The organism is Paenibacillus sp. Negev47, from assembly GCF_058313655.1.
On sequence record NZ_CM177754.1, the window covers coordinates 2709341 to 3170713 of the forward strand.

A 461373-nucleotide genomic window follows, 5' to 3' on the forward strand; every position below is an offset into this window, starting at 1 on the left:
GAAAGTGGAAAACGAAGTATCCGTTATTTGCATTGTCCCTTATTGGTTGTGGGTTAGTTGGTACGATCATCATGTCTCTCTTACTCCCAGGCAAAGTATATGAATACATCACGACTGCAGCTGGACTGATGCTTCTGTACAACTGGTCGTTTATTTTATTATCCTCCGGTAAACTGTTGAAATCAGGCAAGTTCGATGTGATCAAACGCTGGATCGGCTTGTTGTTAATCGCTACTGCAGTCACAGGAACGCTTTTTCATGCACTCAGCAGACCAGGGTTCTATATTAGCTTATTGCTTGTCTCTCTCATTGCCATTAGTGACGTCATTCTACAAAGGATTCGAAAGAAGAAGCCTGCGACCCAAACATCATCAAACGCCGAGAAGGGTGAAAATGAAGGAAATGAGCAGTGTTCTACGGGTATAAGCAGTTATCACATCACGGGTATTCGGCTACGAAAAAAAAACAAACTCAAATAAAGAAGAGAAATTGTATGGCTTTATATCCAAAGTAACAGCCAAAACCGACTAAAGACAATCCGGAAATGAGAGCAATTCCCTTAAGCACATTAGTAGTGAGATATTTACGAAAAAAACTCGCGGCAGTCGCCATGAATAGATCCCACAGAAGTACGCCAAAGATGATAGCTCCACTATAAATCAACAATTGATCCATAGGGGAGTCATTTACAGCCTTCGCCAGAACAGAGCCGTAAATTCCTAGCCAGAACATGATGGAAAGGGGATTAAATAGAGACATCAGGAATCCTTGAAGAAATGACTTGGCAAGCTCCGAATCATTACCTCTCATTTGAGAAGGGGCAAGGGTTCCTGCATTTTTAATACTTTCCACACCCGTATAGATCAGTACAAAACAACCAAACATCCAGAGGAATACCCTTACAAATGGAAGTTCAAGCAGATGTACAATGCCGAAATACACCAGCAGCATGTAAATGATATCAGCTGCGATGGCTCCTAGTCCAACAAACCAGGCAGGCATAAACCCACCTCGAATACCCTTGTCCAATTGCGCAGCATTGATCGGTCCAATAGGGGCCGAAAGTGATAGACCCAGGATAACATATCCAAACAGTATATAAATAAGATTGTCCTCCTTCCCATACTGTAACAGCATATTCTTCAAAGTGCTTTTGTAGGACATGATTATTGAGGGCAGTGTATACTTTGTGCACGATTGATCCATATTAGTCGGAAAAGAGGGGGTGATTGTGTGCTTATACGTTGGATAAAGGAAGTATTTACATCACAAAAGAAAGGAGAAACATTCAATAAACGAACACAACATTCACAAAGTCTGGATATTTCGCTAGAAGAGAAACTTAACAGTATTATCAAGGCATTTGAGTATAGTCCTGATTTTGTAGTTCGTGAGTTTCCTATGTTAGAGGGGAAGGGCATTGCCTTGGCTGTATGTTACATGGAAGGGTTAACAGATTCTACGCTGTTGGTTGAACTTATGGACAATATCATTCAATGGATGAATACGAATCCCCTTCCGGGAGATCAACCGGGAGATGTGTTAGTGAAAAGAAACTTACCCTCAGGTAATATCCGAAATATAGATTCGTCGCAACTTATCTATGAGGCTTTGTTAACAGGCCACGTCGTTATACTTATTGAGGATATAAAGAGTGTTCTGGCAGTATCGGTCGCCGGAGGAGCCAGAAGATCTGTGGAGGAACCCACGTCCCAAACGGTGGTCAGAGGGCCAAAGGAAGGATTCACAGAGGAGCTTACGACCAACATTACCCTTGTTCGACGAAAAATACGGACTCCTGATTTAAAATTCCAGATGCATACCATTGGAGAGTACACCCAGACAGTAGTTGCACTGGCTTACATCCAGGGTATTGCCAAGCCACAAGTTATTGAAGAAGTTACCAAACGGCTTAATGCCATCAACACAGATAGTATACTCGAGAGTGGTTACATAGAAGAATTTGTTCAGGATGCACCGCTTACACCTTTTCCGACCATGATCAACACGGAGCGCCCAGATACGGTTGCCGGTAGTCTATTGGATGGTCAAGTAGCCATTATGGTAGATGGTACTCCATTTGCGTTGATTGCACCTGTGACTTTTTTTAATTTCTTTCAAACGCCCGAGGATTATTATCAGCGTTATGATATCTCTACCTTTCTGCGGATTATACGGTTAATCTGTTTCCTCGTATCTCTGCTGCTACCTTCGACTTTCATAGCACTAACCACATTTCAGCAGGAGATGATACCGACCACGTTATTGGTCACCCTGGCCGCACAACGGGAAGGAGTCCCTTTTCCGGCATTACTTGAAGCCCTGCTTATGGAAATTACGTTCGAGGTCATTCGTGAAGCTGGAGTGCGAATGCCGCGAGCCATTGGACCTGCAATCTCCATTGTTGGTGCATTGGTAATTGGACAAGCTGCGGTAGAGGCGGGGCTGGTCTCAGGCGCGATGGTCATTGTGGTTTCCTTTACAGCAATAGCGAATTTTGCTATACCCTATTTCAGTATGGCTACAGCAGTAAGGCTATTGCGTTTCCCGTTTATGTTACTGGCAGGTACGCTAGGGTTATACGGTATATTGGCCGGAGCAGTGCCATTGCTTGCGCACCTGGTATCGTTGAAGTCATTCGGCGTTGACTACCTGATGCCATACAGTCCGTTTTTCAAGTCAAATATGAAAGATCTGTGGTTGAGAGTACCATGGTGGGCTATGAAGACGAGACCTGATGAGAAGACGAATATGAATAAGACGAGACAAGCCCCTCATCAATACCCGTCAGGATCGAATAACACTGTAGACCGTATTAATGAAGCTGAGAACGAATAAGGAGCGATTTATATGATTCGCTTGCAGTCCATATTAATATTACTCATGGTCGGACTGATCACTGCTGGTTGTGGAAATCACACAGAATTAAATGATCTGGGCATCACAACGGCAACAGGATTTGATCGAAAAAATGGAAAGTGGATCATTACCTATCAGATTATTGTACCGCCAGCGAGCAGTTCAATTGGATCGTCGTCTGGTGGATCTCAAGCGCCCGTGAACACATTTTCATCAGAAGGCAAAACGATTCGGGAAGCTGTTGCCCAAAGCAGCGTCGAGAATCCCAAAAGATTATATTTTGCACATACCAATGTCATTCTGATTGGTGAAGAAGCGGCAAGATACGGGATTGCGGAGATCATGGATCACTATTATCGAAATATTGGTTCTCGGGAATCTGCCAAGCTTATTATTGCAGATGGTCAGGCAAGAGAGTACCTCGAAAAATTGATTCCTCCAGAGAAACAGCCGGGGCGTGCTTTATCCGAGATTTTGGAACGGAATAAAGAAAAAGGGTCGTATTATACCGTGATGAACATCCATGAGGTTGGTCTGAAGATCACTTCAGACAGTGGATCCGCCGGAATTCCTGGTGTTACAGCAGATACACAGGGCAATAACAAACAGAATTCAATTGATATTTTTAAGGAGACATCCATACCCGGGAATTTAAGACTTCAAGGATTAAGTGTATTTCTCAAAGACAAAAAGATCGGGGTCCTGAACCAAAAAGAAAGTATGGGTATCGCCTGGCTAACAGACAGGGTGAACTGGACCAACTTGACCTATACGGACGCAAAGGGCGAGGTGAACTCTTTTCTTGTGCGCAAAGCAAAAGTTAAGGTCGTTCCTGTGAAAAAGGGGCTTCATTATGCTGTTCAGGTAGATGCAAAGGTGGACGCTGAGCTGGATGAGAGTACATACGGAGAGGACATAGTTAGTACACATACCATTCATGAATTGCAGCGACAGGCTGAACAAGTCATCCAAGCACAGATATTGAATGGATGGAGAGGGAACCAGCGGCTTCATGTCGATCTGTTAGGGATCGCGAACAAAATACATCAAAGACATCCCAAAGAGTGGAAAAATCTAAAAGACAACTGGTCTAGTGAATTGGCACAGATGGATATTAACATAAACGTAAACGTAACTCTGGAACGAGTAGGTCTGCTTCAAGATTCTTTCAGCAAGTTGCTTGGCGAACAGAAAGACTAACACCAAGGAGAGGTTCAATCATGAAATTAGCTAGGGAGCTTCGCGTATCCGAATTGGCTGTTTGTCTTTCCTTATTTGAAGTTGGCAGTACAACCTTGTTTCTGATAGGTGGAGATGCCAAACAGGATGCATGGTTAGCCATGCTCGCCGGGGCTGCTGGTGGCTTGGTGTTACTACTCCTTCATCTGGCTATTCATCATCAGGAACCTGAATTGGATTTGTTTCTTCTGTGTCGCCGCTATATGGGAAAAGTACTAGGGACAATCGTAAGCCTTTCATTTGTAGGTTATTTTGCTTATGAAGCTTCACGAAATTTACGTGACATCAGTGAAGTCACTGAATTGACCTTACTGAACAGAACGTCCATGTGGATTATAAGCATGATCACCATTGTCGTCGTATCCAACACTGTACGATATGGATATCGTGTACTGTTTCTCATGTGTATGATTCTGTTTCCGCTCATGGCGCTGGGCTATGCATTAATCAGTTTCTTAATTCCCACTACAGGTCTTTTTCACCCAGAACTAGTCTTGCCCGTGTTGGAGAATGGCTGGAAGCCGATTTTCCAAGCTGCTTTTCCGGAGATCGTATCCTTTCCATTCGGGCAGGTTGTCTTGTTCCTGGTCTTTTATCCCTATGCCCGCAAAGGCAGGAATCTTAATAGAGTGGTGATTATCACCTATACTCTAACGGCTCTCGCTTTAACATTTATTAATCAACTTATCATTTTTGTCTTGGGTCCTCAGATTGCTATCTATAGTACGCTCCCGCTTTTGGAGACAGTACAATTGATCGGTTTGACTGAAGTGTTTGAACGGATGGATGCCTTGTTCACTTTACTACTGTTCCTCGGATTGGGGATTAAAATGGCTGCATTTTTCCATGGAGCCGTGATTGGACTCGAAAGAGTAACGGGAGCGAGCTATAGGAAATGGGTGTTTCCAGTAGGGGTTGTTCTATATGGGTTGTCTTTTTTATCACCGACATTTACAGAACATATTGAGATAGGGCGAGGATTCACGTTGAAATATACTTCTCCTGTATTTCAGATCTTTTTACCCACACTACTTTTGGTTGTCATCCTTCTGAGAAAGAAAGGGATGCAGAAAAGCGAAAAAAACTAGCAGAAATTACGAATGCCATACGCTCTGGAATTAAAAAAGACTCAGTCGTAAACTGAGTCTTTTTAGGGTTTAACCATTAGTTATCATCCAACAATTTTAATGCCGTGTCTGATTTCTCCAAATCGTGTTCAACTTGCTCTTCGATACTATAGGGATGATACATCTCATTCTTGATCATATAGTCTGCGATCTTTTGGTGGGTTTCGATTGCAGTATCCAATTGAGCCTTAAGGACTTTCCGAACTCGGGGGGTTGCAGTTTCGGTAAGAGCTATCGCATAGGTACGTACGGCTGACTTGGCAGAGAGAAGCATATCGGTAGCAATGGCCATATCATCCATGGGAGCAATGGCTTTAACGAGCATCTCTTTCGTTTTGGTCGTAGTCATAAGAGCAACCTCCTTATTTTAATAGGGATTTTAATTCTGCAATGGATTTGGAATAGTTTTCCAAATCTTCTTCAATTAAGGATTTCAGTTTGTCGTCTTTTATCAGTTCCAGCATCGTTACAGCTTTGGTGGCACACGAAGTTTTGAGGGTTAGCAGTTCATGTACTTCGAGTTTCTCATGTAATGCAAGTTCCTTAGTTGCCATCATTAAGCACCTCCAAGAATTGATTATTCTTTATGTTAGTACCCTGATATAAAACATATAAACGGAATTTGTTTAAAATATTTTAAAAATTAGAAATTAATGTTTTATTTATCTGTTGATTTTATATCCAGGTCATGGTGAAGTTCTGTGGCAGGGATGACGGGCTCATGTATCTGTCCCTTTGGAACAGGATTGGAGATATATACATAGTCTCCGGTTCCATCAGGTGCACTTCCTGTAGCCCATAAACCTTCGGCGGATTCAGTTCCCTCGGAGAGATTCCAGAATTCATAGGCCTGCGGCTGAGATTCTTGCTCGGCTTCAGGAGGGAAAGAAGCTGGAACAACGACTCCGTTCTTTTCCTCCAGTTCCTGAATAGCTGCCATCCATTGATACTGGTGATAACGGTCACGTGCCAACATTTTACGGAAAGTAGCCCGTACGCCTTCATCTGTTGTCATATGGTACAGTCTTGCTACCTGAAGGCGACCCTGACTCTCGGCATGCAGATTAGAACGCATGTCTGCAAGCAAGTTACCACTTGCCACGATATAAGAACCATTCCACGGAACACCGTTTGAGTTGGTTGGTAAGCCACCAAGACCGCTGACGAGTAGATGTTGCGGATTGATACCGCCCATAATTGCAGCTGTCACAGGATCCTCAGCGGCTTGTTGTTGTGCCTCAGGAGAAGCACCATCCAGCAACTGGCTGATCAATGAGCAGAGCATCTCGACATGTCCAATTTCTTCAGTGCCAATATCCATGAGCATATCTTTATATTTCTCTTCACCTCGACAATTGAATCCCTGAAAAAGGTACTGCATCATGACTGTCATTTCGCCAAATTGTCCTCCCAACACTTCTTGAACCTGACGTGCAAGCATGGGATCGGGACGTTCTACTTTGACTTCAAATTGCAACTCTTTCTGATGTCGAAACATGTGATTCCCTCCAATAAAGATGTTTTAAATTTCTGAATGAATTCAAAATTTTATTAACCTGATCATTGGAAATTAAACAGTAAAATAACAAAAAAGACAAAAAGGAGATAGGGAGCTTCTCCTGTTTTGTCTCATAAGTTCACTGCGACATATTCTTAGCTATCGCCAGATAATATCTACTCTGAATCCGGTCTTTTGACTTGAAGAGGTGGGGGAATGAGCCATCCTTTTTCTTTGTTCATTTGAAGAATTCTGACGCCTAAAGCCATTTTGGTTACATGATATTTGGCGAACAGAGCACCAATATCTTCTCGGATGGATTGACCAATTGTTTGGCTCGCAGCAACCAGACCCATGGATGTATCAGCAGCCACTTTTGCAGCAATTTCGGGATCTGTGAATCTTGCGCCGGCCGGGATATCCTCCAACTCTACATGTGGTCTTTCCGGTAGGGTAGGTGCAGGGGCAATACCATTTTCAGTCAATAGTGTATCGCATTCTTTAATTTCGAGTTTGGCCTGGTCCAGCAGGTCTTCCAAGATTTTCTTCAAATCTTTATCTCCTGCATGACTCATATAAGCTTGATAGCAAGACACAGTGCCTTTGGCCATTGTGGAGCATTGCCATACACTGAAGATTTCACCATAGTGCATCGGCTCGTTCTTGGGGTTGCCACTTAGAATACCCATGATTTGATTTCCCTCCAGTAGGTTAATGTATCACCAACTTATGATCGCCTGTATTCTATAAAATTATGCACTGAACAGGGAGCGGAGGATGCCATAGTTATTAACATCATTTTTATTATGTAAACTAAAGATGGTTTAAACTATTTTATCTTGTTATTCAAAAAAGAAAACCAGCAGAACAGGTCTGCTGGTGGGAGTGCAACATGTATTTTTAGACTGGAAAAAGTGGGTTACCATTCATCCCGATCCATAATTCTGACTTTTCAAGTCGTCCAGCCAGATGTAACAACCAATCTTCGCGTCCCTTGGTTGCCATCACCTGAACGCCCATTGGCAAGCCTTCAGGTGTCATATGCAGAGGTACACTTATCGCAGGCTGGCCTGTCAAATTCGCGAGCTGGGTGAACGGAGTATACGTAAGACTTGGCTCAAACATCTCATAGATGAGCTGCTGCTGCTGGGTCTTGTCCAGTTCGCTGATCCGCATCAGGTTACGGATCTGTTCATCATGAGGTGTCAATTCTCCGATCTTGGGCGCAGCAAATGCATTAACAGGTGTGACATAGAAGTCATAGCGCTCAAACAAGGTGGACATCTGCGCTGCAGCTACATCCCATTCTGCCAGACTATGCACAAATTCCGCAGCGGACACTTTTTTGCCGGCTTCAGCCAGAACCCAGGATTCAATCTCCATATCATCTGAGGTCAGAATTCGTCCCATGGAACGTTCCATGGAAGAGATCATTGCAGCCATCTCGCCACTGTTCATCATATAATAGTTCTCCATTAACCGGACCCCATTAACTGGACTCAGCTTTTCTTCAACATGATGACCTTGATCTTCCAACCAGCGAACGAGTTTATATACTGCTTCTTTGGCTTCTGTGCTGACGGGTGTACCTACAGGTGAATCTGTTGTGTACGCAATTTTCAGTTTGCGTTGATGAGGATAGCTCATATCTGCCAAGTAACTGCCTGGGAATAGTGGTGCATGAAACGCAGCTTCAGGCTGAATGACTTGCAAAGTATCGAGCAGGGCGGCACTGTCCCGAACCGAGCGGGATAGGGCAAAATCAATGGATGCGCCTTGCCATTGACGACCAACTCCAGGCCCCACAGGTGTCCTTCCGCGCGTTGGTTTCAAACCAAACAAGCCGCTGAAGGAAGCGGGAATACGAATCGAACCGCCTCCATCACTGGCTCCGGCAAGTGGGACAATCCCTGAAGCTACTGCTGCGGCAGCGCCGCCACTTGAACCACCTGGAGAGTGATTGATATTCCATGGATTGCGAGTTGGACCATGAAGACGGGGCTCGGTAATATTTTTCAAACCAAATTCTGGCGTATTGGTATGTCCTATGATGATAAAGCCTGCATCACGCAGTCGAGAGACAAAATTGGAACTGCGCAATGCACGATGCTCGCTGAACAGGCGTGAGCCAGAGGTCAGAAATTCATCTTCCAAGGATTGGGAAATATCTTTCAAAAGCAGGGGAACACCGGCAAAAGGTTGTTCTCCAGGGCGAACCAAGCCCGCTTCTTGCCGCGCACGAGCTTCATATGTACGAATAACCGCATTAAGCTGCGGATTTACTTCTTCAAGGCGTGCAAATGCCGCTTCCAGCAATTCAACCGGAGATACTTCCCGGGATCGGATCAGTTCAGCCAACCCTACGGCATCGTAGGAGGTATATGAGAATGAAGACATTATGATCGTTCCTCTCTGAATATAGTTCATCTGTTGTTCCATATGTCATCGTACCACTGGAATAGATAAAAGACAAAAATGATCGAGTACCGAGTAATGAGGAGAAAAAAAGCACTGCACATCGAATTCGATGTGCAGTGCTTTCATGTTTAAAATTCGATCCTTTGATAAACCTTAGATAAAACATCCACTTACTCTGTACGAAGCTTCGGTGCCGCATCGGACGCAGTTGACGATCGTTCCTGCTGTTTGGAAATGGCGAAGAGGGCAACCCAGATCAAAATAAACCCAAGCAGCTGCTCCCATGTAATCAGCGTACGGAAAGCAATCCAGTTCACCAACACACCTGCCATCGGGAAGCTCAGTTCCGCGAGAGTTGCGACAGAAGCTTTGGTCGACGACAGACCTTTGTAATATAACAAAAGACTGAGCAATCCTGGTAACAATGCCTGACCAAGAATGTTGAGGATGACAGCAGTCTGTTCACTCGTTCCGGACGGAAACGTCCATACCGCACCTTCGTTCCACGTCATAAAGATCAGGAGCGGGAGAGCAACGACGAAGCGAAGGGAAGTAACGGTCTCGTAACGCGCCTGTCCCAGCATCAATCGGCCCATAACGGTTGAACCTCCCCATAAGGCAGCAGCCCCAAGGGATAACAGGCTACCTGCATGAATCCAGTTGTCCCAGTTACCTAGTGGCATTGTGAAGCCGAATGTAAGCAAATATGTTCCGACAAGTGCAATGAAGAACAGTCCGCCGAAGCGACGAGGCAATGTCTCTTTCAATAACAGCTTAGCCAGAACGATAGCGAAGAGTGGCTGCATTTTTTGCAATAACAGTACCGTGTTGGGATCGTTATGTGTAAGTGCCATGGTGAACAATACCGTTGCGAGTGCTGAACCACCCCATGAGATAAAGATCACGGCAATCCAGTGGCGAGCGCGCAAGTTCTTCAGATCAGCCCGGAATTTCCATAGCACGGGAATGGCTATAAGACTGACGATGATATGCTCCACCAGTACAATCTGCGTGGATGTCATTGTATTAAGCAAAATAATGCGGAAGAGTGGATCCACACCCCAGAGGGCGGCGCCGAGAACAACAAGCCAGAATCCGGTATTACTTCGTTCCTTGCGGTAAACCGTTGATGCTGCTGATGTCTTTTCCATATTCAGGACTCCTTCGTCAGAACACGGAATCTTCAGTTGGCAAAATCGACAAAAGCCCCCGTTTTGGTATATACCAAATAAACGGGGGCTCATCCAAGGACATGCGTCAGGAAAGAGGCCTTCCCGTGAACGGCATGTCAATGTGTTGATCTTCTCTCATCCGGACTGTACCGTCGGCCTTGGATTCACACCAAGTCAGTCGCTATATGTCCTTCGTTAAGAACAAATAGCGAGTCGCGGGCTGGTTCCGAAGAACATCACCGCCGGTTGGGAATTGCACCCTACCCCGAAGATCCTATTCAATTATATAGTGTGTTGAACAAGCTGTAACATTAATAAGTTCATCTTATTCCTGTAAGCGCTAGCAGTTCAAGCATTTTTTCAGAAAATGATATTCCAGTTTCCTTGCTGTCTGCGAAGAAGCACGATCTGACCTGCGTGATACGCATCATGGAGTACCCAGCGAGCTAGTTCGTGTGCCCATTTCTCTTCAGAATCCATATAAGCTGCTTCCAGATCTGACTCCTGTAGCGCCGCCAATTGATCTCGCAACTGTTGAGCTAACCGAGTTGTACCCTGTTGCAGTGTATTCCATCCATCTGCGTCCGTTGCATCTCCAGAATTCCCAAACGTGTATTCATTGGAGTCTACAGCGGGAAGGGTGGGTTCTTTACCTTGCATGCGACATAATAAGCGATGGTTGTAATAATACATATGGTTAACCAACTGCCAGATGCTTAATCCTCCTGAAGGCGGAACCCAGGCTGCTTGTTCTGCTGTAAGACCTTCCAGGGATTTTGACAAAGGCACAATCCAATTGCATTGATCCCAAGTGTCATCCTTTTGAATAAGTAACACATCTAATGCTGTAGTTTTCGTCATTCATTTATTCCTCCTTGAGTGCTATTGTGGTGTAACTAGCTAAAATTACTTATTGAGGTTACACTTAATATAACACATCAAGAAATGAATGTAACTATCTTTATTGATCTAAGAAGGTTACATGAAACGGAGGCACATATGAACAGACTATGGACCGATTTTGTAAACAGTGATTATCACGATTGGCGTGGGGGAGATCGATCGGAGGACAGGCTCGGGAAGGCAGACTGGCAACGAGACTTTCTGGATCGATGGAAGCTGCAAGCTCCTGTACCCGCATCCTCTGAAGATGAATTGGAGATCAGAAATTTCAGGGATGAATTGCTGACCCTGGGAGCCCGTGTCTCTACTGGAGTATCATTAACAGATGGGGAGAAACAATGGTTGAACTCTGTTATGGAAGCAGGAACTATAAGAAGAAGATTGACCTCAATGAATCAGGAATTGCAAATTCAACTTGTTCCGGCAGAAGTTCATTGGCATCAGGTTATGGCTGAGGTAGCTGCTGACTTTGCAATGACTTTGGTGGAGGGAGGAGCGGGCAGAATTCGTATCTGTGATAATTCGGATTGCCGCTGGATGTTTTATGATGATACCCGAAGCAGAACACAGAAGTATTGTGATGATAAGATGTGCGGGAACTTGATGAAGGTCAGAAGATTTCGAGCGAAACGAAAAACCCAAAATTGAAAAATATTAACAATAACTATATCATGTATATATACTAGCGAAACAATAGTCATAAGCCGGACGGATTCGTAAGCAGGATATGATCGTCTTTCAAACCAAATATGATGGGAGATGTGTCTTGTGCGGACAAGTTATCTGTTGAAAAATGGCTGTGTGTTGTCGATGGATGCTCGAATTGGACAGTATAAAAGGGCGGACGTCCTGATCCAGGATTCACTGATCACGGCGGTCCAACCCGACCTTGATATTCCGGATGCGGAGGTCATGGATGCTTCATCCATGATTATTATGCCTGGGCTGGTGGACACGCATCGGCATGTGTGGGAATCACTTGTCAAAACAGCGGGAACCAACTGGTCCTTGCCAGTCTATTTGCAAAATCTCTATTATGGTGCGATGGGAAGCAAGCTCCGTCCAGAAGATAGTTATATTGCCAACCTGCTCGGTTCCTTGGAAGCGCTTAATGCAGGAGTGACGACAGTGTTGGATTGGAGCATGCCGTATTCTCCCGAGCACACGGATGAACTGATTCGTGGACTTCGGGATGCTGGGATTCGGGCGGTATTTGCTCATGGAGTACCTGGTGAGACGAACTACTGGAATAGGGATAGCCAACTCACGTATTCGAATGATGTGCGAAGAGTCAAAGAACGGTATTTTTCATCACGGGATCAATTGCTTACCTATGGACTTGCGATTCGTGGTCCAGAGTTCAGTCATTGGGATACAACAGTGAAAGAGATCGAGCTGGCTCAAGAACTGGATGCAATCTGTTCCATGCATGCCGGATTTGGCAGTTGGGGATCGGTGGATCGTTCCATTAGTCACTTGTATGAAGCGGGGCTGTTAAGTCCACGAGTGAATATCGTTCATGGTAACACCATGGGCGTGGACGAATATAAAATGTTGGCCGATAGCGGCGCTTCTTTGTCGGTCACACCTGAGGTTGAAATGATGATGGGTCATGGATATCCGGCAACCGGCTATTTTCTCGAACATGGAGGAACCCCTACACTTGGTGTAGATGTAGTGACGTCCACAGGCGGAGATATGTTTTCCCAGATGAAGTTTGCACTTCAGGCTGAACGATCCAGAGCCAATGAACAACTTCTGCAGCAGGGTGAGATGCCTGGTGAGTTGAACTTGCAGTCCAGTCAAGTACTGAGATTTGCAACTTCAGCTGGTGCTCAAGCATTGGGACTAGAGCAGAAGGTTGGAACGCTGACCCCAGGAAAGGAAGCGGATCTGATCATGATTCGTACCACCGATCTGAATCTGTTCCCCGTCCATGATCCGATCGGAGCTGTCGTTCAATTTGCCAATCCATCCAATGTCGATACCGTGTTTGTAGCAGGCAGACTCGTGAAGCGAGAGGGCAAGCTCTTGCATGTTGATCTGGACGCAATCCGCCATGCGGCGATGCAGAGCAAAGAATACTTGTTATCCCAATACCGGATGTCAGACGCGGAGAGAATTACTTTTTCGTGAATCGTTCTCATAAAAACCTGAAATAAGGTCAGTTCATATTTTCATATACACGACTATCTATATTACGAAATGAAGGGCCGCATAACGTTATGTGGCTCTTTAACGTGTCTGTGTATCGTCCAATTAGACAGGATAAGGTAGGAAGGGACAGCTGAAAATGACGAAAAGAGCTCTCTTTTTCTATACTTCATCTAACAGAGAATTAAAAAGCGAATTCTTAGAAATTAAGACTCATAAAAACTACGCATAATATAAATTATACGCAGTTTTGTTTTAAATCCATTTTCATATTCATCCACGTGCAACAGATCATGATAATATTCGCGGAAAAAGAACAAATCGAACATTTCTTCACTACTACATCCATAACATATCAAGACGATATAGAAGGAAAAGGTTGGAATGTAGTTCATATATGGGTAAGTAATAGGGGTGTGTCTAACTTGATTACAGTTCGGGGTTGCGGACAAGCCAAATATGAAATATATTTGGGGGTGTGACATGCCATCAGACATAAGAGGGAGATGTATCATGAACACACCATTACATACGAATTCAGATCATCAAAATGCAGCTTTTGGATTTGCACTAGCTGACTCATCCGTACTTGCAGAGGCGCAAATCGTTGTTTCACAACCAGGAGGTGCAGATGACCTACAGTTGGATATTGATCCGCAGCGTCTCATGAAGGATGGACGTAAAGTATCTGTCATTGCGCAACCGTTGGAATCACCCGTCGATCGTCAAGATGCCAATATCATCTATGGTCAGGAGCTGGCATACGTACAATATGCTGTTAACCTGAAAACGGACAGCACGATTTCCATCACTTCTATTGAAGGCATTGAACAGGCTGTGAATCTTGGTTGGTCAGCATTGGCCGAAGGGGAATACGAACTTCGAATCTCCCTGCATATGAAAACACCTCGTGTTGCTGAGGGTGCGCTCGAACCTGAACAACTTGCAATGGTTAAGTATGCGCAGGTTATCACCGTATATATATCACTTTTCCCGGCAGAAGCAGCGTCGTTAGCTTTGACATCTCAACCTGTATGGACCAGGAATCATCATGTATTTGACTCCTATGGCAGAGGAGGGTTTATTCTCGCTGACCTGCCTCGGCTCGCAAAGCGTGTGGAGGAACTGATTGGACCAGGTAACCATAATCTGATCGAAAAATTTGCTGAAGGGGAACTGTCGGATACGTTGCTGGAAGAAGGTCTAATGGCGATTGCCTGGGGCGTGACTCCCTGGTGTTATTCACTCTATTCTGCACCAGACCAACCATCCGCTCGAATAATTGCTGTGGACAAGCTAGGCGATGAGCCTGAACGAAAAGGGGTCTACCGTATTGATCCATCCATTCAGCAATTAAGTATCGTACCGGCGAACGAACTGGCTTATTGGCCTGCCTGTGTTCAGAACGACTGGCCTGTTATTGATGTGATGGGTGAAGGCGAGACGTTGCATATGGATTTGTATACTCAGATCTGTGAATCCGTAAATGGACTGCACGAGAATCCATTGCCATCGTTTGTACTTACCCGCAGTCAGGGCAAGCCCGAGGCGATTATTCCGCTGATTGACGTTGTCATTGTGGATGAGGAATAAGGTCTCCGTTCAGCTTAGTAAGGTTGTTCTGTCATCGTAGTGTCAGTGTAAATAATTATAGTCAACTTATAAAGAACTGAATCGAGGTGACGTAGAACAGATGATAACCGAGGAGATCCAGGAGCAATATGCGGACGAGCTCGAAGCTTTTCACATATGGATGAAGGACGCCGGATATACAGGACATACGGTAAAATCATACACGGGTGACGTGGTGGAATTCCTGGTCTCCATTCAAGGCAAGTCACTGGAGCAGGTCAAAAAGCTGCATGTGTTGTCTTTTCTGTCCCGTGCCCGGGAGCGTGGGGTTAGTGATGCCACGAGAAATCGCAAACATGCGGCGGTGAACTGTTTTTACAAGTCCCTCATTGAACTTGAAGTATTAACGAATAATCCGGCTTTTGGGATTAAGAAATCCAAAACCGAGAAAAACCGTGCACCGGTTTTCCTTGATGAAAGTGGTCTGACGCGTTTTCTGGAGTCGGTAGATGGCAAGTATCGGACACGCAATCTGGCTGTTTTCCTCCTAATGGGGTATATGGGATTACGGGTGGGAGAAGTGCATGCCTTGAATTGCAAAGACTATAATGCGGAGCGGCGTACACTAGATGTCTTCGGTAAAGGCCGTAAGTGGCGTTCGCTTCCTGTACCGGAAACCGTGGCAGACGTGTTATCACAAGCTATGGCTGAGCGATTGGAACCTTGGCGGCCAAAAGAGGAAGCATTATTTGTCTCGCAAAAAGGGAAGAGACTGTCGATTCGCAGCATACAGCTCATATCGACCGAGACCTTTGATCGCTTCCAGCAGGAATCACCAGCTAATCAACGCCAGAACTATTCAAGTCATAAGTTGCGTCACTCCTTCGCGACCATGATGTTACGGCGTGGAGCCGACTTGCGTACGGTGCAGGAGCTGCTTGGTCACGCGTCGATTCAAACGACAACCGTGTACACTCACGTCACCAGTAGGGAGAAAGAAGAAGCTATGGCTTTGCTCGACGTTAAACTTCCGAGCGTAAGGTGATGACACAACTACTTCATGATTAGGAGAGATGCATCAGTATGGAAGAAGAGAAGCAGAGTTTGGTGCCAGATACCCCACGTTCCAGAATACACTCCCTATGGGAGGTGTTCTTGGTATCAACGAAGCTCGGCTTAACGTCCTTTGGGGGACCTACTGCACACTTGGGTTACTTTCACAATGAGTATATACGCAAAAGAAAGTGGATGGATGAGCGAAGCTATGCGGATCTTGTGGGGCTGTGTCAGTTCCTCCCTGGACCGGCGAGTAGCCAGGTTGGCATGGGCATTGGTATCATTCGTGCTGGTATTACTGGAGGGCTTATCGCCTGGATCGGATTTACGCTTCCATCCGTGATTGCTTTGGTGATATTCGCCTTCCTATTACAAGGATATGATATCGGCAACGCCGGATGGCTTAGCGGATTGAAAATTGTAGCCGTAGCTATTGTTGCTCATGCGATCCTTGGAATGGGACAGAAACTCACACCAGATAAAGTGAGAGTTACAATTGCTGTAATAACAGCTGCTGTTGCTTTACTATGGACAGCCATATACAGTCAGGTTGTACTCATTCTGTTAGCAGGATTAGTTGGGTGGTGGCTCTATCGAAAATCACCCCCTCCACATGTTCCTGATCTTGTAGTTCCGATAAGTCGAACCGTAGCCGTGCTGTGTTTGATCACTTTTTTCGGTCTCTTTATGGCACTCCCGGTATTGCGTCAAGTTACGGGGATCGAGTGGTTATCCTTATTCGATTATATGTATCGATCGGGTTCACTGGTATTTGGTGGAGGGCATGTCGTTCTACCTCTATTGGAACAGGAATTGGTACCCAGAGGGTTGCTAAGCAAAGATGATTTTCTGGCTGGTTATGGAGCAACTCAAGCTGTGCCAGGTCCACTTTTTACATTTGCTTCCTATCTGGGTGCCATAACAATGGGGATTACAGGTGCAATCGTTGCGACTATAGCGATTTTTTTGCCCGCCTTTTTGCTCATCATCGGAACGCTGCCTTTCTGGAGTGCTCTGCGTAAAAATCCGCATATTCGAGGGGCTCTGACTGGGGTCAATGCAGCAGTAGTAGGCATTTTGCTGGCTGCGCTGTATCAACCACTGTGGACGACAGCCATCATCACACCAGCTGATTTCTCGTTGCTAAGCATATTGTTTATCATGCTTACCTTCTGGAAATGTCCACCCTGGGTCATTGTTATTGCAGGGATTGTCGGAGGTATGCTAATAGAGTCCATTTAGGGTGGCCGAGAGGTCTCGAATAAGGAAAGAGAGGGTAGAATCCAAGGATTCCATCCTCTCTTTTTCTTGTGAACTATTTTGTGATATTCATACAATTCCAGTTATTTATTAAATGATAAGGTGAAAAACAGAAATAACGGAAATTAAAAATAATGTTTCAAAAATAATATTACGTAATATTTATTATGTAAACTAACATAGTAAACATTCATTAAATGAAACTTAAATCAATCTTCCCCTGAAAATGGTAATCTGATTATCATAACCAAAAGGACCATTCGCCTCTTCTCTATAGAAGAAACAAATGGCCTTTTTGGCTGTGCAATATCTTAATTAACAACGTTTAACGTGCTGAATTGTTCACGACATGAATGATTGCTTGGTTGGATTACTCCAGTCCAGCAATCTGTTCTTTTAATTTGTTAGCAGATGCCTGGAAAGCCACCTTCTCGGTTTCATTCAACGGAAGAGGCAGAATTTCACGAACACCGTTGCGATCTACAACACATGGAACGCCCAGGTAGACATCCGATACCCCATTGTAATCTTCAAGGAACGTCGACACGTTCAGAACGGAGCCTTCGTTGCCTAGAATTGCAGCTACAATGCGGTCCAGAGCAAGAGCGATTGCATAGGAAGTTGCGCCTTTGGCATTAATAATCTCATACGCTGCATTTTTGGTGCGATCGAAGATATCCTGTTGTGTTTCTTCATCCAGTTCCAGATCTGTTCCTGCAATGTTAGCCAGGCTCCATACCGGAACTTCGGAATCGCCATGCTCACCAATAATGTGGGCGTGAATACTACGCGGATCGATCCCTTTATTTTTACCAATCAGGTAACGGAAACGTGCGCTATCAAGCAATGTACCCGAACCGATCACACGGGAAGCAGGCCATCCGCTTTGTTTCCATGAAGTATAGGACAGAATATCTACAGGATTGGTTGCAATCAGCAAAATACCATGAGAATTTACTTCAGTAATACGCTCAATAATATCTTTGAAAATGCTTGCATTTTTCTTCAGCAGATCAATCCGGGTCTCGCCTGGTTTCTGGGAGGCACCCGCTGTAATAATAATGATATCCGCATCTTTGCAGTCGGAGTAATCGCCCGCCCATACTTTCACGCCACCCGTAAATGGAAGACCGTGGTTCATATCCAGCATTTCGCCGGTTGCCTTATCATGATTCACATCCACAAATACCAACTCGGACGAACGCTGTCTCAACATTAGCGTGTATCCCGTTGTTGTTCCCACCGCACCCATGCCTACAATCACGACACGACTTGGTTTCAGAGCTGCACTGTTTGTCATGTTCATATCCTCTCCTTTTGGGTTATACTTCCATCCATATTAAGGGATTAGAGAATATAAAGCGAGTGTTGTCTATAAAATAGTTCACATTTCATGTCTTTTTACCAATTATTCCGTCGAAAAACATATTAGGATGAAAAGGGCTGAAGCGCAGGCTATGAGTGGGCAATGAGCCTTTTACACAAGGTTTGTGGTAGAATAGGAGCAGTGGATTCTGATGAATCGTAAATAAAACGCCATAGGACAGGCATGCGCGCCTGTATATTGGATGAGAGAGGTGGAACCCACTTGCGTTGGCAATGGATTAAAATCGCGCAGACAGCATTGCTGTCTATAGGTATAGTAGCGTTACTGGCTGCCTGCACCGACTCAGATCAACCGCCGGAAGCAGAACCTCCACAACAGCAGGAGGACGCTGGGAATACAGGGCAGACGTTAACCGTCGTTCCCCCGGTGAACAGTACAGAATCTGCGGATATGGCCAAGTATCAAATACAGACCCGTTTGACCGATTTTCAGTTGCTCAATGACAACGGAGGGTTGGCATGGGGGGTAACACGAAATGCGCTGCGTCTGTACTACACGCAGGATCAGGGAAAGACCTGGATCAATATTTCACCTTCGGAAAATGTACAGTTTCCGGCTAACCCCAAATATGGACAAAGCATTTATTTTGTAGATCGTGCGCACGGTTGGATTGTTCGTGAAGGCATGGGCGGAACAGATACCATGGTGCTTCGTACCAACAATGGAGGCGTAAGTTGGAGTCTGTCTTCTCTGTCCAAAACGGATAAAGTGACAGCGATCTCTTTTGTATCTCCTGAAAAAGGCTGGATTCTCACCACGGTGGATACCGCTATTGGTAAACAGGACAAGAAACTCTACTTTACCGAGGATGGTGGTATCACTTGGAATCGGATGTCATCCAGTGATGAAGACGGCAAACAGGAAGCAGAAGAGATTTCCAAACGTGGATACACAACAGGGATGACTTTTTCGGATCCCAAGCATGGCTTCTTAACAGCGCTTGAGTTCGGCACACCGAAGTTGTATGTAACGTCAGACGGGGGAGAGAACTGGGACACTGGGCCATCTTTCTTTGATCGAAACAAATTCAACGGGTGTGGTAATTTCAGTGTCAGTTCACCACAATTTTTTGGACGTGAAGTACAGTCGGCCTGGATGTCAATGTCCTGTTCCCAAGGGGAGAGCACGACTTTCAATGGCTTCTTCACAACAGATGGCGGAAAGAGCTGGAAGCTGTCCAACTTCAGTTTGAACAAACAAACGGGTACGAATCGCAATCTTGCACCAGTATTTCTGAACGCATCAGAAGGTTGGGCGATGCAAAAAGGTATAACCTACCACACCAAGGATGCAGGAAAAACATGGAACGCTCTTCCTGCAAGCAGCGTACTGGAGAAAATTCTCGAGGATTATCCGGAGATTGTGAAGATTCAGATGGTTACGTCCAAGCTTGGCTGGATATTGGTTGAAAATACGGATGCCAAAAGGTCGCTGTTACTGCAAACGGTAGACGGCGGCGTACATTGGAAAGTACTTTAAGAGTAATGTGAATAGATAGGAAAGTAGAGGAGCCGGAGGGTTCCTTTTCTTTTTTAATTAGTTTGTGAAATAAATCACAAATAAATAATCCAGAAGGTGATATATTTAACTCAACAAGAGATGGGAGTGATGAAGATGAGAACCAACGGTCAGACTCAATTCACGCAGGCGGACGAATTAACCAGATATATGCTTCAATTATGCTACACATGTGACGATGCCAATCGTTGTACGACAGAGGAAGCGGTGAAGGCTTGCATGGTAGAACACGCACAGGCAGACCAGCCCGAACCAGCCGAAGGCGGAGATGTAACGCGCGGGTTTATGGATCTGATGTACGCATAGTAATCAAAACTGATCAAAAAAAGCTGATATATCAACTGGACTGACCCCATAACGTGAGACAAATCAAAACACCTTCAAGAAAATGAAACCTTGTCGTAAGATAGGGAGATCATCTTGGAGGTGTTTTTGTAATGGCAACCAGAGTGAGTTATCCCGTGGAGTTAAAGATGAAAGCCATAGAAATGAGATTGGCGGAGGTACCCGTAAAAGAGATTAGTACATATTTAACCGTCGATTAGGTAATCACTCCACTGATAGTGATGAACAGATGAAGCTGTTTCACAATGAGAAAATAGAAGATATCAAGGAACGTAATAAACTCTTTTCAGTTCCTGACGATTTTCTATTTAGTGATTCCCCACCAACATATGAAGAGTTCGTATCGCTCATCAAGTTGATTGCGCCGGCATATGTCAATCCGTTATACCTTTTAAGATCTCTTCAAATGCAGAAGATGTATGTTGGTCTTTGCGAACACTTATTAAAACAAAAATGAACGCAAACAGGCACTGCTGGCATACGCTGGAAATGCCCTTTTTTTGTTTCTTGGTAAGATGTCCACGCACACAATCCACCCTCGAATATACTATCCTATCTTAATGATTAGGAGGTAGATTTTAATGGCAACTTTTCTTGATGCAAGAACATCACAGAATGCAAGTTACGCTAACTCTATTGCAATACCGATTCTCGTTCTTAATACTCCCCAGTTATTTGGTCAGATTGGTCTGCAAACAGCAGGAGCAGGAGCAAACCTAAGAGTACAATTAAAAGGAACCGTTTCAGTTCAATTACCGTTGGCTCTTGCTGGTATCACAATTACGATTGTAAGAGGTACGGCGCCAACTGATCCGCTTATCTACTCAGCAACATCCACATTCAATTTGAGCGTACTTGCTCCACAAGTAATTACGTTCTCTGCCGATGACTTTAACCCACCAGTTTTGCCTCAATTAACGTACACTGCATTCATCAGCTCCAACATACTTGGTACCATTCGTGTAGGCCCTGAGAACTTTGATGGACTTGTTGTTTCCGACTAAATTGCGCATAATGCTTATATTCCTACCGGCTTCATACCGGTAGGTTTTTTTATTTAATATAGTTGTGGATGGCACACATTGTGGATTGTTGTATAAAATATTATTGTAGACCATGGGTCTACCTCTTTGGGAGAAGGTTAGCCCGCCGCATGACTCTTGGCGGGCGATTCTTTACTTTCGTTGTATACTTAGAATGCAGATCAATCGCCTTCACAAACATAAGCGCATGAAGGTGAAAGTCATGACAAGATGGATCTGATGTACGCATAGGCTAATCATTCACGGAGAACGCTCCTGCGGGAGGGTTCTTTTTGATTTATAGTGAAATGTATGCGCTTTTAAATGTACTTCGCAAATATTGCAGCATGGGTTATTATAGAAATAATTAAGGTAATTTACTCAAAATGTGGAATTAATTTAATTGAATCTTAGTTAGGAGGACCATGATATGGAGAAAAGTTCTACAGTTAGAACAAACATGATAGGTGGTAGGCAGGTTGGTGCCATCTCGGAAAAAAGGTATTAGAAATAGGCTGTGGAAGCGGGCAATCCTTACGGTATTTGGGAGAACACCAAGCTACTGAACTATGGGGGACGGATCTTTCGGAAAATCAAATCGAAAAGACAAAACAGCTTTTGTCATCATGTGATCCCTATACACAAATGTGTTGCTGCAGAAGATGATAGATTTGTTTTTAAGAAATGTTACTATGATGAATCTTGGTACTCGGTAACTCTTGGCGAAAGTAAGCTAGCATTATCGGACCGTAAACTATCAACCTATGTGAATGCATTGGCAAAAGCGGGATTTGTCATTGAGCAATTGATTGAGGAATCTGATGATGAATTGATGCAACTGCAAAATGATGATTTTGCCAATAAAGCAAAGATGCTCCCTGTAACCTTTGTAATAAAGGCACGAAAACTATAGGAGAAAAATAAGGAGAGTGGCTAATGCATATCAATCGAAGATATCACGGTCTTAATAAAGTATTAATTGGTGTTCTGGTACTCGCATTAATCATTGTGACATGTGCGGTACCTGTGCACGCTGAGGTAGAGAATGTGGAGACTACGCCCTCCAGGATTGCGTTGTCTTCGCTAGAGGAAACGATAGATTCATATGTGGCTACTAATCAGAAAAACACTGCTGCCGTTTCGGTTGTAGCTATCAAGAATGGTGAGACTATTGTGAATAAGGCCTATGGTTACGCAGATCTTGAGCAACAGAGAAAGGCAGACACCGCTACTGTGTTTGAATGGGGTTCAACCTCTAAACTATTGATCTGGACGAGTGTGATGCAACTTGTCGAGCAGGGAAAGCTTGATTTGGATACCGATATTCAGGAATATTTGCCGGAAGGATTTCTAAAGAAACTTGAATATGATGCTCCCATTACCCTAATGAACATTATCCATCATAACGCAGGATGGGAGGATAGATTGATCGATTTATGGTATTCATCTGAGAAAGACATTGTGGATTTAGAAGAAGCTTTACAAAAATTTGAACCGAGGCAGATCGATGAACCGGGGAGTGTCGTTGCTTATTCAAACTATGGTACGGCTATGGCTGCTTATATCGTTGAGGTGCAAAGCGGACAACCCTTTTACAAATATGTCAATGAACATATATTTAAACCGCTGAATATGAAAGACACTTCGATTCACCCATCACAGTATGATAATCTAGACGTCTTAAAAAGAAGAAATGAGATTCAAGGGTACACTACGAATATGAAACTCATCCCTAAGAACAGAGCATACATAAGCTTGTACCCTGCGGCGGGGGCCATTGGCACAGCAGAGGATGCAGCCAAATTTCTTGCAGCCTTGATGCCTGTGGATCGTAGCAATTTATTATTCGCGAACAAGGACACGTTAGATGAGATGCTGTCAACAAGTCTATATTACGATGGAACTTCTACTCCTCGAATTGCGCATGGCTTCTTTGAAGTGGAGTACTGGGTGCCTGCACTGGAACACGCTGGAAGTACGGCGGGATTTTCAAGTAAATTTGTTTTTGACCCGGAGTCTAATTTTGGGTTAGTGGTGATGACCAACCAGTCAAATGAAATGGCTTATTGCGATGGTCTTGTCCAGAAGGTGTTTGGAAGTAGTTTCAGTACGAATTCAGTTACATCTGAGAGTGGAGGATATTATCTGCCTGCGCGACGGGTCGTTTCCGGTTTTACGAAGGCATATTCGATGTTAAGTCTGCAGAAGTATACAACATTTGACCTTAGTAACTTTGCAAATGTTGTTGAGAACAACGGTACTATTGAGAAGGTCTCCATTTCTTATAATGACTTTTTGCCCGTCTCCAACTTAACGATAAACTGGATCAAAGCATCTTTTATTGCTCTTGCAATAGCCATCCTACTCAGTTTAAGAGCTATAATTGGCTATTTTATTCGGTTATCCAAATACAAATTAAAAAACTGGGAAAGACCTGGGACAGGATTTGATAAATATCATATTGCCATTAATATTGCCAGTCTGGCATTAATTTTGAATACGATCCTATTGTTCATGCGCGCCTTAGGCTTTTCTTCCTACTCTTCATTACGCATACATCTCATCTTGAACTTGGTTTATGTCATTCTAGCTGTGGCGTACCTTATCTTGATGTTCTACAAACTGCTGAAGAGAAGTTACAGTAAAAAGCAAAAGGCGGTATACATCATGTCTGGCATGTCAGCTTTCCTGTTTGCTGCTTTTATTGTGGGATGGGATTTGTACTTTTAGCTGAATTCATTCCTACATGTCGTTGCTGAAAATGATGATGGGGAATATGTTGCATACTGCGGCTTATGGTATAGCCAGAAAACAGATTATGAGGTCGCTCTTTAGGTGCTGAGAAAAGCATATGTTATTTCTGATAGTACTTTCTATACTTCATTAGGTTTTCAACAGCATTCACACTATACGTTCTATTGGCATAAGAGCTGATATTTCATAGAGGGCGTTGTCTGAAAGAGCACGAAGAAAGGATGAAATTTCATGGAATCTTCGGAAGTTTTCAATATAGTTGAGTTAACTCTAGAAGGGTTGAAGAAAAGATTAGATAGTAATCATTCATTATTAATACAAGGTTCAACTGGTTATAGTGAGCCTGCAAAATTCACGTTTTATCCAGGTTCATCAAATCTGGAGATTGATTCTTTATTTGAAGAGTTTAGTTTAGTTGTTCCTTGGGACTATAAAGCTTTTTTACTAAGTCATAATGGAGCGGATCTATTTGTGCATCCCTTTTATGGAGGGGGTATCCAATTGTATAGCTTAAACATGATTCGGCAGGTATACATTGATTATGATTATGTTAGCATGATACCGCAGGGTTGGATTCCAATAGGTTCGGATAATGGAGATATGCTTTTTATAAATACGAATGAATGTATTAATAGATTTTCTAGCTATTTGTATTGGACTGAAATGTTGTTCGTTGATAGCGCAATTAAGGTAGATATGAATTTTGAGAGATGGTTTGAAAGACTGATTATATGTAATGGTGCGCACTTCTGGAATTGGAATAATGAAAATTCTGAACGTTATTATAGGAATCTACAAGGACGCATCGACAATATGAATAACTATGATGGCAAGAACTATACACTCGCTTTGTCAAAAACGGATTAAAGACTCCGTATTAGAATAAAGAACTTGAAACACATACCCAATTTCTAAAGAAGGAGTCAAATAATGAACCCTCCAAAACATATTGTATCTGCCGCTGCAATCGTGATAAACGAAAAAAATGAATTATTACTTATTAGAGGACCACGAAGAGGTTGGGAAATGCCAGGTGGTCAAGTAGAAGAAGGAGAATCTCTAAGTCAAGCTGCGATCAGAGAAACGAAAGAAGAGTCTGGAATCGACATTGAAATCATCAAATTCTGTGGAATATTTCAAAATATCGAAAATTCAATATGTAACACGTTATTTTTAGCAAAACCAATAGGAGGAGAATTAACGACAACATCGGAGAGCCTGGAGTCTGGTTTCTTTCCGATCGAAGAAGCAATTCTAAAAGTTGAATGGAAAAACTTCAGAGAAAGGATAGAGTATTGTTTACAGCCGGAGCTACAACCTTTTTGTATTGAGTTTAGTGATAAGAACAATATTTAAAAGATAACCTAGAAGCGTGGTGTCATCTAATCGATTCACCAATCGGACATAGGCGTATGCCCTGATCCCCCTAGAGGGGGAACGTGAATTACTTGAGTTAATGAATGGTGAGTACTTCTTAGTTGCAAAAATATTACTTAATTAGTGGAGGACATCAATGAGCAAATTACCTTATATGAACTTACTTTGTAATGATGCGATCCGCGAAGTAAGATTAAAAGCCAGGGGTTGGGAAGAGAACTTGATTGAAGATCACAAGAATTTTGCCAACTGGTTAATCGAAAATTCGCAAACTGCATTTGATCCAGCAATGGAGACGATAGATACGTCAGAATTATTAACAGAAGAAGTAGCTGATCAAATTAAAGAATGGATCTTGAAGAACTGGTAAGTACATCACACCTTCAATTTAAGTTGGAATGTACAACCAATATATATAAACAATTAAACTCTGTAGGCCAGCGCCGATAGAGTTTTTTTAGTTTGTAGCATTCAAATAAAGGCTATTCTACGATGTTATTCGCCCTTTTTCATGAAAATGGGTTTCACTTTAGAGGGGAATTGGTTGTTCGTCCATGCATCTAACCCATCACATACGTACGTTAAACTATGTCTATAGGGAGGTGTCCACAGCGTGAGCCATTCAGAAGTGAAGAAGCGTATGAAGAGAAAAAAGGCAACAGTATATCCATGCAAAGTTAAAAGAAAAGAACGCCGATTGAAAGTGGTTAAAAAGTTCGTTCAAGTAAAATGTCCGCCTCCAGAGGTGAATATATCTACCCCTACTGTTGTTGGCCCAACAGGACCACAAGGTATACAAGGCGTACAGGGTATTCAAGGTAAACAAGGGGTGGAAGGGCCACCTGGAGCTCAAGGACCAGCGGGAGGGCCACCTGGACCCCAAGGACCTCAGGGACAGCCCGGTCCCGCTGGAGCAGTAGGCTCTCAAGGACCGGTGGGACCCGCTGGACCCATGGGAGCTCAGGGGATTCCGGGAGAAGCAGGTGCCGTAGGGCCACAAGGTCCTCAAGGTAACCCTGGTCCTGCCGGAGCCATCGGACCACAAGGTTTCCCCGGCCCCGCTGGAGCAGTAGGCCCGGCAGGGTCAGCAGGTGCAACAGGAGCGGTAGGCCCCGCTGGAGCAGTAGGCCCGGCAGGCCCAGCAGGTGCAACAGGAGCGGTAGGCCCCGCTGGAGCAGTAGGCCCGGCAGGCCCAGCAGGTGCAACAGGAGCGGTAGGTCCTGCTGGAGCAGTAGGTCCGGCAGGCTCAGCAGGTGCAACAGGAGCGGCCGGTCCCGCTGGAGCAGTAGGCCCGGCAGGCCCGACAGGAGCTACAGGAGTGGCTGGCCCCGCTGGAGCAGTAGGCCCGACAGGTGCCACAGGAGCAGCGGGAGGCGTACTGGGATTTGCTGACTTTTTCGCGCTGATGCCACCTGATAATGCTGCAACGGTTGCTCCAGGCACAGATGTTAGCTTCCCTCAGGACGGACCAACAAGTGGAACGACTATCGCTCGCACGGGGCCTAGTTCATTCAATCTGGCAGCCATTGGTACGTATCAGATTTTGTTCCAAGTGAGCATCAATGAAGCGGGGCAATTAATCCTAACTCTCAATGGGGCTGATTTGGCTCCCACAGTAGTCGGGCGAGCAACAGGAACGTCGCAGATTGTAGGTATAGCTTTGGTACAGACAACCGTGATTAATTCTATTCTGACCGTACGGAACCCGGCTGGTAATGCTACTGCATTAACAATCACGCCTCTTGCAGGTGGAACAAGACCTGTATCAGCTCATCTTGTTATTACTCAACTAGCATAAGATCAGTTAATAGGCTAAGCTAAATTTGTCGCGGTTTATTAAATATGCATCCACAATGGTAACATTGGTTTGCTTGAACTGAGATAGCAGTGCTTTACTCTTGGCTGTTATCTCAGTTGGAGCTGATATTATCGTTTAGGCAGTGAAATTAAAATCAAATTCAAGTATCCAAATAAACAACAAATACATATCAAACGCCAATCATCGTGAAATATCAATGATATTTCTATATTGTATAGGCTCAACTAGCAGCTAAGGAACTCACTCTTTTCTCGGTCCGTTGATTTTGTTGCTCAAATATTTAATTGGGTTAACAAGTTCCATGTGCGTCCGCATATACATTACAGGAGACGGGTCAAGACTCCGGCTGTCCTAAGTTGTATGAACGGAGGGAGAGACATGGGCATTGAATCATCCTGGATGTTTGATTTGTTTGGAACCGTCTTTCCGGTTGTATTTGTTCTGCTTATAGGTATAGTCCTTCTGTCGATGGGAAAAGAGGTATGGAAGTGGGGGCGTAATAACTCGGAGCCACTGTTGACTGTACCTTCACGAATCACTAGCAGACGGATGAAGATGAGTCAGTCGCAATCTGAACCAGGCAGTACAGCACGAACATTATATTACGTCACCTTTGAAGTGGAGAGCGGAGATCGGCTCGAATTCAAAGTCAATGGCGAAGAGTATGGATTGTGCGCTGAGGGGGATGAAGGACGGCTCTCATTCAAAGGAACGCGTTATGTAGGCTTCGAGCGATATAATCGCTTGTATTCCGAACGCCTACGCGGTTAAACTGTGCAGCTTGCGCCAGGATGGCGTGAGCCTTTTTTGATTCTTTATCGGACAAGCGTTTCTAAATGGCCCTAACGTGTTTTTATATAAGAATAGGCTTAAAGAGATTATGATCGAAGATCATTACCATAGAGGAGGCAAACAATATGTCATTTACAGATCAGGTCGTTGTTGTAACCGGGGCCGCTCAGGGAATAGGACGAAGTGTGGCCGAGGCTTATGCGGTCGCTGGAGCCAAAGTTGTACTTGCCGACAATAAGGAAGCCGAGGGTGCTGCAGCCGCAGCTTCCATTCGCAATGAAGGTGGAGAAGCCATCTTTGTTCAATGTGACGTTCGGAGCGAGCAGGATATTACGAATCTTTTTCGTACGACCGTGGAGGAATTCAAGCAAATCGATGTTCTGGTAAATAACGCAGGACTTGCAAAATGGAAGTCTCCCTATGAATTAACACTGGAAGAATGGGACGATGTGCTCAATACCAATGTGAGAAGTTGTTTTTTGGCGAGTCGGGAAGCGGCCAAATATATGAAAAGCAATGAACATGGGGGTGCCATTATTAACATGGCCTCTACCCGAGCGCTGATGTCCGAGCCGGATACCGAAGCCTATGCTGCATCCAAAGGAGCCATTGTAGCCCTGACGCATGCGCTGGCGGTCTCACTGGGCAAAGACCAAATTCGGGTCAATTGTATCAGTCCGGGATGGATTGAGACAGGAGACGTGGAGAAACTGAAAAAGGAGGACCATGGACAGCATCCATCCGGTCGTGTGGGTGTTCCTTCGGATATCTCCCGTGCTTGTCTATATTTATCCGACCCAAGCAATACCTTTGTCACAGGGACTAACCTCGTTATTGATGGAGGCATGACCCGAAAAATGATATATGAGGACTAGAACCGGGATAGAGCCGGGAGAGCCCTACGATGTCCCAATTTAAGAGTGATAAGCCCAAGTTAAGCACTTGGGCTTATTTGTTTTTAATAACCCGGTTGCTATAATAAATGTGATTTTACAACAGTATAGGAATGGAGGGAGTATATGTTCGGGAAACAATCCCGGAAAGTATTTTGGCTGTTACTGCTGATCGGAGGGATGATAATGATAGGGAATGAGTCACCTGCTGAAGCGGACGGCGCGGATATACGGGCGGCCTGGGTATGGCAGGCGCAGTCTGTTAGCAACGGAGACGAGCTGCTGGAGAACGCAGCTAAACATAAGATCAACCGGCTGTACGTGAATGTGGACATGACGCTGTCCAAGGAGGTATACCAGACGTTTATATCCAAAGCAAGCCGTGCAGGTATTGTGGTTGAAGCGCTGGGCGGCGATCCATCCTGGGCAGTCAATGGCCGTGAAGGTCCCATGCTCAGGTTAGCCTCGTGGGTAAGTGACTACAATCAGGCTGTTGAGTCCAATGAGCGATTTGAGGCCATACATCTGGATATCAAGCCCTATGTGTTACCAGACTGGAAAGAAGATGCCAAGCCGCTGGTTCAATCCTGGGTGGCCAATATGAATCTGTTATTTGAACAAGTGAGACAGGATGGCGCAGTTGCAGTGAATGTTGACCTGCCATTTTGGCTTGATTCGTACACCGTCACAGGTAATAGAACTTCTGAGGATGCAGATAACGAACCATTGTCACGTTGGTTTATTGATCGAGTGGATCATGTCACTTTACTGGCTTACCGTGATAACGCGCAAGGTAACAATGGTATCATTCGTTTAATTGAACAGGAAATGAACTGGGCGGATGCGAGCAACACGAGTGTCACAGTGGGTCTGAACACCAAACCGATGCCTGGTGAAGAGTTCACGACATTTGCCGGTAAAGGTGCAACGCAACTCGAAGCTGTCATTGGAGAAGTTGCCTCCGCATTTGGCGAGCATACTTCCTACGCCGGTTCAGCTGTACATGACATTGTATACTGGGGACAATTGGAGCCGACAGAACTGCCATCACCGGAGATTCCATCCAATCAGCCAGAGATTCGGGGAACATATATCTGGGAGGCCTCTCAGGTGACGAATGACGGAGGGGAGCACATACTAGAGTTTGCTAGAGAGCAGAATATTAACTGGTTGTATGTCCGGTTGGATCTGGATCAACCTTATTCCAGTTACCGCAGTTTTATGAAACGGGCAAAAGCTCAAGGCATTGAAATCCATGCAATGGGCGGGCACCCGATCTGGGGAAAAAAGGAAAACCGTCCACGGATACAGCGTTTGATTGATTATGTGAAAAATTATAATGCTGAATCTGAGCCAGATGAACAATTTGAAGGCATCCATCTGGATATTGAGCCTTACACTTTGCCGGAGTGGGAGAGCAATCGGGATACCCTGTTAGCTGAATGGGCTGCCAATATTACATTTTTCCAGGGAGAGACGAAGAAGGACAGTCATCTCGAAACGAGTGCAGATTTAGCCGTATGGCTGGATACCTTCCCTTTGCCAGGCAAAGACATGTCTGTGACGGAGTTTATGATTGATACACTCGATCATGTGTCGATGATGGCATTCCGTAACCAAGCGGAAGGTTCCAATGGCATTGCTGCTGTGGTGAGTCAGGAGATGGAGATCGCAGGTCGTCTGGGAAAAAGGTTGATGATCTCGGTGGAAATGAAGGAGAACCACGAAGGTCCTCATATTTCATTTTATGAGAAGGGGGCGGCGGAGATGGAACTTCAGCTTGCCAAGCTTCCGGATCTGCTTGCCGAACATCAGGCTTATCAGGGCAATATTGTACATGCCTATGATTACTGGATTGAAGCCAAGCCTTGAACAGGCGAGTAATATAAGAAGTAACTTGCTTCGGGACTTCACTTTGAGTGAGGTTCCGGGCTTTTTTTTATGGAAAAAAGATGGAATCGTGTCACCGAATGGGCTCCTGCACAATACGATGTACGGTGATGAACAGCTGAAACAAGGGAGGAAACAGACTATGGCTGTTATTAAAGCCAACTCAGAGGACGTCAAGTTATTGGCTAGGCTCATGAGGGCAGAGGCTGAAGGTGACGGCGTACAGGGTATGTTGCTTGTGGGCAATGTAAGTGTGAACCGGGTGCTGGTGGATTGTCTGGACTTTAAGGATATTCGCGACATCAATCGTATGGTATTCCAGAATCCAGGAGGCTACGAGTCCACACAGAAGGGTTACTTTTACCAACGGGCAAGACAGTCCGAGATTCGTCTGGCACAACGGGTGATCAATGGAGAGCGTTTCTGGCCTGCCAGCAATTCATTGTGGTTCTTCCGACCTGTGGCCGAGTGTCCGGCAACATGGTATGACCAGCAAAATACAGGACGATTCAAAGCGCATTGTTTCTTCAGTCCGACAGGCGAAGACTGTCCGGAAGTATATTAAATTTTGGGAGGAATCACTATGATTAATCAACCTTATCAACCTATGACTCAAACGTTGGGTCAGCAAGCGAATTCCGTGTTGGGTCAACAAGCCAATTCTCAGGTTCAAGGCACGTCTTACAAAATCGGTAACGGAATGCCTGCCATGTCACCAACGCCAGGGATGGTATCGCCAAGCTCCACAAGTGTACCCCCGCTCGTATCCAGTGGAAGCCCAATGACACCAACGGGTGCAGTGATTACGACAACGGCTCCACAGTTTGAGCAGTCATACATTGAGAATATTTTGCGTCTGAATCTCGGGAAATTCGGTACATTCTACATGACATATGAAGGCAACAAAGAATGGAACGCTCGCATATTCCAAGGTATCGTTGAAGCAGCGGGCCGTGACCATATTATCATCAGCGACCCGAAGACAGGAAGACGGATCATGCTGTTGATGGTCAACTTCGATTATGCTACATTTGATGAGCCATTGTTGTATCAATATCCAGGAGTGATAGGCAATTACCCGCAAGCTCCAAGCAGATGATCATTGGCGCCTCATCATTTTCATTAGTGTTTGATATGGATAACACATACTGATTTACTTCGCTGTCCCGAATGTGGAGGTTATCCGCAGACGGGACAGCTTTTTACATAAGCATTTATACAAAATGGTTACATAAATGATTAAGTCATACGTAACCTTTGGATAACAACATGGCACTTATATATGAATAGAACAAGCAGCATGTCTATATGAAGGGAGTCCATAGCATTGAAGTCATGGATTGAAGCAGCAATGAAAGGCGAACCCGAAGCATACGAACAACTGGTATCCCAATATCGCGGGATGGCTCTTGCTGTTGCCTACAATCGTTTAGGAGATACATTTTGGGCTGAAGATGTCGTACAGGAGGCTTTTGCTGAAGCCTTTGGCAATCTGTCCAAGCTTGAGGCCCCGGAGGCTTTTCCTGGATGGTTTAAGGTGATCGTGGAGAGGCAGTGTTATCGCTGGCTAAGGCGCAAGCAGCATACCACGATTCCTGTTCAGGAGCTGGAGCAAGTATTCCAGGAAGAGGATCAGGCGCATAATCCAGAAGAACATGCGATGCAAAACGAAATGCATCGTACGCTGCATAATTCTATTGCAATGCTGCCATCATCGATGCGAATTGCGGTTGAACTGTTTTATTTAGAAGGATATTCGCTGAAGGAAATATCAGAATTTCTAGGTGTCAACGTATCTGCATTAAAGAAGAGACTGTTCGATGCACGTTCCAAACTCAAGCGCTCTATGCCAGTGAGGAATCTGGTCTCTATGTTTAATGATTTGTATGAAGGGGGAAAAGGTATGCTGCACATTATGAATGGGGATCACGCTGCCAATCGTTTAAGAGAGAGTGGAATTCAGGGTGACATCCTGGTGTGGAGAGAGTTGTATACGTTCGGCCCGGTTGCCAAAGATATGTCGGTTGCGAAGAAGAGGAAGAACCGGGCATCCGTACTAGAGTTGCAGGTAGGCATCCCTCAGCAGGAGTATTTGCAGGTCGAGGAGCTGGAACGCAAGTTACATTCGTTTCAACAATATAAGGAAATTGTCTTATGGTTCGAATACGATCTCTATGATCAGACGATGTTATCTTACTTATTGCATTATTTCAGAGGACAAGGGCTCCAGAATACGAAACTGAATTTACTCTGTATTGACTCGTATCCAGAGATCGAGCACTTTAGAGGACTGGGTCAACTTACCTCGACACAGATCGGAAGCCTGTCCGGAAGCTGGCATGTGATTGACATAGACGAGCTACAAGCAGGTGCACAATTCTGGGAGGCCTATACGTCTAACGATTTCCGGCAGCATCTGGATTACTTGCAAGCAGATCATACGGTACTTCCCTTTGCAGATGCAGCATTCAAGGCCCACTTGTCTCGTCTGCCATCTGTATCGAATGGCCTGGGAGTCATTGAGCAGACGACACTGGAGACCATTAGAGCGGGTGTAGATCGTCCATATCCTTTGTTCCGTGAGGTAGGGGACAAGCTGCATATTCTCGGAATGGGCGACCTTGAGTACTGGGCACATCTCAGGAGGATGACAGAAGAACCTTATGCGCTGCTTCGGATGACTGGAAAAACAAATTTCCCAAGCTTCATACAGCATGATGAAAAATTTGGTGAAGCAGTCTTTGAGCTGACGGAACTCGGCATTCAGGTGTTGGATGAAGAAGTCGATTGGGCTCTGCTGAAGCAGGATGAGTTATGGATCGGCGGGTTGCATATTGAAGGTGGCAGACAAGCCCGCTGGCGCTGGAATCCAGCTTCGGAGAGCGTAGTGGAGATGGAGTCAATTTAGGGGAATAGAGGATAAGTGGATAGAGCCTGAGAGAATAACAGTATTGCAAGAAGAGAGTATCCAGTCATGCTGAAGCATGAACAAGGGTACTCTTCTCTTTGGTTTGGAGAAATCCATTACTTCTTTGTTTCTAAAATGTTAAAAAAACAGCGTAATCGAGACTTTTGTAAAAGAAATAAGCCGTTTGTGCCATTTCGTTGTCATAGGACACGGATTGACTGTGTAGTGTAGAATTATATAATAAAAGAAGCATATCTTTGTTATTCGACAGAGCACAGTGGAGGTGGAAGCATTGGGAAGTTGAAACTGCATATGAACGGCAGAATGGCAAATATCCTACATTTTCGAAGGAGGTGGACCTATTTGCCGAAGAATGACGGCGAATAGGATGACAATTTGAGTGACCCCTTACCGAGTATTATGAATTTAGTATTAATTGGTTTACTTGTATTAATGAATGGTTTCTTTGTGTCGGCGGAATTCGCGATGGTGAAGGTTCGTGGAAGCCGGATTGAGGCTTTGGTGGAAACAGGCAATAAAAATGCCATCTATGCTTCCAATATCGTACGCAATCTGGATGCGTACTTGTCTGCTTGCCAATTAGGTATAACTCTGGCATCACTGGGACTTGGGTGGCTGGGTGAACCAGCGATTGCACACCTGTTAGAACCTATGTTTACCGCATTGGGATTGGGTCCGGTCTATGTACATGGGATATCCATTGCCATTGCATTTGTGATTATTACAATCTTGCATATTGTACTGGGCGAACTTGCTCCCAAGACGATGGCGATCCGCAAGTCTGAGACAATCACGCTGTGGTCTGCAGCCCTGCTAACGTTCTTCTATAAGTTAATGTATCCATTCATATGGGCACTGAACGGTATGGCTAATGGCTTGCTGAGAATGTTCCGAATGGCACCTGCTTCGGAGGTTGACGATGCGCATAGCGAAGATGAAATACGTATTCTGATGAAAGAAAGCAATAAGAGCGGTTTAATTGACAACACTGAATTAGCACTTGTTGATAATATATTTGATTTTACGGATACAACCGCCCGTGAAATTATGATTCCGCGGACGGAAATGATCTGCCTGAATGCCAATCAGTCCATGCTCGAGAATCTGGAGATTGCCAGTGAAAGCATGAGAACCCGGTATCCGGTATATAACGGAGACAAGGATCATATTATCGGCTTTATTCACATTAAGGATCTGATGCGATCCCAACTTACGGATACCATCTCCGTAATCCGGCCCATTCTGGCTGTGCCAGATACCACGCTGATCAGTGATCTGCTCAAGCGTATGCAGCGTAGCAAGACACAGATTGCTATACTGATTGATGAGTACGGGGGAACTTCCGGGCTTGTCACACTGGAAGATATCATGGAAGAGATTGTAGGCGAGATTCAGGATGAGTTCGATCAGGAGCGACCTGTCATCGAGCAAGTGGATGAGATGGAATACTCCATTGATGGATTGATGTTGATTGAAGAAGTCAGCGAACGATTCGGACTCGAGATGGATCGTGCCGATTACGATACCATTGGAGGCTGGCTATACTCTAGAGTAGATGCGATTCCACCCCAGGTCGGTCAATCGGTTGAGTATGGTGGTTATGTATTTGTCATTCAAGAGACAGAGCATAAGCGAATTTCTCGTGTCAATGTGATTAAGCTGGAACTGTTGGTTGAAGAGGAAGGCGCTTAGCCAGATCATAATTGTAATGAATGAAGCTGTATGGTGACGTAATGTCATCGTACAGCTTCTTTGCATGCTCATGATTCTTTGGGGGCATGAATGACAACATCGGCGTAACGGTTCTCTGTGACAAAACTATTCTTAATATAAATTCGCTTATAAGTGACGTAAACATTCTCTCCAGGAGCGAGATCATGCTGGATATTCAATTTTTTTCGAGTAGATTTGGTTGTTGTCGGTGTCTTAATGGTGATGATGTCGTACATATCTACGAAAGTAACCTCGTAAGAATTGTATTCTCCCACCTTAGTGGTGGATAGCACCGGGTTTTGCTTATACTGGGTTAGATGATCATTCACCATACCAAGTGTTACGGGTAACACATAAAACAAAAGTGCCAGAGGCAGAAGGCAGAAAGCAATCCCGAAAACACGTAAAAATTTGACATGGGAAAGAGTTCGGCCGCTCTGCTTGAGGAAAAGAAAAGCAAGGATGGGGGACAGTACAAGTCCCCAGATCATAAAGGGCAATACATAGCGGTCAATCCCCATACTTATCCAGCTTTCTCGGGCTGTAGCCAATAAATATATTAAGGTCCCGACGGTAAGCACACTCATCAGGATAACAAGCCAGCGTTTGAACGAGCGGGAAACTTCGATGTGTAGTTCGTTCGGATTGGAGCTGTGACGATGCCTTCTGGATTTGGATTGAAGTTTGCTCAAGTTATACACCTCATTTGCAGGTCTTGTTGGTTAACATGGTTTTGTGCATACATTACCCAATACATACGGGATGGAATAATTTAGGTTTCACAATGCTGTAAATGTATAAAAAAAGACAAAAGACGCTTCCGACAGAAATATCGGAGCGTCTAAATTTTTTTGAAACCTGTCACCCGATCCGTCCGTTTATACCCTTACACAAAATGAAATATGGAAGCGGAGGATGGATCAATATGAGGAAAATAAAAACGAAGAGCGCATCATCTTCTATACTAAAAATAACCTTTGCTGCCTTGTTACTGGTGCCAACGATCCTGGTCTTACCTACGTCCGAATCAGCCGTTGCAAGTCCGGTTATTAACGTCTCCTCTGGTGCACTTACACCCCCACCGCCGCCAGAACCATCCATCCAATCGTTTGCTACCACTCGGGAACGAGGACATATCTATCAGGCGGTCGGTGCAATTATCCCTGGAGGAGGCCTGTCCGCCATCGTCAATACAAAGACCACGACATATGTGGAAGTGAAGACACTTTCCGTAGATTATCGACTTGAGCGCTGGACAGGAACAGCATGGGTAACTTTTAAAACCAATTCCAACAATGCAACGAATACAAACTTACTGAATGCCACATCAGATTGGACTGTTATGCCAGGATATTATTATCGCGTTACCAGTATTCATACAGCGTATGATGGAAGTACCACGGATACAAGCAAACATGTCTCTGGCACCGTGTTATTTTGATCTTATCGACGGGTGCTGCCGGGAAACTTCTGCTCTTGAAAATCATTGGCAATAGCAGTCATTTCTTCTTCCGAAAGGGTGCCAAACAGACTCATATTGTTGGAACCCATCATCCACTGAAAGGAGTTATAGGGTGGGCCGATATACATCAGTGCTTCCGTGCCGTCCGCCAGCTTTACGGTGCTCATATCACGTAGCATGGCCCCTTCAATTTTCTCCCCAGGCATGACATAGACATAATCAAACTGGATGATCTCATCCTCTATGCTCTTGCCTTCACTGGTATATTGAACTCTCATTTGTGTGGATTCATAATAATCGTCTGGATTCACAGGGTTTTCCGTATCGAGCACGAGTTCGAATTTGACCTTGTTGAATCTCTCGGGAATGGCCTTGGATAACAGAAAGTCACCCATGAACCCTTCGCGTGCGATCTCTTCCGTAACAAGTACTGGACGAAGCAGGTGGCTCGATAACTCATACGAAGGTGTATTAAGAGCCTCTTCTTCTTGTGCTATAAGAATGTCGTCTAAGCTGGTTTCCGGTGGTGGAGGCGTTTTGGCTGTTGACGGATCAGCCCCCAGATGGGTAGTGCGATCCTCGATGATAATGGATTTCATACCATTGCCCCAATCTTTGATGGATTGCACAAAAGGGGAAACGGCTTGTGTTCCAGAAGGCAAACTGAATATGACCGCTCCGATCGTTACAGATGCAGCGACTACGACAGTCAGCCGTAAAGTACGTATTCTTTTTTTACGTAAACCGATTCTGTTAATTTCCTTGTGTACCTTCTGCCAGGATTGCTGCATAGATTCGGTATGGGAAGTGGAAGGGGCAGAGACGGCCTGATGGAAAGCTTCGTCAAAAGCCAGGTCAAACGCAACGTCGAAATATTCGTCTTCCAGCTCTGAATCCAATCGGTCCACATGCTTATCGGACTTGCCTTTGCTCAATGCTTCCACCCCATTCCTTATGTAATTTCTTCTTGATACTGCCGCGGGCTCTGAACAAGCGTTGCTTCACAATGTCTTCGGAGGTGTCCAGCAGCTCGGCCATCTCCCGGTAGGAGAGACCTTGTTTCCACCGTAACTCCACCAATACACGATATTCCGGTTTGAGCTGTCCGAGATAATATTCAATGGACTCTTCCATCATCTGCGTCTCCACCATGCTTTCTACGGAAGCTGCTGTCTGATTCATCGTCTCCATATCTATAAAAACACTATCCGTGTCCAATTGGTTACGGTTATTTTTATTTTTTCTCAGATAATTAATAGCCGTGTTCCGCGTGACGACCTTGAGCCAAGCTTTCAGTTTGACCTCGTCTTCGAAGAGGGGTTTGTTTTTGATGATTTTAATAAAAGCTTCCTGAATAATATCTTCTGCTGCTGCACGTTCCTTGATGATATAAACGATAAGACCATGTACCATATTATAATATTCATAATACACTTCTTCCTGAAGTGCAGAGCCTAAATTATGGAAATCTGAGGCGAGTAGTAACTGAAGCCGATTGGCCATTTTGTTCTCCTTTCTGGTGAACAGTCCACAAACATTGGTATCATTACATTTTACAACATAATATGGAAACGATACAATGGGAGGTTGGTCCGAGAAAAACCAGATGAGGAGAGCGTGTGTAGTCTCCGAGACAATCTGATGAAAATTAATAAAATGCTGTCTCGCAAACCATAAACGAATGGTTGCAAGACAGCATTTACGACTGTTCAGTGAAAATACATTACGGGATAGAACTCAACCGTATCCGTTAGAATGCCCAGTCTCCCTTAAGGAAGACAGCTTCACGTTCGCCGTTTGCCGTGATACCGTAGATGTCCGTCTCGGGAGAGCCCATCATGAAGTCCACATGAGTGATGCTGGTGTTCATGCCACGGTCTGCAAGTTCTTCAGGAGACATCGTTTTGCCACCTTCGATATTGAATGCATAGGAACTGCCGATCGCAAGATGGCACGACGCATTCTCATCATACAATGTAGTGTAATACAAGATGCCGCTCTCGGAGATCGGGGAATGGAAGGGAACCAAAGCGACTTCGCCAAGGTAGTGCGACCCTTCATCCATGGAGATAAGTCTTTCCAGCGTATCCTGACCTTCTTCAGCATGAAAATCAACGATGCGTCCGTTCTCGAATGTGAGTGAAAAACGATCAATGATACTGCCGCCATAACTGAGCGGTTTGGTGCTGGACACCTTACCGTTAACGCCGTGCTTGGCTGGAGCGGTGAATACTTCCTCTGTGGGGATATTGGCAACAAAAGGTGTACCTTGCTCATTCACACTACCCGCCTGCGCCCAGATATGACCTTCTGGAAGTTCGACAGTGAGATCCGTCCCAGGAGAGAGGAAGTGCAGTGCTTGGTACTTCTTGTTATTCAGTGCAACGGCCTTGGTCTCCAGCCGTTCAATATGCTGTTCCCAAGCCGCTACAGGGTCGTCCAGATCGGCTCTCACCGCAGCAAAAATGGCTTCCCAGAGCTGGCTAACCTGCTCAGCTGCCGGGAGATCCGGGAATACTTTGGCTGCCCAATCGGGCGAAGGGCAAGCTACGCCCGTCCAGCTCATTTTATCCGCCTGTTGATACTGACGGTACTTGGCCATCGCCTGTCCAAATGTACGCTGATGTGTCGAGATCCGCTCCGGGTCAATCCCTTTCATCAGGTCCGGGCTGGATGATAATACCGTCAGGAAGGCTGCATTATTGGCCGCCAATTCTTCAAGCTCCGCCGCATGCCATTTGGGCGGCTCTTGGAATGATTCCTCAGGAGCCATTTCAAACCGTAAGCGATTTACGGTTTCATCTCCGTATTTTACAATAACCTGCTTGGCGCCAGCTTCGTATCCCTTGCGCACAAGCAAGCGTACGAATTCAGCGGTATCAATCATTGCACTGATGACAAATACTTGCCCGGGCTGAACGTTAGCACCTACTCTTACAGCAAGTTCAGCGTAACGATCCAGTTTTTGTTCAAAACTTAACATATGAGATTCCCTCCAATGATTGAAAATTCGATCTGTTGACACAGGAAAAGAGAGGAGTAAACTCCTCTCTCCTAATCACGTTAAACCGTTTTAAAATGCCCAGTTTCCTTGCAGGAAGATCGGCTCTTCCGCGCCTTCGGAAGTCACGCCGTGGATGTTCATTTCTCCAGATCCAATCATGAAGTCTACATGAGTAAGACTAGAGTTCATGCCACGTTCAATCAACTCTTCTTTGGACATCGTTTTACCACCTTCCAGACAGAAGGCATAGGCATTACCGATAGCCAAATGGTTGGAGGCATTTTCGTCAAACAGGGTATTGTAGAACAAAATATTCGTATCGGAAATTGGTGATTGATGTGGAACGAGGGCTACTTCCCCCAGATAGTGTGCACCTTCATCCATCTCGATCAGGTTTTTGAGTGCATCCAGTCCCTCCTCAGCGGTGTAATCTACGATTCGACCGTTCTCAAATGTAAGGGAGAATCCATCCATCAGGTTACCGCCGTAGCTCAGTGGTTTCGTGCTGCGCACTGTGCCGTTAACACCGGTTTTCAGTGGAGCTGTGAATACTTCTTCGGTAGGCATATTGGCAATAAAGACATGTCCTTGCTCATTCACACTTCCACCGGATACCCAGATATGCCCTTCTGGAAGTTCAATGGTCAGGTCTGTGCCTGGAGCTGTATAGTGGAGCTTTTTGTATTTCTTATTGTTCAGCAGATCAGCGCGGGAATCCAGGTTTTGCAAATGAGTTTTCCATTCGGCAACAGCATCCTGCTCACCGATCCGTACTGTTTTGAAAATGACATCCCACAGGCGATCCACTTGTTGTGCTTCCGGCAGATCCGGGAACACTTTAGCTGCCCATTCAGGAGAAGGAACAGCAACGATAGACCAGCTGAATTTGTCAGCCATCTGATAAGAACGATATTTTTCAAGCGCTTTGCCGCGCACTTTCTGGCTAGTAATGATCCGTTCCTGAGCAACACCGTTCAGCAGATCCGGATTCTCAGCGATGACGTGCAGTACTGCGGCGCCTTCTTCAACGAGTTCAGTCATTTCAGCTGCAAACCATTTCGGTTCAATGGAGAAAGCTTCATCAGGGGCAAGATCGTAATGAAGACGGGTAACGGATTCATCGCTCCAGTTTACTTTAACCAATTTGGCCCCTTTACCGTAAGCTGCTTTGACGATTAGTCGTACAAAATGCGCTGCCGAGATTGGAGCGTTAACCACGAGCGTCTGTCCAGGGTGGACATTGACACCGACTTGAACAGCCAGTTCAGCATATTGCTGCAGATTCGTTTCGAAAGTATTCATGCTATTTTTTCCTCCAATGTGATAATAATATCGTAGCTTGTTGGCTAATATAGATGTTGTTCAAACACGTATTATAATCCTCATTACAACTATGTAAGGAATCAGAAGGGTTCCTTCATTGAATAAGGTATACGTTGCTACGATATATATTGTACAATTAACCAATAATAATTACCAAACTAGGTTTACCAAAAATGTTGGAGAACCACTGTAGATGAGAGATTAAAGGAGAGAATGATTGTGAATATTGAGATTATAAGTGCTGAAATGCGCCGTGAAGATGAAAAAAGTTTCGTGGGGAATACCGTTTTCCGTACAGAAGGTGGAAAGTCTGTGTATGAGATTACCTTCATGAGCAAGAACGGAAAAGATTGGGACTATAGCTTGCATTTCACGGAACAATCCGGAGATGAAGATGAACTGCTGCGTATGGACGAGCTGCTTGAGAATGATGACGACTTGTACAATCAGTTGCTCGATGCTGCCTTGGAGGCATATCCGGCCTAACAGGCCGAGATGTTCTTGTTCTATTGTGTCGTGTCGATGACTATACTAGACGGTGTATGCCCGAAACAGGGTGTATACCGTCTATTTTATTGGAAATATTGAATAGATGATCCAAAAAAGGGAAGTCTACGAGATGAATGGAACCAGAGAGACAATCCGCCTAATGGGAGGTAACCGTGAATGGCATCTGACAATCTGATTACAGAAGGGTTGACGGGGCTTGAAGAAGTCGCGCCCGATATCCTAAGTCTGCGCACACTATTCGTTAATGTCGTGTTCATCGGAGAGCCAGGAAGCAGGAACTGGGTCCTCGTGGACACCGGAATGGCGAAATTCACTGATCATATTGTTCAGGTTGCAGCAGAACGTTTTCAAGGTCCACCGTCTGCAATTATTTTGACACACGGTCACTTCGACCATGTAGGAACCGTTATTGAACTGGAACAATTCTGGGGTGTGCCTGTGTATGCTCACCCGCTTGAAATTCCGTATTTAACGGGGTTAAAAGATTACCCGCCAGCGGACCCTTCTGTAGGTGGAGGTCTAATGTCCAGGTTGTCATTCGCTTATCCCAATGAGGCAATCAACCTGGATGATCGGATATTCAGTTTACCCAAAGATCATTCTGTCCCTGGCTTATCAGGATGGGAATGGGTTCATACGCCAGGTCATACCCCTGGACATGTGTCGCTTTTTCGGGAAGCGGATCGTTTGCTGATTGCGGGAGACGCGATCATCACAGTGAAGCAGGAATCGCTGTGGAGTGTGTTGCTTCAGGACAAACAGTTGCATGGCCCACCGTCCTATTTCACCACCGATTGGCAGGCTGCTCATCAATCGGTTCAGCATATCAGGCATCTCGAGCCGAAACTTGTGATTACCGGGCATGGGCATGCTTTAAGCGGAGATATGCTGAGTGAATCCCTGAAGCAGCTTGATCTGGACTTTGAAGAGAGCACTGTCCCGGATCACGGCAAATATGTGGATTGATTGAACCCTGATATGAATGGCACCAGAGACAGCCGCAGCGGAATGCAGCTGTCTTTTTTCTGCCTTTTTTGTGTTTCTATCATGAATTTGTTCTCTATCATAGATTGGTATTTTGTGCGCGGGCATGATATAGTCGAGCCGTATAATATAACCTTAGTATGCAGGAGGTACATATAACGATGACACAGCAAAATGCAGCATTTGAAGAACAATTTGGAGGGATTCCGGCCGTTTGGCTTCGTTTTAATCAATTTGAAGCGGCAGTTATTCCAAGCGTGGGTGCCAACCTCGTCGCTTTCCGTGATACAGAAAAGGGATTTCGTTACTTGAGAGAGCCGGATCAGGATCAAATGGATGAGTTTATGGCTGCACCTGCGGTCTATGGAATTCCGATTCTTTCTCCACCGAACCGTTACGAAGATGGACGTTTTCCTTGGAATGGTAAAGTCTATCAATTGCCAGTGAACGAACCCGCTACAGGCAACCATCTGCATGGATTCTTACATGATGCCGAGTGGAAGGTCGAGGGATATGGATCAGACCAGCTGGAGAGTTATGTGCTGCTTAGCCAGGACGTGAAGGAAGGACATACATTCCATCAGTACCTGCCATTTACGTTCACGGTAACGCTTCGGTACTCTTTGAGTAGCCAAGGACTTCAGCAGCAATTGATCGTTCGTAATAACGGCAAGGAATACATGCCTAATCTGTTTGCATTCCACACCGCGATCGCTGTACCCTTTGCACCGGACAGCCAATCCTCGGATTACACGGCCAAAATTACGATTGGACAACGTCGTGAATTGAATGAGCGTTCCCTGCCAACAGGACAATTTCAACCGCTTTCACCAGAAGAAGAACAGTTGAAGAAAAACGGGGTTAGTCCGTTCTTTGCGGCCATGGATAATCATTACACGGCAGAGCCTCAGAATGGACGTAACTATATGGAACTTACGGATCATCGTACTGGTGACAAACTTATATATGATGTGGGTACATCTTACAAGCACTGGATGATCTGGAACAATAACATGGGTGGCGACTTCTTCTGTCCAGAACCTCAGATGAACCTGGTTAATGCCCCGAATGTTGAAGGCATCCCGGCAGAAGAAATCGGTTTGATTGGTCTGGAGCCAGGCGAACTGTTCGAACAGACAAGCCGACTGTACCCAATTACGTCACAAAAATAAATTCACGCTCGTTTTGCGTTGCGCTTACAATTTTGTCGAAAAGGTGAAAACCTGCTCGTAAATCATGTATAATATGACGAGATACACAAGCTTTGTAGAGACCCAAACCATTTTTTTGGAGGAGGACAAGCAAGTGGAATACCGCATTGAGAGAGATACGTTAGGCGAAATGAAAGTACCAGCCGACAGGCTGTGGGGAGCTCAGACGCAGCGCAGTAAGGAGAACTTTCCGATTGGCCGTGAACATATGCCGATGGAAGTTATACGTGCCCTTGCCATTTTGAAAAAAAGTGCTGCGGCCAGTAACCATAAATTAGGTAAATTATCTGCGGCCAAATCAGATGCAATCGCTTATGCAGCAGACGAGATTATTGCAGGTCGAATTGATGACCATTTCCCACTGGTTGTGTGGCAGACCGGTAGCGGAACGCAATCCAATATGAATGTGAACGAAGTCATTGCTAATCTGGGTAACCAACTGCTGGAGCAGAAGGGCAAGGAAGAGCGCTTGCATCCAAATGATGACGTGAACATGTCCCAGAGCTCTAACGACACATTCCCAACGGCGCTGCATGTCGCAGGTGTTCTGGCCGTTGAAGATCAACTCTTGCCGGCCATTGCGGTATTGAAAGCCACTTTTGCAGACAAGTCGGAAGCATTCAAGGATATTATCAAAATTGGACGTACTCACCTTCAGGATGCTACGCCGATTACGCTGGGTCAGGAGATTAGTGGTTGGGAAGCTATGCTGGGCAAGAGTGAGCGCATGATTCGTGAAAGTGTGCAGTACCTGAAGGAGCTTGCTATCGGAGGTACAGCTGTCGGAACCGGAATCAATGCACATCCTGACTTTGGGGATTTCACTGCCAAGGAGATTGGCAAGCATACAGGTAAAGATTTCGTATCTGCACCAAACAAATTCCACGCACTTACAAGTCATGATGAAGTTGTGTATGCGCACGGTGCCGTTAAAGCGCTTGCAGCAGATTTGATGAAAATCGCCAATGACGTACGCTGGTTAGCCAGTGGTCCCCGCAGTGGATTGGGAGAGATCCGGATTCCGGAGAATGAGCCAGGCAGCTCCATTATGCCAGGTAAAGTCAACCCAACTCAGAGCGAAGCAATCACCATGGTGGTGACGCAGGTCATGGGGAATGATGCAGCGATAGGTTTCGCGGCAAGCCAGGGTAATTTTGAACTGAATGTATTCAAACCGGTTATCATCTATAATTTCCTGCAATCCGTGCAACTGCTGGCGGACTCCATTATTGCGTTTAATGACAAGTGTGCGGTAGGCATCGAGCCTAACCTGGATCAGATTGAACATAATCTGAACAATTCGCTTATGCTGGTTACAGCGCTCAATCCGCATATTGGTTATGAGAATGCAGCCAAAATCGCGAAGCTTGCGCATAAAGAAGGATTGTCCTTGAAACAGGCGACATTACAAACGGGCCTGCTTACCGAAGAGCAATTTGATCAGTATGTCGATCCAGCCAAAATGATCGCTCCAAAGGCCTGAAATCAGCCTAAATGAGAAGTGAAAATCATTGAAGAAGACGACCTGCAGAAGCAGGTCGTTTTTCTAATGCAAATCGATGAACTTAAAGCTTGTCAGACTATACGTATACATATAAACTACATATGCAACAGTTGTACTGAGATTGTATAGGATTCGTATATATTTGGAGGTTTCCGCGTTGTCAAAAACGAGAAGATTTACGATACGCTCCAAAATTCTCTTGGGCTATCTTGTTGTTGTGGTTTTATTTGGTGCTGTCTTGCTGGTTCTTACGGCCCAAATTAATGTCTTGCAGAAGGAAAATGATTTTATCAGCCATCATGATCTGGAAGTACATAATCTGACCAACGCGATTGAAAAAAATGTCTTGAACATGGAAACAGGACAGCGTGGATTCATGATTACAGGCAATGAAAGTTACCTGGAGCCTTATTCCCAAGGCCTCTCCCAGTGGAATTCCAACTATGATCAGTTGAATGTTCTCATTAGTGACAATCCTTCACAGCAGCAGAGTCTGGAGAATATCAAAGCACATATTACCCGCTGGATTGAGATCGCTGGGGAACCGTCGGTGAACTTAAAAAAGCAAGGTGATCAAGCGGAGGTCCTTGCGTTCTTCCAATCTGACCCGGGTAAAACGGAAATCGATCTGCTGAGATCCCAGCTTACAACCTTCCGTAACACAGAAATTGCTCTGACGGAAGCAAGAGTAACCGATCTTGCCAGACGAAGTTCCACACTGCTGACGATTATGTATACGTTATGGGGGATAATTGCAGCATTATCAATCACCGCTGCGTTCGTAATTTCAGGCAATATTGTCAAAACGTTACGAGATGTTATGCAAACGATCAGCGATATTTCCAAAGGTGGAAACCTGAAGCAGAGAATTCAGGTGCGAACCCATGATGAAGTGGGTGATCTGGGGCATGAAACCAACAAATTGCTGGATGAAGTGCAGGAACAGAATCGGATCAAGGATCAGATTACGGGAATTGCTACGCTCTTGCAGAACCCGACCAATCTGGAGGGACTGTCACGCTTGTTCCTGAACGAACTTGCCATCCAGTTTGAAGTGCCTTATAGCGTCCTATATTACTGGAAAGACAATCGACTGCTACGCGTAGCTGCATATGCTGCGGATGGAGAGAAAGAACGTTCGCTCGGTAAAGTGTCGCTTGTCCCGGGTGAGGGACTTGTCGGACAAAGTGCTGTCGAGAAGCGAGTCTTGCGCATGAATGATCTGCCTCAAAACTATATCCGAATCTCATCTGGCCTTGGACATGCATCTGCCACATCACTTACCGTAGTACCGGTCCTGTTCGAAGGCAGAACAATAGCGGTAATCGAACTCGCTTCAATGAATCCGCTGCAAGAGAAAGACATGAAGTTGATGCAAGAACTGACGGAGATTTTTGGTGTTTCACTACACTCCACCGTCACTCGTATGGAGTTACAGCATTTGTATGATGAGTCACAAGTTCTGAATGAAGAATTACAGGCACAATCGGAGAAACTTCAGGCTCAGACCGAAGAGATGCTGTCTCAGACGGAGGAGCTGCAAATGCAGACCGAAGAGCTTCATATGCTTAATGATCGCCTGGAAATACAGAAGAATGCTGCAGAGACCTCAGCCAATGAACTCTCGGTTGTAGCAGATCAGCTACGCACTAGTTCGGGGTACAAATCCGAATTCTTGGCCAACATGTCCCATGAACTGCGGACTCCGCTTAACAGCATGTTGATTTTATCCGAAATATTGTCTGAAAATAAAAATCAAAACCTGAATAGTGAAGAGCAGAACTACGCTTCAGTCATTCACAAGTCAGGTAAAGACCTGCTGAATCTGATCAATGATATTCTGGATCTATCCAAGGTGGAAGCCGGACAGATGGAAGTGGATTTCGATGATGTCTATCTGGGCAGTCTGCCTGAAGTCATGAATCAGTATTTCCTGAAAACAGCGGAGCAGAAAAGAATAGATTTCCGAATTCAGCTCCAAAGTCCTTTGCCGGAAACGATCGTGACTGATGAGATGAGATTGCACCAGATTCTTCGAAATCTGCTCTCCAACGCATTCAAGTTCACCAGTGAGGGTGAAGTTGCCTTAACGATCTCCAGCATGAGTCTGGCTCATTCGGAAGCCAAAGGCCAAGAGACAGATGTGATTGCTTTCTCCGTCAGTGATACAGGTATCGGGATTGCGGATGACAAACTCCTGCAGATCTTCGATGCCTTCAAGCAGGCGGACGGAGCTACGGCTCGTAAATACGGGGGGACAGGACTTGGCTTGTCCATCTCTCAATCGCTTGCGACTCTGCTGGGGGGTTCTATCTCAGCAACAAGCCGTGAAGGGTATGGCAGCGTATTCACGCTGTTCCTGCCACTGAGAATGGATGAGCCTGAGACCATGCACACATCCCGGTTGTTCCTGAATGAGGTGGCTAGCACCATCCCCGAGATCAACAAACTTCCTTCATTGACCACAGCTCCATCGGATAAGTTATTAACACCTCTGGAAGAAGCGTTGCTCAGCGGACGACAAGTGCTTGTCGTTGATGATGATATACGTAATGTATACGCATTAGCTAATGCTCTTGAGCAATACGACATGAATGTCATTTCAGCTCAGAACGGATACGAGTGTCTGGAACTGTTGGAGCGCGGAGAAGTAACGCCTGATCTCATCATGATGGATATCATGATGCCGGAACTGGATGGCTATGAGACCACTCGCCAGATCCGAGAACGACTTGGCATGACCCAGCTTCCGATTATTGCGCTGACAGCCAAGGCCATGAAAGAGGATCGGGAGAAATGTATTGCTGCGGGCGCTTCGGACTATCTCAGCAAACCGCTGAATATCAAAGAAGTATTATCTCGTATGAAACTATGGATAAATCACGAAACATTGGAGATCTGATCGTAGTTGAACTAAAAATTATTTACACTGATACTACGGAATAAATTAATAATAAAACCTATGCCGATTACAGGAGTGTGTGCTGTGATTAAGTCATAGGTTTTATTTTTTTGTCGTGTAAGCTTTATTCCGGAATTTGATGTTATAATACTTAACAATCAACAAAGTGAAATGGCTGAATATAGATTTAATTAGAAATATAATACAGAATTAAGTCTGCGGAAACGACAATAACACGATATTGTGTTATATATATGGGAGGTAGTGTCCATGCAACTTACGGTTAAAGAGGCTTTACAGGTATACCCGTTGTCAGAGGCCAAACTGGTTGCGGGTGGAGAAGGGACTTCACGGATGATGAAATCCGTTAATGTCATGGACGCTCCTGATATCGCGGATTGGATCAAATCCGGAGAAATGCTGTTCACCACCGCTTTTATTATGAAAGACAGTGAGACGGATGCATTACGTTTGATGCGACGCTTGAATGAACGCGGCTGTGCAGGACTCGGCATCAAGTTGGGACGCTTCTGGCAGTCCATTCCCCAAGGTATTGTCGAGGAAGCCGATCGACTTCGGTTGCCGCTCCTTGAACTTCCCTTTCAATTCACCTTCTCCGACCAGATGAATGCCTTGTTCAAGGCTGAACATGAACGCAGTAACCGATTGCTGCATGAGGTCGTGCAGAAGCAGAAGAAATTAATGCAGTTTGCGCTGCAACAGCAGCCACACCGGAATGTGTTTGCCGAACTAGCCACAGTGTTGAACTATCCGCTTGCAGTCATTGGTTCTCGTGGACATGTGCTCTATGGCAGTGAAGGTATTGCAGGGGATGCGGTAACTCAGGGTTGGCCTTGGAAATCCGTCATGCATCGCGTGAAATGGAATCAAGGAAGCTGTCACCGCGTACCGATTAAGCAAAATGATGAAGAATACGGATCGTTGCTTGTGTTTACGGATTCAGCCCTGTCGCTTCGAGCAGAAGAAGAGTTGTTTCAGCAGGCTGCCGATGTACTGGCTTTCTATATGGATATGACCTATCGTGAGCACATTAATCCGACCGTGCAGGATGAGATGCGCACACTGCTTACACAGTATTTGGATAACAAAATGACCGTTCAGGAATTAACCACTATGAGTGAGAACAAAGGTGTCCATCTGTTCCAGGGAACCTATCAGTGTGTGCTGATCACGCTTGAACCCACTGTGTTTGCCGAGGGAAAGCTGCTTAAACAGATTCATCGCGAGTTGCAATACAATCCGCTGATGCAATTCACGGCTTCACAGCATTTCCAGATCGAGGATGGCATTCTGTCCATCTACACCTGTCCGACAGGGCGAGATTATGGAGAGGAGCTGTCAAGTTTTCTGTTGAGTCGGTTCGGTGATGTTCTGGCAGCGCAAGAAGCGAAAGGAGCACCAGCTCCGCGTTTCTGGATCAGCAAAATGAAACATGAGCCCAAGTCGCTCCGTGAAGCGTACCAGGAGTGCCTGGATACACGACAACTGGCTCGCCGATTCGGCATGAAAGATCGTGCGCTGCAATTTGAAATGCTCGAATTTGCCTACGTGTTCCAACACGTACCAGATAACATCATGGAGAACTACTGCAATAAAGTGCTCGAACCGTTACTTGCCAGGGACGGTGATCCCAATCAGGTTTTGATGAATACGCTGGAGTCCTTTATCGAGAATGACGGACTGATCAATGAAGCTGCCAAGCAGCTGTTTGTACATCGGAACACCGTTACCTATCGCATGGAGAAAGTCGGCAGCTTGCTGCAAATGGACTTTAAGAAGACGAATGATCTGCTTAAGTTGAAGCTGGTATTCACCTTTCGCAAGTTTGTTCGGGACAAAGCCGCTGCCAGACCGCAAAATGTCCAACTCTAGACCGTACATTGTGCAACATCACAATGCTACCGAGTCAGACACCCAAGAACCGCATTCCCTTGATGGAGTGCGGTTTCTTTATGTTTGAGGATAACGAAAGATGTCCTTGCCGTGCACAGCAAACAAATCGCAACTATGATGTTATGTTATATTACAAAATTGCGTAAATATTGTTGTCGCGACATTGAACGACACTTAAAATGAAGAACAATAATCTACAACAGACCGGAGGTTCTAACATGAGCGACATCATTAAACTTGTTAACAACTGGTCTATCACACAGTTCGTGCATACGTTTGGCGGGTTATTCGAGGAATCACCGTGGGTAGCTGAGCGTACCGGGCTTTCACGACCTTTCGATTCATTTGAACAGATGTTGCATGTGATGACGAGTGTGGTTCAGGCATCGGATGACCTGGTGAAATTGCAACTGCTACGAAATCATCCTGATCTTGGGGCGCGAATCAGCATGAGCACCAATTCCGTGCAGGAACAAGCTGGTGCAGGGCTGGATTCACTTTCACAGGAACAATACAACGAACTTCAACAATTAAACAAAGCATATACAAGCCAATTCGGCTTTCCTTTCATATTGGCCGTAAAAGGTCATACCGCAAGCTCCATCCTCGAGTCCATGCGGCAACGTCATCGCCGAGGCAGGGAAGAAGAATTCGAGACTGCATTGAAGGAAGTTTTCAAGATTGCGGGCATTCGCTTGGAGCAGTGGCTCGCACAGATCGGCCATGAATATGAGTTCGTAAGCAAGCCAGCCGCAGTGCAGCAGCGGACGATGTATTACGGCAAAGGGGATGTGTGGTTGTACCGTTCCTATGCCAAACCGTTGACGGGTATACAGTCGATCCCGGAATCTCCGTTTATGGGACGCAGTAATATTCTGTTTGGATTGAACATTAAGGTCGCTGTGCAGGGCGATGAATTCTTGCCTTCTTTTGCAGAAGGGGATAATTCGCTGGTGGTGGCAACCGATTCGATGAAAAACTTCATTCTCACACATGCAGCCGAATACACAGGGGCAACGGTGGAAGGATTTCTTGCACTGGTAAGTCGGCGCTTTCTGGAGACGTATCCGCAGATGACCAAGGTTCAGATGACAGCGGACCAGATTCCTTTTGAAGATATACCGATTGGGTTGGAAGGAAGCTATCGACCGAGTACGCTCGTATTTCGTTATTCGCAGAATGATCGCGCGACAGCTGCCGTGGAAGCAGAACGAACCAGTGGCTTGATTGAACTAAGCAACCATTTCAGTGGTGTAGCCGATCTGAGACTGATCAAGGTCAAAGGCAGTGAATTTTCCGGATTTATGCAGGATGAATATACCACTCTTCCAGAGACAAGGGATCGACCGTTATTTATTTTCCTGAACATCAATTGGCGTTATGAAGATCCGAGAGATGGCATCGATGATCAGCGTGGACGGTATGTAGCGGCGGAACAGGTCAGAGATTTGGCTGCTGCGGTATTTCATGAGTGTCGATCCGCTTCCATTCAACATCTGATCTATCAGATTGGACGAAGATTGTTAATTCGATTTGAGCAGTTAAGTGAGGTTTCATTTGAATCCAACAGCCGGACCTGGGAGACGGTGCTGGAGGAAGTGAAAGAGGGGGAAGGCAAAGTGTTTACCGAGCCGAGGCCACCTTATGGATTCCAGGGTTTCTCGATGACAAGGGATGATCTGGGAACAGACGGCCGTGACTCGGGGAAAGAAGGTGACGTCTAATGTCGATGTCTGGTGGACGAATTACAACACATGTGCTGGATACATCCAAAGGCGTCCCAGCTGCGGGTGTTCGGATCGAACTGTATATCCTGAAGAGGGATGAAGAGCAGGAAAGCAAGATAAAAGTTGCTGAGTCGGTGACAAATGCGGATGGGCGTTTGGATGCTCCGCTGCTGGATGGAGGCAAGTTGGAGCAAGTGATATATGAGCTTCAATTCCATGTGGAGAGTTATTACGCACAGCGTTCATTGGAAGAGTTGGGGCAGGCACTGTGGACAGTCGTTCCGATTCGTTTTGCCGTATCTGATGCGACAAGCCATTACCATATTCCGTTATTGATTGCTCCAGGAGGTTACAGTACATACCGGGGAAGCTGAGCATGCACTCAACCGGTTCTGATTCAGGGGAGGGTCATCCATATGACAACATTTGATACCATCATTCGGGGGGCCCGAGTGGTGCTGAAAGATCGCGTAGAAGAACTGGATATCGGCATTACTGGTGAGAAAATAACAGCTATATCCACGCAGCTCGCCGCTGGCGAAGCGACTCGGATCATTGAAGCTGAAGGCCTTACGGTGATGCCGGGTGTAGTGGACATTCATGTACATTTCAATGAACCCGGACTCGCCAGTTGGGAGGGATTCAGGTCTGGATCGGCATCCCTTGCCGCAGGGGGAATCACGACCTATGTCGATATGCCGCTTAACGGCGTACCACCAACCACACGGTCGGAAGCATGGGAGATGAAAATGAGAGCAGCCGCAGACCAATCATATGTCGATTATGCGTTCTGGGGAGGCTTGGTTCCCGGCAATCGTGATGAACTTGCTCCACTGGCAGGGTTGGGTGCTGCCGGATTCAAGGCATTCATGTCCGAGCCGGGTGGCGAAGGGGAAGACATCTTTGCGAGAGCAGATGACCTTACACTGCTGGACGGGATGCGTGAAATTGCAAAATTAAACCGAGTGCTGGCACTCCATGCAGAGGACGAAGGCGTGGTTGCCGAACTCGGCGCAAAAAGCATTGCGGCGGGAAAGACGGAACCGATGGACTATGTCCAGTCGCGTCCTGTTGAAGCCGAAGTTGTCGCGGTTGCCCAGGCATTGCAATATGGCAAACAGACCGGGTGTGCGCTGCATTTTGTGCATATTAGCACTCGGGAAGCGCTGGATTTGATTGCAGAAGCCAAACGGCGTGGGCAAGACGTCACTTCGGAGACATGCCCTCACTATCTGACACTGACCGATCAGGATGTGGTTCGATTGGGTGCTGTAGCGAAATGCGCGCCACCTCTTCGCAGCTCTTCCGAACAGGAGCAGTTATGGGATGCACTGACGTCAGGATTAATTGATGTTATTGCTTCAGACCATTCTCCATGTCCGCCATCCATGAAACAATCCGATAACTTTTTTGAAATCTGGGGCGGTATATCCGGAGCGCAAAGCACATTGTTGATCATGCTGGAGGACGGACATCTTCAGCGAAATATCGACCTCCCGTTGCTCGGAAGAGTGCTCTCCTTGCAACCTGCCAGAAGGCTTGGTCTGGAGAATAAAGGAGAGATTGCGATCGGCAAGGATGCAGATCTGGTCCTGATTGACTGGGAGAAGAGTACAACCCTGAGCACGGAGGATCTGCTCTATACGCATAAACAGAGCCCCTATGTGGGACGTACATTTAACTGTCGCATTACAGACGTATTCTGCCGTGGGCAGAAGGTATATAACTCGGAATCCGGACTATCTCCTGAACCTATCGGGCGGCACATCGGAGTCCACTCCTCTAGTCCCATCGAGGTGGGAACGGAGGAGACGCCATGACAGAGTCTGGAGTATACCGGTCATCCGGTACGAATAATCCATCTATTCCTTTGCCTAATGTGGAACAGGTGGAGCTGCAAGCCATGCTCGACTGGCTGTCGACATATGGTACGGATGCACAGGGTGGCGTCACACGACTGTTGTATGATTCGGCTTGGTGTGAAGCACAAGGAGCCCTTGCTGCCAAAATGCAGGAGAAAGGGCTCTCTCCCGAGTTCGACCAGTCCGGCAATCTATATGGCACATTGAAGGGCGAAAGCAAGGAAACAACGACTGGTGCTGAAGCATTACCGATTGTGACCGGATCACATATGGATACTGTGGTGCATGGTGGTAAATATGATGGTGCTTACGGTGTGGTGGCGGGAGTCCTTGCATTGGAGTATTTACAGAAGCATTTTGGAGCACCGAAACGAACTCTTCAAGTGGTATCCCTATGTGAGGAAGAGGGAAGTCGATTCCCTTTCGCGTATTGGGGTTCACGCAGTATAACAGGAATGACGACTCTGGAAGACGTAGAGCATTTGAAGGATCAAGACGGCATTACCTTTGCACAAGCGATCCGTCATGCGGGCTTTGGACCCGATAGTGCATATAGGCCCGCTTCGAAAAATTATGGTGCCTTTATTGAGCTTCATATTGAGCAAGGTCAGGTTCTGGAACGACTGGGGCATTCGATTGGAGTCGTATCCGACATCGTGGGTCAGAAGCGGTTCAGTATTACCGTAAGCGGGGAAGCGAATCACGCGGGAACGACGCCGATGTCCTGGCGCAAAGACGCACTTGCCGGAGCAGCCGAGATGATTACTGCGGTAAGGGGTATCGCATTGGATGCAGGAGAACCGCTCGTAGCCACGGTTGGGCGAATCACGGCCGATCCGGGTGTTGGGAACGTGGTTGCAGCCCAGGCGGTGTTTTCACTGGATATCCGTCATATCCGGCAGGAGAGTATTGATCGCTGCTGGCAGGATATGCTTCAGGCTTTTAGTCGTATCGCAGCTGAGCTGCAGCTCGGACTGGACTGGGAAGAACATCTATCTGTCACACCCATTCCCATGAATGCGCAGATAATCTCGGACATTCAGGACATCTGTGAGCAGGAGCAATTGTCCTACTGGCCCATGCCAAGCGGTGCCGGGCATGATTCGCAGATTTTTCAGCCGACTTGTCCGACAGCCATGATCTTTGTGCCGAGCCAGGATGGTATCAGTCATAATCCACTTGAATATACAGCTGAAGCAGACCTGATGCACGGTTTTCGAGTTCTGGTCCAGCTACTCTATAAATATGGTTACGGGAGTTGAATGAAGATGTCCAACTATAAAGAGCTATCTCCGTCCTTGCGGACCATTATGACCCCGGGACCCGTTGAGGTTGATCCACGTGTACTTAGAGCGTTATCCTTTCCGATCCTGGGGCAGTTTGATCCGGAGTTCACTTCTTTGATGAACGAGACGATGGCGATGCTGCGTGAGCTATATATGACAGATAACGAGTGGTGTTATCCGGTAGATGGCACATCCCGTTCAGGCATTGAAGCCGTGTTGGTCAGTCTGATCCAGCCCGGTGACAAAGTTCTCGTTCCGATCTACGGCCGATTCGGGCATCTGCTGGTTGAAATCTCGGAACGCTGTGGTGCGGAGGTTGTCTTTTTCGAAACGGAATGGGGAACGGTATTTGATCCGGAAGAAGTGATCAAGGCGATACATGTCCATAAACCGACTCTGGTTGCCATGGTTCACGGTGAGACTTCCACGGGGCAGATGCAGCCCCTTGCCGAGATTGGCAAAGCCTGTCGCGATCTCGATATTTTACTCGTCGTAGATGCTGTGGCGACCATCGGTGGCACGCCCGTGGAGACGGATGCCTGGCATCTGGATGCGGTGATGGGCGGCACCCAGAAATGCCTGTCCGTTCCTTCAGGGATGGCACCTCTCACGTATAACAGTCGTGTGGAGCAGAAACTGATGAGCCGCAAAACAGTTGAGCGCGGACTCCGAGATGCAACCAGTGCGCGGGCAGAAGGGCGCACGATTGCCAGCAATTATTTTGACCTGAGCCAATTGCAGGATTACTGGAGTTCAGCACGATTGAACCACCATACGGAAGCGACATCGATGCTCTATGGTCTTCATGAAGGATTACGCATTCTTCTGCAAGAAGGATTGGAGGCCAGGTTCCAGAGACATCTTGTGAATGAACGTGCGTTGGTCGCTGGCATTCAGGGAATGGGACTGCAATTGTATGGGGATATGTTCAGTAAACTTCCGGTGGTTACTTGTATCACTATTCCGGAGGGGATCGATGGTGAGTCGGTGCGCAGCATGTTGCTGAACGATTTCGGCATTGAGATTGCCAGTTCATTCGGCCCGTTGAAAGGGCAAATCTGGCGGATCGGTACAATGGGATTCAGCTGCCAACGCAAGAACGTACTCCATGTGCTCGGAGCGCTGGAAGCTGTTCTATTACGTCATCGACACGTATTACCTGCCGGTGAAGCCGTGCAGGCGGCATTGAATGTGTATGCAGGCAAGGAGGGCGCCTTATGTTAAACCAGATGCCAATCTCCAGAGAGGTCATGGTCACCTCTCCTCATTATCTGGCGAGTGCGGTTGGAAGCTCCATCCTCCAGCTGGGCGGGAATGCTTATGATGCTGCTGTTGCGGTCAGTGCAGCTCTGGGTGTGGTATATCCGCATATGACCGGACTTGGCGGGGATGCCTTCTTCCTGATTCATGATGGAGCCAGCGGTGAGATTACCGCCTATAACGGAAGTGGCCGCTCAGCCGCAGGCATTCATGCCGATACGTTCAAAGCGATGGGCATGAGTGCCATCCCCCAGCGTGGTGTGCTTAGTGCCATTACGGTTCCGGGAATGGTGGATGCCTGGTGGGAAGTCTGGTCCCGGTACGGTAAGTTATCGTGGAAACAACTGCTTGAACCTGCAGCACAGTATGCGGAAAAAGGATGCCCTGTATCCCGAAATCTCCGCCTGTGGATGGAAAGGGACGAAGATTACATTATGGGGCATACACCGCTGCGAGCGGTATTTGCCCCATTGGGTACACTTTTGCAGGAAGGCGATCTGCTGATTCAGCTTGAGCTTGCTACTTCCATTCGTCTGATTCAGACGGGGGGAAGAGACTCTTTTTATACAGGAGAGCTTGCGAATCGTCTGACTTCGGCTATCCGTGAGGATGGGGGCATGCTTGCACCAGCGGACTTTGCAGGTCATCGGGGCGAGTGGGTGAAACCCGTTAGTACGGGGTATCGTGGCTATGAAGTTCATCAGATGCCGCCCAACTCGCAGGGATTCTCAATGCTGATGATGTTAAATATGCTGGAGCATACGGATCTGTCCTCTGTAGCACGTACCTCACCGGAATTCTATCATCTGATGGCGGAAGTGGTGAAGAAGGCGTTTCGGGATCGTGACCGCTATCTGACTGACCCGGATTTCAGGGATATTCCGCTGGATCATCTGTTATCCAAGGGCTATGGAGACCAATTGTGGAATGAGATTCAGGCTGCTCCACCTGTGGCACAGCCATTTCTGTCCAAAACGACAGGTCAGGACACGGCATATGCAGCGGTTGTCGATAGCGAAGGCAATGCCGTTTCCTTCATTCAAAGCCTGTATTTCGACTTCGGCTCAGCCTATGTTCCAGGGGAGACGGGAGTCATTATGCAGAACCGGGGGTCCTTTTTCTCCTTAGATCCGAGAGATGCCAACGTACTGGAACCGAACAAACGCTCATTCCACACCCTCATGCCGGGCCTCGTTACACGAGATGGAAAACCTTATATGCTCGTGGGCACGCAGGGCGGAGAAGGCCAGCCGCAGACACAATTATCGGTGCTTACCGGAGTGCTTGATTATGGGCTCAACATCCAGGAAGCGATCAGCCTGCCACGTTGGGTGTACGGACGTACTTGGGGTGAAGAAGGCGATACGATGCGTGTGGAGAACCGATATCATGATGATGTATGTGCAACCCTTGCCCAGTGGGGACATAACGTTGAAGCCAGAGCACCGTGGGACGGGATAATGGGACAGTCGCAAGGCATTGTCATTCGTGAGGACGGCATGATTAGCGGCGCAGCAGACCCTAGAGGCGACGGTATGGCTATTGGATGGTAACAGACAGCGATCGGAAGGTTAGTCGTCTGTCATCGGAGTGCGAGTGTAAATATTTATGAGTTGAACGATACAGACAGACACAGATAGGGGAGATTGGGATGGGAACGATCCTGCTGAAGGGCGCACAGCTTGTGACGATGAATGCAGAAGAGGAAGTGTTCATCGGAGATCTGTTGATCGAGGATAACAAAATTAAGGAGATTGCAACACACATCGACGTCCAGGCTGATCAAGTCATTGATGCTCGGGGTAAAGTGTTGTTGCCAGGCTTTATCCAGACGCATATTCATCTGTGTCAGACCTTGTTCCGTGGACGTGCGGATGATTTGGAACTGATGGATTGGCTCCGTCAGCGCATCTGGCCGCTGGAAGCAGCGCATGATGAGGAGTCTGTATATTATTCGGCGATGCTTGGACTTGGCGAATTGATCTCCAGCGGAACCACGACCATTCTGGATATGGAGACGGTACATCACACGGACTCGGCGTTTCAGGCGATGGCACAGAGCGGCATCCGGGTCATCTCCGGCAAGGTGATGATGGATCATGGAGACGAGGTTCCAGAACCACTGCGTGAGAATACAGCAACTTCACTGCAACAGAGTGTGGATCTCCTGGAGAAATGGAACGGGTTTGGCGGCGGACGCATTCAATATGCTTTCTGTCCACGCTTCGTTGTATCATGTACCGAGGAATTGCTGGTAGAGGTGCGCGACCTGTCCAATAAATATCATGTCAAAGTCCACACCCATGCCTCCGAGAATCGCGGAGAGATCGAATTGGTCGAACACGAACGCGGGATGCGCAACATCGTATACCTCGATCATATCGGTCTGGCTACCCCCAGATTGGTGCTGGCACACTGTGTATGGCTGAGTGAGGAAGAGAAGGAGATCATCCGCAAGCGCGGTGTCAAAGTCACTCACTGTCCTGGATCGAATATGAAACTTTCCTCCGGGGTAGCCGATATTCCGGATCTGCTGAATCGTCAGATCGCTGTTGGGATTGGGGCCGATGGTGCCGCGTGCAACAACAATCTGGATATGTTTCAGGAGATGCGCCTCACAGCTCTAATGCAGAAGATTCCTCATGGTCCAACGGTGATGGATGCCCGGACTGTATTGCGCATGGCTACCATGGGTGGTGCAGAGGTGCTCGGCTTGTCGAAGGAAATCGGCAGTCTCGAAGTGGGAAAAAAGGCAGATATGTTGCTGCTGGATCTGGATGATTTCCACACGTACCCTTCCTATGAGACGGATGTCTATTCCCGCGTAGTGTATTCCGCAACACGTAGCTGTGTGGACACTGTTATTATTGACGGAAGTATCGTGCTCAAGAATCGTAAGATTCAGACGATTGATCGTGGCATTGTGCTGCGTGAGTCGGATAAAAGCATTGCGAGATTGATGAAACGTATCTGATCGAAGGAAGCTTATGCAATTCCAGAAAGGATGGAGACCGATATGGAAATGCATGATCTGTGTGCAATTGCAGCCCGTGAAACGCGCTGCGTGCTCGCAACAGCGATCAAGGTAGAGGGTCATGCTTACCGTAAGCAGGGAGTCTCTATGCTGTTGACCGAGGAAGGCAAAATGTATGGCAGTATCAGTCCGGGATGCCTGGAGAGTGATCTTCAGGCCCGGGTGAGTCGTGTGCTGGATACGAAGCAGATGGAATTCGTGGAATATGACATGCGTCCCGAGGATGATCTGTCCTGGGGTGAGACGATTGGCTGCGGCGGGCTCGTTATTGTGCTGCTTGAACCCGTATGTGGTGAGCTCCGATTTATTTTGCAAAAGATGCATGAGTCTTTTCAATCCGGCGCTGCAATAGCGTTCACGCGAACGTTCCATGATGATTATACGAGGGTGGAATATGATTGGAAACGGACTGAGTCTGTGGAAAAGAAGCACGAGCCAATCTTGCGTCCTTCGCTTGTGCTTCGTCAGGATCGCATGGCGAATCATAATCAAGCACGATTGCAGGTTGATGAACAGCGCAGCAGAGGGAATACCAAGCATGAACATTTGGCTGTAACACAACATTCTCCCGACATACCTCGCCTTACACTCGTGACAGAAGTGGTACCAACTACATCAAACGGATCTCACTCATCCCATCAGTCCGCTGATTCACAACATATCTCTGAGGCTGACATACTGACAAACAACACGGTTTCAACGAATCCCTGGGACCTTCCGCAGCAACTCACTTCGCTGTACACGCCTAAACCTCGCCTGATTATCATCGGAGCCGGGAATGATGTTATTCCTGTTGCCAGACTGAGCCGATCCGCAGGATTTCGTGTTGTGGTAGCGGATTGGCGAGAGTTTTTATGCACCTCGGAACGATTCCCTGAAGCTGAACTAGTAGTGGGTTTCCCGCGCGAGATCATGCCTCTGTTAAACGTGAACAACGGGGATTATTTGATTATCATGAGTCACAATTTCCCACGCGAACGTGAATTGTTGGAAATGTTAGTGGACTGTGACTATGCGTATCTCGGCATCATGGGTTCGAAAACACGAACAGCCCGCCTCATCGATGGTTTGCCATCCTTGAAACATATCCATTCTCCCGTAGGCTTGAGTATCGGTGCAGACGGTCCCGAAGAGATTGCCATTAGCATTGCAGCTGAATTGATCGCGTGCAAACATAAGGTTTCTTCTTTGAGTTCTGAGGTACAGAAGGGGAGCGTTGCACATGCGAATGACGGGCATTGTTCTGGCGGCAGGTAAGAGTCGTCGCCTTGGCCGGGATAAACTCTCGGTTGTCATGCCTGACGGGAGGTCCCTGGCTGCGTGGTCACTGGAAGCTGCGCTGGATTCGGATCTGGAACAAGTGGTCTGTGTGGTCAAACCGGAAGATTCGTTGGCATGGTTGCCAGTAAAATGGTTTGATTCTGCCACATATGCCTATCATCCCACAGCCAGACTTCGAATTGTAGTCTGTGCTGACTATGCCAGTGGTATGGCAAATTCTCTTCATTCTGGCGTATTGTCAGCCATGGAGTACAAACCGGAGGGCGTTCTTATGCTACTAGGGGATCAGCCTTTATTAAAAGCGCAGGATATCAATCGTGTGACCACAGCACTGGCTACCCACAAGCTGTGTGACTATGTCGCTGCTACCGATGGAGAGGGGGGCAAGCCGCCCGTTGCTTTTCGCTCCCATATGTTCGGGCCTCTGTTGTCTCTGCATGGAGATGAGGGGGCGCGCAAGATTATGCGCAGTGCCAATTATTCAGGTATACATGTACCTTTACCTGAGAAGCGTTTCTGGGATGCGGATACGGAACCGGAATTGGAACGCATTCTGAATGATGTATTTGAATCGGATAAGACAGACTCATGAACAGGAGAAGATGAATGATTATGTATAACTTAATGACATGAACAGGTCAGCCAGGCAGTCTGGTTGGCCTGTTTGCCTTCTTTTATCGTGTGATGAATGAAAGTTTGTGTTAGCTTTCGCTAGTTCATGATGCATCAGGCACAAATAGAACACGGGTTTTATACATTTATCCAAAACGATGTAAAGGTAATTGACGTTGTTGCTGAACTCTCATATGATTTGAAGAATTATTTGGATCAGACGGTTGAATTTCCTGCTCATGGAAGAGAGAGAAAGGGGATGCAGCGATGGTAACACCGGCATACGGTTCTGGAGCCATGCCATCGGTATGGCAGCCTGAGAATCTGCAAGAACTGCAAACGTTGAGAACCAGAATGAAGGGAAGATGTTGTTTCACGGCAGGCGGAACTTTACTGCGAACCCAGTGGGAAGGTGGCTTGGTTCCTGCACCTGAACACATAATTAGCCTGGCTCGTATTCCTGAAATGAGCGGTATAACCATTCAGGGAGATGAGATGGTCATTGGCGCAATGACCCGATTAAAGGAATGTGCTTCAGAAGTCTTGCTGCATCAACTGCCCATCCTGCAAGAAGCGGTGAATGCAATTGCTGCGCCTTCCGTTCGAAATGTGGCAACCATTGGTGGGAATATTGTATCCGGAGTAGGAGATACGTTGCCTGCTTTGCTTGTATATGATGCGGAGCTGCACTGGTTGACTGACAACGGAATTGAGATCCGCAGAGTGTCATCCTGGCTTCGAGGTGGGCGAAATGGAAGTCGGAATCCGGGGGACGTGTTAATCTCCATTCATCTTCCGATGAAACCATCAACTGTATTTAGTGTGGTGGGTGATCACACACCTGCTACACGAGAAGTTTCCTTTTACCGCAAGCTGGGTCGACGGGAGACGTTCAGTGCATCACTGGTGACGGTTGCGTTGCACGGGGAGATTGACTCGGATAACCGCTGGACCAAGATTGCGATTGCAGCTGGTGGAGGCTCAGGCATGGCGATGCGACTTCTGGAGTCTGAACAACAGCTTTTTTGTAGCAAAGCTTCTGTTATGCAAGCGGCGACTCTAGCAACTGCTGTAGCAAGCGAATTTACGACGTATGGCGATGCATTTGCAACAGAACATTATCGCAAGCAGACCGCAGGAAACATGCTTGGCGCCGGGCTATGGGAAGCACTTCGCGAATAGAAGAATGGGATCAAACAAAGGGGGAGAGGGATCATGCTGCTGAATCGGGAACAGAGCGGGAAACGCTGGCACTTGCGGTCAGATGGGGCACCCAAAGTAACTGGCCAGCTTCAATACCTGACGGATATGACGCTACCTGACATGATTCATGGCAGAGTATTGCGAAGCGAATATCCTCATGCTCGCCTATTGTCTATAGATACTTCGGAAGCTGAGGGGTTGGAAGGTGTGTACGCGGTCCTGACTTCCAAAGATGTGCCTGGTCTGAATCGTTTTGGCATTGCGACCCCGGATCAGCCTGTGTTCTGTGAGGATATTGTGCGTTACGTCGGTGACGCCATTGCAGCGGTTGCTGCGGATTCCCCGGAACGTGCGGCCCTTGCACTGGACGTGATCCGGGTAGTGTATGAAGAACTCACGCCACTGGATAGTACAGATGCTGCATTGGCTCCCGGCGCACCAGAGTTGCATGAGCATGGTCCAGGTAATGTGCTGCATCGAACGGAGATCAAACGTGGAGATACCGAGGAAGCCTTTGCGACATGTGATCATATCGTGACAGAGACGTATTATACGCCTCGCCAGATGCATGCTTACATGGAGACAGAAGGTGGCCTGTTTGTCCCGGATGAAGAGGGACGGCTGAATGTGTATGCGGCAACGCAGCATGGCTATAAAGACCGGATGCAGCTTGCGCGCATCATTGGCTGTCCTGAGGAAGATATCCGGGTGGTGTCTTCACCGATTGGTGGTTCATTTGGCGGAAAAGATGAACTAAACGTACAGCCTTATGGTGCATTACTGGCCTTGAGATGCGGACGTCCTGTAAAAATGCATAATTCACGCAAAGAATCCGTACGTGCGGGGCTGAAACGGCATCCGATGAAGATTGAAATGCAGACCGGCATGAGTCGAGAAGGCATCATACAGGCGCATCGGGTCCGAATAACAGCAGATACCGGAGCGTATGCCACACTTGGTGCACCCGTGCTGAACTTCTGTACCGAGCATTGCCTTGGACCATACGCCATTCCGAATGTGGATGTGGAAGGCGTATCTGTATACACGAATAACGGACTGTCCGGTGAGTTTCGTGGATTTGGCGGGAACCAGGCGATTTTTGCCATGGAAGGCCAGATGGATCGGCTTGCTGCAATCATGAACATGGACCCTTGGGAATTCCGCAGACGCAATCTGAGGGAAAAGAATGATCCCGGGCCGCTAAATCAACGGATTCTGGTCACGGATGGACTGTCCCAAGTATGGGAAGCATTGGATCGTTCCGAATTGTGGCAAAAACATCAAAGTCCCCCGGCAGATCCTTCTCTGCCGCCCTGGATCAAACGTGGTGTTGGAGCAGCCATCGCGATGCACGGTGCAGGGCTCGGTTACGGTATTCCGGACCCTGCAGGAGGGCGTCTGTCCCTGAATAACGAAGGCAAGATTGAGGTGGCGTTCAGCTACGAGGAATTTGGGCAGGGGCTCGTTGCAACGCTGGAAATTATGCTATGTGATCTGTTCCAATGCAGTACGTCGGATCTCAGTATCATCATTGGAGACACGGATCGTGTGCCACACAGCGGGTCAAGTACCGCTTCGCGTTCAACAACCATGGCCTGGATGGCTCTGCAGCGGTTGCAGACTCCGTTTCGTTCCCGTGTTCTCAATGTCGCGTCTGAAATGTCGGGCATTCCGGCGGAGCAACTGGTGACAGGACCTGACGGTGTATGGCGTAAAGACCAGCTTCCTATTGAAACTCTTGAAGTGGAAACAGCTGGGCAAGGGGCAGGAACGAGCGAGAAGGAGGAAATGCAGGCGCTAAAGGGAGTAGATCAAGATTCTGAAGCTGGGTCTGATTCTGTAGCAAAAGAAGGAGTTCGCTCATGTGCTGTGGTTTCGTATGCGGAGCTTGTCATGCAGGGCGATGCCGATGAATGGATTTTCGATACAAAGTTTGATTACCCAACTACACCGGACAACGTGGTAGGCGGTCATTATTTGTATACGTACGCGGCGGTTGCGGCAGAGGTGGAAGTGAACACCTTGACCGGCGAAACCAAGCTGCTCGATACACGCCATGTTGTGGCGGCAGGCCCGGTTATCAACCCTATGGGCTACATTGGACAGATTGAAGGCGGCAGTGTCATGGCCCTTGGATTTACGTTGACCGAGGATGCGGTCATGCAGGACAGCCGCTATGTAACGACCAACCTCGACACCTATCTGATCCCTACGATTCAGGATATCCATACGAATCTGGAGGTTGAGGCTATTGAAGATTTGCCCGAGGGTGATTCATTCGGCCCGAGAGGCATCGGTGAGATTGGTTCCGTAGCGCTTGCGCCGGCCATTACAGCCGCAATTCATCAGGCGACAGGTGTATGGGTTAACCGTCTTCCTGTACCGAGGGAACAACTGGTCAGACCTCTAAATGTACCTTTGCAGGAAGGAGTGAGTCCATCATGAGTAAACCACTTGAAAACCATTGGACAGCCGTCGTGAATGGGGAGCAGAAACAACTGGAGATCGCCCAAACGACCCGACTTGTCGACGTGCTTCGGACTCATTTGCAGTTAACGGGTACCAAAGTATCCTGCGAAGTCGGTCGCTGTGGTGCATGTATGGTGCTGATCGATGGGGAGCCCGTGAATTCCTGTCTAATGATGGCTTATCAATGTGAGGGCAGTGATATTACGACCATTGAAGGCCTGCACGGCGAAGAGAAGGGCACTCTGCATCCGATTCAACAGGCTTTTGTGGAGGAAGGTGGTTTCCAGTGTGGCTACTGTACTCCGGGCATGGTGATCTCCACAAAAGCATTGCTGGATGCACATCCGGTGCCATCACAAGAACAGATTGAAGCAGGACTGTGTGGGAATCTGTGTCGATGTACGGGATACGGGGGCATTATTCGTGCGGTACGCAAGGCAGGGGAACGTTGTTCATTAACGGAAACATCTGCCGAGGAAACCGTAAGTTGAGCCGAGATATAGCCCGAAGACATAAGTAAGGGCAATTGAAGAAACGTACTTGAAAAGCATCCGAACTGGAATGCTTTTTTTGTTTTTATCAGGGTTTCTGCCAAACACACAAAAAATGATGAGTTAAGTTCCATAGCCGATTTTGTTAGATTATGAACCGTTTTCGCCAAAAACCATAAGTCCACTGAAATTAGGGAAAAAGTGTTTAAAGTATTGGTATAAAAGAAGTTTCAACATTCACATTCACCATATATTTACAAATATTGATGCACATGCTATGTTTACTATGAAAGCGTCATCATGAATGGGTTCATTGACATTTCATTATCATATTTCACTTGGGAAGGAAGATGGAATTGATGAAAAATTTGCTCAAAAAGGCAACCGCAATGATGCTGGCATTGGCCCTACTGCTTGGATTAATGACAGCGCCCGTTCATGCAGACACACCACTGTTCACCATCGAAAGCGAAAATGCGCAGCTCACCCCGGATCTTCAAGTGGTTACTTCAATCTATGGACAACCCAAGCCCGGATTCTCAGGGGATGGATTTGTCTGGATGCAGAACTCCGGCACTTTAACCTTCACAGTTACTGTCCCGGAAACCGGCATGTACGCGATCTCCACACGATATATGCAGGAGCTCAGTGCAGATGGCAGGTCACAAAATTTGAACGTGAATGGTGTTACCAAGGGGGCGTATATGCTACCTTACACGACAACGTGGTCGAATTTTGATTTTGGTTTTCATAAGCTGAACCAGGGTACCAACACGATTGAGCTAAAGGCTGGTTGGGGCTTCGCTTATTTTGACACCTTCACGGTGGATCATGCTGATTTGGATCCCCTGAATGTGCAGCCAGTTCTCACTGATCCTGAAGCTACACCGGAAACTCAAATTTTGATGAATTATTTAACGGAGGTATACGGAAACAACATTATTTCTGGTCAGCAAGAGATCTATGGAGGAGGGAATGACGGAGATACAGAGCTTGAATTCGAGTGGATTCATGATCTTACCGGAAAGTATCCGGCTATTCGCGGCTTTGATTTGATGAACTATAATCCGTTGTATGGTTGGGAGGACGGTACTACCGATCGCATGATTGATTGGGTGAATAACCGTGAAGGCATTGCAACAGCTTCCTGGCATATCAATGTACCTCGTAATTTCAATACGTATGAGCTCGGGGACTTTGTGGATTGGAAAGAAGCTACCTACAAACCGACAGAAACGAATTTTAATACAGCGAATGCGGTAATTCCCGGTACCAAAGAATATCAATACGTGATGATGACCATCGAGGATCTGGCAGAACAATTGCTGATTTTGCAAGACAACAACGTGCCGGTTCTGTTCCGTCCGTATCATGAAGCAGAAGGCAACGGCGGGCTGAACGGGGAAGGTGCATGGTTCTGGTGGGCTTCGGCAGGCGCAGAAGTGTACAAAGAGCTATGGGATCTGCTGTATACCGAACTTACCGAGACGTATGGCTTGCACAATCTGATCTGGACCTACAACAGTTATGTATACAGTACTTCTCCTGCCTGGTATCCGGGCGATGATCAGGTAGATATCGTTGGATACGATAAATACAATACGATCTACAACCGTTATGACGGTTTGTCTGGCGTACCGAATGAGGATGCGATTACCTCGATTTTCTATAAGCTTGTTGAGTTGACGAACGGTACGAAAATGGTAGCCATGACGGAAAACGACACCATTCCAAGCGTGAAGAATCTGACCGAAGAGAAATCAGGATGGCTGTACTTCTGCCCTTGGTATGGCGAGCATCTGATGAGTTCTGCGTTCAATTACCCGGCAACCTTGAAAACGCTTTATCAAAGCGATTATGTCATTACTTTGGATGAGCTGCCGAATCTAAAAGTTAACAATCCTAACCCCAGTGCATCCATCACACCTGTAAACGTTGAATTTGATAAATACACACCCAATCAAAGCGACAAAGCCGTAACCGTTAATGCGAACGGCAATACGCTGACTGCTCTCCGGGCAGGCAACAATGCATTGACCGCAACCACGGACTATACTTTGAACGGAAGCACATTGCTGCTGAAAAAAGCTTATCTGGCGACATTGCCAGTTGGCGAGCATTCGATTGTTCTGGATTTTAATCAAGGCCAGGACCCTGTGTTAAAAGTCAAAATTGTGGATTCAACACCGGGTACGAATGCTGTGATTTCTCCTGTGAATGCAACATTTGATAAAGCGACGAACTCCGCGCAGGATATTAACGTATCTCTCACCCTAAATGGCCGTCAGCTTACAAGCATCACGAACGGGGATGCTGCGCTTGTATCAGGTCAGAATTATACAGCGTCCAGCTCTGCTGTTGTTCTGAACAAATCCTATCTTGCTACACTGCCGCTTGGCCAGAACGTATTGACCTTTCACTTTAATGGAGGCAATAACGCTGTACTTACAGTGAATGTAGTAGACAGCACGGTTACTGTACCTGCCGGGGATTTGACGATCCAAGCTTTTAACGGCAATACGAGTGCATCCACCAACGGCGTCTCACCCAAGTTCAAATTAGTCAATTCAGGTAATTCGGCGATTCCGTTGAGTGATGTAAAACTCCGGTACTACTATACGATTGACGGGGAAGAGGCTCAGACGTTCTGGTCCGACTGGGCCAGTATGGGCAGTGCGAATGTAACGAGCCAATTTGTTAAACTTGCGACTCCGGTTGCCGGAGCCGATCATTATCTTGAAGTAGGCTTTACAAGTGCTGCTGGGACGCTGAATGCAGGCCAGAGCGCAGAGGTTCAGGCTCGTTTTTCCAAAAACAATTGGTCGAATTACACCCAGACTAACGATTACTCGTTTAAGGCAACCGGTAGTCAGTTCGCGAACCATGATAAGGTCACCGGGTATGTGAATGGTCAGCTGGTATGGGGAATTGAGCCGTAAAGGTAGAAAGAAAGTCTAATGAGCTGGATCAGGGATTGAACCTCTGATCCAGCTTTTTATTTTGTAGACGGTGTACACCCGTTAGACCGAATGTTCTCTTTCATGCTCAGTGCGTGACGATGTATCCATGTCTGTTAAAATTCGATCTATTATCTTTTTCGTATGCCCCATGATGAACTGAAGAAGTAAACCCGCAAAACATACGGTTAGCAACGTTCCAAGCCCAATCGGCCCACCGAGCAGGAATGCCAGGATCAAAAATACAAGGTAAATGAATGTTCTCGATATAAATAAAGGAGTTCGAGTGAGTTCATGCAGGATTAAAGTTAAGCGGTCAATCGGAATGGGTGCGAAATTAGTCTGTAAATAGATTGCTGTGCCGATACTGATGATTACTAAACCCATGACAAAAATCATTAATTTGGTGTACCAAACTTCGGGCGTAATCAAAGAATCAGATACATAAAGCCATATATCAATCCCGACACCTGTAATGAATGCGGTGATGAGCCCCAGAAATTCGGGTTTTTGCTGCTTCAACAGCGAATTGCACCCGATTAATAGGAAAGCAATGATGACTTCCCAGCTTCCTACACTTAGGCCTACATTTTGGGACAATCCTACCAGCAGAGCGTCAAACGGAGAAGTACCCAGTTCAGATTGGATGGTAAGGGAAATACCAAGCGTTAAGATTAGAATACCTGCGACAAAAAGTACATATTTCAATTCATTCGACCTCTTCTTTTATATTATGTTGCAAATACAACAAAATTGAGTTAGATTCAATGTAACCCTTTTTTATTGCATTTGCAACAAATGATTAACTTGATAAAGGAATGTGATGATAGATGACGATTCGTATAGAGATATGTACCATTGAACATGTGTGTGAACTGCAGGAGATTAGTTATGAGACTTTTAATGAAACGTTTAAAGCGCAGAATTCGCCTGAAAATATGAAAGCTTATCTGAAGAAGGCGTTTAATCGGGAACAATTAGAGAGTGAGCTATCCATGGCGGATTCACAATTTCTTTTTATTTATCTCAACAATCAAGTTGCTGGTTATATGAAGGTGAATATCAATGATGCTCAGTCTGAGAAGATGGGGGGGGAATCCCTTGAGATCGAGCGGGTATACATCAAGAAAGAGTTCCAAAAACATGGGCTTGGTAAGGTGCTGCTCCATAAAGCCATAGAGATGGCAACTGAACATCACAAGACGAATATTTGGTTAGGTGTGTGGGAGAAAAATGAAAATGCCATCGCATTTTACGAAAAGATGGGGTTTGTTCAGACAGGAGCCCATGCCTTTGTTATGGGAGATGAGGAACAGATTGATTTTATAATGACCAAAACGATACTATAACTGGATCATAGAGAGAAGAGCCTGGGAGAATAATAAGCAGAATTCTTTCGGGCCTTTTTATGGTTTGCAAGAACTGTTGAATAATAAAATAGAGAAATCGATGAAAATTAAGACATAACAAATATTATGTAAACTTATTATTTTCGATGACCTCCATAAGCTGTATCTATAGCATTTGAAAAAGCTAAAGGCCTGATTAATACAAAATGACATCCAAATTAAGCTCAATAACATTGAAGGAAGCAGGTTGATCTCGGCACATATCATTACAATTTATTAGTGTATTTCTGCGTTTGCAGAGCCTATCGAAAATCGTTTTCGCTCGTAGTCAGTCGGAGACCATTATGTTCTTAATATTCATCATAAAAGTTGTATATACCCTATGTTAACAGAACTTATTGTGTGTGAAATGAATAGCCAATATCACTAAATTGAACAATATGGATTTTTGTGAGGTAAGTGGGAATTAAGATTAATATTTCAGGTGAGAAATTAGTTAGATTGGTTCCTAAAACCACCCTGAAAAAGGTAAAAAATCAACCTGATTATAAATTGGATAAATAAGGGCTAAATTGCGCAAAAGGCGCTGCTACGCTGATTTTAGATCAATTTCATATGGATTTGCGATGGATTTAGTACCGCTTTCACGTTATGCTTTTGGAAACTGGAAAGGAAGTGGGAAAAATGGAACGCGAACTGGCGTTGGAAATTGTCAGAGTAACAGAATTGGCTGCGTTAGCTTCAGCACCCTGGATGGGACGAGGTGACAAGAACAGTGCAGATGAAGCGGCTACTTTGGCCATGCGCGCCATGTTCGATTCCGTGTCTATTCGCGGCACGGTGGTAATCGGTGAAGGAGAAATGGATGAAGCACCCATGTTGTACATCGGCGAGGAAGTGGGCAACGCTGAGGGCCCTGAGGTTGACGTGGCTGTAGACCCGCTCGAAGGTACAGAAATCGTGGCCAAAGGACTGAACAACGCTCTATCGGTTATTGCAGTGGCGGGAAAAGGTAACCTGCTCCACGCACCGGACATGTACATGGAGAAACTGGCGGTCGGCCCTGCGCTTGTAGGCAAGGTCAGCATCGAAGACCCGGTTGAAGTCACGCTGGAGAAAGCTGCTGCCGCATTGAACAAAAACATCTCGGATCTGACGGTGATGATTCTGGATCGTGTACGACATGAGAGCACAATCAAGACGCTGCGCAAGGTTGGCGTAAGGATTAAGTTCCTCAGTGACGGCGATGTTGCTGGTGCGATGGCACCGGCCTTCCCGGAGGCGGGTATCGATCTCTATGTCGGATCAGGAGGAGCACCGGAAGGTGTGCTGGCTGCAGCTGCCTTGTCTTGCCTCGGAGGCGAGATTCAAGGACGCCTGATGCCAGCCAACGCGGACGAGTTCCAGCGATGCCTGCAGATGGGAATCGACAATCCTTACAAAGTGTTAACGATGCAGGACATGATCGGAACAGAGGATGTCATTTTTGCGGCAACAGGTGTGACGCCAGGTGAGATTCTGGGAGGGGTAAGGTATTTGGCGGATGATCGGGCTGAGACCGATTCGATTGTTATGCGGGCCAAAACCAAAACGATTCGTTTCATTCGTTCCCAACATTTCCTGCCTAACAAAGAAGTACTGCATAAAGTAAGACAACTCCAATCCACGCCAGAACCTTCGGATCGCATTCCGAGTCATGTAAAAACGTTGGAACAGGCTGAGTTTAGCCAATCCTCTGTTGATCAAGGCGTAACAACGACGTTGTGAACTGGCCTCACCCGCAATTGATCAAATAGCATCACTATCATCAGTTAGTGAGTCTGATAAATAACCTTGAGCCCCTAAGGTTACAGGTGGCATAAATTCAATAAAAGTACCATCTCTGGCAAGTTAATAATGAGGACTTGGGGTTAAACCAAGCCCTCATTATTTTTATGTTAAAAGCATTGACAACGGTTACATGGCGTGAGAAAATGTACGCGCGTACATAAATATTGATTTTTAATCATTACATGATTTATTGGTGAGCTAGAAGGGGGTGAAGTTAGTGGCATCTCGTAGAGAAGTGGCTGATCTTGCGGGTGTTTCCGAGGCAACGGTATCCCGGGTGCTTAATGGGGTAGGACCTATTAAAGAAGAGACGCGGCGCAAGGTCCTTGAAGCTTCGGAACAGTTAGGCTATGTGCCCAGCGCACTTGCTCGCAGTTTTGCCAGAAGTAAGAGCGGTAACCTTGGCGTGGTGTTGCCTTATGTTCCGAAGGCGCACCTGTTCTCAGCGTATTTTTTCTCGGAAATGCTGAGTGGGATTGGCAGCAAAGCGAGAGACAATGGCATGGACCTGTTGGTTATGTTCAGGACACCAGGTGAGGTGATGAATTATACGGATCTGTTCCGGCGGCAGAAAGTGGATGCCTGCATCATCCTCGGTGCCAGAGATGATCACGAAGAACTGGCGGCCATACAGCAACTTCACCAGGAAGGTCACCCATTCTGTGTCATGAATCAGCACTTTGAGGGCCAATCGTTCACGGAGGTGGATGCGGATCATGTGGAAGGCAGCAGGCTCGCCATACGCCATCTGACGGATCAGGGATATAGCCAAATTGCTTTTCTCAATGGTCCGGATAGTTACTCTAACAGCCAGGAACGTATGGAAGGTGTCCGTCTAGGTCTGAAAGAAGCGGGGATGGAGCTGGACCCGAGCCTATTGCTTGAGGGCAATTACAGCAGACGAAGCGGCATTGAGGCGGCAGCGATTGTAGCAGATCGGTTACATGAGATCGATGCTGTATTCGCTGCCAATGACCGGATGGCTATTGGAGTCATGCATGGTTTGCGTGAACGGGGAATCCGGATTGAGGATTTTCCGGCATTTGTCGGTTATGACGACTCCGATGCTGCCGAGATGGCGGTTCCGCCGCTGAGCAGCGTCAGGGTTCCATTTTTTGAAATGGGTGAGCTTGCTGCATCGAAGCTTATGCATGGATCAGCGGGTGGAACGCCAGAAGCGAATAACCCTGTTGTAGCTGTAACCGAATCAGCAAGAGCGTTATTGCCTACTGAACTGATCATCCGTGCTTCTTCTATTCGTCAATAGTTTAATGGTGCACATATTGAAAGACTACTTATATTCCAAAAGGAGGAAATGACCATGTCAAATCGTCTTCGTGTCGGAATGGTTGGATACAAGTTTATGGGGAAGGCCCACAGCAACGCCTATCGCAGTCTGCCGATGTTCTTCCCGTCTGCTCCACTGCAGCCTGAGATGTCTGTAATCTGTGGTCGTAACGAGCAGGGAGTACAGGAGGCAGCGAACCAGTTTGGTTGGTCTGAAAGTGTTACCGATTGGCGCGAGCTTGTGAAACGGGATGATATCGATCTGATTGATATTAACGCGCCAAGTGATGCGCATAAGGAAATTGCACTGGAGGCAGCCCGTCAAGGCAAGCATCTGTTCTGTGAGAAGCCACTGGCCCTCTCGCTCGCGGATTCGCGTGAGATGCTTCAGGCAGCAGAGGATGCTGGAGTCGCCCATATGGTTGGATTCAATTATCGGTTCTCGCCAGCGGTGCAATTAGCCAAGGATCTGGTGGAGAGCGGACGACTGGGTAAGATCTATCATTTCCGTGCGTTCTTCCTTCAGGACTGGATCATGGACCCTTCGTTCCCGCTGGTATGGCGTCTGCAAAAAGAAGTGGCTGGCTCTGGATCCCATGGAGATCTGGGTGCGCACTTAATCGATCTGGCTCGTTTCCTCGTCGGTGAATTCCAGGAAGTCATCGGCATGAGCGAAACCTTCATCAAAGAGCGACCGCTTGCATCTGAGATGACCGGACTAAGTGCCAAGGGCAGTTCCAATGCAGATGCACCGAAGGGAGAAGTAACTGTTGATGATGCCACGCTTTTCTTGGCACGATTCGCAGGAGGTGCGCTAGGGAGCTTCGAGGCTACACGCTTTGCAGCAGGTCATCGCAGTACGAACTCGTTTGAGATTAACGGTAGTCTGGGCAGCGTACGATTTGATTTTGAACGGATGAATGAACTGGAAGTGTATTTTACAAAGGATGAAGAGGACGTACAGGGATTCCGCCGTGTACTGGCGACTGATCCGGCACACAAATATGCCGAAGCTTGGTGGCCTGCCGGACATACGATTGGATTCGAGCACACGTTCACACATGAAATGCTGGAGCTGATGACAGCGATCTCTGAAGGACGACAACCATCACCGAGTTTCCACGACGGGGTCGCCTGTCAGGCTGTACTGGAAGCCGTAGAACGTTCGGTGACGGAGCGGCGCTGGGTAACGCTTGAAGAGATGTAAGCAAGTAAGGCAAGCGAAGTATGGAACCACAACTAAACTATCCGAAAGCGAGTGATTGAACGATGAGTAAAGCACTGATTGTATGGGGCGGCTGGGATGGACATGAACCGGAGCAGGTAGCGACGATTTTTGAACGCATTTTGAAGGAAGAACAGTTTGAGGTTGAAGTCTCGAATACGTTGGAATCTTATGCAGACGCAGAGAAGCTGCTGGATCTGGATCTGATCGTGCCATTGTGGACGATGGGGCAGATTGAACAGGAACTGGTCAATAACGTATCAGCGGCTGTTCAGAGCGGCGTGGGCTTGGCTGGTCTTCATGGTGGCATGTGTGATGCCTTCCGAAATAACGTGGACTGGCAGTTTATGACGGGTGGACAATGGGTAGCTCATCCAGGTAACGATGGTGTGGAGTATATGGTGAACATGAAGCGCGGCTCTAGCCCGTTATTGGACCATATTGAAGATTTTCAGGTGAAAAGTGAACAATACTACCTGCACGTAGACCCGGCCGTGGAAGTGCTGGCAACGACTCGTTTTCCAGTGGTGACTGGTCCGCATGCGGCGAATGGACCCGTAGATATGCCTGTTGTCTGGACGAAACGCTGGGGCGCAGGACGGGTATTCTATAACTCGCTGGGACACCATGCGGACATTGTGGACATGAAGCCCGTAACTGAAATGATGCGCAGTGGCTTCAAATGGACGGCAGCAGGCAAAGAGCTTGCGAAGACCCGGGCAAGTGCAGTACATGAAGTGTACACAGGTATGGCGGACAATCAGAACTAATGAGATTGTAGTTTAATTGCAAACGTAATGTCAGTTTCAACGTTTCATCCTCATTGTATAAACCATTTCTGATCCACGGCGAAGGGAGCCCCAGGCATGAAAACAATGAAAGTAGGTATTATTGGCTGCGGTAAAATCAGCGGCATCTATATGGAAAACTGTCACCGGTTCGAGGTTCTGGAACTTGTTGCGGTTGCGGATCTCGACCAGAAGCGTGCCGAGGAGCAGGCAGCAGCCTATAATGTGCCTAACGTATACAGCGTCGACGAAATCTTGGCTGATCCCGAGATTGAGCTGATCATCAACCTGACCATTCCTTCCGTTCATGCGGATGTATGCTTACGTGCACTTGAAGCGGGCAAACATGTCTATGTGGAAAAACCGCTCGCGGTTACCCGTGAGGAAGGTCAGGCCGTGCTCGAAACTGCGAAGCGTAAAGGACTGCTCGTGGGTTGCGCGCCAGAGACGTTCTTCGGTTCAGGCATCCAGACTTCACTTCAATTGGTGGAGGAGGGAGTGATCGGCAAGCCGGTGGCAGCGACCGCATTTATGATGAGCCGTGGTCATGAGCACTGGCACCCAGATCCGGAGTTTTATTACGCGTCAGGCGGTGGGCCAATGTTTGACATGGGTCCATACTATCTCACGGCATTGGTCCAACTGATGGGCCCGATCAAGTCGATTGCAGGTATGACAGGTAAAGCCATGGAAGAACGGACGATTACGAGTGAGAAAAAGAGAGGCCAGACGGTTCCCGTCGAAATTCCAACTCACGTCACGGGTCTGTTGCAGTTTGAACAGGGAGCCATTGGCACGCTGATTACGAGCTTTGATGTATTTGGCGGAAGTGCACTGCCGCCGATTGAGATATATGGCACCCACGGTACATTGCAGGTACCTGACCCCAATACCTTCGGTGGTCCGGTTCGTTACCGCTTGCTGGGTGAACAGGAATGGATGGAAGTACCGCTTCTCCCAGGGTATCAGGAGAATACACGCGGCATCGGTGTGGCCGATATGGCCTATGCAGCACATAGTGGACGTGCACACCGTGCGAGCGGGGAACTGGCATACCACGTTCTTGAGGCCATGTGGGCATTCCACGATTCATCAGATGAACAGACATTCTACCAGATGAAAAGCTCGTGTCAGCGCCCGGCTGCATTGCCGGCAGATCTGCCATTATACACATTGGATCAGTAAGATAGCTATTATTGCTTATATCATGTCATGACGAAAGGCCCTTTTCCTTCAATCAAGGAAAGGGGCCTTTTTATAATTTAGGCCATTTAAGGCTCAAATCCCGCCTGACTGATCCAGATCTCATCCTCTGCAAAATAGTCTTTCATCCGCTGAGCGACAATCTGATAGGCGTCCGGATGATACCAGTGCTCCATCCCGACTTCTTGATAGAGTGACTCCATGCCGAGTCGACGGGTTCGCTTGCCTTCGCTACCATCGCCCATGAAGTAATCGTCAATGCATACACGCTGAACCAGAGGTCTCAGGATAGCTGCAAAATGTTCACTGCTGGGTAACACAGGAGCAATCGCCACCTGTGTAGGTATTCCGGCATCCCGCAACTGTTCCAGTGCGCGTAATCGACCTGCAATCGGGGGAGCGGAAGGACTGAAATGCTTGCGCATATCATCCAGATCCGTCTCCACGGTCATGCTGACCCGAACCCGGTCACCTAACTGCTGTAGCAGGTCTATATCACGGGTAACGAGCGGGCTGCGGGTTTGGACTAAGACGAAATCTGGTGGATACTGTACCATCGTTTCAAGCAATGAACGCGTGATACGCTCCTTGTACTCGGCAGGCTGATACGGGTCGGTACTGGATGACATGAACAGAGTAACTTTCCCTTTCATCCGGGCACGCTGCAATTCTTTGGCGAACACTCGGGAGGCCTCCTGTTTGACATCAACCCACGTTCCCCAATCCTCTTTTCGAAAGAGGGAGACAGGCATCTGTCTGACATAACAATAGGAACAACCGAAGGCGCAGCCTGTGTAAGGATTCAGCGTATGTGTATATCCATTAAGGAATCCTGTTCCCTTGTTGAGTAACGTTTTGGGTACTTTGTAAGTAAGATTCGTCTTCATGAGTTGTCATGCCTTTCGCGGTAATGTGCAGGTGTGAGACCTGTGTGTTTGCGAAATACAGTAATGAAATAAGCCGGGTTGGGTATACCGACATGGCGGCCAATTTCGGTGACCGTAAATCTGGTATATTCAAGCAATTTACGGGCTTCGGTCATTCGTTTTTCCTGAATATATTGAACCGGTGTGCGGCCTGTAATCCGCTTGAACACGCGATGCAGATGATAAGGGCTGCCATGACTTGCGGTGGCGAGAACATCGAGGGTCAGAGGTTGCGCATAATGCTGGTCAATATACTCCGTAATACCGTAAATCCACTCTTGATCAGGTACACGCTCGCCTGTTGGTTTGCAACGTTTGCAGGGTCTGAACTTTCGTGCTAACGCTTCTTCAACATGGTTAAATATCAGCACATTTTCAACTTTGGGAGCTCTGGATTTACAGGAAGGTCGGCAGAAAATACCCGTTGTCTGCACGCCGTAATAGAACGTTCCATCATAAGAACTATCGTTGTGGATGATGGCATGCCAGTATTTTTCCTCTATAGATTCGGGAAGTATGCGATCTTGATCTCGACTTTCCACGGTGATCACCTCACCTCTAATTATACCCTTGAATCCAAGGGAGTGACGAAGTTTCGACTTGAAAAGCAAGATATCAATACTTGGGATATAGTCCTTCCTTCAATCTGAACGAAATATGAGCTACAATATACAAGATGGTATACAAGTTAGAACTCCAATGAAATTTATAGATGAAAGAGGTAGGTAGGTATGGTTCGTTTTGGCGTAGTGGGTACCAACTGGATTACAGAAAGACTTCTGGAAGCTGCAGTACAGGTTGAAGGATTCGAGTTGACTGCCGTGTATTCAAGAACTGAAGATAAGGCAAACGCATTTGCAGATAAATATGATGTTGAACACCGCTTTACCAATCTCGAAGAGATGGGGGCAAGTGACGTAATTGATGCAGTCTACATCGCGACACCGAATACGGTTCATGCAGAGCAAGCAGAGCTTTTTCTGAGAAACGGCAAACATGTATTGTGCGAGAAGCCTTTGGCTGCAAATAGCGCGGAAGTGCGGAGCATGATCGATACAGCACGTGAACACGAGGTTCTGCTCATGGAAGCCATGAAATCGACCCTTGTTCCCCAATTCAAAATGGTGCAGTCCAACCTGCATAAAATCGGTCCGGTCCGTAAATACGTAGCAGGATACTCTCAGTATTCTTCGCGCTACGACAAGTACAAAGAGGGGATTGTCCTGAATGCGTTCAAGCCTGAACTCGCCAATGGTGCATTAATGGATCTCGGTGTGTATTGTCTCTATCCGTTGATTACATTATTTGGTGCACCTAACCGGGTTCAGTCCCAAGCGATGATGCTGGAATCTGGCGTGGATGGACAAGGCAGTGTGCTCCTGGATTATGATGGCATGGACGCGGTCGTTACATACTCCAAAATCTCCAACTCTCATGTACCCAGCGAAATCATGGGGGAACTGGGTAGCATCATCATTGACAAGATTGGTTCACCTGAACATGCAGAGATACGTTACAATGACGGTACAGTGGAGCAACTCACAGTCGAACAAACCCATCCGGCGATGTATTATGAAGTGGAGGAGTTCGTGAGTCTGGTTCAGCAAGGCCAACAGGAATCCGACATGAACACGTATGAACGCTCCTATGTTACGATGCAGGTCATGGATCAGATCCGGAAGCAGATTGGGCTTGTGTTCCCTAACGATTAATATAAGAACAGGCATGCGGGTCGATTGGATGTTGATTTTCATGTTGTCACCGTAATGAAGCTGCTGCGTGTGACCAAACAAGAGGTTCGCATTTTTCCGACAGTGGATATGTCTGGTGAACGTTACAAGCACATGGATGCATTACAATTAATACTCGTAGAGCGTGGGTGCATCGTATCCGAAAAACTAACATCTTATGAGTTTCAACGGAATGCGCACACCATGCATCAAATTGTTAAACAAAATAGAACGAGGTAGGAGGTTTTTCGGATGAATAAAGTACTTATACTTGGGGGTACACGTTTTTTCGGTAAACGTCTCGTGGATCACTTGCTGTGGGAAGGGAAGTCACAGATCACAGTCGCAACTCGCGGTAAAACGGATGTCGACTTCGGACCCGAAGTGAACCGAATCAAGATGGATCGTGAAGACCCGGGATCTCTGGCAGAGGTTGCGCAGACAGATATGTGGGATGTCGTGTACGACAATATCTGTTATTCTCCAGACGCGGCGAAAGCGGCATGTGAAGCTTTTGCAGGGCGCACCCAAAGGTACGTTTTGACATCTACATTGTCTGTGTACGGTGATCCCAAACCAGGATTTGCGGAAACGGAGTTTGACCCGTATACATATCCATTACAGTATGGGAGTGCGGAGGATTTTTCATATGGAGAAGGTAAACGGCTTGCAGAGGCTGTATTCTTCCAGGAAGCGAATTTCCCGGTTGTGGCGATGCGTATTCCCATTGTACTCGGGATTGATGATTATACGAGAAGACTTCATTTTCATATTGAACATGTGCAAAAAGGAAAACCGATCGGCATGCCGAATCCGGATGCGGAGATTGGATTCATCAATTCCACAGAAGCGGCAAGATTTCTCGCTTGGCTTGGACATTCGTCCATTACCGGTCCAGTGAATGCAGCTTCCAAGGGTGCGATTACGCTGTCAGCCATGATGCACCTGATCGAGACCGTCACTGGCATGCAGTCACAGATCCTTACGGAAACTGTGAAAGAAGACATGTCACCCTTCGGGATCGAGCAATCATGGACGATGGACACGACCAAGGCAGAGCAAGCGGGATATACGTTCGAAGCTCTGATGGACTGGTTCCCGGGACTCGTTCGTGAGGTCGCTCTCGCATTACAGTCGGAGCGGTAGAGTATAGGATTGAATGGATCATTTCAGAAAATGAACATCAAACAGGGTGCAGCCAGAGCGTAATCTCCGGTGCGCCCTTGTTCATGTTGTACAATTTTCAAATCTGTAAGGGATCACGTGGAGCAGCAGCTGAAGCCCGTATGCGCAGTTCTGATGGTAGAATAACGGTTTGGGCCTCGGAAGGGGCCTTGCCCTCAATTCGGTCAATCAGCATCTGTACCCCTCGAAATCCAAAATCATATGCGGGCTGTGCAGCTACGGTCAGAAAAGGATCAAAGGCCGAAGCCAGATCCAGATCGTCGAAGCACACGACAGAGATGTCTTCTGGCACACGTAGTCCGCGTTTGCGCAAAAGCCGAATGACTCCGATCGCAAGCATGTTATTAGCTGCAAAAATGGCTGTTGGTGGCTCCGGTTGAGAGAGCAGTCTATCCAGTCCCTCTTCGTCGCTGAAATCGCGGTAACCGGTTCGAAGCACAAGCTCAGGATCGGTACCAGCTCCGGCTTCACGCAAACCTTCTACATAGCCTTCCTCCCGCAGTCTGGCAGTAGAAACCTCCGAAGAACCATTGACCAGTGCAATGCGCCTGTGTCCCAATTGCACCAGATATCGGATCAGGTCAATTGCGCCTTCCCGGCTATCTCCGGCAATGATATCTGACGTAATGCCTGGTACGGTTCGGTCCAGGAAGACAAACGGAATGTTACGTTCCTGCAACTGTTTCAGATGAGTGAGAGAACGATCTCCCGCCGGGGCAAAGAGTACACCATCCACGCGAGTTGACAGAATAGCATCCACGTAATCCTTTTCTTTGTCGTAATCCTCGTCACTGTTGCCGAATAAGAGACGGTACCCACGAAGATGGGCTGCATCTTCAGCACCACGGGCCAGTGTTGTATAAAAAGGGTTGGTAATATCCGTAATGAGTAATGACAGCATCTGGGTTCGTTGAAGCACAAGGCTGCGTGCATTAGAGTTCGGAATATATCCAAGTTCGTCGATCACCTGTTGCACACGTTCGCGTGTCGCAGGACTTATGCGGCCTGTATGATTAATAACCTTGGATACCGTCATGGCGGAGACGTTGGCTTTTTTGGCAATATCATAAATCGTAATCAATAGAATCTAACCTTTCCGCAACATAGTCTTACCATTCTATAGGATAATGCCAATTGACAGCAAGATAGGCTCATGCTATCTTAGGGTTACCGATAACCCTAACAGGTTCTGAACGTCTTTACTACATAAACCATTTCGTTAATTTCGCTCATGCACGTTCCATCTTCTTGAATAGAGGAACTACATACAAGGCTGATTAATGAAATGGTTTATTGGTATCTTTTAAAATATGTAAACGTATTCAATACCGTAAACTGCTATTGGTCATCTGTATACGCAGGTCTTCCGTTCAACTTGGGTATCGGTTTTTCCGTCATTATCTCATTCTAATCAATGCATATGGATCAGACAGAAGGTTTCTCAATTCATACCAAATTCTATGAAGCGAATTGAAGGAGGACATTCTAGTATGACACATCAGGATTATCGTTATAAGCAGGCTTTCCCCAAGATTGGTATTCGTCCCACGATTGATGGAAGACGCAAAGGCGTTCGAGAGTCACTGGAAGAACAAACGATGCGGATGGCGACGTCTGTGGCCGAGTTGCTTTCAGCCGAACTACGTTATCCTGACGGCTTCGCAGTAGAGTGCGTTGTTGCCGAGACCTGTATTGGAGGGGTAGCTGAAGCGGCGGCAGCAGCAGAACTATTCAGCCGTTCAAACGTGGGTGTAACAATTACGGTGACACCATGCTGGTGTTACGGTACGGAAACGATGGATATGTCGTCATCCACTCCAACAGCCATCTGGGGGTTTAACGGAACTGAACGTCCGGGTGCTGTATATCTGGCTGCAGTTCTCTCTGCCCATGCACAGAAAGGCATACCTGCCTTCGGGATCTATGGAGAGGATGTTCAGGACGGAGGGGATACGACGATTCCCGATGATGTGCGTGAGAAATTACTCCGGTTCAGCCGTGCGGGTCTTGCAGCCGCTACCTTGAAAGGGCAAGCCTATCTGTCAATTGGATCGGTATCCATGGGGATTGCAGGCTCGATTGTGAACGACTCATTTTTCCAGGAGTATCTGGGCATGCGGAATGAATATGTGGATATGAGCGAACTCACTCGCCGTATTGAAGAAGAAATCTACGACCCGGAGGAGTATAAGCTCGCGCTTGCCTGGGTGAAGGAGAATTGTAGCGAAGGTCCGGACAACAACGCTGCCCATCTGCAAACGGATCGTAAACGTAAAGAGTACGAATGGGAAACGGTTGTGAAAATGACCCAAATCGTGCGTGACTTGATGGTGGGCAATCCAAGGTTGGCAGAGCTTGGGTTTACAGAAGAATCGATGGGCCATCACGCGATTGTATCCGGCTTCCAGGGACAACGGCAGTGGACAGACCATTCACCGAACGGAGATTTTCTGGAGTCGATACTGAATTCTTCCTTTGACTGGAATGGCAAACGTGCGCCTTATCTCGTTGCAACGGAGAATGATAGCTTGAATGGCGTGTCCATGTTATTTGGTTCGTTACTTACACATACGGCACAGATCTTCGCTGATGTGCGCACGTATTGGAGTCCGGATTCGGTACAGCGTGTGACGGGGCACCAGTTGGAGGGAAACGCAAAGGACGGCATTCTGCATCTGATTAACTCGGGTTCTGCAGCATTGGATGGCACCGGACAACAGTCCAAAGATGGCAAGCCTGTACTCAAGCCTTTCTGGGAAATTACAGATGAGGAAGTTCAGGACTGTCTAAAAGCAACATCGTGGAGACCGGCATCCGTAGAGTATTTCCGCGGGGGCGGCTATTCAGCGGATTTCTTGACCAAAGGCGGCATGCCTGTAACGATGACACGTCTGAATCTGGTCAAAGGACTGGGTCCGGTGCTGCAAATCGCTCAGGGTTACACGGTCGATCTGCCTGAAGATGTACATGATACGCTGGATCAGCGGACAGACCCAACATGGCCATCCACCTGGTTTGCACCTGTTCTAACCGGATCGGGAGCGTTTACTTCCGTATACGAGGTCATGAACCAATGGGGTGCGAACCATGGTTCCATCTCGTATGGTCATATCGGTGCTGATCTGATCACGCTGGCTTCCATGCTTCGCATTCCGGTCAATATGCACAATGTCCCTGAATCGGAGATTTTCCGTCCGCGGGCATGGGGATTGTTCGGCACAAGTGAGCCAGAGAGCGCAGACTACCGTGCTTGCAGTGTATTCGGCCCGCTGTATCGTTAAAGCAAGGAGGCATGGGAGAATGGGCAATCAAGCAACACATGTGCTTGCTGCAGATTACGGCGCTGGAAGTGGGCGGGTAGTCCGGGGTTCTTTTGATGGCAACAGACTGTCGTTACAGGAGGTGCACCGTTTCAACAATGAACCCGTGCAGCTGGGGGATGGATTGTATTGGGATTTCCTGCGACTTTTTCATGAGCTTAAGCAGGGGATTGTAAGAAGTACTCAAGGCGACACGTATGCGATCCGTTCCATTGCGGTAGATACGTGGGGAGTGGACTATGGACTGGTGGATGGGGCGGGAAGATTATGCGGAAACCCGCGCCATTATCGGGAAGCACGTAACGCGCATTGGATGAAAGAAGTTCTGCACATTGTAAATGAAGAAGAATTGTACTCCATGTCCGGCGTCCTGCCACAGCAGATCAATACGGTATTTCAATTGTTAGGCAGTGTACGAGAGCATGCAGAAGGTTTGCGTCCGGATATGCGGATGTTATTCATGCCTGATTTATTTCATTTTTATCTATCCGGTCAGCAGGCTTGTGAGTATACGATTGCGAGCACCAGCGGGCTGTTGCATGCAGGCGAGGCCCGTTGGAATGAACAACTGATCGGGCGTCTCGGTATACCGGAAACATTATTTCCAAGGCTCGTTCAGCCCGGTACTATGCTGGGGCAGTTAACGGATGACTTGTGCGCGGAATTACGGACTGGACCGATGCAGATAGTCTCAGTGGGATCACATGATACAGCCTCTGCCTTGGCAGCGATCCCTGCGATGGATTCAGATTTCGCTTTTATCAGCTGTGGTACCTGGTCTCTTATGGGTATGGAGCGTGATGCACCTGTGTTGGATGAACGAAGCCGTGCACTGGGATTCACGAATGAAGGGACTGTCAGTAGCAAAGTCCGCACCTTGAAAAATCGTTCAGGCCTGTGGCTGCTACAGGAATGCAAGCGGCAATGGGAGCGGGAGAATCATATATTTACACACGAAGAACTGGTTCAGCTGGCTACCTTGGCAACGCCGCATCAAAGTTACGTATCGCCAGGAGATGGAGTGTACTTGTCGCCAGGGAATATGGCTGAACGAATAAGGCAACAATGCAGTGCCAGCGGACAGATTGTACCGGAAACGACTGGAGCGGTTGTGCGTTGTATTCTGGAAAGCCTGGCGCTGGAGTTCAGGCAGACGCTGGATGAATTGCAGTTGATCACAGGTACAAGACCTCGTGTGATTCATATGGTCGGTGGCGGTGTTCATAATCGACTATTATGCCAATTCACAGCCAATGCGGCTGCGGTTCCGGTAATTACGGGTCCAGCCGAGGCGACTTCAGCCGGGAATTGCATGCTGCAATATTTGGCACATGGTGAAGTGAACAACTTGGCTGAGGTTCGGGAGGTCATGGCTGCTTCCTTTTCCCCCGAGACCTATGAGCCTGAGGATACAGAGCAGTGGCAGGAAGCCTACGAGACGTACCAACGAATGAATCAAAGAAACGCATTAAAGGAGTGATGAGGAACGTGTCTGAACAGCAAGTAAGGGAAGAGTTAACGAAATATGCCCGCAGAGCGGTTGCTCAAGGGCTTGTGGTAGGACCTGGTGGGAATCTGAGCGCCCGTTCCGAAGGGACGATGCTGTTGTCACCGAGTGGTTATGCACTTGAGGATTTGGAGCCTGACGAGTGGATCGCGATTGATATCGAGACAGGGGAGACTCGTACCGGCTCGCCCCGTCCTTCCTCTGAAGTATTGATGCATCTGTACAGCTATCGTGTGAATCCGGATATTCAGGCTATTGTGCATACGCATCCGGCATATACCATTGCACTCAGTCTCGTTTTCGATGAGTTGCCACATTTGTTTCCTGATCAGTCGGCATTGGTGGGCGATATTGGGTTCGTTCCATATGTTCTGCCAACGACGAAACTACTTGCCGATGCAGTCTCTGCAAAGGTAGAAGAACATACGGCACTCATTCTCGTCAATCACGGATTGGTCACGACGGGCAAAAACCTTCGTGAAGCATACTATCGCACCCAGGTAGTGGAAGAAAGCGCCAAGGTGTATATGATCGCAAAGGCGGCCGGGGAACCCAAAGTGCTTACTGCTGAAGAATACAAGGACATTCAGTCCCTTGAAAGTGAAGCTTACCGTGTTCAGCTGTTGCAACAACTCAAGTCTTAAACGAAGATTAATCATTCGTCAAAACCTGACACGAAAGTGGATAATCCACTATTTTTCTCGACAACTATTGCATAACCTGAAATACCGAGTATAATACTGGGTAAATAGATGAAAAGGGGATGCAATAAACGATGAAAACACATGCTGAATTGAACTCACTTCTTGTTGACGATTATCTGGATCTCCTGAACATAGCGAAACAGCTAGGTGATGAGGAATGGAAAGATGCTATTCTCCAAGCATTGAAGGAAGAAGTCGATGCGAATCATCATCTGGATTCAAAGGAAGTAAGGCAGGATTTATGGAGTCAATTTGAAGGGATTAATGAACAGATGCATGATCTGTTAATGCAACTGAAGCATGCTGACAATCCAGAAGACAAAGAGCAGATTATTGAAATGATCTGGGGATTGAAAGTGGACCGTCATGCCATCACACGTAAACTTGAAACCATGAGCCGTGCCAGCGCTGGACATCAATAAGCTCAAAGGTTAATCATACATCGAAAACCCGCGTGCTTCCTGGGAATAATCCCTGGGTCGCACGCGGGTTTTGTTTTTTGCTTTGTTTGTTATGCTACTTTTTGAACTACCTTTCTAAAACTGTTTTGCGAAAGTGCGTGCTTGCCCGATAGCTTGTTGCTTGATCTCATCCGCACGATCTTTATATTGATTATGCCCCTCTACAAAAATGCCATCGAGCTTGGGCACGCCGAGGAAAGACATGATAATGCTCAGGTAACGGTGACCGGATTCCATCTGGGCCGCAGGGCCTTCGGAATAAATGCCACCGCGGGCCTGAATATGCAGCGCTTTTTTGTCAGACAGCAGTCCAACAGGACCTTGTTCCGTATAACGAAATGTTTTGCCAGCTACGCAGATGGAGTCGACATAAGCCTTTAGAATTGGAGGGAACGAGAAGTTCCACATCGGGGTTACAAAAACATATTTATCTGCTGAGGCAAATTGATCCGAAAGTTCATTCAAACGACTTACTTTCGTCTGCTCTTCGGCAGTCAGATCACTGCCCGATTGCAGTTTGCCCCATCCACTGAAGACATCCGCATCGATATGGGGAATATCCGAGCGATACAGATCGAGGTGAACAACCTCATCAGAAGGGTGACTTTCACGATACGCATCAATAAATGCTTTACCTGTAGCCATGCTAAAGGAGGTTTCATGATCATGAGGATGGGCAGTAATATACAATAAGGTAGACATGTTATTTCTTCCTCTCTGTGCGATTCATGGGGTGAACCGATGTTGGTACTAATGAAGCGACCGCTGTAGTATGCATCGATTGCCCCGTTTTATACGTCAGAAAGGGAACCAGATGGAATGATCACGCTACTCAATTGGATGGTATATAGTGATTAGATAATCATTCCATGTATAATATACAGGACGAGCATTTATTTTCCAAAGACAATAGGATGAGTGAGATGAGCGCAAATGGGAATGGATCTGGAGAAGCAACGATTAAGCATTGAAGCAGCGAAATTGTATTATCAGTCCGATTACAGCCAACAGGATATTGCCGCAAGGTTAGGTGTATCGCGTCCAACAGTGTCCAGATTACTTCAGTACGCGAAGGATCGTGGGTATGTCCGCATTGAAATTATGGACCCGCTGGAGGATATCGACATCATTGCCGGAGAACTCAAGTCGAAATATGATCTGGATTCGGCACTTGTGTGTTTTGCCCCATTGAAGAGTGATGAGGAAATACAGAAACATATCAGCAAACGAGCAGCGGATTATCTTCAGGAGACGGTCCAGGATGCAGATATTATTGGGGTGACCTGGGGAACAACCATGCATGCCGTAGCACGCCAGCTTCGTCCCAAGCAAGTCAAAGGTGTCGAAGTTGTGCAATTGAAGGGGGGCGTAAGCCACTCCCATGTCAATACGTATGCCGCTGAGATTGTTCATTTGTTCGCTGAGGCATTCCACACGGTACCAAGGTATCTGCCGCTGCCCGTTATTTTCGACAACATTGAAGTGAAAAAAATGGTGGAAGCGGATCGGCATATCGGCAGAATCGTGGAACTAGGCAGACAGGCGAATATCGCCTTATTTACCGTAGGTACTGTGAAGGAAGATGCATTATTATTCAGGCTCGGTTACTTCAATGAAGAAGAGCAACAATTGCTGATGAACTCAGGTGCAGGTGACATTTGTTCACGCTTTTTCGATGCGGAAGGTCAGTTGATCAGTGAAGAGATTAACAGCAGAACCGTCGGGATTGATCTGGCTGAATTGAGAAATAAGGAAAAATCAATCCTGGTCGCCGGGGGACAACGCAAAATTGAAGCCATTCACGCCGCGCTTAAAGGTCATTATGCGAATATTCTGGTTACGGATCAGTACACTGCGCAGGCATTACTGCGATTCTAATTTCAAATGAAAATGTATGACAACATCTGCCACGAAAAAAGGGCGGATGTTTTGCTTTGTTAGGCAGAAAATATAATATAACGAAGCAAGAACGACAAATGGACTCGTGAACAAAAGTTCAAGTTGATTTTTACATATGTTCATGTTAGTGTAAGGGTATAGAAAATAACTAGTTCAGATAAGGGAGAGATTCAATTGACTACACCACAATTAGCTAAAATGATCGATCATACGTTGCTTCGTGCGGACGCAACACAAAGTGAAATGGCCAAGTTAACCGAAGAAGCGAAACAATACCAGTTTGCTTCTGTATGTGTTAACCCCGGCTGGGTTGCTTATGCTGCTGAGCAGTTGCAGGGTACTGGCGTAGATATCTGCACCGTTATTGGTTTCCCTCTGGGAGCATCCACATCGGAGACGAAAGCTTTCGAAACTAAGGATGCGATTGCTAAAGGTGCAACTGAAGTCGATATGGTCATCAACATCAGTGCTTTGAAAGATGGCAAAGATGATTACGTTGAACAGGATATTCGTGCTGTTGTTGAAGCGGCTGCGGGTAAAGCTTTGGTGAAAGTTATTATTGAAACTTGTCTGTTGACGGATGAAGAGAAAGTACGTGCTTGTCAGGCAGCTGTGCGAGCTGGAACTGATTTTGTTAAAACCTCTACAGGATTCTCCACAGGTGGAGCAACGCCAGAAGATATCGCTTTGATGCGTCGTACTGTAGGTCCTGATGTAGGTGTTAAAGCTTCAGGTGGCGTACGTAGCCTGGAAGATATGCAGAAAATGATCGAAGCGGGAGCAACTCGGATCGGTGCAAGCTCTGGCGTGAAAATCATGCAGGGTGGTCAGTCTACATCTTCGTATTAAGCAAAAGCTTATGAAGTAAAATGTAGTAGTATATTCTCTGTACTTGGGTTTCAACTCAGGTACAGAGAATACAACTTACACTTATAATTTAAATAACTGAACTTATTGTAAGCGCTTCATAAGTTTTCTGAAAGGATACTGAATTAGAATCCTTAAGAACCCTTTGAGCTGAATTTTACATCCGGCTTAACTACCTTCAAAGGAGAGATCATATGAAATTTTTAATTGCTCTTATCGGCTTGCTTGTTGTTTTTGGACTGGCTTATATCGCAAGCAACGGTAAAAAGAAAATTCGCTACCGGCCGCTCGCCATTATGATTGTTTTACAAGTGATCCTGGCGTATGCCTTGCTGAATACAGGGGTCGGGACATGGTTGATTGGTGGATTCGCGACCGTATTTAAAAGTTTGCTTGATTATGCGAATGAAGGGATTGCGTTTGTATTTGGTGATTTGACCACCGTAGGTGCAGAGACTGTAGGGACACCGTTCTTCCTCAGCGTATTGATGCCAATCGTTGTCATCTCTGCACTCATTGGGATATTGCAGTATATCCGAATCTTACCTTTTGTTATAAAATATATTGGTCTGGTATTAAGCAAAATCAACGGAATGGGCAAACTGGAATCATATAACGCGGTTGCTTCGGCTGTATTGGGGCAATCTGAAGTGTTCATTTCTGTGAAAAAACAAATTGGGTTGTTGCCAAAACATCGGCTGTACACCTTGTGTGCCTCGGCGATGTCCACGGTATCGATGTCGATTGTCGGTGCCTATATGTCCATGATTGATCCGAAATATGTGGTTACGGCACTTGTGCTGAACCTGTTTGGCGGTTTTATCATTGCTTCCATTGTGAATCCTTATGAGGTTACAGAGGAAGAAGATATATTGGAAGTACAGGAAGAGGAGAAACAATCCTTCTTCGAAATGCTGGGCGAGTACATTCTGGATGGATTCAAAGTCGCCATCATCGTAGCTGCGATGTTAATCGGCTTTGTTGCCTTGATTGCACTTGTCAACGGAATTTTCAGCGCGGTGCTTGGTATTTCGTTCCAGGAGCTGCTTGGTTATGTGTTTGCACCATTAGCCTTTATTATGGGTGTTCCTTGGAAAGAAGCGATTCAGGCGGGAAGTATTATGGCAACCAAAATGGTATCCAACGAATTCGTCGCCATGCTTGCTCTAGCGAAGGAGACCGTATTGTCTGCCAGAACAACAGGGATCGTATCCGTCTTCCTCGTATCGTTCGCCAACTTCTCCTCCATTGGTATCATTGCCGGTGCGGTGAAGGGACTTCATGAGAAACAAGGTAATGTGGTAGCCCGCTTCGGTCTGAAACTGCTTTACGGTGCATCGCTTGTCAGTGTATTATCTGCGATCATCGCCGGACTGTTCTTGTAAACCGGATTATTGGAAGGAGTGCTTAGGTTATGTCAACATTTAAAAGAGTACATCTGATCGTTATGGATTCTGTAGGGATCGGCGAAGCGCCGGATGCAGCAGAATTTGATGATTTTGATGTGGATACCTTTGGTCACATTGCACGTGAACGTGGAGGTCTGAAAATGCCTCATATGGCCAGTCTCGGACTGTCCAACATCAAAGAAATCGAGGGTGTTCCTGTAGCGAATGCACCCAAAGCATATTACACCAAGATGCAGGAAGCATCCAGAGGCAAAGACACGATGACAGGTCACTGGGAGCTGATGGGTCTTTACATTGATACACCTTTCCGCGTGTTCGAGAACGGTTTTCCCGATGAGTTGATTCAGCGCATTGAAGAGAAAACGGGCCGCAAGGTGATTGGTAACAAACCGGCCAGTGGCACGGAAATTCTGGATGAGCTGGGTGCCGAGCATGTCGAAACTGGCGCGCTCATCGTATACACATCCGCGGATTCGGTTCTGCAAATTGCAGCACATGAGGACGTTGTACCACTAAAAGAACTGTATGAGATCTGTGAGTTCTGTCGTGAAATTACACTTGAAGATCCATACATGCTGGGCCGCATTATTGCACGTCCATTTGTAGGTGAAGCGGGTAACTGGAAGCGTACTGCGAATCGTCATGATTATGCGCTCAAACCTTTTGGTCGTACTGTCATGAATGAACTGCAAGATGGTGGATTTGATGTGATCGCCTTGGGTAAAATCGCGGATATCTACGATGGCGAAGGGGTAACCAAGGCCGTTCGTACCGTCTCCAACATGGATGGCATGGACAAGTTGTCTGAAACGATGGATGAAGAGTTCACTGGACTCAGCTTCCTGAACCTGGTTGATTTTGATGCCTTGTACGGTCACCGTCGTGATCCGCAAGGTTATGCTCAGGCGCTTGAGGACTATGATGCACGGCTGCCAGAGATTTTTGCCAAAATGACTAATGATGACCTGCTGCTGATCACAGCTGACCATGGTAACGATCCAACCTACCGTGGTACAGATCATACACGTGAATATGTACCACTGCTTGCCTACTCTCCGCGCTTCAGCGAGGGGAAAAAGCTTGATCTGCGTAGCACATTTGCTGACCTTGGTGCAACCGTAGCTGAGAACTTTGGAGTGAAAATGCCGGAATATGGTACCAGCTTCCTGAAAGATTTGAAATAAGTTCTGGGTAGGTAACGGAAACTTTAGGAATTAAGTCTTCTTTTTTTTAAAACTGGATAGGGGATGTCGGAGTGGCTGAGACTGCTCCGGTTCCTGCCATCATAATAGACTAAACATATAACTGGAGGAGATTCATTCATGAGTACTCATATTGGAGCAAAACCCGGAGATATCGCAGAAACGATCCTATTGCCAGGAGATCCTTTACGCGCGAAATATATTGCAGATACGTACCTTGAAGATGTTGTATGTTACAACGAAGTTCGCGGAATGCTTGGTTTTACTGGTACATATCAAGGGCACCGGATTTCGGTGCAAGGTTCAGGAATGGGTATCCCGTCCTTCGCGATCTATGCTAACGAGTTGATCAGCGAATATGGTGTGAAAAACCTGATTCGTGTAGGTACTTGTGGCGGTATGCAGGAGCATGTCCGTGTACGTGACATTATCCTTGCACAAGCAGCATGTACAGATTCCAGCATGAACAAACACGTATTCGGTGGATATGACTTCTCGCCAATCGCTACCTTCTCCCTGCTGAAAGAAGCGTATGACCGTGCAACAGCCAAAGGCATGAAGATTCACGTAGGTAACGTGTTCAGCTCCGATTCATTCTACCGCGATGACCGTTCCGTTACCGAGAAACTCATGAAGCACGGCGTACTGGGCGTAGAGATGGAAACAACAGCATTGTACACCATCGCTGCCAAGTTCGGTGTTAACGCACTGACCATCCTGACGGTAAGTGACCACTTGCTGACAGGCGAAGAAACATCTGCCGAAGAGCGCCAAAAAACGTTCAACGACATGATGGTAGTTGCCCTGGATACAGCAATCACACTGTAATTGTTATTCATAATCATTGATTTTAATCGAAACTTTTGTTTTAAGCACGGAGTGAAGGAACCGGAATCGATTCTGAAGAAGCGAAGCGTTCGCCTTTGTCTCCGAGTTTTCTCCATTGCAAAATGGAATCAAAAAAACTTGGAGATAACAGCGATCAAAAGGACGATCCGGAGCCGGAACGAATTAACATCAAAGTGTTCTGTACAATCAATACACACACAAGGAGAGATCATCATGAGAATGGTAGACATTATTGCCAAGAAACGCGACGGAAAAGAACTGACAACGGCTGAGATTGATTTTGTTGTACAAGGATATACACAAGGAGAGATCCCGGACTACCAAGTCAGCGCATGGGCGATGGCGGTATTCTTTAAGGATATGACAGATAAGGAACGCGCCGATCTGACGATGTCGATGGTGAATTCCGGTGAAACAATCGACCTGTCCGCTATCGAAGGCATCAAAGTAGACAAGCACTCCACAGGAGGTGTGGGCGATACGACGACACTGGTACTCGCTCCGCTCGTTGCTGCGCTGGATGTTCCTGTTGCCAAAATGTCCGGACGTGGACTTGGTCACACGGGTGGTACAACAGACAAACTGGAATCCGTTGCCGGTTTCCACGTAGAGCTTGAAAAAGAAGAGTTCATTCGTCTTGTAAACGAACACAAGGTTGCAGTTATTGGACAAAGTGGTAACCTTACGCCTGCAGACAAAAAGCTCTATGCACTGCGTGACGTAACAGCTACCGTTAACTCCATTCCATTGATCGCCAGCTCCATCATGAGCAAGAAAATTGCAGCAGGTGCTGATGCAATCGTATTGGATGTTAAAACGGGTGCAGGTGCATTCATGAAGACAACAGAAGATGCCAAAGAATTGGCACATGCCATGGTAAGCATCGGTAACAATGTTGGCCGTAAAACGATGGCTGTTATCTCCGATATGTCCCAACCACTGGGTCTGGCGATTGGTAACGCGCTTGAAGTGAAAGAAGCCATCCTCACCCTGCAAGGTAAAGGTCCGAAAGATCTGGAAGAACTGTGTATGGCTCTTGGCCGTCAGATGGTATTCCTTGCTGGCAAGGCAGATTCCTTGGAGCACGCTGAGGAGAAATTAAAAGAAGTGATCCAGAACGGTAAGGCACTGGAGAAATTCAAAGATTTCCTGGCAAATCAAGGCGGAGATGCTTCGGTTGTGGATCATCCGGATCGCTTGCCTCAAGCACAGTATCTGGTTGAAGTTCCAGCAGACAAAGACGGCTATGTTGCCGGAATCGTCGCTGACGAAATCGGAACTGCAGCAATGCTGCTCGGCGCAGGCCGCGCAACGAAAGAGTCCGAGATCGATCTCGCGGTTGGTCTGATGCTGAACAAAAAAGTCGGTGATCCAGTCAAAGCTGGTGAGTCCCTCGTAACGATCCATGCCAATCGTGAAGACGTGGCAGACGTCATCGCGAAGATCAAAGAAAACATTACGATTGCGGATCATGCCGATGCGCCTGTATTGGTTCATGATATCGTAACGGAATAATACATTCAGAGCAGACGAGATGTAATCTCATGTCTGACTGAATATGAAAGCCCCAAAGCGATGTAATCCATAGCTTTGGGGTTTTTTGTCGTTGAGGCGCACGTTGTTACTACTAGCAATCATTGGCTCTTTATTTTCTCATACGCCATCACCGAGTCCGCATTGGTATAAATATAAGGCGTGGATGGCTCGGATACAGGTGTCACCTTTGTGGCGCGAATCTCAATCGTATCCTTACTGTTCACCTGTGCAGAGCCGATGCTGCCATCGATTTGTACCCAACTATCTGTAGGGAAGCTATCCGCGTCGGGGATGTGAATCATCACACCGAAGGGAGCCGCATCAGCGGGGCAGCACATGACGAGAAATCGTCCCAGTGCAAAATGTGATTCATGATCCATGCTTTTGTCACGGTAGACAAAACCGGTTAACGAGATATCTTTGCCTGCAAATTGTCGCTGGAACATGTCGATTGTGCCGAGTGTTTCAGAGAAAATCTCGGGATAAACCTTAATGACGGGTTCCGCATACAATTTCTCCGCCAACTCAGCGAATTCGCGGCTGTACTCATCTGGAGGGACGAATTGTACTTTGGTAGCTGATGCAGACTGAACAGCCGTTGGTTGTTGTGTGAGATCTTGTACATTCAACTGCGTTACCGGATCAGGTAAAGGTTCTTTCCGACGAATCTCGGGAGGGGCATAGGTGAGAGACATCCCTTTCTGACTGGCCATGGAGCTGCCGAGAGCCCGATCAGGTAACAGAAACCCCAGCAATAAGGGTATAGCAATCAGACCATATACCAACAAGCTGCGTAGGAAACCGGAAGGGGGTGGATGCTCACAATCGCAATGAACCTCGTTACTACTGAACAGTCCATGCCAGGCCATGATAACGGCAATAAACAATAAGGGAACGGGGCAGCATAACAGCAGTTTTTGCATGGTAGGAGCCAAATAATAATGAAGCGAATCACTTGAATTCAAGTGAATAATGTAGACTGCCAACCCGCCGATCCAGCCCGCACGGATCAGGTTATGCCATTGAATGATGTGTGATTTTGGAACTGGAGGTTTGGTCATTGTATAGACCGTGTGGTTCATATCATCACCTCCTCTCTATTGATAGTCAGTATGAAAGTTCATGTGATTAACCATTTAGGTCATGAAGTATTTTCTTCAACTTTTATACCAGCAGATTAATCAACCACGAGCCGGCGAAGACGAGTATGATAATCGCTAGACTTAGACCAATAACAAACCGGGTACGGAAGGTCGAGAGCAGCATCAGGGTGCTTTTGAAATCCAGCATTGGACCAAGTACAAGGAAGGATACCAGCGGCCCCAGTGCAAACGTATGTGAGAACGCAGAAGCCACAAAAGCATCAGAAGTGGAGCAGAGGGACAATACATAAGCAAATCCCATCATGAACACATAAGAGGCGACAGGACCATTGCCAAGTGAGATCAGATCGCTGCGGCTAATGAATGTCTGGATGCAGGCTGTAATCAGGGCACCGATCACCAGATATTTGCTCATATCGACGAATTCATCTCCGGCATGAATGAAGAAGCTGCGCCAGTTTTTCACATGGTTATGATCATGTGCATTTGCGTGTGCATGAGCATGAGATTGCGCCATTTTAAATCCAGGATGCGTCTTGACCTCTGTCACTGCGACTTTTGGCATCCGAAGGGGATTTCGACGAACGAACACATACACGAGCATGCCTATGGAAGCTGCTACGGCAAAGGCCAGTCCCATACGGGCAATGGTAATCTCAGGATGGGAGGGAAAGGCAAGCAAGGTTGCGGTAAATACGATGGGATTCACTACGGGACCACTCAAGATGAACGTAACTGCGATATAGGCAGGCATTCCTTTGTGCATTAATCGTCTCACTACCGGGATCATGCCACATTCACAGATGGGAAAAATAATACCGAGCAGTCCTGCAACCAGCACACCGCCGATCGGATTCTTGGGCGTGAGTTTGCGGACCATTTCTTCGGATACGAACCACTGCATGAGCGAGGACAATAGCACACCCATGAGCAGAAAAGGAGCAGCTTCAAGAAAGATACCTATGAATACCGTTTTCATATTTTGCAAAGCTTCACTGTTCCATGCTTCCTTCAGGTCTGGAGCCATCGTGATCAACACGGGAACAAGAAATGCACAAGGGATCAGGAAGGAAAGGAGCTTCAGATTGGCTGCCATTTTCATGAAACAGACCTCCACAACTAGGACTTTGATAAAATATATGCTTGTACGTGCAGCAACATACATCATTCCTATGTTCTAATCAACATTTTTACGATTAATCAAGATTCTTCATCATATTAGAGTTGACAACCCAAAGAAAACTGCGGTATAGTTCGGATTGATCATCCTTAATAGTAATTATTACGATTAAGGAAAGGGAGTCTATTTTTGCTCTCTCATAGGCTCAGAAAGAAGATTAGTCAATCCAACTTAAGCAGAATGGAGGAAGCAGAAATGTCAGATCAACAGGTTCAACAACGGGTTCCAGTAACCGTACTTAGTGGATATTTGGGTGCAGGCAAAACGACACTGCTCAATCATGTGCTTCATAACCGTGAGGGGATGCGTGTTGCTGTCATCGTCAATGATCTTAGTGAGGTTAATATCGATGCAGGCGTAATACGAGATGGTGGAGGATTATCGCGTATTGATGAGAAACTGGTTGAGATGTCGAATGGGTGCATCTGCTGCACTTTACGGGAGGATCTGCTGAAAGAAGTTGAGCGGCTGGCGCTGGAGGGTTCTTTTGACTACATATTGATCGAATCGACGGGTATTGGTGAACCGGTACCTGTTGCGCAGACGTTTACGTATATCGACGAGGAACTCGGCATTGATTTGACGAAATTCACCCGACTCGACACGATGGTTACGGTTGTTGATGCTGCTCAGTTCTGGCGTGACTTTTATTCCAAAGAAACATTGAAGGACCGTGGACAGCAAGCGGGGGAAGACGATGTTCGCGGAATCGTTCATCTGCTGACAGATCAGGTGGAATTCTGTGATGTGTTGATTCTGAACAAATGTGATCTGGTGTCAGAGGAAGAACTGACGAAGCTTGAGAAGGCCCTGCACGCCATGCAACCGGAAGCCAAGCTCATTCGCACGACACATGGGCAGATTGATCCGAGAGAGATATTGAATACGGGACGTTTTGATTTTGAAAAAGCAAGCCAGTCCGCGGGTTGGATCCGCGAATTGATGAAAGAAGAACATACCCCGGAGACTGAAGAATATGGAATTCATTCATTTGTCTATCATCGAAAACGTCCATTCCACCCGGAAAGGTTGCTGCGTTGGATTGCGAAATATCCAGATAGCATCGTGCGATCCAAAGGTCTGATGTGGCTGGCGACAAGAAACCATATGGCGATCTCTTTCAGTCATGCAGGTACATCAAAGCAGCTTGCGCCAGCAGGAATATGGGTAGGTGCGATGAGTGAGGAGGAAAGACAACTTCACTTTGGTGATACATTGCCAAACATACCGGATTGGGATGATGAGTGGGGCGATCGGGTGACGAAATTGGTATTTATCGGCATTGACATGGACCGCGCAGAGATTGAACGTACTTTGGATGAGACCCTTCTTACGGAAGAAGAGATGTGGATGAACTGGCGTGAACTGAAAGATCCTTTTCCGGCATGGAGTTGACAAAAGAAAAAGCATAGGCTAATATCATTAAATAGTAATTATTACGATTAAAAAAGAGGAGGCAACAACCATGAGAGTCATTGTAACCTTAGCCTGCACCGAGTGTGGGGATCGCAACTATACAACAACCAAGAACAAGCGTAACCATCCAGAGCGTCTGGAGATGAAGAAGTACTCACCTCGTTTGAAGAAAATGACGATCCACCGGGAAACACGCTAAATTTTTTTGTTCATTTTAAATCGTAATATTTACGAAAAGAGGGAGTGGCATGATACTATCTTCCATGCGTGATGTTGTATTCGGATATGGCAAAGAGCCAGTCATTGATCAACTGTCGCTGGATATCCATGTGGGAGAGTTCATAGGCATTACTGGCCCTAATGGTTCTGCCAAAACAACCCTGTTAAAGCTGCTGCTGGGGCTGTTGAAGCCCTGGAGTGGCACGATACATATGAGTCCCCAGATGAAACGCGGGAACAACTCCAATATCGGTTATGTGCCCCAGCAGGTGGCATCGTTTAATAGTGGATTCCCTAGCACGGTGAATGAACTGGTCCGATCCGGATGTTATACCAGACTGGGACTTTTTCGCAGATTTACATCGGAGCAGGATGCCATCGTTGAACGCAGTTTGCGTGAGGTCGGCATGTGGGAATATCGGAATACACGTGTCGGTGAGTTGTCCGGTGGACAGAAGCAGCGGATCTGTATTGCCAGAGCCATGGCTGGGCAACCGCAGGTTCTGGTACTGGATGAGCCGACAACGGGGATGGACCGACGCAGCCGAGAGGGCTTCTACGATCTGATGCGCCATTATACGGATGTTCATGGGTTAACGATTATAATGGTTACTCACGGGTTGGAAGAAATGGGAGATCGATTGGACCGTACCATTACCCTGGAGCGGCAAGAAAGTGAGGAATGGCAGTGTTTGAGTACGAATTCATGCAACGTGCCTTTTGGGCAGGTGGACTGATTGGGGTCATAGCTCCGATTCTGGGTGTCTATCTGATGCTCAGACGGCAGGTTCTTATGGCAGACACGTTATCCCATGTCTCACTCGCAGGTGTAGCGTTAGGTTCGGTCATGAATCTTAACCCGGTCATCTGCGGATTCGCCATTGCCATTATTGGTGCATTACTGGTTGAACAACTCCGTCGAAGTTACCGAACCTATAGCGAGGTTCCTGTTGCAATCATTATGACCTCGGGGCTAGCCCTTGCGGTGGTATTGATGAGTCTGAAAACGAATCTGTCCAAAACATTCAGCTCATACTTATTTGGATCAATTGTCGCGGTTAGCGATATGCAGTTGTGGATGATGGCAGGTGTATGTGTCACAGGTTTGCTTTTTTTCATCATTCTCCGAAGACCGCTCTATAGCCTTACGTTTGATGAAGAGACAGCTTCCATTGGAGGCGTTCAAGTGAGAGGATTATCGTTTGCATTTGCCATTTTGACAGGAATGACTGTAGCTTCAGCCATGCCGATTGTAGGTGTGTTGCTGGTATCTGCTCTCATCGTATTACCCGCTGCCTTGGCACTCCGAGTATCTCGCAGTTTTACAGCAGCGATGATCGTCGCGGTAATCACGGGGGTAATCGGTATTTTTAGCGGACTGACAACATCTTACCATCTAAATACACCACCGGGAGGAACGATTGCTCTCATCCTGTTGGTCTTCCTATTGACTGGAATATCAGCGCAAAAGCTGATTGCACGATACAACCGCAAGCGTCACCGTAAAGAGAGAAATCAACAAGAACAACGAGCAACGTTAGTTATCCATTCAAGGAGGAATACATCACATGAAATTCAGTAAAAAAACAGCGCTCGGACTGTTATTCAGTCTGACACTTATCGTCGCAGGTTGCGGACAGAAATCCGCTTCCGATACCAGCGCAGCTTCGACGGGCACTCCCGTTCCAGCCGAGACGGAAACCGCAAAATTAAACGTGCAGGTTAGTTTCTATCCCATGTACGAATTCACTAAAAATGTAGCAGGCGACCTAGCGGATGTACATACGCTCGTTCCAGCGGGTATGGAGCCTCATGATTGGGAGCCAACACCACAGGACATTGCCAGCATTGAGAAAGCGGATGTGCTTGTATTCAACGGTGCAGGTATGGAATCATGGATTGATCAGGTCACCGGAAGTCTGAGTAACACTTCACTCATTCAGGTGGAAGCAAGCAAGGGCATCAACCTGCTTGAAGGTGGAGAGCATGATCACCATCATGAACATACAGAGGCAACAGAACACGAACACGATCATGACCATGCGAATGAAGCGACTACAGAAGAGCATGATCACGACCACGATCATGCAGATGAAGCGACTACTGAAGAACACGACCATGATCATGACGCCGAGGCAGAAGAAGGACATGGACATGATCATGGTGGACTGGATCCCCACGTATGGCTGTCGCCTGCACTGGCTGTAACGGAAGTACGCAATATTGAAGCGGGATTGGCGCAGGCTGCTCCAGAACACGCTGCACAGTTCAAGCAAAATGCAGATGCTTACATTGTTCAATTGGAGTCACTGGATCAGGACTTCAAGGCGGCTGTGACGGATAGCAAACGCAAAGATTTCATCACACAACACGCTGCATTTGGTTATCTGGCTAAAGAATATGATCTGCAGCAGGTACCTATTGCCGGGCTATCCCCTGAGCAGGAACCTTCGGCAGCGCAGATGGCATCCGTTATTGATTTTGCGAAAGAGCATCAGGTGAAGACGATTTTCTTCGAAACACTGGTTTCATCCAAAGTATCTGAGACGATTGCAAGTGAAGTGGGGGCCAAAACGGCTGTATTAAACCCGCTTGAGGGACTCACCGAGGAAGAAATTGCGGCGGGAATGGACTACATTAGCGTGATGAGACAGAATCTGGAGGCACTGAAACTGGCACTGAACGAATAATAAAAGATCGATTTGATGCCTGTCACCGAAAAAGGTACAATAATACAACATGCTGAGGAATGGAGTGCCATTCCTTTGCCTTTTTGCGAAGCAGAGAGCACAGTGATGTGCTCTCTGCTTCGTTTAAGGTGACCGGATAGAGGAGAACAGGAGGAAGCCTTAGATGAATTCAAATGAAGAACATGAAGTGCTATTAAGTGAACAGCCCGCCCATCTGTGGAGACGGCGCAAGCTGGAGCTGATAAACTGGACGGAGCGTGACAAACATACAGTATCCGCGAAGAAAACGGAGATATGGAATGGCGTTGAAGTGGATGCCGAGCTCGTGAACGCATTATCCATACTTCAGAATGCGGGGGTCAAGACGGAATTTTCATGTGCAGGGGTGAGTCCGCTTGATGAACCCGTCGATCATTCCCTCTATGCTTATGTTACCCTTGTGCAAAGTGAAGTTGCGGATCAATTCGTGCACTATGCACTTATTCGGATGCGGAATCGACTGCTCGTTACGCTAGAGGCTGAGAAGGGCCGCTATGATCTATCTTCTTTTTTCATTGGACACAATCGGAGCTTCTGCTGGTGGATGGAGCACTGCGCCTTACAGTTCGGAAGCCGAAACGAATCGAGTGAAAAAAGCGTAATATAAAGGATAGGCTTGTTAACTTCAAGGTAAAGGAGGTATGACACGATTGAATAAGTGGGTCAAAACGATACTTTTCCTGCTAGGCTCCGTCTTTCTTACACGATTCATCCCATTCTCGTCCTTGTTCCGTAACCTGGATACGATGATTCACGAATTCGGTCATGCATTGATGACGCTGTTATTGTCTGGTAAAGTGCTGCGGATTGAATTGTACGCTGATCATAGCGGTGTAACGTATTCGTCCATGCTGACGCCAGGCAGATCGATCCTGGTTTCTCTGGCGGGATATATCAGTGCATCACTGTTTGCCTGGCTGTTGTTCTACTTATATCGCAAAGGCTTGCATATGTGGGGACTGGGGATCATGACGGCTGTAGCACTGGTGTCACTCCTGTTATATGTAAGAGGAGAGTTCGGCATGTTATGGCTGACCGGGTTCATCGTTCTGAACGTTGTCATTATGATTTTTGGCGCCAAGATCGTGAAGTTCTATTATCTGTTACTGGCGTTTCTTACACTGGAAGAGTCCGTTGTTAGTGCTGTGTACGTTGGATTAATGTCCTGGACGCAGCCTTCACGGGCAGGGGATGCAGCGAATCTCGCTCAGCAGACATTCCTTCCCGCGCTGTTCTGGGGCACGCTGTTTGCTCTGTTTGCACTGTGGTGTGCGAACAGAGCACTCACTCTCTTTTTCCGCAAAGAAAGCACGCTACGTGCACCAAGAGCTCGCCGAGTAAAAAGAGCGTAACGGATAGAACGCTAAAAGGCACTTCCTTTTTCGACAAAGGAGGTGCTTTTTGATGCGGCCAATCAACCCCCTAAGTTGTCCCATAACACGTAAAAGTAATAGATTTCCTCCATGATCGCCTTGTCATCCTCTGCGGCAACGCCGCCCTTAATCCGTGCGAGAGTACCCAAAATATCGTATATCGTCTCACGTTCGACACTGAATTGAATCCGGTCTACGATTCGTTCCCAAGCCTGCATCGCATAATCAATCTGTGACTTGGCTGCCGTCCACTGTTTGCCCTCAACGTGCTTTTCCAGCGTTTGCACCGATTCGAGCAAGCGATCTTGGGTACCAAATGGTTTTTTGAGAAACGATCCGCTGGCCATGATCGCTACGAATAGCAAGATCAAAAAGATCGGAAGTACATATAGCAACCAGAAACGTGTTTTCATTCAACCGCCTCCCGCAATGTAAACATCTAGAATGGTCCTTCATAGTCACCCATATCTGTTTTTTCTTTAAAACGATCATCGAAGAGATCAATGTACAATTTGTCATTGGGTAGGATGGCAGCAAATGCAATATCCTGAATCGTCACTTTCTGCTTCTTTAGTTGTTCGGTAAGCCACTGGATATCCTTATTTCTCTCGTGTAGGTTCTGTTTAATCAGAACACCATCAATGATCAGTTCGGTCATCAGCTTGCTTTTCGGGGGATGCATATGCATATCTTTAGCTGTAAGAGGCTGATTCTCAGGTTTTAACACTACGGAGAGACTGCCATCGGGTTCCATGATTGCATAGTCAATTGTAGTGATATCAAATACATCCTTTTGCCGCAGCATTACGGTGAGTTCGTCGAATTTCACACGCATTTTATGCAAATTCTGTTCCAAAATTTTGCCGTTCTGAATGACCAGAGTAGGATCGGAATCCATCAGTTTGGAGAGGGTTCGATTTTTCAGCGTTACGAACTGAAAGACGATCGTGATCAGTGTGAAAATGGTCAAGGCGACAAAATGAATCCACGCCTTCGATGAGAGATCGGTTGCGAAAGTCCCTGCAATGGAACCAATTGTGATGCCGTTAATATAATCAAAATACGTCAAGTTACCCATCTGCTGTTTGCCCAGCACCCTTGTGTAGATGATCAGAGTCAGAAAGGCAATAATAGAGCGTACGGCGACAACCCAGGTTTCTTCCATCATATATGGTTCACCTTCCTTTACATTCACAATCTTTGCCAACAATATTCAATCTTATTCTGAACGCAAAAATCCGAAGCCCGTGTGGATGCACTGGACTCCGGATCAGAAGATATCAATAGATACGGTTGAGTTCACGCCTATTAGAAAAAGAGAATATTAGACACCGGAATAGGCCATAAATCCGCCATCTACAGGGATAACTGTGCCTGTGACGAAGCCGGATTGTCTTTCATCCGCAAGCCACATCAACGTGCCGAGCAGATCTTCCGGTTTGCCGAAGCGGCGCATAGGAGTATGCGCAATGATTTTACTCGAACGTTCCGTAGGAGAACCGTCTGGCTGCAGCAATAGATTACGGTTTTGCTCTGTCAGGAAGAACCCGGGTGCAATGGCGTTGACACGAATACCGGATTCAGCCAGATGTACAGCGAGCCACTGCGTGAAGTTGTTAATCGCTGCCTTGGCAGCACTATACGCTGGAACTTTGGTCATGGGCGACGGGGCGCTCATGGAAGAAATATTGATGACAGTCGCCGGAACATCACGTTCAATCATATGCCTTGCAAAGATCTGAGTAGGAATGAGGGAACCGACAAAATTCAGATCCATCACCTGACGAAATCCCTCTACGCTTACATCAAAAAACGTCGTGACGTCCTGCTGTTCCAGATCTTCCAGTCTGAATATTTCATTCGTAGTATTGGCACTGGCGTTATTGCCACCGGCGCCGTTAATCAGAATATCACAGGGACCGAGCTGTTCCAGCACCGCATCTGCTGCCGCTTGCACGCTATCGGCTTGGGTTACATCACAGGCTACAGCAATTGCTCTGCCACCGGCAGCTTCAATGGCAGCTACAACTTCCTGACCCTTGGACACGGTGCGGTTCAGGATGGCTACACTTGCACCGTGCCGAGCAAGTTCTTCCGCCATGGATCGGCATAGTACTCCAGCACCTCCGGTAATTACAGCCGTTCTGCCTTCGAGACGAGATGAGCGTTCAAAGTGATGTTCACTCATGCTTTTGCCCTCCTTTGCAACGAATCCCAGACGCCCCACAGATACATGATTCCCAGAGCCCGATCATAGAGCCCATAACCAGGTCGGCACTGTTCCCCCCAGAGATGACGACCGTGGTCGGGTCTTGCATAACCTTCATAACCAATATCATGGTAAGCCTCAACAACTCCCGCAATATCGACGCTTCCATCTTGACTACGGTGTGACGTTTCAATAAAGTCGCCGTTATCATAGATTTTGACATTACGTATATGGGCAAAAGGAATCCGGTCCTTGAATTCGTGAATCATCCCGATAATATCATTGTCAGCATTCGCTCCCAAAGAGCCACTGCATAGCGTCACGCTGTTATAAGGACTATCATAGAGATTCAGGTATTTGCGAACATTCTCCTGGCTCGTAATAATCTTTGGTAATCCGAAGATCGGCCATGGCGGGTCATCCGGATGGATGGCCATGCGAATCCCCAGTCGCTCCGCTGTAGGAATAATTTCTTGCAGGAAGTAACGGGCATGCTCCCACATATGATCTTCTGTCACATCTTTATAGGCTTCGAACAGACCTGTTAAATACTGCAATCGTTCCGGTTCCCAACCTGGCATGGTGAGTGCGGAGTTTTCCGTAATGCGTCGAACGAGTTCTAGAGGTTCTATATCTGCGAGTTTACTGTGCTCATAGAAGAGGGCAGTTGAGCCATCCTCCATTTCCTTGTGCATATCCGTGCGAAGCCAGTCGAAGATCGGCATAAAGTTGTAACAGATGACCTTCACACCCACCTGAGCCAGTTTCTCCATCGTTTTAATATAGTTCGCAATGTATTTATCCCTTGATGGCAGGCCCAACTTGATATCCTCATGGATGTTCACACTCTCGACGACATCCAGATGTAACCCGGCCTTGTCCGCTGCCGCTTTGACCGCGAGTATTTTGTCCATGGGCCATTCCTCGCCAACAGGAACATCGTGTAGAGCCCACACAATACCTTCAACACCCGGAATCTGGCGGATGTGATCCAGTGTTACCGTGTCATTGCCTTCGCCGAACCAGCGAAAAACCATTCTCATCACGTTCACCTCATCATGAATAGTAGTAAGAAGAATTCAATCATTGAAAATAGGAAGGATATGTATCCTGCAGGACAGCCAAATCGGTGACAGTTAAATGCAGATGTTCCTGCATCAATCGTTCTGCCGTCTGGGCATCATGCTGCTGAATAGCCTGAACCATGGACCTGTGCTGTTCAATCAGATGATCCCACTGGTGATCCGAGGACAGACGAAGCATGCGGCTTCGATTCAAATGCACATTCATCTGCTGGATGACAGTCCAGGTGTTGCTTTTGTTGCAGCCTGCAAAAAGAGTGCTATGGAATTCCTCATCCAATTGGAACATTCGTTCATCATCCGGTTTGATCTTACATTCCTGTTGACGTGCAAGATTCTGTTCAAGTGCAATCATCTGTTCGTCTGGAAAGGTCTCGCAAGCGAGCCTGATTACAGCACGTTCAAGCTGTTCACGCATGAATCGTGCTTCCTCAACGAGATCGACCTGGATCAGAGAGACGTAGGTACCACGCTGTGGATACACTTCCAGCAGACCTTCCTGAGCCAGTCTTACGAAACTTTCTCGAACGGGTGTCCGGCTGACCTGAAATTCCAACGAAATTTCTTTCTCTGAAATGGCTGTTCCCGGAGGCAGCTTCAGACTCAAAATCAGCTTTTTAAGCGTGACGTACACCGCGTCCCGAGCGGAGTAAGACTGTTTATTCATGGAAGACAGACTGTTCGCAGCAGGCAACAAACCGGCTTTGGATGATAACTTGGGGGTATATTCCACAACTTCAACTCCTTCTTTGACATACTACCATACTTGTATGGTAGTATGGAAGCGCTTTATCAACATTATATTGAATTTGTTTAATGATTCACTTGCAGTTCTAGCGCGTAGAGAGTAGAATTCAATCATTAGGTTCGAATGTTTAAACCAACAGACATCAGACAGAAAATAATATACGAAGAATAGTATAGAGGTGAACACCATGGGACAAAAAGCGATCAGCGTTTTTCAAACCTGTATCCCGTTATTTCAAGTATTAAGTGACAACCATCGTCAAGCCATTTTGCTGACACTCACCGAGAAGGGCAGAATGACGGTAAATGAAATTACCGAACAATCCAGCCTATCCCGGCCAGCCATATCTCATCATCTCAAGCTGTTGTTAGAGAAGGGGCTCATATCTGTGGAACAGAAGGGCACACAGCGCTATTATTCGGCTTCATTGAATGCATCGGTAGAACTGCTGAAGGAGCTGGTAGCTGCTTTGGAAGAAGAGTGTCTGTAGATTAATGGTGATAAAACATGCTTTTGCATGTATCTTATAGGTTCGTAAGTTTAAACGCTTAATCTATACAAGTAGAGGAGTATGCTTATATGATAACAACTATACAGGAAGTAACCCGTCAGGAAGTTGAACAGATTTTGGAGCAGCAACGACAATTCTTTCGTTCGGGGGCCACACGTTTGGCAGAAGTCCGAATTGCCCGTCTGACCCAACTGAAGCAGGCGATTCAAAAATACGAGACCAGACTGACAGAAGCCCTCTATCAGGATTTGGGGAAAAGTGAGTTCGAATCGTATACGACGGAGATCGGATTCATGATGGACAGCATCACACACACCATTCGTAAAGTAAAAAAATGGGTGAAACCCGTTAAAGTCAAAACACAAATGGCACTCCTGGGTACGAAAAGTTATATTATACCTGAACCCTATGGGGCAGTACTGATCATTGGACCTTTCAATTATCCATTTCAACTCTTGATCGAACCATTGGTAGGCGCTATTGCGGCAGGTAACACAGCCGTGCTCAAAGCGTCAGAGAATACACCTGCGGTATCCGCTGTAGTACGTGAAATGATTGCAACGGTATTCGAACCGGCATACGTTCAGGTACTCGATGGTGCCAAAGACACAACGACAGCGCTGATCAATGCACCGTTTGACTATATCTTTTTTACAGGCAGTGTACCGGTTGGCAAAATTGTGATGGAGGCAGCTGCCAAAAATCTGGTTCCCGTTACGTTGGAATTGGGTGGCAAGAGTCCGGTTATCGTCGATGAACAGGCGGATATCAAAGTAGCTGCGGAGCGTATTATATGGGGCAAACTGCTTAATACAGGACAGACCTGCATCGCACCCGACTATTTACTCGTGCATGAACGCGTGAAGGAACAGTTAGTTGCGGAGATGAAAGCAGCGATCGTGTCCTTCTTTGGTTCAGATATCCAACACAACAAGGACTATGGGCGAATCGTGAACAAGGGACATTTTAAACGTCTGACGACTCTGATCGAAAGAGATCAGGCCAAAGTGATATATGGAGGAGCTTCGGATGAAGAGGATCGCTTTATTGAACCTACACTAATTGATGCGGAATCCTGGGATGCAGCGACGATGGAAGATGAGATTTTTGGACCGATTTTACCCATCATCAGCTACCGTAATCTGGATGAAGTCATTATAGAAATCGTAAAGCGGCCGAAACCGCTCGCCTTGTACCTGTTTACTTTCGATACCCAGATTCAGGACAAAGTGCTGCGGGAAGTTTCATTTGGCGGCGGCTGCATTAACGATACCATCACGCACGTAGCGAATCCGCGTTTGCCATTTGGCGGTGTTGGTCATTCAGGTGTTGGCTCGTATCATGGGGAGTATAGCTTCGAGACCTTCTCTCATCTCAAAAGTGTACTGAAGAAAAGCACCAAAGTGAATCTGCCGATTCTGTATCCACCGTATGATAACAAGCTGAAGTTAATTAAACGTTTGTTGAAGTAAAATGTTGCTTTACTAAAAATAAGAAAGGGAAACAGCCTGCTACTGGATTTCATTCCGGAGCAGGCTGTTCCTGTCGGTAACGGGATGGCGACATGCCGGACCAGCGCTTGAATTGACGACTGAAGTGGGCAATGTCCTTGTACCCAAGCATGACCGCAATATTCTGAACGGACAGCTTAGGATTACCCAGGAGAATCTTTGCTTCATGCAGAACCAACTGGGATAACACCGCGCGAGGTGACTGACCAAATACCTGTTTAAAGACGCGATTACAGTGAGAAGAACTGATGCCCAGCTCTGCTGCAATATCATCAATGCCATAATGGCTGTCGGACTCATGTCCCTGTTTGAATTGCTGACTCATCAGACCTTGCAATCGATTGCGAATCTGATGTGCGAGTTCGACCTTCTCGTAACCGTCGGTAAACCATTGCGCTGCTTCCTGAGAGACCGCCTCCCATAGATGGCCGAATAGTTCAAACACCGCAGATTGCAACTGCATGCGCTGCACCATTGTACTTGCTACTTCATCATCCGCAGATGACATCAATTTGCGCAAAACTGGCTCGATCTGCTGCGTAACCGGACTATCTGCACTGAATCGTACTTGTTTGAGGCGCGCAAGCAACGATAGGAACAACTGATCATCAATGTCAAAATGCATGCAAAAATAGGTGAATCCTTTGCCGTTATGGCTCTGGCTGGAATGAATGCTTCCTGGAGGAATCAGGAGCAGCTCGCCAGCCTTTTGAATATACAGGGTACCGTTCACCATCATGCGTTGCTCGCCTTCCGTGACATAATTCAATTCATATTGAGGGTGCTCATGCGCTGGATAATCCCAGTCCGTGCCGACACTTCGCAGATGAATGGCGAACAGATTGACCGTCGTTTGCACATCTGGGTAAAAAACTTCATGTACACTTTCTCCCAAAGCGGGAGGCAAGTAAGTTGAAGACATGGAAGATCCCCCTTATAACTAATGAAATGCTGGGTTAACTTATGAGGTCAATTATAAAACGTTTTTTTTGTAACCGCTTTTATTCATTATAGTCTATCAGCTTGATTTGGGTAAATATCAGATTGATTTGATCATGGCCTGGGGTGAAACCACGTGGTAGGATGGGGCTAATGAAAACGTATGCATACCATTCTGAGAGGGGTTATGATTCATGAGTACATCCAAATCCATCTTTTATAATGCACATCATGCACCGATCGGTGCTTTTGCCAGTTTCACACTTGGATACAAAGGCGCCAAGGGCGGGCTGGGTCTGGAACTCGGCAAGCCGGCAGACCAGAACGTATATATTGGATTACAGTCTCGCGATGGAGAGAATTATCAGGCGCTTCCTTTTTATGAAGCTACGGAAGATGAGAGCAGCCGTTATGATGTAGAGAAATTGGAGAATGGTGACACGGCTCCGCCCACGACACAGACAAAAGCACAACAACCTCTAATTTCTGCTTTTCGTGATGAAGAGATTACTCGCGAATTCACCTCGGGAACGGATACGTGGACTGCAGGAGATCTGACGTTCCGCATCTATTCGCCTGTACGACCCGTACCAGATCCAACGAGTGGAGATCGTGAAGCCTTAATGGATGCACTCGTACCTGCCGTATTGGTAGAGATGACGATTGACAACACGCAAGGTCAACAACCACGGAAAGCCTACTTTGGCTATCAGGGCAATGATCCGTACTCTGCGATGCGTCTGATTGGAGGACCGGAAAGTGGCTCCATCACAGGTGTTGGACAAGGTCGGCTTACAGCCATTATGTCGGCAGACGAAGGACTGTGGCCTGCGCGAGGGTTTACGTTGGAGAAGCTGTTACAGGAGAAGCATCGGGAGAATCTGGCTTTTGGACTTGGCGGAACTGCAGCATTACTGATGGACGTACCGGCCGGAGAGAAACGCACATATCAATTCGCAGTATGTTTTTACCGTGGGGGCATTGTGACGACTGGAATGGATACGACGTATTGGTATACGCGGTATTTTGCAGACATCCAGGCGGCAGGAGAGTATGCACTGCAACGTTTCAGTGAGCTGACCGCTTCCTGTGCAAAGGTTGAACAACGCCTTGGGACAGCTGCGCTGACAGAAGATCAATCCTTCATGCTTGCTCATTCCATTCACAGCTATTATGCCAGCACTCAACTGCTGGATGCCGATGGCGAGCCACTCTGGGTGGTGAATGAAGGGGAGTATCGAATGATGAACACACTTGATCTGACAGCAGATCAGCTGTATTTCGAGCTTGCCTTGAATCCCTGGACGGTACGAAACGAACTGGAGTGGTTTGTAAAACGGTACAGTTATACGGACCAGGTACGTTTCCCGGGGGAAGAGAAGTTATATCCGGGCGGGATTACCTTTACCCATGATATCGGTGTGGCCAATGTATTCTCACGTCCCGGACACTCGGCATATGAGTTGGTTGGTATCGATGACTGTTTCTCACAAATGAGCCACGAGGAACTGGTAAACTGGCTCTGCTGCGCGACGGTGTACATTGAACAGACACAGGATCAGGCTTTTGTAAAAGACATGTTACCTGTTATTCAGGATTGCTTCGTAAGTATGCTTAATCGGGACCATCCCGACGCAGAGCAACGTAACGGTCTGATGGGCCTGGATAGCAGCCGCACACAAGGTGGGGCAGAGATTACAACCTACGATAGCCTGGATGTATCACTGGGTCAGTCTCGAAACAACATCTATCTGGCCGGGAAGTGCTGGGCGGTCTACGTTGCATTGGAGAAGCTGTTCGCTACTGAGAAGCTGGCTGATCTGTCCCATCAGGCAGGGCGTCAAGCAGATCGATGTGCTGCCAGTATCGCTGCACAGATGACAGATGGTGGCTACATTCCGGCTGTAATCGCGGAAAATAATGATTCTCGGATCATTCCGGCGATTGAAGGTCTTGTATTCCCTTACTTTACAGGCTGTGAAGCAGCACTGGATATCAACGGACGTTTTGGACCTTACCTGAAGGCGCTCCAAACCCATCTGAAAACGGTTCTTGTACCCGGAACTTGTTTGTTCGAAGATGGAGGATGGAAACTGTCCTCGACAAGCAATAACTCGTGGCTGAGCAAAATCTATCTGTCCCAATTTATCACCAGAGAACTGCTGGGTGTGGAATGGGATGAGACTGGGAAGGCAGCAGACGCCGCTCATGTCAACTGGCTGCTGCATCCGGAGGAATCCTACTGGTGCTGGAGTGACCAGATCCTGTCTGGTGTAGCGGTTGGTAGCAAGTACTATCCGCGTGGTGTAACGTCCATCCTATGGTTGCTTGAAGGCAAAGGCAATCGCCTAGCACAGATCTATGCCAGTAAGGAGGCGGTACAATGAGCCAATCCGTCGTTCGGTCTGGTCTGTCAGGTCCGCAATACGATGCATGGCTGGGATACCACTCCACATTGTCAGGAGCGAATGGGTTTGCCAAGAAGACGGCTCCGCTCTGGAGCAGGCTGATTTTGGCCGAAGAAAACCATCAGATCATTACGACAGCTCTGACCGAACTTTCACAGGGATTGGAGAAGTTGTATGGTGTGAAACCAACGGTCAGTCAGCAGGTTGCTTCTCAGGCTAGTGAGCGAGATGAGCATGCTCCAGCAATACGGATCGGAACTTGGGCTGGAAGTGATTCTGTGGCGGAAGCGTTTAGCGAAACCGAGCGTTCTGCAGTGCAAGGGGAAGGGTATATCATTCGCAAGGACGAGGCAGAAGGTGTACTTGTCATTGGATCAGAGACCCCCCAAGGTGTGCTGTATGGTGCATTTCATTTGCTTCGAGAGATGACACTTGATCAGGAAAGTGCAAGCGAGACGGATGAAGCTGTGGACAAGTGGAGTTTTATTACCGAGCAGCCAACCAATGCGCTACGGATGATTAATCAGTGGGATAACGTGGACGGTAGTATTGAGCGTGGTTACGCAGGAGACTCCATTTTCTATGATAACGGCGAATTCACGCTGGACTTGGAACGCATCCGGGATTACGCACGTTTACTCGCTTCAACGGGCATCAATGCCATATCGATCAACAACGTTAACGTTCATCGGCATGAGAGCCTGTTCCTGACAGAACGTTACTTGGGTGATGTTGCGAAGGTTGCCGCTGAATTCAGAGCCTATGGCATTCGGCTCTTCCTGAGCGCCAACTACGCAAGTCCAATCGAGATTGGTGGATTGCATACGGCTGATCCGCTGGATGCGCAGGTACGGGAATGGTGGAACATTCAAACGGCCAAGGTGTACGCAGCAATTCCGGATTTTGGCGGTTACCTGATCAAGGCAGACTCCGAGAATCGTCCGGGACCATTCACGTATAACCGTGATCATGCCGATGGTGCGAACATGCTGGCTGAAGCCCTTCGGCCATTCGGTGGATTGGTCATCTGGCGTTGCTTCGTATATAACTGCAAGCAGGACTGGCGGGATCGTTCCACAGACCGTGCACGGGCAGCCTATGACCACTTTACGCCACTGGATGGGCGTTTTGCCGACAATGTCATTTTACAGATCAAGAACGGACCGATGGATTTTCAGGTGAGGGAAGCGGTATCCCCGCTGTTCGGCGCCATGGAGAATACGAATCAGCTGATTGAGTTCCAGATTACCCAGGAGTATACCGGGCAGCAGCGTCATCTGTGTTATCTGGTTCCCCAATGGAAAGAAGTGCTGGACTTTGACACGTACGCCAAAGGAAAAGGCTCAGAGATCAAACGAATCGCGAATGGTTCTCTGTATAACCGACCTTATAGTGGCTTCGCCGCTGTATCCAATATCGGCGCAGATGCCTGTTGGACAGGACATCCCCTTGCACAGGCGAATCTGTACGGATACGGCAGACTTGCGTGGAATCCGGAGCTGTCGGCGGAAGAGATTGCCAATGAGTGGGTCAGACTGACATTTGGACATGAGGACGAAGTCGTGCGGCAGGTTACGGGTATGCTTTTGAATTCGCTAAGTATCTATGAAAATTATACGGCACCTCTCGGGGTAGGCTGGATGGTTAATCCGGAGCACCATTATGGACCGAATGTAGATGGGTATGAGTATTCCAAGTGGGGAACGTATCACTTTGCCGATTGTCACGGCATTGGTGTAGATCGAACTGTGAAGAGCGGCACAGGGTATACCTCACAGTATCACCCTGAGAATGCTGATCGTTATGAGTCATTAGACACCTGTCCGGATGAGTTAATCTTGTTTTTCCATCACGTGCCGTACACCCATGTTCTGCATTCGGGTAAGACAGTCATTCAACATATTTATGATACACACTTTGAAGGCGCTGCGCAGGCTGAGGCGTTAGCGGAGACATGGAGACAGCTGGAGGGAAAAGTGGACCCCGTTATCTTCAGCAAAGTTGCTTCATTACAGGACAATCAGGCCGAACATGCGAAGGAATGGCGGGATATGATCAATACGTACTTCTACCGCAAGAGTGGAATTGCGGATGAACAGGGACGAACAATCTATTGATTGGTGATGTGAAGAAAGAACATACCTTGTTTTCTTTGATGTAAAATAGACAGCATGGACATACCTGAGGAGGAGAATGCGTATGGGACAACATCAACTGCCTGAGATCATGAAGGCCGCTGTCATGATAGAGCCAGGACACATCATTATTGAGGAACAAGCTGTTCCCCAACCGGCTGCGGATGAGGTTCTTATTCAAGTGATGGCCGTAGGCGTGTGCGGATCGGATGTACATTATTTTGAACATGGGCGCATCGGCAGGTTCGTGGTGGAGAAACCGATCATCCTGGGACACGAGTGTGCGGGGATGATTGCTGCAGTTGGCGAGAAAGTATCCCGTCTGAAAATAGGAGATCGGGTGGCCATTGAGCCTGGAGTCACCTGTGGACGTTGCACAGCATGCAAGGAAGGTCGCTATAACCTGTGTCCGGATGTACAGTTTCTGGCGACCCCTCCGGTGGACGGGGCTTTTGTACAATACATGACGATGCGCGAAGATATGGTATTCCCGATTCCCGACCATCTGTCCTATGAGGAAGCGGCCATGAATGAGCCATTCTCCGTTGGGATTCATGCGGCTCGCCGGAGCAAGCTGGCTCCGGGTACAACGCTTGCGATTATGGGGATGGGGCCCGTTGGACTGATGGCTGTTGCGGCTGCAAAATCATTTGGCGTAGAGAAGATCATTGTTACGGATCTGGAGGAAGTACGATTGGAAGCGGCTCGCCGTATGGGTGCCACGCATACCATTAACGTGCGTAATGAAGATGCACTGGCCGTGATTCGTGAGTTAACCCGTGGTGTCGGTGTGGATACCGCATGGGAAACTGCCGGGAATCCGAAGGCGTTGCAAACGGCTCTGTATTCACTTCGACGTGGAGGCAAACTTGCTATTGTGGGCCTGCCTGCGCAGGACGAGATTGCACTGAATGTTCCATTTATCGCAGACAATGAAGTTGATATCTATGGGATATTCCGATATGCCAACACGTATCCTGCAGGGATTGAATTCCTGAGCTCTGGCCAACATGACGTGATGTCTCTGATTACAGATCGTTATTCACTGGAAGAGACACAGCAGGCGATGGAACGTGCATTACACAATAAGAGCGGCAGCCTGAAGGTCATGGTATATCCGAACGGGATATAAGCTCGTACTGAAAGAGTCCTGAATTTCAGGACTCTTTTTTGTTCTTTTTTGCAAAATAAAGGAATAGACAAGCTCCCAAAACATGGTATAATTCATGATGATTTTAATATATAAAATGATACACACCATATAGGTGAATAAGTACTTAGCGAAAGGAACTGAAGGTCGTGAGAGTACATGAATTTATGATTCACGCTGATTTTCATCGGGATGATCTGATGTCGGTATCTTCTCAAGCATCACGTTTTACCTCGGATATTATCTTGTCGTATATGGAGTCTGAGCATGAACATCGAGTTGATGTCAAAAGCCTGTTAGGGATGGCGTTACTCCCCATTCGATATGGTAGTGTTGTCAGATTGCAGACAAGAGGCAGGGATGAACTGGAGGCTTTGGAGTACATGCTGAATGTACTGGAGAAAGGGACGGCGTAAACCTGATTAGGTGCAAAATCAATAGAAATCATATTTTTTTTAGCTATTCCTCAAATCCTGCTGGTACTTTGTACAAAAAAAGAGTATAATAAAATTTAGTTTGATTCTAAAGAAGTACCCATATTAAAGGAGTGTAAATAGATTATGCCAAAAGTTGACATCCATCCAAAGACACAACTCGTAATTTTTTACGATGCAAGTGCTGATTTCAAATTCCTGAGTTCTTCCACGAAGTTCTCTAACGAAACTATGGAATGGGAAGACGGTAACTCTTACCCAGTAATCCGTGTGGACACTAGTTCCGCATCCCACCCGTTCTTCACTGGTAAACAAAGAAACGTGGATATCGGTGGCCGTGTTGATAAATTTAACCGTAAATACAACATCAACAAATAGTTTGTCCATACATTACAAGAAAACCTCGGGATTCGTCCTGAGGTTTTTTTGTGTACATATACTTCTAGGGGAAACCCTTGTGAGTTTTAATTAATATTTGTAACTATATAAATTGAACTAAACATTTACACAAAACGGAGAGGAGAGAAAGAACCTGAAGAAGCGGAGCGTTCGCCTTTATCCCCGGATTTACCCTTTATAGAAGGAATCAAAAAATCTGGGGATAACAGCGATCGGAAGGTTGTTCTGTCATCGGAGTGTGCAGTGTAAATATTCTTAAGTTCAATTTATATAGAATTATCCATTTTCATTAAAAATTAATTCAACCAATTATTGCGCTTACAACACAATCGGATGTACACTAGAAAACAGAGTTAGAACATATTGGAGGAGGAAGTAGAGATGAGCAGCATCACACATATGGTAACGTTTACACTTTACGCAGGTAAAGATACACCGGAGGCGGAAGCCTTTTTGAAGGAAAGTTCAGATGCACTTGCAGTCATTTCTGGGGTAGAGCAGTTTCAGGTTCTGAGACAGGTAAGTGAGAAAAATGAGTTTGACTACAGCTTCTCAATGGTCTTTGCGGATCAGGCTGCGTATGATGCATACAACAATCACCCGGTTCACCGTCAATATGTAAAAGAGCGTTGGGAAAAGGAAGTTAGTCGCTTCCAGGAAATTGATCTCATTCAACATAATAATAAATAATCTCTACACATACTGAAATAAAGTTGTACTACTATATACAGCATTGAACAATGCTGTATATCTCTCTGAATGAAGCTGATTTGATATATATTATAATACTATGCGAAATCGTTTTCGATAAAATGAAATCAAGGAGGTTTTCGCTGTTATGCAATTGGATCTCACAGGAAAAACGGCTCTTGTTACAGGCGCAACCGGACAACTGGGGAGAGTTATCGCCCGCACGTTGGCAGCCTGTGGCGCCAATCTGGCCCTACATTACATAAATAATGATACGAAAGCACGGGAGCTTCAAGGTGAGATTGAGGCACTGGGGCGTCAGGCTGTCATTGTACAGGGAGACATTACGAAGCAAGACACGGCATTCCGGATGCGTGATGAGATCCAGGCTGTTCTCGGCGGAGTGGATATTGTTGTTGCCAATGCGGTCATTCAGTATGAATGGACTACGGTGTTGGAGCAATCTCCTGAAGATTACTTGAGCCAGTTCGAATCTTGTGTCATGCAGAGTGTGTATCTTGCCAAAGCTTTTATTCCGCATATGCAAACGGTCAAAGCAGGTCGCTTCATTGGCATCAACACAGAATGTGCGATGCAAAATTTTGCTCACCAGTCGGCCTACACCGCTGGTAAGCGTGGAATGGATGGCGTATATCGCGTGCTTGCCAAGGAGGTTGGCGAGTATCAGATTACCGTAAACCAGGTTGCACCTGGATGGACAATTAGTGAACGTGATCGTTCCAGTGAACCTGGACATGATGAGGCATATACGCGTACTGTGCCGCTGAAGCGCAGGGGTGAAGATCAGGAAATCGCCAATGCGGTGGCTTTTCTTGCCTCGGACCTGTCCTCATTTATCACGGGTGCCTATATCCCGGTAAGTGGCGGCAATGTGATGCCTGCCATCTAGTTACTCTTTGAGATTCGTGAATCCACATGAAATACGAATAAATCTAGCATAAATAATCCGTTTGTCATTCGACAAGCGGATTTTTGGCATTTTGCTAACACTGAAATAACGATTTAAGTGCTCCTTCAGGTCAACATTCAATCTTCCCACCTGGGTCGGCGCACGAAGCTCGATTATGGCTTGTGTGGAGATGTGAAAGCGACCATAGAAGCCTTGCATCCTTATGGAGCACTGGAGATGAAGGAGGCAGGATTCCTGGAATCTGGAACGGAGCTTGTGAACCCCAACCTTGCGATGGTTGCTCAAGCCATGGGCATGGAGGGGATTCGGGGTGTGATCATTGATATAGTATGAATCCATACTATATGAATTGTTTTTATGTCGAAAGTCTATTAGAATAGGTAAAGTCAGGAAGGTTTTATGACACTTTTGACCTACATATTGCATTATTACATGTACGAACGTTTCATATCGTATTCATCGATCCAATCACAGGATGACACACACACATGGAGGAGATCAACATGAGTCACGCAGGAAAAGTAGCCATTATCACTGGAGCAGGAAGTGGATTGGGCCAAGCAGCAGCGCTGAAGCTGGCTGAGAAGGGCGCATCCATTGTTGTCGTGGATCTTGTCGAAGAGACAGGTCTTGAAACGGTGAAGCAGATTGAAAAGCTGGGAAGTAAAGCGATTTTTGTACAAGCAGATGTGAGTAAAGCACCTGAAGTTGAGAACTATGTGAAAAAAGCAGTCGAAGAGTTCGGACGAATCGATATGTTCTTTAATAATGCAGGGATTGCGGGTCCTGGAATCAAGTTGATCGAACATACGATTGAGCAGTTTGACCAGATTATTGATATCAACCTGAGAAGTGTGTTTTACGGGTTGAAGTACGTGATTACGGAAATGCTCAAAACCGGCGGAGGTTCTATTCTGAACACAGCTTCCACAGCCGGTATTGTTGGTGTACCCGCGGTTGCACCATACGCAGCAACCAAACATGGCGTGGTCGGCTTGACCCGTACAGCTGCGATTGAATATGGCAAGGACAATATTCGTGTGAATGCGATTGCGCCAGGTACAATTGAGACACCGATGGTCGTTCAGTTTGGTAAAGACAATCCTGAAGTGTTCAAGGCAACTGTTGACAGCATTCCTTCTGGACGTCTAGGCAGACCGGAAGAGATTGCGAATCTCGTTTCCTTCCTTCTGGGAGATGAAGCGCCATATATTAATGGTGCAGTATATCCGATCGATGGTGCAGTTACGGCCCAATAAGAGTTCAGCAGCTCGGCAATACCCGTTAAAATGGTTAAAAAGAGACCACTGTATGCATATAGTGGTCTCTCTTTTTGGTTTGTCTTTGTACTTCGAATACATATCAGGTAGCGTTGTGTGATGTATCGGTTTGTGTACTTTTAGCAGATGCTGAACGATACGAGCTTATAACAATGATGACGGCAACAACGACTCCGAAAGCCCCAATCCAGGTGATGGATGATAATGATATGCTGCTGACCGCGATCCCCCCAATACCTGCTCCGGCAGCCATGGCTAATTGCATCACCGAACTGTTTAGACTGAGCATAATGCCCGAGGATTCCGGAGCCATGGTAACCAGATTATATTGCTGAGTTGGACCCGAAGACCATGCGGCAAAAGACCACAAAATTAGAACAAGGAAGATAGCGAGATGAGAACTTGCCGTTATATTCAGCAGGACCAGACTCACGATATGTAATGTCATGCCTGTGATCAGCGTTCTTTTGACACCCAATCTGTCAGCACTGAATCCTCCAATTTTCGAACCGATCAGGCTTGCTATGCCAAATGCGAGTAAAGCTGAACTGAGTATTGCTTCGCTCATTCCTGAAACGGTTACGAGATAAGGTGAGATATACGTGTAGGCAATGGAATAACCACCTAACCAGAAAAAGGTCACCAGCAGTGCCAATACAATTCGTGGCTGTTTGAGCAAAGAGAGTTGTTTCTTCAATGGAACAGGAGCTTCTGCTTTGGAAGGCGGAATGGCGGCCGCGATCACCAGCATGGCGAGAACGCCAAGAACGGCTATGCCAGCAAAAACAAGCTTCCAATCCCAAGATGCAGCAACAAGCCTTCCGAGAGGAACGCCAACAATCAGAGAAGCCGTGAATCCAGTGATTACGGTGGCGATTGCGCTAGCTTGTTTGCCCTCCGCTGCTATTTGGGAAGCGACCGTTAATGCCGTGACAACAACAACGCCCGCCCCCAAAGCCATTAACACTCGTGCTGCGACGAACAGTCCATAGCCCGGCAACAGATAAGCAAGAACATTAGCCCCAACGAATAGACCGAGGAAGTATAGCAACAGCTTGCGACGGTCCCAGCGTGAAGTCAATGCAATAATGATAGGTGTACCCAGCGCATATACGAGTGAAAAAATTGTAATGAGCTGTCCGGCAGCGATTAAAGAGATGTCCATAGTATCTGCAATGCGATCCAAAATGCCGGCAATGACATATTCGGACGTTCCTACAAGGAAGCTGACCAAGGCAAGAACATAGATTTTGAGCGTAGAAGACATGGAAACATAACCTCTTTCTGATTATAATAATTATTATATTTTTAGAAATATAGAAATAAAGACAAGAGAACAAGACATGTATACTGTGAATGCAACCGATCTGCAAACAGTAATGTTACAACCGAGATAAAGAATATTGGTATAAGCGTAAACTTATGTGAACTAGTTCTATCAATAAATGTTGAGTGTTGTTTCAATATTTCTAATTATATAGAAATATAACTCAAATTTTTTATTTATTTAGCAAATAGGGAACAAACTTTTGTGCGGTCTCTGTGTTCAGGCTGTAGTAGATATAGGTACCTTTCTTCTGCGATGTGAGCAGGCCGCAATCGGACAGCTGTTTCAGGTGATGAGACAGAGTCGATAGGGCAACCGTAACAAGGCGGCTCTCCAGGTCGGCAGGACAAAGGTTGCTCTCACCCGATAGAATCTGAATGATTTTGTAGCGTGTTTGCTCACCCAGTGCTTTATGAATTTTGACGACTTGTTCAAGTTCATTCGAGTGTGGTTGCATCATGTTCTGTCCTTTCGTCTTTATTTCTTATTTCTAGTAATATTGAAATAACAGTATCATATGTCGTTAGAAAAGTAAACTCTCGGTGAAGGTTCCACCTTTCTTCTGGTTTAACAGCCGAAAGTCTGGAATAACTTCCCCCGAGAAGTTATGTGGGTTGTATATTACCGATCCAGGGAATCAACATAGTCTTTGGCTTCCTTCAACGAAAGACCTTTGGCTTCGCGTAGTCGTTTGATCGCCATAATTTTTTTCCCTTGTTGTATAAGTGCAAGCAGCTCCTGATCCAGATCCGTTGGGGCTGGTTGGCTTGTGTGGGAAGGGGATGCTTCCTTCGGCGACAAGGTGTAATTGAAGTCGGAGCGTGCGCTTGCGGTTGAGCCGTTCTCCAGACGTTCGACATCTCTTTTCAATTCATTCAATTGGCGTTGCAGGCTGGTGACTCTGAATAGTAACACAAGGGTCAGAAGCAAAAAAACGATCCATACCAAGGTGTTCATTTCCATGATGTAAGTTGCCTCACTTTCAATTATTCATAGCTATTATTTAAGTTGGATGGGGATCTCCTTGACACCACGAACAATCATGCCGGGTCTCCATTCGAGTTCATTCACGTCAGCCTGTAGCTGCATATTTGGAAAACGATTCAGAAGCGTGCTGACGGCAATCTCACCTTCTAGACGTGCAAGTGGTGCTCCCAGGCAGAGATGAATGCCTTTGCCAAAGGCCAGATGCGAACTCTTCTCGCGGGTAATGTCAAAGACATCAGCATCCTTAAACTGCTGTTCGTCCCGATTAGCCGAATCAAGCGCAACGATGACAAGTTCACCCTGAGCAATATGCTGTCCACGGAATTCGATATCTTCCAGAGCCCATCGAGATGTACTGAACTCCACCGGTCCATTGTATCGCAGCATCTCCTCAATAGCGTTATGAATAAGCTCAGGCTGGTTGATGAGCAACTCACGTTGCTCAGGGTGCTCCAGCAGAGCAAGAATTCCATTGCCAATGAGATTAACCGTCGTTTCATGACCGGCAATAATTAATAAGGAGACAACGCCAAGGAGTTCTTGTTCAGTCAACTGCTGCCCGGATTCTTCTGCAATGACGAGCTGGCTGATCAGATCAGTGCCGGGATTTTTGCGTACTTTTTCGAACCAGGCCGTCAGGTAATCCGTAAACTCCTTGGCATGCTGCTCAAACAACTCTGCGCTCTCGGCTGTGGAAGCATCGATTACCGTATTGGACCACATTCGGAATTTGTCACGATCCTCATGAGGGACTCCCAGTATTTCACTAATGACAATGATGGGTAGCGGGAAGGCAAAGTCATCAATCAGATTCATTTTTTCCTGTGACGGAAGGTTGTCCAGCAGATCATCCGCAATGTCCTGAATATGGCTTCGCATATCTGCGACCAGCTTGGGTGTGAATGCTTTCTGCACAAGTCCGCGCAGACGGCGATGATCCGGCGGATCGGAGAACAACATATTATTGGAGAAAATGCTTTGATTGTCAGGGCCGTAACGTCGGACTATGTCTTTGCTGAAGCGTTGATCTTTCAAAACCTGGACAGCGTCTTCATACCGAGTAATGATCCAGCCGAACTCTCCATGCGGAAACATGACTCTGAAGACGTGGTCCTCTTTTCTTAATTTTTCATATACCGGATAAGGATTACGTGTAAAATCTGCGGTAAAAAAAGCGGACGTTGAGGTTTCATTGGTTTCATTCGTATTCAATGTAAAATCTCCTCTCATATGGCTTTATATGACCTGCACCCTTTATATATTCAATACGTATCGCTTTGAAACCTTGTTTTGATTTGGAGATGGGCTTGTATCAAGATACGGGTGTATTAATGAATTTCCAACAAAAGCAGGAAAACACAGGAAGATCCAAGAAAATAACAGGAAGAATTCTGAAATGCGCTTGGGTTAATATGAAAACGAGGTGAATACGGACATGTCTTACGCACAACTTCCCTTGCATTATCACCAGATTCCGGCAAGTCGAATTGTTCTTGGCTGTATGCGGTTTGGGGGTGAATGGGACGGCCTGCCCATAACTTCAGATCTTGTGACGGAGGGTCACCGGGCGGTAGAAGCAGCGATCGAAATAGGCATTAATCACTTTGACCTGGCGGATATTTACACACGTGGTAAGGCGGAGCATGTATTGGGTCGAGTTTTATCCGAAACTCCAGGTTTGCGGGAACAGATCATTATACAGTCGAAGTGTGGTATACGTCTTGTGGGTGATGATGAAGGACCGCAGCGTTATGACACCTCAGGTGCACATATCCTGGCGAGTGTGGACGGTATCCTGGAACGGCTCGGCATCGATTATCTGGATATTTTGCTGCTACACCGTCCTGACCCGCTCGCGCACCCGCAAGAGATTGGGGAAGCACTGGCTGAGCTTCATCAATCCGGTAAAGTGCGTCATTTTGGTGTGTCCAACATGGGTTCTGAACAGATTCGCCTTCTTCAGCTCCATAATAGAGTACCTCTGATTGTGAATCAGTTGGAGATGAGTCTGGACAAAATCGGATTCGTAGAAGCTGGAGTGACGGTGAATCGACCTCAAGCCAGAGACAACGTATTCCCTTATGGCACGATGGAATATTGTCAGGCAGAGCATATTCAACTGCAAGCTTGGGGTCCACTTGCTCAAGGGAGATTTACTGGCAGGGTCGTCGAGGGTCAACGGCCGGAGATTGAGCATACAGCTCAATTGGTTGATCGAATGGCCAAGGAACGTGGTGTTACATCTGAATCCATTGTATTGGCTTGGTTAATGAAGCATCCGGCAGGCATTCAACCCGTGATTGGTTCGATTCGGCCAGAACGTATTCTGGCCTGTCGTGATGCGACGAAGGTTGAGCTAACCCGATATGAGTGGTACGAGCTGTATTCGGCTTCATGTGGGCGCAGAATGTAATCAGGGACATCTGAGAGATTGGTTATTTCCGATCACAATTCTTAGAAAGTTGGCAGTAAGTTAAGCATATCAGAAGACACAGGCTGCTGGCCTGTGTCTTCTTTTGTGATATACGGCTTCATTTGGTTGAAACACAATACAGGAAGTGTAATGAATCATAAGGTCATATGGCCTACAATACGAATACATTTACAATAAGCATACTGATTCGGGGCCGAAACCAGAGTGTTACACGACTCTATGGATATTTCACATTCATATTTGTGCTAGAGGCTATGTCCATGGACTTAGGAAAAGTGCTGATAAGAAGGACGTTTCAACCATTTTTATCGTTTTACTGGGTAGTTGTTGGAGTGCTGTGATAAAATGATGGGAATAAGAACATACGATCTGTTTATGTGAGAGGAGACACCTTGACGATGGAGATGCTTAAACCACCCGCCGAGATATTATACGAGGCAGAATTACGTGCATTGCGAGAGGAGGATCAGGGGAAACGTCCCCCCAACTGGCTGTTATCTCCCGCCTATGTCCGCGATTTTATTATTGGCAGGGATAAGCCTTCGATATGGAATGGAGAAGAAATCCCAATTACCCGCAAATTTTATGGCAACGATGTGCTGATTGAACGTGCAGTGGTCACTCTGGCAGGCAATCGGGGGTTAATGCTCGTGGGGGAACCCGGGACAGCCAAAACCATGCTTAGCGAATTGCTGACCGCAGCGATCTCCGGAACCAGTCTGAATACGATTCAAGGTACGGCAGGCACAACAGAAGATATGATCAAGTACTCATGGAATTATGCCATGCTGCTCGATAAAGGTCCTTCGGAAGCCGCGCTTGTACCATCTCCGTTATATAACGGAATGAAGAAAGGCATTCTTACCCGATTTGAAGAGATTACACGTTGTTCCGCTGAGGCGCAGGATAGTCTGATCAGTATTCTCAGTGACAAGGTCATGAGCATTCCTGAATTGGACGGCGGTGTACTGTTTGCCCAACCGGGATTTAACGTGATTGCTACAGCCAATATTCGGGATAAAGGTGTAAATGAAATGAGTGGTGCGTTGAAACGTCGGTTCAATTTCGAAACGATCAAGCCCATTCATAACGTGAAGATGGAAGCCAAAATTATTGAATCCCAGGCACGAAGCCTGTTATTACATAGTGGAATTGAGATTGACATTAACTCGGATGTGGTTGAATTGTTGGCTACGACATTCATGGAGTTGCGTACCGGCATGACACGGGAAGGTTACAAGCTGGATACCCCTCAAGCATCGATGAGCACGGCGGAGGCGGTGTCTGTCTATGTCCAGAGTGCGATGACCTCCTATTATTACGAAGATAAGGCTATTGCGCTGGATCGGTTGGTGCAGAACATGCTGGGGACTATCGCAAAGGAAAACGACAAGGATCTGTCCATTCTCAAAACCTACTTCTCCAAGGTCGTAAAAGAGCGTTCCAGGGAAGAAGGAATGTGGAAGGACTATTATGAGGAGAGAAAATGGATCGGTTAACAGCAGTAATGGACCCTGATGTTGATCAGCTACAATCCTTGTTCGAATCTCAGGTATATAACCTGAGTAATCACACGGTCTATTATCCAATACGACATCACAGCCCTGCGTGTTCGTATCACTTGTTACGATTAATTGGAGAGTACAAGCCGGATATCATTTTGATTGAAGGACCGGAGAGTGGCAATCCGTTAATTTCGGTTCTGAGTGATGAGGCAACGATACCTCCTGTCAGTTTGTACTACACCTATGAGAATGAAATGGAGAGAGAAGCCTGCTATTACCCGATGCTTCGTTATTCTCCTGAATATGTCGCTTTGAAAGAAGCAGCGCGCCTGGACATTCCGGCAAAGTTTATCGACCTGGATTATCATCATTTCTCCAGTCGTGCTTCCAAGTCCGGGCAGACAGAACAAAAGGAGATCTCCATCCAGGATGAAACCTTGCTTGCAGGGTCTGAGTTCATTAGCCGGTTGTGCAAAAAAACAAACTGCCGCAGTTTTGATGAATTGTGGGAAAAAGTGTTTGAAATTGGCGGTCTGGAAAAATCCACTCGGGCATTCGTGCAGGATGTATTCACGTATTGTACGTTATCCCGAATGTGCTATTCCACGGAACGATTACAATCTACAGGTGATCTGGCAAGGGAAGCACATATGAGACAATGTATTAAACAAGCGGTAGAGGAGCATGACCGTGTGCTTGTCATTACCGGTGGATTTCATACGTATGGACTGTTGATGTCTGAAAAAAATGAATCGGACTTGGAACGGTCGAAGATGGATAAACAAGGAGCGGATCAACGTTGGGTTGGACAAGATACGTGTCCAAAAGAGGCGGTAGATCCAACTGCGGTTCATCAACAGATGTACCCGATGGTCTATACCTTTGCTGAAGCAGATCGGCTTAATGGTTATGCGAGCGGCATGCCTTATGTGAATTATTACGATCAGATCTGGAACCAGCTGCTTCGCAAAAAGAGTACACCGTATAATCTAACGGCTCTGGACTTGTTATCCCGGCTGATGCGCCAATTACGGGATGGTCACGAACATGTATCAACCAGTGATGCGATTGAGGCGTACAGCATGATGCAGGGCCTTGCGGGGATTCGGGGTAAAAGGGAAGGCGGCGTCTATGAGTTGATGGATGCAGCACTCTCTTCCTTCGTGAAGGGGGAGCTTACCTTGGCGACCGATAAACCGCTGCAAGAGCTGCAGCAGCTATTGACAGGAGACGTCATTGGAAGCGTGGCTCCCAATTCATTCAGTATTCCAATCGTGGAGGATTTCAAGGCGCGTTGTACAGGGTACAAACTGCAGATTCGCACAACAGGACAACACAAGAAAGTACTGGATCTGTATGCGAAACCGGAGCATCGCCAGATAAGCCAATTGTTTCAATGTATCACGTATCTGGTTCCAGAATTCGCCAAACGACAATCCGGGCCGGACTGGATTGCAGAGCGTGACATGAATCTCGTACGCGAAACCTGGGTTTATATGTACTCATCCCGCATTGAAGCCAGATTGATAGAGAACTCCCTCTATGGCGGAACGCTTGCAGGAGCGGCCACACGCAAAATGGAAGAGCAAATGCAGGAAGTACCGGACCATCACAGTGGTGAACTTGCGCGATTGATGCTTCAAGCACTATTAATGGGGCTTCAAGATACTGCGATGAAACTCTATAAACAGGTGCGATCGGCTCTGAGAACCGACGGAAATTTCCTGTCCTTATGTAACAGTCTGCATGTCTTGAACCGAATTCATCAACACCAGAGACTTTTGGGTTTGTCTGACGAGCAACATCTCCCTGATCTGGTATCCGAAGCTTACAGGAACGCTGTAGACAAACTGCTACAGCTCTCCAGAGCCAATCCGGATGAACATGAAGCCATTATTCAGGGACTGAAGCTGCTAGCCATGCTCGCGGAGTCATCAGAGGAGCATTTTCAGGATGAGACATTCCGAATTCACCTGAGCGAACTTCTGTCTGATCACCAGCTTCCGGCTCAACTGGAGGGTGTGTGTGTGGCTATCTCCTCAGGACTCGGTGACAGGCCCAAGGAAGAGATTGTTGATCGCGCACGCGGGTATATCCGTGGAACACCGGATCAGACCCGTCAAACGGCGCTTTTTTTACAGGGAGTGTTCTCTGTAGCACGCGACGCTTTTTTATATGAAGATCAGCTGTTGTCCGAGTTGAACTATCTGATTGAACAGCTTTCATACGACGACTTCATCAGCATGGTACCGGAATTGCGGCTGGCATTTACCTACTTTACACCAATGGAGACGGGTTTAATTGCTGAGCGTGTGGCAAGTCTGCATCAGGTTGAACCGGAGGAGATGTTAAGGCCTGCGGTAAATGAGCAGATGCTCATTCAATCCAAAGCATGGGATGAAGCGCTTCGAAAGGAGTTCGCCGCATGGAAGCTAATATGAATGAAGCGAAACGGATTACGGAAGAAACCGGAGAAACAAACGAAATCTCCAATTCGGATGGAAGCAACCGAGAGTCTCGACAGTCTGTTGAAACCTTGAATCGGTGGCGTCTGATTCTCGGTGAATCCGCCGAAGAAGGGTTGTGCAATACAGACCAATATACGTCGGCTGAATTTCAATATACGGAAATGGATGAGATTCTGGGTTATCTGTATAACCGTGAATACGGTGAGGAACAAGGTTACCGAAAAGAGGGCGGACGCGGTGCGTCTAACCTGACTGTACCGAAATGGTTGCACAAGGTCAGGGACCTATTCCCCAAGCCAACGGTAGAAATATTGGAGAAGCAGGCGCTTGACCGCTATGGGCTAACAGAATTGTTAACGGACAAAAAGCTGCTCGAATCCCTTGAACCCAACATGAATCTGCTCAAGAACATTATGCAGTTCAAAGGTCGGATGAAAGGCGAGGTGTTAAAGAGCGCCAAGGAGATCGTGCGAACTGTGGTTGAAGAGCTCCGCAGCAAGCTGGAGTCTCAGACCCGAGCCAGTATCATGGGCAAGCGCAGTCGCTATACCTCCAGTTCAGTACGATCATTTCGCAATCTGAATTTCAAACGAACCATCACCAGGAATCTGAAGAATTATGATAAAAACAAGCGCAGATTTGTGATTGATCGTCTGTATTTCGATGGGAATATACAGCCCCATAACAAATGGAACATCATCATTGGTGTGGACGAAAGTGGCAGTATGCTGGATTCAGTCATCTACAGTTCGGTGATGGCCAGTATCTTCTATCGCTTGAATGCGTTGCGCACCCAATTATTCATATTTGATACGCAGGTTGTTGATCTGAGCGACAGACTGGAAGACCCTGTCGATGTGCTCATGAATGTACAGCTGGGCGGGGGAACACATATTACCAAAGCGATGCGATATGGCGAGACGCTAATCGATAATCCGGGCAAAACCATCTTTATTCTGGTCAGTGATCTGGAGGAAGGGTACCCGATTGCGCAGATGTACAAAGCCTGTAAAGATATCATCGATGCAGGATGCAAGCTGCTGGTTCTCACTGCACTCGATTTTAACGGAGATTCCGTCTATAACAAACACGCAGCACAGACGTTAACGAATATGGGAGCGCATGTAGCAGCGATTACGCCTAACGAACTCGCGGATTGGATTGGCGAGATCATCACTTAAATTCAAGGAGGAATGTGTAATGCTTACTGCAGACCGTGGAATAGAGACTTTGGTGGAGAAGTTTGCTGAAATGTGTTCGAACGATTACTCGCTCAAAACGGACCGGAGTCAGGAAATCATTGATTATGTCCTCGGAACGACGGACAAGTTTCCTGAAATGATGGGTAATTCCACTCATTATGTCTACCATACGACTGAAGCACTTATGAAGCTTGCCAAGAAAGATGATGGAGATATATTTTTCCGGGCAGGGGCTATTGTCATTCATCTGGAATCTCAGTATTCCAGACGTAATTCGTGGAGAACAGATGGTTTCACGATCTGTATCGGACCTGAATCAGCAGTTTACGGATTAAGCGGAAAGAGCAAAAGCCAGGATCGAATGGGTGATTTACTGTTCCGCTTGGAGAAAATTCGTCAGTTTGCCGGCGAGAAAGAAATTCTGGAGGAATTAAAAAGCAGGCTAGGTCTCGTTAAGACCTTTGTTGAATCCAAAAAAGGAAATGGTTATGGAAACCACCAGGGGGAAATTATTGACGCTTTGTTACTTCTGAACCTGTATTCCAAATTGGAAGGCATGAACTCACAGGCTGAACAAGTACAATTACTCAGTCAAAACCTGCACGAGGTACTTCAACTTGTACTCATTGACGATGCAGAACAGCTTCGTCCAACGTTACATAAGCTTATAGAACCACTGATTGTATGCTCCGTCCAGAGCCGTTCTATGCAATCTGTTCGTGATCTGGATCCGGAATTCCTTCAACAAAAACGGAATCAACTGATTGCAGAACAATATCCGAATACATCATTAAATAAAAAGGATCAATTGTCCCAAAATGTGTTTCACCAAACGATGATATTGCTAAGTAGTTCGTTATTATATCTGGTTAATATCAGTGGCGGTAAGGAACGATTCCTTGAAAACAAAGGGGAAACGGGACAGGTTTTACTGGAAGTAATCAATCAATTGCATGAGATCTATCCTTTCGAAATGCGCATGTACCTACTGAGTTTGGATTCCAGAGCCAAGAATGTAGACAACCTGTTTACGGGTCTTCTTCCGATCGATGAACCATACCAGTTGATCGAGCTAATGAATTACGAACTTAACATGTACACTATTTCTTGGCCCAACCTGCAGTTAGCCATTGCAAGTGAGCCTGATCGATCAAGACGAGCATATGAGCTGCTCAAAACCCCGTATCTCAAGCTTATGATACACAAGGTCATGGGGGATCGTGGACTCGAGCTTCCTGAAGCTGAAGGAACGATTGAAGAAGCCGTCTATGCTGTACTAAGAGAGCCATTGGATGGTGGACGCAGTGGTCTGGCTATCGCACGGTATCTGGAAGGTAAAACTTCGTTGGAGGAATACTGGAACGATCCAAACAGCCGCGGTCTCTTTAATAACCTGAATCGTGACAAAAAACGTATTCAGAGTTTAATTGCCATCAGCTTCCTTCCTGAGGAATCAGAGGCAATGCGCCGGTTCGTTGTTATGGCTACTTATCCTGATTGGACCATGGATATCGTCTCAGACATGTATCGATCCTATGCATTTAGTGGTGAAAAGCTTCTTCAACGTTATGGTCAAGACCCTGAGGTACAGCTTGAGAAACTGTTGACCAGTCTCATCTCACTCAACGGCATGACGGATTATAGATACAATTCAATGCCCAAGGATGAGTATCGCCGTATCATTCAGCAGAATCTTGAATATGCGCTGAAACAGTATAAAAAACTTCCAACAGACACTCGTATTCTCGTATTGGAAATCACCTTTGAGCAGCGTCAGGAACTGCCCAAAAAACAGTTATCTGAAGCGATTCGTGCCGGATTGCAGGATTCGTCGAAGAAGGCCAACGGTGTGGCGCTTGCTGAATTTAACCGGATGCCTGATGAAGAGTTATACTCGCTTATCTACCGCTCGGAGAAAAAGGTGGGTATCAAAGAGATGGCTCTGACTGCTATTCGCAGTCTCGAGAACAGCAAGGAACTGTACCGTGATCTTTTGAAGGATGAGAAGTCCGACGAGTGGAAGAGTCTGATCCAAATTCTGCTGGATACCGCAGATCTAAGTCCGGAGTATGCCCACGCTGCACTCGCTGATCAGGCAGATGCCAAAAAGCTGTCGAGACTGAGCTGGTTGTCCTTGAAAGATCTCCCTTCCCTAAAACGTATTGAAGATAATCAGCCTTTGGATGATCGGATTAAGCAGTATGCTTTGGTCCAATCGTTGGATCATACCTCCGGGCCCAATGAACGATTGAATGAATTACGGGATTACGTAAGTGAGGCATCGCTCGCTCGTTTTGCAAGTGAACTGCTCCAGGTATGGATTCAAGAAGGTGCCCCCGCGAAAGAAAAGTGGGTGATGTATGTTTCAGCACTCTATGGCGATATTCAGATTGTTCATATACTGGCTCCGCAAATTAAGGAGTGGACGGAAAATAGTCGTGGGGCTATTGCAGCAGATGCTGTGAAAGTACTCGCTTATCTGAAAGATCCATCTGCTCTTATGGCGATTGACAAGATCAAACGTGGCGTGAAGAACCGCCAGGTGAAAGGTGCAGCAGAAGAAGCGTTGCAGCTTGCCGCGGATAATATGGGACTTACCGCGGAACAACTGGAAGATCGGTTGGTCACCACGCTTGGTTTTGATGAAAAAGGAACCATGCAGCTTAGCTATGGTGAGCGTTCCTTCCTGATTAAGGTGAATGGAGACTTGCAAGTCGTTGTCTTGAATGAAGAAACGGGCAAATCCGTGAAGAGTCTGCCTGCTCCTGCACAGAAAGATGATGCTGAATTGGCAGCCCAGTCCAAGGCGCGTTTCACGCAACTGAAAAAAGATCTCAAATCCATGGTTAGCATTCAGGCACAACGTCTGGAAGAGTCATTGTCCAAACAACGTCTATGGTCTGCCGATGAGTGGAAAGCCCTGTTTGTACAAAATGTAATTATGCAAAAATTCGCTGTCGGTCTGATCTGGGGAACGTATGAGAATGGCGTTCTGGTCAGCACGTTCCGTTATATGGAGGATGGTACATTCAATACCGTGGATGAAGATGAGGTTGATCTGCCTTCAGATAGGCTGGTTGGACTCGTACACCCGCTGGAACTGGATCAGTCCACACTCGAAGGCTGGGCAACGCAGTTGGAGGATTACGAGATCAAGCAGCCATTCGAACAACTGAATCGCGAGATTCATCAGCCTGAAGATGAAGATAAAACGAATAACGAATATGATCGTCTGCCCGAGTCTGATTTCTCGCCAACGGCATTCCCTAAAGCACTGGAGAAATACGGTTGGATCAAAGGACCGGCACAAGATGGCGGCTGGTATCATGAATTTTATAAAGAGTACGGAGATCTTGTTGCAGAATTGCAATTCAGCGGTACGAGCATCACGTATTACGAGGGATTGGATGACATTACACTGGACTCCCTGCATTTCTTCAAACCGAGTAACAGGCAATATTATTACTATGGTGACAACAAATCCATTGCTCTGGGCAACGTTCCAAGTCGGGTGTTCAGTGAAACGATCTACGACATTCTGAGAGCAACGGGGCGTTGATGAAGTGAGTGGATTTAAGGAGAAATTCCGAAGTTTTTCGAAGCTGTGTACAGAGGATTATCTGATTCGTTATGCCAACAAGGGGTTGTACAAAAGGTCTTTGAAAGAGTTGGACAACGGTGTGAGTGTAACGTACACATGGAACGAATCATCCGTGAGTTGCCAGCTCAGTGACGGGACACACTGTACGCTCGAAAATACGCTGGATCATTGGGATTGTTCCTGTCCGTCAGACCATATATGCAAGCATGTACTGATTGCCATACTATATGATCAACGGAAACATTCGTCAGAGGATTCGATGAGTGCGGACGAGAAGCATGCGCTGGATAAGGACTCAGGGATATCGGATAATGATCCGTTGGACGTACCAAAAGACGTATCCGTAACAGACTCAGTGTCAAACTTAGTATCAAACGCGGACGATCCAAGCGAAGATCCGTATTCGGTATCTCGTGAGGTCGAGTCTCGTTTTCGCTGGATGACGGAGTCTGACCTTACAGTGTTAATTAAATCGTTTAGTTCTTCCATGATTGAGGAAGTCGTGTTCCGATTAAGGTACCCAGAAGAAATTAAGATCATTGAAGATTCACTACTAACGGTGCATCTGACCAATCAGAATATCGAAGTGTCTTTTACGGAGGAACCGAACCTTGCAAAAGCACGATGTAAGGTGCAGCAGACAGCTGGGAAAATGGCCAAGCTTGAAGCTTTGCTACGGTACCGGAACCTAAAAGGCCTGGATGATTCGGATGCATTAAGTGGACGGGTGTACGAAGCCAAGTTCTCTCTTCAGACGGTGCAGGAATGTCGCGTTATGCTGGCAGCATTGTTGAAGACGGGACTGGCCCGTATTCCTCAGTCCTATATGGCCCAACTGGAGACTTTGGCAATCGCAGCCCATAGTGGTAATCTGCCTGATATAGAACGCAATTTACGAGGGATTCAAGGAGAACTACAGTTGTTTTTTAACAGGCATGTACGTTTCTCCATGCAATCCATGCTGGATCGGGTGAGCAAGCTGTATCTTGCGCTCCAGGTTCTTGAAGAGAAAAAGGTGTCTGCCTTTCAGCAGAGCCAGCTTATTGGCAGTTTTCGCAGTAAATATTTCGCTGTTCCTTCACTCCATCTATATGGACTGGGGGCTGATGCGTGGGAGACACGATCCGGGTTCCGTGGAATCACATACTACTTTTATTGTTTTGATGATGAGGAAATCTACACGTATAGCGATGTGCGTGCTGTGTATTATGACGATCAGCAGTTCTCGTATACAGAACATTATGGTGCATTCACACCGTGGTTGCCACATCTGACCTTTCGCCAGTTCGCAGGGGAAGAAGTTCAATTCCATTCGGTGAAAGTGAATGAAGAACGACGGATATCTTCCGGGGAAGGTGCAAAGCTTGAGATATTGCCACGAACGGGTGTAGAAACATTGAATATGGGCAAGTACATGCAAGATGTCTCTTCTATACTTCGAGAGGAATCACGATCGTTTGACTTGTTTGCTGCTCCTAAAGAACGACTGGCCATGATCAAAGTTGCTCGCATCGTGGATCATCGTTTTGTCAAACAAACGCAGGATCTTGTCCTGACGGTCGAGAGTTCCGAAGGAGAACGATTGGCACTCACTCTTCCGTATTCAACGGACTGGCAGACGATGATCCAAAGACTGGAGTCAGGATATGGTTCCCAATCGCTTGAACACTTTTATGCCTTTGTTCGTGTGGAACCCAAACGGGTCTGCCCGGTCAGTTTCCTGAAGGGTCAAACGATGCTCAGTCTGAAACTGGATACAGGCACTGGAGGAAGGATGGGTAGACTTGGAAGAATATGATCATTTCATGCAGAAGATCAACAGCTGGTCAGAAGAGTTGTTGCTGCGCGGGTTATCCCAGTTTACGGTCCGAGATATTGAGTTACTTGAGCAGCTCGCAGCGGAATCCTTACGTTTGCAGATGAGCTTCCTTCATGAATTGCTGAATCACGTCATCGAGGAAGGGCGTAGGGTGGCTCTTGGTCAAGGTGATGAAGAACTGTTGTTATTTCAGTATTGTCGTCTCACCCAATATGTACAGCTCAGTGTACAAGAAGAAGCATAGCATGGGTTAGTGGAAGAACCACTGTATATGAGGACAATAAGATTTATTTGATAAGATGTATTATAAAATATAAGAAGATTTGCGGAAGGCTAAGGCCACTGCAAATCTTTTTTTATCGTAGAAGTAAGTAAACGTCATCTTCTCAACGAATATAGGTAGGAAGCGCTGATCAACACGAGCATTTCGTGATCATATCTAGCATGGAAGGGAGGGCGCACGTAATCGTGGAAGAAGAACAAATAAGAAGGGCAGTAGCGAATCGTGATCCTGAGGCCATGGAATGGGTGATGAATCACTATGCAGGTTTGTTATGGAAGATTGCTCATTCCATCCTGTATCATGCATCGACAGAAGAGATTGAAGAATGCGTAGCAGATACATTTTTTGCTTTTTGGCAGAATCCGGATGGGTTTCAATCCGGGCGAAGTAGCCTGAAAAATTATCTCGCGACCATCACAAAACATAAAGCAATTGATCGCTACCGGAAACTTAATCGAAGATCTGAGCTTACATATGAAGAGGAGATTCATTCGGTGCAAACGGAAGATTTGTTGGTTTCGGTGATCAGTAAAGAGACGTATACGGAACTTAATCAAATGATTGAATCTTTTCCAGAACCGGAACGTGAGATTATGAAACGTCGTTTTTATGAAGGACAAAGACCCCATGAGATATCGGAAGCATTGTCCTTGCACGTCAGGCAAGTCCATAACAAGCTGTATCGTTCCAGGCAACGATTGAAGACATGGTGGATGAACAGGAAATAAAGGAGGTGATCACATGGGAGAATCCGAAAAACAATTCAAGGAGCAGAACCTCGAGAATATTAAAAAGTTGTTCTATGATAAGTTGGTTTTGCATGAAACCAGAGCTAAGGTGAGACCAGATTCATCTATAGATTCATCGGTACATACCAAGAAGTCCAGGAATAAGAGAAAAAGGTATCGCAAAGCCATCTATATTCCTATAACCGCTACGTTATCGTTATGTCTGGTTACAGGGGCAGCTGCTTCGGTGGGCATCATTGACCTGTCTTCTGTTCTTCATTTTCTGGGGGCAGATCGGATAGGCATTCTTCAGCCTGTTCATCAGGTGAGTGAAGATCAAGGTATTCGTATGGAGGTTATTGGTGCTGTAAGGGACGGAGATACAACGGAAATCTATGTTTCATTGTCGGATCTGACTGGTCATCGTATTGACGATACACTGGATGTATATGATTACAGGGTAACCGGAGGTAATACAAACAACGCTCAAATTATTCATTATGATGATGCGAATAAAACGGCTATTGTGCGCTTCCTGATCCAAGGAAAAGTCAGCAAAAATCGAATGACAGTTCAGATTAATACGCTGATGTCGGGTACATCTCTTCAAGAAGGTTACAACGTACCAGTGGACTGGGGACAGTTGTTACAAGAAAAGCAAAACAATAGCTATGATTTTCTGGATCGAGATCGCATAAGTGGAGTGGGAGGTAAAACCGATATTCAACTGGAAACTGATTCAATTCCGGTACTGCATCAGGATGTAACGAATATCCCTGTTGAGGGTATTGATTGGATGCATATTTCCAATATGGGTTTTGTAGATGGCAAGTTACACATTCAGATTAATCCGGATAATGAGATAGGCGGGTATAATCATGGATATTTCTACTTCACGGATGAGCAAGGCCAAAAGCTTGATATTCCCCACTACTCCATTAGCTATGGACACTATATGAAAGATGGGGTTACGTATGGAGGAGATTATGAGGAGTATGTGTATGATCTGTCCGCTGTTGAACAATTAGATAAGCTAAGACTCCAAGGCAGCTTCACGAGCATTAGTGAAGTTGTACAAGGGAATTGGAAAACCACTTTTAACTTGAGTCAACATGCTTTAAGTAAAGTGGGAAACACTCGCCTCAATTCAAATGGGGGCTTACAGGTAAATGTTACTGTGTCTGCGGTTGGCGTTACCCTTACAGGTGAAGTACTGAGCAAGATCCGGATGGAGGATCTGAGTATTGAAGTGCATATGAAGGATGGGACTACATTAAATGCTGCATCAGGTTTCCTACAACTGGAGCAGGATCTCATCAAGTGGATATCCCTTACAACCATTCCGGTGAACGATGTGAGCTACCTGCTACTGAATGGGCAGAAAGTAACTTTGCAAGATAAATAAAATAAAAAGTGAAACAGTTAACTGCTAACCTTCTATGCAAATGATGATGAAAGACCTAGAAATGAATTACATGTCATATCCCGATTTATGACGCATACCATTAGGCGAATGCGGTCATAAGGGAGGAAACTGAGATGTCCATGAGCGAACCGCTATTAACACAAATTGTGAATCAACATATTCCGGCTGGTGCAACGGTCGTCACTATTGATAAACCTGTCAAACATCCAGCGATCTACGCGGCAGACCTTACCGGTGATGGTATGCCGGAGATTGCTGCAGTCTACCAGTTGAATGGTGAGTTATACTTGCTTATTCTAAAATTTTACCAAGGACACTGGATCAAAATGTCTCTAATTAAGGGATTGGGGTACGGGGTGACTCTAATGACTGCAGCCCCAGTAACTTCAACGGCAAGGAATAATCTCATCATCGGGTGGCGGATTGGTGCGATCTGGTCTAAGCTTGCCGTATATGAGTGGACTGAATCTGGACTCAAAGATCTGGCACCTGACGATCTATACTATAGCTATGCAGAGATTATAGATATGCCTGGTCCGCATGGCCGAGATGGCAAGGTGGAAATTGCCCTGTGGATTCACGATACAGGGGAAGCCTATCGCGTGGAGATTATCCGATGGCAGAATGGGAAATGGGTTCCTGCACCGGACGTATATGCAGCCTATTATCCGAAAGTGGCACAATATTACGAGCAACTAACCCAGCATTATCCTGATTATATCTTTTACTGGTATTACCTTGCGGATGCTCAGTATCATGCGGGTCAGTACCCGGCAGCACTCGCTTCAGTACAAAAAGCACTCAGCTTCCCGGAAGCTTACCCTTCCAGAGAGGTGCTCCTTGAGCTGGAAAAGAAAATCAAGCAGGCGATGGTACCGATAAGCCATGCGCGGGTAGCAACATGGTTATATCCGATCTCCGTTCGAACAACAAGCGGAACCCGTTGGGGTTATATGGATGCACAGGGACATGTTCGGCTTGAACCGGTTCTGGATGATGCCCATGAGTTTCAGCCCAATGGATTGGCGGTTGTGGTCAAGGATGGTCGTGCCGGTGCTATTCATTTGAATGGTCAATATGTGGTTCAACCTGTATACGATTCCATCAACTCCTTTTCCGAAGAACGGGCGATGGTGATCGATGCTCAAGGATTTAAGATGATTAATGAACAAGGTACGGTCCTGACCAAACGGGCATACCCGTATATTTCGAATATGAACGACGGTCGAGCGTTATTTTACGATTCTAATCCTGGTCAGGCAGATGGTTCGGTGAGTCTGTATGGTTATCTGGATGCCTCAGGCAATGAGGTGATTCCGGCACAGTTTACGTCAGCGAACGATTTTCAAGATGGCAAGGCGGTTGTGCAGATCAAGGATAATGAATACGCGCTCATCAATCGGAACGGGCAGCGGATTGCGACATATCCATATGCTTATGTGGGGCCGCTTGGCGATGGACTGCTCGCATTTCAAAAAGAGGCCTCGGGCAAATATGGGTATATCGACGAGCGGGGGAATATTCGCATTCAGCCCAAGTTTTCATCGGCATTTCCTTTTAGCGACGGGCAAGCGATTGTCAATACAGCGGAGGATTACAAGTCCGTCTACGGCGTCATTAATACGCAGGGTTCATTCATCATTCAACCCGCCTACAATGACATTCGCGAACTAGGAGAGCAACGTTATGCGCTGGGGCAAGCAATTAATCCGGAGCAGCCTTATATTGGCTCTATGTACGCGATTGCTGACACTAGTGGTCGAAGACTTACTGAGTTCGTATATCGTGATGTGGGCAATTACAAGAATGGTCTCGCGTCCGCATCAGATGGAAGACAGACTTATCTGCTGGATCTGAGCGGAAGGCCTGCTTCCGGGTACCCCCATGTAGAAGGTTCGGGTACGCTGGAGGTTGTGGCACCAGATCTGATTAAGGCATATGTAGATCAGCGTTTATCGTATGTGAATGGGGCTGGACAGATCATCTGGCGGCAAAATACGATCGTTCCGCTTCATCCGCCGTACCGCGTACGCGAAGAGAAGTACAAACCGAACAGGGATTACCTCGTATATTATCCGCAGGTGGAGGGATTGACGAACCAAGCGGAGCAGCTTGCGCTAAACGCCAAATTGAAGCAACTCTCGCAGGTGAAGCCGATTCCTGCCGATCAGCAGCTGGATTACACCTATACAGGGGATTTTGATATTACGTTTTATCACCAGCAACTGCTGCAACTGCAACTTACAGGTTATAACTATCCGGCGGGTGCAGCGCATGGTATGCCTACGATGATCTATGCGGTCATTAATCTGACGAATGGCCAGTTGTATGAGTTGAAGGATCTATTTAAGCCGAATAGTGACTATGTAAAGGTTCTGAGCCAGATTGTGGGGGATCAGATCAAGAATGATCCTCAATACTCGTATGTGTTTCCGGACACTTATAAGGGGATCAGTCCGGATCAGCCGTTCTTTGTTACAGCGGATGCTCTACATCTCTACTTCAATCCATATGATATCGCTCCCTATGCGGCAGGATTTCCAACGTTTACGATTCCTTTTGTGCAGATCAAGGACATTATTAATACAGAAGGTTCATTCTGGAAAGCTTTCCATAGTTGAGTGCCCATTCACAGGTTAAGCGAGGAAGCCATATATCCAATATGGCTTCCTTTTGGATTCAATAGGCGACAGTTTTATGATGTAAGTAACCCTCGTAATATTTATCCATACTAAATGGGGAATATTACGAGGGTTACAGATCAAATAAGTCACATTTATCTATACAAGTAAAAAACAAAAACATTCTCCAACAACACTTCTTTGCTTGGCGAGAATGTAAATACTTGACCAGTCATTCTCAAGTTAAGCGACGAGGTCATATGTCCAATATGGTTTATAAGAAGCTGTGAGACAACAATAATCCGTGAAGAGGTATTATTGCTCCGCGAAGAGGTAGTGTTCATTCAGGGCTCTATGAGATATTAATGTGCGTATATAGCACTTTGCTATATTGATAATGATTATTAATATCAGGAGGGATGAGATGAACAACACATCTGAAGTGTCCGGACTAATGCAAGTAACGAAGGAGCGCAAAGGTCTGCTGATTATAGCAAGTATCTTCTCGACCCTGTCGAGTCTGTTGCAGATTGTTCCTTTTATCGGGGTGTACAAGATCGTCGAGGAACTGCTAACTCATGCGGGGCAACCCTCTGCCATGGACAGAGATCTGTTGATCTATTGGGGGATCGTCGCGTTCGTAGCCCTGATCGCAGGGTTAATTGCGCTCTATATCGGGGGGATGTGCTCACACATCGCTGCGTTCAACATTTTGTACGAGCTCAGAGTGAGACTTGCTGAACATGTTGCCAAAGTACCCATGGGCTATCACACCCGGACGGCAACCGGTGAATTGAAGAAGATCATCGAAGTCAGTGTGGAGAAAATTGAGAAGTTCATCGCCCATCAGTTGCCGGATCTGGTGAGTGCAATCGTCATTCCGTTGATGCTGCTGGGATATCTGTTCTGGCTCGATTATCGCATGGCGCTGACGTTGCTCGTTCCGATTGGAATCGGGTTCTGGCTGCAAAGCCGTCTCTTCCGCAGCGAACGAGGCCGTCAGGCTTATCGTGATTTTCAGCTAGCCATTGAAGAGATGAATGCAACGGGTGTTGAATACGTGAGAGGTATGCCGGCGGTGAAAGTATTTGGGATTACAGCGGATTCGTTTCTGACGTTCAAACAGGCGGTGACGCGTTATCGGGATATTTCATTGAAAATAACAGATTTGTGTAAAACATCTTACGGGCTGTTTTTTGTGATTATGATCTCGTTATTTACTTTCATTGTTCCGGTGGGTATTCTGCTGTCGAGTGGAAATGCGGGCAATCAGTCGTTTGCGATCACGTTTATTCTGTTTCTGATCATTACCCCGAGTCTATCTGCTCCGTTATTGAAGTTAATGTATCTGGGTAGTGGGATGCGAGAGATTGTGGAAGGACAGAAACGGATTGAATCGGTGTTTGCCGAGCCAGTTGTACATGAACCTGAGTTGCCCAAAGTTCCCGATACATATGAGGTTGCTTTTCGTCAGGTATCTTTTGCTTATGAACACAAGGAGAGCGAAGCGTATAAACCCGTACTTGAACAGGTTGATTTTGTAGCCAACGCAGGAGAGATGACCGCACTTGTCGGACCTTCGGGTGGGGGGAAGTCAACCATTGCGAATCTATTGCTTCGTTTCTGGGATGTACAGGAAGGTGAGATTACGATTGGCGGGATTTCGATTCAGGAGATGGGGACGGAGAAGCTGATGGATACGGTGTCCTTTGTATTCCAGGATGTACATCTGTTCTACGATACGATTGAAGAAAATATTCGGATGGGCAACACATCGGCCTCACGACAGGACGTTATAGCTGCGGCTCGAACTGCCTGTTGTCATGAGTTTATAGAGAAAATGGATGCCGGTTATGACACCAAAATTGGAGAAGGCGGCACATACCTGTCCGGCGGTGAAGCACAGCGAATCGCAATTGCACGGGCGCTGCTCAAAAATGCTCCCATTCTGGTCATGGATGAGGCGACAGCATACGCGGATGCAGAGAATGAGCACAAGATCCAGCAAGGATTGGCCCAATTGGTTCAAGGCAAAACGGTACTGATTATTGCTCATCGTCTAACAACGATTCGTGTAGCAGAGCAAATTCTCGTCATCCGGCAAGGGACGATTGCCGAGCGTGGCACACATGATCAATTGCGTGCATTGGGCGGAGTATATGAGCACATGTGGCAAGCTCATATCAGTGCAGCTTCCTGGAAGCTTGGAGGTGCAGTGCGATGAGGAATTATTTATACAATATATCTGGCGGTAATCCTCGTAGTCTGCTTCCTTCAGTGATGGCAGCGATTCTGGATGGAATTGCGAAGATTGTTCCTGCGGCGCTGCTTGTAGACATATTCAATACGATCTATACGTCTTTTGCTGAACCGGGCAAAGGACTGGATATTAATCGTATGTGGATTGTCTGCTGCATCCTGTTTGCCTGGCTTCTGGTGGAATATGCGGCTTACGCTTCACTCTATGACAAGACCTATCGGGCAGCATACAGCCTTGCGGCTTCAGGAAGGTTGAAACTGGCCGAACATATTCGCCATCTGTCGCTAGGATTTTTCGGAAAACGTGATCCTGGAGATCTGACGAATCTGATTCTAAGTGATTATGGCCAGGTTGAGCACACGATCTCTCACAATCTGTCGCAGCTGATCAGCGCGATTGTGCTTCCGGTGCTTGCTTTTGTCGGACTTCTGTTGGTGGATTGGAGAATGGCCGTAGCCATGTTTATTGCCGTTCCCTTAGGTGTGGCTCTGTTATGGCTTATGGATTCCATTCAGGCACGACTGAGTGAGAACCATGTTCGAGCCAAAAACGAAGCCGCCAGTCGGCTGCAGGAATATCTGAGCGGTATTCGCGAGATTAAGGCCCACAATATAGGGGGCAAACGTTTTGAAAGGCTGCGTCGTTCTTTTGACGAATTGAAATCAGCTTCCATTCGGTTGGAAGGCATCATGGGACCGATGATCATGGGGGCGATGTTGCTCGCAAGATCAGGGATGACGTGGATGATTCTGGTAGGCAGTTATTTGCTTGCAGGCGGTGAGTTGTCGTTACCGGTATTTCTGTTGTTTTTGCTGGTGGGCACGAAGGTATTCGAACCGTTAACGGTTGTACTGATGAGTTATGGGGAGATGCGGTACTCCGCATATAGTGCAAGGCGCATTATGGATGTGCAGCAGGAAGCACCGATGGCAGGAAAGGGAGATATACAGCCTAATCAGGCCATTTCGTTCGACCAGGTGACCTTTGGATATGATGGCCAGCAGCCGGTGTTGAAAGACTTGTCGTTTACAATTGAACCGCATACCATTACTGCTCTGGTTGGCCCATCCGGTAGTGGTAAGAGTACAGTCACACGTCTCATTGCCCGCTTCTGGGATGTACAGCAAGGAACCATTCGCATTGGCGGCAGACCCGTTGATCAGATGGACCCCGAGAAGCTGTTGCAGGATATCTCTGTGGTCTTCCAGGACGTGTATCTGTTCCAGGATACGATCGGTAACAACATTCGTGTAGGAAAGAAAGACGCTACGCAATTCGAGATTGAGGAGGCAGCACGGAGAGCTTGTTGTCATGCGTTTATCTCCAGTCTGCTGCAGGGATACGATACACTTGTTGGCGAGGGTGGATCGACGTTATCTGGTGGGGAGAAACAGCGTATTTCCATTGCACGTGCCTTGTTGAAAAATGCATCGATCGTATTGCTTGACGAAGCCACCGCTTCACTTGATCCGGAGAACGAAGCCGCGGTGCAGCAAGCGATTAATGAGCTCGTGGCGGACAAGACGGTCATTTTGATTGCACACCGATTAAAAACCATTCAAAATGCCGATCAGATCCTTGTATTGGACCAAGGTCAGCTTGTAGAACATGGAACGCATGCGCAATTGCTAGATTACTCGGGCATCTACGCTCGTCTGTGGCAATTACAACAGGATGCGGAAGGCTGGCAGGTAAAAGTAAACGAATAATGAGATGAGATAGAGAGAACTGAAGTAAATAATCTAATATGGCTAAATGAACTGATATAAAAGGAGACTGACAACGATGTTTAAACGAATTCCTGTATGGATTGCACTATGCTGTATGCTCACCTTGGCGGCCTGTGGAACAACCCAGACGACCAGCGAAGTGAACAGCCCCTCCGAGGGAACGGTAAAAGCAACGACCAAAGTGATTACCAATCCAAATGGAGAAGAGATTACAATTCCCCTGAGCCCGGAGCGCATTGTCGATCTATCCGGCTCGACAGAAGAGCTATTGATCCTTGGCAAAACGCCTGTAGCGACGATGAGCGCTGACTATGGCAACCCGGAGGAGATCACGCCAACCATTAAGGATCAGTTGAGTGCAGATACCGTTAGTTTGGGCTGGTATGGTTTCCCGTTCAGCATTGAAGCTATAGCGGGTGCTAATCCGGACCTGATTATTCTGGGTAAGGATTTTAACACGGATCAGTATGAAACCTTATCCAAAATTGCGCCTACGATTGCATTGCCGTACTCATACTATGATTGGAGAGAGAGACTGACATTCCTGGCAAATACGTTTGAAGAAGAAAGCAAGAAAGATGAGTACTTGTCCCAATATGATAAGAAATCTGCAGAGTGGAAACAAAAACTGGAGGCAGCTGTAAACGGTGAATCATTTGCCGTGATCGAAACATATCCAAATAATCTGGTGATCTATTCGAATAAAGGTGCAGCCGAGATGTTATACGGTGAATGGGGTCTGAAGCGCACAGAAGGTATCCCTGATCCAGAGGGCTGGGGAGGCAAAGAGATCGCCCTTGAGGCTTTAGTTACCGTTAATCCGGATCGTCTGCTGTTGATGGAGAGTAGTGAGAACAAAATGGTAGACAGTAAGGTGTGGAATAACATGAACGCCGTGAAGAACGGCAATATTTACAAAATTTCCAATGTCGATAACTACAACTATTCCTACACAGCCATGGGAAGAATGGAGCTTATGGACCGCCTGGGTACGATGATTTTGGAAGGACAAAAGTAGTTGGATTAGAGCGTTCACTATGGATTACAGCATTCCTCGTTCTTGAAAGGATTGAAGGATACCATATTACAACAACAGAGTATTATGGTTTACGTAATGCGGGGGGCCTGATATATATATTGTCGCTCATCCTGGGATTCGGTCACTATTTAATCGCTTTTTATGTTGTTTTTCTTAGCCCGGTCTCATGGCTGTTGCGGAAATATGTATGCTTTCCTATGGTGAGAATTTTGATCTATGCAGGTGGTTTTGGATGGGGAGGGCTGTGGGTTTTTGATCTCATGTACAGTCCATATTTCGTGAATGGATACCATCTTAACCGAATGACTTACGTCTGGATCTTTGCAGTCGCCGGTTTAGTCTATGCCATCGTGGAGTATAAGGTTACTTAACAAAAGTTGAGTAGCCTTTTTGTTTACATAATTATTATTGTGTTGATTAACGAGGCGAAATCCACATTTATCAAAAGGATAATTAGAAAGGATTATGTAAGAGTATGTATGTGAACATGATCAACGGTTAAGATTATTCGATAGTTTGTTATAAAATTCACAAAGGGTGCAATTGAAAAGAAATAGGAGTTGTATCGTCAATAGGTAAAATTTTCTGTTATACTACCTGAGTTGTGTACATAAAGTTAAATATTTTATGAAGGGAGTTCGTGAAGTAATTTAGCTGTTTAGTTTAAAATTGTAGTTTGGAGGAAAGCATTTTGTATAAAGCAGGTTTTTGGATTAGATTAGGAGCAAGTGTGTTGGATAGTCTTATTATTTCAATTCCGTTAGTAATTATTGCAGGTGTGCTTACGGGCAACTTTGATGCGGATGAGCCGATTGCCAAAATATTTAGTGCGTTATACTCAATTTTATTACCAGTTTACTGGTATGGTCGGACCATCGGAAAACGTATATGTGGAATTCGAATCCGTAAATACGATACACATGAATCGCCAAAAATTGGTACGATGCTGATGCGAGTTGTTGTGGCTGGACTTGTGTATGCGGTAACGTTGGGTATCGGAATTATTGTGAGTGCTTTTATGGTCGGTATGCGTGAGGATCGACGTGCAATACACGACTTTATTGCAGGAACAGAAGTAGTCTGGGATTAGTGGAATAAAGTCAGGTAGAAGTAAAAAAAAAGGCTGCACAGAGTTAAAAATTCATGTGCAGCCTTTTAAAACATTAGTACTGTTTCACAAAACTCGTATTTTGTACATATGTATACTCAATAGAGACCAACATTTCCACTTAGATATTTTCTAAAAAACATTTGAGAAAAAGCGAACCCTTTATACGTTTTCGATAGACATGAAGGAATTGTCATATCAAGGTCCATGTAGATGGTTAGTATCCGCTGTGTGAATTCTTTTTGATTCGTTAAGGAATATTCCTGCAATTGTTTTGCAAACTCATTGCTTACGTTTTCTCTCCCGCCAAGCGCTTCTTGTAATTGGTACCCTGCCATATATAGCTCAGCTGCTATTTCTTCATCAACTCGCTGATGTTCAGATATATACGTTGAAATCCAGTCACGCACTAGTGACGAGGTATCTTTATTATTATCCTTAGCAACCTGTTGAAAACTTTCTTTCATGTCTTTTGATATTCGTATTTGTAAATTCGTATCCATTTAATTGATTCCCCCTTAGCCTGAATATGCTAATTGTAACCCAACTGTAATTACGATGTCAATACATTGTAATTACATATCAATACACCATTACCCTGCTTCATATGGTTCGTTATTCCGCTATACTGCCCGTTAGCTTAACGAAAACGGAGCAGTTGCCAATCGGCGAACTGCTCCATGCTAATCTGAATTAACGTCTCCCGTTAGCTTAAAAAACGTGTGGTGTATTCAACTGTAATCTTCAATCAAAGAAATTTTTCCTTCCTTAATCTCAAATGTTGTCTTTCCTTTTAATTGCAGCTTATCCCCACTCTTTAATCCATTAGGAAAATCCACGGCAAGAATACCTTCATAATCGATTCCTACCTCTACTTTGTCATTTATAACACAGTAATTGGTAATAGTCTGGCGACGGCTGGAGAACATCGTTGACGACTGTTCTGCCAACTCCCTAAATGCTGTTATTCCTCTGGTCTCCGTTGTAGTTTCTCCATTGGAAATATTCCTGAATATTATGTCATTATGTAAAAGTCCGACCATTCTTTCAATTTCAAATGAATTGTATGCTTCAAGATAATTTTCAATTATGTCCCTTATTTCTTTACTAACCATAACCATACTCCTCTCCTTTACAAAAAAAGATGGTACCCTTGTTTACCTAGGCAACTTATTCTCAATGTAATGTTACCATATATTGCAACTAACCTGCCCGTTAGTTGAACAAAAGCAGCCGATCACTTTGATCAGCGTCGAGTTCGCGGGAACAGAAAAGGAATCCACCCGGACCTTTCTTCTATCTCTCCTATTAATAGGTAGAAGCACTATCGTTGCGATTAGTAGAATCATATATTAATACATACAACATGAATAACTTTAAAGGAAGTGATGAGATGTTGGATTGTGCAATCCCCCCTTCAATGGATGAATATAATATAACAAGGTTATCTACCTTTCATAATGTTCTGTTCCTGTCGCACATATTTGAAGAGAGATACCAGAGAAAAATACAAATAATCATCCTCTCTTACTCATGCCCGCACATCGCTGGGTGAGCGTCTAATCCGATATCCTTGAGCACGGCCGTAGAGTACAACAATACCCAAGAAGCAGACAAAGACGGACAAGTCTATATTGACACGAGTATGTAGGTATAAGATGGACTTCAACTTGCCGGACGTAAGGGATTTTTTCTCCCCGAACTTCAACTTATCGTGCCCAGTTAATTAAACAAAAGCAGCCGATCACGTTGGTCGGCTGCCCTTAATAAATTCGACAACCGGTTCATCGTTTAGATCTCCCTTTACCAGCTTGTCATTTAGTGCGCTTGGAATTTGCGGATTGGTTTGGTGAAAATTCCGATGAATTAAACGTCGTGAGTACATACAATTTAGCTTATAATGCTGGGCAGGAACGCTTTATAGCAGTACAAAAAGGCACCCCAAGAATTTCATTGGTTAAACCATGGGTTTATTCAATGTCTGTTCTAAAGGGTGCACTTCAATATGAGTCCGGGCTTTTGCCTATCGGTTTATTTTATTTTTCGTTGACCCGGGCAACTGCAAACGGTTCGTTCAGCGCTTGCAGAGCTGCGGCCATATCTTCTGCCAAAAGTCTGCCACCGGCCGAAATAGAATATTGGAATTCATAGAAGCCGCCCAAGGTGGCCTTAAAATTCGTTTCCCAGTAATTCGTCATCAGCCAGGCATAGGCTCCTGGTTGAGCATCGGGCGCTTGCTGGGTGTGTACCTTTCGGAGTCCGTAATCCAGCGTCCCCCATTGCACAAGCGGCGTGTCCGGGACAGCAAGCAGTAGGCTGCGGTCGTTATCCTGCCAGGCAATGCCCGACTGCACAGAGGAATAATCCAGGCAGGTTCCCGGAATCTGATCTTTCCACGGGCGAACCAACCCTCCCGGCTTGTCAGCAAACAGGGTAACCGGCCCCGTGCCTCCCGAGGTGAAAGGTAAAGCCAGATATACGTTTTCTGGATTCCAAACGCTCTCTTTATGCAACCGTACCGAAATATCCAACCGGTTTTGCCGAGCATAGACCCGCAGGAATAATGAGAAATAGGCGATGCCCGTTAGCTGATAGCCTAGCTCAACCGTAGCGAATAGCGGTCCATTATCCACTGCGCGGACAGAGACGAGCTGACCAACCGAACGATCCACGTTCAGGCCTTTACGGTTGCGACCCATTCTTGAACGGATGCTCCACACCTGGGAAGCATCCGCCGGATTCGTCACCTCATAGATGGGTGTGAAAGCACCATACGAATCATCCGGCTTGAGCAGTTCACGGCCAGTCTCCTTATCGATCCACGAGAAAATACCTCGATCTACCGACCATGTCAAGTGTATAAAAGGCGACTCCAGCCCGTTTTGAAAAACGGTGATAGGCGCCTGCAGGCTGCTCTGCGTCAACGAATACATATCCTCCATGTCGTACACCTGATCGGCACCGATCAGCTTGGAGTTGGAGGTTGACGTTAAGCAAGATTGATCCTGCTGCGCTACCAGAAGCGGGCGCAGAATCAGTATGCAATTCTCCATACTTTGAAGCTTAAGTTCCACTATACACGTCTGCGGGTGAGTTGACTGCTGGATCAGTACTTCTCCCGTGTCCTCCCGGATCACCTCTACTCCGTTCAACAGTTCATCCGGCTCCCATCCTTCGAGATTCAACTGAACCAACTCGGTTACCTCCCGCTCCGACAGGTTCGTGACTTTGAAGCGGTAAGGCCGCCCTGGGTACAAGGTGGCAGCATTATCGGCCAGCAGCGCCTGATCCAGCGCGCGGTAAGCAAGCCTGCTTGCCTCTGCGGCGTGTGCCGCCTTGCGAACCTCAAGCAGCTGCACATTTTTGTGCCAAGGTTCATACACAGAGGAATGATAACCCCAGGTGTGCTCGGCATAGAGAGCAAGCGACTGCTCCACAGCCTCAATGTCCTGGAGACTGACGCTTTTTTGTTCAGGATCGAGCTTTTCCACCTTACGGAGCGTACGCTGCGCGTCCCGATAAATCTGGGTATGCATCGGCGTGGAGCTAACGCCGTCCGTCCACCAGTCGGGCCAATCTCCTTTATGAACAGGCAGTCCGTCTGTCCCTTCCTCCTTCAGCCGGGCAAAAAAACCGCTCAAGGTGATCATCTCCACGGATACCACCTCTCCGCTTCGTCGATTCCACGCCTCGATCCATTCTATGATTGCACTGTTGGGAGATCCGTTATCCGTAGGCAGCCCGGACAGCATCACCGGTACGAAATCATACGGATACCGCTCCGCCTCAAGCTGAGCCAAGTAGCGGTGGATGCGAGTATTGGCGATTGGATCGTGAATATGTGCCGGCTCCATCCGTCTGTGGCCAAATTCATCACGAATCATGTATTTGCCAAGCGCACCGGGGCATAAGCCAAGTTCGTTGCCAAGCATGTAGTGATCTCCATTCCAGACCAGCAGGCGTTCCCCGCTTGGGGCCTCCCACCAGAAGGGAGACTGCTTGCGTCCCAGCGCATACATACCGTGATGGGTATGTATACAGCTGAATAAATGCCGGATCCCATTATCCAGCAGGCTGTCGGCATATCCCCAACTGTAGCCGTTGATATCCGCCGTCATCGCGCTGTCTATTTGGTAACCGATAGAGTCGGCATAACGCTGTGCCTTGCCGTGTATTTTGTTCAACAACGGCATGTCGGGCAGTTCGGTCATATTCAGATAAGTACCGGATAACTCAATATCACCGCGCCGCACGGCGTCGGCAAATGCAGCTTTCTCCTCATCCCCGGCTTGCTTCAAAAATTGTTCCACAGCCCAGAATGTCTCACAGGTCCAGCGGAATCCTTTCCATTCGGGTTTTATTCCATTATGGGCCTCATTAACAATATGCAGCGCCTGACGGATAAAATCGACATGATATTGCTCAATCTTTTCCTGTCGATCAGTATAACCAAGGTCGGTATGGGAATGGTGAATGACGTATATTTTCCATTTCCGATCAAGCGTAGGGAGAACTGCCTGTTTGATTTGTCGTTCGAGCGTCATATTTATTTTTCTCCTTCATTCGTGGAATAGGTACCGCTTACAAGTTGGGAAATCCCATGAAACACATGCTCCTGCATTTGTTTCTCATAATGCAAAGGAACCTTCTCGGGCAACAGTGCTTCTGAAAGTGCGCGACCAAACAATTCATGGGTGCCGGCAATTTGTCCGCCCAGGATCAGACGTGCGGGGTGAAACGCTGCCACGTACGGACGCAGCATTTCCCCGAGCAGCTGTCCGTAAAGCTGCCATACACGGATGGCGGAGGAGACTCCCTGTCTGGCCTCCATGGCCAGACGGTACACGTCTTCTCCGTCCCTTCTGGCACCAAGGCGGTCCGCCAAGGCCAGAATTCCTCGAGCTCCAAACAGATCATCGGCGGTTTCTCCCTTGAATCGCTCAGCATATAACATGCCTGAGTCGGGAATGCCCCATTTTCCACTGACAATTGACCTGCTCTCAATAAAAGCCGAGCCGAGGCCCGTTCCTAGCGTAAGGCACAGCAACCTCTCTTGAGGAAAAAGCCTGCTGATTCCCAGGGCGAACAAGGCAGCATCATTGCCAAACCGAATATCTGCGGCAGCCAGCCGGGAAATCCATGCGGGAGAGGTGCTTTCCGTCGCAAGCTTCATTAATTTATACCGCAGCAGCGTTTTTAAATTCAGATCGTAGAGTTGCTCGTATTTATTCAATCCCCGGATATGGGAAATGCCTGTTTCGTATTCAAAGGGACCGGGGATAGCAAAGCCGATATGAAAGTTGAGAAAGCTGGCCGCTTCCGCGGTCTCTTTATCGGAATCACCCCGCTCCATGTAGGCGACGTAGGCAGCGGCAAGTTCCTGAATCACGGCTGCCAGATTAGCGGTGATTTCGTAGGGGCTGCCATCGGAGTGCGACGGCCTTGTGACATAGAGCTCGGGCAATAGATGCCCCCCTCTTAGAACGCCAGCCTTCAAAAAAGTTCCCCCAGCATCAATAGCGATGGTGACGTCGTTATTCATCCGCGTTCACCGGATTCCAGTGATGAGGAAGCAGGGGGATGTTCCAACCTGGTGAAACCCGTGCCCGAATCAGGGTGCACGGCAGGTCGCCCAGCGACTCAAGGCGAAAACCGCCGACTGAAGCGGGAACGATATACGCTTCTGCGTACCCCCACTCCACGGCCGCTGCCTCGTTATCAAGCGGAGTAAGCCGCACACGGTTGCCTTCTACGAGGTTAAACATGAGAAACTCTCCACCCGTATCGTCGATCCACTCTCCGTCCAGCTTCAATCTTTTCACCTGAAAAAGCAGATCCTCCCGCTCACCCAGCAGCTCTTCGCTGCTGGCTCCCTGGATTCGGCATTCCTTTGGGACGGCTACCAAATGTTTATGAACATAATGGGTGTCAAATTGCTCCAGTATGTTCGGTCTGGCATGATCGCTGTTAATCGGCCGCGGCCGCCCGTCTCGATCGAGCCGCAAATGGTCATAAATTTTGAAGGTAAACCACCAGGTTGTCGAAGAGATCTCCAGTACCAGATTATTTTTACTCAAAAAATGAACAGCTCCCGGCGGGATCAGGAATAGATCACCCTTATTCGCATCCAAGATGTTCACATATTCATCGACCTTCAGCGGTTCTCCTGAGGCATGTGCGGATTCAACCGCCTGAATAAGTTCCTCCCCGGTTGTTCCTTCGGTGAAGCCCAGCGCCACAAAAGGTTGGGGGCCTTCCTTTTGCTCCATAATGTAATAGGATTCCTGCTGCGTCATCGTTTCATTGAAGGTCTGCTCGATGTAAGTCTGCTCTGGGTGAACCTGCAAAGACAGATGATCCCCGTCTATCGTATCGAGATAATCAAACCGGATTGGAAAATAGTCGCCAAACAGTCGAACATTGCGCTCTCCCAAAATTGCTACCGGATGAGCGGATAGCAGAAGCGGAAAGGGAAGCTCCAATATAAAATCCCGATATCCAATTAAAAGGGTATTTTCCGGCGCGACAGGTTCAAAACCCCAAGCGCAGTTATCCCATCCCCGGGGCAGGCCGCATAACGCTTTCAAATATTGTCCGCCCCAAATTCCCGGCACAAAAAACGGCTTTACTCGAAAAGGCTGTCTGGCTGCAGAAGCCAAAAGTCGTTGAAGCATGGAGACGGTGACCAAAACCGGCTGTTCCCGATTGTTCATATCCATATAGTAGTCAAAATTGTATAAGCGGCGTTTCCGATATGTCTCCCAGACGGGCCATTCCAAAAACAAGGCCTGTTTGTAGGTTTCGATCATATCCTCGCATGGTCCCAATCCCAGGGAACCCATCCCCTGCCGGTGCAGGTTCTGTTGAGTCTCTCTGGATAAGTCGCAAAAAAGAGAAACGTTAGCCGACTCCGCTGCTGTTGATAGGAAGCCGGCACCGGGCCCGAAGGTCACAACGATGGGGGCCGACTGATCACTATTTGGCAGGTGGGGCTCTGCATTATCGGCGTAACCATAAAGCTGCAGCTGATACTCCATATCGCTGAGCCAAGCCGCCTGTGCGTTTGGCCTGAAATAATCCTCAACGGTTACGTCCGATGCCACAACGCCAAAAGCACGATTATCGGTCAGATAAGGGTGAAACTGCTTCAGCAGATCTGCTGAAGGCTTCAAATAATCAGTGCTGTCTATTTCAATTAAAACCCTGTTCTCCCGGCGGCAGCGCGACCGGAGCCTTTCCATACATTCGCTGAACGGGGCACCGTGTGTACCGTCAATGATCATATAAACGGGACGCAAACCGCTCCGGGCACCGTCGGACCAAATTTGCTCAAGCCATTCTTCATACCCATTCCAGATACCGGGCTTGGTCTCGTGATCTGGCCGAAGACGGATGAAATTGACGGGGTCGGCGTTAAAGGTCAAGGGGGTTATTCGTGGCATGCCTGCACCTCCAGCTCTCTATCGATTTATGTCATTATTGTATAGGGAGTTGGAGGGGCTGTCTTTGAACGATCAAGCTCTGTTTTTGTACAATCAGGACATCTTAGGAGGGTAGTGCAATTGGCCGGAACGGCCTTCGGCAAACTGAATGCGGCGGAATTTGGCCGGGGAAACGCCAAGCTCGCGTGTGAAAATCCGGGTAAAATAGTGCACGGACTGGAACCCGCACTGGATGGCAATATCTTTGATTGGAGTCTGTTCATTTAACAGGATCCAGGCGGCATGTTGCACACGCCGTTCCTGGATATAGTGAACGAAGGATTGCCCCAGGTTTTCCTGAAACAGCCGGGTTAGGTGGCGGGACGAAATGTGAAGGTGCTTTGACACCGTCACAAGCGTAAGCTCATTGTTCATATTATCATCAATATACCGTTTAGCCTGGCGGAATAATGTATTGGTTTCCGCTGGTTGTTCCGCTGTGTCGGCCGAATCTGCTGGTGCAGGAGCGTGCAAATCCGCTATGGATAACAGCAGAGAAGCCGAGATTTGCTTCACAGCAAGAGAAAGCGTTGCCCCCGGCAAGTCAAAAGAAGCAATAAGAGCCTGCCATAAATGGCCGGTCGGCGTAATGTCTGCTTGCGGGACTACGTTCTGTCCAAGCTCGGCAAGACGTCGGAAGGATTCGGCATAATAAGCATCTGTGGGGACTTCATCTAGCTCAAAAGCAACGTAACAAAGCGTCAGACCTGTCTGGCTGCGGATTTGATGCCATTCGCCTGGAAGAGATAGAAACGCTGTACCTTTATTTAAAGCATACTGCCGATTTTGTTCAAAGTAGCTTCCTTCCCCGTCTACCACATAACAGGCCTCGAAGAAGGAATGACGGTGAAGGGCATTGTCGAAATGGTCGGGCATGAATCCCCAATATAAAACGGACACTGAAAGCCCCGCCTGTTCCACTTTCGTAATATAACGGTTGCAAATGTGATTGGCCCGGCGAAAACTCGATTCGATAGTCATAGCCCTCTTCCCCCTTCAAGCTCTCATTATACGTTTGCACAGCAAAAAGGCAAACCAGAAGTAAACTGTACCCTATGTAAAGGACATTTCTAAAAAAAACTATACGGCTTCAAGAAGATGATCTCTGTATTGTACAGGGGTCATCCTTTTTAGGTTCCACTGGTATCTATAGTGATTATAGTAGGTCATATAGGATTTAACTTCTCGTTTGACTTCGTCTAACGTGGCATAGCTCTTTAAGGAAGTTTCGTCCTTAAAATGACCAAAAAACGACTCCTGTGGTGCGTTATCCCAACAATTTCCTCGTCTGGACATGGATTGCCCAAGCCCCATCCGTTTCACTTTCTTCTGAAAATCCGGATGAGTGTAGTGCGTACCTTGATCGGAATGAATGAAGGCATCATGACTCTTCTTGAATTTGCGATTTTTCTGTAAGTGGAGCAACGTGTTTGTCGCCAGATCCATCGTCATTCGCTCCGACACATGATAAGCCAAAATTTCATTGGTGGAACTATCCTTGATGGTGGATAGATAGGCGCGTTTCCCTTGGCCGTAACTTAAGTATGTAATATCTGTTAGAAGTACTTTGCCCGGGATGCCTTGTTTGAAGTTGCGTTGTAACAGGTTAGGCATAGTTCGATGTTCATGGGTTGCCTTCATCATTCGTTTGTAGGGATTAGTTCGTCGATGAGGACATACAATATCGTATTTTTTCATGATTCTTCGGATGCGCTTGAGATTCCAGATGATCTGAAATTGTCCTTGCAGCGTCATCTTAATGGAGCGAGCGCCCTTGTTACGTTTCTTAAACTGGAAGGCTTGACGGATGTACACACCTATTTCCTCATCAACCTGTTCCTTCTTCGTGCGGCTGTGAATGGCTGAAGTGCTCCAGTATCGGTAATATCCGCTTTTGGAGACCCCGGCAGTCTCACACAGAACACTTACCATTCGCTGAAGATGGTATTTCTCAATCACGGTTCGGATTAACCTGTATCGAAGACCAGGCGTTAGTTTTACTCGTGGTTCCACCCCCGTTCGGCCAGGCGAATCTTTTTTAAGAGTTCATTCTCTGCTTGGAGCAGGTGAATCTGTGCTTCGAGTTTCGCGTTCTTTTCTGCCAAGGTTAACTCTCGTTTTAGAGACTCTCCTGAATGTTTGCCTCGTGTATCTTGTAAGCCTAGAGCCCCTTGCTCGTTGTAACTAGCTCTCCATCGGTCAGCTGCGGCTTTGACCCGAGTCATTCCAATGATCTGAACGTCAAATCCACAAGTCTCAAAGATCTCTCTAGGCAGCCTTCCTTGCTGATTTAATGTAATAAAGAGTTGTTTGAACTCGTCCGTATAAGTGATTCCCTTGGTCGAAACAGACTTCACATAGGGATTTGTAGCAAATTGCTCTACTTCGCGTGTTGTAAATGTTTTCTTACTCATTAATCGTTCTCCGTCCTCGTCTCGTTCATGGTATATAACAAAAGTACCCCATAGAGAGACTTTTTTAAAGTGTCTACTCTATAGGGTACAGTTTACTAGAAGAATAGGCCTTTTTATACGTATATTTAGTTACTCACAAAAGCGGCTTTTCTTGTTACTAATTAAATCTTGAACGTTGTTTACTTGATCCACATCTAAAGGTTGCTGAAATTGTGGCTCTAAGTCCAGAGTGATCAAGCACAGCGCAAAAAAGACGAGCCATCGGCTCGCCTTCATGCTTCTTATCACATTACTTGAGATTGAAAGATTCCTATCTTCTCTACCTTATTTGGACAATCCATGGGCTTTTCGGACGAGTGAGAAATATTCATCAGCCTTGACGATCTGGTATTCTGGCCCAAGAGATTCCGTGATAGCTAAAACATCCGATGGTGTCATACTCCACGCGTTGATCCCAATCGAAATAAACTTTGCAGATTTGCCATCCCAGTCTTTCTTTGCATCAGTCAATACCTTTTTTCCGTCCTGAACAGTGGAGATGCCTCGCATCATAGATACCGGAAGGCTCCCATTGATGATTTTAATATCGTCTTTATCTTCCCCTGCCAAGAAAAGACCTTTGAGTTTATAATTTTTCTCATACGCAGCTGCTGTTGACTCGCTGAGCGGAATGTCTTTTCCAAGTTCCCGATTCAGCACATAAGGGTATGACATGTCGGTTTTCTTAAGATACGAATAGGATTGTTTCAAGTATTCCGTAAATGTCTCCTTCGGCCAGACGTGCGGATTGAAGTAGCTCGCTCCAGATGGTCCTGCGACAAGCAGATCATTTTCCGTCGCAGTTGAACGGTAATAATTTAGAACGGCAGGAGCTGCATCATACAGCAGCGGACTTGAGGTCCAGTTAATGGGTACTTTGCCCCGAGCGGGATCAGCCCATAAGTTACGCATATGATTCAGGTCGTATTGCATATTGTCGCCTTCGCCAAAGGTATAGGTCACGTAAATTTTATTCTCGAGCTTAGGATCAACTCGTTTAGGTGTCGGTTCTTGTTTCACTTTTGTTCCTGAAAATACGGTCATGTTATGAAACCAGTCAGAAGGTATAACATAGACACTATGACGAGACGTTAGTTCGAGGCCAGCGACCTCCCCCTCAAAATCATTGTCGAACCATCCCATATATGGTGTCCCCGGCTCTACGTCGGATAGAATCTTCTCGAAAAGCGCCTTTTCCTCAGGCACACTTGTTGACAGCCAGAAGACCATTGCTTTGTTTGCTACGGCATAATCACGTAGAAAACCATAAGGTTCCTTCTCCTCAGATGAAAGTGGTTTAATGCTGCTCGCTGATACTTTATACTGGTTCCACATGTCAATAGATACTGTTAATTGCTTCGTATTGGCTGCAGGTTTAAATTCGTATACAAAGTAATTGCCGTGATCTACGAAGCGGTGGTCGCTTCCAGGTAAAAATTTGGAGTTATGTCTGTCATAGAGAAACGTTTCTTCCTCTGGGGTACCCGTTTTAAAATCTGAGATGACCTGTCCATCTGCCTTCACAGTCACTTGATGAACGGCTGGCCCCCAGCCATCCTGAGAAAAGGCATCTTCGAAGCGGAGATAGACAGCCTCTTTTCCCAAATAGGAAGACAAATCATATTCAAATGTTTTCCGATTACTTCCATCACGTACTTGTTCCTTTTCGATAGCAATCGTTTCGAATGATTCAAAATTTCCTGGCGGCATTGGGATGGATGTGCCCGGACTCAATCCGACCAACATTCTTTGAGTCGTTTGGCTCCAAAGATTCTCATATTGCCAATTGTACGCGTCCATACGATTCTTGAATTTGCCTTGTAAGTCTTCAAGTACCGACAGGTTATATGGTGCAGCAGTTAATTGTTGTGCAAGTTCGGGACTGGCGACAACAGCATTCTTTAGTCCAGCAAGTGTAGTTGCCACATTAATTGAATCGGGTAAATTTGGATCATATACAATAATGCCTTTAATCTCTTTTGCATATTTCTTGAAAACATCCATAGCGTTGTCATATTGCTTATATGGAACCTTTAAGTCCTTCAGCCAAGGGTCAACTTTATTCTGTAGCACATAAACTCGTGGTTTTTCCCGATTCACAACTCCTGAAAGAGTTGTCAAAAGCAATTTGATATCCCCCTGTGCCTCATACACATTGGCAACATCCAGGTGTTCAACTTTACCGAAGTTTGGAAGCGCTTGATTTTTAGGCCATTTCAAAGAATCCACATGCTTTGAATCATTAGAAGCAGCAAATGCGCTAACCGAGAACACTGTTGTGCAGACAAGGGTAATACACAAAACCGCTAACTTACGAATCATAATTGTCATTTCTCCTTTTAATGTGATGTGAAATGTGAAGTCATGTGGTGCCATGTGCAGTAATGGGACAAACAGCGTTCTCTTCTTATACACTCCTTCCTCGGTAAATAATTCATTTCATTTATATATTAAATATATAATATATGATTTTCAATGACTTCGACAAAGGTTCCTTAAATTCGACATTTTATAACAATTCAATTAACCTTTTTAATTGTACGACACCGCATTTTTATGTTTACAGCTTAAATACCGCCTTTTTTAATCGGTTTATTTAGATCCTATATAAGTATATTAAATATATATTATAAGGCGATATAGTTATAAACAAATAAAGAATGACCGGACCTTTTAAAGACCAGTCATTCTTATCATAAAAGTTGGAGTATAATCCCTATCCTTGCGCTCGCCGTACCAACCTCACCTGTCCATTTATCCCTGAAGGCAGTGCTAATTTTCCATATAAATTCTCTAGTGTATTTGCTGCATGAATGTTAATTATATTATTTCCTTCTTGTACATATGGCGTTATGTTCCATTGGTAAGGCGGCCATAACCGGATGCCAGCTTCCATATCATTCACATATAAACATGCCGTCTCCCTTATATCTTCAGCTACCAGCCATAATTCATCATTTGCAGTTAAGCTGACATCTGTCAGATCCACATGTTGCGAGTAGGATCCTGTGCCCGAATAATAAGGATAGCCGGTAGAATCCCAACATCCAACCATATTTTCCACATCGGTAGTTAACGTAGTATGATCTTCTATTGCGAATGGACCAATCAGAAATGCCGGGAATGAAATAGCCGGCATTGGTTCCAGTAAAGAAACCGTCAGAATCTCCAGCTCATTCTCGCCAACCAACAAATGTGGTGTGATATATACACTGTCATAATAAGCGTCCTGCCAAGAAGTTGGTTTCAACGCTTCCTGGCGTATACCATTGACGAAGATTTCAAGATTCCTTCTACGTGACAGAAAGCCGATATGTGATGGAATCTTCTGCTCTACATCATCTAGAATCAACTCAATCTTGGCCGATTTTTTTCCTGACTCATCGACATGACCCGAATTGCTCTGTGATTGTACAATCTCGATCAATTCTTGCGTCATCATAAACGTAGTGCGATACGTATTCACTTGTCCAGGCATCGTGGCGTTCATCTTGGACTGTCGGTCATTCAACGTTACATGCCATTGATCTAGCAGAAGCACATTGGGGTCGACAGTTTTGAACTGCCACTTCTCATCAAGAACTACCACATCCGTAGAAGTTCGCTCTCCATTGTTCATTTGTTTTTGCGGAAAGGACGGACCTTCATGAAGTCTTACCGATAGTACTCGCAGCTCTCCCGGCACAAATAAAAGAACCGCTTCACAGTCTAACCGACGCACTCCCCCGCTCTCCAAGTCCCATTCTTCCAAGTCATCCTTACTTTCTATTGGATCAAGCTTAATGGTCACTGGCTGCTCCGACCAATTCATAATCCACACATACACCAGATCTCCGATCTTGCGTTCCACCCTAATCAGATCTTCAGACTGCCCTTTTATCAGGTTCCAGAGAATTGCTGGTGATTCTCTTAACAAATCACTTAATAGAGCACAAAATGCTTCAAGTCGATCCCCAGCTTGATCGCCTTCATGAGCAGAGTCTTCCATGGAATAGAACATGCTGTACCCCTTGCCAACAGCATGTAATTTCCCATGCCGACGATCGGAGCTGAATAACTCATTCATATACTTTAGCAACTCTGGATCTTGCCGAAGGGCCTCGCTATGCTGTGGAGTCGTTCCTACTGCAATTAGAGTGCCTCCTTGCTTGACAAAGGAAACGAGTCTAGCTGCGATGTCTCCTGACATGACCTCAATCTCTGGCATAATCAAAATCGAATATACATTCTCATTGTCGCCAAATCGATACCCTTCTCCATCCAGGAGGGTGGCATCGCGAAGCTGACATTCATCTACATAGTCATAATCGATGGACCCGCGCAGCATGCGATCCGACAGGAGCGAGAACAGCACATCTGAAGAAGGATGCATATTCGACTCACCAGATGCGAACATATTTTGGTACACCGTATGAATAGGCGATAACAGGAGTACCTCTGGCGTTCGTTTACCGCGTGCACTTAGCAGACTCAATCGACCAATATAATCGGCAAAAGCTCTATAATGCGGCCAATGCGGTGCATGTTTGAATTCCGTCGGAGGGAAATCGGTCTTACGATACCCCGCAAACGAATAATAAAACGCATGCGGAATAAACAGATTCACACCTAAGAAAGCCATGAAATTAGCATCGAGTCGCCTCTGACGCATGGAATAGCCGTGACCGCTTGCGCCAAAAGATTCACAAATCACTCGTTTCTTCCTATCCAGCTGTGCTACAGAAGCCGCTGTCTTAACGGACACGATGCGATGCGGATTCTCCTTTGTACCGATTCCGGGAGTTAGATAATCCACGCCTGCGTAGTGGAACTGCTGCAATACACGGGTCTGATTGCCTTGAGACCTAGCCTGTCCCCAGACCGGCTCCTCCAGCGTATGACCGATATACAGCAGTCCATGCCGCTCACACCATGTACGAATCGCAGCATGATAGCCCTCAACATACCAGCGCGTAATCGTATCATAATATTGCTGTTTCGTTGACCGGCTGCCATCTGCCATGTTGTATAACAATGCGCCCAACCGCGGGATAAGATCATACCCATTCTCATGTTGATACCGCTTTGCCATCTCATGTGTCCATGCGAAGACCATGCCCGGCAATGTAGCACCCACATCATCAACAACCGTTCGGATCGCTTCCACCCCGGAGAAACCATCATGAATCATGAGCCCTGGCTCGTCGGTAAATACCCCTTGAATTGTGGAGCCGAAATATGTCTGCAATGGCAGAAACGGTTCATAAGACATTTGGATGAAGGTCTGAACAGCTTCCGGATTCAATGTATCGAGATAGTACCCTTTGGCAAACGTGATTCCTTCAGCGATCTCACAGGACCAACAGGCCAGCACGATATAAGTATCCTCCGTATCCGACTTCCAATCCTGCCCCCATAAATGTGTGATATCTTCCGGTTCATCATAGAGCAGCCACTCCCCATCATGGTGGACGGAACGATAAGCCAGAATGGCGATAAGCTCATTGTGATCATAAGAGGCAAAGTCCAGCTTCAATCCTTCCTGCTCAGGACCTCGCGAATATCTTTTTCCCTCCATTCTCAAGTAACGCATGCGATATTCCGGATGCTCACGTGTTAACTTACCGCCTAGAGTTCCGCTCGGCCAATTATCCTCATCGTACAGCCAGACGACCATATTGCGTTTCTCGCACTCTGTAGTACAGAACTCCAACACTTCCATAAATTCTGGCGACAGGTATGGGGTTTGCATACCATGACGCGCATGCAGGACAACCCCACCGACTCCCGCTTCAAACATCGATTGAATCTGGCTCTGGAGTTCCGGCTTCTCAAGTTCATGATTCAGAAACCAAAAAGGCTGTGGGCGATACGTTGCATCCGGGTTTTCGAATTGCTGCTTTAGCTGTATTAGGTCCGTACCAACTTCTTCGATGATGTTATTCACATTCATCACCTGCCTTCACACGAGTTTGCCTGTAGAATCTTGCATGAGTAATTGAATGAAGAAGCCCCCGACAACGGAACGATTCTGGAAATTCATCTGCTTACTGGTGATGGTGTCATACCAATCCGTTACCGGAACACGAGCCGAGGTTTCATTCATGAAATCCCATAGAGGTGAGATCAATGACTCGAACTGTGCTTGTGTTGAACTCATGGAGGCACACCATACCAGCCAATCCGATTTGGTATACGTTTCACGGCTATCCAGCGGCAGGCCATAGCGATTTTGTTTATGCATGTAGTATTCAAGCTCTTTAGCAGCGACTTCTTTTGGGAACAGGTGTAAGTCGAGCAGATGGTCCCACACCAGATTGTATTTCATGCTCCATGAATCGGCTGGACTGTCAAAAGTCAGCTTATAGTGATCCCCGGCATCTGCCATGGTCATCCATTCATTCGCCATTTTCCGAGCGGCTTCAAGGTAAGCGGCTCCTTCCTGCAAACCGAGCTTGTCACACATGTACGAATAAGCAGCAATGCCTAATATAGCCTTAATAGATAGATTTGTATTGTGTGCCAAATGTCCGGCGAAGTCATCGGTGCACAGCTGGTTTGCAGGGTCGAGTCCATTCTGAAGCAGATACCCCGCCCATTTCGTAAGAGGCTCCCAGTGTTCACGGGCAAAATCGATATCCCCCTCATACTTGCTCACCGCAGCAGCCATCAAGAGCATATTTCCGCATTCCTCAATCGGCATCTGGTCTTCCAACTTGTTTTCACCATATACCTGACCGTTGGCTTTCGGATAAGTTCCTACGTCGTGAGGCGCAAAATCAAATGTCCAATCACGGCTCATGGCATACTTATAAATCGGACGCATCATGCCCTTGATTAGTTCCGGGTTATATTTCAGGAACAATGGAATCGACGGGTAACTGACATCCACTGTAGCAATACATCCATTACTGAAGTTCTCTTTGGAGAAAAATAAAACATCTCCCGCCTCATCGGCAACCAATTTATGCGCGGCAATCGCCTGTCTGTACGTAAGTGCCAGAATATCCCGGTACTTCTCACCGCCTACGCCTTGGCTCTCTGTCGTGAGCTCACGATTAAAGCTGTCGCATCGTTGCTGGATCTCTTCATATTGATCAGCTGCCATCAACAGCATTTCATGAAACGTCAATCCATTTCTTTTCCAATAAGCATTCAGTGGTTTATGAAAGTATTCAATCGCAAGAACATCGTCATACGCAAGCATAAGATACTCGGATACGGGTTCTTCCTGTATTACACCCAGATCGATCTCTGCTGCCATGACCGACATGTTATCGGAAACAGCTCTCGGCTGGTGCTGATCATCCTCTGTCGGCAATTGACTGGTCCGTACATACTGCTCTCGACTGGTCACGGAATGTATCACCGTCTGGATACGAGGAGTCTGAGGAACAGCCAGAACCATATATCCCCAATCGATTCGTGTATCATCACCAGCAAGCTGCAATACGGGCTGTTCGACTGTACCCATGGACATCGCATCCCATTGTCCCTCGATCACGTGACGTTCCCAGATCACTTGCTGATCCGGTGTATGTACACACCATTCGCCTGTGACATCGAAGTAAATCTTGACTTGATGGGATTTCCCATCGATAGATTTTGCTTGAAAAGTCACATACGTCACAGGTCGGGATAACAGATCAAGATCATCCAACAATAAAGGTGTGTTGAACCGGACCTGAAGTTCAATCCCTTCCCCTTGAAAGGTATATCGAGTCGTTACTGGCTCCACCGTCAGATCGGTTTGAACGAGTGCCTCCGGCTCCTGAAATTCAGATTGATCCCCCAATGCCACTTTCCCCATAAATCGTCTGGCCTTACCATCAATGATCACAAGCCCAACCATGCCATTCGTTTTGTTCGTCCAATGTCGGGTATGATCTTCATATAGATGATCTGCAGCGGACCATACACTAAAATAAGGATCTACGGTTACAAGAGGTACAGATGGAGGTCTGAAATTTGTCGTCATATGAATACAACTCCTTAAAGTAAAGTCAATATCAAGAATAACGAATTCCATGGGTATACGCTCATAGTAAGGATGTGTCCTCACGCTCAAGCAAAATAACGAAAGGCTTCGCTCCCTCGTTTACCAAGGTGCTGCGAAGCCTTTCGTGTTACCGGGCTCCCTTAATTATGGAAGTCATCAGTTCGGCATCTGAACGGTTACCACGTCTTTGCCTTTCAGATTTTCGTTCGTGAACTGCATGGCTTGATCATATCCGGTCTTTCGGAGCTGCTCGCGAAGGTCGTTGATAATCCCCATCGCCGCTTCATCTGATTTCGCAAAGATTGCTTCCTTCCAAGCATCATTGATCCGGTCCATCGAAGGTTTCAGCATTTCCCATTCGGGCGCTTTGGTAATCACATCACCTGGGTTATAGGCTGTAATTACCTGAATGCCGTTAGGCCGCAGGATTTTGCGGGCTTGCTCCATGGCATCGAGACGTCCCTGATCGGCCCAGATATCTCCTGCCGCTACCGAGTTGATCCGATCAGGCCCCGTGATCGATTCTAGACCAATGCTAATGCCTTCGCTCTTGCGAACTTTTCCCGATTGATCTGCCGTAAACTTATCGAACCACTCTTGATTAGCGACAGGTTTACCATCTTTCATATCCCAATGAACGCTCTGAACTCCGTATCTCGCCAGCATGAAGCCTTCATCGGAAGCCATATAATCCAGGAACTTTAGCGCTGCATCTACACATGCGCCCTTGCAGTCCTTGGTGATGGCTGTTACGTTGTTGCCCTGAATACCTAGATCCGCAGGCCGGTTCGGGTCAACATCTGCCCGCTCCAATGGGCCAACAGGGATGTAATCGCTTCCAGGATGCGAAGTGATATATTCTTTGGAAGCATCCAGAATGGCCGGATAATGTGCAGCAAGGATAGCGATGCGGCCCTGATTGATTTTCTCTTTAGCGATTGGGTCTGTTTGGGTAAATGCCTCAGGGTCCATCAGCCCTTCTTCAACCAACTTCCGATAGAATAGTGTGTACTCTTCATAGCCTTTGGTGAAAAAGCTATACTCTACCGTTCCATCTCCTTTGTCAACATATCCAGCACCCGAATAGAACATGGTGTTCCCAATGCCCACGGACCAGCCGTTACTGAAGCCACCCAGCGGGAAGACAGGCTGACCGTTCTCCTGCAGATTGGCATCCTTGATTGTTTTGAGGAAGTTATAGAAATCCTCCTTCGTCACAACAGACTGAGGGTCCACACCGACCTTCTCAGCAATGTCTTTACGAACATAGAAGCCGTAAAGCCAGTCCATGCCGTCTTCGTTCGTGGCAGGCTGATTTTGCAGGAGTAGATATTTTTTGCCGTCATATGCATCAATTGCTTTCTCGTATAGCGCTGGGGGTACATTTTCTTCGGCAATTGACTTCGCAAGGTTTGGATAATCCCCCAATTTGTCGGAAATATCTAACAACTGTCCTTCTTTGGCAGCCTTGATAATGCCGTCCAACTCGCCTCCCCATGCGGGTCCAGTATAGATATCCGGCAAATCCTGCGTGGCAAAAATCTGGTTTACTTTCTCGGTCTCACTGCCTTTTGTATATTCCCACTGGAGGGTAACGCCAGTCTTCTCCTTGATGACTTCTTCCACAGGCGTCATGCCATTATCAGATCCCCCCGATCCGTTCCAATTGTGTAGTATTTTGAGTTTGTATGAACCATCGGCTGCTTCTCCACCATCACCGTTCTCTGATGAACCCGTGCAGCCGCTCAACAATCCTCCAACCAAGATGGACACGAGTAATACGGATACGCCTTTTGACCAGATCCTGTTCAAACCAATCGCCTCCTGAAATATGAATATGAATGTCTTGGTCAAGCTTGGTAAAGCCCATCAATTTCCGGATCAGGATAACCTAACCTTTCACCGAACCGATCATCACTCCCTTTACGAAATACCGTTGCATGAACGGATAGATGCACAAGATCGGAAAAACCGTGATGACAAGCAAAGCCATACGAAGGGATTCAGGTGTCGCACCTGCACCGCCTGCACCACCAACCGTCTGCCCACCCTGTTGGGCTGCGCGTTGCATCGAATTGGATAACGACTCTGCTTCCGTCAGCATCTCCTGCAAGAGGGTTTGCACCGGGATCAGATCTTTGTTGGATACATAGTAAGCCCCTGAAAACCAGTCATTCCAATGGGCTACCCCAATAAAGAGGGAGATGGTTGCCAGCACCGGTCCCGAAAGAGGCAGGATAATCCGAACGAATATTTGGAAATCCCCATACCCGTCAATGTGGGCAGATTCCTCCAGCTCTTCCGGAATGCCTTGCAGAAAGGTTCGGATAATAATGATATGCATGAAATTAAATAACAGCGGCAAGACGTATACCCAGAAGCTATTGATCAAATGCAGTTTCTGAAGCGTAATGAAGAACGGGATGAACCCGGCACTAAAAATCGTAGGCAAGAAGATGTAAAAGGTGAAGAACGATCGGCCGGGCAATGTTTTTTTGGAAAGCGCATAGGCCATGAGCGTACACAGGACAACATGGAGGAACGTACCCAGCACGGTGCGCATGATTGTAATTTGGTACGCCTTCCAGATGCGGGCGTTATCGAATACTTGAGCATAGTTCTCGAGCGTAAATTTTCGTGGAAGAAAATAGATCGCGCCCTGCATCGAATCCTTACCGTCATTCAATGAATAAGCCAAAATGTAAATAAACGGGTAGATCATGGAGAAACCAACCAGAGCAAGCAAGGTATAGTTGACTACTGAAAATAAAGACCATTTATGTGTCATAACGTCACCTCCTTAGAACAGGGATACATCACTGACTTTGCGGGCAATCCGATTGACCGTCAGAACCAGGATAAGACCAATAACGCTTTGGAATAATCCAACAGCTGCGGCGTAACTCAGGCGCCCTTCCCGGATACCAGAGTTGATGGCATGCACATCCAGTACGCTGCCCATGCTGGCAGTCCCAGGTCCGTTCAGGAGAAGAAGCTGCTCATAACCGGCGCTCATCAAATTACCCACGGCGAGAATAAATAATATAATGGCCACATTACGGATACCTGGAAGTGTCACGTGCCACATCTGTTGAAAGCGTCCTGCGCCATCGATCTTGGCAGCTTCATATTGCTGCTGATCAATTCCTGCAATGGCGGCCATAAAGATGATCGAATTCCAACCGATGTTTTTCCAGATGTCCGATCCGAGAATCATCTGATAGAACCAGGTGGGATTGTTCAGGAATTGGATCGGATCGCTTCCAAACGATCCCAGCAAATCATTGACTGGACCGCCATATGGAGTAAGCAATCTCTGCATCAGGGTGACAACCACGATCCAGGATACGAAATAAGGTAAATAAGAAAGCGTCTGAACGGTTTTCTTGAACCTGATCATCCGTATCTCGTTTAAAAGAATGGCAAGAATGATCGGCATCGGAAAGCCGATAAGCAGTTTCATGAGACTGATGATAACCGTGTTGCGGATGATATCACCGGATTGATAATAGTTAAAAAATTGTTCAAAGTACTTAAAGCCAGCCCATGGACTTCCGGTAAAACCGCCAACGAAGGTATAGTCCCTGAAAGCAACCTGAATTCCATATAAGGGAACATAGGAGAACAAGAAAAACCAGATGATGCCAGGTAGCATGAACAAGTAAAAGACCTTATGCTTCCAGATTTGCTTCATTAACAGATTGTTAGATTTAATCACATTCCCAACGCTCCTTTCCCTTGTGGAAGGTTGAACCCGTTATTCTTGCTAACCTTTCAATCGCAACGAGATGATTTCGAATGGTGTAAAGGACAAGACTACGTCAGATTGATTCTGAAGCTCCAGTGTTGAAATGTTATTTTCCATGAGATCAACTTCCCAGACTTCGGCAGTATTCCATCCGATAGATAGTTTCGTTTTGACCTGGGTTCCCGAGGTTTCATACAGACGGACGATGATGTCGTTACTGTCCTCGGCTTTTTTGACCGACTCCACCATGATGTGCGGATGGTCCGGCTGCAAGAACGCTTTCATATAAGGCAGTTTTCCCTCTGATACATCCGCTGAGGATACAGATAAGGAGCTCAGGCGAAGCGGAATATTCAGTTCATTACCTCTTCGATAGATTTCAGCCTGCACGTGATTTCCTTGATGCGGATATAACGAGTAGGTGAATTGATGCTCTGCACGATCCGCCACCGGATCCGGGTAGGAGCTGCTGCGCAGCAAATGAAGGTCAAGCACATTGTTGATGGCTCGATGCCCGTATTTGCAATCATTGAGCAGGGCGACTCCGTAATCCGGCTCCGATAAATCCACCCATTGGTGAGCGCAAATTTCATCCTTCGCAAAGTCCCACATCGTATTGCGGTGAGTCGGTCTGCTCAAGCTGCCGAACTGGATTTCACAGTGAACCTGATCGGTACGGATGTTAACCGGGAAAGAAGTACGTAACATTTTACCGTTTTCTCTCCAATCCGCGCCGGTCTCGAAATCGATACGTTGACTACCCTCGGTTAGAGTGACGGTCTGGGTTAGAGTAGACTCTCCGTAGCTGTAATCAAAAACCAGCCCAACTCTCGGACCATCCCGAAGCTCCCGGATATCATTCAGAATTAATGGCGTCCCCGCCTGCGCTGAATAATCATGGCGGAAATCCCAGGCATCGCCTTCATCATGATACACGCGAAGATCGTTTCCCCGCTGTCCTTGCAGGATGATTTCACGAGCCTCCAGCTTATCCAAGATCGAGGTGATGCCACCATTCTGGTCAAATCTCACGATAAGTTTGTCATTCTCTATGCTGCGTTCTTCGGCTGTAACATGGAAGCTCGAATCCAACGTTTCCGAATCGATTTCAATGCTGGATGCCACTTCCCGATCGACACCCTGGTTGCCATAATCGGATACCACAGTGTATCCCATCGATGGAACCTGCACTTTACACCATCGTCCATCCATGTGGAGCCATTCCTCGCGTTCCCAAGGCAGTGAATTGAACACCACGACTCCAGAGGATTCTTCCTCACTCGATGAGATATGGTCTGCTAAATAACCGTAGGTTTCGTTGATCATAGCTTCCGTCTGCTGGAGCAATTCTTCATACCGTATTAACGACTCATCGTACACCCGCTTAATTGAAGATCCTGGAAGTATGTCGTGGAACTGATACAAGAGGACTTCCTTCCAGATCACCTCCAGCGTCTCGGACGGATAAGACTTGCCAAACTGGGCAGCCAGTACAGCAGCAAACTCCAGCTCACGTAGGGCTTTTTCCATCTTGCGGTTGTACCGCTTGCTTCGTGCCTGACTAGTCAGGGTTCCTTGGTGCTTTTCCAGATACAACTCACCACGCCAGGTCTGGAATCGTTCTCTTTCTTCATTTAATCGTTCAAAGAATCGCCAGGAAGGTTCCTGCACAACAGGCGATAGACCCAGCAGGTTCTTCTCGCGAGCCAGCCGTTCCAAATGTTCTTCTCCCGGTCCACCGCCGCCGTCTCCAATGCCAAAGAGCATCAGTGCCTGGTTGGATACGTTTTTATCCAGATACTCCCGCTCTGCTTTGACAATGGAACGTGGAGCTGCCGGACTGTTGTACGTGTCCTCAGGCGGCATATGTGTTAATACTGAGGAACCGTCGATCCCTTCCCACAAAAATGAATGGTGAGGATGACGGTTGTATTCACTCCAGGAGAGCTTCTGTGTCATCATGTAATCCACACCGGATTTTTTCAATAACTGCGGCAAGCTTGCGGAGTAACCAAATACGTCTGGCATCCACAGTGACTTCATCTCCATTCCAAATTCCTGTTGAAAATACCGTTTACCATACAGGATCTGGCGTACAAGAGATTCACCACCCGGCACATTGGTATCCGACTCTACCCACATCGCCCCTTGCGGTTCCCATCTGCCTTCCTGCACCCGTTCCTTGATCTGGTCATACAGCTTGGGATAGTGTTCCTTCATCCAATCGTATAGCTGAGGCTGGCTCGCCCCGAACACATAATCGGGATAACGTTCCATCATGCGAAGCACCGTCGAGAATGTTCTTGCACCTTTTCGGATCGTTTCACGGATCGGCCATAACCAAGCCAAATCGATATGCGCATGACCAACGGCACTTATGTTCATCACGGAATCTCCACCGCGAAATGATAATTGTTCGTTCAATAATCCCTTAGCACGATGAATACGGTCTGGTGTGAATTCCGTCAATATTAATGAAACGTCATATAGGGACTGAAGAATCTTTTCTCTACGCGCTGTGTCGGCAGGGAGATGCTCTGCCGTCTCCATAAGCACTTCTGTGTCGTAATAGAGACTTCGTATATCTTCATGACAGATGGCCATAACCGCTTCTTTTACCGTACCACCTTGATATTTGCCAAATAAGTCGTTATTGCCAGCATCGGCCCACAGTTCGAATGCTCCCTCCGCCAACTGTATCGAAGAATGGTCCAGTTCAACCACTCTTTTTCCTGGGAGACCCAATGTGAATTCAAACTCCGAATTGATGGTTGTCAAACCCTGCACAGGCGTTCCTTCGTGGTCCACCAGACAGAGTTCGCCGTTCACGTCCAGCAGAAGAACAACCTTGGCGTCACTACCAGACGGTGGAATGCTGCCCGTAAAACAAAACCAGGCACAATCCCATAACTCCCCCCAACGCTCGCCCTGTGAAAGGGTGATTTTCTGACCTGACATTCTTTCTTCGAACGAAACGGGCTCCGGTGTAACCCATGCCGTCACATTCAACTTGGCAATCGGCTCATAAATCGCTTCACGGAGTTTGGTAAGCATTTGATTCAAATGCCCGAGTCTAATCGGTTCATATGGCATAATTGTTTGGTTCTCCTCTCTCATTCATCAAGCTTTTGTATTCTCACAATCCCACCTTACTTGAATTTCCACCTTGTTCTTGCCGCCATGCTCATACTTCAGCAGTACAGTCTTCGATTCCAAATCCCATTCCCATCTGATCGGTACTGACTCGTCTTGATCGATACAGCACACGGATATCGGTTCAAATGGACAGTAGAACCTGGCCGTGGCCTGCATATTTGACGGACCCTTGGCTACACATTGAAAACCTGTATTCGTTATCGTCAGATCTTCAATTCTGGAAGAAGCTGAGATTAGGCTGACCTTGTCTTGCTGTGGCCTTCCGGCCGTAATGTCGTATAACAATGCTTGCTCACCAGGAGCTAACCTTACCTCTTGCTGAACATGCAGGGCAGGATCGAACAAGTCCACAACCGGACCTGGAATAACCAGCGGTTCTTCAGATACAGACTCTTCCAGGACAGAGGCAATGATATAGGACCCCCGTTTGATCTTAAAATAATGCTTGGCTTCCCAACGGAAGTTGGAATCCTGAAGTTTCTCCCATGTTTCTTTCACAGACTGGCGAAGTTGATCTGCACCCAATTTACTTGACGAACATGCAGCAGGATGTACAGAGAGCCAATGAACCAGTCCTTTGCCCACATGATGAATCCCTTCCTGTTCTACATTAAGTCCAAGCTGTTCAAATAAGTGCTCTCGTGGTGAGTGATACATGGTATTAGTGCTTTCACTGCGCTGGTCGTCATTCCACCATGCTCGAATGTTGTGATACGGGTCGCTGTCGTCCCCAATATAGATCAATGCACCCCCATCCTGTACCCATTGGGCCAGTGCATAATGGATATCGGAGTGTTCTGGCTTCATAAACTCATAACTCAAAAGAAGGATACGATATGGAGCCAAGTAATGGGGATAGCGCCTCACATTATCAAGTTGGACAGGTCTCACGGGTATCCCGTGTTTAAGTAAGGGTAACGCAAGACCGTAGAATGGAGAGAAATCTAACAACTCCGTATCGCCATCCTCTCGGAATCCTTCTGGATCTGTGCCGTCATACTTTCCGGCATCAGGTGCCTCCGGCTCCGATTTCATGCGCTGAAACATCGCTGAATCTGCAATCAATACACCAACCTGAAGAAATTCACCTTCAATTTCAACATTGTCCTGATCCATGTTCCCAAGTGTGTGCATAACGTGTAGCAATGTCGTTGCATAATCAGGAGGAATCTGCTCTTTACCTGCACCATCATCAGACGGATAAGTCCCTTTAAAGATTCTTCGCGGCCATGGGGCTACCTCGTAATGGGAAACTCCAGGATGAAGAAGTGAAGCAGCAACCGTCTTCAGGTAGTTCTGTTTATAATCGGCCCATGTGTAATTCGGATTGTCTTCGATGGGATCATGCAGAAACCACATTCGTCTGTCTGTTCCCCTTACTAGCTCTTGCATAACACCATATTCTAAGTATGCGGTTTCAAACGTTCGTTCTTTTCGTACCCCCTCATAAACGTTGGGTGTTCGTGAAGTCCCTGTCCAGATTTGCGCAATATATCCATCTACAGACGGAAGCTCAATCAAGCGAGACTGCGGACTAACAATTCGCCACTGCGTATAATTGATCAGACTGTGGGTTGGAACGTAAAACCGAAGAACGCGATTGTAACGCTTTAGAGCATAATCTTTCATCTCGGTACATAATCGGTCTAATACACGTGTATATAAATACGCTTTCAATTTGGAGGCCCGAAACTGTGCATCGGGTGAGGAATGAGGTGGACTCCATGGTTCTTTGTAATACAGCTGCCATTCTCTCTTAAACGATTCTGAGTACCCCCCGTTCACCCAGAATTCAGGTTCTTCCAGATGGATCGCCTCCACACCCGAATCAACAGCTACTCGTATGCGTTCAGCGATATATGTACCAAAGGAAACGGTTGGTACCATGTAAGGGATAATGGGCTCCTTGCCATGAACAATCATCTCACCATGACGGTCCAGCTGGGCTTCATCCCAATGTGTTTCCCCGTCTATCTCCCCGTCCAGATAGTCGTTATAGGTACCCCATGCTACTCCTGTCATCAAATGCACAACGTACCCCTTATCCTTCCATTCCCGAATACGTTCCTGCATCGTTTCGTCAATCCCGTAGACCATGACAAAGTCCGTTTGCAGGTCATAATCGGGATGATAGGGCGCTGATTCCTGAAATCCAATTCGCTCTTCTTTACGATCTCGAAGCATGGTCCTAGCCTCCTCACCCATGTTTGTCTGTCTTTCGTGATTTGTGTATCCACTATTTCATAAAATATAATATATATTAACAATATATTCAATATGTTTTTTAAAAAATAAAAAGTCCTTTCCGAATCATATACGGAAAAGACTTCAAAACTGGAGAATTACGATATGGGACAGAATCCCGAGGTTTGTCGAATGACAAGTTCAGGTTGAATTAGTATCTTGCTGAAGCCCGTAGTATCTCCGCTACTACCAATGACTTCGAGAAGCTGGCTGGCTGCACGGGATCCCATCTCCCTCTCAAACTGCTTAACATGCGTGAATATACTGAATTCCTCCACGATGGAAGTTGGATCATCAAAGCTCACAATCGATACATCTTCTGGAATACGAAGTCCTGCCTGCTTGGCCATTTGATAGATCTGAACACCCAACCTACCGTTTAGTGATATATAAGCAGTCACCATTTTGTTACTAATATATCGGTACAGCGGATGGGCTTCCGCATCCTTCAGGACAGACAATGGCTTGAAATCCGTAATCATATGAGCGGGATTAATAAGCGCCCCTTTATCTTTCAATGCTTCAATATAACCATCAATTCGCTCCTGGACCGTGACAGTTTGTAACGGTGAATCCGAGCAGATGGCTATATCACGATGTCCAAGATCCCATAGATGTTCAACGGCCATCCTTACACCTAGTCTTCCATCAGCCGCGATGTAATGGGTTTCGACTCCCGGTAAATATCGGTCAATCAGCAAAAAAGGGAAGCCGGATAACTTCATGCCGAGAATTTCCTCGTTATAATTCCCTTCATCTACAGGAAAGATAAGTAGCCCCTCCGCTCCAAGTGCTTTCAGCTCCTTGATCGCATCCTTTTCTTTCTCGATCTTGCCATTCGTCAACATGATCATGCTGCGGTAACCTTCATGATTCAGAGTTTGTTCAATACCCTCGATTAGTCGGATAGCAAAGTAGTCGTGGATCGTAGGCATGATAATACCAATCAGACCTGTGCTAAGCCCCCTTCTCATTGGTGTTGGAGATTCAGAAAATACTGTGATAACTGAGTCCGTCTCTTCTGCGACAAAACTACCTTTTCCTGGAACACGGGCGATCAGCTTCTCGTTAGCTAAGCCTGTTAGGGCATTGACAACCGTAATTTTGCTAACATTAAATTGATCCATTAGCTCCTTCTCTGTCGGTATCCGATCACCCGGCTTCATATTCTCCGAGGTAATTATTTTGCGGACATAGTCTTGAATTTGTTGGTATAACGGTATTCGATCATTATTACTCATGATAATCACATCACCAATTCATTCGTTATATTTTTAATATACAATATATTTTTACACATATAAGCACAATAAACAACCATATAATGCCTGTGTCCTGAATAATATCTTCTGCGTCAGCCCTGCTCGCTCCCAAGCGAATCAAGTACAGCTGAATATGCTTCATTTTATTCTGCATTAGCTGCAACATCCGCTCATTATCCACTTCCAACCTCCCTTCAATCTTTACAACGTTCTGAAGGGTCATATGTATACAAGAGTCATCAATCTATTGAGTACACTGCCCGTTAGCTGAACAAGGCAGCCGATCACAAAGACCACCTGCCCTTCTTATTATTTATTGTGCTATCGTTCCCGTTAGTTGAATGATCATCATTTCTACTTATGATACGGATCACCGCAATTGTATGTAAATACAAATACAACTTGACCACAAAATATGCGTCATCATATTAAAAGGAAGCCGCTCCTGATATATAGAATGGCTTTCTATAAATAGAACTTACTTTTCTATTCAAATAACTCTCCAGTTTGGGAAACTGAATATCTTGTTCCACTGATCAATTTCACTCTGCTATTATACGATGCAATATAATTTTGCTATCTTCATCCTTGGGTCGAGGTTTCCTGCCAATTTGCTTGTAAACCTCCTTTTCCTCCAAAAGTTGTCTCGGGTTTAAGACATGAGCCGATAATCCGTTTAACATAAAGCTTTGTGATAACAAAATCTGCATTCAATTGTTGCACAAATCGTACTGATGTCACTTAACAACTTTAATTGTGACTCCGTTTGATTACCAAACGTTTGATCTATCATGATTATCCCCTTTCACAAATTAAATACTTTTCGAACCAATAATAGCATATTCTGGGTTACTCTGTTGCATCGTTATCGGTTCGAATCTCATTCTTAATCAGGCTGTGACACATATTTAATGGAGCAATCTAGAACTTGATCTGTTCCTAAGTGATTTCTCTAGTCTGGTAGGCAACTTTATGTCATTCTCCATTCTGGATAATGATACTCAGGTATTCCTTATTCTTTGTTTATCAGCAGTCGGTAAATGACCGTCACCGCTTGCACACGTGTATTCTGACCACTTAGGGTTAAAGCAGTCATCCCCCGTCCTGTACGAAAACCCTCTACTGCTACTGAGGATTACGTAAAAAGATTCCAGCCATATATATAGATCAAATGAGTTCTTTTTTATAAATATCTTATCAAATATTTACCTTTATCTTTTGAGTAAAACTTATACACATTAGATAGACTAGACTTTAGGGTGGTATGTCTAGTGTGAATTGCCTCTTGCCACATATGAGGTTAAATATTCACTTCTACTCGGTTTACAGCACTAGTTAGAATATAAGTATAGGAAGTGAGAGCTTATTTACTTGAAAACGTCGGTTGCAATATCACAGAATGACATCTGCAGTTCCTGCTATATCGCTTATTGTTATTCCTCCGCTTGACTCTGGTATAATGCCAGGGTTTATTGTAATTCACATCAAGTTGTTATACACAAACCAGGGGGAACACTTATGACATTAAATCAATTTGATCAAGTATTTACAATTATGAAACAATCCTTTCCTGAATCAGAGTATCGAGAATACTCGAAACAGAAGGAGTTGCTGGCTAATTCACATTATCGACTTTTTACAGAAGTAAACGAGCAGAATGAAGTAATTGGCTTTTTGGCTGCTTGGGAATTTGAAGAATTTAGATATGTTGAAAATGTAGCAGTGTCCCCAGCCATTCGCGGAGGTGGTATAGGTAAGAAGATGATGAATCATTTCATGCAACAGTCCGGCAAACCCATAATTTTAGAAGTTGAATTGCCTGAGAATGAGCTAAAACGCAGAAGAATTGGTTTTTATGAAAGACTAGGGTTTCACTTGGAGGATTATGCATATGTTCAGCCAGCACTTCGTGTGGGGCATGATGCCTTACCTCTTCGGATCATGAGCTACCCAGCACGAATAACGTCAATTGAATTTGAAGCGATGAAAAAAATAGTATATAAGGAAGTGTACGGTCTTTCCGACGCTCATGTGTACGCATTGAATAGATAAGTGTAGATTGAAAGGAAATCAATAATTAATGAAAAACGATTATAAAATTAATGAGATATCGAAGCTTTACGGCATAGGGGTTGATTCACTTCGTTATTATGAGAAGTTGGGCTTGCTTACTCCTCGTCGAGACAGTAATGGATATCGCCTGTATGGTCTTCATGATATGTATAAATTGAACATCATTCGCGACCTGCGGCAGTTGGACTTCACGATGCAACAGATAAAGTCGTATCTCGATCATCAAAGTGTTGAAAACACGCTTGGATTGTTATTTAAGGAACAAAAGCTAATTCAAGAACAAATCGCCAAGCTTGAAAAGACTCAACAGATCATCCATAGTAGAATTAAGGTACTAACTGAAGCTACACAAATGAAGACGGGCATTTTCTCTATCAAAACATACTCCGAAAGACCATGCTTGCAACTCAACACACGAATCACCAGGGATGAGGAGATGGATTACGCCATTAAGAAGTTACACCAGATGCATAAAAATCATATCCTGGACTTCGGCAATCAGTTGTACGGGGCATCGGCCTCACTTCAGGATTTGAAGCAAGGTGTAAAGGATGTATTTAATTCGGTTTTCTTCATATTTAATTCTGACAAAGCTGAGCTAATTGATCCCGACTACGCCCTGCCTGCCGGTGAGTATTTGTCGCTCTATTATCGGGGAGATTATCGTCAAAGCAATGAAAGAATGTTGGACATTATCACTTATGCAAGCGAACAAGAGCTACGAATTCTAGGAGACCCTTTTGAAATTTATGAAATTGATAATCGAGATACCGTTGTTACTGATCAATTTTTGACCGAGATTCAAGTACAGGTTTCCGCTGACTCTGGCTCTGAAAATAACGCATAAAACAGAGGGTATAATCATTTCTCGATAGCAAATAAGAAAAGTAACGAGTACATGGCTATTAATCCATTCCGGCAAAGGGTACAAGTTCTTGTCGTTAAATGACAAGAACTTGCACCCTTTGCCGGAATCCCTTTTCCCTCTGATTTATTTCCGCTCCCTTTTGTCGAATAAGTATGTATCGTAACCTTTCTCCTCTGAAATTTCGCGTAAACATGAGATTTCTGGATTGATATATTCATCAGCTTCCACGTGGCCACCAATACAGGCCCACAGTCCAGGCGCTATCTTTTTGTTTTCTGAACGTTTTAACATAAGGACAGAATCATTATTGAAGAGAAAAGCACCTGTCATTGTTCGAATCTTCATTATTGCTTTAACAACTCCCTTGGTCTATCTACTTCAAATACTTGCCGGCTAACCTCCTCCTCTACTATCCAGCCCGTTAGTTGAACAAAGGCAGCCGATCTCGTTAACGGCTACCTACTTGTCTTTTATTGAACTAACGTTTCCCATTAGCTTACTGCATCATCTACTTTTGGTCAGCTACAGAATCATTCACAATCAATGTGGTAATTATTTTTCGCCTTCTTTTCACCAGCTTCTCCTATCCAAATCGAGCACAATAGCAAGACAGCGCCAATAAGTTGCTGAAAAGTCATCTTCTCTCCGATAATTAGGATTGAAATAAAAAGAGAGGTTAGGGGATCAACATAACTCAATACAGCGATGCTCTGGCCATTAAGTCCCCTCATTCCGGCGAAGAAAAGAAAAAAACCAACACCACCATGAAAGATACCTAATACAAGCATTAATATTACTGTGGTGCTATCGAACGAATGAACAGCGCTACCCTCTGTAATCAACACAAATGGAATTAACATGATAACTGATAGTCCTAGCTGCAAAAGCGTATTTGCTAACCCATCTAGACCACGAATGAATTTGTTAATCAGGGTCAATCCGGTATAGAAACCAGCAGCCACTAATCCATAACCGATACCGAGGAGATGATGACCATTTGTCTGCATCCTTCCGTTTTGCAAAATGAGGAACAGCCCAAGTAGAGCAATGACAATACATATTGCCTTTTTGTAGGACATCTTTTCTTTCAAAACCAAAGGGGAGAGTAGTACAACTAAAACAGGTGCAAAATAATAACTCAATGCCGCATTAGCAATGGTAGTCTCCTTATACGCTTGGAAAAGAAAAATCCAGTTTCCACTCAAGGCCATACTCGCAAAGACTAGAGCAACAGCATTTTTTTTCACTTGTTGCCATGACATTTTCTGCTTCGTACAAACGAAAATGATCAAAAGAAACAGGGCACCAACTAAGCTTAAAAATAACGCAATCTTACTTGAAGACAAATCGATATATTTTGCGAACACGCCAACTGCACCAAAGATAATCATCGATATGAGGAAATAAATTTTTTCTTTCATTTGTTTTTATCGCTTCACTTTCTTAAATTTGAATCATTTTTGGTAGATGATCAGTGTAAGGTAGAAATTTATGGGTTACATCCGAGGTTCTAATTTTCATATAGCCTGTCGTTGTCCCGTCGCTACATCCATACCATTCTTGGGCCGCTACTTCTTCGTCAAGTACAACTTGTACAACTTGATCTTTATCCAATAAGACACCAAAAATAGTTACAGCACCGATTTTTACACCTAACAAATGTTCCAACTGATCAGCCGAAGCAAATGACACACGAGAAACACCAAGTTGATTACAAAAGTCTTTAGCTTTAAATTGCTTATCAGCTGTCGTAATAAGTAAATAGAATTGGGTTTGTTGCCTATTGCAGAGGAAGAGTGTCTTCACCATATTTACATTAAGTTTTTGATTAATTTCAATACAATCCTCCATAGAGATTGCTTCATCTGTATTTACGCGTTCAAAAGGGATTTATAGTTTTTCTAATGTTTCATAAGTTTTTTCTTGTAGTTGTGTCAGATACTTCTCCGGCGTTGACATTAGAATATTGCTTATAAAAAACATGTATAATATCCTTTCATACTTTAGATTTTTTACATTTGTGTTCGTTTGAATAAAAGTGTAACATCGTTCTTATTATTACAAAAGCGACTGTTTATCATATTTATCATGAGGAAATCAGATGCAAAGAGGAGAATAATTAAATGGATAAGAACATTCAGAAATATTTGGCCTTAATTAAAACCGTTGAATACGGAAGCTTTACCAAAGCAGCCGAAATGTTGAATTATTCACAATCGGGGATCAGCCGAATGATCAACGATTTAGAATCAGAATGGAAGATATCTCTTCTAGAACGAGATCGCTCTGGCGTACGTCTGACTTCCGAGGGTCTTAAAGTACTTCCTTATGCGAAAAGTGTGTGTAATGAATATGAGAAGCTGCAATCCCAAATTGACGAACTACATGGACTCCAATCTGGGATTATACGGATTGGAACCTTTTCGAGTGTAGCTACGCATTGGCTTCCCAATATTATAAAAGCATTTCAAAAAGAATATCCGAACATTGACTATGAACTTTTACTGGGCGATTATACGGAGATTGAAAGTTGGATTTTGGAAGGTCGTGTGGATTGCGGCTTTCTAAGGCTCCCCACACAAACCAAGCTTGATACGACTTTTCTAGAGGAAGACAAGTTGCTTGTGATCCTGCCGGAAAACCACTCACTCGCTGGCTGTGATCGTTTTCCTGTCAAAGCATTAGGTGAAGATCCGTTTATGCTCTTAGAAAAAGGCGCAAAAGCCGAAATTTCAAAAATATTTGAGCGATGTAATGTTACACCAAAAGTTCATTTTACGACATGGGATGATTATGCCATCATGTCGATGGTGGAAAGTGGGTTAGGGATCAGTATTCTGCCTGAGCTTATTTTAAAACGTATCCCCTATCGTATTGTTGTAAAAGAACTTGAGTTCCCAGCCTACCGTAAGATTGGCCTTGCAATGAAAGATAAAAACTCTACCTCTCTTGCTCTCAAACGGTTTTTAGATTATCTACAATATAGAAATAATTCTGAAAAATCCTAATTACTTAAGAGTTTGCGAAGATAATCTTTTACTCTAAAAGAAAGGAAGATTTTTTTATAAAAATCATTAAACTAACCTGCCCGTTAGGTTAATGAAATAACTGTAAACTTCAGTTAGATATTTATCTAATCGGCAATCGGTACAAGTTCGTGTCCTGAGCCAAGGACACGAACTTGTACCGATAACATAAAAAAGCCGCTAAAATAGCGACTTCAATGGGACTAAGTTCTTGTACCGACACGTTTGCAAATCCAACGATCTGATCTTCTTCATCGACAATCACTAAGTCCAATTCTTGCTTGTACGTCGGGCTACTCATCAGGCGCTGGTATACTTCCATCGTAGGCGCTGTCAGCCCAGCTGAACCACCCATGATATTCACTTTTTGTTCCAAGTCATCAGAATTAATCGGGCGAACCATGAAGCCCTTTGGAGCGGTTTTGGAATAGAGTCATCAAGCTCAATCGAGCCTGAGTACATATACCAGGTATGCTTGGTATATCCTCGTGCTTCCAAAGTTTCCACCCGTGTTACATCTTCATCATACGCCCAGACATACACTTCATTTCCTGTGCGGTCTTCTAACAACGTTGGTGCGCAATATCGCTGCTCGGCCCAAGCAAAAATTTCGTCTTCGAACCCTACATAATCAGGCCCCGTGACACAATAGAGGATTTGATAATGTCCTGGCCAAATGGCTCCAATAATCGTTTCGCTTCCAACTCACAGATGTTACTATATCTTTGAAATGCTCATTGAACGAACGGTTATAGTCCAAGTCATCGAGACTTGCATAGTTGAAATAAAAAAACGATTGGAATAGGGGACTTCCCCCTGACCAACCGTTTTTCTAATTACCACCTTACTAGGTATAAGGCAGTTTTGCTGTCTTTCAAACCTAATAGTATAGAATGTCTAATACCGCCTAGCGATTGCCCTATGTTTCCTGGCTGATTGGGAGCAGGTCCAAGTAAGTAGGAATTCCGCGGCACACGTTAGCTAATACAATACAGGTAGCTTATCTAACGTAATTGCTTTTCGTGCCGGTATGCGCGACGCACTCCTCTTTTGAGGTCCACAAATCGGTAGCCCCGTAATCGCTGAACCAAGTCATGTACCAGGCCCATGGAAATCGAGATTCCGCAAACGCTGGAAGTTTGCCGGTGATCTCTTCAGTACATCTCAATTCTTTCTGCAAGGTTGTTTTCGTATGCTGCCCTGTTAAGATACCTTTTACGAAAGTCCCACAAGATATTTCAATAACGATCGTACTTCTTGCGAAGCGTTTGGAATACAAGGAATACAGCTTTTTTTATGTTCAAATTAATTTCTTTCCTGCTGCCTCTTTTTAGTAAGATCCAGTAACGCTGGCTACCCTTTAAAAGTTGGACCTCTTGACGGACGAAAGATCTCGAATCACCAGTTCGAGGGGTCCTCTTTCCCCGCATGAAATTACCCTTTCACAGATCCTACAAACATTCCTTTGTTGAAATGCTTCTGTAGGAATGGATATATGACCAAGAGAGGCCCAGCCGTAATCAAAATCGCCGCCATTCGTGCCGCCGGAGTGTAGGTAAACACCGATTCGGTAAGTTGGCCGATCTTATCGTCATTCATAATGAGCATTTGCCTTAAGAACACTTGAAGTGGCCATTTGGAATCATCATTAAGATAGATAATTGCCCCAAAATAGGTGTTCCAGTTCCCAACCATATAAAACAACGTAAAGGTTGCAATCGCGGGCTTCGAAAGTGGAACAATAATTGTGCCGAATAACCTCCATTCGCCACACCCGTCGATTCTCGCTGATTCCTTAAGCTCGTAGGGCAGCGCTCCAAAGAAGCTGCGCATAATAATCACATTAAACGGAGTGACCGCAGCCGGCAGCCAAAGAGCCCAGTAAGAATCAATCAGTCCAAGACTATTTACGATCAAATAAGTCGGTATAAGACCACCGGAGAATAGCATCGTAAAGAGAATCATAAAATTGACTAAGGATCTGCCCTTTATCCAAGATTCTGATAAGCCGTAGGCCATTAAGGAAGTGATTGTTATATTAATAAGGGTTCCGAAAACCGTAATGATGACTGAGCTCTTGAACGCACTAATAAAACTCGGATTACTCAATAAGTACCGGTAAGCTTCCAGTGTCCAGGAGCTTGGAAAGAGGAAAAAACCCCGCGTATAATAATCCTGCACTGGCGCGAACGATGTCATCACAATATAGAGCAGCGGAAACACGATCAACAGCGTAAAGAGAATCAGAAAGGCGTGTACCAAAAAGGTAAACAGACGATCGCTATTCAATATTTGTTTTCTCATCAGTATACCCCCTCCTCACCGAACCGTTTTGCGATCGTATTTGCCCCCACAACCATGATCAGCCCCACAAATGATTTAAACAATCCGATGGCCGTTGCGTAACTAAAATCGCCCTGCACCAAACCTTGCCGGTATACATATGTTTCAAATACGTCTGATACTTGGAGATTCAACGGATTTTGCAACAAGAAAATATGTTCAAAGCCTACGTCGATGAAACTACCGAGCCGCAGGATAAACATTATCAATATAACGGTTTTCAGCGATGGCAATGTAATGCTCCAAACCTGCCTCAGTCTGCTGGCACCATCCACCCTTGCCGCCTCATATAGTGCCGGATCGATCGAGGCTATTGACGCCAAATAGATGATTGCTCCCCAGCCAGCCCCTTGCCAGATATTATGAAACAACCAAACAAACCTGAAATAAGCTGGATTCGTCATTAGTTCGATACTATTGAATCCCATAGCCTCTAGCAGCATGTTCACTCCGCCGTCCTGTGTTCGGAAGAACAGCATAGTCATCCCGACGATAATGACCCAAGATAGAAAGTGAGGAGCATACAGTATGGTTTGCACTGAGCTTTTAAAGTATTTGTTCCTCACTTCACTAAGCAGGATTGCGAAGATGATCGGGAATGGAAAGGCGATAAAAGTATCCATCAGGCTTAAAACCATGGTGTTCTTTAACAAAATTAAAAAGTCGCTCTCAGAAAATAACCGAGCAAAATGCTCGATACCAACCCACTCGCTGTTCCAAACCCCTTGGAATGGCGAATAATCTTTAAATGCGATAAATAACCCGAACATGGGACCATATCGAAATACAAGAAAATAGATTAATCCAGGGGTGATCATCAAATAAAACGGGAGTGCGCGCTTTAAGTACTTCTTTTTTGCACTGCTCGGAGAAATCATTTTTCCGTCAGACTGCAAATGAATGGTGGATTGATTCATCTTTTTAAACTACCTCCTATCAAAAGAAACACAAGCTCCAAGAGCAGCACAGGCCGCAAGGGTATGCGGCCTGTTCAAGTCAAAGGCTCGTGATAGTTATCGTTGCTTCGCTGCTTCGTTTATTTCTTTTATGATTTGTTCCCCACCGTTTACGAGCCAGTCAGAGGAAGCCTGTTCAATATAATCCACGGGTGCACCGCCCACAATGATTTTGTAGACTGCCTCTTGAAACTTCGTATTTAAATTTGTAGCCTTGGAAATGTAGGTCTCCGAGTAATACTCAAGTCCCATCGCGGCGTTCGGCCACGGATATTTCTCCGCGAGTGCTGTATATTCTTCGTGACGCTTGAGCTCCGCTTCGTCCGTCCAAAGATAGAGGTTAAAGTCGTTACCTGGCCGTTTAAAAAGGTTGCTATTCAAAAAGCGCGGCGCTTCAGGTTCCCAACGATCCGTGATCTCCCATTTCCCTTGATCGTTTTTCTTATAATGAATGCCATCGATGCCGTTTTTCATGATTTGGGTACCTTCATCCGTAACCCACCAATCGAGAATCTGAAGAATACGATCAATTTTCACTTTGTCCGACTTCGCATTAATTACCCGCTTTGAAGTGCCCATCGTGGCATTAGGATTGCCTCGATCGCCGTTTGGTCCGATTGGAGGTGCCATTACGACGATTTCCGGATTTGTATCCGGGAACGCCTTCTTTACAACCTCCTCAATTTCAAATTTGTAATTATTGTGATATGTGAATATGCCCAGCTTGTTCGATTTCCGCATTTCATGCATTTCAGTTGATTTTCGTAGTACGAAATCTCGATCGAGCACACCTTCGTCATACGCCTTCTTCATGAACGTGAGGAATGCCTTATACTCCTCAACTTGAGTCTGATGCGGAACCAACTGTCCATCCTTCTCAATCCATTCGTTCGCAATACCGAACGCGTTTCGAATAGCAAGATTTTCAATTGCATACCCACCAGTAAAGCCAATCGTATCTTTCAAGCCATTGCCATCCGGATCTTGATTTGCAAACGCTTTCGCTATCTCGTAGAACTTATCAATGGTAAATTCTTCGGCAGTTGGAACCTCCATCCCGAGCTTGTCCAACCAGTCTTTCCGAATTTGTACAGTATCCCGTACAACCCATGATATTTCTGGGAGTCCGTACAATTCACCCTTAGGATTTAACATCGTCATCGCTGCGTGATCTAACGGATATTCTGCGGATAAATTAGGATATTTCGGTATCCAATCTGTTAACTCCACGAATGCCCCTTCGGACTGCCAGTTAAGATATGTCGATCCTTCAACGGGGTAGAAGTCGGGTAATGATCCCGATGCTGCCATTACCTTGAGTTTCTCTTCATACTCCGGACCATTAATAAGATCCAACTTGATGTCCACATTAAATTTTTCATTTAAGTACTGAATGGTTGGATGGTCCTCTGCCCATTTCGGCCCCCCCCAGTACTTAACAGCGAGCCAAATTGGAACCCTTTCCTCATTTTCCCCCTCTACTACCGGTCCAGACGTATCTGATGCTTTCGAGGGGTTCGAGTTTCCATTTCCGGCTGATGAACACCCTACGACGAAACTAAATGCCAGTAATGTAATTACAACCATCTTCATAAACTGCTTCAAAGTAACACTCCCTTTTATTTGTGTCATTTGCCTTGCACAATTAAGTATATAAGAGCGCTCCATCCCGAAAATTATACAATGTTATGAAATGTTATCCGATTTGATAAAAGGAATCCTTACCGAGACGACTGTACCTTGATCGGGGAAGGAATGGATTTGAATTCCATACGGCTTTCCGTAGAAGAGTACCAAACGGTTATGAACGTTGCCTAATCCTAAAGAATCATCCGTCTTCATGCCATAATTCGGTTGATTTGTAATGAACGCAAGGCGTTCCTTCAAAATTTGAAGTGGATCCCGTTCAATTCCGGAACCGTTGTCCGCAACTTCGATAATTAGGTCGCTCCCTTCGGGATAAGCGCTGACAATAATCGCAGCCTTTCCGTAGCGTGGTTCGACCGCATATTTCACGGCGTTCTCTACGAGAGGTTGTATGGATAACTTTATAATGCTGGCATATAAATATTTATCGTCGATATAAATTTTACTTTCAAAGTGCTTCGAATACCGGATATGAATGATTTCCAGGTACCTTTTCAGATGCTCCAGTTCTTCCATAAGTGTAATTTCCGATTGTTCAAGCTTCGCTGTAAATCGGTAAATCGACGCCAAATTTTCAGCCATACGCTCGATTTTGGGGACATGTTCTAAGAATGCAATGCTCTTGATTATATCTAGCGTGTTATAAAGGAGGTGCGGATTAATTTGATTTTGTAAGGCTTGTATTGTAGCTTCCTTCTGCAACAATTTCATCTGAACTTCCTTTAGTTCCATACTATAAACCGTATTAACGAGTTCATTCAGTCTCTCGGCCATTTTGTTAAAACTTAAACTGAGCAGATGAATTTCGTCGCGTCCAGAAGGTATGCGCGCTCTAACGGATAAATCACCCCTTTGTAGCTTCTGCATTGCTTTCTTCAATTCGAGCATCGGGTTAATTATTCGCCCTGCCACGAAAGGCACGAAGATAAGGATTAACATGATTAACAAAGCCATGACAATAACGGCAGAATATTGAGCGATATGAAGGCCGGTCGCCATCTCGCGGAGCGGAACCAGTGCGATGGTCTTCCACCCTGTTAACTCGGATTCACTGTAAGAAACAAGATATTGCTCGCCCTGCCACACCTGCAGCGAGTTTGCCTCATTCAATGAGAGCCAGGAGAGTTCTGTCTCTTCAATTGAAGAAGCGAGCCAATCCGAGTTTGGATGATAGACTATTTTCCCGTCGGATGAAACCATAAAAATATACCCAGTTTGACCAATAGGCGTATTCCCAATCATATTCCTGACCTCTGTTAATCTCATATTTAATACTAGTTTTCCTGACAGCTTGGTATTCGTTACATCGAATATGGGGATTGCAATGGAAATATTGGGGATTGTTCCTCGATCTTCGTAATAGGTCGGATAGATTTGCAAATTATCACTCAGTGGAAATACGTTCCAAGGTTGCATTGATAATGCTTTGTCGGTGGAAACGCCTGACGTTTGTAACACTCTCTGGTCTCGTGAGATGAGGTACATGTTTTCGATCTCAGGATAATTAAATGAAATGTACTTATTTAAGATGTCTCGAACCATTGATTGTTTCTCTAAACTCATAGAAACGCCGTCGCGCAGCCAATCTTGAATGAGGCTTGAATCCCCCCGCTCCAGTAACACGCTTGAATAACGAAGTACACCTGCATTCATCGCATAAGTGGATTTGGCAATCTGTTGAAAATATATTTCTAGCTGGTGGTTGACACCTTCGGTCGTAGTCTCCGCGATACTGTAAAAGTCTTGCTGTGTGGCACGGCTGTAGTAATAGTGTGAGAGGGTGTTCATCGAAAACACGGCAATCATTGCTATCGAGATAAAGCTGATGATAATTTTTTGCCTCAATGATAGACTATAAAGCCATTGTTTCATAATTATAATCCCCATCTTTTTCGATATTCGTTCGGGGCCAACCCGGTTGTGTTTTTGAATACCCGAATAAAATAAGTTTGGCTGGAAAAACCGACTTTTTCGGCGATGACATATATTTTCTCATTGGTGTTTCGAAGCAGCTCCTTCGCCTTCTCCACACGTGCACGGTTAATATAGGAAATCAACGACTCCCCGGTATATCTTTTAAATTGGGAACTGAAATGGGATATGCTTAAATTCGTATATTTCGCCATTTGTGTTAAAGTGAGGTCGTCTCGGTAATGGGAGTGAATATAGTCACATGCCGAATTAATAACTTGTTTAAACTCTCTTTTATTGCGTTCCGGATGCAGGAACCACATTTCAGCTAAAGAGCTTAAATGTTTGCGGATCTCTTGCTCCTGAATTCCGTCGAAGTTCGAAATTGTCGAATGTTTCGCTTCAACACTTGTTAACAAAGAGCTGATTTTAGACTCGACAATTCGAATTAAACTTAAGTGAGCAGCATAATTGATGTGCTTTATAATACGGATATCGTCTATAAGCTTAAGAAAGCGCTTTATCCCATCTGCAGCGAGGTAATCATTGATCGTATCGAAAAAGGTTTGAATTTTTATTAGATAAAAGTTCATCTTTTCAATTTCTGTAAATTTCTCCATAGCTTCAAATAAAGCATTACGCAAGACTTCTCGATTCACGGGCTTAAGCAGGTAGCAATTGACGCCGTAACTGATAGCCTTTTGCGCATATTGAAAGTTTTCATAACCGCTAATGATAATAATGGCCATTGGAATTTTATGCTCCGAGATAAGCCGTACGAGCTCAAGCCCGTCCATCACCGGCATCATGATATCAGTAATAAGAACGGTTGGCCACAACTGCTGAATACTATGCCAAGCTTCCTCTCCGTTCGTAACATCGCCGACAACCTTAATATCGTGTCCGATGCTCTCCACCATCTCAACAATTGCCGCCCTAATCCACGGCTCGTCCTCCGCAACCAAAACTTTAAGCATAGGATGCTCACCCCTTGATTTTATTGCTTTTCTAAACATCATCGTTTACTTATCTGTAAAGGAACGAAACTTGTAAAATCCAGAATATTTAATTAATTTTACATTCACATGCAACTAAAAAGTTGTACAATCTTACGATTATACAGCACTCTTATATAAATTGAATGTTGTGTCCCAACAGAGGAAATCAACAAACCTACGAGTTTATTTGCATAGAAAATCTAAACGGGGCAAAACGTAATGCTCCCCTTGTAGAAACACTTAACAAATCTCCCAATTTTCACGCAACGTCTAATTCTGATACGATTTTCTTATACAGACCGGAATCCTGAATGAGGTGATAGTAACAGAATTTGAGGAGATTCGGACGGAACTTCGAGAATGCGTTTCTTTAGAGGGAATGCAGTGGTTTATATTTGTCAAATCATTAAAAGTCCAACAACGTTTTCCTAGGAGTGTGACTCCTTTTTCCTCAATATCTGCGAGCGTTACAGCATCTACTCCCGCAGTTCCCTTGTTCGCTCTCACCCGTTTCCAAGCTTCGCACAGCACATCCCAGACAAGAGTGGCTTGTCCCCTCTCTTGGTTGAACTTGCACCAACTAGATATACGTGCCTCTGGGCACGCCTACAAAAACAAAAGGCTTTCCATCGCAATTCTGCTTGGAAAGCCTGTCCATACACTTTGTGCCGCGCGCGGTCAGTTTAATTCGTCAGCACGAAAAAATGCATCTGACAACTACTTCGGCTAGGGGAACTGCATTGGCCTTTTTACTCAGACATCGCGAATTATTTTATTTCCCTTCTACTTCTCCTGCTCTTCTATATGGAGCAGGGGTACCGAAAAAATCCTATCCTCTGAAATTTGAGTGGTGATCCTCATGGAAACAGAGAACCTCCATTACTTTGAAAAAGCACTTGTCACAAAATCCGTCGCTCACTTCGCTCTGCCGATGATGCTGGGAGCCCCCAAGTTGTTGGGCAATATCATATAAGGTGATCAAACCGGCGACTCCTTACTTAACAAAACATTTCTTTAATGAGAATGTTGATACGCCAATGCCATCCATGTCTTACCATAGTACCAGGAAGCTTTAGGCAGCAACTCATAGTCGATCATCGACCAACTCGTACCCGGCCAACTGTCGTTATGCTGCCATACCAGGGAGCCGGAGGTCTGCTGTTTGTTGCGGCGGTAATGCTCAATCCCGCATTTTAACCCTTCCGCTTGGGTCAGCATGGAGAAGTTCATGTATTCCTCAATATTTCGCGGAATCCCCGTAAAGCCCTCCATCAGCAGAATACCCTTTAGGTGGTTGGTGTCCTTGTTGCGGTAGGCCATCTCCGGGCTTCCCCAATAGAATTGACCTGCGGGAATATGCTTCTCCAATGTGTACCGGTTAGCCGAAGCGTGCATACCGAACTCGCTGCTGAACAGAGTCAGGTCCTGCTTGTAATTCTTGAAGGTAACCCCTTGAATACTGTAGTCGATCACCGGAACCTCCCCCGTCTTCCGGGGATAGACGGAGCCATGCCAGACTTGCCAGTTGTGGCGGTCTCCCGCCTCAGGATCATTGGCGTCGTTGCCTCCGTAAGGGGAAGAGGGCCAATACGGACGGCTGTCATCCAGTTCCTCCAGCACCTCCGGGATCAACTCGTGGTAGATGCTCTCACCATAAAAGGGAGTCGTAATACTGCCCTCTGCGGATTTCATATCATAGAGCCAGTCGATCTCGTTGTTGCCGCACCACAGAGCAAGGGAAGGATGATTGCGCAGCCGCTTCACATTATTGACCACCTCACGGCGAACATTCTCCATGAAGTCCTTGTTGAAATCCGGGAACAAGGCATTAGCGAAGGCAAAATCCTGCCAGACCAGCACGCCCCGCCGGTCGCAGGCCTCGTAGAACACATCCTTCTCATAGATGCCGCCAGCCCAGACGCGGAACATGTTCATATTCCCCTCTACCGCCAAATCCACCAGGTCCCGGTAACGTTCCTCCGGGATAGCTCCGATAAAGTTGTCAGCGGGAATCCAGTTGGTTCCCTTGGCGAACAGCTTCACCCCATTCAAGATAAAGGAAAAAGCAGGGCTGCCGTCCTCATTCTGAAGGGCCAGCTCCACCGTCCGCACCCCAATCTTCCCACGGTACACATCTGTCTCCCGGTCTCCGGCGTTTAACAGCCTGATTGTCAAATCATACAGATGGGGCTCACCCAAGTCATGGGTCCACCACAAGAACGGATTATCCAACGCAAGATCCACGGCCAGGCGATTGCCTGTCATGATGGATCTGCTGCTTGCCACCGTTTCCCCGGCATAACCCAGCATCACCTCACACTCCAGGTCCGTTCCTCTCCGGTACCGCTTCACTTCCGTATCGATGCGGACCAGGGCGCTTTCAGCTTTCAGTTCCACTGTGCGGGCGAACACATTGTCGATTTTGGCCAAATGCCTGCGTTCCAGCCGGACCTTGCCCCAGATTCCCGCCGTTACCATCCGTGGACCCCAATCCCAGCCGAAATTCATGGCCGCCTTGCGCAACCAGGGGCGCTCCTTGGTATAGGAGGACCACTGGAATTGCAGTTTGTCTCGGTGATGGGGAGCCAGCGGGTCGAATCTGACCGAAATCACATTCTTGCCGTGGCGCAGAACGCGGGTTACATCAAACTCATGGGACATCAGCATATTATTGGTGCGTCCGATTTCCAAGCCGTTCACATAGACCGTGGCAAACGTATCCAGCCCTTCAAACACCAGCTCATGCCGTTCTTCCCCGTCCGGTTTGGCATAAATGAACTGGGTGCGGTACCACCATTCCTTGTCCTCAACTCACCGCGATTTCTGATCGTTATGGCCGAAGTAAGGGTTATCGATGATCCCGTACCGGATCAGGGTGGAATGAACGTCGCCGGGCACCTCCGCGGCCATCCAGAATCGGTTATCCAAACCCGGGGCTGCCAGTTCCAATGGAGGAATCTGTCCCGGTTCATAGCCCGCAAGCTGCCAATTAGTGTTGAGTTCCATCGATTTATAACTTCTCCTTGTAGTTGGAATAGTTCACCCTATCTGACATGGACCGGACGGTCAGGGCTCCCTGACAGGCAGGAGCACACTGCTCGCTCCCCTCCGGACGGCTCAGGAACTTTACTCAAAAGTAAATCATTACGACAACGGCAGCCGCACACTCTGCCCCGACTCCTGCGAACGGTACACAGCGAGCACCAGCTCCAGCGCATGGCGGCTGTCTTCGCCGGTTACCATTGGCTCTCGACCTGAATGAATAGCTTCCACGAAATCAGCCAGCTGGCTGTAATGGGAATCGCCGTACACCCAGTGGCTTACACCTTGCGTTACAGACTCCAGCTCCGGCCTCCATTGATTGGATGACCCAGGATCTATGCCATGTGTGCCGGCGTCCTCCGCATTCCTGTAATGCTCGTAGATGATCCTGTTATTCTCAATGATGCAGGTTCCAGTCTCCCCGATGATCTCGACTCGGGTATTTAAGCCGGGATAGGCACTGCTGGTAGCCGTAAAAGAACCCAGTGCCCCATTCTTGAAGCTGAATAATGCCGCAGCAACATCCTCTGTCTCAATTAAGGGATGGGTACGGTTGGCTGTCCTTGCGGTAACCTCCTGTACTGGGCCGCCGAAATATTGCACCAGATCCACCGTATGAATCGCCTGGTTCATCAGAACGCCGCCCCCATCCAGAGCCCAGGTTCCGCGCCAATTGCCGCTCCCGTAATAAGCATCCGAACGGTACCAGTGAACACTGCCGTTCACGAGGATGAGCCGTCCTAAACGGGCCTCCTCCAGCATCTGCTTCACCCGGCGTGCGGCATAGTCGAACCGATGCTGGAATATGCCTGCCAGCAGGACATTATGCTTCCGGCATTCCTCGATCATCCGGTCAGCCATGGCCAAATTCACATCCATCGGCTTCTCCACAATCACATGCTTCCCGGCACGGGCTGCTGCAATCGCCATTTCCCCGTGCAATCCGCTGGGCGTACAGATTGACACCGCAGCGATCTCCGAATCCTGCAGCATATCGGCATAATCGCTGTATGCCCGTCCGCCGAATTCCTCCGCATACTGCTTCGCCTTCTCTTCATTCCAGTCCGCAAATCCGGCAACCTCTGCCGTTTCCAGCTCCTGCAATTGCTGCGCATGGAGCCTGCCGATCACGCCGCATCCTGTGATGCCGATCTTCAGACGATCTCTCATCACCGTCACCCCTCAAGCTGCTTTAATGTGTTCCCGAGACATTAAGAGTAACTTCCTTAACGCTTTTCTTAAATGTAGACTGTTCAATCCGCTCTGTAAGCTTCTCGTAGAATAGCTCTTCATCCAGCGGAAGCTCTACCGGACTGCCCGTCCACGCGGACAAGTGCATCGCATTGGAAATTGTTAGCCCATGAATCCCCTCAATACCAGGTGCAATCAGCTCAGTTCCATGAAGAATGGCGTCAACCCAGTTGTTCATGATTCCGACATGCTGAGTATTATCACCCGGCGTAGGAACTTCACACTCCCAGCACTCAGGGCTGCCGAAACCGCCTGTGAATTCTCTGTTGAACTCTCTTTCGGACACCCTAAGCCGCCAGAACGTCAGCTTATCATTTTCGATGACAATTTTCCCGCGGTCACCTGTCACTTCCAGCCTGTTGGTTCCCGGTGCTTCTCCTGTAGTTGTTATGAATACTCCGGTAGACCCGTTAGCGTACTCAACAAAAGCGGTTACATCATCTTCGACTTCGATATTGTGATATTTGCCGAATGACATGAAGGTGTGTACTCTGGCCGGCATGCCGCAGATCCACTGCCACAAATCCAGCTGATGCGGATCCTGGTTAAGCAGTACGCCTCCGCCTTCTCCGGACCAGGTAGCCCGCCAGCCCCCTGCATCATAATAGCTTTGCGGCCGGTACCAGTTGGTGATAATCCAAATCGATCGCTTGAGCTCGCCGAGCTCTCCTGAGTCGATAAGCTCCTTAAGCTTGCGGTAGACCGGATTCGTCCGCTGATTGTACATAATGGCAAACACCTTATCGCTCTTCACTGCAGCTTCATTCATCTCTCTGACCGCTTTGGTGTATACACCGGCAGGCTTCTCAATCAGCGTGTGATAACCGAATTTCAGTGCCTGTATGGCCATGCCCGGATGATCATAATGTGGGGTTGCAATCAAGACCGCATCAAATGCTTTGGAATGAAAAAAAGTCTCTGCATCATCATACAGCTTAACGCTGTCTCCATAGTTTTGCTTCGCCCACTGTAACCGTTCTGCTCTTACATCACACACGGCAGTCAGTTCCGCATGGGGAACCTTTCCTGCCATTATATTCTGGGCATGGCTTGAGCCCATGCCTCCTATGCCTATAATTCCTATCCTGACTTTGCCCACTATAAGTTCCTCCTATTTGCCGATTCGGTCTAACACTTTGTTCAAGGCTTGGACAGCGACAGCGAAGCTTCTGGCTCCGCCCTCAGGCAGATCATACCCGGGGGATTGGAGCTCCAGTTCCGCAAAACCTTTAAAATTGCCCAGATGCGGTTCAAGTGACAGGAAGCCTTCGTAGCCGCTATTGTAGAGCTCTTTTAGAATCTCTTCAACAGCCCCGTCGCCTTCTCCGGCCGGTACTACATGATGGTCGCTATATACGGCATCCTTGATATGCACATATTCAATATGATCCTTAAGCAATTCATAGCCTTCTGGATAATTCTTCACATCACATTGCACAAAATTTGCAAAGTCATAGATCGCCTTCACATCATCAGAATTCAGACTCTTCAGCAGATCCAGACATCTTTCCGGTGTATCTCCATAGATGTCCTTTTCGTTCTCGTGAAGAAGAACCACTCCGCTGCCTTTCGCCGCTTCTACAAATTGTTGCCACCGGTGAATGACTTCCCCGCGGTAGTCTTCCGGGTTCTCGCCTTCCGGAATAAAGAAGCTGAACATCCGGATATACCGGCATTCCATAATGCGGGCAACTTCCAACGTATAATTAAATAGCTCTAGATGCGGTGCGAAATCATCTTTAATGCCGATTTTACCAATCGGAGACCCGACTGCCGACAGCTTAAAACCCCTTGCGTCCATCTGGCGTTTAATTTCTTTGACTTCATCCAAAGTGTAGTGGACCAAATTTTTCCCGTCGATATTTCTCATTTCGATAAACTTAATTCCATGCTGGTCGAGTACATCCATTTGTGTGGTTAGACTGGCATCGATTTCATCTGCAAAGGCAGACAATACAAATTCACTCACGGACTGACATCCTCTCTATAGAAGGGTTGAACCCTCGTTTATTCTTCATCTAAAATCTTATCCTGCTTCCCCTTTGATTTCATTGGATTTATTGTTTATAATATTGCAAATATTGCTTTTACACGCTATAAGCTAAAGAGGTGAAGGAGATCGATACTCTGCTGCAGCATTATCACAGCAATCATTTTTCCGTCGTACATATGGACACAGATGTCCCCGCCGATATTGCCACACATATCCATGACCGTTACGAATTGTTCTACTTCATCTCCGGGGATCTCACCTATTATATTGAGGGACAGGCTTACAAGCTGAGTCCGCATGATATGATCATTACCAATTCAAGAGAGCTGCACAGGATCGTCTTCAACTCCGAATGCAGGTATGAACGGAAGTATATCCATTTTAAGCCCGAGTATATTTCTGCTTTTCAGAGGGATGAATATAATATGCTGTACTATTTCGAGAGCCGGAAGCTGGGGTATTCCAACCGAATCCTGGCTAAGGATGTGCTTGACTACAAACTTGATGAGCTGTGGAATCAGATCGGACACACTACACTGGAGGATTCTGCGGACAACCATATCTTGATGAAGACTTTTTTTGTCCAAATGCTCATTACCCTTAACAAAATATTTGCCAAATACAATCATTCGCTCGTGGAGCGCCATAAGTCCGATCAGAAAATAGCAGCTATACTAGACTTCATCAATAAAAACCTGGACGACAAAATTACACTGGATTTACTCCAGCAGAAGTTCTTCGTCAATAAGTATTACCTGTGCCATATCTTCAAGTTGAATACAGGATTTACTCTAATCGAATACATCACTTATAAAAGAATTATGTGGGCCACCGAGCTTCTCTCCTCCGGAATGACCGCACTGGATGTTGCCAATACCGTGGGATACGGGGATTATTCAACCTTTTACAAGGCATTTAGAAATATTACCGGTCTGTCTCCTAAAAAGTATTTTAAGAAATAAATATAGTCGCGATAAAAGGCCACCGGGAAATTCTTGGTAGCCTTTGGTTATTAAACGGTCTCTCGGCGGAAAGGTCATATGGCTGTCCGGATATTAGTAATACTACAAACCAATTTGTCGTTGTCCGCAAAGGGGAAGAGCATCCTGAGGCCGCTCTGCATAAAGAATAAGCGCAACAAAAGCTGTATTTTGCCAAATATAGATTAAAAATGTGGACAAGAAGGCATTTTCGCGGGCGGTACGAGCCGCTCTTGTCCAGGGTGAGTGCATACGCCTGCCAATGAGTATTATTAAGCGCACTGAAAGTAACACAGGGTACGCCAGCTGCCACGAAATCTACTTCCGGAATGTCCCGTTCCCTGAACTCCAACATAATAATATGATTTCCTATATTTTGACGGTAGGTGTCCAAATGGTATGAACGGAGAGCTTTTTTTTCGAAACGATCGTTAGCAAAGACAATATCATATTTTTCATCCAAAAATCCTTTGTCCATCGAGCCGCATCCCGAAAACAGCGACAGCATTTTGATCGTCTTCTGCTTCAGGCTGCCGACAATGCTACCAATAGATGACCCAAGGATCTCCTTCCTGCTCGAACGGAAAAGACCAAAAAAGTCACCAGAATCAAAATTGGTAGCTCGCGCGAATTCATTGACCGAGATGGAGTAGCGGGTGTCCTGAAGGAAAAATTTCTCGCTTCTCGCATCGTCGAGAGAAATAACATTCTCTACCGTCTTTGCCTCCGCGTGAACTGTAAATACGATTTGATCTTTCTGAATCTCAAGTTGGATAGTCTGGTTACCTGCAAAAAGTATCTTTATATCCTCGCTCTTGATGTCGGTGACGGGTACCGTCTTCCCCGTCCTTTGCGTTGTCCTCGCAACATGCTTCTTCGAGTTTTCAGCCGGAACTATGAAAAGTGTAAAACCTGTATAAGCTGGATAAGGTAAGTTGTAACCGGTATTATCTACTTCCTCAATTTCGCCTTCCTTATCGACTTCATACTTGTATTTACAAAATGATCCTTTCGATTATTTCTCATTTTTATGTACACAAATATCTTTCTCCAACTAACCTGCCCGTTAGCTTAATGAAATAGCTGTAAACTTCAGTTAGATAATTTATCTAATCGGTAATCGGACTCTGTTCTTGTCCATTCCGGCAATCGGTACAAGTTCTTGTCCTTGGCTGGGGACAAGAACTTGTACCGATAAAACAAAAAAGCCGCTAAACTAGCGACTTCAATGGGAATATGTTCTTGTCCCCCGACAATTATTATGATGTCCAATTTTACTCGGAAATCGCGGTACAAGTTCACGCCCTCAACATCTCCTGTTAAACTAAAAGTGGTCTGTCAGATCGATTTAAATGTAATTGGTATGGTCCCCGACAGCCCTCAATGTATTTAAATGATGAACTTCCCTTATCTTCTTTGTGTTTAATCTCCTTAACCACTTACCAGCCATTTGTCTTATCGTTAAGATAGACTTGCTCATAAGAGTCTATGCCGTCAGGAATTATAGTTCCTGAAAGCGTATCAGGGTCATTCTCTAGGGAGGGCTATGGGTTGCAGTGCTCATCAGTCCATCAGATAAGATCCTGTCCTCTGTGTTTCACTACGTGTTCTTCTTGTTATAATCTATCCTTTGGCACATGAACAGCGTGTTTCTTTACAACCCTAGCCGAATACTTTCCTTTCATAATGTCATACCTTTCTGTATTCTCTCTTTAATTTGGATCTCCCGTCCATTAAACATGCTCACACCTCGGTAAAATAAGTAAAGGATCCTCATTTCAAAAGCGTTTGCAATTTCAAAACAAGAATTTGTAAATATTGTATTCTTTCTCAAGAGTAGCGAACTTTGTTTACTAACTTCAAGCGTCGTTGCAAGTTGTTCTTGCGTCCATACTTTTTCCGCTCGAAAATAATATTCTTTTACAAATTGCAAAGTATTTATTATTTGAAAAATTAGTTTTATTAAGAGTCAGACGTAGAATAAGGAAGAGAAACTCTTAATTCCAATTTAGAGAGTGTTCTTGAAAAAATGAATAGCCCGGACTCTCATTTCCGAGCCGGGCATTGTTAAAAGACTGACTAATTAAGAAGGGTACACTTATTGTTGTTTATCGAGAAGCTTGACCAAGTTATACATCATTTGCGCGCCTTCCGCACGTGTACCAATGCCGAGCGGACTGAAGTTTTCGTCTGAGAAGCCTTCTACTAAACCTAGACTATAAGCAGTCTTAATTGCATCTACAGCCCAATCTGGAGAATCTGACAAGTCATCAAATGCTACCTCACCCGCTTCAGGAGTTGCAAGCGATTTATATGAATATGCCCGTACGATCATTGCAGACATCTCTTGGCGTGTTATCGTTTGTGCCGGGGCAAATGATCCGTCCGCATAACCCTGTACGATACCCGCTTCAGCAGCTAAAGCAGTTTCATCCGCAAACCATTGACCGGCCCCCACATCTGTAAATGCCGCTTTCGTCTCTCCTTCAAGACCAAGCAATCTTACTAACATCGATGCAAATTCTGCTCGTGTTACGGATCGTTTCGGCTCAAAACGTTCCACTGTAACACCTTCAATAATTTGCCTTGCAGCTAGCTGTTTAACAGCAGATTCTGCCCAGTGGCCAGCTGGCAGGTCAACAAATGTTTTATCATATTCCAATGCAACATAGAAGCCGGAGTGATTCAGCGCGGCTGTGATCCAACCGTTCTGTAGGTCTCCGTCTACATAGGATAAGGAACCATTGCTCTCTCTATAGTAAATGCCGGTTAATGCTGGATTAGCTCCTGCCAGAACAGGAAGCGAAATCACGATAGGCTTATCAAAATCGTTGATCGGTATCATATCACCATTACTTGTTTCCAGCGACAACGTAAACTCATATGCGCCACCTGTCAGCTTCAACGACGCCGCGTATTGCCCTCCGATTTGATCCATCCATGCCGACACATCCACGTCATGGACAACTGTTGCTTTCAGCACAATCAAGCCATCTTCTAGCTGTTCTTCCGATGCAAGTTTAGCAAACATCCGCAGCACTTCAGTAGGAATCGTGATCCGCATGTTACCGGCTCCGACTGTAATCTTCTTACCTTCAGCAAGCTCCGCCGCCTTACCTGGGAGCACAAGCTCCAATAAATCATCGTCGTCCATGGAGAATTGAATATTGTCCTCTAATCTGAATTGTTTCAGTTGTTCCTCCGTTACCACGAGTTGACCAGGTACCTTGCTTTCTTCTTGCTCCTCCTCGATTACTCCATCATTGCTGCCGCTGTTGTTACCGTTATGGCTGTTATCGTCGCCAGGGTTTGTAGATCCCTGAGATTCTACTACACGCAACGTTTTCAATGCAGTCTCATTTCCATATACCGCCATTATGATGGTCTGACCTGAGCGGTGCGATTGAATGAAGCCACTCGAATCAATGGTTGCCACTTTCTCATCACTACTGCTGAATGTGATGCCTTCCGTAATTAACGAATTAGTGCCATCGCTATAATAGCCTGTTACGACTGCTGTTACCGTCCCGTTCGGTTGAAGATTCGTTGGAATGCCACCGAGCTCTATACGCTCCAATGTGATGGGAGGCCCGTCCTGATCGACTACTGTAAGGATGAAATGATTACTAAACTCCCCGTACACTGCCGATATGACGGTTTCACCTTCACTGATCGCTGTAACGAAGCCTTCCGAATCAATGGTTGCAACAGATTCCTCACTGCTCGTGTACTGTACACCTTCTGTCACAAGGTACGAGCTGTTATCTGTATAAACAGCCTTCGTTACAGTGGCCGATGTTTCTCCTGCATGTAGACGTTCTGGACCAGATAATTGAATATATGCAAGTTCAGCGTTCGGCTGTTCGACTTTAACCAGCAGATCATAGTAATCTGTCAATCCGGCATATTCTACCGTAATCCGAGTAGTTCCTTCAGCCATCGCGGATACTACACCATTCTCATTAACCTCCGCAACAGACGGATCAGAGCTTTCATATTGGACACCTTGTGTCACCGATAATCGAATCCCGGAAGCGTAAACAGCACTCACTACTGTTGCATCGGTTTCTCCTGGCTGTAGCCAAGGTTTTCCTTCAAGCTCAATGCCCATAAGTGTTTTTGCCTCGATCACATGGATCTTAATTTCTCCAAATACATTCGGTGATAGCTTGCTGGTCGCACGAATGACGACATCGCCAATTGCCGTTCCTTTTGCAACACCGTTTTCAGTCAACTCCACAACATGATTTGCAGATTCGCTTGCTATAGACCATTCAATATCCTTGGGCATCATGCCGTTCACACTAAGCTGCAGCTCTTCGCCTACTTGAATCTCGCGATCGGCAGGCTCAATCTCAAGAGATGGATTCTCGAGTACAACTGTATCGACCTCACGTCCATCCACCATTTTTGTCTTCACCGTCAGCACATCACCGTCCACTTCGACGGAGGAGTACATTTGCATATTCTCGTCGTTTACGACGGCTTGGAAATACCGCTCCGTCAGGTCATAAAACTTTGGTCCGGTTGAGCCTGGAATGATATATGTCGTACCTTCACGCTCATCTACAATTTCATGATTTTTTAGCGGATGAGTACGCAAGTATATGTGATCGTGGCCATTCATAACCAGGTCAACGTCGTATTCATCGAACACTGGCGTCCACGCAGTACGTACACTCTCTGTATCGTAAATACTCGCATACGGACCGCGGTGGAAGAAGACCAGCTTCCATTGCTTATTTGTATCTGCTAAATCGGCCTTCAGCCATTCCTTCTGCTCCTCGATATCGTATTCACTGTTCAGAACAGATATATGGATGTTCTTATAATTAAAGGAGTAATTTGTTCCTTTCTGATTATGCGTACCGTTCCTAGGATGATTGAAGTGAGCCAGAAAGTCTCCATTCTGCTTGGTTCCTGTCACCTCATGATTGCCCACGATCGTAACGGCCGTCGTGTTCATTAGTTCTTTCTGAGCTTCCGAAAACCACCAGTTCCATTCCTGTTCCTTGAAGCCATTGTCAACCATATCCCCTAAATGAACCATAAATTCGGAATCCGGATGTTCAGCTGTGGCAGCGTCCAACGAACGACCCCATATCTCAAAACCCGCAAGATCAGAAGCCTGGGAATCCCCAAAAACAAGGAACTTCGTATGATTCCCCGTCTCCGGTGCCGTTGTAAAGGAGCCCTGCTCGCTATAATGTTGCATCCCATCGCCCACACGGTAAACGTAAACAGTTCCCGGCTTCAGCTTGTCAGCCGTCGCTTTATGGACGCGAATCGTTCCTATGTCCAATGTATTATACACGTAGCTTTCTCCACTCACGCGAGCAACGTCAGGCTGATCGAAGCCCATGAAGCCTTCCGCTTCTGCAATCTCTACGACCGTTTCAGACGTATTTGGATTTGTGTGCCAGTTGAAGTTACGTGAGGCGGTCGGGTCTTCGCCCATCGCCACCGTAATATTGTATGGCAGTTCCGTTCCCCCAAGTTCAGATGTTGTAAATACCGAAACCAAGCTGTGCTGCATCCCTTTGATAGCTTGCACATCATAGCTTTTCACTTCTGCAGTAAGTAAATCTGAACGGAGTTTACCGGATGCATCTGTAGTAAGCGTTCCGTTTCCTAGTTCAGCACCGTCTGCAAGAAGGCGGGCTCCTTCTACAGGATTCCCGTTTTCATCGGACACTGTAAAAGTAGTGACGAAGTTTTGCGCGATATTATCATCCCAGCTCAGTTGCAGTTCCTGCTTGATACCGGATGTCAAGGATGCACCAAGATACGGTTTCGGTTCATCCGAACCGGCAACATTCAGCTCCGACGAACGGAAGGCAATACTGTTCAGTCCAGAAGCTGTACCTTTTACCGTATATGTAATTTGAGAGATAATATCACCGTCATTTAGAGACGCGGAGTCTAGATCGCTATATGCCACCCGTACGACACCGGTTGCAGCATCAACCTCTGATGTGAACTGCATGTTGGTCAGCTTATCGCTTTTGTGTACAGATAAGCCTGTTACGGTATTTGTATCAAACCCAAGCTCCAGATTACCGCCTCTCAGCTGGTCAACTTGATCGGCAGTAATGTCGACTGTATACGTATGACCCGCGAAGACCTGATCAGTCGTAGTGTAACGGAATTTAGAAGCGCCTGTATCAACGATAAATTTCCATTCCTTGATCGTCTGGTTGCCAGACAAATCGCGAACGGCAAGCTTAACCGTATGATAACCATCATCCAGTGGCAGTCCCGGTGTATAGCTGATACGTCCTTCCGGCGGATACAGCGTATGCGCTACTTGCTTGCCATCGATGTACATCCGGATTTTTTCTGGATCAATCAATGTTGTACCCGGATGGTCCGCTCGATCCCAGTCGGCGTCAGCCGCATGTGCGCGAATAACCGGGGTACCCGTCGTTACTGTCGCGTCCTCGGATGGAGTTATATCCGTAATGACCGGAGGCTCGTGATCCTCTTCTAACGGACCATAGATTGCGCGAATCTGATCGATATAGATTGCACCAGCCGACTTATTATTGTTGTTGGTTTGCATATAACGAACCGGCAAGTCCATACTAAGCGGCGTTGTTTTGCCTGACGGTACAGCCGCCTCGACATATCTCCATCCCGTCCAGTTTACTCCGTTATTTGAATCCGTAAAATCAATGTTAAAGGCAGCGTTGTTTCCGTCACGAACCTGAGCTCGCAGCCAGTGCTTTTTTCCATCACCGTATACCCACACTCCAATTTTCTCTGGATAGCCGGGGATTTGAATATTCTCTGCCTTGCTGTAAGAAGAAACATAGGCACCCGAAGTACCTGTCGTACCGATAAAATCATAAGACAGCTTGATCGATCCATCACCCGAACGTACAAAATCGGGATCGGTATTCAAATCTACGGATATCGTATTATATCTGGCACCGCTTGCTTTATAATTCTCAATGCTTTCAAACTCTTCCAGTACAACGGGCGGTACGCCGACATTAACCTCCATTGAGGTCTCTATGCCTTTGTAACTGACAAAAATAGTTCCCGATTGACCTCCTTCGTTCGTTGCAAGGAATACACCCTTCTCATCGACTGTGCCGATATCGCCTTCCACACGCCACTTAAATACATCATTACTCGATTGGATGACTTGTCCATCTCGTATCGCCGTAACCTTCAACGTTTCATTAACACCGGTATTGTACGTCTTAATTTCATCCGGGAAACGCAGCTCGGTAATTTCATTTACGACTTCAACATCCGCGGTGCCTTCCAGACTTCCATTCGAAACAGCTACTTGACCAACTGAGGCCCCTTGTCCAGCTACAAATACACCGTCTCCTTTAAAAGTTCCCAGTTCAGGGGCTGCTGACCATGTCGTTATGCCTTCATGTGCTACCGGATGGCCTGTAGAATCAACCGCTGCAGCTGAAAAAGTGAAAGTTGAACCGGCCAATATCCGCTCCTCGTTTGGCGTTACAGTCAATTTCGAAGCGGCCTCCTCCGGTGCTGTGTTTACAAGTAGCAGTCCGTTTCCCGTCCCCCGTTCGCCGCCGTCCGACCCTTGGTTCATCATTTTTACATCTGATGTGCCCGGCATACGGGCTACAAACGTAGAAGATCCACCTCCGTCCAAATTCATAGCATCGACAATTCCCATGTCCGCTAGAATTTTCGCAAGTTCCTCTGTCGTTACACCTTCACTGTATTCCGGCGCGCGTCCATCGATCTCAAATAACACGATTGACCCATCCACCTTTGTCCCGATGGCCGTTCGAGGGTGTACGCCTTCCGGACCAACATTGGACTTCACGAGCCCGTCCTCCACCAATGGTCCCTGGCCGCCAATCACCAAACTTACGTCCTGCCATTCGCCATCCAGCTCGAAGCTGGCCGTTAGTTCATCGCCTGCTGTTAGTCCACTTACAACCGGTACGGATGTTCCGGATGCGGATAAGACAACTGTGCCTTCGGCAAGAGGTGTGTCGCCTTGATTTTCGCGTACTTCCAGTACCTTCAGCTTCATTGTTTGTCCACTTTTTACGTCGCCTTCTACCACTTGTAGAACGACCTCTGTACCACCTGCCGTTGTTTTAGTCGTCGTATAATAATCAGGTGTATAGAGAACCAGATGATTGCTCTCCCGATAACGGTTAATGCTAGTCAGGTTGGTTTTCTTACCATCAATGGTTACAAACATCGTGAGTTTTGGCTTTCCGTAAACTGATGTACCATCTTCCTTAAGACCAAAGGCAAAGGAACTCGATGCGCTGTTCAAAATACGGCCTTGATCTATAAATAACCCGTTTGGCACGCCTGTTCCGTAACCCGAAAGATCATAAAAGTCGCCGTTAATGCCGGCTATGACACGGTTGCCTGGAGCATCCGTATATGCCGCCATTTCCGTCACGCCTTCCATGCCATATACGTAGCCCCCCTTTGTTCCTGCACGCAGTTCCAAATTCGGGGTATCAGGGTTAAATTCGACGAAATGCATCTTTTCAGAACCACGCTCGATTTCCATGTCATACCAGGTATACTCCGCGCCTGGTGCAAGATCCGTCTTCCTTACATCTACAACTCGGCCAAAAGTCGTATCTGGCACTTCTGACATGGCTGCGTAAACGCTACTGAACGGCTGCAGCATGAATAATATCGCTAGCATAAAGGCAAGCAAAGTTTGTCCTGATTTGCGATACCAATGAATCATTTGTTCCAACCCCTCTCCGATGTTTTAATTTATTTGCTCTCTAATTGTAATAATGAGATGTTATTATATGTTTTTGATAATATTTGTGTAAATTTAATGGAAGATGAGAAAAACAAATCACTTCTAATTAGCTGAATGTATCGATCTTCTTTAAGAATTCTCTATGCTCTCAAAAATTTCTGAATGATCCCCACTTTCTCTTTTTGAAAGTCTATGAATTATGTCCAAAAGTTAAAGCTTCTGCTTTTCTGAGTATTTCAGATCCACTACCTCAGTTGAATTCAATGAATCGCACCTCCCAAAACTATTATCTGAGATCTCCTTAAACAAGCCTATAACTTATCCTTTTTCCTCCTCCTAAGTTCATGTCTTAAGTTCAATATGACCATTGTTTATAGCTATCTTAGTAAAAACATACAGTGTATCCTCTCTCCTGAATATTATCTTTTCTTTAGATTCTGAGACCTTTTTAGGATTTTTACGAGATTGCTGAAATATTTGAAGAGATTGATTTTAAACCGTCAAACTCGAAGAATTATGACCAATCCCTATGCCCAAAATGTTGAATAATCAAACAGTTGTCGAAAAGCGGGTTAAAAAAACAGCCGATCTCTTTGACCGACTGTCTACCTGTAATTATTGAGCTATTGTTTCCCGTTAGTTTAATAAAGTGGATTAACCTGCCTCTATGAATCTGCGTCTAAGCAATTAAAAATTTGTTGACATGAAGTAAATAAGAATAGAAGAGTGAGAGGTGTAAAGTATGCCTATTCAATTTTTAGATTCACGCATATCCCTTAATAATACCTTTAGTTCGGGTACTACAACCTTAGTAACAACCCCTACGTTACTGGGTGATATCGGTCTGCAAACTGTCGCTGCAATAGGAACCCCAAACGAAAGTGATGTGCGTATTCTACTTTGGGGAACAGTTGGGGTTTTTAGATCTGCAACAAACTTAGTCAACATCTATGTTGAAAGAGGAGGTACTGGTATATTCGGTTCAGGATTACAGCGACTTTAGTCACTTCATGGAAATAATCAACGGATCAAATTGCATCTGTAAACGTCGAGGTCGTTATTTGGGTAGTTTGATGCCCTTCATTCGCCTTTATATTAAACATACTCATATATACACACACTATCCTTTCTGATAGTAACTATCAATAAAGTGTGTACTTTTTTTAAGTAAGTATTTATTTTATACTAGCCTTACTTTGAAGAAAAGGAGTCAAAACAATGACTAAAGTCAAAACCTACAGTCACGATCTTTGGGATCACGGCATCAGCCAGGGCTACAGCGTCAACGGCACAATTTACATTTCAGGACAATTTTCCCACAATACGGAGGGTGAATTTGTTGGTGAGGGCGATATTGAAGCACAGACCCGGCAGACGCTGGAGAATCTCGATCGCGTGCTGGCGGAATTTGGTGTCACAAAATCAAACCTCGCTTATGTGGAGATCTATCTGACAAACGCACAAGAGCATATCGAGCCGTGCATCGGGTTGTTTAGGGAATACATGGGACAACACCGGCCTGCGGGAAGCTGTATCGGTGTGACATACCTGGCGTCACCTGAGCAGCTGATCGAAATCAGTGCCGTTGCACACACAAACTAACTCCATTACTGTTTTTATACTGTCACTCTAAAACTAGAAGTATATTGCCGTTAGCGTAAAGAAACTGCAGCCGATCAATTGCTCGGTTGCAGTTTATCTTTATTGAACTATCGTTTACGTATAAATCACCGGCGATCCTTGTTTGCTCGATTCCAATTTGACTATCTTCATCGACAGCCAATTTTAATTTAGAATCTAAAATGGCTTCAACCTAACTCCGCCCGTCCCTCTTCCAGTTTTACGGAGATCATTTTCCCTCCTGTACATTAATGGGGGTTATTGTCTATTAAATGAAAAATGCTCCCGTACCTGTGGCTAAAATGGTACGGGAGCATTTTAATTAGCTGTTGAAGTAGTGCGATTGTTCGAGGTCGGGAATCAGTGCGGGTTGTACAGGCCGCCATCCCAGAAGTTCCTGAGTTGCAATGCTTGATCTTAGGATATCAAGCATTGCAAGTGTGCTGAGGAAGCCGAAGTGGGCCTCTGCCTCTTCACGTGAAATACTGACTACAGGTACGTTCAGTTGCTTACCTATAACACTCGCGATGTCGCGGAATGGCACACCTTCATCTGCGACACCATCTAGTCTCGCACCGGCGGGTGCCTTTTCTAACGCAAGTCGGTATAAATGTGCGGCGTCAAGGCGGTGCACAGCTGGCCACCGATTGGTCCCCTCTTCTATATAAGCTGAAAAGCCCTTTGTTTTGGCAATATTGATTAGTCTTGGTACAAATCCTGTATCACCCGCTCCGTGTACCGACGGACAAAGCTCTATGATCGATGTCCGCACTCCGCGCTCTGCCAGCGAAAATACTACGTTCTCTGCTGCCACTCCATTTGCGTGCGTAGTGATTACGAAGGGCTTACCAGATCCTTCAAGTGCCGCTCCCATCGCTTCTACGGCATGCAGATCTGTTGTGAGTGCTCCAGCGAAGTTCGAGAAGTCGTGGTTGAATGCCAGATGAATGACGCCTTCCGCAGCAGCCGCGCCACTGCGAAGGCTGTCGAGATCCTCGATGTCACCGCGGTGAACTTCGGCCCCAGCCTCTTTTAGTTTCGCTGCGCTATTGTCTGAGCGCACAAGACCGATGACCTGATGTCCGGCATCAATGAGTTCGCGGATGACAGCGGAACCGATATAACCTGTTGCTCCTGTTACGAAAACACGCATTACGAAATCCCCCTTAAGCTACTACCTATAATTGTATAAACTATAATTACCACGCAATGGGTCCATCCTCATCTGAAAATGTTCCTGTTGGACCGTCTGCTCCAATCATGGCAAGCCGAACCGCCTCACGCGCCCCTTGTTCCACACTTCGAGTACCAGCAAAATTATTAAGCGCAGTCGATGTGAAGCCTGGACATGCCGCATTGACCTTGATGTTAGTTGATTCAAGCGCAAATGCAAAGGCAAGTGTCACCGCATGAACAGCCGATTTGGATGCCGAATAGGCACCAAACATCGCACGATGCGAGTTTTCCGGAATAGAGTTCCAGCTAAGTGAGCCGCCGGTACTGCCCATATTGACGATACGTGCTGCCGGGGCCTCCCGCAAAAGTGGCAACATCGCCTGCGTGGCAGCAATAACACCAAAAACATTAGTCTCATAAACTGTACGAATATCTTCAAGCGAAGCAACGGTCAAAAGACCACTCGCCGCGCCACTGTTCGGAAACGGATCCCCCGATCTGCCTGCGTGCGAGATCCCCGCATTGTTCACAAGTACATCGAGACGACCGAATTCGTTCCGAATACGCTCTGTTGCAGCAGCAATGGAGCTCTCATCTGCAACGTCGAGCTGGAGAGCGTGTGCATTCGACCCGATACTTTTTGAGGCAGTTTCTCCATTCTCGAGGCTGCGAGATCCGACGAGCACGGTGAATCCGTGTTCCGTGAGCTCCTTCGCAATTTGAAAGCCGATACCTTTGTTAGCCCCAGTGACTAGAGCGACGGGTTTATCCTGCATAGTTATAATCTCCTTTTTTTTGCGATTGGTGGGCAAATACGACTTAGGTTGACGTGTCAACCATGGATCAAATTTAGCACATTGAAGTTGACACGTCAACCATGTTATTATGCACCTATGGATAAAAACGAACTTAACGAAGAAGAAATGCGAATATGGCATATGTGGAAAGGTTCCTTTCAGAGCATCTTCGGTCGTGTTGTCAAAGATATGTCCGATCACTCAGGACTGTCAGAGGGTGATTTTGGGGTATTGGACCGATTAGTCCTTTTTGGCGACGGTAGCCTTCGCCAACAGGAATTAGCCGACTCTATGGACTGGGATAAAAGTCGGTTATCTCATCATTTGAAGCGTATGGAAAAACGAGGACTAGTGATGAGGAAACCATTAGACAACGATCGCGGAGTACAAGTCAGTATCACTTCTTCTGGAAAATCAATGTTAGATGATGCCCGTCCCTTCCTCTCCAAGGCAATTCGCAAACATTTTTTTGAGCAATTAACCGAACAAGATATTGAGTTGATTACTAAGTTGGCGGAAAGGACAAACGCAGGGTCTTAGCTTAATATGGTATAAAGCCCCGCCATTTCGACCACGTTTAATACCATGAAATGAAGAATGGATAGGAATTCAGCTGTATGCTGAGTACCTATCCATTTCTGTTCCTACATTTTCATCAGCCAGAATTCAGGTATCTCTGACATGACCCTCTTCAAATATCAGAAATATTATACACTCACAGTCCAAATGAATATATCGAGTTTATCATGCAGTTGAATCTTGTGTTCCTCAATCTATCTTTACTATGGAATGAAGTACTTTCTTTGTTCCTTTTTAGAATATTTGAAAATTCAGAAAGAATATTCAGTTTTTTATTGTGAGTATATATCCATTTATCGTGTTGCAAATACCGATTTTATCGTAATGATAGAACTATTGTTATTCCTTATCTTTAATATCTTCCATGAAATTCAGGGCAGCTTCACTTATCTCCTTGTATTTGGTCCAATGAAGGTAATGATGACCTTTTAAAGGAATGATTGTACTTGAAGGATTATTCGTAAGCTGTGTTTGTAAAAAAGTAAATTTTGATCTCCCGTCCCTACTCTCCCTGCCATCGTCTCTTGTAAAAAATAATACGGGCAGATCTGAGGGGAATGACATACGAGCAGTTTTTTTCACATTATCACCCAGTTCATTTGCCTCTTGAACAACATTATTATTGTAACCGTTCCATGCCGTCATGGCTTTTGTGATTGCTAAATTCTCTTCCGAGTAAGTACCCTCACTGTCAAGGGGAAGATAACCACTACTATTCAAGGATATCACGAGTCTAGTTAATCCGATGGGCGCCGCATATCTCATATAACGCGGCATAGTCGGAGGGGATTCATTGAAATAGGCAAGGGCCGCCGGTAGCGTCGCATCTATTCCTACAACCGCTTCAACTTCCTCAGGATACTCATGAGCATAGTACATACTGTAAATTCCGGAAATTGAATGCGGCATTAATACATATGGTCCTTTTATATTTAATTGCTGCAACGCACTTCTTAGTTCCTCAACGATGTGCTCCACCGTTCTATTCTTATCCGTCATATCACTCCAGCCATATCCGAATGGCTCTATGGCGACAACTCTGTTATGATTGGACATTTCATTAATTAAAGGCTCAAAATCTAGCACAGGTGATGCTGTTCCCAGTCCGGTTAATAATACAATGGTTTTTGGTCCGTTACCTTTTGTGTAGACATGCATCCGTTTATCCTCAATTTGGATATACTGCCCTCTTGCCGGGTATTTATAATGTTCTACCAACTTCATGATATGATGAAAGCCAATCCAGACGATCACAGCGGACAACATGAACAGAAGCAGTCTCTTAAAGATGGTTAGAATCTTATTTTTCTTTTTGACACTCACGTAGTATTTTTCTCCCATCCATATTTTCTCGTCTTGAAATGCCCTATTAGAGAACATACGGTGCATTTAAATTTCTTCCGCTTGATATACAGGCTCGCTGAAAACATTGTTGTTTTCCGGCTCCAGTGGGATCCGAAAAACCGCAATCCCCCTTTTATTTGCTATCCGAATTCTTTTAACAGCATATTTTCCATACCAAGTCTTCGTAACACCTGCCTTTCCAATCATGTGTTGTTCATTTGATTATCATATTGGAACATCATATGATTCCAGGTTTAAGGTGAAGTATCGACCAAGTTTAAGTTTAGTTTAAAGTTTTAGTTTTTTTGTTGTCTATGAGCACTTTTAGAATTTGATCGGTGCCGAAATTATTCTTAAAAGTGCTTGTTCTCAGATATGCCTGTTAGTTGAACATGAATTTAGATATGGCTCATCATTAATCAGTCTTAAATCCACTTATAAAGGGTCTGTTGTCCATAGGATTCCAATATTTATATTGTCCACTGCAACTATTCCCGTATCAAACGTATGCCAATGTGAGTTAGTTATCGTTGTCCAAGAGTAGAGCTTAAAGTAACCAGATTTCGAGTCAAACCTTGCGTTTGTATAGAAAATGGCTTCTTTCTGAAATTGATCTAAAAAATATTCACTTAATTCATTTGCCATCGGTTTTGTCTTCAAATCAATATCATGGGTCATGTTTTTTGAAAGAACATATATTAAAATTTTTTTAGCATAATCTTTATCAACCATTATCCAGTTACCCTCTAGCTTATCTGCATTATGGCCCATTCGCTTCAAAAATGCCTCCAATATACTTCCTTTCTCAATATTATTGTTTAATTCTATCCGTATGTAACTTTACCTGAATTCCTCTTTGATAATAAACTCTCGAACTCGTCATCATTTTTTATCATCTTCCTACCCGTTACCTCCTTCTTTGGAACCTCTAGTTAAAAAACCTTCTATGAGAAGTTTGAAACTCCTCCTTCAACTAACCTGCCCGTTAGTTGAATAAAAGAAGCCGATCACATTGATCAGCTTCTTTTGGTTTTTATTGAGCTAACGTTCCCCGTTAGTTTAACAAACTGTATTAAGAATTGTGATTAATAGTTCCTCTGAAATGTGAATTATCAATAATTCGTTACTTTAATTCAGCGGGCTTTCTGCTCTCGTTTTGAGAAAGATAAGGGCTTTACTGCGTGACACACCATAGTAAAAACGGGGTACGGTTGGTCATGAATGACCAACCGTACCCCGTTCTTGATATTATTACACTGTTTTCTTTTTCGGACTAATTGCGTGTATATATTTAATTGTAAGTTTCCATAACACTTTCCCGAGCCAATACATCAACACACCAATCACAATAGAAATTGGCAAGAACTGCATTGGGCTTGGTGTAAATGCTCCCATTTCGATTGTTATTCCGGCAATATCATATCCCATAAGATACCCGGCAAATTTAACAATTCCGCCTATCAGCGTAATAATTCCACCAATCATGAAAGCAATGGAAAGCGTACTGATGAACGGCAAAAGTAACATACCGCTGACACCTGCAAAGCTGCTACAAAATGCAAATATTGCGCCGAATTTACGCCAACTAAATTTACTGTTCTTTGAAATGGCCTCACCTAAGTATGCTTTCGCTAGTTCTTTTGGGTTTCCTAACCGTTCGATGATTTGCTCAGCAGCTACTCCGTTATTTTGCAATTCAAGCATTGAACTTTTGATCTCTTTTACAATGTCAATACGCTCAGAATCTGGCATGGATTTCAAATACTTTTCAATTTTTTCAAGATAATCATTCATAATTTTATCCATAATCTAACTCTCCTTTGATTTCTGATATAGCTTTTAATAAATTATCCCATTCTAAGGACATCGCGTTTAAGTATTCGTCTCCTTTTTCTGTAAGGGTATAATATTTTCTCGGTGGCAAGCCCTCTGTACCTTCTTGCCAAGATGAAGAAATATATTCTTCTTTCAGTAATCTTCTAAGCAGTGGATAAATTGTATTTTCTTTTGCAGCAACAATAGGATATTGCTCTAACATACCTATGATTTCATACCCGTAATATGGCCGCTGCTTTATTAACAATAAAATACAAAAATCGAGTGTTCCTCGCTTAATTTGTGATTTCCAATCTTCTAAATTCATGTATTGTGCCTCCTGAATATATATCGTACAACACAGTACTATATTCATCAATAGTAAATTCACTGCCAACAACCGCCGTACGCAAGCGGAAACAGCGGGCCGTTTTTCCTACTTGCTGAATTCAGCAAGTAAAATATTTTTAAAAGGATTAGGACTGTTATCTCTACCCAAACTGTTCAAACTGACAACCAACGTATGCTTGCCTCCAAGTGTACCTCCTGCAAAAGTAGAAAACCCTAGAATGCCACCTGTGTGCCCCCATACCGGAACACCGTTTGGAAGCTTAAATTCAGAGATTCCAAGACCATATCCATCGATTCCAGCTCTTCCTACAGGAACTGTAGTAAGCATTTGTTTTAGTTGCGGTTCCTTCAGTAATTTGCCACCGAGCAAGGAAGAGAAGAACTTATTTAAGTCGTCAGCAGTAGAAATCATATCTCCAGCCGAGCTACCTGCGCTTGGATTATAATAAGTAACGTCTTTTATCTCACTTGCTTCGTTTGGTTGGGAATATCCCCGAGCATGCTTGGTGCCTGGAATAACGCTTGAATTGCCAGGTAGGAATGTATCCGACAATTCAAGTGGTTCAATAATCCGATTTTCAATCTCTTCCGCATAACTGTTTCCCGTTACTTTTTCAATAAGAATACCCAGTAATACGTATCCCGTGTTTGAATAAGACCAACCCTTTCCTGGGACAAAGTCTGGGGGCAGAGAAATCCCCATCTTTACTAATTCATCAGCCGTATACGATTTTTTTGTATCCATAAAATCAGCGTCTTTAAACCTTGAGTATTCAGCAATACCACTTGTATGGTTCAATATCTGCCGGATGGTAATCTGTTTACCATTATATCCGTTTCCTTGAATGACACCAGGCAACCATTTTTCGATGGAGTCGTCTAGATTCAAGCGATTCTCTCCAGCTAATTGAAGTACAACCGTTGCGGTGAATGTCTTCGTCACGCTGCCAATGCGAAATCGAAAATTGGTCTCCATTGGTTTCTTGGTGCTCAGATTCGCTACCCCAGCGGCATAACCCCACGTTTTTCCACCCTCAGAAGTTTTAGCGAGTATCCCCGGGAATCCAAGTTGTAATGTATCCCGCATTGCTTGCTTGACGGAATTATGATCTTGTTGAGTGTTTCTGTGTAACGAACTGGATACATTTTGAGTAGGCTCTGCTTTTACAATTGAGGTTGGCGATGTGTACAGTAGGAAACTTCCAGTTATTAACAAGGCCAGACTTGCAAATGTAATTTGAAAACGTATTTTCATAAGATATTCCTCTTTTCTAGTAATATTGTAAGTTTGTAATCATCTGCATAATTGTTTTTTTACAACGCCATTCTGTCCTAACAAGCGGTAATTCCTCTTTTTTTTGCATCCCAGAATTCCGCCATTCACCCTTACCTCCTGCATATACATCGTACAACACAGTACCTCTACTATCAATAGTATATTAGAAATTTTTTTATCAAATGAGAGATATTTTGAACTAAATTCAGTATCAACGACCATCGAGCGTAAAGCAGAAACAGCGGGATGTTACGTAATAGGGGCGTATATTCCCTTGTATAGTGCTGGTTTCCAGGTGCGTTATGAGAGGAGCAGGCTTTTATACCTTTCCCCTCAAAATCATCGTCCTGCTGCGTGACACATCCATAGTAAAAACGGGGTGCGATTGGTTATGAATGACCGCCGCGCCCCGTTCTTTTTTTTGTGCTTATCGTTCAGTTTCCCATAGTCGGTACACATTTTATCCTCTTGAAGCTTTTCGTATTCCGTTTGCAGCGCGTTGGCGTACGGGAGCCTGCCACCGATCTGCGCCGTCTTTAAACTTTGGTGGCTGCTTCATACAAAAAAATACTGCTTTCGTGCCCTGCACGGTAGCTGTCCTTATACTTTGCTCTGCGGTAGCCGATCACGTTGGTCGGCTACCTCCTTGGTTTTATTGAACTATCGTATCCAGTTACTTCAACAAACTGTATTTCTCCACCAATTAGTTGAACAACAGCAACAAGCAACTGCCTAGGCTATCAGTTACTATCGTTGTCAGTCTTCAATTGCCTTGTAGACCGTGGTCCAGAAGAATGGATAAGATGCGCTGGATTGGGGGTGACAACCCGACTTCGCAAATAGATAATCGCGAAAGTATTGGGTGATAATTCGAACTATCCTGACCGATAGTTGAACAAAAGCCGCCCATCATGTGAAATGCTGCCTTCTTGTTTTATATTAAGCAATCGTCCCTTTTGCTTAATGGATTACATTTGTAGCTGTAATGCGACCCACCACTTATTCCATTAACCTCCTTTACTTCATTATGTTCGGAATTAGTTCATACAAGGCACGAACATCACAACGGATGGAATTGGCGATCGCAAGATTATCTTCATGTATCCAAAAAGATTCTAAGAACATCTCCCGCATAAATCCCCGCTTTCTCTTCTTCCGAATCAATTTGGAGAAGTAATCGCTACTTATATGCAGATTGCACAACCTTATCGTGATTCGAAAAGCGGACGTTATACTGATTGCCATCCCTGAATACAACATAGGAATTTCAGCATTTTCCCTCTTCGAGTGCGATTTCAACTAACCTGCCCGTTAGTAGAACAAAAGCAGCCGATCACGATAGTCAGCTGCTTCCTTGGGTTTATTGAACTAACGTTTCCCGTTAGTTGAATAAACACGCTTTCTTTTATTACACAATATCTTCGTACTATGCATTAAATCTCTTACGAGTTGAACCAAACACCAAATGTCCATCATTCACTAGACGAATCTTTATATTCTATATAGAATGAACTGAAAATCTTTACGTTCGGACCAGAGTACCCTATTAGGCGGTTCTCAATTTTATGAGTTCAATCTATATAAGTGTGAATATAGGATCAGATTATAGACAAGGTAGCTTGTTCTCCAGCTCTTTTAATTGCACGTCGTAAAGTGCCATCTTATAGTTAATTTTCTCCAAAGTCTTGATGATCTGCATTAGCTGTTCCTCCACCTTGATCTTGTGACCGGCCATCAACTGTCTGCGTTCAAGAAGAGTTTTGTCACCGTCCTGGAAGTAATCCAGATATTGCTTCAGATCTGCCAATGACATCCCGGTCGAACGTAGTGCAACAATAGTCTCAATCCATTCGATACTGGATTCATCGTATAGGCGGTTCCCATTCTCATTGCGCTTGGCGAAAGGTAGCACTCCCTGCTTTTCATAGAAACGCAACGTATGGGCGGGGACCCCGGTTGTTTGTGAGACTTCCTTAACTGTATAGAACATGATAGAACCCCTTTGTTGTAATATTAAAGTGACTTTAAGCTATTGTACTGCCGAATGACCATATGTTCAATTGTGGAATCCCCGAAATAAAGGGTTTGTAGATGGGAAATCTCTAATTAATTACCGCTTTTCTATGAATTTGACTTAGATATGACTTTAACCTCTATGCTTATAAAGCAAGCAAAACCTAAAGCGGAGGATGAGTGAAGAATGAGTTCAAATAAAATATGGTTTGTTACAGGCGCTTCCAAAGGGATGGGGCTGGCCCTAGTGAAAAAACTTCTGGCAGGAGGCGCCCGAGTAGCGGCAACGTCGAGAACTGTGGATGAATTGGAAGAAGCTGTAGGCAGCCATGAATATTTCCTTCCTATACAGCTCAATCTGTCGGATGAGCAAGCGGTGAAAGAAGCGATTTCCGCTACTATTGAGCACTTCGGCGGTCTTGATGTTGTAGTCAACAACGCAGGGTATGGACAGGTTGGAATCTTTGAGGAAATAACGGATGAATATGCGCGCCGGAATTTCGAGGCGAATGTCTTCGGCACTTTTAATGTGGTCCGTCAGGCTTTGCCTCAGCTAAGGCAGCAGAGATCGGGGCATATTATTAATTTCTCATCGACGGCAGGCTTCTTTGGCTTTGGGGGAAGCTCAATCTATGCGGCTACCAAGTTTGCGGTGGATGGAATGAGCGAAGCGCTGGCGCAGGATGTTCAGCCTTTTGGCATACATGTCACTGCGGTGAAGCCGGGTTATTTCCGCACTAACTTTCTATCCAAGGGCTCGCTCGGTGTGAATTCGGTGAATCCCATAGAAGACTACAAGGAGCAGCGTGAGGCCCAGGAGGCATCCGTGAGTGCATATGACAATAACCAGCCGGGAGATCCGGAGAAAGCAGTCGACCTTCTGATCCGGATCACTGAATCCTCCAATCCGCCACTGCATTTGTTCCTTGGCAAAGATGCCTACGAGGTTGCCCGCAATAAGATTTCTAGAATTCAGAAGGATTTGGAGGCTTGGGAAAGCGAAGCTACAGCTACTGATTTTAGCTAAATAAGTGTACTTTAGTTAAAAAGGTCCGGCCTGCGTCATCTTTAAGATGCAGGCCGGACCTTTTGCAACTTAACAATAGGATCATAATTTGAACCGCCGCTTACGGGAATCGATCTTGTCATGGTGTTAGTCAAAGCCCACACTCATCATGTTAATGAAATTCAGCCTTTTCTGTGAGAGAATCCGAGAATTCAGATGGTTTTTTACGCAAGAATAGCCTTAAGCTTAATCCTGTCGAGGGATTGTGGAAATGGCTAAAACAAGATGTCGTCTACAATCTCTTTTTTTAAAAGTATTTCATCATCCGTACTCATATCGCAGCTTTCTTGAAACGGGTCAATCAGAGCCCCTCTTGAATTGATTGATCGGCTACTGGTACGAACATAAAGATTTTAAGTGAAATAAAATTATCAGCCCTACACCCATTAACACTGCCCACGTAATTTGAAATTTATCTAAGTTTCTTTGCATAAATGACGTAAATCCATTTTTTTCATATTATCGTTATCTCCGAAAGTTTTTTCGTCAGAAAAGCTCCTTTTCCATGCTTCCTTTCTGATTCACAGTATGCGTCAAATGCGATATAAAACCTCCACTTATCTTGTTCAACTAAACTGCCCGTTAGCTTAATGAAATACGGAAAATACCGATTAGATCTACGTCTAATCGGTAATAGGAACATGTTCTTGTCCAATACGGTAATCGGTACAAGTTTGTCCCTCAACAATGACAGGATCAGCACTAAGTAAGATCTCGGCATATGTTTTCATCCCGCGAGCCCAAAAGACACATCCACCATCCTCTTCATTTCTTTGCTAAAGTGCTTTGACAAGTTTGTTTTGTCTAATTCAAATGAGATCACAATTTCAATTGAAGTACCACTGATCATTGAAACTCGTTTCTTTGACTATATAACAGCATTCAGCGTTTCAGTCGCCCCTAAGAGACCCACACTTCTACTCAGATCTTCATCTAATCGAAATGCGAAAACTTTCCTGCATAATGCTGCTTATTGAGGTTTTCATTACATCGCTTTTCATTTAGATACTCATCTAATCGGTAATCGGACTATGTTCTTGTCCATTCCGGCAATCGGTACAAGTTCTTGTCCTTGGCTTGGGACAAGAACTTGTCCGATAAAATAAAAAAGCCGCTAAAATAGCGACTTCAATGGGAACATGTTCTTGTCCCTCGACACTTGTTGCCCGTTAGCTTAATGAAACAGATGAAATATTCTATCGACACTGATATCATGTTCGCACTCTTTTCAGCAATGAAATGAAGTTTTTGCCTTAAGAGAGCGATTTGTGCTTTTATCTCGCCAGATTACCTTCTGTCATGATTATATTTAGATAACAATCTAATTCGCAATGACACTATGTTTTTGTCCTTATCTGCAAAGGAACCAAGTTCTTGTCCCTCGAAATTAGTTGAATACATTACACAGTTCTAATCCTATAAAATATAAACTAAGCGTACAACTCTTTACAGTTGCACGCTCTTTTTTTATGTCGTTGTAAGCCCAAAATATCCAACTAATTACTAAAAAAGCATGTCAAACGTAAACCAAACGTATCTTTTAAATAAGTATCTGTTGCTAAAATAATTTGTTTCATAGAGTTTGTGATATCTAATATTGATACCCCTGGTTGGACAATAGAAATTTCAAATTCTGTTTCATAACCAGCTCTCACCATCTTTTTTAACATATTTAAAGTTTGTAAGGACCCTTTTTCGAATCGTGTTTCACCATAGCTTTTTTGTCTTGAATTTTCCCTTTCAATCATTCTTTGTATTATTTCTAGTACATTATCATTCCACATAATTGATTTTTCAGCTTGGCCGCAAACTTCATATAGATCTGAGACACGAGAACCGGGATGCTCTCCGTGTGAATACTTACAATGATAAAGATGAAATCTAATTTTTTTATGCTGCATATCAATTTTAACAGAAACAATATCAGCAATTTCCCCTGAGCCATCATCGTCAAAAATTATGTCTGAACTTTGATCGACAATATTATGTATCGTAGCGTATTGTATAGAATCAATTTTTCTTCCTCTCCCTTGTGATTCCGATTTAATATTGACTCCAAGAACAGGCCAGTTAACAGCAATAAGAACATCTGAAGATAACTTAATACCACTTTTTGGTTTGATCACTGTTTTTAGATTCTCCTGAACTACAACTACAGTTCCATCATGCTGAATAAAAGATATTTCTGGGGAATACTCAAATAAGAAATCGATCATTTGAACTGATTTCTTACCTAATTTTACTATAAGCTTGTCACCTTCAATTTGCTTAAAACTATAAGAGGAGTCATTAATAATTTGTTCAAATACAAATTTTCTTTCATTTATCAAGAATTCAAATCGAAGATTTCCATCAACCAAACTGGGGTTGCTTAACTCCGATAGATAGAAAGGGTATGCCTTTTCTTCTTTAGTAATATACAACTGTTTCGTGTAACTATTAGACGTTTCAATCGTTTCCGGTAGTAGTATTTTATAAGGAACACCTTCTGGGAAGTCCTTTATGACTTCTAAAGTGAGTGAATTATCTAGAATGCTATTTGTATCAATGGTATCATCCAGCACTTTTTTTCCTATATCCTGACACCACTCTGTCCAAAAGTTTATACGTTCCACCCAGCGCATCCAAACTTTCCCTCTATACGAACAACCGATACTTATACGTTCCCCACTGTGATAACCATAACCGAATAAATTAGATTTAGTCGAATTTGACACGATTGCTTCACTAATTCCAGACTTAATATCGGTACCCGCAAACATTCTAAAACTAATCCTTCCACTTGGTTGTTGTTTCAATCCTAAAGTGCCAATCATTAACCTATTTATCTCATTCAAGCTCCGATATACTAAATCCCCCTTAATTGCTGTGGCTTGTGGAAACATACTTTCAATGAGTCGATTCCCCTTTCCTGTATCAGTTTCGTTTATATGTAGTATTCCATTCTCTTTGTCCAAAAACATAACAAAAAAATCATAATCATATTGCATTATATCCTTTTGATCAGACCAAACTACTTTTGTTTCAATTTCCTCAATGAAAATGTAAACAGAATCCTCTTCATTTATCATTGATGTAGTTCTATCTGGATCCAAGACCAGTTTCCAAGCGTCTACAAAAGTTCTTTCCGTAGGACACCGAAACATTCGGGTACTAATTTTCATCTTGAGTTGTGATATATCTATATCCGTAACATGACCTTTTTCAAACTTTCCAATAAACTCACTAAGTTCAAGTTCTTTATTAATAGCTTGATGTGAATGTATATTGAGGAGCGAATTCCAATCAGAATCTTGACGATATAACTCTTCTATAGAGTCCTTTAAATCATCCATTGCCACATTTGTTATGAGCTTCGCATTTCCTAAATTATTACCACTTGTTCGAGCAAATCGTCCAATAAATTGAAGCGTAATTGGAAGTGACTTATATTTATCATGGATTGCTGCAATTTTTAATGTTGGAATATCGATACCTTCACCAAACATGTCTACACATACGACAATCTTTGCATTGCCATCCTTAACTTCTTGTAAATATTTATTTCTCTGGGTAGAAGCAATACCAGTGTGAATTACAACTGGGTTGTATTCTGTATACTGAGAATATACTTTTTCATATAACTCATCGGCTCGTTTACGGCTCTTCGCTCGTGCTAGAATAACATGTTCCAATCCTTTGTCCAAATCTTCTTTTAATAGTTGGATTGAGATTTTCGCGATCTCTTCATCAGACTTTTGTTCGTCAAATTCTTGAATTGGATAAAACTCGATTGGCTTGAAGTATCCAGCTTTTTGCGCCATTGTCAGTCCGTAATTGAATATTATTTTACCATCAACTTTCTTTCCATCATTTCTAAAAGGGGTTGCAGTAAATTGTAGAATTTTCTTTCCTAAAACCTTTTCTTTCACCGCTCCCCAATCCGGTGATGCAAGATGGTGTGCTTCATCAAAGATTACCACTTCTAGTTTTTGAATAAATTTCTCCCAAACAGATGAAGGCATTTTTTTTATCATACCTGGTGTAGAAATAACTATGTTCGATTCCTGAAGTGCAGCAATCAGAGCTTTTTCATCTGTAGCTTCAACTTTCGATTTATAAAGGAAAGTAGTTGGATAAATAGACTCATTAGAGATCATATCTAATTTGGGAAGTATTCCAAAATGACGTGCTCCTTCATAAATTTGTTCTCTTAAGAGATTAGAAGGCACTATGATTAATGTTGAAGCAATTCTTTCAGAAATAATAGTTGCATACATTGTTTCGGACTTTCCTGTACCCGTAGGCAACACTATTGTAGCTGGAGAATTTGATGTTACCCAATGTGCACGAATTGCCGATAGAGCCCCAAATTGGGGTGAACGTAAGCCAATCTCACCCTCGCTTCGCGAAACTCTCTCCTGATAAGACAATCTCCAACTATCAATAATCTTTGCTTGGCTTAATTTATTACCTTTGCTGTCCGTACAACGACTCAACTTATTACCACGTCCTATGGTTGACACTACTGTTTTATACCGCATCAAAAAACCTTCTTTCTGTGTTGAAATTTTTCAGATCTCTTGAAGTAATTATACAATAATTAATTCAGAATACGGTTAACAAAAATACTTCTAGTATTTGTAGAACAGGTATTCTGAATAGTTGTTTTTAGCAGATTCGGCTTAATACTGTGAGTTGGGTTGTCAGCCTGATTATATCTCTTGTTTATATGAAATGAAATGTGAAAATCATACTTCATATACTGCATATTCAAGTTTTAAGTAAATGAGCTTTTTGTTTTGACATCTATCTAATCATTAAAGAAAACAAGTTCTCTTCCCTCTTCACTTACATTTAGGTAAGCTACCCTGAATTTCTCCTTTAGCACTTTCATGTTGATAAGGACATTCGCATTTAAGTATCGATTCATTTTTACTATGGGAGCTCGCTTGTTGTTGTCATTTGTACAATCTCCTTGTTACACCGGTCTCATTGAGTGCTCATTATATATATTTAAGACTGATATACCTAATGAAATGAAGCATCGGTTGTCAGTTTAAACTCTGTACTGTATAAAATGTAAATGTTAAGGGGATTTTAAGCTCGGGCGTGTATGAGTCTGTTTAATCACATCACAGGAGGTATATTATGAATGAATTGCGTTTAGTTCCACCTTCCCCTGCCGTACAATTTTACATTTTGAATGAGTACCGTACGAAATGGAAGAATCGTGGGTTTAGTTTTGAACAATTTTTATTTGCCCGAGGTTACCAAAATCCAGCCCATGATTTGCACGGAATGGACGACAATGTAACGAATATCATGCGGGATGGACACAATGAATTTATTTCGATCCCCCACACCCCTGTAACAGGTACTCTGAGAGTTTTAGTCCTTTTGGTAGACTTCCCAGACGAACAAGGAATTTTACCAAAAAGTCACTATGATGAATTGCTGTTCTCTAAAAAAAATTCTCTTACTGGAAGTTTGTCAGACTATTACGAAGAGGTTAGTTCAGAGAAAGTCCATATTGAGGGAGAAGTTCACGGGTGGCTCAGAATGCCTCAAAACTATAGTTATTATACCAATGGGAGTTCGGGTATGTCTGAATCCTATCCTAATGCACAGGTACTTGCTGAAGATGCTGTGAAGACAGCTCTTTCAAAGGGGATCACCTTTGATCCTACGCTTGATAAATTAGGTAATCATGAGATAACTGCATTGTTCATCGTACATGCAGGTTTGGGTGCTGAAAAACTGAACCCCTCCTTACGAGGAAAGCATATATGGTCCCACAAGTGGGTAACGAGGAATCCGATTGAAGTTTCACCGAATCTGTATGCAAGCACATATTTAATGGTCCCGCAAGATGCAAAATTAGGTGTGTGTGCTCATGAACTGGGTCACCTTGCTTTTCAATGGCAGGATTTTTACGATCCTAACTATGATGAGGATGGTGATCACTGGGATGGAAGTGGCATGTGGGATCTAATGGCAAGTGGATCCTACGCTGGGAATGAAGTACGCCCTATCCATCCAGCGGGGCTCCATAAATCTCAACATGGTTGGGTTGAAGTGACGAAAATTTCACAATCAACGAATGAGGTTGTCTTACCTCCAGTTACAGGACCAAATGGAAAAGTACTTAAAATAAGTGGGCCTGGCTATACAGAAAAGCAATATTTGCTCTTAGAAAATAGAATAAAGAATAAATTTGACGGTGCTTTACCTGGAGAAGGACTATTAGTATGGAGGGTGGATGAAGACGCTAAACAGGATGGAAGCCATCGACCAGGAATGTTGTTAATTCAAGCTGACGGTAGAAATGATCTTAACGATCCCAACGATTTGAATGCTGGAGATGCTGGAGATCCTTTCCCAGGGTCGAAAAAAGTGAGCGAGCTTAACGACTCTGGTATAATATCCACATCCTTCTCAGACATCGCTTCCGGAGTCAGTCTTAGAAACATCTCATTTAACGAGGCAACCAAACAGATTCAACTTGACATCATAATGGAGGGTTAGAAGATTTCTGGAAAAGACGTTATTCCGATAGGGCAATTTCCAGTTTAATGACATAGAAAAATTAACATGAAGAACTTAGGCCGATAGAATATCGGCCTAAGTTCTTCATGTTTCAATTTACGCTGTTAACGGCTCAAGCTTGAGGTTCGGGATCAGATTGAGGTCGAAATAAGAAACCGCATGTTTTTGGTAATGACTTGCGGCTAGAGTCCGAATAATGTGCTAATACAATGTAAAATCCGATTGTGGCGACAACAATGATCAATAAAAACTTCAAGACGCTGCCGATGTAGCCAACAATGTGAATGACTCCATTTTGGAATGCTCTAAATATTCCCTACATAGGACAGGAGTAACGATAAAGGTGTCCGTCATCCAATGCACAGAAATACCGATTCGGTCAGCTACAGTTTTCTTATTAATTTCTACCGGCTTCTCAACTTCGATATTCTTCCCTTTGAAAGGTGTGCTCTTATCATTGTACTCGACCTCTAACTTTACAAGGTCATCCGTAAACGGTTCGGCTTCTACGTCCTCATGAAACCTTTTTTTTTGGTGTCAAGTTATGCAAAATGTAACTACACTTACTAAGCCACACATTTACATCGTATCTCTCTTCTATTTAACGCTAGGCTTCGGCTGGTTCGTATAAGGTGAGCTGTAAGGTTTACCGAAGAAAATTTTTGAAATACTAACAAACAGTAAAGAAGCCACTATAATAGCGACTTTGAATGGAATATTGTCTTGTCCAGCGATACCCCATAATAAATAATCTATAATTTTATTTGATTTTTCTTTAAATTTTGTTCTGAATTGTACATCTCTACAGTGATTTTCTTTTGGTTACCGTCCAAGTAGTCAACATACATATTTTCTCGTAGAGTTTGATACGTATATTTTATGCTTTTATACCCCCAGAGCACTTAACAGATAGGGAAGCTTTACCAGCCTTTCACGAGTGCAAGTTCCTCAGAAGTCTGTCTCGCTGTTTTTTTGTATCTATCAAACTAGGAGGACTTGCTAAGATAGTTTTGAGGAGCATCATGACAGTACTTCCAAACGAAAACTATTTCACAATCGTGCGGTATAACTTAAAAATTAAGTATTCAAGAAAACTTATTAGCATTAACGAATCCATAAGATTCAAGCCTATCTCTTTCTTCATCCTTCAACATTGGAACAGCCCATACTAAAGAATATTTTGCTCTGGTGTTAGCAACATAACCTATCCTTCCAGCTTCAAGCTCTGTATCAATCCACTTTTTCCAATGTCCACTTCCTGAATTATGACTGGTTAGGTTCATATCCAGGATAGCGTCGCCATACGTATTTGCAAATGAAATAGAGAATCGCCCCGACGAATCAGTCTGGACTGGAATTTTATCCAATATCTTTCCGCTTCGAACTTTATTCTGGTGTTGATTGATCTGGATCTCCAGCTGCTTGTTCGCCTGCTCCGCGAATTGTCCTTCTATCAATAGCGTACCGTCCGCGCGGAATTCGGCAATCAACATCTTGTTGCCAAGCGTTGGTTTAATATACACTTCAGAAACAGACGTTCAGGTAGCTTCTTCCGGACGTGACCGACTTCGGTACGTCGACCAATTGCTTCATACGGGACTGCAATTGCTTCAAGATCACCGCCGCCTGCACCCTAGTGACGAATCATGGGAACCAAACATCCAGCTCTGATTCCCTTCGGTTCCGCGCATATAATCATGAGCCAGAACGTAGTTCACCGCATTGGAGAAATCAAAATTCACGCCGTCCGCCTACGCGATCAGGACAGCCACGCGATAACGGTTAATGGGCTTGTCCCAAAAGTTGCCTTTGCCCGTCATACTTAGTTATTCATCTAATCGGTAATAGGACCAAGTTCTTATCCACCTTGTCAATCGGTACAAGTTCTTGTCCTTGGATCGAGACAAGAACTTGTACCGATAAAACAAAAAAGCCGCCAAAATAGCGACTTTAATGGGTCCATGTTCTTGTCCCTTGACAACACCAGCTAGTTTGTAGTTTTAACTCCCACCCATCCGTCGTATAATCTACCTAAAACGCCGAACTCATATTCCGAGTTCGGCGTTTTTAAAATTCAATGGACACAATTAATATGCCGGTTTGATCGACTCTCGCATCCTCCCAGATTCATGAATTTATGCCCTTTTCTAAATAATGGAAAATGAATGCCTCAAAGAAGAATGAACCGTCAAAGCCGGCTTTCCAAAGGCTGTTGTATATTTCTCAACAAGTTTTTCTATAGAACGTTGTGTTAAACGTCTATTTTTACCTTTGCATCCTACAGGTACTGCAATAAACACTTGCTATACTCGGTTCCTCCATGCGTTCTGTTTATCCTGCGAATGGGTCAACATTCGTTGGCTTTCCAATAAGTTTAACATAGATTGCATCTTGCCCATCCCCCTTTTTCACATTCTGCTTATGCCAGCGCTTGAAGTCCGGTTGGTGACGCGCAAGCTGGAGTACCGCCAGAAACAAATACTTTCGCAGCATGCTGTCCCCGCGCAATATTACGGTTGAACGCAAAGACCGCTTCTCTGGCTTTCTCAAAAACTCCATCGCTCTTCCTACATGATCTCGCTCGATGACCTTGTATACACGGGACGGTGGATAGGAAGAAAGGATGGGATCGTCCTTCCATAAGGAACCATCGATGGGCATTCTGGAATGGACACCAACCTCCTTCCAATGCTGTTCTACGTCCGCAGGCTTTTGAATGCCTTCCAGCCCTTAGTTTCGGGCTAGATGTTTTTGTTTGTCAGTAAAAAGTATTTTCGTATAACTTCCCCGTATGCGCATCAAGCACTTCGGGCGTCCGCTCGTGCTCGCTACCAATCATTCGATACACGAGTTCGTACGGGGACTCTTCCACCCTAGCATTGTGCATCCGTTCCCATTGCAGACGCAGCTTGGCCTGTGCCGTCCATCGGAGGATGGCTGTCTGGTAATCAAATGAAGGCACGGTCTCCAGCTTCTTTAACTGTTCTGGCCTTATGGAGGGGGACATCAAACTTTTGACCCTCCCATTAGAGCGGTCAACAGCTAGTTGATAGCATTCATCCCTGACAGATACGTCTTGAACATATACACCAAAGCGAATGATTTCCAAACGATCTTCGTCGTCGGTCTCTTCAGTTAGAAGCTTGAGATACGGCAACATTTCGGCTGCTAGTCCTCGGACATAGTCCATAGCTACTTCTATACATGCGTCTCGATCCCAGGTTAATGGAGCTAGTTGATCTGGCTTACCATGCGAAACAAAGTCAATCAGTTGTCCGGTTTGGCTGTCTACTCGCGCCTTGACCGCTCCCTCCATCTGATCAGCCCAATAGGCCTTCCAAGACCGGTCATTCTTGGCTGGACGCTCTTCATTCTGTTGCTTCCACACCATCAACTTGGTGTTCGAGCCAATATTGTCGTCTTGTACTAACTGAAATTGGTCGTTGTCTACGCCAATCCACTCTTCTAGGCTTCGTGTGGGCGGGAACTCACCTGGCCACTCGTCCAGAGTTCTTGGGTCAGAGGGGACAGCTTCTGCCCTATAGGCTGTCGGAACTTCCTCCTGTGATGATGCAGTATAGATTAGTCCTCTACTTCGGGGGGCGTAAACAAGATGGACCTGATCGTCACCATCCGTGTACACGGCTTTGTCCAATACGCAATATTCCACATGTAGCAAAAAATTCGCCTTCATACACGCCATCTGTTCCTCTTCTGGTGTGATCATGGTTGGGAGTGCTGGCCCTGGAACGGTTCCGTAGTACCTAAATCCGACCACGCGACCGCTGGGGTGAACCATAATCAGGCATCCCGTCTCAGGAAGCGGCAGCCCCATCGCCTTCTGCTGTCGTGTGTACCCAAACATCCCTTCCATCCACTCCATCTCACAATACGGAAAATCACGCAGTGCGCCGGGATAATGATCTTCCAGGAATTGCTCTGCCTGCTGTTTGAGCTCCTCCTCAGATATCCGTGTCTCGTTGTCCAATGAGGCCCAGGAAATGGCATAGTCTAGCAAGTTGCCGTCCCTGGAGAGCGTGGCAGAAACGGCGTCATCACTCCCCGTTTTAACCCATAAGAATCCCGCTTCTCCCTTCCCTGTTCCCCTCATGGTGTTCTCTTGATAGTCATTGACGATCAGATCATAATCCGGTGAAACGGCAAACTGGTGCTCTGCCTGTTGTCTTAACTGCAGGCGTAATGTATCCAGGTCTCGTTCGAGAAAATCTTGAGCCATTTCGTTGCGCAAATGTTCCAGCCCCTTCCGTAATTGTGTTTTTACAGTACCTAATGGCATATCCAGGAGATGGGCGATTTGCTGCTGGGTCAGGTCCTTCTTATATTTTAAGAAAAGGAGCTGACGCAGCTTCGGATTCAGACTGGCCAATGCACGCTCCAGATCCAGGGTTTGATCGATATCATTAACGACCAATGGCTCTTGCGCCTGCGGGTCTTCGCTCAGGTGAACACGCTTGGATTTCTCCAAATGATTGAGCGCCCGGTTCACCACAATTCTGGTAAGCCAGCTCTCAAACGCTTCGGCTTGCTGCAGCGTTTGCAGTGACTCATAAGCCTTAACCAGGGCATCCTGAACGATATCCTCCGCATCTTTGGACTCCCGTACATAATGGCGAGCCACTCGGTGCAGCTTATCCGTTCGATCCTTTATAAGAGAAACGAAGGCATCGTGATCTCCGTTTTGTGCGGCGTTGATTTGTTGCTGTGCATCGATCATTGTCGTTCACCTCCTGTTATATAGACAGCTAACTCGGGGGTTTGGATTTAATTAATGTAACATTATTCTGGAACTGACCGATCAAGTGACCACTCGCATGCGGCAAGCACGGGTGCCAAAGAGCACGTCACTCTTGGTGTGTTCCTGCTGAAGCTCCTTCATCCACTGAAGCAGTTCTTCCAGCCCGGTACGGGTATTGGAGAACTCACAGTCCTTTCCCCGTTCGATCCCCCGGTAGTCGATGGCGCGAGCGACATGGATTTCTTTCGCAATATCCTCATGGGTTCCACGTCCTTGAACGTACACCCAAATCATCAATCTTCCATTGTCCATCCACTAATTTGGCCTTAATGATATAAGCTAACGTACTAATATTGGTTTGGCCTTCCTGATCGGTATTCTCTACCTCGATATCTGCATTCCACCATTGTTCCTTGATTCCTTCCTTCTGCGGCTCCAGCTCTACATTGGTCATTTTGGTTTTGACGATCGTTAGCGTTCCGCGGCGCTGTTCTTGCTCTAATGCTTTATAAAGGTTTTCAGTCAGATACGGCTTTGAATTCTTCAAAAAAGCATCTTTAGCATTGAACGGTACGTGCACCTTCAGAAACTCCGGAATCACTTTCTGAATCTCCGTCTGCATTTCTTCCGTTGGCACTTCTACCTCTTCGGCCTGCTTCTCTTCTGCTGCTTCGCGGCAGCCTGTTCTTGTTCAATGCGATTCCCTTCAAAGATCGATCCAATAAGTAGTGCAATCATGCCTAATGCAATAAGGCACCAAGCCATGTCTTCACTGGCCCCTTCATGACCGATCCCCCTCGCTGCTCGAAGGATGTAACGGAATGCTCTGTACCCGGTTTTTCTGCTGTCTAGAACGTATAGATGTGGAATCTTGCCATGATCTGCTTCCTGATACTCTGTACTTCTGCCCCCAAGCGATTCTACCTCTCTGGATGTTCGGAACTTCTCAGGCTGCGGTCTTCTTTGGCCTTGTCCTGGTTCTTAATTTGGGCGTTGTACACCAGGAGTCGTATGAAGAGGTACGGTCTGCGGAGCTTGCCCACGGTTAGCCGAACTATTCGGTGACCGCGAGTCTATCGCTGAATCTTCCTGCGGTAAAGATGCAAATAATGAATCTTCATTTCCAGAATCTATGGTCGCCAGATAACGACTCTGATTCATTCCGGAAATTCCCGCTCCCACTGAAACTATCATTGAATCTAGTAGGTTCATAATAGTTCACGTTCGCTGATCCTACTCCGCCATGTAATGGAGCAACGTTTCCAGCCCCAGCACCCATACCCTGAACAGTTCCAGGCGTTTGTCCATTAGCGGCCCGTGGTCTTTGACGCATGAAGGCTGGTATAGTCAAGTCTCCAGCTTCAGTGCCGCCCTTCGTATCGTTTAAAGATACGGTTGGTGGTATAGATCCTGGATGCCCACTACTCGTGGAAGTGGCCGCTACTTCTGATAAGGCGCTTCCAGCAGCTCCAGACATTACCCCCGCCATTACTTTAGGGCTCACGCAGCTTCCACTAGCTCTTAGTGGTGGCGGTTCTCCTAAACTTTCTGATTGAAGTGGTGCGTTATCGTCAAGATCGTTATCGGTATCGGCACTATCCGTGACATCGTTATCCGAAGCATTCAGACTTTCATTCTCTAATGCTGCTGCGCTACTTGTATCTCTGCCACTGCTCTCCATACTATCTACAGCTGCTGTTAGTTGGTTGTCCGCCCGAATATATCTCTTGTTTATAGTTGTTCCCAAATAAGTGCATATGCTGATTATTTAGATATACACCTAATCGGCAATCGGTCTATGTTCTTGTCCATTTCGGTAATTGGTACAAGTTCTTGTCCTCAGCAGCTAGTTTCAGTCCAATTTTAATACCTAGCCACGCGTATTTTTCCCCTCTTAATTTGTTAGTTGTCCATAACAATGTGAACATTTTCATGTATTATAGTGCTAAAAAGGTTTTAAGTCCATGCGTGCATTGTTTAGATATACATCTAATCGGAAATCGGACTATGTTCTTGTCAATTCCGGCAATCGGTACAAGTTCTTGTCCTTAGCTTGGGACAAGAACTTGTACCGATAAAATAAAAAAGCCGCTAAAATAGCGACTTCAATGGGAATATGTTCTTGTCCCTCGACATGAGGCATTGTTCCTTAGGCTTAAGTTCCTCTTTCTCACCTTCTTAACAAGAACAAACAAAAAAACGTTAATCAATTTTACCACGAAGATTAACGTTTTTAAAAATTCAATTTTTTCACATATGCTTCAACTGATTTTTGGAGTTTAATAAGATCCATATCTGGTTTGCTTCCTCTGATTTTTAGCTCGGTCCCTTCTACTGTTCCTCGATCGGTAAATTCCTGGTAGACATCCCCTTATTCGCACTCCCGAATCCAAACGCTCATTTCTCCTTCATCCCGATTGGCCCAAGTGAAGTAGGGAATGAAGCGAAGATCGGCAGGCTGGGCATCCCAGTGGACATCGCTGCGATACAGATGTGTTCCCCAGTCTTCATTGGATACCATTCGCTGCCCAATGGTTGTAAATGCCGGAACCCCCAGAGGCATCCGATCCCCGCTACCGATATGAAACTGGGCGTCCCGGGGCAGCTGAATGCGATGCAATCCGCGGCCATTGTCGACTTCTTCCAGACAGTACATAAACGGTCCCCGCTGTATGGCTACTTTTCCGAAAGTGGCTCTGATGTGATCATGCCCTTTCATCCGCAGTAACTCCATAGGGAAATGAAGCCTGATCTCATCACCAGCTCTCCATGTACGGGTCACTTTCATGTAACCCCATTCAAAAATAAATCCACCATGTTCTGTCTTCTCCCCATTAATCCATAACTCGGGAATTTCACACCAGTCCGGCTTTCTCAGAGCTATCGTAAACTCTATACCTTCCGAGGAATCGGGCTGAACGATCAGCTTTACTTCTCCGGTGGAGGTGTAGTCAGACGCCATAGTTAGAGCTACTTTTCTATCCTTTAGTGTGAATTCCCCTTCCCCGCCGATGTACAATTGCACATACAACGTAGCCTGTTCCACAACTGGGGTATACACATATTGATCCAATGAGGCCAGTAATCGTGCAATGTTCGGCGGACAGCAGGCACAACCAAACCATCCTTGCCGGCGTGTTCGCACGTGGGCATAATTAGGATTCACACGTTGAATCTCCGGATCGACTTCAAGCGGATTCACATAGAAGAAGCGTTGACCATCCAAGGACATTCCACTAATCACCGTATTGTACAGAGCCCGCTCCATAACGTCCGCATACTTGCTATCCGGATTCATCTGAAGCATACGCTTCGCCCAAAAGATCAGGCCAATCGAGGCACAAGTCTCTGCATAGGCAGTATCTCCCGGCAGGTCATAATCGCCTGTAAATGCTTCTTCTTTTGCTGATGTGCCAATGCTTCCCGTAATGTACATTCGCTTGCTCACTGTGTTGCTCCACAATCGTTCACAGGCTTCTTTCAGCGATGTATCCCCCGTCTTTGCAGCTACATCTGCCATAGCCGCACACATGTACACCAGTCGAACCGCATGGCCTTCTGCTGTCGACTGCTCCCTAATGGGGAGATGAGACTGGGAGTAGGTGTGCCGATGAACCATGTCCAACTCGCCAAAATGTACGGTACGGCCCCTTTGTTCCCATTCCTCTACAAAAAAATGCGGACTCGCTCCCCGCTGATCCAGAAAATAACGGCTTAGTTCGAGGTATTTCTCTTCCTTTGTCGTCTCATACAGCTTGAAGAGTGCAAGTTCGATCTCCTGATGCCCATCATAACCAGGCAGTTGTCCCGGCTCTGTACCAAACACGGTGCCTATATGATCCGCCAGGCGAATAACCACATCCAGCAGCATGCGCTTGCCCGTGGCATGATAGTACGCCACACCAGCCTCAATCATATGTCCTGCACAGTAGAGTTCATGGCATTCGGCGAGGTTTGTCCAGCGCGCCCCAGGTTCACGCAAGGTAAAGTAGGTGTTCAAGTAACCATCAGCTTGCTGCGCCTGTGCTATGGTCTCAACTACGGAATCCACGAGGACTTCCAGTTCCGGATCGGGCTTCGCAGAGAGCAGGTACGCAGCTGCTTCAATCCATTTTGCAACATCGCTGTCCTGAAATACCATGCCGTAATGAACGCCCTCTTCCTCCCCTGCAGCGATGCGGAAATTCCGAATGGCCCGGCTTGGTTCAGCTCCTTCGATACGATCATTGAGGGCTTCCCATTGGTAGGGAACAACCACGTTGCGGACCAGTTCAATATAATGGGACCAGAATGGATCATTGATTTTATGGCTATATCCTGGTGTCTGTGGATGGTGCGGCACATCTGGTTTTGTCATGGGAACCTCTCCTTGTTCTATTCAATATCCTTATTTTACAAATCATTACATCAGGGTGAAATCATCATTTCCAACTGAAATTTATATGATTACAACCTTGCACGAGCGCCTTCCTTGCTACAATTGTTCTTATTCAGGCTTTTCTCCTCAACAAGATACACGGCCAGCAGCTTATAACCATGATTGGAATCGGCAATTCGGATGCAAACTGGTCAGTATAATATAAATAATGGTTGCCCCTCAATAATTATGTTGGGCAACCATTATTTTTGTAACAAGTAGATTCTAGAGTTGTGCAGTCTACTTTTCCAGGTTTGTCAGCAATCGGTAAATGACCGCCACCGCTTGCGCACGTGTGGTCTGGCCATTAGGGATAAAGCGGCCATCCGGCATGCCTGTGATTAAACCACCCATGCGAACAGCCTCTACTGCTGCTGAGGATTCCGAAGAAAGATTCTTCAAATCAACAAACTTCGCAGAATCATCTTCCCCTTCGGTTGGTAATGTAACATTTAAATTACCTGCTAGACGATAAATCATTACGGCCATTTCCTCGCGGGTTATTGGTTCATTGGGACCAAAAGTGCCATCTGCTTTGCCTTTGACAATGCCCAGCTTATGCGCACTTGCGATTGGAGTGCTGTACCATGTGCCTTCTTTGATATCGCTAAATGCGGGTGTTGCTGTTTCATCCAACAGATCGAATGTGTTCATCAACATTTTGAGGAATTCTGCCCGGGTTACTTGAGATGCCGGATTAAAATCTCCAGCTCCCGTTCCCTCAATAGCTCCCCTTGCTGCCAGTGCTTCAATGCCTTCCACAGCCCAATTCACATTGAGCAAGTCCTTGAAGGTAACGTTTGCGCCAAGTACTCCGAACATGCCGTTCTGATGCATGTTAAACTCAAACATTTTTGTGGATGCATCATATTTACCGTCGACAATAGTTCGGGCCACTCCGGCATCGTTCAGCGTAAATGCAAACACCTGATGCCCTTTCATCCCTGAGTTCAACTGATAAAGCATGGATAGCCTAAGTCCTTTTCCATGCAGTTCTTTAGAAGAAATACTATTTCCATCCGCAGTTACCGTGATGTTGCTGACCACCTCAGCTTCACGAAGTTTTCCAGCATGTTTTGGCAGCTCGCTTGGTTCCACGGCTTCAAAGGCCACTCCTAGATTACTGATGTCCTTAAACGTAGTCAGGAATTGATGAGGTATCGTCAAAACGGCTGATCCCATTTCAATTCTTACACTGGTCAAAGACTTCGTAGTACTAAGCGTATTCCATGGAAGCACGGCTTCGACTTGTTGTGTTTCCATGTCCTTTTGGATGACAATAGTTAACTTCCCGTCCTTCATATCTTCCAGCGCTGCATTAATATGGCTGTCTGTAAGCTGAGCCTTGGCCTTACCATCTTTTCCGCTAGCAACTGCTTTTACTTCGATTCTGCCTTGGCTCACGCTAACTGGCGTAAGCTCTTTCGGATCCGAAGGCGTAGGAGCTGGTGCTGGAACTGGTGTTGGAGCTGATGGCGATGGGCTTGGAGTCGGTGTAGGTGTAGGTAACAGTTTTAATCCCGCAATTGCAGAATCCAGCGCGAGAACCGCAGCATCAATGTCAGCCTGTGAAGCGGAACCGCTCGTCAACAATTGTTCAGCAGAAGACATCTTTTCCGCAAAGTTCTGCCAACTTGCCGCCGTGTACCGTTCTTGCTTCAACGCCTTTGCTTCATTCAGCTTCGCTTCGAGCGCCACTGTATCCACTGGCGGATTTTCTGTAACCATCAGGACGGTGTACGTCTTCGTCGTGATTTGATCTGAACCTGTTACCGTCACTTTGTATCCAGTCTTCAAATCAATTGCCGATGTCAGCCCATCAGATTCGTACACCGCAAATGTCACACTTGCAGGGACTTTCAACCCCGCATTAAGTTCTTCCAGCGTCGTCGTTTCAGGAACAACGATTTCCTTCGCCAACTGATCCACAGAACCGCCTGGAATGTTGATACCGATAATAGTTACATTGTGTTCCTCTACCGGCTCTAGGGCTTCAAAAGCTTCCAGCAACGCTTTGTACGCTGAATCGATATCTCCTTCGGTCGAAGCGTCATTATTATACACGTCACTAGCTAACTGCAAAGCTGCTTGCAACGTTTGCCATTGTTCCGGTGTGCCAATATAGTTCTCTTCGTTCACGGAAGGATCCGAAGCAGCAGCAATTGCCGCTTTTAGGCGGGACTTATCGTATTTGACATAAATACGTAGGCTTGCTCTCAGGTCGGTTCCTTCCACACTGCCAAGCACAACAAAATCGGTCGCGATGGATAGCTTATTTTCCGGAATTTCATCCCACACTACATTAGCTAGCCCTTTCGTATTGTCTTCATAGGTCACGGTGACTTGTGAAGGTAGCTCAGGCATGACGTTAATGGTCGTATTGACCGATGCTGGCTCAATGGCCGTTATCGCACCATGCTCTGTTTGAGGTGGTTCTTCCCCTTCAGGTTTGGCAGAGATGGCCCGCCATTCTTTTAAACCGGTGTACACCGAACTGCTTTGGTTTTTCATCGTTAAACGTAATTTGTCGGTCGTGACTTCATTAAAGGTGACTTGGTTGAATTTGCCCTTTTCCATTTTCTTATCACTAAGTCCGCTAACCGCCACATACTCGCCCGTCTCCTGATCCCAATACTCGAAGTTGTAATCAGCCGGAACCTGAACGCCGCCTCCATCATCATAAAAGTACATCGAACTACCAGACAAGGTCACAGGGTTTTTCCATGTATATTCCACCCAATGATTCTGGTTGGGCGATCCCCAGTTTCCATATTGAGTTTCGATCTCTGGGTTACCGATGCTCCCAGGAACTAAAGGAATATACCCGTCATTCACCGAGTTCAAAGATTCCCATGCCGATCTATAAGAAGCGCTTGGCGTAGCCAAAAGGGCAGCATTGCGATAACGGAGACTCTCTTCAGCAAGGCGCACTCGATTCGTCATGGACTGCACTTCATCAAGCTTATAATCATCTCTCGCAAGCAGTTCCTTGGCCTCAGTCAGCGCTGCCTGCAAAGCCTGCCACGACTCCGGCGTGAAGTCATCCGCATTACGGACAAGTTTGCCCTGCGGCGATACCCGGTCTGCAAACTTGGCAATGACATTAGACAATTCGGCCGTCGCTACGTATACCGTGATGGGTACTTCTACCTTCGTGATTGCATCCCCGTCACTGACGCTCAACTCGTAGACGTATTCGCCCACCGCGCGGAATGTCACATTTAGTGTGGCCTGATCCAGTGCCTCTGCCTGCACTGCACCAGCATCACCTGATACTAGATTCCATGCATACGTCAAACGCCCGATTGGCAGACCATCATCCGTAATTACGGGCGCCAACTTCAATGGGGCACCTTGCTCCACGTTCACCGGCAGGTCTAGTTGCACTTTTGGTGCAAGATTTTCCGAAGGCGTAACGTTTAGGTCGTTATTATAGATTTGAATTTCCTTAATTGCTGTCGAGTAGCCCGATGCATGCGTAAAATGGACTCGGATGGCCGCCGTGTTCACCGCATTAAATTCAACATTGTTGTAATTTGCAGCCACATAATCTGGATAACGGAATTGCCCTTCCACAGGCTTCCATGTGGTGCCGTCCGCATCCAAGTATTCCACACCAAACGTTTGCGGGGCTGCATAGCCGTTTGGCCGCCGATCATTATAGAAGTACACTTTCACGTTATCCACCTCTTGGGCTCCGTCAAATTGAAACGTAACCGAATCGGAAGGGTTCGGCGAGCCGCCGAATAACGCAGTATTCGAGGTATGGTTAATGGAGGCAATCGTAGACCCGTCTGCCAGTCTGTTCACATTGGAGTTGCTATGAATATAACTAGACTCAACCGTAGTTCCAGATGCCGTCGCCAGGTTTACGCCGCTATGCTCCACATCAACTCCAGCTTTATTGAACATGTCTACTGCTTTTTCATTGCCTACCAGTGAAGTATCGTCTGCCGAAGCCAGATCAACAGCGCTACCAATTTCATAAATGACGTTGGTGTTTGTGTTGTCTCCGACGGCACCTGGCACGTCACCGTCCGGTTTTTCTACTTTGCCCGTTGCTGTATCAAAAATGATATGCGACATTTCATCGGTAGTCATGACACGTTCGCCATTAATGAACAACGAGTATCCGACAGGGATATCCTTGTAGTATGGATCGCTATCGTTATACTTGGCCGGGTCCTGCCACACAATGGACAGATTGGCATCGTGATAACGCACATTGTCCACAGCAAAATGGTCGTATTTGATATCAAGAGGCCAAAGCTCGATTTTATCGTCCGCTCGTGGTTGAAGGCCTGCCATATCCTCCATTACGGAATAATTCATCATCCCGAGCGTATCGTGGTGAATCCAAGCCCGCACCATCTTGCCACTTGGATTCGGCGGGTTTTGCGGCGTCCAAGGCGTACCAAAGAAATAATCCTCCAGCCAGAAGAATTCATTGGAATCTAGATGGTCGGTATTACCCGGTTCAACTGTGTGTAGCCAAGCGCCCCAGTCAAACAACGTTTTGTAGGTGTCACTGTTGATATTCTCCACTGGGTAGTGGCGTAAAGAAGCGCGAATGGTATTGATATAATTTCCAAAGTTGCACCAAGCGAACTGGTCGGTTCCGAACGCGCTGGTCTCTCCGTTCTGGAATGCTTCCACACGTTTCATGATACTGTGCTGATCTGCCGTGAAGAATGGGAAAATCGGATAATAGTTCGGATCGCCGTAATCAGACAATTGGGTCAAGTACTTGGATTCGTACCCTGGCTCCCCTTCTTTCGGCACCACACCAAAGTTAAACACAAACATATTGTTGTCACGCCATGGATTGAATACGTCTTGTTGGTTGATAACTTTTTTGTGCAAAAAGCTGCCTTCCCCGTTGGTATCAGCCTCGCCGTCAGCGTCAAAGTCCGCTTCGTCGTACCACATGTTGTTCAGGATCGCGTTCCGAATGCGCTCGGCAACCTCTTCCATGCGTTTAGCGTTTGCGTCATCCCCGAGTTGTTCGTACATTTGTTGCGTGGCTACCGCGTTTGCATACGCTGTAGAAGAACCGTCCAAACGCGCATAGTTTCCGTTTCCTTTCCAGTGCATGGATACTGTGTCTCCATCATTGCCGGTAATCGGCCCGTGATTGTAATAGACCAAATCAGGATTGGTTCCCCGGAAATGATTCAATGTACCTGTCACATCGTTTGCCGAGAAATCAGCGAATTTTTTCAACACCTTTTCTCCGCCACCATAAATTTTGTAAGCTTCCCAACCAACTTGCGATGTGTTTTGCATCATGTCCCACGTCCAGATATTGGGTCGTCCCGGGTTGTTTTTGTAATTGGCGTTTTCGGAATATTCGCCTTGGGCTAGCCAAGTACCGTATGCATAAGATGGATCACGTAGCCACTTCAAGTCCTGCAACACCCACGGAACACTGACCGTAATGCCGTTGTTATAACCGAGCACACCTTCCATGTTCATCGGGAATTGCCAGTCGTTGCCGGGAATGTTGGCTTCCAGCAAGTTGAAGCGGTTGGACCACCAACGGTAATACAATACCTTCTTCACGTTTTCGTCCGGAATATCGATGTAGGGGATATTCTGCGCCCACCATTCGTTATACTCCTTCACCTGATCACTGAAAGCCTTTTCATTATTACTTGCTTTAAAAGCAGCATACTGCGTTTTCGAGGCTGGTATTTCTTCCGCCAACCATCCCATGACCACTTTTTCATCCACCGATGTACCTGCAGGAATCGTAATCTCTTTGACCAAATCATTGCCAGCAGGCATCATGCCATCCCCACTTAGATGCACGTCAACATACGACAACGCTTCCACGTATTTTTCTCCGGCGCGTCCAACCATGATTGGGGCAGCCACCCGTTTGCCGATCAATTCATCTCCCTCGGCTTCAGTTACAAATGGAGATTTGACAGTCATCGTTAACGTAATTGGCGAATTACCGTTATTGGTCAACTTCAGTAAAGTAACGGCACTGTTAGAGGAGGAAATGAATTTACGCTGGCTGATATCCAATCCGCCGCTTTTGTAGGTCTGGTCAGCATGGCTCGGATAATTTTTACGAGCACCCTTGTCTTCCACAACGGCTCCCGTAGACAGGGTAATGTTATACATCGTATCCTTGTTAAGGGTATCCGCATAATGTACCGTCCCGACAAAACCGAGTTGCCGGTTATCCTGCGTTTTCATGTATAAAGCGCTCCCTCGGCTGAACAGCGTGTTGGCACTGCCATCATCGTTATTGTCGTCTGGGATGACACCCTCGTTTACCAGCAATTTATCGAGCCATGGTAAGTCTCCATGATCTGCAGCGAATTGGTCAAAATCAAAATCTTCAATGGTTTTCATCATTTGGCCAACAGTTTCCTGACTGAAATCCACGGGCTGTCTTACGATCTGATTATTTTTCCATGTTGCTTCGCCGTAGTCTGTACCCACACCTTCATGCACAAAATCTGTCGTATAGTTCGCCGATACTGGTACGATGCCTGTATTCAAGGTTACGACGGTGGCCAAAGCGGCCACCCACATTTTCGTTGCCCATTTCCTCTTCTTTTTCGCCATTGCTTCGTCTCCTCCTTATTAACCTTTAATTCCCGTCAACGTAATGCCTTCTACAAAGTATTTGTTGCCGATCAGGAAAAACACCAGGCAGGGAAGTGTTACGATCAGTGCAAGCGCCATGACCTGCTCATAGTTCGGAATACGCATTCCGTTCACCATGTACAAGCCCATAGGCAAGGTATAATCGGCCTCTGTTTTCAGATAAATCATCGTATAGAAAAATTCGTTCCAACAGTTGATAAAACTGAATAGTGCAACAACGATCATAGCAGGGCGAATGAGAGGCAGCATGATCCGATAGTAAATGCGGAAATACCCCGCGCCGTCGATTTTGGCCGCCTCGCTTAGTTCAGCAGGGATGGTCATGAAAAATTGTCTTAGCAGAAACACGAAGTATGCATTACCGCCTGCGCAAAAAAAGGCTGGAATAATTAGCGCAGGTTTGCCTGCAAGCCCAAGCGATGTATATAACGAAAACTGCGGCAGTAATGTAACCGCACTAGGCAGCATCATACTGCTGATGACAAGTACAAACCAGGCGCCGCGCATAGGGAAACGTAATTTGGCAAACGCGTATGCCGCAAAGCTGGTCGTTATCACGGTACCAATGACATAAGGAACGACGATGGAGACCGAATTCCATAGCTGACGCCAGAACTGAATCCGTTCCAACCCAAGCCTGAAATTCTCGAACCCAAGCTCCTTCGGAAAAAATACAGGCGGCCTGGCCAATATTTCCGAATGACTAACCATTGCGCCGCGTAATAGCCAGTACAACGGAAAAGCAAACATTAATGCAAGCAGGAGAGATAACAAAATTAATCCGAAATGAATCGCTTTTCTTCGGTTCTTTGCCTGCTTGATGCTTGTATATTTCATCGGTGCAGGTACCGTCTCCATTATCTCACCCACTTTCGTTTGCCCATGGAATCATCACGTTTCAGTGCGCCTTGAAAGTAAAACAACACGCCCGTAATCACCAAAGTGATCAGAAAAACGATCCAGGCTTCGGCTGAGGCCAAACCACGCATGCCCACTTGAACAAAGGAATGGTCGTAGATCATGACGTTGATAAAGTATGTCATTCGATCAGGCGCACCATTTCTTGATAACACCACGCTCTGGGTGTAGATCTGGATTGACGTCATCATACACATGATGAGCTGAAAAAAGAGTACGGGTTTAATTGTAGGGTAAGTTACCTTAATAAACTTGTGCCAGGCGTTTCCTCCGTCCATCTCTACGGCTTCCAGCAGTTCACCCGGGACGTCCTGCAACGTGGCGATAAATACAACAATTGTCCCGCCACATGTCCACAGGCTCATGATAAACAAGGTGTAGAAAATCCGTAGTGGATCATTGAGAAAATCCCAAGGTGCAATGCCCATCTGCAGTAGAACCCAGTTGATGAGTCCCCCTTTGGCCTGATTTTGCAATAGCATCTGCCACACGATCGTTGTCGCTAGCATCGGTACGACGGATGGCAGAAAAAAGATGGCTCTTAGCAAATTTCTTCCGATAAATTTGCGGTTCAGCAGCAAGGAAACGATCAGGCAGAACACGATAACGAGCGCAACGTTAACAAATGCGTAAACCAGCGTAACCGTAATTGACTTTTTGAATTCAGAGCTGGGATTGCTGAAAATGTACTTGAAATTATCGAGCCCAATCCATTCCATGACCTGACTACCACTAATAATCGTAATTTTATGAAAACTGTAATATAAACTGGCGAGCATCGGATACATCGTCAGCACCAAAAATCCAATAATGGCGGGAGCAGCGAATAGATATCCGGCAATGGCCTCTTTGGTAGCACCTTTAGCAAATCTTCGGATTGGGGTGGATTCCGAATCAATTTTGCGTTCTGGATTCATAAGCATAGCCTCTCTTTTCAAATTCAAACTTCAGAGTTCCTATTGCTAGGAAACCTTCCCACTTTCCCACAGCGACTTAATTACCGGCATAATTGCATCATAGATTTCCTTGACGCTTTTCTGTCCCGATAATGCCTGGTCGATCGACTTTTCGTATTCTGTGTTCATTTTCAAGTAAGCCGGAACATAATACGCAGGCCATTGGACAATGGCATCCTTAGTCGTGGCATAGCTAAGGATTGTTTCCTTCGCGCTTGCTGGCAGATCTGCCGTCCATTGATCGATTAAAGCTGGGTCCGTATACCAGTCTGCCTGATTGGGCAGCCATGCTCCGCTTTTCAGCAAGTCTAGGCTGTTTTCCGGGTTGACCATGTAGGCGTAGAATTTCTTGGCCTCTTCGATATGTTTGGAAGTATTGTACACAACTAGAGGAGCTCCAGCATTCATGGTTACTGCTTTCTCCATTTTAGGGAGTACACCTACACCAATATCCTCATTGCCTTTGATATTCGCTAAATCCCAGGATCCGCTGATTGCCATAGCGTACCCCCCGCTTAATGCATCCACAGCCGAGCCAATCCCAGAACTCCAGGTATAGCTAAAGGCAGAAGCAACTTTGTCTTTGTTCACAAGATCAACCAGTTTTTGAATACCTTCTGTCGTTTTGGGTGAATCCCATTGAAACTCTTTTCCATCCGGGGATACAATGCCACCTCCATTCGCGCTCGCTGCCCAAAAATGGTGAAATTCACGACCTGCTGTAAAACCAAGACCATAGTTTTCGGTCAATGCAGCATCGAACCCAGCATCGGCGGCCGTCTTACCACTTGAGTCCTTGGTTAGCTTCTTGGCATTGGCAACAAAGGTATCCCAATCCCAGGCTTCTTCAACCTTGGTAGGTGGATATGGAACGCCTGCCTCATCAAATTTCGATTTACTATAGAAAAGCAGTTCCATTTGATTGGACAAACCTACACCGATTACTTTCTGTTCTGGAGTATGGATGGTGATTGCAGGAAGTTTCTCTGGAATGCTTCCATCCGCAAGTAGATCGGAAATGTCCTCTAAAATGCCCATCTCATTATATTTTTGAATGTCAGCTTCCCCCATGTAACTGATGTCCGGCAGTTCTCCGGATTGAAGTCTCGTCTGGATGAAGGTGTCGAATGTGCCGTCTGCGGGCAACACCTGCGCATTGATTTTCACCCCGGTGTCCGCCGTATATTTTTCTGCAGCGGATTCCACCAGTTGCTTCTGTACATCATCCCCCCAATACAGCAACTCAAGGGTGACGCCCCCAGCCGACGTATCCCCGTTGCCCGCCCCTGCATTTTTGGCATTGCCGGAAGTGTCCGAATTCCCGGAACAACCTGCTAGCGTGGAGAAAGCCAAGGTTAATGCGAGAGATAGTACCAACTTGCGCTTACCAAACCTCATGTTTGTTTCCTCCCTTTTCGAATGCTATTTATTTCAAGCCAACGAATTTAATCGTTTAACTTAAAAACGTAGTCCTTTTTCATATCCGGATGATTACATGGTGCTGATCGTTGCCAAGTCTGTACTTCCCGTTTAAGACCGAATGGGCAATGGCAAGTTGAAAGGACGGTCATGGGTATACAGAGAACTTTCCATTCTCCAGGCGAATGCTCTTTTGCAATGTTCCTTTAGGCGCTCGGAACTCTAACTGTTCCTCACGGAATACGTATCTGGATGGATACGCCGCGTAACTATTCACGGTCCACCCGGCATGTTCTTCAGTCACGAATCCGTTGACACACCTTAATATGCCTTCTCCATCTCGATAGAGATAGGTTGTAGTTCCAAAGCCCAGCAAATAAGCCACCAATTCTTCACCCATATCCCAATCATCCCCCGATACATCGGAGAACAAAGCGGCAAACAGCGGATCGTCTGCTCCCACGAACACCGATTGTCCGAAACGATTACGCGACAACTCCGGCATGTTCAAATTGGGTGCAGCCACACTATACGTCGATGCGGCTTCACCTTGCTCCAGCCTTCGCGGGGTGGATCTTACATTCCAGTCATAGCAATGAAAAATTGCCATCGTAGAGCGATAAGCTGCTTCCAGATATTCAGGATCATCGAGATGTTCATAAGCAACCAATGCCGATGATGCTGCAAGTCCGCCCCACAAGGAATGAATCATAGGAGACAGTGCTTCCCACCATCGATCCGGATTCTGCAGCCTATAATCGTTGCTGAACCCGATATTAGCCAAAATAAGCTGACCATATTGTGAAGCTTCGTCGGTAAGTCCAAGGAAACACAACGCTGTGCACGTTGGACCAAATCCGGCATTATCGTAAAAGTGCTCTGTGACAGCTCCGCTATAGTGGCGAACAGCAATTTCCATTTCCCGACCAAAGCGATCCCAGAGTTGTCGTAATCGGTCGTGTAATTCAGCATATCCCTTGCTGTTCAACTCATGCAGCAGTTCTCGTATATACAGAATGAACACTCCATTTAAACGCGATTCGTCCTTTTCTCGCTGGCCGAAATGACAATCCGGATCAAGTCGCAAACACATGACTTCCGCCGCCCATTTCAAATACTCGAAAGGAGAATGCAGATGAAGAAGCCTTTCATCCATCCGAGATAATAGATAAAAAACGTGCGCGATATAATCAAAATCGTACATGCGATAAAAGTTACCGTACAACGGTTGCGGCCGGGACAAATCACCGTCTATGAACCAGTGCTTCTTCATATCCAGCACTGCAGCTGCTTCCGCCTTCGTAATCTGCGCGGGGACAGGTGAAGACATCAAATTGTTCATCAGTATGAATGCCAATTTGCCCAGCGCCTCGCCTTGGTTAGACAACGGACGGAACGCATGGGGCCGAACAGCTGACTCCCCACCATCATAGCTGTTAACCGCAAGCCATTCTGCCCGCTTTTCGAGCAATGTATGAACGGGTTCAAGTACATTCCAAACCAGCATGTCACGACGTCCATCCTTGAGTATCAATTCCAGTTTGCGTTCTCCCGGTACGTCAGCAGGCAAGCTGACTATGTACTCCTGATCAACGCTGTGATTGCTAATTTGGTCAGAATCCATATCTGTGGACAGTGAGTTTCCTGAAGGAATCACGAGTGTCGTGATATCCTGTTCCACGATGTCATTCGTGGTTCCAGACACACTGTACAGTCTTAACGACCCCAATTCCAGCTCTTTAGGAAGAATCAATGAGGCCTCGAATTGTCCTCCTTTAGGCACCACGGGTATATAGCTCCAGCGAGGATGTCCGAGGGCCTTTCCTTGGTGATAGAAATCCGCCAGGTTCTGGAATGACACAAAGGCATACTGCCAGTTTTCGGTTTGCCCAGGCTTTAACGTTAAAGGAATGTAAGCGCCATCATATATCCAATCGGTAGATACCGAATCTTTCAATGAAGTTCCATCCTCTACCAAAGAGAGCCTGTGGTATAACAAGCCGTCCAAAGAGGGAGAAACCTGCTCTAGAAAGCGGTTACAATACCGGCAAAGGGAACCCATGGTTGACGTAGTTCCTCTGAGCGTGTAGATTCCCAAATGAGGTCCTTCGTTGCTTCGCCGTACAGCAGCAAATTTGGCAAAGTTCCCACCGAGGTGCGTAAATACGGCACAGGATTCATTCATGTTACGGTAAACATCTTGCGTTCGAAACATAATGTAGGCGAGAGAAAACCAAACATGTAACCCTTGAATTTCAAGGCTCTCATCCGATTCATTCGTCAATTCGATACCCCAGCGTAATTGATCTCCTGCGAGCAAATATGAAAACAAGATTTTGAACTGTAAGTCTTTGAACTCTACGGTAACATGATGTGTGTTGTGTTTCGTTATATTTGGCTCAAACATTGAACTTTGTACATACCTTCCATTCAACTTCAGGCTCCATTCTCCAAAAAGCTTATCCTCATCATCTTGAAATCCGACCTCTTGTAAATAGAAAGGATCCACTACCCAATTCATCTTATGGGGATCATCTTTCATCACCAATGACTGGACGGTTCCACGTTCTCCAATTTTGATTTTAAATTTATCATTACTAAGAATCGCCATTCAAATCACCCCTTCATGTATCGGCAATTCGGTTAAACGTTTAAATTATATTGGGTAAGGAACATTATATTCCTGATATGATGCAACCTCTTTCCAAAGAAGAGTAGCGGAGCCTAACCGGGCTTGACCCTTTGCCATGAAACTCACCCGCTTCTTTCCAAGCTTTTAAGGTTCTAACATCCGAACTGAATCACGTTCGATCAGGCGGCACTCCGGCATGGTGAGGTCTTGAACGTCTTCACCATTGATCAAACGATATAGCGTTTCAATCGCCAAATACCCCATCTCATGAAGCGGTAGGCTCATTGTTGTCAGGCGTGGGCTGAGATAATCGCTAAATTCCCTATCGTCAAAACCAACCACCGAAATATCTCCAGGGACGCTAATCCCCTTCTCCTTTGCAGCCTGAAGAACCCCAACGCCCATAACATCGTTCATCGACAGGATCGCAGTCGGCGGATTGTGCATGTCGAGTAGCTCGTTGGCGATCCTATAGCCTGAATCTCGTTCCCAGTCTCCTATCTTAATCAAGTTAGGGTCAAACGGCAGTTCAAACTCCGTAACTGCTTTATAATAACCATTTAATCGGCGTCTTGAAGGAATCGAATCCATCAAACCGCTAATAATTGCGATGCGACTGTGTCCCTTTCGTACCAAGTACGACATCGCTTCATAGGATGCCTGTTCATCATTATACTGAATTGAAATAGCGTCTTGTGTGTAACCGTAAGTATATATAATCGGTTTGTCTTCAACATTGATCAGACCTGTCAGATCGCGAGTGTGAACTCCAATGTAGATGATGCCGTCTACCTGTTTACCAAGTAGCTCGGACACGGCATTCGTTGCATACTTGCGATACGCATCGACGTCTTGAAAATTGCGGCCGATACGCTTATCAAGCCTAAGGTTGACGAGCAGTATATGCAGGTCGTGACGGTCTCCAAAATCGTTGATGCCATCGATAATATCCGGAGCGTTAAATACAGTCACATCCTCCGTAATAACACCAATTGTATTGGTACGGTTGCGTTTAAGGCTTTTAGCAATCTCGTTCGGTTTGTAATTCAATGCGTCGATGGCCTCCAAGACCCTTTTGCGCGTTTCGGGACGGACATTACGAGTGTCGTTAAGTACATAGGAGACTGTAGCAATAGAAACATTAGCCCTAAGTGCGATGTCCTTTATGCTAGTTTTTCTCATAGGTCTCTCCTGTCTAAGCATACGAACCATCGTTCATTAGCTGTTTAAACGTTTAGATTTTCTTTTGATGATTGAATATTACCTTACAATCACTAATTTAGCAATCGTTATTTTGGATTTTATTCCCACAATATTTTGTACTGATATACTAGCCTTGGCTATCCCAAGACTAAAAGCAGATATCTTTATTTTAGACGTCAAATAACCTTAAAGTTCAATATTCTATCGAACAAAAAGGCGCATTTAGCATAATAAAAAACAGCCTACCGTCGGCCGCTCTGCTGTGTTTAAACTAATGTTTCCCGTTAGTTTAATCTCGCGGTTAACTCACTATAAATCACCTAACTCGTTTGGAAATTGGATGATCTTCATTCATTTCTAGTAAGTCCCACAAATTTCCGTATAAATCTTTAAATACAGCAACTATTCCGTAAGATTGTTCTTTGGGTTCTCTAACAAATTCCACCCCCCTTGAGACCATTTCATTATAATCTCTCCAGAAGTCGTCGGTGTTTAAAAATAGGAATACTCGACCACCAGTTTGATTGCCAATAAACGGCTCTTGTTCAGGTTTTGAAGCTCTTGCAAGTAAGATGGTAGTACCGACCGAACCAGGAGGTGAGACCACTACCCACCTTTTATCTTGCTCTGGTTGATAAACATCTTCAACTAATGTAAAATTCAACACTTTTGTATAGAATGCTATCGCTTCATCATAATCTTTAACAACCAAAGCGATATGTACAATGGACTGAATCATTTCCTAGTCGTCCTCCATTTCGAGTAGTATATATAGCTTCATCATTATTATTTTATAATAAAGAAGCTATATATACTATCTGCCTGTTAGTTGAACAAAAGCAACCGACCACATTGATCAGCTGCTTCTTTGCATTATTGAGCTATCGTTTCCCGTTAATTTAGTGAATTATTACAAAAGCCTGCCTCCACAAGCTTCTCGTCCAGTCTTGCCTTTTGGCGCAAATGATGCCTGCTGTGCATGCCAATCATCTCAAACCATTCACGCTCGTTAAGCCAGCCAAACCAGCCATGACGCACCTTGCAAGCCTGATTCGTTCCGCGAACGTGTTCCTCCCAGTATCTCATTTTTTTTAACACCTGCTCCAGACCGGCTATGATCTCTTCCTTACTATTGGGGTTACGGGTCCTGTTGACTGGTTCCTCAAGTTTCACACGGACATCGGGCCACACTTTTTCGATAAACGCCTTCGTTCCGTCTTCAGTCTTGCCTCCATGTTTTTCTTGTGTCGCCATCGTACAAGTTTGAATATGATCGATGTACTCTTCTGCCACATCGATCACGTGAATATACATTTGTCCAATCGACCAAACGTCTTCCTGGGATTTATACCGCAACTGGTCTATCGTATATCCAGCCAGACTTCGCTTATATTGCTCGATAATAGTCAGGGAATCATTTTTTAACATACGGTTTTCACCCCATCACATCATAGTCGTTAAAGCACCTGCGCAATCTCCCAAATATGCCCGTCAGGATCGGCAAAACAAGCAGTCCGCCGCCCCCAAGGACGCGTTATCGGCCCATTTAACAATGTAACGCCCCGCATTTCCAACTCGTTGCATACCCGGTCAACGTCGGGGACTTGGATTGTAAACAGGAACCTTGCACCATCCTCGACACGACCAAACTGAGCTGGATCAATCAATTCTCGGGCATTTGATTGATTTAAGAGGTTTATGCATGTATTTCCGTAATCAAATACTGCACAGTTTTCGTCTTCGTATTGGATTAATAGTTGAAACGACTCTTGGTAAAACGTCTTCGACCGCTGCAGATCTCCTACAAGTAATGTGATTTCGGAAATTTTATTCGCCCAGCCAGCTATCCCCACCTACATCCGATCCTATCATTTTTTAGTAAACTCTCGAATCATTCCGGTCGTTTGCTTGTTCGTTCCTTCTACTCTACATCCAGTAACTCAATTTCGCTTGGTTGGAATTTTCTGTATGAAATATGTGATTCGACGTTCTTATTCAACTAACCTGCCCGTTAGCTTAATGAATTAACGAGGAAAAGAACCGTTTATTTATATGCCTAATCGGTAATCGGATCATATTCTTGTCCATTTCGGCAATCGGTACAAGTTCTTGTCCTTGGCTTGGGATAAGAACTTGTACCGATAAAATAAAAAAGCCGCTAAAATAGCGACTTTGATTGGAACAATGTTCTTGTACCCCATTGACGATTGACGTTGTTCTTCCCTTCATTTTATCCGGGTAACGCCAAACCTCCTCTTAGTGCAGATTCTTTTGTATTTCTACTCGCTTTGCACAGTGAATTTATAATAACTTTAAGCTTTGCGAAGCATTTGTCTCTCGCTTAGCTGTGAAAGCATATCCTTCGTCATGGCCTTTAAGTCGTAGCGGGCATGAAATCCCCATTCTGTTTTCGCTGCCGTTGCATCAATGGAATGCGGCCAGCTATCGGCTATCGCCTGTCTCTTCGGATCAACGTCATAATCTAGGATAAAGCCGGGAAACTCCTCCCGAATTGCTGCAGCAATCGCCTCCGGATCCACGCTCATTGCGGTGACATTAAATGAGTTTCGGTGCATCAACCGGGAAGAATCCGCTTCCATTAAATCGATGATAGCGTTCAGGGCATCCGGCATATACATCATGTCCATATTTGAGTCTTTGGCGATATAAGATGTATACCGGCCAGCCGTCACGGCTGCGTAATAAATTTCCACCGCGTAATCCGTCGTTCCTCCGCCGGGAGGCGTCATATAAGATATCAAACCTGGGAATCGCAACCCCCTAGTATCCAGGCCGTACTTGTGAAAATAATAATCACAAAGCAGTTCGCCGGACACTTTGTTCACGCCGTACATCGTATTGGGCCTCTGAATCGTATCCTGCGGGGTATTGTATTTCGGAGTCGTAGGGCCAAAAGATCCAATGGAGCTTGGAGTGAACAATTGGCAACCGAGCTCTCTGGATATTTCAAGTGCATTCATTAATCCGCCCATATTCAAATTCCAGGCAAGCAGGGGTTTCTCCTCTGCAGTAGCCGACAGCAGCGCAGCCAAATGGATGATGGTATCCACTTCGTACCGCTTGGCGATTTCGAACATTGCCTTATCATTCGTCACGTCCAGCAGCTCGAATGGTCCTGATCGGGTAATTTCGTGGGCTGATGACCTGAGATCCGTAGCAACGACGTGATCCGCACCATAAATCTCACGTAATTTAACAACTAACTCAGAACCGATTTGGCCCAGTGCTCCGGTCACCAAGATCTTGTTCATAAGACATTCCTCCCGAAATATACTCCCGCGAATGCAGCTAAATCAGCTTCATTTCCTTGCCAACTTTCTCATAAACAGAGATCACCTCGTCGAGCATCTCCTTGGTATGGGTAGCTGTCGGCATGTTGCGTATTCTTCCAGTTCCTTTCGGGACCGTAGGAAACAGGATTGCCTTGGCATAAACGCCTTCTTCTAAGAGCCGTTTGCTGAACTGTTGGGTGGTTACTTCATCGCCAATGATACAAGGTGTGATCGGAGTTTCACTTTGGCCTACATCATATCCAAGCCGGCTCAAGCCATCTTTCAAATGATTGCAATTCTCCCACAGCTTATCGATCAACTCTTTGTCATTCATCAAAATGTCGATAGAAGCGCTACAAGAAGCGATTGCAGCCGGAGGTAGCGATGTCGAGAACAGAAACGGACGGCTTCTCAGCTTCAACCATTCGATCAGTTGTTTTTTACCCGCCACATAACCGCCGACAACGCCGATCGCCTTGGAAAGAGTACCAATTTGAAAGTCAATGCGGTCGGACAATTCAAAATGTTTCACGGTTCCCGCACCTGCTCCGAGAACGCCCGAACCGTGGGCATCATCCACATAAGTAATCAGATCGAATTCTTCTGCTATTTTCACGATTTCGGGCAGCTTTGCTATATCACCATCCATGGAGAAAACCCCGTCGGTGATGACCATAATTTTATGGTACTGACCGGATTCCTTGGCCTCTTTCGCCTGCTGTCTTAAATCATTCATATCCGAATGCTTAAAGCGAATCACTTTGGCTCTCGACAGGCGGCAGCCATCAATAATTGAAGCGTGGTTCAGCTCATCGGATAAAATCGCATCATGCTGGTCCATTACCGCGGATATAGCAGCCATATTACAGTTGAATCCCGATTGATACACGATAACGGCTTCCGTTTTTTTGAAACGGGCCAGTTTTTCTTCAAGCTCAATATGAAGATCCATCGTACCATTAATTGTTCTCACAGCCCCTGCCCCTGCCCCGTATGTCTGCGCCGCCTTAACTGAAGCATCAATCAGGCGGTAATCTGTTGCCAAGCCCAAATAGTTATTAGAAGACAAATTGATTAAGGACTTTCCGTCAATACGAATAACAGGACCATTTGCACCCTGCAGTGTATCGATGAAGTTATATAGACCTTTATTCTTTAGATCTTCGATGTTCGAACTTAAAAATTGGTCCAATACTTGACTTGACATTCGATTCCCTCCTCGATATACGATTGTCCTCATACAGGAGACATTTTATTCTTCGAAAAACCTTGTTATAAAGGGGGTTAGACTAATTTCAATGTAGCATCTTTTTTATTCTTTGTACACATATGGAGGACAAAAATCAAAAAAATACGCAAATATACATAGTGATTATTCCCCCATCCCCGGAAGCAATCGCTATTAAATTTTTGTTTATATCTTTTGCTGCTCGGTAACTTCTTGTGCAGCCATTATTTCTTTTGTTTATTCCTTTAAATCAATCGATTTACCCTCAGTCCAACCGGGATTCTTCCGTGGCCAACGCAATGAGATGAGTCCGTACGGGAGCGCTTGCCGAAGTTAGGCTCGCCTCACCACTTAGATATCCATCTAATCGGAAAAAGGACAATGTTCTTGTCCATTCCGGTAATCGGTACAAGTTCTTGTCCTTGGCTTGGGACAAGAACTTGTACCGATAAAATAAAAAAGCCGCTAAAATAGCGACTTTCAATGGGACAATGTTCTTGTCCCTCGACAAGTAATGCCGTTATTGTGAAAGTAAAATGCTCCATCCCCGATTGATTCTAAAATAGTATAGGTGGAGCTCTTGTCACTCATCCATCCGAGAGCTACCAAGATTGCCACAATTCCTTTCGATAACATAAAAAAGCCGCTATAATAGCGACTTCAATGGGAATATGTTCTTGTCCCTCGACATCTTCTGAGATCGCGCTATCGGCGCTTTTTGCTGATAAGATCTTATCATAATCGCTAGATTTATGTCTTATCCTTTTTCTTAAAGGCATTCACACAAAGTAATGCCTCTAGCAAGGACTCTGAAGAAGCGGTAACTTATCGCTCGCAAGCTTACCATTACTGGTATTACGGTTAGACATATCATTCTAAAGGCAAATTCTTTAGCTATTACTTCGTATTAACTTCAATCGCAATAAATTCCGGCAAATAATCGGGAGTACAGCCCATTGCTCTTCCGGTTCTTCCTGCGTAATAGTAGCTTCGATTGCAGATAGCAAGTCCGCTGAACAACTAGAAAACTTAGGCTACATCTGAGGCAACTCAATGGTAACTTTTCCTCCGCCTGACGTTGGATCGTTGGCAACATGGAGCTCCCCACCATGCAAGGAAGTTATAAAGCTAGCAATGTACAGCCCCATGCCGTAATGTCCCTTCGCTCTGCGTGCCGAATCACCCATATAGAACTGCTCGGTCGCCAGCTTGAGTGCTTCCGTTGAGAATCCTGGGCCTTTATCTAGAACGCAGAACCGTATACGCTCTTGCGTATAATCAATGAGCAAGGAGAGCTCGCTATGCCTAGGCGCTTGGTCTACGGCGTTGGAGATGATGTTCATTAGAGCTCTTTCCAACAGCTCGGGATCGACCTGCATCGTATCGGGGAGATCATGAGCTATGACATGTGGAGTAAGCTCCTTTACGACAGCCAGTGCCTGCATCTGTCCTTCGATTTTTCGTATGAATCCCCTTAGATCAACAGTCGCGAGTTGAAGCGAGGTTGAGCTCTCTGTTTTCGTCATTTCAATTAACGACTTGATATAGGCTTCCATCTGTCTTGCACTCTCGGTAATGTAGTCCGTATACTCCTTCTGCTCTTCCGTTAAGCTCGTTTCAGTAAGAAGCTCGACATTACCACGAACAATAGTCAGCGGCGTCTTAACATCGTGAGCTAGTGCAGAGATCTGATCCCGACGACTACGTTCCAGCTTCCATTGCCTCTCCAGCGACTGCTTCAAGGCATGCTTCATCTGGTCCATGGAATGAAGCACACGGTCAATTTCAGCGATCCCGCTGTATTGAACAGTAAAATCCAAATTTTGCTGCTGAAGAAGTTGAGTTGTTTCCTGTAGCCCGTTCATTTTGCGCGCCAGCTTGCGTCCAAAGGAGGAAGCAAGCAAGGCTGACCCACCGAGGAACGCGACGCAGAAAACAACAAAAAAGAAAAACTCAGCACTAGGCACAAGACTGCGAAGTAAGGGATTGCTGAACTGAGCGGTTAAGGAATACCGAAGAATATACACCTCTTGTTGATGGATGGTTTTCATATAGTTATATGGGGGAGTGTAAGAAGAATTTTGATCCTCTAGCAGCCCCCAAGCAAAATGTGCCTGCTTATCCGACAGGTTATGCTCTAGCAGCCCACCATCTAATGTATACTTCGCATATTTGTAAAGCGCATAAGACGAGTCCTTTTCAGGCTGTTGGCCTGCTGCGATTGCAGAGCTAGTTTCTATCGCCTGCTTCTCCGCATAATTAGCGGGTAAGATCATGCCGCTATACATGCCTCCAACAAAAAGTAAGGCCAGAACTAGAGTAAGTCCTATTGTGCCCGCACAGAAAACGGCCAAATATCGGAGAAACAATGTACGGAGCTTGGTTTGCTTGCGTCCAGATATTCGGGAATTTATTTCCATCGGTATCCAATCCCCCATACGGTTTCTACTGGAGCGACCTCTATTCGTGTCAGCTTGGCGCGGATATTTTTAATATGCTCCACAATGGTAGCGGCATCACTCTCGCCGTCGTAGCCAAAGACAGCTTCGTAGATCTGTTCCTTGGAGAAAACTTGTCCTCGGTTCAACGCCAGAAATTCACAAATCGCATACTCGCTTTTGGTGAAAGGAATGATCGTATCCCGTACCGTAATTTCTTTGCCGGATAGGTTGAAATTCACCTCGCCAATACAGAGTACATTACGTTTCTCGCGATTTTCTCGACGAAGATGAGCATGAATTCGCGATCGTAATTCTCCTGAGCCGAACGGCTTAATGATATAGTCATCCGCACCTTCACCAAGCCCTGCCATCACATCATTTTCCATGGATTTGGCGGTCAGGAACAGAATGGGGCAATCTACCTTACTGCGAATCATGCGGCAGAGGGTAAACCCATCCAGCTCCGGCATCATCACGTCCAACAGGATGAGGTCATAAGCACCCAATTGAAGATTCGGCACCTCAGTAGAATTTGTGTAGGTTGTCACGACATGTCCGTCCTTTTGCAATATATTTCGAAGCAACGCGACAACAGCAGGCTCATCATCGACAGCCAGTATATTCGCCATGACACTCACTTCCTTTATAATTGTCCTATTCTAACGATGTTCTTCCTTCCCATCGTCTAAACCAACCTCCTAATAATATCATGATTGCTGCAGTCCCACCTATACAACACAGGATTCCCGGCTGAATAAGCAGCTCGGACGGATACGCCGCTCCCCCTGAGAGCTCAATCTGCATCCAGCTCGTGATGAATCTCGCAGCCCATGCGCTCGGAATGTAAATCCAGTTCTGATCGCCGAGCCCTGTCAATAATAGAGCAGCTGCTAGGCTTTCTATAATCCCCAGACCAATGGAGGCGCCTTTGCCGAATCTTAAGCTGATGCAGACATGTAGAGCATAGAGGAAGACACTGCTTCCAAATAGGATACAAGCAGCCTTCACATAAAAAGCAAGCTTGTAGGGAGATTGATCCAACCCATTTAGAAAGCCTGCCCCAAATCCAACCACAGCCAACAACGCACTGCCAAATCCTAAGACGAGAAGCAGCGTCAGCTTGCTGGCAATGGGGATAAGCCGGCTCGGCTGGGCCAGCATCTGCTGGTAATTCCCGGCCGATGCCTCTTGATCAGCTGCGATGGCGCAGACAATACCGATCATCGTTGGAAAGGCGATGGCAATGACCTGCAAATATCCGCTCACCTTGGAAACAGGTGTATAAGGGGTATAGGCGAAATAGGCTAGGAATATGCCCAGCCCAGCAAGTGGAACAAGCAGGTGGATAAGCAGCAGCGGCTGCCTTCTAAGCTTCATCAGGTCTGACTTTAGGCTGCGATAGTAAGCGACCATATTATTTCGCCTCCCGGTTGCGGAAAGGCAGCATCGTTAGCGCGGATAGCAGGATAAATAGAGCAAGCGTGATTAGCACACCTGGAACAATGCCCCCTTTATCCAAAAGCGCATCGTTAACTGGCACCGGCAATCCATTAGGGAGTACCCCTATTACGGCGCACATAAGACGAGCAGGAATGGCATAAGGAACTGCCCACCAAAGTGATGTTTCGCTAAATAAAATCATGCAGGCGACATTCCCTAACACATTTATAATGAGCGCCGCGAACATGCCGATCCGATCTACAAGAAACAGACAAAGCGGAATCTGCCATAGAAAAGTCAGAAACAGCAGCAGGCTGGCAGTGGCGCTTTCTTGTATATTTATACTGCCAGGAAAAACAAAGCCGCTTAAGGTAATGGCCGTAAACAGTACGATTGTCGAGGCTAACAGCATCAATGAGCCAGCACCGATCTTACCAAGCCAGACCCGCCCTAGATTAATGGGAAGACCGAGTAAGGCACGGTATTTTAGTTTTCTCCCGTCCTTTTGAACCAGTCCAGCACACATCAACGTTAGTGCCCCGGGCAGAAGCATTGCATACCACCAGTTATAGCTGGCGCTTTGCAGGAATGGTCCTGCCATCAACGCCGTGCATAGCAGCAAGGTTAGAAGAGGAGCCAGCCAGATCAACTTATTCGCAAAGGTTCGTTTGGTTTTTAAGATTTCAGCACGAATGTACACTTGCATCCTAGTTCTCTCCCTTCCGATACGCTCGAGCAATCTGCATAAATAAGGTTTCAAGACTCTCTCCTGGCGTGATTGCATCTTGGTAGGCGAGAACGCCCCCCGCTATAATGCCAATGTGATCTGCTATTAGTTCTACCTCGGACAAAATATGGCTGGACAATATAACGGTGATCCCTTGCTCTGGAAAGGAGCGAATCAGCTCCCGCTGCTCTTGAATACCGATCGGATCGAGGCCGTTGGTCGGCTCATCAAGAATGAGCAGATTCGGATTATGGAGAAGCGCAATCGCGATGCCAAGCCGCTGCTTCATCCCCATGGAAAATTGGCCGGAAAGCTTCTTTCCTGTATTCGTCAAATCGACCAGCTGCAGCACCTCGTCAATACGAGCTTCTGGCAGTCCGAGCAGCGTCGCCCGTACCTTCAGGTTTTCCCTTGCCGTCAGGTTTTCGTACAGAGGCGGTGACTCAATCAAGGCGCCAATATGGGCTAGGTCATTGCGCGTCCATGGCTTGCCTTGAAATAGAATTTCGCCGGAGGTAGGCCGCAGCATGCCAGTCAGCATTTTAAGCGTTGTCGATTTCCCTGCTCCGTTCGGACCGAGCAGCCCATAGACAGAATGCTCTTGAATAGATAAGGAAACGTTGTTTACCGCCTGCTGGCCTTTAAAACTTTTACATAGATCTCGTGTCTGTATAATCATGTTTTTCATCGATACCTTCATCCTTTACTTTCGTTGTTGTGCTAATCTTAAAAGCGAATTCTAAGAAATTTATAAGGATTACCGAGCCGTCGATGATTTTCTAGTAGTTCATTGACACGTCGTTAATAAAAAGCACCGGATACGATCTGGAATCCGATGTATACGGTGCTGTATATGCACCTAGCAAAATAGTTCGTAGTAAGTAGAAGATTATGATAGCAATCTAATTTTATATATCGTATGATTCTTCACATACATTAAGATTTTACAATAATAAGCTTCATAATATGTATCTTATTACACTTTAGGGAAATAAGGTGTACTGCGGATTTATAATTTCCGTACGGGAGTTTTTTCGGAATGGAGTGACTATGAAAAAAATATTGTCTTTATGATTGCATCACTTATACTGTTCACCGGATTCGCAACACCAAGTTATGCAGTATCATATTCGCAATCCGATTCAATACAAACATTGCTGGATGATGCAAGCCGTATATCAGGTGTACCGGGAATATCAATCTCAATACTTGCGAACAATGAAGTGCTCTTCTTTTCTTCTGGGTACGCAGATCGTGAAGCTGTCCTTCCACCTATTCCTTATAAAGTAAAAAAAGTGGATAAAGATTGGAAGGTAGTCCTGGTTCCACAAGAAATTAATGTTGACAAGGGTTCACCTGATTATGGAAAAGTTACGCCAATTGATGTTGAAAATAGGAAGTACATGGATAATTCCGGCATAATAACTCCATTTGCCAGAACTTTAGATTACTACTCCTTCGATAACTGGGATGGATACGCTCTTGAGGGACAAGACACGTTCAATATCACTCAGAACTGGGTTTCTGTTCAGGGATACCAGAGGGATGCCTCCTGTGACGGTAAACAAGACACGAAGCTGATCATTTTGAAGTCCGAAGTTAGTCCTTCCCTTTCAATTTGCTGGGACAAACTGTAGGAGCTTGTAAATTCGTTAATGAATGAAGGAATTGAAACATAGGTCCCTTTCCCTTGCTTACGGACCAGATAGCCTAGCTGTACAAGTTCCTTTAACACTTCTCGTACAGTCATTCGGCTTATTCCGTATTCTTCACATAATTCTCGCTCGCTTGGAATTTGTTGACCTGGGGACCAAATACGGGTCTCGATTTTTTCCAGTAGAGCGCTCTTTAATTGGTGTTGCAAAGTCACCGGAAGACGATCATCTAGCAAATATTTTTCCTCCAAACCTCTTCACTAGACACACCTTCTTTAAATCGAAGATATTGCATAAATAGTTAGCTGCGCCTGTCTGTATCAATTCGAGTACTTCAACAATTAATTAATAGCATGCCGGTGTTGGGTCACCACTTCTTTTTAATTTGTGATATGATTCTCCGTGAATAAAATTAAAACTAACCTGCCCGTTAGCTTAATGACATAGCTGTATGCTTCAGTTAGATATTTATTTAATCGGTAATCGGAATATGTTTTTGTCAAATACGGTTATCGGTACAAGTTCTTGTCCTTCGCTAGCCTCTTCCAATAGTAATATTTCGTTTTTTATGCCTAACCAACCGTGTTACCTCTCATCTAGTCAGTTGTTACCATTACGATGTGAATACTGTAACATATCATGGTACTTTCAAGGCTTTAACTACATGCGCTTCTTATTTAGATACAGATCTAATCGCAAATTGGAACATCTTCTTGTCCATTTCGGCAATCGGTACAAGTTGTTTCCTCGACTCGAGACAAGAACTTGTACCGATAAAATAAAAAGTCGCTATAATAGCTTCTTTCAATGGGGAATATGTTCTTGTCCGCCGACAACATACAAGGGCGATTTATCCATGTCGAAAAAAGGAAATGACGATTTCGTGTTGAATAAATCTATGGCTAAAATACAGAATTGAGGGTGATAAAATGGGTGCATGTGAGCATATCTTTATGATAGGTTTTTTGGCTGTTTGCGCATTTTTGCTACAAGTTATTTACTCTAAAAAAATACGCTAAAAAGGGCGGTAATGGTCAATCCCCCATTTAGTGGACATTGAAAAAACACCTATCCAAACTGACGTCGATACTCTATCGGCGGATGGTCAGCTGGTTCCTTTTTTTATTGAGCCATCATTTCCCTTTAGCTCATACCATATTCTCCAGATCTCTGTTGAATAAGGCTAATGAGTATTCCTTTTGAGAGATCAAATTTTCTGTAATCTGTTTAATTACCCCTTTATCGCGTAGTTCCAGTAAATCTGGAATCAACAGATCCGTAGGTGCTATCCATTTCGAATCAATGATCTCCGTTGTATCTAACTGAAGAGAACCACCGATGATTTCACCAATAAAATGAAATAAAATAACCTGATGATTTGTACTACTAATGAAATTGTAAATACCTGTAGTGGCTGTAAGTCTAACATCATAGCCGGTTTCTTCTTTTGCTTCTCTACGTGCCGCCTCTAAGATATCTTCATTATACTCAATTCTCCCTGACGGGAAGTTCCATGTATTCTTAACAGTAGTCTTGTTTTCTTTGATCATAAGCAGCTTATCTTCATGTATTATCGAAACACTTACAACCAATACAATCCCATTTTGAGTCACGTTAAAAGCCCTCCATAGTTAGAAAATTAGTACCACTATTATTAGGACATATGTTCCGTTTGTTGTAAATGACTGAACCTGCACTCGTAACGCTAACCTGCCCGTTAGCTTAATGAAAAAGATAATATTCTAATCGACATTGATACCATGTTCCCAATCTTTTCAGCAATGGAGCTGAATTCTTGTCTTCAGAAAGCGAATTGTACTTTTAGCTCGCCACATAAGTTCCGTCATGATAATTGTTTAGCTCTTATCTAGTCGTTTAATCCATAAGAAGGGTGAAAACTGCCCTGTATTATGTACCCTATTGAAGTTCTCACTAAATCACTTTTTGTTTAGATATACATCTAATCGGCAATCGGACGATGTTCTTGTCCATTCCGGCAATCGGTACAAGTTCTTGTCCTTGGCTTGGGACAAGAACTTGTACCGATAAAATAAAAAAGCCGCTAAAATAGCGACTTCAATGGGACCATGTTCTTGTCCCTCGACAGTAATCTAATGTATTGCCATTCGTCCGCCCAATCAATACTTCTATTGACAACTTCAGGATATTATTGTCTCAATTGTCCTTTTCGGCAATGGTACAAAGTTCTTGTCCTGCGACAATATACAAGTTCTTTGGCTCGGGATAAGAACTTGTACCACCGATAAAACGAAAATTCGCTTAAATATTTTTTGATAAATTATACATCTCAAATTATTATTTCGGTAAATAACATTGCTTCTACATCCTACCTCTAGAATAACGTGATGATTGAGTCGGAACAGTTAGCTTTTGCCACTGAAATGAAAAAGAATACGTATTGATCGACAATCGCGTCAAGACGAGCTACTTTTGACTGCTCGGCTCACACGAAGACGTGTGTCCATCTGTATGTTCTGGCCGTGACGCGAATGATCGAGCCTAGAGTCTGTATTTGGTGCTATGAAGAACAACCGAGGGTTCAAAAGGTTCCTGCTTAGATTCAGCCACAATAATTTTTTTATCCGTATTCTCTTCCGAAGTCTTCCATCTTCTCAAGGATCGGCAGTAATTTATTCCCCTTGTCTGTAAGCGAATACTCTACCTAAGGAGGAACTTTGTATTTAGCTTACCTGAACAAACTTAGATTTGCACCATTGGCAACTAATGCTCCTTCGATTTTCCATTACACACATTACGATGGCGGGGTGATTCATGATCAGATATAATAATTTTTCCTGCAAAACGCTAACCCGCCCGTTAGCTGAACAAAAGCGGCCGATCACGATGGTCAGCTACTTCCTTGGTTTTATTGAACTAACGTTTCCCGTTAGCTTAATGATTAATTTTCATAACAAGTGGGCTCATTTCTTGCAGTGTAGCACGCCCCCACTGACCTACGAGCGTACAATAACTATCGGAGTCATGCAATTTGTATGCCACATAGACGATCGTCATGGTCCAAGCTACCTTGGGGAGTGATTGTTGAGCATTTACCATTCATTGAGATGATTACCGATTGATATTTTGCATAATTGCGCTGTAAAGAAAATCTGCTAAATCCTCATTGCCATATTGATTAAAGTAGCTTTTGAATCGTGCATCGAATTTGTAGGTATGGGCAATGCAAGCCAGTAACTCTGCATCGCATGTCATGAATTGCATTAGATTTTCTTTCCACTCTTCGATTAATCGCTGCACTTCATCTGAGGAAGGATCCTGATGGATACAATACGCAAATTGTTTGTATATTTCTTCCATGGATTGAAAACGTTCCTCTTTTTCATCCGGTGATAAATTTTCCAACGTCTCATCAAACTCTTTATACGTTTCTGTTTCACCATAAATGAATTTCGCCTCATTTGAATATTGTTCTTTCAATGGCAAAACGGAGGAACTGTTGAAGATTTGCAAGTTACTAATATCAGTCCCCGAAACGTATTCATCGAGAGCGGTCATGATGTTTTCCAGTCTTTGTTTTCTCAATAATAAAGTTTGTCTCTGCTTCATTAATATTTGATTCTGTTCTTGCCTGGTTAGCTTTAAAATGTCCGCAATTTCTTTCAAGGAAAAATCCAATTCCTTTAAGATCAAAATGGTTTGAAGTTTTTCCAAACTGCTTCGATCATATAAGCGATACCCTTTTTCCGTTAGATGTGTCGGTTTAAATAAATCGATTCTATCGTAATAATGCAGAGTCCGGGCTGTAATGCCTGTAATCTGAACAATATCTTTAACCGCTAATAATGGTTTCTTCATCCCAAAATCCTTTTACTTCGTCTAGTATTTGAGCAGCAGGCGTTATTGTTGCCTCAAAAATAGTTATTCCTGTTTTTCTTAAGTAATACTGGATTAAATGATATCCGCAAGCGTAGCCGGCACTGTATGGCATATTGACCGGTTTAAAGTTCTGAAGTTCTGCGATCTCATCACCGTAAAGATACGGAGCAAATTGATCAAACCCCGTTAATTGCAATTGCTCTCGGAGCACGGGCTTAATACGCCTGTTAAGTGTTTCCGCATTTGTTTTCGTTACCCAAGGGCCGAGCAATTCTTCTCCAAACATGAATGCAGCAAAGTTTTCAGCTAATCCTTCACTTACAATGAGCTCGCCCAAATTAACGGTGTGATCCCACTGAATAAATTGATATCTCACATTATGGTTGCATTCGTGCGCCAGCGAAACCTTCATTCGAGGAATCGTGTACTCATTTGGCAAGAGTGTACCCCAGATAAACCCGGGAATGCCCCCAAATCCGCTATATCCTTCGTTTATTGTTAAAGCACGGTTTTCCGGATTCCCTAGTTGAACGGTAAACAAATATTCGGATACAGGGAGATTTATTTCATGTTCAATAAATAGACGAAGGCTTTTCCTTACAGCATCCTCGCACTCTGACCAAAAAGAATCTGACGAAATCAACTCTATCTCAGATGAGATCTGCTGGGTAATCTGAGCAGGGGATCGATGCATCATACTATTAAACGTGACAACGTCAAAACCATTTGCCTCTTCAGTTTTAAAAGGGATCTGTTGAATTTGCCATTGTTTCATAAAGGGGGCCATCAATTCGTTTCGGAATAATTCCAGTTTTTCCTCGGGCGAAGCTTGGGCAACTTTTTGATAAATTTGGTCTGAACGCAGTGATCTTATGTTCATCTCTCTCACTCCTAGTTATGAATTCTTAGAGAGAATTATGCACTATGACCTAACGTCATAGTCAAGAACCTTGAATCAAAATTAATTTACACGTTCTTAAAACTATCCTGCCCGTTAGCGCAGCGAAGGCAGCCGATCTTAGTCGTTGGCTGCCTTCGGGTCATCATTAAGCTATAGTTTCCCGTTAGTTCTAAAAGCTAACCCATTAATTAAGTTATTCACCTAAAAACTCTCTTTCGGCTTTTCCCCAATTAAGCCCATCAAAAACATTTGAGAAAAAGCGAACCCTTTATACGTTTTCGATAGACATGAAGGAATTGTCATATCAAGGTCCATGTAGGTGGTTAGTATCCGCTGTGTGAATTCTTTTTGATTCGTTAAGGAATATTCCTGCAATTGTTTTGCAAACTCATTGCTTACGTTTTCTCTCCCGCCAAGCGCTTCTTGTAATTGGTACCCTGCCATATATAGCTCAGCTGCTATTTCTTCATCAACTCGCTGATGTTCAGATATATACGTTGAAATCCAGTCACGCACTAGTGACGAGGTATCTTTATTATTATCCTTAGCAACCTGTTGAAAACTTTCTTTCATGTCTTTTGATATTCGTATTTGTAAATTCGTATCCATTTAATTGATTCCCCCTTAGCCTGAATATGCTAATTGTAACCCAACTGTAATTACAATGTCAATACATTGTAATTACATAAATCAAAACACCATTACCCTGCTTCATATGGTTCGTTATTCCGCTATACTGCCGTTAGCTTAACGAAAACGGAGCAGTTGCCAATCGGCGAACTGCTCCATGCTAATCTGAATTAACGTCTCCCGTTTGCGTAATAACCTGACATATGGTTCTTGTCTTCAGCTTTGTGATCAGTCGCAAACGCATGAAATTTATAAAGAGGTCCCACCAAGAGTCGAATATTATTTAACCCCTCTTGGTAAGCAATTTTTACCAATCCTTCAAACTATGTGCGAGTGGGGAGATAACAATTTAAAATAAGAATCGATAACTTTTTATGAAAAAAAAGATTAAAGATTTTTTAACAAATAACCTAATCTCACTCATTTATCAATTTTAGCAGATTTTTTACTCACTCTTGTTCAACTAACCTGCCCGTGGGACTTGATCCCGAGTGCTATAGTGTTCGCCCTACTTGTCATGACCATGATTGAGGCTGGTTGGGACGTAAGATCCCGTATAACAAGCGATGCTATGGAGCGACAAGAAGAACCTTAGGCATGCCCGATCATTGAAACTCGTTTCTTTGACTATATAACAGCATTCAGCGTTTCAGTCGCCCCTAAGAGACCCAGCACTTCTACTCAGATCTTCATCTAATCGAAATGCGAAAACTTTCCTGCATAATGCTGCTTATTGAGGTTTTCATTACATCGCTTTTCATTTAGATACTCATCTAATCGGTAATCGGACTATGTTCTTGTCCATTCCGGCAATCGGTACATGTTCTTGTCCCTCGACAGCTCTTGATTCTCTATATCATAGAATTGGCAAGTTTGAGTAAGTCTGTTGCTTTAAACTTCACTTTCAACATTTTCTTGTTTCCAATCGCAAGCGTATATTGTATCCCGTTTTTCTGAAATCGAAGTTCATATCCCAGTTCGAATTTAGGCCGGTATATTGCTTTCGTTCCGTCTTTTAGTTGATAATACACATCGTCCTTTCCTTTGTACCGCTCCAGTTCTACTACGACTGGGAATACTTTGACCCGGAAGAAGCCATTCAGTGCTTTGTTTCGATAGATTAGTTCAAGTGATTCATGACCATCAACGTATCCGTCGAAGTGAGTTATCTCGAACGGAAACTCAGAGGGTACCAGTACGTCCCTTTTGAACCTCAGTTGGTATTCCCTGATCAATCGGGCCTCATCGACGAGCGGATTGGCTCCGTCGAACAGAATGCTAATTTTAGTGATTCGATCTTCCTTTATGATTAGTTCCCATATGAAAGCAAGTCGTTCTTCCTCTAAAAATTCATCATTAAAATGAGCTAGTAGGTATTTCACATCTGACTTTGGTGAGGAAACGAGCTGTACTCCGCTGATTTGGGAAATCCCCCTTATCTCGGGGATTTGGACATAATCCTTTTCTACATATTTTTGTGCCGCATCAAGATCGTTTCGAAGTATTGCTTTTGCAAACCGATTTACTGGTCCCAGGCGAGTTTCGCCCTCAGTGGGGGCTGCCACAAATTCGGATGGTTCTATGTTATGGGCTGTAGCAGTGCTCGACAGCATTGAATAGAACAAACTTATTATCATTAGAAGAAACAGTGTCTTAACTCTCATAATATCCTCCTTGAGAAGAATCTACTCGCAGAAATAACTTCTCACCAATGCGAGTAGTCTACCCAATGACTGGAAAGTTATTCATTAAACTAACCTGCCCGTTAATTGAATAGAGACAGCCAATTCATGTTGACCGGCTGTCCCCTTTGTTTTATTGAGCTATCATTTCCCGTTAGCTTAATCTTGTTTCTAAGTAGTAATCACATTAATATCATCTACCTTATAGCCATTAAGACCATCTCGTCGAAAATAGGGCTGCTGATATCGTTCCAGAGCCCCCATAATGAGCAAATTTGTTTTCCTTCACCTCATAAAAGCTGCAGTTAATCTTCTGATCAGCTGCCGCTGTGTAGTTCTAAACTATCGTTTCCCGTTAGTTGAATGAATATTTTACTTTTATAATTTCCAAATGCTCTTCTCTAAAAATAATCAAAAGTGGGGCTCGAATATTAATATGTTCTTATTATGTTGCATTAAGAATGAATTGTCCTTCTTCAGCTTTAATTACAAAGAAGTACTTTGTATCTCTAATCAGGTCATCTAAATGCTTGCTGGTCCTTTCTGGGACAAGGCCATCATTAATGATGCAAATAGTGACCGAAACGTTCCTCTTGTTTTCCTGCTGAAAAACTGTCGATTGACCTGTTCTATAAATGGAACTATACTTTGTAGCAAAGAAGGTGAGTAGATGAAACAAATAAGCAGTCGCTTTTCGATGGCAGTCCATATTCTCTCGATGATTACGTTGGATCCCATATATAGTACAGGTGATCGAATTGCACGTAGCATCAATAGTAACCCTGTTGTAATTAGAAGGATTATGGCCCAGCTCAAAAAAGCAGGGTATATTGAAACAAAACCAGGAGTTGCGGGGGCCTCCCTTCTGGTATCGCCCGAAAGATTAACCCTGCTGGATATCTTTCAAGCGGTCGAATCTGTGGAAGGAAATCAGCTTTTCAATTTTCACAAGAATGCTGACCCCAATTGCTCTGTAGGTATGAACATTGAATCGATATTATTACCAAAACTCTCTAATGCGCAGAAGGTCATGGAGCATGAACTGGCTTCTGTTACCCTAGCTCAAATTGTGGAGCAAATACGAACAGAGGCAAATGTAAAATAAAGCTGCTCCTACGGTGTATGGAGTAGCTTTATTTTACATTTTTTAATTTTTCACCAATCAAACAGTAGCTTGCGCGGGCTCTACATATTCAATAAAACTGCCATCGGGATGCTGCACAAAAATGCTTGGACCAATAGGACCACACTGATCCCTTATTATAAGGGTATTTTGTTTTTTTAGTTCTTCCTTCAATTCGTTCATGGAATCCACATACACCACGGCACGGAGTGATTTAGCAGGCTTCATGGCATCGGGACTTCCAGATACAATAACGTAAGGATAGACTGTGGCTAAAGATAAGCCAGCTTCAGGAATGTCCCACGTCCGATCCATAGATCGGTTAGCAAGAGATTCATAATAAGCAACAGTTGATTCAAGTTGCTCGGTAAAAACGGGGATAAAATGATTTAAGATTTTCATGTTAGCCTCCAATTTTTTGTTTTCTAATTATAACCACAATAGTTATAACTGTTTTAGTTATACAAAAACATTTTGATTCTGTCAATTTATTCGATGAGTATTCTCGTAATTTCGCTTACTTGTTTCGTCTACTTGAGATTTGTTTGGTCACTCGATTCCTGGCAATGACATCGTTCTAAGACGCCTTAGCTTGGCATCTCTTTTCTACTACACAGAGGGTTTGATAGCTGAGTTTTTCAAACCAAGCCAAAAACACGGGCATGGTTTTCCCCTCTACTTCCTAACTGTGCTGAAGTAAGATTCGACGTTTAGATATACATCTAATCGGTAATAGGAACATGTTCTTGTCCATTCCGGCAAACGGTACAAGTTCTTGTCCTTGGCTCGGGACAAGAACTTGTACCGATAAAATAAAAAAGCCGCTAAAATAGCGACTTCAATGGGAGACGATGTTCTTACCCCTCGACATTTCTCTTGACTGTTCTTTGAAGCATCTTATGCTCATCACTTGGATTATTCATAATAAGCATTGCAACTTATTGTTTTTATGGATTAGCGGCTAAAAAATTTCTCTCTTCATAAAAACTTCAACAGATTTTTGAAGTATCTTATATTCAATAGTTTGGACCACCGCGTTTAGGGCTTTATTACAGCGTACAGCGGAGTACTTTGCAGCGATTAGCTGGTAATGCGCTCCTTGTAAGTCCATCAATCTTCAATTTTAGAAAACGGCGATTTGATTTTGAAGAATTCTTTATACGTCATTGGTTTTCGGCCAATCAGACGTTCAAGATCCCCAGACGTCTCCGAGAATTCTCCAGTGTTGATTCCACGCACCCAACCTAATAAGAAATCAGTCATAAGAACAGGCAAGCCATTCGCTACCATAGTGTCTATATATTCTTTTTCGCTAATTGCCTCATAAGGGATATTTATCTCATTAATCTCCGAGAGGGCTTCAGCGATGTCTGCAAAAGAGCTTCCCTCGCTGCCACTTAAAGTATATGACTTATTTTCGTGCCCGTTTTGAGTAAGAACGGCTACATTGGCTGCCGCCAAATCGTCCAGAGATGCAGCGGCTACTTTACCGGAACCCGCTGGTACTCGTACGCCGATTTTAAGCGCATCTCCGAAATACGAATGCATGACTTCAAGATACGGTGGATTCCGCAGAATGGTATAGGCTAATCCGGATGCTTTAAGCGTTTGTTCAGCAAATAAGTCTGACATCGATACTTCGGGCACAATAAGATTTGAATTTTCTCTTCGTATGATCGACGTGAAAATCACTTGTTTGACACCAGCCTGTTTTGCAGCTGCGATGACATTGAAATGTTGCGTATTGCGGTCGGTAAATGCTTGCGCGGAAATAAGCATAACTTTTTCAACACCATTGAAAGCCCGCAAAAGTGAGTCATAATCAAAATAGTCCCCCTGTTGAGCTTCTATACCTTCTTTAATAAACTTTTTTATTTTTTCGGATTCCGGATCACGTACCAATACAGCGACCTGATTTGACGGAACTTTTTTAAGAAGAAGCTCTAGTGTCCTGCTGCCGAGATTACCTGTTGCACCAGTAATAAGTATTTTACCCATATGAATAACCCCTTTGTACTTTTATTAATGCTGTAATCTTATAACTAGAAACCAATCACGACTTCCGAATTGTTCACCAGTTTTATGACCATATGATTGACTGAGAGCCCGCAGGACTTTGTAATTTTGAGCGTAAGGTGGCCGCAAATGCCTATTGCTTTGTCCATGGTTCCTGACTGGACAGGCCGTGTTCTTATTGATGCTACCATATATTTGTTTAACATTCTGATCTTATTCTATAAGTTGCCATAATATAGCAATATCAGTTATATCATGGCAAAAAAGGTTATTAACTCACTGTGCCTTTTTTATCATATCATCCATATCATCTTTTATAGTGAAGCTAGCGATAACCCCTTCCTTTGATTAAGTTTGGCAGTAAATCCATCATGGTGAAATATTCAGAGATTATTTGTCACAAATCGAGTTGGAAGCTACAGCAAGGATTGCAAGTTATAATGCTTTAAAAAACTTTCCGTCTTACATTCGTCAGTGTACTCCCCCATTCACCGACTGGTTCAAGCCAGCTAACGATTCTATCATCAATAAGGTTGGTAAGTGCACCTTCATACTCAGCACGATAAGGTTTATTAAGTTCGTGTTGAATCCAACTTTCTCTTGTTCCCTGCCAGATCTCATAGATGACAAGATCATCAGAATGATCAAGATCATCGGAGACGATCGCATTGACAAAGGCAGGTTCACTTTTGAAATTGCTAATCATTGTAAATAGGCTTTCACGGAAAGTTTCTTTCTTACCAGGTTTAATTTTAAAACGGATATTGAGAATTATTTGATTGTTGTTTGTTGACATCACTACACACTCCTTTTATTAATTCTTTAATTTTCTTCTCACATTATGTACTAAGTATCACTTTTAAAATAGTACGTACTTTTTGGTTATATAGTAACCAAAAAGTGATAATTGTGATGAAGTAAAGAATAAATTGATTTTTTAAATTACTCTATTCTACATTTAATCTCCGATATTCATCCTTGTTCCATGTCTTCTCTGCATAATCCTGACCCCAATCACAAAGAGCTCGCAAAGTGGGTTCAAGTGACATACCCATTTCTGATATTGCATATTCCACTTTTGGTGGCACCTGATTGAACATTTTTCTTATAATTAAATTATTACTCTCCAACTCCCGCAACGACTGTACTAACATTTTCTGAGAAATTGATGGTATGAGCCTTTTCAATTCACCGGTCCGTTTAGGACCTTTTATTAAGTAATACAGAATAAGAGATCTCCACTTTCCGCCAATGACATCTAAGGTTATTTCCAGATCACAATAAAAAGTTTTCAATTGAGAAACACCATCCCTTATTTAATTCCCATTATTATAGTACATGTGTTGATTAAATCCACCTCCCTTGCCATATATTCTGTCAGTTTTAATCAATGCTATTACATGATCTGTTTAAATCAGATATTCTTTAAGACGATTGAACTAACGGGAAATGATTGCTCAAAATGCCTGAGTTATTTATCCTTTTCAAAATTCAAATGCGAACAAAAAAAGCTGGACGCGAACCTTAACTAGGTATGGATAAATCTATGCCCGTTGGCTTTATGAAATAAGGTATAATACCGATTAGATATACGACTAATCGGTAATAGGAACATGTTCGTGTCCTATACGTTAATCGGTACAAGTTAGTTCTTGTCCTTGGCTCGGGACAAGAACTTGTACCGATAACAAAAAAAGCCGCTAAAATAGCGACTTCAATGGGACCTTGTTCTTGTCCCTCGACAAAAATGACAATGTACATTGACACAAAGTTCCCTACCAAAATATCACAAAGAACCCTACTTTCATGCATTTATGCCCTTTGTCTTTAATTAACGGAGCAAATTTGGAACTTGGTAGGCAACTTTATGATGTCATTCTCCAGTCTGGTAGGCAATTTGATTAAATATACATCTCAGATAAAAATAATATTATCATCGAGAGTTTAGTCCTCATTGCAATCTTTTTGGCGACCTCTTCCTTATTCATTGTGATACTACCGAGATAATTATGTTCCAAACTCTTCGATAAGAAAAACTTCAGTTCATTCAGTATTTTGTCTTTCATTTAGGGTAGCATCAATCCCAATGGTGTCCGCGCACTTCTTGCCAAAAATAATGCGAATTATTGGGGAGAAACATCCGGGGCTGGCATTCGAACTGTTTGAAGGAACCATCGAAGAGATTAAACATGGGCTAGAATCCAGAATAATCGATGTCGGATGGATTATTCCGCCATGCAATGAACTCGAAACGATTCCTTTCTTTCTTGATGAATTATGTCTGGTTCATCGGGATGACCATCCATTGCAAAGTCGTGAAACCATTCATATCACAGATTTAGATAATGAGCCTATGATTGTGTGTCAAGGTGGTTTTGTAACGCCGATTATTGAGATATTCAAAGAATTCGGAACCACTTTGTACGCCAAATATAATGGCCACAACATAAACACGGCGTTGAGTATGATTCAAGAAGGGCTTGGCATCTCAATTGTTTCAAGAACTTCTTTGTCACTATCGTCAATACCGCCCAATGTGCGCATCCGGACAATTGATCCGCAACCCGTTAGAGAGATTCACCTAGCTGTTCCTTCGTTGAAGGAGTCATCGCACGGGGTGAAACTCTTCCTTCGGACCGCTAGAGAGTTGTATTTATCTGAGAGTCAGATCCACTAGTGTATATTATTTACGTATTATAGACATTCTCAAAACATCCCATCAATCGTACCGCTTCATTTCGATTCCTACACCTGTTTACTATGTACTCAGCTTCAAATCAATGTACATGTAACTTCCCTAAAAAACGATAAAAAACGAAAAACGCCCCTTTTGGGGGCGTCTCTGAAGAGCGAACTCAACTATGAAGTTTAAATTTAACCATCATAATTGGTTACCACCAGAACTTTGTGATAAAGATATCTACCGCTAATTCTTATGTTAATCCTAAATTTTAATACTAGTTCGTTCAATTTGAGATTCCAGAACATTATATAGAGCAAGCTTATAATTTATTTTATCCAAGTTTATCTTCATAACAGGATCTACACCTTAAAAAGTGTTTATTGGACAGATGGCTTGGATTCTTCCGGTTCATCTTTTAGATCGGCAACCTTTATCACGGGGTATGTTTGTACCGCACGGTCCAAAGTCTGCTTCTCCATCAGTTTTCCATCCAAGACAACTGCGGAGATGCTTGTCGTGTTTCGAATGTCCTCCAGCGGGTTCTTGTCGAGCAGCACGAGATCGGCGAGCTTTCCTTTTTCTACAGTGCCCAGTTCCTGCTCTCTCTCCAAATATCGCGCCGGATTCAGCGTTGCCGCCTGTAAAGCCTGTAGCGGGGTGAGGCCGCTCTTAACTAGCAACTCCAGCTCATCATGCAGAGAAATACCGTATATAAAGTTAGTCATTTCGAAACTGGAATCACTACCTGCAAGCATAGGCACGCCGGCATCATTCAATTTTTTGACCATGCCTGGCGTTAGGAAATTGATGGCCTCCATTAATTCCGTTTGTTCGGGAGGAGTGGCACGAATCACTTCAGCCCATTGCTTCTGCACGTCCGTCGGTACGTATTTGGACCGCTGATCGATTTCGGTTTTGGCCATATTCAAATAGGTAACAATGGTCGGTACAGGCCAGACTCCCTTTTCTTTGAATTTGCGAAAAAGCTTGTTGGCCTTAACAGAATCATAGGATTCAGACGCCTCGATCTCCGCCAACGAATAACCGAGCAAATCGCTCATGTCGGCATTCTTGAAAATATCATCTTCAATGCTTGAAGTGGCAATAAAGAAACCGTGCAGATGTTCTATGCTCTTGAATCCGAGTTGAATGGCTTCAGTAAGCCGTACCTCAACCGGCAAATGGCCCACTACCGGCAAACCGTACTTTTGGGCTTCATCTATGACCGCCAGAAACAGAGGACGAGGCAACCAGGAGTATACCTTGATATGATCCACTCCATGTGTAACGTTAAGACGTACGGCTTCCCGTGCCTGTTCCTCTGTGTTTAAATAAAACATGTGAGGAGCCTCATCAGCCGGACCTCCATTTAAAGTAGACCCTGCATAGACAAGTCGTGGGGCAGGCATACCGGCACGCATACTTGTTTTCCATATATCGACGTTCTTCAAAGACGCCCCCATCTCTCTTACCCCGGTCACTCCGTTTGCCAGAAAGAGCGGGAAAGCGGCTTTATAGTTATCTTCCACATGGACATGCATATCCCACAAACCGGGAATGACGTATTGGCCTGTAGCATCCCGTACTTGCGCATAATCAGGAATGGCCGTATGCTTGCTGTTTCCAATGTAACTGATCTTGTTATCCTTTATGATAATTGTTTGATCGTTGCTAAACTTTCCAGATCTTACATCCACGATCGTTGCATGCTCAAGCACCAGCGTCTGCTTAGTCACAGGCTCAATGCTTGCATATCCAGTATCTGTACCCCCCGTTAATGCAATCAATAATGCAAAGATCCCTAACAGGGACTTTCTGAAGCTGCGTATTTCTTTCTTTAAACTCATCCTTATCCTCCTCGTAAAATAAATCATATCAACCGATATAACTTGATTATAGAGTTCAGATCCTGCTTTTTTATTAATTCATTCTTACAAAAAGCTTACACTCTTGCACGAAGCTTAAGGGTTTTGTAAGAATCGAGTAATAAAAATGAAGGCTTTCCCCTTTATAATATAGATAAAATGACCGCAAGGGACTGTACTTAGAGGAGAGCAAAAGTAATGACATTTATTGTACGTAGTATTAACGTCACCAGAGACTATCGCGGCTCAGAGCCCATTTCCAATCTCAGGCTGAATATTCAAACAGGCATAACCCTCGGAGAAATACGTCTTGAACTGCGGAAGGGGGATGGAGTCGTTGCTTAAACTGATCTCGATGGAACTAAAGAAGTACCGGTTCGCCCGTTATATCGGCTATGCCGCCATGGCTAACCTGGCGATCCTTCTGTTCCTGACGATGATAGGTATTACCGATTATGGGGCACAGGATTACGCTTTTGCCACTTACTCGGAGTCGTTCATGCTAATCGATACCTTTGTCAGGGCAACCTTCATGATATTTGCTGGGGCGCTACTCTCAACTATGATTGTTGGGGAATACAGAAACAAAACGCTCGGCGTGCTCTTTACATATCCGATCAAACGCCGCAAGTTTATCGCTGCCAAATTGGTCATCATCTTCGTCTTTACGTCCGGAATGATCCTGCTCACCGACGTGCTGATGGGTTCCATTATGTTTGCCATGGATGGCTTCTATCCCTTCATTGCGGATTCGCTGACGATAGAACAAGCTGGGGTGCTATTGCTCGAGTACACCTTTAGCTCGCTGTCTGCTGCCGCAATGTCCCTAATTCCTTTGTTATTCGGGATGCACAAGAATTCGGTTACGGCCACTATGGTCACCTCCATCCTGCTAACGATCATCGTATGCTCCGGATTTAATGGACCGCTGGTATCCATTAACTCCTTCATTGCGATCCATTTGTCGCTTGGAGCTGCTGGCTTGTTGATTGCCTTACTATCGATGCTTCGTCTGGAGATGAAGGACGTGTAGACAGTAAAACTATCGTAGGTCTGATGGAGTTGAAAACAACATGAAAAACTCCAGCCATTAGTGCCGTTAATTACTCAATAGAGACCACCACTTCTACTTAGATGTTTTCTAATCGGAAATGGGAACATGTTCTTGTCCATTTCGGCAATCGGTAGAAGTTCTTGTCCATAATAGCTACTTTCTGTATCAATATTTCACTGTTTTAATACCTACCTGCCTATGATGTTTACCTCATAGCATGCCAGTTGTTCCATAACAATTTAAATATTTTCGTTATTATGGTTGTTAAAGAGGTTTTAAAGTGTATGTGTTCGTTGTTTAGATATTGATCTAATCGGCAATCGGACTATATTCTTGTCCATTCCGGTAATCGGTACAAGTTCTTGTCTTTTGCTCGGGACAAACTTGTACCGATAAAATAAAAAAGCCGCTAAAATAGCGACTTCAATGGGAACATGTTCTTGTCCCTCGACAGCATTGCAACTTTTAGGTGGTGTGTACGATTTCATCGACTGAATATCTCCTTTAGCACTTTCTTCTAGAAGAACTGCTCTCATCAAAATTGTATTTAAAAGCAACACTGGGAAAAGACTGATCCCTCATTTTCTCAATTTCATGCCAAGATGGTACGCTAATTTCTTTACTCCTCTTCCCTGCAATCTCTAACCAAGTACAGAAGAAATTTTCACTGATTCATATCTCCATTCGTTCCAACTGGACACATGAAAATTAGCAAAAGCATGTCCACATTTACATTGAAATGCATGTTCTAGCTGTCTATTCGACAACAAGAAAGGTATTGCTGACCCACAGCCAGAACAAACATGATTCAATTCAACATCATGAAATACACACTCAATTCAAGATCATGAAATACACACTCATCGAAAAGCCTGAACTGATGCAACCAAGAATGTAGATTTGAGTTCCAAGAAACTGGGAACCATTCTCTTACCGAAAAAGATTGTAAACAATAATATGAAGAACTGGAATCGCATCTGCTCGCCTTCCAACGAGTTCTATCCCTACAGGATCGATTCCAAAAAGAAACTAAACGACCGTTCCCCGGTAGAATACTGGAAACGGTCGTAACTTCAATGTGTCTTTTGGGATCACTTGCTCTAGTCTACTAATGGGTAGACACGTAATCATTCCTAGTGTTGTATCGCCCTTTTTTGCCTCGTAGGCATACTCATGACTGAATCGATTGTTCTTTTAGATTGCCATAGCTTTTGGAAGGTCTCCCCAACGATCCTTTGGTTGCTCGAACCAGCAAATGTACAGGGCATATTTCCGACCGCCATTAAATTGAGTTTAGCTCCCAAAAGTGAATGCATATCGGCTTGTACAATTGAAATGATCGTCATCTTGTCAACACTCCTTTCGATTCTATGGTGTTTTCAAAATAGGGAATTCAATAAATGATTACTTCTACCCAAGAACAATTCCCTCTACCTTGACATGAATCGCACCAATGGTCAGCCCTGCGAAATTCTCTACTACTTCTTTCACTATATTTTGTAGTTCCCTGCACACCTCATGCACACGAATCCCATATTGAACGGTAACGCTTAAATGAATATCTATTCCTGTATTTTGTTCACGTAACTCAATGCCACTATAAGTACTGTTACCGGTCAATTTTCTCGTAAGGGATCCCATATAAGATGATCTGGAACTAATACCTTCCGTTATACTAAGTGTCTTATTTACAATTTTGGAGATAACCTCTTTAGAAAATGTAGTTTTGCCTAGAACATTTTGGATTAACATGATTTTACCCCTTATTATTCCTTATTAGATGAATGAATGCTTAAGCATCTTTGATATATGATACTAATATGTCTATACTGGAGCCTGAATAAGTGGTTCCGATTTCAGTATAAAACTGATTGCTATGCTGTGTGGACCACTGTGAGAGCAGATGGAGCAGCCTCCTTCGATGATGTGTACAGTACGAATAGAGGTCTCTTCAAGGATCAAGTTGCGTATCCACTCAGCGGTTTCTTCTTCCAGCGTCTGGGCAATAATAATCTGGTCATGATCAATGCGATGAATATGGCTTAAAATGTCCTGTAAAAGTTTCTTTACAACTCTTTCCTTGCTCCCCCTATACTTCACTCCGGAGAGCACTCTTCCGTGGCTAACATATAAAACGGGACGAATTCGGAGTATACTACCAATCATGTTTTGAATGCTGCTAACTCTCCCACTTTTATGAAGATAATCGAGATTTTCAACGAGTACATTTAATTGGATTTCATGCCTCGCTGTCTCTAGGCGTTCGGCGATTGCAAGGGCACTTTTTCCCGCTGAAGCCATTTCTATAGCTAGAAGTACATTCATGGCTGTCCCAGCGGATACATTCAGTGAGTCTACAACCGTGATCCGCCCCGCGGGGAACTCTCTTGCCGCAGCCAAGGCGTTCTGATAGGTCGATGATAGATGAGAGGACATACTGATATACAGTATATCCTCTCCGTTCTCTATGATTGGACGGAACGCTTGAATGAAATCAGCAGGAGGAGGTGCAGCTGTCTTTGGCAATAGGTTGTATATTTCAACCAAGTTGTACATGTCTTTTGCATTGATTTCTATTCGATCAAGATAGGACTTATCCTGAAAAACAATATACAAGGGAACAATTCCGATATTATATTTGTCAATCCAATCCTGTGGGACATCCGAGATACTATCTGCAAAAATGCGTACTTTCGACATACTACTTCTTCCCCCTAACCTGATTTTTCTTTACTCATCAAAAATGAACGCTCCGATTCTTCTTTTTCTTTCATCACAGATTCTCCCTCTACATCAATATTTGGAAGGAGTCGATCTAGCCACTTCGGCAAATACCAGGCGCTTCGTCCTAAAAGGGTCATCACAGCCGGAACAAGCGTCATCCGAACAATGAATGCATCTACCAAAATACCAAAGGCAAGCGCCAATCCCATCGATTTGATGATGGTGTCTTCAGCAAAGATAAAGCTGGCAAAAACGGCAATCATGATTAAACCTGCAGCAGTTACTACTGGACCACTATGCGTAATACCACTTCGTACCGATTTTCGTGCGTCTCCGGTGTGGTTATAGTCCTCTCTCATCCGGCTTACCAAGAACACCTCATAATCCATAGCAAGACCGAATAGAATACCTGTAACAAGAATCGGAAGGAAGTTCAGTACTGGCCCAGGTTCGGGTATTCCGAACAGGCTTGCCAGGTAACCGTCTTGAATGACCCACACGATAAAGCCCAGGGTGGATCCAAGGGTGAAGAGGAAACCGAGTACGGCTTTAATTGGTACAAGAATGGAACGAAATACTAACATGAGCAGTACAAAAGCTAGACCTACGATCAGTAAAGCGAATTTTGGCAAGGCTTCGGAAAGTTTCTCCGAAATATCAATATTAACCGCTGTTCCCCCGGTCACCATAATTTCTACGTTGGTGTCCTTCATAACCTGTTCCGCTTCACTACGAATCGACTGCACCAGCTCCGTCGTTTTGATGTCGTGAGGTCCTGTTTCCGGCAACAACGTGATAATTGCCGCTTTCCCTGACGGACTTGGAAAAGGTGGAGTGACACTTGCAACATCAGGCAGATTTTTAATATATTCTGTAGTTTTTCCGATATCTGCTTGTGGATCATCACTGGTTGCCGCTCTCGCCACAACAACTAGCGGACCGTTGAACCCTTCCCCAAACCCTTCTGCAAGCAAATCATATCCTCGGCGTTCTGTTGTATCGGTGGATTTTAATCCATTGTCGGGAAGTCCCAACTGCATATGCAGGAATGGAAGTGTGGACACTATTAATACGGCTATACACAGAATTGCAGTCAACCAAGGTTTCCGAGTAACGATTTGACCCCAACGGTTCTCTGATCCAGCGGATTTCTCGCGACCAGACCCTTTTCTCAACCATTTGTTCTCACGTGCCGGACTAATTCGATCCCCAGCGATAGCCAGTACAGCTGGTACAAAGATAACTGCGATTAAAACAGCAACGAACACACTGACAGCAGCTGCCAAGCCCATCATAGTGATAAAAGGAATCTGTACAACGGATAATCCCACCAGCGCAATAATGACGGTGATACCTGCAAATACGACTGAACTTCCTGCGGTCGCATTGGCTTGGGCGATAGCTGTATTCCGCTCAAACCCTGATGCCAGTTGTTGACGATACCTGGACATGATGAACAGAGCATAATCGATGCCTACGGCCAACGCCAGCATAACAGCTAGTGTAATGGAGAACGAGGACATGGAAACCACGTTTGAACCGATGATAATAATCATTAACCCTATACCGAGTCCGACCACTGCAGTCAGAATCGGTAATCCTGCTGCTAGAAACGATGTGAATGTGAAAGCCAGAATCATGAATGCAATCAGAATCCCGATGACTTCAGAGATTCCTCCAACTTCAATCTCCGAGAAGGCTACACTTCCGGCAAGTTCCGTCTGAATTCCACGATTGTTCAAGGATTCCACAACATCCAGAACATGTTCCTTTGAAGTCTCGGTCACTTCACTGGCCGGCTGACTGTAGGTCACATCAGTATATCCGATCTTCTTGTCTGCGCTTAGTGTACCGGCATCATAAGGACTGACGATAGCTTGCACGGATGCATCTTTTTGAACATCTCTTAATGCTTTTGCTATCAGATTTTTATTCGAATCCGATTCCAGAGTTCCCTTTTCTGACTTGAATACCAATCTGATTTGTCCTCCATCACCGGAGGACGGGAATTCTTCTTTTAATATTTGCCCGGCCTGGTCCGATTTGGTTCCCGGAATGGTCATTTCCCCAGTGAAGGACGTTCCGAGTCCAAGACCCAAGGCAGCCACGAGCAATAGAATCATCAGCCCTCCTGCGATCACCATTTTCCTTTTTCTTACCGACCACTCACCGAGTCGAAATAATAATTTTGCCATATAATTTTGACGTCTCCCTTCGTTGCTACATATCTGGACCATCTTGATGTTGGACAACCTCGTTATTTCATCATATCTAAAAGTGAACAAGAAAAAACGTACATAAGGGCATGCCCTTGATGTACGTTTGGGAAGTACCAATGGGCAGCTTGAGTGATCACTGACCATTGATTATGGAATAATATTTTTTTTATAAATGCAATATACCTCTTTCCACAGATACGGCGACGGCTTCCAAACGTGAATCTACGCCCAGTTTGTTATATATATTGGTCAACTGAGCCTTAACGGTTCGTTCCGACATTCCCATATCAAAAGCAATCTCTTTGCTGCGAAGTCCTCGGGCCACTGCCTGAAGGATGATTAATTCTTTTTCAGTTAACGATAGTGACTTTTTCGGTTTCACTTCAACCGCTGGCTTGTCACGATACGCAAATACCCTGGCAGTTATTTCAGGCTGCAACAGAGTCTCCCCACGCAGAGCGGACTCCAGTGTGCGGAACAGATTTTCTCTGTTTGTATCCTTAAGCAAATATCCTTTGGCTCCCAGTCCCAGCCCACTGATCATAAGCTCGTCTTCATTATATGTGGTCAAAATAATAACGGGAATCTGAATCTGTTTTTCGTTCATTATTTTCAATGTATCCAGTCCACTCAATCCCCCGGGCATATTTAGATCCATCAGAATGACGTCTGGCTTCAACTCTTCCATCTGTTTCAAGGCTGCATTTCCCTCTTCAGCTTCTCCGACAATGTGGTAATTGTCATCGGTTCCCAGAATCAATTTCATCCCCTCACGAACAACCCAATGATCATCTACAATCAGAACTTTATGCTTCATTATTTTTCCTCCCATACTATATAGGTACAGATACCTCTATTGTGGTACCTTCACTGTTGCTCTCAATATGAATTTGCCCGCCTATAAGTCGCGCTCGCTCATGAATACCAATCAGACCATAATGCCCTGACTCTTTCCCTATTTTCTCAATGTTAAAACCTCTCCCATTATCCTTGATAACCATATGAAATTGTTGCTGATTATCCCAAATGTTTATGGATACAAGGTTGGCCTGCGCATGACGTGCCACGTTCGTCAGTGTTTCACTCAAAATATGCAATATATGCTCCATTTTAGCTCCGGACAGAACAGATTTTATTATAAATTCCAACTTGATATTAACTCCAGTCGCCAGCCTGAAACGTTGCAGCTGATCTTGAATTGCTTCGTTAAAGTTGACAGCAGGTGTAGCTCTTGTTCTTAGATCGTCAATCGCTTTTCTTGCATCACCCAATGTCTGTCTAGCCTGTGCCATGGATGTCAAAACAATCTCATGAGCTCTTTCAATGCTCCCTCGGATCAGATATTCGTCTACCGCTTCCAATTGCATGATGAGTCCGGCTTGCCCCTGAGCCAACGTATCATGCAGGTCCCTTGCCATTCGTTGGCGCTCGTTGGCCAGCGTCAGTTCTTCTACCTTCTGGTGAGTCAGTTCCAGATCTCGCAGAAATGTCTGTGTACGCACCCTTGCATTAACCTGTCGGTAGTAGAGTAATGCATAAGCCATAACAACGATAATCATGAGCAGAATCAACGGGATAAACAAGGTAAGTTCATGTACACCCTTTGTCAACAAGGTGACGAGGCAAAAGAAGAGATAAAGAACAAAAGCTACAAAAACCACTTTTTTGGTTTCAAAAAAAATCGCCACGGTTTGTCCTATTAATACTGGAATCAAGCCAATTAGTATGACGGGAAGCCCGTCTGGCATCATTATCGCACTTCCAAAAATAAGGTATCCTTGGATAATCAGATACAGTGCTCTGGAACGGTTGATAACATCATTCACACGCCAATATAGATACATGTGAAGAAGCATAATAACTATAAAAAACAAGGTGGGCACCAGTAGGGGAGCAGACATGGTTTGTAAAACAACAGTGACGATGGTCACCAGTACGATCCATATGATAATGGGAAGACGGGAGGAAGTGATCTTGTCATAATCTTCATCCAGACTTGATTGAAGGAAGCGGGGCTGTTTCGACATATTTTTCATGGAATCACCTCTCATTCAATCATTATATTACGGATTGCCTGGGGATTGTATGTACTTTGGTGCATGCCCTTTCGTACATTTAGAGCTGACTTTGTAATATAGTATAAGAAAATCGCCTATAAGTCATTCTTATGGACGATTTCACCTTGTCTACTGCTTTGAGTTCATCTACTTTATACTGGCGCACGGCTGCATTCAAACCCGCAAGAAGCTGTGAGAGTAGCTCTTCTGTAGGTGCTCCCCCGTAAATGGGATTAAAGCCCGCAAACCCAACTTTTTTAGTTCTTCAGGTGTCCAAACACGTCCTGTAGGATTATGAGGATTGCAAAAAATACATAAGCTTCCCTTTTCATCACGCACTTATAATTGTATATCATCATAATCCATCGTTAGCGTCCTTGTTGATCCATTAAATCGGAGGTCACTAATTGCAGAAGATTGAAGTCTACAGCTTGCTTGAAATATGCATAGGATGGGTTTCATCTGTTTTCTCCACTCCTACGGTAAAACTCTGATCTTGTTATTTTAAAAAAAGTAGACATTATGCTATGTGTTTCTCGCATAATGTCTACGCTTTTTGCAGGACAATCAAGTATCCAAGGTTTTAACTGTTAAGTGTGTACGTCGAAGTCACTTTAACGTTTCTTTCAATGGTGTTTTTCACAGGTGAAATTTCAATGGCTTTTGCTATCAACTTCTGAACCTGTGCTTCATCTGCGTCACTGTCTACATTGAAACGAACATTTATTTCATCAAAGCCAGGATTTCCTTCTTTTAAGCCGAAGAAAACATTTAGATCGATTTCTCCAGTAACATCAACGTCCAGAGAATGTACTTTAATCCCCATACCACTAGCTGTAGCAATGAATCCAACACCTACACAACCGCCAAGTGCACTTAACAGAAGCTCAACTGGATTTGGCCCTTTTCCCGTTCCGGATAGCCATTCTGGTTCATCCATAGGTACCGGCTTATAGTCCCCAACCTCGGCTTCCGAGTAAAAGCCATCTTTCCATTTTACTGTAGAAGCAAAACTTGTAATCGCCTCTTCAGGATGTTTCTTATAATTTTCCGCCAAGCTTCCAAGCATATTCACATTCACACCATTCAATTTACTCATGTTTAAGCTCCTCTATTATATAGTTTACTTATTCCAGATCTAATTAATCTTTGCTTGTCCTTTATGACTTCTTAGGCGGGATCGCACACCCTTCATCCGTACATAATCCTTCACTAGAGGTTTCATCAGAAAGCATTTCAAACTTAGCTGCAGGATGCTCTTCTTCCCACACTTTCTCCAACACTTGAGAAAACGATTCTGTCGGCTGTGCTCCTGAAACTGCGTATTTTTGATTGAATATAAAGAACGGTACCCCGCTAATCCCAACTCGACGAGCTTCATTTTGGTCATTTCGTACTTGATCTGCATAGAGATCCTTCGTGTTCAACATTCCAAGGGCTTCTTCTCTATCTAATCCAACGGCTTCTGCAATATCGACCAAGGTATTATAATCTCCCACATCCCTTGATTCAGTGAAATGTGCGACAAGTAATTTTTCATTTAGCATTGTTTCTTTGCCTTTCGTTTTTGCCCATTTTAATAAACGATGAGCATCCAGTGTATTGGTAGGTTTTAGACTGTCTAATTGAAAAGATAATCCTACGCTATTGGCTTGTTGAGTCAAGTGACTCATGAATTCTTTCGCTTGTTCTCTTCCACCGAACTTAGGGGCTAATTTATCTGCAAAACTTGTTCCATCGTATGAGGAAGCGGAAGGATCAAGTTCAAAGCTCTTGTATTCAATATTAATTTTATCTTTATAAGGCAATCCTTCTAGAGCTTTCTCCAGATTTTGTTTACCTATATAGCAGAATGGACATGCGATGTCAGACCAGATTTCAATATTCATGTGTATCCTCCCGTTTCAGTTAAAGTTATTCGTCAAATGCAACTAGAGCATTTACGCCATGTGCAAGAGCTGAACCTGCTTTTAATGCTGTAGCTACCATGATTGATTCAGCCAACTCTTCTTTAGTCGCGCCGGCTTTTTTAGCGGCTTTGGTATGAATATCTATGCAATATGGACACCCCGTCGTATGGGCTACCGCAACTGCAATCAATTCTTTCTCCTTGGTACTGAGTGTGCCGGCTTTTAACGCTTGCTGATCAAAAGAACCAAAGGCTTTAAAGGAATCACTTAGTTGGGTGAACTCTCTCAGCCGATTAATATATGATGCACGATATAACTCATCGTCATCATTTCCATCATACGCGTTCAAAGCATTAACACCATGAGCCATTGCCGAACCTGCTTTGAGTGCTGTTGCAACCATGATTGATTCAGCCATTTCCTCTTTTGAAACACCATTTTTCTTAGCTTGTTTCACATGAGCTTCAATACAGTAAGGACATCCTGTGGTATGAGCTATAGCAATTGCAATGATCTCTTTGAATTTTGAAGTTAACTTACCTTCAGCTAATGCTAACTTTTCAAAAGAGATAAATGCCTTGAAGATTTCTGGAGAAACCGAGTTGAATTCTCCGATCCGCTTGAAATTTGATTTTTTAAATAAACTGTCTTGGTGACTCATAGAAAAACCCCTCTGTTCATTCGAATTTTGTTAGTGATATCTGATCATATATTTAAAATTTAATAATCAATTGATTGATTGAATAATAAGGCATGTTGCTACGTAAGTCAAGCATAAGCATGAGTAATCTGTAGTGTAGTTCCTTTTAATATAAAGTGCTCAGTGCCTCACGCGTAAACGGAAGTAAATCTTCTGTTCTTCCTTCACGGATTTTATTTACCCAGTCAGGGTCGGCTAACAATGCGCGACCAACTGCGATCAAATCAAATTCTTCGCGCTCTAATCTCTCAACTAAAGCATCGATTTGGGTTGCTTTTCCATTTGCATTTTCTCCGTTATCAAAGAAATCCAAGAAGTCAGCGTCGAGTCCAACAGATCCAACGGTAATGGTTGGTTTGCCCGTCAATTTTTTGATCCATCCTGAGAGATTCAGTTCAGATCCTTTAAAGGCTGGTTCCCAGAAGCGGCGAATAGAGGCATGAAAGATGTCTACGCCTGCATCGGCTAGCGATGTTAAGAATTGTGCTAATTCTTCTGGAGTGTCGACTAGTTTTGCTGTATAGTCATCATATTTCCACTGTGAGATCCGTAGCGTAATGGGGAAGTCTGGTCCAACAATACTTCGACAAGCTGCGATAACCTCACTAGCAAATCGGGTACGCTTGAGTATATCGCCACCGTATTCATCCCTACGCGAGTTGGTTTTTCCCCAGAAAAATTGATCGATTAAAAATCCATGTGATGCCATAATCTCGATGCCATCAAAACCAACTTTTTTTGCATTGACTGCTGCCTGTTTGAAGGCTTCAACCAATTCGGAAATCTCTTGGTTAGTGTAATCATTGACGTTACCACGTGCACCCATGTGCCAAAGTTGTGAGAAAATTTTACCGCCGACTTTGTGGACACCATCAACTACTTTTGACCATCCGTTTAGCGCCTTTTCTCCGTATAGGTGTGGTACATCCTCCTGCCATGCGGGCACATTAGAAGCAACATCAGGATGGTTAATAAATGTACCCTCTGTCAGAATAAGTCCAACACCATTTTCAGCTCTACGACGATAATACGCGGCGACATCCTCCCCCGGTACGCCATTCGGAGAAAAGTTTCGAGTCATTGGTGCCATTATAATACGGTTAGATAGTTTGAGATTTCCCATTTCGAATGGTTTAAAAAGAGCTTCAACAGATTGTGAATTGTTCATAATAACCTCCAGGCTTACTTACTTAATATATTTATTAATAAATGTTTATTTGAAATGGATCCCTGACGCACTGGTTTCTTCGCAGAGAGATCAGCAGGATGTCCAACAACAAGTCCACTTACAGGAAACACATATTCAGGAAGACCGAGTAATTCGATTAATTCAAGAGCTAAGTTCTCTTCGTTTTGTTCAGCCGCAAGTTGCGCCCTGAAAAAATCAGCACAAAACAATAGGAACACAGGAGCCTGTGCGACCCAAGGCTGGTTTCCGGTCAGCTCAGCGATTTTTTCTTTGGTTTGTCGATCCTCAATACTTATGACAGTGACTTACTGCCCATTAATTGAGGAAGGAGCTGCTTGTACAGCATTCATAATTAGTGTCATTTCTTGCTAACACTTTGCAAAAAATGTTCTATCTCTTCGCGTGATTTACGAAGCTTATTGACATATCGAGCAAGCTCTTTACCATCGACATAGGCTACAAAACTTGGGATACCCATGATATTTTGTTCTTCACTTACAGTACCTACTTGATCTACATCCACTTCGATGAGATCCAGATCATTCGCAAATTTTTCTTCAACTTCAGGCATGAACGGATCAATAAATTTGCAGTCCGGGCACCAATCTGCTTTAAAGACAGCAACAGTGATTTTTGGGGAACGGATAGCTGTATCAAATTCTAACTTCGAGGTAATTTTCTTCATTTGTATAGTCCCCTTTTATAATGAATGGTTTACCATTCCATTTGATGTTGTTCAATATAATTACTTGTCAGATCATCTCCAGCATCGATGGATACTTTACCCTCGGTACCTACCGGCACACCTGCTTTAACAAGCAGCTGACCAATGTGGCATTTTTCTTCTGCTTGTAGGAATAGTGCTTCGACTACAGCCACATCTTCCTTCGAGGCATCTGAGGATAAAACAACATGCGGACGATGTGTAATGCTTAGTTGCTTTCCTTGTGCTGTGTTCCCTTCTGTATCCATAAAGAACCCAGCAAAGGGTACTTTCTTGCGATCTAACATATAAGCTAGAGTCAGAGCGTAACAAGCAATGGCTGAGGACATCAGAAGTTGTTGTGGGTTAGCACCTTCTCCGCTTCCTCCTTTAGGAATAGGGATAGCAACTTGGGTTAGCAAATTATCGCTTTTAATGCGACCAAATCCTTTTGCGTCTTTGAACCAAACCGTATTCATAACCATTTTTTGATCCGGCATTTTAATATGCTCCTTTCCCCACGTCTTTAATTATTTTCTAAAGAGTCGATAAACTTTTCACTATCCATGGCTGCCATAGCTCCAGATCCTGCGGCAGTAATAGCTTGACGATATCGAGTATCCTGCACATCGCCACAAGCAAACACACCTGAAATATTGGTCATAGATGTGCCGGGAACTGTGACAATGTAGCCATTCTCATCCGTCTCAATTTGACCATTTAAAAATTCTGTATTCGGATGATGACCAATAGCTACAAATACACCGTGTGCGTCTATAATTTCTTCTTCGCCGGAGACATTGTTCTGGACTTTCAATCCGGTCACTCCACGTTCTCCAGCCACTACTTCAAGTGGGGTTTTACTTAAAACCCACGCAATTTTAGGGTTTGAACGAGCGCGATCTTGCATAATTTTAGAGGCTCGTAGTTCTTCACGACGATGCACCACAGTCACTTTGGAAGCGAATCGTGTTAGAAAGTTTGCCTCTTCCAATGCAGTATCGCCCCCACCGACTACGATGAGTTCCTTATTTCGAAAGAAGAACCCATCACAAGTGGCACAAGTACTCACTCCACGACCTACATTTTCTGTTTCACCTGGTATTCCTAAATATTTCGCAGTGGCACCGGTTGAAATGATAAGCGTTTCAGTAATAATTTCACCTTTGCCCTCCACTTCCAGTTTAAACGGTCGGTTATTCAAATCTACTGCTTTTACCCAACCGTTAACAAACGTAGCCCCAAACCGCTCAGCTTGTTTACGCATATTATCCATTAACTCAGGTCCCATAATTCCTGCTGGAAACCCAGGATAATTCTCAATTTCGGTTGTGGTTGTAAGCTGCCCTCCTGGTTCGAGTCCTTCAATGACGAGTGGATTCATATTCGCACGAGCCAAGTAAATTGCTGCGGTTAATCCCGCTGGCCCTGTTCCGACAATTACAGATTTATACATATGCTATCCCTCCAAATTTGAGTGTGTATGACAATTACATATACGAATAACATTTAATATTCAATTGATTAATTGAATTATAGCATTGTAGGATCTCTTCGTCAACTGCTTCTCATCAATTGACTGCACGCGGGATATCCTTAGATTGAAATGAATGTTTTGAGTTAGAGTTCTTACTTAGATGGATTTAGCCTTATGACTTGACTTCACTCTGGTTGTTCATGTTAAAATTTTAATATTCAATTGAATCTATAAAGGGTTCAATTTTAAAAATGAAGATTATCGTTCGAATTGAAGTGGGGAAGTCCCGTTGAACATAAAATAAGAATAGAGGTTGACGACAATGGAAGAATTATTGAATTCAGCGAAGCTTTTTAAGGAAGATCTATATAAACAATTGGCCAGAATAGGAAAATGTTTATCCAGTGATAAGCGTCTGGAGATTTTGAACCTGTTGTCCAATGGCTCTAGAACAGTAGAAAAAATAGCAGCATCTACAGATATGAATGTTGCGAATGTATCCAGACACCTTCAAGTTCTACTCGATGCCAAGCTGGTTAAATTCACGAAAAAAGGAACTTTTGTGATCTACTCTTTAGCTGATCCGGAGATCATCAATTTTCTGTCCTCTTTATGGCGAATTAGTGAGAAACAAATTCCTGACATCAGTAGAATGAAAGATGACTTTATAAACAATCTTGACGACATTCAAACACTTACCATGGACGAGGTCAGGGAGAGAATAAAAAATGATTCAATCATTCTGGTGGATTTACGTCCTAAAGAAGAATATGAAATGGATCATATTGCGGGAGCAATCTCGATGCCGATGGAAGAGTTAGAAGTATTCATAAGAGACATTCCAAAAAACACAGAGATTATCGCATATTGTAGAGGCCCATTGTGTGTTTACTCCGCATTGGCAGCACAGAAACTTCAATCGGAAGGCTTTACGGCTTATCGTATGGAAGAGGGCTTGAATGAGTGGCAGGAACATTTCCATTTACATTAGGCTGACTTCTGGAGCACAAGAAGTACAATATTTTTCAAATCTAAAAAAGACTTCAAGGCCCATTTTACTAGGCATGAAGTCTTTTTTATTTAAAGAAAATCTAATTATTCAATATACTATTGAACCGCTTATACATGAAGGGACGCTTCCCGGTAAAACTGCGGCAAGTATTCTTTATGAGCCTCGAGTAATTCATCCAACAAAGCCTTAGCGGAATCACCACTTTGGACAAGTGGATTGGACGTAAATGCTTGGAGGGCCGTTGCATAGCTTCCTGTAACCGCAGCTTCAATCGTTAATTCCTCCATGGACTTCATTAGCTGTAATAATCCTCGTTGTGCGGGAGGAAAAGAACCGAAATGAATAGGCTCAGCACCATGGGAAGTAATCACACTAGTGATTTCAATGGCACTTTCCACTGGCAGGTCATTAATCGCTCCATTATTGCGTGTACTTACAACCATCTGGGTGCCTTTGTTGTTATAGATGGAGTTAATAATCTCACAGGCAGCATCACTATAATAAGCTCCACCTCGTTTTCCAAGTTCTTCTGGCTTATGATCCAATCCTGGGTCTTTGTAAAGTTCGAACAGACTTTCTTCTAAGCGTTTCACTACTTGTCCGCGAGTTCCTTCTCCCTTCGATTCTTCAAGTTCTTCTTGGATCATCGCATCAGTCATGTAATAGTAACGATGATAAGGACATGGAAGCATCTCTAGTTGTACAAGTTGTTCATGAAGGAATCTCATGTTTTTAATGTTTTCAACGATTTTCTCTGATTTTGCTTCGGGACCATACAATTTATCGATCGCTTGACGGGTAAGATCTTGGCCATTGTGTCCATAAATCTTGTGCCAGTGTAAATGATTAATCCCCGCAAATTTGAAAAATAATTCATCTTCACTCTTTTCAAGCACTGCGGATTCATTTTTCACAGCCACAATGGGTACATTACACAATCCAATAACCTTCTCCCACATTCCGTAACGAAGAACTGCTTCAGTAACCATGCCAGCTGGATTCGTGAAGTTAATCAGCCATGCATTTGGACAAAGCACTTTCATATCCTCAACGATATCTAGAATAACTGGAATGGTTCGAAATGCTTTTAGCATTCCCCCTGCCCCATTCGTTTCTTGACCAATTAGTCCGTATTTAATGGGTATCGTCTCATCTTTGATCCGTGCATCCATATGTCCTACTCGCAGTTGAGTGGTCACAAAATCTGCATCCCTCAAAGCTTCCTGTCTATCGAGTGTTAAATGAACCTCACAATCAATCCCTGCAGCTTTCACCATACGTTGAGCCATAGCGCCGACAATCTCAAGTTTTTCCTTGCCTGCTTCAATGTCTACTAGCCATAACTCTTTGATGGGAAGTTCATGATACCGTTTGATAAATCCTTCCACCAATTCCGGTGTGTAACTTGAACCCCCGCCAATAGTTGCAATTTTCAGACCTTTTTTCATATTGAACTCCTCCTAAAAAACTAAATTCAAACTATACTTGTACTGTATTTTATGTAATGCATTACATGTCAAGCATTAAAAATAATCATGTACTGACTGTCTTCCTTTTCAACTTTGTGGCTGCTTAGGAAACATGATATGCTTGCTCCTAAGAGGTGGTTAGAGGTGGCGAATATTCACGATATTGCTCGCTTAGCAGGAGTATCCACAGCAACTGTATCAAGAGTAATTAACAATCGCGGCTACGTAAGTGATTTAACTAAACAAAGAGTTTTAGGAATCATCCAGGAGCTTGATTATGTTCCCAATGCTAATGCGATCTCTCTAAAAAAAGGGAAAACTCGTCAGATTGGAATAATAACGGTCTCTTTTAGTCCCATTATTATTAATTTTGTTCGTGCATTCACTCTAATAGCTGAGAAGAACGGATTTAACATCACTCTTTTTATCACGAACGAAGATGCTGAAAAGGAACTTGTAGCCCTGGAAATGCTGAAACGAAAGCAATTGGATGCTATTGTATGTATGATACGGTCCAATGATTGGAATGTGATTGAATCCTATGCCAGATATGGTCCCATTGTGACTTGGCAACGTCTTCAAAACGAGAATCTTCCATCTGTCTTTATGGATCAATTCCATGCCTATTGGACAGGTCTTGAACATCTTCATTCCAAAGGTTACCGAAAAATACTTAACATATATCCAATGTCTAAAGGATTGAATACAAAGGAACGGATTCGTGCCCATACTGAATTCATAAAAAAACATAATATAATGTCGTATCCCTTTCCTCATTTCGAAGATAAAACTGTTGTTCGAGATGGTGAGGAAATAGCTGAGTGGTGGGTATTGCAGGAAAATAGACCTGATGCTATTTTTTGTGCTAATGATGAAGTGGCAGCCGGTCTTGTGACAGCTTTGCGTCGGTTAGGTTTTTCCATTCCGGGAGATTTGGGGATTATGGGTTTTGATAATACGGAAGTCGCTCACTTGCTTGATTTGACAACGATTGACTATCCAGTTGTTCAGCAAGCTGAGAATGCGTTTCTCATTTTGCAAAATGGGTGGAATAACACGAGCAATAAGCTAAACCCTTTATCATATAAGTTAGTTGAACGTCGCTCGACATAACACTGTATCTGTATTAAAGCTTAGGACCTATCTTAACTTATAAGAAAAACCACTTGTTCAATTTGAACAAGTGGTTTTAGGCATACATTGCGATTTTTCTGCAAATCGTGCTATCTCTACTGGAGATACACCTTTATTCAGAAATATTCAGTACAGCACGAAAACGAGTGGATGCTGACATCATTCTATCATAAGCTTCGCTAGCACGATCTAATGGATATGACTCAATCATGGGACGTGTATCTGTCAGTACACTGAAATTAATCGTTGCTTGGATTTCTTCCGCTCCACCTGTTAACGTACCTTTGACTTTGCCAGGTCCCTTCAAAAAGTCCATTGCTGATAATTCTAGTGGATCAGTGGAAGTTGTCACAATGATAAGCTCGCCGTCTTGACCCAAACCGTTGATCAAAGAGGAAACAGCCTTTGCGTTAGGTGCAGTTGCCAGGATAACTTTGGCACCGCCTAATGCTTGCAATGCCTCAGCTGGATCTTCTTCGGCCGAATCAATGTAGTGATGAGCTCCAAGTTCACGTGCAAGAGCTTCTTTGTCATTTCCTCGTGAAATAGCCACGGTGCGGAATCCTGCCTTGCTTGCAAACTGAACGGCCAGATGTCCTAGCCCACCAATTCCCTGAATTGCTACCAGATCACCAGGACGAGCTTTACTATTTTTGATGGCACTAAACGTTGTTTCACCAGCACACATTAGTGGAGCAGCTTCCATCACCGAAATTTCATTTGGATACTAGACAAACTGTCTTCATATGCAACCATGTACTCCGCATATCCACCGTCCATCGTTAATCCGGTAACATGGCTATGTCCCGCATGCCATCCAATGCCAACACGTGCTCCAATTTTCCATTTTGATGCGCCTGCTCCAAGCTCATCAACGATTCCTATCACTTCATGTCCAGGGATACGAGGATAGGCTGACGCCGCACCACCCATCGCCATTGAGTCTCCATTGCATACGCCGCAAGCTTCAACGCGGAGTAACACTTGCCCTTCTGCAGGCTGCGGAACGGGTACTTCAACTAACTGCATTTTTTCTCCTGCAGCTGGAATTTGCATGGCTTTCATCTTCTTCATAAATATACCCCCAAAGATTTAGAATGATGGAACTTTTTATATAGCGTTATAAACCTCATCTAATCTTGCTTTTAATTGCTCAAATTGGACAAACCGACCGTCACGAAGATACTCCCTTTGGTCATAAAACAAGATAATCGTGGGGACAGTAAAAGTTAACAATTTGCCGGCCACTGCTTCTACTTGACTAGCATCGATATGAGCAAGCTTTATTTCTGGATAATGGTTAAGCAATTCTTTCAGTTTGGGATAAATTGCATGACATACGCTACAATTATCTTGAGACACATATAGCATACTTAGTCGATTATTCTGAATAAACGTATCTATTTCATTCACTGAAGTTATTTCTTGGACATTTGTCATAAAATCACGCCTTACTGTATGTTATTCGGAACATATATGGGTACTGCTCCAATCATATTCATTACAAATTTGTTCTGAATTTCTCTGCTGATTTTGACTCCATTCAATGAATTGAGTTATCGTGCCTACTAATAAATACAAATCATAAAATCCCTGTTTTCGTAAAATACGTATAGCTTTTATTCCTTTAAAATAGTTATTGGTCAGTATAATTACGTTATCTTCGGGGGTCAAATTTTCTTTTCCCCAAACATAAGGCAATCGTCCTATAGAGATATTAATGGAATTTGGAACGTACTCTTTTTCAAAATCAGAACTATCTCTTATGTCGAGGCATTTAGTATGATCAGGCACCAAGATTAGGTTTGATTTTAACGATAAAACCGTTACGTTACGTATGAAGCGGAGATATTTATATATCCAGTACATCAGTATAAGAACGATTATAAGGACATATATCATATGGTTGCCTTGGCTGAAACCGGACTTCCGTAAGCATTCCACTCGTGAACGCCTTCTTCTATTCGGTATGCTCTAAAACCCTGTTCTTGGATATAATTCACAGCTTGAGATGCAATAGAACAAAAAGGTCCTCGGCAATAGGCAGCAAGTTCTACATCTTTATTTAATGTTTGTAGAAATACTTCTAACTGTTCTAAGGGTACAGAAATAGCACCTGGAATGTGAGATGTTTCATACTCCTCAACGGGACGAAGATCTATGAGAACGAGGCTATCTTGCTTCATTTTAAGCATTAGGTCGTTTTTACTCATATTGCGAACTCCTTCATATTGTACTTCCAGTTCATCTTTAATCAGCTTAATGTCAGCGAGTCTGTCCTCGCATATATTCCACAATGAGGACAAAAACTGTGTTACAGATGAGTCACTGATGTTATATATAACAAACGTACCTTTTTTATGAAATTTAACGAGCTTAGCTTCCAGCAAAATCTGTAAGTGACGGGATACATTCGCCATGCTCATACCTGTTTGAGTAGCTAAACTATCAACAGATTTCGGTCCGTTTGACAAGATATCCATAATCTCAAGTCTTTTGTCACTCGATAAACATTTCCCAATTCGAGCAAATTGCTGATATAAACGTTCTTTAATATCTGATTTAGCACATGTAACTTCCATTTTAAACACTCCTTTCTACGGTTTGGACTTATCATCCTGTCAATTCTTATGTTGAAAAGAACGACGGTTCAGATGAATCCTGATCCGTCGTTCTCTTCACATAGGTTCAAGAACAAGATTAACAATTTACTTATTTTGAATTAAGCAATCCTTGAATTTTTTCTTTAAGAGCTTGTTTTTGATTCACACCAATCATGGTCTCAGCTAATTTGCCATCTTTAAATAAGAGAAGCGTTGGAATACTTCTAACTCCGAATTGCTGTGCCAATTCGAGTTCCTCATCAACATTGACTTTGGCAATGGTCGCTTGCCCAGCCAAATCATCAGCTAGATCATTTACGATTGGAAGTTGTACTTGACAAGGTGGACACCATGGTGCCCAGAAATCGACTAAAGTCACTCCCGTGTTAACGTTCGATTCAAAATTTTGTTTTGTTAATGATACTGCTCCCATAATATAATCCCCCTCATAATTTATCAATTATTCAATCGATTAATTGAATTATACGTTTGAAGTTGAATTGTGTCAACCCTCTCGAAGTGGCATAAATGGAATCTCTCAACTCTGGACAAGGACAATCGTTAACCTAAATGCAAAAAAAGCCGCTACATTAGCGACTTTAGATTAGAAATTTTCTTCAATTATTGGTTACATTGATCGAACCAACACGTATTAGGGCTTTCAGTTTAGTTTTTTGACCATTCGATACAAAGATACAGTAGGTTTTACTACTTCGGATGTAATTTCATAGCCCAGTTTGGCGTATAGTTTGGCAGCGAGATGATTCTCTTTTTTGACTGTAAGGGAACTTAGGTTATACCCCTGTTTAATCGCCTTCTCTTCTGCATGTTGAATGAGTTGGGAGCCTACTCCCATCCCTCTACTTTCAGGCATTGCCGCAAGAGTTGCAATATGGTACTCTCCTTCGAATCCTTCCTTCAGTGTGAGTGTTGAGAACAATGCTCTTGGATGCACAAAATATATCCGGTCTCTAACCTCTGTATGGATCTCTTTAAAATCACTCCCCAAGGAGACTCATATTGTTGAATCCATCCAGAATCCCATGTGAAGCTTAGTTCAGATTTGCTTAAACCAACTTTACTTATCTTAAGCATTTCCATCCCTTATATACTTTAACTGCACGTTGCAGAAATTGTTCGATCTCTTCACGCGATTTACGAATCTTGTTGACAGAGCGGATAAGCTCTCCACCTTCTGCGTAGGCAACAAAGCTTGGAATACCCATAATGTTCTGTTCTTCACTCACAGTGCCTTGTTCTACATCCACCTCGATAAGATTCAGATCGTTTGCGAATTTTTCCTCGACTTCAGGCATGAACGGATCAATGAATTTGCAATCACCACACCAGTCTGCTTTAAAAACAGCAACCGTGAGCTTTGGGGACTGAATAGCTTTATCAAATTCTGACTTGGATGAAACTTTTCTCATGTTTCCACCACTTTCCAAATTATAGTCATTCATCAAATACAACAAAGCATTCACTCCATGAGCAAGAGCGGAACTGGCTTTTAAAGCAGTAGCTACCATATTCGATTCAGCTAATCCTTCTTTGGTTGCTTCGGATTTCGCTACCATTAGTGGTATCTCCTTCTTGTTCAATAATTCAATTGATTAATTTAGTTATATAATTGATATGGTTTGAAGTCAAGCTTCTTTTGAGGCGAGTTTTGTAGGATCACTGAAATTTACTTCACTTCATCATCTTGAGTAACTATTTCATAAATCTGTTCAATTTGTTCATTTAAATGATCAAAGCGAACAAATCGATCTGCCCTTAGATATTCTTTCTTCTCGATCATGAAAAGTATCGTTGGGACTGTAAAAATCAAAAATCTTGCCGCCATAGCTTCGACCTGATTGGCATCAATATGACCTAGTGTATCTGCGGATATTGAACGAGTAATTCCCGTAGCTTAGGTAATATGGCGTGACACACATTACACTCAGGTCTGGATACGTATAAGAAACTCAACTTATACTTCTCAAGAAACGCTTCTACCATATCCAGCGAAGTCAATTCATGAACGGTAGTATTCTACTTTTCAATAGAAGCATCCTTTCTTTAAGTCTTCCTCACATGTAAAAGTACCAGATTCTAGAACCAAAAATAGCCACCATTGCAGCGGCTTTCCCGGTATCCCTACAGATCTCCAAAACTTTAAAGTTGCGTTAATTACTAGCCAAAGACGGCCTCACTTTCATTAAACTTTGTTCTTCTTTCGCGACCAAACTACTACCGGAATAAGAAGCAATGAAAGGAATCCTCCAATTAAAGAGAGCGTCGTAAAACTGGATTGGGCCACGACCATACCCGATAAAGCTCCTCCAGAAGCACCAGCTAATGCAATTAAAACATCCACTGTACCCTGTGTTTTCGCGCGAATTTGCGGCGGTGTCGCATCAACGATTGCTGCTGTTCCGCTGATTAACCCGAAATTCCATCCGAGCCCAAGGAGTGCTAGACCTAGAATAAGGAGTCCCATCGAGTCTCCTGGTGCAAGCGCGGAAACTAAGCCTGCTAATAGCAAAGTAACGCCAGAAGCATATGACATTAATGTACGTCCGTATCTATCAACTAAAGCGCCAGTAATTAGGGAAGGCAGATACATCGCTGCGATATGGATACCAATGACGATACCAACATCTCCTAATCCGTGTCCGTGATGCTTCATGTGAACCGGTGTCATGGTCATAATAGCAATCATCACAATTTGAGTTAGCACCATTACCGTAGCTCCTACGATAATGCCTGATTTATTAACACTTGCTTCCGTAGCATGTGTTTCTTCCGCACCGCTCTGATTTTTGTTTAAGCGCTGAGCTTTCACAATGGCCTTGGAAACAATAAAAGGATCCGGGCGCAAAAAGATGAGAAGCATCAATCCGGCTATAATATATGCCACGGCTGCAAGCATAAAAGGTCCTGACAATGCAGGGGCGCCGATGGAAGTGGCTAGCCTTCCCGTAGTATTCACAAGATTGGGGCCAGCAACTGCACCAAATGTTGTGAAGACCATCGCCGTACTAATCGATTTCGCCCTCTGTTTGGGCTGAGCCAAGTCTGTACCCGCATAGCGTGCTTGCAAGTTTGTTGCTGTGCCTGCACCATATATTAACAATGAAATCAATAGAAGTGGCAAATTGTCTAATACAGCTGCTAAAACAACCCCGATGGCACCAATTCCCCCACCGATAAAACCGGTCGCTAGACCAGCTCTACGACCAAGGTTTTGTGAAAGACGCCCTACCATTAAGGCAGCACCAGCAGAACCTAGAGTAAATAACGCCGCCGGCACCCCAGCGAAACTATCCGTTCCCAGCATGTCTTGGGCAAGAAGCGCACCCACGGTCACACCGGCAGCCAATCCAGCTCCTCCGAAAATCTGAGAAATAATAACGATGATCATGGTTCTTTTATACAGTTGACGTTGCTTTTCGGTTGATTCAACATATTCCTTCAGTGAATCGGAGATCTTTGCATTTTTTTTTGCAAGTAACAAGTCTTCAGTCATAATCTGTTCTCCCTTATATTAAACAAATCAATTGAATATTTATTTTTAGAGCAATTAAAAAGCCATACATCTGTACAGCATAGATTTATATCTCTAATTGTTCGAGATTCTCTTTGGACTTAATAGGGCCAGCGTGCACAAAATCAAACGAAACATCTGCCGATCGGTGTAGAATATATTGAGCCCCGTTTTTTTACTAATTCCCTCGCACCCGATACATGATCCGCATGGAGATGCGTATCAAAGACAAAATTGATTTTCATATTTAAACGCTCCGACTCCTGAATATAAAAATCAACTTGGTCTAGCATAGGGTCTACGACAACCCCATTTGAAAGGCTGCCGCTGAATCCCTCCCAGTTAAGTATATGGTTATGATTGCACTACAAATCCCTGAAGGCGCTCCCGAAATAAAGATAGAACTGTCTCAATTTCTTCCAATGTTGTGTATTTTCCTAAACTAAAACGGACGGCACCCAGCCCCTCATATACGCTAAGGCCCATTGCGCGTAACACTGGGGATAGGGAAGTATTTCCTGAGTGACAAGCAGATCCGTAGAGGCAGCAATTTCCGGAATTTGATTCAAAATATCCTGAGGTGAGTGGTCTTGTTCTGTTGCCTGGTTCCGCGGCTTTTCCCAGCCCTACCAAATAAGGCACATTTTCCGTTCCGACCCGCCTGCCCGATTCGTGACCAGCACCATATAAAATAGCCTTTATTTCGGTGCCTTCACGAACATAAAGCGCTCCCACTCCCTTTAGCATTTATGTCCTGAAATGGACATCAAGTCAACACCGAGCGAATCAACGTGTGCCGGAATTTTACCGAAAGATTGTACGGCGTCCGTATGAAGTGGAATATGATACCGCTTAGCGATTATTGAAATTTCATCAATGGGTTGGATCGTGCCAACTTCACTATTAGCATGCATAACGGAAATAAGAATGGTGTCACTGCGAATGGCTCGTTCAATATCTGCTGGCGATACCCTTCCCCAACGATCAACAGGAACATAAGTTACCTCAGCGCCAAGTGTTTGCAGAAAAGCACAGGGATTTAAGATCGCAGGATGCTCAATTGTTGTTGTGATGATATGAGAACCTCGGTGACGAGAGGCATAATACACGCCCTTTAAGGCGTAATTATTCGCTTCTGTTCCTCCGCTTGTAAAAATGATCTCATTGACTTTTCCTCCTATAGCAGCGGCCACCTGACTTCTTGCTTATTCAATCGTTTCTTTAAGCATTTCAGAAGCCCTATGGCTTGAAGAGGGGTTGCCAAAGTGCTTCCGTAGGTAGGGCAACATTTCTGCAAGTACTTCAGGGCTATCGGTGTACTCGCATTGTAATCCAAATAGATAGGCTTTATTATCTCTGTGCTTGGTACTCTCGCCATTCGTACACCCCTTCCTCCATTCGAAAAGCAGTATATCCCTCTTCACGCATCATTTGTACTGCTTCAGCGGAAAAAACACAATATGGACCACGGCAATATGCAGCTATCTGGGAGCCTTTAGGAAGAGTTTTTAAGTAATGGTGGAAATCCTCCAAAGGGACGGAAATGACTCCCGGTATATGGCCAGCTTCAAACTCATCAGCTGGGGCGGACATCAAGTAATACAATATTCCCCTGCTCCATTTTGTTCACTACTTCATGGAGAGAAAGCGTCTGCTGATTCATAAAGTCTTTTTTGACACGAGCAACGTCTCCAAGTTCATCTCGCTAATTCGCCATAAAGAGTTTAGAAAGCCTTCTATTTCGGGACGAGCCAGAGAGTAGATTACGTATGTCCCCCTTTTACTAAATTTGACCAGATTGGCATCCAACAGAATTTGAAGGTGTCGTGAGACATTTGTGACGCTCATTCCTGTTGCTTTAGCCATTTTCTCAACTGATTTTGGGCCTTGAGCCAATAAATGCATGACTTCTAGCCGTTTGTCACTAGATAGGCATTTCCCGATTCTGGAGAATTGCCGATATAAGTCATCTTTGAAATCGCGCAATGAAAGTTATTCCATCATAATTCGTGCTCCTCCTTTTTAAACTATTCAATGAATTATTTGAATTATATGAGCGATGTCTTTATTTCGTCAAGCCATCACATATCACCAATTTATAATTCAATTAAATAATTTAGTACTGGATGTAATGAACAAAAGGGCAATGACCCGTTCCGTTAGCAAAACCGACCTCCACCCCTTGGATAGGCATGACGAAGGAATGAAAGGGCATAGGGTTATGACCCGTTGAGACATGGGAGGGAAAGCCTCCAAGGGCAGCGTGGAGAATGCGTGCAGCATATGTAATAATATGGGATTTTCAACAGATTCCCTATTTCAATCTGCCCTCATCTTATCAAAACGGTCCTATCTCTTTCGTTTATGTAAAGCAACCTATACCATATGGTTTGAAATCCTGCGAATAAGCGAGTATTCGTGAGCATTATCTATTAAACTGAGGGAGTTCATTAAGGGTACTTGAACTACCAAAGTTCTCGATAATCATCAATTCACATTAGTGTCGATGACTATATTATCATGAGATGCCTGGAACTAAATAGCCGTAGTCATAACCCTTATTCAATATGTTTTAGAAAGTCTTCAATCGTTTGTAACAACTTTTCAGGGTACTCCCCATTGATAGCATGAGAGGCGTCTTCGAATAACACCATATTACTGTATGGATTCCTTAAATTTTCTACACCGATTTGAAACGACTTTTCGGAATGATGCATAGTCGATTGACCAGCCAAAATTCCGAGCACTGGCATCTTAAGTTTCTTCAAATGTTCAGTTTTAACCTTTTCTGGCATTGGCAATTTACTTTTGAATGTTCGCATTCCTGTTTCAATCAATTTGGCAGTCGGCTCACTCTCATCAATTTCAGCACCACCAGAGATATAACTAAGCATTCTTTCCCTTATTGATTTTGGCACTGCTGGTACGGAAGCTGGAATCGAAACTAGAATCATTTTTAGTGGAATAGGACCAAAAACATAAACTGGTTCTACTAATATGAGTGTTTGAATTTTTTCTGGGTGCTTAATTGCTAAATTTGCCGCACTCCATCCACCAAATGACAATCCTAATAAGTTGATTTCCTCTTCTGGCAATTGTTCTAGCACTTGTTTTAACCAAATAGCTTGATCCATATTAGTTTTGATACGTTTTGTCTCTATACTTAACCCTGGCTCACCTATCAAATCAATTGTGTAAACCGGACGGTGTTTTAGAAAATCATTGAGATTTGCTTCCCACATTGGTGTAGCAGACCCCTTTCCAGGAAGTAACAATAACGGTGTTTTGTCTGGTGTTTCCTCTTCTTGAAATTTGTATAGCTTCACTTTACCAAAATCGGTATTGAGCATTTTTGACTCAAAAGGTTGTGGTAAATAACTCATCGCCTCATGATAAGAATTTATGTATTCTTGCTTACCTTCATTTGTAACGAAACCACTCATTGAACCATCATCTTTGAAAAGACCTGATTATGTACAATAGTTTGAATATAGCGAAAGAAACAATAACTAAAGTGATCCATCTTTTTACAAACCTCCTTCTATTCTTACTATAGTCTATGACGTAACATTATAAGAAATGCTTAAATTGAAGTAATAAACGATATAACCACAGTACCTATTTCGAGAAAATGTGTTGAATATCAGATAACAACCTTCTTTTGATAAATTGAACGTTATTCAACAATCCTGCCCCTTTAGTTCAATAAGATAGATGAACAGTATCGACCGGGTCTGAACCAGCTGATCCCCATACTTCCCCATCAACGTGATAACCGCCACCACTCCATTGAAGCAAGTAGCCTCCAGTACTCATACCTTGTGTGAAACCTTCTTTACTATTTATCCAATCTAAGGATTCCCAGGCAGCAATCGTTATAGCAAAATACACTTTACTAGTATTTAAGTGCGTTAAACTAACATTCACTTCATGGCTACTATTGTTCTTCATTAGCAGTTTTATATGTACAAATCCCGGATTTACGGAAAAGGGTTACTGTACCGTTGCGCCTCCAGAAGCAATATAGTGGGAGGGTTTGCTCTCTGTTCGCTTAAAGAATTAAAGGGTTGTACGTGACATATAGAAGCGGGAACGCTCATGTACAATTTTTTAAAATTTTCGAGAATGCGCCCACAACCACCTATCGACATTATCATTTCCTTTCGATTGATGTAGCGTTTATTTGCCACGCCGAGGTATAATAATTTTCGGTATGAAAACTAGACGAGGTGATTAGAATGGAAAGATTATATGAAATTCTTCATTTTAACCAAGAGTTTGTTGAGGATAAGGAATTTGAGAAATATCAAGGAACTCGTTATAAGGATAGGAAAATCGTTGTCGTAACCTGTATGGACGCAAGGCTTGTCGATCTACTCCCCAAAGCGTTGAATATAAAGGAAGGTAATGCCAAAATAATTAAAGATGCGGGCGCAATTGTTTTACATCCGTTCGGCAGTGTTATGCGAAGCATTATCGTAGCTATCTATGAATTAAAAGCCGATGAAGTGTTTGTAATAGGTCATCATGATTGCGGCATGGGTGCAATCGACCCAGATGGAACCATAAACAAAATGAAGGAACGAGGTATTTCGTCCGATAAGCTTGATACACTAGAAAGTGCAGGAATCGATTTGCATAAATGGCTCCATGGCTTCGACAGCGTGGAAGAATCAGTTAAATCTAGTGTTAAGACGGTTAAGCATCATCCGCTTCTACCCGATAATGTTCCGGTTCATGGTCTTGTCATCGACCCGAATACAGGGAAACTTGACTTGCTTGTTGACGGGTATAAGGATGGCTAACCTGTATTGACACAAGTTTGATCACTTGAATGTACAATAAATAGTGGTTTTCTGTTTATGACTGCTACTACTACCCAATGGAAGGTTTCTGGAACATATTTTCTTGAACATCATTTGGACGAGGTCATTGTCTAACTGATCTTCAATAACTTTATAATACATCTGTATCAATAAATCATCTGCCCGAACAAATAAATAAAGACCGCGATACTAGCCGGAATTTTCTCCGTTCTTTCTTTTAACCTTGTTCCGTTTCAGTTCACACGTTGATCGGCTGCCTCCTTGGTTTTATTAAGCTATCGTTTCCCGTTAGTTTAACGTAAAATTTCTTATTGTGAATAGCTTTTCAGATTTCGGGTTTTTAGGATTCTCGTTGATTAATATCTTTTCTTGTTCTAGATCGCCTAACCTATTTAGCAAAAATTTTCTTGCTTAGTTCCTTAATGGAGGGGTTGTATTCCCCTGAAGTGTCAATATAGAATTTAGGGACGTCGATCTGGGGTTCCTCGTAAGGGCTCGAGTTCAATTTAATTCCTTTTCTAGCCATGTCGACTCCCTTTTCGCCATGGAAGTACTCCCGAAGCGGGTTGTCTAGCCCCCGCCGGACAAATCTGTCGAGCGCGATCTTTTCGTCAACCTTGCATATCAAGAGATAGACCCGCGCCCTTCCCATGAACTGTTCAAGCATAGTCGACCATATACTGTGCTGGAACGCTGCTTCAGCAATCACCGATACATTGTTTGTTATCAGCCCCATTAACGTATCAAAGAAGATTTCCGTGGCCGTTATATTGGGCTCCCCTGGAAGCTCGTCATGACTTTTGCCGAAAGTATGCAAATATCCTTCCTTAATCTGATCCCGGTTGATTACTGGCATAAAAATCTCATTACCAAGCTCCTTAGAAAATGTTGTTTTCCCTGCGCCTGGTCTACCAGCGACAACTATTAAATACGGCTTTGTCAAGGGGTTCACTCCTTTTTACGTAATAAAAAGTTAAAATACTATCATGAATATTTTACCAACAAGTATTTATTTATCCAACTTAACTATCTCCCATTTACTCGGCTTATCGTCGGTACGGCGCTTTTAGATACATTTGCATTAAACTGCCCGTTAGATTAGACAGCTGTCTTAAAAGATTAACTCACAATCTTTATGCTCCCATACATCAAATAAGTTTCCATCTAGATCTTCAAAAACAAAAAACTTGCCGTAAATGCCTTCATTGCTAATTGGTCTAGTTGTAACTCCATCCGATGTTAGTCTCATGTGTAATGATTCGATATCATCTGTAAAAAATGTTACAACCCACCTTGGCCGCCCGTTTACTTCAAAAACCGCTCTTGTGTCATTATCAGATTCAATTAAATCAATTATTGGGCGGTTATCCCTGAATAAACTTATATAATTCCCTCTATCGTTTCTGATGTTAAAACCAAAGTGACTGACGAACCATTCTCCAGATTTTTTTGCATTTTTAACTGGAATTACATTATATGCGATTCCTAAAATACTCCCATTTACCATACTACTCAGCCCCTGTCATAAATTCGTCTCCAAAATTAATTCAAGGTTGCTATTGCATTATCCTGCCCGTTAGCTTAACGAAAAATAGAGCAGCTGCCAACCAGCTAACTGCTCCGTGCTGTTTAGAACTAACGTTTCCCATTACTTCAATGATTACTGTATTTAAAGTTATCTTGTTTCATAACGGTCGCGACCCAGATATTAAACGTATCATATACAGATACTGGCCAAAACGGAATTTGCTATACGGAACCACGCCAGGTTAAATGTACTTCAGAGAAATGGGTAGATTTAAACCTTAGCTTACATAAGGAAATATTTGAACGGACAGTTTTCTGTTCAAGGTACCAAACGATAATTTGATGAGGAAGCAGTGCGGATGTATTTCATGCATTCTTAATCGCAGAAAAAAGAGAACTTTCTTTAAAATCAAGAAAGTTCCCTGCTAGATTATTTTTCAGTGCTCACCTATTTGTAGAACTACGATATTCTCGACCATCGACAAGCTGTGGATGTTCCCCCCAGTTTTCACCCCATATGCGCATTTGCCGAAGCACGGGAATATATTCCTGTCCTTTATTTGTTAGCGAGTACTCAACGGTTACAGGTACGGTAGGAAACACCTGGCGATTGATGACTTTATAGTGTTCCAAATGCCGCAAGACATCCGTTAAAGACTTGATGCTAATGTTATCTAAATTTCTTCGCATTTGATTAAATCGTTGCGGACCCAAACTAAGTAAGGAAAGCACCAAAAAAGACCATTTCCCGCGAACCACCTCCAAAGCTTCACGAATAGAGATGAGGCATAATTCGTCCCCTTTTCGTACATCCATAAAAATCACACCCCTAACTATAATATAGGTAGTCTATTATATTGAGTTATATAAAAAAAATGTGCCTTCTTTAAATAATATAGATGATATTTTAAGATAACAACAGGACTTATTCATGCTATGGTTTAGTTTAAGCGTAAATAGTCTTATAAAGCTTAGAGAGGAGCTTGGGGATATGAGTGATAAAAAGATATTAGTTTTGGGAGCAACCGGACAACAAGGAGGTGCGGCCGTTAGGCATCTAATCGCCGATGGCTGGAAGGTTCGTGCATTTGTTCGCGATTTATCAAGCGATAAGGCCCTGAAACTCTCCAAACTGGGAGCCGAGCTTTTTTTAGGTGACATGACTGATCTTGCCTCGCTCGATACCGCTATGCAGGGGATTTATGGTGTATTCAGTGTTCAGGCGTCGAGCTGGAACCCAACTCTCGAAACCAATGCCGATGAGAGACGTATTGGGAAGGCTGTAGCTGACGCTGCCCTAAAGGCGAACATCCAGCACTTCATTTATACATCGGTTGGCGGTGCAGATGCGCAATCCCGATATCGGGATATGCAGAAATGGGATATTGAGCGGTACATTCTTTCACTCGATGTGCCGGCTACCATATTGCGTCCCGCCACCTTCATGGAAAACTTCTCAGACCCGATGACAGCCGGCGTGCAAAACGGAACAATCGCACAAGCCTTCAAGCCAGATAGAGTGATCCCACTCGTAGCTGTGGACGACATCGGTGCTTTCGTCGTTTTAACACTTAATAGCCCAGACAATTATTTGGGTAAAACAATCGAAATTGCTGGCGACGAGTTAACACCCTTGCAGATTGTCGAGGCCATAGGCCATATAACTAACCGAACCATTCCTTACGTTCAAGTTCCGATGGACGCGTTGCGTCAGCATAATGAAATCTTGGCCGGCGTGTTTCAATGGCTAAACGAAGAAGGCCACGAGGTCGATATTTCTGTTGTACGCAAGGCTTTCCCCAAACTTACTGATTTCAATACCTGGGTGGAAAAGCAAGGAAAAGCGAAGTTTGAGGCATTGTTTCTTACAGAGTACCGTAACGTTCTCTATTAAAACCATCGCAAGTCTAACACATATTTTGGAATTATCCTTCCTGTTAGTTGAACGAAGGCTGAAAATAGCGATGATGTAGAAATTAAGGAACCAGCAATAATTAAGCTGAGGATCTTATAATTAGATATTTATCTAATCTGTAATCGGACTATGTTCTTGTCCATTTCGGCAATCGGTACAAGTTCTTGTCCTTGGCTCGGGACAAGAACTTGTACCGAAAAAAAACAAAGCCGCTAAATTAGCGACTTCAATGGGAATATGTTCTTGTCCCTCGACATTTAATGTTTAACTGATGCGGACATTTCCATTTAGGCCCCGATTGAATTTCATCTAGATGATAATACTCAACTGAGCTTGATGAAGAATTCTCGCATTTAATATATTTTATTGCTATGTTTGGGAAACTGTTATCTTTTATTTGTTCAATTTCGTTCCATTGAGGTACACTTGCTCCTACACTTCTACCCAGAATAATTCGTTCTGATTAATCCCCCCGCACTTCTCATTTGATGACTAACGATTTGGTCTGCAAAGTATTCTAAGTGATCTTTTATGATCAATGGTCCTCTATAGAAAGAATCATTATCTACTGTTTTACACATGGTGTCACAGTAAAAGTATTCTTTGTTCAGCAGAGATTTTCTCCAAAATACATAGGCATATGCATATGGACATATAGTGGGAATTCAGCTAATTCATCTGTTTTTTTGAGTTCCATTAGTTGAGAAATGCAATGTCTATGTTCCTCCAATACAGTTGTTAGTAGTTCTTCTTCTACTCTCTGGTATGCAGCGGAACAAACACGCAATAATTCATTTTGGAAAGGGCTGGAAAAATATTGATTCTGCTGAATAGGATTAGCATCGTCAAATTCAAGAGTTTCCTCTGGAGAAGCTTTGATTAACGATTTTCAAGTTGCAGTGCTGTGCATGAATGATCCATTTGGACTGAATTTTATTGTCATCCGAGTTTTGAAGCCATCGGAGTATAGTTTGGTCTAGATGGTTCGGTCCCCTCCATTCATTCCAACTAGATGAATGCAACTGAGCGAGAGAATGTCCACACTTACACATAACAGCCGTGCGTTTCATTCGCGCATTTATCTATGCTCCTAATATATCATGGAAAAACCGCCATATGATGCCGAACTTAAGCTTAAGACGTGTTTACTTTATAGAAAATTAGATAATCCAAATTTGCTAAGATTAATATAAGTTTTTTGAAATTTTTTGTGCCATGCACTCAATTCTAGGGATCATCAAGTTGTCATCCATCATTTTAATTTTATCAGGTTTAAACAACTGAATTTTCTTTAGATTGTAATAGTCAAATAGCACCTGATACACTGTCAAATGGTTCTCCATCAGGTACTTTACATCTAAAACGTTACTTAGAATCTCATCTTGCATAATGATAAGCCTACCATCAATCTTATTAAAAAAACCCTCTTTTATTCCTTCATCATAAAAAGCCAATTCCTGATATTCTCGTTGCTTCATGGCTTCTTTTAGTCGCTCATAGTTCTCAGGATAACTATTTTCAAGTTCCCTTAAGAAAATGTCTGTGATGAACTCTTTTAATAAGATTGTTTGTTCAAATGTTTGCTGAAATCGCTGAACAAATACTTGATCAGCATCAGAATCTTCAATAATTTCGTGGATATATTCGACAAATGTACTCACAATAAACGAAATAATATCTTCTTTGGTAGAGAAATATTTATATAAAGTCGCCCTGCTTATATCCATAATCTTTGAGATTTCATCCATTTTCAAACCTTGAAACCCATTTTTTCTAACGTGTAATAACAATCTATTAGTAAGCTTTTGCCTCATCTGATGTTGTTTTTCAATCTGCCGTTCCATCTAACTGCCCCCTTATAAATTATATTATATCTCATAATCATCATTTTAAACAAACTATACTAAATAGACACTTTACGTGCTTTTTGTTTACTTTATTCAACTCCCATGATATTATGTTTTTTGTTCCTATGAATAGCAGTGATGAAAATTCATATTGAACGAGCTAAGATTGGATACCTTTTTACCTAGGCTTTAAACACTTAGGTGATAGAATTATTTAAGGAGGAACAAAAATGCAAACCCGAAGTCTTGGTCAACAAGGTTTAAAAGTCTCTTCTATTGGTTTGGGTACGATGGGGATGACAATGGCATACGGTCCTTCAAATGAAGATGAAGCAATAGCAACTATTCGTCGAGCTTATGAGCTTGGAGTTAACTTTTTTGATACGGCAGAATTATATGGATATGGAAATGGTCACAATGAACAGTTGCTGGGTAAAGCTGTAAAGGATTTTCGTGACAAGGTAGTACTGGCCACCAAGTTTGGCTTTGATATGACAGCCGAGCAGATTGGAACACGTTTTAACAGCCGGCCAGAAAATATTCGTAAGGTAGCTGAGAACAGTCTTCGCTATCTGCAGACTGATTACATTGATGTGTTCTATCAGCATATCCCAGATCCCGATGTTCCTATCGAAGAAGTAGCAGGGGTCGTCGGAGACCTTATCAAAGAAGGCAAAGTTAAATATTTCGGTTTGAGCAACACCGGTTCAAACACAATTCGTAAAGCTCACGCGGTTACCCCGGTCTCTATGCTTCAGACTGAATACTCGATATTCGAACGCGAGATTGAGGACAACAATATACGAAAGACATTGAATGAACTCGGTATAGGTTTAGTGCCTTACGCTCCTTTAGGCAGAGGGTTCCTGACAGGTGCTGTTAAACCAGCCCAAGAGTACGCGGAAGACGATATGCGCCGTTACGACGAGCGCTGGCAAGGCGAAAATTATATCTACAATTTCCGAGCAACGGAACAACTTAATGAACTGGCTTCTAACAAAGGTATTTCTGTAGCCGAATTGGCACTGGCTTGGCTTCTCGCCCAGGGAGAAGATGTCGTGCCGATCCCGGGTACACGAAGTGCTAAGCGGGTTGAGCAAAACGTTGCTGCTGCTAACGTTAAACTTACAGAAGCTGATCTTCAACGTAGTAAAGAGATCCTTCCACACGGATCAGCCGGTAGCCGGTATCCAGCTGGAATGATGGAGAATTTCACAAGAGATTCATAACTTTTATAGAAAATTAAAAAAATGAATAAAAAACAGCTAACTAAGGACATAGTCATAGTTAGCTGTTTTTTATCAACACACTTAAAACTCCGTATCATCCTGTTCGAAAAATCCTATAAGCTCAAGTGTGTTACAATGATTTTTCACATATGCTTCAACTGAGTATCATTTTTTGCCTCATCAGGTTTACTGCCTCTGAGCATCAGCGCAACTGCTTGTGGGTGAATTAACGGCAAAATAACGATTAGATATACGCCTAATCGGCAATCGGACTATGTTCTTGTCCATTCCGGCAATCGGTACAAGTTCGTGTCCTTGGCTCGGGACACGAACTTGTACCAAAAAAATAACAAAGCCGCTAAGTTAGCGACTTCAATAGGAATATGTTCTTGTCCCTCGACACTAGGCTTGACGTCCCTGATTATTACTAAACGAAAAGTATTTAATATCATCCTCTCTAATGATCCCGATCGCAAGATGGAAATGTTTCTTATCTTTCGTATACTCTGATACAAACAAACCCTTCATAGTAAAAGTTACTCCTTTTAGTTTTATGGCACTTACATAACTCCACGATTGTTAAAATTACGTTAATCAACCTATTTTGGGATGCTGAATTATGTATTCGTTTACCTTCCTAAATATTCCTGTCGGTTAGTTGAATAAAGCAGCCAATCACACTGTGTCAGCTACTTTATTATGTATTAAGCTAACGTTTCCAGTAGCTTAATCCCTCATAAGAAAAATTCGTAAAGACGGAGTTGCTCGGTCTAATTGTTGCCGCGGCGTTTTAGTGCAATATTTGACGATAATCATTGAGAAAATCAAAATTAAAAACGATTAATCCCGCGCATAAAATTCAAAATTGCTTCAATGCGTATTTTATCAGCACAATCTTCGCAACAAAAAAACTTGTCCTTTCTTTCCTTAGCTTGTTTATATTTTAGTGAACCTTCGTATGCTCTGAATGTTTTTTTACAACAATAACAAAGTACATCATAGGAAAACATTGGTAACCTCCTTAGCGACACATCACTTCTTTGTTGATATATCGAAGATTGTAACCAGTTCTCTCGTATATTCCTGAACATCTAAATGAGGCTTTCTCATTAATTCAATGGTGAACCCGTCAATGGCATTTCTTATTGTTAGCGCCATCACCCTTGCCGATGGTTTGGTAAATTCCCGGAAAATTCCTTCTTGCATCCCTAGGATGAGAATATTTTCAATTGGAAGTAAAACAGCTTCATCATGGTCTACTGCAAATTGAAGTTTACCATCAGCAGTTATCTTATTAGAAAGCAATTCAATAACAGCGAAAACATGCTGTCGATTTTCATCTACAAATGTAAGATTGGATTCAATATATACCTGAAGCATTTCTTTAGGAGATTTTTGAGCTTCTATTCGTGGAGCAATATATGATTGCCAAGCCATATAGTATTCGATAGCTACTTGCTCCAATAATTCCTCTTTATTTACAAAGTGATAAGAAATAACCCCTTTACTGATTTTCGCACGTTTTGCAATCTCTCCTAAAGAGGCTTGAGTGTAACCTACTTCTGCGATTGTCTCAATCGTACATTCCACAATTTGAGCTCTACGGGCTTTTTCGATGAATGACATTGGTTTTTGGTTAGTTGATTTAATTTTTTTACTCATGTTTTTATTTTAGTACAGTCGTACAAAAAAATCAAACAAAATAACCATTTAGGTGAATATTACCTAAATGGTTTTTGAACCCCTTTATACAACTAACCTGCCCGTTAGTTTAATGGATTAACAGGCAAAATAACGATTAAACGCCTAATCGGCAATGAGAACATGTTCTTGTCTAATTCGGGTAATCGGTACAGTTCTTGTCCTTGGCTCGGGACACGAACTTGTACCCTTAAAATAAAAAAAAGCCGTTTAAATAGCGACTTCAATGGGACCATGTTCTTGTCCCTCGACATTAGATGTATTTTGAACCCAAACTTTGACCCATCCATAATTTGCTTGGATATTAAAATTCTTCGTGTAGCTACTTCCGGAAATCTGTGAATTCACAATCTCATTATCAACTGCCATTGGGGGTATGATTCCTTCACCTTGTGTAGATGCAGTAGTTGCTGATACAGATGCAACCGTGACAGCTGCTACCAAGGATAATGCCGACCAACCTACAAACAAAGTGCCTTTTTTCTTCATAATTAACCCCCCTCTTATTTCAATATATACATAAAAATAGCTTTGTTAATTTACCATAAGTTACATTATATACAAAAAGAAGATAATTCCAATTTCATGTCTTGGCATGAATTGCGAAAAAATTAGTTTCTACTATCCTTGACCTGAGTCACTCACACAACAAAAAGCACTGCCGAATTGTCGGCAGTGCTCTTTCGTTGCTGGCCGGGGACCTACTCTCCAGGACCTTTGGGCCCGAATGGGTAGCGCGGAACCCCTTCACCCTCACTACCAAGCAAGCGTTGTACAAAAAACGCTACCGCGAGAAATTCGCTGCACTTTCTCAGCGTTTCAAGTGTTATCCTTAAAAACTGTATACGAAACAAATCTGCATATTAGCACCTGCTTATTCTTCGAGGTGAATTTGGATAAGCCTTGGACCGATTAGTACCTGTCAGTTTCATGCATTGCTGCAATTCTATCTCAGGCCAATCATCCTCGACTTCTGCTATGCTCCCGAAGCCAAACAGTTGATTCCGTTGGCGGTGATGTTATGGGGGTTCACAAAGTTAGATCAATGCTTTTTCTTCTGTGACCATAACGCCGACAGAGCTGAATTCAATGAACTTCTTTTCGTCGGGTTGAACTATTTGCAGGTAGTTGTCCGATGTGAAGAACGCATCATGGTCGGCCCAACTGTCGAACCAGATTTCAGTGAGCCCATCATACGCGGGTTGAGGATAGCCCTCGGCGGTAACCGGGTGAGACACCACATATTTTCGTACGTACTTCTTGGCTTCTGTGATCGAGGAAAATAGAGGACCGTGGTGATGTCGATGATAATCTACGAATTTCTCGACGCTCATCCCCTCGATCCGATTGATCATATACACAAACTTTATCATGTCGTTTTCCACCTTTCTGTAAATGGGGCTCATTCGTTGTGGCTGCTGGTTGGCATTACCTTGCCGCGAGACACCCTGAAGGCGCTTGTCTGATATGGACACACCGATATACAGAATATATCCAGTTTCAATAACGCACCTTTAGTCGCTTAGATTATCAGTCAGCCCGAAACCCTCGCACAGCGGCTTTTACATCCTTGTTCATTTCCATTACACATAGGCAGCTAAGAGAAATTTACTAAAACGCAAATATCGTTTAACAGATCTAAACCTGAATTAGTTACTTCATCTGTAACGTCTCATTCTCTTTACTCACTTTTCAAAGAACAACTGCGCTTTTCGTCAAAGCCTTCTGTTCCCAAATTATTATATTTCCAAAAATATAGAAATATTAATCAAAAAAATTATGTCAACAGATAGGTCGCATATTTTTCCGCCACTCTGCGGTTGAGGCTGTAGTAAATAAATGTTCCTTCTTTCCGCGAATGAAGTAATCCGCACTCCGACAACTGCTTCAAATGATGCGATAATGTTGAGTTGGCGACATTTTTCAACTTCTCTCCCAGCGAGACACAGCATTGGTCCGATTCGCTCGCAAGGAGTTGGACAATATTAAGCCGCGTCGGCTCTCCCAGCGCTTTATAAACTTTTACGGCTTCGCGCGCCTCCGAATTGACTTCCATGTACAGTCCCCTCGATTTCTAAGTATATTCCTTTATTTCTATAAGTATAGAAATAATACTAATGGATTTTTTCTTATTTGTAAATCCCCATCAGAAAAATTTTTTTCGCGTGATGAATAGCTATGGTAATCCAGAAAAATCTAAGTTTTTTTGCTTTCTTGGTATTAATCCCTTATCTGTGTAATAGCGAACTGCATACTCACTTAAGTCAAGCATTTGTGCCACTTCTTTTACCGTGTACATAAAATCCCTCCTCATGATCATACAAATATGCATGCGCGCTACTCGAAATATGCGAATAGACCATATTCACACCGTAATTTGTTCCTAAAACAGACGAATTATAGGAAATTAAAAATATGAATCAAATATTAGTAAACTCTCGAATCATTCCCGTCGTTTGCTTGTTCGCTCCTTCTACTCTACATACAGTAATTCAATTTCGCTTGGTTGAAATTTTCTGTATGCAATATGTGTTTCGACGTTCTTACTCAACTAACCTGCCCGTTAGCTTAATGAAACCATAAAGAATCTTATCAACATTGGTACCATATTCTTAACCTTTTCAACAAGGAACTAGTTTTTTGCCTTTGGTCGAAAAAACCTAGTTCCTGAAACAAAAAATCGTTATTCAAGCGAAGTTTTATATTCATATGCTTTTATCTAGCCACATGATCTCCATCATGATACTATTTAGATAATCACCTAATCCGAAATGACACAATGTTCTTGTCCTTTTCGGCAAAGGAACCAAGTTCTTGTCCTCAGCTTGGGACAAGAACTTGGTTCCTTAAAACAAAAAAGCCGCTATAATAGCGACTTTGAATGGAACAATGTTCTTGTCCCGCGACAATATTATCATTTAGGGACTTCAATTGCGCATGTAATGGAAAGTTTAAAGGCCATCCTTTGTGCGATGGCCCTTCCTTTTCAAGTATCGTTCCCGTTAACATAAAAAGTCCATATCAATATAGGGAGTGTTATTTAACAAATTTTCATAGTAGAAGCGTCGGGCTTGCTCATCCCATTCGCTCCAATCAGGAGCGTTAAAATCTCTGCTTCTATAGAGCGCGGCTAAAACTCTAGCTTGCCTTAAATTAATAAATAATGGGATTTTGTTTAACCAAACTTGACTCACAGTATTTTCCTTACAATAGCCGTTTAAGAAGTTGCAATAGTAACGCTTTGCAATCTCCTTCCTTACATCTCCAGATACAACCCAAGGAATAGGGATTTCATAGAATAATGGAGTAGCAATATCAGAAACAAACCAGCTATATTCCGCATCGTCATAGTCAATAATAGTGGCTTTGTCCCCATCATTAAGATAATTGCCAGGGCTGATATCCCCATGAATAAGACCGTACGTATCTTTTTCCTTGGCTAGAGCGCTAACTTCAGTAATTAAACGATCAAAGTTATCGTGTAATTCTAACGGACAATACTTCTTAAATGAGGCTAATAGGGCATTATCATTCCATTCATAGCGTGAATGTTGGGACGAATAATTAAGTGAAAACTTATGTATTTTCCCGACCATTTGACCGATATTCTCATAAAATGTATTGCTCTCTTCGGCTATTACTGCATTTCTGCCGGGTGCTTTCTCAAAAGCTGTCACAACAAAGGACTCGTCAATTATATGAATATGATCCCCTGATAAAGACTGAATGGGCCTCGCTACTTTCATTCCGCATTCAGCCAGGAACATGATAAAATCTTGTTCCGCTCTTGTTAATAATTCATTCCGATGTGTGACATGGGCAATTCTTAAAATAACTTTTCGATCTCCAACTACCCCAGAATAAACGAAATTTTGAAACCCACTTAATTCGAAAATTGAGTCTTCACGTATTCCAAAACATTGTGCGGACTGTCTCAATATATCTTGTGTGTATAGTAGTTTAATCTTTTTATCCATATAACCTCTCCCCTTTATTTTCATGGTAACAAAAGCTGCTGATTGAAAATATACTGAATTTGATTCAGAATCAAATTCTACACAAAAAGCCACATCAGAAAGCTCGATGTGACTTACAAGTGAATCTATTTTCTAGAGTAAATGATTTTCTTAATGCTTTCGTAGGAAAGACCGAATTCATTCGAGAGTTCATCGATCGACTTTCCATTGAAATATGTTTGACGGATCGTTTCGTTTCTTAGACTTAGCTGTTCTCTACTCCCCGATTTTTCTCCCCATTTTTTGTGCAATTTTTCAGGGGTCGGGACATACACCATGCGGCCGTGAATGTACTTCTGAATTTCTTTTAGCAACTCTTCCGGAAAGATATTGTCTGCATTTACATATTTCATGATAGCTCTGCTCCTTAAAGTTTTTTTAAAATTTAAGGGAGCAAAGTCATTCTATAAACAGTAAACATCATACCAGAGATGATTCAGCGGTTAAATTTCGTTCGTTCTTGCTCCATACAAACAACCGCCGTTGTTTATAGAACAGACTTTGCATGGAGCAGATTGTGGATTTTCCCATCAGTTGAAACCCTCCCTCCCAAAATTATAAATGTAACGCATTCCCAAATATTTGTAATTACTAGTTCTCGACTATTTCCGGCATCGCACAAATACCCCGATAACTCAAAACCGGTTCAGGGGAACTTTGGGACATATACTATATTCGTGACCTAGAACTACGACCCCTTCTTCGAGGGGTTATTTTCTTTTTCAGGAGGTAGGTAGATTGAGAATCATCAAACGAAGCAGTACATTGTCATTTTGCCTCATGCGGATCTGCCCTTTTCCAACACGCCCAGCGGCTTCTGATGAAGACTGATCAATATAAGAGGCAAATGCCGCTCGTCTCGATGAACGTATGCAAGCTGCTTTAAAAGGAGTATTATACTTCTGAGCTCATCAGCCGTCTTCCCTTCGCCTTTAATGACAAGGTATTGTCCTCACGCTGTGTTCTTCCGGTACCCATGCTTCTGTCATAACGCCGGCATAATCCATGTAATCGCTCTTCAGTTCCGTTCCAACACCGACAACGATAAAGCTGTCTTTCTCCTCAAGAGTTATGTGCTTCCATCATCACAGCTCCTTCTAAGTATTTGTTTCTTCGCTTCATGGGTTTATAATCACGATAAATCATGTCAAAATATGATACTGTTTAGAGGTCCGAATGAAAAAAGTAGAACGGATTAACATCATCATGCAGTACATCAACAACCGCGCCGCCCATTTTACCATTTCGGAAATCATGCAAGAGTTTAACATCTCACGTTCGACAGTGATTCGAGACATCAGGGAAATTGAAGTGATGGGAATGCCTCTAGTCGCCGAAGTCGGGAGGGACTGAGGCTACTTTGTGATGAACAACTCCGTCCTGCCCGCTGTGCGTCCGCTTTACCTATAATGAGATTAAAGCTCTTTTTATCGCCTTCATGACCACACGCAATTTGTAACTCCCTTATCTGAAAAGCCACCACTCTTTCGAAGGTCCCCCCCAATCCTGACCTGCTTGATCTATCAGATCTGCCCCATCCTATGTTAGAGTAACTCATCCAGATCCTTCTTGAAGACTGCTACGAGTGGTTTCCGTCGAAGAAAGAAGAGAAATAAAATCTTATCCCTATCTCCAGGTATGGTTTGACAACGGCGAGATTGTCGACAGGAATAATCCGCCTTTTTCCCTCCTCTAGGTCGAAACCTTCAATTTGCCGAGAGCTTTTTTCACGATATAGGCGTATGAGATAGGTAAGAAGAAGATTGTAGAACAACTAAGCAATATGGAAGAAACAATCAACCTCGTCCTCGAACTTGGTCCCAAGGCGATCACCCCAGTTCAAAAAGTACTACCCTTCAAACCTTTTCTTAGGTGGAGATATCAAAGTGAGGGAAATACCGAAGGAAGTTGTAGAAGGAGTGCAGGAGTGAGTGGATATGTTGGGGAACAAGTAATTGACCCCAACTACCGACTGTTAAGCTCATTGAAGATACAGCGATCGCATAGTTTCGATTTTTCAAAGATGACATTTCATAAATCCACGAGGTTAAGGGCGATTATTTTCGCCATACTTGTGATACGGTTCGGCGTATTATCTATAGAGCGAAATCGAAGGCACCCTACTGGGTGCCTTCGATGTTCTTACTGTCTCTCTTTGGCAAATTAGATAAACGAACTCAAATCCATCAAGCAACCTTGTTGGGACACTCGTTCACTGTACAGACGTGCAAGTGCTGCAACAGAGCCGCGGAAATCGGGTCTGCCGTCAGCCGTCCACAAAAGCTCTGTCACAAATGTATGGCGATTCGGATCGTACAGCGGATCTCCTATAATGTTCTTGTACGTTCTTGCATGGAACACAAATAGCGTCTTTTCGTCGGCCTCTGACACCGTGAAGGAATTATGACCGGGACCATACATAGAGATGCTCTCATCTGTCGAGAAAACCGCTGATTGCGACTTGCGCCATGAGGTGGCATCGAGCAAATCAGCATCCGCATCGGCTTCAAGCAGGCCCATGCAATAATTGAAATCAGTGGCGCTAGCCGAGTAAGAGAGGAATACCCGATTACCCTTGCGAAGAAATGCCGCGCCTTCGTTCACTTTATAACCAATGATCTCCCAGTCATATTCCGGCATGGAAATCATCGTTTGCGGCCCAGTCAGCGTCCACGGATTGCTCATTTTAGATATATACAGATTAGAGTTACCTTCGATATTCGGATCCTTTTGTGCGGCAGCGAAATACACGTACCATATGTCATCAATAAAATGCAGTTCAGGCGCCCAAATATTGGCACTAAGGATACCAGTCTCGCGCTTGCTCCAGATCACTACAGGAGTTGATGTAACAAGCCCCTAAAGGTTCTGGGCTCTACGAATTTCAATCCGATCATACTCCGGAACGGATGCTACGAAGTAATAATAACCGTCCGAATGTCGGTAAATGAAAGGATCAGCTTTCTGCTCAATCCATGGTTGAATGTCGTGAACACTCTTTGTTGGACTTCCATCTTACCACCTGTTTCATCATAATATATACTACCCTTTAACAGCACCTGCAGTCATACCGTCTATGAAGTATTTCTGGAAAGCAATAAACAGTATGAAAATTGGAATGATGGAGAAGAAGGAGCCCACGATCAATAGGTCATAGTTATTGCCATAAGGAGTTAACAACGTTTTCAAACCGATTGGCAGTGTATATTTACTCTGATCTCCCAACACCATGAATGGCCACAACAGATTATTCCAGCTATTCATACCATTCAGAATGGCCATTGCTGCAAAGGATGGCTTCATAATCGGCATAATTAGTCTGAAATAAATCGCATACTCGTTTGCGCCATCAACCCGCCCAGATTGAATAATCTCTTTGGGTATGCTTCTTAGATATTGCCTGAAGAAAAATATTGTCGCGGCATTGGCTATACCCGGCAGAACGATTGCTGAATAGCTATTCACCATATTCAAATCATTAATTAGGCTGTACAAAGGAACCAGCAGTATTTCGAAAGGCACCATCATAATGAGCAAAACACATATAAAGAGGAAGTTCTTACCTTTAAAATGATATGCTGCAAAACCATATGCAACAAATGCGCTTACAAAAAGTGTTAAAACCACTTGAACGATTGTTAAAATCATACTGTTCCAAAACCATACAAAATAATCATGTTCTCCAGTAAACAGATAGATGAAATTGTCAAAACTCATGATACTAAAATCCAAACTTAGGTTAAGACCATATCTAACTAATGATTCACCTGGTTTAAAGGAAGATAGAGCCACTGCATAGAATGGAATCATAATTATAACGAATAGTATAATGAATAAACAAATAATTACTATTCTGGAAATAAAGTCATTCCTCGTCTGACTGTTGCCCACTTTAATCCTCCTCCTTTTTGAACATTCCACTAAATTTCAACTGCGTTAAATTGATAACCATAGCAATGACTAACAGAACGATACCAACTGCAGCTGCGTAACCCAGCTTATTCTGCTCAATCCCTTGTCTATACAGATATCCGACAATGGTTAAGCCAATATTTTTGGGTGAATTGTTACCGTTAAACATCATTAGGCTCTCGGTAAACATTGCTAAACCTGCATAAACACTAATTGTCGTAACATATACCGTGGTCGGCTTCAATAATGGCATTGTGATCGTTCTAAACTTCTGCCAAGCAGATGCCCCATCGATTGAAGCAGCCTCATAATATTCATTGTCAATGCTTTTCAAACCGGATAGATAGTAAAGCATATTAACGCCTGTCCATCTCCAACATGCGAGGATTAACAGTGCTGCCATACTCCATTCTCCGTCTTTCAAGAATTTAATAGGCTCTACACCAAATAGACCTAGGAAACTGTTCATTAATGAACCTTCCATTTCACCGAATGTAAGGCGGAAAATGGTACCCGCAACTGCGACAGATGTCAATGCAGGGAGAAAGAACGAAGATTTAAAAAACTCTCTTCCCACCATTAACTGACTGTTTATCATAACGGCGAATAACATTGGAAAAGGAATTAACAGCACTAAGGTTCCTAACATGTACACAATGCTATTTTTAATAGCCGTCAAAAACACCTTATCTGTTAATAATTTCGAATAATTCGCTTCACCAATCCATTTAGGATCCTGTCCCAACATCCTATCTTGAAAGCTCATTACGAATGAATTTGCAAGCGGATAAAACCAAAATATCAAAAATATGAGTATAAATGGCAATACAAAAACATAAGGCGCAACTTTTTGAGAGTATACAAATTTCTTTATCATATTCTCAATCTCCCTTGACTAAGATTAAACCTGCCGACCACTATACCTACCGACAGGTTTAATCAAATCATTTACTTATTATATTTATTTCAATTCTTGTTCAATTGCTGCTTGTGCTTCATCCAGCGCTTCCTTCACGTCTTGGCCATCTTCAAAGATAGCATTCAAAGTAACCGTATTGAGGACATTGCCGATCGTCGGTGAAGCTTTAACGGATTTGATAGCTAGAATTTCGTCTTTGATTTCATTCAAAGTATCAAATGCATTTGTTTTAAAGTATTGGACGTATTCGTTATCAGGGTTTTTCGTTACAGCCTCATCTTTCCATACTTCCATGTTGATTGGGTCGAATCCAAGCGTATTCCAGATTTCAGTAGTAGCTTCTTTCGAAAGCTTAGCAAAAGCTACAAATTCTTTTGCCAACTGAACGTCTTTACCATTCTTGGTAACAACTGTGCCAGTACCGCCTAAGCCAACGGAACGAGGATTACCTTCTTCAAATACAGGCAATGGAGCAATTGCATACTTACCTTTAAGGTCCTTCATTTCGTTTACAAAGCGAGACATGTACCACTCAGGCATTAATGCGCTTGCGTAGTTACCTTTGTTGTATTCGCCTTTTGCTTCTTCTGTATCCGGTTGTCCACCAGGGATCGTATGAATAACATTGTTCTTCTGCAGATCGACTAACATTTCATACGCTTTAATCATTTCAGGCGAGTTAACTTTTGGATTGCCATTCTCATCTGTGAAATCAGCGTTTTGCTGAGCAAGCAACAGCGACCCTTGCCATATTGCTGATGTATCAGCAGTTCCTAAGTACTTACCCGTCTTCTCATAAACCTTGATACCTGCTTGTTTATAATCTTCCCAAGTTTTGATTGTCTTGTAGTCAACACCTGCTTGTTCAAGAATTTCAGTGTTGTAGAAAGCAAGCGTAGCACCTACGTGATAATCAAAGCCATAAATCTGGTCGGCTTTGGAGTAAATCTCGACACGTGAAGGAACAACAACGTCTTTGTATGGTGCAAATACATCATTTAAAGGTTCTAGTGGAACGTTGTCACCTTCCAAGAATTTAGGGAATTGACCAAGCTCGATATCCGCGATATCAGGAGCACCTTTTCCACTTGTAACTGCCAATAAGAGCTTGTTGTGCATATCATCGTAAGGCATAACCGTTACATTCAACTTAATCTGTTTGTCTGGGTTTTGTTGATTCCATAACCCCAGCATTTTATCTAAATGCATGCCATGCAAATCTACGAATGTCCAGAATGACAATTCTGTAGCATTCTCACCAGCATTAGCGCCTAACTGCTGTGTTTCCGTTTTTGAATCAGAAGAGTTACCACATGCTGTAAAAACAAGTGACATAATAAGGACTGTAACGATGGAGATGAAAGTACTGCGTTTTTTCATTTGTTCGTCATCCTCTCTTTTTTTGTTATGCATTTGAAAAGTCGGCTGACTAGTTAGTTCTGTTAATTTAAGCGGGTTCAATCTACCTTGGCACCACCATCCTTAACATAATTCTAACCGTTCAAAGAAAAGACCCCTTCGCAACAATTTCTCAGATTCCATATTGTAAGCGCTTTACATGCCGTATTATAATATATATGAAATATGCTTTATATAACCAATTGATTATAAAATCATAAAATTTATGGGGAGATGCACCATTTTGAAAAAACTGGCGCTCTACAAACAAATTCGAGAAGATATCATACAGAAAATTAAATCAGGGCAGCTTCGGCCAACGGACCGCATTCCTTCTGAGCAAGAACTAATGGATGAATTCAGAGTAAGTAAAATAACCGTCAAGAACGCCCTAACCCTACTAGCTGACGAAGGATTAATTATACGCGTACAAGGCAAAGGCTCATTCGTCTCCTCTAGTCTTGATGTTTTTAGCATCAATTCTCTGCCATCCCGCAGCGCGTCGTCCATGCCACTCATCGGCTTTATCATTCCGACGATGAGAACCCGTGTCATTCAGAAGCTCGTTGACTACACGGAACAATTCCTGCAAGAAGCCGGCCTCAGCATGGTACTAAGCATCACGCGCGAGTCCTCCTCTATCGAATCCAATGTCATTCGTACACTAATGGAGATCGGTGTGAAGGGGCTGATCGTTTTTCCGACAGAAGATGAGAAGTACAACGAATCATTACTGCGTCTGTCGCTCGATAAATTCCCGTGCGTTTTCATCGACCGCTATCTGCGGAACATTGAGACGTACACCATTACATCCGACAATTACGGCGGTGCGTACAAAGCTGTCTCCCATTTGCTATCCAAGAGTCATCAACAGATTGCGCTCATCTCACCTGAGAATGCCAATACAGCCGTCGAGGATCGCACGCTCGGATTCGAAAAGGCATACACAGATCAAGGCATATCGATTGACAAGAGCTTGTGGTGTCACATCCCTCTCGACATTCTGCGCGGCGAGCAAGCATTGGACTATGTAAGCGACTTCTTGCAGGACCACAGTGGAATTTCGGCCGCCTTCTCCTTGACTGAAGAAACCGCACGCCTTACATCGGCCGCTATCAGTCGTCTGAACAATCACTCAAATATCGATTTGCTATCTTTCGATAATCCACATCTTTCAGGCGTAGCTTATGTACAGCAGGATGAACAGGAAATGGCACGAACAGCCGTAAAGCTGTTACGTGAACAAATGGAAGATATTTATTCTCCTAAGAACGCCGTCATTCCCGTGCAACTCATCTTCCCTTGATACGACAAACATTGCAGCCAGTTGATAGATGAACTGGGCATATCGATTGGTTTTACCGGCGATCTCGATCTTGTTCATGATTGTCGCCCGGTTTTTTTAAGATTCACTACCAATTTGGTCGTGCCCCTTGCAACGCGCATCTCCTACGCGAATGCTAAGGAATCTCAGAGCATAACTGGCGGAGCTGTTGCGGGAAGGATGGCAGTTGGCTCTAGTTTCCCTACACAACAACACGCCCATCTGTTGTCTTAAGGTTATTCCAGGTCTTTTCAGATGTGACGAGGATGCTCCACTCCAAAAGCGATAGCCCTATGTACCTTTTCAGCGTTACCATGGCCCGAAACCTGCACACATATATACAAATCCATGCCCCACAAGGAACCCCTCAAAAAAACTTGCTCTTATTTATGATACGGTTTACCGTAATGCATCTAAGCACAAAGTACAGTTTGACCACAAAATATACTAGTATATAGACAAAAACTACTCCCGATTCTTAAGGAGTGGTTTCTTTGCGTAGAACTTCTCTTTTGTTACACTAACGTTTCCCTTACACAGGACTCTTTATTCTAGGGCTAAGTGCCATCGGTATAATAATCGCTGCTATTTTTGTGACAGACCCTATATCGCTAAGTCTGGATAATGCGACATTCAGCGGTAGTCTTCTGGTACGCTTGGCAGTTCTAGCATGTGGAATACGTTGCTATGCAATCCGTCTAATACGGGATGCTAAGAGAACAAGTTTAAGATTACATTGGTTTATGTCGGTTTAGGCGAGCCAGGTACTTGACATATGTAATCCGTAGCCCTAAAATGAGCTAAGTCAGTCGATTATGGACTCGATGAGTCGATAATAGGAGCGCAAATGAATTATTCTTAACTCGACTATGCACTTCATGTCCATGGGATCAAAGGAACTGGTTCTTTGTATGAATACAAGCTGAATCACGCACCTTTTTTTGCCCCTATTATAGATATAAAATATCTATAATATCTTATTTTTAATGTAAGTATAGGAGGCAGTGACAGATCGTATCACTTTACTTTTAAGAACTTAGATTAGGGAGATGACGAACGATGAAAATATTTATGACAGGCGTTACCGGATATATTGGAAGTTCTGTGGCTAAAGTATTGCTCGATGCAGGGCATTCTATCTATGGTCTGACCCGGAGTACCAGCCAAATAAACGAGCTGAAAGAGCTTGGAGTGGAGCCTGTCGTGGGCACACTTGGAGATACGGAAATACTGGCTGATTACGCAAAACGGAGCGATGGAGTGATTCATACAGCTGACGTTGCTCACCGCAAGGCTATTGAGACGTTTGTTAGCGCTTTGCGCGGTACAGGAAAGCCGTTGATTCACACATCCGGTTCAGGCAACGTTGGGGATGATGCCAAGGGCGAATTCCAGAGCGAGCAAATCTATAACGAAGAAACACCTGTAACAAGGGACTTGGAATCGATTCGAGTCAATGAGCTGGTGCGTAAAGCAGGGGTCGATCAAGGAGTGCGAGGCATTGTCATCGTACCTTCCATGGTATATGGAACGTCTCTCGGACTTCCAAGAGACAGCATTCAGCTTCCAATGATTGTACAGAAATCGAAAGAAATGAACGCCGGAGTATATATTGGCAAAGGTCTGAACAGATGGTCGAACGTCCATATTCGTGACTTGGTCCAATTGTACCTTCTTGCGCTAGACAAAGCGCCATCCTCCTCTTACTTTTTCGCAGAAAATGGCGAGGAATCGTTCCGTGATCTAAGCCGTTCCGTGAGTGAGGCGCTTGGATATGAGGGACGCACAGTGAGCTGGTCTCTGGAGGAAGCGGTTGCTGAATTTGGCCTTCTGGCTCAATATACACTTGCGACGAATTGCCGAATTCGCTCTGTACATGCTCGAAACTTGCTTGGCTGGAAGCCTGAAGCCGAATCCGTGCAGACTTGGCTTGCCAATAGCTTTTGAAGATTGTGATGTTGATCAGGGAGGTAGAAGAAAGATGACCAAGATTGAGGCCGAAATATATGATGTTGCGATTGTTGCCGGTGGGCGAAGTCTTATATTCATATGCTTTTATCTAGCCACATGATCTCCATCATAATACTATTTAGATAATCACCTAATCCGAAATGACACAATGTTCTTGTCCCTCGACAGTAATATTAATATTTTACTTTAAATTAAGCTTGCTTACACGTTTTTCACCCTGGACTGCTAAATCCTATTGCATTGTTAGCTAGTAAAAATTAAAAGGTCAAGATGTACATCTTGACCTTTACTTTAGTAAATCCATATTCTATCAGTTGGGACAAAGGAATCTCTTGTTTCACTAACAAAATTGAACTATTTCCGTTCCACAGAGTATCCTTTATCCTCAAGCAACTTCACAATCCCATGCTCCCCTAAGTAGTGAGCAGCACCTATCACAATAAAGTACTCTTCTTTTTTATCACTCTTCAAATATCCATCGATCTTATTAGCCATGCCGATGTTACGGTCGATTAGCATTGCTTTGTTGTACTCTTCGTTATCCGAGTAGGTGTTTGTGAATTCTAACAACTGCTCGTCGTTCCCCGTTTTCCACATCTCAGCCAACTGGTTCATATCATCATCCAGCACATCGAAGTTATCGAGTGTTGTATTCAGATTCTCCTCCTGCAGCTCTTTGGAGAAGTTATTGAACATGTTCAGTTGAAACTCGTAAGATTCTAGTTCAATAATTGGAAGTTTTCGTTCAATAGCCTTTTGAACAAAATACAGATCCACCCCTGCCGAACCTTCATATCCAGCAGGCGTAGTCTTAAGGCTGGCGAGTGTATTTTCTACAACCCAAGGCTTGAATTCATCCAGCACATCCGGCTCCAATCCGTTTTTCTTCAAAATATCCCCTAGCTTGGCATACGTTTCGCTTGAAACATGATCCTTCAGTATCGTTCCATCTTGATAAGATCCCAGATCCAGGATTAACTGTTGTTGTGCTTCGTCTGTTCCTTTACTCACATCAAGCTCTACGCCCAAGTAATCCGCTTCAGCAAAAGCTTCTTCAAACTCTTCACGTAAGGGATAGAAGCTATCATCTGCAAGATGCATGGAGCCCACCAGATATACGGTATTTCCGTTGCTTTCCACTTCCCACATGAAGCCGCGGCTACCCGTTTGTTCAGCCGTTTCTGTTCCTTTGGAGACGAGCAGCACGGTACGTGTCTTCGCATCCCAGTTTACTTCGTAACCTATTGCGTCTCCAACGATACGGATGGGTGCATACGTTACACCATTAATACGTGTTAGCTTGTTTTTAAGAGTAATCGTTTTTCCATCCACAACGGCCGTAATCGTATCATCTGTCGCAGTCTTCAGTTTTACGTCCATCGCATCCAGCGTAGAGCGAAGCGGAACCAATGTTGTTCCCTTATTATTAATTGGTGCCCCTGCAGTATACTCTACTGCCTGATCATTGACTTTAATGGATGTCTCTTCTTGAGGTGCAGCCAGGGCCGGCGCTGCTGAAGCTAGCAAACCTACTGAGATGGTGAGAGACAAGAGTATGTGTTTCCAGTTTTTCATATTATGTATTCTCCTTTAGATAAGTATCGTTCATATTTGAATGAACATACTTAATTATTACGAGTACAGACTGGGAGAAGTTCCACCTTTTCCCTATCACAACCCTCTTTCTTTTTGTGTCATTGCTTCCTACTGTCAGTCCTCTACCGATTTCTGGCTGCTTCGTCGATGGAACGATCATATGACACACATTAGTTACTCTTACTCGTAATGATAATTCGCATTCTCTAGCTTATAGAGGTACGGTGATAACTCTATCCTATACAGTAAATATTTAAAATTTACCGTAACGTTCTCTATTAAAACCATCGCAAGTCTAACACATATTTTGGAATTATCCTTCCTGTTAGTTGAACGAAGGCTGAAAATAAGGCATGTAACAATGGTGCGACATGCCCACAGAGTACATCTTCTTCTTTATCGTGCGGCGAACAAGAACCAGGCTAAACTGAGTTTGTCTTATTTAGGAAAAGTGTCTGTCATACGTTAATGATTGGAATATGGTTTGGACTTACTTCTGACAACGCAAAAGAGCATTATTGAGCGGTGATGTAGAAATTAAGGAACCAGCAATAATTAAGCTGAGGATCTTATAATTAGATATCCATCTAATCGGAAATCGACTATGTTCTTGTCCATTCCATAATGGGTACAAGTTCTTGTCCTTGGCTTGGGACAAAAACTTGTACCTATAAAATAAAAAGCCGCTAAAATATCGACTTCAATGGGGCGATGTTCTTGCCCCTCGACATATATATGGCAGTCTTTTATCGTTAAGCAAAACCGCAATCAGTTTGATGGCTGATTTTCGTTTTAAACAGTGCGTTTTCCATAAGCGCAAAGAAAGACGCGTACGCCTTCTGAGATGATGCGTTTGGTTTGTTCCTCCTCCAAATTGCCTGCTTTTATCGGTTGATCAAATACCAACAAAAACGTTAAGGCAGCGAAGTGCTTTGTAGCCATTACAGGATCTGGCACATCAAGCAGTCCGGTTTGTCCAAACTCGTTAAACCTCCTGATAATCCCCTCTTCCGTTGCGTTATCCAGCTTTTCTAAAAACGAGCCTGGCAGGTTGGCCGCTTCCATTGTAACCAGACGGATCAAAGCGCTGTAATCGGACGAACCGTTCGCAGAAGCTACGAATTGTTCGCAGAATAAGATGAGCGCCTGCTCCAGATCCACGAATTCCCAGAGGTAGTCTGATATCCCTTTCTTGATCATGTCCAGAACCGCCTCACTGGTTTCTTCCACAACAGCAAGCAGCAAGTTCTGTTTGTCGCCATAATAATCATAAACGGTCCGTTTGGAAACTCCCGCTTTAGCAGCGACTGCATCGACGCTGGAACGATCAAACCCATCTGAAAGAAACAGGTCTCGTGCTGCCGCAATAATTTTGGCTCGTTTGTCTGAAGAGCCTTTGCGGATTTTTTTGTTTTCCGTATTATCCATCCTTATGTTTCCCCCCTATAGGTATACTATCAAAAATGAGTTCCACTTTACAAACTACACTGCACGGTGTAGTATAATCAATGCAACATATCACAATCAATGATTAAGGAGGATTTTATCCATGAAAACCGTGCAGTCTTTTGTTGATGTTCTCATTGTCGGGGCCGGACCAACAGGGCTTACACTTACCTGTGACCTTGCCCGTCGAAACGTCGACCATCGTATTATTGAACGAAGCGCCTTATATAACGTAGCGTCTCGCGCCAAAGCAATCCAGCCCCGCTCGCTTGAGGTTGTTGATGATTTGGAGGCCGTTCGTTACATTGTGGACACAGGTGTTGTGGATTTGCCTGTTCGTTACTATACCGCAGATGGCAGGAATGTGGACAAGCCGGCTATTACCGTTGCAGCCAGTGCCGAACTGGAGACACCCTATCGTGATCCGGTCTGGATTGCTCAGTATGATGTGGAAAAAGCATTGCGCGACCGCTATGCGGCGCTTGGCGGTCAAGTCGAGTTGGGCGTGGAAGCTGTAGGGCTTGAACAGGATTTGGATGGTGTGACGGTAACCGTGAATACACCGCAAGGAGAAGAGCAAATTCGCGCTCGTTATGTCGTCGGCGCTGACGGGGGCAAAAGCAATATCCGCAAGTTTATTCAGTTGCAGCTGGTTGGAGAAACACACGATGATGAGCGATGGTATCTTGGCGATGTACGATTGGAAGGGTTAGATCGTGACCATATCCATATCTGGACATCTTCGGAGGGGATGGTCGGGGTGACACCGCTACCGAAATCCGATATTTGGCAGCTGCAGGCTACAATTCCGGCAGACATTGAAGAACCAGAGCAGCCATCGCTAGTGGCGTATCAAGCCATGTTTGACCGCCGGGCTGGGGCAGGACTTGTTCGGCTCACGGATGCTTCCTGGCTTTCCATCTACCGGGTCAACGTCCGTATGGTTGAATGCTACCGCAATGGCCGGGTCTTCCTTGCCGGCGATGCTGCTCATGTTCATTCGCCGGCTGGCGGTCAAGGCATGAATACGGGGATGCAGGACGCGTACAATCTCGGCTGGAAGCTGGCAACTGTCATACGCGGAGCGGACACCGCCTTCCTAGACACGTACGATGAGGAGCGCCGCCCAGTGGCTCAAGCCGTGCTTGAGGACAGCTCGAAGAAGATGGATGGGGTCATAGGAACGGCGACTGAAGGCGGAGGGTTGTCCCTATCTTTGAGCACCATATCCGACGATCTGACGAGTGGGCTTCTCATTTCCTATCGGTCAAGTTCTCTTACCCGCCCGTCTGCTCGAACGAATGTTACCCGTTCATTGCCCGGGGATCGTGCTCCTAATGCCGAGGGTCTGCAAGGTACAGATTTTGCAGGAAGTGTATTTGACCTGTTGCGTGGTCCACACTGGACTCTTTTGGCTTTTGTAAACCGCACAGATCATCTTTCTTTGGAGAACTTCACCTACGACGAACTTCATGTGCATTGCATCCTTCCATCGCATGTGGAAAGAGTGGAAGGCATAATAGACGTAGCAGGGAATGCCTATCGAATTTACGATGTAACAAGTAATGAATTCGTATTGATTCGTCCCGACGGTTACATCGCACTGCGTGCCTCCATTAATGATACCGCAACGATTTCGAATTACTTGAATTCCATTTATCGCGCAAACTGATTTGGACAAGGCCGGCGGAATTCTTTTTAACATCTCATATGGCTGCCGGCTCTTATATTCGTTTAATTTAGGTTATGGAGGACTGTTTCTATGGAAGAAATTATTCGAACGGTTAACTTGACAAAGCAATACGGAAATAAAGTCATTGTAGATCGCGTTTCGATTTCCGTTAAAAAAGGAGAAATCTATGGATTCCTGGGGTTGAATGGCGCAGGGAAAACGACAACCATCCGATCTCTTCTCGGAATGAGCAAGCCTTCTTCCGGAGAAGTGTATTTGTTTGGTCAGCGCTGGGCGAATGGGAATCCCGATTTGTCAAGAAGAGTAGGTTTTATGGTGGAAGTTCCCTATGCCTACCCTACCTTTACGGTTAGGGAAAACTTGAGTTTGATGGCGAGATTGCGAGGATTACCGGTTCCGAGGGCAGTTGACGAAATTCTGGAGCAATTGAATTTGACTCAATATGCGGATAGTAAGGCAAGAGATTTGTCACTTGGTAACGCGCAGAAACTTGGATTGGCCAAAGCGTTAATTCATAAACCAGACGTTCTGATTCTTGATGAGCCAACCAATGCGCTTGATCCAGCCGGAATTGTCGAGATAAGGGAGATGCTGAAAGCTCTAGCTTCTCAACAAGGGGTTACCGTATTTATATCGAGCCATATCCTTGAGGAAATGTCCAAAATGGCTTCTCGAATCGGCATTATTCACAAAGGCGTTTTGCTTGAAGAACTGACAACAAAAGACTTTGAAACCATCCGCCGAAAGCAGTTGATGATCGGTACGAAGGATGCTCGGAAGGCTCAAGCTATTCTTTCAGACTCCGGGTATGCGGTACATTCGACTTCGAATAACTGCCTTGCACTCCCGGATGATCATGCCGTGAAGCATCCCGAACATATTGCGAAATTGCTTGCTCAGCATGAAGTGCCGCTCACGATGCTTAACATTGAAGAAGAGAATTTGGAACATTATTTTCTCAAAGTGATCGGAGTTGAGGAGGGAAAACGGAATGAGACCATTGCTGACAGCCTGTAGCGTTGAAGTTTACAAATTGCGTCGATCCTTTGTTTTATGGGGCACGCTTCTGTTTATATTGTTTGTCACCACGTTGTTCTTGGGACAGCCCGATTGGCCTTCTTTTTTTGAACGAACTGCGTTTTTGTATGCATCCGTGTTTGGGCTGCTGGGGTTTGGATTGGTGACAAGCTGGACATTTGGCCGTGAGTATTCTGATCGGACTCTTAAGGATTTGCTCGTTTTGCCTATATCGCGCGGTAAAATAGCGATTGCTAAATATGTCGCAATTATATTCTGGTGTTTTGTAATGATGTTGATCAGCTTTGCTTATGTCTTAATACTTGGTTTTGCTATTGGACTTCCTGGCTTTTCGTTTGCAATTGTACAACATTATTTGTTCCTAATACTTATAATTGGCGCTCTCCACCTATTATTAAGTGCACCTCTTGCCCTGTTAGCCTGTATATCACGCGGTTACCTGGTGCCGATCGGCTTTGCTTTTACAACTTTGATGCTGGCATTGGTATTCGGTCCTACTGCCATTGGCACGTATCTGCCCTGGTCTGTACCTGCTTTGCATTTGCAGGGAAGCGGAGTATCTTCATTTCCCTTGTTGGGTACTAGTTATTTACTGGTTTTCTTAATCGGACTCATAGGTCTCATTGGGACGGTTAAATGGTTACAAAACAGGGAGCAACGATGATTTACTAGAAAATACTTCTGAATAGAAATACATTTTCGGTAATCGGACGATGTTCTTATCCTTTTCGGCAATCGGTACAAATTCATGTCTTTGACTCGGGACAAGAACTTGTACCGATAAAATAAAAAAGCCGCTAAAATAGCGACTTCAATGGGAATATGTTCTTGTCCCTCGACAATTTGTATATCGAAAAAATCCAGCATATAATCGCTCTTTCGGGAGAAATCTTTCCCGTAATGCCCAGCATGTTGAAAATCGGAGAAATGAATTGTACGTCGGCAAAATTCAAATGCTCCGCATTGTCGATATAGAGGAATTGTCCCCCCTCGTCACCGTTTTGCGCATCCGTTCCAGCTCCAATTTTTTATCTTCCGTATACCGCATTGCACAGCATCCAGACCTTTCGCCCCTGTTTTGGTTTACCATCCGATAGCCGCACCATCGCAGCGGGGGTCTGTGCCCCCGAGTAGGAAGCCATTGTCATCGATCATAATGGCATGCGCATGTCCCATGACTCTAGCAAAATCTTCAACTGTGTGTACCTCGTGTCCGGCTAGCCGTAAACGCTGCTGCACTTCTGCCGCAATTCGGCCTTCCACTCTCAATTCTTGCGTTGCCTCTCCCCATGTTCTTCCCCACACCCAGCGGGGTTCACGCACAGCGATCTGGGGGGCCATGCGATAATCCACCATGCGGGTCAGCAGCGCGGTTTGTGTCTGCGGCTGACCTTCTCCTCCCTGGGTACCGTACAAAATATACGGCTTCCCATCGCGGCAAGCCATCGCTGGCATCAGGGTATGAAAAGTTCTTTTGCCTGGTTCAAGCCTGTTCACATGCGACGGTTCAAGAGAAAAGAACGAGCCCCGGTTCTGCAGCAAAATACCGGTGTCTCCCCCAACCACAGCCGAGCCGAACTCAAAATAGAGGCTTTGGATAAATGAAACGGCATTGCCCTCACTGTCTACTACCGCTGCATATGCTGTATCATGGCCTATCGGCTGGGTATCCATCGGCAGAGCTCGCTCCATATCGATGCAGGCCGCCAGCTTCGCGGCATAGGATTTGGATAGCAGTCGGTCCAGGGGGATTGAAGAAAATTGTGGGTCTGTCAAATAACGATCGCGGTCACGGAAGCTCAGCTTCAGCGCCTCCACAAGCAGGTGATAGTACTCATAGGAACCATGCTCTATACTCTCCAAATCAAACTGTTCTAGAATTTGAAGCGCCATTATACCGGTAAAGCCCTGTGAGTTCGGAGGGACCTGATAAAGATCAAGCCCTCGGTAACTCCCTTTGACCGGTTCCACCCATTCACCTCTGTGTCTCGCAAAGTCCTCCAGTGTCAGCAGACCGCCCTGCTCCTTAAGGGAGCGAACAATCTCCTGACCAACACTGCCAGAATAAAATACGTCTCGGCCCTGGTCCGCAACCTGCAGCAGGCTGCTTCCCAAAGCAGACTGCACAAAGCGGCTGCCTTGCTCTGGGATCTTGCCTCCGGGCAGATAGATGGCGGCTGTCTGTGGATAAGCTGCCAGCACATCGAAACGCTCGGTTGTATTGACATGCTGGTCCGGCGACAGTGGGAAGCCTTCCAGCGCATAACGGATCGCGGGCTCAAGCACCTCTGCCAGCGTCTTCGAGCTATATTCCTGCAATATGGCATCCCAGCCGTCCACCATACCCGGCACGGTAATGACGCTTCGGGGTCCCCGCTGTGGGATGGCTGATTCACCCGCAAAGCAGGCTGCGGTAATCCGACTGCCCGAACGCCCACTCGCGTTATATGCCCTGACTTTTCTCTCTTCGGTGCTATACGTCAGCCAGAAGGAATCGCCTCCCAGTCCCGTCATATGTGGGTATACGACGGCAAGACAAGCGCTCACTGCCACGGCGGCATCAAAGGCGTTACCTCCTTGCTGCAAAATACGCGCTCCTGCGGCGCTGGCCAAAGAGTGAGGACTGACTACCATTGTCTGTGTGCCTGTGACTTGTGCAACCATCTTGCCACCCTCTTTCTCTTTGTGTTCAACTCTCAGTAATTCCCTTTTGTCGCCAATCATGTTACCAAATCAGACGCAAACGTCTGGGCTGTATGCAAAGCAGACTGCCATCTGCCGGAGGCATACACCCAGCGACTCATTTTTGTACCTGATAGCAGCTGCGTGATATCCGAAGCATCCGTTACGACAAAGTTGCAGTCATGCCCTTCTTCTATTCCGTACCCGTCGCAGCCTGTGATCTCAGCAGGTGTATCCGTGATCATCCGCAGCAGCTGTACTAAATCCTGTTCACTGCCCATATGGGCCGCATACGATGTGATTTGGGCGATCTGTATCAGATCCCCCCGGCCGAACGGATGGAACGGGTCCTGAATATTGTCGGAGGCCGCAGCAAGCGGAATGCCTTCTGCAAGCAGCTCGCGAATGCGTGTTGTGCCCCGTCTTACCAGGCCGCGATCTTCCCGTCCCTGAAGATACATGTTCACCGCAGGCAGCGTTACGGCGTTCAGACCTGCTTCCTTCATCTTCGCCATCACATGCTGTGCATCATTTTCCGTCATTGCGGACAACGAGCACAGATGATCTGCCGTCACTCTGCCCTGATAACCGTAGCGAATCGTATGCTCTGCTATGCTCAGCACGGTTTTTTTTCCAGGATTATCACTTTCATCTGCATGCAGATCAATGGGTACGCCGAAACGTTCCGCTAACCGAAAAATCCTGCCAATCTCCCGTTCAGGGTCCTCTGCCAGATGAGGGGCTCCACCCAATACATCAATCCCCATCCGCAGTCCTTCCTCGATTGCCTCATCTGCTGCTTCATGATTGCCGCGGAACGGGACCATGAGCGCATATTGGATAGCCATACTGCCCTTCAACTTCTCCCGTACTTCCAAGGCTGCCTCAATCGTCCGAAAGGCCACCTCTCTCCCCAAATGAACAGGGAAGTCAAGGTGGCTCCTTATGGTCGTGGTCCCATAGCTCAGTGCCATACTGGCAGCCGTCAGCATGCGTTCCGCCAGCTGCTCCTTGCTGAATGTCTGTACAGCCTGGCTGTAATTAAGAATGGCTTCTTGAAGCGTTCCGGATCGGTTTGACACCTGCACAAGCGAAAAGGCCTTATCCAGATGCATATGACAGTCAACCATGCCAGGAAGCATTATGCCGCCCTGCAGATCGATGCAATCCGCGTCTGCCAACCGTTTCAGATTCGATCCGGCCTGATGCGGGACCAGCAGACGGGAAGCACCACTTTCCCGTGCATCAAGGAAACGGTCCTGTCGACGGACGCTAACCCATTTTCCACCCTTCGCCTTTACTTCATAAAGACACAGGTCTTCTCGGTGCGGAAGGCGAACATTAATGAAGCGCAGCTCTGCACTCATTGCGCGGTAGCCAGTGCCTGAAGCACGGCCAGATCCTCCTCATCCAGCTCGGTGGCAGGACCCGCTTTGATCATATCCGAGAACATTTCGTCCGGTACCATAGTCGTCAGACAATACAGACGTGTACTGCCCGTGTTGATAATATCGTGATGGTTGCCCGGTGGAATAATAATGAATGAGCCTTGGCGGATCGGAGTCTCATATTCGTTGCCAACTTTGGCAAGCCCCTCCCCTTTTAACACATAAAAATATTCATAAGCCTCCCGGTGTTCATTGGATGGAGTTCTACCTCCAACCTCGAAGATCTCCACAAATGAAGTGAAAGGAACCTGCTCCCTGTCGCACAGTAAAATGAACTTGTTCGTATCCTGTGCGGAAATTTTGTGGACGGGACAATTCTCAAAGTTACCAACAACCAGACCTGGAATGTTCACCATATACATTCAACCTCACTTTGATTGATTTTAATTTATGCCTCGCTTTTCATCTTTTCAACGGCAGCTTCAAACAGGATATGTCCTGTTCAGTACTGCGAACAGCCGTGGTGGCAATCTTCAACCCACCTGTTCCCGTGCTGTTCGTCTCATCCCAGACACCGTTCGGATGCCGAGCGAATAAAGGGAAGGCGCTGCCTGTCAACTCAAGCCGGACATACGAGCCAGCCGGCAGGGTAGCAGCCAAGGGACGCAGCCGAATCCGCGCCGTTCTCCATTCATTGGAGGCATCTGCTCCTTCACTGCAGATTTCCGTGCGACCCACACTCAGTAGCCGGACCGTTCCATTCTCAGATACGGTCGTCAGGACCGCTACCAGATCCGTCGGACCTCCCAATGTTTGGTACTGCACGGACAACTCCGGGGATCCAAAAATCGGGATATCCTCTGGAATCGGTCCTCCCGTATATACCAGAATCTCTTGCCGTTCATGAATGGCAGTTCGGTCGGATGGCAAGTAAGAGTCCAAACGCATCGGCAGACGCGAGTCGTATACGAAAACATCCGGAACAGCCTCCTCCACGTCTTCCTTATGCCTTTCGAGTCTTCCGCCTCCTACTGCACCGTTCGCCGGGGTCTGTGACCCCGACAGATAAAAAGATTCGGACGGAGAGGACCCATCCTCAAATACAGAAGGTAGCTGTTCCGCTGTATGCCATTCATGACTCAATTGGTCAAAATATCGGATCGGCAGTTCTCCAGACAATTCCATGTCTTCCTTGCCCTTCAGCCAATAATTAAACCAGCGCAGCTGCTCCAAATGATGACCACCGTCCGCCTGCTCGCCATGATCGATTCCGCCCGCTCTGCGCCCCCATGGAATGTGGGCCCACGGGCCGACAATGAGCCGATGAAAGCAATCCGGTGTGGATGTAGCTTGCAGAGCTTCGAACGACTGTAACGTGCCCATTAGAAAACCGTCATACCAGCCCCCAATATGTAAAGCCGGCACGGGTCCCTTTACGATCTCTTCGATCCAGTTCATCCGCTCCCAGTACTGATCGTACGCTTGATGATCGATCCAATCATAAAATGCGGGAAAGTATTGCTCCAAAATCGGATGTCTTTCATTCAGCGGCATTTTCCAAAGCATCTCCTCGGGGCTGCGCATCAATCGGGAGCATTGCTCTGCCGTTTCGAAGTCACCCGCTCTTTGTGCCGTGTCGCGAGCCAGCTGGAAAGCCCACGGCAGATGATTGCCAAGTGCGAAGGAGCCATGCGGATAAAATAAGCCATGGTACATGTCTGCCGGACACATGCTCGGTGCAATCGCCTTGAGCGCAGGGGGGTGAAGGGAAGCTGCTGCCCATTGTGTTAGGCCTTGATAAGAGAAACCGTACATGCCTACTTTCCCGGTCGAGCCGGACAGACCGGCTGCCCATTCGATGGTATCAAATCCGTCCTCTGCTTCTTGAACAAACGGATTAAATTCGCCTTCCGACTCTCCCCGCCCTCTAACGTCCTGGATTACTACGATGTACCCCTTACTGGCATACCAGACGGGATGGGCATGTGTAACGGTAGACGCAATGGACCGGCCGTAAGGCTGGCGCATCAGCAGCACAGGAAATTCTCCTGTCTCGTCCGGCAGGTATATATCTGAATACAACGATATGCCGTCGCGCATCATGCAAGGAACCTTTTGGCGGATGACCACATTTCCAAATTTCATGCAACTCGCTCCTTTGCTGTAGATACGGATTGACTATAGAAACCCGTATGGCACGTTAACTGCTGCAGGTTGCGCCATTCTTCCGTCACCCGTTGATCAGACACCGCTAACAGCCGAACGCTTTAATTTCTCCTGATTCAAAATTCCCTTTGGATCGTTACGATGTTTGATTTCCCACAAACGTTCATGGGCGTATGATCGCCCGCCTTCCTTCAGATCCCAAGTATGTGGATTATTGACTATAACCCGATTTTCCTCGTAAAGTTCCATCAACTGATTCAGGTTTTCCTCCGTTGTGAAGGGAACCAGTGGCAGGCCAGAGATCAGCAAATTTCCGTTTTGCCGGGCAAATTCGATATGATTCATCACTTCCGGATATTCCTTTTTCATAGATGAGATTTGCTCAAGGGCACAGGATGGATCAAAATTCAGCTGCAGGTAGGTTAAGCCGGGGTCTGCCTTGCGCGCCCACAAAGTCGTATGATTCCATGTGAAATCGGAGACCCCTACACCTTTGTGATACTGCTCGGCAGAGACCTTCATAACCATATGACCTTCATATTCCGGTAGGATACGTTCAAGTTGGGATTCGTTAGCTGTATCCACTTCAAGCAATACAACAGCACGACCAGCGGGGAGATCAAGCGGAAGAAAATAGGACGGAACCGGCCATTCATGAATGGAGATTAGCCTTTTCACCAAGGAAGTGTCCTCAGCAACCGACTGCCCGAAGCGAAAAGCCTGTTCAAACCTGTCAAAGGTTACTGCCCACTGCATCCATTCCACCCGGGGAGCCAGATTGATTTCCACTTCGGATAAAATGCCGATTGTACCGTAAGTATGCAGGTAAGGCAGCACTTCGTCCCCCTGGAGCTCAATGGTACGGGGATGAACCTCAACGGTCTTGATTTTTAGAGAACGTACCAGCCCATCCCAGATCGTCCCCCAGCTGATCGAACCGATACCGCCAAAACCGCCGCATAAAAAACCGCCGATCGTCGCTGATTGAAAGGTGGAAGGCATCGTACGCAGCTCATACCCTGCCTTGCGGGCAGTGGATTCCATTTTGCCGAGTCTAGCCCCGGCCTGGATCCGCATCGTGCCTTCTCCCATTTCGAGCACCTTGTTGTATTTGGCCAGATTCAGGACGATTCCGCCTGTGACCGGAACGCATTGACCGTAGTTGCCGGTGCCGTTCCCCCTGATGGTCAGCGGAACTCCCAGCTCTGCTGCAATGGAGAGCAGATCGTCAAGCTCTTCCTCGGTGCGCGGACTGGCGATGCACTCGGCGACCTTCCCCTGCAGCTGACTGGCCAGCACAGGAGAGAAGTGATGATAATCCATCGAATATTTGGCAAGCGCCGCCTCCTCCCACTGCAGCAATTCCGGATCCATGCGTTCTTTCAATACGGCTATCCAATGTTCATTCATTCGGTTCCCCTCCCGTATGTTGTAAAACTGATCTCCTAAAGGAATCTCTTAGGAATTCGGCAAGAACTCATCCGTAAATACTTTGCTGACATCAGGCTCCTCTTTCAATGCCCCAATCTCCTTTAGCTGCTTTCCGAGCTCCGCCCAGCGTTCCTCTGTCATGTAACCAACACCGTGTTCCGCCGCATCACCTTCGTATACGAACGGGATAAGCGTTTCAGCGGCATAGTTCAGCTTTTCTTTCGTAAAATCAGGGTTTTCCTTTAAAATGACGTCATTCACGGTATCATAATTGGTCTTGTAATAATCCCAGCCCTTCATCGAAGCCTCGACATAACCACGCACAATATCAGGATGATCCTGGATATACTGCTCCGTGGTGAACAGCACATTGGAATACGGGTTATAACCGGCATCCGCCAGTAGTAGGAAATCAATGTCTACATTCTGCTGCTTCATCTCGTACGGCTCACTGGTTACATATCCCTGAATGGCAACCGTTTCATTGGCTACAAAAGGAGCCAGAGAACCGGTATAAGCCAATTCCTTCACGTTACCCAATTGGTATTTACTCTTCACAAAATCCCAGAACACCGAGCCCGTTCCCACGTAAACAGAGCGGTTGTTCAAATCGGCCAGGGAGGACATGTTCTGGTTGGCATGAACCATAAGTCCCTGCGGGCTTTTCTGGAATATCGTCGCAATCGCTACAAGGGGGATTCCTTCTTCACGAGCGACCAGCAATTGATCCGCTGTAGCAAGTCCGAACTGCGCCTTGCCGGAAGCCACGATCTGTGTTGGAGACACCTGCGGCCCACCTGCCTGGATGGTCATATCGAGACCAGTCTCATTGTAATATCCTTGTTCCTTTGCCGCATATAGACCCCCATGCTCCGCTTGTGCAAACCAGTTCGTCACCTGTGTAATTTCCGTGAGTTCCTCGGTTCCCCCCGTAGCAGAGGCATTCTGAGCAGTTGGCTGATTCCCGCAAGCCGCAAGCAATGTGGATAAGGAAAACAGTGCTGCGAGTAAAACTACAGTGCCCTTTTGTCTGTACTTGTTCATCTCATTACCACTCCCCAAGGAAAATTACTGATGATTTATTTTACTTCCCCTACCGGATTTCGAAGCGTCATAAAGCCACTGATTCTACACTCTGCGACATCTCCTTGCTGAATCCGGACGGAACCGGGTGTGCCCGTCATGATCACATCTCCCGGATGGAGAGTCATCATCTGTGAAAAATACGAGACAATGAACCATGGATGATAAATCATGCGAGACACCGTATTGCTATGAATAACCTCGTCATTCAACACAGTTTCAACGACGAGGCTCTGCAGATCGCCTATTTCGTCAGGTGTTATTAGCTGTGGTCCAAGACTGAAAAATGTATCGAATACCTTGGATCGCTGCAGGAATCTGGGGTTCCGTGCGTGAATGTCCTGGTTAGTCATATCCAGCGTTGCGGCAAAACCGGCAATAACCTCCTGCGCACGTTCTTCCGGCACATTTTTACAGCTTCGGCCGATGATAATGCCAAGCTCTGCTTCTGATGTCACATTTACATCCTGAGCTGTCAGCTGGATATACTCTTCCGGTCCGATCAGGCTTGAGTCCGGCTTCATGAAGCAGACCGGCTCACGCTCTGGAGGAGTGGATGCAAGATCGATCGCTTTCTGCACATAATTCATGCCAATTCCCCATATTTTACGAGGGTGGCGGAAGAGAGGAGCATGTGTGGCTTCCTCTGAAGGTATGAAAGGGATAGATGAAATTGTTCTGTCCCCGTGCTTCTGATACCACTGGACAAGCTCCTCTAGCTGGCCTTGCTGCAAGACTTCCATTATGGAGGTTCCCCATGTGCTTCCTTCCACCCTGTTGATCTCCTCCAGAAGAAAGAATCGTCCCCCGTGTTCAATCGCTGCCTGTTCACCATCGTCGTGTTTCAGACTGACGAGCTTCACGGGGTGCTTCCTGCTGGCTGCTGAACCGGTTCAGTCCCGCGGACATCGGTGATTTCAAAATCACACAGTTCCTCCAGCGCCTCCGACAAAATCGTTGAGATTCTATCCTGAATAATGCTGCCTTTTTCAGGTGTGGCCGTCGTAGCATCACCAGCAATGCCGGTAGCGGAGATGTCAGCCATCTTCCAGGCGAAGCGAATTTTCCCTTCTAATGTAAGAAAGCGGTAAGAGGACATATCAGGAAGCTCTTTGACGAGGAACTCCTTCTTCACCCAGTCCGGTTTGATGGACATCACGAGAGAAGTCTCATAATCGCCACCATGAATACCGTATTCCAGCTCCTCGGAAGACAGGAGATCCTCTGCTACATTCAGACTGCTGGGACTGAGATAGAAAACCATCATCCCCGTTCTGATCCGTATTTCTCGGGATACCGTATTCAGCAAATCCACGTTGCCGCCATGGGTATTAAACAACAGCAACTTGCGAAAACCACTGGCCTTCAGACTTTCTGCAATGTCCAGCATGATGGCATGCAGTGTGCTCGCCGATAAGGAAATGGTGCCCGGAAGACCGATATGTTCATTGCTTTTGCCATACGAGACCGGAGGCAGCAGCCAGATCTCCTTATCCGCTCGCACCCGCTCCAGCGTTTGTGTTAATGTCGCTTCCCCAATCAGAGTGTCCGTATATACAGGCAGATGGGGTCCATGCTGCTCCACAGCTCCGACCGGCAGAATAACCAGCGCCTTATCCTTCGGCAGTTCTTGGACCTGTTTGCTTGTCAGACGGGGCAAAAAGCGCTCCTCCCATGCTGTTCCTTCATATCGCTGAAACATAACTGACACCCTTTCTCCTGTGGCTTTGATGTTCTTTCCGCGTAGCTTAATGTCCTTATTTATCGAATGATGCTCTTATCCTTTTACTGCTGAATTTACCGCTGGAAAAAGGGATGTGGCCCATTCCAGCAGACGTTGATCCTGTCCCGGACCGGCGATGATCGAAATACCGACCGGGCGGCCCAGTACCTCCGCAGCGGGAATCGTAAGCTGCGGCAGACCCGACAAGCCGGCAATGCAGGTCAACCGCATCGTTTTCACTCTTCGCTCTTCAATTAAAGGTCCTCCCATTCCCAGCTTCGGGGCCGCTCCAGTCGTCGTTGGAATCACAAGCACCGTATCTGTTCTGAGCAGGTCAGCCATGTGCTTGCATACCTCAATTCGGCGTTTGGTTGCCTTCTCCTGATCGGCACGTTCAACGGTGCTTGCCCAGGAGAATCGCCCGGCTGTATCTGGTCCGAAGATCGGCTGCTCACGTTCAATCCACGCCCTGTGCTCCTGCCATATTTCATAGCCCTGGATCGTCCTGAACATGGTCATCCATTCAGGCAGACCCTGCGGGGCGATGCGAATAGTTTCATGGCTCGCAGCCAGGCCGCTCAGCAACTTCAGGTAAGGGATAAGCGCCTCTTTGCTCTCAGTGTCAGCCAGCTCCCACGCATCCTCACCGATGAGCACCCGGCTAAAGCCTGTACCCGAGTCTGTATGCGGCAAAAGCACTTCACCTACCCGGCACAACGTCTCGAGATCGCGTGCCATCCAGCCAACGGTGTCGAAGCTGGGAGCGAGTGGGATAACGCCTTTCTCGGAGACAATGCCATGCGATGGACGCATTCCATAAATTCCACAGTACGAAGATGGCACACGTACCGATCCTCCCGTATCCGTTCCAAGGGAAAAGTCAGCAAGCCCAGCGGCGACAGCAACCGCCGATCCGCTAGATGAACCGCCAGGGATAAGATCGGGTGCCCTTGGATTCACTGGTGTTCCATAATGGACATTTTCACCATTCAAGCTGAACATCAGCTCATCCGTATGCGTCATCCCCGTTAGTCGTGCTCCTTGCTGCAATAGCAGGTTGAGTGTTTCCGCGTGTTCCGTCGCCGGCTCATGCGTCTGGAGCCAACATGGATTACCGGCGCCATTTGTAATGTCACGTACGGCAAACACATCCTTGACCATAAAGCTGAGTCCGTTCAGCCTACCCTGTCCTGTCGGTTCAACTACCATCTGGTTGACAATCGCGTTCCATTGGTCCTTCATTGTGTCATCCCATCCTTCCGCTCAGCCTTCTAGCGATGCCAGCTTTTCCGATGTGTTTCTCTCTATAGGGGTCGCTGCCCCGCTCAGCTCTTTTACCAACCAGGTGGAATCCGTAACGAAGCCATAACATTGCTTGATATTGTACAATGTCGCTTCTATGCAGAAATCTGGGGAGCTTGTTGCCGAGCAATCCTCCAGAAGTATGCCGTCATATCCGAGACAAGCTGCGTCCTGCAGGGTATGCATGACACACTGATCGAGATTTACCCCGGCAAACAACACCGTTTGAATATTGAGATTGCGTAGAATACTGTCCAGTGGTGTATCCCAAAACCCACTCATGCGGTATTTATCCACATAGATATCATCGGGGGATGAATCCAAGCCATCGACAATGGCCGTTCCCCAACTGCCTTTCTCCAGCACCTTGGAGCCGTTCCCCGGCAGCGGGTCCCCGATGCCGTTGCCCCGTCCATCCAAATTGTACACATGGAGTACGGATGGCGGCACGTTCATTCGGTCTTCCCGGTTGCCCCAGTTCACCCATATTACAGGCACTCCCGCTTTGCGCAGCTCGGGCATCAGTCGGTTCAGCCGGCTGACCGGGTTAAGGAGCGGCGAGGTATCGACCCCAATGGAATCCAGCCATCCACCCGGTGTACAGAAATCATTCTGCATATCGATGACAATAACTGCCGTATGCTCGAGATCAAATATGACTTCCTGCGGCTGTGCAGGGAGGGTTACTGACTTGCCATACTTTTGCGTTCGCCTTAGATCCACCAGCGTTTCGGACACTTGCCAATAGCTCTTTCGATTTCCAAGTTTGAACATATAAAGTCCCCTCATTTTTCTGAAATTTCTGATTTGAGGCATCAAATACTTTTGGTCCAGGTTTATGGCTTCATCAGATACTCGGTTGTAAACGCCTGGGTAACATCTAGTGCCTTCGTTAATCCTCCGCCCTTGATCATCTGATCCTGCAGGGTGCTCCAGCGTTCCTTTGTCATGTAACCAATACCATTTGCCTCGGAATCCTTGTTAAGAATAAAGGGTTTTTCCTGCACTGCCTCGTAATTCATTGCTTCTACCGTCATATCGGGATTGTAGGTTTGAATAAACGGGTTTACCTTTTCATAGTTGTCTAGATAATAGCTCCAACCTTTCTGACTTGCCTGCACCACAGCTTCAACGACATCAGGGTGCTCTTTGAGGTAATCTTCAGTCGTAAAAAGAACGTCTGCATAGTTCGCATAACCTGAATCGGCGATTTTCAGATAGTCCACCTCAACCCCCTGCTGAGAAAGTGCGTAAGGCTCATTCGTGATGTAACCCTGATTGAGCGAACGGGGATCATTGATAAAATTGACAAGCTGCCCGTTATACTTCATTTCTTTTACATCTGTCAGATTGTATTGGCTCTTGATATATTCCCAGTAAGGCACCGCTGTACCGATGTATACGGTTTTGCCGTTCAGGTCTGTGAAATCCTGAATGTTCTCCCCCTTGTGGTACATCAGAACCTGCGGTGTGCTTTGAAAACCGGCAAGGATACCGACAACAGGGATTCCCTGTTCCCGCGCCTTCAAAATTTCATCTGCATAAGAGATGCCGAATTCAGCTTTGCCAGCAGCGACAAGCTGCATGGTTGACACCTCGGGGCCTCCGGGCTGAATCGTCATGTCGATCCCTTTGTCCTTATAAAAGTTCTGCTGCAAAGCCGCAAAATAGCCTCCATCTTCTCCTTTGGCGTACCAGCCCTCGATCAGTTTCACCTGCTTCAAATCTGTTCCGGCTTCCCCTCTCGCCGGGGCGGCGGATTGTAGAGCGGAAGAATTGGAACATGCGCTCAGAAGCAGTATGATCAAAGAAGTAGCCGACAGCAGCCATTTCTTGTAACGAAAGTTCATATGATGTTTGGACATGTTGGATCTCTCCCCCGGTTCTAGTATCATTTCATTGCTGATTCATGCCAGGACTTCAAAAGTTTGTTCGACACCATGTTGATGATCAGGAAAAATGCGATTCCTAGGGCGGATGCCGCTAAACCGCAGGCGAACAGATAAGGAGTTTGCAGGCGGGTTGCTGCAACGGTAATCCCGTAACCGAGTCCGCCTTGTCCGCCACCAATGCCTGCAATGTATTCACCCACGATCGCTCCGACAACCGAACTGGAGCATGAAATTTTCAGCCCTGCCATAATGTACGGGAGTGCCGCCGGAAATCTCAGCCTCCAAATGGTTTGCAGCTTGCTTGCATTATACAAATAGAATAAATTCTTCATGTTCTGATCCGTTGAGTTCAATCCGATCAGCGTATTCGATAAAATCGGGAAAAAGCTAATTAAGAATGAGATGATCACAATGGCATTTATTCCCGCTCCGAACCAGATCACAATGATTGGCGCTACCGCAACGACCGGTATAGTTTGCAAGATAATAGCGTACGGATATACGCTCTTTTCCACTGTTTTGGACAGAGCTAGCAGAATGGCCAATGAAATCCCAAGCACTACACTGATTGTAAAACCGATCAACGCCTCAACAATGGTTGTGCTTACCGACGTAATCAGATTCGCGCTGTTCTCAGCAGCGGCTGCGGCAATATCGGATGGCTTGGGCAAGATATATGGGGGCATTCCCAGTAGCCGCACGATTAATTCCCATCCGCCGATAAACAGGACGAACACGACTATTGGCGGTAGAATTTTTTTCAGCAGTCCAATAACTGGGCTCTCTTCTGCCGGATGATGGCTGCGGGCATTGTCCTTCCCAGAAGCTCGGATACCTGGTGTCGTTTCAACGGCTGGATTAGCTACCATCTCTTCCATGTTGCTTCCCTCTCCTCTCATTTCTGGCTATCAATGTTTCAGTACATTGGACACACGGCGTACATATTCACCGAATTCAGGCTGGGTCCGGAATTCATCATCCCTCGGATAAGCAAAAGGAATATCAATGAAATCCGAAATTTTACCGGGACGAGGCGTCATCACCACGACTTTCGTCGATAGGAACACACTTTCAAACACGTTATGCGTAATGAACAGAACCGACATCTTTTTGTCCTGTTCCCAAATATTTAGCAGTTCATTCTGCAGCGTCTGCCTGGTAATTTCATCAAGGGCGCCAAACGGTTCGTCCATTAACAGCAGCTTGGGACGGGATATCAACGCTCGTGCAATAGATACCCTCATCTTCATTCCGCCTGACAACTCACGGGGCAGCACCTTCATATAATCCTTCAGGCCTACCAGCTCAAGAACCCGCTCCCCTTCGGTAACACGCTCCTTCCTAGATACGCCACGCAAAGTAAGAGGCATGGTGACATTATCAATTAGCTTGGCCCATGGTAGCAGGGTATGCTCCTGAAATACAAAGGCAATCTCATTCTGTTTACGTGCTTCCTTTGGCGTGGTACCCAGCACGGTCAGGTGACCGGAGGTCGGTTCCGTCAAACCGGCAATCATATTAAAGATGGTAGATTTCCCGCAACCGGAAGGGCCGACAAAACACAGAAATTCCCCTTCCCCCACATGCAGATTCGCATGCTGCACAGCTACAGTGCCATTGGGGTAGATTTTGCCGACATCATCGATTACAAGCATGGAACGGCTGTCCTTTTGGGCCGCTGCCTGTTGATTTTGGGTGAGCTGCATCTGAATCCCCTCTTCTCTTTGAAGTTGGTCCTATCATAAAGCCAAAAAGTAAGTGTGTAAATATTCCTCACACAATTTTGGTTTTTTATCTAACGGTATACGCTTTACATTGGTTCGAAAACAGTGAAACTCATATATCGAGTCAACTTATATGACATATACATTACAAAAATGATTGCAGGAATTCGACAAGAACCTATATAATTGTTTAAAAAGTTACGTCGTGTCCGGTACCTGATTCAGATATGTATCGTTTAGGAGGATGGATTGACATGCATTTAACTATAGAAGACGCGTTGGCGGTGTACCCGTTATCGGAAGGGAAGTTGGCAGCCGGTAAAAAAGGAATTTCTCGAACGATTAGCTCCATCAACTTGATGGATGCGCCGGATGTGATCAACTGGATGAAAGAAGGGGAACTATTGTTGACTACAGCTTATGCGATTAGGGATTCACCCGAGGAATTTGTTAATTTGCTGCAAAATCTGAATGAACGTGGGGCCTCCGGGCTGGGCATCAAGCTTGGTCGATACTGGGCGGAAATACCAGAGATAGCCCTGCTGGAAGCCGATCGGCTGGGCTTCCCCCTAATTGAGCTGCCTTTTGAATTCACCTTCTCCGAGCAGATCACCGCTCTCTACCAATCCGAGTTCCAACGCGATACCCGCCGGCTGAATGAATTGCTTGAAACGCAGAAGAAGCTTGTTGATTTTGCGATGCAGGCGGATGAGTACACCAATTATTTTCAAAGTATCACAAGCATTTTAGGGGTTCCTTTAGCCATCGTTACCTCTGAGGGACAGACCTTGTATAACATGACACGCTGTTCCGAAATGGAGCTGTTAAGCGACTGGCCCTGGAATCTGGACAATCGGTTTTATAAGTCGGCCAACAATCTGTTGTATCGGGTCCCCCTGCTGAAAAACGGAAAGTCATACGGTTACTTGCTGATACAAACTGAAAATCTGCTGGAAGCACATGAAATGGAGGGCATTTTTCACCAAGCTGCCGTTATTCTTTCCTATCATCTGGAGGTCATCCAGAATCAGGAGGCTACTGCGGCGGGCAGTCGTCTTGGCATGGCCATGGAACGTTACTTAAAGGGGAACGCCTCTCTGAAAACGGTGCTCGAATTCGCGGAAGCATTGGGAAGCACATTTTGGAGCACTTCTTACGTATGCATGGTATCTTCCACAAGAGCGGATGCTTGGGACCATGAGAGTCAGAGACGCAAACTGAGGGAGATTCAGAATAGACTCCAGGATCATCCCAAAACGACCTCCTTGGAATCCCATCATTTTTATGTGATGAACCGCGTATATTCACTATTCCCCCTTCTAGAAGAAGAGGCCAAGGATCGAAGTAAGTATGAGAATTCGGTACGTTTGTATGCGGATTTGATGCATTCATGGGACCACGGAATAAGGACATGTTTTATCAGTAAAGTGAGAACGGGCATGGAGGAGTTCATCGACGGCTTCCGGGAGTGCGGAGAGGCTGAGAGAATCAGTACGGAGCTTGGTTTAAGCGAACCGGTTGTCATGTTTGCTGACCTGGAGTTTATTTATCTCTTCAAGCATATTCCACAGGAGGTTATGGTCAGGTATTGCTCTTATTTATTCCGTCCACTGCTGGACAAAGAAGAGGATTACACCAGCGAGATGATGCACACACTTGAAGCCTATTTCGCCAACAACGGCCAAGTGAATGAAACTGCACGTGAGCTGTATATCCATCGCAACACAGTGCTGTACAGGCTGGAGAAAATTTCGGGGCTGCTGAATCTGGATTTGAAGAATACAGATCATCTGCTTCACTTAAAGCTGGGACTTATGTTTAGGCATTTGATGTCACCCGAGAGACCAATTTGAGTGAATTAATTAACTTAACTTCCTTTATCGCCTTTATGTGTTAATGTAGTCCAAGGGACTTTCTTAAAAAGGGAGCGAAAATATGACAAATACTTCGGGCTCAATATCAAAAAAGAAGGCGATAATTCTGGTTACAGGGATGTCGGGTACAGGTAAATCAACGGTTCTGGGCGAACTTGCTCATAGGGGGCATAGAATTATCGACACCGATTATGATGGTTGGAGTGAGAATGTGGATGGTTCTGGGTGGTTATGGCACGAGAATCGAATCGATGAGCTGCTCACTGAACATAGCGAAGGTACTTTATTCATTTCGGGTTGTGTATCAGATCAGGGAAAGTTTTACCCGATGTTTGATGCAGTAGTGTTGTTAAGTGCCCCCCTCGAAGTAATCCTTGAACGTATGGCTTCCCGTAAGACGAACGATTATGGAAAAACTGTCGAACAACGTGAAGAAATTATACAATACGTTGCTAGTGTTGAGCCTCTCTTACGTGCTGGAGCTACTGTTGAGATCGACACCAGGAAGCCGCTTGATGAAGTTGTAACCGAGCTTGAGCTCATTGCCAACTCCACTAGCTGATCACTTCTTCGCACTGTACAAAACCGCCCAGTTCGACCAATCTAAGTTCCTTGTTAAACTAAACTGCCCGTTAGTTTAGTGAATTGAAGGGCAAGATGACGATTAGATATACGCCTAACCGGCAATCGGTACAAGTTCTTGTCCCTCGACACCTACAATTTAAATTTAAGTTCGATTTCTTATTTATCTAAAGTATATTCCACAGTGGAACTACTCCCTAAGCCTGCCCTCGTTCTCCCGGCTACGACCATCGTAAAACACCCATAAAAATAGGCCAACCAGAATATTTCTGGCTGACCTAATAATACGAAAGCCGCTAAATAAGCGAATTTGAATGGGACAATGTTCTTGTCCTTTGACATCCTCGATATCCTCGACATCTTCTCTTCTTCTTCGATGAGGCCAAATCGACGCTCCATATACATTCGTCATCTTTTACATTTTGTTATTCTTTAGGCATTTCGTTAAAGAAAGCTACATCATCGACTGCCAGCCTCACCGTCGGATGACCTGACTTCGCCGCCTTGCCGATGGCGATGAGCATAATCGGAACGTAGCGTTTTGATATGAGGAACGCTTCCATGAACTTTTGTTTGTCGTAGCCGCCCATCGGTACCGTGTCGTAGCCTTTAGCGCGGGCGACAAGCATGAGTTGCATCGATACTAGCCCGCCGTCGGTATAAACTTTTTCGCGGATGTCCTCGGGCGGCATGCTCGAATACATCCCGGTATAGCGTTCCACGAACGATTTAGCCGTTTCTGCAGGCATGTAACCCGCATCGACCGCTATTCCGTAGATTTTCTCGGCCGATTTATAACACTCCAAATCTCCGAGTACCGCAATGACAGCCGAAGCCTCGACCACTTGCTGTTGATTGAATGCGATCGGAAGCAGCTTCTGCTTCAGCTCCGGCGAGTCGATAACAAGAAAACGCCACGGCTGCAGGTTAGCGGCTGAAGGAGCCAGCGTAGCTTGCCGCAATATTTCGGTCAATTCCTCCCGCGAAATTTTGATCTCGGGATCATAGCTACGAACCGACCGGCGTTCTCCAATAACATCAAAAAAAAGTTGGTGCTCCATCGTTAGAGACGGTTGTGAAACCGACATGTTTTTTTCCTCCCTTTTGGAAAAGCAGCATTCTGCATATGTTCCAATACAACATGAGTCGTTTGAACAACACTTGTTGTATTTATATGTTATAATACCAACCGAATGGTACGCAATCATCAATAACCATAAACCGTTGTATAGACAACACCATTTCTATAATGTCGTTTTATTAGGGGAGATCTTAACGATGACAATTAAAAAGAATGAAGCTGATCCTCGTGTGATACGTACACGGCGACTCCTTCAAGACGCTTTTGCTTCATTAATTCAAGAAAAAGACTTTGAATCGATAACCGTTAGGGATATAGCAGAGCGGGCTACTGTTAACAGAGCGACTTTTTATGCGCACTTTGTAGATAAATTCGAAATTCTTGAGGCCAAATTAATGGAATCATTTATGACAATCATGAATCTTAGAATAAACGGTCATGAAGTATTAAATGAGGAAACAATACAGAGTATTTTTCTGGGTGTGTGCGACTTTCACAAGGGTCTAAGCACGATGTGCAAAAGAAGGTATACATCGCTTGGACCTGTATTCGAAATTCAAATAAAGGAAAAAATTCAAACGATACTTCTTTCCTTTATAGACCAAGACAAGATGCTATCGAGTCCAAACGCGCACTTCTTAATAAATACAGCTGCTATCATGTTAAGTTGGGGGATGTATGGGGCTGCTTACGTTTGGAACAATGAGGGGTGTCCAATAAGTGCGGAATCATTCGTTAAACAGGCTATGCCCTTAATGATGAACGGAGCCAAAGAGTTAGTAGAATGTTAGATCTCATATAATGTGTGAGAAAAGGGCCCCAATCCACATCGGATGGGTCCCTGCTCATTTTCTTACGGGTTGACGGTTCCGTTAATCTTCTCGAAGTACGGGGCCAGCTTGGAGGCCAGCTGCTCAAATTGCTGCTGTTCTTCTATGGTCAGCTTCTCCTCATGTTTGACTCCTTATCATCAGTGATCTTCAGCTTTAATTGAACCATCCGTTCTGTTTATTTCTATGATAGTAACGAGTTATATAGAGTAATTCTAAATAAACAGCAATTAGAATTACTGAATTTCTTTTCGTTCCCTTCGTTTATACAATTATCTTTTATTCTTAGGTGGCAGGATCAATATATAATTATCGAGCCCAACCATCAAGTTATTTGAAGCCAAGATTTTATGAAAACTATTTGATTGAATATATTGCAGTTTTCTTGGCATCATTATAGGTTTCAAGTTACGTGGCTATTGTGATACCCTGTGAATTATCTACTCTGAAAAATGAAATGGATTCACTGGTTACTGCTGCTTTTATTATATTTGCTGTCTCGGCTTTGGTATTTCGTCGGCGATTAGTGATGAAAAAAAGGAGTAATATATTTATACTTCCTCGATTTAGGACGAATGATTCCCAGTAGCAATCCTAATAATGTTTCTGCTTATCTTCAAAAAATAATGAAATATATCTCCTCCAACATGCACCCATGCCAGAAAATAGAATCTTCTGTTTTAAAATATATATAGTTTGTTTCTATTGAGCTGTGTCCGGCTCTAACCTCAAATATTTTACTAATGCCCTTGATCATCTCATAAATCTGATCATACCGTTCTTCCTGTTTCGATCCATTGTCGCTGCGTAGAGCGTTTGAATGGTTCTACAAAGTCACTTCTACTAAGCTTATAGCATGTAAGATACTCAGCATCACCTAAATTACCGACGGGCTGCGAAATACGTCACCTTGCCGGGCAACACCCACTGTATCCCTTCATATCCAGGCACGTGATCGCTGACCCGCACTTGGGGCGTTCTGGTCTACGGAGGGGCCCTTTTCGTGATTTAAATACTCATACGTAAACATATACAAAAAAGGATCATCAACATTTCTTAACGATTGTATCCCATGAAGACCGAACCAAACAAATCCGATGTATAATTACATTGAGCTCTACTGCCCGTTAGTTTAATAAATACATCAATCCAGCAACTGCAAACGAGCAAACACCTGCTAATGCAGACCATGTAGCAACTTTCTTCTTTATTTCACGGTCTTCCTTAGACTCTGAATAAAAATTACCTCTTTGTTGGTAACCAGTCGTCCATGCCCCAATGCAAAGTCCAGAAACAAAAATGAGAATGATCCCTAGAAAAATAAAAAAAATCATATTTCATCTTCCTTCCCAATCACCCTAGTTTTTAATAAACGTTTATTACAGGGAAAGGTTGCAAGCGAAGAAGTGAAGTTCTATTTACATTAACCTGCCCGTTGGCTTAATGAAATACGGTAAAATAACGATTAGATATACACCTAATCGTTAATAGGAACATGTTCTTGTCCCTCAACGAGGACAGGATCAGCACTAAGTACGATATCGGTATATGTTTTCATTCCTCGAGCCAAAAGACACATCTAGCATCCTCTTCACTTCTTTGCTAAAGTGCTTTTACGATTTTGTATGTCTCATAGTCTTCCAAACTCCATCGTCGTAGCTTTAGAATATGCTTCCTTTACAACACCTGCTCATCTATTTATGGTGTTATAATTACTCCGTGCTCTCTTTCAAATATTGTGGAATACCAAAACACCTAGAAAGATTAGTCCTATATATATCTCAATAAAGAATAAAAAGTCCTTAAAAGGCATTTAACCAAATCAAGGTCTCTTCCTCAGGTACTACATAATTAACTTCTCTCTAAACTCAAAACCCAATTTTTAAAGCAGTCTAGTACTTCTTCTAAATTTGTTGCTCCCCCTGCACCGTGAAACACTCCATCCCTAACAATACAGTAGAACCAATCTTCTTCATTTCTCTCTTCTTCAAACATATCAAACGGAACATCCTCTAGAAAAGTATCTGTCAAATCAATTTTGACAGACCAACCGGGATTATCCACAGTATCAATTTTAACACCGTATGAATGCTCCCAATCACCATTACAGTTTTCAAGATACCAGTTTTGAAGCCATTTTAATGTGTTCATCATCTCTACCTCTTCTTCGAAATCTCTTCTTATCTAACTCCCCAGGTATTGATTTAACATTCACTGAACTAATGTTCTTGTCCTTATACAATTTTTCTAACGACAGTATTATCAGTGTTCTATGGCTACCAAATACTTTTCATTGCCTTTTTTATTTATCAAAGCAACTCCAAAATCAGATTCCCATTTAAGTTCGCCTAAATGTTTAGCACAGGCAAATTCATCTGGTTGTTCTGATATGACCTTTTCTAAAAGTGCTTGCGTACCATCTCGTTGTAGAATAGATATGAATATATCCATGCTTTCTACATTATGATGGCATATGACTTTTGCATTGTACTTCTTATTAGGACTTTTTACTGTTTTTTTTCCAAGTCCATTCATTTACATAACCTAACTCTTCTATTTGTAATGCTATTTCTGTAAATGGATCAATCTGCCAACTATTACGTAGAGCAAGTTTCTCGATCCCGTCCATGAGTAGTCGAAGCGTAACCTTTTTTTTCTCCAACTCATTTTTTGCACGAAAGTCATTCAAACTGAATTGGACTGGCGCCGAACACACACCTGAATCGTTAACAATCCTTTCGTCCGAAATGTTTTCTACACATTCTATTAGGACTTTCCAACAATCTTTTGTTTTGTATTTCCAAAATAAACGTTCAAACATCGCTGTAATACAGCGAGTTTCCAACCTAAATGAACGTCTTTTCCATTTCCAATTCAATTCATAATCTAATTTTGTTGCTTCGTTGTACTCACATTTTTGTATTTTCATTATAGATTCAATGCTTTCATCATTCAGAATATACGGTAAATCTAAATCAAATTCTTTTAGATACATCTGATCCTCTCCTTAGATTATTCCAATGGGCGTGGCCTTTGATATTTACTCATACTCATTGAATTCCCCTTGCTTCGATTTATTTTGAATATAAGAAATTTACTTGAACAAAACAGCCGATCACGATGGTCAGCTGCTGTCTTACTATTATTGAGTTATCGTTTCCCGTTAGTTCAATCGGTTTTAATAATTTCTTGCCAGTTTGGAGGCAAGTCGTAATCCTTAATGTGCTTATACTCTTGAACCACTATTGATCCGGAGTTATCTATACTAAATCTCATCGAGTCGATCCCAACATCCAAATGAGGTCCTACGTACGGGATTGTTTTAACCCGTACATCAATATGTGAAGAATAATATTTAACGTCTATATCGGTTCCATCTAAAAAAGGCATAAACATAGGTGATACGGTTAATTTATTTTTATAGTATCGGTTAATCTGTTCCTGTATTTTTGGAGTTAACAAAGTAAGTACAAGCCGTTTCAATGGTTCATCGTCTAGCTTTGCAAAAACGGGCTGAATTGTCATCAAGAAAATGATGACCGTTAGCAATGATCCGATAAATCTTTTCATTTCTGAAACCCTCATCCCCAGGATTTTTTTAAAGGTATTTTTCACTAAATGAAGATAATTTATTATGCTATCTTGCCGTTGCTGAAGAATAAGCAATCCAAGAGATTATGGAAATCATCGATGATCATATAACGAATCGCGGAGGTGCTTAACATCACTTATCGGCGGACGTCCGAATAAGCGGGCGTATTCCCGACTGAACTGAGAAGGGCTTTCGTAACCAACTCGAAAACTCACCGTAGCCGCATCCAATTTTTCCATGATTAGAAGTCGGCGTGCCGTTTGCAACCTAATTATTTTTTGATACTGCAACGGACTCATTGCTGTTACTCTTTTGAAATGCTTGTGCAATGATGTAGGACTCATACTAACATTTTTTGCTAACTCACTAATGACAAGAGGCTCAGAATAATCTCGTTTAATGAGGTGGATCGCTTCAGATATACCATGTGCATAGCTTCCGGCCAGCGCAAACTGACGGAGCAATGCTCCCTGCTCGCCCTGTAGCACCCGATAAAATATTTCACGTATGGTCAGTGGAGCAAGCATTGGAATATCCATAGGTGTATTCAAAAGTTGGACAAGTCGAAGTACTGCATCTAATAAAGAAGGCGTAGATGTATTCACCACTATTCCTCGTCCAGTCTCCCTGCTTCTCTGGGGACTGATCTTATTGGCGATTTCCAGAAGAACATCTGGATTAAGCGTTAATTGCAAACTTAAATAGGGCAGCTGCGGTGATGCATCAGTAATTCTACCGATAACGGGCAAATGGACGGAGGTTACCATATAAGTAGCTGAATCGTATCGGATATTTTCACCAGCCAAAGTGGCGATTTTAGAGCCTTGGACGATCACGTAAAGAGAGGGCATATTGACAGTATGCGTCGGCTCCATTTCGTTCGATGCCCTTCTGAAATAGAGCTCAGCAATGGCTGTATTGTGTGTACCATCTATCGGTGCATGCAGTTGAATTAGTCGAGCCAACTCTTGCTGATAGGTTGAAATGGTAAGCCTCGGGAAGAGTTGTTCCATAATTCCCCCTCCTTATTCTGTAGATTTTTTAAGTTTATTGTAGCCAGACAGACAGGATTAGGCAAAAAAAGTGCAGTAATCGTCTACCTGATATTAATCACTCTTTTATATACTTCTACTAGTGACGTCAACGACACTTGCAAACATAATCAGTAGAAAGAAGGATTTAACCATGAGCGTAAAAGAGAACATAATTATGTCAGGAATCAAAAACAAAGTCATCGTTATTACAGGCGCAAGCAGTGGAATTGGCGAAACAGCGGCACTCCTGCTTGCCGAACGCGGTGCTAAGATTGTGCTTGGAGCGAGAGGTACGGAACGACTAGAAGCACTTGCGAGGCGCATTATAAAACGGGGCGGTGAGGCCGTTTATGTAAGCACAGATGTAAGACGGCGAGAAGACTTGTCCAGGCTTGTCACGCTAGCCTGCGAACAGTACGGCAAGCTTGATGTATTCATTAACAATGCCGGCGTTATGCCGATTTCACCCCTTGATGAATTGCGTGTTGAGGACTGGGAGTCAATGATCGATATCAACATGAAGGGCGTGCTTTACGGTATCGCAGCTGCGCTGCCTATTTTTCGCAATCAGGGTTTTGGTCATTTTGTCAACACTGCTTCTACCGCTGGACATAAAACAGTACCGAATCAATCTGTCTATTCTGGCACGAAGTTCGCTGTTCGTGCAATTTCAGAGGGGCTTCGCCAGGAGGCTGGCAAACAATTACGTGTAACAATTATATCGCCTGGAATAGTGCATACAAATTTCACGGAGGGTTTGACAAATAAAGAGGTAAAGGACCGTCTAACGGCTATTCGGGACGAGTTGGCGATGCCGCCGGATGCGGTTGCCCGCGCTATAGCGTTCGCAATAGAGCAACCAAATGATATTGATGTGAATGAGATTGTAATCCGCCCGACAGCACAGGTCTAAGCTATACAGTTTGAAAATGAGAATGATTTGAACTTCAGATGTGACTAATCTCGAAGTATATATTTGTCTATTCCAAATTGAATTCTTCTACCCTTTAAGGAAATGAAGCTGCTGATCGTGTACGAGAAAAACTCTACATCAGAAATCAAACTTGTTCTTAAAGAATTAAAACCCATCAGCACCACTTATGGATTATCGAGAGTCGATCCCGGGTTAGATTCATTCAATATTTTGACCAACTGACTGACACGGCCCTGGGATACACCAATCAGCTCCGCCATTTCTTCTGGGATGCATTTGGATGGTTTTGCATAACTTACATGATAATTTGGGCGCCAACCTTAGGCAACATGTCGTGGTAAGCATGAGACGTGTACTGGAAGCCTTGGTCGCTGTGAACGACTAGTCCAGTCACGTCTTTTTGCTTGGGGAAAGCCTTCGCGAAGGTCTGAAGTAGCAGCTCATTGTCTTTAGGTTCGCTCAGTTTGTAGGCTACAATCTCGTTATTGAATAAGTCTTTCACTGCCGAAAGATACAGCCAGCGCTCGCCTACCCTGTATTGAGTCACATCTGTCACCCATTTCTGGTTTGGTTTCTCAGCCGTGAAATTACGCTTAAGTAGATTATCGGCGATACGCTCGACTGGCTTGAAGACCCAGCTTTTAACGTGAAATAAAAACGACTATAGATCATCCGAATCTATCTGCTCTAAGGTTGCTGCAGGTAACCATCCTTCAAGCAGTGCTCCTCCTTCCGGATGATTGCTTGCGGCAAGTTCGCCTCCGTGCTGCCTAACAATTCTTTGTGAAATGGTTAAGCCTAATCCGCTGCCACCGGTTGAACGACTTCTGGATGTTTCCCCGCGATATAGGGGTTCAAATACACGCTCAAGTTCTTCCGCAGTGAAGCCCGGCCCGGTATCGCGTATCGTAAACTTAACCTTATCACCAACTTTGTTACACTGGACTTCGATTTCACCACCCGCAGATGTGTGTCTTACGGCATTATCCAGCAGATTGTTCATGGCTCGTTCTAATAAATGCATATCTCCATGGATGATGCACCGATCCGTTACATGAAACGAGATGGAAACTCCTTTTTGCCGAGCCAGTGGACTCAGACTATCCATCGAATTCCGGACGACCTGGTTAAAATCCACCGTTTTATTATGCAGTTGCGACTCCACATACTCCATTTTTGTAAAAGTGAAAAGATCCTCTACCAAACGATCCAATTGGGCCGATTTGTCCTTGCAGACCGCAACATATTGGCCCATTTTCTCCGGAGATTGAGCGATCCCTTGCTCCAGACCATCCAAGTAGCCTCGCAAAGCGAACAACGGTGTCCGTAAATCATGCGCAACAGCCGCAATGACGAATCGGCGTTCCTCTTCCAGTTCAGCCTGTTTTCGATAGGACTGCTCAATTCCCTTGACCATAACATCGAATCCGTCGCGGACTTCAGCGATTTCAGTGACCCTCGACATGGGTAAGCGAACATCCCAATCCCCTGTTGCAATTTGTCTTGCTGCGATCCCCATCTTCTCGAGTGGTTTTAGAACGAATCGTCTCATTTCCATTCCGACAACAAAAATCGCAAGCAGCAGCCCGACAAAAGCTGACATCACTTGAAATTGGTTGGATTGAGGTAAGTACAGAATAACCCTTCCCAGCAACTGGCCGTCCTCGATTACGGAGAACCGCTCGGTTGATAAATTAGTGCCGCGTCGGTCAGGATTGGAACGATAAATTTCCTGATCTTCTGCGGATTCAATGAGAACATCCATCTTCGCTTCACGCAGCGCGGAATACAATTGGTTTTGCCAGACTGGATCTGTCCATTGGTCTGTGTCCGATTCAATTCTCTGCGTCATTTCCGATATATTTCGTTGCAGGGTCTCGTTTTGCAGCCGACCTTGTTCGAAGCTGAGTGTCTTGGTTTCCATAAAGTGCGCAGTAACAAAGAAGATCCACGGCAATAAGAGGATAAAGAAGAAGCAAAGCATGGTAAACGTACGAATGCGGAGCGACCTCATATTACCCTCCCTCAAAGCGATACCCTACTCCCCATACGTTAACCAGAAATATCGGCTGGTTCGGATCAGCTTCGATTTTCTCACGTAGCCGACTAAGATGAACCCGAATTGTATGCCTGTCGCCCACCCCATCCCAAAACTTCGAAAGTAATTGTTCATAGGAGAAAACATGTCTCGGATGTTCGGCAAATAATCGCAACAGCTCATATTCCCTGGGTGTGAGCACGATGTTCTTTCCATCCACTAGTACTTCTCTTGTGGTCAGGTTTAATTTAATGCGGCCGTAATCCAAGACCCTGTTATCCAATTGTTGTGGGGAAGCGGAACGCCGCAATACGGCTTTTACTCTGGCAACGATCTCACCCGGCGAAGCGGTTTTGACGATGTAATCATCGCCTCCGAGAGTAAGGCCTCGAATCTTATCCACATCATCGCTGCGAGCACTCAAGAACAGGATTGGTACATTGCTCTCCCCGCGAATCCGGCGGCAAAACTCAAATCCATTTTGTCCCGGCATCATAATGTCAAGAACAATGCAATCAACAGAGCTTTCTTTAAATATGTCCCACGCTTGAGCGGTGTCACAAGCGGTTTTCACTTGAAAGTGGTCATTCTCTAGAAAATCCCTTAATAGCTCAACAATATCTTGGTCATCGTCTACAACCAGAATCGTCTTTGATACGCTCATGTTTATCCCACCTTTGCTTTCCTAGTTTATCATTTTTTTAACAAGAACTAATGCGAGCTTATGTATTGTGATGATTTGTTTATACTTTTGTGATCTTTCTGCATCTTCGTTTGAGATATTCGTTTGGTATGCTTCTCTTGCGCATACGAACGGCCCATACTTCGGGTGATCATGTCGCGCAGTCATTGATAAAGGAGGTTTACATATGGGTTTGGAAAATAATGCTTTCTCGTTCTTTCCTTTCGGCGCTTTGTTTTTGCTCACGCTGTTTTCTTTCCTGGCGGTTCGAGTATACGCAATTCGTCATCGTTACAAGAACGATTTTAAAAAGAATGACATCGCTATGATTCTGAAGAACCGAATGGCCAATGGTGAAATTGATGAGAAGGAATATCGTAAGCTGAAAGATCTTTTGACTAAATAAAGACTGGGAGGATTTATGGATGCTTAACGTTCAAATTGTATTGTTTGACGGCTTCGACCTTCTGGATGCGCTAGCACCTTACGAGGTCTTCTGCGCTGCAGCCATGAATGCTGAAAATGCGCTGAACGTAGAATTGGTCACCGCCGAAGGACCAAGATCCGTGCCAAGTGGCATCAATGGGTTGAGGATTGAAGCGAGTGGCATACTGGACCCGGAACGTGCGGGCATTATTCTCGTCCCTGGCGCTTCCGGCGACGTCGAAGGAGATGGGCCCGATTCGGTTCCGGCTATTCTGGGCCGGGCCATGGATACCGAATTGACCGGCATGATCGAGCAGGCTCTCCAGCACGAAGACAGCATAGTCGCAACAGTCTGCGGCGGTTCACTGGTGCTTGCCATGGGAGGCCTCTTGGAAGGCAGACCGGCGGTAACGAACCATCTGGGCATGGACTTACTTGGTGCAACCGGAGCTGTTCCCATCTCGGCTCGCGTCGTGGACGACGGCAATCTGGTTACCGGCGGAGGCGTAACTTCCGGACTCGATGTAGCGCTGTATCTGGTGGAACGTGAACTTGGACCTCGTATCGCCCACGCGGTAGAGCAGTTATTCGAATATGAACGAAGAGGCACGGTTTGGAAGGATACCGGGATAACGCCAAGCGTTAATAAACCATTGACAAGCGACGAACCAAACACCGCGGTGAACAAAACAGCGATGACACCCACGCCCAGCACGCTGCATAGCAATAGCGCACAGGCATCGGTCTTCGACGGAGATTGGGATACCACCCTCGCTACGCCCGTCGGGAAGCTGGAGGTCAAGCTCTCCATATCAACAAGACACGATATGATCCATGGCACGGCGACGCAAGGAGATGAAACCATCGGGTTTATGAACCCCGTGCTTCAAGATAACAAGCTGGGCTGGTCACTTCGAATCACAAAACCCATGCGCTTGAATCTCAAATTCGAAGTTGTCGTCGATGGAAATCACATGGTTGGTATCGCTAAAGCCGGCCTACTGCCTGCATCCAAATTAACAGGAAATCGAATTTCCTAGCTTCGGGAGTTGCGAACGGATGAAGAAACGGAAATCGTTATACTTATTGTTGGCCTGTGTCAGCATTCTATTTATACTACACGCCTTGGTGAAAAACTATTGGATCGATCCAGGTGCTTCGGGATTTTTAAGCCATAAGACCGGGTTGAAGCGCGAGCTCAATCTCCCGGTTTGGCTTAATGTCATGTACGTTCATGTTGCATTCGCATGTGTAGCCATGGCATCGGGACTGGTTAACTTTTCGAATCGAATATTGGAAAGAAGCCGCAGGCTCCATCGCATAAACGGCTATGTATATATCGTATCCGTACTGCTGGTTGTGCTGACTTCCGGATATATGGCCCCTTACGCCACAGGCGGAAAAATAAGCAGTATGGGATTCAATCTGTTGAATATGATCTGGCTGGTTATCACCATTATTGCGCTCGTCCAAATCAAGAGGAAACGGATCATTCGTCATCGTAACTGGATGATTCGTAGTTACGCCTTTTGCTTCACAAACATGTTGATCCATCTCATTACTTCCCTTTTTCATCAGGGATTCGGGTACGTTTACCCTACTAGCTACACCATCGGCGTTTACGGCTCGATTACGCTGCTGCTAGTTATTCCTGAAATCATCATCAGAACAAATCGAAAGGAATGGGTATCAGGATGAAAAAAATACTTGGCTTACTCACGTCGTTAACGCTCGTTCTATGTCTATTAGCCCCCGCAGCAAGCGCAGAAACAAACAAGAATCCAGATCCATCCAAGGGTAAAAGCGTGCATGTACAAATCGTATTATTCGATGGGTTTGATCTGCTGGACGCATTAGCGCCATATGAAGTATTTGCTGCTGCCGGAATGTACACTGGTGGAAAAGTTACTGTAGAATTAGTATCTGCAGAAGGTAAGCGTTCGGTGCCGAGCGGGCTGAATGGACCTGCCCTCGATTCGCAAGATGTGTTAGACTCTGATCGTTCCGGGATTATTGTTGTTCCTGGCGCTTCGGGGAAGCCATCGGGGAATACCGCAGATGCTATTCCCAACATATTAAGGCAGGCTAAGGATTCGGGATTAACAACGATGATGAAACAAGCTATGAATAATAAGGACGTTACGGTGGCTACCGTGTGTGGAGGTTCATTGCTGCTGGCTATGGATGGATTGTTGAAAGACAGATATGCTGTCACCAATCAGATAGGCATGGGTGCGTTAGGGGCTCTCGGTGCAATTCCGGTCGATGCAAGAATCGTGGAAGATGGCCCTCGTTTGGTAACTGGCGGAGGTGTTACTTCTGGACTTGATGTGGCCTTGTATTTGGTTGAGCGTGAAGTCGGACCACAGATTGCGAATGCCATAGAGAAGTTATTCGAGTACGAGCGTAGAGGAACGGTGTGGCAAGCAAACGGCATACCGCCGATTAACTTTGAGACGAGCCAGGAAACGTCTAAAAAAGAGCAACCGTCTGCACCGGAGAAAAAAGTCGAGAAGTGAGGAATCGATCATAAGTTGCAATGAAACATGTCGTTTCATCTACTCGCCTATGAAACTGAATGAAATCTTTAAACAAGCCGGAATTTTGACGCTTAGCAATTAACAATACCAGATGAAGCTTGAGTAAACAGAGATCCTACCTGCCTAAATAACATCAATTCAAATTAACAACAAAAAAAGCCGTTGATCATCATTATTCAGATCAACGGCTTGTTCATTGCGGAAACAGCTGTTTTATTACTGTTCTTTATACACGCGTACATAATCCACTTGCATAGTCGCCGGGATATCGGAGGCGTTCGGAGTACGGCCACCGTCAAAGTTTCCGCCGATTGCCAAGTTCATAATGAGGTAAAACGGCTCATCGAAAGGTGCACTCGGATTATTCGGTGCAGCTGCGGAATACCACTGTTGGTTGGTCACTTTATAGAAAAAATTGCCATCGACATACCATTTAATGTTGTCCTCTTCCCAGACTACCGAGTATACATGATAATCATTGGCAAAAGTTTGCCCCTCCGGGAAGTGATAATCGCCGCCCGAAGACTGGTTCCCGGGCCATTGTCCACCAAAGTGTATGGTACCGCTTACTGATCCAGGCAGACGGCCTCTCGCTTCCATAACATCAATTTCACCTGATGCAGCCCAAGTGCCGTATACCGAATCTTTTGGAAGCATCCACAGTGCTGGCCATACACCATCACCTGTAGGAAGCTTGGCACGAAAATCTACTCTGCCGTACTTCAAGGACAGTTTATCCTTGGTGTTAATCTTGCCAGAAGAATACTGTGCATACCGATTCGGATCCTGCGGGAAAGATTTGCTATCGTTCATGGCTTTGATATTCAGCTTTCCGTCCTGTACATATACATTTTGGGTGCTGTTCGTGTAGTGCTGCAGCTCTGCGTTACCCCATCCCCATGTAGCGGGATCGTTATTGAGATAATAGCCTGTTTCATAGTTCCATTTGCTTGTATCCAGCGTAGTTCCGTTAAACTCATCCTGCCAGATGAGGTTCATGCCCGCGATTGCCGGGTCGGTTGGCGTTCCGATTGAGATATCCTCTTGATCGGATACATCCGGACGCGGAGCATTTGGATTGCCGATAAAGGTATAGTTGACGAAGTTGTTGCCAATATTTCCGCCCGCCTGTCCGTTCAGTGGATATCCAATACGGATCTGCATATTTTCTTGGATTGGCTGGAACCAAAGACCATAGATATAATCGGCCCAGTAACCCCACTGGTTGGCATCGGACATATTGTTATACCCATTACTGGAGTATGCAAATTTGCTCTGGCTGGAGTTACTCAAATCAACCCATTGCCCATTGATGTTAATCTGGTATACAAAATTGCCCAGTTCCTTGGCGATTGGCGCCCCCCCATCAATTTTCGGAAGCGGAACCCCAATGGAACCATTTGCATCTGCTGTGAAGGTTGTCCCTTCATATGGCGTAATCACATATGAATTTCTTGTAGGTTCATTAAACGTAATGGTATAAACAAGATTAGCCGAAGAAGTCTTTGATTCCAATTTGACATTGATCGACTCCGTTACGTTAAACCAGTACCCACCGCCGCCATCAGTGAATTGGCCAAAATTGTGATCGTAGATCCAGCCGCTGGCTGCGTTATTATCAATATCAATCCAGGTGCTGCTGTTAATAGGTTTGACATACACCTTCAAATCATCCGCAACAGCTTCATAAGTGACCGCAGGATTATTGTTGAACGTTGGATATGTAAAGCCTGCACCGCCTGTGAAACTTGCTGTGATTTGTGGACCTTGTGTCGCATTCATCGCTGTGATGGTTGTTTTGTTGATGTTTTGGAATACAAGTTGATACTCCAGCTTAACACCATTCGCTTTGGAGTACAGTTGAATCTCGGTTGTTGCGGAGAGGGTGAACCAATAGCCATTGAAGCCTCCATCGCTCCAGTGCCCCCAGTTTTGGTTATAGATATAACCGCCTGCCTGGTCGATATCAACCCAGTTGTTGCCCACTTTTACATTAACGCCTACATCACTGTAAACATCATTCCATGTCGCGGAGCCTCCATTGAACTTAGGCATAACAAATCCGTAGCTGGCCTTGCCAACCCCAGATTTTGAAATAACAGGCCCATCTGCTGGTGAGAAGTACTCCATTGAGCTTACAGTAGTTCCCGCTGCCTGAACCTTTGAAGCTGGCAGTATGCCAATACTAGCCAGCATCACAACCACAAGGAACATACCGAGTACCTTTTTCATAAACCGTTTCGCCGTAAAGTGAGATGGTTTCATAATTGCCCTCCTTTAATAGAATAATAGCTTCTCCCAATCCATGCGCATTAAGGAAACGCTTACAATTGGGAATATCTTTATTCTATCGAATAGGTTAATTTGCTGAAAAGGTACAATTGTTTTTGTGGTATCCCATTTTTTTGGCTTTTGATTCAATTGGCATATTTAACAAGGGAGATTGTCCGTTTGATTATGCTGTTTCATGGTATAGCGTTATAGTAATGAGCCTCGTGCTCTGCCTTCTGCCGCATCATCTGTCGGTACTCTGTGGGTTGGATCTGCATCACAAGTCGGAACGCGCGTGTGAAGCTTTTGTAGCTTTCATAGCCAACCATAGCAGCCACCTCAACAATTTTATGATCGGTTTCGGCGAGAAGCTTGCGCGCTTTATCCAAACGCACATCTCGTAGGTATTCAGCAAAACCTTTACCAATATTCTTCTTAAACAGATTTGAAAAATAAGCATAATTAAGCGATACATGATTGGATACCATCGCGAGGTCCAGCGGTTTGTGGTAACTCTCGTGTATAAAACGAATGGCTTCATTTAGATCCTGCGAATTGCGATAGCTGCACTTATAGTCATAATATAACTGATTCAGCCGAAGCAGCTGCTGTTGCAGTGCTTGTATATAATCACGCATCCCTTGATAATCAAAGAGATTACGCAATGATTCAAGGTCCAGCACTTCTTCCCCCATATAAGGGCGGATAACTCGTTCGTATTCCTCCATTATCTGAACGGTGGCTGCGCAGAGCTGTTGGGTATAGCGAATAGGATAGCGTTGCAGCACCTTTTTGTGAAATATTGCAGAAATACCCTGAGTAATCGTCCCACTGTTATCTGTTCCAATCGACTGGAACAGTTCATATAAGTCTTCATAGGGAAGTTGCCACTGCTGTTCCATATGCTCAATATGTACTGGGAAGATACTGTACTGATCAGGAAACAGGTAACTGTGGCGATAGAGCTCAAGCACTTGGGTATAGCTGTCTGGTAGTTCTTTTAACCCCTGAATCGGGTTAGTCATGGCCGTTATAGCATCGATCTTTCCTTCCTTGAGCGCTGCAGGCAAAACACTTGGATCTATGGAAGCATCTACCGCAAGGATCAGGTATGGGCGATGTTGCAGGCAGATACAACCTTGTCTGCCAAACACACGATAAGCAATGGCTTCCATGCTATGGGCGCTACTGGCTCCGGGCTGGTTCATGCAAACTTCTTCCCGCAGCAGGGCTAGGCGATAATTACGCCATAACGCAACATTTTGTTCCTCAATCTGAAGAATCCATGCGTCATCACTTAACGCTCCTTGCATAAACATTCTTAATTCTTTACGATCGGTCTCTTGGGCGAGACGGGATACACGCTGTATATTATGCGTAAGTGCCTGCCGTGTCTGGATCTCTTGCCATAGATGCTCCAGGGAATTTTGCAGATCCTCTCGCTTCAAAGGTTTTAGCAAGTAGCCCTTTGCCCCAAGCCCGATAGCTTTTTGGGCATATGTAAAATCACTATAACCGCTGATAATGAGGTATTCCACATCCCTGTATTCCTCTTTGGTTTGAGCCATGAGAGCCAATCCATCCATATCCGGCATCATAATATCGGTAATAACGATGTGAATGCAATGCTGCCGCAATAGGCACAGCGCCTCAATCCCGCTCGCGGCACAGTATATGTTGTTCAGCTCCAGAGGAAATTGATGCAGCATGGCCTGCAGGCCGTCACGAATGTGTTTTTGATCGTCCACAATCAGGATATTAATCATGCTCTACCACCCTCCAAGATTTACATTTTCCCAAGGAAAACGTATCGTTACGCAGGTATATGCACCTTGAACACTATCAATCCAAAGACCGCAATTCTTGCCATAATGAAGCTGCAACCGCTTATTCACGTTTTCCAAACCAAGTCCACTCCTGCTAGTAACCATCGGCGTATCCGATTCGCTCCGCAGTACTGCCTGAAGACGGTGTAACGTCTCAGGCTCTAACCCCTCTCCGTCATCTCGTATGTTAATGAAAAGCAGACTGTCATTCTCCACAGAAAAGGTAATCTCTATAGTTACCCTGCCGCCTGAAGGTGCTCCGTGATGAACTGCATTTTCAACGATGGGCTGCATACACATCTTGGGAATGGCGTAGCGAAGTATCTCCTGAGGAAGATCCGCCGTCATAACGATACTGCCGCCTTCCATAAAGTTGATAAATTCAATATAATTTTGGATATTGGCAAGCTCCTCACGAAAAGCAACGGTATCGCTACGCCACTGCATGCTGTAACGTAGCTGGGAGCCCAACGATACCAATGAATTGGCTATAGCAGGCTGTCTCTGTACCTCTGCCACCATACGGATCGATTCCAGGGCGTTATATAAAAAATGAGAATTAATCTGCGAATGAAGGGAGTGCAACTGTGCGTTTTTGGCAATTAACTGCTTATCCACGACCTGTGTCATTAGACGTTTGACCTCATGTAACATTTTATTGTAATTCACCGCCACCTCATCGATTTCATCCCCTCTTTCGTTCTCATCAAGGCCTGTATCAATCATTGCATCCAGCTCGCCTTTTCGTACTTGCCGCATTGAACCCAGTACGCTGTCCAACCGCCGGAAAATACGCCGCGTCGTTTGGGATACGAGTAGCATAATCAGCAGCAATACACATAATGTAATCGTTACCACAACTGCATACCAACTGCGCGGCCCCTTCATCAATGCCTGATGGGAAGCAATATCGACCACATAAGTGTTCAACGGAGCGATGTATCGATACAATGCATAGAAGCTCTGATCTCCCACCTTAACATGAAGCGGGCTTTCCTGCGGCAATATATCCAGCTGGTGATGAATACTGCCAAGGATCTCCTCCAGCCCCTGCCCGTACTTCTCAGAAAACTCATGCTGGGGATTGTAAACATACTGGGGAGGATCGCTTCCGTTCATCAATACCGAAAAGAAGTCCCCCTTGCTCTCCTGGAGCAGGTCGCTGAAAAACATGCTGTGCGGGACTCGCACTTCCATAATACTAGGGCGTTTTTGTTCCTGCCCTTGAAGGCGAACCAGACGATAGTAGGATAATGTGTGTTCACCATCCCTAAAAGAAAATAAACGGTAAGCCGCACCACCTTCATCCCGAAGCTTTACCCAATAATCCTGCGGGTAAAATTTCTTATAATGATAGATTTCAGGCCAGATTTCATACAAGTTTGGGTTATCGACGTAAAAGCTAAGCTCACTGATCATCGCATTGCTTTGAATAATATTGAGCATTTGCTCAAACTGGTTCTGCTTAAACTTTACCAGGCGCAGTCCATCCACAAGCATATTGGAATGAATAAAATCCACAAATGACTTTTGAGTGAGGGTCGTATTGGAAGCGTTCTCAATCATGTCCATTCTTCTGCGCAATTGTTCATTCAGCCATGAAACGTGGCTGTTGCCCGTTGCCATAGCGTCCTTATATAGCTGCGTTTCTTGCATGCGGATATACACAAAGGATATCAAAATAACAGGTATGGCAATCATCAGGCTAAATGCCAGAAACAGCTTTTGGGATATACGGGCATTGCGATAAAGCTTCCTCAATCTCGTCAGTAGGTATTTCATTCTGATGTATTCACCACCTTTGTTATACCATATATTACTAGTTAGCAGATAGGTAACAATGTATTAGGGAATGGTTATCTGGCTATCTTGGCTTTCCGCAGTTCCAGTTCAGCCTGGCGATATTCCATCACCTGGTTAAAGCCGTAGTTCACACGACGTATCAGAAAATTTTCAAAAATTTTGTCAAAGGCAGCTTCATCCTTCGCTGTAATCAGTTCTGGCAGCACCTCTTCCCAATTCTGAGAAATACGTGACCAGGCTAACGCTATATCGGAATCACCTACAGGATCCAGTCCCTTATAGATGTCGCTGTCCAGATCGGCCTGTTGGTTGGCGAACTCCTCCATTTGCTTAATGGATGGGGTATGCTCTGGTCTCCACTGGTTAACGAAAACAGGGTTTCGCAGCATCCAGTAGGTATCCACAACGCCATATTCCTTTTCCAGCCGCTCCCTATCCGTGTCATGCAACTGGAGCATTGCCGCCGTTAACTGCGGTTTGCCGTTCTCCATCGCCCAGGTTTCCCCTTCTTTGCCCAAAAATAAATCCCGTTGGCCTTCTTCGCTGGCCAGATAGGTCAAAAATCGGATGGCTCTTTCAGGGTTTTTCGTGGATCTGCTAATCATCGTAACCATCCAGCCATCCATGCTGCCGGGGAACAGTTTGGCGGATTCTCCCCTGCTGCTCCGGGGTCCATCTACAGCAATATAGTATGAACTCTGATTCGTAAGGACTTCCAATTTCGAATTGAGGTCCGATATGTCTGTCCATTCCCGAATCATCATAAAATATTGGGCATGGTTGGTTTTTTCCTGCACCTGTGCACTGGAGTCGACCAGAAAATCAACATTAATCAAGCCCTGCTCGTAAGCGGTACGAAATGTTTTCAGCCACTCCATATAATCGGGATCTGTCATTCGGTCGTATACTTTACCGTTCTGTTCATGGGGGATCGCAAGCAGATTTTGCAAATATTCGGTCATCCCATAGGATGCATCCCCCTGTGCCCAAAACGGGCTGATCAGCTGGCCTTTATAAACAGAATATTGATTCTTCAGCAATTGCAATGCATTTAGAAAACCCTTCGGTGTGGTAAGGTCCGGTTTGCCCATCGACTCATACAGATCTTTACGTACGAGAAAGGTTTGGTTCGCTCCCGTCAAGCCGGTTGAACGCATCTGTTCGGGACTGTACGCATCATTGGGGATGACATAGGTATGGCCGTCTTCCTGCCGATACCATTGTAGAGCACCATCGCCTGCTACCTTGTAAAAGTAAGGATCATACTGGTTGGCTAGCTCATCCAGGGCATAGATGAGATTACTCTCCCGAAGTTTGTTAACCGCACTCTCCCAGGAGCCGATGGTTATCAAATCCGGCAGACTACCGGTCGTCAACATCCGTGATAACATCTCGCTTGGTTCATCAGTTGCTACTTCAAATTCGATATTGACCCCTGTTTTTTGGGTGACATATTTGGAAGTCAGGCTCTCACCCCAAGTGTGCCCGTACCATTCGGCTCCAACGAACCACGTTAGATTCACAGGGGTGGTATCCAGCTTCCATGACGGTTCTTCCATATTAAGGCTCTGTATCTGCTCCGTGAAGTCAGCCTTTGTCAAAGCATCCCTATCTTCCGATTGCTCTGACTCAGAACAAGCAGTCAAGCCTGACATCAGACACATCATCAACAAGGCTAAAATATAAGGGCTTCGAAACATGAACACCTAAGCGCCTCCTTTCTATACTGGCTTTCTCCAATCCCCATATGCACCAGCATTCCTAGTAGTGGTGGTACAACCGATTTTACTACCCTTGGATTAAAATGGAAATGGTTTAGTGGTCGATTCTCAGATGATCCGCATCATTCCCTAACGAAACATAACTTGTAATAAATCAATGGAAGGGAGACCAATTCGTGTATCTAATCTGGATACTCATTGTCGGTGGGCTAATTGGCTGGTTAAGCGAAAATCTGTTTGAAGGGACGTGCCGGGAGACGTACTCGGAAATATCATTGCTGGCTTTGTTGGATCATGGATAGGGTATGAACTGTTGGGACCGAGGGGGCCGGCGGTGGATCGTTCCAAAGACGTCTGCCCGATAGTTGAATAAAGCCGTTGATCCTGTTGATCGGCGGCCTTCTTGGGTTCTATGAAAATATTGTTTCCTGTTTATGAAATTTCCAGATGCAATAGCGGGAACGGATTTCCAGATCCATCGAATTCGGAGCGTCCGCTCACTAAACTACATGACTAGTTTTTCAAGAACCCAAGAAAGAATCTCAACATCAAAACCTTTGGTGGATAAAAAGTGATGGTGGTGACAAATAAGACATACGAACTAAAAAATCCTATTTTGGATGAACAAGACCACATAAGTCCAGAAAAGGGTGATTGGGTTAGTTATAGCTTTATTCATATCAAGAATGAGTGGCCACTGTTCACCTATCCTATACGTAATTCATACTCAGATCGATTTAGTTCGCATGAATTACAATCTCCGCTGGAAACATTCCGTCTGCACAAGCCGTCAACACAATGCGACCTGGTTCACCAGTCAGCCTGATGACCGTGCCGACACATCCCCGGTACATATGTATTCCATTCTGATCGTAGGGCTCACTTGAACAGAGATCACCATTGTCATACCGCACGATTGCTGCCGGCCCGGTAACGTGGAAGGTGACCTTACAATGTGAACATTTTCATTTATTATGGTACTTAATGCGGTTTTAAGTGTATGAGATCAATCATTGTTTAAATATGCATCTAATCGGGAATCGGACCATGTTCTTGTCCCTCGATACCATCACTCATCCAGTAAACAATGATTAGCAGTAGCCACAACAGAAACAAGGCAGCCCCGCGAATACCTTCGCTGCGGGCTGCTTTGATTTTGCGTGCCAATTTCACATTACCAGAACCGTTCCTGGTGTCCCATCAACAACGAAATACCTTCTGCGAAGTAATAATCACCGTAAATCAATGGAACATTAACATTATGTTTTTCAGGGAAATGACTCGTCCCATGTAAAATGAGTCCTTCCTCTGTATCCGAATCCCAGGCTCCATAATTCGTATACAATGAATGCAGAATTTGCTTTCCGCGTTCGCGATAGATTCTTGCCTCCAGTCCATCAACTTGGTCCGCTAGGAGTAGAAGTCCACAAGCAGCGCAAGCTCCAGCCGAGGAATCACGAATCGCAGGAATTCCTTCTGACGAACGGAAATCCCAGTAAGGAACATGGTCTTCCGGTAAATTGGCCATAAAGAAATGAGCTGTTTGTTTGGCTGCATTCAAATATTTCGGGTCACCTGTGTACTGGTAACTTAGACTCATTCCATAAATAGCCCATGCCGTCCCACGAGACCACGCAGATTCTGGTGCGAATCCTTGTCCTCCCTTCACTCCAAGCTTTTCGCCGGTATCGGGGTCAAAAACCACGATATGAGCAACCGACCCGTCAGTCCGATAAAAATGCTTCAACACCGTATCAGCATGCTTGATTGCAATGTGCTTATATCGTGGATCTCCGGTTATACTGGATGCCCAATAAAGTAACGGCAGATTCATCATACAGTCGATAATGGCCCAGCCTGCATGTTCTTCCCCATTCCACGCACGAATGAAGTTTCCCTGGGCATTAAAACGTGCAGCAAGTAGGTTTGCAGCAAGCAGCGCCCTTCGTTTAGAATCCTCTGCTCCGAGAATCTTGTATCTTGCTCCACTTGTTAAGGTCCACATAAAACCGATATCGTGATCAATCTTATTTGAATCGGTCAGCAATATATCCAGCTGGCTTTCGCATGATTCTGCTGATTCCTTTAATTCATTATCTTGCGTATCACGATAAACAAGCCACATCAATCCTGGCCAAAAACCAGAGGTCCACCAAGATGCTGGCTCAAGCTGATACTCTCCATTTATACTTGCATGCGGGAATCCATCTCCGATTCGATGATGAATACGCTTTACTTTTGCCTTCGTCTGATCCCAAGCTTCTTGCACCCATTCCGTTTTGACCGTCATCATAATTGCTCCTTCCTTTAGGTGAACTCCTATATGTCGTTCGACATTGCTTTATCCAACTTGAGGTTTTTACCTGACCATATCATTAGTGACGTCCATTCTGCCTCTCCTTGCCAGAATTCAGCGTCCGATGGCAGTCCCAAGGCGAGGAATACCGTCGTGCATAAGTACAAGCTACCTGTCGAAATATATCCTTCTCCGATATCAGGCTGACTGCCAGCGAAACCAATGCGAAGCCAACCGGAATCATCGAACGTACCCGGCATCTCGATTTGCCTCCTGATTACGGCAGTAAGCGCGCAGCGGACTTGAGTTGGTAGCAGTTCTTCAGGAAGCTCATCCCTTAGAGCCATTAAAGACAGGTGCTGAAATGCACCGAACCGATAGGCAAGTGATCGTCCAATTGGTGGGAACGTTCCTTCAGGTGATATCATCCGTTCCAAAACGGCTGCATAACGTACTGCTCTTTTCATCACTTTATTCCGAAGTGTACTCCAATCGCCAAATTGATCTCCTATCACATCCAAAATATCAATCATCATGGGTTGAATGACAAAACTGTTGTAATAATCCCAATGAAATGTGGGACCGTCTCCGTATACTCCGTCCCCTTTATACCATTGCTCGTGTTGCCTTAGCGCATAATCGACGCGCATACGATCCCAATTCTCTACTCCCATCCGATACAGAGCGACTTCAATCATGGCGCTAAACAGCAGCCAATTGCTGAATACGGGACGGATAATACGCGTTGCCTTCAAAGCTATAATTAAATTAGCCTTCACTTTCTCATCCAGCAATTCATATAACTCGTTTGGAGCCCGGAGAACCGCGTTAGCAAGAAAGGCTGCGTCAACCAAGGGCTGGCCACCTTTCGTGAAATTCATCAAGTCAGGCGAATCCGGGTCCGTAGCAGCCTCGATGGCCAGCCTGGCCATACCTGCGATTCTAGCTCGAATCTCTCCCTCGTCTCCACAACGCGGTCCATGCTCAAGCCATGGTGCAATTCCCGCAAGCGTACGTCCCAATGCTTCCAAGTATGTGTAATCTGTCCGATCTCCCTCCCTTGCTTCAACAGGCATATCATTAACCAACCGACGTTCCGATAAAGAATGAAGAACAGGATATGCAATTCGAACCAAGGTCTCCACCCAATACTTCCTATCGCCCGACATCGCGCTTCCCCCTTAATCTGACAGTTGTCTAAAAGAATTATAGTCGGTTGTAACCTCTCCTACAATAAACTATAATGATCAAAAACTGACCTATTGTGCTGAGGAGTGTTAAAGTATGCTGCAGTTGTTCTCATGCGGGTTCCATACCATTCACCATGAAGGAATCATAAGGAATCGTCCGTACGGCTCCGGTAACTACACTTTTGTATTTTTTAATAGCAACGCAGAAGTGAAACTACACAATGACACAATGGTCATTGAAAAGGATACTTTTATCATTTTTCAACCCCGGACCCCCCATTCTTATCGCGAAATTGAGAGCCCTTTCATAAACGACTGGTTTCATTGTAATGGAGATGATTTACCGGAATTTCTTGCGGAATTGAATTTCCCTTTGGATACGCCCGTTGAAGCATCTGATCCGTTGCTTATTTCTAGGTGTATCATGGAACTACAGAACATCTATCGGCTTGACGGACCGTTACGTGAGCGAATTATGGATTGTGACCTTCGGTCTTTTTTTATGAAATTAACCGATTTACGGGAACGAACTACTCCTCACCAACTGAATCGTTATTACATGCGATTTACGGAACTACGTAATGATCTCTACCGCTTTCCTCACCAGAACGTTTCTGTGACGGAATTGGCTGCACGATTAAATCTAAGTAAATCCTATTTCCAACGTATATATAAGCAGTTATTTGGCTGTTCTGTAATGATGGATATTATTAACGGAAGGCTTGAACGCGCGAAGTATCTTTTGGATCATAGTGAGATGTCAGTAACCCAGATTGCTAACTCATGCGGCTACGAGAATGACACTCATTTCATGCGTCAATTCAAGAAGTTTGTTGGCATCTCGCCGAGACAATATCGATTCAGAAATGAATGATTTCTATATACGTTGATAGCAGAGGTAAAAGCCTTTGCGACCGTTACGTCCACAAAGGCTTTCGTGTATTCATGTTTCAGTCACTCAAAAAAGACCCACCACCCTCTCTTAGATAATCACCTAATCGGTAATGGGAATATGTTCTTGTCCCTCGACATTTTCTCATTGATTTTTAATAACTCACCTTCTCCATTTGAATCGTCTCAAAACTTCGCCAACTCAATTCTTGACTGGGTCATATATTCAAATTACCTCAGAAAAAAACATAGTAATCCCTCCTTACCGTATTAAAAGTTAATACGACAGACACGCAAAAAGTTTGTTTCGCGCTTTTTTATCCGTTTTTCTTCATTCGGTACTGCCCGGGCGTCATGCCTTTCTGCTTGCGGAACAGCCGGATAAAATACGAGGGATGATATCCGACCGACTCGGCGATCTCGTTTACTTTGAGGTCGGTCGTGCATAGCAGCTCCCGGCCCCGTTCAAGACGAAGTTCCATCACATAATCGACGAAGTTTTTGCCATAGGCCTGCTTGAATGAGCGGCTGAGCGTATAAGAACTGACGCCAAAACGTTCCGCACAGCTCTCTAGCGAGAAATCTGCCGTATAATCACGTTCGATCTCTTCCTTGACTCGTTCCGCGAGACGATCAGTATACAGCCGCTCGGCGCTGCCGATCTCGCGGCCGTAAGGTTCCAATACCTGTGTACGCACAAAGGCGGCCATCGCTTTGGGCTGGCGTATAGTGGCAAGTCGTTCATACAATCCCATACGGTCGACGTGCTCGGATTGAGCGCCGTTCTCCATCATCGTGTGCAGTAGACTGCCGAGTAGATGCATAGTCAGATTACGCATTTCCGGCTTCGAGACCACTCGGCGCGCAAGCTCATCGATCAATTCATCCGTCAGCTCGGCCGCTTCCTCGATTTGGCCAAGCTTGACGCAGCGGAGCAGCTCACGTTCGAGCTCGAATGGATAAGTGCTCTGCTCATCTAGATCCGGCATCCATTCGTCGAGATTCAGAACCCGACAATCTTCGTCGTGCGGAATATGACGCAGTGCACCTCGCTGGGAATGAAGCAGCTCCGGCACTTCCAGAATTCCGGAGGCACTGCCTATGCACACTAGGGTTTGCAGCCGCAGCACAGAGCGTACCGTGCCCGCCAACTCTCCCCCCAGCCTTTTCCACAGTGCGTTCAGCGGCTGTTCATCGCTTTCTTCATTTGCAGCATCACCTTGGATCTTTTCGGCTGAACTTTGCAAACCGTGCATATATTCTCGATTCGTCTCGGCCGTAACGCCGCTTTCATCTATGGAATAAGGAATCAGCACGGCAGCGGTCGAATCCTGAAAATTCACAACGATTGCACGCTTCATACGTTGCTCTACAAATTCACGGGCTACATTGGCGGCAGCGAACGTCATCAGCAGTTCGTCTTCTTCACGGAACTTCGATTCCGGCGGCGACAGCACGCCCACCTGCATCAAGAAAACCGACAGCCGCTCGTCGGGATGGATCGACCACCCGAATCTTTCCATTCGCGACAGCAGTTCCTGCTCGCTCAAAGTTTGATAATGTCCCTGCATCAACTGCATCAAAAAGGCGGATCTCAGTTCGGGATACGTGTGTTCAAGCCGGGCTTCGGCTTCTCTTTTGGCGTCGGCCAGACCGCGCCAACTTGTCTCGATATAGTCCAGTTCATCGTATGGATGTCCAGCCTTCTCGATTCCGGAAGCGGCCGTTCCGCTTTTGGGCTGCTGGCTTAGGCGGATCTTACGCAGCAGCCGGCTCAGGCCCTTTTCTTTTTCCGGCGATTCTGCCGTTCCCGCAGCCCCATCCGCTGAAGAGTGGGCAAGCGCCGGCGAGAACTGGCCGCTGAGGATCTCTACCAATCGACTGATCGGTCTATGCAGCCGATGCGAAGCCAACCAGGCGATCAGCAGCGCCAGAAGCATGCCGGCCAAACTGACGGCGAGCAGCGAACGTGAGAGCAGTACGACAGGGCGAGTTAATGCTTCCAAAGGCGACACCGTCACGTAAGTCCATTCGACCCCCGGCCGCTGCAGTTGGCTGTGGGAGACGGAGTAGGTCTTGCCCAGCCATTTGAACAGATAAGAATCCGGTTTGTCCGAGACCCGGGTACGAAGTTCTTCACGCAGCGCAGATTCGAAAGTTGGAGTTCGCATTGGATCGTCCGGCAGCACATCCGACATACGGATTAAAGGGGGACCGGAACTTGCATACAGAAACGAAGCGCCTTTATCGTCGAACGATGCCCGGCGCATCCGTTCTTCAATCTGATTCCTGTCCAGATTCAGTAGAAGAGCTCCGTAAGGTTCTCCGTAACCGGGCAGCTTCCGGACCAATACGACCTCTTCGTTCTCGGAAGCGGTCCAGCGAAAATCATCCAGCCAATACAGATCGGACGGTGCATCGACAAGCTTTTGAAACCGCTTACTATCTTCTGCGAACGAAATATTTCTTAACCCGTCCGTATCCGACAGCAAAAGCGGCTCGCTGCGCGCAAGCAGCAGCTTTGCGTCTTTCAACTCCGGATACGACGCTTTCATCAGTCCCAAAAAGCGGTACAGCTCCTGGGTTCTCTGATATTCCATACGAAGATCCGCTCTTCGCAGATCAGCGTCGAGTCTCGGATCGAGCGCCCAACGGGCCGCAGACTGTTCTACCTGCACGAACAGTTCGTCCATACTTTCCGCCGATCGTTCGACAAGTGCCCGGTGGCTGCCCATGACCTCACGTTCGATGTGCGCCGTACCCAGCGCATAAGACGAGAAACCGATAACCGCTGTGGGGATGCTTGACATGCACAGTGCCAGAATCAGACTGTAGCGATAAAAGCGTCCTTTTCCTTCCCGGCTTCGACTCCACAACCGAAAATTTCGCCAGCTTCGAATATTAGTCATAGCTGCCCCCCCTTTTTTCCAAACGCTATTAGCAGTCCACACAATTTTATGTAAAAAGGAAAATAAACACAATAGAGCCCCCGTTTCCGGAGGCCCTCCTGTGTACACTTTTTCGGAATGACTCCGCCGGTCGTTTATTGCGCCGCTTGACGGTCGACATAAGCCTGATTCAGCTCATCCGTAATTTTTTGCAGATCCGAATCGTTTTTCAATTTCTCGACATAATTGTCCCAGTCCGACAGCGACTGCTTGCCGAGTATAATTTTGGTTTTCATATCCTGAATATTCTTCGCCAGCTCAGGTCCCACCGAAATATTTGTTTCCGAATACAATCCAATCGCTTTGTCAGGAACACTTATTTCTGCACGCTCGTCGATAATCTTTTTGTTCCGCTCAAAGATCTCCTGCGGCATGCCGCCCCGATACGCGCGCATATATTTGTCATAATTCATGAAGATTTGACCAAGCGCCTGCGAACCAACGATATCGGTCTTAGCCTGCTCCGTCGCCATCTTGATTCCGTTCTCTTCGGTATAATGAACGCCTTCTAGACCGTAGCTAGCCAGCGTTCCGCCTTCTTCCGACGCGCCGTAGTCCATCAGTTCAAGCAGTTTTTTCAGTTTTTCTTCCGATACGGTCTTGGGAATCACGAACATCCCGAAAAATCCGCCGTCTTTGTTGGTCCAGCCGTTCATCGAAATGAGCGGCAGGAAATCCGCGTCCGGGTTGCTCTTCAGATTCGCTTCCATCGGCTCCCACGCCGCTTCGACGGTGTTGACGGCGCCGCCGGCACGGCCCGCATTCAGCTGGTCCTTGGTCTGGCTCTCTTTCAGAACGGCGAGATCTTCCGAAATCAACCCTTCAGCATAAGCTTTGCTCAACCATTCCAGAGCGTCGCGCATTTCCGGCATCAGGTTAACGTTGACCAGCTTGCCGTCGACCTCTTTCCAATCTCCGGTATTTTGCGTGAATGCGCTAACGATTGCCCCATAGCTGCCGATATTATTTTGATTGACCAATCCTGTGAATCCGATCGTATCGTCTTTACCGTTGCCATCTGGATCGTTTTTCGTAAATGCTTTGAGCACTTCGTAAAATTCGTCTGTCGTTTCCGGAATGTCCATGCCTACATTGTCCAGCCAGTCTTTACGCAGGAACAGGAATGGGCCTCCTTCGACCGGACGTACACGAGGAATCCCGTAGTTTTTGCCGTCGGCCTGCTTGGTGTTGATCCAGGACTCTTCCGGAAACCCCGACAGGTTAGGGTAGTCTTGAATATAAGGCGTCAGATCCCAGAATGCGCCCTGCTGCACCATGGTACGTACCTGAGCCGAGAAGGGATCGTCGACCAGCATCAGATCGGGAATATCGCCCGATGCCAGCGTAACGTTCACCTTGTCGCCGTAGCTGTTCGGCGATACCCAGGTGATATTGAGATCGGTATTTGTCTTCTTTTCGATCTCTTGAACGATTACATTGTCCGCTCCGGGCGGTTCCGGGGTAAAATACATCGACATGATACTGACTGGCAGCGGCTTTCCATCTTCTGGCACGCCGGATGCTGCATTTTGATTGCCGCAGGCCGTTGCAGCCAAGGACAGCACCATAATTGACACCAATCCCAACTTCGCTCTCATTTTCTTCCTCATTCTGAATCTCCCCTTTTCTTCGGATAGGTAATCAAACTCTGCTTGTACTTGCGCTTACTCTTTCACCGAACCGACCATCGCGCCCTTTGCGAAATGCTTTTGCAAAAATGGATAGACCATCAGGATCGGAATGGTTGCAATTACAACGGCTGCCATTTTTAACGTTTCCGACGGAATCTGCTGCTCGGCCGTCATCTCAGCCGCTGCCGTCCCTCCCGACGCCGTCGACGAGTCGATCAGCATGTTTTGCAGCAGGACTTGAAGAGGCTGCTTGTTGAAATCGTTGATGTAGAGCAGCGCCGTGAAGAAGGTGTTCCAGTACGCTACGGCGTAAAACAGGCCGAATGCGGCCAGCGATGGCAGTGACAGCGGTAGAATGATACGCCACCACACGCCGATATCGTTACAGCCGTCTATACGGGCCGCTTCTTCCAGGCTGGGCGGGATACTGTCAAAGAAACCTTTCATCAATAATACATACCACCCGCTGGTCAGCACCGGCAGAATTAGCGACCAGATACTGTTGATCAAATGGAGATCGCGGATTAACAAGTACGGCGGAATAATACCAGGATTGAACAGCGTCGTCAGCAGAATCAACAGCATCATCACCCGCCGCCCCTGTAGCCGTCTTCGTGACAGGGCATAAGAGAGACAGGATGTCACGAACAAACTGAGCGCCGTGCCGACGGTAGCCAGAAACGCACTGTTGCCCATCGCACGGATAAAAGAATCGGTGGACAACAAATACCGGTAAGAATCGAGACTCCACTTTTTCGGGAAAAGCGTCGCTTTGTTACGAATGAATTCTGCCGGGTCGCTAAACGATACGACCAGCACGTAATACAAAGGAAACAACGTGACCAGACCGATCACAGTCAGAAAAAATAGATTGGTCGCATTGAATAGACGATCGCTTTTGGACTGGAGCATAAAAAACTCGCGCCTCCTTTCGTTTCTTCACATCGATTGGAACTTCCTATGAACCTTTTTTTAATAAACACCTTCTTCGCCGAATTTCTTGGCTAGCTTGTTCGCTCCGATAACCAGGATCAGACCTACAACCGATTTGAACACGCCGACGGCGGTACTGAAACTGAGTTGGCCCTGCTTGATACCAAGCCGATACACATAAGTATCGAATACATCTGCAACTTCGGATACGGCGCCGTTCATCATTAGGAAAACCTGTTCGAAACCGACGTCCATAATATGTCCAATCCGCAGAATAAGCAGGATGATTACGACCGAACGGATGCCCGGCAGTGTAATATGCCAGATCTGCCGGAAGCGTCCCGCTCCGTCGATCTTCGCTGCTTCGTTCAACTGCGGATCGATCCCGGCCATCGCGGCAAGGAACAATACCGTACCCCAGCCTGCATCTTTCCAGATCGATTGAACCGTCAGCAGACCCCAGAAGTAATTGGGATTGGTCAAAAAGTCGATTTTGTTAAATCCGGCCGCTGCCAGCAGTTGATTGATGATGCCTTCGCCGGTAGACAGAAGAAGAAACGTTATGCCGACGATAATGACCCAAGACAGAAAATGCGGCAGATAAACGATCGATTGGATCGTTTTACGGAACTTGTTGCCGCGCAGCTCGTTCATCATGACCGATAACAAAATTGGCAGCGGGAAGAAAAAAATCAGCGACAGTAAATTGATCGCCATCGTGTTTCGGAACAAGATCAGAAAGTCGGGATTCGAAAAGAAACGGATGTAATGTTCGAACCCGACCCACGGACTCGCCCACATGCCTTGATAAGGCGAATAATTTTGAAACGAGATCATGATCCCCCACATCGGCACGTACTTAAATAAGATAAAGAACACGATGCCCGGCAGTGCAAGCAGATACAAAAAGCGATCGCGCTTGATGCCGTTCCAGATGCTTCGTCTTCGCTCCGCAGCCTGGCTTTTCTTGTATGCGCTTTCTATTTTGCCTTTGCCGGCTGTGTCCATTCGTGAAGCCATATTCCCACACCTCCATCTGCTGGTTTACCGTTCACCCGATAAGTTCCATGCTCCGGCATGTCCGGGAGCGGTTAACGTCAGCATAGGGTCTGAGGCCGTTTCCGGCAATCGACGCTTTTTGCGGCGTTTCGTTTCACAAAGCAAAGAGGCTTAATATAGGGTATCCGATAACAATAATCAACAAGAAAAAGCCCAAAAATCCGCTGATATACTGCGAATTTCCGGGCATTGACTTTTCTTGCAAGCGTAATTAATTCGCTTATTGGCGCGTATTACATCTGTTAACAGAAGGCAGTGAACCGTATCATATTTTCAATAGGCAATGCTTTCACCCCTTGATACAAAAGCATATTCATCCACGCAAGCTTGGCTTCGCCTTCAGCATGAAATTATAGCGAGATACCCGAAACTGTTTCTTCTGCAGATTATGTACGACAGCAGATACACGAATCAGTTCCGGATCAACACCTGGACCACATACGCCAGAAGAACAACACATAGCAGGATCATAAATTTCCATTATTTTCAAGGCAAAACACTCCTTTCGAAAATGGAAAAGCCGGGAAAGAACTCTCCCGGCAGTTTGTATTATTTGCCGGTTTCAGCGAACGTTTTAATGCGCTCCCCAATCTGGTCACGAACCCTTTGGAATACAGCCCATTTCTCTTCATCTGTACCTTGGGCTTTGGCAGGATCATCGAATCCCCAGTGTTCCCGCTTGACATGTGGTGGTGTCATTGGACATTTATCTGCGGCGTCTCCACACAATGTGACTACAAAATCAGCATTGTTCAACAACTCCGAATCAATGATATCGGAAGTTTGAGTAGAAATATCCAAGTGAACTTCTTTCATGGCTTCCACTGCTTTTGGATTCAGACCGTGTGCCTCGATTCCTGCACTATAAATGTTCCAGTCCTCACTTAGATATTTCTTGGCCCAGCCTTCGGCCATTTGGCTCCGGCAAGAGTTGCCTGTGCACAGGAAGTACAGTGTTTTTTTACTCATGTTCATCGTCTCCTCGTTGTTTGAATTATAGAATGCTTAACCACAGATACAGACCCAAAAGCGTAATAAGCAGAGTCGGAACGGTGATAATGATACCTGTCTTGAAGTAAGTGCCCCATGAGATTTTGACGCCTTTCGTGCTAAGCACATGAAGCCAGAGCAGCGTCGCCAGTGAACCGATCGGGGTAATCTTGGGACCCAGGTCTGATCCAATAATATTGGCGTAGATGAGCGCCTCCCGAACCGTTCCTGTAGCCGTTGTTGCATCAATGGCAAGCGCATCAATCAGCACAGTAGGCATATTGTTCATCAGGGATGAAATGACTGCCGCAATAAAGCCCATACCAATCGTTGCAGCAAACAATCCCTGATCCGCCACAGCCTGAATGACCACGGCTAGGAGATCCGTTAAACCTACGTTACGTAGACCATAGACCACGACATACATGCCGATGGAGAAGAATACGATGGCCCACGGTGCTTCTTTGACAACCAATGCAGTCGGTACAGCAGAACTGCGGGAAGCCATGATCAGGAAGAATATTGCGACAACACCTGCTACAAGAGATACGGGAATACCGATGAATTCACTGGTGAAGTATCCAATGAGAAGAACCCCCAACACCACCCACGACAACCGAAACATTTTCATATCCTTAATGGCAGTTACCGGAGGTTTTAATTCACTCGCATCAAAGCGTTTTGGAATACTTTTTCGGAAGAAGAGATACAGCACGCCGATACTTGCAACCAGTGAGAACAGATTCGGAACAAACATCCTTCCTGCGTACTCCATGAAGGTAATGCCAAAGAAGTCGGCAGATACAATGTTGACCAGGTTACTTACAACCAGTGGCAAAGAGGTCGTATCTGCAATAAATCCGCTGGCCATAATAAATGGAAACACTTTTTTCTCATCGAAATTCAGTGCGCGTACCATGGCTAGAACAATCGGCGTCAGAATCAGTGCGCCTCCATCATTGGCAAAGAAGGCAGAAACCACAGCTCCCAAGATCGAGACGTAAACAAACATCCGGACACCATTGCCGTGAGCAGCCTTGGCCATATGTAAGGCAGCCCACTCAAAAAATCCGATACGATCCAGAATTAACGAAATCAGAATGATCGCTACAAATGCAAGCGTGGCATTCCACACGATTTGCGTCACATCCCAGACGTCTTGGAGATTGACCACACCCACAAGTAAAGCAAGAATTGCTCCGCCGCAAGCAGACCAACCAATGGACAGGTTTTTAGGTTGCCAGATGACGAGGACTAACGTAATTAAAAAGATAATGCAGGCTAACAGTGTGGAAAACAAAACCTTCCCCCTCTTTCAGTTCCTTTAAATTTATATTTGTATATAACAATATACTTATATACTGATTAAAAATTAATTACAAACGGATGTAAAGTTCTCTTTGTTCAAGGACTTAAGAATCGTTGCCGTGTCCGGCATCAGTTCCAAGACAGATTTAATATAGGGTGTATTCTCTACATTTAAAGAGTAGTATACCCATTGGCCCCGCTTATTCTCTTTAACCAAGCCTTGATCCTTCAGCTTGCGCAAATGCTGACTAATTCCAGGTTGTGACATGTCTAAAATCTCTACAAATTCACACACGCACCATTCACGTTCTTTGAGGAGTGTAAGTATAGTAAGACGTGTTTTATCGCCCAGCAATTTAATCTTATCCGCTGCTTCTTGAATAGAATCCATATCACTTCCTCCTTCCGTTAAATATAAGTGCATGCTTATATTATAATATGAAAAAATTGAAGTCAACGTTTAATTCAAATTAACCTAAAAAAGCGTTGGTTCAAATTAGAACCAACGCTTCGGGTGTTTGTACGCTCTCTTCCATTTTCAATTGGTACAAGAAGTACTGCAATCACTCTTTTCCTCAGCTACCGCCTTCACTTGCTGGCGATTGACACTGCATACACCGTTCTCCGGTAGATCCAGCTCTACTTTTAAAGCGGCTTCTAGATCACCGACTAAAAAGGCCACAACGGATCGAACCTGTTCATATCCTGTAGCCATCAGGAAAGTAGGTGCACGTCCATAACTCTTCATACCTACAATATACAATCCTTGTTCCATCTGACGGAGTTCGTTCTCCCCATGTGGACGAACGGTGCCGCAGCTATGAACATTCGGATCTATTAATGGTGCCAGGGTTTCGACACTTTCGGTAATCTGGTCAATGCTAAGCCTCAACTCTCTTAAGAAGGTAAAGTCGGGTCTGCTACCTGTATTCACAATGATCTCATCCACTTGAGCTATTTCCTGAATAACACCACGTTGCTCTCCAATGATGGTGACTTGATTGTCTTTCTGCTGAAGTTCCTGAATATGAAATGGCGTTATCACGTTGACCTTTCCAGCATCAACGAGTTTATGAATTCGACTTCCTAGTTTACCTCTGGCTTCCAGTTGATCATTCGCTTCTCCACCATAAGCTTCCTCTACTTGATCTCTTCTCATCAACCAAGTCAGTTTTGTACCTGAATCCATTTCTTGCAGACTGGATAGATCAAGTAACGTATTCAAGGCCGAATGCCCACCTCCTACAACGGCAACATGTTTATTCGTGTAACGCTCCCGCGCTTCCCCTAGTACATCCGGAATGCCATAGAATATACGGTCATGAAGAACTTTCTCTCCAGGAGTGAGTACACCACTAGAAAGCACAGGGTTAGCGTGTTCCCACGTTCCTGAAGCATCGATCACAGCTCTAGCTTCATACCGCCTGTTCTTCCCCTCCTCTTCAACATAGATCATAAAGGGTTGTTTCTCGCGGCCTACGGTTTTCATTTTATCTGTATTTTTGCGACTAATCCCCACAACACGTGTATTTAAATGAAGATCCGTTTGAATTTTCGGAAATTTTGCGAGCGGAAGTAAATACAGATCACGCAGCTCATGTCCCGTCGGTAATTCGTCTGGAGATGGGGCTATCCACCCATTCTTCGTCAACAACCTTTCTGCTGCTTTATCTACGTTATACTGCCATGGCGAAAATAGACGAACATGGCCCCACTTGGAGATATTCTCACCTACTTTACTCCCCGCCTCAAAAATGATAAATGATTGGCCAGCTTCAATCAGATGTGCTGCTGCTGCCAGACCAATAGGCCCAGCACCAATGATGGCTACAGGTAAATGAGATAGCTCTCCTTGGTGTACAGGCTCTTGAAGAGAGATCTGCTTCTCCGTGAGCGTAGGTGCACAACAGGACTCGACTTGTTTGAATTCAATGTTATTCATTTCAAATGACCTCCAGTAGTTAGTTGAATGTATTTGCAAATTACAAGTATTAGAGAAATGTAACGGGGTAATACCGCTCATTACCCCACTGGCGTACAGCACATTTTCGATTTTAACATACTATCATTCAGCAGTTTAACAGATTGCATAACGATTGCTTTTTCTGTATCGGTCATGAAAGAAAAAACCTCTTCCAGATGTGTATTCATCCGATGATCTATAGCTGTCGCTACAAACTTCCCCTCTACCGTCAATCTCAGAATGTATACTCTCCGATCTTCAGGATGAGGTGTTTTTAAGACCAGGTTTTTCTTAATCAACGTCTGTATTTGACGACTAAAGGTTGTAATATCCATGGCTAGCGTTTCGGCAATTTGTTGCATGGATGGCTCATGTTGATGGTCAATTTCATATAGGATATGACTTTGGATTAAAGATATTTCCTGTTCTCCAACCGTGCAACAATTTTTATCCAGCAAGCCGAAGCGACGTACCATGATCTGTAATAACTCTCTTGGGTTTTGGTTATCCGGCAACATGATCACCTCTTTGGTGCCTATTATAAACATATTATTTGTATATTGCAACTATTGTGTATTCTTCTGCTATTTCACATCGTTTTGAATATTAATGATGACTTCAAGTTCTTTTTTCTGTTCGTCCGTCAGCTCAGTCGCACATTTTGTAAGCAAAATATCGGCTAGTACAGCACCTGCCGGTTTATCTTCCACATGTTGAATGGCATTTAGCAAACCTTTGTATCCTTTGGAGCCTTTTTGCTTGGATTCGGTTGTATCGGTTGTGAACATTATTCTATGTGTTTTAGTTTGAAGACACAACAAATGATTAATCATTCGCCTATTTCCTTTTACTTGAATACATTGTAGTGAAATCAAACCTGAAGGGCGGAAATCAAAGATGAATCTTGCTGATCGTGAAGCGATCCTTTTCACTTCAAATGTTGGGGGTGGTTCGTACGACATTTGGCTTTATCAACCTTTAACAGGACAGACCATTAAGCTAACCCAAGATCTTGGTGAGGAATTTTCGATTCCATATTGGTCGCCAGATGTCCGGAACTTCGCCTTTATCGGCAAAAAAAATATTGTGTATGTATTCAATCTAATCAGCAGGGAATTGGCACAAATTGATCAAATTGACGCTTATACTTTACTGAGCTGGTCACCGGATAGTCAATACTTGAGTTATGTAAAAAACGGACGAATTGTGATCTACAATATCAACTCCCATGCCAGCGGTTCGATCATTCAACATGGAGCCTCAGATGTCCAGTGGTTTCCTTCAGGAGTGGCTCTCCTGTTTGCAGCTCCGGATGAAGCAGGCAATACCCAACTATATAAAATCAACCGAGATGGCATGAACAAACAGCAATTAACTCAAAATACTGAGGGTCCTCTCCACAATGTCAGAATATCACCTAACGGAGAGTTTGCCCTATATACTTCCCCAGGAGCCAGCATTTCCTTGATTACAACGGTGAACCTGACAACAGGAGCAAGCTACCAACTTAAAGGTGGACCTCAGGCGAAAAACTATTTCCCCGAATGGTCCCCGGACTCTTCAATCATTGCATACAGTGCCACCGACATCGTGGATAATCAATATGTTTCTTTAATCCAGACTGACAGCCGAGTTGGAGGGCAACAAAAAACATGGGCAGTCTCCACCTGCTTCTCTACCCCTTTAAGTTGGTCGCCGGATGGGAACCGACTCGCTTACTTATCAGGATGTAATAATCAAGAACAAGCAAACGAAATTTGGATTATTGATGTAAGGACACCTAATAACCCGGTCAAAATTGTTGAAGCAAGGTGGATTACAGCTCTAAGTTGGTCCCCACGAGTGCATGATGTTCATCCATATGGATTATATCTCAATCAGGTATACAAGGTATCTTTCTATTATCCGCGAAGCTGGCACAAAGTTACCGAAGAACGATTCGAAGGAGCGGACGGATTTTTTCAGATATCCGCGATCTCTTCTGAGGAAGGAATTCACGAGGTATGCAGAGCGGAAGCTTTTCATATGTTGAAACCCTATGGGGCAAACCCCCGAATTTTCCCTGTTATTATTCAAGCACAAGAAGCCTGTTTCGTATTTCCTTCGGAGGACCAACCCGTGGAAATGAGAAATCAGGCGGCACTTATTGTAAAATATCCTGCTCCTGTTGTGATTCAAGGAAATACGTATTCATATTTCATCTTATGGGCTGATCAAAATCACTTGATTTCACTGGGAAAGACACTTACTTTTATTTAAGGTAAACATTAACCGATATGTAATTATTAATAACTCATACATGAAAAAGAGAGCAAAACGAAATCATCGTTTTGCACCCAGCAGGATTGTGGATATTAGCGAGATGTAAGTAAGTCCTCAGCCATTTTGACCAGATCTTCTTTCCGTAGACTGCTGTCTGAATTATCAGAAATTTCGTACAGCAAAATGATTGGTGATATTGTTGGTCTTAACCACATCAGGGAATGAAGAAGAACCGATCACTTCTTCATGGCCGGCTCTTCTTCATTAAATTTTTATAAGTATCGCGAAATTATGTCTCTTGTGCAATATGTGCGTTATCCGGCGCTTTTTGGTTCATGATCGGAACCATGACCAGTGCGCCAAGAAGAAATAATAATCCTGCACCGCCATAGATCGTCCCCAGTGAAAAGGCATCCTTTAACGCGCCAGCAAAAGACATGGAAACGACCATCATGCCAACGAACATCGGATTCAGAACCCCATTCACCCGGCCGACAATCGAAGCCTCTGACCATTTCAGAATCATTGTGCTGATCCCAATATGAATGCAAGGGAAAACAAGTCCATTCAGAAATTGAACGGTCAGGGTGAGCGGAACGCTTGTCGAATACCCTACAATGGCTGTGCAGACTGCGCCTGCGATCATACCTATCGCTAGAAGAATCTGCGGCGGAACCCGCTTGGCGAAGACGGCTACGATTCCGCCACCAATCAGCATAGCTGCACCATTTACCATTAGCAGATATTGCAGGAACTCCTCGCTCCTGCCCAGCCGCTCTGTTACGATAAACAGGTTGAGCGCTTGAGCTACGCCAACAGCGAGTCCCGCGAGAATAAACGCAAGTCCGAGCATCCGCAGTACTTGGCTTTGCCAAACATAGCGGAAGCCTTCAATGAATTCTTTACGGAACTGCCCTTTTACAGCGACGGTTTGAGCTTGCATATTATCCTCTGGCAGACGAATAAGAACGAGTGCGGAGAGCAGAAAAACTACGCCCATGACAGCGATCGATATTTCAAGGCCAAAAGTGCTGTAAACCAAGGTTCCGAGCATAGGACCAAGCACCATGAAGATGGCCATCAGCGATTGGAATAGAGCCATCCCTTGCTGCAGCTGTTCTTCCGGCACATGATACTTAAACAATCGCATGCTTGAAGGTTGGGAGAACTGCGAAAGAATAGCCGAGATGAATGCGACAAGGTAGACGGAGTGCCAAGAACCGTAATGTATGGTCAGAAGTACTACGAATACCGATACCGCGGATAATAAATCGCACCAGATCATCGTTCGCTTCGGCCGCCAGCGGTCGGCAAATGTACCTCCGATGAACGAAAAAACAAAAATTGGCGCGAATTCTGCTACGCTGATTAGCGAAATGGCGTATGGATCATTGTTTGTTCTATCCGCAACGTACAGGAGAATAGCGAAATTACGTACCCAGATGCCAACCTGCAGGAGCACGCTTGATAATAAAATCGTCTGCAGGAACCGATTGCGAAACAGGCTTGGCGCATTAATGCTTTTTTCGTCCCTATTCAATCTTTTCAACCTCCAATTTGTCTATAAAGATGCCCATTTTGAGTAAGATATGACTCTCCTTTCAATTCCTAATTATACGGACTTCATCATCGTTCACCTCCTACTAAAGACTGAAATTTAGAGTCCGGATTGGATCGATATTTTGAATTTTTCACTACGTTCCCGCAAGGCAATATGGAAGTGGATGAAAGATAAGGCAACGGAAAAAGCAATCAAAATGATCAGATTCAAGGATAGTTGCCCCATGGATACCCCTTGCTGTAGGTTGCTAAAGGTATCCAGAAGCCAATACTGGGGAAGAAAATGCGCGAGCTGCTGCATAGTTGCCGGCATTAATTCAAGCGGGAACATACACCCAGACAGCAAGCTGCTAGGTATAAGGATCATATTCTGCATGCCGCACAACCAATACAATCCCGTTTTCAGTTATGCTAAAAACCCTCCATAGTTAGAAAATTAACACCACTATAATTAGAATATTTGTTCTGTTTGTTGTAATGACTGAACCAGGGATCATTAAACTAACCTGCCCGTTAGCTTAATGTAACAGATAAAATATTCTAATCGACAGTGATACCATGTTTCTTTCAGCAATGGAACTGAGTTCTTCCTTCAGAAAGTGAATTTGTGCTTTTATCTCGCTACATAAGTTCTGTCATGATTATATTTAGATAACAATCTAATTCGAAATGACGCAATGTTCTTGTCCTTTTCGACAATGGGATCAAGTTCTTGTCCTTAGCTTGGGACAAGAACTTGTACCGATTAAATAAAAGGCTAAGGGCGGTTTATTGTTGGATGCTGCTCCATCCTCTTACATCACATTGTCCATAATCATTATCACCCACCGCAACCATCGTACCATCAGATTTCAGTCCGATCGTATGGGCACACCCCGCCGAAATAGCCCTAATTTCGTACCAACCACTTAAATCGCATTGGTGATGTTTATTCAAACCCACCGCAACCATCGTACCGTCAGATTTAAGGCCAACGGTATGATAACTCCCCGCTGCAACTGCTACAATATCGTGCCAGCCGCTTACGTCGCATTCACCTTCATTATTTCGCCCTACAGCCACTACCGTGCCATCCGATCTAAGTCCAACAGTATGAAGATACCCCGCCGAAACAGCCAATATATCGCGCCAGTCGTTTACGTTGCATTGGCGATACTTATTGTTACCAACTGCTGTTACCGTTCCGTCTAATTTTAGACCGACTGTATGCCAGTCACCCGCTGTGATCGCTACAATATCATGCCAGCTACTCACGTTGCATTCACCTTCATTATTTCGCCCCACCGCAACCACCGTGCCATCTGATTTAACCCCAACAGTACGGCACCAACCTGCTGCAACTGTTACAATATCACGCCACTCGCTTACATTGCATTGGTCATGCTTATTCCAACCTACAGCTGTTACAGTACCGTCAGATTTAAGACCAACGGTATGGGCATTACCCGTGTTCATCGCCATATGTACATTACCAGCAACGACTGCGACGATATGGCACCAATCGCTTACCTTACATTGACCGTATTTATTATCACCCACTGCCATTACCGTTCCGTCAGATTTAAGACCAACGGTATGACGACGACCCGCCGCTATGGTATCGTTACGTAATCGTTTCGTCTCTAACACCGTTTCCCTCCGTGGATTGTAGTCCATATTTTACCTCCACAAATTGAGATACTGCCAGTCCCTCCGTTAGCTCAACGGTAAGTCATCCGTCGAAGTCTAGCGTTCGTATCTTTCACTGAAAACAGTCAAGAGGACATTAACATATTATTCTTATTCGATGTTGTATTCTAATACTCCTAGCTGTCAAGATAGCGGAACCACGCGAAGTACTGCCATCCTCGTTTCAGTCGCGTACTGGGGGCGTTCCATAACAATTGGAACACTCATCGGACTATGTTCTTGTCCCTCGACAGCGGCATCCACGATTGGACACCAGCTTCAATAAAAAAAGAACAAACTACCTAAGGCAATTTGCTCTCTATTATCTTGCAAGCCACTTACTTCTATTTAAAAGGACCTATCTATGATTATAATGCATACCAACCATTAAGCTGCATTCCCTTTGTATGCACGCACTGCAAAGATATAATCCCGACGCACCACGATAGAGCGATCCATATGTCATTGCCCACCGGCTGTTCTGACAGCAGGGCGCGAATAGCTTCAACGATCGAGGTCAAAAAGGATTTACAGAACAACATTTTTGTTATGCAAAAATTTTAACACAACAAAATGTAGTAATTTTAATAGCGTTATTTTTAATCATTGAAGCATTCAGTATCATTTAGCTAACGACAGGTTAGTTGAAAATGTAAAATCCATGACCTTAGCAAACGCTATTGACAATCCGACTACTACTGGCGGTATTTGAAATCCCTTCTGCATGCGAAGCAGTATTACTTGCTGTAGTTAACTGACCTTCATTATGTGAGTCTACTCCGCTAGCCGTTGAACTGTTCCCTTCGGCATGTGAATGCGGTCCGTAGCCGCTGTAAGATATCCTTCAGCATGAGATGCTACCCCAGAAGCGGTTGTTGATGTTCTGATATCCTTATGCATGTGAGGCTGCTCCATTGGCAATTGTATTTGATCCTTCTGCCTCAGAACATGAACCGTTTGGATTCTGATTACAATTATTAAGCAACTCGTTTCACTCCATTTAGCGATTTGAAAATTTAACACCTGACCTGCTATGTGCCTTCTTGTGTTGTATTTTTCTAAGTTATGTAATATAAGGAATGCCTGCATGGGCTAACCTCCTTAAAACTAACTTGTCCGTTAGCTTAATGAAATACGGCAAAATAACGATTAGATATATCCCTAATCGGAAATAGGAACATGTTCTTGTCCATTCCGGCAATCGGGTAGCGTGTCTCCACGCCACAACTCGTTCCTTCCTCATCGATCACTACGTATTCTTGAGCGTAGTCTACTTCTGGGAATCGAATTTACTGTTCTATTTATTACCCGGGTATAATTATTCACTTCCTCCTATACGATCAAAAAACCGTAGATCAGAGTATGTTCTCGTAAATTCCGATAATTACTTTGACTTGCCTCCGGCTTAAATGTTTAGATAAAACAAAAAACCACGCTAGTCGTGGTTTAATACTCAAGGTTTTAAATTTTGTATTATTACTGTCTTAAAAATCGGTTTATATGTTTCAATTAATTCTGAGCGCAGCATTAATTTTAAAAAGTGGGAGGCGCCACTACAGCAATAACTACAGTTTCTCCTTTCCATACATTCTTATAGCTATGCGGCGTCTTAGCATCGAAGTAGATACTATCTCCCTCTTCCAGCGTATATCTGTCATTTCCAAGCACAAACTCCAAGCCTCCCGACTGTACATATAGAAACTCCTCGCCTTCACTGTGTCCTACACCAATATCTCCAGAGGTCGCACCTTCTTCTAGCACGCCCATTAATGGCCCCATCTTGTTATTACTTCCCTCACTAAGGGAATACCACGTAATACGAGAGCCTTCAGAATGCACCAGGGGTTTACGTTCGTTTTTTCTCACAACAACGCTGTGCTCTTTCTCTCCAAATAGATCGGTAAAATTAACGTTCAACGCATTAGCGATCCGTTTGAGCACACTGATGGATGGATTCGCTTTGTCACGTTCTATTTCGCTGAGAAACGATAATGAGATGGAACCTGCTTTTGCCACTTCTTTAAGTGTTAATTTCTTTTGCTTGCGTGTATTTCGGATGACCTCGCCGATCGAATTCATGTTGCATTTCTCCCACATATTCATTTTTCCGCTGTCAGCGAAATTTATATACTGATATTAAGCAAAATAACTAGCAATAGCAAGCATTCTGACATAGGTTCAATTACGGTGTAAAAACGTTGATTTAACAGCATTATTGGACTAAGATTTTAGTAAGGCTGATGTGCAAGTAAGTTCCCGGGATATTTACTTTTTTATATAGGATTTCATTTTCAGCGAAATTCCAACGAAAGCGATGTGGCATATGACGAGGCTACCTAAGATTTACACCGTAGGTGATACTACCGTAACTAGAGTTACTGAAATGATAATTAGTGGCGTTCCACCTGAAGTTTATTTCCCAGGAACATGGGATCCTACTTTTTTGGAAGAAAACCAAGATACCCTCCCCGAGGGCTTGATTGACGAAAATTCTCAACTGATTGTGAGTATCGGCACCTGGGTCGTGAAGACGCCCCATCATACGATTCTTATAGATACTGCTACAGGTAACGATAAAAACCTGCCACTCAATTCGGATCTTGCCAATCTTCAGTTGCCTTATCTCGATCGGCTTCAAGAGGCAGGAGTTACTCCAGAAAAAGTCGATTACGTGTTACTAACCCACTTGCATGTGGATCACGTCGGTTGGAATACCAAGCTCGTTGATGGCAAATGGGTACCGACATTCCCGAATGCCAAATACGTATTCCCGCTTAAAGAGCAAGAGTATTACTCCAGTGGAGCAAGTCATAACAAAGAAAATGAAGCCAACTTCAATGTTTACGAAGAGAGCGTACTTCCTGTCGTAGAGGCTGGTTTGACCGAAACGATCGGCCCAGAAGGCGGAACGTTTCTAGATCTATTTACATTTATTCCGACGCCAGGTCATAGTATTGGACAGATGTCCATTCGTCTTTCATCGGGTGGTGAGGAAGCTCTGTTCGGCGCAGATATCATGCATCATCCATTCCAGGTCTTAAGACCAGATTGGAATTCGATGTATTGTGAATTTGGTGATCAGGCGCAAATCTCACGTCGCTGGGCGTTAGAATACATTGCCGATCGTCCCATTATTTATTTCAGTACGCATTTCCCAGAGAGTTCTGCCGGTTATGTCACCCGAAGCGAAGACGGCTTCAACTGGCGGTTTATATAAGACATCATCTAATTCATCAAAGAGAGGCGAACCCTATCATGTCTAACAACACATTCAATACATCGATCCCCATCGTTTCTGAGAATTTTAAAATAGCTAGCGATACACCGGGGATTGAGTTATCCGTCCTAAATAAACGCCCTGCATCTATGAATGTCTTCACAAATGAAAAAACAATTGTCATGGTTCATGGTGCAACTTATCCAGTAGGCAGCCTGTATGATGTGGAGCTCGACGGCTTTTCCTTCCTAGATTACCTCGCTAGTCACGGCTATGATGTCTATGCAGTAGACGTACGTGGCTATGGCGGATCCATAAGACCACCGGAAATGGAACAGCCTGCTGATCAGAATCCTCCACTTGTCCGTACAGAAACTGGCGTTCGTGATTTCGGATCGGCTGTAGAATTTGTCCTAAAACACCGTAATCTATCCAAGGTCAATATACTTGGGATGTCTTGGGGGGGGACAGTAGCTGGGGCATATACAAGCTTTAACAACAATAAGGTGAACAAGTTAACTCTAATCGCTCCGCAATGGCTGAGCACTAAGCCAATCCCGATTGATACTGGCGGCCCGCTTGGTTCTTATCGCCTTGTGCCCGCAGGTTCTACGAAGGAACGCTGGTTAAGTGCTGCTCCTGAAGGGAAACGTGACGATCTGCTTCCTGAGGGTTGGTTTGAGAAATGGGTTGAAGCCACTCTCGCGACTGATCCTAATACTCAGTCCGTTCACCCTGAACATATTCGCGCTACCAACGGACCGATTCTAGACATCCGAGAGTATTGGACGGTTGGCAAAGCGTTCTATGAACCTAAAGACATCACTGTCCCTGTACTCCTCGTTCATGCGGAATGGGATATTGATGTGCCGTTAGATTTGGCGCAAAACTTCTTTACTTCCTTAACCGGAGCTGCTTATCGGCGTTGGGTGGAAATTGGAGAAGGCACTCATATGGTACTGCTTGAGAAAAATAGAGTTCAAGCGTTCCAAGCTGTTCAATCATTTCTAGACGAGAATTATACACCGGCGGGTCAATAACGTTAATATCGGATATCAATCTAAATTTATCCGGTCCGGGTGAACACAAAAAACTATCAATCTTTTCAGATTAACGTTCTATAAACGAGAAAATACCTGCCCCTCTCTAGGGCAGGTATTAAAGGTGAATCGCAAGAATGGTTTACCAACATCAATCACTAAATATTAGTCCAGAAGGCTGTAGATCTGAATGCTCTCCACCTTGGCATCCTTGATATGAAACGACATCACATCCACATAATTGGATGGCTCGTAACGGAGGTCATCCTCCTCATTAGGAGCTCCATCACCAAGCAGTTTCCCCTCAGGGTAGGCGTTCTTGAGTGTATCCAGGCTATCTCCTGCTTTAATGTTTCGCACTGTCGCGTACTTAGGATCTGTCATTTCGATATGAAAGATGGAGTCTAGCTTCCCCTCCGGTATACTGATTGTTTTAATCTCCAGACCAGGATACGTATAAACCTTTTCTGTAAAACCGATTAACGTATCCATGTTTGTTCCATCGTCGGCACTGTACGTATGAGATTTCAGGTTATCCGGTTTGCCCAGCATCTGTTCCATCTGATCTTCATTCGCTGTATCCGAAACCGCAATGGTGTGCTCATTATAGACAAAAGCAAGCTCCTTCAGCACCACATTGCCTTCCTTCTCCATCGAACCTTCCTTAATAGCTTCAGCACTTGGTCCTTCCGAATTTTCTGAAGCAGGCGCAGTAGAATTTGATGCTCCTTCGCCTTTGGCCTGTTCGTCGGGCGTGTTTTTTTCAGCTGAGTTCTGCGCCACTTCTGGCGACTTGGCACCATTGGACTGACAGCCCGTCAGTGCCATCGTTAGTAAAATACTCAGCAGGATAACAGCTGTAGCTTTGTTTTTCAATTTCATCATGATCCCTCCATAAATGTGTGATTTCTTCTTATGAAGTGATTATAAAAAAAGCATTTGTTAGTCTAATAACAGAATTGTATCAATCTTGTAACGTTAACATTTACGCGCGTGTTTACGCACGAGGTAACACAATCGTAACGGTCGTTCCTTCCCCGATTTGACTTTCCATGTCGATATATCCATTAAACCGCTCTACAATCTCTTTGCAAATAGAAAGTCCAAGACCTGAACCGTTCGCTGTGCTTGCATTTTTTGCCCGGTAAAAGCGTTCCTGCACTTTCTCCAGCTCATCGCCCGCGATACCGATACCTTGATCACGTATCCGTATAACTACCTCGCTTGGTGTATGTGTAAGCTTCAATTCGATTAGCGATGGACTGCCTGAATATTTGATGGCATTGTCCACAAGGTTGGCGATCGCATGGGACATCAGCATTGGATTCACATTGGCGTGGACTCTCGTCAGAAGCTTATCTTCCGGTTCCGCTTCCGCCTCCCTGAACATAATCTCGATTCCTTTATCTTTGGCCTTGGCACCCATACTCGTTGCGACTTGTTGAATTAGTTCGTTCATTTCCGTCTTCCGGGCTTCCAGTTCATTAGAACCAGCCTTGTCGAATCGGGATAGCAACAACAGTTCATTAATCAAGCGCGTCAGCCGATCCGATTCCTGCAGCAGATGAGCGTAGATTTTTTGCAGCTCTTTGTTCTCGTTCTCCCCTTCAACCAAGTATTGAGAGAAACCACGAATGGCTGCCAAGGGTGTTTTTAACTCGTGAGATACGTTGGAGACAAATTGTTTCTGGTACTGAATGTAATCATGAAGCTGCCGCCCCATGGAATCCAGCCCATATGCCAGCATGCCCAGCTCATCCTTCCGGTTTAGATGAACTCTCCGAAACTCCTGTCTAGAGAAACTTTGCGCAGCACCAAGCAACAGCTTAATCGGCTTGGTTGTGTTGTGGGCAATCCACAGACTGGATAACGTAATCAGTACAATAAATCCGCCTGCACCCGCAAACAGGATATAACGGATTTGATCCATAATCGCATAAAAGTAGGAAATGTCCTCCACGAACTCATACACATAAGCGTTTTCGTAATATTGATTCTGAATGGGAGTTGCAAAATAAAGCAGATGATCTTCCGTTACGGTGTAGGCATAACTGCCGCTCAGGGCTTTCTGAATATTCTTTTCAAAAATAAGAGGTTTGCCATCATTAATGATGATGCCATCCACAGCCAAGCCCAGCAACTGCTTGGAGCTATCATAGATACGCACTTCCTTGCCTGAAGCTTTCAGCTTCTCCAGAGCAAGTCTGACGATTTCTTTGGTCTGCGGCTCTCCTGTCGATGATCTATGCTGTGCCAACACCTCACGGAAGGACAACTCGGACAGATCCGCCTTCTCCATCATCTGTTTTTCAATGGTAATGAAGCTGTAGTAATCGATGGCTTTATTCACCGCAAAAATGATGATGCCAAAGGACAGCACGGAGAAAAATAAATAATTCAGCAGTAACCGGGTTGCATACTTCAGGCCTCGCCACCTCCAAGTTGATAGCCAAATCCATAGATCGTCCTGACATACTTCGGTTCGTCCGCGTTATCCTCCAGCTTCTTCCGTAATCGCATGATGGTCATATCCACACTGCGACTGTCTCCCATAAAGTCATATCCCCATCCGATCTGCAGTAGCTCGTCCCGGGTAAAGATTTTGTCTGGCCTTTTGAGTAACGTTTCCAGAATTTTAAACTCTTTGGCCGTTAAAGACACGGGGACACCGTTTTTCAGCACCCTTCGGCTTTCCAGATCAAATGTCAGCTCTTCATGAATGATGCGTGTAGATTTCACTACGGTTCCTTCACTTGATTCCTCCTTGCTCTCGTTCCTTCTCAGAATCACCTTGATCCGAGCGAGCAATTCACGATTGTCAAAGGGTTTGGTCATGTAATCTTCCGCCCCTAGCTCTAGTCCGAGCACCTTGTCAATTACCTCATTTTTGGCAGAGAGCATGATCACAGGAACCGCACATTTCCCGGTGATTTCCTTGCACAGGTCATATCCGGAGCAGTCAGGCAGCATCAAGTCAAGCACCACCAGGTCTGGCCCAAAAGCATCCAGCAGCTGCAGGGCTATTTTACCGTTTTCAGCCGTTTGAACGACGTAGTTTTCTCTTCTCAATACGAGCTCAATTAAATCTCGGATTGCGACTTCATCGTCAATGACAAGTATTTTCTTCAATGTGCACCCCTTCTAGCCTTGTTCCCCAGCTAAAAATCATAATTTACCCTCATCTTAGCACAGACCCTTTAGAATCCTCCACCAACTGGAAGATGAGGTATATTCCAATGAGCCCAACATAACTTGTAATAAACCCGAAGAAAGGAGAACATTCCATGGATCTGCTCTGGGTACTCATTGTTGGTGGACTTATTGGCTGATTGGCGGATTTCATATTATTCCAGCCATCGTTGGCTCGATTATTGCCCTGCTCATCTTCTTCGCTCTGGCACGCGGCGGAGCCTTCCGAAGACGTTAACAAAGAGAGTCGGAAACCGATACGTCGTTCATTAGATATTTTTATAAAGACGCTGCCAGTGCATAAAGGTACAGGATAAACATAAAAGGACCGAAAGCATTCATCGATGGAAGATGAACACTTACGATCCTTTTTTTATTTTGTACTGATTTCATCCATTCTTTCCGTGCCTGAATAACCTGATGAAGTTGTTCATTTCCTGATCGAGATTGATTGAATCCAGATGTTCAATCAGACTTTTTCTGAACATGGCCTCCATTTGTTTACGAAATACCATGCTTCCCTTGCTCTTCAGCATAATCGAGTAGAAAGAAGCATGCTGCTCCAAATATTCAAAAGTGTGAAATAGTGCGGTTTTGGAAGGAAGATGAACCAGGTCATCTCCAGATCTCAGCTGCTATGCATTGCTCGCACAGATCGTACTTGTCATCGAAATGCAGATACACCGTTCCTCGATTGACATTCGCTTCTGCCGCAATTTGATTAATCGTTATGCTCTCGAATTCCTTTTCTGACATTAGCCTCATAAAAGCATCATTAATCGCTTGCCTTGATTTCTACGGTCGAGACAAACTTGTTAGGCCCAATTCGGTTGACTTCTGCATTAATCGTTCATTTGAAGTCCAAAGAAGAAGCTACTGTCATCAACACGACTTCGATCCTTGGTTTTGTACCGTTAGCTGCAACGGCTATATATTCCGCAACGAAGGCAGCGCTTCATACTTATACACTGTCCCAAAGATACATGCTTAAAGACACGGTCTGAACCTCCAAAGATTCATCAAATGTGTTGAACTCTTACTTTACTCTGATTGGTGAGAGCCTCAATCGTTATGCCGTAACGTTGAAACTGTGGATTTTTCAATTTCCAGGAGCTTTGGCGGATTATTCCTTTGCAGCACCCAACCTTTGTTACGTAAATATTAATTGACTTTAAATTCTGACAGCATCTCTATATAGAATGCAGTTAAGTCATATGAGCATCAAAGCATGGTTTTTGATCTTAATGCAGCCTTTAGCGTTTTAATCACTCAAAAGAAATCCAACATGATCATTTAGGTATTTAACTAATCGGTAATGGGAACAAGTTCTTGTCCTTAGCTTGGGACACGAACTTGTTCCGATAAAACAAAAAAAGCCGCTATAATAGCGACTTTAATGGCTATATGTTCTTGTCCTGTCCGTTCTCAAAAGCAGCCGATTACTTGAGCGGCTGCCTTCTTCGTTTCATTAAACTATAGTTTCCCGTTAGTTCAATCATATCAATTCTGAGATAAACATTGGAGTAGCTCCATCCTCTGTATGAAAGCCAAATTTATTATAGAAATCCACTGCATGAGGATAAGAAATTAATACTTTTGTTTTACACCCTTTATATCTATCAAGCATTATATTCATCATTTCCTTACCTATACCTATACTCTGATAACTCGGATTAATAAGCATATAATGAAAATATACCGTTAAAACACCATCTGACAAAGCATTTATTAAACCGACAAGCTTGCCTCCTTCCCAAGCGGTAACAATTGAATGAGACCCTCCGATTGCTTGTAAGAGCTCGTTTGGATACTTCCCAGACTCCCATTCTACCGAAAGAAATAACTCTTGGAGCGCATCCTGGGCACAACACTTAATTTACCTCAATATACTATTAAAAATATGTATAGAAAATGGATTAAATCAAGTGGGATTTGTATTTATTCACATTTTGGAGTCTCATCCCATCGTCTCCACCCCTTACAGCAGTTCAAAATGAAGTTGAGTCTCAGGTAACTCAGTATTTCCTTTCCACTGATTTGCACCGTATCCCAATTCTAGCACCGCAGCAATGCGCTCGTTACTCAGTACACCAAACATTTCAGTACGGCTCGGGTCGTACATTCAGTCATGCAAGGTACAGCGCACACCCAGACTCTGCTCATGAGCCAGCAAGCGGAAATTCTGAATTAGGCAGCAGACAGCTGCAAAGTCCTCTTCCCGCTTATGTTGATCTGCCTCTTCCTTCACCAAGACCAGAAGATACGCAGGGGCCTGCTCCTGCAATCCCTGCATGATGTCCCCATACCGGTTATCAGCAAAGATAAATCGCCATGGCTCTCGGAGGCCATCATTTGGCGCCCATACGGCATGATTGAGCAATTCAAGGATTAGGTCCTGCGATACCGGTCGTTCCAAAAACTCACTAGGGCCGTCCATATCTCCTTCCAGATCTGACAATTTCATTTTTACATCCTCCTCTTCTATGTAGACTGCCCTCGTAATACGGTCCACTTCTGCTCGGCTGGCGTTCTTTTCCGACTTCTTGGCGCTTTGTCGTAATATCCTATATGAAGAATACCAACAAATCTTTCATCCTCACGTAAGCCAATTCCATTGAAAAAACCTTCATGCTGAATCATGGACTCTGTATCCCACAACATTCCTAACCCTCGTTCCCAGCCCAGCAGTTGGAAGCTCTGCATGACCCCGCAGGCAGCCGCATAATTGCGGTCATTGGTCAGTCGATCCGGGCCGACATTGGACATAACAATGACATGCGCGGGAATATCGGTGAATCTCTTTTTAAAAACCTCCATAAGTTTTCCAGGGATCAGTTTCCCCAGCTTGCTCTGTGACATCTGTTGCATCATGCAGTCCACAAGCCGTCTAGATGATTCAGGAGTTCCGGCATATACCACACGCCACGAGCCATCCTCAACAAATGGTTGAAGCCGTATAGCCTTACGCAGTAATTCAACAACTAACTCCTGGTCCACTGGCGTAGAGTTACATTTACGAATACTCCTGCGCTCCCTGATCAATTCCGCCAGACTCAAATGCTTCACTCTCCTTCGTTCTATCTGGATTCCATATTTATACTGCTGTCTTGAAGAAAGTGATGGATTACTTTTAGTTCCGTTTCCGAATATTTGTCGAGAGTACGATAGAAGCGCTCAGCCTCATGTATATGCAGACGTTCATGCAGTTCAAAGATTTTTTTGCCTTGCGGTGACAACCGGAAATAGCTCTCCTTCTTGTTGTCATTCATTTTCGTACGTTTGACGAATCCTTCCTCCAGCAGTTTGTTGCCAATTTTGGTGATACTTGCTTTGGACAAATTCATCACCTCGGCAATACCCGTGTTGTTAATAGGCTCATGCTTTCCTATGCAATCTATCATATGAACCGCGGTCAGATGCTGAGGGATTTTCTCGATGCTTTCTCGCTGGGCGACACTTAGGAAATGCTCGATTTCTGTATCCTTGTGATTCTCATACACATGTAAAAAACGGATAAATTGGTCATGAAGTAACTGTTTTGTTCGATCTTTTGAGATCATCCTTTGATCGCTCCTTATTTACTTGTAAACAAAAATATCATTTGAATAATAGAGTATTTTTAAATAATTTATTATATTTTGTTTACTGGTGAACAATATAACATGAATGATAATGCTTATCAACTATATTCTTTGACATTACAACTCACTCTACAATCCCGGACAGAGACCTTCCTTGAACGGAATATCTTTTAACCTACTCGTTAGTTAAACAAAAACAGCCGATCACGCTGATCGGCTGCCTCCTTAAACTTGGGTTGTTGGACTAGGTTCTTAGAATTGGCTCGGACAAGAACCTGTACTGATAAAATAAAAAAGCCGCTACAATGGCGACTTTCAATGGGAGTATGTTCTTGTTTAACAACGATACTAGGGTAAATACAAAAAAAGAAAGACAGTGAAAGCTGCCCCTTCTCCCATAACGACTTACTAATTAAAAACGTAAATGCTAGGTCAGTATCATTCTCTCTACTTAAATTATACCGTTATTTTTTATTTTTTTATAGACTGTTTTTTTTAAAATTCCTACACTATACTGCTAAATACAACCTAAAAAAGAAGAGGTGTATCAGTATGGATGACAAAAAAATGATCGTAGATCAAGGTCCTTTTTTTCATGGTACAAAAGCAAAACTGAAAATTGGTGATTTATTAGAACCACAATTCTTATCAAATTACCAAGAAAAAAATTCTAACCATATATACTTTACTGCAACATTAAATGCTGCCAAATGGGGTGCTGAATTGGCAAGATCTAATGCAAAAGAAAGGATCTATATTGTAGAACCATTAGGAAATTTTGAAAGTGATCCAAACTTAACTGATAAAAAGTTTCCTGGAAACCCAACACGTTCATATAGATCTAAATCGCCACTTAAAATAATAGCTGAATTAGCTTCATGGGAAAGACACTCCGAAGAAGAGATTAATCACATGATTACATCTTTGAGAAAACTAAGTGAAGAAGGAAAAAATATAATATATGATTAATTTTCAGATCTAATCAGGATTCCAAGAGAGTTCTAGTTTCGCTCAGAGGGAGTCAGGTCTGTATCTAAAGATAAATGTGATTTTTAGTAGGTATACTACTCGTGTTTTCTCTCACTTGATATGGATTAATGTGTGAAAAGATAGTGATTCACTATGTATGATTCGCTTAGCAGAAACAGCGGGAGTATAATCGCTAGCGACATGGCCATCAGCATACTCGACGTAATCATAAGCAGGCTGACATTGAACATCCGATATTTGAAAACACCCAAAAGTCCCTAGAGAGCATTTCTGTTCTGCTTCAATGACTCTATTTTACACAATGAAAAATAAACGATCCATTTTCAGAATTTGCATATTTAAACTCCCAATCGCCATATGTTTCAATTTTCGAAAAACCTATTTGTTTCAGCGACTCATCATACTCTTCTTGGTTTCGGAACCTTAGCTGCATTTTTTCATGAACTAGGACTTTGTCTGTTTTAGTATTTTTTACAATTTCATAGAATGTATAAATATCTCCCTCAAACCCTTCATATTCTGTATAGATTTCTAGAGGATCTCCACTTAGCCTATCTTTAGCTAAGTCAGGAGTCGCGTCCTTCTCCCACTCTTTCCATACTTTTACCAAAGGGTTTCTTGTATCAAAAATAAAGTGACCGCCCATTTTTAGGGAACGAAATACGTCAGAAATTACTTGCTTCCAACTATCATCTGTAAGAAATACCTGTGCAACATTGGCTGTCATAACTACCGCATCATAGGTATTGGTTTGTAAATCCGAACTATCACCTACAATCCATTTTACATTGTCTGAATTATCTTTAATTCTAGCCACTTCAATCGCTTCTTCATTGGGGTCTATAGCTGTAATTTTATAACCGTATTGAACAAGATGAATAGTCCATCTTCCTGTTCCACAGCCTAGGTCAGCTATAAATTCCACTTTTAATCTCTTTAACAATGCAAGGAAAAATTCATCGTCTTTTCCCCAATGGTTAATCTGGTCGTATACTAATGGAATCATAAATAATGTCTCCTCACTTTCAATAGCATGTTACTATGGTTTTATAATAAATGGTTCAAAAAATAAGGGTCATAGGGTATGCATTTTTTCAATGCATAATGATAATAAAAAACCTCAGCTGGGTTAACCGAGCTGAGGTTAATAAATTAACTATTTTTGTTTTTTTCTGTATTTGATTCTATTGACTTCGCATCAGGTGCTTCGAATACCCCCTAATGGGGAATACTAGAGTCGCACCTAGCTTCTTCATTTAATAACTTCAACCTTTTTATCCCCTGCTGACTTCGCTACCTCTAACGTTGTGTTACCTTGGATAGCGACGATCACGCCAGTAGCCAGCATAGAAACGATTAAAGCGGCGCTGAGGGCTGTGGAAATTTTCTTCTTGACCATAACCATACCTCCGATATCGTTTACTTAGACTTCACTGATAAATTACAATATCTAACTTTTTTGATGGGTAATCCACCTGGTGATTGTATTATAACGTACTGACAATGATTGTAAAAGGTTTTTTCCTTATGCCGCTATGTTAGCGATAGAGTCTAACAAGGCAATTAATTAAAATCTTGCATTAAGTCATCAATGACTGCTTTTACAGTTCTAATTTCTTTAATTGGTGTAATTCCTGTGCCGACAGTAATATAGCCATCCACTTTGTTACCCTCTAACATTCCGATACGCAGACCACTTGCTCCGCCCATTGCTTTTGCTATATCTTCACGACTGGCACCATTCTCATCCATTTCTACCAGTTTGTTTGATAGTTTTGTAGGTAAAGAACGGTAGTAGGCTGGTAATGTACGAAACATTTGTAAGTCTTCTGCTGTGGCATCGACAATCATTGGGATAATCGTAAATGTACCAATTACTCGTTCTGGAACGGTACCCCCTCATCAAATCCAGTGGTAACGTAAATATCGACACCGAATTCTTCTGCGGCTTTTGCATTCTCAATAGTAGGCGTAAGGGGTCTAAAAACAATTTTTATAAAACTTTTTCCTCAATAACGACTTCTAGGATAGGCCATGTGTACGTTAAATCACCTCCTACAATTAAAGTCGACCCAAGTGGTTATCCGTTAATGCTTTTGTTTTTTGTATTTCAGCTTTCGGCCGTTACTTCGGGTGAACGAGTAACATCAACCTGACTGGCATTCGGTCCTAGAAATCCTATATTTTATCTGTTCTCCTCTTGTTAAACGAATTTTTCTTTTATTACTTCGTATATTTATTTTCTGGGTAAGGCAGACCTAAATTCCCCCGAAGTGTGTCGTCCTCGTATTCCTTGCGGAATATGCCTTTATCTTGCAAGATAGGAACAACCAATTGGATAAAGTCCTTAAATCCTGCAGGATGATCTTGTCTAATCAGCAAGATATCCATGACGCCTTCTTGATACCAATGTTCGATTTGTTCGGCAACGTGCTCTGCCGATCCTATCAACCCAGGTTTCGGCATTCGAGAACCTTTAGGCATCCATGATTCAATTTCCCTTAGCTTTTCCATGGCTTCTTTTTCCGTTCTACCAACGATCGGGCTGTGAGAAGGCATCATCAACAGGTCATATGGTGAACGTCCCTGATTTTGCACTTTACGTTTCAGTTCAGCAGTGAATGCCTTGAGATATTCCAAATCATGTCCAGGTGCCATGATAACTTCGGCATGCTGTGCAGCAATATCCATGAATGCGGGGGAAGTTCCTGCTTGAAAGACCACCGGTCTGCCTTGTCTCGATCGACTGATATTTAAGGGTCCCTCCACGGAAAAGTAATTCCCGGTATAATCTAAGGGATGCATTTTACGCGGATCATAAAATATCCCACGTTCCTTATCACGTATAAAGGCATCGTCTTCATACGAATCCCAGAGGCCTTCAACAATCTCCAAAAACTCTTTTTTCATGGGATAAAGATCTGCTTTTCTTAAATGGGATCGACTGTAATTGGCTAATCCTCGGGGATTCGAGGTGATTGCATTCCACCCCGCTCTGCCCTTGCTAATCTTGTCGAGGGAGGCGATTTGCCTAGCAACCGTAAAGGGATCAGCATATGAAGTCGCTATCGTTGCGGTTAAACCAATGGAATGGGTTACCATACTCAGTGCAGACAAAATCGATACGCCCTCAAACATGCTTAGATAGTGCGGGATCATACCAGGTCCGATATGACTTACATCTGCCAAAAAGATGAGATCGAACTTTCCCTGTTCAAGTTGTATGGCTTTCTGTACGTAATACTCAATATTTTCACTGGCATCTGCTGGAATAGCGGGGTGTCTCCAACCCGTGTAATTCCAACCCACGCCATCAATAATTCCTCCTAGTTTAAGCTTTCTTTCTTCCATGGTTGAATGCGCTCCTTTTCACGAGTTCACTTATTTCCTTACTTATGATAAATCTAATTCCTTAGCCAATAATTCATGCCCTTTCTTGCGGCTTTCTTGATTAGGGTAGAAGTCTGCAATCATGATTTCATCCACTAAACTTGCTTTCGCAATTTGCCTAAGTTGCTCCGCAACCTGTCCAACACTTCCAATCACAAAGCGATCTTTATTACGTTCTCTAGCCAGCTCTTCATGAGGCGTGTATATGTGATTTTTAGCTTCTTCAGGTGTAGGGAAAGTAAGGTTTTTCGTCCCTGTGCTCATCTGTGCCCACATTAATTCCGCTGGTCCTGCGATATATTTAGCCTCTTCTTCCGTCTCAGCTGTAATAACAATCGTCGCTAACATACTTTGAGGCCCAGTTAAATAGGACGAAGGTTTAAAATTCGAACGGTAGGCTTTTAACATAGGAATAGCCCGTTGCGGTGCCAAATGAGCTGCAAATACAAACCCTAATCCTTTTTCCAAGGCGAAATGTAACCCACCCTCGCTAGATCCTAGCATAAACATATCTGGAACCATTGAATGATCTCCAGGAGGATGGATGTGACTAAACGGGTGGTTTTCTTTAAAGTCACGGGCAAAGAAGGAAAGCAGGTTATCTAATTGCTCTGGAAAATCATTAACCTCCATTAATGCCTGGGATCTTAATAATGCCCACATGGTTCTACCATCCGTACCTGATGCTCGGCCAATCCCGAGGTCAACACGCCCTGGATACAATCCTTCGAGAAGCGTAAAGTTCTCCATCACTTTCAAGGGACTGTGATTCGGCAACATAACCCCTCCGGAACCTACGCGAATAGTTTTAGTGTGAGCTGCTGCATGCAAGCTCAGCAAGTCTGGTGAAGTACTCATCAAGGTTGTTGTATTATGGTGTTCTGTAAACCAATACCTGTTGAACCCCCACTGTTCTGCTAATTGAACCATTTCCGTCACATTCTGAAGACTTTCCGCAGCCTCGGTTCCGTTATAGATATGAACAAAGTCCAAAATCGAAAGGTTTAGCTCATTTGTTGTACTCACATTAGTTGCTCCTTGCCATCTTAAGTTTATTATTTAGCTTGCTAACTATAGGATTAAAAAATATAATGTTAGCCTGCTAACTATAAAACCAAAATAAGTTTATTATTCTTTCACAATGTAAGTAAATTAAAATGGTTTTGATTTGGTTGTTAGCCAATCTTAAGTGTAATCGTTTCGTTTGCAAAGAGGGCAATTTAAATGAACATAGTACATCTTTTTGTACCTATAGATTAGGAGTGATATCCGAGACATCCATACCTGAATACAAAGAATCCATTGTGGGTCAAATGTTGCAAGGGATTCAACTTGGGGCAGGTCAAGAAGCCGGCGATCCTGTTGAATTAGCGGAGGCGCTCATTAAAATTGTTGAAACTCCCGCCCCCTATCCGTTTGCTTCTGGGGCAACAAGCTTATCAAGCAGCCAACACAAATTCACAACACTGCTTGAAAGCATGGAAAGAAATAACACTTGATGCCGATTATCAAGATTAAGACTAAGCGATATAATAAGATGATAGGAGAATCGAATCCTCTTATCATTTTATAAATGTCCAACGAATTGAACATACAATGGAGCTTCAACATTAGTTCAGACTTAAAGAAAATATAAAATGCCGCTAATTTTAGCGGCATTTTATATTCATTGTTACTCCTTGCTTTCTACTTATCTACGTTATTTTTGATCTGTTAAGTTCCAACCCCTTTGTAATCAAACCAATCAAAATCAACAAAAAAAGAATTACTCCTTCATTATTATGTTATGGATTATCAATCTCAGCGTTCTCTTGCAAGAGTGAAAGTTCTGCAGCCGGATTCCAATCATGCGCTCCTGCAAAGAGCTGGGCAGGCAGATATTTCTCTGCTTCTTCCGCAGACAACTGAGTCGTCCAGTTAAAACGTGCTTTGGGATTCGCTCCAGGCCCGTAACTAGCAAATTCGGCAAAACGTGCCGTACGTTCATTATCCAAGTTACTCCAGTTATTCCATCCGGATGAACTGATGTGATTATCCATATAGCTGTTGATATAGACTACATTGGCATAAGGTCTCCACGGTCTGCCAAGAGGTATCGTTCCAGCAAGACCCGATTCGCCAGTAATGCGGCTATTCAGGAATACATAACCAGATTTCTCTTCCGCGGTGGATGCTGCTGTAACATAACCATTGCTTAAGCTGTGAATTACGCTGTTCTCAAACAAAGCAGTTGCATTCCCAAAGATAAAGTCGACATCACCTTCGATATAACTATCCACATAGTATTGTCTTCCATCGTTCACATAGAGTGTGTCCTGCCATCCTTTTAGGCTAACGTTCCGGAATACTAGACGATCACCGCGAGCCAGCAGAGCAACCGCTTGACCTGCATTGTCGCCAGCATCATTCTGTATCGTCAGATGCTCAGCCGTAAAATCGTTTGTCTGCACCCGGAAACTATAGCTGCCTGAGGTGCCGAGCGGGTTACCATTCGTATCCAGTGTGTTGGCAGAATCACCATAGATCAGCAAAGTACCCTCCCGGCTCTCTCCAATGATTCGCAGATTTTTTTTGCTGGCCGGTACGTCCAGCTTCTCACGGTAGACTCCGTCCTTGATTCGTATGATGGTTGGAAGCGTGCTATTGTCCGGAACTGCATGAATGGCTTCCTGAACCTGTTCATACTGTGCACTTCCATCAGATGCCACCGTTAGAACCGGTGCAGGAATTTCAGATATTGGAGCGGACGACATGCTCTCGCCAACTTCATTAAAAGCTGTAATGATATAGTAGTAGGCAATGCCATTGATTAACTGTGTATCAGAAAATGAAGTATCCTCTACACTGGAAGCTACAGTAACGAATGGCCCTTTGGGTAACTCACTTCGTTTCACTGAATAATACTCAGCTCCCTCGGCTTCTTGCCAAGAAAGAGTGATTGTACTTTCATCTGGCTCAGCACGAATCTCTGACGGAGTCTGAGGTCTACCATCATTCAATGCTGGCCGTGTGCCAGCGGCTGCGGAGTCAAGGCTACGTGTACCTTGAGCAAGTGCGGTCACCTTGTAATAATAGGGCTTACCGTTCACGAGTCCTGTATCCAGATAGGAAGTTCCTGATTCCTGATCAGCAATGACATCGTAAATTCCGGTCACGGACGTTGCACGCTTGATCACGTAAGTCGTGGCTCCTTCTATAGCTTCCCACGTGATAGAAACGGATTCAGGAAGAGACTCTACTGTGACTTTGGGTGTAGATAGAGCCATGGTAGGTATTATTTCAACAGGGGCAGAATCTGCTCCCTCTCCTCCAATCCCAGTTGCAGATACGACGTAATAGTAGGTCGTTCCATTATCCAGTCCCCCATCCCGAAACGTAGGAACAGATGTACGAGACGCCACAGTTGTATACGGGCCTTCAGCCTGCAAACTTCGTTTTACTGTATAGTAGTTAGCTGCTTCGACTTTTTCCCACGTTAATTCTGCTTGTGCATTTCTAGCAACAGCCATCAGACTCTCAGGCACTTCCGGCCGCACAGCATCCTCCGAGGGTGTCACTGAAGACGTATTCGAGTTGCCGCTCTCGCCCAAAGGACCAACGGCCGTCACGACATATGTGTAGGTCGTTCCATTGGTGACCTCTTCGTCAATGTAGGTTGTCTCAGTTAATTCAGAAGCAATCAATTCATAGTCGTTCTCGGACTGGATACTACGCTTTACATTGTACGTAGAAGCTCCATCCGCTTCCTCCCAGTGTAATCTCACCATACCATTCCCTGGTTCCGAGCGTAGCCCTTTAGGAGAACTAACTGGTTCAACATAGAGTTTTACATTGTCATAGAACAACGTTCCTTTACCCGTGCCTGGTGTTCTGGCAAACATTCGTCCAACACCATCGGCAGCCACATCGGCCTGGAACGGCACATCATCTGCGACGCGCACATCATCAACGTATATATCCGCTTTTTGCGAGGCTACATTGCCAACGATCTTGAAGCTGTACCAGCGGTTATTGACCGGTGCATCCATTAATTTGTAATCTTTTCCGTCTTTTTTGTAAATTAGCGTATATTGGTCCTCTGCTACCGGAGCAGAAGGTTTGCGTAGCTCGATGGAGAGTGCGGTGCGACTGCCCGTTCCATTTTGCAATTGCAGAACCGTTGATGTGCCAGGCCAGCCTTGAGACATAATATCAGCTTCAAACACAAAGCTGTCCCGTTGTGGTGGAAAGGATCTCACGAATTGAGAAATGCCAACCCCATTGTCGTACAGCATGAGCGCTTTAGAAGATGAGTTCCCCGTTGTTCCTGTAGGAACAGGCGTCACAACGACTTTGAGGTCGGCTGTCTGTGGATCAGGTAATACAGTGTAACTTGCTGGGGTTGTATTGGTTTGGATATCCTCAAAATCATCATTTATATGATGAATTGTCTCCGGCTCTCCTTCCGCTGATGCACTAGCTTCATTTGAGTAGAAGCTTGTGCCATGATCATTCGTAGCCTTTACAGCGTAATAATAGGATTTACCTACAGTGAGATTGGGATCTGTGTAGCTGGTGGTCGTGATACCCTCTTGCTGCAAAGTGTATGGCCCACCAGGAATCTCTGATCTATATATCGAATAGGAGTCCGTACTTTGCACTTCATCCCAATGTAAGTGAATGGACTTGAGATCTGGCTCAGCTACAAGTTCAGTGGGTGCTATTGGGAAATCAGCAGGCAACTCCTGAACAGATGCATTGGAAAAAACAGATATATTGAGCTTATCAACTTCATCATCCGGTTTGGAAGCATCGGCTGCCAATCCGATGTAGACCGTTTCGTCTGCTGGGAATGATTGTGAATCGATAACAAACCAGTCGTTACCATCCTTTGATACAAGTGAGTTCACTTGATCCCCAAGTCGCACAAGCTTTACCCAATACGGGAGTGTGATCATACCACCTTTTTCCTGATGTGCAACTTCGTTACCTGCCCCATCACGAACGAGGCTAATTGCTTGTTGTCCACCCTTCACATAAGTGACCATGGCGGCAATAAACGGGGATGATGCATCCAGACTTTTACGAATCATGACACCTGCTTCCGCACCATCGTCGGTAGCTGTCACCTGATCAACTCTAGCTACAATCTCACCATTTCCTTCTAAGGCTTGGTAAGCATAGTGGAAATGATCCGTCTCTCTACTAATATCTCCAGCTGATTTTACCGTAACGTCAGTATCGCTAGCTCCCAATTGGGTATGACCCGTAATGCCCGGTTCTCCAATATCGGTGGATGACCAAGGGGCAATACTGTTCTGCTTGTGAACATGTACCGTGACATTGTTGGACTGCGTTGAAGTACCTGAGTCATCAATTGCTCGGGCAGTGAGATAATGTGTGCCATCCTGCACATTTTCCCAAGTAAACGTGTAAGGCGCTGTATCATCTTCCCCCAGTTTCACATCGTTTTGGTAAAATTCCACTTTGGCAATGCTACCGTCTGCATCAGAGGCAGAAGCAGTGATCTCAACGGAAGAGCCTTCTGTCTGAACGGTATGGTTGGCAGGTGATTGAATTTCAACCGTAGGATTAATAGATCCATTGCCAGCAATGCTGTTCAGATATACTTCCAGATAGGTATAACCTGATTCATGTATCTCATTGCGGTCAGCAGAATCATTAGGATCGAGTCCCATGCTGATCTCCCATTCGTCAGGCATACCGTCATGATCAGAGTCAACCAGAGCTGACGTCGTTTCCTCGAACTCAAGGTAACCCCCGACTTCCTTTTGCGAATTAATATGTTGCCCGGTGCGATTCTTCACATCGTTTACGATTCGTGCATCGATGGCGTCTCGTCTTGGCAGACTTGCACCTGCCTTTGCAAGGACTTGCTCATAGGCTATCTCTGCATCGTCAATGGATGCGGGATTAGCCATCTGCACTGGCGAGAGTAGTTTTGAATCTGGATTCGCAAGTTCACCCACACCTAACCAGTTGTCCGCTGTGACATCGGGATAACCGTCCACGACATTGCCACTCACATGTATACGTGTATCAGGGCCAACATCGAGGAAAATTTGATCCCGGGCGTTGCGATACGTATTCGGACCATATTTATAATAGTTATTCATGAGGTTATAATTGCCTTCCTCACCGCCATAAGCAGAGAAGAACCCCCAATTATAGACAATATTGTTGTAGGACTCGGTATTAAAACCAGGAGCTCCTGCAAATCTTGGGTTACGGCTCACATTGTGAGCAATGATATTGTGATGGTAAGACGTGTTGTTCCCGCCCCAGATGCCTGCATATCCATGTCGACCCTTCTGATGCGTGGTCATCAGCATGCTCTCAGCAATGACAGACCACTGCACAGTTGTATTCTCGTTGGCGTACATACTCAGCACTTCATCGACAGACCAGGTAAACGATGAGTGGTCGATCATAATGTTTTTGTGGTATCGCCCGCCAAATACGTCATCCTCACTTGGGTGCTTATCCCCGAGCCGAAAGCGCATATGTCTGACGATAATGTTATCCGCTTGGAATGTAGTCCAATAATCCGATACGGTGATGCCTTCTCCTGGAGCTGTCTGTCCAGCAATCGTGATATTAGAACCGGTAATCGCCAGAGGGGATTCCAGATGAATCGTTCCTCCCACTCTGAATACAACGGTTGTATCGCTGTGACTAACGGCATCTCGAAGAGATCCTGGGCCGGAATCGGAGAGGGTGGTCACTTCATATACCGATCCTCCCCTACCACCTGTTACGTACTTACCGCCACCTTCAGCACCGGGAAATGCGGGTAATAATGGAGTAGCTTCATCTTCTGCAGCAACCATACCTGGTAGCACACTAAATAACATTGCAACGACCAATACGAATGATACAATTCTTTTCAACGAATCTTCCTCCTCCGGTTTACATGTATTTGTGCAGATGTTACCTCACTGAGAACCAGATGCTCATGCAGTAATCTTTCTGTTACCTGGCATCACCTCCTCAACATAATGTAAGCGTTATCAGTAAAAAGTGCGAAAACCGGTTGTAATCCGAAACCTATCCGTATTCTTCCTGCGATCACGTTCTAGGTTTCCGATACACCGGTTCTCGTCATAGGCAATTAAACTTTGGCATGCAGCAGGTACTCGTATTCGGTACATGCGAGCAAGAAGGCACCCAATCCTTTTTGATCATTGGTTATAATCGGCTCACTTATATAATAAGCGTAACTTCCGTCACGTCGGGTATCTCCACCGAGCCCTGCCACCTGGCAGTTTTTGAAGAGATTCACCCAACCCTGATTGGTTTCCATTACGAATTCAGAGATTAATCCTGCATAAGCATGGTTCAATACCAGTTCCCATTCCCGTGGTAACCATCCTAGGCGAATACCTTTGGCCAGGGCGTATACAATCATGCTGGATGCTGACGCTTCTAGGTAATTCCCTTTGCGATTCGCCTCATTCACCACCTGATACCATACCCCGCTAGTTGTATCCTGATAAGTGCGCAGAGCGGCCATCGTATCCGTGAAAATCTCAACCAACTTGCGATAATCGGGATGATGGTTCGGTAATAACTCCAGAACATCCACTAAAGCCATAACAAACCAGCCGATAGATCTGCCCCAAAAGTTAGGCGATTGCCCTGTTACCGAATGGCTCCAAGGCTGAACGCGTTTTTCATCCCAAGCATGATAGAGCAGTCCTGTAGCATCGTCTCGGGTATGTTTGGCACACAATATAAATTGTTTGGTTACATCATTCAATAATTCCTCTTCGGGTTCCCATCGAATCAAATACTCCAGATAGAACGGTGCTCCCATATAGAGACCGTCCAACCAGATCTGGTAGGGATATACTTGCTTGTGCCAGAAAGCTCCCTCTGACGTGCGCGGGTGAGTCACAAGTTGTTCCCGTAACAGACCTGCTGCAAGCTTATATTTCATTTTCCCTGTCCTGTCATAAAGGCTGAACATCAGCTTGCCATTATTCAAATGATCGATATTATGTTCTTCCATCCGGTATCCCCGAACAGATCCATCATCTTGAACAAAATAATCCATATTATGCTGGATGTATTGCGCATATTGCTCATCACCTGTCGCTTGCCATAACCGTTCAAATCCTTTTAGCACTACTCCATAATCATAAGACCACTTGCCGTGATGCCCGTTCTCTTCATACAGCTTAGGGGTTCGCTCCATGATGGATGCGGCTGTTTTGGCTGCCCATAAATCCTTAACAGATTTCGTTTCAAGCATCTGTAAAGTTCCTCCTCCGCACTGATTAGCTGTTTATTAATTGTTTAATACGGCTTGGTGCGCTGCCTCATATTCGGTAATGATTTTGTCTCCACCTGATTTTCTCCAGGTATCAATTGCATTCTGGAAGCCAGCACGATCCAGCTTGCCCAGGATATACTTGTAAGTTGCATCCGTGATGATCTTCTGCAATTCAGAGCCTTGTTCTGAGAACGTTGGTGATTCCAGCGAGTACACCGGGTTCAGAACGGCAAAGGTTGTATTTTCCTCAATTAACCGTGTAGATTCAATACGGAGCGGGTCAGCATCCATAATGGCATACCCGTTCTCGTTGGGGCGCGAGGAAGAAAATGGCTGTACCTCTTGCTCCCATAGCTTGGTATCAATAATTGTGGCACCATTGTTCTCGTCGAGGCTATAATGCACATCTTTGATACCGTAGGTCATTAAGGTGAACACCTCTTCACTCATCAGATCATCCATAAACTTCAGAACCCGTTTCAATTCAGCTTCGTCTTTAACTTCCGATTTTGGGAAAGCAAGCAGTCCTCCTACACCATTGGACGTGGACCATATGGCCCGGTCACTTTCATTTCCCGTTGATGTAATATCATTCACCATGACGAGATCCATGTCGTCCTGTACGCCTTTGGCCAGATTAAACAGGCCTTTGCTGTCAAACAATGCTCCCACATATATCCCGGCTTTGCCCTGAGCAAACCCCTCTTGTTGATCCTTCTTGGCGGTTACCGCGAAATCCTGATTAATGTATCCATTCTGGTACAGCTCTTTCATATAATCCATGGCCTGGATATAACCCTCCGCTTCGAACTCGGGTGTCACTTTTCCATCCTCGCTAATGGCCCAGCCGCTCGGGGTGCCAAAGTAGGAGCTCAGTGTTTTGAATGCACCGAATACCAAGTCGCTCCGATCAATAAATCCTGTCGTATCGTTGGCTCCATTGCCATCAGGGTCTTGCTCCGTGAAGGCTTTGGCAACTTCCATTAATTCGGCAGTTGTTTTGGGTACAGGTAATCCAACATGATCGAGCCAGTCTTTACGAAGAATGACACCGTTACGTGCAACCTGTTTTTGCATGGGTATACCGTACAACTTCCCCTCAATGGATGCGGAATTACGCATATCCTGAGAGATGCCTTTCAGATTTGGATATTCATCGAGATAAGGTCCAACTTCCCAGAAGACGCCTGCTTTCAGCGCATTTCGGACCGAAGAGTTTTCGAGAATGGTCAGGGAGACGATATCAGCCAGTGAACCTGAAGCGAGCGAGGTATTTAGGCGTTCTTCCTTGGAAGCATCGGGTATCCATGAAAATTGGATATCTACATCTGTGAACTCTTCAATCTTATTAAGTACCGTATCGGTCGGCGGCGAAGCAGTATGCATGATGTTCAACCAACTAATCGTTGTCTTTCCATCGGCATTGATGCCCGTATCGTTGTTCTCCCCGGAACAAGCGGAGAGAAGTAAGGTTCCACATAACGTAAACGCTAACAATTTGAAGGATCTAAATCTCATGTGTAACTCCCCTTTTCATATTTTTTTGTAGAGCCTACATCCTCACGATTCAATTAAATTTCGACATCGCACTTCGTTCACTAGTAGACCCCGTCTTCACCCAACTTTTTCGCCAATCGGTTAGCGAGCATAACGAGTACCAGTCCAACCAAGCCCTTGAACAACCCTACTGTGGTGCTGAAGCTTAATTGACCGTTCTTTAAGCCGGCGGTGAAGATGTACGTATCGAAAATCTCTCCCACTTCGCGATTTAGCGAATTCAGAAGCAAATACATATGCTCGAATCCGAGTTCAAGCGTATTTCCGATTTTAAGAATAAGCAATGTAATAATGACGGGACGAATGGCTGGCAAGGTCACATGCCACATTTTACGCAACCGTGATGCACCATCCATGTCTGCGGCCTCATAGAGTTGCGTATCCACCACGGTAATGGCTGCAAGGTAGATGATCGTAGACCAGCCTGCTTCCTTCCATATAATCTGTAAGATGTACATCGGACGAAGCCACTCGGGTGATGTCAAAAAGCTGATTTTGCTTCCTCCAAAGGCTGCAATAATTTCGTTGACGACTCCCCCATCTACGCTGAGGAATACATATGTGATGGATACGATGATTACCCAGGACATGAAGTGTGGGATGTACACGATGGTCTGAATGGAATTTCTGAACATCTTGTGCCGTACTTCATTCATCATTAGGGCGAGTATAATGGGAATCGGAAAGAAGATCACCAACTCCAGCGCAAACAAAATCAAAGTGTTGCTAAGCAACATGGCAAAGGTCGGCTCCGTAAACAGACGAATAAAATGCTTGACACCAACCCAGGGGCTGTCCTTGATTCCGAGAAACGGTTGATAATCCTGAAATGAAATGATAAGTCCGCCCATGGGAAAATACTTGAAGATCACAAAGTACACGAAGCCGGGAAGAATCATTAAATAGAGAAGTTTGTTGGATGCAGCCCTTCTTAAATAATGAGTTAGTCCGGTCTTTCCGTATGCGTTGCGATGCAACGAAACGACTGCGGGTTCTGATTCTCTCACTGCCTGCTGACCTCCTCGATCTGGATTTGCGTTGATTGCTTCCCAAGCATATTTCATGTAAGCGATTACGTACATAATCATTAGCTATTGTGGTTGAACAACTCCGCGTGTACCGGGGCTCTAGGCCATTTTCGTATTGGTTGATTGTAGTTCAGGATTATTATTCGTGCTGCTGATTATCAGGGTTCTCTATCCTCAAAAATCACGATTCTCACCCTCTTCAAGTTCAGTAGGTGAGGATTATATACGTAATAATCTTTGCTTGTTATGGTTAGGGCAGATCATTATCCATCAAGGAGGAACAATCCATATGTCCAAAATCGCTATTCGAAAGGAACGCCTTGGAGGCGTCATATTCAACGTAATGAATTATACGCTGCTGCTTCTTTTCTCTCTGGCTTGTCTGTTGCCCTTCGTAAATGTCGTTGCCAGTTCCTTCGCCTCCACACAAGAGATTGTGCAAAAGAAGTTTATTTTGTTCCCCACGACCTTCTCTCTGGATGCCTACCGTTACATCTTTTCTACACCTACCATCTTTAAAGGACTGGGCGTATCCATATTCATCACGCTGGCAGGAACCATTGTGAGCATGACACTAACAGCGCTCATGGCTTACGGGTTATCCCGGAGATATCTTCTGGGCAGAAACTTTATCAATTTCCTGATCGTTTTCTCCATGTTGTTCAGTGGCGGCATGATTCCTACCTTTTTGGTCGTCAAAGCTGTGGGGTTAATCGACTCGTACTGGTCCATGATCATTCCTACAGCCATCAACGCCTTTAATCTGATCATCATGCGCAATTTCTTTCAGGCTCTCCCCGACAGTCTCGAGGAATCAGCCAAGATCGACGGAGCCAATGATTTTCGTATTCTGCTGCAGATCATGATTCCACTGGCCTTGCCATCGATAGCTACACTGTCCCTGTTTTATGGCGTATCCTATTGGAATACCTATATGAATGCTATTTTGTATCTCAATGAGTCCAGAATGTGGCCTCTTCAGGTACTGCTCCGCCAGATTGTCATTGTCTCCAGTGGTATGGATGGCAATAGCTCCGTTGTAGATATTGTACCTCCATCGCAAACAATCAAGATGAGTGTGATCGTTGTAGCTACCGTACCGATGCTGATTGCGTACCCATTTGTACAGAAACACTTTACCAAGGGAGCCCTTCTCGGATCGGTGAAAGGGTAAACACTCTACTGAGAACGAACAATCCCCTCGGGTTATTAACCTGAGGGGATTTGAACGTGGACTCATAACATGTGGTATTGAAGTCCACACATCAGTATGTGATAAATCAGTGGAGATAGATGCGGCTTTTTACTCTTTAATCCATTCTCATCCTGCGGTAAGCACCAGGGGTGAGATTCTCTTTTTTACGGAAGGAGCGAATAAAGTTTTGGGAGTTCTGATATCCCAGACGTTCGGCAATGTCTTTAATCGGCATATTAGTGTCCACCAGCCACTTTCTTGCCACGTCCAATCTGAAATTCATCAGATATTCGCTAAAGGTCATACTGTACTCCTTACGGAAAATACTGCTTAGATAGTTAGGCGTATAGTGCAAACGTTCACTGATCAATTCGAGCGACAAGTCCTGATCATATTCTGTGCGAACGATGGATGCCATCCGATCTGCAATACTGCGAAATTGCTGGTTGGCCCTCTCCTGCATACTCTCAACCATTGGATAGATGACCTCATGCACAAGAATATGCTCAATCTCTTCCGGGTTAAGCGTGTTTAACAGCCTGTGGTACAACGTGGAGTTATACTGGGTTAAGAGCACGTCTGCACCAATCAATTGTTCCAATTGTATCAGATTGTTCACAAAACGAATCAGCGTAATTTCCAGGTTCATCGGATTAGGACTGTGCTTCATCATATCAGCCAGAAGTGGATATAAGGTGCGCGACACTTCTTCTCTGTCCCCAAGGCGAATGGCATCGAATAGTCGGGTTTCAAGCTCTGTTGGATAATGTAATAACGTAGGCCCGCTGCTGCCGCGTGAAATATCCTCGTAGAACACAACAGACTCCTTGCCAAGCTTGAGACGTTGATATAGTGCTTCAAGGCTCATATCACAAGCTTCCCGGGTATTCATCAAATCTTCGTACGGGGCACTGATGCCCACGCTGACTGAAGCAGACCAATATTCACGGGACAACATAATGATCTTTTTGGCATAGCGCATAATGACCTCTCGAATCTGGTGTGATTCCGATTCAAAGAACAATACGGTTGCCTGCGTCCGATCATTCAGTACGACAGGCAGCAAGCGCTGTGATGGGGGAATGATCTCCTGCACCAACTGATTCACTGTAAGTAGCAACGTATCTCTGTCCGACAAGGGACCTTCTCCGCACCGATCAATCTGAATCAGCATGGTAGCGAACACACCATCGGACGTATTGAGGTATGCGAACCGTTCAAGGTTGTTTATAATTTCTTCCCGGGTTAAACGATTCTGTAGTACATTAAGAACGAATTGGGTTTCGAGCTTCGGTTTTTCCAGGTGAATAAGCTGCTCCAAATGTTCTTTCTCGGATACAATGGAGTGGATGGACTGAATAATCCAATCGACTTCATCTTTGACCGTTCTCTCGGTGTGTCCCCCAAGACTGTGCTGGATCTTGCGGAATGGCTTGGCAAGATGCAAGGAGATAATGTACGCAAGAACAACCATCAGTCCCATAATCACTACAGCCATCACGATTAAGCCAATGCGGGTCGTCGATAAGGCCTGGCTGACTTCCTTCTGATCGAGCAATGTGACGTAAGTCCAGCCATTGTAGGTGGAACGGGCATAGAGTCCAATACGAGTATCCCCGGATTCATCAGGAATCTCCATCTTTCCAGTCAGCGGTTCGCTGACTGTCTGCTTACTGAGCCAGCTCATTTGCTCGCTCGACATGGCTTTTTGGTCTGTTGGCGTTGCATACAATAATTCGCCCTGTTTATTTAGAATGTAGATGGCGGCTTCCGATGGGGTCTGCAACGATTGATTTAGTGTACGCAAAGAAATATCCGACATGGCGATCGCTTGTTTTTCCTTGGAGTAGACAGGTAAGGTATGTAGTAACCGGAGGCCATCCTGGGTTTTGCTCCAGTACAATCCATTGCCGTCCGGATCAGCAAACAAATCCTGCATCTCCTGTTTCTCATTATCCGTAATTCGGGTTAACGACCCGTTGGACAGACTCCAATTTTGTCTCAGGCTTACGAGGGTGTATTGCACGCCATCAAGGCCCATCGTCGAGATATAACCGAGCTGTGAATTTAGTTCCCGATAAGCCTCGTAATCCTGACCGGTAAGTGGACTATTAATGACTGCACGAAATGATGGCGTTGTGCTGTACGTGGCAAAAGCATATTCAATCGTTTGAATTTTCTGCTCCAACGTGTTGCGCACTTGCATGATCAGACTTTGCCGGCCTTCCCCTACCCGTTCAATGACGGATTTCGTAGTGGAGACATAGATATAGCTTCCAAAAGCAACAACGATTCCGATACTTAAGAGGAGAACAGGAACAAAGATGTTGGTAAAGGTTTTGCTCTTACGCACAAAATGGCCCCCTCCATTATGAATTCGTCAACAAGCTGTATTCAGTCGTCACGAGACGTATTCATCATTTTGTAATCGCTTGCACATAACAGCACGAAAAGATTTCTAATGGATTTTATAAACACCACACTCTTGAATTTTAACATGGCAATCAACAAGAGTGTGGACATAAAGCATTAGAAACTAGCCAAAAATTGCACAAGGAGGACATGAAAGGTGCTACCATTTTACGAGATTCGCAAAGATGATTTATCTGTAATTCGAAATGCCAAGCAGATATCTTTCCCTGCACATATGCACGCTTACATAGAAATTCTATACGTGCTATCAGGTTCTCAACGGATTGAGATTAACGAAAAAATGTACGAGTTACATAAGGGTGATGTGGCACTGATCTTTCCAGATATAATTCATTGTTATGAAACAAACGGATATCCCACCACCAACGAAGTGTTATTGATTATTCACCCCAAAATTTTGGGCGGCCTGTTTCCTGATCTCACCCGCTTTCACCCGGAGAACCCAATTGTTACCCAACCCTTTGTCCATGAAGACGTCGTTAGCGCTTTTGAAAGAATAAAGCGGGATGATGATTACGCGATCAAACTAGGCTGGACCTACCTCATCATGTCCCATTTATTACGAGAGATTGAATTCAAACAAGTACAGCGATCTCCTATACAAGACTTGTCCAAAAAATTAATGGAGTATTTGTCTAATCATTTTACGGAACCGATTACGTTGGATTCACTCGCTGCCGAATTTAATGTAAGTAAATATTATATTTCTCGTATCTTCTCCAATAAGATCAAAATAAATCTTCGAAATTATCTCTCCATGCTTCGGGTAGAGTATGCTTCCATGCTGATTCGTACAACGGATGCATCTTTAACGACGATATGTGTGAACGCAGGCTTTGATAGCCAGCGTACATTTAATCGTGTATTTCGAGCCATTTATGGAATGACACCGCGAGATTTTAAAAATAATGTCCACAACTATCTAAAATAATGTTTATATATTTGTGTTGCAAAACCGCACTGATTTACCCGCCTGTAGCTTTATGAATTAAGGAGGTACAGAATAATTACTTATATGCCTGATCGGTAATCGGACTATACTTGTAATTCTTTTCTAAGTATATTCCTTGTTTTTCTGGATCGTTTGACAAGTTCCAATTGATCCGGACAAGCTCAGGAAGTACACCATGGCTGTCTAGAAGCTCATAAAGTTGTTCGTTTATCAAATCATACTGTTTAGTGGCAATCAATTTTCCAACTATACTCTGTGCTGTCCACGTTACCATGGATGCAATCACTATTGTCTTTTGTAACACTTTTGCTTTCATTACTTTTCGTTCACTCCTTAGTGAAATTATTATTCAAAGAGTACTAAAACAATACAATGTAAACTTAAAACACCATTACTATTTAAGGATCCTTTCAATAAGCAGGTCCTTATCATGTAGGAGTTGGACTTCCCCCATGGTGTGCGTCACCTGCCACTGTGACAATCGTGATCGCACTCAGCAATAAAGCAAAATGCAAGCGTCACAGAAGCAGGTTTACGGCAGCTCCTTCCATGCTTCAATGAGCATGTGGAGCTTTTACTTTGAAAATGTAAAAAATCCACAACCTCTTACGGTTGTGGATTAATATGGTGGGGGCGAACCGCGGCTGTGCAAAACCACAATTCGTCGCCATAATCGAACTGTAACTCTTGTCTATTCAAACGAAACATTCAGAGAGTTATATTATTCTCTGATCGCAATTTTCACATTGCTGAGTTGAGCACTGCCTTGACTGACGAACAAGCCTAGCTTCCCTTGAAGAATATCATACATTCTGGCACTCATCGCAATTTCATCGTCCACGTAAATTTCGCATATCGATCCGTCAATATACACTTTGATTTCATAAGAACGATTAGGAACAAGCTGAACGGGGCGTTCCAGCTCAACCTCATAAGGGAACGTCTTCCCCCCCTCTTCCGACTGCATAATCGCCCCCCGAAAGCTAATGCGGTTCCGCTGTGGTTCCAGCGTGACATAATAGGCCGCATCTAGAGTGTCTTTTGTCCGGAGCATGAACCCAACACCTTGAGTTTGTTCAGAGAATGAGACAATAGCCGATATTTTACATTGATCGGGTAAATCTTCCGGAGTTGTACAACCGGCAAACCTATACGGTGACTCGCAAGAGATCGATCCGTCTGCGAACTCCCACTCTCCAATAATACTATTGAATTGAACAGGCAGCGTTTTGGCAAAAGCGGCATCAACTGTTTCCGGTACTTTTCCGCCAAGGGTGCCATCCGCCCGTTGAACGATTTCATGCACAATCAGATTCCCGCCCCAGTCCCAAGTGTCGTAATCCTTGCCAAGGGACTTCGGCGGATTCCAGCCGAATAAATCGTCATTCTTCGTCGGATTCCATCCAAACAGATAGCGCTTCTCACCGTCTGAAACGGATTTGGCGGCATAGTAGGCACGACCGTCGAAGGTATCTTCCTTTGGAGTAATCCAAGGGCCTTCCAGGGAACGGCTCATCCGGTAAAAAGTCGCAAATCGTCCGGTATAAGAGGAGTAGATCAAATACCACCAATCCCCGATCCGAAACAAATCGGGACATTCGTGAGCCCCCACGTGCAGATTTGGCGAGTACAGGGGCTCGCGGTACTCCCAAGCTTTAAGATCCTTGGATGATAGCAGCGCGGTGCATCCCTTTCGATTAGTTGGCCCTTTTGCCATCGCTGCAAGCAACATCCAGTACTGGCCTTCCTCTTCATTCCAGAATACGAAGGGATCACGCCAATCGGATAGCTCATATATGCGGTCGTCAGCGGTAAAGGTATCCTCAGGGATCGCCTCCCATGTCTTGAAGTCTCTACTTATCGCATGACATACCCACTGCTTGCCTCCAGGAAATATGCAATAGAACATATGGTAGATGTCGTCCACTTTCAGAACGTGACCGGTGCCGCCTTCGATCTTGCAAGCTCCTTCTTCCCGATAATTCACAAAATCCTTCGTTCCGATAAGATACCAGCCGTGATCCAGGCCCTCCCGGTAGTTATCTCTCCATCCGTGCAGATAGAACAGCTTAAACTCCCCGTCTTCATAATATGGAATAACGTCTCCTACCCATGCGTTATCCGGCCGATAGAAAAATTCCTTCATCTTTTATCCCTCCTGGTGTTTAAAGTAACTAAGCGGTCATTGACCGAAACAGGCCTATAATCATCGCTTGTGCACCGCTCCTGATACCAATAAACCGTGGAGGCATACAAACATTGGTTATTTGGGCCCCATTGATTCTCTTTATATTTCTCAATAAATCCCTCGAAGGAGTTCATGAAGGGAATGTTATCACAAATATGAAATCGGCTAACCGAGGTATGTCCGTTCGCATCCAATTCGATAAACGGCTGACTGGCGAAAGCACTGTCAAACATCGGGAAGGGAGGCTCAGCCGCCCAGGCATAGCCGATATAGTCCTCGCTGCCCGTTCCGAAAGTGGACGGAAAGGATTCGCCATCCACGAAAAATTTCTCGTCCCCTTCTCCCCACCACCAATCAATCGTTTTTCGATCCCAACGCCCATACCACCAGGTTTCGGCTTCCTCATCGGGTTTCTCCCAGGTATTGTACACGTGAAGGTGAACGCCGCAGAACCTTCCCCGGCCTTTCGTCAGCAGCAGAGGCCAATCCGGCCAGCGATCCCCTCCTTCTTTGAAGCGCTCCATGTCCAGATCCAGATAATCGTCCCGGTGCCATTTCGCATGAAAACGCAGGAGATCGTCAGTATGAGATGCTGTTAAGGGAAAATAACGGATATCAGCTGATATCTCACACGGCTGCGTTCCATCATTTTCAATTTCGATCCTGGCGCCTTCCGAGAACGGCATATACCAGTAACTGTACATTTCATGTTCATTCATACCTAGAGGCAGAGAGCGGTACGGCTTGATGCCGGGAGCGCTTCCAAAAAAATCACCCAGTGGAGCCCATACGGAGGGATCTACTTCATTGTCCCATTTCATTGAGATGGCCAATTGCCTAACCAAGATCCGCTGCTGTTCCTCGCTCTTTCGTCCAAGGTCAGTCCTGATCCGGATCATGGAGATAGCACCGGCCCCTTTTTTATCAAAAAGCACCGCCTTGCCCCCTGCTGGTACGGATACCGTAACGTTCTCGAGGGAAGACCCTTCCGTATTCAAGAAAGAATCGATTCCTCTTTGCTGTAATACCCGATCCGCTTCGGCCAGTGCAATAGCTGACTCCTTGTCGATGCTACCATCAAAGGACGGCAGTTTGACTTCGGAAGGGAACGAAGTATAAGTGATGTGATAATAAGCACCCCAACCTTTATCCAACAGCACCTTGCAATGTTTTTGAAAGGGAATCGGAATGAAGCTGTTTCTTCCGCGGGATAATGTAGGCGACAGATTCGGAAAATTGGCCGGGGGCCCTTCCCGGTTGAATTTTTCAAAATAATCCCGGAAGGGTTGATTGATCACAGGGGTATCGGCATGATCAATATAAATCCGGATATGTCCATCCTCCGGAAGCGCAGACCAGAATCTCCAGATCACGCCAGGACCGTCCAGTTCCATAGCGACGATGCTGTCCCCTTCCTTACGAATGAAGCCTCCTCCGTCATCATTGGCTCCCCAATTCTCGTATAATCCGGTCTCGGTATTATAAAAAGAGCTTCGGTCAAAGCTTGAGAAGCACCCTGATTTCTCACCGGCCTGCGGCGGTACCGCCAGCGATTCAAAGTCATACAGTCTTCTCACAAGGTCCTTATATGAATAAGATTGCTGCTTGGCTTGAGTCATGCTGTATACTCCCTTCTATCTTACCTGCTGTACTTCCTTCTCCATTTCGAATGGCAAGCTGCTCTGGCTGCTCGGTTTGTTTGCGGTGACCACAGAGTTATTCGGAGGGCTGGTAGGACCGACTGGATCGATTGGATTTGTCGAGGTATTTTGGAGTAGTCGGGTTATTCACCTTAACTGGTACATTGAAGTCATCGACGTTAATATGTCCAAAGCCGCCTGTGGATTGGTCAACCACCTTAATATAAAGCTCCTCGCCGATATACTGCGACGCATCCCAAATTTTCCGTTGATACTCCTCATAATTGGTGGCAGTCTCTTTAAATAGCTCTTTGCCGTCCGACGCCCGGACCAGCGCAACATACAGTTTATCGATATCACGCCCGCCGCTGACCAGGAAGTTGAGTTTACCGTTCCCGCCAAGGATGAAGTTCTGTGATTTAAGCGTTCCCGTTAAACTGTCACCGCCGGCTTCCTCATTGAAGCTCCACAAATGATAGCCTCCGGGAATTTTATGTGACGGATTGAAATAAATCGTGTCCCAGAAAAACTGGGCATCGGTCACATGGACATTCTGGAACGCGTCTCCTTCCGTAATCCAGCCTGTTAAGTCGCCTGTGGCAAAATCATGGTTAGGCAGGTCCGTAATATCGGTGTATACGGATTTGTCCCAGTTGTCAGGCACATCGACCGGAGCAGCCGGTTCACCCGTCAAGGCATTCATATTCCATACTTCCATCGACTTGACCGTTATATCGTTGTCGCCCCAGACCTGCAAGCCCAAGGAGTCGTATCTGCCTACATAGACTCGGGTTGTCAGCTTTTTCTTGTAATTGGCAAAGGCTTCAACAACCGAGCGATCGAGGAAGATATGCAGCTTCAGGTTCTCTCCGTCAAGATCTACGTACTCTCCTTGAATACCGTCCACGCGCACATCCGGATCAATGCTGCTCTTGGTCCGATCCACATTAAAGGTCCCGTTCGTCTTGTCATAGTAAATCAGCGTTTCCTCTTGGCCATTATCGGAGCGCCGCAGTTTGAGACCGAATTTCTGGGCTTCGCCCGGATCAATTTCCATCACAATCTCCAGCATGTCACCCTTGACATTTTGGATCAACTGATTGGCGGCAGCCAAATTTTTGTCCGCGAAATCAACCACCTTTTCTCCCCGGAGACTCTGCAATTCTTGAATGGGCTCAATGCGCAATCGATCATCTTCATCCAGACTCAGTGAAACTGGCAATGCCAAATTATGCGCCCATCCGGATTGGTATTCAGCTTGCGGTGTTCTTACATTCTGCACCATGGAGTAAACGACCGTTCTTCCGTCAGGTGTGACCATACCGCTCTCTGCGGTTAAATAGCCATCGCCCACATCCAATTTGGAGGGTGCATCTTGATCAGGTATAAATTTGAAGTGATCCCGGTCCCAGGTTCCAATCCAGTAAAAAACCTCAACATCTCTTTGCACATCGTTTGCTGGAGGCACTTGCTCCGGTTTCTCATGGGGATTAACCATGAAAATATACTTTTGCTTGCCTGTACTGTCCTTGCCTAACGGCAACAATACCGGCAGTTCCCATACCGTACCGAGCTCCGGATACTGGCTTCTGTCACTAACGTATAAAGGCCCCTTATACTCCCAATTGTACATATCGTCGGACACATACACCAAAGCTGTGCCGCTGCTGAAGTCCTGAAGGCCGGACGTCACTAACTGATACCACTTATCTACTTCTTCGTCGTACCATACAAATGGGTCCCGAAACTCGTTATGGATGCCATTCCCGTTCTGCTCCGTTACCGGTTCGGGATATTTCACCCATTGCTCTAAATTGGAGTCGGACAAATCAGCCGGAGTCGCCAGCCCTGTTCTTTGGTTAGGGGACAGGGAGTCATTGCCGGCGGTATAAAAGAGAACAGGATTTCCGTCTCGATCATACGCTGCACTGCCTGACCATGCGCCGTCCGGATCAAGGGTGCCCGCTTCGGGCGCAAGAGCAGGCCTCACATTTTCCCAGTGAACCATATCGTCACTAACCCAATGTCCCCAGTGGATTTGATGCCAGAATGGCCCCTGCGGGTTATGCTGATAAAATAAATGGTACTTGCCGTTATAATAAATCGGTGCATGCGCTTCATTCATCCAGTTTTGCGGAGGCATCGCATGGTACTGCGGACGGTGCTGATCACCGTCGAATACACTAGGGTCCTCATCAATATCACCATTTGGAATTTCCGGAACCGTGCCGCCGTGAAGCGTCTTTACAGTCTCATACTCCGCAAGGATCTCCTGACCCGTAAGCGCTTTGTTCTGCAGCTTCACTTCATCGATGAGTCCGCTGAACATATTGTAGGAGAACAATCCCGCAAACTCTACAGGTCTATTGTTTTTCCCGATAATCAGGTTTTCCGTAGAAGGTGTGATCGGAACGTTGACAGGGGTCGCTTTAGAAGCCACTTCCTGACCGTTTAGATACAACTTAATCATTCCTTCTTCCTTGTCGAAGGTAGCGGCTACATAATTCCACTTGTATTTTTCGAGCGGGTGATCCTTTACCCATACTTGAATCCACTGGCCGCCGATCCCGACCTGCATCGACCATGTACCATGCCGGTACATACCAAGCGCGAAACCTTCAGCTTTATCCTGATCGGACTGATTCACGATAGCAGACAGCTTGTTTCCGTCGCCCCATTCGTAGCTGCGCGGCGCGACCCAAGTTTCAAGCGTCAACGCGTCGCTTACAGGAACGGCATCCTTTGCATGGACCTCGATATCATTCGAGTATCCATCGAACAATAGTGCACCGCCTTTTACTCCGCGCGGAGTCCATCTTGGATCTTTCGAGTCCATGTATCTGGCGTTGTTAAATACATAGTTCACATCGTGCTCCAGATTGCTTACTTCCTCAAGCGCCTTCTTTCCTGCGCCTTCATCAAGACTCATATAGAAAATGGTCCCCAAACCATGAGCTTGAAAAGCGTCAACCGCAATACTGGCTTGGTTGGATTGATCGACAACCTTGACATAGAGCTTCTTATTATAGTGTTCCTGTATTCCCCAGGTAATTTTCTCGTTCGCACTGACATCCCCGGTCTTTTCAAGCAACGCATTCGTATCCGCATCATAAAGTGCGACGTAGGCGTCCTCCGAATTGTCGATGCTCAAAATAGTAAATGTAATACTTCCGGTTCCCTGAAGGGTGAAAGTATTGGAGGTAATGGAGCCCTGTCCTTCCGCAGAGGACTTGGCAAAGAAGTTCCCTTCTTTACCGGCTTGAGGTTCTTGGGTCACTTGAAAAGCATTACCTTCCGCTGTCCATCCATCCAAATTCCCGGTTTCAAAACTGCGGTTTGTGAGTTCGATCGGGATAATGTTTTCTGCCATGACTCCTTCTTCCGGCACGAGTTCATTGAAAGTGTGGAAGGCGTCCGCAAAGATTACTCCCCAATCCGCGTGCCCATTATCGACGATCTCCACATACAGCTTCTTCCCGATATACTTGGAGAGATCGGCTTTATATTGCTCCATATTCGCGAGTCTCAGGCCCTGTGCCGGATACGGGAAGCCGGACTCGTTAAATTCGGTGTTGCCGTACCTGGAAATCAGTTCACCTGTGTCCGCATTGATGACGTTCACATACACTTGATCCGTATGCTTGCCTCCGCCCAGTCTGAAGGTAATCCAGCCTGTTCCGCCCAGCTCGAAGGTGCTGGAACGAAGCTTACCTGTCGCAGTCTCGTTATACTTCAATCCGTTTAAATGATATGTGCCTTCCTGGTTATACGGGATTTGTTCAACCCAATAGGTGGTTTCGTCCGACACGCTGTTCGGACCAAACGCTTCTCCTTCTACAACCCTCCAGCCTGTTAAGTTCCCGGTTTCAAAGCTGGGATTCTCAATTTGATAGCGTTTGAAATCCGGCTTGATATCCGTGGCGATAATTCCTTCAGCAGGCTCGGATTCATGATACATGAAGAATGCGTCCGCAAATATCACGCCCCAGTCCGTGGTTGCATTATCGACGATCTCCACGTACAACTTTTTGCCCAAATATTCGGAAAGATCCGCCTTATATTGCTCCATATTGGCAAGCCGCAAGCCCTGGTCGGGATTCGGGAAGCCAACGTCAGCGAAGGCGCTATTGCCATACCGGGCAATGACCTGCCCCGTCTGGGATTCCACGATATTTACATATGCCTTGTTTGGATTTTTGGCACCGCCAAGCTTGAAGCTGATCCAGCCGCTGCCGCCCAGCTCGAAGGTGCTGGAACGAAGCACGCCGGTCGCAGCCTCGTCATGCTTCCAGCCGTTTAGATGATAGGTACCTTCCTGATTGTATGGGATTTGTTCCGCCCACCAGGTTGTTTCATTCGATACGCTGTCCTGACCGAACGCTTGACCTCTGACAACCGTCCAGCCTGATATATCCCCAGTTTCGAAGCTTGGATTTTGGATTTGATAGACTGTATCCGTAACTGACAACCCCTCGTCAGCCTTGGGGATATGATAGACCGAATCCGTAACCGACAATCCCATGTTCACCTGTAGACTGAGTGCTTCCTCAACATCAGCCATGGATTCGGCTGCGGCCGAGATTCCGGGAGCTGCAAGCTGAAGAACCATCACCCCTATAACCATTTTGGAGATCCATACTTTGTTTCTTTTGGCTTCTCTCATCTACGAGCCTCCTTCTTCATTTCTTATTCATGCAAACATTCATACGTAATTTGAAATGGCTCTCCGTATACAAGGATGCATAGTTGTCATAAAGCAAGAGAATGAAGCGTTTCCATTCCGATGGGTGCTAAGTGGCCTAAAATGTTAGTTACATTACCCATATGGTAAGTAAGGAGCGCCTAGGCGCTCACGTTACCATATGGATTGCATATCCCATATTTCCATGGACTTAACCAGCGGTTCCCCATCGCCCCAGATCTCAAGTCCCAGAGCATCCTTACGGCTCGGATACACCCGGGTCGTCAGACTTTTCAATCCGTTAGCATACGCTTCGACCATGGAGCGGTCCAAATAGATGTGCAGCTTCAGATTCTCCCCCAGCAGCTCCAGCTGACCTCCCTGAACCCCGTTACACCTTTCTCCCGGGTGCAGCGTCGTTTTTGTCCGATCAACCAAGAGCTTAGCTTCATTTAGATCATAAAATAGCAGCGTTTCTTCTTCTCCATCCGGCGTACACCGGACTTTGATTCCGAGTTGGCTGGCACTGCCCGGCTCCAGTTCCACTTGAATCTCAAGCATATCGCCTTGAACATCCAGAAGCAGTTCATTAGCCTCAGCCAATGATTTGTCCTGGAGCGCTAGCCGCTTGGCACCACGCAAGGATTGAAGCTCTTGAATCGGCTCGATTCCCAGCCGTCCGTCATCCCGCAAATACACACTGAGAGGCAAGCCGCCGTTATGAGCCCAGCCCGATTGATATTCAAGCTCAGACGTCCGGTCGCCTTGGGCTATTGTAAATATGATCTTTCTGCCGGTCTTCGGATCCACCATGCCGCTCGGGCCGGTAAAATGGAAATCACCGACATCAATCAGTTCCGGCTCCTCTTGATCTGGAATAAACGAAAGATTTTGTTTATCGAGCTGTCCAATCCAGTAGAATACCTCGACATCCGCTCCTTGTCCCACAGGGCTGACCAGTAAAAGATGCTTGTTCACTCCCTGTTTATCGCTGCCAAGTGGAAGAAGCACGGGCAGCTCCCAGATCGGTCCAAGATAAGGGAACTTCTGAATCTCTGCTTTAAATAATGGCCCTTTGTACGTCCAATTCAGCATATCCTGCGACGAAAATGCCAGCGCTGCTCCACCTTCACCTTCGATCCCGGACCCGACCAAGGCAAACCAACCTTCATCATCCTTCCACACGAAGGGATCTCGGAAATCTCCGAATACGCCCATGCCCTTCTTCTGTACAATCAACGGCTCCGGATGTTTGACCCATTGAACCAGTTCCGGGTCCTTATCCCGGGAATAGGTGCTTCGGGCAAGCGCCACGCTCTGATTCGGCGAAGCACTGTCATTGCCCGCCGTAAAGAACAAGACAGGCAGGCCTTCTGCATCATAGGTCGCGCTTCCCGACCAAATCCCGTCCGGTGCGAGATGATCTTTTTCGGGTGCTAGGGCCACGGGAAGATCCCGCCAATGTACCAGGTCCTTGCTTACCCAATGTCCCCAGTGGATCTGATGAAAGAACGGTCCGAGCGGGTTGTGCTGATAAAATAAATGATATTGTCCATCAAAATAGATCGGCGCGTGGGGTTCATTCATCCAATGGGCCAGCGGGCTGACATGATATTGTGGTCTGTGCCGATCCTGCAGCAGAGGCGTCCGATCCAGTTTGATCTCATCATACGTTAATTGCGGATGGCTTCCTCCATGGGCGGTGTCCAGCACATACCGATAGGAAGCGGCCACCTCGTCCGCGCTCAGAGGCCGATTATAAATCTTGAGCTCATCGATAATACCGCTAAACATGTGCAGGCTGAATACTCCCGCCAGCAGGCTGCCGTGATTATTTTTGCCGATGAGCAGATCCTCGTCCACTGCCTCGGCCAAGCGGGAACCACGAGGCAAGACGGCCGAAGCGATTTCATTGCCATTCAAATACAGCTTCATTTCCCCTTGGTCCCCATCGAACACGGCACTCACGTAAGACCACTCATTCTTAGGCAGTTCATGGCCGTCCGACGACCAAACTTCCTTCCATCTCCCCCCTTCCAGACCGACTTGGAAGGACCAGGTGCCGTGACGAAACATGCCAAACAGATAACCCTGCTTGCGATCCATGTTGTAGCGATTCACAATGGCGGACAACTTGCCCTCATCTCCCCATTCATAGGAGCGTGGCGCTACCCATACTCCGATACTTAGCGCCGATCGGTATTCCGGCTCGCGGTTAAAATCTCCCTCTTTTTTGAATGAATGAGCAATGCTAGTCGAGTAACCGTCGAACAGGAGGCCGCTTCCCAAAACTCCCTGTCTCCACTGCGGATCGCACGGTTCGGTAAACTCCGCTTGATTAAATACGTACTGAATATCATCCCGATCTTCGGAGACGCTCTCCATCGTGCTGGCTCCGGTTCCTTCATCGAAAGCCCAAGACATAATCAAACCCTGATTGTCGGGTATTTGGTTCACGATTCATCCCTCCTCGATATCTTTCCTGTGTTGTTATTGGAAATATGGATGGACTGAAGTGTATGGATATACAGCGAATTCAGTATAAACTGCCCTGATTCCGTACTTATTGAAATTTGATCCATCGGGGCATCCGGAAAAATTTGATCCGTCAGCACAACCAGGCCTTCATTCGCATACACTTCAACCGAATTGCGATCCAGCCAGATATGTAGCTTAATTTTCCCGTTTTCCGGAACTAACCTGACTCCATGCTGACATGCAAACGAAGGATGGAAGTCCGTTATGCCCGATTTGGATCGGTCGATGAATAGCCATTGACGCCCAGGATCATATCCTATGATGGTCTCACTCTGCTCGGACGATTGCATTTGGATACGAACCTCTCCCGAAGATCTAATATCGATATCCGCTTCGATCTCCAGGAGATCATCCTTTGTCTTTAGCCTAATCGGAACCTCTGGAGTAACCGTGGTATCAGACCAGCTTATCGATTCTATTCGAAGCTGCTCTATTTCCTGGACAGGCATTTGGGTTAACACGATACCCTCATCCCGATTGGTTAAGGACAAGAAACGAGGCAGCGTCATCGCGCCTCTCCAGTCTTCCGTAGGCGTCTCGTTGGCATATTTCCAGTTGTTCATCCAGCCAATGATCACGCGACGTCCGTCTAGTTCATGCATATCCGACCAGGTGACCCCTGCATAGTTGTCCCGACCGTGATCCAGCCACATGATATGATCGGCAGGGTTGCCGTTGATGAAGGTATTTCCGTCAAACTCTCCAATAAAATATTGCGTGCGTGATCCTTCCGGACAGGAGGGGTTATCCCCAATGCTAATGACAAGTACCCATTTGGAACGCCCACTGTTATCGATTGACAATTCAAAGAGATCCGGGCATTCCCAAACGCCATCATGCGAGCCTTCCTCATGACCGAACTCCCCTGTTAGTGACCATTCACGCAAGTTTTTCGATCCATAAAACCGAACATGATCTCCCGCGACAATCGTCATGACCCACCGCTCACTTTGCGAATGCCAGAACACCTTCGGATCCCGAAAGTCTGCCAGAGCAGGTTCGGCAAGCACCGGATTCCCCTTGTATTTGTTCCAGGTCCTTCCATTATCTCTGCTGTAAGCCAAGCTTTGCCGCTGGCGCGGCTGTTCGGTCTCTGGACATGTATCCGCATGGGTAAAGATTGCAACCAATCCATGAGCACCTTCGAAAAATCCACTGCTGTTGTTAAAGTCAACCACACAGCATCCGGAAAAAATAGCTCCATGTTCGTCCGGGAATAGAGCGACAGGTTCATGCTGCCAATGAATCAGATCTCGACTTACGGCATGACCCCAGTGCATTGGCCCCCATGTATTGCCATAGGGATGATGTTGATAAAAAAGATGATATTCTCCCTCGTAATAGACTAATCCGTTCGGATCGTTCATCCAATGAGATGGAGGCGAAAAATGAAATCCTGGTCTAGATCCATCATCCACATGCTGTTTATTTAACTGCAATCTCTTATTAATTTCATCTGTTGTCGGCATAGACTGAAGAGCCCCTTTCCGTATTGTTAATAACGCACCGCCAGCATTGGCAAAGTCAGCAACTTATAAGTCTATCAATACTCCCTCGTCGGCTATTACATCAAGCACAGATTCTCCCCACCCAACGTTTGATTATTTATTTGTTTAAATTTGCGTTATAACGATCCAGCCCATTTTGATAGATCTCCATCAATTCGTTCAATCCCATCTTCTCCAGGTTCTTCAAATAGCTGTCCCACTGTTCATTCACGCCGCCATCAACAATGAATTTTCCTCGTTGGGTATTTACATATTTAATCAATTCGGGCTCAATTCTATTGATTTTGTCCAGTTCCTCCGGCTCAAAGAAGATACTCGGATAGTTTTCCTCTTCCATATAGGGATCGTAATATTTCTCCAAATCTTTAACTCGCTGTTGGGCTCTAGGCTCCAAATCAACTACTTTCCCCAAGTCTTCGATGGTAATAACGCCAGGTCCGCCTGCCCCTGGAGCCACCTTTTGACGGAATTCGCCTGCGGAAGTTCCTTCAGGAAGCGGCAGGTTTACCAACTTCCCATTCTCGTCCTTCTTAAATACGATATCCAGCGGACCCCAGTGGATTTGAGCAGCCATGTACGGTTCATACTGCTGATCGATCCAACGCATTGTGATTTCCGGATTCTGGTTCTCTTTTGTAATCACGAAAGCGCCGCGTCCTGGACCGCCACCATTACCGCGACCGATCAATTGATCCCCGTTCGGTCCTTTGAGCGGAGATAGTAAAGCATAATCCTTGCTTCGCTCCGATCCGACAACCTCATCGGCTTCCCACCAGATGTAGGAGCCAAGCGTTTCGATTGTCGTTTTCCCTTTGGCCAGATACTGAGCGGCATCCTGGGTGAACGATTCAGGGTCAATCAGGCCCTGCTTATACCATTTTTCATGAAAATAGTTCAATGCTTCCTTATATTCAGGTTGCGTAGCGGTAAAGATCACTTTTCCGTCGCGCACGACCCGATGTTCCATATTATCCGGAAGTCCGAAAGCTCCGAATATGCCAGCAATATCCATACACCACTGCATGTGCATAAAGCTTAACGGAATTTCATCGGCTTTGCCGTTACCATTTGGATCCTGTGTCTTAAAGGCAACCAATGCTTCCGTGTATTCATCCAATGTTTGCGGCATTTTTAGGCCCAGTTTGTCGAGCCATTTTTTATTGATGACGTGAAAGAATGGGTTTGTTCCAAGGTTGTTCTCTTCCCATGAAGGCAGCCCGTAAATATGCCCGTCCGGTGCTGTGATCGCTGATTTAAGGTCAGGTCGACGATTTAAGAGCGCTTTCAAATTAGGCGCATATTCATCGATTAAATCCTCCAGCGGAAGGATGGTTCCGTCTTTACCGTAATTGATCAGCTCGTAATCCGAGAATCCGGCTCCATAAAAAGCGTCAGGCAAATTTCCACTGGCCAGCAGCAAATTTTTCTTCTCTGTAAAATCGGTATCCGGAATGTTCTCCCATTCGATCTTAATGTTGGTTTTCGATTCCAACCGCATGAAAATTTCCATTTGCGAGTACTCGGGCGCCAATGCAGCTTTGGGGGATACCATCCTTAACGTTATCGGTTCATCAACAATCGGCAGCCCCGTTTTGTTGAAACTAGCAGCCTGATTGGAATTTTCCGACTGATTCTTGGAGCCACCACCGCCTCCTGAACATCCACTCAGCGCAAACGCTCCGGCCAGTATAAGAATTCCCGCTCTTTTGAATACAGATTTCATCGTACATAACCTCCCTTTAGATCATTGCACAAGCTAGATACCTTTCTTTGACCTACCTCTGTATTGATGTATCGAAACTGCTGCACATCCCCCCTTTCAAGTACCATGACAATATCATCCCTTGATCGAGCCGATCATTACGCCTTTGACAAAGTATTTCTGCAGGAAAGGATACAAAATCAGCAGCGGCAGACTGGATACCATGATGACACCGTATTTGATCAGTTCCGTTACGCGCATCTTCGCCGCATAGGATTCCACATCTACCATCATGCCGGAGTTTACCTGATTCTGGACGAGAATATTGCGAAGCACCAGTTGTAGCGGATATTTATTTTCGTCGTTTAAATAGATCAAAGCGTCAAAGAAACCATTCCAGAACCCGACGACATGATACAGCACCATGACGGCTAATATTGACTTGGATAAAGGCAATACAATACTCCAAAAGAATCTGGTATTTGAACAACCGTCGATCGAAGCGGCTTCCCACATTTCATCGGGGATGGAGGACTGAAAAAAAGTCCTTACAATAATAACATTCATGATGCCGCCAGCACCGGGGATCACAAGTGCCCAAATCGTGTTTAGCATATGAAGATCCTTGATTAACAAATACGTAGGGATCAACCCGCCACTAAAAAACATGGTGATCAGTAAAAACCACATGATGGCCGATCTTCCAACCAGATTCTTACGAGCTAACGGATAAGCTGCAAATACGGTAACACCTACTCCGATCAAGGTTCCTAAACCCGCGTACAACAAAGAGTTGGCATATCCGATCCATATGGAAGAGTCACTGAATATTCGTTCATAGCCATCGAGCGTGAAGCCCTTTGGAAATAGCCATACTTCCCCCGAATAAATCAGATTGGGATCACTGAATGAAGCAATCAGTACAAAATACAGCGGAAATAAAACAATCAGCATAACTACGGTCAAAGAAAAATAGTTGATAGCGTCAAACCATGCGTCCCCTCTGGTTTTTCTCTTCAAAAATTGGTTCAAAGTGAATCCCTCCTACCACAAACTGGTTTCCGTTAATTTTTTGGCGATCCGATTGACGATGACAATCAGGATGATATTGATGACAGAGTTAAACAGTCCGACCGCGGTAGAAAAGCTGTACTGCGCCTTCTGAATCCCCAATTCATATACATAGGTTGGAATAATATTCGAGGTGGCATAGTTCAGATCGCTTTGCATAAGAAATGCTTTCTCGAAACCAATGCTCATGACGTTCCCGAGTGCGAGAATTAGCAGGATAACGATGGTCGGCAAGATGGACGGAATGTCAACGTACCATACACGCTTCCATTTACTTGCTCCATCCACAATCGCGGCTTCATGCAGTTCGGGATTAACCCCGGCAAGGGCAGCCAGGTAAATAATCGTGGCAAAACCAGTCTCTTGCCATATCCCTGACAAAATGTACAAAGGACGAAACCATCCCTCGTCAGCCATGAATAGAATGGGTTCTCCTCCGAACCAGGTAATAATGTGGTTCACGATCCCGCTGTTTGGCGATAAAAAAACATGGAGCATACCGACGAGGACAACAGTAGAAATAAAGTGGGGTGCATAAATGACCGTCTGGATAAATTTCTTGTATCGCTTGCCCAACATCTGATTCAGCATGATTGCGATAATAATTGGGGCAGGGAAGCTGAACACAAGCGATAAAAAACTAAGTGTTAGCGTGTTTTCTATGATCGCCCAAAAGTTATAAGAATTGAAAAAATCAACAAAATGCCGGAACCCCACCCATTCACTGCCCCAAATTCCCTGGCTCGGTGAAAAATCCTTAAATGCAATTTGTACTCCGTACATCGGATAGTACTTGAACAGGAGATAAACCAGAATGATCGGTAGAAGGAACAAATACAGTTCATAGTCGCGTTTGACTCGACTCCAAGTTTTACGATTTTCTTTGATCAGGGGTTGATTTCCCCCGAAATCTCTTGAATTCATCCTCATACTCCCTTTCTTCATAGAATGTATTTTGTTTTTGAAACGTTTCCAAAAAAAATGAAACGTTTCCAATTTAGTATAAGAAAAACGTCATCCGGTAATTTCACCGGTGAAGCAGCCGTAACAGCTGATGTTTTTCTAGTAATAATTAAAGGGTATATTATTTATTTCGAGGGAATAATCAAGTCGTTTCGCCTTGTCTAAATATGACCGGAAGACGATAAACTTCCCTGTCTAATGTTTCGCCATCGATCTTTTTGTAGAGCAGTCTGATCGTCGTACGAGCCATCTCCTCTACAGGTTGTCTGATCGTTGACAATATCGGATGGAAATAAGTATGATCCTGAATGCCGTCATATCCGATGACCTTTACATCCTCCGGAACGCGAATGCCCTGCCTGCCTGCCCTTTCAATATATTTGGCGGCGAACATATCGGTAATGGCAAAAATGCCGTCCACATCCCGATGATCTTTTAGAAACTCGCCAAAATAGGCATCATCATCTACAACCGGGTCTGGCTTTTCGTATATAACATAGTCGACTCCCATTGCTTTGGCTTCATGAATAAAACCTTCTCTCCGATTCATAGTTTCACTGAAAACGGATGTGACACTTCCCAGAAAAGCCGGTTTTTGGGCTCCCGCTTTGACAAGTTCCCTTAACGCCAGACGTCCACCTTCATAATTGTCCGAAGTAACGCATGTGATTTTCTTGTTGAAGTGCCTGTCGATACTGACAATCGGAATGTCATTGCTTACGAAATTTTCGATATCGTTGTACGTAATGCCGACAATACCTGCCACTTTATTTTGTTGAAGCATATCCAGATAATACAATTCCTTTTCAGGTTTGCCGCCGCTGTTGCACAGCATAAGCTTAAAACCTTCCCTGTCCAACTCATCTTCGATGTAATAAGCCAGTTCAGAAAAAAAGGGATGCCAGATACTTGGGAGCAATAGGGCTACCATCTTGGACTTCCGCATTTTGAAATTTCGTGCAATCTCATTAGGGATATAATTCAACTCTTGTATGGCCTTCTCAACTTTTCTGCGTGTTGAGGGTTTAACAGAGCCTGAATTGTTAATGACTCGGGACACAGTCCCCACAGCTACACCAGCTAAGGTGGCTACATCTTTAATACTTGACATTTAACCCCCCACTTAATCTCTTTTATGAAAATCATCATATCATCGAATTGGAAACGTTTCAATATAAATTTTGAACCGCTTTCTTCTGTTTAAGTTACCTACTGAATGGCGATTGGTTACGGTTACATTTAGGTAATTATCCTCGTATTCTCTTTATCCTACTTCTTGTCCCTCGACAATAAATCAAAAAAACCGTTGATCATGTATCAGATCAACGGTTTCAAAAATATACTCTTTTTACAAATGCCTCAACTTTTTATTCTACACATCTTATGCTTGTATGTTGGATTATTGCTCATAACCAGCATTGGATATCTTGTTTATCATTCCAAGAAGGGACACTAATTTCCTTACTCCTCGTCCCTGCAATCTCCAACCAATGCTCATTTAGTTATTTCAAGCAAGTAAGACATTGATGCCGACATCGATCAATTTGACCTCGTTCAGCAACTGCACCTCAATTTTGGCCCTTGACTTACGTTTATCAATTTTCCGTATCATCGCTTCTTTGCCGAGGAGTGGTCCGGATGTTACTTTGATTTGGTTCCCGCCGAGAATGATATCCGAGTATCCCATTGTTCCGTTGACACCGCATAGCTGGATGAGCCAGTCCATCTGTTCCTTGGGAATCGGAGTGAAAAAATTGGCAGCCTGATCATGCTTATGAATGCCGCCATTGACCATATACAAAATATACGGCGTTTCTTTGATGTTGTAATATAAATCGTGAATCTGTCCGGTTCGGATAAAAATATAACCTGGGAACAATACTTTGGTGCAATGACGAGTCTTTCCCTGTTTTCGTTCCGGAATCATTCGTTTGGGTACTAGACAACTTAAGTGCTGTAGCGCATAAAATCGATCCATAAAAAGTTTAATTTCTTCTTCTCTTCCACTCTGTACAAAAAAGCTGTACCAGTTCATAGATCCTCCCATGACCTTTTTTATGGACAAATTCAAACCCATTCATTATGTAATATTATAATAAATTACAATTAAGTAAATAAAAAGTGCCTAAGGTCATGGTTCACCCCAGACACTTTTTTCGTCTTTTCACCTAACAGATTGATCAGCCTTGAAGCAGAACGGATAAATTTTTCAGCCCGTATACATTGCTGGGGTTGACGTCGACCTCATATTGGGGATGCACTTGAAGCCCCGGATAGGTAGTCAGCATCGCTGTCAGCGCCGCTTTGGCTTCCATTCTGGCCAGATGGGAGCCCATGCAAAAATGGATGCCTTTACCCAGAGCCAAATGGGGGTTATTCTTTCTGCCAAGAATGAACTTATCGCCCTCTTCAAATATGTCCTCATCCCGGTTCGCCGAACCGATCCAATTGACAACATAGTCGCCGGGCTCCAGTATTTTGCCGCCAATCTCTGTGCGTTTGAGCACTTTGCGAATCGCGCGCTGCAACGGAGAGCGGTAACGTAACATCTCCTCGACAGCCGATGGGATCATTTGCGGATGCTGCGCCAGTTCCTTAACCAGCTGATAGTCATTGAATGTGTAGATGGCGTTGGTGATGAGACTGGTGGTGGTTTCATTTCCTGCGATAAGCAGCATGACACAGCTTGCAATCAGCGACTCGGAAGACAGCTTTTCCCCATCTTCCTCCGCCTGTGTCAGGTCGGATATGATATCATCGGCTGGATTACGGCGTTTCAGTTCAATGATGTCCTGAAAATAGGCTACAAGCTGTGCACTCGCCTGAGCCTGCAGCTGATAAATGCGCATATATTCTTCGGGCGTATTCTCCTGGGGAGCCAGAGTTAGTGTGTTTGCCCAGTCCCGGAACTGCTCACGGTCGCTTGTAGGAACACCAAGCAACTCGGAAATAACAATCATCGGCAGCGGGGAGGCAAAATCCTGCACCATATCTATTTCGATCCGTCCTTCAATCGATTCCATCAGCTCCTGGACAATCATATCAATTCTGGACGCCCAGGAGGACATCGCTTTAGGTGTGAATGCTTTGGCTAACAGCGCGCGGCTGATGGTATGCTTGGGCTGATCCTGAAAAATGATCGTATCCTGAATAATCGGTGGAGCAAGTACCTTGTTGGAGAAGTATTCCTTATCCTCAGCAACCCGTTTTACATCCTCGTATTTGAATACACTCCAGACATCCTCTGCTTCGTTATAATGAACCGGATCTTCTTGTCGCATTTTTTTGTACCATGCAAATGGCTCATATTTCTCCGCGTTGGTCTTAAAGCCTGTAACCAAGTTCAAATCGGGGAAACTGCTTCTTTCCTTGATATTCATGCTAATCGCTCTCCTTTATATCCAGATGTGCAGAGGGGATGCAGCCCGTTTGGTCCAAACAGACATTGGAAAGAGCCAGCAGCTGCCGTAAGGTTACAACCAATTCCTAGTACTGAGTGAACGTTTGTTTCATCACTTTTTCCTCCAGATTAATCCGGTTGAACAGTGTAATGAGATGAAGGATAAACAAAGGCACAAATACAGGCCAGGCTTGAGAAATCAGTGCAAAACCGATAAGCTCGGGAATGATGTTCAGGTAATAATTGGGATGGCGGACCAGCCGGAACAGCGAGCTTTGCACCAGTTTGTGGTCTCTTGCAATGTATAGCTTGTAGGTCCAGAAAGGGCTGAGTTTGCGAATAACATAGATGAGACAGCAAAGGGCAAATACATACACGACAAGACCAATCACGGTCAACGCATTAAACTGCACATCGTAAATAAAGGCGTATACAATGCAGCTCAGATAAATCAGGTTTTGCAGCACAAATAGCACTTTGCTGTTCAGGTTGCCGTACTCTGTGCCGCCTCCTGCAACGATCTTTTTCTCGTTACGCATGGCAATAATAACCGATGGTATACGAATGAGTGAGATTATAATTAACAAAAATCCAATCCACATGGTGATCCGCTCCTTTTTATCGCTTTTTATATTGGCAAGTATGATTACATGCATTTACTCGCCGAAACTTTCTTGCTGGAACTTTATTCGACTTGGTACTAATCAGAGAGTGTCCGGTACCAGTTTCCTCTGATCTTCTGGATGCGTTGGGTTCAGGGAAACGCTGATGACGTCCTGCAAGGTATGACATTTATTCAGATCTTCCATACCAATATTAGAGGAAATCCGAGCTTGGAGATGATGAAGAAGCTGAAGCGCCAGTACAGAGTCCATTCCGTAATCTTCCAGCGAACGATGCTCGTCCATGTCGTCTGGTGGTATTCCCAGCAGAGTTGCAATAATGTTTCTGACCTCACTATCAACCGAAGGATTCGGGGCTGTTGATCCGATAGCCTCAGCTTTGGCAACGGGTATAGTTTCAATTTCTTCGTTACTTGCTTCGAAGGACTCTTCTATACCAGAACTTTTCACTCCAACCCAGTATTTATCGCGTACAAACGGATAGGTTGGAAGGGATATCCGCTCAGGACGATCCTCTGTATATAACAGCTCCCACTGGATCGCTACACCCTGCACCCACAGTTCAAGCAATTTATGGTATTTGCGACGTATAATCCATTTTTGCAGCGCTTCGCCGAGTTCTTCATCCTCTCTGAACAGTGCTGCCGTCCGTCTGTGAGCAGCAATGGAGCCAATATGGAGCTTGTGACCTTTCGCAGATTCTGATGAACGCTGCGCATGTACGGGATCATCCGAATCCGTCCACAGGTGCGCTTCCTGAACATAGTCGTCCAGCAAGGATTTTAGCTCTGTAATCGATGTGGCTACGAAGCCTGCACGGTATTCCATCGCTTGTCTTCCTGTCTGAAGTGTACAGGCAATGCGGTGCAGATGTTGAGAAGTATCCTCCTCCTCATTGCGGAGCAGGGCAGCCGACAGCTGGATCATCTGTTCCCTTAGCCGCTCCTTGCTTTTGGCCGATAGCACGATTGCAACAGGAGCCAACTTGGATTCAGAAACGGTCAACTCTTCATGCTGTGGTGGTGGTATATATTCCTCCAGAATAACGTGGGCATTGGAACCCCCAAAACCAAAAGAGCTTACTCCTGCCCTACGAGGGATTTCGCTGCCATTGCCGTCTTTGAGTCTCTCCCATTCCTGCGTCTGCCTGACAATGTAGAACGGGCTGAACTCAAGCTGGATATACGGGCTGAGCTGCTCTGCATGCAGGCTTGGAACAAGCTTGCGGTGTTTCATCTGCAATAACACCTTAATTATTCCAGCAATGCCAGAAGCAAGCTCCAGATGACCGATATTTGTTTTGACAGAGCCGATCCCACAGTATGCGGTTGACTGGCCTGGATTGGAAGAATGCCCTGTGGGCGACAAGTCTGCTCTTGTCTCCTGAAATGCTGTCTTGAGCGCATTGATCTCGATTGGATCACCAAGCGGTGTGCCTGTGCCATGCGCTTCAATATAATTTATGGTGGAAGGATCAATTCCCGCCCGAGCATACACAGAATTCAGCAGCGCTGTTTGTGCCTTAGGGTTGGGAGCAGTAAGTGAGCCTGCCTTTCCACCGTGGTTTTCCCCGCTACCGCGGATCAAGCCGTATATGTGGTCATGGTCGCGCTGAGCATCACTCAATTTCTTCAGAAAAATCATTCCAACCCCTTCGCCACGGCCGTAACCGCTTGCCTCGCTTGAAAAGGTTTTGCAGCGCCCGTCCGCGCTAAGCATGCCCGCTTTGGTCAGACTGATATGAGCATCCACGGACAGGATCGTATTTACACCCCCGGCTACAGCCGTCTCGCAATCCCCATTTCGAATGGCTTGAACGGCCCGATGAATGGCGACCAGGGAGCTGGAGCAGGATGTTTCGACAGGCTGGCTAGGACCGTGTATGTTCAGTGTGTAGCTCATCCGATTAGGGCCGACCGAAGGAACGGTGGCTGTGACGGAGTATGCCTCGACCGCTTCATTCGACTGGGCCAGCATGACATTATATCCGCTGTTGCCTGTGCCAATGAACAGTCCCATGGCCGACCCTGACAGGTCTGACGGTGCATAACCTGCATCTTCAATTACTTTCCACACATGCATCATCAGCAAGCGCTGTTGCGGGTCCATGTGAATGGCTTCCTTGGGCGAAATGCCAAAAAACAGTGGATCGAACTCACTGATTCCGCTCATAAATCCCGCATGTTTTACGTTGGTTTTGCCTTTCTCTCTAAGCGGATCTCCCATAAAATCCTGCCAGCGCCAACGTTCCTCTGGAATCTCCGAAATGCAGTCTTTGCCATTAAGCAGATTGTGCCAAAATTGCTCCGCGTTATCGGCCATTGGAAACTTGGCGCTAATGCCCACAATGGCTATCGGTTCGGCGGAAGACAGCTGGTCTGAACCAGAATCAAGCTTGCTGCTTGTACCTGCATTGGAACGGGCCGATGCGTGTTTATCCTCTTCTGAAGCAGTTGAATGCAATGAAGTTTGCAGCGGTTTATGTGAAACAGCATTTAGCGATTCGGGTTGAGGGGCCGTTCTGGCGGCAAAAAGCTGTGTCCACTTATCGGTATGATTTTGCAGCAAATGAACTGCCAACTCGCGAATAGTGGCATGCTCAAAAAAGATGGCGGGTGTCAAACCCAATCCATGGTCGCGGTTCAACCGATCCGCAAGCTCTGTGAACAGAATGGAATCGAAACCGTATTCTGCCCATTCCGAATCACTGTCCAGATCGTAGATATTGACTTTCAACAGGGAAGACACCGTTTGGGATAATAAGGATAGAGCCTGTTCTTCCCCCTGATTTTCCTGAAACGAAGGCGTCATTACAGATCCCGTAACAGGGTTGGATGCTTCATTTATATGCTGAACGATGTCCGCGCCTTCAACTCCAGAAGAGGATGTTTCCGCGTGGTTCAATTGCAAGCCCTTTTCCTTCTTTGTCTCTGCAAGTGATTGATCTTCAGCCTGAATCCAGTAACGATTTCTGGCAAAAGGATACGTTGGTACACGAACAATAGTCGGCTTCTTCTGAAGATCATCATACAAGGCCGTCCAGTCTATCGCCTGTCCCTGCTCCCACAATGCAGCCCATTGATGAGGCCTCTCCAACAAAGGACGTTCTTTCACCGAAAGCATTTCATAAGGTGTTTCACTGAAATGTTGTTGTAATGATGACTGGCCTTTCAGGTACTGATCGATCTGTTCCACCAGTTCACTGTGGCTGCTGCCCGTCCAAGCAACCCTGTATTTCATGTCCGTTCTTCCAACCTGAAACGTGTAGGCGATGTCTATTAGGCGCTCAGACAGACCACCGTTCTCCAAATAAAGACGAACCTGGCGAGCGTATTCGATCAATCTTTCCTGTGTTCTGGCCGAGATCGGAAGAACCACTTCACCATTCTCTGAAGCTTCCCCTCCATTGGAATCCGCATCTAATGCAGAACGATCTGTCCATGAGGCTGTAACTGGAATATATTCCTCCACGATCAGGTGTGCATTGCTTCCGCTTGCGCCAAAAGAGCTCAACCCGGCACGAATAGGCCACTCCGCGTAGCGCCCATTTTGTTGTCCATGACGGCGCTCCCAGCGCTGGGTCGTCCGCTGCACGTGGAAGCAGGTGTTCTCAAACGGAATCAGCGGGTTCAGCTCCTCAGCATGCAGCGAAGGAAACAACTCCCTGTGCTTGATTTGAAGGATAAGCTTGGTTAGCCCGGCGACGCCTGCTGCTGCCTCCAGATGTCCAATGTTGGACTTCAGGGAACCGACAGCACAGTTTCGGCCCGGATTGCGGCTGTTTCGAAAGGCTCGCTCCAGCCCCTGAATTTCAATGGGATCACCCAGTGACGTTCCGGTTCCGTGGGCTTCGATATATCCGATGGTTCCTGGCTCAACGTCTGCTGCCGCGAGTGCATCTGCGATGACTTCCGATTGGGCCACTGGATCTGGCACCGTCGTTCCGGACGTTTTGCCAGCATGATTCAGAGCCGAGCCCTTAATGACACCATAGACCGGATAACCTTGCTTGCGAGCTTCAGCCACCGTTGTGAGCAGGACAGCGCCTACACCTTCACTTGGTACATAGCCGTCCCCATCCTTGCCAAAGCTGCGACATTTTCCGTCCGATGATAGAAACTTGGCCTGTTTCAGGAATACATACTTATGGGGATGGGTGACCAGATTCACACCTCCTGCTATGGCATACTGGCTCTGTCCATGTCGAATGCTCTCGCAGGCCAAATGTATCGCTGTCAATGAGGATGAGCACATGCTATCTACAGCGATGGATGGACCATGGAAATTCAGGTGGTAAGAAACCAGATTGGCGATGGCTGAAGCGTTGCTGCCCATGGCCGTAGGAGTGCCTTGCTGCGTCATGGCTGCGCCAAGCAGTTCATAATGGTTCCAGAACACGCCAGCAAATACACCGACATTCCGCTTGGCTGCTGATGCATCAAGATGCTTGTCACGTTCAATAGCAAAGCCAGCATCCTCACAGGCTGTCCAGGCCGCCTGCAAGAACAGACGTGCCTGTGGGTCCATCCTCTCGGCTTGAAGCGGCGAAATTTGGAAGAAGGCCGAGTCAAAGTCATCGATCATGTCCAGAAATCCGCCAGCCGGGTAATATTCAGAAGCGGAATACGGAAGATGTAGCTCCGTCCAGCGTTCATCCGGCATGGGCGTGATACAATCCCGTCCCTCTTTCAAAATCCGGGCCAATTCGTCCATGTTGTTTGCTGAGGGATACCTTCCCGCCATGCCAATGACAGCAATATCTTCCGGATCAGATGGCGGCGGCAAATGAATGGCCATGTCGTCTCCCATAGCGGACTGAATCCGGGATTTGTTGCCGTATACAAGAACGACCTGCGAAACATTCTGAGCAATAATCCGATCGACAAGCTCCATCCCCTCAGCCAGTGGCAGCGGCATTGAACCCGAGGACATATACATGCTGCTGCGAATGTGATCATTCACTTGCATACCGCCATCTGCCCATAGCGGCCAGTTAATCGTAAACTGGCGTGGAATTGCCCCTTGTGTTCCACCTCTCTCCTGATGATTCAACAAAAGTCTGTCCATGCAGCTGTTGGCCACAGCATAATCGGCCTGCCCTTTGTTGCCTACAATGGCTGACAGGGAGGAAAACGCAACCGTGAACTCTGGCCTAAGACCATTTAAGGCCTGCTCCAGATTCCAGAGTCCATCCATTTTGGGCTTCAACACCTGTTCCAGGTCGGACAAAGGCTTTTGGAGAATCAACTGGTCTTTGGCAGTTCCTGCACAGTGAAATACCCCCGTGATTCCGCCATACTGATCCCGAATCTGCAGTACAGCCTGCTCCAGCTCGGCCTGAACGGTTGTATCGGCCTGAATATACATGGCTTCTGCACCGTTGATGCGCAGCGGATTCAGTTTGCTCTGAATGTTTTCATTCAGCGGAGAACGCCCGACAAGAACCAGCTTGCATTTGCATCGGCGGGAAAGATGAACGGCCAGCGCATACCCCAGCCCGCCCATGCCGCCGGTAATAAGGTAGACTCCGCCAGGTTTATAGGACTTTTCCGTAGAGACCCCTGGAACAGGTATCTCCACCAGCTTGCGAACATGCCGCTGAAGGGAGTCTCCTTTGTACCATATGCAGACAGCGGACCCTGACGAGATGTTTTCGGCTTCGAGTCGAAGTCGACGAATCAACGTCTCATCCATGGAGCTTTCATGCAGATCCATTCTGATTAATTGAGCCCCTAAGGCTGGAAGCTCCATCGCGGCCGTCTTTACCAGCCCTTCAAATCCGTGAATGTATCCTCCCGTGTCACGGGAATCCGACAGCACTTGAAGAACGATTCGTCTGCCCGCATTCGGGTGAATTGCTTTTGCCTGGATCATTCCGTATAACGCGCTTACCTTCTGGCGGTACAGATCAGCGTCCATGGACGAGTGATCAGGCAATTGATGAACCTCGGATATATCAGGCTGAAGCTCCATCTTGGCAGCAAGAGCCGGATAGTCGCCATAGAGAACAACTATCCGGTACGGGGTGTGTTCGGACTGAAGCTCTTTTCCATCCGCTATCGTGTGTCGGGCAGATTCAGCCGCATGGATATCCCGGGTTTCAATCCATTTAGGCTCATAACACACAGGCTCTCCATTTTTTTCGATTTCTCTTGCTGCTGGTATTTCCGAATGCGTTGCAGGTTGTTCATCAGTCGAATGACTTCTTTGGGACGGAAGCGTATTCAAGTTCACACTTTCCGACACCGCTGCTGCCTCATTCCAGGCGTCGGAACAATGTGTATGCAGGTATTCGGTCAATGCCTGCACGGAAGAGTGCTCAAACAGCAGCGTTGGATAAAGCGCCATGTTCACCCGGTTTTCCAGCCGTTTCACCAGCTCAAGCAAATGCATGGAATCTAGTCCCTGCTCATAGAAGCCTGTCCGCTCATCCACTGCCTCAGGTAAAATGTGCAGCATGCGTGCGATTTCAGCTTTCACATAAGCCGAAATCGTGGTTCGGATCTGATCTTGGGAGCCCGCAGACATTACAGTTGTCTTTGCCCATTCGGAACTTTCAGCTATTGCCGTTTCAGAAGCTGGCTTGTCGTTGTGTCCAGTTGTCATCGTGTTTGTCAGTCCGGTAATGGATGTGGCATGGCGAACTCTTTTTGCCTTCAAATGTACAAACTCCGCAAGCAATCTGCCCTCTTGATCTGTAACAGCAATGCTGCGGGAGATGATATCCCCACCGGAAAGATCACTTGGTGTTTGCTCGGTAAACGTGCGAATCTCAGCTGGAAAACGGTCGTATATAACAAATCGTTCAATCATGAACGGAATGTATGGCGGGACTTCTGCATCCAGCCCGCCGACATTCCCCAGGCGGAAGGACGACCCGGCAAAGGTCGCCCCGTCCAACAGGGCCACATGAGCGTGGAACTTGTCCAGAAACTGCTCGGCCAGGCTGCTCAGCCGGATATCCATCCACTCCATTTGATCTTGTCTGTAGACATCTCCTTGGTTTTTCATAAAGGAAAAATGCTGTATATCCGCCTGTCGGGCGAGCTGATAGATCTGATCCATATCCCACGTCTGAAGCCCGTCTGTGTCTTTGGAAGGCAGCGGGTGTTTATCCTGTACAGGTTGTACAGCTCCCTTCCCGCTGAGCAAATACAGCTTGCATTCCATATTCAGCACATTAGATGAAGACGGCTCACCGTCTTTAGGTACTTTGCGGCTATGGATGGTGACCTGACCCTCATCCATCTTCATGGAAAGTGTCAGCATGATATCCACATCAAATTCCGTCGAAGTGACAATCGGCTGTGTAAACACGATATCCCGAAGTTCAATGGAGGTTGTACGCAGATGGCTTCCGCTCAGTCGGTACACCATATCCAGCAGCACCACACCCGGAAGGGTGCAGACGCCGTGAACACGATGATCTCTCACGAAATAGTCGCTGTGGCGCAATCGCTGTAAAAATGATTCGGTTGCAGGCAATGTCATGATCCGCGTCACTCCCTTCTCATAGCTTGATGAAATCAAAAAAGCTCGAATGCTCCGATAGTTTTTGCATCGACGATGCAGCTGAAACAATGGACGATGCCTCCACCGGTTCCATTGTCTTGACGGGTGGCCAGCAATACTTGCGTTGAAAAGGTGAATCAGGGAAACGAAGCGGCAGGCTCACCATGCGTTCGACAGGAATGCCTTCATTGCTGACAATGACGTGTGCGTTGTTGCCTCCAAGTCCGAATGCACTAATACCTGCCCGCAGTATGTCGCTTGGACCACTTCCCCACGGCTGGTGCTGCTGCACGATATAAAAAGGAGATTCCCCGAACTGGAACCGCGGATTGGGCTGGTCGCAGTGAATCGTCGGCGGAAGCTCGCGGTGAGCAAGCGAGAGCAGCACCTTGATCAGGCTGGCAATGCCCGATGCGCTCAGCAGATGCCCAATATTGCTTTTGACACTGCCTACGCCGCAAAACTGGCGCTGATTTGTATATTTTGCAAAAACACCTGTCAAAGCCTTAAGTTCGATGGGATCACCGATTAGTGTCCCTGTTCCATGTGTCTCGATATAGCTTATGGTGGAAGGATGAATGCCTGCATTTGAAATCGCTTTTTCCAGTAATTCCTGCTGGGCTTCCGGGTTAGGTGTGGTAATGCCCATCGTTTGACCATCGTTATTGATGGAAGTACCATCGATGACTCCATAGATCTCGTCCTGATCGGCGATGGCTGTTGACAGCGGTTTAAGTAATACAACGCCGCAACCTTCACCCAGCCCGATGCCGTTTGCGTCCGCACTGAACGTTTTGCAACGAGAATCCGGGGATAATACGCTGGCAGCTCCAAGCATCTCGTAGGGCGCATCATCAAGCAGAATGTCCACACCGCCCGCAAAAGCGAGATCGCATTCCCCATCTAGCAGACTTCGTACAGCAAGATGAACTGCGGTAAGTGAACTGGAACAAGCGGTATCCACCACCATGTTGGGACCTTTCAGATTATAAAAATGGGACAGATGTGCAGCGATAAAGTTTTGGCCGATGCCAACGATTGTATCTTTGGTGCTGCCGCCCAGCTTGGACGAAAAGTTGCTCGCTCTGGAGCCAACAAATACGCCGGTCTGCGAATTCCACAAACGTTCCCGGCTGTATCCTGCGTCTGCGGCGGCCTCCACGCTCACTTCCAGCAGTTGGCGCTGGAGCGGATCGAGCTGTTCTGCCAGCGTATCCGTAATTCGGAAAAATTCGGGATCAAATTGTTCAATGTCCCGAATGAATGCCCCAATGCGCTTGCTGGAAGCGGAAGTCCTATTGGTGCTGCTGCCTGTCAACCTCAAGCGTTCCGCCGGGAGCTCGGTCATGCTATCTTTACCCTTTTGCAGATTGGACCAGAATTGCGCCGGATTCTCGGCATCAGGAAAATGACAGGCGACGCCAACAATCGCGATTTTATCCCGTTTCTTGGTTTGTTCCAGCTCCACTGGTTTTCCTTGTGCTTCATCCACAGGATCATTCAGTTCGTTCAGTCCGGTGCGACCCTCCATATCTGCTTTAGCATGTTGCACAGGAGTGTAAGTCATTGAACGAACATCGGAAGGTGTTCCAGTCGAATTTTTCGCCAACTTGGAGTTGGGTGCCATCAACAGGTCAGCCAAAGATTCGGGATAGACTCGAACCAGATGTTTTGCTAATTGGCGCAGTGTTGGATGTTCAAGCAGCAGCGAAGGGTCTGTAGCAACATGCTGCAGCTCTCGGTCCATGACCGTCAGAACCTGGACAAGCAGGATCGAATCCATTCCGTAGTGCTGAAAAGGAGTATCTTCATCCAGCCGGGATTCATCCAATCTCAGTTCTTTCGCCATCAAAGCCTTGAGCCACTCCAGTGTCCTGTTCTCAAGCTCCTCCGTGAAGCTTGCGGTCATCCGCTCCACCGGGCGCGGAATTAACGGGATGAATACCTGCTGTGCTTCACTTAACGATGCCTCTGCCTGTTGCTCCGCTTGTTGTTCTCTCTTGAGAACAGGTTCCGATGCAACTACAGCTGGCAGAATAACAGGTCCCCTGTTTTCCCGAATAATCCGATCCAGCCATAACATTGCTTCCGCATCGGTGATGCTGAGAAGGCCACTCTGGCGATATGCCTCGCCAGTGACCGCACCAAAGCCGGATTCCTGCCAGCTTGGCCACTGTATGCTGATGACCGGGAATGAAGAGATGGCTTTTTCCCGGGCTGCGGCTGCGGCGAAATAGTCCATATAGGCGTTAGCCATCGCATAGTCGCTCTGCCCTGCACCCAGCGAAGGCATCGCTGAGGATACGGAGGAAAACAGCACAAAGAAGCGCAATGGCTCATGCCTGAACGCATGAAACAACGCATGTACCCCGCTTGTTTTTGGATCAAGCACCCGCTGCACGGCATCCGCCTGCTTGCGAATAAAAGCCGGATTGGCAGTATCCACGTTGCCAGCACAATGAATAACCCCTCCAACAGGCCCCATTGAGCGCTTAACTCTGGCCAGTTCTGCCTGAATGGCGTTCTCGTTCGTAAGAGGGATATCCGTAACAAGCACCTCGGCCCCCAGTTGTTCGAGTTCCAACAGGGATCTGATTTTGGCGCCCATCGCAGTGTCATGGCTCGTATATGCGTCCCATTCCTCCCGCTGTGGAATGGCTTCCCGTCCAGTCAGCAACAGCCGCTTCACGTTGTGGTGCTTCACAAAATGGCGGGCACATGCCATTCCAAGGCCGCGGGTACCTCCGGTAATCCACAACACCTGATTGGCTTCCAGAAAAGGCCGTTCCGGATCGATTGAAAATTCAGATTCCGTAACATCTTTGTTCATACCCGCCCCAAAAGGCATCTCACGCATATAGGAACGCCAGCGTTTACCATCACGGTAGCATATCTCCGGTTCCCGATCTGTTTGCCGGAACTCTGTTGTAATGCATTCGATCGTTGCTTCTTCCGATGCCGACGGATCGACATCCAGATGTCTGGATTGGATGCTTCGGTATTCGGCTTGCAGCATGCGAAACAGACCCGCACGAGAGGCGTGGGCCAGATTCACTTTCGAATTGCGGAACGACTCCAAGCCACAGGTCACCAATAGCAGCAGCATCCCCTCATGACCATGGACTTCTATGATGTCTTGCACAAGCTGCAACCATCCCGGTCGGATCTGTTCTTCGCAGGTATCATCAACAGTGGTTTGCCTCATGCATGCTGTCAGATCAATCAAACCTGTCAGTCCATGCTTCAAACGTTCCTCATCTTGGAGCCAATGGCGTCCCGGATCATCCAACTGTTCTTCATTCAAAACCACCGTATGTTTAAAATGTTCTGTTAATCTCGCAGCAAGGGCTGCTGAATCCCGATTGGCAAGGATCAGAATCTTTCCAACAGGGTTGCTTTCATCAGAGATGGATGCAATGTCCGCAAGCTGCCAGTCTTTGTGATAACTAGTCATTTGGCGCTCCGGTGCTGCTTTTTGAATTCCAGCAGATACAGCAGAGTTGAGGTCATCCACATGTTCAGGGATTACGACTTCCTCCGGCAATTCAAACCAGCAGCGCTCACGCTCAAACGGATAGCCAGGCAGACTAACTCGACGAGGCTGTCCTGTGGAATATAGAACACTCCAGTCTGCTTTGATGCCTTTCACCCACAAATCCAGCACTTTTCCGTAAAGTCCTTCATTTAACCAACGGTTCACCACTTCGCCAAAATGCTCATCCATGGCAATTGCTGCCTGCACAGCCTGATAGGATTTGACATTTCCAAGGTATATTCCGTCTACCGCCTCGTTCATGTTCTCATTTCCCAGGAAAAGTTGAAGCCGTTCCTTCAACTCCTGAACGGATCGCACTACGAATCCGAGGCGCTCTTCCATCTCCTGTCTTCCGGTCTGAAGCGTAAATGCCAAGCGCTCCAGCAAACGTTCCGGTTCTTCCTCTGCTCCAGCGGTGAGATGCTTCTCATCCACAGCAGTGAGCAAACGTCTAGCTCGTTCCCTGAGAGCGGATCGGGTTCGCGCCGAGAGCACAATGATGACAGATCCTCCTCTTGTTGCTTCGTTGAAGGTCACCCCCTCATGTGGACGGTAATCTGCTTCCTCAATGATCAGGTGGGCATTGGAACCACCCGCACCAAATGAAGACAAGCCCGCCCTGCGCGGTATCTGGACCCGCTTGCCGTTTTCCATCCGCTGCAACGGCTTCCACGCTTCAGCGTCCCGCTGTACACGAAACGGGGTATGCGCAAAGTCGATATGCGGATTGGCCGGGTCTGAATGCAGAGAGGGCACCAGTTGCCCATGTTTCAGCTGAAGCAAAATTTTGGTCAGTCCGGCAATACCCGCCGCGCTTTCGGCGTGGCCGATGTTGGATTTTACCGACCCGAGAGCGCAAAACTGCTGCTGGTCCGTGGACTCCGCAAACGCTTTGCTTAGGCCGGCAACCTCAATCGGATCTCCAAGCGATGTGCCTGTACCGTGAGCCTCCACATAGGTAATGGTATCGGCGGAGATGTCCGCCTCAGCAATGGCTCTCCCTATGACACATGACTGCGCTGCCGGATTGGGCACGGTATATCCATTCGTTTTTCCGCCGTGATTCAGTGCACTGCCTTTAATAACCCCGTAGATATGGTCTCCGTCTTCGATTGCCTTGTTGAGCGGCTTGAGAATGACTGCTCCGACACCCTCTCCAGGAACATAGCCGTCCCCTTGTGCACCAAAGCTTTTGCATCGGCCTTCGCTTGAAAGGAAGCCACCTTGGTTCAGTAAAATATACTTGTTTGGATGAATCGATACGTTGACACCACCCGCCACCGCCACCTCGCATTCCTTCAATACAAGACTCTGGCAGGCCAGATGAATCGCAGTCAAGGAAGAGGAACACATCGTATCAACAGCCATGCTCGGCCCATTAAAATTGCAATAATACGATATTCGGTTGGCGATGGATGCCGGATTGCCACTTAAAGCGATGGAGGAATCTCCCTTGGCCTGAGCCTGGGCGGCGTACAGCTGGTATTCCTCGTACATGACTCCGACGTACACGCCAACCCTGTTTCCCCAAGTATCTCCGGTTGCAGAAGCCAAACCCTCCGGTGTATACCCTGCATCCTCAATCGCTTCATACGCCGTTTCCAGGAACAGCCGCTCCTGCGGATCCATCATCTGCGCTTCTCTGGGCGAGATATGGAAAAACAAGGGATCAAAACGATCCACGCCCTGGAGGAAGCCTCCCCACTTGCTGCCAGGCTTCGGTGAGTTAGGGTCCGTATGGTGCATATGTAGCCTGTAATCCCAACGATCCAACGGGATTTCAGTAACACTATCCCTGCCCTTCATCAAGTTTTCCCAAAATTGTTCCAGGTCGTCTGCCTCGGGATAACGCCCAGACAGCCCAATAATGGCGATATCCTTGGCAAGTGAGTGCACATGAACATCTGCTGGCCCCGAGGGGCGCTGAGCTGGACGCTGAAATGCACGAAATGGAGGGTGCGGCAGCCCCGATTGAGCAGTTTTAACCGAACGTTCGTTACGTTCTTCATATGGCAGCGTAGGAACGGAAATCAGGCGATTGACGGTATCGCGGTGGGCCTTGATCAGATACCCTCTCAACTCTTTGAGGGTCTGATATTCAAAAAGCAGTGTTTTGGACAACGGCCCGAAAGTACCCTCGAGCTGATCCGTCAATTGAGTAATGCTAATCGAGTCTATACCATACTCTTCCAGTCGAGCGTGGCTTACAATTTGATCTGCGGGCACTTTGAGTACCGCGGATAAGGCCTTTTTCAGAAAAGTATCCAATTCTTCCGCCAGTATATTGTCTGCTGCTGTGGTCTGCGCGTGCTTCGTCGAACGATCCGTTGGCAGGCTGGTTTGACTTGAACGCGGTAATAGTTCGCCCTCAGGAACTAACGGTGCTGATGGGAAAGCGTTCGGGTATCGCTGGCTCAGAAATGCCGAAGCAGATTGCAGCGTTGGATATTCCACGAATAGAACATGACTCAGATCCAACCCACATCGCTCGTTCAACCTTTGGGCCAAGAGCGTTAATTGAGGCTGGTCCAGCCCGCATTCAAGCCAATCCGCTTCGCGGCTAATCTCATCTGGCCCAACACCAAGCAGTTCCGCAGCCAATTCTTGCAACACAGACATGGCACCTGCTTCTGAAACGAATGGGGTATCCCGCGTTGCACGGTTCATATTCCAACGTGTCTCCAGGCTGGAAATCAGCTTCGGAATGTCTCCTTGTACCCCAATGATTTCACATTCTGTGGACTGAAAAGCTCTGTAGAGTATCGTAATACCTGCTTCAAGAGCTAGTGGACGCATTCCCGTATTTTCCCATAAGCCCTTCTCTTCGAAAGGGCTTAAATGCATGCCGCCATCTTTCCATAATGGCCAGTGGATGGCCAGGGTCCTTCCTTGCCGTTTTCCGGCCAGCATTAATTGATGACGATACTGTGCATAGCTGCCCATATACGCGTTGGCTGCAGCGTAATCGCATTGGCCCGGATTTCCATATACACCCGACATGGAGGAGAACAGGATAAAAAAGTCCAGCTTCATCGCCCGTGTTGCTTCATCCAGATGAAAGGTGCCAGCAACTTTCGGAGCCAGCACCTTCTCCATTTCGGCTTTCGTTTTGTTCAAGATATACTGATCTCCCGTTAAACCTGCGCTATGGATGATTCCATCCAGACGGCCGAAGCTATGCTGAATATAAGCAACAAGCTCCAATGTATCTTTTTCCTCGGATATATCCCCTTGGCGATAGATGATCGTGGTACCATTTGTTTTCAAGGGTTCCCACGCTTGCTCCTGATTCGCTGATATGTCTGATCTACCTGTCAAAATCAGCGTTGCGTTGACGACCTTAGAGGCAATCTCACGGGCAAAAATATGGCCCAGACCACCTGCACCTCCTGTAATAAGGTACACCCCGCCATTCTTCCAAGGCATGACATCCGTCTCAGCAGGCAGATGGAGGGCTTTCCAGTGAAGCACTTGTCGTTGTGTGCCTTGGTAGCCGATACATACATCCTCAGACTCCCGATTGAGCTTGATTAGTTCGACAGCACGCTTGGTATTACGTGGTTCTCGAGGCCAGCTCTTCGATTCTGAATATCCCTCTTCCATATCTTCAATGAACTGAACGTGAATCCGGGGATTTTCCAGTGCCGCCGTTCGCAGCAACCCTGTTAATCCGCTATACAGCTGAAAATGATCTTCACGGCTGTACAGCAGCTGAATAAGCACATTCTCAGCGTTGGATGGACTGCTCACCAGTTGTTGAAGTACGTGGAGTACCTGGGTTGAAGCGTACGTAAAACGTTTGGAGCTTGCGCCAACGTTGTCAATATCAGCAATCTTGTCAAATCCAAGCGCTACGATCTCGGTTGGTATTTGCTCTCGCTTCAGTCTTTCCTTTATTTCCTCCGCCAGTTCGGCCCAAGGTTCAGCTAGCATTACGATATGCCTGTCATACGGATGGCCCCACTCATTTCGGGCGTCGGCGGTTCCTTCCCAACGAGGTACCAACATGGCCGTTGCCCGCCCATACGGTTCAGCCCCCGGGACTGTACCGTTGTTCAAGGCTCTGCAACTTAGTCCTTGAATAAGAACACATGGAACCCCTGTACTGGAGAACAGATCAATATCCAGTTTAGGCATGGCATCCGCAGCGGTTAAAACGGAATCAGAGCTGTAACGCACATGAACCCACATTTCTTCAGTGAAGGAGCCCAGAACTTGAAGTTCATCCATGGCATATGGAATGGGCAGCATGGAATTTGCGTTTTCCAGCTCTTTGCCCTCATTGTCCTCCATCCACAGCCCGATAGCGGATTGCAAAGCCCCGTCCAGGATGGCGGGATGCAGTACATAGGATTGCATTTCATGCTTCAGAATAGAAGGCAGACGAATCTGTCCTAACACCTCGCCTGCTCCCACGTGTAACTCAACCAACATCCGATGGGCGAGTCCATAGTTGAGACCACCTTGTTTGTAAATTTGGTAGCATTGATCCGCAGTAAATCGTCTGGTGTTGCAGCGTGCCTTTATCTCGGCCGGATCAATCGCCATGGCTGCGACAAGCTCGGGTTCCAGTGAAACGATGCTGGCATAACCGCTGCTGTGCACCCTATTTTCGCCCGATCCATCCGCAGATATCTCACTATACATTTCATATTGAATAGGCTGATCCTCCAATGAGGCATGTAACCGAATATGTAGAGGCACCGGAGTCTCCCTGACAATAAGAGGACGCATCCACACATGGTTTTTCAGGGTAACAGCGACATTCTCTCCTTGTTGTTCGCCTAAAGCATCGCTGACTGCAGCGTGCGCCATTTCAAGGTAGGCCGCACCGGGTAGAATCCGCTCTTGTCCGATTCGATGATCATTCAGGTAAAATTCCTGGCCGGTCAGAACCGTCACGTATTTTTGCTCCGACAAGTTGGACTTATTCTCATGAAGCAGTGGATGAATAAATGGAATATGACCGGAGTATCCGTTATGGGAAGAATCCCCATTCATTTTGAACTCCACAGAAGGTTCACCAGGTACCCAATACCGTTCTTTGGCAAATGGATACGTAGGCAGGCTGATCTTGCAGTGCCTGAATCCGTTATGGAGTAAGTTCCAGTCCACATTTAGGCCTTTCACCCAAAACTCCAGCAATTTTCCGAACTTGCGTTTGGTAATCCAGTTCATTAAGGTATGGCTCATGTCTGCATCGGTTGACAGTATGGATAGCGGCTGTTGTGCATCACCTGCATATCCCACATACATGTCGTCCATATCCTGATCCCCCGAACAGTAGCTTTCCAGTTTCGACCTTAGTTCCTGTAGCGAACCTGTCACGATGCCAAGGCGCATGTTCATCATCTCACGTCCGGTTTGCAGCGTGTAAGCGATGTTCGCCAATTGTTCCTCTTGATATCGATTGGATCGCAGAGCCGTTAACATGCGTTCACACAATTCACGAAGCTGCTCTTCATTCCGGGCCGACAAAACGATAAGTGCCTGCTGTTTAGCTGGTTTATCCTGCTCAGCCAGCAACATATCTGACTGCTCGGGACAATACTCCTGCACAATGATATGGGCATTGGAACCCCCGGCACCAAATGAGGAAATTCCCGCAATCCGCGGGACTTCCCGTGTAGAGTCTCCTGAATCTATCGTTATTCTGTCCCAGTCACTTAATTGCTTCTGTACTGTAAAAGGCGTCTTGTCGAACTGAATGTGTGGGTTAGGCGGGTCCGCATGAATGGAAGGAACCAGCTGCCGATGCTGCATCTGCAAAAGGACCTTGGTCAGGCCTGCAATGCCTGCTGCACTTTCGCAATGACCAATATTCGATTTGGCTGAGCCAATGGCACATTTGCTGTCCGTTGCTCTTCCTTTCCTAAATGCCTGGGTTAACCCTGTAATTTCGATGGGATCTCCCAGCGAGGTGCCTGTCCCATGAGCTTCGATATAGCTGATGTCCGCAATGTCGATTCCTGCCTCTGCGACAGCTGTTTCAATAACCTCCGCCTGTCTGGCGGGATTGGGAACCGTATAACCGTTCGTTTTGCCGCCGTGGTTAACGGCAGTTCCTTTAATGACGCCATAGATATGATCGCCGTCGGCTATGGCACGGCTTAAAGGTTTGAGCATCACAGCCCCTACACCTTCTCCGGGGACGTAACCGTCACCGCCTTCACCGAAGCTTTCGCAGCGACCTTTCGAAGACAGGAATTGCCCCTGTGTTAACATCACATATTTATTGGGGTGAACAGATACATTGACACCTCCGGCGATTGCGGTTAGGCATTCTTTTTTACGCAGACTCTGACAGGCCAGATGAATGGCCGTGAGTGACGAGGAACACATAGTATCTATCACCATGCTGGGCCCATGAAAATTACAAAAGTACGAGACACGATTGGCAATGGAAGCCGGATTACCGTTTAATGCAAATGGCTCTCTACCCGCAATCCTGGCTTCAGCGCCATACAGCTGATACTCCTGATACATGACTCCTGCGAACACACCGACATTCCCCATCTGATCCGGGGGGGCATCTGGACCTGCGGCCTGTTCACGGGTATATCCCGCATCCTGAAGCGTCTCGTACACACATTCGAGAAACAGTCGCTCCTGTGGATCAATTCGTTCAGCTTCCTTCGGAGAAATCTGAAAAAAGAGTGGATCAAAACGATCCACTCCATCCAAAAATCCGCCCCATTTTCCAGAATGTTTTCCTTTCCTGCCATTCATCTCGGTATGAATCCGATAATCCCATCGATCTTCCGGTATTTCGGTGATGCAGTCTTTCCCAAGTTTCAGGTTCTCCCAGAACTGCTCCAGATTACTAGACTTCGGATATCGTCCAGACATGCCAATGATGGCAATGTCCAGCGATTTGCTATGGTCATGTTCTTTGCTGATCGATTCTCCGCCTTCGCTTGTCGCTGCTGGAATTTTTCTCCTCGAGCCAACAGACGGCTGCCGCTTATTGAACGAATTCAGACTTTCAGACTTCCGAATTGTGCTGGAATCAAGCTCAGAAGTACGGAATTGTACGTCTGAATTGCTTTTCGCCTGCCCCCCTGTGAGTTGCTCCAGTCGTTCCCGGTGATGGCTCATGAAATACTCGGCAAGCTCCGCTATATTTTGGTATTCATAGAACAATGTCTTGGACAGCGGACCAAATTGCTGTTCCAATTGATCCGTCAGTTTCATCACCATCACGGAATCAATGCCATAGTTCTCCAGAGGCGCATGTGCGTCGATCTGCCGTTCCGGCAGCATAAGGCTAGAGGACAATGTTTTTTTGACATAACGAATGGCTTTTTCGTTGATATCGTCCTCTCTCTCTTCATGGAGCGTCTCTTTCAAGCTCGACTCCTGTTCTCCAGATTCGGACAACAGCCTTTGCAGCTCCTCCGCTGCCTGCTGATCGCTGAGCTTTCCTTGCTGAATCTTTCGATACAATGTGGACAGTTGGTCTTCCAAAGCGATCACCTCCTTAAAGAAAAACGTCAATCGATATCATTGCTGAAAGAGTCAATCCGCATTTCGCGAAATTCTTAAAAACCGGCTAGAAGCAAGCAATACAAGTACAACTACTTGAGATGCATTAACTGATCAAGGGTACATTCGCCGCTGCGTATTTTCTCTACAAGGTGGAGGTAATTCTCGTCATCGGAACGGTTGTATGCTTCATCGGTATTCATAATCGGTGCTGTCCCGGAAACACCCATGAAACTTCGCATTTGGTCAGCCTCCCCCTGCATGACGACTACAGGTGACCTTCTCTCTTGCAGTGTCTGCTGGAGAGATCGCATCGCATTTACACGCTCCAGTGGAACCGTTCCTGATATTCGCTCTATGTTCTGTCTCACATGATCATTCATATGCATACCGCCCTCTTCCCACAAGGGCCAATTAATGGCGAGTGTAAACCCGTGACGTTCTCCCTGCTGAACACGTTCATTGCGGTATTCGGAATATTCGTCCATAAACGCATTCGCTGCCGCATAATCGGCCTGACCCACATTGCCATGCACCCCGGCAAGCGAGGAAAACAATACAAAAAAGTCCAGCTTGAAATACTGGCTTGCTTCATCCAAATGAACCGTTCCAGCGACTTTTGGAGCCAGTACTTCCTCGATGTCATCAAGCTCCTTTCGGATCATATAACTGTCGCGAATTAAGCCTGCATTATGAATAATTCCACGCAATCCGCCGTGATTTCGGCTGATTTCCAGCATCAGTTCATCTACAGCTTCCCTCTTCGAGACATCCGAACGCCGATAGATGACCTCTGCCCCCATCTGTTCCAGCAACGCCATTCGCTGGCGATCTGATTCATCCGGTTCCGAGCGCCCCGTAAGGATGAGCACGGGATGTTCCGCCTGCTCGGTGATATGCTCCGCTATGATAGATCCGATTGCTCCCAGACCGCCTGTAATCAGATACACGCCTCGATCTTTCCAAGGCAGCTCGACAAAGGATGAATGCGAAGAACCGACCTCTTTCCACAATGATATATATCTTTTATCGTTCTGATAGCGGATATGTGTGTCGCCAGCGCTTTGACTGCTTTCTGTTATTATCTGCACAACTCGTTCGGTACCCTGAAGATCATCTGCTTCAATGATTTGAATGATGATTTTCGGATTTTCCAATTCAGCCGTTTTCAGCAAGGCAGATAATCCACCGAATAATTTGTGTTCTGCCCGCTTGGCAACCAGCAGTTGAATGAGTACAGCACCTTCCGGTCTAGCTTTGAGCAACTGTTGCACATAACGATAGGCCTTCTTAACAGCAAACAAGTATTGCTTATCCATCAAGCCGGAATGACCAACCCGATCCGCTGGGTCTGGACCAAGGGATACATACTGCACATTCGGAAGTTTGGCAGCCATGACGTGTTCCTGCTCTGTCCAGGGGCCAGATAACATGACGATATGACGACTGTATACCACCTCAGGCACAACTACAGCTTCCTGTTCCTTCCACTCTTTTGCAAACATCAGTGTTTGTGATTCGGTTGGAGATGATGTTTTCCCCATGTGAATCTCTCCCTTCAATGGTTTGCTGGTGAAGCCCTCGAATTGCACACATACATTTCCATCTTCATCACACAAGTCGATGTCCAGTTTTTGCAGCGAATAAGATGGTTTATGTCCGTTACTGTAACGAATATAAGCCCACATGTGGGCTGTACAAGGACGGTGGAAAACGGCCCGCTCCAGTGCAAAAGGAAGCAGCGGACTTGGATTTGTTTGCAGTCTGTGATCATCAGGCATTGAATGTGCAAGCAGCAATCCAATGGCTGACTGCAAAGCCGCATCTGCCATGGACGGATGCAGGACGAAGTCACGAGCGGAGTCCCTCACCCGGGCAGGCAGAGCGAGCTTGGCCAGCACCGCGTTTTCTCCCGTATAGACTGTTTCGATCCCTCGCATGGCTGTGCCATAGTGCAGTCCCATCTGTTCAAAAGCCTGATAGCATTCATCCGCTGTCCACGGTTTGATGCACTTGTTTCGTATGTCTGCCAGATTCAGCTTTAAGTCTTGAGTCTCGGTTTTCAGCAAAGCCAAACCCTGACTGTGCAGCAACTCGACTGACGCATCTTGGGTGTATACTTCGTAGTGGATGTCTCCCTGCTCTTCCGTATACAAACGCACATGAACGTCGGTGGCCTGAGCGGCGATTAACACGGGTCTGCCCCAGATGATATTTTCCAGGACAATCACCTCGGACACGGAATCAACATGTTCTACAGAGCGTTTCACAGCCTCGCGAGCCATTTCCAAATAGGCCACTCCCGGAAGCACCCGGTAGGTTCCGACCTGATGATCTGACAGGAAAAATTCATCACCGCTGAACCGTGAGGTGAAGCGCTGCTCCGATAACAGGGATGTATTATGGTGAAGCATCGGATGATGCACAATGGTATTGCGGGAATCTGCCTCGGTGGTACTAGCAACATGAAGCATTCCTTTGGCGTCAGGCAGCCAATATTTTTCCCGCTCAAACGGATAGGTGGGCAGACTCATTTTGCCTGGCGTTATTGGACCATACATTTGCTTCCAGTCCAGCTTCGCGCCATTCACCCATAATTCCAGCAATCGATCCACGTTAACTTGCATCATGGCCTGTCTGACATCTTCAGAAGGAGGTTTGCTCGCTTCTTGCTCGGTGTCTAAAGGAGTATACGAAGTTCGATTAACCCGTCCTCTGTACATCCACGGAATGGCTTGCTTTAACTTTTCGGTTTGAATGGTAACCAGTCTAGCGATCAGTTCATGTATGGTGCTTGCTGTAAAAGCCAAACGTTCTTCCATTGCCTCTCTGCCGATTTGAAGTGTATAGGCCAGCTTATCCAACACCTGATCATCCAATGTTCGGCGGCTAATGTATAGTAGAAGTTTCTCCGCCACAGCAACCAGCCTTTCTTCATTTCGGGCAGACAAAACGATCATTACCGGTTGCTCCGAGTTACGTTCTTTCCTGCCAGAAGAGCTTTCTATCACAGGAAAAGAAGGTTGAGCAGGAGCAGGAATATATTCTTCAACGATTACATGTGCGTTTGCGCCCCCAGCGCCAAATGAGGATATACCAGCAATGCGCGGTATTTCCCGTATCTGTCCGTCCACCTCAACCATCGGTCTTAACCAATCGCTCGCCTTCTGCTGTACGATAAACGGCGTGTTCTTGAAGTTAATTTCTCTGTTCAGCTCTTCGGCATGCAGACTGGGTGCAATCTGACCATGTTTCAACTGAAGGATAATCTTGGTGAGTCCGCCAATTCCGGCAGCCGATTCCATATGTCCAACGTTGCTTTTCAGTGAGCCGATGGAGCAGTATCCTTTATCCTGCGTATCCTGGCGGAACGCACGGGCAAGTCCAGCCATTTCAATCGGATCTCCCAGGCTTGTCCCGGTTCCATGAGCTTCAATATAGCTGATCCAGCGGGCATCAATGCCTGCCTTGTTGATCGTCTCCCGAATCAGGTCTCCCTGGGCTGCAGGATTGGGAACCATATAGCCATTCGTTTTGCCGCCATGGTTAATGTGGGTTCCGCGAATGACCGCATGGATCTGATCGCCAGCTTCAACCGCTTTGGACAGCTGTTTCAGGATAACCACCCCCACGCCTTCACCGGGTACAAAACCGTCCGCCTCCTGAGCGAAGCTTTTGCATTTACCGTCAGCTGCCAGCATCTGCTGGGCACACAAGGCAACATAGCTTGAAGGATGCAGATACAGGTTCACCCCGCCTGCAATCGCTGCCTCACATTCACCGCGGCGAATGCTTTCACATGCTTCATGGATAGCCGTGAGTGAAGAGGAGCACATCGTATCCACCGGCATGCTGGGACCATGGAGGTTCAGCAAATAGGAAACCCGGTTTGCGACCGAACTGAACGAGGTCTGCGGGAACCATTCACTGCCTTCATTCCATAGTGGCGGACCGTAGAGGTTGAAGCCACTTTTGGTAATGCCCGCAAATACCCCCACTTTGCCATTGTACTGTCGATCCATCTGTTCCCTTGTATAGCCCGAGTCTTCAAGCGCTTCCCATACGATTTGCAAAAAGAGCCTTTCCTGCGGGTCCATGTTCATGACCTCTCGGGGGGAGAGCTGGAAGAACAGCGGATCAAAATCGGCGTAACCTTCAATGAAGCCGCCCCATTTGCTGTAGCTTTTGCCTTTGCGCGCGGCTTCCTTGCGATCCGGTTCATAGAATCCTTCAAGTGACCAGCGTTCTTCCGGAATTTCCGTGATGCAGTCCATGCCTGCAATCAGGTTGTCCCAAAATTGCTCCAGATTATCTGCCTGCGGATATTTGCCGCTGATGCCAATAATGGCAATCGGTTCATTGGCAGCCAAGTTGAGAGATGCCGTGATGGGTACAGTCTTTGCCGAATCTAAAACATGCTCCTGCATCGTCCTTTCCACTGCCGAAACGGTTGGCTGAATAAGGGATTCGTGCGTTTGTTCCGGCTCTTTTTCAGGCAGATTCGGTAGAGCCGCCACCAACAGCTCCTGTCTGTGCTGTTTCATAAAATAATGAATTAATGATGCAAGTGTTTTGTGCTCAAAAAACAGCGTGGTGTTCACGCCGCCAAAATGTTTGCGCAACTGATTCGTGAGTTGAACAATGAGAATGGAGTCGATGCCGTAAGCCTCCAACGGTTCGGACTCATCGATATGTTCAGGTGACATCCGAATAACCTCTCCGACCAGACGTTTGAAAAATGTCAGGCTGGCCTGCCACATCTGATCGGAATCCAGTTCTGACTCCGACTGTTGTTCTATCTGCATTTTGTCCTTGTTCATGACCGATATGTTTTCAGAAGAAATCGGCTTATGATTCGACCTGGCCTCCACAGGAGGTATGGCCATGGATATATACCCGTCACTGAAGGCGGTGATAATTTGCTGCCCAAGACTCTCACCTGGTTCGGCTGGCATCATTGCCTGTCCAAACCCGGTCTCTTGTAGCGTCTTCTGCCATTGCTGTTTGCCAAGAACAGGGGAGCCCCCGATACGGATATCATCATCTTCATACAGCCACCAGCCTTCCAGCAAACCAAATGTCAGGTGGCTAAACAGCGAGCTGTGGGTCAATTCATTCAGCAGAAGCAGGCCGTTTTGTTTTAACAGATAGTGTACGTGACCCAGGGTGCGTCTGATGTTCCGGGTAGCATGAAGAACATTGGCTGCGATGACCAGATCATAACTCCCCAGATCATAGGATTGTTCGGCAGGAGGTTTTTCAATATCCAGCATGGTGCAGTTCAGATAAGGATGATTCTCCCCATAGATCTTTTCTCCATGCAGCAGGAATGCTCTTGAGATGTCGGTGTATGCATACTCCGCAATAGAGGCGGCAAAGGGTTTTATCCGCTCAAGCACCTTTTCCGTCGTTCCTCCTGTCCCGGCACCGATTTCAAGAATACGCAAGCTGGCCTGTGGATTGGATTCAAGCCGCTCGGCAAGGTACGCTGCGGCGGTATCGGCCAGTATTCCGTTGAAATAGTCTGCTGCTGAATTATGCTTGTAAATATTCTGCACCATATCCATCGCTCCGTCGGGGAACATGATATTAGTGGCAGCCAGTTCTCCTCTGACAATCTCCGGCAGGCTGCGTATCATCTGGTCGACTAACTTAACCTGTGGCGCAAAATCCGGGTCCAGCAGCCAGTGCTTCATACGTTGGTCCCATGCCGACCACATCGAGTCAGAAGCAAGAGACTCATCCGACAACGTATACTGCTCTAAGCGCTTTCTGCTTTCCTTCATCCAGCGATCATAGATGGCAATAGGACGGTTTGCCGAATCAGCTGAGGCCATCTGCTGCAACTGAATCGACAGCAGTCCGGCCAGCATGGACTCGAATTCATCGTTAAAGGCGGCCCACTTTTGTTGAAGCGGCTTCACGTTGAGCTGTTGCCCAGAAATTCGATTCCTGAGCTGATGGCGTCCTACTTGCTTCGCTTCAGGCGCTACCATAAACATACGATCAGACGCTGTGCCTTCCACTGCCCCTGGCTTGTCCGTCTGAATGAACGCCAGCTGATGCTTGCCTCCTGCCATCAGCAGT

Annotated in this window: 362 protein-coding genes, 17 pseudogenes and 1 riboswitch (2 of these 380 only partly in view); of the genes and pseudogenes, 139 read left to right on the forward strand and 240 right to left on the reverse strand. The window is 45.4% G+C overall.

Going from position 1 to position 461373, the window contains the following annotated elements; all coding sequences use genetic code 11:
• Positions 1-479: the end of an amino acid permease gene (locus AC4G47_RS12485; protein WP_491106189.1), read on the forward strand. Its footprint begins 970 nt before the window's first position; the window shows 479 of its 1449 coding nt (coding positions 971-1449); its start codon lies beyond the left edge, outside the window; it ends in the stop codon at positions 477-479.
• Here the strand turns inward: AC4G47_RS12485 and AC4G47_RS12490 are convergent.
• Complete coding sequence (locus tag AC4G47_RS12490; RefSeq protein ID WP_491106694.1) at positions 472-1104, reverse strand: LysE family transporter; 633 nt, start codon at positions 1102-1104, stop codon at positions 472-474. The two genes, AC4G47_RS12485 and AC4G47_RS12490, sit on opposite strands and share 8 nt — an antisense overlap.
• A gap of 129 nt (positions 1105-1233) precedes the next feature.
• Here AC4G47_RS12490 and AC4G47_RS12495 point away from each other — a divergent pair, with 129 nt between their 5' ends.
• The 3 genes from AC4G47_RS12495 to AC4G47_RS12505 are packed head-to-tail and all read left to right on the forward strand — an operon-like array spanning position 1234 to position 5186.
• A complete protein-coding gene (locus AC4G47_RS12495) occupies positions 1234-2838 on the forward strand; it encodes a spore germination protein (protein ID WP_491106190.1) in 1605 nt (534 codons plus the stop codon).
• Between the two features lie 12 nt (positions 2839-2850).
• Positions 2851-4059, forward strand: coding sequence for a Ger(x)C family spore germination protein (locus AC4G47_RS12500; RefSeq protein WP_491106191.1), 1209 nt, complete (start codon positions 2851-2853; stop codon positions 4057-4059).
• A 20-nt stretch (positions 4060-4079) separates the two neighbouring features.
• Positions 4080-5186, forward strand: a complete 1107-nt coding sequence (locus tag AC4G47_RS12505) for a GerAB/ArcD/ProY family transporter (protein WP_491106192.1) — start codon at positions 4080-4082, stop codon at positions 5184-5186.
• A gap of 76 nt (positions 5187-5262) precedes the next feature.
• Here the strand turns inward: AC4G47_RS12505 and AC4G47_RS12510 are convergent, their stop codons facing one another.
• From AC4G47_RS12510 to AC4G47_RS12540, 7 genes are all read right to left on the reverse strand, one after another.
• Positions 5263-5574, reverse strand: a complete 312-nt coding sequence (locus tag AC4G47_RS12510; protein ID WP_491106193.1) for a spore coat protein — start codon at positions 5572-5574, stop codon at positions 5263-5265.
• 13 nt (positions 5575-5587) lie between these two features.
• The gene (locus AC4G47_RS12515; protein ID WP_491106194.1) at positions 5588-5782 is read right to left on the reverse strand and encodes a spore coat protein; all 195 of its coding nucleotides are present in this window, start codon (positions 5780-5782) and stop codon (positions 5588-5590) included.
• A 101-nt stretch (positions 5783-5883) separates the two neighbouring features.
• On the reverse strand, positions 5884-6723 hold the full coding sequence (locus AC4G47_RS12520) for a manganese catalase (RefSeq protein WP_491106195.1): 840 nt from the start codon (positions 6721-6723) through the stop codon (positions 5884-5886).
• A gap of 176 nt (positions 6724-6899) precedes the next feature.
• On the reverse strand, positions 6900-7412 hold the full coding sequence (locus AC4G47_RS12525) for a DUF3231 family protein (protein ID WP_458122843.1): 513 nt from the start codon (positions 7410-7412) through the stop codon (positions 6900-6902).
• Positions 7413-7623: 211 nt separating this feature from the next.
• Complete coding sequence (locus AC4G47_RS12530; RefSeq protein ID WP_491106196.1) at positions 7624-9120, reverse strand: amidase; 1497 nt, start codon at positions 9118-9120, stop codon at positions 7624-7626.
• A 191-nt stretch (positions 9121-9311) separates the two neighbouring features.
• Complete coding sequence (locus AC4G47_RS12535) at positions 9312-10292, reverse strand: DMT family transporter (protein WP_491106197.1); 981 nt, start codon at positions 10290-10292, stop codon at positions 9312-9314.
• A 144-nt stretch (positions 10293-10436) separates the two neighbouring features.
• A riboswitch (FMN riboswitch) is annotated at positions 10437-10590 on the reverse strand.
• Between the two features lie 83 nt (positions 10591-10673).
• Entirely contained in the window at positions 10674-11174 is a 501-nt protein-coding gene (locus AC4G47_RS12540; RefSeq protein WP_458122840.1) for a DinB family protein, read from the reverse strand.
• 138 nt (positions 11175-11312) lie between these two features.
• Here AC4G47_RS12540 and AC4G47_RS12545 point away from each other — a divergent pair, with 138 nt between their 5' ends.
• The 5 genes from AC4G47_RS12545 to AC4G47_RS12565 all read left to right on the forward strand — a co-directional run bounded on the left by AC4G47_RS12545 (position 11313) and on the right by AC4G47_RS12565 (position 17240).
• A complete protein-coding gene (locus tag AC4G47_RS12545; protein WP_491106198.1) occupies positions 11313-11864 on the forward strand; it encodes a CGNR zinc finger domain-containing protein in 552 nt (183 codons plus the stop codon).
• A gap of 111 nt (positions 11865-11975) precedes the next feature.
• The gene (locus AC4G47_RS12550; RefSeq protein ID WP_491106199.1) at positions 11976-13352 is read left to right on the forward strand and encodes an amidohydrolase family protein; all 1377 of its coding nucleotides are present in this window, start codon (positions 11976-11978) and stop codon (positions 13350-13352) included.
• Between the two features lie 531 nt (positions 13353-13883).
• Positions 13884-14963: a hypothetical protein gene (locus AC4G47_RS12555; RefSeq protein ID WP_491106200.1), complete on the forward strand. Its 1080-nt coding sequence runs from the start codon at positions 13884-13886 to the stop codon at positions 14961-14963.
• A gap of 100 nt (positions 14964-15063) precedes the next feature.
• Complete coding sequence (locus AC4G47_RS12560; RefSeq protein ID WP_491106201.1) at positions 15064-15987, forward strand: tyrosine-type recombinase/integrase; 924 nt, start codon at positions 15064-15066, stop codon at positions 15985-15987.
• Between the two features lie 38 nt (positions 15988-16025).
• Complete coding sequence (locus AC4G47_RS12565) at positions 16026-17240, forward strand: chromate transporter (protein WP_491106202.1); 1215 nt, start codon at positions 16026-16028, stop codon at positions 17238-17240.
• A 388-nt stretch (positions 17241-17628) separates the two neighbouring features.
• On the opposite strand, the gene AC4G47_RS12570 is transcribed toward AC4G47_RS12565, so the two are convergent.
• Complete coding sequence (locus tag AC4G47_RS12570; protein ID WP_491106203.1) at positions 17629-18558, reverse strand: L-lactate dehydrogenase; 930 nt, start codon at positions 18556-18558, stop codon at positions 17629-17631.
• Positions 18559-18846: 288 nt separating this feature from the next.
• Here AC4G47_RS12570 and AC4G47_RS12575 point away from each other — a divergent pair, with 288 nt between their 5' ends.
• The 16 genes and pseudogenes from AC4G47_RS12575 (at position 18847) to AC4G47_RS12650 (ending at position 35676) form a co-directional block, all read left to right on the forward strand.
• Positions 18847-20124: a WD40/YVTN/BNR-like repeat-containing protein gene (locus tag AC4G47_RS12575; protein ID WP_491106204.1), complete on the forward strand. Its 1278-nt coding sequence runs from the start codon at positions 18847-18849 to the stop codon at positions 20122-20124.
• A 135-nt stretch (positions 20125-20259) separates the two neighbouring features.
• Positions 20260-20469, forward strand: a complete 210-nt coding sequence (locus tag AC4G47_RS12580; RefSeq protein WP_491106205.1) for a hypothetical protein — start codon at positions 20260-20262, stop codon at positions 20467-20469.
• A 620-nt stretch (positions 20470-21089) separates the two neighbouring features.
• Entirely contained in the window at positions 21090-21512 is a 423-nt protein-coding gene (locus AC4G47_RS12585; protein ID WP_491106206.1) for a hypothetical protein, read from the forward strand.
• A 510-nt stretch (positions 21513-22022) separates the two neighbouring features.
• A pseudogene (locus tag AC4G47_RS12590) lies at positions 22023-22443 on the forward strand (class I SAM-dependent methyltransferase); the annotation flags it as partial.
• Between the two features lie 23 nt (positions 22444-22466).
• On the forward strand, positions 22467-24260 hold the full coding sequence (locus tag AC4G47_RS12595) for a serine hydrolase domain-containing protein (RefSeq protein WP_491106207.1): 1794 nt from the start codon (positions 22467-22469) through the stop codon (positions 24258-24260).
• A 255-nt stretch (positions 24261-24515) separates the two neighbouring features.
• The gene (locus tag AC4G47_RS12600) at positions 24516-25151 is read left to right on the forward strand and encodes an SMI1/KNR4 family protein (protein WP_491106208.1); all 636 of its coding nucleotides are present in this window, start codon (positions 24516-24518) and stop codon (positions 25149-25151) included.
• Positions 25152-25214: 63 nt separating this feature from the next.
• A complete protein-coding gene (locus AC4G47_RS12605; RefSeq protein WP_491106209.1) occupies positions 25215-25640 on the forward strand; it encodes an NUDIX hydrolase in 426 nt (141 codons plus the stop codon).
• 157 nt (positions 25641-25797) lie between these two features.
• Positions 25798-26031 carry a hypothetical protein gene (locus AC4G47_RS12610; protein WP_491106210.1) on the forward strand — a complete coding sequence of 78 codons (234 nt, stop codon included), beginning with the start codon at positions 25798-25800 and terminating at the stop codon, positions 26029-26031.
• A gap of 243 nt (positions 26032-26274) precedes the next feature.
• On the forward strand, positions 26275-27459 hold the full coding sequence (locus AC4G47_RS12615) for a collagen-like protein (RefSeq protein WP_491106211.1): 1185 nt from the start codon (positions 26275-26277) through the stop codon (positions 27457-27459).
• Between the two features lie 399 nt (positions 27460-27858).
• Entirely contained in the window at positions 27859-28251 is a 393-nt protein-coding gene (locus AC4G47_RS12620; RefSeq protein WP_491106212.1) for a DUF2500 domain-containing protein, read from the forward strand.
• 146 nt (positions 28252-28397) lie between these two features.
• The gene (locus AC4G47_RS12625; RefSeq protein ID WP_491106213.1) at positions 28398-29147 is read left to right on the forward strand and encodes a glucose 1-dehydrogenase; all 750 of its coding nucleotides are present in this window, start codon (positions 28398-28400) and stop codon (positions 29145-29147) included.
• Positions 29148-29351: 204 nt separating this feature from the next.
• Entirely contained in the window at positions 29352-31037 is a 1686-nt protein-coding gene (locus tag AC4G47_RS12630) for a hypothetical protein (RefSeq protein ID WP_491106214.1), read from the forward strand.
• A gap of 160 nt (positions 31038-31197) precedes the next feature.
• Positions 31198-31620: a cell wall hydrolase gene (locus tag AC4G47_RS12635; RefSeq protein WP_491106215.1), complete on the forward strand. Its 423-nt coding sequence runs from the start codon at positions 31198-31200 to the stop codon at positions 31618-31620.
• A gap of 75 nt (positions 31621-31695) precedes the next feature.
• Positions 31696-32154 (forward strand): spore coat protein GerQ, encoded by a 459-nt coding sequence (gerQ, locus tag AC4G47_RS12640; RefSeq protein WP_491106695.1) that lies wholly within the window; start codon positions 31696-31698, stop codon positions 32152-32154.
• A 228-nt stretch (positions 32155-32382) separates the two neighbouring features.
• Positions 32383-33963, forward strand: a complete 1581-nt coding sequence (locus AC4G47_RS12645; RefSeq protein WP_491106216.1) for a sigma-70 family RNA polymerase sigma factor — start codon at positions 32383-32385, stop codon at positions 33961-33963.
• 420 nt (positions 33964-34383) lie between these two features.
• Entirely contained in the window at positions 34384-35676 is a 1293-nt protein-coding gene (locus AC4G47_RS12650; protein WP_491106696.1) for a hemolysin family protein, read from the forward strand.
• Positions 35677-35744: 68 nt separating this feature from the next.
• Here the strand turns inward: AC4G47_RS12650 and AC4G47_RS12655 are convergent, their stop codons facing one another.
• The gene (locus AC4G47_RS12655; protein ID WP_491106217.1) at positions 35745-36389 is read right to left on the reverse strand and encodes a hypothetical protein; all 645 of its coding nucleotides are present in this window, start codon (positions 36387-36389) and stop codon (positions 35745-35747) included.
• Between the two features lie 233 nt (positions 36390-36622).
• Here AC4G47_RS12655 and AC4G47_RS12660 point away from each other — a divergent pair, with 233 nt between their 5' ends.
• Entirely contained in the window at positions 36623-37138 is a 516-nt protein-coding gene (locus AC4G47_RS12660; protein ID WP_491106218.1) for a hypothetical protein, read from the forward strand.
• Positions 37139-37140: 2 nt separating this feature from the next.
• Here AC4G47_RS12660 and AC4G47_RS12665 read toward each other — a convergent pair whose 3' ends face one another.
• From AC4G47_RS12665 to AC4G47_RS12680, 4 genes are all read right to left on the reverse strand, one after another.
• The gene (locus AC4G47_RS12665; RefSeq protein ID WP_491106219.1) at positions 37141-38094 is read right to left on the reverse strand and encodes a hypothetical protein; all 954 of its coding nucleotides are present in this window, start codon (positions 38092-38094) and stop codon (positions 37141-37143) included.
• Positions 38072-38662 (reverse strand): RNA polymerase sigma factor, encoded by a 591-nt coding sequence (locus AC4G47_RS12670; protein ID WP_145321929.1) that lies wholly within the window; start codon positions 38660-38662, stop codon positions 38072-38074. The genes AC4G47_RS12665 and AC4G47_RS12670 overlap by 23 nt, the downstream gene beginning before the upstream one ends.
• A gap of 247 nt (positions 38663-38909) precedes the next feature.
• Entirely contained in the window at positions 38910-40142 is a 1233-nt protein-coding gene (locus AC4G47_RS12675; protein ID WP_491106220.1) for an aminopeptidase, read from the reverse strand.
• Between the two features lie 90 nt (positions 40143-40232).
• Positions 40233-41465: an aminopeptidase gene (locus AC4G47_RS12680; RefSeq protein WP_491106221.1), complete on the reverse strand. Its 1233-nt coding sequence runs from the start codon at positions 41463-41465 to the stop codon at positions 40233-40235.
• A 234-nt stretch (positions 41466-41699) separates the two neighbouring features.
• Here AC4G47_RS12680 and AC4G47_RS12685 point away from each other — a divergent pair, with 234 nt between their 5' ends.
• From AC4G47_RS12685 to AC4G47_RS12775, 19 genes are all read left to right on the forward strand, one after another.
• Positions 41700-41972, forward strand: a complete 273-nt coding sequence (locus AC4G47_RS12685; RefSeq protein WP_458122800.1) for a hypothetical protein — start codon at positions 41700-41702, stop codon at positions 41970-41972.
• Between the two features lie 180 nt (positions 41973-42152).
• On the forward strand, positions 42153-42962 hold the full coding sequence (locus AC4G47_RS12690; RefSeq protein WP_491106222.1) for an MBL fold metallo-hydrolase: 810 nt from the start codon (positions 42153-42155) through the stop codon (positions 42960-42962).
• Between the two features lie 179 nt (positions 42963-43141).
• Positions 43142-44152 (forward strand): aldose 1-epimerase, encoded by a 1011-nt coding sequence (locus AC4G47_RS12695; protein WP_491106223.1) that lies wholly within the window; start codon positions 43142-43144, stop codon positions 44150-44152.
• Between the two features lie 133 nt (positions 44153-44285).
• Positions 44286-45674, forward strand: coding sequence for a class II fumarate hydratase (fumC, locus tag AC4G47_RS12700; protein ID WP_482070054.1), 1389 nt, complete (start codon positions 44286-44288; stop codon positions 45672-45674).
• A gap of 178 nt (positions 45675-45852) precedes the next feature.
• Positions 45853-48597, forward strand: a complete 2745-nt coding sequence (locus AC4G47_RS12705; RefSeq protein WP_491106224.1) for a CHASE3 domain-containing protein — start codon at positions 45853-45855, stop codon at positions 48595-48597.
• A 270-nt stretch (positions 48598-48867) separates the two neighbouring features.
• Positions 48868-50490, forward strand: coding sequence for a PucR family transcriptional regulator (locus AC4G47_RS12710; RefSeq protein WP_491106225.1), 1623 nt, complete (start codon positions 48868-48870; stop codon positions 50488-50490).
• A gap of 239 nt (positions 50491-50729) precedes the next feature.
• Positions 50730-52235 (forward strand): factor-independent urate hydroxylase, encoded by a 1506-nt coding sequence (gene pucL / locus AC4G47_RS12715; RefSeq protein ID WP_491106226.1) that lies wholly within the window; start codon positions 50730-50732, stop codon positions 52233-52235.
• Positions 52235-52612, forward strand: a complete 378-nt coding sequence (gene uraH / locus AC4G47_RS12720; protein ID WP_458122793.1) for a hydroxyisourate hydrolase — start codon at positions 52235-52237, stop codon at positions 52610-52612. The genes pucL and uraH overlap by 1 nt, the downstream gene beginning before the upstream one ends.
• 42 nt (positions 52613-52654) lie before the next feature.
• Positions 52655-54058, forward strand: coding sequence for an allantoinase AllB (allB, locus tag AC4G47_RS12725; protein WP_491106227.1), 1404 nt, complete (start codon positions 52655-52657; stop codon positions 54056-54058).
• Positions 54055-55362: a Zn-dependent hydrolase gene (locus tag AC4G47_RS12730; protein WP_491106228.1), complete on the forward strand. Its 1308-nt coding sequence runs from the start codon at positions 54055-54057 to the stop codon at positions 55360-55362. The genes allB and AC4G47_RS12730 overlap by 4 nt, the downstream gene beginning before the upstream one ends.
• Before the next feature lie 6 nt (positions 55363-55368).
• The gene (locus AC4G47_RS12735) at positions 55369-56610 is read left to right on the forward strand and encodes a pyridoxal-phosphate-dependent aminotransferase family protein (protein ID WP_491106229.1); all 1242 of its coding nucleotides are present in this window, start codon (positions 55369-55371) and stop codon (positions 56608-56610) included.
• Entirely contained in the window at positions 56604-58199 is a 1596-nt protein-coding gene (gene ggt, locus AC4G47_RS12740) for a gamma-glutamyltransferase (RefSeq protein ID WP_491106230.1), read from the forward strand. Before AC4G47_RS12735 ends, ggt (AC4G47_RS12740) begins: the two co-directional genes overlap by 7 nt.
• A 98-nt stretch (positions 58200-58297) precedes the next feature.
• Entirely contained in the window at positions 58298-59620 is a 1323-nt protein-coding gene (locus tag AC4G47_RS12745) for a 5'-deoxyadenosine deaminase (protein WP_210108409.1), read from the forward strand.
• A gap of 42 nt (positions 59621-59662) precedes the next feature.
• Positions 59663-60937, forward strand: coding sequence for an XdhC family protein (locus tag AC4G47_RS12750; RefSeq protein ID WP_491106231.1), 1275 nt, complete (start codon positions 59663-59665; stop codon positions 60935-60937).
• Entirely contained in the window at positions 60903-61553 is a 651-nt protein-coding gene (locus AC4G47_RS12755) for a nucleotidyltransferase family protein (protein WP_491106232.1), read from the forward strand. The genes AC4G47_RS12750 and AC4G47_RS12755 overlap by 35 nt, the downstream gene beginning before the upstream one ends.
• Positions 61554-61840: 287 nt before the next feature.
• Positions 61841-62755 carry an FAD binding domain-containing protein gene (locus AC4G47_RS12760; protein ID WP_491106233.1) on the forward strand — a complete coding sequence of 305 codons (915 nt, stop codon included), beginning with the start codon at positions 61841-61843 and terminating at the stop codon, positions 62753-62755.
• Between the two features lie 33 nt (positions 62756-62788).
• Complete coding sequence (locus tag AC4G47_RS12765; protein ID WP_491106234.1) at positions 62789-65221, forward strand: molybdopterin cofactor-binding domain-containing protein; 2433 nt, start codon at positions 62789-62791, stop codon at positions 65219-65221.
• Positions 65218-65736: a (2Fe-2S)-binding protein gene (locus AC4G47_RS12770; RefSeq protein ID WP_491106235.1), complete on the forward strand. Its 519-nt coding sequence runs from the start codon at positions 65218-65220 to the stop codon at positions 65734-65736. The genes AC4G47_RS12765 and AC4G47_RS12770 overlap by 4 nt, the downstream gene beginning before the upstream one ends.
• Before the next feature lie 359 nt (positions 65737-66095).
• Complete coding sequence (locus tag AC4G47_RS12775) at positions 66096-68675, forward strand: glycosyl hydrolase (RefSeq protein WP_491106236.1); 2580 nt, start codon at positions 66096-66098, stop codon at positions 68673-68675.
• 81 nt (positions 68676-68756) lie between these two features.
• Here AC4G47_RS12775 and AC4G47_RS12780 read toward each other — a convergent pair whose 3' ends face one another.
• Positions 68757-69401, reverse strand: a complete 645-nt coding sequence (locus AC4G47_RS12780) for a YczE/YyaS/YitT family protein (protein WP_458122781.1) — start codon at positions 69399-69401, stop codon at positions 68757-68759.
• A gap of 122 nt (positions 69402-69523) precedes the next feature.
• Here AC4G47_RS12780 and paiA point away from each other — a divergent pair, with 122 nt between their 5' ends.
• From paiA to AC4G47_RS12810, 6 genes are all read left to right on the forward strand, one after another.
• A complete protein-coding gene (gene paiA, locus AC4G47_RS12785; RefSeq protein WP_491106237.1) occupies positions 69524-70042 on the forward strand; it encodes a spermidine/spermine N(1)-acetyltransferase in 519 nt (172 codons plus the stop codon).
• A gap of 684 nt (positions 70043-70726) precedes the next feature.
• The gene (glpX, locus tag AC4G47_RS12790) at positions 70727-71809 is read left to right on the forward strand and encodes a class II fructose-bisphosphatase (RefSeq protein ID WP_458122779.1); all 1083 of its coding nucleotides are present in this window, start codon (positions 70727-70729) and stop codon (positions 71807-71809) included.
• Positions 71810-72089: 280 nt separating this feature from the next.
• Complete coding sequence (locus AC4G47_RS12795; protein ID WP_458122778.1) at positions 72090-73139, forward strand: LacI family DNA-binding transcriptional regulator; 1050 nt, start codon at positions 72090-72092, stop codon at positions 73137-73139.
• Positions 73140-73193: 54 nt separating this feature from the next.
• On the forward strand, positions 73194-74366 hold the full coding sequence (locus tag AC4G47_RS12800) for a Gfo/Idh/MocA family protein (protein ID WP_458122777.1): 1173 nt from the start codon (positions 73194-73196) through the stop codon (positions 74364-74366).
• A gap of 62 nt (positions 74367-74428) precedes the next feature.
• Positions 74429-75154: a ThuA domain-containing protein gene (locus tag AC4G47_RS12805; RefSeq protein ID WP_491106238.1), complete on the forward strand. Its 726-nt coding sequence runs from the start codon at positions 74429-74431 to the stop codon at positions 75152-75154.
• 96 nt (positions 75155-75250) lie between these two features.
• On the forward strand, positions 75251-76357 hold the full coding sequence (locus AC4G47_RS12810; RefSeq protein ID WP_491106239.1) for a Gfo/Idh/MocA family protein: 1107 nt from the start codon (positions 75251-75253) through the stop codon (positions 76355-76357).
• An 86-nt stretch (positions 76358-76443) separates the two neighbouring features.
• On the opposite strand, the gene AC4G47_RS12815 is transcribed toward AC4G47_RS12810, so the two are convergent.
• Both AC4G47_RS12815 and AC4G47_RS12820 read right to left on the reverse strand, forming a co-directional pair.
• Positions 76444-77262 carry an SPL family radical SAM protein gene (locus AC4G47_RS12815; RefSeq protein ID WP_491106240.1) on the reverse strand — a complete coding sequence of 273 codons (819 nt, stop codon included), beginning with the start codon at positions 77260-77262 and terminating at the stop codon, positions 76444-76446.
• The gene (locus AC4G47_RS12820; RefSeq protein WP_491106241.1) at positions 77259-77843 is read right to left on the reverse strand and encodes a bifunctional transcriptional activator/DNA repair enzyme AdaA; all 585 of its coding nucleotides are present in this window, start codon (positions 77841-77843) and stop codon (positions 77259-77261) included. Before AC4G47_RS12820 ends, AC4G47_RS12815 begins: the two co-directional genes overlap by 4 nt.
• Before the next feature lie 189 nt (positions 77844-78032).
• Here AC4G47_RS12820 and AC4G47_RS12825 point away from each other — a divergent pair, with 189 nt between their 5' ends.
• Entirely contained in the window at positions 78033-79013 is a 981-nt protein-coding gene (locus AC4G47_RS12825) for a Gfo/Idh/MocA family protein (protein WP_491106242.1), read from the forward strand.
• Positions 79014-79283: 270 nt separating this feature from the next.
• Positions 79284-80177, forward strand: coding sequence for an NAD-dependent epimerase/dehydratase family protein (locus tag AC4G47_RS12830; protein ID WP_491106243.1), 894 nt, complete (start codon positions 79284-79286; stop codon positions 80175-80177).
• 97 nt (positions 80178-80274) lie between these two features.
• On the opposite strand, the gene AC4G47_RS12835 is transcribed toward AC4G47_RS12830, so the two are convergent.
• A complete protein-coding gene (locus tag AC4G47_RS12835) occupies positions 80275-81297 on the reverse strand; it encodes a LacI family DNA-binding transcriptional regulator (RefSeq protein WP_491106244.1) in 1023 nt (340 codons plus the stop codon).
• A gap of 409 nt (positions 81298-81706) precedes the next feature.
• On the opposite strand from AC4G47_RS12835, the gene AC4G47_RS12840 reads away from it, so the two are divergent.
• From AC4G47_RS12840 to AC4G47_RS12855, 4 genes are all read left to right on the forward strand, one after another.
• Positions 81707-83497: an L-fucose isomerase gene (locus AC4G47_RS12840; protein WP_491106245.1), complete on the forward strand. Its 1791-nt coding sequence runs from the start codon at positions 81707-81709 to the stop codon at positions 83495-83497.
• A gap of 19 nt (positions 83498-83516) precedes the next feature.
• On the forward strand, positions 83517-85016 hold the full coding sequence (locus AC4G47_RS12845) for a rhamnulokinase (protein ID WP_491106246.1): 1500 nt from the start codon (positions 83517-83519) through the stop codon (positions 85014-85016).
• 8 nt (positions 85017-85024) lie between these two features.
• Entirely contained in the window at positions 85025-85687 is a 663-nt protein-coding gene (locus tag AC4G47_RS12850) for a class II aldolase/adducin family protein (protein WP_491106247.1), read from the forward strand.
• A gap of 131 nt (positions 85688-85818) precedes the next feature.
• Positions 85819-86169 (forward strand): hypothetical protein, encoded by a 351-nt coding sequence (locus tag AC4G47_RS12855; RefSeq protein WP_491106248.1) that lies wholly within the window; start codon positions 85819-85821, stop codon positions 86167-86169.
• Positions 86170-86283: 114 nt separating this feature from the next.
• Here the strand turns inward: AC4G47_RS12855 and AC4G47_RS12860 are convergent, their stop codons facing one another.
• Positions 86284-86910, reverse strand: coding sequence for an FMN-dependent NADH-azoreductase (locus tag AC4G47_RS12860; protein ID WP_491106249.1), 627 nt, complete (start codon positions 86908-86910; stop codon positions 86284-86286).
• Positions 86911-87147: 237 nt separating this feature from the next.
• On the opposite strand from AC4G47_RS12860, the gene deoR reads away from it, so the two are divergent.
• The 6 genes from deoR (at position 87148) to AC4G47_RS12890 (ending at position 93949) form a co-directional block, all read left to right on the forward strand.
• Complete coding sequence (gene deoR / locus AC4G47_RS12865; RefSeq protein ID WP_458127270.1) at positions 87148-88086, forward strand: DNA-binding transcriptional repressor DeoR; 939 nt, start codon at positions 87148-87150, stop codon at positions 88084-88086.
• A 219-nt stretch (positions 88087-88305) separates the two neighbouring features.
• Positions 88306-88956, forward strand: coding sequence for a deoxyribose-phosphate aldolase (gene deoC / locus AC4G47_RS12870; protein ID WP_491106697.1), 651 nt, complete (start codon positions 88306-88308; stop codon positions 88954-88956).
• 212 nt (positions 88957-89168) lie between these two features.
• On the forward strand, positions 89169-90359 hold the full coding sequence (locus AC4G47_RS12875) for a NupC/NupG family nucleoside CNT transporter (protein ID WP_458122767.1): 1191 nt from the start codon (positions 89169-89171) through the stop codon (positions 90357-90359).
• 29 nt (positions 90360-90388) lie between these two features.
• Positions 90389-91567, forward strand: a complete 1179-nt coding sequence (deoB, locus tag AC4G47_RS12880; RefSeq protein WP_491106250.1) for a phosphopentomutase — start codon at positions 90389-90391, stop codon at positions 91565-91567.
• A 138-nt stretch (positions 91568-91705) separates the two neighbouring features.
• Positions 91706-92413, forward strand: a complete 708-nt coding sequence (gene deoD / locus AC4G47_RS12885) for a purine-nucleoside phosphorylase (protein ID WP_491106251.1) — start codon at positions 91706-91708, stop codon at positions 92411-92413.
• A gap of 234 nt (positions 92414-92647) precedes the next feature.
• Positions 92648-93949 (forward strand): pyrimidine-nucleoside phosphorylase, encoded by a 1302-nt coding sequence (locus tag AC4G47_RS12890; RefSeq protein ID WP_047843307.1) that lies wholly within the window; start codon positions 92648-92650, stop codon positions 93947-93949.
• Between the two features lie 119 nt (positions 93950-94068).
• Here AC4G47_RS12890 and AC4G47_RS12895 read toward each other — a convergent pair whose 3' ends face one another.
• Positions 94069-95052 (reverse strand): TIGR03943 family putative permease subunit, encoded by a 984-nt coding sequence (locus tag AC4G47_RS12895; RefSeq protein ID WP_491106252.1) that lies wholly within the window; start codon positions 95050-95052, stop codon positions 94069-94071.
• Between the two features lie 82 nt (positions 95053-95134).
• The gene (locus AC4G47_RS12900; protein WP_491106253.1) at positions 95135-96175 is read right to left on the reverse strand and encodes a permease; all 1041 of its coding nucleotides are present in this window, start codon (positions 96173-96175) and stop codon (positions 95135-95137) included.
• Between the two features lie 273 nt (positions 96176-96448).
• Here AC4G47_RS12900 and AC4G47_RS12905 point away from each other — a divergent pair, with 273 nt between their 5' ends.
• The 7 genes from AC4G47_RS12905 (at position 96449) to AC4G47_RS12935 (ending at position 101969) form a co-directional block, all read left to right on the forward strand.
• Positions 96449-97648, forward strand: coding sequence for a GTP-binding protein (locus AC4G47_RS12905; protein ID WP_491106254.1), 1200 nt, complete (start codon positions 96449-96451; stop codon positions 97646-97648).
• Positions 97649-97718: 70 nt separating this feature from the next.
• Positions 97719-97868 carry a 50S ribosomal protein L33 gene (gene rpmG, locus AC4G47_RS12910; protein ID WP_036613813.1) on the forward strand — a complete coding sequence of 50 codons (150 nt, stop codon included), beginning with the start codon at positions 97719-97721 and terminating at the stop codon, positions 97866-97868.
• A gap of 49 nt (positions 97869-97917) precedes the next feature.
• Entirely contained in the window at positions 97918-98625 is a 708-nt protein-coding gene (locus AC4G47_RS12915; RefSeq protein ID WP_482070018.1) for a metal ABC transporter ATP-binding protein, read from the forward strand.
• Complete coding sequence (locus tag AC4G47_RS12920; RefSeq protein ID WP_458122760.1) at positions 98571-99470, forward strand: metal ABC transporter permease; 900 nt, start codon at positions 98571-98573, stop codon at positions 99468-99470. Before AC4G47_RS12915 ends, AC4G47_RS12920 begins: the two co-directional genes overlap by 55 nt.
• Positions 99457-100578, forward strand: coding sequence for a metal ABC transporter substrate-binding protein (locus tag AC4G47_RS12925; protein WP_491106255.1), 1122 nt, complete (start codon positions 99457-99459; stop codon positions 100576-100578). The genes AC4G47_RS12920 and AC4G47_RS12925 overlap by 14 nt, the downstream gene beginning before the upstream one ends.
• Before the next feature lie 163 nt (positions 100579-100741).
• A complete protein-coding gene (locus AC4G47_RS12930) occupies positions 100742-101224 on the forward strand; it encodes a hypothetical protein (RefSeq protein WP_491106256.1) in 483 nt (160 codons plus the stop codon).
• A 43-nt stretch (positions 101225-101267) separates the two neighbouring features.
• Positions 101268-101969, forward strand: a complete 702-nt coding sequence (locus AC4G47_RS12935; RefSeq protein ID WP_491106257.1) for a M50 family metallopeptidase — start codon at positions 101268-101270, stop codon at positions 101967-101969.
• A 62-nt stretch (positions 101970-102031) separates the two neighbouring features.
• On the opposite strand, the gene AC4G47_RS12940 is transcribed toward AC4G47_RS12935, so the two are convergent.
• The 5 genes from AC4G47_RS12940 to AC4G47_RS12960 form a co-directional block, all read right to left on the reverse strand.
• Complete coding sequence (locus tag AC4G47_RS12940; protein WP_491106258.1) at positions 102032-102403, reverse strand: DUF4363 family protein; 372 nt, start codon at positions 102401-102403, stop codon at positions 102032-102034.
• 26 nt (positions 102404-102429) lie between these two features.
• Positions 102430-103158, reverse strand: a complete 729-nt coding sequence (locus AC4G47_RS12945; RefSeq protein ID WP_491106259.1) for a DUF421 domain-containing protein — start codon at positions 103156-103158, stop codon at positions 102430-102432.
• A 156-nt stretch (positions 103159-103314) separates the two neighbouring features.
• A complete protein-coding gene (locus tag AC4G47_RS12950) occupies positions 103315-104178 on the reverse strand; it encodes an SDR family oxidoreductase (RefSeq protein ID WP_491106260.1) in 864 nt (287 codons plus the stop codon).
• Positions 104175-105242 carry a mannonate dehydratase gene (gene uxuA, locus AC4G47_RS12955; RefSeq protein WP_491106261.1) on the reverse strand — a complete coding sequence of 356 codons (1068 nt, stop codon included), beginning with the start codon at positions 105240-105242 and terminating at the stop codon, positions 104175-104177. The genes AC4G47_RS12950 and uxuA overlap by 4 nt, the downstream gene beginning before the upstream one ends.
• A gap of 40 nt (positions 105243-105282) precedes the next feature.
• Complete coding sequence (locus AC4G47_RS12960; RefSeq protein WP_336758765.1) at positions 105283-105948, reverse strand: GntR family transcriptional regulator; 666 nt, start codon at positions 105946-105948, stop codon at positions 105283-105285.
• Between the two features lie 268 nt (positions 105949-106216).
• On the opposite strand from AC4G47_RS12960, the gene AC4G47_RS12965 reads away from it, so the two are divergent.
• Positions 106217-106519, forward strand: a complete 303-nt coding sequence (locus AC4G47_RS12965) for an ArsR/SmtB family transcription factor (RefSeq protein ID WP_076331658.1) — start codon at positions 106217-106219, stop codon at positions 106517-106519.
• A gap of 89 nt (positions 106520-106608) precedes the next feature.
• Positions 106609-108012 carry an aldehyde dehydrogenase gene (locus AC4G47_RS12970; RefSeq protein WP_491106262.1) on the forward strand — a complete coding sequence of 468 codons (1404 nt, stop codon included), beginning with the start codon at positions 106609-106611 and terminating at the stop codon, positions 108010-108012.
• Positions 108013-108061: 49 nt separating this feature from the next.
• Here AC4G47_RS12970 and AC4G47_RS12975 read toward each other — a convergent pair whose 3' ends face one another.
• A complete protein-coding gene (locus AC4G47_RS12975; RefSeq protein WP_458122751.1) occupies positions 108062-108973 on the reverse strand; it encodes an AraC family transcriptional regulator in 912 nt (303 codons plus the stop codon).
• Between the two features lie 211 nt (positions 108974-109184).
• Between AC4G47_RS12975 and AC4G47_RS12980 the strand changes: the two genes are divergently transcribed.
• From AC4G47_RS12980 to AC4G47_RS13020, 9 genes are all read left to right on the forward strand, one after another.
• Positions 109185-111377 carry a glycoside hydrolase family 52 protein gene (locus AC4G47_RS12980; protein WP_491106263.1) on the forward strand — a complete coding sequence of 731 codons (2193 nt, stop codon included), beginning with the start codon at positions 109185-109187 and terminating at the stop codon, positions 111375-111377.
• Positions 111374-113515, forward strand: coding sequence for an alpha-glucuronidase family glycosyl hydrolase (locus AC4G47_RS12985; RefSeq protein ID WP_491106264.1), 2142 nt, complete (start codon positions 111374-111376; stop codon positions 113513-113515). Before AC4G47_RS12980 ends, AC4G47_RS12985 begins: the two co-directional genes overlap by 4 nt.
• 76 nt (positions 113516-113591) lie before the next feature.
• Positions 113592-114665 (forward strand): NAD(P)-dependent alcohol dehydrogenase, encoded by a 1074-nt coding sequence (locus AC4G47_RS12990; protein WP_491106265.1) that lies wholly within the window; start codon positions 113592-113594, stop codon positions 114663-114665.
• A gap of 167 nt (positions 114666-114832) precedes the next feature.
• On the forward strand, positions 114833-115099 hold the full coding sequence (locus tag AC4G47_RS12995; RefSeq protein ID WP_260871008.1) for an HPr family phosphocarrier protein: 267 nt from the start codon (positions 114833-114835) through the stop codon (positions 115097-115099).
• Positions 115100-115243: 144 nt separating this feature from the next.
• A complete protein-coding gene (locus tag AC4G47_RS13000) occupies positions 115244-115495 on the forward strand; it encodes a type B 50S ribosomal protein L31 (RefSeq protein WP_062834756.1) in 252 nt (83 codons plus the stop codon).
• Positions 115496-115897: 402 nt separating this feature from the next.
• Positions 115898-116206, forward strand: coding sequence for a Dabb family protein (locus AC4G47_RS13005; RefSeq protein ID WP_491106266.1), 309 nt, complete (start codon positions 115898-115900; stop codon positions 116204-116206).
• Between the two features lie 148 nt (positions 116207-116354).
• The gene (locus AC4G47_RS13010) at positions 116355-117116 is read left to right on the forward strand and encodes an SDR family NAD(P)-dependent oxidoreductase (protein ID WP_491106267.1); all 762 of its coding nucleotides are present in this window, start codon (positions 116355-116357) and stop codon (positions 117114-117116) included.
• 192 nt (positions 117117-117308) lie between these two features.
• Positions 117309-117470, forward strand: coding sequence for a hypothetical protein (locus AC4G47_RS13015; RefSeq protein ID WP_491106838.1), 162 nt, complete (start codon positions 117309-117311; stop codon positions 117468-117470).
• Between the two features lie 170 nt (positions 117471-117640).
• Complete coding sequence (locus AC4G47_RS13020) at positions 117641-118396, forward strand: SDR family NAD(P)-dependent oxidoreductase (RefSeq protein ID WP_062834752.1); 756 nt, start codon at positions 117641-117643, stop codon at positions 118394-118396.
• Positions 118397-118499: 103 nt separating this feature from the next.
• Here the strand turns inward: AC4G47_RS13020 and AC4G47_RS13025 are convergent, their stop codons facing one another.
• From AC4G47_RS13025 to AC4G47_RS13040, 4 genes are all read right to left on the reverse strand, one after another.
• Positions 118500-119684 carry an MFS transporter gene (locus AC4G47_RS13025; protein WP_491106268.1) on the reverse strand — a complete coding sequence of 395 codons (1185 nt, stop codon included), beginning with the start codon at positions 119682-119684 and terminating at the stop codon, positions 118500-118502.
• Positions 119685-119916: 232 nt separating this feature from the next.
• Complete coding sequence (locus AC4G47_RS13030) at positions 119917-120201, reverse strand: ArsR/SmtB family transcription factor (protein WP_458127266.1); 285 nt, start codon at positions 120199-120201, stop codon at positions 119917-119919.
• A 164-nt stretch (positions 120202-120365) separates the two neighbouring features.
• A complete protein-coding gene (locus AC4G47_RS13035) occupies positions 120366-120707 on the reverse strand; it encodes a ribosomal protein L7/L12 (RefSeq protein ID WP_491106269.1) in 342 nt (113 codons plus the stop codon).
• Positions 120708-120743: 36 nt separating this feature from the next.
• The gene (locus AC4G47_RS13040) at positions 120744-121961 is read right to left on the reverse strand and encodes a cytochrome P450 family protein (protein WP_491106270.1); all 1218 of its coding nucleotides are present in this window, start codon (positions 121959-121961) and stop codon (positions 120744-120746) included.
• Between the two features lie 205 nt (positions 121962-122166).
• On the opposite strand from AC4G47_RS13040, the gene AC4G47_RS13045 reads away from it, so the two are divergent.
• From AC4G47_RS13045 to AC4G47_RS13110, 14 genes are all read left to right on the forward strand, one after another.
• Positions 122167-123144: an aldo/keto reductase gene (locus AC4G47_RS13045; RefSeq protein WP_491106271.1), complete on the forward strand. Its 978-nt coding sequence runs from the start codon at positions 122167-122169 to the stop codon at positions 123142-123144.
• 419 nt (positions 123145-123563) lie between these two features.
• Positions 123564-124664, forward strand: a complete 1101-nt coding sequence (locus tag AC4G47_RS13050) for an ATP-binding protein (RefSeq protein ID WP_491106272.1) — start codon at positions 123564-123566, stop codon at positions 124662-124664.
• A complete protein-coding gene (locus AC4G47_RS13055; RefSeq protein WP_491106273.1) occupies positions 124652-127111 on the forward strand; it encodes a DUF5682 family protein in 2460 nt (819 codons plus the stop codon). Before AC4G47_RS13050 ends, AC4G47_RS13055 begins: the two co-directional genes overlap by 13 nt.
• On the forward strand, positions 127096-128319 hold the full coding sequence (locus tag AC4G47_RS13060; RefSeq protein WP_491106274.1) for a VWA domain-containing protein: 1224 nt from the start codon (positions 127096-127098) through the stop codon (positions 128317-128319). Before AC4G47_RS13055 ends, AC4G47_RS13060 begins: the two co-directional genes overlap by 16 nt.
• Positions 128320-128338: 19 nt before the next feature.
• Positions 128339-131899 carry a DUF4132 domain-containing protein gene (locus AC4G47_RS13065; protein ID WP_491106275.1) on the forward strand — a complete coding sequence of 1187 codons (3561 nt, stop codon included), beginning with the start codon at positions 128339-128341 and terminating at the stop codon, positions 131897-131899.
• Positions 131900-131903: 4 nt separating this feature from the next.
• The gene (locus AC4G47_RS13070; protein WP_491106276.1) at positions 131904-133739 is read left to right on the forward strand and encodes a hypothetical protein; all 1836 of its coding nucleotides are present in this window, start codon (positions 131904-131906) and stop codon (positions 133737-133739) included.
• Positions 133726-134004 carry a hypothetical protein gene (locus AC4G47_RS13075; protein WP_458122736.1) on the forward strand — a complete coding sequence of 93 codons (279 nt, stop codon included), beginning with the start codon at positions 133726-133728 and terminating at the stop codon, positions 134002-134004. The genes AC4G47_RS13070 and AC4G47_RS13075 overlap by 14 nt, the downstream gene beginning before the upstream one ends.
• A gap of 224 nt (positions 134005-134228) precedes the next feature.
• A complete protein-coding gene (locus AC4G47_RS13080) occupies positions 134229-134771 on the forward strand; it encodes a sigma-70 family RNA polymerase sigma factor (protein WP_491106277.1) in 543 nt (180 codons plus the stop codon).
• A gap of 13 nt (positions 134772-134784) precedes the next feature.
• Positions 134785-136176 carry a hypothetical protein gene (locus AC4G47_RS13085; protein ID WP_491106278.1) on the forward strand — a complete coding sequence of 464 codons (1392 nt, stop codon included), beginning with the start codon at positions 134785-134787 and terminating at the stop codon, positions 136174-136176.
• 134 nt (positions 136177-136310) lie between these two features.
• Entirely contained in the window at positions 136311-138818 is a 2508-nt protein-coding gene (locus AC4G47_RS13090; protein ID WP_491106279.1) for a WG repeat-containing protein, read from the forward strand.
• Positions 138819-139242: 424 nt separating this feature from the next.
• Complete coding sequence (locus AC4G47_RS13095; RefSeq protein WP_491106280.1) at positions 139243-141042, forward strand: ABC transporter ATP-binding protein; 1800 nt, start codon at positions 139243-139245, stop codon at positions 141040-141042.
• Positions 141039-142787, forward strand: a complete 1749-nt coding sequence (locus AC4G47_RS13100) for an ABC transporter ATP-binding protein (RefSeq protein WP_491106281.1) — start codon at positions 141039-141041, stop codon at positions 142785-142787. The genes AC4G47_RS13095 and AC4G47_RS13100 overlap by 4 nt, the downstream gene beginning before the upstream one ends.
• Before the next feature lie 76 nt (positions 142788-142863).
• Positions 142864-143826, forward strand: coding sequence for an ABC transporter substrate-binding protein (locus AC4G47_RS13105; RefSeq protein ID WP_491106282.1), 963 nt, complete (start codon positions 142864-142866; stop codon positions 143824-143826).
• A gap of 712 nt (positions 143827-144538) precedes the next feature.
• Entirely contained in the window at positions 144539-144937 is a 399-nt protein-coding gene (locus AC4G47_RS13110) for an RDD family protein (RefSeq protein ID WP_458122730.1), read from the forward strand.
• Positions 144938-145053: 116 nt separating this feature from the next.
• On the opposite strand, the gene AC4G47_RS13115 is transcribed toward AC4G47_RS13110, so the two are convergent.
• The 16 genes from AC4G47_RS13115 to AC4G47_RS13190 form a co-directional block, all read right to left on the reverse strand.
• Complete coding sequence (locus AC4G47_RS13115) at positions 145054-145458, reverse strand: hypothetical protein (RefSeq protein WP_491106283.1); 405 nt, start codon at positions 145456-145458, stop codon at positions 145054-145056.
• Positions 145459-145686: 228 nt separating this feature from the next.
• Positions 145687-146070: a nuclear transport factor 2 family protein gene (locus tag AC4G47_RS13120; RefSeq protein ID WP_491106284.1), complete on the reverse strand. Its 384-nt coding sequence runs from the start codon at positions 146068-146070 to the stop codon at positions 145687-145689.
• A 921-nt stretch (positions 146071-146991) separates the two neighbouring features.
• Positions 146992-149499 carry a glycoside hydrolase family 38 N-terminal domain-containing protein gene (locus AC4G47_RS13125; RefSeq protein ID WP_491106285.1) on the reverse strand — a complete coding sequence of 836 codons (2508 nt, stop codon included), beginning with the start codon at positions 149497-149499 and terminating at the stop codon, positions 146992-146994.
• Positions 149500-149501: 2 nt separating this feature from the next.
• Complete coding sequence (locus tag AC4G47_RS13130) at positions 149502-150497, reverse strand: ROK family protein (RefSeq protein ID WP_491106286.1); 996 nt, start codon at positions 150495-150497, stop codon at positions 149502-149504.
• Positions 150490-152397: a class I mannose-6-phosphate isomerase gene (locus tag AC4G47_RS13135; protein WP_491106287.1), complete on the reverse strand. Its 1908-nt coding sequence runs from the start codon at positions 152395-152397 to the stop codon at positions 150490-150492. Before AC4G47_RS13135 ends, AC4G47_RS13130 begins: the two co-directional genes overlap by 8 nt.
• Positions 152398-152490: 93 nt before the next feature.
• Entirely contained in the window at positions 152491-153417 is a 927-nt protein-coding gene (locus AC4G47_RS13140; RefSeq protein ID WP_491106288.1) for an AraC family transcriptional regulator, read from the reverse strand.
• Positions 153418-153516: 99 nt separating this feature from the next.
• Positions 153517-154850, reverse strand: a protein-coding gene (locus AC4G47_RS13145; protein ID WP_491104448.1) for an IS3 family transposase whose coding sequence is annotated in 2 segments (ribosomal slippage) — positions 153517-154448 and positions 154448-154850 — 1335 coding nt in all. Because the reading frame shifts where the segments join, the coding sequence is not laid out codon by codon here.
• Positions 154851-155174: 324 nt separating this feature from the next.
• Positions 155175-157211 carry a GxGYxYP domain-containing protein gene (locus AC4G47_RS13150; protein ID WP_491106289.1) on the reverse strand — a complete coding sequence of 679 codons (2037 nt, stop codon included), beginning with the start codon at positions 157209-157211 and terminating at the stop codon, positions 155175-155177.
• A gap of 394 nt (positions 157212-157605) precedes the next feature.
• Positions 157606-160821: a glycosyl hydrolase gene (locus AC4G47_RS13155; RefSeq protein WP_491106290.1), complete on the reverse strand. Its 3216-nt coding sequence runs from the start codon at positions 160819-160821 to the stop codon at positions 157606-157608.
• A gap of 9 nt (positions 160822-160830) precedes the next feature.
• Positions 160831-162846 carry a glutaminase family protein gene (locus AC4G47_RS13160; protein ID WP_491106291.1) on the reverse strand — a complete coding sequence of 672 codons (2016 nt, stop codon included), beginning with the start codon at positions 162844-162846 and terminating at the stop codon, positions 160831-160833.
• 177 nt (positions 162847-163023) lie between these two features.
• Positions 163024-164679 (reverse strand): extracellular solute-binding protein, encoded by a 1656-nt coding sequence (locus AC4G47_RS13165; RefSeq protein ID WP_491106292.1) that lies wholly within the window; start codon positions 164677-164679, stop codon positions 163024-163026.
• Between the two features lie 79 nt (positions 164680-164758).
• Positions 164759-165655, reverse strand: coding sequence for a carbohydrate ABC transporter permease (locus AC4G47_RS13170; RefSeq protein WP_491106293.1), 897 nt, complete (start codon positions 165653-165655; stop codon positions 164759-164761).
• Between the two features lie 12 nt (positions 165656-165667).
• Positions 165668-166585, reverse strand: coding sequence for an ABC transporter permease (locus tag AC4G47_RS13175; protein WP_491106294.1), 918 nt, complete (start codon positions 166583-166585; stop codon positions 165668-165670).
• 48 nt (positions 166586-166633) lie between these two features.
• Positions 166634-169708 (reverse strand): alpha-mannosidase, encoded by a 3075-nt coding sequence (locus tag AC4G47_RS13180; RefSeq protein ID WP_491106295.1) that lies wholly within the window; start codon positions 169706-169708, stop codon positions 166634-166636.
• A gap of 27 nt (positions 169709-169735) precedes the next feature.
• Positions 169736-171955 (reverse strand): hypothetical protein, encoded by a 2220-nt coding sequence (locus AC4G47_RS13185; protein ID WP_491106296.1) that lies wholly within the window; start codon positions 171953-171955, stop codon positions 169736-169738.
• Between the two features lie 158 nt (positions 171956-172113).
• Complete coding sequence (locus AC4G47_RS13190; protein ID WP_491106297.1) at positions 172114-173256, reverse strand: GntR family transcriptional regulator; 1143 nt, start codon at positions 173254-173256, stop codon at positions 172114-172116.
• Between the two features lie 1539 nt (positions 173257-174795).
• Here AC4G47_RS13190 and AC4G47_RS13195 point away from each other — a divergent pair.
• On the forward strand, positions 174796-175329 hold the full coding sequence (locus AC4G47_RS13195) for a GNAT family N-acetyltransferase (protein WP_491106298.1): 534 nt from the start codon (positions 174796-174798) through the stop codon (positions 175327-175329).
• Positions 175330-175357: 28 nt separating this feature from the next.
• Positions 175358-176197: a MerR family transcriptional regulator gene (locus tag AC4G47_RS13200; RefSeq protein WP_491106299.1), complete on the forward strand. Its 840-nt coding sequence runs from the start codon at positions 175358-175360 to the stop codon at positions 176195-176197.
• Between the two features lie 144 nt (positions 176198-176341).
• On the opposite strand, the gene AC4G47_RS13205 is transcribed toward AC4G47_RS13200, so the two are convergent.
• The 3 genes from AC4G47_RS13205 to AC4G47_RS13215 all read right to left on the reverse strand — a co-directional run bounded on the left by AC4G47_RS13205 (position 176342) and on the right by AC4G47_RS13215 (position 178069).
• Entirely contained in the window at positions 176342-176563 is a 222-nt protein-coding gene (locus AC4G47_RS13205; protein ID WP_491106300.1) for an NUDIX hydrolase, read from the reverse strand.
• 185 nt (positions 176564-176748) lie between these two features.
• Positions 176749-177639, reverse strand: a complete 891-nt coding sequence (locus tag AC4G47_RS13210; RefSeq protein ID WP_491106301.1) for a DMT family transporter — start codon at positions 177637-177639, stop codon at positions 176749-176751.
• Between the two features lie 22 nt (positions 177640-177661).
• The gene (locus tag AC4G47_RS13215) at positions 177662-178069 is read right to left on the reverse strand and encodes a YbaK/EbsC family protein (protein ID WP_491106302.1); all 408 of its coding nucleotides are present in this window, start codon (positions 178067-178069) and stop codon (positions 177662-177664) included.
• Between the two features lie 272 nt (positions 178070-178341).
• Between AC4G47_RS13215 and AC4G47_RS13220 the strand changes: the two genes are divergently transcribed.
• Positions 178342-179226: a LysR family transcriptional regulator gene (locus AC4G47_RS13220; RefSeq protein ID WP_491106303.1), complete on the forward strand. Its 885-nt coding sequence runs from the start codon at positions 178342-178344 to the stop codon at positions 179224-179226.
• 121 nt (positions 179227-179347) lie between these two features.
• Here the strand turns inward: AC4G47_RS13220 and AC4G47_RS13225 are convergent, their stop codons facing one another.
• The 10 genes and pseudogenes from AC4G47_RS13225 to AC4G47_RS13270 all read right to left on the reverse strand — a co-directional run bounded on the left by AC4G47_RS13225 (position 179348) and on the right by AC4G47_RS13270 (position 193361).
• The gene (locus tag AC4G47_RS13225; RefSeq protein ID WP_491106304.1) at positions 179348-179647 is read right to left on the reverse strand and encodes a hypothetical protein; all 300 of its coding nucleotides are present in this window, start codon (positions 179645-179647) and stop codon (positions 179348-179350) included.
• A 1031-nt stretch (positions 179648-180678) separates the two neighbouring features.
• Complete coding sequence (locus tag AC4G47_RS13230) at positions 180679-181548, reverse strand: carbohydrate ABC transporter permease (RefSeq protein ID WP_491106305.1); 870 nt, start codon at positions 181546-181548, stop codon at positions 180679-180681.
• Positions 181548-182504, reverse strand: a complete 957-nt coding sequence (locus AC4G47_RS13235; protein ID WP_491106306.1) for an ABC transporter permease — start codon at positions 182502-182504, stop codon at positions 181548-181550. The genes AC4G47_RS13230 and AC4G47_RS13235 overlap by 1 nt, the downstream gene beginning before the upstream one ends.
• Before the next feature lie 96 nt (positions 182505-182600).
• Positions 182601-184148 (reverse strand): extracellular solute-binding protein, encoded by a 1548-nt coding sequence (locus AC4G47_RS13240; RefSeq protein WP_491106307.1) that lies wholly within the window; start codon positions 184146-184148, stop codon positions 182601-182603.
• An 81-nt stretch (positions 184149-184229) separates the two neighbouring features.
• Positions 184230-186062 carry a cache domain-containing sensor histidine kinase gene (locus AC4G47_RS13245; RefSeq protein WP_491106308.1) on the reverse strand — a complete coding sequence of 611 codons (1833 nt, stop codon included), beginning with the start codon at positions 186060-186062 and terminating at the stop codon, positions 184230-184232.
• Positions 186063-186064: 2 nt separating this feature from the next.
• On the reverse strand, positions 186065-187078 hold the full coding sequence (locus AC4G47_RS13250; RefSeq protein ID WP_491106309.1) for a response regulator transcription factor: 1014 nt from the start codon (positions 187076-187078) through the stop codon (positions 186065-186067).
• Between the two features lie 1071 nt (positions 187079-188149).
• Positions 188150-190105 (reverse strand): annotated as a pseudogene (locus tag AC4G47_RS13255) (glycoside hydrolase family 2 protein); the annotation flags it as partial.
• Positions 190106-190243: 138 nt separating this feature from the next.
• Positions 190244-191311: a Gfo/Idh/MocA family protein gene (locus tag AC4G47_RS13260; protein WP_491106310.1), complete on the reverse strand. Its 1068-nt coding sequence runs from the start codon at positions 191309-191311 to the stop codon at positions 190244-190246.
• A gap of 22 nt (positions 191312-191333) precedes the next feature.
• Positions 191334-192491 carry a Gfo/Idh/MocA family protein gene (locus tag AC4G47_RS13265; RefSeq protein WP_491106311.1) on the reverse strand — a complete coding sequence of 386 codons (1158 nt, stop codon included), beginning with the start codon at positions 192489-192491 and terminating at the stop codon, positions 191334-191336.
• A gap of 12 nt (positions 192492-192503) precedes the next feature.
• Complete coding sequence (locus AC4G47_RS13270; protein ID WP_491106312.1) at positions 192504-193361, reverse strand: sugar phosphate isomerase/epimerase family protein; 858 nt, start codon at positions 193359-193361, stop codon at positions 192504-192506.
• Positions 193362-193501: 140 nt separating this feature from the next.
• Here AC4G47_RS13270 and AC4G47_RS13275 point away from each other — a divergent pair, with 140 nt between their 5' ends.
• Positions 193502-194347, forward strand: a complete 846-nt coding sequence (locus AC4G47_RS13275) for a helix-turn-helix domain-containing protein (RefSeq protein ID WP_491106313.1) — start codon at positions 193502-193504, stop codon at positions 194345-194347.
• Here AC4G47_RS13275 and AC4G47_RS13280 read toward each other — a convergent pair.
• Together AC4G47_RS13280 and AC4G47_RS13285 are read right to left on the reverse strand one after the other, a co-directional pair.
• On the reverse strand, positions 194337-194873 hold the full coding sequence (locus tag AC4G47_RS13280) for a DNA cytosine methyltransferase (RefSeq protein ID WP_491106314.1): 537 nt from the start codon (positions 194871-194873) through the stop codon (positions 194337-194339). The two genes, AC4G47_RS13275 and AC4G47_RS13280, sit on opposite strands and share 11 nt — an antisense overlap.
• Before the next feature lie 1590 nt (positions 194874-196463).
• Positions 196464-203075, reverse strand: coding sequence for a phosphodiester glycosidase family protein (locus AC4G47_RS13285; protein WP_491106315.1), 6612 nt, complete (start codon positions 203073-203075; stop codon positions 196464-196466).
• A gap of 763 nt (positions 203076-203838) precedes the next feature.
• Here AC4G47_RS13285 and AC4G47_RS13290 point away from each other — a divergent pair.
• Together AC4G47_RS13290 and AC4G47_RS13295 are read left to right on the forward strand one after the other, a co-directional pair.
• Complete coding sequence (locus tag AC4G47_RS13290) at positions 203839-204099, forward strand: hypothetical protein (RefSeq protein ID WP_491106316.1); 261 nt, start codon at positions 203839-203841, stop codon at positions 204097-204099.
• A 215-nt stretch (positions 204100-204314) separates the two neighbouring features.
• Entirely contained in the window at positions 204315-204698 is a 384-nt protein-coding gene (locus AC4G47_RS13295) for a RidA family protein (protein WP_491106317.1), read from the forward strand.
• A 340-nt stretch (positions 204699-205038) separates the two neighbouring features.
• On the opposite strand, the gene AC4G47_RS13300 is transcribed toward AC4G47_RS13295, so the two are convergent.
• Positions 205039-205869, reverse strand: coding sequence for an SDR family oxidoreductase (locus tag AC4G47_RS13300; RefSeq protein WP_491106318.1), 831 nt, complete (start codon positions 205867-205869; stop codon positions 205039-205041).
• Positions 205870-205915: 46 nt separating this feature from the next.
• Positions 205916-206668, reverse strand: coding sequence for an SDR family oxidoreductase (locus tag AC4G47_RS13305; RefSeq protein ID WP_491106319.1), 753 nt, complete (start codon positions 206666-206668; stop codon positions 205916-205918).
• A gap of 117 nt (positions 206669-206785) precedes the next feature.
• Between AC4G47_RS13305 and AC4G47_RS13310 the strand changes: the two genes are divergently transcribed.
• A complete protein-coding gene (locus AC4G47_RS13310; protein WP_336764633.1) occupies positions 206786-207229 on the forward strand; it encodes a MarR family winged helix-turn-helix transcriptional regulator in 444 nt (147 codons plus the stop codon).
• 378 nt (positions 207230-207607) lie between these two features.
• Here AC4G47_RS13310 and AC4G47_RS13315 read toward each other — a convergent pair whose 3' ends face one another.
• The 6 genes from AC4G47_RS13315 to AC4G47_RS13340 form a co-directional block, all read right to left on the reverse strand.
• Complete coding sequence (locus AC4G47_RS13315) at positions 207608-208591, reverse strand: alpha/beta fold hydrolase (RefSeq protein ID WP_491106320.1); 984 nt, start codon at positions 208589-208591, stop codon at positions 207608-207610.
• A 456-nt stretch (positions 208592-209047) separates the two neighbouring features.
• A complete protein-coding gene (locus AC4G47_RS13320) occupies positions 209048-209392 on the reverse strand; it encodes a hypothetical protein (protein ID WP_491106321.1) in 345 nt (114 codons plus the stop codon).
• Positions 209393-209863: 471 nt separating this feature from the next.
• Positions 209864-210418, reverse strand: a complete 555-nt coding sequence (locus AC4G47_RS13325; protein ID WP_491106322.1) for a DUF1700 domain-containing protein — start codon at positions 210416-210418, stop codon at positions 209864-209866.
• A complete protein-coding gene (locus AC4G47_RS13330) occupies positions 210411-210755 on the reverse strand; it encodes a PadR family transcriptional regulator (RefSeq protein ID WP_491106323.1) in 345 nt (114 codons plus the stop codon). The genes AC4G47_RS13325 and AC4G47_RS13330 overlap by 8 nt, the downstream gene beginning before the upstream one ends.
• Before the next feature lie 108 nt (positions 210756-210863).
• Positions 210864-212033 (reverse strand): serine hydrolase domain-containing protein, encoded by a 1170-nt coding sequence (locus AC4G47_RS13335; protein ID WP_491106324.1) that lies wholly within the window; start codon positions 212031-212033, stop codon positions 210864-210866.
• Positions 212034-213657: 1624 nt separating this feature from the next.
• Entirely contained in the window at positions 213658-214044 is a 387-nt protein-coding gene (locus AC4G47_RS13340; protein WP_491106325.1) for a MerR family transcriptional regulator, read from the reverse strand.
• Positions 214045-214254: 210 nt separating this feature from the next.
• Between AC4G47_RS13340 and AC4G47_RS13345 the strand changes: the two genes are divergently transcribed.
• Complete coding sequence (locus AC4G47_RS13345) at positions 214255-215094, forward strand: SDR family NAD(P)-dependent oxidoreductase (protein WP_491106326.1); 840 nt, start codon at positions 214255-214257, stop codon at positions 215092-215094.
• A 1535-nt stretch (positions 215095-216629) separates the two neighbouring features.
• Here the strand turns inward: AC4G47_RS13345 and AC4G47_RS13350 are convergent.
• Positions 216630-219656 carry a DEAD/DEAH box helicase gene (locus tag AC4G47_RS13350; RefSeq protein ID WP_491106327.1) on the reverse strand — a complete coding sequence of 1009 codons (3027 nt, stop codon included), beginning with the start codon at positions 219654-219656 and terminating at the stop codon, positions 216630-216632.
• A gap of 607 nt (positions 219657-220263) precedes the next feature.
• Between AC4G47_RS13350 and AC4G47_RS13355 the strand changes: the two genes are divergently transcribed.
• Positions 220264-221640 (forward strand): M6 family metalloprotease domain-containing protein, encoded by a 1377-nt coding sequence (locus AC4G47_RS13355; protein WP_491106328.1) that lies wholly within the window; start codon positions 220264-220266, stop codon positions 221638-221640.
• Positions 221641-222746: 1106 nt separating this feature from the next.
• Here the strand turns inward: AC4G47_RS13355 and AC4G47_RS13360 are convergent.
• The 25 genes and pseudogenes from AC4G47_RS13360 to AC4G47_RS13480 all read right to left on the reverse strand — a co-directional run bounded on the left by AC4G47_RS13360 (position 222747) and on the right by AC4G47_RS13480 (position 254403).
• Positions 222747-223154 (reverse strand): hypothetical protein, encoded by a 408-nt coding sequence (locus tag AC4G47_RS13360; protein ID WP_491106329.1) that lies wholly within the window; start codon positions 223152-223154, stop codon positions 222747-222749.
• Between the two features lie 663 nt (positions 223155-223817).
• Positions 223818-223961: pseudogene (locus tag AC4G47_RS13365) on the reverse strand (tyrosine recombinase XerS); the annotation flags it as partial.
• Positions 223962-224164: 203 nt separating this feature from the next.
• Positions 224165-224382: pseudogene (locus tag AC4G47_RS13370) on the reverse strand (thioredoxin domain-containing protein); the annotation flags it as partial.
• A gap of 37 nt (positions 224383-224419) precedes the next feature.
• Positions 224420-226396 (reverse strand): sigma-70 family RNA polymerase sigma factor, encoded by a 1977-nt coding sequence (locus AC4G47_RS13375; protein ID WP_491106330.1) that lies wholly within the window; start codon positions 226394-226396, stop codon positions 224420-224422.
• An 81-nt stretch (positions 226397-226477) separates the two neighbouring features.
• Positions 226478-226702 carry a hypothetical protein gene (locus AC4G47_RS13380; protein WP_339176893.1) on the reverse strand — a complete coding sequence of 75 codons (225 nt, stop codon included), beginning with the start codon at positions 226700-226702 and terminating at the stop codon, positions 226478-226480.
• The gene (locus AC4G47_RS13385) at positions 226674-227054 is read right to left on the reverse strand and encodes a hypothetical protein (protein WP_491106331.1); all 381 of its coding nucleotides are present in this window, start codon (positions 227052-227054) and stop codon (positions 226674-226676) included. The genes AC4G47_RS13380 and AC4G47_RS13385 overlap by 29 nt, the downstream gene beginning before the upstream one ends.
• Before the next feature lie 2 nt (positions 227055-227056).
• Positions 227057-227182: a hypothetical protein gene (locus AC4G47_RS13390; RefSeq protein ID WP_491106332.1), complete on the reverse strand. Its 126-nt coding sequence runs from the start codon at positions 227180-227182 to the stop codon at positions 227057-227059.
• Positions 227183-227534: 352 nt separating this feature from the next.
• Positions 227535-228164, reverse strand: a complete 630-nt coding sequence (locus AC4G47_RS13395; RefSeq protein ID WP_491106333.1) for a hypothetical protein — start codon at positions 228162-228164, stop codon at positions 227535-227537.
• Positions 228165-228788: 624 nt separating this feature from the next.
• A complete protein-coding gene (locus AC4G47_RS13400) occupies positions 228789-230774 on the reverse strand; it encodes a glycoside hydrolase family 127 protein (RefSeq protein WP_491106334.1) in 1986 nt (661 codons plus the stop codon).
• A 300-nt stretch (positions 230775-231074) separates the two neighbouring features.
• Entirely contained in the window at positions 231075-237416 is a 6342-nt protein-coding gene (locus AC4G47_RS13405; protein ID WP_491106335.1) for an S-layer homology domain-containing protein, read from the reverse strand.
• A gap of 18 nt (positions 237417-237434) precedes the next feature.
• Positions 237435-238316, reverse strand: coding sequence for a carbohydrate ABC transporter permease (locus AC4G47_RS13410; protein WP_145321680.1), 882 nt, complete (start codon positions 238314-238316; stop codon positions 237435-237437).
• On the reverse strand, positions 238316-239293 hold the full coding sequence (locus AC4G47_RS13415; RefSeq protein WP_186327786.1) for a carbohydrate ABC transporter permease: 978 nt from the start codon (positions 239291-239293) through the stop codon (positions 238316-238318). Before AC4G47_RS13415 ends, AC4G47_RS13410 begins: the two co-directional genes overlap by 1 nt.
• Positions 239294-239338: 45 nt before the next feature.
• Positions 239339-240730, reverse strand: a complete 1392-nt coding sequence (locus AC4G47_RS13420) for an extracellular solute-binding protein (RefSeq protein WP_491106336.1) — start codon at positions 240728-240730, stop codon at positions 239339-239341.
• A 169-nt stretch (positions 240731-240899) separates the two neighbouring features.
• The gene (locus AC4G47_RS13425; protein WP_491106337.1) at positions 240900-243362 is read right to left on the reverse strand and encodes a hypothetical protein; all 2463 of its coding nucleotides are present in this window, start codon (positions 243360-243362) and stop codon (positions 240900-240902) included.
• Between the two features lie 165 nt (positions 243363-243527).
• Positions 243528-244565: a LacI family DNA-binding transcriptional regulator gene (locus tag AC4G47_RS13430; protein ID WP_491106338.1), complete on the reverse strand. Its 1038-nt coding sequence runs from the start codon at positions 244563-244565 to the stop codon at positions 243528-243530.
• A 337-nt stretch (positions 244566-244902) separates the two neighbouring features.
• The gene (locus AC4G47_RS13435) at positions 244903-245325 is read right to left on the reverse strand and encodes a VOC family protein (RefSeq protein ID WP_430020852.1); all 423 of its coding nucleotides are present in this window, start codon (positions 245323-245325) and stop codon (positions 244903-244905) included.
• A 155-nt stretch (positions 245326-245480) separates the two neighbouring features.
• Positions 245481-246014 carry a DinB family protein gene (locus AC4G47_RS13440; protein WP_491106339.1) on the reverse strand — a complete coding sequence of 178 codons (534 nt, stop codon included), beginning with the start codon at positions 246012-246014 and terminating at the stop codon, positions 245481-245483.
• A gap of 29 nt (positions 246015-246043) precedes the next feature.
• On the reverse strand, positions 246044-246439 hold the full coding sequence (locus AC4G47_RS13445) for a VOC family protein (protein WP_491106340.1): 396 nt from the start codon (positions 246437-246439) through the stop codon (positions 246044-246046).
• 459 nt (positions 246440-246898) lie between these two features.
• Positions 246899-247858, reverse strand: a complete 960-nt coding sequence (locus AC4G47_RS13450; protein ID WP_491106341.1) for an L-threonine 3-dehydrogenase — start codon at positions 247856-247858, stop codon at positions 246899-246901.
• A 37-nt stretch (positions 247859-247895) separates the two neighbouring features.
• Entirely contained in the window at positions 247896-249086 is a 1191-nt protein-coding gene (locus tag AC4G47_RS13455) for a glycine C-acetyltransferase (RefSeq protein ID WP_491106342.1), read from the reverse strand.
• Between the two features lie 1055 nt (positions 249087-250141).
• Entirely contained in the window at positions 250142-251527 is a 1386-nt protein-coding gene (locus AC4G47_RS13460) for a sensor histidine kinase (protein WP_491106343.1), read from the reverse strand.
• Positions 251518-252177 (reverse strand): response regulator transcription factor, encoded by a 660-nt coding sequence (locus AC4G47_RS13465; protein ID WP_491106344.1) that lies wholly within the window; start codon positions 252175-252177, stop codon positions 251518-251520. Before AC4G47_RS13465 ends, AC4G47_RS13460 begins: the two co-directional genes overlap by 10 nt.
• A gap of 25 nt (positions 252178-252202) precedes the next feature.
• Entirely contained in the window at positions 252203-252961 is a 759-nt protein-coding gene (locus tag AC4G47_RS13470; RefSeq protein ID WP_458122692.1) for a lantibiotic immunity ABC transporter MutG family permease subunit, read from the reverse strand.
• Between the two features lies 1 nt (position 252962).
• Positions 252963-253694 (reverse strand): lantibiotic immunity ABC transporter MutE/EpiE family permease subunit, encoded by a 732-nt coding sequence (locus AC4G47_RS13475; RefSeq protein WP_491106345.1) that lies wholly within the window; start codon positions 253692-253694, stop codon positions 252963-252965.
• A 1-nt stretch (position 253695) separates the two neighbouring features.
• Positions 253696-254403, reverse strand: a complete 708-nt coding sequence (locus AC4G47_RS13480; RefSeq protein ID WP_458122690.1) for a lantibiotic protection ABC transporter ATP-binding protein — start codon at positions 254401-254403, stop codon at positions 253696-253698.
• Between the two features lie 382 nt (positions 254404-254785).
• Here AC4G47_RS13480 and AC4G47_RS13485 point away from each other — a divergent pair.
• A pseudogene (locus AC4G47_RS13485) lies at positions 254786-254974 on the forward strand (serine hydrolase domain-containing protein); the annotation flags it as partial.
• Positions 254975-255243: 269 nt separating this feature from the next.
• On the opposite strand, the gene AC4G47_RS13490 reads toward AC4G47_RS13485, so the two are convergent.
• The 7 genes and pseudogenes from AC4G47_RS13490 to AC4G47_RS13520 all read right to left on the reverse strand — a co-directional run bounded on the left by AC4G47_RS13490 (position 255244) and on the right by AC4G47_RS13520 (position 260738).
• Positions 255244-255585 (reverse strand): GntR family transcriptional regulator, encoded by a 342-nt coding sequence (locus AC4G47_RS13490; RefSeq protein ID WP_491106698.1) that lies wholly within the window; start codon positions 255583-255585, stop codon positions 255244-255246.
• A 933-nt stretch (positions 255586-256518) separates the two neighbouring features.
• A complete protein-coding gene (locus tag AC4G47_RS13495) occupies positions 256519-256983 on the reverse strand; it encodes an NUDIX hydrolase (protein ID WP_491106346.1) in 465 nt (154 codons plus the stop codon).
• Positions 256984-257969: 986 nt separating this feature from the next.
• Positions 257970-258041 (reverse strand): annotated as a pseudogene (locus AC4G47_RS13500) (winged helix-turn-helix transcriptional regulator); the annotation flags it as partial.
• A gap of 242 nt (positions 258042-258283) precedes the next feature.
• A complete protein-coding gene (locus AC4G47_RS13505) occupies positions 258284-258448 on the reverse strand; it encodes a DUF5946 family protein (protein ID WP_491106347.1) in 165 nt (54 codons plus the stop codon).
• Between the two features lie 12 nt (positions 258449-258460).
• Entirely contained in the window at positions 258461-259207 is a 747-nt protein-coding gene (locus AC4G47_RS13510; protein WP_491106348.1) for a MerR family transcriptional regulator, read from the reverse strand.
• Positions 259182-260108, reverse strand: coding sequence for a DUF2268 domain-containing putative Zn-dependent protease (locus AC4G47_RS13515; protein WP_491106349.1), 927 nt, complete (start codon positions 260106-260108; stop codon positions 259182-259184). Before AC4G47_RS13515 ends, AC4G47_RS13510 begins: the two co-directional genes overlap by 26 nt.
• 222 nt (positions 260109-260330) lie before the next feature.
• Positions 260331-260738, reverse strand: coding sequence for a BAR domain-containing protein (locus AC4G47_RS13520; RefSeq protein ID WP_336758377.1), 408 nt, complete (start codon positions 260736-260738; stop codon positions 260331-260333).
• Between the two features lie 205 nt (positions 260739-260943).
• On the opposite strand from AC4G47_RS13520, the gene AC4G47_RS13525 reads away from it, so the two are divergent.
• Positions 260944-261117 (forward strand): winged helix-turn-helix transcriptional regulator, encoded by a 174-nt coding sequence (locus AC4G47_RS13525; RefSeq protein ID WP_491106350.1) that lies wholly within the window; start codon positions 260944-260946, stop codon positions 261115-261117.
• 493 nt (positions 261118-261610) lie between these two features.
• Here the strand turns inward: AC4G47_RS13525 and AC4G47_RS13530 are convergent, their stop codons facing one another.
• Entirely contained in the window at positions 261611-262423 is an 813-nt protein-coding gene (locus AC4G47_RS13530) for a hypothetical protein (RefSeq protein WP_491106351.1), read from the reverse strand.
• A gap of 688 nt (positions 262424-263111) precedes the next feature.
• Here AC4G47_RS13530 and AC4G47_RS13535 point away from each other — a divergent pair.
• Positions 263112-263546: an Rrf2 family transcriptional regulator gene (locus AC4G47_RS13535; protein WP_491106352.1), complete on the forward strand. Its 435-nt coding sequence runs from the start codon at positions 263112-263114 to the stop codon at positions 263544-263546.
• A 57-nt stretch (positions 263547-263603) separates the two neighbouring features.
• On the opposite strand, the gene AC4G47_RS13540 is transcribed toward AC4G47_RS13535, so the two are convergent.
• The 4 genes from AC4G47_RS13540 to AC4G47_RS13555 form a co-directional block, all read right to left on the reverse strand.
• On the reverse strand, positions 263604-263966 hold the full coding sequence (locus AC4G47_RS13540) for a VOC family protein (protein WP_491106353.1): 363 nt from the start codon (positions 263964-263966) through the stop codon (positions 263604-263606).
• Between the two features lie 708 nt (positions 263967-264674).
• Complete coding sequence (locus tag AC4G47_RS13545; RefSeq protein ID WP_491106354.1) at positions 264675-265562, reverse strand: SDR family oxidoreductase; 888 nt, start codon at positions 265560-265562, stop codon at positions 264675-264677.
• A 463-nt stretch (positions 265563-266025) separates the two neighbouring features.
• On the reverse strand, positions 266026-266376 hold the full coding sequence (locus AC4G47_RS13550) for a putative quinol monooxygenase (RefSeq protein ID WP_491106355.1): 351 nt from the start codon (positions 266374-266376) through the stop codon (positions 266026-266028).
• Positions 266377-266527: 151 nt separating this feature from the next.
• Entirely contained in the window at positions 266528-266875 is a 348-nt protein-coding gene (locus AC4G47_RS13555; protein WP_491106356.1) for a winged helix-turn-helix transcriptional regulator, read from the reverse strand.
• 731 nt (positions 266876-267606) lie between these two features.
• Between AC4G47_RS13555 and AC4G47_RS13560 the strand changes: the two genes are divergently transcribed.
• Positions 267607-268257 carry a LysR family transcriptional regulator substrate-binding protein gene (locus AC4G47_RS13560; RefSeq protein ID WP_491106699.1) on the forward strand — a complete coding sequence of 217 codons (651 nt, stop codon included), beginning with the start codon at positions 267607-267609 and terminating at the stop codon, positions 268255-268257.
• A gap of 383 nt (positions 268258-268640) precedes the next feature.
• Here AC4G47_RS13560 and AC4G47_RS13565 read toward each other — a convergent pair whose 3' ends face one another.
• Positions 268641-270110: an amidohydrolase family protein gene (locus AC4G47_RS13565; protein ID WP_491106357.1), complete on the reverse strand. Its 1470-nt coding sequence runs from the start codon at positions 270108-270110 to the stop codon at positions 268641-268643.
• A 216-nt stretch (positions 270111-270326) separates the two neighbouring features.
• On the opposite strand from AC4G47_RS13565, the gene AC4G47_RS13570 reads away from it, so the two are divergent.
• Together AC4G47_RS13570 and AC4G47_RS13575 are read left to right on the forward strand one after the other, a co-directional pair.
• The gene (locus AC4G47_RS13570; RefSeq protein WP_458122682.1) at positions 270327-270473 is read left to right on the forward strand and encodes a hypothetical protein; all 147 of its coding nucleotides are present in this window, start codon (positions 270327-270329) and stop codon (positions 270471-270473) included.
• Positions 270466-271161: an ABC transporter permease gene (locus AC4G47_RS13575; protein ID WP_491106358.1), complete on the forward strand. Its 696-nt coding sequence runs from the start codon at positions 270466-270468 to the stop codon at positions 271159-271161. The genes AC4G47_RS13570 and AC4G47_RS13575 overlap by 8 nt, the downstream gene beginning before the upstream one ends.
• A 1431-nt stretch (positions 271162-272592) precedes the next feature.
• Here the strand turns inward: AC4G47_RS13575 and AC4G47_RS13580 are convergent.
• The 14 genes and pseudogenes from AC4G47_RS13580 to trxB form a co-directional block, all read right to left on the reverse strand.
• Entirely contained in the window at positions 272593-272934 is a 342-nt protein-coding gene (locus AC4G47_RS13580; RefSeq protein WP_491106359.1) for an Asp23/Gls24 family envelope stress response protein, read from the reverse strand.
• 72 nt (positions 272935-273006) lie between these two features.
• Positions 273007-273882, reverse strand: a complete 876-nt coding sequence (locus AC4G47_RS13585; RefSeq protein ID WP_491106360.1) for a DegV family protein — start codon at positions 273880-273882, stop codon at positions 273007-273009.
• Between the two features lie 14 nt (positions 273883-273896).
• Complete coding sequence (locus tag AC4G47_RS13590; protein ID WP_491106361.1) at positions 273897-276101, reverse strand: MMPL family transporter; 2205 nt, start codon at positions 276099-276101, stop codon at positions 273897-273899.
• A 190-nt stretch (positions 276102-276291) separates the two neighbouring features.
• A complete protein-coding gene (locus AC4G47_RS13595; protein WP_491106362.1) occupies positions 276292-276942 on the reverse strand; it encodes a response regulator in 651 nt (216 codons plus the stop codon).
• Between the two features lie 16 nt (positions 276943-276958).
• Positions 276959-278161, reverse strand: coding sequence for a sensor histidine kinase (locus AC4G47_RS13600; protein WP_491106363.1), 1203 nt, complete (start codon positions 278159-278161; stop codon positions 276959-276961).
• Between the two features lie 195 nt (positions 278162-278356).
• Entirely contained in the window at positions 278357-278521 is a 165-nt protein-coding gene (locus AC4G47_RS13605; protein WP_491106364.1) for an aminotransferase class I/II-fold pyridoxal phosphate-dependent enzyme, read from the reverse strand.
• Positions 278522-278765: 244 nt separating this feature from the next.
• The gene (locus AC4G47_RS13610) at positions 278766-279281 is read right to left on the reverse strand and encodes an OsmC family protein (RefSeq protein ID WP_491106365.1); all 516 of its coding nucleotides are present in this window, start codon (positions 279279-279281) and stop codon (positions 278766-278768) included.
• 61 nt (positions 279282-279342) lie between these two features.
• The gene (locus tag AC4G47_RS13615) at positions 279343-280071 is read right to left on the reverse strand and encodes a DsbA family oxidoreductase (RefSeq protein WP_491106366.1); all 729 of its coding nucleotides are present in this window, start codon (positions 280069-280071) and stop codon (positions 279343-279345) included.
• Positions 280072-280096: 25 nt separating this feature from the next.
• Positions 280097-280753 (reverse strand): carboxymuconolactone decarboxylase family protein, encoded by a 657-nt coding sequence (locus AC4G47_RS13620; protein ID WP_491106367.1) that lies wholly within the window; start codon positions 280751-280753, stop codon positions 280097-280099.
• A gap of 145 nt (positions 280754-280898) precedes the next feature.
• Positions 280899-281960: an NADH:flavin oxidoreductase gene (locus AC4G47_RS13625; protein WP_491106368.1), complete on the reverse strand. Its 1062-nt coding sequence runs from the start codon at positions 281958-281960 to the stop codon at positions 280899-280901.
• Positions 281961-282034: 74 nt separating this feature from the next.
• Positions 282035-282334: pseudogene (locus AC4G47_RS13630) on the reverse strand (nitroreductase family protein); the annotation flags it as partial.
• Positions 282335-282339: 5 nt separating this feature from the next.
• On the reverse strand, positions 282340-282666 hold the full coding sequence (locus tag AC4G47_RS13635; protein ID WP_491106369.1) for a thioredoxin family protein: 327 nt from the start codon (positions 282664-282666) through the stop codon (positions 282340-282342).
• A gap of 29 nt (positions 282667-282695) precedes the next feature.
• Positions 282696-283184 carry an OsmC family protein gene (locus AC4G47_RS13640; RefSeq protein ID WP_491106370.1) on the reverse strand — a complete coding sequence of 163 codons (489 nt, stop codon included), beginning with the start codon at positions 283182-283184 and terminating at the stop codon, positions 282696-282698.
• Between the two features lie 26 nt (positions 283185-283210).
• Positions 283211-284140: a thioredoxin-disulfide reductase gene (gene trxB / locus AC4G47_RS13645; protein ID WP_491106371.1), complete on the reverse strand. Its 930-nt coding sequence runs from the start codon at positions 284138-284140 to the stop codon at positions 283211-283213.
• Positions 284141-284483: 343 nt separating this feature from the next.
• On the opposite strand from trxB, the gene AC4G47_RS13650 reads away from it, so the two are divergent.
• The gene (locus tag AC4G47_RS13650) at positions 284484-285152 is read left to right on the forward strand and encodes an ArsR/SmtB family transcription factor (RefSeq protein WP_076334297.1); all 669 of its coding nucleotides are present in this window, start codon (positions 284484-284486) and stop codon (positions 285150-285152) included.
• A 128-nt stretch (positions 285153-285280) separates the two neighbouring features.
• Here the strand turns inward: AC4G47_RS13650 and AC4G47_RS13655 are convergent, their stop codons facing one another.
• A complete protein-coding gene (locus AC4G47_RS13655) occupies positions 285281-286621 on the reverse strand; it encodes a 6-phospho-beta-glucosidase (RefSeq protein ID WP_491106372.1) in 1341 nt (446 codons plus the stop codon).
• Between the two features lie 165 nt (positions 286622-286786).
• On the opposite strand from AC4G47_RS13655, the gene AC4G47_RS13660 reads away from it, so the two are divergent.
• The gene (locus AC4G47_RS13660; RefSeq protein ID WP_145321608.1) at positions 286787-287755 is read left to right on the forward strand and encodes a LacI family DNA-binding transcriptional regulator; all 969 of its coding nucleotides are present in this window, start codon (positions 286787-286789) and stop codon (positions 287753-287755) included.
• 133 nt (positions 287756-287888) lie between these two features.
• Here the strand turns inward: AC4G47_RS13660 and AC4G47_RS13665 are convergent, their stop codons facing one another.
• The 14 genes from AC4G47_RS13665 to AC4G47_RS13730 all read right to left on the reverse strand — a co-directional run bounded on the left by AC4G47_RS13665 (position 287889) and on the right by AC4G47_RS13730 (position 297354).
• Positions 287889-288482 (reverse strand): zinc-binding dehydrogenase, encoded by a 594-nt coding sequence (locus AC4G47_RS13665; RefSeq protein ID WP_491106373.1) that lies wholly within the window; start codon positions 288480-288482, stop codon positions 287889-287891.
• Positions 288482-288850 carry an alcohol dehydrogenase catalytic domain-containing protein gene (locus AC4G47_RS13670; protein ID WP_491106374.1) on the reverse strand — a complete coding sequence of 123 codons (369 nt, stop codon included), beginning with the start codon at positions 288848-288850 and terminating at the stop codon, positions 288482-288484. Before AC4G47_RS13670 ends, AC4G47_RS13665 begins: the two co-directional genes overlap by 1 nt.
• 36 nt (positions 288851-288886) lie before the next feature.
• The gene (locus tag AC4G47_RS13675; protein ID WP_145321604.1) at positions 288887-289216 is read right to left on the reverse strand and encodes a thioredoxin family protein; all 330 of its coding nucleotides are present in this window, start codon (positions 289214-289216) and stop codon (positions 288887-288889) included.
• A gap of 21 nt (positions 289217-289237) precedes the next feature.
• A complete protein-coding gene (locus AC4G47_RS13680) occupies positions 289238-289678 on the reverse strand; it encodes a rhodanese-like domain-containing protein (protein ID WP_491106700.1) in 441 nt (146 codons plus the stop codon).
• Positions 289675-290358, reverse strand: coding sequence for an ArsR/SmtB family transcription factor (locus AC4G47_RS13685; protein WP_491106375.1), 684 nt, complete (start codon positions 290356-290358; stop codon positions 289675-289677). The genes AC4G47_RS13680 and AC4G47_RS13685 overlap by 4 nt, the downstream gene beginning before the upstream one ends.
• Before the next feature lie 130 nt (positions 290359-290488).
• Complete coding sequence (trxA, locus tag AC4G47_RS13690) at positions 290489-290812, reverse strand: thioredoxin (protein WP_076334302.1); 324 nt, start codon at positions 290810-290812, stop codon at positions 290489-290491.
• 228 nt (positions 290813-291040) lie between these two features.
• The gene (locus AC4G47_RS13695; RefSeq protein ID WP_491106376.1) at positions 291041-291334 is read right to left on the reverse strand and encodes a GNAT family N-acetyltransferase; all 294 of its coding nucleotides are present in this window, start codon (positions 291332-291334) and stop codon (positions 291041-291043) included.
• Between the two features lie 127 nt (positions 291335-291461).
• The gene (locus AC4G47_RS13700; protein WP_491106701.1) at positions 291462-291809 is read right to left on the reverse strand and encodes a thioredoxin family protein; all 348 of its coding nucleotides are present in this window, start codon (positions 291807-291809) and stop codon (positions 291462-291464) included.
• A gap of 773 nt (positions 291810-292582) precedes the next feature.
• The gene (locus AC4G47_RS13705; RefSeq protein ID WP_491106377.1) at positions 292583-293893 is read right to left on the reverse strand and encodes an MFS transporter; all 1311 of its coding nucleotides are present in this window, start codon (positions 293891-293893) and stop codon (positions 292583-292585) included.
• Positions 293894-294036: 143 nt separating this feature from the next.
• Positions 294037-294204: an MBL fold metallo-hydrolase gene (locus tag AC4G47_RS13710; RefSeq protein ID WP_491106378.1), complete on the reverse strand. Its 168-nt coding sequence runs from the start codon at positions 294202-294204 to the stop codon at positions 294037-294039.
• Positions 294205-294651: 447 nt separating this feature from the next.
• The gene (locus AC4G47_RS13715; protein ID WP_491106379.1) at positions 294652-295104 is read right to left on the reverse strand and encodes a cysteine desulfurase family protein; all 453 of its coding nucleotides are present in this window, start codon (positions 295102-295104) and stop codon (positions 294652-294654) included.
• A gap of 157 nt (positions 295105-295261) precedes the next feature.
• A complete protein-coding gene (locus tag AC4G47_RS13720) occupies positions 295262-295504 on the reverse strand; it encodes a rhodanese-like domain-containing protein (RefSeq protein ID WP_491106702.1) in 243 nt (80 codons plus the stop codon).
• A gap of 66 nt (positions 295505-295570) precedes the next feature.
• Complete coding sequence (locus tag AC4G47_RS13725) at positions 295571-295897, reverse strand: ArsR/SmtB family transcription factor (RefSeq protein ID WP_491106380.1); 327 nt, start codon at positions 295895-295897, stop codon at positions 295571-295573.
• Between the two features lie 572 nt (positions 295898-296469).
• A complete protein-coding gene (locus AC4G47_RS13730) occupies positions 296470-297354 on the reverse strand; it encodes an alpha/beta fold hydrolase (protein ID WP_491106381.1) in 885 nt (294 codons plus the stop codon).
• 795 nt (positions 297355-298149) lie between these two features.
• Between AC4G47_RS13730 and AC4G47_RS13735 the strand changes: the two genes are divergently transcribed.
• Positions 298150-298716: a beta-class carbonic anhydrase gene (locus tag AC4G47_RS13735; protein WP_491106382.1), complete on the forward strand. Its 567-nt coding sequence runs from the start codon at positions 298150-298152 to the stop codon at positions 298714-298716.
• 21 nt (positions 298717-298737) lie between these two features.
• Here AC4G47_RS13735 and AC4G47_RS13740 read toward each other — a convergent pair whose 3' ends face one another.
• The 4 genes from AC4G47_RS13740 to AC4G47_RS13755 form a co-directional block, all read right to left on the reverse strand.
• The gene (locus tag AC4G47_RS13740) at positions 298738-298887 is read right to left on the reverse strand and encodes a hypothetical protein (protein ID WP_491106383.1); all 150 of its coding nucleotides are present in this window, start codon (positions 298885-298887) and stop codon (positions 298738-298740) included.
• A gap of 238 nt (positions 298888-299125) precedes the next feature.
• The gene (locus tag AC4G47_RS13745) at positions 299126-299680 is read right to left on the reverse strand and encodes an AAA family ATPase (RefSeq protein WP_491106384.1); all 555 of its coding nucleotides are present in this window, start codon (positions 299678-299680) and stop codon (positions 299126-299128) included.
• Positions 299681-299848: 168 nt separating this feature from the next.
• Positions 299849-300244, reverse strand: coding sequence for a VOC family protein (locus AC4G47_RS13750; protein WP_491106385.1), 396 nt, complete (start codon positions 300242-300244; stop codon positions 299849-299851).
• A 464-nt stretch (positions 300245-300708) separates the two neighbouring features.
• Positions 300709-301080, reverse strand: a complete 372-nt coding sequence (locus tag AC4G47_RS13755; protein WP_458122677.1) for a winged helix-turn-helix transcriptional regulator — start codon at positions 301078-301080, stop codon at positions 300709-300711.
• Between the two features lie 175 nt (positions 301081-301255).
• On the opposite strand from AC4G47_RS13755, the gene AC4G47_RS13760 reads away from it, so the two are divergent.
• Entirely contained in the window at positions 301256-302158 is a 903-nt protein-coding gene (locus AC4G47_RS13760; protein ID WP_491106386.1) for an NmrA/HSCARG family protein, read from the forward strand.
• Positions 302159-303363: 1205 nt separating this feature from the next.
• Here the strand turns inward: AC4G47_RS13760 and AC4G47_RS13765 are convergent.
• The gene (locus AC4G47_RS13765) at positions 303364-304023 is read right to left on the reverse strand and encodes a TetR/AcrR family transcriptional regulator (protein ID WP_491106387.1); all 660 of its coding nucleotides are present in this window, start codon (positions 304021-304023) and stop codon (positions 303364-303366) included.
• Positions 304024-304256: 233 nt separating this feature from the next.
• Here AC4G47_RS13765 and AC4G47_RS13770 point away from each other — a divergent pair, with 233 nt between their 5' ends.
• Complete coding sequence (locus tag AC4G47_RS13770; RefSeq protein ID WP_491106388.1) at positions 304257-305255, forward strand: aldo/keto reductase; 999 nt, start codon at positions 304257-304259, stop codon at positions 305253-305255.
• 1032 nt (positions 305256-306287) lie between these two features.
• Here the strand turns inward: AC4G47_RS13770 and AC4G47_RS13775 are convergent.
• The 8 genes and pseudogenes from AC4G47_RS13775 to AC4G47_RS13810 all read right to left on the reverse strand — a co-directional run.
• Positions 306288-306917 (reverse strand): TetR/AcrR family transcriptional regulator, encoded by a 630-nt coding sequence (locus tag AC4G47_RS13775; protein ID WP_491106389.1) that lies wholly within the window; start codon positions 306915-306917, stop codon positions 306288-306290.
• 249 nt (positions 306918-307166) lie between these two features.
• Entirely contained in the window at positions 307167-307445 is a 279-nt protein-coding gene (locus tag AC4G47_RS13780; protein WP_491106390.1) for a hypothetical protein, read from the reverse strand.
• A gap of 548 nt (positions 307446-307993) precedes the next feature.
• Positions 307994-308329, reverse strand: a complete 336-nt coding sequence (locus tag AC4G47_RS13785; RefSeq protein ID WP_491106391.1) for an EthD domain-containing protein — start codon at positions 308327-308329, stop codon at positions 307994-307996.
• A 404-nt stretch (positions 308330-308733) separates the two neighbouring features.
• Entirely contained in the window at positions 308734-309012 is a 279-nt protein-coding gene (locus tag AC4G47_RS13790) for an ArsR/SmtB family transcription factor (RefSeq protein WP_491106392.1), read from the reverse strand.
• A 120-nt stretch (positions 309013-309132) separates the two neighbouring features.
• On the reverse strand, positions 309133-309255 hold the full coding sequence (locus AC4G47_RS13795; RefSeq protein ID WP_491106393.1) for a MerR family DNA-binding transcriptional regulator: 123 nt from the start codon (positions 309253-309255) through the stop codon (positions 309133-309135).
• Positions 309256-309958: 703 nt separating this feature from the next.
• Positions 309959-310933, reverse strand: a complete 975-nt coding sequence (locus AC4G47_RS13800) for a phosphotransferase enzyme family protein (RefSeq protein WP_491106394.1) — start codon at positions 310931-310933, stop codon at positions 309959-309961.
• A gap of 125 nt (positions 310934-311058) precedes the next feature.
• Positions 311059-311325, reverse strand: coding sequence for a CD3324 family protein (locus tag AC4G47_RS13805; RefSeq protein WP_145321631.1), 267 nt, complete (start codon positions 311323-311325; stop codon positions 311059-311061).
• Positions 311326-311876: 551 nt separating this feature from the next.
• Positions 311877-312045: pseudogene (locus AC4G47_RS13810) on the reverse strand (transcriptional regulator); the annotation flags it as partial.
• A gap of 103 nt (positions 312046-312148) precedes the next feature.
• Between AC4G47_RS13810 and AC4G47_RS13815 the strand changes: the two are divergent.
• Positions 312149-312903, forward strand: a pseudogene (locus tag AC4G47_RS13815) (helix-turn-helix transcriptional regulator).
• Positions 312904-313135: 232 nt separating this feature from the next.
• Here AC4G47_RS13815 and AC4G47_RS13820 read toward each other — a convergent pair.
• The 4 genes and pseudogenes from AC4G47_RS13820 to AC4G47_RS13835 form a co-directional block, all read right to left on the reverse strand.
• Positions 313136-313957 (reverse strand): annotated as a pseudogene (locus AC4G47_RS13820) (glycoside hydrolase family 43 protein).
• Positions 313958-314014: 57 nt separating this feature from the next.
• Positions 314015-314833, reverse strand: a complete 819-nt coding sequence (locus AC4G47_RS13825; RefSeq protein ID WP_458127263.1) for a carbohydrate ABC transporter permease — start codon at positions 314831-314833, stop codon at positions 314015-314017.
• A gap of 31 nt (positions 314834-314864) precedes the next feature.
• A complete protein-coding gene (locus AC4G47_RS13830; protein WP_491106395.1) occupies positions 314865-315761 on the reverse strand; it encodes a carbohydrate ABC transporter permease in 897 nt (298 codons plus the stop codon).
• 84 nt (positions 315762-315845) lie between these two features.
• Complete coding sequence (locus AC4G47_RS13835) at positions 315846-317183, reverse strand: ABC transporter substrate-binding protein (protein ID WP_491106396.1); 1338 nt, start codon at positions 317181-317183, stop codon at positions 315846-315848.
• Positions 317184-317445: 262 nt separating this feature from the next.
• On the opposite strand from AC4G47_RS13835, the gene AC4G47_RS13840 reads away from it, so the two are divergent.
• Entirely contained in the window at positions 317446-318507 is a 1062-nt protein-coding gene (locus tag AC4G47_RS13840) for a GntR family transcriptional regulator (protein ID WP_491106397.1), read from the forward strand.
• A 1077-nt stretch (positions 318508-319584) separates the two neighbouring features.
• Positions 319585-320472, forward strand: a complete 888-nt coding sequence (locus AC4G47_RS13845; protein ID WP_491106398.1) for an NAD-dependent epimerase/dehydratase family protein — start codon at positions 319585-319587, stop codon at positions 320470-320472.
• Between the two features lie 378 nt (positions 320473-320850).
• On the opposite strand, the gene AC4G47_RS13850 is transcribed toward AC4G47_RS13845, so the two are convergent.
• A complete protein-coding gene (locus AC4G47_RS13850) occupies positions 320851-322071 on the reverse strand; it encodes a TraB/GumN family protein (protein WP_491106399.1) in 1221 nt (406 codons plus the stop codon).
• An 813-nt stretch (positions 322072-322884) separates the two neighbouring features.
• Positions 322885-323520 carry a TetR/AcrR family transcriptional regulator gene (locus AC4G47_RS13855; protein WP_491106400.1) on the reverse strand — a complete coding sequence of 212 codons (636 nt, stop codon included), beginning with the start codon at positions 323518-323520 and terminating at the stop codon, positions 322885-322887.
• Between the two features lie 121 nt (positions 323521-323641).
• Here AC4G47_RS13855 and AC4G47_RS13860 point away from each other — a divergent pair, with 121 nt between their 5' ends.
• The 3 genes from AC4G47_RS13860 (at position 323642) to AC4G47_RS13870 (ending at position 326933) form a co-directional block, all read left to right on the forward strand.
• Positions 323642-325210, forward strand: a complete 1569-nt coding sequence (locus AC4G47_RS13860) for an FAD-dependent monooxygenase (RefSeq protein ID WP_491106401.1) — start codon at positions 323642-323644, stop codon at positions 325208-325210.
• A 90-nt stretch (positions 325211-325300) separates the two neighbouring features.
• A complete protein-coding gene (locus AC4G47_RS13865) occupies positions 325301-326248 on the forward strand; it encodes an ABC transporter ATP-binding protein (protein WP_458122662.1) in 948 nt (315 codons plus the stop codon).
• Positions 326223-326933 carry an ABC transporter permease gene (locus AC4G47_RS13870; protein ID WP_491106402.1) on the forward strand — a complete coding sequence of 237 codons (711 nt, stop codon included), beginning with the start codon at positions 326223-326225 and terminating at the stop codon, positions 326931-326933. Before AC4G47_RS13865 ends, AC4G47_RS13870 begins: the two co-directional genes overlap by 26 nt.
• 176 nt (positions 326934-327109) lie before the next feature.
• Here AC4G47_RS13870 and AC4G47_RS13875 read toward each other — a convergent pair.
• The 14 genes and pseudogenes from AC4G47_RS13875 to AC4G47_RS13940 all read right to left on the reverse strand — a co-directional run.
• A pseudogene (locus tag AC4G47_RS13875) lies at positions 327110-327308 on the reverse strand (alpha/beta hydrolase family protein); the annotation flags it as partial.
• A 44-nt stretch (positions 327309-327352) separates the two neighbouring features.
• The gene (gene ggt / locus AC4G47_RS13880) at positions 327353-328933 is read right to left on the reverse strand and encodes a gamma-glutamyltransferase (protein WP_491106403.1); all 1581 of its coding nucleotides are present in this window, start codon (positions 328931-328933) and stop codon (positions 327353-327355) included.
• Positions 328934-328989: 56 nt separating this feature from the next.
• Positions 328990-330318, reverse strand: a complete 1329-nt coding sequence (locus tag AC4G47_RS13885; RefSeq protein WP_491106404.1) for an amidohydrolase family protein — start codon at positions 330316-330318, stop codon at positions 328990-328992.
• Complete coding sequence (locus AC4G47_RS13890; RefSeq protein WP_491106405.1) at positions 330315-330755, reverse strand: cupin domain-containing protein; 441 nt, start codon at positions 330753-330755, stop codon at positions 330315-330317. The genes AC4G47_RS13885 and AC4G47_RS13890 overlap by 4 nt, the downstream gene beginning before the upstream one ends.
• Positions 330756-330801: 46 nt before the next feature.
• Positions 330802-332484 (reverse strand): CocE/NonD family hydrolase, encoded by a 1683-nt coding sequence (locus tag AC4G47_RS13895; protein WP_491106406.1) that lies wholly within the window; start codon positions 332482-332484, stop codon positions 330802-330804.
• A gap of 96 nt (positions 332485-332580) precedes the next feature.
• A complete protein-coding gene (locus AC4G47_RS13900) occupies positions 332581-333915 on the reverse strand; it encodes an FAD-binding oxidoreductase (protein WP_491106407.1) in 1335 nt (444 codons plus the stop codon).
• 48 nt (positions 333916-333963) lie between these two features.
• Positions 333964-334980: an ABC transporter substrate-binding protein gene (locus AC4G47_RS13905; protein ID WP_491106408.1), complete on the reverse strand. Its 1017-nt coding sequence runs from the start codon at positions 334978-334980 to the stop codon at positions 333964-333966.
• A gap of 35 nt (positions 334981-335015) precedes the next feature.
• The gene (locus AC4G47_RS13910) at positions 335016-335882 is read right to left on the reverse strand and encodes a fumarylacetoacetate hydrolase family protein (RefSeq protein ID WP_491106409.1); all 867 of its coding nucleotides are present in this window, start codon (positions 335880-335882) and stop codon (positions 335016-335018) included.
• Positions 335879-336721, reverse strand: coding sequence for a creatininase family protein (locus tag AC4G47_RS13915; protein ID WP_336758316.1), 843 nt, complete (start codon positions 336719-336721; stop codon positions 335879-335881). Before AC4G47_RS13915 ends, AC4G47_RS13910 begins: the two co-directional genes overlap by 4 nt.
• Positions 336722-336796: 75 nt before the next feature.
• Positions 336797-337984 (reverse strand): amidase, encoded by a 1188-nt coding sequence (locus AC4G47_RS13920; protein ID WP_491106410.1) that lies wholly within the window; start codon positions 337982-337984, stop codon positions 336797-336799.
• A 21-nt stretch (positions 337985-338005) separates the two neighbouring features.
• A complete protein-coding gene (locus tag AC4G47_RS13925; RefSeq protein ID WP_491106411.1) occupies positions 338006-338818 on the reverse strand; it encodes a cysteine hydrolase family protein in 813 nt (270 codons plus the stop codon).
• 62 nt (positions 338819-338880) lie between these two features.
• Complete coding sequence (locus tag AC4G47_RS13930; protein WP_491106412.1) at positions 338881-339909, reverse strand: ABC transporter substrate-binding protein; 1029 nt, start codon at positions 339907-339909, stop codon at positions 338881-338883.
• A gap of 26 nt (positions 339910-339935) precedes the next feature.
• Complete coding sequence (locus tag AC4G47_RS13935; protein WP_491106413.1) at positions 339936-340814, reverse strand: ABC transporter permease; 879 nt, start codon at positions 340812-340814, stop codon at positions 339936-339938.
• Positions 340815-340844: 30 nt separating this feature from the next.
• Positions 340845-341642 carry an ABC transporter ATP-binding protein gene (locus tag AC4G47_RS13940; RefSeq protein ID WP_491106414.1) on the reverse strand — a complete coding sequence of 266 codons (798 nt, stop codon included), beginning with the start codon at positions 341640-341642 and terminating at the stop codon, positions 340845-340847.
• 272 nt (positions 341643-341914) lie between these two features.
• On the opposite strand from AC4G47_RS13940, the gene AC4G47_RS13945 reads away from it, so the two are divergent.
• Positions 341915-343513: a PucR family transcriptional regulator gene (locus AC4G47_RS13945; protein WP_491106415.1), complete on the forward strand. Its 1599-nt coding sequence runs from the start codon at positions 341915-341917 to the stop codon at positions 343511-343513.
• Between the two features lie 82 nt (positions 343514-343595).
• Positions 343596-344096 (forward strand): AAA family ATPase, encoded by a 501-nt coding sequence (locus AC4G47_RS13950; RefSeq protein WP_491106416.1) that lies wholly within the window; start codon positions 343596-343598, stop codon positions 344094-344096.
• 445 nt (positions 344097-344541) lie between these two features.
• On the opposite strand, the gene AC4G47_RS13955 is transcribed toward AC4G47_RS13950, so the two are convergent.
• The gene (locus tag AC4G47_RS13955; RefSeq protein WP_491106417.1) at positions 344542-345204 is read right to left on the reverse strand and encodes a nitroreductase family protein; all 663 of its coding nucleotides are present in this window, start codon (positions 345202-345204) and stop codon (positions 344542-344544) included.
• A gap of 190 nt (positions 345205-345394) precedes the next feature.
• Here AC4G47_RS13955 and AC4G47_RS13960 point away from each other — a divergent pair, with 190 nt between their 5' ends.
• On the forward strand, positions 345395-345988 hold the full coding sequence (locus AC4G47_RS13960; RefSeq protein ID WP_491106418.1) for a TetR/AcrR family transcriptional regulator: 594 nt from the start codon (positions 345395-345397) through the stop codon (positions 345986-345988).
• Positions 345989-347154: 1166 nt separating this feature from the next.
• Here the strand turns inward: AC4G47_RS13960 and AC4G47_RS13965 are convergent.
• The 6 genes from AC4G47_RS13965 to AC4G47_RS13990 form a co-directional block, all read right to left on the reverse strand.
• Positions 347155-347361 carry a DUF5316 family protein gene (locus AC4G47_RS13965; protein WP_491106419.1) on the reverse strand — a complete coding sequence of 69 codons (207 nt, stop codon included), beginning with the start codon at positions 347359-347361 and terminating at the stop codon, positions 347155-347157.
• Between the two features lie 517 nt (positions 347362-347878).
• Complete coding sequence (locus tag AC4G47_RS13970) at positions 347879-348181, reverse strand: immunity 53 family protein (RefSeq protein WP_491106420.1); 303 nt, start codon at positions 348179-348181, stop codon at positions 347879-347881.
• A 108-nt stretch (positions 348182-348289) separates the two neighbouring features.
• Positions 348290-348562: a hypothetical protein gene (locus AC4G47_RS13975; RefSeq protein WP_491106421.1), complete on the reverse strand. Its 273-nt coding sequence runs from the start codon at positions 348560-348562 to the stop codon at positions 348290-348292.
• Positions 348525-349022, reverse strand: coding sequence for a hypothetical protein (locus AC4G47_RS13980; RefSeq protein ID WP_491106422.1), 498 nt, complete (start codon positions 349020-349022; stop codon positions 348525-348527). Before AC4G47_RS13980 ends, AC4G47_RS13975 begins: the two co-directional genes overlap by 38 nt.
• Before the next feature lie 173 nt (positions 349023-349195).
• Positions 349196-349597, reverse strand: coding sequence for a DUF3888 domain-containing protein (locus tag AC4G47_RS13985; protein WP_491106423.1), 402 nt, complete (start codon positions 349595-349597; stop codon positions 349196-349198).
• A gap of 114 nt (positions 349598-349711) precedes the next feature.
• Positions 349712-350632: an AraC family transcriptional regulator gene (locus AC4G47_RS13990; RefSeq protein ID WP_491106424.1), complete on the reverse strand. Its 921-nt coding sequence runs from the start codon at positions 350630-350632 to the stop codon at positions 349712-349714.
• A 196-nt stretch (positions 350633-350828) separates the two neighbouring features.
• Here AC4G47_RS13990 and AC4G47_RS13995 point away from each other — a divergent pair, with 196 nt between their 5' ends.
• Positions 350829-351566 (forward strand): SDR family oxidoreductase, encoded by a 738-nt coding sequence (locus AC4G47_RS13995; RefSeq protein ID WP_491106425.1) that lies wholly within the window; start codon positions 350829-350831, stop codon positions 351564-351566.
• 316 nt (positions 351567-351882) lie between these two features.
• Here the strand turns inward: AC4G47_RS13995 and AC4G47_RS14000 are convergent, their stop codons facing one another.
• From AC4G47_RS14000 to AC4G47_RS14010, 3 genes are read right to left on the reverse strand one after another with little or no spacing between them, the layout of a single operon-like run.
• Positions 351883-352200, reverse strand: a complete 318-nt coding sequence (locus AC4G47_RS14000; protein WP_491106703.1) for a DDE-type integrase/transposase/recombinase — start codon at positions 352198-352200, stop codon at positions 351883-351885.
• A gap of 48 nt (positions 352201-352248) precedes the next feature.
• Complete coding sequence (locus tag AC4G47_RS14005) at positions 352249-353601, reverse strand: sensor histidine kinase (RefSeq protein ID WP_491106426.1); 1353 nt, start codon at positions 353599-353601, stop codon at positions 352249-352251.
• A gap of 1 nt (position 353602) precedes the next feature.
• Positions 353603-354289 (reverse strand): response regulator transcription factor, encoded by a 687-nt coding sequence (locus AC4G47_RS14010; RefSeq protein WP_491106427.1) that lies wholly within the window; start codon positions 354287-354289, stop codon positions 353603-353605.
• 205 nt (positions 354290-354494) lie between these two features.
• Here AC4G47_RS14010 and AC4G47_RS14015 point away from each other — a divergent pair, with 205 nt between their 5' ends.
• From AC4G47_RS14015 to AC4G47_RS14030, 4 genes are read left to right on the forward strand one after another with little or no spacing between them, the layout of a single operon-like run.
• On the forward strand, positions 354495-354713 hold the full coding sequence (locus tag AC4G47_RS14015) for an SHOCT domain-containing protein (RefSeq protein WP_491106428.1): 219 nt from the start codon (positions 354495-354497) through the stop codon (positions 354711-354713).
• 19 nt (positions 354714-354732) lie between these two features.
• Positions 354733-355773 (forward strand): DJ-1/PfpI family protein, encoded by a 1041-nt coding sequence (locus AC4G47_RS14020; RefSeq protein ID WP_491106429.1) that lies wholly within the window; start codon positions 354733-354735, stop codon positions 355771-355773.
• A 19-nt stretch (positions 355774-355792) separates the two neighbouring features.
• The gene (locus AC4G47_RS14025; RefSeq protein WP_491106430.1) at positions 355793-356431 is read left to right on the forward strand and encodes a DUF2306 domain-containing protein; all 639 of its coding nucleotides are present in this window, start codon (positions 355793-355795) and stop codon (positions 356429-356431) included.
• Positions 356428-357252: a DJ-1/PfpI family protein gene (locus tag AC4G47_RS14030; RefSeq protein ID WP_491106431.1), complete on the forward strand. Its 825-nt coding sequence runs from the start codon at positions 356428-356430 to the stop codon at positions 357250-357252. The genes AC4G47_RS14025 and AC4G47_RS14030 overlap by 4 nt, the downstream gene beginning before the upstream one ends.
• 237 nt (positions 357253-357489) lie before the next feature.
• Here the strand turns inward: AC4G47_RS14030 and AC4G47_RS14035 are convergent, their stop codons facing one another.
• The 4 genes from AC4G47_RS14035 to AC4G47_RS14050 all read right to left on the reverse strand — a co-directional run bounded on the left by AC4G47_RS14035 (position 357490) and on the right by AC4G47_RS14050 (position 364873).
• Complete coding sequence (locus tag AC4G47_RS14035; RefSeq protein ID WP_491106432.1) at positions 357490-359538, reverse strand: glycoside hydrolase family 16 protein; 2049 nt, start codon at positions 359536-359538, stop codon at positions 357490-357492.
• A gap of 200 nt (positions 359539-359738) precedes the next feature.
• Positions 359739-361310 (reverse strand): response regulator transcription factor, encoded by a 1572-nt coding sequence (locus AC4G47_RS14040; protein WP_491106433.1) that lies wholly within the window; start codon positions 361308-361310, stop codon positions 359739-359741.
• A gap of 3 nt (positions 361311-361313) precedes the next feature.
• The gene (locus AC4G47_RS14045; RefSeq protein WP_491106434.1) at positions 361314-363152 is read right to left on the reverse strand and encodes a sensor histidine kinase; all 1839 of its coding nucleotides are present in this window, start codon (positions 363150-363152) and stop codon (positions 361314-361316) included.
• Between the two features lie 74 nt (positions 363153-363226).
• Positions 363227-364873 (reverse strand): extracellular solute-binding protein, encoded by a 1647-nt coding sequence (locus tag AC4G47_RS14050; protein ID WP_491106704.1) that lies wholly within the window; start codon positions 364871-364873, stop codon positions 363227-363229.
• A gap of 197 nt (positions 364874-365070) precedes the next feature.
• On the opposite strand from AC4G47_RS14050, the gene AC4G47_RS14055 reads away from it, so the two are divergent.
• Positions 365071-365196 carry a hypothetical protein gene (locus AC4G47_RS14055; RefSeq protein WP_491106435.1) on the forward strand — a complete coding sequence of 42 codons (126 nt, stop codon included), beginning with the start codon at positions 365071-365073 and terminating at the stop codon, positions 365194-365196.
• 435 nt (positions 365197-365631) lie between these two features.
• On the opposite strand, the pseudogene AC4G47_RS14060 reads toward AC4G47_RS14055, so the two are convergent.
• The 4 genes and pseudogenes from AC4G47_RS14060 to AC4G47_RS14075 form a co-directional block, all read right to left on the reverse strand.
• A pseudogene (locus AC4G47_RS14060) lies at positions 365632-365832 on the reverse strand (hypothetical protein); the annotation flags it as partial.
• A gap of 91 nt (positions 365833-365923) precedes the next feature.
• Positions 365924-366067, reverse strand: a complete 144-nt coding sequence (locus tag AC4G47_RS14065) for a hypothetical protein (RefSeq protein ID WP_491106436.1) — start codon at positions 366065-366067, stop codon at positions 365924-365926.
• Between the two features lies 1 nt (position 366068).
• Entirely contained in the window at positions 366069-367184 is a 1116-nt protein-coding gene (locus AC4G47_RS14070) for a glycoside hydrolase family 88 protein (protein ID WP_458127261.1), read from the reverse strand.
• 29 nt (positions 367185-367213) lie between these two features.
• A complete protein-coding gene (locus tag AC4G47_RS14075; RefSeq protein ID WP_458122639.1) occupies positions 367214-368359 on the reverse strand; it encodes a DUF2264 domain-containing protein in 1146 nt (381 codons plus the stop codon).
• 115 nt (positions 368360-368474) lie between these two features.
• Between AC4G47_RS14075 and AC4G47_RS14080 the strand changes: the two genes are divergently transcribed.
• The gene (locus tag AC4G47_RS14080; RefSeq protein ID WP_491106437.1) at positions 368475-369254 is read left to right on the forward strand and encodes a helix-turn-helix domain-containing protein; all 780 of its coding nucleotides are present in this window, start codon (positions 368475-368477) and stop codon (positions 369252-369254) included.
• A 334-nt stretch (positions 369255-369588) separates the two neighbouring features.
• On the opposite strand, the gene AC4G47_RS14085 is transcribed toward AC4G47_RS14080, so the two are convergent.
• The 11 genes and pseudogenes from AC4G47_RS14085 to AC4G47_RS14135 all read right to left on the reverse strand — a co-directional run bounded on the left by AC4G47_RS14085 (position 369589) and on the right by AC4G47_RS14135 (position 380936).
• Positions 369589-372180, reverse strand: coding sequence for a helix-turn-helix domain-containing protein (locus tag AC4G47_RS14085; RefSeq protein WP_491106438.1), 2592 nt, complete (start codon positions 372178-372180; stop codon positions 369589-369591).
• Positions 372181-372314: 134 nt separating this feature from the next.
• Complete coding sequence (locus tag AC4G47_RS14090) at positions 372315-373829, reverse strand: extracellular solute-binding protein (RefSeq protein ID WP_491106439.1); 1515 nt, start codon at positions 373827-373829, stop codon at positions 372315-372317.
• 54 nt (positions 373830-373883) lie between these two features.
• A complete protein-coding gene (locus AC4G47_RS14095; protein ID WP_458122635.1) occupies positions 373884-374762 on the reverse strand; it encodes a carbohydrate ABC transporter permease in 879 nt (292 codons plus the stop codon).
• A 60-nt stretch (positions 374763-374822) separates the two neighbouring features.
• Positions 374823-375803: an ABC transporter permease gene (locus AC4G47_RS14100; protein WP_491106440.1), complete on the reverse strand. Its 981-nt coding sequence runs from the start codon at positions 375801-375803 to the stop codon at positions 374823-374825.
• Between the two features lie 388 nt (positions 375804-376191).
• A pseudogene (locus AC4G47_RS14105) lies at positions 376192-376332 on the reverse strand (arsenic metallochaperone ArsD family protein); the annotation flags it as partial.
• A gap of 59 nt (positions 376333-376391) precedes the next feature.
• Positions 376392-376811: an arsenate reductase (thioredoxin) gene (gene arsC / locus AC4G47_RS14110; protein ID WP_491106441.1), complete on the reverse strand. Its 420-nt coding sequence runs from the start codon at positions 376809-376811 to the stop codon at positions 376392-376394.
• 25 nt (positions 376812-376836) lie between these two features.
• A complete protein-coding gene (locus AC4G47_RS14115) occupies positions 376837-378132 on the reverse strand; it encodes an arsenic transporter (protein ID WP_491106442.1) in 1296 nt (431 codons plus the stop codon).
• Between the two features lie 72 nt (positions 378133-378204).
• A complete protein-coding gene (locus AC4G47_RS14120) occupies positions 378205-378531 on the reverse strand; it encodes an ArsR/SmtB family transcription factor (protein ID WP_024634468.1) in 327 nt (108 codons plus the stop codon).
• A 147-nt stretch (positions 378532-378678) separates the two neighbouring features.
• Positions 378679-380082 (reverse strand): NAD(P)-binding domain-containing protein, encoded by a 1404-nt coding sequence (locus AC4G47_RS14125; RefSeq protein WP_491106443.1) that lies wholly within the window; start codon positions 380080-380082, stop codon positions 378679-378681.
• Positions 380083-380162: 80 nt separating this feature from the next.
• Positions 380163-380621, reverse strand: coding sequence for a MarR family winged helix-turn-helix transcriptional regulator (locus tag AC4G47_RS14130; RefSeq protein ID WP_458127260.1), 459 nt, complete (start codon positions 380619-380621; stop codon positions 380163-380165).
• Positions 380622-380687: 66 nt separating this feature from the next.
• Positions 380688-380936 carry a hypothetical protein gene (locus AC4G47_RS14135; protein ID WP_491106444.1) on the reverse strand — a complete coding sequence of 83 codons (249 nt, stop codon included), beginning with the start codon at positions 380934-380936 and terminating at the stop codon, positions 380688-380690.
• A gap of 64 nt (positions 380937-381000) precedes the next feature.
• On the opposite strand from AC4G47_RS14135, the gene AC4G47_RS14140 reads away from it, so the two are divergent.
• Positions 381001-382362 carry a TolB family protein gene (locus AC4G47_RS14140; RefSeq protein ID WP_491106445.1) on the forward strand — a complete coding sequence of 454 codons (1362 nt, stop codon included), beginning with the start codon at positions 381001-381003 and terminating at the stop codon, positions 382360-382362.
• A gap of 292 nt (positions 382363-382654) precedes the next feature.
• Here the strand turns inward: AC4G47_RS14140 and AC4G47_RS14145 are convergent, their stop codons facing one another.
• The 4 genes from AC4G47_RS14145 to AC4G47_RS14160 form a co-directional block, all read right to left on the reverse strand.
• Complete coding sequence (locus AC4G47_RS14145) at positions 382655-383905, reverse strand: MFS transporter (protein ID WP_491106446.1); 1251 nt, start codon at positions 383903-383905, stop codon at positions 382655-382657.
• 117 nt (positions 383906-384022) lie between these two features.
• Positions 384023-384301, reverse strand: a complete 279-nt coding sequence (locus AC4G47_RS14150) for a hypothetical protein (RefSeq protein ID WP_491106447.1) — start codon at positions 384299-384301, stop codon at positions 384023-384025.
• 392 nt (positions 384302-384693) lie between these two features.
• The gene (locus AC4G47_RS14155; protein WP_491106448.1) at positions 384694-385581 is read right to left on the reverse strand and encodes an RCC1 domain-containing protein; all 888 of its coding nucleotides are present in this window, start codon (positions 385579-385581) and stop codon (positions 384694-384696) included.
• Between the two features lie 1545 nt (positions 385582-387126).
• A complete protein-coding gene (locus tag AC4G47_RS14160) occupies positions 387127-387672 on the reverse strand; it encodes a helix-turn-helix domain-containing protein (protein ID WP_491106449.1) in 546 nt (181 codons plus the stop codon).
• A gap of 364 nt (positions 387673-388036) precedes the next feature.
• Here AC4G47_RS14160 and AC4G47_RS14165 point away from each other — a divergent pair, with 364 nt between their 5' ends.
• Both AC4G47_RS14165 and AC4G47_RS14170 read left to right on the forward strand, forming a co-directional pair.
• Positions 388037-388810, forward strand: a complete 774-nt coding sequence (locus tag AC4G47_RS14165; protein WP_491106450.1) for an MBL fold metallo-hydrolase — start codon at positions 388037-388039, stop codon at positions 388808-388810.
• 38 nt (positions 388811-388848) lie between these two features.
• Positions 388849-389850, forward strand: a complete 1002-nt coding sequence (locus AC4G47_RS14170; RefSeq protein ID WP_458122621.1) for an alpha/beta hydrolase — start codon at positions 388849-388851, stop codon at positions 389848-389850.
• A 165-nt stretch (positions 389851-390015) separates the two neighbouring features.
• Here the strand turns inward: AC4G47_RS14170 and AC4G47_RS14175 are convergent, their stop codons facing one another.
• From AC4G47_RS14175 to AC4G47_RS14190, 4 genes and pseudogenes are all read right to left on the reverse strand, one after another.
• Positions 390016-390735: a hypothetical protein gene (locus AC4G47_RS14175; RefSeq protein ID WP_491106451.1), complete on the reverse strand. Its 720-nt coding sequence runs from the start codon at positions 390733-390735 to the stop codon at positions 390016-390018.
• 112 nt (positions 390736-390847) lie between these two features.
• Entirely contained in the window at positions 390848-392200 is a 1353-nt protein-coding gene (locus tag AC4G47_RS14180; protein ID WP_491106452.1) for a sensor histidine kinase, read from the reverse strand.
• Positions 392201-392271: 71 nt separating this feature from the next.
• Positions 392272-392979 (reverse strand): response regulator transcription factor, encoded by a 708-nt coding sequence (locus AC4G47_RS14185; RefSeq protein WP_458122618.1) that lies wholly within the window; start codon positions 392977-392979, stop codon positions 392272-392274.
• A 479-nt stretch (positions 392980-393458) separates the two neighbouring features.
• Positions 393459-393804 (reverse strand): annotated as a pseudogene (locus tag AC4G47_RS14190) (TetR/AcrR family transcriptional regulator); the annotation flags it as partial.
• 23 nt (positions 393805-393827) lie between these two features.
• Between AC4G47_RS14190 and AC4G47_RS14195 the strand changes: the two are divergent.
• Positions 393828-394037: pseudogene (locus tag AC4G47_RS14195) on the forward strand (SDR family NAD(P)-dependent oxidoreductase); the annotation flags it as partial.
• 497 nt (positions 394038-394534) lie between these two features.
• On the opposite strand, the gene AC4G47_RS14200 reads toward AC4G47_RS14195, so the two are convergent.
• The 4 genes from AC4G47_RS14200 to AC4G47_RS14215 form a co-directional block, all read right to left on the reverse strand.
• A complete protein-coding gene (locus AC4G47_RS14200) occupies positions 394535-394915 on the reverse strand; it encodes a GNAT family N-acetyltransferase (protein ID WP_491106705.1) in 381 nt (126 codons plus the stop codon).
• A gap of 246 nt (positions 394916-395161) precedes the next feature.
• A complete protein-coding gene (locus AC4G47_RS14205; RefSeq protein WP_491106453.1) occupies positions 395162-395503 on the reverse strand; it encodes a nitroreductase family protein in 342 nt (113 codons plus the stop codon).
• A gap of 17 nt (positions 395504-395520) precedes the next feature.
• Positions 395521-396096: a nitroreductase family protein gene (locus AC4G47_RS14210; RefSeq protein WP_491106454.1), complete on the reverse strand. Its 576-nt coding sequence runs from the start codon at positions 396094-396096 to the stop codon at positions 395521-395523.
• A 20-nt stretch (positions 396097-396116) separates the two neighbouring features.
• A complete protein-coding gene (locus tag AC4G47_RS14215) occupies positions 396117-396599 on the reverse strand; it encodes a MarR family transcriptional regulator (RefSeq protein WP_491106455.1) in 483 nt (160 codons plus the stop codon).
• 573 nt (positions 396600-397172) lie between these two features.
• Here AC4G47_RS14215 and arr point away from each other — a divergent pair.
• A complete protein-coding gene (gene arr / locus AC4G47_RS14220; protein ID WP_458122614.1) occupies positions 397173-397589 on the forward strand; it encodes an NAD(+)--rifampin ADP-ribosyltransferase in 417 nt (138 codons plus the stop codon).
• Between the two features lie 310 nt (positions 397590-397899).
• Here the strand turns inward: arr and AC4G47_RS14225 are convergent, their stop codons facing one another.
• The 5 genes from AC4G47_RS14225 to AC4G47_RS14245 form a co-directional block, all read right to left on the reverse strand.
• Positions 397900-398616 (reverse strand): class I SAM-dependent methyltransferase, encoded by a 717-nt coding sequence (locus tag AC4G47_RS14225; protein ID WP_491106456.1) that lies wholly within the window; start codon positions 398614-398616, stop codon positions 397900-397902.
• Between the two features lie 246 nt (positions 398617-398862).
• Positions 398863-399009 (reverse strand): hypothetical protein, encoded by a 147-nt coding sequence (locus AC4G47_RS14230; protein WP_186327940.1) that lies wholly within the window; start codon positions 399007-399009, stop codon positions 398863-398865.
• Between the two features lie 164 nt (positions 399010-399173).
• Entirely contained in the window at positions 399174-399461 is a 288-nt protein-coding gene (locus AC4G47_RS14235) for a hypothetical protein (protein WP_491106457.1), read from the reverse strand.
• Between the two features lie 372 nt (positions 399462-399833).
• Positions 399834-400961, reverse strand: a complete 1128-nt coding sequence (locus tag AC4G47_RS14240; RefSeq protein ID WP_491106458.1) for an NtaA/DmoA family FMN-dependent monooxygenase — start codon at positions 400959-400961, stop codon at positions 399834-399836.
• 42 nt (positions 400962-401003) lie between these two features.
• Positions 401004-402026: an LLM class flavin-dependent oxidoreductase gene (locus AC4G47_RS14245; RefSeq protein WP_491106459.1), complete on the reverse strand. Its 1023-nt coding sequence runs from the start codon at positions 402024-402026 to the stop codon at positions 401004-401006.
• Between the two features lie 131 nt (positions 402027-402157).
• Between AC4G47_RS14245 and AC4G47_RS14250 the strand changes: the two genes are divergently transcribed.
• Positions 402158-402499 carry a hypothetical protein gene (locus AC4G47_RS14250; protein WP_491106460.1) on the forward strand — a complete coding sequence of 114 codons (342 nt, stop codon included), beginning with the start codon at positions 402158-402160 and terminating at the stop codon, positions 402497-402499.
• Positions 402500-402784: 285 nt separating this feature from the next.
• On the opposite strand, the gene AC4G47_RS14255 is transcribed toward AC4G47_RS14250, so the two are convergent.
• The 4 genes from AC4G47_RS14255 to AC4G47_RS14270 form a co-directional block, all read right to left on the reverse strand.
• Positions 402785-407890, reverse strand: a complete 5106-nt coding sequence (locus AC4G47_RS14255; RefSeq protein WP_491106461.1) for a pectinesterase family protein — start codon at positions 407888-407890, stop codon at positions 402785-402787.
• Positions 407891-408111: 221 nt separating this feature from the next.
• Positions 408112-409254, reverse strand: coding sequence for a glycoside hydrolase family 88/105 protein (locus AC4G47_RS14260; RefSeq protein ID WP_491106462.1), 1143 nt, complete (start codon positions 409252-409254; stop codon positions 408112-408114).
• Positions 409255-409290: 36 nt separating this feature from the next.
• Entirely contained in the window at positions 409291-410793 is a 1503-nt protein-coding gene (locus tag AC4G47_RS14265; protein WP_491106463.1) for an extracellular solute-binding protein, read from the reverse strand.
• Between the two features lie 80 nt (positions 410794-410873).
• Entirely contained in the window at positions 410874-411731 is an 858-nt protein-coding gene (locus tag AC4G47_RS14270) for an ABC transporter permease (RefSeq protein ID WP_491106706.1), read from the reverse strand.
• 418 nt (positions 411732-412149) lie between these two features.
• On the opposite strand from AC4G47_RS14270, the gene AC4G47_RS14275 reads away from it, so the two are divergent.
• Positions 412150-413034 carry a carbohydrate ABC transporter permease gene (locus AC4G47_RS14275; RefSeq protein ID WP_145325324.1) on the forward strand — a complete coding sequence of 295 codons (885 nt, stop codon included), beginning with the start codon at positions 412150-412152 and terminating at the stop codon, positions 413032-413034.
• Positions 413035-413170: 136 nt separating this feature from the next.
• Here the strand turns inward: AC4G47_RS14275 and AC4G47_RS14280 are convergent, their stop codons facing one another.
• Entirely contained in the window at positions 413171-415408 is a 2238-nt protein-coding gene (locus AC4G47_RS14280; RefSeq protein WP_491106464.1) for a helix-turn-helix domain-containing protein, read from the reverse strand.
• A gap of 216 nt (positions 415409-415624) precedes the next feature.
• Between AC4G47_RS14280 and AC4G47_RS14285 the strand changes: the two genes are divergently transcribed.
• On the forward strand, positions 415625-416419 hold the full coding sequence (locus AC4G47_RS14285) for a helix-turn-helix transcriptional regulator (protein WP_491106465.1): 795 nt from the start codon (positions 415625-415627) through the stop codon (positions 416417-416419).
• 76 nt (positions 416420-416495) lie between these two features.
• On the opposite strand, the gene AC4G47_RS14290 is transcribed toward AC4G47_RS14285, so the two are convergent.
• From AC4G47_RS14290 to AC4G47_RS14375, 18 genes and pseudogenes are all read right to left on the reverse strand, one after another.
• Positions 416496-416756, reverse strand: coding sequence for a hypothetical protein (locus AC4G47_RS14290; protein ID WP_491106466.1), 261 nt, complete (start codon positions 416754-416756; stop codon positions 416496-416498).
• Between the two features lie 405 nt (positions 416757-417161).
• On the reverse strand, positions 417162-418586 hold the full coding sequence (locus AC4G47_RS14295) for a family 43 glycosylhydrolase (RefSeq protein ID WP_491106467.1): 1425 nt from the start codon (positions 418584-418586) through the stop codon (positions 417162-417164).
• Entirely contained in the window at positions 418583-420247 is a 1665-nt protein-coding gene (locus tag AC4G47_RS14300; protein WP_491106468.1) for a glycoside hydrolase family 172 protein, read from the reverse strand. Before AC4G47_RS14300 ends, AC4G47_RS14295 begins: the two co-directional genes overlap by 4 nt.
• A gap of 97 nt (positions 420248-420344) precedes the next feature.
• Entirely contained in the window at positions 420345-424931 is a 4587-nt protein-coding gene (locus AC4G47_RS14305) for a GH32 C-terminal domain-containing protein (RefSeq protein WP_491106469.1), read from the reverse strand.
• A 192-nt stretch (positions 424932-425123) separates the two neighbouring features.
• Complete coding sequence (locus AC4G47_RS14310; RefSeq protein ID WP_491106707.1) at positions 425124-427373, reverse strand: GH32 C-terminal domain-containing protein; 2250 nt, start codon at positions 427371-427373, stop codon at positions 425124-425126.
• Between the two features lie 29 nt (positions 427374-427402).
• On the reverse strand, positions 427403-428956 hold the full coding sequence (locus AC4G47_RS14315) for a glycoside hydrolase family 32 protein (protein ID WP_491106470.1): 1554 nt from the start codon (positions 428954-428956) through the stop codon (positions 427403-427405).
• A gap of 136 nt (positions 428957-429092) precedes the next feature.
• Positions 429093-430718, reverse strand: coding sequence for an ABC transporter substrate-binding protein (locus AC4G47_RS14320; protein WP_491106471.1), 1626 nt, complete (start codon positions 430716-430718; stop codon positions 429093-429095).
• Positions 430719-430832: 114 nt separating this feature from the next.
• On the reverse strand, positions 430833-431729 hold the full coding sequence (locus tag AC4G47_RS14325; RefSeq protein WP_145325332.1) for a carbohydrate ABC transporter permease: 897 nt from the start codon (positions 431727-431729) through the stop codon (positions 430833-430835).
• Between the two features lie 12 nt (positions 431730-431741).
• Positions 431742-432692 carry an ABC transporter permease gene (locus AC4G47_RS14330; protein WP_491106472.1) on the reverse strand — a complete coding sequence of 317 codons (951 nt, stop codon included), beginning with the start codon at positions 432690-432692 and terminating at the stop codon, positions 431742-431744.
• Between the two features lie 181 nt (positions 432693-432873).
• Positions 432874-433842: a LacI family DNA-binding transcriptional regulator gene (locus tag AC4G47_RS14335; RefSeq protein WP_491106473.1), complete on the reverse strand. Its 969-nt coding sequence runs from the start codon at positions 433840-433842 to the stop codon at positions 432874-432876.
• A gap of 396 nt (positions 433843-434238) precedes the next feature.
• Positions 434239-434766, reverse strand: coding sequence for an antiterminator LoaP (gene loaP / locus AC4G47_RS14340; RefSeq protein WP_458122609.1), 528 nt, complete (start codon positions 434764-434766; stop codon positions 434239-434241).
• Between the two features lie 145 nt (positions 434767-434911).
• The gene (locus AC4G47_RS14345; RefSeq protein WP_491106474.1) at positions 434912-436111 is read right to left on the reverse strand and encodes a cytochrome P450; all 1200 of its coding nucleotides are present in this window, start codon (positions 436109-436111) and stop codon (positions 434912-434914) included.
• Positions 436112-436217: 106 nt separating this feature from the next.
• Positions 436218-436733, reverse strand: coding sequence for an isoprenylcysteine carboxylmethyltransferase family protein (locus tag AC4G47_RS14350; RefSeq protein WP_458122607.1), 516 nt, complete (start codon positions 436731-436733; stop codon positions 436218-436220).
• 102 nt (positions 436734-436835) lie between these two features.
• Complete coding sequence (locus tag AC4G47_RS14355; RefSeq protein ID WP_491106708.1) at positions 436836-437309, reverse strand: acyl carrier protein; 474 nt, start codon at positions 437307-437309, stop codon at positions 436836-436838.
• A 204-nt stretch (positions 437310-437513) separates the two neighbouring features.
• Positions 437514-439154, reverse strand: a pseudogene (locus AC4G47_RS14360) (type I polyketide synthase); the annotation flags it as partial.
• A gap of 180 nt (positions 439155-439334) precedes the next feature.
• A pseudogene (locus AC4G47_RS14365) lies at positions 439335-444245 on the reverse strand (SDR family NAD(P)-dependent oxidoreductase); the annotation flags it as partial.
• A gap of 19 nt (positions 444246-444264) precedes the next feature.
• Entirely contained in the window at positions 444265-455268 is an 11004-nt protein-coding gene (locus AC4G47_RS14370; RefSeq protein WP_491106475.1) for an SDR family NAD(P)-dependent oxidoreductase, read from the reverse strand.
• Between the two features lie 110 nt (positions 455269-455378).
• Positions 455379-461373: the final stretch of an SDR family NAD(P)-dependent oxidoreductase gene (locus AC4G47_RS14375; RefSeq protein WP_491106476.1), read on the reverse strand. It continues 11675 nt past the right edge of the window; 5995 of the gene's 17670 nt are visible here — the last part of the coding sequence; the start codon falls outside the window, past its right edge — the gene reads right to left on this strand; its stop codon occupies positions 455379-455381.

Bases quoted from the DNA above. Each gene is read 5' to 3' on its own strand.
- AC4G47_RS12500 (WP_491106191.1), top strand. From the start codon at position 2,851: ATGATTCGCTTGCAGTCCATATTAATATTACTCATGGTCGGACTGATC.
- AC4G47_RS12505 (WP_491106192.1), top strand. From the start codon at position 4,080: ATGAAATTAGCTAGGGAGCTTCGCGTATCCGAATTGGCTGTTTGTCTT.
- AC4G47_RS12510 (WP_491106193.1), bottom strand. From the start codon at position 5,574: ATGACTACGACCAAAACGAAAGAGATGCTCGTTAAAGCCATTGCTCCC.
- AC4G47_RS12515 (WP_491106194.1), bottom strand. From the start codon at position 5,782: ATGATGGCAACTAAGGAACTTGCATTACATGAGAAACTCGAAGTACAT.
- AC4G47_RS12520 (WP_491106195.1), bottom strand. From the start codon at position 6,723: ATGTTTCGACATCAGAAAGAGTTGCAATTTGAAGTCAAAGTAGAACGT.
- AC4G47_RS12525 (WP_458122843.1), bottom strand. From the start codon at position 7,412: ATGGGTATTCTAAGTGGCAACCCCAAGAACGAGCCGATGCACTATGGT.
- AC4G47_RS12530 (WP_491106196.1), bottom strand. From the start codon at position 9,120: ATGTCTTCATTCTCATATACCTCCTACGATGCCGTAGGGTTGGCTGAA.
- AC4G47_RS12535 (WP_491106197.1), bottom strand. From the start codon at position 10,292: ATGGAAAAGACATCAGCAGCATCAACGGTTTACCGCAAGGAACGAAGT.
- AC4G47_RS12540 (WP_458122840.1), bottom strand. From the start codon at position 11,174: ATGACGAAAACTACAGCATTAGATGTGTTACTTATTCAAAAGGATGAC.
- AC4G47_RS12545 (WP_491106198.1), top strand. From the start codon at position 11,313: ATGAACAGACTATGGACCGATTTTGTAAACAGTGATTATCACGATTGG.
- AC4G47_RS12550 (WP_491106199.1), top strand. From the start codon at position 11,976: ATGTGTCTTGTGCGGACAAGTTATCTGTTGAAAAATGGCTGTGTGTTG.
- AC4G47_RS12555 (WP_491106200.1), top strand. From the start codon at position 13,884: ATGAACACACCATTACATACGAATTCAGATCATCAAAATGCAGCTTTT.
- AC4G47_RS12560 (WP_491106201.1), top strand. From the start codon at position 15,064: ATGATAACCGAGGAGATCCAGGAGCAATATGCGGACGAGCTCGAAGCT.
- AC4G47_RS12565 (WP_491106202.1), top strand. From the start codon at position 16,026: ATGGAAGAAGAGAAGCAGAGTTTGGTGCCAGATACCCCACGTTCCAGA.
- AC4G47_RS12570 (WP_491106203.1), bottom strand. From the start codon at position 18,558: ATGACAAACAGTGCAGCTCTGAAACCAAGTCGTGTCGTGATTGTAGGC.
- AC4G47_RS12580 (WP_491106205.1), top strand. From the start codon at position 20,260: ATGAGAACCAACGGTCAGACTCAATTCACGCAGGCGGACGAATTAACC.
- AC4G47_RS12585 (WP_491106206.1), top strand. From the start codon at position 21,090: ATGGCAACTTTTCTTGATGCAAGAACATCACAGAATGCAAGTTACGCT.
- AC4G47_RS12595 (WP_491106207.1), top strand. From the start codon at position 22,467: ATGCATATCAATCGAAGATATCACGGTCTTAATAAAGTATTAATTGGT.
- AC4G47_RS12600 (WP_491106208.1), top strand. From the start codon at position 24,516: ATGGAATCTTCGGAAGTTTTCAATATAGTTGAGTTAACTCTAGAAGGG.
- AC4G47_RS12605 (WP_491106209.1), top strand. From the start codon at position 25,215: ATGAACCCTCCAAAACATATTGTATCTGCCGCTGCAATCGTGATAAAC.
- AC4G47_RS12610 (WP_491106210.1), top strand. From the start codon at position 25,798: ATGAGCAAATTACCTTATATGAACTTACTTTGTAATGATGCGATCCGC.
- AC4G47_RS12620 (WP_491106212.1), top strand. From the start codon at position 27,859: ATGGGCATTGAATCATCCTGGATGTTTGATTTGTTTGGAACCGTCTTT.
- AC4G47_RS12625 (WP_491106213.1), top strand. From the start codon at position 28,398: ATGTCATTTACAGATCAGGTCGTTGTTGTAACCGGGGCCGCTCAGGGA.
- AC4G47_RS12630 (WP_491106214.1), top strand. From the start codon at position 29,352: ATGATAGGGAATGAGTCACCTGCTGAAGCGGACGGCGCGGATATACGG.
- AC4G47_RS12635 (WP_491106215.1), top strand. From the start codon at position 31,198: ATGGCTGTTATTAAAGCCAACTCAGAGGACGTCAAGTTATTGGCTAGG.
- AC4G47_RS12650 (WP_491106696.1), top strand. From the start codon at position 34,384: ATGAATTTAGTATTAATTGGTTTACTTGTATTAATGAATGGTTTCTTT.
- AC4G47_RS12660 (WP_491106218.1), top strand. From the start codon at position 36,623: ATGAGGAAAATAAAAACGAAGAGCGCATCATCTTCTATACTAAAAATA.
- AC4G47_RS12670 (WP_145321929.1), bottom strand. From the start codon at position 38,662: ATGGCCAATCGGCTTCAGTTACTACTCGCCTCAGATTTCCATAATTTA.
- AC4G47_RS12675 (WP_491106220.1), bottom strand. From the start codon at position 40,142: ATGTTAAGTTTTGAACAAAAACTGGATCGTTACGCTGAACTTGCTGTA.
- AC4G47_RS12680 (WP_491106221.1), bottom strand. From the start codon at position 41,465: ATGAATACTTTCGAAACGAATCTGCAGCAATATGCTGAACTGGCTGTT.
- AC4G47_RS12685 (WP_458122800.1), top strand. From the start codon at position 41,700: ATGATTGTGAATATTGAGATTATAAGTGCTGAAATGCGCCGTGAAGAT.
- AC4G47_RS12690 (WP_491106222.1), top strand. From the start codon at position 42,153: ATGGCATCTGACAATCTGATTACAGAAGGGTTGACGGGGCTTGAAGAA.
- AC4G47_RS12695 (WP_491106223.1), top strand. From the start codon at position 43,142: ATGACACAGCAAAATGCAGCATTTGAAGAACAATTTGGAGGGATTCCG.
- AC4G47_RS12710 (WP_491106225.1), top strand. From the start codon at position 48,868: ATGCAACTTACGGTTAAAGAGGCTTTACAGGTATACCCGTTGTCAGAG.
- pucL (WP_491106226.1), top strand. From the start codon at position 50,730: ATGAGCGACATCATTAAACTTGTTAACAACTGGTCTATCACACAGTTC.
- uraH (WP_458122793.1), top strand. From the start codon at position 52,235: ATGTCGATGTCTGGTGGACGAATTACAACACATGTGCTGGATACATCC.
- allB (WP_491106227.1), top strand. From the start codon at position 52,655: ATGACAACATTTGATACCATCATTCGGGGGGCCCGAGTGGTGCTGAAA.
- AC4G47_RS12730 (WP_491106228.1), top strand. From the start codon at position 54,055: ATGACAGAGTCTGGAGTATACCGGTCATCCGGTACGAATAATCCATCT.
- AC4G47_RS12735 (WP_491106229.1), top strand. From the start codon at position 55,369: ATGTCCAACTATAAAGAGCTATCTCCGTCCTTGCGGACCATTATGACC.
- ggt (WP_491106230.1), top strand. From the start codon at position 56,604: ATGTTAAACCAGATGCCAATCTCCAGAGAGGTCATGGTCACCTCTCCT.
- AC4G47_RS12745 (WP_210108409.1), top strand. From the start codon at position 58,298: ATGGGAACGATCCTGCTGAAGGGCGCACAGCTTGTGACGATGAATGCA.
- AC4G47_RS12750 (WP_491106231.1), top strand. From the start codon at position 59,663: ATGGAAATGCATGATCTGTGTGCAATTGCAGCCCGTGAAACGCGCTGC.
- AC4G47_RS12755 (WP_491106232.1), top strand. From the start codon at position 60,903: ATGCGAATGACGGGCATTGTTCTGGCGGCAGGTAAGAGTCGTCGCCTT.
- AC4G47_RS12760 (WP_491106233.1), top strand. From the start codon at position 61,841: ATGGTAACACCGGCATACGGTTCTGGAGCCATGCCATCGGTATGGCAG.
- AC4G47_RS12765 (WP_491106234.1), top strand. From the start codon at position 62,789: ATGCTGCTGAATCGGGAACAGAGCGGGAAACGCTGGCACTTGCGGTCA.
- AC4G47_RS12770 (WP_491106235.1), top strand. From the start codon at position 65,218: ATGAGTAAACCACTTGAAAACCATTGGACAGCCGTCGTGAATGGGGAG.
- AC4G47_RS12775 (WP_491106236.1), top strand. From the start codon at position 66,096: ATGAAAAATTTGCTCAAAAAGGCAACCGCAATGATGCTGGCATTGGCC.
- paiA (WP_491106237.1), top strand. From the start codon at position 69,524: ATGACGATTCGTATAGAGATATGTACCATTGAACATGTGTGTGAACTG.
- glpX (WP_458122779.1), top strand. From the start codon at position 70,727: ATGGAACGCGAACTGGCGTTGGAAATTGTCAGAGTAACAGAATTGGCT.
- AC4G47_RS12800 (WP_458122777.1), top strand. From the start codon at position 73,194: ATGTCAAATCGTCTTCGTGTCGGAATGGTTGGATACAAGTTTATGGGG.
- AC4G47_RS12805 (WP_491106238.1), top strand. From the start codon at position 74,429: ATGAGTAAAGCACTGATTGTATGGGGCGGCTGGGATGGACATGAACCG.
- AC4G47_RS12810 (WP_491106239.1), top strand. From the start codon at position 75,251: ATGAAAACAATGAAAGTAGGTATTATTGGCTGCGGTAAAATCAGCGGC.
- AC4G47_RS12815 (WP_491106240.1), bottom strand. From the start codon at position 77,262: ATGAAGACGAATCTTACTTACAAAGTACCCAAAACGTTACTCAACAAG.
- AC4G47_RS12825 (WP_491106242.1), top strand. From the start codon at position 78,033: ATGGTTCGTTTTGGCGTAGTGGGTACCAACTGGATTACAGAAAGACTT.
- AC4G47_RS12830 (WP_491106243.1), top strand. From the start codon at position 79,284: ATGAATAAAGTACTTATACTTGGGGGTACACGTTTTTTCGGTAAACGT.
- AC4G47_RS12840 (WP_491106245.1), top strand. From the start codon at position 81,707: ATGACACATCAGGATTATCGTTATAAGCAGGCTTTCCCCAAGATTGGT.
- AC4G47_RS12845 (WP_491106246.1), top strand. From the start codon at position 83,517: ATGGGCAATCAAGCAACACATGTGCTTGCTGCAGATTACGGCGCTGGA.
- AC4G47_RS12855 (WP_491106248.1), top strand. From the start codon at position 85,819: ATGAAAACACATGCTGAATTGAACTCACTTCTTGTTGACGATTATCTG.
- AC4G47_RS12860 (WP_491106249.1), bottom strand. From the start codon at position 86,910: ATGTCTACCTTATTGTATATTACTGCCCATCCTCATGATCATGAAACC.
- deoR (WP_458127270.1), top strand. From the start codon at position 87,148: ATGGATCTGGAGAAGCAACGATTAAGCATTGAAGCAGCGAAATTGTAT.
- deoC (WP_491106697.1), top strand. From the start codon at position 88,306: ATGATCGATCATACGTTGCTTCGTGCGGACGCAACACAAAGTGAAATG.
- AC4G47_RS12875 (WP_458122767.1), top strand. From the start codon at position 89,169: ATGAAATTTTTAATTGCTCTTATCGGCTTGCTTGTTGTTTTTGGACTG.
- deoB (WP_491106250.1), top strand. From the start codon at position 90,389: ATGTCAACATTTAAAAGAGTACATCTGATCGTTATGGATTCTGTAGGG.
- deoD (WP_491106251.1), top strand. From the start codon at position 91,706: ATGAGTACTCATATTGGAGCAAAACCCGGAGATATCGCAGAAACGATC.
- AC4G47_RS12890 (WP_047843307.1), top strand. From the start codon at position 92,648: ATGAGAATGGTAGACATTATTGCCAAGAAACGCGACGGAAAAGAACTG.
- AC4G47_RS12895 (WP_491106252.1), bottom strand. From the start codon at position 95,052: ATGAACCACACGGTCTATACAATGACCAAACCTCCAGTTCCAAAATCA.
- AC4G47_RS12900 (WP_491106253.1), bottom strand. From the start codon at position 96,175: ATGAAAATGGCAGCCAATCTGAAGCTCCTTTCCTTCCTGATCCCTTGT.
- AC4G47_RS12905 (WP_491106254.1), top strand. From the start codon at position 96,449: ATGTCAGATCAACAGGTTCAACAACGGGTTCCAGTAACCGTACTTAGT.
- rpmG (WP_036613813.1), top strand. From the start codon at position 97,719: ATGAGAGTCATTGTAACCTTAGCCTGCACCGAGTGTGGGGATCGCAAC.
- AC4G47_RS12915 (WP_482070018.1), top strand. From the start codon at position 97,918: ATGATACTATCTTCCATGCGTGATGTTGTATTCGGATATGGCAAAGAG.
- AC4G47_RS12920 (WP_458122760.1), top strand. From the start codon at position 98,571: ATGGCAGTGTTTGAGTACGAATTCATGCAACGTGCCTTTTGGGCAGGT.
- AC4G47_RS12925 (WP_491106255.1), top strand. From the start codon at position 99,457: ATGAAATTCAGTAAAAAAACAGCGCTCGGACTGTTATTCAGTCTGACA.
- AC4G47_RS12930 (WP_491106256.1), top strand. From the start codon at position 100,742: ATGAATTCAAATGAAGAACATGAAGTGCTATTAAGTGAACAGCCCGCC.
- AC4G47_RS12940 (WP_491106258.1), bottom strand. From the start codon at position 102,403: ATGAAAACACGTTTCTGGTTGCTATATGTACTTCCGATCTTTTTGATC.
- AC4G47_RS12945 (WP_491106259.1), bottom strand. From the start codon at position 103,158: ATGATGGAAGAAACCTGGGTTGTCGCCGTACGCTCTATTATTGCCTTT.
- AC4G47_RS12950 (WP_491106260.1), bottom strand. From the start codon at position 104,178: ATGAGTGAACATCACTTTGAACGCTCATCTCGTCTCGAAGGCAGAACG.
- uxuA (WP_491106261.1), bottom strand. From the start codon at position 105,242: ATGAGAATGGTTTTTCGCTGGTTCGGCGAAGGCAATGACACGGTAACA.
- AC4G47_RS12960 (WP_336758765.1), bottom strand. From the start codon at position 105,948: ATGAATAAACAGTCTTACTCCGCTCGGGACGCGGTGTACGTCACGCTT.
- AC4G47_RS12965 (WP_076331658.1), top strand. From the start codon at position 106,217: ATGGGACAAAAAGCGATCAGCGTTTTTCAAACCTGTATCCCGTTATTT.
- AC4G47_RS12970 (WP_491106262.1), top strand. From the start codon at position 106,609: ATGATAACAACTATACAGGAAGTAACCCGTCAGGAAGTTGAACAGATT.
- AC4G47_RS12975 (WP_458122751.1), bottom strand. From the start codon at position 108,973: ATGTCTTCAACTTACTTGCCTCCCGCTTTGGGAGAAAGTGTACATGAA.
- AC4G47_RS12980 (WP_491106263.1), top strand. From the start codon at position 109,185: ATGAGTACATCCAAATCCATCTTTTATAATGCACATCATGCACCGATC.
- AC4G47_RS12985 (WP_491106264.1), top strand. From the start codon at position 111,374: ATGAGCCAATCCGTCGTTCGGTCTGGTCTGTCAGGTCCGCAATACGAT.
- AC4G47_RS12990 (WP_491106265.1), top strand. From the start codon at position 113,592: ATGCGTATGGGACAACATCAACTGCCTGAGATCATGAAGGCCGCTGTC.
- AC4G47_RS13000 (WP_062834756.1), top strand. From the start codon at position 115,244: ATGCCAAAAGTTGACATCCATCCAAAGACACAACTCGTAATTTTTTAC.
- AC4G47_RS13005 (WP_491106266.1), top strand. From the start codon at position 115,898: ATGAGCAGCATCACACATATGGTAACGTTTACACTTTACGCAGGTAAA.
- AC4G47_RS13010 (WP_491106267.1), top strand. From the start codon at position 116,355: ATGCAATTGGATCTCACAGGAAAAACGGCTCTTGTTACAGGCGCAACC.
- AC4G47_RS13020 (WP_062834752.1), top strand. From the start codon at position 117,641: ATGAGTCACGCAGGAAAAGTAGCCATTATCACTGGAGCAGGAAGTGGA.
- AC4G47_RS13025 (WP_491106268.1), bottom strand. From the start codon at position 119,684: ATGTCTTCTACGCTCAAAATCTATGTTCTTGCCTTGGTCAGCTTCCTT.
- AC4G47_RS13030 (WP_458127266.1), bottom strand. From the start codon at position 120,201: ATGCAACCACACTCGAATGAACTTGAACAAGTCGTCAAAATTCATAAA.
- AC4G47_RS13035 (WP_491106269.1), bottom strand. From the start codon at position 120,707: ATGGAAATGAACACCTTGGTATGGATCGTTTTTTTGCTTCTGACCCTT.
- AC4G47_RS13040 (WP_491106270.1), bottom strand. From the start codon at position 121,961: ATGAGAGGAGATTTTACATTGAATACGAATGAAACCAATGAAACCTCA.
- AC4G47_RS13045 (WP_491106271.1), top strand. From the start codon at position 122,167: ATGTCTTACGCACAACTTCCCTTGCATTATCACCAGATTCCGGCAAGT.
- AC4G47_RS13050 (WP_491106272.1), top strand. From the start codon at position 123,564: ATGGAGATGCTTAAACCACCCGCCGAGATATTATACGAGGCAGAATTA.
- AC4G47_RS13055 (WP_491106273.1), top strand. From the start codon at position 124,652: ATGGATCGGTTAACAGCAGTAATGGACCCTGATGTTGATCAGCTACAA.
- AC4G47_RS13060 (WP_491106274.1), top strand. From the start codon at position 127,096: ATGGAAGCTAATATGAATGAAGCGAAACGGATTACGGAAGAAACCGGA.
- AC4G47_RS13065 (WP_491106275.1), top strand. From the start codon at position 128,339: ATGCTTACTGCAGACCGTGGAATAGAGACTTTGGTGGAGAAGTTTGCT.
- AC4G47_RS13085 (WP_491106278.1), top strand. From the start codon at position 134,785: ATGGGAGAATCCGAAAAACAATTCAAGGAGCAGAACCTCGAGAATATT.
- AC4G47_RS13090 (WP_491106279.1), top strand. From the start codon at position 136,311: ATGTCCATGAGCGAACCGCTATTAACACAAATTGTGAATCAACATATT.
- AC4G47_RS13095 (WP_491106280.1), top strand. From the start codon at position 139,243: ATGAACAACACATCTGAAGTGTCCGGACTAATGCAAGTAACGAAGGAG.
- AC4G47_RS13100 (WP_491106281.1), top strand. From the start codon at position 141,039: ATGAGGAATTATTTATACAATATATCTGGCGGTAATCCTCGTAGTCTG.
- AC4G47_RS13105 (WP_491106282.1), top strand. From the start codon at position 142,864: ATGTTTAAACGAATTCCTGTATGGATTGCACTATGCTGTATGCTCACC.
- AC4G47_RS13115 (WP_491106283.1), bottom strand. From the start codon at position 145,458: ATGGATACGAATTTACAAATACGAATATCAAAAGACATGAAAGAAAGT.
- AC4G47_RS13120 (WP_491106284.1), bottom strand. From the start codon at position 146,070: ATGGTTAGTAAAGAAATAAGGGACATAATTGAAAATTATCTTGAAGCA.
- AC4G47_RS13125 (WP_491106285.1), bottom strand. From the start codon at position 149,499: ATGACGCTCGAACGACAAATCAAACAGGCAGTTCTCCCTACGCTTGAT.
- AC4G47_RS13130 (WP_491106286.1), bottom strand. From the start codon at position 150,497: ATGAATAACGACGTCACCATCGCTATTGATGCTGGGGGAACTTTTTTG.
- AC4G47_RS13135 (WP_491106287.1), bottom strand. From the start codon at position 152,397: ATGCCACGAATAACCCCCTTGACCTTTAACGCCGACCCCGTCAATTTC.
- AC4G47_RS13140 (WP_491106288.1), bottom strand. From the start codon at position 153,417: ATGACTATCGAATCGAGTTTTCGCCGGGCCAATCACATTTGCAACCGT.
- AC4G47_RS13150 (WP_491106289.1), bottom strand. From the start codon at position 157,211: ATGATTCGTAAGTTAGCGGTTTTGTGTATTACCCTTGTCTGCACAACA.
- AC4G47_RS13155 (WP_491106290.1), bottom strand. From the start codon at position 160,821: ATGAATGTGAATAACATCATCGAAGAAGTTGGTACGGACCTAATACAG.
- AC4G47_RS13160 (WP_491106291.1), bottom strand. From the start codon at position 162,846: ATGACGACAAATTTCAGACCTCCATCTGTACCTCTTGTAACCGTAGAT.
- AC4G47_RS13170 (WP_491106293.1), bottom strand. From the start codon at position 165,655: ATGACACATAAATGGTCTTTATTTTCAGTAGTCAACTATACCTTGCTT.
- AC4G47_RS13180 (WP_491106295.1), bottom strand. From the start codon at position 169,708: ATGCCATATGAACCGATTAGACTCGGGCATTTGAATCAAATGCTTACC.
- AC4G47_RS13185 (WP_491106296.1), bottom strand. From the start codon at position 171,955: ATGCTTCGAGATCGTAAAGAAGAGCGAATTGGATTTCAGGAATCAGCG.
- AC4G47_RS13190 (WP_491106297.1), bottom strand. From the start codon at position 173,256: ATGAGTAATAATGATCGAATACCGTTATACCAACAAATTCAAGACTAT.
- AC4G47_RS13195 (WP_491106298.1), top strand. From the start codon at position 174,796: ATGACATTAAATCAATTTGATCAAGTATTTACAATTATGAAACAATCC.
- AC4G47_RS13200 (WP_491106299.1), top strand. From the start codon at position 175,358: ATGAAAAACGATTATAAAATTAATGAGATATCGAAGCTTTACGGCATA.
- AC4G47_RS13205 (WP_491106300.1), bottom strand. From the start codon at position 176,563: ATGAAGATTCGAACAATGACAGGTGCTTTTCTCTTCAATAATGATTCT.
- AC4G47_RS13210 (WP_491106301.1), bottom strand. From the start codon at position 177,639: ATGAAAGAAAAAATTTATTTCCTCATATCGATGATTATCTTTGGTGCA.
- AC4G47_RS13215 (WP_491106302.1), bottom strand. From the start codon at position 178,069: ATGGAGGATTGTATTGAAATTAATCAAAAACTTAATGTAAATATGGTG.
- AC4G47_RS13220 (WP_491106303.1), top strand. From the start codon at position 178,342: ATGGATAAGAACATTCAGAAATATTTGGCCTTAATTAAAACCGTTGAA.
- AC4G47_RS13225 (WP_491106304.1), bottom strand. From the start codon at position 179,647: ATGGTTCGCCCGATTAATTCTGATGACTTGGAACAAAAAGTGAATATC.
- AC4G47_RS13230 (WP_491106305.1), bottom strand. From the start codon at position 181,548: ATGAGAAAACAAATATTGAATAGCGATCGTCTGTTTACCTTTTTGGTA.
- AC4G47_RS13235 (WP_491106306.1), bottom strand. From the start codon at position 182,504: ATGAATCAATCCACCATTCATTTGCAGTCTGACGGAAAAATGATTTCT.
- AC4G47_RS13245 (WP_491106308.1), bottom strand. From the start codon at position 186,062: ATGAAACAATGGCTTTATAGTCTATCATTGAGGCAAAAAATTATCATC.
- AC4G47_RS13250 (WP_491106309.1), bottom strand. From the start codon at position 187,078: ATGCTTAAAGTTTTGGTTGCGGAGGACGAGCCGTGGATTAGGGCGGCA.
- AC4G47_RS13260 (WP_491106310.1), bottom strand. From the start codon at position 191,311: ATGAGAGATCGTCTGAAGATCGGCATCACAGGATGCGGCGTGATCGGC.
- AC4G47_RS13280 (WP_491106314.1), bottom strand. From the start codon at position 194,873: ATGCTGTCGCTGTTTTCGGGATGCGGCTCGATGGACAAAGGATTTTTG.
- AC4G47_RS13285 (WP_491106315.1), bottom strand. From the start codon at position 203,075: ATGATTCATTGGTATCGCAAATCAGGACAAACTTTGCTTGCCTTTATG.
- AC4G47_RS13290 (WP_491106316.1), top strand. From the start codon at position 203,839: ATGCCTATTCAATTTTTAGATTCACGCATATCCCTTAATAATACCTTT.
- AC4G47_RS13295 (WP_491106317.1), top strand. From the start codon at position 204,315: ATGACTAAAGTCAAAACCTACAGTCACGATCTTTGGGATCACGGCATC.
- AC4G47_RS13300 (WP_491106318.1), bottom strand. From the start codon at position 205,869: ATGCGTGTTTTCGTAACAGGAGCAACAGGTTATATCGGTTCCGCTGTC.
- AC4G47_RS13305 (WP_491106319.1), bottom strand. From the start codon at position 206,668: ATGCAGGATAAACCCGTCGCTCTAGTCACTGGGGCTAACAAAGGTATC.
- AC4G47_RS13310 (WP_336764633.1), top strand. From the start codon at position 206,786: ATGGATAAAAACGAACTTAACGAAGAAGAAATGCGAATATGGCATATG.
- AC4G47_RS13325 (WP_491106322.1), bottom strand. From the start codon at position 210,418: ATGGATAAAATTATGAATGATTATCTTGAAAAAATTGAAAAGTATTTG.
- AC4G47_RS13330 (WP_491106323.1), bottom strand. From the start codon at position 210,755: ATGAATTTAGAAGATTGGAAATCACAAATTAAGCGAGGAACACTCGAT.
- AC4G47_RS13335 (WP_491106324.1), bottom strand. From the start codon at position 212,033: ATGAAAATACGTTTTCAAATTACATTTGCAAGTCTGGCCTTGTTAATA.
- AC4G47_RS13340 (WP_491106325.1), bottom strand. From the start codon at position 214,044: ATGTTCTATACAGTTAAGGAAGTCTCACAAACAACCGGGGTCCCCGCC.
- AC4G47_RS13345 (WP_491106326.1), top strand. From the start codon at position 214,255: ATGAGTTCAAATAAAATATGGTTTGTTACAGGCGCTTCCAAAGGGATG.
- AC4G47_RS13350 (WP_491106327.1), bottom strand. From the start codon at position 219,656: ATGCGGTATAAAACAGTAGTGTCAACCATAGGACGTGGTAATAAGTTG.
- AC4G47_RS13355 (WP_491106328.1), top strand. From the start codon at position 220,264: ATGAATGAATTGCGTTTAGTTCCACCTTCCCCTGCCGTACAATTTTAC.
- AC4G47_RS13360 (WP_491106329.1), bottom strand. From the start codon at position 223,154: ATGTTGATTGCCGAATTCCGCGCGGACGGTACGCTATTGATAGAAGGA.
- AC4G47_RS13375 (WP_491106330.1), bottom strand. From the start codon at position 226,396: ATGATCGATGCACAGCAACAAATCAACGCCGCACAAAACGGAGATCAC.
- AC4G47_RS13390 (WP_491106332.1), bottom strand. From the start codon at position 227,182: ATGGCTTGGTGCCTTATTGCATTAGGCATGATTGCACTACTTATTGGA.
- AC4G47_RS13400 (WP_491106334.1), bottom strand. From the start codon at position 230,774: ATGACAAAACCAGATGTGCCGCACCATCCACAGACACCAGGATATAGC.
- AC4G47_RS13405 (WP_491106335.1), bottom strand. From the start codon at position 237,416: ATGGCGAAAAAGAAGAGGAAATGGGCAACGAAAATGTGGGTGGCCGCT.
- AC4G47_RS13410 (WP_145321680.1), bottom strand. From the start codon at position 238,316: ATGGAGACGGTACCTGCACCGATGAAATATACAAGCATCAAGCAGGCA.
- AC4G47_RS13415 (WP_186327786.1), bottom strand. From the start codon at position 239,293: ATGAATCCAGAACGCAAAATTGATTCGGAATCCACCCCAATCCGAAGA.
- AC4G47_RS13420 (WP_491106336.1), bottom strand. From the start codon at position 240,730: ATGAGGTTTGGTAAGCGCAAGTTGGTACTATCTCTCGCATTAACCTTG.
- AC4G47_RS13425 (WP_491106337.1), bottom strand. From the start codon at position 243,362: ATGGCGATTCTTAGTAATGATAAATTTAAAATCAAAATTGGAGAACGT.
- AC4G47_RS13430 (WP_491106338.1), bottom strand. From the start codon at position 244,565: ATGAGAAAAACTAGCATAAAGGACATCGCACTTAGGGCTAATGTTTCT.
- AC4G47_RS13435 (WP_430020852.1), bottom strand. From the start codon at position 245,325: ATGATTCAGTCCATTGTACATATCGCTTTGGTTGTTAAAGATTATGAT.
- AC4G47_RS13440 (WP_491106339.1), bottom strand. From the start codon at position 246,014: ATGTTAAAAAATGATTCCCTGACTATTATCGAGCAATATAAGCGAAGT.
- AC4G47_RS13450 (WP_491106341.1), bottom strand. From the start codon at position 247,858: ATGAACAAGATCTTGGTGACCGGAGCACTGGGCCAAATCGGTTCTGAG.
- AC4G47_RS13455 (WP_491106342.1), bottom strand. From the start codon at position 249,086: ATGTCAAGTCAAGTATTGGACCAATTTTTAAGTTCGAACATCGAAGAT.
- AC4G47_RS13460 (WP_491106343.1), bottom strand. From the start codon at position 251,527: ATGGAAATAAATTCCCGAATATCTGGACGCAAGCAAACCAAGCTCCGT.
- AC4G47_RS13465 (WP_491106344.1), bottom strand. From the start codon at position 252,177: ATGGCGAATATACTGGCTGTCGATGATGAGCCTGCTGTTGTCGCGTTG.
- AC4G47_RS13470 (WP_458122692.1), bottom strand. From the start codon at position 252,961: ATGGTCGCTTACTATCGCAGCCTAAAGTCAGACCTGATGAAGCTTAGA.
- AC4G47_RS13475 (WP_491106345.1), bottom strand. From the start codon at position 253,694: ATGCAAGTGTACATTCGTGCTGAAATCTTAAAAACCAAACGAACCTTT.
- AC4G47_RS13480 (WP_458122690.1), bottom strand. From the start codon at position 254,403: ATGAAAAACATGATTATACAGACACGAGATCTATGTAAAAGTTTTAAA.
- AC4G47_RS13505 (WP_491106347.1), bottom strand. From the start codon at position 258,448: ATGGTAAATGCTCAACAATCACTCCCCAAGGTAGCTTGGACCATGACG.
- AC4G47_RS13510 (WP_491106348.1), bottom strand. From the start codon at position 259,207: ATGAAGAAACCATTATTAGCGGTTAAAGATATTGTTCAGATTACAGGC.
- AC4G47_RS13515 (WP_491106349.1), bottom strand. From the start codon at position 260,108: ATGAACATAAGATCACTGCGTTCAGACCAAATTTATCAAAAAGTTGCC.
- AC4G47_RS13520 (WP_336758377.1), bottom strand. From the start codon at position 260,738: ATGGATACGAATTTACAAATACGAATATCAAAAGACATGAAAGAAAGT.
- AC4G47_RS13530 (WP_491106351.1), bottom strand. From the start codon at position 262,423: ATGAGAGTTAAGACACTGTTTCTTCTAATGATAATAAGTTTGTTCTAT.
- AC4G47_RS13535 (WP_491106352.1), top strand. From the start codon at position 263,112: ATGAAACAAATAAGCAGTCGCTTTTCGATGGCAGTCCATATTCTCTCG.
- AC4G47_RS13540 (WP_491106353.1), bottom strand. From the start codon at position 263,966: ATGAAAATCTTAAATCATTTTATCCCCGTTTTTACCGAGCAACTTGAA.
- AC4G47_RS13545 (WP_491106354.1), bottom strand. From the start codon at position 265,562: ATGGGTAAAATACTTATTACTGGTGCAACAGGTAATCTCGGCAGCAGG.
- AC4G47_RS13550 (WP_491106355.1), bottom strand. From the start codon at position 266,376: ATGTCAACAAACAACAATCAAATAATTCTCAATATCCGTTTTAAAATT.
- AC4G47_RS13565 (WP_491106357.1), bottom strand. From the start codon at position 270,110: ATGAGTTTAAAGAAAGAAATACGCAGCTTCAGAAAGTCCCTGTTAGGG.
- AC4G47_RS13570 (WP_458122682.1), top strand. From the start codon at position 270,327: ATGACATTTATTGTACGTAGTATTAACGTCACCAGAGACTATCGCGGC.
- AC4G47_RS13580 (WP_491106359.1), bottom strand. From the start codon at position 272,934: ATGTTAATCCAAAATGTTCTAGGCAAAACTACATTTTCTAAAGAGGTT.
- AC4G47_RS13585 (WP_491106360.1), bottom strand. From the start codon at position 273,882: ATGTCGAAAGTACGCATTTTTGCAGATAGTATCTCGGATGTCCCACAG.
- AC4G47_RS13590 (WP_491106361.1), bottom strand. From the start codon at position 276,101: ATGGCAAAATTATTATTTCGACTCGGTGAGTGGTCGGTAAGAAAAAGG.
- AC4G47_RS13595 (WP_491106362.1), bottom strand. From the start codon at position 276,942: ATGAAGCATAAAGTTCTGATTGTAGATGATCATTGGGTTGTTCGTGAG.
- AC4G47_RS13600 (WP_491106363.1), bottom strand. From the start codon at position 278,161: ATGAAAAATATGTCGAAACAGCCCCGCTTCCTTCAATCAAGTCTGGAT.
- AC4G47_RS13610 (WP_491106365.1), bottom strand. From the start codon at position 279,281: ATGAGTAAATTGAATGGTGTGAATGTGAATATGCTTGGAAGCTTGGCG.
- AC4G47_RS13615 (WP_491106366.1), bottom strand. From the start codon at position 280,071: ATGAATATTGAAATCTGGTCTGACATCGCATGTCCATTCTGCTATATA.
- AC4G47_RS13620 (WP_491106367.1), bottom strand. From the start codon at position 280,753: ATGAGTCACCAAGACAGTTTATTTAAAAAATCAAATTTCAAGCGGATC.
- AC4G47_RS13625 (WP_491106368.1), bottom strand. From the start codon at position 281,960: ATGAACAATTCACAATCTGTTGAAGCTCTTTTTAAACCATTCGAAATG.
- AC4G47_RS13635 (WP_491106369.1), bottom strand. From the start codon at position 282,666: ATGAAGAAAATTACCTCGAAGTTAGAATTTGATACAGCTATCCGTTCC.
- AC4G47_RS13640 (WP_491106370.1), bottom strand. From the start codon at position 283,184: ATGCCGGATCAAAAAATGGTTATGAATACGGTTTGGTTCAAAGACGCA.
- trxB (WP_491106371.1), bottom strand. From the start codon at position 284,140: ATGTATAAATCTGTAATTGTCGGAACAGGGCCAGCGGGATTAACCGCA.
- AC4G47_RS13650 (WP_076334297.1), top strand. From the start codon at position 284,484: ATGGAAGAATTATTGAATTCAGCGAAGCTTTTTAAGGAAGATCTATAT.
- AC4G47_RS13655 (WP_491106372.1), bottom strand. From the start codon at position 286,621: ATGAAAAAAGGTCTGAAAATTGCAACTATTGGCGGGGGTTCAAGTTAC.
- AC4G47_RS13665 (WP_491106373.1), bottom strand. From the start codon at position 288,482: ATGGAAGCTGCTCCACTAATGTGTGCTGGTGAAACAACGTTTAGTGCC.
- AC4G47_RS13670 (WP_491106374.1), bottom strand. From the start codon at position 288,850: ATGAAGAAGATGAAAGCCATGCAAATTCCAGCTGCAGGAGAAAAAATG.
- AC4G47_RS13675 (WP_145321604.1), bottom strand. From the start codon at position 289,216: ATGACAAATGTCCAAGAAATAACTTCAGTGAATGAAATAGATACGTTT.
- AC4G47_RS13680 (WP_491106700.1), bottom strand. From the start codon at position 289,678: ATGATATATGTCCTTATAATCGTTCTTATACTGATGTACTGGATATAT.
- AC4G47_RS13685 (WP_491106375.1), bottom strand. From the start codon at position 290,358: ATGGAAGTTACATGTGCTAAATCAGATATTAAAGAACGTTTATATCAG.
- trxA (WP_076334302.1), bottom strand. From the start codon at position 290,812: ATGGGAGCAGTATCATTAACAAAACAAAATTTTGAATCGAACGTTAAC.
- AC4G47_RS13700 (WP_491106701.1), bottom strand. From the start codon at position 291,809: ATGAGAAAAGTTTCATCCAAGTCAGAATTTGATAAAGCTATTCAGTCC.
- AC4G47_RS13705 (WP_491106377.1), bottom strand. From the start codon at position 293,893: ATGACTGAAGACTTGTTACTTGCAAAAAAAAATGCAAAGATCTCCGAT.
- AC4G47_RS13710 (WP_491106378.1), bottom strand. From the start codon at position 294,204: ATGCTAGACCAAGTTGATTTTTATATTCAGGAGTCGGAGCGTTTAAAT.
- AC4G47_RS13720 (WP_491106702.1), bottom strand. From the start codon at position 295,504: ATGTCCGCCCCAGCTGATGAGTTTGAAGCTGGCCATATACCGGGAGTC.
- AC4G47_RS13730 (WP_491106381.1), bottom strand. From the start codon at position 297,354: ATGAGTGGTTTCGTTACAAATGAAGGTAAGCAAGAATACATAAATTCT.
- AC4G47_RS13735 (WP_491106382.1), top strand. From the start codon at position 298,150: ATGGAAAGATTATATGAAATTCTTCATTTTAACCAAGAGTTTGTTGAG.
- AC4G47_RS13750 (WP_491106385.1), bottom strand. From the start codon at position 300,244: ATGGTAAATGGGAGTATTTTAGGAATCGCATATAATGTAATTCCAGTT.
- AC4G47_RS13755 (WP_458122677.1), bottom strand. From the start codon at position 301,080: ATGGATGTACGAAAAGGGGACGAATTATGCCTCATCTCTATTCGTGAA.
- AC4G47_RS13760 (WP_491106386.1), top strand. From the start codon at position 301,256: ATGAGTGATAAAAAGATATTAGTTTTGGGAGCAACCGGACAACAAGGA.
- AC4G47_RS13765 (WP_491106387.1), bottom strand. From the start codon at position 304,023: ATGGAACGGCAGATTGAAAAACAACATCAGATGAGGCAAAAGCTTACT.
- AC4G47_RS13770 (WP_491106388.1), top strand. From the start codon at position 304,257: ATGCAAACCCGAAGTCTTGGTCAACAAGGTTTAAAAGTCTCTTCTATT.
- AC4G47_RS13775 (WP_491106389.1), bottom strand. From the start codon at position 306,917: ATGAGTAAAAAAATTAAATCAACTAACCAAAAACCAATGTCATTCATC.
- AC4G47_RS13780 (WP_491106390.1), bottom strand. From the start codon at position 307,445: ATGAAGAAAAAAGGCACTTTGTTTGTAGGTTGGTCGGCATTATCCTTG.
- AC4G47_RS13785 (WP_491106391.1), bottom strand. From the start codon at position 308,329: ATGATAAAGTTTGTGTATATGATCAATCGGATCGAGGGGATGAGCGTC.
- AC4G47_RS13790 (WP_491106392.1), bottom strand. From the start codon at position 309,012: ATGGAAGTCAATTCGGAGGCGCGCGAAGCCGTAAAAGTTTATAAAGCG.
- AC4G47_RS13795 (WP_491106393.1), bottom strand. From the start codon at position 309,255: ATGTACACGGTAAAAGAAGTGGCACAAATGCTTGACTTAAGTGAGTAT.
- AC4G47_RS13800 (WP_491106394.1), bottom strand. From the start codon at position 310,933: ATGGATAAAAAGATTAAACTACTATACACACAAGATATATTGAGACAG.
- AC4G47_RS13805 (WP_145321631.1), bottom strand. From the start codon at position 311,325: ATGAAATATGTAAATGCAGACAATATCTTTCCGGAAGAGTTGCTAAAA.
- AC4G47_RS13830 (WP_491106395.1), bottom strand. From the start codon at position 315,761: ATGATAAAGAAATTTGTATACTCTCAAAAAGTTGCGCCTTATGTTTTT.
- AC4G47_RS13835 (WP_491106396.1), bottom strand. From the start codon at position 317,183: ATGAAAAAACGCAGTACTTTCATCTCCATCGTTACAGTCCTTATTATG.
- AC4G47_RS13845 (WP_491106398.1), top strand. From the start codon at position 319,585: ATGAAAATATTTATGACAGGCGTTACCGGATATATTGGAAGTTCTGTG.
- AC4G47_RS13850 (WP_491106399.1), bottom strand. From the start codon at position 322,071: ATGAAAAACTGGAAACACATACTCTTGTCTCTCACCATCTCAGTAGGT.
- AC4G47_RS13855 (WP_491106400.1), bottom strand. From the start codon at position 323,520: ATGGATAATACGGAAAACAAAAAAATCCGCAAAGGCTCTTCAGACAAA.
- AC4G47_RS13860 (WP_491106401.1), top strand. From the start codon at position 323,642: ATGAAAACCGTGCAGTCTTTTGTTGATGTTCTCATTGTCGGGGCCGGA.
- AC4G47_RS13865 (WP_458122662.1), top strand. From the start codon at position 325,301: ATGGAAGAAATTATTCGAACGGTTAACTTGACAAAGCAATACGGAAAT.
- AC4G47_RS13870 (WP_491106402.1), top strand. From the start codon at position 326,223: ATGAGACCATTGCTGACAGCCTGTAGCGTTGAAGTTTACAAATTGCGT.
- ggt (WP_491106403.1), bottom strand. From the start codon at position 328,933: ATGGTTGCACAAGTCACAGGCACACAGACAATGGTAGTCAGTCCTCAC.
- AC4G47_RS13885 (WP_491106404.1), bottom strand. From the start codon at position 330,318: ATGAGTGCAGAGCTGCGCTTCATTAATGTTCGCCTTCCGCACCGAGAA.
- AC4G47_RS13890 (WP_491106405.1), bottom strand. From the start codon at position 330,755: ATGGTGAACATTCCAGGTCTGGTTGTTGGTAACTTTGAGAATTGTCCC.
- AC4G47_RS13895 (WP_491106406.1), bottom strand. From the start codon at position 332,484: ATGAAATTTGGAAATGTGGTCATCCGCCAAAAGGTTCCTTGCATGATG.
- AC4G47_RS13900 (WP_491106407.1), bottom strand. From the start codon at position 333,915: ATGAATGAACATTGGATAGCCGTATTGAAAGAACGCATGGATCCGGAA.
- AC4G47_RS13905 (WP_491106408.1), bottom strand. From the start codon at position 334,980: ATGAACAAGTACAGACAAAAGGGCACTGTAGTTTTACTCGCAGCACTG.
- AC4G47_RS13915 (WP_336758316.1), bottom strand. From the start codon at position 336,721: ATGTTTCAGCGATATGAAGGAACAGCATGGGAGGAGCGCTTTTTGCCC.
- AC4G47_RS13920 (WP_491106410.1), bottom strand. From the start codon at position 337,984: ATGAAGGACCAATGGAACGCGATTGTCAACCAGATGGTAGTTGAACCG.
- AC4G47_RS13925 (WP_491106411.1), bottom strand. From the start codon at position 338,818: ATGTTCAAACTTGGAAATCGAAAGAGCTATTGGCAAGTGTCCGAAACG.
- AC4G47_RS13930 (WP_491106412.1), bottom strand. From the start codon at position 339,909: ATGTCCAAACATCATATGAACTTTCGTTACAAGAAATGGCTGCTGTCG.
- AC4G47_RS13935 (WP_491106413.1), bottom strand. From the start codon at position 340,814: ATGGAAGAGATGGTAGCTAATCCAGCCGTTGAAACGACACCAGGTATC.
- AC4G47_RS13940 (WP_491106414.1), bottom strand. From the start codon at position 341,642: ATGCAGCTCACCCAAAATCAACAGGCAGCGGCCCAAAAGGACAGCCGT.
- AC4G47_RS13945 (WP_491106415.1), top strand. From the start codon at position 341,915: ATGCATTTAACTATAGAAGACGCGTTGGCGGTGTACCCGTTATCGGAA.
- AC4G47_RS13950 (WP_491106416.1), top strand. From the start codon at position 343,596: ATGACAAATACTTCGGGCTCAATATCAAAAAAGAAGGCGATAATTCTG.
- AC4G47_RS13955 (WP_491106417.1), bottom strand. From the start codon at position 345,204: ATGTCGGTTTCACAACCGTCTCTAACGATGGAGCACCAACTTTTTTTT.
- AC4G47_RS13960 (WP_491106418.1), top strand. From the start codon at position 345,395: ATGACAATTAAAAAGAATGAAGCTGATCCTCGTGTGATACGTACACGG.
- AC4G47_RS13965 (WP_491106419.1), bottom strand. From the start codon at position 347,361: ATGATTTTTTTTATTTTTCTAGGGATCATTCTCATTTTTGTTTCTGGA.
- AC4G47_RS13970 (WP_491106420.1), bottom strand. From the start codon at position 348,181: ATGATGAACACATTAAAATGGCTTCAAAACTGGTATCTTGAAAACTGT.
- AC4G47_RS13975 (WP_491106421.1), bottom strand. From the start codon at position 348,562: ATGAATGGACTTGGAAAAAAAACAGTAAAAAGTCCTAATAAGAAGTAC.
- AC4G47_RS13980 (WP_491106422.1), bottom strand. From the start codon at position 349,022: ATGTATCTAAAAGAATTTGATTTAGATTTACCGTATATTCTGAATGAT.
- AC4G47_RS13985 (WP_491106423.1), bottom strand. From the start codon at position 349,597: ATGAAAAGATTTATCGGATCATTGCTAACGGTCATCATTTTCTTGATG.
- AC4G47_RS13990 (WP_491106424.1), bottom strand. From the start codon at position 350,632: ATGGAACAACTCTTCCCGAGGCTTACCATTTCAACCTATCAGCAAGAG.
- AC4G47_RS13995 (WP_491106425.1), top strand. From the start codon at position 350,829: ATGTCAGGAATCAAAAACAAAGTCATCGTTATTACAGGCGCAAGCAGT.
- AC4G47_RS14005 (WP_491106426.1), bottom strand. From the start codon at position 353,601: ATGAGGTCGCTCCGCATTCGTACGTTTACCATGCTTTGCTTCTTCTTT.
- AC4G47_RS14010 (WP_491106427.1), bottom strand. From the start codon at position 354,289: ATGAGCGTATCAAAGACGATTCTGGTTGTAGACGATGACCAAGATATT.
- AC4G47_RS14015 (WP_491106428.1), top strand. From the start codon at position 354,495: ATGGGTTTGGAAAATAATGCTTTCTCGTTCTTTCCTTTCGGCGCTTTG.
- AC4G47_RS14020 (WP_491106429.1), top strand. From the start codon at position 354,733: ATGCTTAACGTTCAAATTGTATTGTTTGACGGCTTCGACCTTCTGGAT.
- AC4G47_RS14025 (WP_491106430.1), top strand. From the start codon at position 355,793: ATGAAGAAACGGAAATCGTTATACTTATTGTTGGCCTGTGTCAGCATT.
- AC4G47_RS14030 (WP_491106431.1), top strand. From the start codon at position 356,428: ATGAAAAAAATACTTGGCTTACTCACGTCGTTAACGCTCGTTCTATGT.
- AC4G47_RS14035 (WP_491106432.1), bottom strand. From the start codon at position 359,538: ATGAAACCATCTCACTTTACGGCGAAACGGTTTATGAAAAAGGTACTC.
- AC4G47_RS14040 (WP_491106433.1), bottom strand. From the start codon at position 361,310: ATGATTAATATCCTGATTGTGGACGATCAAAAACACATTCGTGACGGC.
- AC4G47_RS14045 (WP_491106434.1), bottom strand. From the start codon at position 363,152: ATGAAATACCTACTGACGAGATTGAGGAAGCTTTATCGCAATGCCCGT.
- AC4G47_RS14050 (WP_491106704.1), bottom strand. From the start codon at position 364,873: ATGTTTCGAAGCCCTTATATTTTAGCCTTGTTGATGATGTGTCTGATG.
- AC4G47_RS14070 (WP_458127261.1), bottom strand. From the start codon at position 367,184: ATGACGGTCAAAACGGAATGGGTGCAAGAAGCTTGGGATCAGACGAAG.
- AC4G47_RS14075 (WP_458122639.1), bottom strand. From the start codon at position 368,359: ATGTCGGGCGATAGGAAGTATTGGGTGGAGACCTTGGTTCGAATTGCA.
- AC4G47_RS14080 (WP_491106437.1), top strand. From the start codon at position 368,475: ATGCTGCAGTTGTTCTCATGCGGGTTCCATACCATTCACCATGAAGGA.
- AC4G47_RS14085 (WP_491106438.1), bottom strand. From the start codon at position 372,180: ATGACTAATATTCGAAGCTGGCGAAATTTTCGGTTGTGGAGTCGAAGC.
- AC4G47_RS14090 (WP_491106439.1), bottom strand. From the start codon at position 373,829: ATGAGGAAGAAAATGAGAGCGAAGTTGGGATTGGTGTCAATTATGGTG.
- AC4G47_RS14095 (WP_458122635.1), bottom strand. From the start codon at position 374,762: ATGCTCCAGTCCAAAAGCGATCGTCTATTCAATGCGACCAATCTATTT.
- AC4G47_RS14100 (WP_491106440.1), bottom strand. From the start codon at position 375,803: ATGGCTTCACGAATGGACACAGCCGGCAAAGGCAAAATAGAAAGCGCA.
- arsC (WP_491106441.1), bottom strand. From the start codon at position 376,811: ATGAGTAAAAAAACACTGTACTTCCTGTGCACAGGCAACTCTTGCCGG.
- AC4G47_RS14120 (WP_024634468.1), bottom strand. From the start codon at position 378,531: ATGGATTCTATTCAAGAAGCAGCGGATAAGATTAAATTGCTGGGCGAT.
- AC4G47_RS14125 (WP_491106443.1), bottom strand. From the start codon at position 380,082: ATGAATAACATTGAATTCAAACAAGTCGAGTCCTGTTGTGCACCTACG.
- AC4G47_RS14130 (WP_458127260.1), bottom strand. From the start codon at position 380,621: ATGTTGCCGGATAACCAAAACCCAAGAGAGTTATTACAGATCATGGTA.
- AC4G47_RS14135 (WP_491106444.1), bottom strand. From the start codon at position 380,936: ATGATTAATCATTTGTTGTGTCTTCAAACTAAAACACATAGAATAATG.
- AC4G47_RS14140 (WP_491106445.1), top strand. From the start codon at position 381,001: ATGAATCTTGCTGATCGTGAAGCGATCCTTTTCACTTCAAATGTTGGG.
- AC4G47_RS14150 (WP_491106447.1), bottom strand. From the start codon at position 384,301: ATGCAGAATATGATCCTTATACCTAGCAGCTTGCTGTCTGGGTGTATG.
- AC4G47_RS14155 (WP_491106448.1), bottom strand. From the start codon at position 385,581: ATGGACTACAATCCACGGAGGGAAACGGTGTTAGAGACGAAACGATTA.
- AC4G47_RS14160 (WP_491106449.1), bottom strand. From the start codon at position 387,672: ATGAATTCGATCGGCGAGGTCATCCGAAATACACGCAAGCAAAAGAAA.
- AC4G47_RS14170 (WP_458122621.1), top strand. From the start codon at position 388,849: ATGTCTAACAACACATTCAATACATCGATCCCCATCGTTTCTGAGAAT.
- AC4G47_RS14175 (WP_491106451.1), bottom strand. From the start codon at position 390,735: ATGATGAAATTGAAAAACAAAGCTACAGCTGTTATCCTGCTGAGTATT.
- AC4G47_RS14205 (WP_491106453.1), bottom strand. From the start codon at position 395,503: ATGAAATTGTCAGATCTGGAAGGAGATATGGACGGCCCTAGTGAGTTT.
- AC4G47_RS14215 (WP_491106455.1), bottom strand. From the start codon at position 396,599: ATGATCTCAAAAGATCGAACAAAACAGTTACTTCATGACCAATTTATC.
- arr (WP_458122614.1), top strand. From the start codon at position 397,173: ATGGATGACAAAAAAATGATCGTAGATCAAGGTCCTTTTTTTCATGGT.
- AC4G47_RS14225 (WP_491106456.1), bottom strand. From the start codon at position 398,616: ATGATTCCATTAGTATACGACCAGATTAACCATTGGGGAAAAGACGAT.
- AC4G47_RS14230 (WP_186327940.1), bottom strand. From the start codon at position 399,009: ATGGTCAAGAAGAAAATTTCCACAGCCCTCAGCGCCGCTTTAATCGTT.
- AC4G47_RS14235 (WP_491106457.1), bottom strand. From the start codon at position 399,461: ATGATTGTCGATGCCACAGCAGAAGACTTACAAATGTTTCGTACATTA.
- AC4G47_RS14240 (WP_491106458.1), bottom strand. From the start codon at position 400,961: ATGGAAGAAAGAAAGCTTAAACTAGGAGGAATTATTGATGGCGTGGGT.
- AC4G47_RS14250 (WP_491106460.1), top strand. From the start codon at position 402,158: ATGGTTTTGATTTGGTTGTTAGCCAATCTTAAGTGTAATCGTTTCGTT.
- AC4G47_RS14260 (WP_491106462.1), bottom strand. From the start codon at position 409,254: ATGCTTGAAACGAAATCTGTTAAGGATTTATGGGCAGCCAAAACAGCC.
- AC4G47_RS14265 (WP_491106463.1), bottom strand. From the start codon at position 410,793: ATGAGATTTAGATCCTTCAAATTGTTAGCGTTTACGTTATGTGGAACC.
- AC4G47_RS14270 (WP_491106706.1), bottom strand. From the start codon at position 411,731: ATGATTCTTCCCGGCTTCGTGTACTTTGTGATCTTCAAGTATTTTCCC.
- AC4G47_RS14275 (WP_145325324.1), top strand. From the start codon at position 412,150: ATGTCCAAAATCGCTATTCGAAAGGAACGCCTTGGAGGCGTCATATTC.
- AC4G47_RS14290 (WP_491106466.1), bottom strand. From the start codon at position 416,756: ATGAAAGCAAAAGTGTTACAAAAGACAATAGTGATTGCATCCATGGTA.
- AC4G47_RS14295 (WP_491106467.1), bottom strand. From the start codon at position 418,586: ATGAAGGAATTTTTCTATCGGCCGGATAACGCATGGGTAGGAGACGTT.
- AC4G47_RS14300 (WP_491106468.1), bottom strand. From the start codon at position 420,247: ATGACTCAAGCCAAGCAGCAATCTTATTCATATAAGGACCTTGTGAGA.
- AC4G47_RS14305 (WP_491106469.1), bottom strand. From the start codon at position 424,931: ATGAGAGAAGCCAAAAGAAACAAAGTATGGATCTCCAAAATGGTTATA.
- AC4G47_RS14310 (WP_491106707.1), bottom strand. From the start codon at position 427,373: ATGTCTTGGGCTTTCGATGAAGGAACCGGAGCCAGCACGATGGAGAGC.
- AC4G47_RS14315 (WP_491106470.1), bottom strand. From the start codon at position 428,956: ATGCCGACAACAGATGAAATTAATAAGAGATTGCAGTTAAATAAACAG.
- AC4G47_RS14320 (WP_491106471.1), bottom strand. From the start codon at position 430,718: ATGAAATCTGTATTCAAAAGAGCGGGAATTCTTATACTGGCCGGAGCG.
- AC4G47_RS14330 (WP_491106472.1), bottom strand. From the start codon at position 432,692: ATGAATTCAAGAGATTTCGGGGGAAATCAACCCCTGATCAAAGAAAAT.
- AC4G47_RS14335 (WP_491106473.1), bottom strand. From the start codon at position 433,842: ATGTCAAGTATTAAAGATGTAGCCACCTTAGCTGGTGTAGCTGTGGGG.
- loaP (WP_458122609.1), bottom strand. From the start codon at position 434,766: ATGAACTGGTACAGCTTTTTTGTACAGAGTGGAAGAGAAGAAGAAATT.
- AC4G47_RS14345 (WP_491106474.1), bottom strand. From the start codon at position 436,111: ATGAATATCAAGGAAAGAAGCAGTTTCCCCGATTTGAACTTGGTTACA.
- AC4G47_RS14350 (WP_458122607.1), bottom strand. From the start codon at position 436,733: ATGTGGATTGGATTTTTGTTAATTATAATCTCACTCATTCGTATACCA.